Annotated in this window: 427 protein-coding genes, 8 tRNA genes and 1 other RNA gene (2 of these 436 cut by a window edge); 168 read left to right on the top strand and 268 right to left on the bottom strand. The window is 68.2% G+C overall.

The window, feature by feature from the left end; all coding sequences use genetic code 11:
• From N802_RS00565 to menC, 4 genes are all read left to right on the top strand, one after another.
• Window positions 1-288, top strand: partial view of a hypothetical protein gene (locus N802_RS00565; protein ID WP_035910740.1) — the end only. It extends 411 nt beyond the left edge of the window; only the last 288 of its 699 coding nucleotides appear in the window; the start codon falls outside the window, past its left edge; its stop codon occupies window positions 286-288.
• A gap of 80 nt (window positions 289-368) precedes the next feature.
• Window positions 369-992 (top strand): alpha-ketoglutarate-dependent dioxygenase AlkB, encoded by a 624-nt coding sequence (locus N802_RS00570; RefSeq protein ID WP_035910742.1) that lies wholly within the window; start codon window positions 369-371, stop codon window positions 990-992.
• Window positions 993-1,039: 47 nt separating this feature from the next.
• Entirely contained in the window at window positions 1,040-1,858 is an 819-nt protein-coding gene (locus N802_RS00575; RefSeq protein ID WP_035910745.1) for a GNAT family N-acetyltransferase, read from the top strand.
• Complete coding sequence (gene menC, locus N802_RS00580; RefSeq protein WP_035910748.1) at window positions 1,855-2,964, top strand: o-succinylbenzoate synthase; 1,110 nt, start codon at window positions 1,855-1,857, stop codon at window positions 2,962-2,964. Before N802_RS00575 ends, menC begins: the two co-directional genes overlap by 4 nt.
• A 6-nt stretch (window positions 2,965-2,970) precedes the next feature.
• On the opposite strand, the gene leuA is transcribed toward menC, so the two are convergent.
• A complete protein-coding gene (leuA, locus tag N802_RS00585; protein WP_035910750.1) occupies window positions 2,971-4,710 on the bottom strand; it encodes a 2-isopropylmalate synthase in 1,740 nt (579 codons plus the stop codon).
• A 278-nt stretch (window positions 4,711-4,988) separates the two neighbouring features.
• On the opposite strand from leuA, the gene N802_RS00590 reads away from it, so the two are divergent.
• Window positions 4,989-5,783 carry a hypothetical protein gene (locus N802_RS00590; RefSeq protein ID WP_035910752.1) on the top strand — a complete coding sequence of 265 codons (795 nt, stop codon included), beginning with the start codon at window positions 4,989-4,991 and terminating at the stop codon, window positions 5,781-5,783.
• 16 nt (window positions 5,784-5,799) lie between these two features.
• Here N802_RS00590 and ddaH read toward each other — a convergent pair whose 3' ends face one another.
• Window positions 5,800-6,567, bottom strand: coding sequence for a dimethylargininase (ddaH, locus tag N802_RS00595; protein ID WP_035910754.1), 768 nt, complete (start codon window positions 6,565-6,567; stop codon window positions 5,800-5,802).
• A gap of 89 nt (window positions 6,568-6,656) precedes the next feature.
• Here ddaH and N802_RS00600 point away from each other — a divergent pair, with 89 nt between their 5' ends.
• Complete coding sequence (locus tag N802_RS00600; RefSeq protein WP_035910757.1) at window positions 6,657-7,553, top strand: GNAT family N-acetyltransferase; 897 nt, start codon at window positions 6,657-6,659, stop codon at window positions 7,551-7,553.
• 3 nt (window positions 7,554-7,556) lie between these two features.
• Here the strand turns inward: N802_RS00600 and N802_RS00605 are convergent, their stop codons facing one another.
• A complete protein-coding gene (locus N802_RS00605) occupies window positions 7,557-8,591 on the bottom strand; it encodes an aspartate-semialdehyde dehydrogenase (RefSeq protein WP_035910759.1) in 1,035 nt (344 codons plus the stop codon).
• A 260-nt stretch (window positions 8,592-8,851) separates the two neighbouring features.
• On the opposite strand from N802_RS00605, the gene N802_RS00610 reads away from it, so the two are divergent.
• Window positions 8,852-9,358 carry a hypothetical protein gene (locus tag N802_RS00610; protein ID WP_035910762.1) on the top strand — a complete coding sequence of 169 codons (507 nt, stop codon included), beginning with the start codon at window positions 8,852-8,854 and terminating at the stop codon, window positions 9,356-9,358.
• 80 nt (window positions 9,359-9,438) lie between these two features.
• Here N802_RS00610 and N802_RS00615 read toward each other — a convergent pair whose 3' ends face one another.
• The 6 genes from N802_RS00615 to N802_RS00640 form a co-directional block, all read right to left on the bottom strand.
• On the bottom strand, window positions 9,439-11,307 hold the full coding sequence (locus N802_RS00615; protein WP_052109255.1) for a BCCT family transporter: 1,869 nt from the start codon (window positions 11,305-11,307) through the stop codon (window positions 9,439-9,441).
• Between the two features lie 189 nt (window positions 11,308-11,496).
• Window positions 11,497-12,447 (bottom strand): GTPase Era, encoded by a 951-nt coding sequence (era, locus tag N802_RS00620; RefSeq protein WP_035910765.1) that lies wholly within the window; start codon window positions 12,445-12,447, stop codon window positions 11,497-11,499.
• Window positions 12,440-13,741 carry a hemolysin family protein gene (locus tag N802_RS00625; protein WP_035910768.1) on the bottom strand — a complete coding sequence of 434 codons (1,302 nt, stop codon included), beginning with the start codon at window positions 13,739-13,741 and terminating at the stop codon, window positions 12,440-12,442. Before N802_RS00625 ends, era begins: the two co-directional genes overlap by 8 nt.
• Before the next feature lie 48 nt (window positions 13,742-13,789).
• A complete protein-coding gene (ybeY, locus tag N802_RS00630) occupies window positions 13,790-14,257 on the bottom strand; it encodes an rRNA maturation RNase YbeY (protein WP_035910771.1) in 468 nt (155 codons plus the stop codon).
• Complete coding sequence (locus N802_RS00635) at window positions 14,254-15,396, bottom strand: PhoH family protein (RefSeq protein ID WP_245613778.1); 1,143 nt, start codon at window positions 15,394-15,396, stop codon at window positions 14,254-14,256. The genes ybeY and N802_RS00635 overlap by 4 nt, the downstream gene beginning before the upstream one ends.
• Before the next feature lie 16 nt (window positions 15,397-15,412).
• Window positions 15,413-15,769, bottom strand: coding sequence for an HIT domain-containing protein (locus N802_RS00640; RefSeq protein WP_035910774.1), 357 nt, complete (start codon window positions 15,767-15,769; stop codon window positions 15,413-15,415).
• A 50-nt stretch (window positions 15,770-15,819) separates the two neighbouring features.
• On the opposite strand from N802_RS00640, the gene N802_RS00645 reads away from it, so the two are divergent.
• Complete coding sequence (locus tag N802_RS00645; RefSeq protein ID WP_052109256.1) at window positions 15,820-16,362, top strand: SigE family RNA polymerase sigma factor; 543 nt, start codon at window positions 15,820-15,822, stop codon at window positions 16,360-16,362.
• Complete coding sequence (locus tag N802_RS00650) at window positions 16,359-17,480, top strand: Gmad2 immunoglobulin-like domain-containing protein (protein WP_035910779.1); 1,122 nt, start codon at window positions 16,359-16,361, stop codon at window positions 17,478-17,480. Before N802_RS00645 ends, N802_RS00650 begins: the two co-directional genes overlap by 4 nt.
• Window positions 17,481-17,488: 8 nt before the next feature.
• Here N802_RS00650 and N802_RS00655 read toward each other — a convergent pair whose 3' ends face one another.
• The 3 genes from N802_RS00655 to hrcA all read right to left on the bottom strand — a co-directional run bounded on the left by N802_RS00655 (window position 17,489) and on the right by hrcA (window position 20,623).
• Window positions 17,489-18,232 (bottom strand): 16S rRNA (uracil(1498)-N(3))-methyltransferase, encoded by a 744-nt coding sequence (locus tag N802_RS00655; RefSeq protein WP_035910782.1) that lies wholly within the window; start codon window positions 18,230-18,232, stop codon window positions 17,489-17,491.
• Between the two features lie 112 nt (window positions 18,233-18,344).
• Window positions 18,345-19,478: a molecular chaperone DnaJ gene (gene dnaJ / locus N802_RS00660; RefSeq protein ID WP_035910785.1), complete on the bottom strand. Its 1,134-nt coding sequence runs from the start codon at window positions 19,476-19,478 to the stop codon at window positions 18,345-18,347.
• 113 nt (window positions 19,479-19,591) lie between these two features.
• Window positions 19,592-20,623, bottom strand: a complete 1,032-nt coding sequence (hrcA, locus tag N802_RS00665) for a heat-inducible transcriptional repressor HrcA (protein WP_035910788.1) — start codon at window positions 20,621-20,623, stop codon at window positions 19,592-19,594.
• A 69-nt stretch (window positions 20,624-20,692) separates the two neighbouring features.
• On the opposite strand from hrcA, the gene N802_RS00670 reads away from it, so the two are divergent.
• Both N802_RS00670 and N802_RS20710 read left to right on the top strand, forming a co-directional pair.
• Entirely contained in the window at window positions 20,693-21,571 is an 879-nt protein-coding gene (locus N802_RS00670; protein WP_035910793.1) for a DUF3097 domain-containing protein, read from the top strand.
• A gap of 192 nt (window positions 21,572-21,763) precedes the next feature.
• On the top strand, window positions 21,764-22,297 hold the full coding sequence (locus tag N802_RS20710; RefSeq protein ID WP_084071739.1) for a DUF4870 domain-containing protein: 534 nt from the start codon (window positions 21,764-21,766) through the stop codon (window positions 22,295-22,297).
• A 106-nt stretch (window positions 22,298-22,403) separates the two neighbouring features.
• Here the strand turns inward: N802_RS20710 and N802_RS00680 are convergent, their stop codons facing one another.
• Window positions 22,404-23,171, bottom strand: coding sequence for an SDR family oxidoreductase (locus tag N802_RS00680; protein WP_035910797.1), 768 nt, complete (start codon window positions 23,169-23,171; stop codon window positions 22,404-22,406).
• Window positions 23,172-23,248: 77 nt separating this feature from the next.
• Here N802_RS00680 and N802_RS00685 point away from each other — a divergent pair, with 77 nt between their 5' ends.
• Together N802_RS00685 and N802_RS00690 are read left to right on the top strand one after the other, a co-directional pair.
• Complete coding sequence (locus N802_RS00685) at window positions 23,249-23,674, top strand: cyclic nucleotide-binding domain-containing protein (protein WP_035910801.1); 426 nt, start codon at window positions 23,249-23,251, stop codon at window positions 23,672-23,674.
• Window positions 23,671-25,650 (top strand): hypothetical protein, encoded by a 1,980-nt coding sequence (locus tag N802_RS00690; protein ID WP_035910806.1) that lies wholly within the window; start codon window positions 23,671-23,673, stop codon window positions 25,648-25,650. The genes N802_RS00685 and N802_RS00690 overlap by 4 nt, the downstream gene beginning before the upstream one ends.
• 3 nt (window positions 25,651-25,653) lie before the next feature.
• Here N802_RS00690 and hemW read toward each other — a convergent pair whose 3' ends face one another.
• Window positions 25,654-26,880, bottom strand: coding sequence for a radical SAM family heme chaperone HemW (gene hemW / locus N802_RS00695; protein WP_035910808.1), 1,227 nt, complete (start codon window positions 26,878-26,880; stop codon window positions 25,654-25,656).
• Window positions 26,881-27,217: 337 nt separating this feature from the next.
• On the opposite strand from hemW, the gene N802_RS00700 reads away from it, so the two are divergent.
• The 3 genes from N802_RS00700 to N802_RS00710 are packed head-to-tail and all read left to right on the top strand — an operon-like array spanning window position 27,218 to window position 29,544.
• A complete protein-coding gene (locus N802_RS00700; protein ID WP_035910810.1) occupies window positions 27,218-28,156 on the top strand; it encodes an ornithine cyclodeaminase in 939 nt (312 codons plus the stop codon).
• A gap of 18 nt (window positions 28,157-28,174) precedes the next feature.
• Window positions 28,175-28,975 carry a tyrosine-protein phosphatase gene (locus N802_RS00705; RefSeq protein ID WP_245613780.1) on the top strand — a complete coding sequence of 267 codons (801 nt, stop codon included), beginning with the start codon at window positions 28,175-28,177 and terminating at the stop codon, window positions 28,973-28,975.
• On the top strand, window positions 28,972-29,544 hold the full coding sequence (locus N802_RS00710; protein ID WP_245613781.1) for an NUDIX hydrolase: 573 nt from the start codon (window positions 28,972-28,974) through the stop codon (window positions 29,542-29,544). Before N802_RS00705 ends, N802_RS00710 begins: the two co-directional genes overlap by 4 nt.
• A gap of 13 nt (window positions 29,545-29,557) precedes the next feature.
• On the opposite strand, the gene N802_RS00715 is transcribed toward N802_RS00710, so the two are convergent.
• The 3 genes from N802_RS00715 to lepA form a co-directional block, all read right to left on the bottom strand.
• Window positions 29,558-29,998 carry a nitroreductase family deazaflavin-dependent oxidoreductase gene (locus N802_RS00715; RefSeq protein ID WP_035910812.1) on the bottom strand — a complete coding sequence of 147 codons (441 nt, stop codon included), beginning with the start codon at window positions 29,996-29,998 and terminating at the stop codon, window positions 29,558-29,560.
• Window positions 29,999-30,033: 35 nt separating this feature from the next.
• Window positions 30,034-30,495, bottom strand: a complete 462-nt coding sequence (locus N802_RS00720) for a hotdog fold domain-containing protein (RefSeq protein ID WP_035910815.1) — start codon at window positions 30,493-30,495, stop codon at window positions 30,034-30,036.
• 62 nt (window positions 30,496-30,557) lie between these two features.
• Window positions 30,558-32,423, bottom strand: coding sequence for a translation elongation factor 4 (lepA, locus tag N802_RS00725; RefSeq protein WP_035910817.1), 1,866 nt, complete (start codon window positions 32,421-32,423; stop codon window positions 30,558-30,560).
• A 158-nt stretch (window positions 32,424-32,581) separates the two neighbouring features.
• Here lepA and N802_RS00730 point away from each other — a divergent pair, with 158 nt between their 5' ends.
• The 3 genes from N802_RS00730 to N802_RS00740 all read left to right on the top strand — a co-directional run bounded on the left by N802_RS00730 (window position 32,582) and on the right by N802_RS00740 (window position 34,596).
• Complete coding sequence (locus N802_RS00730; protein ID WP_035910819.1) at window positions 32,582-33,208, top strand: hypothetical protein; 627 nt, start codon at window positions 32,582-32,584, stop codon at window positions 33,206-33,208.
• Between the two features lie 87 nt (window positions 33,209-33,295).
• Window positions 33,296-33,760, top strand: coding sequence for a type II toxin-antitoxin system PemK/MazF family toxin (locus N802_RS00735; protein WP_156971219.1), 465 nt, complete (start codon window positions 33,296-33,298; stop codon window positions 33,758-33,760).
• Window positions 33,761-33,858: 98 nt separating this feature from the next.
• Window positions 33,859-34,596, top strand: coding sequence for a lysozyme (locus N802_RS00740; protein WP_035910821.1), 738 nt, complete (start codon window positions 33,859-33,861; stop codon window positions 34,594-34,596).
• Between the two features lie 97 nt (window positions 34,597-34,693).
• Here N802_RS00740 and rpsT read toward each other — a convergent pair whose 3' ends face one another.
• The 8 genes from rpsT to N802_RS00780 form a co-directional block, all read right to left on the bottom strand.
• A complete protein-coding gene (gene rpsT, locus N802_RS00745) occupies window positions 34,694-34,954 on the bottom strand; it encodes a 30S ribosomal protein S20 (protein WP_035910823.1) in 261 nt (86 codons plus the stop codon).
• A 217-nt stretch (window positions 34,955-35,171) separates the two neighbouring features.
• Window positions 35,172-36,167, bottom strand: coding sequence for a DNA polymerase III subunit delta (gene holA / locus N802_RS00750; protein ID WP_052109257.1), 996 nt, complete (start codon window positions 36,165-36,167; stop codon window positions 35,172-35,174).
• Entirely contained in the window at window positions 36,151-37,551 is a 1,401-nt protein-coding gene (locus N802_RS00755; RefSeq protein WP_035910827.1) for a hypothetical protein, read from the bottom strand. Before N802_RS00755 ends, holA begins: the two co-directional genes overlap by 17 nt.
• Window positions 37,551-38,075 (bottom strand): SigE family RNA polymerase sigma factor, encoded by a 525-nt coding sequence (locus N802_RS00760; RefSeq protein WP_052109258.1) that lies wholly within the window; start codon window positions 38,073-38,075, stop codon window positions 37,551-37,553. Before N802_RS00760 ends, N802_RS00755 begins: the two co-directional genes overlap by 1 nt.
• A 207-nt stretch (window positions 38,076-38,282) precedes the next feature.
• A complete protein-coding gene (locus tag N802_RS00765) occupies window positions 38,283-40,562 on the bottom strand; it encodes an ATP-dependent DNA helicase (protein ID WP_035910829.1) in 2,280 nt (759 codons plus the stop codon).
• Between the two features lie 150 nt (window positions 40,563-40,712).
• The gene (locus tag N802_RS00770; protein ID WP_084071740.1) at window positions 40,713-41,531 is read right to left on the bottom strand and encodes a glucose 1-dehydrogenase; all 819 of its coding nucleotides are present in this window, start codon (window positions 41,529-41,531) and stop codon (window positions 40,713-40,715) included.
• Entirely contained in the window at window positions 41,528-44,248 is a 2,721-nt protein-coding gene (locus N802_RS00775; protein ID WP_035910832.1) for an MGH1-like glycoside hydrolase domain-containing protein, read from the bottom strand. Before N802_RS00775 ends, N802_RS00770 begins: the two co-directional genes overlap by 4 nt.
• A gap of 42 nt (window positions 44,249-44,290) precedes the next feature.
• Complete coding sequence (locus N802_RS00780) at window positions 44,291-45,001, bottom strand: hypothetical protein (protein ID WP_211254320.1); 711 nt, start codon at window positions 44,999-45,001, stop codon at window positions 44,291-44,293.
• A gap of 154 nt (window positions 45,002-45,155) precedes the next feature.
• Here N802_RS00780 and N802_RS00785 point away from each other — a divergent pair, with 154 nt between their 5' ends.
• Window positions 45,156-47,750, top strand: a complete 2,595-nt coding sequence (locus N802_RS00785; protein WP_035910835.1) for a DEAD/DEAH box helicase — start codon at window positions 45,156-45,158, stop codon at window positions 47,748-47,750.
• Between the two features lie 182 nt (window positions 47,751-47,932).
• On the opposite strand, the gene N802_RS00790 is transcribed toward N802_RS00785, so the two are convergent.
• Complete coding sequence (locus N802_RS00790) at window positions 47,933-49,000, bottom strand: GNAT family N-acetyltransferase (RefSeq protein ID WP_035910837.1); 1,068 nt, start codon at window positions 48,998-49,000, stop codon at window positions 47,933-47,935.
• A 36-nt stretch (window positions 49,001-49,036) separates the two neighbouring features.
• Complete coding sequence (gene hflX, locus N802_RS00795) at window positions 49,037-50,518, bottom strand: GTPase HflX (protein ID WP_035910839.1); 1,482 nt, start codon at window positions 50,516-50,518, stop codon at window positions 49,037-49,039.
• Window positions 50,519-50,539: 21 nt separating this feature from the next.
• Here hflX and N802_RS00800 point away from each other — a divergent pair, with 21 nt between their 5' ends.
• Window positions 50,540-51,166, top strand: coding sequence for a class I SAM-dependent methyltransferase (locus tag N802_RS00800; protein ID WP_035910844.1), 627 nt, complete (start codon window positions 50,540-50,542; stop codon window positions 51,164-51,166).
• An 8-nt stretch (window positions 51,167-51,174) separates the two neighbouring features.
• On the opposite strand, the gene ggt is transcribed toward N802_RS00800, so the two are convergent.
• The 4 genes from ggt to def form a co-directional block, all read right to left on the bottom strand.
• The gene (gene ggt / locus N802_RS00805) at window positions 51,175-53,022 is read right to left on the bottom strand and encodes a gamma-glutamyltransferase (RefSeq protein WP_035910847.1); all 1,848 of its coding nucleotides are present in this window, start codon (window positions 53,020-53,022) and stop codon (window positions 51,175-51,177) included.
• Between the two features lie 150 nt (window positions 53,023-53,172).
• Window positions 53,173-54,096, bottom strand: a complete 924-nt coding sequence (dapF, locus tag N802_RS00810; protein WP_052109259.1) for a diaminopimelate epimerase — start codon at window positions 54,094-54,096, stop codon at window positions 53,173-53,175.
• A gap of 1 nt (window position 54,097) precedes the next feature.
• On the bottom strand, window positions 54,098-55,045 hold the full coding sequence (gene miaA, locus N802_RS00815; protein WP_052109260.1) for a tRNA (adenosine(37)-N6)-dimethylallyltransferase MiaA: 948 nt from the start codon (window positions 55,043-55,045) through the stop codon (window positions 54,098-54,100).
• Window positions 55,029-55,682: a peptide deformylase gene (def, locus tag N802_RS00820; RefSeq protein ID WP_035910851.1), complete on the bottom strand. Its 654-nt coding sequence runs from the start codon at window positions 55,680-55,682 to the stop codon at window positions 55,029-55,031. Before def ends, miaA begins: the two co-directional genes overlap by 17 nt.
• Window positions 55,683-55,792: 110 nt before the next feature.
• Here def and N802_RS00825 point away from each other — a divergent pair, with 110 nt between their 5' ends.
• The gene (locus N802_RS00825; RefSeq protein WP_035910855.1) at window positions 55,793-56,020 is read left to right on the top strand and encodes an Rv0909 family putative TA system antitoxin; all 228 of its coding nucleotides are present in this window, start codon (window positions 55,793-55,795) and stop codon (window positions 56,018-56,020) included.
• Window positions 56,021-56,088: 68 nt separating this feature from the next.
• On the opposite strand, the gene miaB is transcribed toward N802_RS00825, so the two are convergent.
• Complete coding sequence (gene miaB / locus N802_RS00830; protein WP_035910860.1) at window positions 56,089-57,606, bottom strand: tRNA (N6-isopentenyl adenosine(37)-C2)-methylthiotransferase MiaB; 1,518 nt, start codon at window positions 57,604-57,606, stop codon at window positions 56,089-56,091.
• A 168-nt stretch (window positions 57,607-57,774) separates the two neighbouring features.
• Here miaB and N802_RS00835 point away from each other — a divergent pair, with 168 nt between their 5' ends.
• Window positions 57,775-58,404: a YceI family protein gene (locus N802_RS00835; protein WP_035910865.1), complete on the top strand. Its 630-nt coding sequence runs from the start codon at window positions 57,775-57,777 to the stop codon at window positions 58,402-58,404.
• A 115-nt stretch (window positions 58,405-58,519) separates the two neighbouring features.
• Here the strand turns inward: N802_RS00835 and N802_RS00840 are convergent, their stop codons facing one another.
• The 3 genes from N802_RS00840 to recA form a co-directional block, all read right to left on the bottom strand.
• A complete protein-coding gene (locus N802_RS00840; RefSeq protein ID WP_052109261.1) occupies window positions 58,520-59,458 on the bottom strand; it encodes a homocysteine S-methyltransferase family protein in 939 nt (312 codons plus the stop codon).
• A 98-nt stretch (window positions 59,459-59,556) separates the two neighbouring features.
• Window positions 59,557-60,156 carry a regulatory protein RecX gene (locus tag N802_RS00845; protein WP_084071742.1) on the bottom strand — a complete coding sequence of 200 codons (600 nt, stop codon included), beginning with the start codon at window positions 60,154-60,156 and terminating at the stop codon, window positions 59,557-59,559.
• Window positions 60,157-60,173: 17 nt separating this feature from the next.
• Entirely contained in the window at window positions 60,174-61,229 is a 1,056-nt protein-coding gene (recA, locus tag N802_RS00850; protein WP_035910869.1) for a recombinase RecA, read from the bottom strand.
• A 329-nt stretch (window positions 61,230-61,558) separates the two neighbouring features.
• Here recA and N802_RS00855 point away from each other — a divergent pair, with 329 nt between their 5' ends.
• Window positions 61,559-62,461 carry a ribonuclease HI family protein gene (locus tag N802_RS00855; protein ID WP_035911703.1) on the top strand — a complete coding sequence of 301 codons (903 nt, stop codon included), beginning with the start codon at window positions 61,559-61,561 and terminating at the stop codon, window positions 62,459-62,461.
• Window positions 62,462-62,488: 27 nt separating this feature from the next.
• Here N802_RS00855 and N802_RS00860 read toward each other — a convergent pair whose 3' ends face one another.
• Together N802_RS00860 and N802_RS00865 are read right to left on the bottom strand one after the other, a co-directional pair.
• On the bottom strand, window positions 62,489-63,496 hold the full coding sequence (locus N802_RS00860; protein WP_035910872.1) for an NAD(P)H-dependent flavin oxidoreductase: 1,008 nt from the start codon (window positions 63,494-63,496) through the stop codon (window positions 62,489-62,491).
• A gap of 3 nt (window positions 63,497-63,499) precedes the next feature.
• Window positions 63,500-63,724, bottom strand: a complete 225-nt coding sequence (locus N802_RS00865) for a DUF3046 domain-containing protein (RefSeq protein WP_035910875.1) — start codon at window positions 63,722-63,724, stop codon at window positions 63,500-63,502.
• Window positions 63,725-63,843: 119 nt separating this feature from the next.
• On the opposite strand from N802_RS00865, the gene N802_RS00870 reads away from it, so the two are divergent.
• The 4 genes from N802_RS00870 to N802_RS00885 are packed head-to-tail and all read left to right on the top strand — an operon-like array spanning window position 63,844 to window position 71,353.
• The gene (locus N802_RS00870; protein WP_052109262.1) at window positions 63,844-64,431 is read left to right on the top strand and encodes a winged helix-turn-helix domain-containing protein; all 588 of its coding nucleotides are present in this window, start codon (window positions 63,844-63,846) and stop codon (window positions 64,429-64,431) included.
• 41 nt (window positions 64,432-64,472) lie between these two features.
• Window positions 64,473-65,699 carry an MFS transporter gene (locus tag N802_RS00875; protein ID WP_052109263.1) on the top strand — a complete coding sequence of 409 codons (1,227 nt, stop codon included), beginning with the start codon at window positions 64,473-64,475 and terminating at the stop codon, window positions 65,697-65,699.
• Between the two features lie 41 nt (window positions 65,700-65,740).
• Window positions 65,741-70,480, top strand: a complete 4,740-nt coding sequence (locus N802_RS00880) for an ATP-dependent helicase (RefSeq protein ID WP_035910882.1) — start codon at window positions 65,741-65,743, stop codon at window positions 70,478-70,480.
• A gap of 6 nt (window positions 70,481-70,486) precedes the next feature.
• Entirely contained in the window at window positions 70,487-71,353 is an 867-nt protein-coding gene (locus N802_RS00885; protein ID WP_035910885.1) for an Fpg/Nei family DNA glycosylase, read from the top strand.
• A gap of 4 nt (window positions 71,354-71,357) precedes the next feature.
• On the opposite strand, the gene N802_RS00890 is transcribed toward N802_RS00885, so the two are convergent.
• From N802_RS00890 to rimO, 5 genes are all read right to left on the bottom strand, one after another.
• A complete protein-coding gene (locus N802_RS00890) occupies window positions 71,358-71,924 on the bottom strand; it encodes a GrpB family protein (RefSeq protein ID WP_245613782.1) in 567 nt (188 codons plus the stop codon).
• 11 nt (window positions 71,925-71,935) lie between these two features.
• Window positions 71,936-72,238 carry a helix-turn-helix domain-containing protein gene (locus N802_RS00895; protein ID WP_035910890.1) on the bottom strand — a complete coding sequence of 101 codons (303 nt, stop codon included), beginning with the start codon at window positions 72,236-72,238 and terminating at the stop codon, window positions 71,936-71,938.
• A 120-nt stretch (window positions 72,239-72,358) separates the two neighbouring features.
• Entirely contained in the window at window positions 72,359-72,862 is a 504-nt protein-coding gene (locus tag N802_RS00900; RefSeq protein WP_052109264.1) for a CinA family protein, read from the bottom strand.
• Window positions 72,859-73,512 (bottom strand): CDP-diacylglycerol--glycerol-3-phosphate 3-phosphatidyltransferase, encoded by a 654-nt coding sequence (gene pgsA, locus N802_RS00905; protein ID WP_035910895.1) that lies wholly within the window; start codon window positions 73,510-73,512, stop codon window positions 72,859-72,861. Before pgsA ends, N802_RS00900 begins: the two co-directional genes overlap by 4 nt.
• A complete protein-coding gene (gene rimO / locus N802_RS00910) occupies window positions 73,509-74,918 on the bottom strand; it encodes a 30S ribosomal protein S12 methylthiotransferase RimO (protein ID WP_035910898.1) in 1,410 nt (469 codons plus the stop codon). Before rimO ends, pgsA begins: the two co-directional genes overlap by 4 nt.
• 85 nt (window positions 74,919-75,003) lie before the next feature.
• Here rimO and N802_RS00915 point away from each other — a divergent pair, with 85 nt between their 5' ends.
• Window positions 75,004-76,188 carry a dipeptidase gene (locus tag N802_RS00915; RefSeq protein ID WP_035910901.1) on the top strand — a complete coding sequence of 395 codons (1,185 nt, stop codon included), beginning with the start codon at window positions 75,004-75,006 and terminating at the stop codon, window positions 76,186-76,188.
• Between the two features lie 4 nt (window positions 76,189-76,192).
• On the opposite strand, the gene N802_RS00920 is transcribed toward N802_RS00915, so the two are convergent.
• Window positions 76,193-76,900, bottom strand: coding sequence for an ion channel (locus N802_RS00920; RefSeq protein WP_052109338.1), 708 nt, complete (start codon window positions 76,898-76,900; stop codon window positions 76,193-76,195).
• A 53-nt stretch (window positions 76,901-76,953) separates the two neighbouring features.
• Here N802_RS00920 and N802_RS00925 point away from each other — a divergent pair, with 53 nt between their 5' ends.
• Entirely contained in the window at window positions 76,954-78,054 is a 1,101-nt protein-coding gene (locus N802_RS00925; RefSeq protein WP_035910904.1) for a MauE/DoxX family redox-associated membrane protein, read from the top strand.
• Here the strand turns inward: N802_RS00925 and N802_RS00930 are convergent.
• The 6 genes from N802_RS00930 to dapA all read right to left on the bottom strand — a co-directional run bounded on the left by N802_RS00930 (window position 78,038) and on the right by dapA (window position 87,126).
• Window positions 78,038-80,800: an FtsK/SpoIIIE family DNA translocase gene (locus tag N802_RS00930; RefSeq protein ID WP_084071743.1), complete on the bottom strand. Its 2,763-nt coding sequence runs from the start codon at window positions 80,798-80,800 to the stop codon at window positions 78,038-78,040. The genes N802_RS00925 and N802_RS00930 overlap by 17 nt on opposite strands.
• A 140-nt stretch (window positions 80,801-80,940) precedes the next feature.
• Entirely contained in the window at window positions 80,941-81,729 is a 789-nt protein-coding gene (locus N802_RS00935) for a succinate dehydrogenase/fumarate reductase iron-sulfur subunit (RefSeq protein ID WP_035910907.1), read from the bottom strand.
• A gap of 4 nt (window positions 81,730-81,733) precedes the next feature.
• Window positions 81,734-83,596 (bottom strand): fumarate reductase/succinate dehydrogenase flavoprotein subunit, encoded by a 1,863-nt coding sequence (locus N802_RS00940; protein ID WP_245613783.1) that lies wholly within the window; start codon window positions 83,594-83,596, stop codon window positions 81,734-81,736.
• Entirely contained in the window at window positions 83,596-84,399 is an 804-nt protein-coding gene (locus N802_RS00945; protein WP_035910909.1) for a hypothetical protein, read from the bottom strand. The genes N802_RS00940 and N802_RS00945 overlap by 1 nt, the downstream gene beginning before the upstream one ends.
• A 157-nt stretch (window positions 84,400-84,556) precedes the next feature.
• Window positions 84,557-86,242 (bottom strand): ribonuclease J, encoded by a 1,686-nt coding sequence (locus N802_RS00950; protein ID WP_035910911.1) that lies wholly within the window; start codon window positions 86,240-86,242, stop codon window positions 84,557-84,559.
• Window positions 86,239-87,126 (bottom strand): 4-hydroxy-tetrahydrodipicolinate synthase, encoded by an 888-nt coding sequence (gene dapA / locus N802_RS00955; RefSeq protein WP_035910914.1) that lies wholly within the window; start codon window positions 87,124-87,126, stop codon window positions 86,239-86,241. The genes N802_RS00950 and dapA overlap by 4 nt, the downstream gene beginning before the upstream one ends.
• A 71-nt stretch (window positions 87,127-87,197) precedes the next feature.
• Between dapA and N802_RS00960 the strand changes: the two genes are divergently transcribed.
• Together N802_RS00960 and N802_RS00965 are read left to right on the top strand one after the other, a co-directional pair.
• Window positions 87,198-87,989, top strand: a complete 792-nt coding sequence (locus tag N802_RS00960; RefSeq protein ID WP_035910917.1) for a thymidylate synthase — start codon at window positions 87,198-87,200, stop codon at window positions 87,987-87,989.
• 198 nt (window positions 87,990-88,187) lie between these two features.
• Window positions 88,188-88,652, top strand: a complete 465-nt coding sequence (locus N802_RS00965) for a dihydrofolate reductase (protein WP_035910918.1) — start codon at window positions 88,188-88,190, stop codon at window positions 88,650-88,652.
• 4 nt (window positions 88,653-88,656) lie between these two features.
• On the opposite strand, the gene N802_RS00970 is transcribed toward N802_RS00965, so the two are convergent.
• Window positions 88,657-89,466: an FAD-binding oxidoreductase gene (locus tag N802_RS00970; protein ID WP_035910921.1), complete on the bottom strand. Its 810-nt coding sequence runs from the start codon at window positions 89,464-89,466 to the stop codon at window positions 88,657-88,659.
• A gap of 33 nt (window positions 89,467-89,499) precedes the next feature.
• Here N802_RS00970 and N802_RS00975 point away from each other — a divergent pair, with 33 nt between their 5' ends.
• From N802_RS00975 to N802_RS00990, 4 genes are all read left to right on the top strand, one after another.
• Entirely contained in the window at window positions 89,500-90,228 is a 729-nt protein-coding gene (locus N802_RS00975; RefSeq protein ID WP_035910923.1) for an enoyl-CoA hydratase-related protein, read from the top strand.
• Window positions 90,225-90,809, top strand: coding sequence for a GNAT family N-acetyltransferase (locus tag N802_RS00980; RefSeq protein WP_035910925.1), 585 nt, complete (start codon window positions 90,225-90,227; stop codon window positions 90,807-90,809). The genes N802_RS00975 and N802_RS00980 overlap by 4 nt, the downstream gene beginning before the upstream one ends.
• Window positions 90,810-90,874: 65 nt before the next feature.
• Complete coding sequence (locus N802_RS00985; RefSeq protein WP_156971247.1) at window positions 90,875-91,606, top strand: AzlC family ABC transporter permease; 732 nt, start codon at window positions 90,875-90,877, stop codon at window positions 91,604-91,606.
• Complete coding sequence (locus N802_RS00990) at window positions 91,603-91,917, top strand: AzlD domain-containing protein (RefSeq protein ID WP_035910927.1); 315 nt, start codon at window positions 91,603-91,605, stop codon at window positions 91,915-91,917. Before N802_RS00985 ends, N802_RS00990 begins: the two co-directional genes overlap by 4 nt.
• 7 nt (window positions 91,918-91,924) lie before the next feature.
• On the opposite strand, the gene dapB is transcribed toward N802_RS00990, so the two are convergent.
• The 5 genes from dapB to N802_RS01015 are packed head-to-tail and all read right to left on the bottom strand — an operon-like array spanning window position 91,925 to window position 94,944.
• Window positions 91,925-92,668, bottom strand: a complete 744-nt coding sequence (dapB, locus tag N802_RS00995) for a 4-hydroxy-tetrahydrodipicolinate reductase (protein ID WP_035910929.1) — start codon at window positions 92,666-92,668, stop codon at window positions 91,925-91,927.
• Window positions 92,669-92,717: 49 nt separating this feature from the next.
• Window positions 92,718-93,131: a hypothetical protein gene (locus N802_RS01000; protein WP_156971220.1), complete on the bottom strand. Its 414-nt coding sequence runs from the start codon at window positions 93,129-93,131 to the stop codon at window positions 92,718-92,720.
• Window positions 93,128-93,844 (bottom strand): hypothetical protein, encoded by a 717-nt coding sequence (locus tag N802_RS01005; RefSeq protein ID WP_035910932.1) that lies wholly within the window; start codon window positions 93,842-93,844, stop codon window positions 93,128-93,130. Before N802_RS01005 ends, N802_RS01000 begins: the two co-directional genes overlap by 4 nt.
• Window positions 93,845-93,855: 11 nt before the next feature.
• Window positions 93,856-94,176, bottom strand: coding sequence for a hypothetical protein (locus N802_RS01010; RefSeq protein WP_035910935.1), 321 nt, complete (start codon window positions 94,174-94,176; stop codon window positions 93,856-93,858).
• A gap of 30 nt (window positions 94,177-94,206) precedes the next feature.
• Complete coding sequence (locus N802_RS01015) at window positions 94,207-94,944, bottom strand: hypothetical protein (RefSeq protein WP_156971221.1); 738 nt, start codon at window positions 94,942-94,944, stop codon at window positions 94,207-94,209.
• A 233-nt stretch (window positions 94,945-95,177) separates the two neighbouring features.
• On the opposite strand from N802_RS01015, the gene N802_RS20395 reads away from it, so the two are divergent.
• Both N802_RS20395 and N802_RS01020 read left to right on the top strand, forming a co-directional pair.
• On the top strand, window positions 95,178-95,318 hold the full coding sequence (locus tag N802_RS20395; protein WP_169743370.1) for a hypothetical protein: 141 nt from the start codon (window positions 95,178-95,180) through the stop codon (window positions 95,316-95,318).
• Between the two features lie 195 nt (window positions 95,319-95,513).
• On the top strand, window positions 95,514-97,181 hold the full coding sequence (locus N802_RS01020) for a DUF8094 domain-containing protein (protein WP_035910940.1): 1,668 nt from the start codon (window positions 95,514-95,516) through the stop codon (window positions 97,179-97,181).
• A 13-nt stretch (window positions 97,182-97,194) separates the two neighbouring features.
• On the opposite strand, the gene N802_RS01025 is transcribed toward N802_RS01020, so the two are convergent.
• The 7 genes from N802_RS01025 to N802_RS01055 all read right to left on the bottom strand — a co-directional run bounded on the left by N802_RS01025 (window position 97,195) and on the right by N802_RS01055 (window position 103,660).
• Window positions 97,195-98,043: a glycosyltransferase family 2 protein gene (locus N802_RS01025; RefSeq protein WP_169743371.1), complete on the bottom strand. Its 849-nt coding sequence runs from the start codon at window positions 98,041-98,043 to the stop codon at window positions 97,195-97,197.
• A 110-nt stretch (window positions 98,044-98,153) separates the two neighbouring features.
• Window positions 98,154-100,586: a polyribonucleotide nucleotidyltransferase gene (locus tag N802_RS01030; protein WP_035910943.1), complete on the bottom strand. Its 2,433-nt coding sequence runs from the start codon at window positions 100,584-100,586 to the stop codon at window positions 98,154-98,156.
• Window positions 100,587-100,739: 153 nt separating this feature from the next.
• Window positions 100,740-101,009: a 30S ribosomal protein S15 gene (gene rpsO / locus N802_RS01035; RefSeq protein WP_035910946.1), complete on the bottom strand. Its 270-nt coding sequence runs from the start codon at window positions 101,007-101,009 to the stop codon at window positions 100,740-100,742.
• Between the two features lie 119 nt (window positions 101,010-101,128).
• The gene (locus N802_RS01040) at window positions 101,129-101,698 is read right to left on the bottom strand and encodes an arsenate reductase/protein-tyrosine-phosphatase family protein (RefSeq protein ID WP_245613784.1); all 570 of its coding nucleotides are present in this window, start codon (window positions 101,696-101,698) and stop codon (window positions 101,129-101,131) included.
• A 120-nt stretch (window positions 101,699-101,818) separates the two neighbouring features.
• Window positions 101,819-102,253 carry a hypothetical protein gene (locus tag N802_RS20115; protein ID WP_156971222.1) on the bottom strand — a complete coding sequence of 145 codons (435 nt, stop codon included), beginning with the start codon at window positions 102,251-102,253 and terminating at the stop codon, window positions 101,819-101,821.
• Window positions 102,254-102,470: 217 nt separating this feature from the next.
• On the bottom strand, window positions 102,471-102,770 hold the full coding sequence (locus N802_RS01050) for a hypothetical protein (protein WP_156971223.1): 300 nt from the start codon (window positions 102,768-102,770) through the stop codon (window positions 102,471-102,473).
• On the bottom strand, window positions 102,770-103,660 hold the full coding sequence (locus tag N802_RS01055) for a nucleotidyltransferase family protein (RefSeq protein WP_035911731.1): 891 nt from the start codon (window positions 103,658-103,660) through the stop codon (window positions 102,770-102,772). Before N802_RS01055 ends, N802_RS01050 begins: the two co-directional genes overlap by 1 nt.
• 82 nt (window positions 103,661-103,742) lie before the next feature.
• Here N802_RS01055 and N802_RS01060 point away from each other — a divergent pair, with 82 nt between their 5' ends.
• Together N802_RS01060 and N802_RS01065 are read left to right on the top strand one after the other, a co-directional pair.
• The gene (locus N802_RS01060; protein ID WP_035910953.1) at window positions 103,743-104,687 is read left to right on the top strand and encodes an NAD-dependent epimerase/dehydratase family protein; all 945 of its coding nucleotides are present in this window, start codon (window positions 103,743-103,745) and stop codon (window positions 104,685-104,687) included.
• Between the two features lie 13 nt (window positions 104,688-104,700).
• Window positions 104,701-105,750, top strand: coding sequence for an O-antigen ligase family protein (locus N802_RS01065; protein ID WP_156971224.1), 1,050 nt, complete (start codon window positions 104,701-104,703; stop codon window positions 105,748-105,750).
• Here the strand turns inward: N802_RS01065 and N802_RS01070 are convergent.
• Together N802_RS01070 and asnB are read right to left on the bottom strand one after the other, a co-directional pair.
• The gene (locus N802_RS01070; protein ID WP_035910957.1) at window positions 105,703-106,695 is read right to left on the bottom strand and encodes a GNAT family N-acetyltransferase; all 993 of its coding nucleotides are present in this window, start codon (window positions 106,693-106,695) and stop codon (window positions 105,703-105,705) included. The genes N802_RS01065 and N802_RS01070 overlap by 48 nt on opposite strands.
• Complete coding sequence (gene asnB, locus N802_RS01075; protein WP_035910960.1) at window positions 106,692-108,596, bottom strand: asparagine synthase (glutamine-hydrolyzing); 1,905 nt, start codon at window positions 108,594-108,596, stop codon at window positions 106,692-106,694. Before asnB ends, N802_RS01070 begins: the two co-directional genes overlap by 4 nt.
• A gap of 88 nt (window positions 108,597-108,684) precedes the next feature.
• Here asnB and N802_RS01080 point away from each other — a divergent pair, with 88 nt between their 5' ends.
• On the top strand, window positions 108,685-109,821 hold the full coding sequence (locus N802_RS01080) for a glycosyltransferase (protein ID WP_035910963.1): 1,137 nt from the start codon (window positions 108,685-108,687) through the stop codon (window positions 109,819-109,821).
• 34 nt (window positions 109,822-109,855) lie between these two features.
• Here N802_RS01080 and N802_RS01085 read toward each other — a convergent pair whose 3' ends face one another.
• From N802_RS01085 to N802_RS01095, 3 genes are read right to left on the bottom strand one after another with little or no spacing between them, the layout of a single operon-like run.
• Window positions 109,856-110,677: a polysaccharide deacetylase family protein gene (locus N802_RS01085; protein WP_035910966.1), complete on the bottom strand. Its 822-nt coding sequence runs from the start codon at window positions 110,675-110,677 to the stop codon at window positions 109,856-109,858.
• Window positions 110,670-112,049 (bottom strand): hypothetical protein, encoded by a 1,380-nt coding sequence (locus N802_RS01090; protein ID WP_245613786.1) that lies wholly within the window; start codon window positions 112,047-112,049, stop codon window positions 110,670-110,672. The genes N802_RS01085 and N802_RS01090 overlap by 8 nt, the downstream gene beginning before the upstream one ends.
• Before the next feature lie 5 nt (window positions 112,050-112,054).
• Window positions 112,055-113,650: a polysaccharide biosynthesis tyrosine autokinase gene (locus tag N802_RS01095; RefSeq protein ID WP_035910969.1), complete on the bottom strand. Its 1,596-nt coding sequence runs from the start codon at window positions 113,648-113,650 to the stop codon at window positions 112,055-112,057.
• Window positions 113,651-113,883: 233 nt separating this feature from the next.
• Here N802_RS01095 and N802_RS20715 point away from each other — a divergent pair, with 233 nt between their 5' ends.
• The 7 genes from N802_RS20715 (at window position 113,884) to N802_RS19205 (ending at window position 122,623) form a co-directional block, all read left to right on the top strand.
• On the top strand, window positions 113,884-114,966 hold the full coding sequence (locus tag N802_RS20715; RefSeq protein ID WP_035910970.1) for a glycosyltransferase family 4 protein: 1,083 nt from the start codon (window positions 113,884-113,886) through the stop codon (window positions 114,964-114,966).
• Window positions 114,951-116,054, top strand: coding sequence for a glycosyltransferase family 4 protein (locus N802_RS20720; protein ID WP_035910973.1), 1,104 nt, complete (start codon window positions 114,951-114,953; stop codon window positions 116,052-116,054). Before N802_RS20715 ends, N802_RS20720 begins: the two co-directional genes overlap by 16 nt.
• Window positions 116,055-116,167: 113 nt before the next feature.
• Window positions 116,168-116,974, top strand: a complete 807-nt coding sequence (locus N802_RS01110) for a polysaccharide deacetylase family protein (protein ID WP_169743372.1) — start codon at window positions 116,168-116,170, stop codon at window positions 116,972-116,974.
• Window positions 116,971-118,830 carry a GNAT family N-acetyltransferase gene (locus tag N802_RS19795; protein ID WP_084071749.1) on the top strand — a complete coding sequence of 620 codons (1,860 nt, stop codon included), beginning with the start codon at window positions 116,971-116,973 and terminating at the stop codon, window positions 118,828-118,830. Before N802_RS01110 ends, N802_RS19795 begins: the two co-directional genes overlap by 4 nt.
• A 5-nt stretch (window positions 118,831-118,835) precedes the next feature.
• Window positions 118,836-119,960, top strand: coding sequence for a glycosyltransferase family 4 protein (locus tag N802_RS21080; RefSeq protein ID WP_425402455.1), 1,125 nt, complete (start codon window positions 118,836-118,838; stop codon window positions 119,958-119,960).
• 13 nt (window positions 119,961-119,973) lie between these two features.
• A complete protein-coding gene (locus N802_RS01125) occupies window positions 119,974-121,788 on the top strand; it encodes an ABC transporter ATP-binding protein (protein WP_084071751.1) in 1,815 nt (604 codons plus the stop codon).
• 13 nt (window positions 121,789-121,801) lie between these two features.
• The gene (locus N802_RS19205; protein ID WP_052109270.1) at window positions 121,802-122,623 is read left to right on the top strand and encodes a glycosyltransferase; all 822 of its coding nucleotides are present in this window, start codon (window positions 121,802-121,804) and stop codon (window positions 122,621-122,623) included.
• A gap of 39 nt (window positions 122,624-122,662) precedes the next feature.
• Here the strand turns inward: N802_RS19205 and N802_RS01135 are convergent, their stop codons facing one another.
• From N802_RS01135 to N802_RS01155, 6 genes are all read right to left on the bottom strand, one after another.
• The gene (locus tag N802_RS01135; protein WP_035910985.1) at window positions 122,663-123,451 is read right to left on the bottom strand and encodes an FkbM family methyltransferase; all 789 of its coding nucleotides are present in this window, start codon (window positions 123,449-123,451) and stop codon (window positions 122,663-122,665) included.
• Between the two features lie 302 nt (window positions 123,452-123,753).
• On the bottom strand, window positions 123,754-124,629 hold the full coding sequence (locus N802_RS19210) for a glycosyltransferase (protein WP_052109271.1): 876 nt from the start codon (window positions 124,627-124,629) through the stop codon (window positions 123,754-123,756).
• 281 nt (window positions 124,630-124,910) lie between these two features.
• Window positions 124,911-125,438, bottom strand: coding sequence for an FkbM family methyltransferase (locus N802_RS19805; protein WP_169743374.1), 528 nt, complete (start codon window positions 125,436-125,438; stop codon window positions 124,911-124,913).
• A gap of 453 nt (window positions 125,439-125,891) precedes the next feature.
• Window positions 125,892-127,205, bottom strand: coding sequence for a Vi polysaccharide biosynthesis UDP-N-acetylglucosamine C-6 dehydrogenase TviB (gene tviB, locus N802_RS01145; protein WP_281175111.1), 1,314 nt, complete (start codon window positions 127,203-127,205; stop codon window positions 125,892-125,894).
• Entirely contained in the window at window positions 127,202-129,004 is a 1,803-nt protein-coding gene (locus N802_RS01150; RefSeq protein ID WP_052109272.1) for a polysaccharide biosynthesis protein, read from the bottom strand. Before N802_RS01150 ends, tviB begins: the two co-directional genes overlap by 4 nt.
• Before the next feature lie 152 nt (window positions 129,005-129,156).
• Window positions 129,157-130,671 carry an amidohydrolase gene (locus N802_RS01155; RefSeq protein ID WP_035910991.1) on the bottom strand — a complete coding sequence of 505 codons (1,515 nt, stop codon included), beginning with the start codon at window positions 130,669-130,671 and terminating at the stop codon, window positions 129,157-129,159.
• A gap of 26 nt (window positions 130,672-130,697) precedes the next feature.
• Here N802_RS01155 and N802_RS01160 point away from each other — a divergent pair, with 26 nt between their 5' ends.
• From N802_RS01160 to N802_RS01175, 4 genes are all read left to right on the top strand, one after another.
• Window positions 130,698-132,191 carry a pyridoxal phosphate-dependent decarboxylase family protein gene (locus N802_RS01160; protein ID WP_211254321.1) on the top strand — a complete coding sequence of 498 codons (1,494 nt, stop codon included), beginning with the start codon at window positions 130,698-130,700 and terminating at the stop codon, window positions 132,189-132,191.
• A 31-nt stretch (window positions 132,192-132,222) separates the two neighbouring features.
• Window positions 132,223-132,570, top strand: a complete 348-nt coding sequence (locus N802_RS01165) for an ArsR/SmtB family transcription factor (protein ID WP_035910994.1) — start codon at window positions 132,223-132,225, stop codon at window positions 132,568-132,570.
• On the top strand, window positions 132,567-133,040 hold the full coding sequence (locus tag N802_RS01170; protein ID WP_052109273.1) for an SRPBCC family protein: 474 nt from the start codon (window positions 132,567-132,569) through the stop codon (window positions 133,038-133,040). Before N802_RS01165 ends, N802_RS01170 begins: the two co-directional genes overlap by 4 nt.
• 174 nt (window positions 133,041-133,214) lie before the next feature.
• Window positions 133,215-133,610: a VOC family protein gene (locus N802_RS01175; protein WP_035910996.1), complete on the top strand. Its 396-nt coding sequence runs from the start codon at window positions 133,215-133,217 to the stop codon at window positions 133,608-133,610.
• A gap of 87 nt (window positions 133,611-133,697) precedes the next feature.
• Here N802_RS01175 and lpdA read toward each other — a convergent pair whose 3' ends face one another.
• From lpdA to ileS, 15 genes are all read right to left on the bottom strand, one after another.
• Window positions 133,698-135,095: a dihydrolipoyl dehydrogenase gene (gene lpdA / locus N802_RS01180; RefSeq protein WP_035910999.1), complete on the bottom strand. Its 1,398-nt coding sequence runs from the start codon at window positions 135,093-135,095 to the stop codon at window positions 133,698-133,700.
• 117 nt (window positions 135,096-135,212) lie between these two features.
• A complete protein-coding gene (gene mrdA, locus N802_RS01185; protein WP_052109274.1) occupies window positions 135,213-137,231 on the bottom strand; it encodes a penicillin-binding protein 2 in 2,019 nt (672 codons plus the stop codon).
• Window positions 137,228-137,716 (bottom strand): hypothetical protein, encoded by a 489-nt coding sequence (locus N802_RS19215; RefSeq protein WP_052109275.1) that lies wholly within the window; start codon window positions 137,714-137,716, stop codon window positions 137,228-137,230. Before N802_RS19215 ends, mrdA begins: the two co-directional genes overlap by 4 nt.
• On the bottom strand, window positions 137,713-138,552 hold the full coding sequence (gene mreC, locus N802_RS01195) for a rod shape-determining protein MreC (protein WP_169743375.1): 840 nt from the start codon (window positions 138,550-138,552) through the stop codon (window positions 137,713-137,715). Before mreC ends, N802_RS19215 begins: the two co-directional genes overlap by 4 nt.
• Window positions 138,553-138,582: 30 nt before the next feature.
• On the bottom strand, window positions 138,583-139,614 hold the full coding sequence (mreB, locus tag N802_RS01200) for a rod shape-determining protein (protein ID WP_035911005.1): 1,032 nt from the start codon (window positions 139,612-139,614) through the stop codon (window positions 138,583-138,585).
• Between the two features lie 185 nt (window positions 139,615-139,799).
• Window positions 139,800-141,887, bottom strand: a complete 2,088-nt coding sequence (locus N802_RS01205; protein WP_035911010.1) for a M14 family zinc carboxypeptidase — start codon at window positions 141,885-141,887, stop codon at window positions 139,800-139,802.
• Between the two features lie 184 nt (window positions 141,888-142,071).
• Complete coding sequence (gene ndk, locus N802_RS01210) at window positions 142,072-142,494, bottom strand: nucleoside-diphosphate kinase (RefSeq protein ID WP_035911016.1); 423 nt, start codon at window positions 142,492-142,494, stop codon at window positions 142,072-142,074.
• 10 nt (window positions 142,495-142,504) lie between these two features.
• Window positions 142,505-142,906: a DUF4233 domain-containing protein gene (locus N802_RS01215; protein WP_035911019.1), complete on the bottom strand. Its 402-nt coding sequence runs from the start codon at window positions 142,904-142,906 to the stop codon at window positions 142,505-142,507.
• Window positions 142,903-143,169, bottom strand: a complete 267-nt coding sequence (locus N802_RS01220) for a hypothetical protein (protein ID WP_035911021.1) — start codon at window positions 143,167-143,169, stop codon at window positions 142,903-142,905. The genes N802_RS01215 and N802_RS01220 overlap by 4 nt, the downstream gene beginning before the upstream one ends.
• 232 nt (window positions 143,170-143,401) lie before the next feature.
• Window positions 143,402-143,860 (bottom strand): hypothetical protein, encoded by a 459-nt coding sequence (locus tag N802_RS01225; protein WP_156971227.1) that lies wholly within the window; start codon window positions 143,858-143,860, stop codon window positions 143,402-143,404.
• 228 nt (window positions 143,861-144,088) lie between these two features.
• Entirely contained in the window at window positions 144,089-145,489 is a 1,401-nt protein-coding gene (locus N802_RS01230; RefSeq protein WP_084071757.1) for a bifunctional folylpolyglutamate synthase/dihydrofolate synthase, read from the bottom strand.
• Between the two features lie 30 nt (window positions 145,490-145,519).
• Window positions 145,520-145,963 (bottom strand): VOC family protein, encoded by a 444-nt coding sequence (locus N802_RS01235; RefSeq protein ID WP_035911025.1) that lies wholly within the window; start codon window positions 145,961-145,963, stop codon window positions 145,520-145,522.
• 17 nt (window positions 145,964-145,980) lie between these two features.
• Complete coding sequence (locus N802_RS01240) at window positions 145,981-146,478, bottom strand: helix-turn-helix domain-containing protein (RefSeq protein WP_052109276.1); 498 nt, start codon at window positions 146,476-146,478, stop codon at window positions 145,981-145,983.
• Between the two features lie 9 nt (window positions 146,479-146,487).
• On the bottom strand, window positions 146,488-147,354 hold the full coding sequence (locus tag N802_RS01245; protein ID WP_052109277.1) for a sterol desaturase family protein: 867 nt from the start codon (window positions 147,352-147,354) through the stop codon (window positions 146,488-146,490).
• 147 nt (window positions 147,355-147,501) lie between these two features.
• Entirely contained in the window at window positions 147,502-150,825 is a 3,324-nt protein-coding gene (ileS, locus tag N802_RS01250; protein ID WP_035911027.1) for an isoleucine--tRNA ligase, read from the bottom strand.
• A gap of 521 nt (window positions 150,826-151,346) precedes the next feature.
• Here ileS and N802_RS19220 point away from each other — a divergent pair.
• Genes N802_RS19220 through N802_RS01280 form a run of 6 tightly spaced genes read left to right on the top strand, consistent with a single transcriptional unit; the run spans window position 151,347 to window position 158,099 of the window.
• Window positions 151,347-152,936 (top strand): prenyltransferase/squalene oxidase repeat-containing protein, encoded by a 1,590-nt coding sequence (locus N802_RS19220; RefSeq protein WP_052109278.1) that lies wholly within the window; start codon window positions 151,347-151,349, stop codon window positions 152,934-152,936.
• Complete coding sequence (locus N802_RS01260; RefSeq protein ID WP_035911030.1) at window positions 152,933-153,823, top strand: hypothetical protein; 891 nt, start codon at window positions 152,933-152,935, stop codon at window positions 153,821-153,823. Before N802_RS19220 ends, N802_RS01260 begins: the two co-directional genes overlap by 4 nt.
• Before the next feature lie 21 nt (window positions 153,824-153,844).
• Complete coding sequence (locus N802_RS01265; protein WP_052109279.1) at window positions 153,845-155,032, top strand: energy-coupling factor transporter transmembrane component T; 1,188 nt, start codon at window positions 153,845-153,847, stop codon at window positions 155,030-155,032.
• Complete coding sequence (locus tag N802_RS01270) at window positions 155,032-156,654, top strand: ABC transporter ATP-binding protein (protein WP_035911033.1); 1,623 nt, start codon at window positions 155,032-155,034, stop codon at window positions 156,652-156,654. The genes N802_RS01265 and N802_RS01270 overlap by 1 nt, the downstream gene beginning before the upstream one ends.
• Window positions 156,651-157,529: an ECF transporter S component gene (locus N802_RS01275; RefSeq protein ID WP_052109280.1), complete on the top strand. Its 879-nt coding sequence runs from the start codon at window positions 156,651-156,653 to the stop codon at window positions 157,527-157,529. Before N802_RS01270 ends, N802_RS01275 begins: the two co-directional genes overlap by 4 nt.
• A 30-nt stretch (window positions 157,530-157,559) precedes the next feature.
• Window positions 157,560-158,099: an NUDIX hydrolase family protein gene (locus N802_RS01280; protein ID WP_035911035.1), complete on the top strand. Its 540-nt coding sequence runs from the start codon at window positions 157,560-157,562 to the stop codon at window positions 158,097-158,099.
• A gap of 204 nt (window positions 158,100-158,303) precedes the next feature.
• On the opposite strand, the gene N802_RS01285 is transcribed toward N802_RS01280, so the two are convergent.
• Together N802_RS01285 and N802_RS01290 are read right to left on the bottom strand one after the other, a co-directional pair.
• Complete coding sequence (locus N802_RS01285; protein WP_035911038.1) at window positions 158,304-159,068, bottom strand: lysophospholipid acyltransferase family protein; 765 nt, start codon at window positions 159,066-159,068, stop codon at window positions 158,304-158,306.
• Window positions 159,069-159,181: 113 nt separating this feature from the next.
• On the bottom strand, window positions 159,182-163,150 hold the full coding sequence (locus N802_RS01290) for a type VII secretion protein EccC (protein ID WP_035911039.1): 3,969 nt from the start codon (window positions 163,148-163,150) through the stop codon (window positions 159,182-159,184).
• A 133-nt stretch (window positions 163,151-163,283) separates the two neighbouring features.
• Between N802_RS01290 and N802_RS01295 the strand changes: the two genes are divergently transcribed.
• Window positions 163,284-164,924, top strand: coding sequence for a hypothetical protein (locus N802_RS01295; protein WP_035911042.1), 1,641 nt, complete (start codon window positions 163,284-163,286; stop codon window positions 164,922-164,924).
• Window positions 164,925-164,995: 71 nt separating this feature from the next.
• On the opposite strand, the gene N802_RS19225 is transcribed toward N802_RS01295, so the two are convergent.
• The 5 genes from N802_RS19225 to N802_RS20400 form a co-directional block, all read right to left on the bottom strand.
• Window positions 164,996-166,600, bottom strand: a complete 1,605-nt coding sequence (locus N802_RS19225) for a hypothetical protein (RefSeq protein ID WP_052109281.1) — start codon at window positions 166,598-166,600, stop codon at window positions 164,996-164,998.
• Window positions 166,584-168,056, bottom strand: a complete 1,473-nt coding sequence (locus N802_RS01305) for a S8 family peptidase (RefSeq protein ID WP_035911044.1) — start codon at window positions 168,054-168,056, stop codon at window positions 166,584-166,586. Before N802_RS01305 ends, N802_RS19225 begins: the two co-directional genes overlap by 17 nt.
• The gene (locus N802_RS01310) at window positions 168,053-168,655 is read right to left on the bottom strand and encodes a hypothetical protein (RefSeq protein WP_035911045.1); all 603 of its coding nucleotides are present in this window, start codon (window positions 168,653-168,655) and stop codon (window positions 168,053-168,055) included. The genes N802_RS01305 and N802_RS01310 overlap by 4 nt, the downstream gene beginning before the upstream one ends.
• A gap of 129 nt (window positions 168,656-168,784) precedes the next feature.
• Complete coding sequence (locus tag N802_RS01315; protein ID WP_035911046.1) at window positions 168,785-169,078, bottom strand: WXG100 family type VII secretion target; 294 nt, start codon at window positions 169,076-169,078, stop codon at window positions 168,785-168,787.
• Complete coding sequence (locus N802_RS20400; RefSeq protein ID WP_035911049.1) at window positions 169,078-169,398, bottom strand: WXG100 family type VII secretion target; 321 nt, start codon at window positions 169,396-169,398, stop codon at window positions 169,078-169,080. Before N802_RS20400 ends, N802_RS01315 begins: the two co-directional genes overlap by 1 nt.
• 220 nt (window positions 169,399-169,618) lie before the next feature.
• Between N802_RS20400 and eccD the strand changes: the two genes are divergently transcribed.
• The 5 genes from eccD to N802_RS01345 all read left to right on the top strand — a co-directional run bounded on the left by eccD (window position 169,619) and on the right by N802_RS01345 (window position 177,025).
• Window positions 169,619-170,950 (top strand): type VII secretion integral membrane protein EccD, encoded by a 1,332-nt coding sequence (gene eccD, locus N802_RS01325; protein ID WP_052109282.1) that lies wholly within the window; start codon window positions 169,619-169,621, stop codon window positions 170,948-170,950.
• 9 nt (window positions 170,951-170,959) lie between these two features.
• Entirely contained in the window at window positions 170,960-172,309 is a 1,350-nt protein-coding gene (gene eccB, locus N802_RS01330) for a type VII secretion protein EccB (RefSeq protein ID WP_035911052.1), read from the top strand.
• Window positions 172,310-172,311: 2 nt separating this feature from the next.
• A complete protein-coding gene (locus N802_RS01335) occupies window positions 172,312-173,517 on the top strand; it encodes a S8 family serine peptidase (RefSeq protein ID WP_156971228.1) in 1,206 nt (401 codons plus the stop codon).
• A 110-nt stretch (window positions 173,518-173,627) separates the two neighbouring features.
• On the top strand, window positions 173,628-176,315 hold the full coding sequence (gene valS, locus N802_RS01340) for a valine--tRNA ligase (protein WP_035911060.1): 2,688 nt from the start codon (window positions 173,628-173,630) through the stop codon (window positions 176,313-176,315).
• On the top strand, window positions 176,312-177,025 hold the full coding sequence (locus N802_RS01345) for a lysoplasmalogenase family protein (RefSeq protein WP_052109283.1): 714 nt from the start codon (window positions 176,312-176,314) through the stop codon (window positions 177,023-177,025). The genes valS and N802_RS01345 overlap by 4 nt, the downstream gene beginning before the upstream one ends.
• On the opposite strand, the gene N802_RS01350 is transcribed toward N802_RS01345, so the two are convergent.
• Complete coding sequence (locus N802_RS01350; protein ID WP_245613787.1) at window positions 177,014-177,703, bottom strand: hypothetical protein; 690 nt, start codon at window positions 177,701-177,703, stop codon at window positions 177,014-177,016. The two genes, N802_RS01345 and N802_RS01350, sit on opposite strands and share 12 nt — an antisense overlap.
• Window positions 177,704-177,750: 47 nt before the next feature.
• On the opposite strand from N802_RS01350, the gene N802_RS19230 reads away from it, so the two are divergent.
• From N802_RS19230 to N802_RS01375, 5 genes are read left to right on the top strand one after another with little or no spacing between them, the layout of a single operon-like run.
• Window positions 177,751-178,455, top strand: a complete 705-nt coding sequence (locus tag N802_RS19230) for a DUF4129 domain-containing protein (protein WP_052109285.1) — start codon at window positions 177,751-177,753, stop codon at window positions 178,453-178,455.
• Entirely contained in the window at window positions 178,452-178,949 is a 498-nt protein-coding gene (locus N802_RS01360; protein ID WP_156971229.1) for a hypothetical protein, read from the top strand. Before N802_RS19230 ends, N802_RS01360 begins: the two co-directional genes overlap by 4 nt.
• Before the next feature lie 9 nt (window positions 178,950-178,958).
• Entirely contained in the window at window positions 178,959-179,957 is a 999-nt protein-coding gene (locus N802_RS01365) for an AAA family ATPase (protein WP_035911795.1), read from the top strand.
• Window positions 179,954-181,381 (top strand): DUF58 domain-containing protein, encoded by a 1,428-nt coding sequence (locus N802_RS01370; RefSeq protein ID WP_052109286.1) that lies wholly within the window; start codon window positions 179,954-179,956, stop codon window positions 181,379-181,381. The genes N802_RS01365 and N802_RS01370 overlap by 4 nt, the downstream gene beginning before the upstream one ends.
• Window positions 181,378-181,980, top strand: coding sequence for a hypothetical protein (locus N802_RS01375; RefSeq protein ID WP_035911065.1), 603 nt, complete (start codon window positions 181,378-181,380; stop codon window positions 181,978-181,980). Before N802_RS01370 ends, N802_RS01375 begins: the two co-directional genes overlap by 4 nt.
• Before the next feature lie 91 nt (window positions 181,981-182,071).
• Here N802_RS01375 and clpX read toward each other — a convergent pair whose 3' ends face one another.
• From clpX to N802_RS01400, 5 genes are all read right to left on the bottom strand, one after another.
• The gene (gene clpX / locus N802_RS01380) at window positions 182,072-183,346 is read right to left on the bottom strand and encodes an ATP-dependent Clp protease ATP-binding subunit ClpX (protein WP_035911068.1); all 1,275 of its coding nucleotides are present in this window, start codon (window positions 183,344-183,346) and stop codon (window positions 182,072-182,074) included.
• A 148-nt stretch (window positions 183,347-183,494) separates the two neighbouring features.
• Complete coding sequence (locus N802_RS01385) at window positions 183,495-184,130, bottom strand: hypothetical protein (protein WP_035911071.1); 636 nt, start codon at window positions 184,128-184,130, stop codon at window positions 183,495-183,497.
• Window positions 184,131-184,243: 113 nt separating this feature from the next.
• On the bottom strand, window positions 184,244-184,903 hold the full coding sequence (locus tag N802_RS01390; protein ID WP_035911074.1) for an ATP-dependent Clp protease proteolytic subunit: 660 nt from the start codon (window positions 184,901-184,903) through the stop codon (window positions 184,244-184,246).
• 29 nt (window positions 184,904-184,932) lie between these two features.
• Complete coding sequence (locus tag N802_RS01395) at window positions 184,933-185,556, bottom strand: ATP-dependent Clp protease proteolytic subunit (protein WP_035911077.1); 624 nt, start codon at window positions 185,554-185,556, stop codon at window positions 184,933-184,935.
• A 123-nt stretch (window positions 185,557-185,679) separates the two neighbouring features.
• Window positions 185,680-186,948: an MFS transporter gene (locus tag N802_RS01400; RefSeq protein WP_035911079.1), complete on the bottom strand. Its 1,269-nt coding sequence runs from the start codon at window positions 186,946-186,948 to the stop codon at window positions 185,680-185,682.
• Window positions 186,949-187,086: 138 nt separating this feature from the next.
• Between N802_RS01400 and N802_RS01405 the strand changes: the two genes are divergently transcribed.
• A complete protein-coding gene (locus N802_RS01405; protein ID WP_245613788.1) occupies window positions 187,087-188,211 on the top strand; it encodes a LacI family DNA-binding transcriptional regulator in 1,125 nt (374 codons plus the stop codon).
• A 74-nt stretch (window positions 188,212-188,285) separates the two neighbouring features.
• Here the strand turns inward: N802_RS01405 and tig are convergent, their stop codons facing one another.
• On the bottom strand, window positions 188,286-189,656 hold the full coding sequence (gene tig / locus N802_RS01410; protein WP_035911085.1) for a trigger factor: 1,371 nt from the start codon (window positions 189,654-189,656) through the stop codon (window positions 188,286-188,288).
• A gap of 277 nt (window positions 189,657-189,933) precedes the next feature.
• On the opposite strand from tig, the gene N802_RS01415 reads away from it, so the two are divergent.
• Window positions 189,934-190,623: a zinc metalloprotease gene (locus N802_RS01415; protein WP_245613789.1), complete on the top strand. Its 690-nt coding sequence runs from the start codon at window positions 189,934-189,936 to the stop codon at window positions 190,621-190,623.
• Window positions 190,563-190,880 carry a M43 family zinc metalloprotease gene (locus N802_RS20730; RefSeq protein ID WP_245613790.1) on the top strand — a complete coding sequence of 106 codons (318 nt, stop codon included), beginning with the start codon at window positions 190,563-190,565 and terminating at the stop codon, window positions 190,878-190,880. Before N802_RS01415 ends, N802_RS20730 begins: the two co-directional genes overlap by 61 nt.
• Before the next feature lie 65 nt (window positions 190,881-190,945).
• On the opposite strand, the gene N802_RS01420 is transcribed toward N802_RS20730, so the two are convergent.
• Window positions 190,946-191,019: transfer RNA gene (locus tag N802_RS01420), tRNA-Gly, on the bottom strand.
• A 125-nt stretch (window positions 191,020-191,144) separates the two neighbouring features.
• On the opposite strand from N802_RS01420, the gene N802_RS01425 reads away from it, so the two are divergent.
• Window positions 191,145-191,218: transfer RNA gene (locus N802_RS01425), tRNA-Pro, on the top strand.
• A gap of 152 nt (window positions 191,219-191,370) precedes the next feature.
• Here the strand turns inward: N802_RS01425 and trmB are convergent.
• Complete coding sequence (gene trmB, locus N802_RS01430; protein ID WP_035911087.1) at window positions 191,371-192,054, bottom strand: tRNA (guanine(46)-N(7))-methyltransferase TrmB; 684 nt, start codon at window positions 192,052-192,054, stop codon at window positions 191,371-191,373.
• A 230-nt stretch (window positions 192,055-192,284) separates the two neighbouring features.
• Between trmB and N802_RS01435 the strand changes: the two genes are divergently transcribed.
• Genes N802_RS01435 through N802_RS01450 form a run of 4 tightly spaced genes read left to right on the top strand, consistent with a single transcriptional unit; the run spans window position 192,285 to window position 196,553 of the window.
• Complete coding sequence (locus N802_RS01435; protein ID WP_035911090.1) at window positions 192,285-195,164, top strand: sensor histidine kinase; 2,880 nt, start codon at window positions 192,285-192,287, stop codon at window positions 195,162-195,164.
• On the top strand, window positions 195,161-195,577 hold the full coding sequence (locus tag N802_RS01440) for a roadblock/LC7 domain-containing protein (protein WP_035911093.1): 417 nt from the start codon (window positions 195,161-195,163) through the stop codon (window positions 195,575-195,577). Before N802_RS01435 ends, N802_RS01440 begins: the two co-directional genes overlap by 4 nt.
• A gap of 12 nt (window positions 195,578-195,589) precedes the next feature.
• A complete protein-coding gene (locus N802_RS01445) occupies window positions 195,590-195,973 on the top strand; it encodes a DUF742 domain-containing protein (RefSeq protein WP_052109287.1) in 384 nt (127 codons plus the stop codon).
• Window positions 195,954-196,553: a GTP-binding protein gene (locus tag N802_RS01450; protein WP_035911096.1), complete on the top strand. Its 600-nt coding sequence runs from the start codon at window positions 195,954-195,956 to the stop codon at window positions 196,551-196,553. Before N802_RS01445 ends, N802_RS01450 begins: the two co-directional genes overlap by 20 nt.
• Window positions 196,554-196,645: 92 nt before the next feature.
• Here N802_RS01450 and N802_RS01455 read toward each other — a convergent pair whose 3' ends face one another.
• The 3 genes from N802_RS01455 to N802_RS01465 all read right to left on the bottom strand — a co-directional run bounded on the left by N802_RS01455 (window position 196,646) and on the right by N802_RS01465 (window position 198,972).
• Window positions 196,646-197,755 carry a PP2C family protein-serine/threonine phosphatase gene (locus N802_RS01455; RefSeq protein WP_052109288.1) on the bottom strand — a complete coding sequence of 370 codons (1,110 nt, stop codon included), beginning with the start codon at window positions 197,753-197,755 and terminating at the stop codon, window positions 196,646-196,648.
• Between the two features lie 81 nt (window positions 197,756-197,836).
• Window positions 197,837-198,304 carry a ribose-5-phosphate isomerase gene (locus tag N802_RS01460; protein WP_035911100.1) on the bottom strand — a complete coding sequence of 156 codons (468 nt, stop codon included), beginning with the start codon at window positions 198,302-198,304 and terminating at the stop codon, window positions 197,837-197,839.
• 56 nt (window positions 198,305-198,360) lie between these two features.
• The gene (locus N802_RS01465; RefSeq protein ID WP_342666734.1) at window positions 198,361-198,972 is read right to left on the bottom strand and encodes a mycothiol-dependent nitroreductase Rv2466c family protein; all 612 of its coding nucleotides are present in this window, start codon (window positions 198,970-198,972) and stop codon (window positions 198,361-198,363) included.
• 115 nt (window positions 198,973-199,087) lie between these two features.
• Here N802_RS01465 and pepN point away from each other — a divergent pair, with 115 nt between their 5' ends.
• From pepN to N802_RS01505, 8 genes are all read left to right on the top strand, one after another.
• Window positions 199,088-201,646, top strand: coding sequence for an aminopeptidase N (gene pepN, locus N802_RS01470; RefSeq protein ID WP_035911107.1), 2,559 nt, complete (start codon window positions 199,088-199,090; stop codon window positions 201,644-201,646).
• A complete protein-coding gene (locus N802_RS01475) occupies window positions 201,643-202,590 on the top strand; it encodes a mechanosensitive ion channel family protein (RefSeq protein WP_035911112.1) in 948 nt (315 codons plus the stop codon). Before pepN ends, N802_RS01475 begins: the two co-directional genes overlap by 4 nt.
• Entirely contained in the window at window positions 202,587-202,976 is a 390-nt protein-coding gene (locus N802_RS01480) for a globin (protein WP_035911114.1), read from the top strand. The genes N802_RS01475 and N802_RS01480 overlap by 4 nt, the downstream gene beginning before the upstream one ends.
• A gap of 56 nt (window positions 202,977-203,032) precedes the next feature.
• Window positions 203,033-203,533 (top strand): pyridoxamine 5'-phosphate oxidase family protein, encoded by a 501-nt coding sequence (locus N802_RS01485; RefSeq protein ID WP_035911117.1) that lies wholly within the window; start codon window positions 203,033-203,035, stop codon window positions 203,531-203,533.
• A gap of 144 nt (window positions 203,534-203,677) precedes the next feature.
• On the top strand, window positions 203,678-205,471 hold the full coding sequence (locus tag N802_RS01490) for a glycoside hydrolase family 13 protein (protein WP_035911119.1): 1,794 nt from the start codon (window positions 203,678-203,680) through the stop codon (window positions 205,469-205,471).
• 1 nt (window position 205,472) lies between these two features.
• Entirely contained in the window at window positions 205,473-206,291 is an 819-nt protein-coding gene (locus N802_RS01495) for a glycerophosphodiester phosphodiesterase family protein (protein WP_035911121.1), read from the top strand.
• Between the two features lie 4 nt (window positions 206,292-206,295).
• Window positions 206,296-207,705, top strand: a complete 1,410-nt coding sequence (locus tag N802_RS01500) for an MFS transporter (RefSeq protein WP_156971230.1) — start codon at window positions 206,296-206,298, stop codon at window positions 207,703-207,705.
• An 11-nt stretch (window positions 207,706-207,716) separates the two neighbouring features.
• Window positions 207,717-208,493: an enoyl-CoA hydratase family protein gene (locus tag N802_RS01505; protein ID WP_035911125.1), complete on the top strand. Its 777-nt coding sequence runs from the start codon at window positions 207,717-207,719 to the stop codon at window positions 208,491-208,493.
• Window positions 208,494-208,543: 50 nt separating this feature from the next.
• Here N802_RS01505 and N802_RS01510 read toward each other — a convergent pair whose 3' ends face one another.
• Entirely contained in the window at window positions 208,544-209,203 is a 660-nt protein-coding gene (locus N802_RS01510) for a DUF8185 domain-containing protein (RefSeq protein WP_052109290.1), read from the bottom strand.
• Window positions 209,200-209,676, bottom strand: coding sequence for an acyl-CoA thioesterase (locus N802_RS01515; RefSeq protein ID WP_035911129.1), 477 nt, complete (start codon window positions 209,674-209,676; stop codon window positions 209,200-209,202). Before N802_RS01515 ends, N802_RS01510 begins: the two co-directional genes overlap by 4 nt.
• Before the next feature lie 59 nt (window positions 209,677-209,735).
• Here N802_RS01515 and N802_RS01520 point away from each other — a divergent pair, with 59 nt between their 5' ends.
• On the top strand, window positions 209,736-211,127 hold the full coding sequence (locus N802_RS01520; protein WP_035911134.1) for a serine hydrolase domain-containing protein: 1,392 nt from the start codon (window positions 209,736-209,738) through the stop codon (window positions 211,125-211,127).
• Window positions 211,128-211,186: 59 nt separating this feature from the next.
• Window positions 211,187-213,334, top strand: a complete 2,148-nt coding sequence (locus N802_RS01525) for a RecQ family ATP-dependent DNA helicase (RefSeq protein WP_052109342.1) — start codon at window positions 211,187-211,189, stop codon at window positions 213,332-213,334.
• Here N802_RS01525 and yczE read toward each other — a convergent pair.
• Window positions 213,245-214,036 carry a membrane protein YczE gene (yczE, locus tag N802_RS01530; RefSeq protein ID WP_245613791.1) on the bottom strand — a complete coding sequence of 264 codons (792 nt, stop codon included), beginning with the start codon at window positions 214,034-214,036 and terminating at the stop codon, window positions 213,245-213,247. The two genes, N802_RS01525 and yczE, sit on opposite strands and share 90 nt — an antisense overlap.
• 61 nt (window positions 214,037-214,097) lie before the next feature.
• Here yczE and yczR point away from each other — a divergent pair, with 61 nt between their 5' ends.
• Both yczR and N802_RS01540 read left to right on the top strand, forming a co-directional pair.
• The gene (yczR, locus tag N802_RS01535; protein WP_035911137.1) at window positions 214,098-215,555 is read left to right on the top strand and encodes a MocR-like transcription factor YczR; all 1,458 of its coding nucleotides are present in this window, start codon (window positions 214,098-214,100) and stop codon (window positions 215,553-215,555) included.
• A 31-nt stretch (window positions 215,556-215,586) separates the two neighbouring features.
• On the top strand, window positions 215,587-216,567 hold the full coding sequence (locus N802_RS01540) for an acyl-CoA thioesterase (protein WP_035911815.1): 981 nt from the start codon (window positions 215,587-215,589) through the stop codon (window positions 216,565-216,567).
• An 82-nt stretch (window positions 216,568-216,649) separates the two neighbouring features.
• Here the strand turns inward: N802_RS01540 and treZ are convergent, their stop codons facing one another.
• From treZ to glgX, 3 genes are read right to left on the bottom strand one after another with little or no spacing between them, the layout of a single operon-like run.
• Window positions 216,650-218,368, bottom strand: coding sequence for a malto-oligosyltrehalose trehalohydrolase (gene treZ, locus N802_RS01545; protein WP_035911140.1), 1,719 nt, complete (start codon window positions 218,366-218,368; stop codon window positions 216,650-216,652).
• The gene (gene treY / locus N802_RS01550; protein ID WP_035911819.1) at window positions 218,365-220,887 is read right to left on the bottom strand and encodes a malto-oligosyltrehalose synthase; all 2,523 of its coding nucleotides are present in this window, start codon (window positions 220,885-220,887) and stop codon (window positions 218,365-218,367) included. The genes treZ and treY overlap by 4 nt, the downstream gene beginning before the upstream one ends.
• Before the next feature lie 5 nt (window positions 220,888-220,892).
• Window positions 220,893-223,043, bottom strand: a complete 2,151-nt coding sequence (gene glgX, locus N802_RS01555) for a glycogen debranching protein GlgX (RefSeq protein ID WP_035911821.1) — start codon at window positions 223,041-223,043, stop codon at window positions 220,893-220,895.
• 153 nt (window positions 223,044-223,196) lie between these two features.
• Between glgX and fabG the strand changes: the two genes are divergently transcribed.
• The 4 genes from fabG (at window position 223,197) to N802_RS01575 (ending at window position 225,998) form a co-directional block, all read left to right on the top strand.
• Window positions 223,197-223,952, top strand: a complete 756-nt coding sequence (gene fabG / locus N802_RS01560) for a 3-oxoacyl-ACP reductase FabG (protein WP_035911145.1) — start codon at window positions 223,197-223,199, stop codon at window positions 223,950-223,952.
• Between the two features lie 2 nt (window positions 223,953-223,954).
• On the top strand, window positions 223,955-224,998 hold the full coding sequence (locus tag N802_RS01565; RefSeq protein ID WP_035911149.1) for an acyltransferase family protein: 1,044 nt from the start codon (window positions 223,955-223,957) through the stop codon (window positions 224,996-224,998).
• Between the two features lie 122 nt (window positions 224,999-225,120).
• Complete coding sequence (locus tag N802_RS01570) at window positions 225,121-225,495, top strand: ArsR/SmtB family transcription factor (protein ID WP_035911152.1); 375 nt, start codon at window positions 225,121-225,123, stop codon at window positions 225,493-225,495.
• Window positions 225,492-225,998, top strand: a complete 507-nt coding sequence (locus tag N802_RS01575; protein WP_052109291.1) for an SRPBCC family protein — start codon at window positions 225,492-225,494, stop codon at window positions 225,996-225,998. The genes N802_RS01570 and N802_RS01575 overlap by 4 nt, the downstream gene beginning before the upstream one ends.
• Before the next feature lie 82 nt (window positions 225,999-226,080).
• On the opposite strand, the gene N802_RS01580 is transcribed toward N802_RS01575, so the two are convergent.
• Complete coding sequence (locus N802_RS01580; RefSeq protein ID WP_035911155.1) at window positions 226,081-227,235, bottom strand: acyl-CoA dehydrogenase family protein; 1,155 nt, start codon at window positions 227,233-227,235, stop codon at window positions 226,081-226,083.
• 80 nt (window positions 227,236-227,315) lie between these two features.
• Here N802_RS01580 and N802_RS01585 point away from each other — a divergent pair, with 80 nt between their 5' ends.
• The 3 genes from N802_RS01585 to thpR are packed head-to-tail and all read left to right on the top strand — an operon-like array spanning window position 227,316 to window position 229,317.
• Window positions 227,316-227,957, top strand: a complete 642-nt coding sequence (locus N802_RS01585) for a TetR/AcrR family transcriptional regulator (RefSeq protein WP_035911158.1) — start codon at window positions 227,316-227,318, stop codon at window positions 227,955-227,957.
• 11 nt (window positions 227,958-227,968) lie between these two features.
• Window positions 227,969-228,706 (top strand): class I SAM-dependent methyltransferase, encoded by a 738-nt coding sequence (locus N802_RS01590; RefSeq protein ID WP_035911161.1) that lies wholly within the window; start codon window positions 227,969-227,971, stop codon window positions 228,704-228,706.
• 26 nt (window positions 228,707-228,732) lie between these two features.
• Entirely contained in the window at window positions 228,733-229,317 is a 585-nt protein-coding gene (thpR, locus tag N802_RS01595) for an RNA 2',3'-cyclic phosphodiesterase (RefSeq protein ID WP_035911165.1), read from the top strand.
• Here thpR and ettA read toward each other — a convergent pair.
• The 5 genes from ettA to N802_RS21085 form a co-directional block, all read right to left on the bottom strand.
• Window positions 229,304-230,986 carry an energy-dependent translational throttle protein EttA gene (gene ettA, locus N802_RS01600; RefSeq protein WP_035911169.1) on the bottom strand — a complete coding sequence of 561 codons (1,683 nt, stop codon included), beginning with the start codon at window positions 230,984-230,986 and terminating at the stop codon, window positions 229,304-229,306. The two genes, thpR and ettA, sit on opposite strands and share 14 nt — an antisense overlap.
• A 46-nt stretch (window positions 230,987-231,032) precedes the next feature.
• Window positions 231,033-231,560: a single-stranded DNA-binding protein gene (locus N802_RS01605; protein WP_052109292.1), complete on the bottom strand. Its 528-nt coding sequence runs from the start codon at window positions 231,558-231,560 to the stop codon at window positions 231,033-231,035.
• Between the two features lie 171 nt (window positions 231,561-231,731).
• A complete protein-coding gene (locus N802_RS01610; protein ID WP_052109293.1) occupies window positions 231,732-233,399 on the bottom strand; it encodes a YfjP family GTPase in 1,668 nt (555 codons plus the stop codon).
• Entirely contained in the window at window positions 233,396-235,111 is a 1,716-nt protein-coding gene (locus N802_RS01615; RefSeq protein WP_035911175.1) for a dynamin family protein, read from the bottom strand. The genes N802_RS01610 and N802_RS01615 overlap by 4 nt, the downstream gene beginning before the upstream one ends.
• A 52-nt stretch (window positions 235,112-235,163) precedes the next feature.
• Window positions 235,164-235,610, bottom strand: a complete 447-nt coding sequence (locus N802_RS21085; protein WP_035911178.1) for a group I intron-associated PD-(D/E)XK endonuclease — start codon at window positions 235,608-235,610, stop codon at window positions 235,164-235,166.
• Between the two features lie 67 nt (window positions 235,611-235,677).
• Here N802_RS21085 and N802_RS01625 point away from each other — a divergent pair.
• Window positions 235,678-235,750: transfer RNA gene (locus N802_RS01625), tRNA-Arg, on the top strand.
• On the opposite strand, the gene N802_RS19815 is transcribed toward N802_RS01625, so the two are convergent.
• Window positions 235,712-236,470, bottom strand: a complete 759-nt coding sequence (locus N802_RS19815) for an alpha/beta fold hydrolase (protein ID WP_156971249.1) — start codon at window positions 236,468-236,470, stop codon at window positions 235,712-235,714. The genes N802_RS01625 and N802_RS19815 overlap by 39 nt on opposite strands.
• 9 nt (window positions 236,471-236,479) lie before the next feature.
• Here N802_RS19815 and N802_RS01635 point away from each other — a divergent pair, with 9 nt between their 5' ends.
• Entirely contained in the window at window positions 236,480-237,157 is a 678-nt protein-coding gene (locus tag N802_RS01635; protein ID WP_052109294.1) for a 4'-phosphopantetheinyl transferase family protein, read from the top strand.
• Window positions 237,158-237,160: 3 nt separating this feature from the next.
• Here N802_RS01635 and N802_RS01640 read toward each other — a convergent pair whose 3' ends face one another.
• Window positions 237,161-238,390: a M20 metallopeptidase family protein gene (locus N802_RS01640; RefSeq protein WP_035911182.1), complete on the bottom strand. Its 1,230-nt coding sequence runs from the start codon at window positions 238,388-238,390 to the stop codon at window positions 237,161-237,163.
• Window positions 238,390-239,463 (bottom strand): PrsW family intramembrane metalloprotease, encoded by a 1,074-nt coding sequence (locus tag N802_RS01645; protein ID WP_245613792.1) that lies wholly within the window; start codon window positions 239,461-239,463, stop codon window positions 238,390-238,392. Before N802_RS01645 ends, N802_RS01640 begins: the two co-directional genes overlap by 1 nt.
• 145 nt (window positions 239,464-239,608) lie before the next feature.
• Here N802_RS01645 and orn point away from each other — a divergent pair, with 145 nt between their 5' ends.
• The 4 genes from orn to N802_RS01665 all read left to right on the top strand — a co-directional run bounded on the left by orn (window position 239,609) and on the right by N802_RS01665 (window position 241,231).
• Window positions 239,609-240,295 (top strand): oligoribonuclease, encoded by a 687-nt coding sequence (gene orn / locus N802_RS01650; protein ID WP_052109296.1) that lies wholly within the window; start codon window positions 239,609-239,611, stop codon window positions 240,293-240,295.
• A 50-nt stretch (window positions 240,296-240,345) separates the two neighbouring features.
• Window positions 240,346-240,421: transfer RNA gene (locus N802_RS01655), tRNA-His, on the top strand.
• Window positions 240,422-240,509: 88 nt separating this feature from the next.
• The gene (locus tag N802_RS19235) at window positions 240,510-241,082 is read left to right on the top strand and encodes a copper resistance CopC family protein (RefSeq protein WP_052109297.1); all 573 of its coding nucleotides are present in this window, start codon (window positions 240,510-240,512) and stop codon (window positions 241,080-241,082) included.
• 73 nt (window positions 241,083-241,155) lie between these two features.
• Window positions 241,156-241,231: transfer RNA gene (locus N802_RS01665), tRNA-Lys, on the top strand.
• 123 nt (window positions 241,232-241,354) lie between these two features.
• Here the strand turns inward: N802_RS01665 and N802_RS01670 are convergent.
• Both N802_RS01670 and bcp read right to left on the bottom strand, forming a co-directional pair.
• Entirely contained in the window at window positions 241,355-241,606 is a 252-nt protein-coding gene (locus N802_RS01670) for a DUF3618 domain-containing protein (RefSeq protein ID WP_035911189.1), read from the bottom strand.
• Between the two features lie 4 nt (window positions 241,607-241,610).
• The gene (bcp, locus tag N802_RS01675; RefSeq protein WP_035911192.1) at window positions 241,611-242,087 is read right to left on the bottom strand and encodes a thioredoxin-dependent thiol peroxidase; all 477 of its coding nucleotides are present in this window, start codon (window positions 242,085-242,087) and stop codon (window positions 241,611-241,613) included.
• Window positions 242,088-242,207: 120 nt separating this feature from the next.
• On the opposite strand from bcp, the gene N802_RS21090 reads away from it, so the two are divergent.
• Together N802_RS21090 and N802_RS01680 are read left to right on the top strand one after the other, a co-directional pair.
• Window positions 242,208-242,705: an HNH endonuclease signature motif containing protein gene (locus tag N802_RS21090; protein WP_084071766.1), complete on the top strand. Its 498-nt coding sequence runs from the start codon at window positions 242,208-242,210 to the stop codon at window positions 242,703-242,705.
• A gap of 27 nt (window positions 242,706-242,732) precedes the next feature.
• Window positions 242,733-242,815: transfer RNA gene (locus tag N802_RS01680), tRNA-Leu, on the top strand.
• Window positions 242,816-242,947: 132 nt separating this feature from the next.
• Here N802_RS01680 and rdgB read toward each other — a convergent pair.
• The 4 genes from rdgB to murI form a co-directional block, all read right to left on the bottom strand.
• Window positions 242,948-243,580 (bottom strand): RdgB/HAM1 family non-canonical purine NTP pyrophosphatase, encoded by a 633-nt coding sequence (rdgB, locus tag N802_RS01685; RefSeq protein WP_035911195.1) that lies wholly within the window; start codon window positions 243,578-243,580, stop codon window positions 242,948-242,950.
• Window positions 243,577-244,341, bottom strand: a complete 765-nt coding sequence (gene rph, locus N802_RS01690; protein WP_035911198.1) for a ribonuclease PH — start codon at window positions 244,339-244,341, stop codon at window positions 243,577-243,579. Before rph ends, rdgB begins: the two co-directional genes overlap by 4 nt.
• Before the next feature lie 93 nt (window positions 244,342-244,434).
• Window positions 244,435-245,208 (bottom strand): MBL fold metallo-hydrolase, encoded by a 774-nt coding sequence (locus N802_RS01695; protein WP_035911200.1) that lies wholly within the window; start codon window positions 245,206-245,208, stop codon window positions 244,435-244,437.
• Window positions 245,205-246,038, bottom strand: a complete 834-nt coding sequence (gene murI / locus N802_RS01700) for a glutamate racemase (RefSeq protein ID WP_035911202.1) — start codon at window positions 246,036-246,038, stop codon at window positions 245,205-245,207. The genes N802_RS01695 and murI overlap by 4 nt, the downstream gene beginning before the upstream one ends.
• A 195-nt stretch (window positions 246,039-246,233) precedes the next feature.
• Here murI and N802_RS01705 point away from each other — a divergent pair, with 195 nt between their 5' ends.
• On the top strand, window positions 246,234-247,697 hold the full coding sequence (locus N802_RS01705; RefSeq protein ID WP_052109298.1) for a sugar transferase: 1,464 nt from the start codon (window positions 246,234-246,236) through the stop codon (window positions 247,695-247,697).
• 27 nt (window positions 247,698-247,724) lie between these two features.
• On the opposite strand, the gene N802_RS01710 is transcribed toward N802_RS01705, so the two are convergent.
• Complete coding sequence (locus N802_RS01710) at window positions 247,725-248,417, bottom strand: DUF2017 family protein (protein WP_035911208.1); 693 nt, start codon at window positions 248,415-248,417, stop codon at window positions 247,725-247,727.
• A gap of 58 nt (window positions 248,418-248,475) precedes the next feature.
• Window positions 248,476-248,766 carry an ATP-dependent Clp protease adapter ClpS gene (gene clpS / locus N802_RS20570; protein ID WP_035911836.1) on the bottom strand — a complete coding sequence of 97 codons (291 nt, stop codon included), beginning with the start codon at window positions 248,764-248,766 and terminating at the stop codon, window positions 248,476-248,478.
• A gap of 24 nt (window positions 248,767-248,790) precedes the next feature.
• Here clpS and N802_RS01720 point away from each other — a divergent pair, with 24 nt between their 5' ends.
• The 4 genes from N802_RS01720 to N802_RS01735 all read left to right on the top strand — a co-directional run bounded on the left by N802_RS01720 (window position 248,791) and on the right by N802_RS01735 (window position 255,272).
• Window positions 248,791-250,128 carry a nicotinate phosphoribosyltransferase gene (locus N802_RS01720; protein ID WP_052109299.1) on the top strand — a complete coding sequence of 446 codons (1,338 nt, stop codon included), beginning with the start codon at window positions 248,791-248,793 and terminating at the stop codon, window positions 250,126-250,128.
• A 140-nt stretch (window positions 250,129-250,268) separates the two neighbouring features.
• Window positions 250,269-251,654, top strand: a complete 1,386-nt coding sequence (locus tag N802_RS01725; protein ID WP_035911211.1) for an MFS transporter — start codon at window positions 250,269-250,271, stop codon at window positions 251,652-251,654.
• 7 nt (window positions 251,655-251,661) lie between these two features.
• Complete coding sequence (locus tag N802_RS01730; protein WP_052109300.1) at window positions 251,662-253,818, top strand: molybdopterin oxidoreductase family protein; 2,157 nt, start codon at window positions 251,662-251,664, stop codon at window positions 253,816-253,818.
• Window positions 253,815-255,272: an FAD-dependent oxidoreductase gene (locus N802_RS01735; RefSeq protein WP_035911214.1), complete on the top strand. Its 1,458-nt coding sequence runs from the start codon at window positions 253,815-253,817 to the stop codon at window positions 255,270-255,272. The genes N802_RS01730 and N802_RS01735 overlap by 4 nt, the downstream gene beginning before the upstream one ends.
• A gap of 22 nt (window positions 255,273-255,294) precedes the next feature.
• Here N802_RS01735 and N802_RS01740 read toward each other — a convergent pair whose 3' ends face one another.
• Window positions 255,295-255,711 carry a hypothetical protein gene (locus N802_RS01740; protein WP_156971231.1) on the bottom strand — a complete coding sequence of 139 codons (417 nt, stop codon included), beginning with the start codon at window positions 255,709-255,711 and terminating at the stop codon, window positions 255,295-255,297.
• 134 nt (window positions 255,712-255,845) lie between these two features.
• Here N802_RS01740 and nirB point away from each other — a divergent pair, with 134 nt between their 5' ends.
• From nirB to N802_RS01765, 5 genes are all read left to right on the top strand, one after another.
• On the top strand, window positions 255,846-258,422 hold the full coding sequence (nirB, locus tag N802_RS01745) for a nitrite reductase large subunit NirB (protein WP_035911222.1): 2,577 nt from the start codon (window positions 255,846-255,848) through the stop codon (window positions 258,420-258,422).
• Window positions 258,419-258,817: a nitrite reductase small subunit NirD gene (gene nirD / locus N802_RS01750; protein WP_035911226.1), complete on the top strand. Its 399-nt coding sequence runs from the start codon at window positions 258,419-258,421 to the stop codon at window positions 258,815-258,817. Before nirB ends, nirD begins: the two co-directional genes overlap by 4 nt.
• Window positions 258,814-260,025 carry a uroporphyrinogen-III C-methyltransferase gene (gene cobA / locus N802_RS01755; protein WP_035911230.1) on the top strand — a complete coding sequence of 404 codons (1,212 nt, stop codon included), beginning with the start codon at window positions 258,814-258,816 and terminating at the stop codon, window positions 260,023-260,025. Before nirD ends, cobA begins: the two co-directional genes overlap by 4 nt.
• Window positions 260,026-260,068: 43 nt before the next feature.
• Complete coding sequence (locus tag N802_RS01760; protein ID WP_035911845.1) at window positions 260,069-261,157, top strand: uroporphyrinogen-III synthase; 1,089 nt, start codon at window positions 260,069-260,071, stop codon at window positions 261,155-261,157.
• Window positions 261,158-261,261: 104 nt separating this feature from the next.
• Window positions 261,262-262,962 (top strand): bifunctional metallophosphatase/5'-nucleotidase, encoded by a 1,701-nt coding sequence (locus tag N802_RS01765; protein WP_052109301.1) that lies wholly within the window; start codon window positions 261,262-261,264, stop codon window positions 262,960-262,962.
• A gap of 86 nt (window positions 262,963-263,048) precedes the next feature.
• Here N802_RS01765 and N802_RS01770 read toward each other — a convergent pair whose 3' ends face one another.
• On the bottom strand, window positions 263,049-264,071 hold the full coding sequence (locus N802_RS01770; RefSeq protein WP_035911233.1) for a hypothetical protein: 1,023 nt from the start codon (window positions 264,069-264,071) through the stop codon (window positions 263,049-263,051).
• Window positions 264,068-264,670 carry an RNA polymerase sigma factor gene (locus N802_RS01775; protein ID WP_035911234.1) on the bottom strand — a complete coding sequence of 201 codons (603 nt, stop codon included), beginning with the start codon at window positions 264,668-264,670 and terminating at the stop codon, window positions 264,068-264,070. Before N802_RS01775 ends, N802_RS01770 begins: the two co-directional genes overlap by 4 nt.
• 97 nt (window positions 264,671-264,767) lie before the next feature.
• Between N802_RS01775 and N802_RS01780 the strand changes: the two genes are divergently transcribed.
• Window positions 264,768-265,610 (top strand): hypothetical protein, encoded by an 843-nt coding sequence (locus tag N802_RS01780; RefSeq protein ID WP_035911238.1) that lies wholly within the window; start codon window positions 264,768-264,770, stop codon window positions 265,608-265,610.
• A gap of 8 nt (window positions 265,611-265,618) precedes the next feature.
• Here N802_RS01780 and N802_RS01785 read toward each other — a convergent pair whose 3' ends face one another.
• The 6 genes from N802_RS01785 to hppD all read right to left on the bottom strand — a co-directional run bounded on the left by N802_RS01785 (window position 265,619) and on the right by hppD (window position 271,324).
• Complete coding sequence (locus N802_RS01785; protein ID WP_035911241.1) at window positions 265,619-266,425, bottom strand: RDD family protein; 807 nt, start codon at window positions 266,423-266,425, stop codon at window positions 265,619-265,621.
• Between the two features lie 42 nt (window positions 266,426-266,467).
• The gene (locus N802_RS01790) at window positions 266,468-267,073 is read right to left on the bottom strand and encodes a GNAT family N-acetyltransferase (protein ID WP_035911245.1); all 606 of its coding nucleotides are present in this window, start codon (window positions 267,071-267,073) and stop codon (window positions 266,468-266,470) included.
• On the bottom strand, window positions 267,066-267,764 hold the full coding sequence (locus N802_RS01795; protein ID WP_052109302.1) for an alpha/beta hydrolase: 699 nt from the start codon (window positions 267,762-267,764) through the stop codon (window positions 267,066-267,068). Before N802_RS01795 ends, N802_RS01790 begins: the two co-directional genes overlap by 8 nt.
• A 10-nt stretch (window positions 267,765-267,774) precedes the next feature.
• On the bottom strand, window positions 267,775-267,978 hold the full coding sequence (locus N802_RS01800; protein ID WP_035911246.1) for a DUF4177 domain-containing protein: 204 nt from the start codon (window positions 267,976-267,978) through the stop codon (window positions 267,775-267,777).
• Between the two features lie 41 nt (window positions 267,979-268,019).
• Window positions 268,020-269,909, bottom strand: coding sequence for a bifunctional acetyl-CoA hydrolase/transferase family protein/GNAT family N-acetyltransferase (locus N802_RS01805; protein ID WP_169743376.1), 1,890 nt, complete (start codon window positions 269,907-269,909; stop codon window positions 268,020-268,022).
• Between the two features lie 170 nt (window positions 269,910-270,079).
• Window positions 270,080-271,324: a 4-hydroxyphenylpyruvate dioxygenase gene (hppD, locus tag N802_RS01810; RefSeq protein WP_035911250.1), complete on the bottom strand. Its 1,245-nt coding sequence runs from the start codon at window positions 271,322-271,324 to the stop codon at window positions 270,080-270,082.
• Window positions 271,325-271,431: 107 nt separating this feature from the next.
• Between hppD and N802_RS01815 the strand changes: the two genes are divergently transcribed.
• On the top strand, window positions 271,432-271,923 hold the full coding sequence (locus N802_RS01815) for an Lrp/AsnC family transcriptional regulator (protein ID WP_035911256.1): 492 nt from the start codon (window positions 271,432-271,434) through the stop codon (window positions 271,921-271,923).
• 9 nt (window positions 271,924-271,932) lie between these two features.
• On the opposite strand, the gene N802_RS01820 is transcribed toward N802_RS01815, so the two are convergent.
• The 4 genes from N802_RS01820 to N802_RS01835 form a co-directional block, all read right to left on the bottom strand.
• On the bottom strand, window positions 271,933-272,220 hold the full coding sequence (locus N802_RS01820) for a hypothetical protein (protein ID WP_035911258.1): 288 nt from the start codon (window positions 272,218-272,220) through the stop codon (window positions 271,933-271,935).
• 18 nt (window positions 272,221-272,238) lie between these two features.
• Window positions 272,239-272,622 (bottom strand): hypothetical protein, encoded by a 384-nt coding sequence (locus N802_RS01825; RefSeq protein WP_035911259.1) that lies wholly within the window; start codon window positions 272,620-272,622, stop codon window positions 272,239-272,241.
• Between the two features lie 96 nt (window positions 272,623-272,718).
• Entirely contained in the window at window positions 272,719-274,479 is a 1,761-nt protein-coding gene (locus tag N802_RS01830) for a DEAD/DEAH box helicase (protein ID WP_035911261.1), read from the bottom strand.
• A 98-nt stretch (window positions 274,480-274,577) separates the two neighbouring features.
• Window positions 274,578-275,549, bottom strand: coding sequence for a zinc metalloprotease (locus tag N802_RS01835; protein WP_035911263.1), 972 nt, complete (start codon window positions 275,547-275,549; stop codon window positions 274,578-274,580).
• A gap of 404 nt (window positions 275,550-275,953) precedes the next feature.
• Here N802_RS01835 and N802_RS01840 point away from each other — a divergent pair, with 404 nt between their 5' ends.
• On the top strand, window positions 275,954-276,886 hold the full coding sequence (locus N802_RS01840; RefSeq protein WP_211254322.1) for an SDR family oxidoreductase: 933 nt from the start codon (window positions 275,954-275,956) through the stop codon (window positions 276,884-276,886).
• Window positions 276,887-276,952: 66 nt separating this feature from the next.
• Here the strand turns inward: N802_RS01840 and N802_RS01845 are convergent, their stop codons facing one another.
• From N802_RS01845 to N802_RS01865, 5 genes are all read right to left on the bottom strand, one after another.
• Window positions 276,953-277,255, bottom strand: coding sequence for a DUF3039 domain-containing protein (locus N802_RS01845; protein ID WP_035911265.1), 303 nt, complete (start codon window positions 277,253-277,255; stop codon window positions 276,953-276,955).
• A 69-nt stretch (window positions 277,256-277,324) separates the two neighbouring features.
• On the bottom strand, window positions 277,325-277,885 hold the full coding sequence (locus tag N802_RS01850) for a YqgE/AlgH family protein (RefSeq protein ID WP_035911266.1): 561 nt from the start codon (window positions 277,883-277,885) through the stop codon (window positions 277,325-277,327).
• Window positions 277,875-280,097, bottom strand: coding sequence for a DEAD/DEAH box helicase (locus N802_RS01855; protein ID WP_035911268.1), 2,223 nt, complete (start codon window positions 280,095-280,097; stop codon window positions 277,875-277,877). Before N802_RS01855 ends, N802_RS01850 begins: the two co-directional genes overlap by 11 nt.
• Window positions 280,098-280,219: 122 nt before the next feature.
• The gene (locus N802_RS01860; protein WP_035911270.1) at window positions 280,220-280,600 is read right to left on the bottom strand and encodes a VanZ family protein; all 381 of its coding nucleotides are present in this window, start codon (window positions 280,598-280,600) and stop codon (window positions 280,220-280,222) included.
• The gene (locus N802_RS01865; RefSeq protein WP_035911854.1) at window positions 280,597-282,039 is read right to left on the bottom strand and encodes an NAD-dependent malic enzyme; all 1,443 of its coding nucleotides are present in this window, start codon (window positions 282,037-282,039) and stop codon (window positions 280,597-280,599) included. The genes N802_RS01860 and N802_RS01865 overlap by 4 nt, the downstream gene beginning before the upstream one ends.
• Before the next feature lie 119 nt (window positions 282,040-282,158).
• On the opposite strand from N802_RS01865, the gene N802_RS01870 reads away from it, so the two are divergent.
• Entirely contained in the window at window positions 282,159-282,776 is a 618-nt protein-coding gene (locus N802_RS01870; RefSeq protein ID WP_035911856.1) for an SIMPL domain-containing protein, read from the top strand.
• Window positions 282,773-283,432: a hypothetical protein gene (locus N802_RS01875; protein ID WP_035911271.1), complete on the top strand. Its 660-nt coding sequence runs from the start codon at window positions 282,773-282,775 to the stop codon at window positions 283,430-283,432. The genes N802_RS01870 and N802_RS01875 overlap by 4 nt, the downstream gene beginning before the upstream one ends.
• Here N802_RS01875 and N802_RS01880 read toward each other — a convergent pair.
• Entirely contained in the window at window positions 283,392-284,225 is an 834-nt protein-coding gene (locus tag N802_RS01880) for a phosphatase PAP2 family protein (RefSeq protein ID WP_035911273.1), read from the bottom strand. The genes N802_RS01875 and N802_RS01880 overlap by 41 nt on opposite strands.
• 88 nt (window positions 284,226-284,313) lie before the next feature.
• Window positions 284,314-284,680, bottom strand: a transfer-messenger RNA (tmRNA) gene (gene ssrA / locus N802_RS19825).
• A 244-nt stretch (window positions 284,681-284,924) separates the two neighbouring features.
• Here ssrA and N802_RS01885 point away from each other — a divergent pair.
• Window positions 284,925-286,076, top strand: a complete 1,152-nt coding sequence (locus N802_RS01885; protein ID WP_035911275.1) for a M14 family zinc carboxypeptidase — start codon at window positions 284,925-284,927, stop codon at window positions 286,074-286,076.
• Window positions 286,077-286,163: 87 nt separating this feature from the next.
• Here the strand turns inward: N802_RS01885 and N802_RS01890 are convergent, their stop codons facing one another.
• Window positions 286,164-287,024: an SDR family oxidoreductase gene (locus N802_RS01890; protein WP_035911276.1), complete on the bottom strand. Its 861-nt coding sequence runs from the start codon at window positions 287,022-287,024 to the stop codon at window positions 286,164-286,166.
• 106 nt (window positions 287,025-287,130) lie between these two features.
• Between N802_RS01890 and N802_RS01895 the strand changes: the two genes are divergently transcribed.
• From N802_RS01895 to N802_RS01905, 3 genes are all read left to right on the top strand, one after another.
• Window positions 287,131-287,511, top strand: a complete 381-nt coding sequence (locus tag N802_RS01895) for a winged helix-turn-helix transcriptional regulator (protein WP_035911281.1) — start codon at window positions 287,131-287,133, stop codon at window positions 287,509-287,511.
• A gap of 124 nt (window positions 287,512-287,635) precedes the next feature.
• Entirely contained in the window at window positions 287,636-291,049 is a 3,414-nt protein-coding gene (locus tag N802_RS01900; protein WP_035911283.1) for a pyruvate carboxylase, read from the top strand.
• Window positions 291,050-291,128: 79 nt separating this feature from the next.
• The gene (locus N802_RS01905; protein WP_035911284.1) at window positions 291,129-291,302 is read left to right on the top strand and encodes a CsbD family protein; all 174 of its coding nucleotides are present in this window, start codon (window positions 291,129-291,131) and stop codon (window positions 291,300-291,302) included.
• A 154-nt stretch (window positions 291,303-291,456) separates the two neighbouring features.
• Here the strand turns inward: N802_RS01905 and N802_RS01910 are convergent, their stop codons facing one another.
• From N802_RS01910 to ftsE, 5 genes are all read right to left on the bottom strand, one after another.
• Window positions 291,457-293,418, bottom strand: coding sequence for a DUF2207 domain-containing protein (locus N802_RS01910; protein ID WP_245613793.1), 1,962 nt, complete (start codon window positions 293,416-293,418; stop codon window positions 291,457-291,459).
• A gap of 3 nt (window positions 293,419-293,421) precedes the next feature.
• On the bottom strand, window positions 293,422-293,919 hold the full coding sequence (smpB, locus tag N802_RS01915; RefSeq protein ID WP_156971233.1) for an SsrA-binding protein SmpB: 498 nt from the start codon (window positions 293,917-293,919) through the stop codon (window positions 293,422-293,424).
• Between the two features lie 84 nt (window positions 293,920-294,003).
• Window positions 294,004-295,296, bottom strand: coding sequence for a M23 family metallopeptidase (locus N802_RS01920; RefSeq protein WP_169743377.1), 1,293 nt, complete (start codon window positions 295,294-295,296; stop codon window positions 294,004-294,006).
• A 262-nt stretch (window positions 295,297-295,558) separates the two neighbouring features.
• The gene (gene ftsX, locus N802_RS01925; protein WP_035911294.1) at window positions 295,559-296,464 is read right to left on the bottom strand and encodes a permease-like cell division protein FtsX; all 906 of its coding nucleotides are present in this window, start codon (window positions 296,462-296,464) and stop codon (window positions 295,559-295,561) included.
• Window positions 296,461-297,285: a cell division ATP-binding protein FtsE gene (gene ftsE / locus N802_RS01930; RefSeq protein ID WP_245613794.1), complete on the bottom strand. Its 825-nt coding sequence runs from the start codon at window positions 297,283-297,285 to the stop codon at window positions 296,461-296,463. The genes ftsX and ftsE overlap by 4 nt, the downstream gene beginning before the upstream one ends.
• Window positions 297,286-297,494: 209 nt before the next feature.
• Between ftsE and N802_RS19240 the strand changes: the two genes are divergently transcribed.
• Together N802_RS19240 and N802_RS01940 are read left to right on the top strand one after the other, a co-directional pair.
• Window positions 297,495-298,049 carry a MarR family winged helix-turn-helix transcriptional regulator gene (locus N802_RS19240; protein ID WP_052109304.1) on the top strand — a complete coding sequence of 185 codons (555 nt, stop codon included), beginning with the start codon at window positions 297,495-297,497 and terminating at the stop codon, window positions 298,047-298,049.
• Window positions 298,042-299,604 (top strand): MDR family MFS transporter, encoded by a 1,563-nt coding sequence (locus tag N802_RS01940; RefSeq protein WP_035911296.1) that lies wholly within the window; start codon window positions 298,042-298,044, stop codon window positions 299,602-299,604. The genes N802_RS19240 and N802_RS01940 overlap by 8 nt, the downstream gene beginning before the upstream one ends.
• A gap of 93 nt (window positions 299,605-299,697) precedes the next feature.
• Here N802_RS01940 and N802_RS01945 read toward each other — a convergent pair whose 3' ends face one another.
• From N802_RS01945 to N802_RS01965, 5 genes are all read right to left on the bottom strand, one after another.
• Entirely contained in the window at window positions 299,698-301,098 is a 1,401-nt protein-coding gene (locus N802_RS01945; protein ID WP_035911299.1) for a 3-hydroxybutyrate oligomer hydrolase family protein, read from the bottom strand.
• 119 nt (window positions 301,099-301,217) lie between these two features.
• Window positions 301,218-301,706: a TY-Chap domain-containing protein gene (locus tag N802_RS01950; RefSeq protein ID WP_035911301.1), complete on the bottom strand. Its 489-nt coding sequence runs from the start codon at window positions 301,704-301,706 to the stop codon at window positions 301,218-301,220.
• A 35-nt stretch (window positions 301,707-301,741) separates the two neighbouring features.
• The gene (prfB, locus tag N802_RS01955) at window positions 301,742-302,854 is read right to left on the bottom strand and encodes a peptide chain release factor 2 (protein WP_035911305.1); all 1,113 of its coding nucleotides are present in this window, start codon (window positions 302,852-302,854) and stop codon (window positions 301,742-301,744) included.
• 116 nt (window positions 302,855-302,970) lie between these two features.
• Window positions 302,971-303,384 carry a hypothetical protein gene (locus N802_RS01960; RefSeq protein WP_035911308.1) on the bottom strand — a complete coding sequence of 138 codons (414 nt, stop codon included), beginning with the start codon at window positions 303,382-303,384 and terminating at the stop codon, window positions 302,971-302,973.
• Between the two features lie 180 nt (window positions 303,385-303,564).
• A complete protein-coding gene (locus N802_RS01965) occupies window positions 303,565-304,245 on the bottom strand; it encodes a Pr6Pr family membrane protein (protein ID WP_084071776.1) in 681 nt (226 codons plus the stop codon).
• 160 nt (window positions 304,246-304,405) lie between these two features.
• Here N802_RS01965 and N802_RS01970 point away from each other — a divergent pair, with 160 nt between their 5' ends.
• Window positions 304,406-305,251: a zinc metalloprotease gene (locus N802_RS01970; protein WP_035911311.1), complete on the top strand. Its 846-nt coding sequence runs from the start codon at window positions 304,406-304,408 to the stop codon at window positions 305,249-305,251.
• A 79-nt stretch (window positions 305,252-305,330) separates the two neighbouring features.
• Here the strand turns inward: N802_RS01970 and N802_RS01975 are convergent, their stop codons facing one another.
• The 7 genes from N802_RS01975 to N802_RS02005 are packed head-to-tail and all read right to left on the bottom strand — an operon-like array spanning window position 305,331 to window position 309,906.
• Window positions 305,331-305,810 carry a pilus assembly protein TadG-related protein gene (locus tag N802_RS01975; protein WP_156971235.1) on the bottom strand — a complete coding sequence of 160 codons (480 nt, stop codon included), beginning with the start codon at window positions 305,808-305,810 and terminating at the stop codon, window positions 305,331-305,333.
• Complete coding sequence (locus tag N802_RS01980) at window positions 305,807-306,259, bottom strand: pilus assembly protein TadE (RefSeq protein ID WP_035911314.1); 453 nt, start codon at window positions 306,257-306,259, stop codon at window positions 305,807-305,809. The genes N802_RS01975 and N802_RS01980 overlap by 4 nt, the downstream gene beginning before the upstream one ends.
• Window positions 306,256-306,645 (bottom strand): TadE/TadG family type IV pilus assembly protein, encoded by a 390-nt coding sequence (locus N802_RS01985; RefSeq protein WP_035911318.1) that lies wholly within the window; start codon window positions 306,643-306,645, stop codon window positions 306,256-306,258. Before N802_RS01985 ends, N802_RS01980 begins: the two co-directional genes overlap by 4 nt.
• Window position 306,646: 1 nt before the next feature.
• Window positions 306,647-306,859 (bottom strand): hypothetical protein, encoded by a 213-nt coding sequence (locus tag N802_RS01990; protein WP_035911321.1) that lies wholly within the window; start codon window positions 306,857-306,859, stop codon window positions 306,647-306,649.
• A 22-nt stretch (window positions 306,860-306,881) separates the two neighbouring features.
• Window positions 306,882-307,814: a type II secretion system F family protein gene (locus tag N802_RS01995; protein WP_035911324.1), complete on the bottom strand. Its 933-nt coding sequence runs from the start codon at window positions 307,812-307,814 to the stop codon at window positions 306,882-306,884.
• Window positions 307,811-308,680 (bottom strand): type II secretion system F family protein, encoded by an 870-nt coding sequence (locus N802_RS02000; RefSeq protein ID WP_035911327.1) that lies wholly within the window; start codon window positions 308,678-308,680, stop codon window positions 307,811-307,813. The genes N802_RS01995 and N802_RS02000 overlap by 4 nt, the downstream gene beginning before the upstream one ends.
• A complete protein-coding gene (locus tag N802_RS02005; RefSeq protein ID WP_035911330.1) occupies window positions 308,677-309,906 on the bottom strand; it encodes a TadA family conjugal transfer-associated ATPase in 1,230 nt (409 codons plus the stop codon). The genes N802_RS02000 and N802_RS02005 overlap by 4 nt, the downstream gene beginning before the upstream one ends.
• A gap of 626 nt (window positions 309,907-310,532) precedes the next feature.
• On the opposite strand from N802_RS02005, the gene N802_RS02010 reads away from it, so the two are divergent.
• Window positions 310,533-312,182, top strand: coding sequence for a sigma-54-dependent Fis family transcriptional regulator (locus N802_RS02010; protein WP_035911874.1), 1,650 nt, complete (start codon window positions 310,533-310,535; stop codon window positions 312,180-312,182).
• A gap of 56 nt (window positions 312,183-312,238) precedes the next feature.
• Here the strand turns inward: N802_RS02010 and N802_RS02015 are convergent, their stop codons facing one another.
• Both N802_RS02015 and glgP read right to left on the bottom strand, forming a co-directional pair.
• Window positions 312,239-313,735 carry a M1 family metallopeptidase gene (locus N802_RS02015; protein WP_156971236.1) on the bottom strand — a complete coding sequence of 499 codons (1,497 nt, stop codon included), beginning with the start codon at window positions 313,733-313,735 and terminating at the stop codon, window positions 312,239-312,241.
• Between the two features lie 228 nt (window positions 313,736-313,963).
• Complete coding sequence (gene glgP, locus N802_RS02020; protein WP_035911880.1) at window positions 313,964-316,564, bottom strand: alpha-glucan family phosphorylase; 2,601 nt, start codon at window positions 316,562-316,564, stop codon at window positions 313,964-313,966.
• Window positions 316,565-316,721: 157 nt separating this feature from the next.
• Between glgP and N802_RS02025 the strand changes: the two genes are divergently transcribed.
• From N802_RS02025 to glgB, 4 genes are read left to right on the top strand one after another with little or no spacing between them, the layout of a single operon-like run.
• Window positions 316,722-318,767 carry an alpha-1,4-glucan--maltose-1-phosphate maltosyltransferase gene (locus N802_RS02025; protein WP_035911333.1) on the top strand — a complete coding sequence of 682 codons (2,046 nt, stop codon included), beginning with the start codon at window positions 316,722-316,724 and terminating at the stop codon, window positions 318,765-318,767.
• Between the two features lie 15 nt (window positions 318,768-318,782).
• Entirely contained in the window at window positions 318,783-320,513 is a 1,731-nt protein-coding gene (gene treS / locus N802_RS02030; RefSeq protein ID WP_035911336.1) for a maltose alpha-D-glucosyltransferase, read from the top strand.
• On the top strand, window positions 320,506-322,023 hold the full coding sequence (locus N802_RS02035) for a maltokinase N-terminal cap-like domain-containing protein (protein WP_035911340.1): 1,518 nt from the start codon (window positions 320,506-320,508) through the stop codon (window positions 322,021-322,023). Before treS ends, N802_RS02035 begins: the two co-directional genes overlap by 8 nt.
• A complete protein-coding gene (gene glgB, locus N802_RS02040) occupies window positions 322,020-324,380 on the top strand; it encodes a 1,4-alpha-glucan branching protein GlgB (RefSeq protein ID WP_084071779.1) in 2,361 nt (786 codons plus the stop codon). Before N802_RS02035 ends, glgB begins: the two co-directional genes overlap by 4 nt.
• A gap of 43 nt (window positions 324,381-324,423) precedes the next feature.
• Here the strand turns inward: glgB and N802_RS02045 are convergent, their stop codons facing one another.
• The 3 genes from N802_RS02045 to N802_RS02055 all read right to left on the bottom strand — a co-directional run bounded on the left by N802_RS02045 (window position 324,424) and on the right by N802_RS02055 (window position 327,695).
• Window positions 324,424-325,035: a T6SS immunity protein Tdi1 domain-containing protein gene (locus N802_RS02045; protein WP_035911343.1), complete on the bottom strand. Its 612-nt coding sequence runs from the start codon at window positions 325,033-325,035 to the stop codon at window positions 324,424-324,426.
• A 739-nt stretch (window positions 325,036-325,774) separates the two neighbouring features.
• Entirely contained in the window at window positions 325,775-326,254 is a 480-nt protein-coding gene (locus N802_RS02050) for a hypothetical protein (RefSeq protein ID WP_169743379.1), read from the bottom strand.
• Between the two features lie 70 nt (window positions 326,255-326,324).
• Window positions 326,325-327,695 (bottom strand): RHS repeat-associated core domain-containing protein, encoded by a 1,371-nt coding sequence (locus tag N802_RS02055; protein WP_035911346.1) that lies wholly within the window; start codon window positions 327,693-327,695, stop codon window positions 326,325-326,327.
• Here N802_RS02055 and pgm point away from each other — a divergent pair.
• From pgm to N802_RS02070, 3 genes are all read left to right on the top strand, one after another.
• Window positions 327,694-329,358: a phosphoglucomutase (alpha-D-glucose-1,6-bisphosphate-dependent) gene (pgm, locus tag N802_RS02060; RefSeq protein ID WP_035911348.1), complete on the top strand. Its 1,665-nt coding sequence runs from the start codon at window positions 327,694-327,696 to the stop codon at window positions 329,356-329,358. The two genes, N802_RS02055 and pgm, sit on opposite strands and share 2 nt — an antisense overlap.
• Window positions 329,359-329,425: 67 nt before the next feature.
• Window positions 329,426-329,653, top strand: coding sequence for an AbrB/MazE/SpoVT family DNA-binding domain-containing protein (locus N802_RS02065; protein ID WP_035911350.1), 228 nt, complete (start codon window positions 329,426-329,428; stop codon window positions 329,651-329,653).
• On the top strand, window positions 329,643-330,071 hold the full coding sequence (locus N802_RS02070) for a type II toxin-antitoxin system VapC family toxin (protein WP_035911352.1): 429 nt from the start codon (window positions 329,643-329,645) through the stop codon (window positions 330,069-330,071). The genes N802_RS02065 and N802_RS02070 overlap by 11 nt, the downstream gene beginning before the upstream one ends.
• Window positions 330,072-330,162: 91 nt before the next feature.
• Here N802_RS02070 and N802_RS02075 read toward each other — a convergent pair whose 3' ends face one another.
• The 11 genes from N802_RS02075 to N802_RS02125 all read right to left on the bottom strand — a co-directional run bounded on the left by N802_RS02075 (window position 330,163) and on the right by N802_RS02125 (window position 341,021).
• Window positions 330,163-331,431: an ATP-grasp domain-containing protein gene (locus N802_RS02075; RefSeq protein ID WP_035911354.1), complete on the bottom strand. Its 1,269-nt coding sequence runs from the start codon at window positions 331,429-331,431 to the stop codon at window positions 330,163-330,165.
• Between the two features lie 39 nt (window positions 331,432-331,470).
• A complete protein-coding gene (locus tag N802_RS02080; protein WP_035911360.1) occupies window positions 331,471-332,217 on the bottom strand; it encodes an esterase family protein in 747 nt (248 codons plus the stop codon).
• 5 nt (window positions 332,218-332,222) lie between these two features.
• A complete protein-coding gene (locus N802_RS02085; protein ID WP_052109307.1) occupies window positions 332,223-333,278 on the bottom strand; it encodes an alpha/beta hydrolase in 1,056 nt (351 codons plus the stop codon).
• Window position 333,279: 1 nt separating this feature from the next.
• Window positions 333,280-334,284, bottom strand: a complete 1,005-nt coding sequence (locus N802_RS02090; protein ID WP_035911362.1) for a tetratricopeptide repeat protein — start codon at window positions 334,282-334,284, stop codon at window positions 333,280-333,282.
• Window positions 334,285-334,361: 77 nt separating this feature from the next.
• Window positions 334,362-335,357 carry a hypothetical protein gene (locus N802_RS02095; RefSeq protein ID WP_035911364.1) on the bottom strand — a complete coding sequence of 332 codons (996 nt, stop codon included), beginning with the start codon at window positions 335,355-335,357 and terminating at the stop codon, window positions 334,362-334,364.
• Entirely contained in the window at window positions 335,354-336,094 is a 741-nt protein-coding gene (locus N802_RS02100) for a hypothetical protein (RefSeq protein WP_035911366.1), read from the bottom strand. Before N802_RS02100 ends, N802_RS02095 begins: the two co-directional genes overlap by 4 nt.
• 151 nt (window positions 336,095-336,245) lie before the next feature.
• Window positions 336,246-336,782, bottom strand: coding sequence for a MarR family winged helix-turn-helix transcriptional regulator (locus N802_RS02105; protein ID WP_035911368.1), 537 nt, complete (start codon window positions 336,780-336,782; stop codon window positions 336,246-336,248).
• Window positions 336,783-336,809: 27 nt separating this feature from the next.
• A complete protein-coding gene (locus N802_RS02110; RefSeq protein ID WP_035911369.1) occupies window positions 336,810-337,613 on the bottom strand; it encodes a carbohydrate ABC transporter permease in 804 nt (267 codons plus the stop codon).
• On the bottom strand, window positions 337,610-338,509 hold the full coding sequence (locus N802_RS02115) for a carbohydrate ABC transporter permease (RefSeq protein ID WP_035911372.1): 900 nt from the start codon (window positions 338,507-338,509) through the stop codon (window positions 337,610-337,612). Before N802_RS02115 ends, N802_RS02110 begins: the two co-directional genes overlap by 4 nt.
• Window positions 338,509-339,873: an extracellular solute-binding protein gene (locus N802_RS02120; protein WP_035911375.1), complete on the bottom strand. Its 1,365-nt coding sequence runs from the start codon at window positions 339,871-339,873 to the stop codon at window positions 338,509-338,511. Before N802_RS02120 ends, N802_RS02115 begins: the two co-directional genes overlap by 1 nt.
• Entirely contained in the window at window positions 339,870-341,021 is a 1,152-nt protein-coding gene (locus N802_RS02125) for a carbohydrate kinase family protein (protein ID WP_052109308.1), read from the bottom strand. Before N802_RS02125 ends, N802_RS02120 begins: the two co-directional genes overlap by 4 nt.
• A 100-nt stretch (window positions 341,022-341,121) precedes the next feature.
• Here N802_RS02125 and N802_RS02130 point away from each other — a divergent pair, with 100 nt between their 5' ends.
• On the top strand, window positions 341,122-342,459 hold the full coding sequence (locus tag N802_RS02130; RefSeq protein ID WP_035911378.1) for a 6-phospho-beta-glucosidase: 1,338 nt from the start codon (window positions 341,122-341,124) through the stop codon (window positions 342,457-342,459).
• Between the two features lie 7 nt (window positions 342,460-342,466).
• Here the strand turns inward: N802_RS02130 and N802_RS02135 are convergent, their stop codons facing one another.
• The 4 genes from N802_RS02135 to N802_RS02150 all read right to left on the bottom strand — a co-directional run bounded on the left by N802_RS02135 (window position 342,467) and on the right by N802_RS02150 (window position 347,570).
• On the bottom strand, window positions 342,467-343,150 hold the full coding sequence (locus tag N802_RS02135) for an ABC transporter ATP-binding protein (protein ID WP_052109309.1): 684 nt from the start codon (window positions 343,148-343,150) through the stop codon (window positions 342,467-342,469).
• Complete coding sequence (locus N802_RS02140) at window positions 343,134-343,985, bottom strand: ABC transporter ATP-binding protein (RefSeq protein WP_035911381.1); 852 nt, start codon at window positions 343,983-343,985, stop codon at window positions 343,134-343,136. The genes N802_RS02135 and N802_RS02140 overlap by 17 nt, the downstream gene beginning before the upstream one ends.
• The gene (locus N802_RS02145) at window positions 343,982-347,134 is read right to left on the bottom strand and encodes an FtsX-like permease family protein (protein ID WP_035911384.1); all 3,153 of its coding nucleotides are present in this window, start codon (window positions 347,132-347,134) and stop codon (window positions 343,982-343,984) included. The genes N802_RS02140 and N802_RS02145 overlap by 4 nt, the downstream gene beginning before the upstream one ends.
• Before the next feature lie 124 nt (window positions 347,135-347,258).
• Window positions 347,259-347,570, bottom strand: a complete 312-nt coding sequence (locus N802_RS02150; RefSeq protein WP_035911388.1) for a thiamine-binding protein — start codon at window positions 347,568-347,570, stop codon at window positions 347,259-347,261.
• 75 nt (window positions 347,571-347,645) lie between these two features.
• On the opposite strand from N802_RS02150, the gene N802_RS02155 reads away from it, so the two are divergent.
• Window positions 347,646-348,299 carry a Crp/Fnr family transcriptional regulator gene (locus N802_RS02155; RefSeq protein ID WP_035911892.1) on the top strand — a complete coding sequence of 218 codons (654 nt, stop codon included), beginning with the start codon at window positions 347,646-347,648 and terminating at the stop codon, window positions 348,297-348,299.
• A 1-nt stretch (window position 348,300) separates the two neighbouring features.
• On the opposite strand, the gene N802_RS02160 is transcribed toward N802_RS02155, so the two are convergent.
• The 3 genes from N802_RS02160 to N802_RS02170 form a co-directional block, all read right to left on the bottom strand.
• On the bottom strand, window positions 348,301-350,004 hold the full coding sequence (locus N802_RS02160; RefSeq protein ID WP_035911390.1) for an MFS transporter: 1,704 nt from the start codon (window positions 350,002-350,004) through the stop codon (window positions 348,301-348,303).
• A gap of 67 nt (window positions 350,005-350,071) precedes the next feature.
• On the bottom strand, window positions 350,072-351,061 hold the full coding sequence (gene meaB / locus N802_RS02165) for a methylmalonyl Co-A mutase-associated GTPase MeaB (protein WP_035911393.1): 990 nt from the start codon (window positions 351,059-351,061) through the stop codon (window positions 350,072-350,074).
• Between the two features lie 33 nt (window positions 351,062-351,094).
• Window positions 351,095-352,312, bottom strand: coding sequence for an acetyl-CoA C-acetyltransferase (locus tag N802_RS02170; protein ID WP_035911397.1), 1,218 nt, complete (start codon window positions 352,310-352,312; stop codon window positions 351,095-351,097).
• A 169-nt stretch (window positions 352,313-352,481) separates the two neighbouring features.
• Here N802_RS02170 and mce point away from each other — a divergent pair, with 169 nt between their 5' ends.
• The gene (mce, locus tag N802_RS02175; RefSeq protein ID WP_035911402.1) at window positions 352,482-352,928 is read left to right on the top strand and encodes a methylmalonyl-CoA epimerase; all 447 of its coding nucleotides are present in this window, start codon (window positions 352,482-352,484) and stop codon (window positions 352,926-352,928) included.
• A 75-nt stretch (window positions 352,929-353,003) separates the two neighbouring features.
• The gene (gene ccrA, locus N802_RS02180; protein WP_035911406.1) at window positions 353,004-354,344 is read left to right on the top strand and encodes a crotonyl-CoA carboxylase/reductase; all 1,341 of its coding nucleotides are present in this window, start codon (window positions 353,004-353,006) and stop codon (window positions 354,342-354,344) included.
• A 244-nt stretch (window positions 354,345-354,588) separates the two neighbouring features.
• On the opposite strand, the gene N802_RS02185 is transcribed toward ccrA, so the two are convergent.
• From N802_RS02185 to N802_RS02220, 8 genes are all read right to left on the bottom strand, one after another.
• On the bottom strand, window positions 354,589-355,929 hold the full coding sequence (locus N802_RS02185) for an AI-2E family transporter (RefSeq protein ID WP_035911409.1): 1,341 nt from the start codon (window positions 355,927-355,929) through the stop codon (window positions 354,589-354,591).
• A gap of 54 nt (window positions 355,930-355,983) precedes the next feature.
• The gene (locus tag N802_RS02190) at window positions 355,984-356,283 is read right to left on the bottom strand and encodes a hypothetical protein (RefSeq protein WP_035911414.1); all 300 of its coding nucleotides are present in this window, start codon (window positions 356,281-356,283) and stop codon (window positions 355,984-355,986) included.
• 54 nt (window positions 356,284-356,337) lie between these two features.
• Window positions 356,338-356,898: a SigE family RNA polymerase sigma factor gene (locus tag N802_RS02195; RefSeq protein ID WP_052109311.1), complete on the bottom strand. Its 561-nt coding sequence runs from the start codon at window positions 356,896-356,898 to the stop codon at window positions 356,338-356,340.
• Window positions 356,898-357,758, bottom strand: coding sequence for a hypothetical protein (locus tag N802_RS02200; protein ID WP_035911417.1), 861 nt, complete (start codon window positions 357,756-357,758; stop codon window positions 356,898-356,900). The genes N802_RS02195 and N802_RS02200 overlap by 1 nt, the downstream gene beginning before the upstream one ends.
• 75 nt (window positions 357,759-357,833) lie before the next feature.
• Window positions 357,834-360,293, bottom strand: coding sequence for a GcvT family protein (locus tag N802_RS02205; protein ID WP_035911420.1), 2,460 nt, complete (start codon window positions 360,291-360,293; stop codon window positions 357,834-357,836).
• Between the two features lie 98 nt (window positions 360,294-360,391).
• Window positions 360,392-360,781, bottom strand: coding sequence for a DUF2237 family protein (locus N802_RS02210; protein WP_035911423.1), 390 nt, complete (start codon window positions 360,779-360,781; stop codon window positions 360,392-360,394).
• Between the two features lie 115 nt (window positions 360,782-360,896).
• Window positions 360,897-362,675: a 3-hydroxyacyl-CoA dehydrogenase family protein gene (locus N802_RS02215; protein ID WP_035911426.1), complete on the bottom strand. Its 1,779-nt coding sequence runs from the start codon at window positions 362,673-362,675 to the stop codon at window positions 360,897-360,899.
• Between the two features lie 149 nt (window positions 362,676-362,824).
• The gene (locus tag N802_RS02220) at window positions 362,825-363,994 is read right to left on the bottom strand and encodes a 3-hydroxyacyl-CoA dehydrogenase NAD-binding domain-containing protein (RefSeq protein WP_035911428.1); all 1,170 of its coding nucleotides are present in this window, start codon (window positions 363,992-363,994) and stop codon (window positions 362,825-362,827) included.
• Between the two features lie 127 nt (window positions 363,995-364,121).
• On the opposite strand from N802_RS02220, the gene nucS reads away from it, so the two are divergent.
• Window positions 364,122-364,817 (top strand): endonuclease NucS, encoded by a 696-nt coding sequence (gene nucS, locus N802_RS02225; RefSeq protein WP_035911430.1) that lies wholly within the window; start codon window positions 364,122-364,124, stop codon window positions 364,815-364,817.
• Window positions 364,818-364,856: 39 nt separating this feature from the next.
• Here nucS and N802_RS02230 read toward each other — a convergent pair whose 3' ends face one another.
• The 4 genes from N802_RS02230 to ngcE all read right to left on the bottom strand — a co-directional run bounded on the left by N802_RS02230 (window position 364,857) and on the right by ngcE (window position 368,893).
• Window positions 364,857-365,480 (bottom strand): histidine phosphatase family protein, encoded by a 624-nt coding sequence (locus tag N802_RS02230; protein ID WP_035911432.1) that lies wholly within the window; start codon window positions 365,478-365,480, stop codon window positions 364,857-364,859.
• Window positions 365,481-365,520: 40 nt separating this feature from the next.
• Window positions 365,521-366,369, bottom strand: coding sequence for a carbohydrate ABC transporter permease (locus N802_RS02235; protein WP_156971251.1), 849 nt, complete (start codon window positions 366,367-366,369; stop codon window positions 365,521-365,523).
• A 41-nt stretch (window positions 366,370-366,410) separates the two neighbouring features.
• Window positions 366,411-367,394, bottom strand: a complete 984-nt coding sequence (locus N802_RS02240) for a carbohydrate ABC transporter permease (RefSeq protein ID WP_035911434.1) — start codon at window positions 367,392-367,394, stop codon at window positions 366,411-366,413.
• A gap of 83 nt (window positions 367,395-367,477) precedes the next feature.
• Entirely contained in the window at window positions 367,478-368,893 is a 1,416-nt protein-coding gene (gene ngcE / locus N802_RS02245; protein WP_035911436.1) for an N-acetylglucosamine/diacetylchitobiose ABC transporter substrate-binding protein, read from the bottom strand.
• A 243-nt stretch (window positions 368,894-369,136) separates the two neighbouring features.
• On the opposite strand from ngcE, the gene N802_RS02250 reads away from it, so the two are divergent.
• Window positions 369,137-370,999 carry a DUF5107 domain-containing protein gene (locus N802_RS02250; RefSeq protein WP_052109312.1) on the top strand — a complete coding sequence of 621 codons (1,863 nt, stop codon included), beginning with the start codon at window positions 369,137-369,139 and terminating at the stop codon, window positions 370,997-370,999.
• Here the strand turns inward: N802_RS02250 and N802_RS02255 are convergent.
• Both N802_RS02255 and N802_RS02260 read right to left on the bottom strand, forming a co-directional pair.
• Window positions 370,958-371,983: a hydroxyacid dehydrogenase gene (locus tag N802_RS02255; protein ID WP_052109350.1), complete on the bottom strand. Its 1,026-nt coding sequence runs from the start codon at window positions 371,981-371,983 to the stop codon at window positions 370,958-370,960. The two genes, N802_RS02250 and N802_RS02255, sit on opposite strands and share 42 nt — an antisense overlap.
• A complete protein-coding gene (locus tag N802_RS02260) occupies window positions 371,980-372,825 on the bottom strand; it encodes a sugar phosphate isomerase/epimerase family protein (RefSeq protein ID WP_156971238.1) in 846 nt (281 codons plus the stop codon). The genes N802_RS02255 and N802_RS02260 overlap by 4 nt, the downstream gene beginning before the upstream one ends.
• A gap of 83 nt (window positions 372,826-372,908) precedes the next feature.
• Here N802_RS02260 and N802_RS02265 point away from each other — a divergent pair, with 83 nt between their 5' ends.
• Complete coding sequence (locus N802_RS02265; RefSeq protein WP_052109313.1) at window positions 372,909-374,174, top strand: GNAT family N-acetyltransferase; 1,266 nt, start codon at window positions 372,909-372,911, stop codon at window positions 374,172-374,174.
• A gap of 21 nt (window positions 374,175-374,195) precedes the next feature.
• On the opposite strand, the gene N802_RS02270 is transcribed toward N802_RS02265, so the two are convergent.
• From N802_RS02270 to N802_RS02280, 3 genes are all read right to left on the bottom strand, one after another.
• The gene (locus N802_RS02270; protein ID WP_035911440.1) at window positions 374,196-376,214 is read right to left on the bottom strand and encodes a protein meaA; all 2,019 of its coding nucleotides are present in this window, start codon (window positions 376,212-376,214) and stop codon (window positions 374,196-374,198) included.
• A gap of 119 nt (window positions 376,215-376,333) precedes the next feature.
• Window positions 376,334-377,374 carry an acyltransferase family protein gene (locus tag N802_RS02275; protein WP_035911442.1) on the bottom strand — a complete coding sequence of 347 codons (1,041 nt, stop codon included), beginning with the start codon at window positions 377,372-377,374 and terminating at the stop codon, window positions 376,334-376,336.
• A gap of 21 nt (window positions 377,375-377,395) precedes the next feature.
• Window positions 377,396-377,749, bottom strand: a complete 354-nt coding sequence (locus N802_RS02280) for an STAS domain-containing protein (RefSeq protein ID WP_052109314.1) — start codon at window positions 377,747-377,749, stop codon at window positions 377,396-377,398.
• Between the two features lie 169 nt (window positions 377,750-377,918).
• Between N802_RS02280 and N802_RS02285 the strand changes: the two genes are divergently transcribed.
• Window positions 377,919-378,587 (top strand): cob(I)yrinic acid a,c-diamide adenosyltransferase, encoded by a 669-nt coding sequence (locus N802_RS02285; RefSeq protein ID WP_035911445.1) that lies wholly within the window; start codon window positions 377,919-377,921, stop codon window positions 378,585-378,587.
• Here the strand turns inward: N802_RS02285 and N802_RS02290 are convergent, their stop codons facing one another.
• The 12 genes from N802_RS02290 to N802_RS20410 all read right to left on the bottom strand — a co-directional run bounded on the left by N802_RS02290 (window position 378,588) and on the right by N802_RS20410 (window position 387,610).
• Window positions 378,588-378,944 carry a hypothetical protein gene (locus N802_RS02290; protein ID WP_156971239.1) on the bottom strand — a complete coding sequence of 119 codons (357 nt, stop codon included), beginning with the start codon at window positions 378,942-378,944 and terminating at the stop codon, window positions 378,588-378,590.
• A gap of 116 nt (window positions 378,945-379,060) precedes the next feature.
• Entirely contained in the window at window positions 379,061-379,489 is a 429-nt protein-coding gene (locus tag N802_RS02295) for a DUF2550 family protein (protein ID WP_035911449.1), read from the bottom strand.
• A 16-nt stretch (window positions 379,490-379,505) separates the two neighbouring features.
• A complete protein-coding gene (locus N802_RS02300; protein WP_035911452.1) occupies window positions 379,506-379,775 on the bottom strand; it encodes a F0F1 ATP synthase subunit epsilon in 270 nt (89 codons plus the stop codon).
• A 123-nt stretch (window positions 379,776-379,898) separates the two neighbouring features.
• The gene (gene atpD / locus N802_RS02305; RefSeq protein WP_035911454.1) at window positions 379,899-381,362 is read right to left on the bottom strand and encodes a F0F1 ATP synthase subunit beta; all 1,464 of its coding nucleotides are present in this window, start codon (window positions 381,360-381,362) and stop codon (window positions 379,899-379,901) included.
• Window positions 381,363-381,373: 11 nt separating this feature from the next.
• A complete protein-coding gene (locus N802_RS02310) occupies window positions 381,374-382,276 on the bottom strand; it encodes a F0F1 ATP synthase subunit gamma (protein WP_035911457.1) in 903 nt (300 codons plus the stop codon).
• Window positions 382,277-382,395: 119 nt separating this feature from the next.
• A complete protein-coding gene (gene atpA / locus N802_RS02315; RefSeq protein ID WP_035911460.1) occupies window positions 382,396-384,033 on the bottom strand; it encodes a F0F1 ATP synthase subunit alpha in 1,638 nt (545 codons plus the stop codon).
• 115 nt (window positions 384,034-384,148) lie between these two features.
• Window positions 384,149-384,958, bottom strand: coding sequence for a F0F1 ATP synthase subunit delta (locus N802_RS02320; RefSeq protein ID WP_035911463.1), 810 nt, complete (start codon window positions 384,956-384,958; stop codon window positions 384,149-384,151).
• The gene (locus N802_RS02325; RefSeq protein WP_281175117.1) at window positions 384,958-385,629 is read right to left on the bottom strand and encodes a F0F1 ATP synthase subunit B; all 672 of its coding nucleotides are present in this window, start codon (window positions 385,627-385,629) and stop codon (window positions 384,958-384,960) included. Before N802_RS02325 ends, N802_RS02320 begins: the two co-directional genes overlap by 1 nt.
• A gap of 49 nt (window positions 385,630-385,678) precedes the next feature.
• The gene (locus N802_RS02330) at window positions 385,679-385,885 is read right to left on the bottom strand and encodes an ATP synthase F0 subunit C (protein WP_211253445.1); all 207 of its coding nucleotides are present in this window, start codon (window positions 385,883-385,885) and stop codon (window positions 385,679-385,681) included.
• A gap of 117 nt (window positions 385,886-386,002) precedes the next feature.
• Window positions 386,003-386,818 carry a F0F1 ATP synthase subunit A gene (atpB, locus tag N802_RS02335; protein ID WP_052109315.1) on the bottom strand — a complete coding sequence of 272 codons (816 nt, stop codon included), beginning with the start codon at window positions 386,816-386,818 and terminating at the stop codon, window positions 386,003-386,005.
• Window positions 386,819-386,903: 85 nt separating this feature from the next.
• Window positions 386,904-387,179 (bottom strand): AtpZ/AtpI family protein, encoded by a 276-nt coding sequence (locus N802_RS20735; RefSeq protein WP_052109316.1) that lies wholly within the window; start codon window positions 387,177-387,179, stop codon window positions 386,904-386,906.
• Window positions 387,176-387,610, bottom strand: a complete 435-nt coding sequence (locus tag N802_RS20410; RefSeq protein ID WP_169743380.1) for a hypothetical protein — start codon at window positions 387,608-387,610, stop codon at window positions 387,176-387,178. Before N802_RS20410 ends, N802_RS20735 begins: the two co-directional genes overlap by 4 nt.
• Window positions 387,611-387,737: 127 nt before the next feature.
• Between N802_RS20410 and N802_RS19245 the strand changes: the two genes are divergently transcribed.
• Complete coding sequence (locus tag N802_RS19245) at window positions 387,738-389,132, top strand: sugar transferase (RefSeq protein WP_052109317.1); 1,395 nt, start codon at window positions 387,738-387,740, stop codon at window positions 389,130-389,132.
• Window positions 389,133-389,226: 94 nt separating this feature from the next.
• Here the strand turns inward: N802_RS19245 and N802_RS02355 are convergent, their stop codons facing one another.
• The 8 genes from N802_RS02355 to N802_RS02390 form a co-directional block, all read right to left on the bottom strand.
• The gene (locus N802_RS02355) at window positions 389,227-390,501 is read right to left on the bottom strand and encodes a serine hydroxymethyltransferase (protein WP_035911467.1); all 1,275 of its coding nucleotides are present in this window, start codon (window positions 390,499-390,501) and stop codon (window positions 389,227-389,229) included.
• Window positions 390,494-391,204: an L-threonylcarbamoyladenylate synthase gene (locus tag N802_RS02360; protein WP_035911470.1), complete on the bottom strand. Its 711-nt coding sequence runs from the start codon at window positions 391,202-391,204 to the stop codon at window positions 390,494-390,496. Before N802_RS02360 ends, N802_RS02355 begins: the two co-directional genes overlap by 8 nt.
• Window positions 391,205-391,488: 284 nt before the next feature.
• Entirely contained in the window at window positions 391,489-392,343 is an 855-nt protein-coding gene (gene prmC, locus N802_RS02365) for a peptide chain release factor N(5)-glutamine methyltransferase (protein WP_035911472.1), read from the bottom strand.
• Window positions 392,340-393,422: a peptide chain release factor 1 gene (prfA, locus tag N802_RS02370; protein ID WP_035911476.1), complete on the bottom strand. Its 1,083-nt coding sequence runs from the start codon at window positions 393,420-393,422 to the stop codon at window positions 392,340-392,342. The genes prmC and prfA overlap by 4 nt, the downstream gene beginning before the upstream one ends.
• Before the next feature lie 109 nt (window positions 393,423-393,531).
• The gene (rpmE, locus tag N802_RS02375) at window positions 393,532-393,747 is read right to left on the bottom strand and encodes a 50S ribosomal protein L31 (protein ID WP_035911479.1); all 216 of its coding nucleotides are present in this window, start codon (window positions 393,745-393,747) and stop codon (window positions 393,532-393,534) included.
• Between the two features lie 252 nt (window positions 393,748-393,999).
• The gene (locus N802_RS02380; RefSeq protein ID WP_035911483.1) at window positions 394,000-394,935 is read right to left on the bottom strand and encodes a PDDEXK family nuclease; all 936 of its coding nucleotides are present in this window, start codon (window positions 394,933-394,935) and stop codon (window positions 394,000-394,002) included.
• 214 nt (window positions 394,936-395,149) lie between these two features.
• Window positions 395,150-395,896, bottom strand: a complete 747-nt coding sequence (locus N802_RS02385) for a dienelactone hydrolase family protein (RefSeq protein WP_035911917.1) — start codon at window positions 395,894-395,896, stop codon at window positions 395,150-395,152.
• 73 nt (window positions 395,897-395,969) lie between these two features.
• Complete coding sequence (locus N802_RS02390; RefSeq protein WP_035911487.1) at window positions 395,970-397,163, bottom strand: trans-sulfuration enzyme family protein; 1,194 nt, start codon at window positions 397,161-397,163, stop codon at window positions 395,970-395,972.
• A 111-nt stretch (window positions 397,164-397,274) separates the two neighbouring features.
• Here N802_RS02390 and N802_RS02395 point away from each other — a divergent pair, with 111 nt between their 5' ends.
• Both N802_RS02395 and N802_RS02400 read left to right on the top strand, forming a co-directional pair.
• Window positions 397,275-397,787 (top strand): Lrp/AsnC family transcriptional regulator, encoded by a 513-nt coding sequence (locus tag N802_RS02395; protein WP_052109318.1) that lies wholly within the window; start codon window positions 397,275-397,277, stop codon window positions 397,785-397,787.
• 44 nt (window positions 397,788-397,831) lie between these two features.
• A complete protein-coding gene (locus N802_RS02400; protein WP_035911492.1) occupies window positions 397,832-398,317 on the top strand; it encodes a GNAT family N-acetyltransferase in 486 nt (161 codons plus the stop codon).
• An 88-nt stretch (window positions 398,318-398,405) separates the two neighbouring features.
• On the opposite strand, the gene rho is transcribed toward N802_RS02400, so the two are convergent.
• From rho to N802_RS02435, 7 genes are all read right to left on the bottom strand, one after another.
• Window positions 398,406-400,220, bottom strand: a complete 1,815-nt coding sequence (gene rho / locus N802_RS02405) for a transcription termination factor Rho (RefSeq protein WP_084071819.1) — start codon at window positions 400,218-400,220, stop codon at window positions 398,406-398,408.
• Between the two features lie 343 nt (window positions 400,221-400,563).
• The gene (thrB, locus tag N802_RS02410; protein ID WP_035911497.1) at window positions 400,564-401,496 is read right to left on the bottom strand and encodes a homoserine kinase; all 933 of its coding nucleotides are present in this window, start codon (window positions 401,494-401,496) and stop codon (window positions 400,564-400,566) included.
• 2 nt (window positions 401,497-401,498) lie between these two features.
• Window positions 401,499-402,587 carry a threonine synthase gene (thrC, locus tag N802_RS02415; RefSeq protein WP_035911498.1) on the bottom strand — a complete coding sequence of 363 codons (1,089 nt, stop codon included), beginning with the start codon at window positions 402,585-402,587 and terminating at the stop codon, window positions 401,499-401,501.
• A gap of 1 nt (window position 402,588) precedes the next feature.
• A complete protein-coding gene (locus tag N802_RS02420; RefSeq protein ID WP_035911923.1) occupies window positions 402,589-403,917 on the bottom strand; it encodes a homoserine dehydrogenase in 1,329 nt (442 codons plus the stop codon).
• A 38-nt stretch (window positions 403,918-403,955) separates the two neighbouring features.
• Window positions 403,956-405,395 carry a diaminopimelate decarboxylase gene (gene lysA / locus N802_RS02425; RefSeq protein WP_035911501.1) on the bottom strand — a complete coding sequence of 480 codons (1,440 nt, stop codon included), beginning with the start codon at window positions 405,393-405,395 and terminating at the stop codon, window positions 403,956-403,958.
• Between the two features lie 11 nt (window positions 405,396-405,406).
• Window positions 405,407-407,053, bottom strand: a complete 1,647-nt coding sequence (gene argS / locus N802_RS02430) for an arginine--tRNA ligase (protein ID WP_035911504.1) — start codon at window positions 407,051-407,053, stop codon at window positions 405,407-405,409.
• A gap of 9 nt (window positions 407,054-407,062) precedes the next feature.
• On the bottom strand, window positions 407,063-407,497 hold the full coding sequence (locus N802_RS02435) for a response regulator (protein ID WP_052109319.1): 435 nt from the start codon (window positions 407,495-407,497) through the stop codon (window positions 407,063-407,065).
• A 75-nt stretch (window positions 407,498-407,572) separates the two neighbouring features.
• Between N802_RS02435 and N802_RS02440 the strand changes: the two genes are divergently transcribed.
• Window positions 407,573-407,647: transfer RNA gene (locus tag N802_RS02440), tRNA-Arg, on the top strand.
• Between the two features lie 138 nt (window positions 407,648-407,785).
• Here the strand turns inward: N802_RS02440 and N802_RS02445 are convergent.
• Window positions 407,786-408,823 (bottom strand): hemolysin family protein, encoded by a 1,038-nt coding sequence (locus N802_RS02445; protein ID WP_035911507.1) that lies wholly within the window; start codon window positions 408,821-408,823, stop codon window positions 407,786-407,788.
• The gene (locus N802_RS02450) at window positions 408,820-410,172 is read right to left on the bottom strand and encodes a hemolysin family protein (protein ID WP_035911510.1); all 1,353 of its coding nucleotides are present in this window, start codon (window positions 410,170-410,172) and stop codon (window positions 408,820-408,822) included. Before N802_RS02450 ends, N802_RS02445 begins: the two co-directional genes overlap by 4 nt.
• A gap of 157 nt (window positions 410,173-410,329) precedes the next feature.
• On the opposite strand from N802_RS02450, the gene N802_RS02455 reads away from it, so the two are divergent.
• The 5 genes from N802_RS02455 (at window position 410,330) to N802_RS02470 (ending at window position 417,112) form a co-directional block, all read left to right on the top strand.
• On the top strand, window positions 410,330-411,292 hold the full coding sequence (locus N802_RS02455) for an ABC transporter ATP-binding protein (protein ID WP_245613796.1): 963 nt from the start codon (window positions 410,330-410,332) through the stop codon (window positions 411,290-411,292).
• Window positions 411,292-412,089: an ABC transporter permease subunit gene (locus N802_RS02460; RefSeq protein WP_035911517.1), complete on the top strand. Its 798-nt coding sequence runs from the start codon at window positions 411,292-411,294 to the stop codon at window positions 412,087-412,089. Before N802_RS02455 ends, N802_RS02460 begins: the two co-directional genes overlap by 1 nt.
• Before the next feature lie 180 nt (window positions 412,090-412,269).
• Entirely contained in the window at window positions 412,270-416,160 is a 3,891-nt protein-coding gene (locus N802_RS02465; protein WP_035911520.1) for a multifunctional oxoglutarate decarboxylase/oxoglutarate dehydrogenase thiamine pyrophosphate-binding subunit/dihydrolipoyllysine-residue succinyltransferase subunit, read from the top strand.
• Between the two features lie 85 nt (window positions 416,161-416,245).
• A complete protein-coding gene (locus tag N802_RS20415) occupies window positions 416,246-416,422 on the top strand; it encodes a DUF6104 family protein (RefSeq protein ID WP_169743381.1) in 177 nt (58 codons plus the stop codon).
• 3 nt (window positions 416,423-416,425) lie between these two features.
• Window positions 416,426-417,112 carry a GDSL-type esterase/lipase family protein gene (locus N802_RS02470; RefSeq protein WP_035911523.1) on the top strand — a complete coding sequence of 229 codons (687 nt, stop codon included), beginning with the start codon at window positions 416,426-416,428 and terminating at the stop codon, window positions 417,110-417,112.
• 8 nt (window positions 417,113-417,120) lie between these two features.
• Here N802_RS02470 and N802_RS02475 read toward each other — a convergent pair whose 3' ends face one another.
• Window positions 417,121-418,089 (bottom strand): zinc-binding dehydrogenase, encoded by a 969-nt coding sequence (locus N802_RS02475; protein WP_035911524.1) that lies wholly within the window; start codon window positions 418,087-418,089, stop codon window positions 417,121-417,123.
• A 48-nt stretch (window positions 418,090-418,137) separates the two neighbouring features.
• Here N802_RS02475 and mmuM point away from each other — a divergent pair, with 48 nt between their 5' ends.
• On the top strand, window positions 418,138-419,022 hold the full coding sequence (mmuM, locus tag N802_RS02480) for a homocysteine S-methyltransferase (protein ID WP_035911527.1): 885 nt from the start codon (window positions 418,138-418,140) through the stop codon (window positions 419,020-419,022).
• A gap of 56 nt (window positions 419,023-419,078) precedes the next feature.
• Here the strand turns inward: mmuM and N802_RS02485 are convergent, their stop codons facing one another.
• Window positions 419,079-420,236 carry an NAD(P)-dependent malic enzyme gene (locus N802_RS02485; protein WP_035911528.1) on the bottom strand — a complete coding sequence of 386 codons (1,158 nt, stop codon included), beginning with the start codon at window positions 420,234-420,236 and terminating at the stop codon, window positions 419,079-419,081.
• A gap of 173 nt (window positions 420,237-420,409) precedes the next feature.
• Between N802_RS02485 and N802_RS02490 the strand changes: the two genes are divergently transcribed.
• Both N802_RS02490 and sodN read left to right on the top strand, forming a co-directional pair.
• Window positions 420,410-420,769: a S24/S26 family peptidase gene (locus N802_RS02490; RefSeq protein WP_211254323.1), complete on the top strand. Its 360-nt coding sequence runs from the start codon at window positions 420,410-420,412 to the stop codon at window positions 420,767-420,769.
• Window positions 420,770-420,833: 64 nt separating this feature from the next.
• Entirely contained in the window at window positions 420,834-421,235 is a 402-nt protein-coding gene (gene sodN, locus N802_RS02495) for a superoxide dismutase, Ni (protein WP_211254324.1), read from the top strand.
• Between the two features lie 90 nt (window positions 421,236-421,325).
• Here sodN and N802_RS02500 read toward each other — a convergent pair whose 3' ends face one another.
• Genes N802_RS02500 through N802_RS20420 form a run of 3 tightly spaced genes read right to left on the bottom strand, consistent with a single transcriptional unit; the run spans window position 421,326 to window position 424,070 of the window.
• Complete coding sequence (locus tag N802_RS02500; RefSeq protein ID WP_052109321.1) at window positions 421,326-422,603, bottom strand: HD-GYP domain-containing protein; 1,278 nt, start codon at window positions 422,601-422,603, stop codon at window positions 421,326-421,328.
• 17 nt (window positions 422,604-422,620) lie between these two features.
• Window positions 422,621-423,868 (bottom strand): HD-GYP domain-containing protein, encoded by a 1,248-nt coding sequence (locus N802_RS02505; RefSeq protein WP_035911535.1) that lies wholly within the window; start codon window positions 423,866-423,868, stop codon window positions 422,621-422,623.
• A gap of 22 nt (window positions 423,869-423,890) precedes the next feature.
• Window positions 423,891-424,070 (bottom strand): hypothetical protein, encoded by a 180-nt coding sequence (locus tag N802_RS20420; protein ID WP_035911537.1) that lies wholly within the window; start codon window positions 424,068-424,070, stop codon window positions 423,891-423,893.
• 167 nt (window positions 424,071-424,237) lie between these two features.
• Between N802_RS20420 and N802_RS21095 the strand changes: the two genes are divergently transcribed.
• A complete protein-coding gene (locus tag N802_RS21095) occupies window positions 424,238-424,312 on the top strand; it encodes a 50S ribosomal protein bL37 (protein ID WP_009775747.1) in 75 nt (24 codons plus the stop codon).
• Window positions 424,313-424,385: 73 nt separating this feature from the next.
• On the opposite strand, the gene rsrA is transcribed toward N802_RS21095, so the two are convergent.
• Window positions 424,386-424,670 carry a mycothiol system anti-sigma-R factor gene (rsrA, locus tag N802_RS02515; RefSeq protein ID WP_052109322.1) on the bottom strand — a complete coding sequence of 95 codons (285 nt, stop codon included), beginning with the start codon at window positions 424,668-424,670 and terminating at the stop codon, window positions 424,386-424,388.
• Window positions 424,667-425,290 carry a sigma-70 family RNA polymerase sigma factor gene (locus N802_RS02520; RefSeq protein ID WP_035911539.1) on the bottom strand — a complete coding sequence of 208 codons (624 nt, stop codon included), beginning with the start codon at window positions 425,288-425,290 and terminating at the stop codon, window positions 424,667-424,669. The genes rsrA and N802_RS02520 overlap by 4 nt, the downstream gene beginning before the upstream one ends.
• Before the next feature lie 158 nt (window positions 425,291-425,448).
• Here N802_RS02520 and N802_RS02525 point away from each other — a divergent pair, with 158 nt between their 5' ends.
• Window positions 425,449-425,988: a ferritin gene (locus N802_RS02525; RefSeq protein ID WP_035911541.1), complete on the top strand. Its 540-nt coding sequence runs from the start codon at window positions 425,449-425,451 to the stop codon at window positions 425,986-425,988.
• Between the two features lie 4 nt (window positions 425,989-425,992).
• Here N802_RS02525 and N802_RS02530 read toward each other — a convergent pair whose 3' ends face one another.
• Together N802_RS02530 and N802_RS02535 are read right to left on the bottom strand one after the other, a co-directional pair.
• Complete coding sequence (locus tag N802_RS02530) at window positions 425,993-426,625, bottom strand: alpha/beta hydrolase family protein (RefSeq protein ID WP_035911544.1); 633 nt, start codon at window positions 426,623-426,625, stop codon at window positions 425,993-425,995.
• Window positions 426,622-427,464 carry an SOS response-associated peptidase gene (locus N802_RS02535; protein ID WP_035911546.1) on the bottom strand — a complete coding sequence of 281 codons (843 nt, stop codon included), beginning with the start codon at window positions 427,462-427,464 and terminating at the stop codon, window positions 426,622-426,624. The genes N802_RS02530 and N802_RS02535 overlap by 4 nt, the downstream gene beginning before the upstream one ends.
• 128 nt (window positions 427,465-427,592) lie before the next feature.
• Between N802_RS02535 and N802_RS02540 the strand changes: the two genes are divergently transcribed.
• From N802_RS02540 to rsgA, 3 genes are read left to right on the top strand one after another with little or no spacing between them, the layout of a single operon-like run.
• Complete coding sequence (locus N802_RS02540; protein ID WP_035911550.1) at window positions 427,593-428,132, top strand: DoxX family protein; 540 nt, start codon at window positions 427,593-427,595, stop codon at window positions 428,130-428,132.
• Window positions 428,119-429,417, top strand: coding sequence for a 3-phosphoshikimate 1-carboxyvinyltransferase (aroA, locus tag N802_RS02545; protein WP_035911553.1), 1,299 nt, complete (start codon window positions 428,119-428,121; stop codon window positions 429,415-429,417). Before N802_RS02540 ends, aroA begins: the two co-directional genes overlap by 14 nt.
• On the top strand, window positions 429,417-430,448 hold the full coding sequence (gene rsgA, locus N802_RS02550; protein WP_035911556.1) for a ribosome small subunit-dependent GTPase A: 1,032 nt from the start codon (window positions 429,417-429,419) through the stop codon (window positions 430,446-430,448). Before aroA ends, rsgA begins: the two co-directional genes overlap by 1 nt.
• A 125-nt stretch (window positions 430,449-430,573) precedes the next feature.
• Here rsgA and N802_RS02555 read toward each other — a convergent pair whose 3' ends face one another.
• From N802_RS02555 to N802_RS02575, 5 genes are all read right to left on the bottom strand, one after another.
• Window positions 430,574-431,800: an ABC transporter ATP-binding protein gene (locus N802_RS02555; protein WP_035911558.1), complete on the bottom strand. Its 1,227-nt coding sequence runs from the start codon at window positions 431,798-431,800 to the stop codon at window positions 430,574-430,576.
• Window positions 431,793-432,824 (bottom strand): ABC transporter ATP-binding protein, encoded by a 1,032-nt coding sequence (locus N802_RS02560; protein WP_156971244.1) that lies wholly within the window; start codon window positions 432,822-432,824, stop codon window positions 431,793-431,795. Before N802_RS02560 ends, N802_RS02555 begins: the two co-directional genes overlap by 8 nt.
• A gap of 16 nt (window positions 432,825-432,840) precedes the next feature.
• Complete coding sequence (locus tag N802_RS02565; protein ID WP_052109323.1) at window positions 432,841-433,764, bottom strand: ABC transporter permease; 924 nt, start codon at window positions 433,762-433,764, stop codon at window positions 432,841-432,843.
• Window positions 433,757-434,686: an ABC transporter permease gene (locus N802_RS02570; protein ID WP_035911560.1), complete on the bottom strand. Its 930-nt coding sequence runs from the start codon at window positions 434,684-434,686 to the stop codon at window positions 433,757-433,759. Before N802_RS02570 ends, N802_RS02565 begins: the two co-directional genes overlap by 8 nt.
• 278 nt (window positions 434,687-434,964) lie before the next feature.
• Entirely contained in the window at window positions 434,965-436,617 is a 1,653-nt protein-coding gene (locus N802_RS02575; protein ID WP_035911563.1) for a peptide ABC transporter substrate-binding protein, read from the bottom strand.
• Window positions 436,618-436,814: 197 nt separating this feature from the next.
• Here N802_RS02575 and hisN point away from each other — a divergent pair, with 197 nt between their 5' ends.
• Window positions 436,815-437,597, top strand: a complete 783-nt coding sequence (gene hisN / locus N802_RS02580) for a histidinol-phosphatase (protein WP_052109353.1) — start codon at window positions 436,815-436,817, stop codon at window positions 437,595-437,597.
• A gap of 24 nt (window positions 437,598-437,621) precedes the next feature.
• Here hisN and N802_RS02585 read toward each other — a convergent pair whose 3' ends face one another.
• The 5 genes from N802_RS02585 to N802_RS02605 all read right to left on the bottom strand — a co-directional run bounded on the left by N802_RS02585 (window position 437,622) and on the right by N802_RS02605 (window position 445,193).
• A complete protein-coding gene (locus N802_RS02585) occupies window positions 437,622-438,980 on the bottom strand; it encodes a M16 family metallopeptidase (RefSeq protein ID WP_035911569.1) in 1,359 nt (452 codons plus the stop codon).
• Complete coding sequence (locus tag N802_RS02590) at window positions 438,977-440,263, bottom strand: M16 family metallopeptidase (protein ID WP_035911572.1); 1,287 nt, start codon at window positions 440,261-440,263, stop codon at window positions 438,977-438,979. The genes N802_RS02585 and N802_RS02590 overlap by 4 nt, the downstream gene beginning before the upstream one ends.
• Before the next feature lie 58 nt (window positions 440,264-440,321).
• The gene (locus tag N802_RS02595; protein WP_035911575.1) at window positions 440,322-441,728 is read right to left on the bottom strand and encodes an NAD(P)/FAD-dependent oxidoreductase; all 1,407 of its coding nucleotides are present in this window, start codon (window positions 441,726-441,728) and stop codon (window positions 440,322-440,324) included.
• Between the two features lie 220 nt (window positions 441,729-441,948).
• Window positions 441,949-442,022 (bottom strand) — tRNA-Met (locus tag N802_RS02600).
• Window positions 442,023-442,106: 84 nt separating this feature from the next.
• On the bottom strand, window positions 442,107-445,193 hold the full coding sequence (locus N802_RS02605; protein WP_035911578.1) for a UPF0182 family membrane protein: 3,087 nt from the start codon (window positions 445,191-445,193) through the stop codon (window positions 442,107-442,109).
• A gap of 94 nt (window positions 445,194-445,287) precedes the next feature.
• Between N802_RS02605 and N802_RS02610 the strand changes: the two genes are divergently transcribed.
• Window positions 445,288-445,824 carry a PPA1309 family protein gene (locus N802_RS02610; RefSeq protein WP_035911583.1) on the top strand — a complete coding sequence of 179 codons (537 nt, stop codon included), beginning with the start codon at window positions 445,288-445,290 and terminating at the stop codon, window positions 445,822-445,824.
• Between the two features lie 8 nt (window positions 445,825-445,832).
• Here the strand turns inward: N802_RS02610 and N802_RS02615 are convergent, their stop codons facing one another.
• Entirely contained in the window at window positions 445,833-446,972 is a 1,140-nt protein-coding gene (locus N802_RS02615) for a YlbL family protein (protein WP_245613797.1), read from the bottom strand.
• Entirely contained in the window at window positions 446,969-447,424 is a 456-nt protein-coding gene (locus N802_RS02620) for a molybdenum cofactor biosynthesis protein MoaE (RefSeq protein ID WP_084071798.1), read from the bottom strand. The genes N802_RS02615 and N802_RS02620 overlap by 4 nt, the downstream gene beginning before the upstream one ends.
• 88 nt (window positions 447,425-447,512) lie before the next feature.
• On the opposite strand from N802_RS02620, the gene N802_RS02625 reads away from it, so the two are divergent.
• Both N802_RS02625 and N802_RS02630 read left to right on the top strand, forming a co-directional pair.
• Complete coding sequence (locus N802_RS02625; RefSeq protein WP_035911590.1) at window positions 447,513-448,931, top strand: zinc-dependent metalloprotease; 1,419 nt, start codon at window positions 447,513-447,515, stop codon at window positions 448,929-448,931.
• Window positions 448,928-449,515, top strand: a complete 588-nt coding sequence (locus tag N802_RS02630) for an NUDIX hydrolase (protein ID WP_052109324.1) — start codon at window positions 448,928-448,930, stop codon at window positions 449,513-449,515. The genes N802_RS02625 and N802_RS02630 overlap by 4 nt, the downstream gene beginning before the upstream one ends.
• Before the next feature lie 7 nt (window positions 449,516-449,522).
• Here N802_RS02630 and N802_RS02635 read toward each other — a convergent pair whose 3' ends face one another.
• On the bottom strand, window positions 449,523-450,083 hold the full coding sequence (locus tag N802_RS02635) for a M48 metallopeptidase family protein (protein WP_035911593.1): 561 nt from the start codon (window positions 450,081-450,083) through the stop codon (window positions 449,523-449,525).
• A 242-nt stretch (window positions 450,084-450,325) separates the two neighbouring features.
• Here N802_RS02635 and N802_RS20425 point away from each other — a divergent pair, with 242 nt between their 5' ends.
• From N802_RS20425 to N802_RS02645, 3 genes are all read left to right on the top strand, one after another.
• On the top strand, window positions 450,326-450,487 hold the full coding sequence (locus tag N802_RS20425) for a DUF5679 domain-containing protein (protein WP_009775774.1): 162 nt from the start codon (window positions 450,326-450,328) through the stop codon (window positions 450,485-450,487).
• Window positions 450,488-450,625: 138 nt separating this feature from the next.
• Entirely contained in the window at window positions 450,626-451,237 is a 612-nt protein-coding gene (locus N802_RS02640; RefSeq protein ID WP_035911596.1) for a hypothetical protein, read from the top strand.
• On the top strand, window positions 451,234-452,568 hold the full coding sequence (locus N802_RS02645) for an ABC1 kinase family protein (protein ID WP_035911599.1): 1,335 nt from the start codon (window positions 451,234-451,236) through the stop codon (window positions 452,566-452,568). Before N802_RS02640 ends, N802_RS02645 begins: the two co-directional genes overlap by 4 nt.
• Here the strand turns inward: N802_RS02645 and N802_RS02650 are convergent.
• From N802_RS02650 to N802_RS02675, 7 genes are all read right to left on the bottom strand, one after another.
• Window positions 452,561-453,028, bottom strand: coding sequence for an NUDIX hydrolase (locus N802_RS02650; RefSeq protein ID WP_052109325.1), 468 nt, complete (start codon window positions 453,026-453,028; stop codon window positions 452,561-452,563). The two genes, N802_RS02645 and N802_RS02650, sit on opposite strands and share 8 nt — an antisense overlap.
• Window positions 453,025-453,600 (bottom strand): HhH-GPD-type base excision DNA repair protein, encoded by a 576-nt coding sequence (locus tag N802_RS02655; protein ID WP_035911603.1) that lies wholly within the window; start codon window positions 453,598-453,600, stop codon window positions 453,025-453,027. Before N802_RS02655 ends, N802_RS02650 begins: the two co-directional genes overlap by 4 nt.
• Before the next feature lie 9 nt (window positions 453,601-453,609).
• Complete coding sequence (locus N802_RS02660; protein ID WP_052109326.1) at window positions 453,610-454,110, bottom strand: cysteine dioxygenase; 501 nt, start codon at window positions 454,108-454,110, stop codon at window positions 453,610-453,612.
• 318 nt (window positions 454,111-454,428) lie between these two features.
• Window positions 454,429-454,560, bottom strand: coding sequence for a hypothetical protein (locus N802_RS20975; protein WP_281175118.1), 132 nt, complete (start codon window positions 454,558-454,560; stop codon window positions 454,429-454,431).
• A 62-nt stretch (window positions 454,561-454,622) separates the two neighbouring features.
• Window positions 454,623-454,910, bottom strand: coding sequence for a WhiB family transcriptional regulator (locus N802_RS02665; protein ID WP_035911604.1), 288 nt, complete (start codon window positions 454,908-454,910; stop codon window positions 454,623-454,625).
• Window positions 454,911-455,050: 140 nt separating this feature from the next.
• On the bottom strand, window positions 455,051-455,275 hold the full coding sequence (locus N802_RS02670) for a hypothetical protein (RefSeq protein ID WP_035911605.1): 225 nt from the start codon (window positions 455,273-455,275) through the stop codon (window positions 455,051-455,053).
• Between the two features lie 128 nt (window positions 455,276-455,403).
• Window positions 455,404-457,590 carry an ATP-dependent DNA helicase UvrD2 gene (locus tag N802_RS02675; protein ID WP_035911607.1) on the bottom strand — a complete coding sequence of 729 codons (2,187 nt, stop codon included), beginning with the start codon at window positions 457,588-457,590 and terminating at the stop codon, window positions 455,404-455,406.
• A 58-nt stretch (window positions 457,591-457,648) separates the two neighbouring features.
• Here N802_RS02675 and N802_RS02680 point away from each other — a divergent pair, with 58 nt between their 5' ends.
• On the top strand, window positions 457,649-457,909 hold the full coding sequence (locus tag N802_RS02680) for a mycoredoxin (protein ID WP_035911609.1): 261 nt from the start codon (window positions 457,649-457,651) through the stop codon (window positions 457,907-457,909).
• A 2-nt stretch (window positions 457,910-457,911) separates the two neighbouring features.
• Here N802_RS02680 and nudC read toward each other — a convergent pair whose 3' ends face one another.
• Window positions 457,912-458,859 (bottom strand): NAD(+) diphosphatase, encoded by a 948-nt coding sequence (gene nudC / locus N802_RS02685; protein WP_035911611.1) that lies wholly within the window; start codon window positions 458,857-458,859, stop codon window positions 457,912-457,914.
• A gap of 40 nt (window positions 458,860-458,899) precedes the next feature.
• Here nudC and N802_RS02690 point away from each other — a divergent pair, with 40 nt between their 5' ends.
• Window positions 458,900-460,210 (top strand): macrolide 2'-phosphotransferase, encoded by a 1,311-nt coding sequence (locus N802_RS02690; protein WP_084071802.1) that lies wholly within the window; start codon window positions 458,900-458,902, stop codon window positions 460,208-460,210.
• Here N802_RS02690 and N802_RS02695 read toward each other — a convergent pair.
• Window positions 460,176-461,373, bottom strand: partial view of an ATP-dependent helicase gene (locus N802_RS02695; protein ID WP_052109356.1) — the end only. It continues 2,096 nt past the right edge of the window; the window shows 1,198 of its 3,294 coding nt (coding positions 2,097-3,294); its start codon lies beyond the right edge, outside the window — the gene reads right to left on this strand; the stop codon is at window positions 460,176-460,178. The genes N802_RS02690 and N802_RS02695 overlap by 35 nt on opposite strands.

Consider the following 461,373-nt stretch of genomic DNA (forward strand, 5'->3'; position numbering starts at 1 on the left):
GGCAACATCGCCTTCGCCAACCTGTGGCTCGCACTGGCGAGCTTCGCCGTGGCCTGCGGCTGGGTCACCCTCGAGACGGGCGTGTTCCCCCACTGGACCGGATGGTTGGCGATGGCCGCGGCAGTGGGGTTCGTCGTCGCGCGGTTCTTCTGGACCAGCGAGGTGTGGCTCATCCCGTACGCGGCGTTCTGGGTCTGGATGATCGCGCTATTCGTTCGACTGGTGCGCGGGCGCGTGCCATCCCCGGGGCCAGCCCCCACCGCGACGGAGGAGCATGCCTTGCCGTAGCCCGCACGCTTGGTGAGCGGACGGCATACGCCGCCGTTGATTCGCTAGAACACACGTTCGATTTGCGATAGCGTAGCCGCATGGCCGCAGCGCTGCAGCACTCACTCTTCGACACGGGCGACGCGATCGAACTCGGGCCGCTCTCCCCGACTCGGACCGTGCTTGGCCGCGGCGCCTGGGTCGACTACCAACCGAGTTGGCTCACCGGGGCCGACCTGCTCTTCGACGAGCTGCATTCGGACGTGCCGTGGAAGGCGGAGCGGCGTGAGATGTACGAACGGATGGTCGACGTCCCCCGCTTGCTGAAGTTCTACGAGCAGGGCGAACCGCTCCCCCACGACGTCCTCACCGAAGCGCGAGAGGCGTTGTCCGAGAGGTATGCCGGTGAGCTGGGCGAGCCATTCGTCACCGCTGGCATGTGCCTCTATCGCGATGGGCGCGACTCCGTGGCGTGGCACGGCGACCGCATCGGCCGGGCGAAGGATCAGGACACGATGGTCGCGATCCTGTCGGTCGGGTCAGCACGCTCGCTCATGCTGAGGCCGCGCGGAGGGGGGTCCTCCCTCGGGTTCTCTCTCGGGCACGGCGACCTCGTGGTCATGGGTGGTTCGTGCCAGCGGACGTGGGACCACGCCATTCCGAAGACGACCAAGCCGGTGGGGCCTCGCATCTCGATCCAGTTCCGGCCTCGCGGGGTTCGCTGAACCTGACCGCTGGACAAGGGCACCACCCCCGCTGGGAGGATCGGGCTGTGCCCCAGTCGACGAACGGTGACGTCAACGTCAGGATGTTGACCGACATCGATGAGATGCGCGAGGCCGACGCGCTGCTGCGCGAGGTGTGGGGTGCGGGCCCGGGCGACGACCCACCATTCACCGTTGACACGATGCGCGCACTGTCCCACACCGGTGGCTATGTCGCGGCTGCGTTCCTCGACGGCGTGATGGTCGGTGTTGCTGGTGGCTTCCACGCCTTCACCGGGCCTCTGCACTCTCACGTCGCTGGCGTGCGAGCGGGTATGCAGGGCAAGGGGATCGGTTTGGCCATGAAGGAGCACCAGCGGCAATGGGCCCGCGATCACGGCATCGCTTCCGTGTCGTGGACCTATGACCCACTCATCCGCCGCAATGCGTGGTTCAACCTCGGTCGCCTGGGTGCGCGAGCGGTCGAGTATCTCCCCGAGTTCTACGGCGTCATCAGGGACAGCATCAACGCGGGCGACCTCACCGACCGGATGTACGTCGATTGGCCGGTCGAAGAGGTCGAGCCCCACGATCTCCCGCCACTCGAATCATTCGAACCCGTCGTGGACATCGACGGAGATCGCCCGGTCGTGACCACCGCCGCGCCCCGGGAATGGTCGAGCCTCGTCCGGTGCGCGGTTCCCGCGGACATCGAGGCCCTGCGGCGCGTCGATCCGGAGGCTGCAAGGGCGTGGAGGCTGGCGTTGCGCGCGGGATTGCACGGCGGCATGACCCATGGCTTCACGGTCACCGGGTTCGACCGCTCCGGTTGGTACCTCCTGGAGCGTCGGGAGTCGTCGCCATCACGAGAGGGCCGAGACCGATGAGGATTCACAGCGTCGAACTGCGGGAAGTGGCCCTCCCTCTCGTCACTCCCTTCAGGACGTCGGTCGGCAGCCAGGACGACCGCAACGCGTTGCTCGTTAAGGTGACCACCACCGATGGTGGCGTCGGCTGGGGCGAGTGCGTCGCCGAGGACGACCCGTACTACTTCCCCGAGTACCTCTCAGGTGAGCGCGAGGTGATCCAGCGCTGGCTGGCGCCGACGCTCGCCGCCGTGACCGACCTGCGCGCCGCCCAGGTTCCCGGACTGCTGCGACCCGTGCGCGCCCACACGATGGCCAAGTCCGCGATCGAGATGGCGGTTCTCGATGCGGAGTTGAGGGTGCTCGGGGTGTCGCTGGCGCAGCACCTCGGAGCCGTGAACTCCTCCGTTCCGGTCGGGGTGTCCGTCGGGATCACCGACACGCTCGATGCCCTGGTCGAAGCAGTCGCCGGCTATCTGGAGGAGGGGTACGGCCGGGTCAAGCTCAAGATCGAGCCCGGCTGGGATCTGGAACCGGTCCGTCTCGTCCGCGAGAGCTTCGGCGACGACCTCGCCCTCCAGGTCGATGCCAACACTGCCTACGGTCCGAGCGACATCCCCCACCTGCGACGCCTCGACGAGTTCGGCCTCGTCCTCATCGAGCAGCCCTTCGCGCCCGACGATCTCGACAGCCACCGTCGCCTGGCCGCGCGGCTTGACACGCCGGTCTGCCTCGACGAGTCCATCCGTTCAGCCCGCGACGCGGCGACAGCGTTGCGCATGGAGGCCTGTTCGATCATCAACATCAAGCCCGGCCGGGTCGGTGGCTACCTCGAGTCCCGTCGCATCCACGACCTCTGCACGTCCACCGGCGTTCCGGTGTGGTGCGGAGGGATGCTCGAGACCGGGCTGGGACGCGCCGCAAATCTGGCACTGGCCGCCCTGCCCGGCTTCACGCTCCCCGGTGACATCTCCGCCACCGCCCGCTACTACGCGCGCGACATCACGGCGCCGTTCGTGCTCGACAACGGGCGACTCCGCGTGCCGGATGGGCCGGGCATCGGCATCGAGCCAGACCCTGCTTCGCTCGAGGCCGCGACGACGTCAGTCGAGGTCCTGACCTACTGACCCGGTTCAGCCGTCGCCGTCGCGCTCGGCACGGTTGACCGCGGAGAGGACCGCGCGCAGTGACGCCTTGACGATCGACTCGTGCAGTCCGACACCCCACAGGACCCGCTCACCCACGGCGCACTCCACATAGGCGGCCGCTCTGGCGTCGCCACCCGACGACAGCGCGTGCTCGTGGTAGTCGAGGACCCGCACGTCGACGTCGATCGAGGCGAGCGCGTCGATGAAGGCGGCGATGGGGCCGTTGCCCCGGCCGAAGAGTTCGACTGGCTGTCCGTGGTCGAGCACCGTCGCCTCGATGACGTCGATGCCATCCTCGGAACCGCTGATCGTCGACTTCACCGGTGTGAACCGGCCCCAACGCTCCGCGGGCTCGTCAGCGTGGAGGTACTCGTCCGAGAACATCTGCCAGATCTCGCCGGCGCTGAGCTCGCCACCCTCGGCGTCCGTCGTCTGCTGCACGACGCCGCTGAACTCCACCTGGAGCCGGCGTGGCAGGTCGAGTCCGTGCTCGGCCTTGAGGAGGTAGGAGACCCCGCCCTTGCCGGACTGGCTGTTGACGCGCACGACCGCCTCGTAGGAACGCCCGATGTCGTGCGGGTCGATCGGCAGGTAGGGCACGCCCCAGTCGAGGTCGTTGATGCCCTTGCCCGCCACCTTGCCGCGGCGCTCCATGTCCTCGAAGCCCTTCTTGATGGCGTCCTGGTGGGAGCCCGAGAAGGCCGTGTAGACGAGGTCGCCGCCCCACGGGTGCCGCTCGTGCACGGGCAGCTGGTTGCAGTACTCCACCGTGCGCCGGATCTCGGCCATGTCGGAGAAGTCGATCTGCGGGTCGATCCCTTGGCTGTAGAGGTTCATGCCGAGAGTGACGAGGCAGACGTTGCCGGTCCGCTCGCCGTTTCCGAAGAGGCAGCCCTCGATGCGGTCGGCGCCGGCGAGGTAGCCGAGCTCCGCAGCAGCCACGCCCTCACCGCGGTCATTGTGCGGATGCAGGCTCACGACAACGGATTCGCGACGGTCGAGGTTGCGGATCATCCACTCGATGGAGTCCGCGTAGACGTTGGGCGTCGCCATTTCGACGGTCGCCGGCAGGTTGATGATCATCTTGTGGTCCGGGGTCGGGTCGATGACCTCGATGACCGCGTTGCACACCCGCACCGCGAACTCGAGCTCTGTGCCGGTGTAGGACTCCGGTGAGTACTCGTAGTAGACCGTCGTCTCCGGAACCGTCTCCTCGAGCTTGCGACAGAGCCGCGCACCCTGCAGCGCGATGTCGATGATGCCCTCCTGCGGCAGGTCGAAGACGACCCGTCGCTGGAGCACCGACGTGGAGTTGTAGAAGTGGACGATCGCCTGCTTGCTGCCTCGGATGGCGTCGAAGGTCCGCTCGATGAGGTGGTCGCGACACTGGGTGAGGACCTGGATCGTCACGTCGTCGGGGATGTGTCCGCCGTCGATCAGTTCGCGGCAGAAGTCGAAGTCGGTCTGACTCGCGCTCGGGAAGCCGACCTCGATCTCCTTGTATCCCATGCGGACGAGGAGCTTGAACATCCGCATCTTGCGCTCGGAATCCATCGGGTCGATGAGCGCCTGGTTGCCGTCGCGCAGGTCGACCGCGCACCACCGAGGTGCCTTGCTCATGACTTGGTCGGGCCAGGTGCGGTCGGGAAGCGTGACGTCGATCTGCTTCTGGAAGGGGACGTACTTCGTGGCCGGCATCCCGGACGTCTGCTGGGGGTGGATCATCTCTCGCCTCTCGTCGTGCGCATCAAGTGTGTCAGCCGGTGCACAGCGGACTCCGCGACGAGGGGCGGCCGATCAGTCAGGCCCCGTCGCGGCAGCGAAGGAGGAGGCGTGAGAAACGCACGAGATCGAGTATGCCGTCCGCCCACCTCCGCGTCAGCCCCGGTCCGCACTCTGGTCACCCCAGCCCTTGCAACCCCCACGCAACCTCAGCGTCCAGGGTCGCGAGAGCAACCGTCGGCGCTGACGTTGCGAGGTCGTCCGCCGGTAGGTTGCCTGACATGATGATCCGCCCGGACACGTTGGCCGCGATCAAGGCCGGTGAGGTCGACCTGGCCTTCCGTCGCTGGGACCGCCCGAGGGTCCTCGTCGGCACGAAACTCCGCACCAGGGTCGGGCTCATCGAGGTGACGAGCGTGGATCGAGTGGCCGCCACTCGCATCACCGCCACCGAGGCACGGCGCGCGGGAGCGCCCGATCTCGCACAGCTGCGGAAGATGCTTGAGGGCAAGTCCGACCGCCCGGTGTGGCGTGTCGGCCTGCGCCACGCAGGCGCCGATCCTCGCGAAGCGCTGCGTGCCTCAGCACCCGATGCCGACGAGGTGGCCACGATCCGCGCGAGGCTCGACCGGCTCGATGCGGCATCGGCAATCGGCCCCTGGACGCGGGCCACCCTGGCGATCATCGACCGGTCCCCGACCGTGCGGGCTCCCGACCTGGCCGCGGAACTCGGGCGTGACACACCGACCTTCAAGCGGGACGTGCGCAAGCTCAAGGAGATCGGGCTCACCGAGTCGCTCGACATCGGCTACCGCCTCTCACCCCGCGGCATTGCCATCGTCGATGCGGAGTCCGATGCGCCCCGCACGGACCGCGAACCGGCTCCGGAGGGCACGCCACTCCCCCGCATCGGCGCGCCCGCGACCCGAGCACTTCGGGCCGAGGGCATCTGGACCCTCGAGCAGGTCCGCGAGCTGTCCGAGGAGCACCTCGCGCGGCTGCACGGCGTGGGGCCCGTGGCCGTGACCCTGCTCAAGGCAACCCTCGCCGACCGTGGCTGGACCCTCGCTGACTGACGTCACGGCCGCGCGTTCAGCCGCGGCAGCGGACCGACAGGCAGGTGACGCAGCCCTCGAGCTTCTCGAACTCGCTGATGTCCACGGTGACGACCTCGTGCCCTCGACTGCGCATCAACTCGGCCGTTCGCGGAGCGCTTGCAGCCATGAGCAGCAGGTTGTCGTCGAGCAGGACGACATGGGCTCCGCCCTCTTCGGGCATCCCCTCGTAGTGCGGGAACGCGCCCGGCCAGTCCACGACGGGATCCCAGCCGATCACGGTGCCGTTCGGTAGCGCGGTGACGGCGGACTTCAGGTGCAGCGCCCGCTCGACCGTCACGGCCTGGGTGCGCATGCCCACGGACTCCAAGTGCCCTGCGAGTTGCTGGATCCCTGCACCGTTGGTGCGCCCACCCAGACCGACGTATGCCGTGTCGCCGACTTTGAGGACGTCTCCCCCGTCGAGGGTGCCAGGGTCTTCGATCCGCACGACGCGATAGCCGAGGTCGCGCACGACACCCTCGACTGCCGCCACTTCCGGTTTGCGTTCCGCCGCACCGGGATTCGTCAGGATGGCAAGGTCCCCCGACACCACCACGGCGTCCTCGATGAAGACGGCATCCGGGCACTCATCGGCCGCCGGCACCTCGACGGTCTCCCACCCAGCGGTGCGGAGGGTGGCCGTGTAGTCCTCCCACTGCTGCACGGCCAGACCCAGGTCGATCTCGGACTTCTCGAGGTGGGTGACGAGCCCATCGGCAAGCCGAGGACCGGGGCGACGGATGAGGGCAGTGCGGCGGGTCACCCGACAACCCTAGGGTCCACCCATCGAAGAGGACGCGCGTCCAGCAAAGTCAGGCGACAGCACGGCATACGGTCCGGCACTCTGAGCGCATGGCACTTCCCGACGGATTCACGGTTCGCCCCCACGTCCCGGCCGATGCACAGGCTGTGTGCGACGTTGTCGCCGCGACCGAGCTGGTCGACGCTGGAGAGGCAGCCATCGAGCTCGAGGACATCCAGGGCGACTGGGCCCGGGCGAGCTTCGACCTTGCCACCGAGAGCATCGGCGTCTGGGACGGCGACCGCCTCGTCGCATTCGGCGAGGTGTTCAAGGGGCGCCGGGCCGAGGGTGGCGTGCATCCGGAGTTTCGCGGGCGCGGCATCGGCACATGGCTGGCCGACTGGGTCGAGGAGTTGGCCCGCAGCCAGGGGTCGCGCCTGGTGGGCCAGACCGTGCCCGGCGGCAGCCACCCCGAGGAGTTCTTCAGGGCGCGCGGCTACCGCGAGGGGTGGACTTCGTGGGTCCTGCAACTCCCCCAGGAAGCGACCATCGCACCGCAGCCACTTCCAGCCGGCTACTCTCTCCGTGAGTTCGCCGGTGGCGGTGATGGACGCATCGCCTTCCAGCTGATCGAGGATGCGTTCGGCGAGTGGCCGGATCGCGATCCGTCCAGCTACGACGACTGGGCACCGCGAGGGCCGCTGCGACCCGGCTTCGAGTCGTGGCAAATCCGCTTCGTCACGGACGACAGTGGCACCGATGTGGGTGTGGCCTACACGATCCTCGCGGATCGCACGGGCTACGTCGACGCCATCGCCGTGCGACGCGACCAACGCGGGCTGGGGCTGGCGAGGAGCCTGCTCTCCGACGCCTTCCAGCGAGCCCGTGAGCACGGGGCGACGATCAGCGAGTTGTCGACCGACTCACGCACCGGCGCTCTGGGCCTCTACGAGCATGTCGGCATGAACGTGACCCAGACCTGGCGCCACTGGATGACCGACCTCTGAGCCTCAGCGACGCTTGAGGAGCTCCTCCGCGACCTGCACGGCGTTGAGGGCCGCGCCCTTGCGGAGGTTGTCGCCGACGACGAAGAGCACGAGTCCCTTGCCGTCGGGCGCGGCCTGGTCAGCGCGGACCCGGCCGACGAACACCTCGTCACGACCTGCTGCCTCGAGCGGGTTGGGCACGTCGGTGACCACGACACCAGGCGCCTTGCCGAGCAGCTCGAGCGCACGCTCGGGCGAGATGTCGTCAGCGAACTCGGCATGGATCGCGAGCGAATGGCCGGTGAACACCGGAACCCGCACACACGTGCCGGAGACGCGAAGGTCGGGGACGTGCAGGATCTTGCGGGACTCGTTGCGGAGCTTCTGCTCCTCATCGGTCTCGAGGGAGCCGTCGTCGACGATCGAGCCAGCGAGAGGGATGACGTTGAAGCCGACGGGCACGGCATACACGTTCGGGTCGGGAACGGCGACCGCGCGGCCGTCGAGCGCGAGAGCTGCAGGTGAGCCGGCGGCATACGCCCCACGCAGTTGCCCGTCCAGCTCCTCGACGCCCTTGCCGCCGGAACCCGAAACGGCTTGGTACGAGGCGACATTGAGTCGGACGAGCCCCGCGACGTCGTGAAGCGGCTTGAGCACCGGCATCGCGGCCATCGTCGTGCAATTGGGGTTGGCGACGATGCCCTTGGGGATCGAGTCGAGGTCGTCGGGGTTCACCTCGGCCACGACGAGCGGGACCTCGGGGTCCTTGCGCCAGGCCGAGGAGTTGTCGATGACCGTCGCCCCTGCCTCCGCGACGCGTGGCGCCCAGACCTTCGACGCCGAACCGCCGTTGGAGAAGAGCGCGATGTCGAGCCCGGAGAAGTCCGCGGTCTCGGTGTCCTCAACCGTCACGTCGGCACCCTTCCAGGGCAGCGTCGTGCCGGCAGACCGCGCGGAAGCGAAATAGCGGATCTCGTCGACCGGGAAGCCGCGCTCCTCGAGAAGGGCGCGCATCACGCCGCCGACCTGACCAGTTGCTCCGAAAACACCAACTCGCATGGGGCAAGTTTAGAGGCGGCGCGGAGAGCGCCGCCCCGACGACCACTCCGTGGGCTTCATGGGCGCGACCACGCCGGTACTTGGTCACGTCGGTACTTGGTCACGCCTGTCGGGAAACCGACGGGAAAAGATCACGAAACGGTTACGGTTGAATTGTTACCTACCAGTTGGTAACCATCCGAGCCAGAGTGAGGGGGCGACTCTGCTCGCATCGAGCGGCCTCAACGAGGAGGCCGCCCCATCAGGAGGAACCACCACACATGAAGCGAATTCTCACGGTCATGCTTGGCCTTCTCGCGGCACTGGGTCTCACCCTGGGCCTCACCACGACGGCCACCGCTGCCCCCAAGGCCAAGTACACGAGTTCAACCCAGTCCGGTCTGCTCCAGCTCGGGACGACCCTCGGCCTCTTCACCATCACCGGTTTCGGCGGCACTGAGTACGACGCGGCCACGGGCACGATCACCGCGCCTGTCACCAACAACGTCGAGGCGTCGCAGAAGGTCATCCAGCACGGCGGGATCACCCTCGCGAAGGCCGATGGCAGCTCCCTGACCATCGAGGCCATCAAGTACGACATCAAGGCCGGCCTCGTGTCCGGCGTCATCAACGACGAGCGGGTCAACCTCTACGTGGCGGAGCAGACGTCCGACACGACTGCCACGCTGACCGTCCACCCCGAGGGTGGCGCCATCCTGCGACAGTTCGTCAACCTGTTCGGCATCCCGGCGGACGGCTCCGTGTTCGGAACCTCGAGCCTGAGCTGACTGACGTCACTCCCTGGATGACGAGAGGGGCCGCACCAGCCTTGCTGGTGCGGCCCCTTCTTCGCTCAAGGAAGAGCGGGTCAGACCTTCACGTCCATCTGCGCCTCAGCAGTGGTGGCCTCGGCGTCAGTGTCACCCGCGTCCGCCGCTTCGACCGAGGTCGTTGACAAACCGGGGACGGTGACGAACTCGCCGACGCCCTCACCGGGCGCGGCCTCCTCGTAGGTCAGAGTGAAGTCGTCGCCGTGATCGGTCACGCCGGCCACGACGGCCTGCTCGACGGCGGCCACGGCATACGCGCGGCGGACGACGAGCGGGTCAGCCGAAAGGTCCTTCACGAGCGAGACGGCCAGTCCGACCATGACGAGCACGAACGGCAACGCCGCGATGATCGTGATGTTCTGCAAGCCGGACAGCGCGTCAGAGCCACCGACGACGAGCATGACCGCGGCGACCGCGCCGGTGGCCACACCCCAGAAGATCACCGTCGGGCGACTCGGCGCCAAGGTGCCGCGCTCCGAGAGCGTGCCCATGACGATGGACGCGGCATCCGCACCGGACACGAAGAAGATCGCGACGAGCAGCATGACGACGACCGAGGTGATCGTCGAGAGTGGCATCGTCTCGAGCATCCCGAACAACGTCGCCTCGGGCGACGCAGCGCCGGCCAGGTCGGTGCCGCTGCGCTGGGTGAAGATCCCGGCGCCGCCGAAGATCGCGAACCACACGAGCGACACCAGGCTCGGCACGAGCAGGACTCCAGTGACGAACTGGCGGATCGTGCGGCCGCGTGAGATGCGGGCGATGAACATGCCGACGAACGGCGTCCACGACACCCACCAGGCCCAGTAGAAGATCGTCCAGCCCGACAGCCACGTCTGCATCGCGTCGCCACCGGCGGCGTCGGTCCGAGCCGACATCATGGCCAGGTCCTGGAAGTACGACCCCACAGCGGTCGGAACGAGGTTCAGGATGAAGACCGTCGGGCCGACGATGAACACGAACACCGCGAGCGTCAGCGCCAGCACCATGTTGGTGTTGGACAGCCACTGGATGCCCTTGGAGACGCCGGAGACGGCCGACAGGATGAAGCACAGGGTGAGGACCGTGATGATCGCGACGAGGACGGCGTTGCCGGCCTGACCGATGCCCGCCACGATCTCGAGACCGGAGCCGATCTGCAGGGCGCCCAGGCCGAGCGAAGCCGCGGAGCCGAAGAGCGTGGCGAAGATGGCAAGGATGTCGATGACCCGTCCCGCCGGACCGGCGGCCCTGCGCTCACCAATCAGGGGCGCGAACGCCGAGCTGATGAGCAGGGAACGACCGCGGCGGAAGACGCCATAGGCGACAGCAAGGCCGACGACCGCGTAGATCGCCCACGGGTGCAACGTCCAGTGGAAGAGGGTGGTCGCCATGGCGGTCTGCACGGCCTGCGGGTTGCCGACCTCACCGGTGCCCGGTGGCGGGGTGACGAAGTGCGCCACCGGCTCCGAGACGCCGTAGAACATCAGGCCGATGCCCATCCCGGCCGAGAACATCATGGCGATCCAGGAGACCGTCCTGAACTCGGGTTCCTCGTCGTCGCGTCCGAGGGGGATGCGACCGAACTTCCCGGCTGCGAGCCAGATGACGAACACGACGAAGCCCGAGGCCACGAGCGAGAAGAGCCAGCCCATGTTGTGGACGACCCAGGCGAGTCCGGCGGATGACGCCGACCCCAACGTCTCGGTGCTGAGGAAGCCCCAGAGGACGAAGCCGATGGCGATCACGGCAGTGACGCCAAAGACGATCGTGTCGAGCTTCTGGGGCTCGTCGGCGGGGTGCTCCTCCACGCGGTGGTCGAGGGCGGGGTGGGGAGTTTCGTCGAGCAGCGGACCGTCGAGGATCTCGCGCTCCCCCGTTGCGTCTGCCGGCGCGGTTGGTCCGGTCTTGGTGAGTTTCGTGTCCACGGGTGATTCGACGCCGAAGCGCCGCTCCTTCGTTGTTCTCGTCAGTTGCGTGTGCGGCTCGCATGCCGTCGATCTCAGGGTTCCAGCCGCTCCACCATGCCGAATGACGCGCGCGATCACAACTTGGACGTATGCCGTCCGCCCGCCTTCGCGAGTCCGCTCCGGTGCGCAGCGCGCACCGACCAGGGATCAGAAACCCAGTCGTTGCAACTGTTTTGGGTCCCGCTGCCAGTCCTTGGCGATCTTCACGTGGAGGTCGAGATGGACCCGCTGACCGAGAAGCTTCTCAATCCCTGCACGTGCCGTGGACCCCACCTCACGGAGACGCGAGCCACCGCGCCCGATGATGATCGCCTTCTGCGACGACCGCTCCACGAAGACGTTGACACGCACGTCCATGAGGGGCTTGCCCTCCGGACGGTCCGGACGCGGGAGCATCTCCTCGACCACGACAGCGATCGAGTGCGGGAGCTCGTCGCGCACACCCTCCAGAGCCGCCTCGCGGACGAGCTCGGCGATCATGACGACCTCGGGTTCGTCGGTGAGCACGTCATCGGGATAGAGCGGTCCCGGCGACGCCGGAAGGTACTTCGCGAGGACGGCCGCGACCGTGTCGACCTGATCGCCCTTGGTGGCCGAGCACGGGACGATCTCGGCCCAGTCGCCGAGTTGGTCGATGGCGATGAGGTGCTCGGCCAACCGTTTGCGATCGACCTTGTCGGACTTGGTGGCGAGCGCGATGATCGGCGTGCGCTTGGCCTGCCTGAGCTCGACGAGTTCGCGCGCGATGAACTGGTCTCCCGGTCCGATCCGCTGGTCCGACGGGAGACAGAAGCCGACGACATCGACGTCGAGAAGGGTCTCGCGGACGAGGTCGTTGAGACGCTCCCCGAGCAGGGTCCGCGGCTTGTGCAGCCCGGGGGTGTCGACGAGGATCAGCTGGCTGGTCGGCGACGTGACGATGCCCCGGATGGTGTGCCGGGTCGTCTGCGGCTTGCTCGACGTGATCGCGACCTTGTCACCCACGAGCGCGTTGGTGAGGGTCGACTTGCCGGCGTTCGGGCGACCGATGAGACAGGCGAACCCAGCGGCATACGGCTTCTCGGTGGCACCGGAATCGGCGGTGACGGACTCACTCATGGGCACTCCCGGTCTCGGCTGGCTCCATCATCTCGTGCTCGGACGTCACGATGCGCTCCACGATGACCGTGGCGATGCGGTGGCGACGACCGGCCATGCGCTCCGCGGTGAGTCGGAGGCCGGCGACGTCGCATGTCGATCCCAGGATGGGCACGCGTCCGATGGTCTTGCCGATGAGTCCGCCGACGGTGTCGACCTCGTCCTCCTCGATCGTCACCCCGAGGTGATCCGCGAGGTCATCGATGTCCATCGTGGCGTCGACGCGCCAGCGCCCGTCCGGGAGTTCCTCGAGGTCGGGGGTCTCTCGGTCGTACTCGTCCGCGATCTCACCCACGATCTCCTCGATGATGTCCTCGATGGTCACCAGGCCGGCCGTGCCACCCCACTCGTCCACGACGAGAGCGAAGTGGGTCTGGTCGCGTTGCATCTCACGCAGCAGGGCGTCGACCGGCTTGGACTCGGGGATGAACGGCATCGGTCGCATGAGCGCGGCGACCGGCATGGTGGCGCTCGCCGGATCAGACGTGACGCGCCTGACGACGTCCTTGAAGTAGAGGAGCCCGAGCACGTCGTCGGAGTCCTCACCCGTGACCGGGATTCGTGAATAGCCGCTGCGGAGAAAGAGATTCATCGCCTGTCGTGCAACACGGTCACTGTCGATCGTCACCATGTCTGTGCGTGGAACCATGACCTCTCTGGCCAGGGTGTCGCCGAGCTCGAAGACCGAGTGGATCATCTGGCGCTCGCCCGCCTCGATCAGCGACGACTCACCGGCGAGGTCGACCAGGTCGCGCAGTTCGGACTCGCTCTCGAAGGGTCCGTCGCGGTAGCCGCGCCCGGGGGTCACTGCGTTGGCGAGGACGACGAGGAGCCGTGACAGGGGTCCGAGCAACCGGCGCAGCCAGATCGCGACCGGCGCCGCCACGAGTGCCACTCCGGCGGCGTGCTGCCCACCGAGGGTGCGAGGTGACACGCCGACGAGGGCAAAGGAGACGACGGCCAGAATCGCGATGGCGATCAGGAGGGGCTTCCACGTCCCGTCGACGGCGCGGTAGACCGCCGTGGTCACGAGCACTGCGGTGGTCATCTCGGCGATGACACGGACGAACGAGACGACCGAGAGGTATGCCGCGCTGTCACCCACGACCTTGACCAAGGCCCCCGATCCGGGGCGACCGTCGTCGAGGAGTTCCTGGGCGCGAACCCGCGAGACCCGTTGCAGGGCTGCCTCGGCCGCCGACAGGGCGAACGACATCACGAGACCGAGGATGCTGAAGACGACGAGCCTGGTCATGGGGTCACCGCCCTGCTACCCGACGTCGAGGCGTCGGGACTGGCTGGGTCAGGCACCGTGCCGACCCCTCGTCGCGAGGAAGGTCAGCAGGAGCTGGCGTTGCAGCTCGAACATCTCCTTCTCCTCGTCGGGCTCGGCGTGGTCGTAGCCCAGGAGGTGGAGGATGCCGTGGGTCGTGAGCAGCAGGAGCTCCTCTTCGGTGGCGTGGCCTGCGGCCGCGGCTTGCTTCTCGGCGACGCTCGGGCACAGAACGATGTCCCCAAGGACCCCCTCTTCGGGGTCGTCGTCGTCACTGCCCGGACGGAGCTCATCCATGGGGAAGCTCATGACATCGGTCGGCCCCGGCAGGTCCATCCACTGGATGTGCAAGGTCTCCATCGCGTCCTCGTCGACGAGGCGCAGGCACAGGTCGGCCTGGGGGTGGACCTTCATCTCGCCCATGACGTAGCGAGCGCAGGCCACGAGTTCGAGCTCGTCGAGGTGGAACTCGGTTTCGTTGAGGACGTCGATGCTCACGCGTCGCCGCCCTGGTCACCCGTCGGGTTCGTGGCTGGTTCGGACGGTGAGGTCGCCTCGCCCGAGGACGCCGCGTCGGGCGAACTCCTCTTGGGCGAGCGCCGTGGCCGGGCCGCCCCCTTGGGCTGATGGCGCGCGTCCCATCGCCCGTAGGCGTCGACGATCTGGCCGACCAGCCGGTGCCGGACCACATCCTGGGCGGTGAGTTCGGTGAAGTGAATGTCCTCCACGCTGGTCAGGATGTCGCGGACGACGCGGAGGCCGCTCTGCGTGCCGCCGGGCAGGTCCACCTGGGTGACGTCGCCCGTCACAACCATCTTGGAGCCGAACCCAAGCCTGGTGAGGAACATCTTCATCTGCTCGGGCGTGGTGTTCTGGGCCTCGTCGAGGATCACGAAGGAGTCGTTGATCGAACGACCGCGCATGAACGCGAGCGGGGCCACCTCGATGGTCCCTGCCGCCATGAGCCGCGGGATCGAGTCGGGGTCGACCATGTCATGCAGGGCGTCATAGAGGGGTCGCAGGTAGGGGTCGATCTTGTCGTTGAGGGTGCCCGGGAGGAAGCCCAGACGTTCACCCGCCTCCACCGCGGGGCGGGTGAGGATGATCCGGTTGACCTGCTTCGACTGGAGGGCCGCGACGGCTTTGGCCATGGCGAGATAGGTCTTGCCCGTTCCCGCAGGACCGATCCCGAACGTGATCGTGTGGTCGTCGATCGCGTCGACGTAGCGCTTCTGACCCAGCGTCTTCGGTCGAATGGTGCGGCCCCGCGACGACACGATGTTCATCGTGAGGACGTCAGCGGGACGCTCTGCTGTCTGTGCGCGCAGCATCGCGATGGACCGCTCGACCGCATCACGGTTGAGCGCCTGACCACCGTCGATGACGGCGAGCAGCTCGTCGATGACGCGCTCGACAAGCGCGACCTCCGCGCTGGTGCCGGAGAGGTGGAACTCGTTGCCGCGCACGTGGATCGAGGTCAGCGGGAACTGGCGCTCCATGGTGCGGAGCAACTCGTCGCGTGGACCCAGGAGGGACACCATCGGCACGTCGGCCGGGATCGTGACGGTGTGGACCGGGAGGTGAGTCGACGGGTCGCCGGACGTGGAGGTGTGTGATGCGTCTGTCATGTCACCCATGAGTCTACGGTTCGGCTCAGCCGGGAGGCCATTGCATTCGCCGGCCACCCAGCACGTGCAGATGAGCGTGGAACACGGCCTGCCCACCCTCGACGCCGGTGTTGAAGACCAGCCGGTACCCCGCGTCAAGGCCCTCGGACGCCGCGACGTCCCTCGCGAGGCCGACGACATCCGCCAGCTCGAGCGGGTTCTCGGCGAGTTCGCCGGCATTCTCGACGTGCCGCTTGGGAACCACGAGGACGTGCTTCGGCGCTTGCGGCTCGATGTCGCGGAACGCGAGGCTGTGCGGGGTCTCGGCAACCACGTCGGGTTCGATCTCGCGCGAGACGAAGCGACAGAACAGGCATTCGGGAGAAGTCTGCGCAGGGGCCATGCCCCGACAGTAAACCGATCTCGCCCCTCAGGCGTCTCAGGGACGTGACAATGACTCTCGTGGGGTCACGACGTGACGCAAGAGCGCGCGCCGCCGCCGATGACGGCGTGTCGAGCCTGTATGCCGTGCACTGGACCCCCATGGTCCGGCTGGCCTGGCTCTTCGTCCACGACGATCTCCTCGCGGAGGAGATCGCCCAGGACGCCTTCATCTCGCTCCATCGGAAGTGGCACGAGGTCCAGGAAGGCCGCGGTGCGGCATACCTGCGGCAGTGTGTCGTCAACGGAGCGCGCTCCGCGCTCCGGCACCACAAGGTGGAGCAGCGATATCTCGAGTCACTGCCACACGGCACACGTCACCTGAGGGTCGCGAGCGCCGAGGACGAGGCGATCTCGGCGACCGGAGCCGCCGACCTGTTCCACCGCCTTCAGAAGTTGCCCACGCGTCAGCGCGAGGTGCTGGTGCTGCGCTACTACCTCGATCTCAGTGAGGCCCAGATCGCCGATAGCCTCGGCATCGCGCCCGGCTCGGTCAAGGCCCATGCCCATCGTGGTCTCGCCGCCCTGCGCACCCAGATGGAGGACCGGACATGACCACCCAGTTCGACCAGTCGTCGACCGAGCGAGAGCTTCGCGAGGCCTTGGCCCAGCGCGCGGCCGAGGTCCATCCTTCAGCCCGGCTCGACGAGATTCTGCGGGCGGCTGCGGAGCCGGAGGCCGTGAACGTGCGTCGGCGCTGGCTCGCGGGAATCGGTATCGCCGCCGCGGCTGCCACAGTGGCCGGTGCGGTCTGGGCATCACGCCCGGACTCGGAGCCGACTCTGCCTGCCAACACCCCGTCGGCCACGCCCACCAGCTCCGCGCCCGCACCCTCCGCGTCGCCCAGCATCTCCCCGAGCGCGTCCCCGACCGCGTCGCCCAGTGCCTCTCAACCGGGGACCACTGCGCCAACTCCATCGACGTCCCCGCCGGCCGTGCCTCCAGCCCCCAACCAACCCACGTCGAGCAGTGCCCTCGCGATCTACCGAGTGGGCACCAACGGGGGGTCGGCGAACCGTCCCGGCCTGGTGCGTGAGTTCAAGGCATCGGGCGGATCCGCGACCGAATCGACCCGGGTGTCCACCGCTGTTGAGGAGTCGCTGCGGCGAACCGATCTCTGGCGCGGAGTCACGATCGAGGACGTCACCGTCACGAGCGGCCGCATCACCCTCGAGTTGTCGGGTCCGGGGTCGTCCGCCGCATCAGCCAACGCGGCCCGATTGGGCGTGTCCGCACTCGTGTGGACCGCGCAGGCGGTCGTCGGTCGGGGTGACGTCCCGGTCCAGATCACCGCTGCGGGCGGAGGCCGACTGCTCGGTCATGTGGCCACGACGTCGACCTTCACGCGCGCCTCGACTCCCCCAGAAGCTCTCTGCGACATCTGGATCGACGCCCCCTCCCCGGGTGCCTCACTCCGCGGCTCCAACGTCGTGGTCGTGCGTGGACAGGCCGTGGCCTGGGAGGCCAACGTCGAGTGGGAGCTGCGATCGGGAGATTCGACCGTGCGTGAGGGCTTCACAACAGCCTCTGTCGGCGCGCCCAGTCGTGGCACGTTCAGCATCGATCTGGGCCGACTCGACGCGGGGAGCTACGCGATCCGCGCCTTCACCACGTCTCCCGAGGACGGTGCTCGAGTGCTTGCCGAGCGGGTCGTCACGTTCACGGTGCGGTGAGGGCGTCGTCAGCGCCAGCGGGCTGAGGCACTGAGGACGGCCAGCGCGGCAGGTCCTGCACTCGACGAGCGGAGGACCGTGTCGCCGAGGCGGACGATCCGAGCGCCGGCGCTGGCGAACGCCTCGAGCTCCTGGGGCGCGATGCCGCCCTCGGGACCCACGACGAGGAGCACGTCGCCCTCGTCGGGCAAGGTCTCGGCGGCCAAGGGCAACTGGGCGTCCTCATGGAGCACGTATGCCGTGACGCCCGCGGCGATGCGCGCCGCAAGTTCGGTCGTGGTCACCACGGGAGCCAGGATCGGTCGACGGGGGCGTCGAGACTGCTTCGTGGCCGCGATGAGAACGGCATCCCACTTGCGCCATGCCTTGTCCCCGCGATCGCCGCGCCACTGGACGATGCTGCGGCTGGCCTGCCACGGCACGACCTCGTCGACGCCGAGCTCGGTGGCCGCCTCGATCGCCTGGTCGTCCCGATCTCCCTTCGCCAGGGCCTGGACGAGCACGAGTCGCGGAGACGGGACAGGCACGTCCTCGACGATCTCGACGCGGAGGGTCAGCCGGTCGCGCTCGACGGACTCGACCTCACCCGTGACGAGACGCCCGGCTCCGTCGGCCAGACGGAGGTGCTCCCCCGGCTGGGTGCGCTTCACCGTGGCAGCGTGGCGGCCCTCGCTCCCGTCGAGCACGACGACATCACCGACGCGAGTCCCGTCGAGGGTTCCGCCGGCCACGAGGTAGAGGTGGAGACTCACGCCACCGCTCCTGCGACCGAGCAGTGACATGTGGCGGGGCGCGCGCTTGCGACGAAGGAGCAACTGAGCGTGCCGTGCCACATGTCACGGAGCGGCGCGCACGTCATGGGGCTCAACGCGCCTTGAACGCGTCGCGCAGCTTGCCGAAGAGGGAACCCTCCGTGGGGTTCGCAACCTGCCCGGTCGGCTTCTCCTCGTCGCGGAGCGCGGCGAGCTGGCGCAGCAGGTCCTCCTGCTCGGAGGTCAGCTTGGTCGGCGTCGCCACCATGGCGTGGACGATGATGTCGCCTCGGCCGGACCCGCGCAGGTGGGTCACCCCGAGCCCGCGGAGCAAGATCTGTTCCCCGGACTGGATGCCGCGTCGCACGTCGAGCTCGCTCACCCCGTCGAAGGTCTCGAACGGCACCGTCGCACCCAGGGCCGCCGCAGTCATGGGGACCTCGAGCGTCGCGTGCAGGTCGTCTCCCTGGCGCTGGAACCGCTGGTCGCGGCGCACCGCCACCTCGACGTAGAGGTCACCGGCCGGGCCGTTGCCCGGGCCCACCTCACCCTCGCCCGCCAGCTGGATGCGCGTACCGGTGTCGACGCCCGCGGGGACGCGGATCGTCAACGTGCGCCGGCTCCGGACCCGACCGTCGCCGGAGCACTCGTAGCAAGGGGCCTCGATGACCTGACCCGTCGCCTGGCAGTTGACGCACGGCCTGGAGGTCATGACCTGGCCGAGGAAGCTCCGCTGGACCTGCTGGATGTGCCCGGACCCCTGGCACACGTCACACGTTCGCGTGCCGGTCCCGGGCTGGGTGCCAGCCCCGTGGCAGGTCGAGCAGCCCACCGCCGTGTCCACGGTGAGTTCCTTCTCGGCGCCGAACACGGCGTCGGCGAGGTCGAGGTCGAGGCGAACCAGAGCGTCCTGGCCCCGCGCCTGACGCGACCGAGGTCCACCACCCTGCGCCTGCCCCGCGCCCGCGCCGAAGAACGCGTCCATGACGTCGCTGAACGAGAAGCCTTGGCCGAAGCCCGAAGCACCTGCTCCGGCGTAGGGGTCGGCGCCCATGTCGTAGTTGCGCTTCTTCTCCGCGTCGGAGAGCACGTCGTAGGCCTGCGAGACCTTCTTGAACTGCTCCTCGGCCTCGGGGCCGGGATTGACGTCTGGGTGGAGTTTGCGTGCGGCTCGGCGGTAGGCCTTCTTGATCTCGTCGGCAGTCGCGTCACGGGCCACGCCGAGGTCGGCGTAGTAGTCGTTCACTTCGGTGGACGTCCTTCGCATTGGTGCAGTGGGTACTTGGTGCAGTGGGTCTGTGCTGTGGTGTCTGTGCTGTGGTGCCTGTGCAGTGGGTGTCGGTGGACGGTCGAACGGGGTCAGTCAGCCAGGATCCGACTGACGTAGGTCGCGACGGCGCGCACGGCAGCCATCGTCGTGGGGTAGTCCATGCGGGTCGGGCCGACGACGCCCAGGCCGGCGACGAGGTCGGACCCCGCGCCATAGCCAGAGGTGACGAGCGACGTCGACTGCAACCCGGCATACGGGTTCTCGGCCCCGATCCGGACCGCAACGGCGTCGCCCTGATCGGTCACCGTTCCGAGGAGCTTGAGCAGGACGACGTGCTCCTCCAGCGCCTCCAGGACGGGTCCGATCGACGTCGGGAAGTCCTCGCCGGCACGGACGAGGTTGGAGGTTCCGGCCATGACGACCCGCTCCTCGCGCTGCTCGACCAGCACCTCGGTGAGCTCGGCCGCGATCGCCGCGAGGAGTCCGCGCGCGCCGGGGTCGACCTGGATCGGGAGTTCACCGAGCCCCCCGGCGGCATCCGCCAACGTCTTCCCCACCGTGGCGCGGTTGACGTCGGCCCGGAGGGACGCAAGCATCCGCTCGGCCGTCGGATCGGTGAGGTCCGTGCCCGTCTCGAGGACCCGCTGCTCGACGCGCCCCGTCGTCGTGATGAGGACGACGAGCAGACGGGTTGCGCCGATGGGCACGAGCTCGATGTGCCGGACCGAGGACCGGGTGAGCGATGGGTACTGCACCACGGCGACCTGACGAGTCAGCGATGCGAGGAGCCGGACCGTCCGGTCGACGACGTCATCGAGATCGATGGCGCCGTCGAGCAACGTGCTGATGGCGCGCTTCTCGGCACCGCTCAAGGGCTTGACCGTGGTCAGCCGGTCGACGAAGAGCCGGTAGCCCGCGTCGGTCGGGATGCGACCCGCGCTCGTGTGCGGCGCCGCGATCAGACCTTCCTCCTCGAGGGCGGCCATGTCGTTGCGCACGGTGGCGGCCGAGACCCCGAGCTGGTGACGCTCGAGCAGGGCCTTGGACCCCACCGGCTCGGACGTCTCGACGTAGTCCTGGACGATGGCCCGCAACACCGCGAGCCGACGATCCTCACTCATCCGCGACACCTCCCTTCGCGCTGGCACTCATGCTTGGTGAGTGCCAATTCTACGTCTACCCTCACGCAGGTGACGGATCGCTACGGACAGGACGTGCTCTCCGGCGACTGGAAGGCGCCTCGCGGCGGCCGCTCCACTCCCCTCGCCGCCGAACTCGGGCTCGTCGTCGAGGACGTCGAAACCGGCTGGGTCGGTGCGGTGGTCCGCGTCGAGAAGGCGGGCGGCATCCAGGTCGTCCACCTGGAGGATCGTCGGGGACGCACCAAGGCCTTCCCGCTCGGGCCCGGCTTCCACGTCGACGGTCGCCCGGTGACGCTGACCAAGCCGACGGCCGCTGCCGATGCCAAACTGACAGCGGCCCGAACCGCCGCGTCCCGGACGGCCAGCGGATCCCGCGCAGTCGCGCACGCCCCAGCCAGGGTGGCCAGCGCGTCACGGATCTTCGTCGAAGGCACGCACGACGCGGAGCTCGTCGAGAAGGTCTGGGGTCACGACCTCCGTGTCGAAGGCGTCGTCGTCGAGCCCCTCGACGGCGTCGATGACCTGGAGGCCGCGATTCGCGACTTCGCGCCCGGACCGGGCAAGCGCATGGGAGTGCTGGTCGACCACCTCGTGCCCGGGACGAAGGAGACGCGCGTCGTCGAGGCCGCCTCCCGGCTGCAGCCGTTCGCTCCGCACGTCCTCATCGTCGGGCACCCCTACGTCGACGTGTGGCAATCCGTGCGGCCGGAGCGGTTGGGCATGCAGCAGTGGCCGGTCATCCCCCGCGGCACCTCGTGGAAGCACGGCATCTGCGCGCACCTTGGCTGGCCCCACGACGACCAGGCCGACATCGCCCGCGCCTGGAAGCAGATTCTCGGGACGGTGCGGAACTACGCCGACCTCGAGCCGTCGTTGCTGGGTCGGGTCGAGGAGCTCATCGACTTCGTCACCGCCCCGGCGGCCTGAGCCTGCGTCCGCAGGAATGGTCGCCTGGGTGACCAATCCTGCGGACACAAGCACGGTGGGTATGCCGTGTGCGCGCCTTCCGCGGCAGGGTCACCCCTGATCCCACCCTGATCACACCCCGAACGGGGGATGAAACGTGCTCTCGATGGGTTTCACTGGGAGACAGCACCCCGTCCCCTGAAGGAGGACACCATGACCACCACCCCGCAGCCGGAGTTCGAAGGACAGAACCCGCAGGCGCCTCAGGCCCAGCCTCAGCAGGGGCAGACTCCCCCGCCGCCTCCGTACCAGCCGCCCGCCGCCGGGCAGCCATATTCGGGGCAGTCCTACCAAGGCCAGACCTCCCCGGGGCAGCCGACGGCCTACGGGCAGCAGGTTCTCGACCCGGCGCAACAGCGTCAGTGGGGCATGTTCGCCCACCTCATCCCGCTCATCGCGATGGTGCTCAGTGCCGGCCTGCTCGGTTTCGTCGGGTCGCTCATCATCTACGTGATGTACAAGGAGCGCGGAGACTTCGTGCGGCAGCACGCTGCCAACTCGCTCAACATCCAGATCGTCACCGGGATCGTCCTGCTCATCTCGTTCCCGCTCATGCTCGTGCTCGTCGGCTTCGTGACGTACTTCCTGGCGCTGGCCTTCGCCTTCGTGCTCCACATCATCGGAGCCCTGCGCGCCAACGAGGGTCAGCAGTGGACGCCGCCCATGACCCCCGCCTTCGTCAAGTAGGCCTGCACGACGCTCCCCGCTTCGACTTTGTGCCCCATTGGGCCCGTTCATCGGACGGCGCACCGCCGCCGGAAGCGGCCCCATGGGGCACAAAGTCGATCTGCGCTCAGACGCCGCCCTTGAGGAGCAGCCCTCCGTCGACGACGAGGAGTTGGCCGGTCATCCACGCAGCGTCGTCCGAGAGCAGGAAGGCCACGACGCCGGCGATGTCCTCGGGCACGCCGAGCCGCCCGAGCGGATAGCCGGCGGCAACCTCCTCCTCACGCCCCTCGTAGAGCGCCGTCGCGAACCGGGTCTTGACGACCGCAGGCGCGACGGCATTGACGCGCACCGACGGCCCCAGTTCGATGGCGAGTTCCTCGGTGAGGTGGGTGAGCATGGCCTTGCTGGCGCCATAGAAGCCGATACCTGGGGCGGGCCGCACACCGGCCACGGACGACACGTTCACGATCGCGCCACCGCGTTGCTCGAGGCCACCCGCGACGGCCTTCTGGATCCACGACAACGCAGCGATGCAGTTGACCTCGACGATCTTGCGGGCGGCGTCGAGGTCGAGATCGACCAGACGCCCGTAGGCCGGGTTGATCCCCGTGTTGTTGACGAGCAGGTCGACCGGCCCGAACCTCTCGGCCACCGTTGCGAGCACCTCGTCCTGGTGGGCCGGGTCGTCCGCACGACCGGCAACGGCCATCGCCACGTCCGGCCCTCCCAGCGACTCCACCGCCGTGTCGAGCGCCTCCTGCTTGCGCGCCGTGATGCACACCCGTGCGCCCTCGGCGACGAGCCGCTCGGCGATCCCGAGACCGATTCCTCGGCTGGCTCCCGTGACGATGGCGGTGCGGCCCTCAAGTCGGTGTGAGCGTGTCGAAGTCATGTGGGCCAACCTAGAGCGCCGCACGGAAGTCACCCAACGGCCCCTCGACCGACGGGTCCCGACCCTAGACTCGATGCATGCTCCTGACCGTGGAGCGGGTGGCTCACCTCCGTCACGTCGCCCTGTTCTCCGCCACGCCGGATCACGTTCTCGCGGGGGTCGCGACAGCCGTCGACGAGGTTGAGTTCGCCGCTGGCGACACCCTGATGCGTGCGGGAGACATCGAGGACTGGCTGTTCGTCGTCGTCAGCGGACGGGTGGACGTCGTGCGCCCTGACCGTCGGGTCTCCCTCGGGCCCGGCGCCGTCGTCGGCGAGCTGGCCGTCCTCGACCCCCAACCACGTTCGGCCACCGTCACTGCAACGACACCAGTGACCGCGTTCCGTCTGAGCAAGCCGGCCTTTGACGAAGCCGTCCGGACCCGGCCCGAAGTCGCACTCGGCGTGATCACCGAGTTGGTCCGTCGGCTGCGGGAGACTCACGAGGCACGACCCGATCGATGAAATCCCGGCTGGCACTGCTGACGGGACAGACCATCGCACTCGGCGTGATGGTGGCATTCCTCGTGGTGCCGGCCAGCGCGCTGTTCCTGGCTCGCTACGGCGCGGACGCCCTTCCCTTCACCTACCTGGCCGTGGCAGTGACCGGAGTAGTCGTCACCATCCTGATCCGCAGGGCACAGAACCATTTCAGTCTCGCCAGACTGGCAGTCCTGGTGCTGACGACCTACATCGCGATCGTTGCCGTGGCGTGGGCACTCCTCGAATTCGCCGACGCTGTATGGGTGACGTTTCCCCTGATCGTCGTCTTCCCACTCATCATCCCGTTGGGACTCATGCTCGTCGGCGCCCAATCCGGCCGTCTCCTCGACGTGCGCCAGATCAAGGCCCACTTGCCGCGAGTCATGGGAGGGTTCGCACTCGGCTTCGCGATCGGCGGGGTGGGCGCAGCAGCCTTGGTGGGGCCCTTGGGCGGACCCGTTCCACTCCTGGGGGTGGATGCCCTCACGGGAGTCGTCCTGCTGGGCCTGACCCTCGAGACAGCCCGCCGCTTCCCGGGCGAGTTGCGAGCCACGCCAGACCCGCTGCCGCCGGATGTCTTGAGCCGGCCAGCACTCCGAACTCTCCTCGGGAACCGCTTGGTCCTCGTCGTGTTCGGCTATCAGGTGTTGGCCGCAGCCACCATGCAGTTGCTCGACTTCCTCGTCTGGGAACGGGCGGCCGTGCGCTACCCGGACCCCACCGACCTGACGCGGTTCCAGGGTCTCTACGGCGCCGTCATCAACGTCACGGCGATCCTCTTCGTGGTGCTCCTGGCCGGTCGCCTGCTCACGCGCTTCGGCGTGGGCCTCGGGCTGGCGCTGAACCCGGGAGCCGTCGTCGTGCTCGCAGCCGTGGGCACTGCCCTCGGCTTCGCTGCCGGCAGCGTCACGACGGCGTTCTTCGTCCTGATCTGCGTCCAGCAGGTCATCAGCATTTCGCTCACCGACGGGATGACCCGCAGCTCCATCAACGCGACCTACCAAGCCCTGCCGATGGCTGAACGACTCCGCGCACAGACCGGTGTCGAGTCGGCCGGCGTCCCCGTGGCCCTCGGTCTCGTCGGTGGCTTCCTCCTCCTGCACCGCGCCTGGGGTCTCGACATCCTCGTCGTGGAGGGGGTGACGCTCGTGGTGGCTCTGGCGTGGCTGGCGCTCGCGCAACGTGCCCATCGGGAGTACCGCGCCGGGCTGCGTCAGCAGCTCGCCCGCCCGCCGTGGGTACCAGCCTCGCTCCGGATCCGCGACGAGGCGCAGCAGGCTGCGGTGAACCGGCTCCTCGCAAGCAGCGACCCACTCGATGTCCAGGTGGCAGTGACAGCGCTCAACGACACACGTCACGACTGGGGTTGGGACCTCGCACCAGAACGCTCCGATCCCGCGCTGGACGTCCGCCGCGCCCTGGTCGCCGAGGCGGAGCACGTGGCGCTGGCTCTCGACGTTCTGGAGGGCCTGGACGGCGCACCCGGCACGCAACCGCTGCGCAGCGCGCTGCGCGACACCGTGACGGAGTCGGCTCGACAGGCCACCGACGTGCTCGCCCTCGCTCACGGTCGAGACGAGGTGTTGCGCGCGGTCTCGGCGATGAGTTCGCCCGCTGAGCGAGAGCGTGGGCTGGCTCTGGAGATGCTCGAGGTCACCTGCGGCCACAGAACTGCCGGACTGGCTCTCGCCCTGGTGGATCCGATGCTGGATGACACGGCTCGGCGACGAGCCCTGGCAGCCCAAGCCCCTCGCGCGCACCGTTCCACGGCCGAGCACCTCCGAGATCTGGTCACTGACCCGAAAGGCACCTGGAACCAACCCTGGCTCAGGGCCTGCGGCCTGTACGCCGCTCCGGGAGTCCTCGGGGCCAAGGCTCACGAGTTGGCGATCCCCTTCGTCAATGACCCCGATCCCGTCGTCGCCGAGACGGCGCGGTGGGTCCTGCGGCCCGAATGACGCTCAGGTCTCGACGCCGAGCAGCCGGCGGACGACCGTGTCGGCAAGGAGTCGGCCGCGCAGGGTGAGAACGACCCGACGGTCGCGGACGGCTGCAGGCCCCTCGATGAGTTCGTGGGCAACCAGTCCGGCGACAGCGCGCCGGCCGACGTCGTCGAGTTCGTCGATCGACAGGCCATCGCGAACGCGCACCTGCAAGAGCACCTTCTCGTCCCGCAGTTGCTCGGTCGTCAACGTCTCCCGACCTGCAGCAGGAGAGAGCCGCTCGGCCAGCCGGCCGGCATACGCCCTCGGGTGCTTGACGTTCCACCACCGCACGCCGCCCACGTGGCTGTGCGCTCCCGGACCCACTCCCCACCAGTCGCCACCGGTCCAGTAGCCGTCGTTGTGCCTGCACCGGCCGGCAGGCGTCCGCGTCCAGTTGCTCACTTCGTACCACCCGAACCCCGCCGCGGAGAGCGCCTCCTCCGCCAGTTCGTACTTCGTCGCCTCATCGTCGTCATCGGGGCGCTCGACCTCACCGCGTCGCACCTGGGAAGCCAGCTTCGTTCCCTCCTCGACCACGAGCGCGTAGGCCGAAATGTGCTCCGGCTCAAGGGAGATCGCGGCATCGAGACTGGTCTGCCAATCGTCCACGGACTCCCCCGGTGTCCCATAGATGAGGTCGACACTCGTCACGAGGCCGGCTGCCTGCGCCGCCATGACCGCACGACCGACTCCCTCCGGGTCGTGCGTCCGGTCCAACGTTGCCAGGACGTGTGGGACAGCGGACTGCATGCCGAGCGAGATGCGCGTGAATCCCCCGTCCGCGAGTTCCTTCAGGGAGTCCGGCGTCACCGAGTCCGGGTTCGCTTCGGTGGTCACCTCGACGTCATCGGCCAGGCCAAACCGATCTCGTATGCCGTCCACGGCCTTCACGAGATCGGCTGCGGCGAGCATCGTCGGAGTGCCGCCGCCCACGAAGATCGTGTCGACCTCCGGTGCGGCATCGCCGAGCACCGACTGCGCGAGGTCGAGCTCGGCCATGGTGGTGTCGACGAACGTCGACGTGCTCGCGCCCGGCCCGAGCTCGGTCAACGTATAGGTGTTGAAGTCGCAGTAGCCGCACCGCACGCGGCAGAACGGCACGTGCAGGTAGACGCCGAAGGGACGCTCCCCCAACCCTGCGAGCGCGGACTCCGGGAGCTCACCCGAGTCCGGGGCCGGGTCTCCATCGGGCAGTCGGGGCATGCAGCAAATCCTCGCACCCGCCCTCGGCGCAGAGTGGGCCGGCTTGTTCCGGCTTGTCGGAGTCATCAGACCGGCTGGCGCAGCAGGGCCTGCGGCGTGTCCAGCGTGACACGCCGCAACGGTCCAGAAATTCCGAGAAAGATCGGCGACAGGGGTTGCGCGCCCGGCCCCGCCCGACTACAAATATCCATACGCACTCACTTCGGTGAGAGCGTCGAAACAAGAACTTCGGTTCATGTTTCGTCGAGGGCCTCGGAAACTCATACTTTCCGAGGCCCTCACCTTTTGCCCCGATGTTGACCTTCCCCAGAGGTGCGCCCTCGATAGGTTGGCGGGCGTGCGCATCCTCTCTGACGCCGACGTCCGCGCCAACCTCCCACCACTGGTCGAGGTCGTCGACCTGGTGGCCGACGCGCTCACCGCCCTCGCCGAGGGACGCGCCGACGTGCCGCCGAAACCGACCGTTCGCACCTCCCCCGGCATGTTCGCCAACGCGATGCCTGCCGCCTACCCGGAGCGAAACCTGTTGGGCTGCAAGTGGATCAGCATCGTCCCCGACAATCCAGTGCGTGGCCTGCCGACCGCGAGTGGCGTCATGGTGGTCAATGACGGAGCGACCGGTGTCCCCCGCACGCTGCTCCCCGCCCACGAACTCACGGCCGTGCGCACGGCCGCCGTGACCGGCGCGTGCATCCGGGCGCTTGCGGGCCCTGATGCGACGATCGCCTACCTCGGCGCCGGGCTCCAGGCCGGCTCGCACGTCCGGATCCTCGAGGCGCTCGGCCACACGGAAGTCACAGTGTGGGCGCGCCGCCGCGAGGCGATCGACGCCTTGGTGGCGGAGGCGGCGAAGGCCGCACCCGGCATACGAATCATCGCCTCTCCCTCCCGAGAGGCGGCCGTACGGAACGCGGACGTGGTCATCTCCGGACTCACGATCGGCCTCACCGACATGGCGATCCCGGTGACGTGGCCGCGCGAAGACGCACTGCTCCTGCCCATCGACTACGGCAGCTCGATCGGTTCGGACCTCGCCGACACCGCAGTTCTTGCTGCTGACGACCCCCACCAGTTCGCCGCGGTTCGCGCCGTGAGGGGCAAGCTCGACGGATACCCGGTGCCGACGGCCTGGACGGGCCACCTCCTGCACGGCCCACGCCCTTCCGGAAGGCTTGTCGTGCAGAACCTCGGCACGGGGATCACGGATCTTGTCGTGGCAAGCGCCGTCGCCGATCGCGCCGAGGCGTCAACGACTGGTCAGGTCCTCGACATCTAGGCCACCTACGATGGCGAGGTGAGCGATCACCCAAGTGCCCCAGAGTCCCGACCCGAGCGGTGGATCGACCTCGAGGGTGTCGTCAACATGCGCGACTCTGGAGGGCTTCCGACGCGGGACGGCGGCGCCATTCAGCCGCACCGCCTGCTCCGCTCGGACAACCTCCAGGACCTGAGCCCGGCAGACGTTCGGCAGGTCGTCGACGTGCTCGGAGTGAGCGACATCGTCGACCTGCGCAGCGACACCGAGGTCAACACCGAAGGTCCGGGACCACTGTGGCAGATCGAGTCCCTGACGCACCACCACCACTCCCTCTTTGGGGACGGGCGTTCCGTCACGGCGCAGCAGGCACTCGCGATGCCCGCCCACTCGACGCGTCCCGTCCGCGATGCGCAGTTCTGGTCCGATCACTACCTCGGCTACCTCGCGGCGCGACCTGACTCCATCTCGGCCGCCCTCGATGTCGTCGCTCGCAGCAGCGGAGCCACAGTGGTTCACTGCGCAGCAGGCAAGGACCGAACCGGCACGGTCGTGGCGTTGGCGCTCGACGCCGCAGGAGTGCACCACGATGTCATCGTCGAGGACTACGCGCTCACCGGCCAACGCATCGAGCAGATCATCGCCCGGCTCATGCCACGCGATCTCTATGGCAATGCTCTCCGGCACCAGAGCCTTGACGACCAGCGCCCCCGCCCCGAGACGATGCGCACGATCCTCGAGACCGTGCGGAGCGAGTTCGGCGGGGCCGAGGGATGGTTGCGCGAGCAGGGCTGGAGCGATGCAGACGTCGAGCGCCTGCGGGCGAGGCTCACGACGTGACCGACGTCCGACCAGTCCGACCCGTTCTCAGTGCTCCCGACCCGGACACGCGTCCCCGCAACCGCCGCCGTGCCATGAGGGTGTTGCTCGTCGACACCGAGGACCGACTCCTGCTCTTCCGTGACAGCGACCCGGGCATCACCCCGGTCCCGACGTTCTGGATCACGCCCGGCGGCGGGGTCGACCCCGGCGAAACCGACCTCGAGGCCGCCGTGCGCGAGATCGAAGAGGAGACGGGGCTCGTCATCGACGCGGAGGCGCTCGTCGGCCCTCTTGCCGAGCGCGTTGTGGTGCACGGCTACAGCGATGTCGTGACGACCCAGGATGAACTCTTCTGGTTCGTCCGCTGCGACCCGTTCGAGGTGTCCATCGACGGCCACACCGAGGTCGAGCAGGCGACGATGACGGCGCACCAATGGTGGACGCGGGCCGATCTCGAATCATCCGCGGAGGACATCTGGCCACGGGACCTTCTGGCGATCTGGGATCAGGTCGCCGCCGGCGACAGCGTCGGTGCCGCGCCTCTCCCCCTGGGCGACGTCGACGAGTCGACGGTGGCTCCGTCCTGATCAGCAGCGTGGATCAGGCTGCGTCAACCGGTTCCAGGACGAAGACCGGGATGAGGCGCTCCGTCTTGCGCTGATACGTCGCATAGGTCGGGAAGGCCGCCACGCAGCGGGGCCACCAGACCTCACGCTCGGCACCGTCCAGTTCACGCGCCATCGCCACCCAGGTGCGCTCACCGTCCTGGACCTCGAGCACCGGGTTCTTGCGGAGGTTGGCGTACCACTGGGGGTGCTCGGGCGATCCACCCTTGCTGGCCACCGCGGCATACACCCCGTCGTGCTCGACTCGCATCAGCGGAACCTTGCGGACGGTGCCGGTCACACCGTTCATCGTGAGGAGCACCACCGGTCGCCCCATGATGGTGACGGACTCGGTGGTGCCCGTCGCTTCGATGGTCTCGACCTGCTTGCGCACCCAGTTGGTGGGGCTCGGGACGTAGGTGCCGGTGAGGGTCATGCCCTCCACAACACCGGCCTCGGGCGAAGTATTCGCTACTTCTTCTTGTCGCTCACGTAGATCGTGATGGTGCCCTCGACGACCACGGTCCCGTCCTCGCGGATCGCCTTGACCCGGACTGGGACATCACCGGTCTGTTCCCAGTCGGCCGGGTCGGTGTCGGCGGTGCAGAGCAGATCGGTCGTGGACTTGGCCAGGTAGGCCACCTCCATGCCCTTGGGGATCCAGCGACGGTCCTTGGGCACCGTCGCCTCGGCGAGCAGGCCCATGGCCGCCTCAAGTCCGTTGCAGACCGCGATCGCGTGCACCGTGCCGATGTGGTTCTGCACCGCGCGGCGCTTCTTGATCGTCAGCGCGGCATGGTGCGGGCGCACCTCGCGGACCTGGGGACGCACCGTCCAGAAGTACGTCGCCTTCTGCGCGTAGATGAACGAGAAGATCTGCTTCCCGAGGGGCAGAGCGGTGACCTTGCGATACAGGGCGAACGTGTCCGACATACCAGCAATGTTACTTCCCGGTATGCCGGGCGCTCGCCACTCGTGGCCACCCTCACCTGCGCCTACTTCTTCTTTGGCTCCGCGGCGTCGTTGGAGAGGGCTGCGATGAAGGCCTCCGGCGGAACCTCGACGGTGCCGATGTTCTTCATCCGCTTCTTGCCAGCCTTCTGCTTCTCGAGCAGCTTGCGCTTGCGGCTGATGTCACCGCCGTAGCACTTGGCGAGAACGTCCTTGCGGATGGCGCGGATGTTCTCGCGCGCGATCACTCGGGCGCCGATGGCGGCCTGGATCGGCACCTCGAACTGCTGCCTCGGGATGAGCTCCTTGAGCTTGCCCGCCATCATGTTGCCGTAGGCGTAGGCCTTGTCCTTGTGGACGATCGAGCTGAAGGCGTCGACGTTCTCGCCCTGGAGCAGGATGTCGACCTTCACGAGGTCGGCCGCCTGGTCGCCGGACTCCTGGTAGTCAAGCGAGGCATAGCCACGCGTCCGCGACTTCAGCTGGTCGAAGAAGTCGAACACGATCTCGGCCAGTGGGAGTGTGTAGCGCATCTCGACGCGCTCCTCGGAGAGATAGTCCATCCCGAGCAGCTGGCCACGTTTGCTCTGGCAGAGCTCCATGATCGCGCCGATGAACTCGCTCGGGGCGAGGATGGTCGCCTTGACGACGGGTTCGCGGACCTCGGCGATCTTGCCGTAGGGGAACTCGCTCGGGTTGGTCACCTCCACCTCGGAGCCGTCGTCCATCGTGACGTCATAGACGACGTTGGGCTGGGTCGAGATGAGGTCGAGGTCGAACTCGCGCTCGAGACGCTCGCGGACGATCTCGAGGTGGAGCAGGCCGAGGAAGCCGCAGCGGAAGCCGAAGCCGAGCGCCGCCGACGTCTCGGGCTCGTAGACGAGCGCCGCGTCGTTGAGCTTGAGCTTGTCCAGCGCGTCGCGCAGGGCGGGGTAGTCGGAGCCGTCGATCGGGTAGAGCCCCGAGAACACCATCGGCTTCGGGTCGCGGTAGCCGCCCAAGGCGCCTGAGGCAGGCTTGGCGGAGTTCGTGACCGTGTCACCGACTCGCGACTGACGCACGTCCTTGACACCCGTGATGAGGTAGCCGACCTCGCCGACGCCCAGACCCTTGCCCGGCAGCGGCTCCGGTGAGATGACACCGATCTCGAGGAGCTCGTGGGTGGCCTTGGTCGACATCATCGCGATCTTCTCGCGCGGGTTGAGGTTGCCGTCGACGACCCGGACATAGGTCACGACGCCTCGGTAGGTGTCGTAGACGGAGTCGAAGATCATCGCGCGCGCCGGCGCGTTGGGGTCACCCACCGGGGCCGGGATCTGGCGCACGATCTCGTCGAGGAGCGGCTCGACGCCGACGCCGGTCTTGCCACTCACCCGGAAGCAGTCCTCGGGTTCGCAGCCGATGAGTCCCGCCAGCTCCTCGGCGTACTTCTCCGGCTGCGCCGCAGGGAGGTCGATCTTGTTGAGGACCGGAATGATCGTGAGGTCGTTCTCCATGGCGAGGTAGAGGTTCGCCAGCGTCTGCGCCTCGATCCCCTGCGCCGCGTCCACCAGGAGGACTGCACCCTCGCAGGCGGCCAGCGAGCGCGACACCTCGTAGGTGAAGTCGACGTGCCCGGGGGTGTCGATCATGTTGAGGATGAAGCTGCCCGACTGACCCGAGGCGTCCACCGAGTCCCACGGCATGCGGACGGCCTGGCTCTTGATGGTGATGCCGCGCTCGCGCTCGATGTCCATGCGATCGAGGTACTGCGCGCGCATGGCGCGCTCGTCGACGACTCCGGTGATCTGGAGCATGCGGTCAGCGAGCGTGGACTTGCCGTGGTCGATGTGGGCGATGATGCAGAAATTGCGGATCGCCTCCGGCGGCGTGGCGTGCGGCTGCAGCGCGGTGCGGGCGCGGGGAGACACAGTCGTGGGGTCCTCAAGGAAGGCGGAAACGAGTCGGAACAGTCTCCCACGCCGAATCAACCCCGATGTACAGCGCCAAAGCAGGCTACCGCTCGGTAGGCTACTGGTCGGTACGGTCAGTCGGCCGTGCATCCGCCTCATGTGGAGGAATCACGACAATGACGTCACGCAGCACCATGCTCCGTCGCACTGCCCTGACCACCGCCGTGACCGGCGCGGCCGCCGCTCTCGTCATCGCGGGCGCCCCGGCCGCGAGCGCGGCCCCGATCGGCGTCGGTTGGGATGTCAACGTCACGACCACCGTCAAGAAGCTCAACCAGGAGATCGCCTTCCCGCAGACCCGCTTCCCGGCGCAGGTCGACATCTTCGGCGACGGTTCCATCTCCGGCAACCTCGCTCTGCCCGACGCGACGAGCACCCTGAAGCTCGGCAGCCTCCCGCTGGCCAAGGTCACCCTGGGCGTCGTGCCCACCAAGCCGGTTTCCGGGAAGCTCACGGGTCTCGACGTGGTGGCGAACCAGGAGTTCAACATCCACATCAAGAAGATCCAGCCCCTCGGCCTGCCGATCAACCTCGTCGGCAGCAACTGCAAGACGGCCACCCCCGTCCAGAGCCAGCTGACCGGCACCCTGACCGGCCTGTTCGATCCCTACACGCTCAAGGGCGAGTACACCATTCCCAAGTTCAAGAACTGCGGCCTCAGCACCCCCCTCATCAACCTCCTCATCCCGGGTGAGGGCAACACGATGACGGCGAACTTCTCGGGCTTCCAGATCGGCGGCTGACCCAGCCACGCCGAAAAGACGAGAGGGGTATGCCGTGGTGCGACACGGCATACCCCTCTCGTTTTCGTCGTCGGTAGGTTGAAGCGCATGGCGACCTACCCCGGAGACTTCGACGGACCGCTGAACCCGACGTATGCCCCTGAACCCGACGGCGAACCCGACCCCGGGGAGGTCGTGTGGGCGCACGTCCCCTACGAGGACGACGCGACCCAGGGCAAGGACAGGCCGGTCCTCATCGTGGGTCGTGACGGCGGGTGGCTCCTCGGGTTGTACCTCACGGGCCAGGACCACGACCGGGACCACGAGCAGGAGCGTCGCGCCGGGCGAATCTGGGTCGACGTCGGACCCGGGGGCTGGGACAGCAAGGGACGACCGTCCGAGGTGCGGGTCAACCGCGTCGTGCGGATCGACCCTGCGACCGTCCGCCGTGAGGGCGCCGTTCTCGAGCGGGCGCGCTGGGACGAGGTCATGGCTGCGCGAGGTGAGCGGACGGCATACCCGAGTGGTCCGTCGACGCTCGGACGCTTGGTCAACCGACTGCGCGGACGTTAAAGACTTCGCAAAGAACCTCTCCTCCGGTTGCGAGTGCCACCGGGCGCCCCTTGGCTGGTCGTGCACCGACCCATTGCAGCCCCGACCAAGGAGAGCTCATGAGCAGGTTGTCTCGTCGCATCGCCGCCGGCCTCGTCACCGCCGGTGCCCTGTCCCTCGTCCCCGCCGTCGGACCGGCTGCGGCCGATCGTTCCGTGCCGCTGCGCACCGCCGCCGTGACCCAGACGCCCGGAATGGACGTCTCGTCCCACCAGGGCAACGTCAATTGGTCCTACTGGTGGGGGCAGGGCATGAAGTTCGCCTACGTGAAGGCGACGGAGGGCACGACCTACAAGAACCCCTACTTCGCACAGCAGTACAACGGGTCCTACAAGGTGGGGATGATCCGAGGGGCGTACCACTTCGCGCGCCCCGACCGCTCCAGCGGCACGGCTCAGGCCGACTTCTTCGCGAGCACCGGTGGCGGGTGGTCGCGTGACAGCAAGACCCTGCCCGGGGTGCTCGATATCGAGTACAACCCCTATGGCGCGACCTGCTACGGCCTCTCCCAGACGGGGATGCGGAACTGGATCGCCGCCTTCACATCGCGCTACAAGGCGCGCACGGGCAGGGACGCCGTCATCTACACGACCACGGACTGGTGGACCCGGTGCACCGGCAACACGAGCCAGTTCTCGAAGACGAATCCGTTGTGGATCGCGCGCTACAGCAGTTCCGTGGGCACGTTGCCGTCGGGTTGGTCCTACTACACGTTCTGGCAGTACACCGACACACCGCTCGACAAGAACCGTTTCAACGGCGACATGTCCCGTCTCCGGGCCCTCGCGCTGGGCTGAGCCGCCCGGCAGCGTCCGGGCACGCACGAGGGCCCGTCACCGTGATGGTGACGGGCCCTCGTGCGTGTCGGTCGCGGACGACCGGGTCAGCGGCGACTCAGAGGCTGGAAGCCTTCTTGGCCAGCGCCGACTTCTTGTTGGCCGCGTTGTTCTTGTGCAGAACGCCCTTGCTGACGGCCTTGTCGAGCTTCTTGGACGCCACCTTGAGCGCGTCCTTGGCCTCGTCGACCTTGCCGGCCTCCGCGAGCTCGCGGAACTTGCGGACCGCGGTGCGGACGTCGGACTTGACGGCCTTGTTGCGCTCGGTCGCGACCTTGTTGGTCTTGATGCGCTTGAGCTGGGACTTGATGTTTGCCACGAAGAGAAACTTTCTGAAGAGGTCGGTAATTGCCGTGAGAGGGCGGCAGGAACAACTCGGGACCGGGAGTGGGGACACCCTTGCGTGAGTTGCTCCTGGGTGAAGCAACGTGCGCGCACGACCTGAGCGCGCACGCAAGGGGCAAATTTACCAGTGAGTGGTCTGGGGAGGCAAAACGACACAATGCCCTCGCGTATGCCGTGTGCTCCCCCGCCGCTCAACCGTCGCCGGCCGCCTTCTCGCGGGTGATCGTGAGGACTGCGCGCTCCACAGCGTAGACGGGGTCGCGACCACCGCCCTTGACCTCGAAGTCGGCCGCGGCTACGGCTCGAAGGGATCTTGCGAGGGACTCTGCGGTCCAGCCCTGGAGCGAGCGCCGGGCCTTGTCGACCTGCCACGGGGCCATCCCGAGGTCTCGGGCCAGGTCGGCTGATCGTCCGCGGCCGGCCGAGCCGACCTTGATCAGTTGACGGATCTGTTGCGCGAGAACGGCGACGATCGGGACGGGGTCGACACCGACGGCGATCGCGTGGCGCAGGAGACGGAGTGCCTCGCCGGCATTGCCGGCGACGGCTGCGTCGGCGACCCGGAAGCCCGTGGCCTCGACCTTGCCACCGTGATAGGTCAGGACGACCTGCTCGTCGATGGTGCCGGTGGTGTCGGCGATGAGCTGCTGGCAGGCGGAGGCGAGCTCGCGCAGGTCCTTGCCGATGGCGTCGACGAGTGCCTGGACGGCCTGTGGGGTCGCTCGGCGCTTGTTGCGGCGGAACTCGTTCATCGCGAAGTCGGCCTTGTCCCGGTCCGTCTTGATCGCGGGCGCGTCGATGACCCGGGCCTTGGACTTCTTGAGCGTGTCGAGGACCTTCTTGCCGCGGTTGCCACCCTTGTGGGTGACGACGAGTGTCACGTCGTCCGGCGGGGCCGCGAGGTGGGCCAGGAGGTCCTGCTGCAGTTCGTCGGTCGCCTCGTCGAGGTCATGGACGACGACGGCCTTGTCGCCGCCGAAGAGCGAAGGGCTGGCGTGGACCATGAGTTCGCCCGGCTCGTAGGTGCTGGCGTAGAGCCGGATGACTTCGACGTCGGGGCTGTGCTCCTTGATGGCCTGGACGGTCTCGGCCAGTCCCCGCTCGGCGAGGACCTGCTCCGGCCCGGCGATGAGGACCAACGGCGGGACGCGGCGCTGCACCTCGACGAGATCACTCACGGCGCTCACTCTGCCACGCGGCTCCGACACCCTCGGACGGGTTTCGTCGACGGCGCCACCAGACGATCCCCGTGACCGCAGCCAGGGCGAGACCGATTTCCTTCCACCACCACGTCCACCACGCCGTGGACGTCCCAAAAAGCGTGTCGGCGGGGCGAGCGCTGAGAGCGTCGGACGCCCACACTGTGGCAAGGACGCTGTGCGGGTCCTCGAAGACAACCGCTTGGCCACGACCAGTGGACGCTCCCTCAGGAGGCCACCAGTTCCCGCCGGAGGTGCCGGTCTGGGGAAGCAGCGGTTCAGAACCCCGCCACTGCACCGTGGTGAAGGCCTGAGGTGCCTCGATCCACTCCTGCTGAGGTGTAGGGATTCCCAGGAGGTCGACAGGTGACAGATCGGGCAGACGCACACCTCCCAAGAGACCGGTTTCGCCATTCATCTCGTCCAGGGAGATCCACAGAGTGCCGTCGTTGCGAACGGTGCCCCACCATTGGCCGCGCGTGGTGGTGTCGCTGGCCATCGTCGTGAAGTCGACCGCGCTCCCGACAGCAGTTGTCGTTCCGCTTCGTGAGTCCCACATCACGATGCTCGCGGTTCGCTCCGAGGAGGTGGCTTCTGTCGCCAACCCATCGGCAAACGTTCGACCGATCAGCCGGTTGTCGTCGAGCCATCCGGCGGGCTGACGCATCGTCGGGACGACCCACGTCGCGCCGCCATGGAGATCCCACACGACGGGGCCGTCGTGAGTGGGCAAGGCGAGATAGCGATTGGAAGGGGAGAACCACCCTGGATGCTGCATGGCGAGCTCGTGTTCTCGAGTTGTCTTGAACCCGCCGTCAGGACCGGTCCGCTCGGGCGCCCCCACACTGAGAAACCACTCGGCGGCTGATTCGAGGTCGCGAACGACGACGCGATCCCACTCGCCGTCGTAGTACGCGAGTCGACGTCCATCGGCCGACAACACCGGATACAGGTCCTGATTCGCACTGGCGGCTCCAGGAAGGTGATAGCGGCGCCCGGTCGGGGACACCACCTGCCACGTCGAGCCCTCGCCCTTGGTCATCGCCACAACGGCAGCCATCGGCCCGGGGCGTGAGGGCAGATCCCTGACGATCCATTGGTGGCCAATGCGCTGCGGATACGACGAGACTCCCCCGGAGTTGCCGTCACCGGCTGGTAGGAGCTGGTCAGGGACCGCCTCTGAGGTTCCGAGAACGAGGGAGGCCACGACCGCAAGGACGGCCAACGTCACCACGCCCGTGGCTGTCGCTCGCGCCAACTGACGCCGCTTCCCACGGCGCCAGGCCGTCTCGGCGAGGCCTTCCGTCGCGGGATCCATGCCCTCGGGTGCGAGTTCGGCGGTATCTCGCATCAGTCGAGTCAGGGTGTCCATCACCGCTCCTTCAAGGCTGGCGCGAGATCCGCCATGAGCTGAGGGTTGAGTTCGCGAAGTCGCCCGAGCGCGTGGCGCGCTTGGGACTTCACGGTGCTGACGGAGCAGCCGAGCACTGCGGCGGCCTGCACCTCGGTGCGGTCCTCGAGATAGCGCAGCACGAGGACGGATCGCTGGCGCGGCGTGAGTCGAGCCAGCGCCTCGATCAGCGCGAGACGCAGGTCGTGGTCTGCGACCGCCGTGCGACCCTCAGGAGCCTCCGAGACCAGCCGCTCGGGCCGGCGCTGCTGGCGACGCCAGTTGTCGATGTGGATTCGGTGCAGGACCGTCCGCGCATAGGCCATCGGGTCCGAGTCGTGGCGCCGGATCGACGACCACTTGCTCGCCATCCGCACGTGTGTCTCCTGCACGAGGTCCTGGGCGGCGTGGTGGTCGCCGCTCAGCAGCCAGGCAACGCGCAGCAGAGGCGTCGTGCTCGCACGCACGAACGCCACGAATTCGGCATCAGGCCGGGCCCAGCTCATGACCACCTCCGAACCCAATCACGACGAGAGGGCCTCCCACGGGTGGACCCCAAACTCCCCGAGGGCCCAGGCCTCCCTTACGTCAGCGCGAACGGCTCCTAGAACGACCATCGGCGCTGACGTTGCGCAAACTTGCACTCGGAACGTCAGCGTGAACGGCTGCTAGAAGGACCGTTGACGCTGACGTTGCGAGGGCACCGGGTCAAGTCAGTCGAAGCTGAGGGTGGCGCCCGCGCCGGCTTCGAGGCCAAGCCCCTCGAGCCGAGCCGCGATGACCTCGGTCGGGAGTTCGAGGGACTCGCTGAGCTCCTCGACGCTGAGGCCGAGCTCGACACCGTCGCGGAGTTCCTCGTCCTCCTGATCGGTCCACGCGTGGCCCTGCGTCACGGCCGTGCGCGCCGATGGCCCTGGTGGCGGTGCAGTCGCAACGGGACGGGTGTCGGTCGCATCGACCTCACCCTTGACCTCAGCGTCACCCATCGACGTGCCCTGGACGGCGCCGGTCAGCCCACGCAGCGCCGGATCCGCCACCTCGAGCGGTGGCGGGGCCGTCTCGTCGAGGCGCTTGAGGGCGCTCAGGACGAGGGTGCGATCCGACGTGGGCCAGAAGGGAGGCAGCGAACGCTGGAGGAACCCGGCATACCGGGCACTCATCATGCGGGAGTCGAGGAAGGCGACGACCCCGCGATCGTCCCCGCGACGGATGAGCCGGCCGGCGCCCTGCGCGAGCCGCAGGGCGGCGTGCGTCGCGGACACGGCCATGAAGCCGTTGCCGCCCATGCGGGCTATGGCCTGCGAGCGCGCGGAGGCGAGTGGGTCGTCCGGTCGCGGGAACGGGATGCGGTCGATGATGACGAGCTGGCAGCTCGAACCGGGGACGTCGACGCCCTGCCAGAGGCTCAGGGTGCCGAAGAGACAGGTGCGGGGATCGCGAGCGAACTGCCGAACGAGTGTCGCGATCTGATCCTCGCCCTGGCAGAGGATCGAGAGCTCACCGTCCAGATCCTTCATCCGCTCGCGCATCTCGTCGGTCGCCGCCCGTGCCGCGCGCATCGACGAGAACAGCCCGAGGGTGCGACCACCCGCTGCGCGGACGAGTGCCTCGATCTCGTCCATGGACTCGGGCGAGGCGCCGTCACGACCGGGAGGTGGCAAGTGCTTGGCGACGTAGGCGATCCCCTGCTGCGGGTAGTCGAACGGGCTGCCCACGTCGAGACCGGTCCACTTCGGGGCGCCCTCGCCGCGCAGGCCGATCGTGCCCGCGACCGCGTCGAACGTTCCGCCGAGCTCGAGCGTCGCGGAAGTGAGGATGACTGTGCGGTCCTCGAAGACCTTGTCGCGCACGAGCATCGCCACGCTCATCGGCGCGACCCGCAGGACGCTCCCCCGCCGCGGGTCCTTGCTGACCCAGACGACGTCGAGTTCGCGCTCCTCGAGGATGCGCGCGGCGTTCTCGTTGATTTCGTCGACGGCGGCTCGCGCCACCTGGCGCGCACCGTCGACCTCGGTTCCAGGCGGCGGCTTGAGCTCGGTCTGGACCTGACGGCTCGTGTCCCGCAGGCGTGCGAGGGCGAGGCCCAGATTGTCGGGAATGCCGGTGAGTCGCCCTTCCGGGATCTCCTCGAGTACCGATTCGAGGAAGGTGGCGGCGTCGTCGATCGTTTCGCTCGAATCGGCCTGTCGCCCAGCGCGTTTGGACGCCGCACGGGCCATGCCGGGCGTGACCTCGTCGGTGATCGTCGCGGTGACGCGGTCGACCAGTTCGTGCGCCTCGTCGACGATGAGAACGTCGTGCTCGGGGAGCATTTGACGACCCTCGAAGGCGTCGATCGCCATGAAGGAATGGTTCGTGACGATCACGTCCACCGACTTGGCGGCTTCGCGAGAGCGCTCGACGAAGCACTCCGTGACCATCGGGCACTTGCTGCCGAAGCACTCATCCGCGCTGACGGACACCTGCCGCCACGCCCGCTCGGAGACGCCGGGCACGAGTTCGTCGCGGTCGCCGGACTCCGTCTCGTCGGCCCACTCCCGAAGCCGGACGACCTCCTTGCCCAGCCATCCGGCCTGCTGATCGACGTCGCCGACGCTCATGAGTGAGTCGGCGTCGTCGTCGGGGAAGCCGCCTGCGAGCTTGTTGACGCACACGTAGTTGCGACGGCCCTTGACGAGGGCATAGGTCGGGCGACGGCCGAGCAGGGGCGCGAGCGAGTCGGCGACCCTGGGCATGTCGCGGTCGACGATCTGGGCTTGGAGGGCCAGCGTCGCCGTGGCGACAACGGCCGGCTTCCCGACGTCCATGGCGTGCTGGACGGCAGGCACAAGGTAGGCGAGGGACTTGCCGGTGCCGGTGCCGGCTTGGACGAGGAGGTGCTCACCCGAGTCAACGGCGTGGGCGACGGCCTTGGCCATGCTCACCTGGCCGGGGCGCTCACTCCCCTTGACACCACTGACCGCGGCGGCGAGGAGGTCGTCGAGGGTCGGCACCGAGCCAGCCTATGCCGAGGGACGGACACGCTTGACCCGCCATCCACAGCCCCGTCCCGAACTCACCGAATTCCTCCGTTCGGGACGTTGAATCCTGGATGTCCCGAACCGAGGAATTCGGTGAGTTTGAGACGGCGGATAGTCAGGCAGTCAGACGGCGCCGGGCTTCTGCATGAGGCCACCGTCGGCCATGATCGTCGTCGCCGTGATGTAGGTGCCTGCGTCACTCGCGACGAAGCACACGATCTTGCCCATTTCCTCGGGCGAGCCGATGTAGCCCAGCGGAATGGCATCCTCGAGGGCCTTGGTCTCCTCCGGGGTGTCGTCGGCGTTGATCGGCGTGTTGATCGCGCCGGGCCCCACGCCGACCATGCGGATCCGGTCCGGACCGAGTTCGACGCCCGCCGTGCGGGTGAGCATGCGCATGCCGCCCTTGGAGATGCAGTAGCTGAGATCGCTGGGCATCGGCCAGTCCTCGTGAGTCGACGTGATGTTGACGATGACTCCGCCGTCGCCCTGCTTGCGCATCTGCTCTGCCGCAAGCTTGGAGCCGAAGACGGCGCCCTTGAGGTTGATGTTCATGAGGAGGTCGTATTTCTCCTCGGTGAGGGTCGCGAGGGTCTCGCCGAACTCCACGCCGGCGTTGTTGACCATGACGTCCAGGCGACCGAACTCCTTGACCGCGGTGTCGACGAGTTTCTGCAGGTCGGCGACCTTGGAGACGTCCGCTTCGCAGCCGACCGCCTCTCCCCCGGCCTTCTCGATGTCCTTGATGATCGCCTCGGTCGCCTCGGGCTCCGAGACGTAGTCGATGACGACCTTGGCACCCTGGGCCGCGGCTTCGCGGACGATTCCCTCGCCGATGCCGGAGTTGCCACCGGTCACGATGACGACCTTGCCCTCGAGGGGACGGTCTCCGCCCGAAGACTGTGCCTTTGTGGACTCGGACTTCTTGGTGGTCGGGCTCATGAGTCGATCTCCTTGCGCAGTTCTTCTGGTGTGGTGCAAATGAGGTGGGCGACGAGCCCGGTCCAGCCGCACTGGTGGGAAGCGCCCAGTCCGGTGCCGTCGTCACCGTTGAAGTGCTCGCTGAAGGTGGGATGGCCGTCCCACAATGGTCCTGGGGGGTGTTCTCGAGGTGTGCCCGGTCGTCGGCCGCCCTCACCGGGGAGGAACAGGGAGATGAGCCGGCCGCGGACGCCGATGGCGGCCTCTTCGAGAGGCAGGCACCGACCCGATCCGGTCGGGAACTCGACCTCGATGTCGCCGTCGGCCCCCTCGGCAATCACGAGGAGCGCGTCCAGGATGAGCACGTTCGTGGGGAACCAGATCGGACCGCGCCAGTTCGAGTTGCCACCGAACATGCCATTCAGCGACTCGCCGGGCGTGTACTGCATGTGCATCGAGGTGCCGCCCACTTCGATCTCGACCCCATCCCGGTAGGCCGCAGACAACGAGCGGATCCCGTGTGGCGCGAGGAACTCCCCCTCGTCGAAGAGTCGTCGCAGGATCGCCTCAAGTCGCTCACGGACGACGGGAGTGAGGCTGTTGTGCACCACGTCGCCATCCTGGCTGTGCAGCAGCGAGTCGGTGAGGTCCGGACGTTCCTTCTGGAGCCACTGCAGGCGTGAGGTGAAGTCGCCGAGCTCCTCGAACGCCCACGCCGGGACATTAGCGACGGCAATGAGCGGCAGCAAACCGACGAGCGAGCGCACGCGAACGGGGGACCCGTTGCCGTTCTCGTCGACCAGGACGTCGTAGAAGAACTCGTCCGTCTCGTCCCACAACGAGACACCCTCGGTCCCGAACGTCTCCATCGCCTCGGCGATCGAGAAGAAGTGCTCGAGGAACGTCGTGGCGAGCCCATCCCAGTTGCGGTCGACCCGGCTCAGTTCGAGTGCCATCTGCAGCATCTGCAGGCAGCTGAACGCCATCCAGCTCGTCGCGTCGGACTGCTCGAGCCGCCACCCTTGCGGCACGTCCCGGGAACGGTCGAAGACGCTGATGTTGTCCATCCCGAGGAAGCCGCCCTCGAAGAGGTTGGACCCGTCGGAGTCCTTGCGGTTGAGCCACCACGAGAAGTTGAAGAGCAACTTGGTGAAGATCCGGATGAGGAACCCGTGATCCCGCGAGCCGTCAAGGACATAGACCTGCCAGGCCGCCCACGCGTGGACGGGCGGGTTGACGTCGCCGAACTGCCATTCGTATGCCGGCAGCTGCCCGTTGGGATGTTGGCTCCACTCCCGGCACATGAGCATGAGCTGGTTCTTGGCGAACTGGGGGTCCATGTGCGCGATCGCGACGGTGTGGAAGGCGGTGTCCCAGGCGGCGAACCAGGGGTACTCCCACTCGTCCGGCATCGAGATGACGTCGGCGAGCGACATGTGGGTCCAGGAGGTGTTGCGCGCGTGGGGTTCGCGGGCCCGGCGTGCGTCGGGGGGTGGTGGGCCTGCGGGGTCACCCTCGAGCCATTCGCGCACGTTGTAGCGGTAGAGCTGCTTGCACCAGTTGAGCCCGGCGAAGGCCCGGCGGGCGACGAGCCGCTCCTCCTCGCCGATGTACTCGGGGATGACCGCCCCATAGAACTCGTCGGCTTCGCCGCGACGCGCCGCCAACACCTCGTCGAAGCCGGCGCCGAAGGCCTCCTCGAGTCGCACGTCGTCGGCCGCGGCGTCGACCCACGCGTCGTCGTGGAGGCGCAGCCGCACCCGCACCGTCTCGCCTGGGGCGACCGCGTCGAAGTGGTAGCGCAGCCCAACCTTCGTTCCGCGGGCGTCGGTCGCGAGCAGGCTGGGGTCTCCGTGGACGATCGCGCGCTCGACGGCGTTCTTCGGATGCGGGCTGAGGCTCTCGCCCTCGCCGAACACTTCGGCCACGTTGGTCTCGTTGTCACAGAACAGGACTTCGGGCCCGCCCTCGGCGACGAGCTCGACGACGCCGATGTGGGCGTGCGTGGCCCGAAGGTGCACGAGCCCCTCCGGTGAGCCTGGGACGAGTTCGATCACCGGCTTGCGGTCGTCTCGCCCCCACGCCCACGTGTTGCGGAACCAGAACTGCGGCACGAGGTCGAGCGGTGCCGCCTCGGGGCCGTGGTTCGTCGCCTCGAACGTGACGAGCACATCACCTGGCGCACCCTTGGCGTGCGTCGTCACGACGTCGAAGAAGCGATCCTCATCGAGGACCCCGGTGTCGGCGAGCTGAAACTCGGGCACGTCGTAACCGCGAGCGGCATTCTCACTGCGCAACACGGCATACGGGAATGCCTTGTGGGGGTAGCGGTAGAGGTACTGCGCCCAACTGTGCGTCGGCGTGGCATCGAGGTGCCACCAGTACTCCTTGGCGTCCTCGCCGTGGTTGCCCTGCTCGTTGGTGAGACCGAACAGACGCTCCTTGAGCCGGTCGTCCTGTCCGTTCCACATCGCGATGGCGAGGTTGAGGAAGCCGTAGCGGTCGCACAGACCAGCGATGCCGTCCTCACCCCAGCGATAGGCACGAGCATGAGCGTGGTCGAACGGGAAGAAGTCCCACGCGTTGCCATCGGCGGAGTAGTCCTCGCGCACCGTCCCCCACTGACGCCCCGAGACGAACGGCCCCCAGGCACGCCAGACATCGCCGTCGTGGGGTGAGTTCTCGAGTCGTTGGTGCTCCGCGGTGCTGGGGCGCTGTTCGGGCTCGACAGACGTCATGCCCCCACCTTGGCACGTTGGTGCCGAGGTGGGGGCGGCGACTCAGACAGTTGTCAGGGTGGCCTTGTCGGTCGGCGCGTCGCTCGGTGCGACCACTGCGGGACGGTCGTACGCGGCATATGCGTCGTCACTCATCCGGATGATTCGGACGCCGAGGTAGGTCAGGACACCGGCCACCACGGACCACAACGGGATCGTCACCGGCCCGTAGGGCGCCACGAAACTGCCCACCCAGGCGAGGGTGAAGACCACCGGCAGCCACCCCCGGACAAAGCCGGCGCGCCACAGGACGACCATGAGGAGGGCCGTGGCGATCAGGGCAAGGAACGGTCCCGGGATCATGAATCCGAAGATGACGTTGGGCTGGTCGAGCATCTCGTTGGTGAGCCGCTCCGCCTCCTCCGGCGCGTGACGCGCCCCGAAGTACCAGGCAATGGGGTCGGTGAGGAGCAGCGCCGACAGGTTGATCCACCCGATGGCTGCCAACCCCGCGGTGAGGTGGCCGAGGAGCACCAAGCGCTGGCGGGTGAAGTGCGCCAGCCCGATCACGGCGAACACCATGAGGAGGTAGCTCCAGTGATAGAGGCCCGACTGGAGTTGTGCCAGTCCGGGGTTGTCCTGGAAGCTGACGGCCTCGCGGTCGTCCCCCCAGGTGCCCGGGTCGACGAACAGGGCGACGATCAGGAGGATCGCGGCGAGGCAGAGGCTCGTGCCGGTCGTCAGGCGCCGGATCTGGTGGGAGTTGGTGCGCATCTCTGGTTCCTTTCGGGGTTGCTGGGCACAGAGATCGTCGTGCCGCCCGCGTCCCGAGCGACAGGGGTGGGTGTCCCGTCACACCGGGCAATCGCCCGCTGGCCCGTCGCGGTCGTGACGTGGCTCTGGGCGTCGGGGTGCGAGGATGCTCGCGATGACTTCTCACCCTTTGGCCGAACGTGCCCTCACCTCCGTGACCACGGACGCCGACACCTTGTATGCCGTGTTCTCCGGTTGGGCGGAGGAGTCCGGGATCGCTCTCTATCCCCACCAGGACGAGGCGGTCATCGAGGTCGTGTCGGGACGTCACGTCGTGCTGGCGACCCCGACGGGCTCGGGCAAGTCACTGGTAGGAGTGGCCGCGCACTTCGCCGCTCTGGCGGGTGACAGGGTCAGCTTCTACACCGCGCCGATCAAGGCGCTCGTCAACGAGAAGTTCTTCGCGCTGTGTGAGGTGTTCGGCGCCGAGAACGTCGGACTGCTGACGGGCGACGCGTCGGTGAACGCGGATGCACCGATCATCGCGTGCACGGCCGAGGTGTTGGCGAACATCGCTCTGCGAGAGGGCTCCTCGGCAGATGTCGGGCTCGTGGTGATGGACGAGTTCCACTACTACGCCGACGGTCAGCGTGGCTGGGCCTGGCAGGTGCCACTGCTCGAGTTGCCGCAGGCGCAGTTCCTGTTGATGTCGGCGACCTTGGGCGACATGTCCCAGATCTCCGAGGACCTCACGCGGCGGACCGGTCGAGACGTGGCGTTCGTCACGACGGCCGAGCGACCGGTGCCGCTGTCGTTCACGTGGTCCCTGACACCTCTGGCGGAGATGGTCGAGGAGATCGTCACGACCCACCAGGCACCCGTCTACGTCGTCCACCCCACGCAGCAACTGGCTGCGGAGCACGCAGCGTCACTCACCAACCTCAAGCTGCTCACGACCGAGGAGAAGGCTGCGATCGCAGAACGGCTGGCGCCCGTGCGCTTCGCAGCGGGCTTCGGCAAGACGCTGTCGGGGTTGCTGCGCAAGGGCATCGGTGTCCACCACGCCGGGCTGCTCCCCCGCTACCGCCGCATCGTCGAGCAGCTGGCGCAGGCCGGTCTGCTCAAGGTCATCGCCGGAACCGACACGTTGGGCGTCGGGATCAACGTGCCGATCCGCACGGTGCTCTTCACCGGCCTCGCGAAGTTCGACGGTCAGCGCGACCGGATCTTCCGATCCCGTGAGTTCCACCAGATCGCCGGTCGCGCCGGGCGCGCGGGCTTCGACACCAGCGGGTCGGTCGTCGTCCAGGCGCCCCCGCATGTCATCGAGAACGAACGCAACCTCGCGAAGGCCGGCGACGACCCGAAGAAGCTGCGCAAGGTCCAGCGCCGCAAGGCCCCGGAGGGGTCGATCGTCTGGACGGAGCAAACCTTCGACAAGCTCGTCGCGAGCGAGCCCGAGCCCCTCACATCGAAGATGCGCATCGACAACGCCATGATCCTCAACGTCATGGCTCGACCTGGGGACCCCGTGGGCGCCGTGAGCGCCTTGGTCCGGGACAACCACGAATCCCTCGTCGGTCAGGCGAAACTGGCGCGTCGCGCCATCCGCCTCGGCCGCTCGCTGCTCGACTCGGGCGTGGTGGTGCGGCTGCCTGAGCCCGGCCCCGACGGGCGCACGGTCGACCTCACTGTGGATCTGCCCGCGGACTTCGCCCTCAACCAGCCGCTGGCGCACTTCGCACTGGCGGCGCTCGACCTGCTCGACCCCGACTCGCCCACGCGGGCGCTGGATGTGGTCTCCGTCGTCGAGGCGGTCCTCGACTCGCCGCGCCCAGTGCTGCGCGCCCAACAGTGGGCAGCCCGCGGCGAACGCATCAACGAACTCAAGGCCGAGGGCGTCGACTATGACGAACGCACGGCCATCGTCGAGGAAATCACGTGGCCGCGCCCGCTCCTCGAACTCTTGGAGCCGGCTTACGAGACCTATCGGCAGACGCACCCCTGGCTTCCCGACGAGGCGCTCGACCCCAAGAGCATCGTGCGCGAGATGTGGGAGCAGGCGATGAGCTTCGGCGACTTCATCCGCCGCTACGGCCTCTCACGGTCCGAGGGTGTGGTGCTCCGCTACCTCTCCGATGCCTATCGGACGCTGCGTCAGACCGTCCCGGAGCAGCACCGCGACGAGGAACTCGACACTCTCATCGAGTGGCTCGGCGAGACGATCCGCCAGACCGACTCCTCGCTCATCGACGAGTGGGCGGCCTTGACCGATCCGGAGGCAGTGCGCAACGCTGCGGCTGCCCATGGTGAAGCGCCCGCACCGCCGCGCCCGATCACGGCCAACGAGAAGGCATTTCGGGCGATGGTGCGTCAGGCAATGTGGCGCCGCGTTGAGCTGGCGTCGTTGGACGAGATCGAGCGACTGGCCCAGCTCGAGCGCGACTCGGTCGCCGTCCCGGAGGACGGGCGTGGGGTCGTCATGGATCTGGACGCCTGGGACGTGGCACTTGGTGCCTATTGGGACGAGCACGGCACGATCGGCACCGACGCCGACGCCCGCGGTCCGCAGCTACTCCAAGTCGAGCCGGCGCGGGACCTGGTGCCGGGTCTCGACGACGACACCGAGCACCGCATCTGGCGGGTGCGTCAGGTGCTCGCGGACCCCGCCGAAGATCGCGACTGGGTCATCGAAGCCGTCGTCGACCTCGACGCCAGCGACCACGCCGGCGAACTCGTCCTCGTGACCACCGCCCTCCGCCGCCTGTGATTCGGTACGTACCCAACCGTCCAATTGGGTGAGCTCGGTACAGACGCCCCCGAACCCAACCGTCCAATTGGGTGAGCTCGGTACAGACACCCCCGAACCCAACCGTCCAATTGGGTGAGCTCGATACAGACACCCCCGAACCCAACCGTCCAATTGGGTGAGCTCGGTACATCTGAGGTCTGTCAGTTGCGGGGGTCGGGTTTGAGGTCTGCGTCGTCGAGGCGGCGGGTCATCGTGATGTCGTCGCGGTCGTCGCCGGGTGCGACCCGGATCGCGCCCATGACGCGACCCGCTTCCCTGTAGCCGCAGGCCTCATAGAAGGCGGACGTCCCCATGCCGCTGCGCACACCCAGAGTGAGGATCTCGATTCTCGAGGCGCGAGCCATCCGGTGGACGCCGGCCATGAGCAGGCGGCCGAGGTTGCGACCACGCGCCTCCGGGTCGGTCATGACGCGGTAGACGGTGGCAACGTGGGGCATGAGCGGCGTTCCCACAGGCACGATGAAGGCCAGACCGAGCACTCGGTCGTCGGCGGCTGCCCGCAGGAGGATCGCCGTCGTTGAGCCCGCGCACATCGCATCCTCGTGTGCTGACAGTGCTGCGTCGACTCTCTCGAGGGACGCGCCGGGGAGGAACCCCACCGCTCCCCCGGCATCGTTCGTCCTCATCCACAGGTCGAGCACCTGCGCGCGCGTGGCGCGATCGAAGGCCGTCGTCCCTTCGACCCGCGGAGCCTCGAAGCGGAGCGCCGGAGGGCTCTCGACAGGGTCACCCTTGAGTTGACGAATTCCGCACCGCTCAAGCCCGCTCGCCTCCGCCGTGGCGATCGATGCGGGGTTGTTCTGCCCGATGAGCGCCCACACCGGCAGATGCGGCACGTACTCGACGGCGAACGCGGTGCAGAATCGCGACAGCTCGCGCCCCAAGCCTCGCCCTTGGTCGTCGAACGCCAGGCGGTAGTAGAGGTTGAGATAGTCGGCGTCGCCGCGAGTTTCACGGAGACCACCCACTCCGACCATTGGGCCGGAATCCTGCTCTCGCGCCACCCAGAAGCCGAACCCGTGCTCCTGCCAGTGCCACATAGCGGCTTCGAATGCCACGCCTGCCTCGTCATCCGACGCGGCCATCGCCCATGGCGCGTGCCCATAGGTGCGCGGATCCCGGTGCAGCCGCACCCACTCGTCGCGGTCGGCCTCCGTCGGTGGCCGAAGGATCAGGCGAGGGGTCTCGACGACGGTCGGCAACGGCATACGTCGATCTTATTGCAAACGGTTCGCAACAAGCGCTCAGGCTTGGTATGCCGCGAGCTCGGCTGCGAGGTCGGCGTTCACCTTCGCGGTGACGCGCGTCCCGTCATGGACGTGCTCGCTCGCGAGGATCTCGCCCTCCTCGTGCAGTCGGCTGACGAGGTCACCCCGGTCGTAGGGCAGGAGGACGTCGACGCTGATGTCGGGTTGCGGCAGTTCGTCGGCGATGAGCTGAACCAGGGCGTCCATGCCCTCACCCGTGCGCGCCGAGAGGGCGATCGCGTGCTTCTCCTGCCGCAGGATCCGGTCGACGACCTCGGGGTCGGCGATGTCGGCCTTGTTGACGACGATGACTTCCTTGACGTCAGTCGCGTCGACGTCGGCGAGGACCGCGCGCACGGCCGAGATCTGGCCCTCGGGGTCAGGGTGTGACCCGTCGACGACGTGAAGCAGCAGGTCGGACTCGGCCACCTCCTCGAGGGTGGAGCGGAAGGCCTCGACGAGCTGGTGCGGCAGCGCGCGCACGAAGCCGACCGTGTCGGTGAAGGTGAACTCGCGACCGTCGGGGGTCTCGCCGCGACGGACCGTCGGGTCGAGCGTGGCGAACAGCTGGTTCTGCACCAGCACGCCCGCGCCGGTGAGCCGGTTGAGGATCGAGGACTTGCCCGCATTGGTGTAGCCGGCAATGGCGACGCTGGGGATGCCGTTGGCGCGGCGCGACCCCCGCTTGGTGTCGCGGTGGGTCTTCATGCCGGCGATGTCGCGCTTGAGCTTGGCGATGCGGGAGTTGATGCGGCGCCGGTCGAGCTCGATCTTGGTCTCACCGGGACCACGTGAGCCCATGCCCTGACCGCCGGCGGCCTGACCACCGGCCTGACGCGACATCGACTCACCCCAACCGCGAAGGCGCGGGAGGAGGTACTGGAGCTGGGCGAGCTCGACCTGGGCCTTGCCCTCACGGGACTTCGCGTGCTGGGCGAAGATGTCGAGGATCAGCGCCGTGCGGTCGATGACCTTGACCTTGACGACGTCCTCCAACGCGCGGCGTTGCGAGGGAGCGAGCTCGCTGTCCGCGATGACGGTGTCAGCGCCCTCGGAGATGACGATGTCGCGCAGCTCCTCAGCCTTGCCCTTGCCGAGATAGGTTGCGGTGTCCGGCTTCTGGCGTCGCTGGATGACTCCCTCGAGGACCTCGGCGCCCGCAGTCTCGGCGAGAGCCGCCAGTTCGCGGAGGGAGTTCTCGGCGTCGACGAGGCTGCCGTCGGACCAGACGCTGGCAAGCACGACTCGCTCGAGGCGCAGCTGGCGGTACTCGACCTCGGTGACGTCCTCGAGCTCGGTCGAGAGCCCAGCGACGCGGCGGAGCGCGGCGCGCTCCTCGCGTTCGAGTTGGTCGCCGTCGTAGAGGGCAGAGGGGCGTGTGTCGTCGCCTTCGCCCTCGGCCACGAAGCCGTCGTCGTCGTAGGCGTCGTCGGAGAGTGCGTCGGCCTGGTCGGAGAAGATGTTGTGTCGTTCAGTCATGTTCCATCTAGGGTCTCACCTATGACCGACTCGGGGCGAACGGATTCCCGCGAGCACTACTTCACCGCCCGCCCGGCCACTCCCGACGAACGCCGTCCGCTCGACGTGACCCTTGCGGGGCGACGCGTCACGGTCGAAGTCGCGCCGGGAATCTTCAGCCCCGGCGGGCTGGACAAGGGCACCGCGGTGCTGTTCGACGAGGTCCCGGACCCGCCGCCCTCTGGTCGCTTCCTCGACCTCGGCTGCGGCTGGGGCCCCATCGCCCTGACACTTGGCCTGTTGTCCGAGCACGCAGACGTTCTCGGCGTGGACGTCAACGAGCGCAGCGTGGATCTCACGAACCGCAACGCGGCCGCTCTGGGACTGAGCCACGTGCGTGCAGTGACGCCGGACATGGTCGGCGACGACACGGCATACGACCTCATCTGGTCCAATCCGCCGATCCGGATCGGCAAGGCCGCACTGCATGACCTGCTCCGCACGTGGCTTCCGCGCCTCGCGCCTGGTGGCGAGGCCTACCTCGTGGTCCAGAAGAACCTCGGCTCCGACAGCCTGCAGCGCTGGATCGAGGCAGACCTCGGTATGCCGTGTGCTCGCCTTGCGTCGAGCAAGGGCTTCCGCGTGCTCAGGGTTGACCAGCCCGCCTGACACGGGCCTCATCGCGGGTTCACGACCGCTGCCGAGCCGCCCCCTCGGCGGACCGGCTCGGCAGCGGCGGTCCACAAGGTCGGCGAGAGGCTACGGATCGCCGTGCCATTGCCGATGACCGGACGGTGGCGCAGCACGTGACCCTTGACGCGCAATTCGTCACCGATGGACGTGGCGAAGATCGGCGTCTCGGCGTCCTCGGTGCCGTTACGTGACGAGATGCGAGGTGCGGCGACGGCGTCGCCGACGCTGAGTCCGCGGTCGACGACTCCGGCCACGATCTGGGCGACCGTCGTGATGATCGTCGCGCCGCCGGGGCTGCCGGCCGTGAGGTAGGGCTTGCCGTCCTGGAGGACGATCGTCGGGCTCATCGAGCTGCGTGGCCGCTTCCCGGGGCCGGGGAGGTTCGGGTCCGGCACCCCCGGCGTCAACGGCGCGAAGTTGAAGTCGGTGAGCTCGTTGTTGAGGAGGAAGCCCCAGCCCGGAACGACGATGCCCGAGCCGCCGAACTGCTCGATTGTCAGGGTGTAGGTGACGACGTCACCCCACTTGTCGGTGACCGTGAGCGAGGTCGTCGACTGCCCGTCGCGAGGCAGGGCCGACGTGCCCGCGGGCTGGCACGAGTCGTCGTAGGCGCCGTCCGGTGAGCCGAACGGCACGGGCCGGGCCTGGGCGGTGTCGGGGTCGAACAGGCACGAGCGCTCGTCGGCGAACTGCTGCGAGGTGAGCTCGGCAGTGGGAACCCCCGGGACGTCGCCGACGTAGCGGTTGCGGTCCGCGAACGCCATGGCGGACGCCTCGCTGAACCAGTGGAGGTACTCGGCCTCCGAGAGTTCGCCGATCGTCCTGCCCGTGCGCTCCTCGAAGGACTCGAGCAGGTTGAGGATCTCGGAGACGGCGATGCCACCGCTGCTCGGAGTGCCCATGCCGTAGACGTCGACGCCGTTGTGCTCGGTGTGCGTCGGCGCCTTGTGGTTGACCTTGTATGCCGCGAGGTCAGCTGCCGTCAGCTGTCCCCGGGGAACGGTGACGCCGGTCGCGGTCGTGGGGTTCTGGACTTCCTTGACAACCGCCTGCCCCATGCGCCCGGTGTGCAGCGAGGCGATGCCGTGGGTACGCAACTCCCGGTAGGCCTTGGCGAGGTCCGGGTTGCGCTGGACGCCACCCACGGGAATCGGCGCACCCCCGGGCAGGTAGATCTCGGCGGTTGCCGGGAACATTGAGAACCGCTCGGCATTGTCGAGCGTGTCCTGGTGGAAGACCTCGTCGACGACGAAGCCCTTGCGGGCGATGTCCTCGGCGGGCTTGAGGACCTTGTTGAGGCTCATCCTCCCGTGCCGCTCGAGAGCGGCCGCCCACGTCGCAGGGGTTCCCGGGACACCGACGGACAGCCCGGAGTTCACGACCGTGTCGAAGTCCATGGCCGAGCCGTCGGGGTTGCGGAAGACGCGCTCATGGAACGTGGCAGGGGCGGTCTCACGACCATCGATGGTCGTGACCTCCCCGGTCTCGGCGTCATAGTGCACGAAGAATCCGCCACCACCAATACCCGACGAATAGGGCTCAACCGCCCCGATGGCCGCAGCCGCGGCGACAGCAGCGTCGGCCGCAGTGCCACCCTTCTCGAGGATGTCGATCCCGACCTGCGTGCCGATCGGGTCGACGGTGGCCACCGCTCCGCCACCGCCCGTCATGACCGGCACCTTGGGGATGTCGTGCCCGACCGGTGGTGGGCCCGTCCTTGGCGTCGATGTGGCGGAGGTCGTGCTCGTGGCGACTGCCGTGGCGGGGATCGTGAGCGCCGCGACAGCACCACCAGCGGTGACGAGGGCAAGGAGTGCTGTGGGAGTTCTCATGCACTCGACGCTAGAAGTGACCCGTCGGTACCGCATCCGGAGCAGCGACGCATCGCAGTGCCCGACTCCCGCCTCGCCGCCCTTGCGCACGGCCGTGCGCCCCGGTCGGTCGGACGCACGCCCAACCGTGCGCCCCGGTCAGGGATGGCTTCAGGCCAGGGCGGAGAGGTCGATCGTGCCGTCGGCGACGAGAGCCGCGGGTCCGGCGAGCTCGACTTCATGATTCGGGAGGCCACGCACGCGCAGGCGCCCGCCCGGGACGTCGACGGTCCAGTCCTCCTTGGGTTCGGGGTTCCCTGCCCAGAAGCTCGTGGCCAGCGCGGCCGCGCACACGCCCGTGCCGCAGGACTGGGTCTCGCCGACACCTCGCTCGTGCACCCGCATCGCGATGTGCCCGGGTCCCATGACACGCACGAACTCGACGTTGGTGCCCTGGGGTGGCAGGGGTCGGACCTCAGGGACGTGGAAGAGATCGAGCGTCGCCAGGTCGACCGACTCGGGCAGGGCCACGACTGTGTGGGGGTTGCCCATGTCGACGGACAGCGCCGACCACGGGTCCTCGGACAGCGGACGATCGCGCAGGAGCACGAGAGAGTCGAAGCCCTCAGCCACGGCCTTGGCCTCGTCGACGAACCGCCACTGGCCCATGTTGGTCGCGACGACGTCGCCCTCGAAGCGAATGCCCTTGATGCCTGCTCGCGTGGCGATCTCGAACTCGTCCGAGGTCTCCAGACCCTCACGACGCAGGTATGACGCGAAGACACGAGTCCCGTTGCCGCACATCTCCGCGGTCGACCCGTCCGCATTGCGGTAGTCCATGAACCACCGCGCGCGGCCCGCCTGTGAGCGCACCGCCTCCTCGGTGGCCGATTCGGTGGGAACGACGCGGATGACCCCGTCGCCTCCGATACCTGCATGTCGGTCCGCGAGCCGTCGGGTGAGGTCGGCGTCGAGGTTCAGGCGTGCGTCAAGGTCGGGCACGAGAACGAAGTCGTTCTCGGTCCCGTGTCCCTTGGTGAAGCGCAGGGCGCGGGGCGTGGTCAGCACCTGGGTGGAACGCTCGTCCGCCGTCATGTCATCCATTCTCGGTGATCGCCTTCTCGACGTGGGCCACGGCGTCGTCAAGCGCACCGTCGGGCAGCGGGTCGAACCACGTGATGCGGGGGTCGGGGCGGAACCATGACTCCTGCCGGCGGGCGTAGCGACGGGTGAGCTGGGCCGTCTCGGCCCGTGCCGCTTCCGCGCTCATGGTGCCGTCGATCTCGGCCAGCGCCTGCGCGTAGCCCAGAGCCCGAGACGCCGTGCGACCGCTCCGAATCCCCTGTGGCACAAGGCTTCTCACCTCGTCGACGAGCCCGTCACTCCACATCTGGTCGACGCGCGCGTCGATGCGCTGGTCCAGCACGTCACGGGGCGGCAGCAGTCCGACCATCACCGTCGGAAGGAGGTGTCGCCTCTCGGGCATCGTCGCACTGAACGGCCGACCGGTGATCTCGATGACCTCGAGCGCGCGCACGAGCCGCCGCACGTTGCGCGGTCCGATCGACTGCGCCGCAGCAGGGTCGCGCTCGACCAGGGCGGCATGGGTCGCTGCTGCCCCCCGCTCCCCCGCCTCTGCCTCGAGGCGCGCCCGCACATCGGGATCGGTCGGCGGGATCTCAAGGTGGTCGAGCGCTGCCCGGACATACAACCCCGACCCGCCAGCCACGACGGGGTGCAGCCCCCGGCGACGGATGTCCTCGATGTCGTCCCGCGCCTCACGTTGGTAGCGCGCGATCGTCGCCTCTTCGGTGACATCGAGGACGTCAATCTGGTGGTGCGGCACACCGCGACGCTCCGCTTGTGGGAGTTTGGCCGTGCCGATGTCCATGCCGCGATAGAGCTGCATCGCGTCAGAACTGACGACCTCTCCCCCGAGCGTCTCGGCAACGCGCAGGGCGAGTTCGGACTTGCCGCTGGCAGTCGGGCCGACGACAGCGATGACGAGCGGGCCGCGACCCGAGGCGTCAGCGGGCAAGCTCATCCTCGGACGCACCTGCGTGCCCACCCTCGGCAATCACGTCGTCCTCGTAGTCATCGTCGACGTCATCGTGACCGAACGGGTCACGGTCCTGACCCGGCATCCAAGTGAGACCCGGCTTGCCCCACTCGTTGGCCTTGACCGCCTTCTTGGCTTTGCGCACCCACTTGCCCTGCAGACGGTCGACATAGAGGAAGCCGTTGAGGTGGTCGTACTCGTGCTGGAACATGCGCGCGAACCAGCCCGTCGCGGCATACGAGATCTCATTGCCGTCGAGGTCGAGACCGGTGAGCGTCGCCGCCTCCCCGCGGCGCAGGGGGAACGACTCACCGGGCACCGACAGGCACCCCTCGGATTCGTCGTGCGGGTCCGGGTCGCCGACGGGGGCCTTGCTCGCCGAGACGAAGGGGTTGATGACGACCCCTCGCGACGGGATGCCGTCACGGTTGTCCATCTGCCAGGTGAAGATCCGCAAGCCCACGCCGACCTGGGGAGCCGCCAGGCCGACACCACGGGCCGCGTCCATCGTCTCGAACATGTCAGCCACGAGTTCACGAATGCCGTCGTCGATGACCTCGACGGGCTCGGCGCGGCGGTGGAGCACCGGCTCGCCGGTGATGGTGATGGGGCGGATCGTCATGGCGACGATTCTCGCAGACCATCCCAAATGACCAGGACCCCAAGTCCACCGCGCGAGGGCAATGAGGCAGAGTGGGGAATGTCCGTATCCCCCAGAGATGAGGAGCGACCATGAGCATGTTCGACAAGGCAAAGGACCTGGCCGGCGAGCACGGCGACAAGGCGAAGGATCTCGCTGCCGAGCACGGCGACAAGGTCGAGGAGTTCAGCGACCAGGGCCTCGACAGGGCTGGCGACTTTGCAGCCGACCGTGGCCTCGACGCCGACAAGATCGATCAGGGCAGAGACTTCCTGGACGACAAGATCGGCGACGGCGGAGACGCACCGGAACAGTCCTGAGACCACGAAGGGCCCCGACCACCATTTGCGTGGTCGGGGCCCTTTCGCGTCTCTGCCCGCGTATGCCGTCAGATCCCGCAGGCGGGGGCGCTCACCGCCGCCGTGGTCGGCTTGCCGATGGAGGGCATTCCGAGGCTGACGGACGGCTTGCCGGGGACCGGGGCATCCTGCAGTGACTCCCAGGCGTCACCACCGGAGGTCCGCCGAACGGCGTAGGTGCCGCCATGAAGTGCACTGTCCGCGACGAGGTGGTGCGGGGCGCCGTAGGTCACGTCGACGGTCACCATGTCGCCCGGTCGCGGTCGCTCGCCACCATCGGGGATGGAGAAGTGGACCAGCCGGTTGTCGCGTGCACGACCACTCATGCGCGCGGTCTCCGCGTCCTTGCGACCCTCGAAGGGCGCCACGAGCACCTCGACGGTGCGGCCCTCGATGGCACGGTTCTCCGCCCAGGACACCTCGTCCTGCAGGGCGACGAGACGCTCGAAGCGCTCCTGGACGACGGCCTTGGAAATCTGGTCGGGCATGGTCGCGGCAGGCGTGCCGGGCCGGATCGAGTACTGGAAGGTGAAGGCACTCGAGAACCGGGACTCCTCGACCACGCGAAGGGTCTCGGCGAAGTCCTCCTCGGTCTCCCCCGGGAACCCCACGATGAGGTCGGTCGTGATCGCAGCGTCCGGGATCTGCTCGCGAACCCGTTCGATGATGCCGAGGAACTTGGCGCTGCGGTAGGAGCGCCGCATCTCCTTGAGGACGCGGTCCGACCCCGACTGGAGCGGCATGTGCAGACTCGGCATGACGTTCGGCGTCTCGGCCATGGCCGCGATGACGTCGTCGGTGAAGGCGGCCGGGTGTGGGCTGGTGAAGCGCACGCGCTCCAGACCATCGATCTCACCGCACGCGCGAAGCAGCTTGCCGAACGCGAGACGGTCGCCGAACTCCACGCCGTAGGTGTTGACGTTCTGGCCGAGCAGGGTGATCTCGACGACGCCCTGGGCGACGAGCGCCTCGATCTCGGCGAGGATCTCGCCCGGCCGGCGGTCGGTCTCCTTGCCGCGCAGGCTGGGCACGATGCAGAACGTGCACGTGTTGTTGCAGCCGACCGAGATCGACACCCACGCGGCGTACGCCGAGTCGCGGCGCGTGGGGAGCGTCGAGGGGAAGGTCTCGAGCGACTCGAGGATCTCGACCTCGGCCCGCTTGTTGTGACGGGCCCTGTCCAGGAGCGCTGGGAGGCTGCCGATGTTGTGGGTTCCGAAGACGACGTCCACCCAGGGCGCCTTCTGGACGATCGTCGCCCGGTCCTTCTGAGCCATGCAACCGCCGACGGCGATCTGCATGTCGGGGTTGCGGGTCTTGGCGGGGCGCAGTTGGCCGAGGTTCCCGTAGAGCTTGTTGTCTGCGTTCTCCCGAACCGCACACGTGTTGAACACGACCACGTCAGCCGTCTCTGGGCGCGCGTCGCTCGGGACGCTCGCGAGGTCGACGTATCCCGCCGTCTCGAGGAGGCCGGCGAGCCGCTCGGAGTCGTGGACGTTCATCTGGCATCCGTGCGTGCGCACGTCATAGGTCTTCAGATCACTCATGGCACCGACAAGGGTACGTCCTGAGCGTGATCCGACCTTCTCGTCGCGTCCGGACCCGGGCGACCCCATCGCGCCCACGGCGGACGTAACTTGACAGAACAACCAAACGTCGTCATCGTTGTAGTTGAAGCAACAACTACTCACTCACCTCTCGTCAAGGAGACACCGATGGGCCTCTTCAACCGCTCCGCCAAGAAGGTCGCCGTCGCGGCCCCCGCCGCCCCTGTCGCCACCACCGCCCCGAGCTCCGCCTCGGACATCTCGGGCGAGTACGTGCTGGACCCGAGCCACTCGCGCCTCGGCTTCTCCGCCCGCCACGCCATGGTCACGAAGGTGCGCGGCAACTTCGACGAGTTCGAGGGCACGGCCCGGGTCGACGCCACCACGCCGGCCAACTCCAAGGTCGAGGTCACGATCCAGGCCGCGTCCGTCACCACGGGCAACGAGCAGCGCGACGGTCACCTCAAGACGCCGGACTTCTTCGACATCGAGAACCACCCCACCATCACCTTCGTCTCGACGAACGTTGCTCGCGCGGGCTCCGAATGGGCCGTCACCGGTGATCTCACCATCAACGGTGTCACCAAGCCCGTCACGATCGACTTCGAGGAGACGGGCTCCGCCAAGGACCCCTACGGCAACACGCGCATCGGGTTCGAGGGCTCCACGACCATCGACCGCACCGACTGGGGCCTCAACTTCAACGCCGCACTGGAGACCGGTGGCGTCCTCGTGAGCGAGAAGGTCAAGCTCGAGTTCGACATCTCGGCGATCGCCCAGGTCCCGGCCGTTGCCTGACCCCACCTGCCAGCAGCACCCCGAAGGGCGTGGACCACGTGGTCCACGCCCTTCCGCCTGTCCGGACAGTCACGGGTCGCCGGGCGAACCGTGATGGGTAGCGGCCCCAGCCAGGTCAGGTCGCGAGACCCCACAAGGCCGCGACGTGGCGTGCATCGGTCCCGCAGCAACCGCCCACGACGTCAAGGTTCGGGAGCTGCCGCGCAAGACGCTCATGTTCGGAGACGAGATCGGGGAGGTCTCCCTCATCGAGCACCTCGGCCGCATCGAGTTCGGCGTGGGACTGCCGGGAGGCATTGACCCTGAGCCCGGTGACGCGAGTCGTCCAGGAGTCGTCACTCAATGCTTCGGCAATGTGGTGGGGATGCGCGCAGTTGACGAGGAACCCATCCGGTGCGGCCTGACCCCACAATGCGTCCACCGCGACTCCGAGCGGGGTGCCATCCGGCAGCGTCCCGTCGGTCTCGACCGTGAATGACACACCGACGTCGACGCCCTGGGCCCGGGCGGCCAACACCACGCCCACCGCTTCCGCCACCGTCGTCAAGGTATAGGCCGTGACGCGATCTGCCCCACCCTCGGCGAAGGCCCCGATCTGGCTCGAGTGGTAGTCGGCGAACTCCTCGGCGGTGCCCCGCTCCGAGGCGAGATAGCCGTCCCCGCGAGGACCGATACTTCCGGACACCAGAACGCGCCCCGACGGGGCGAGCATCTCCGCGACCCCGGCGAGGTAGACAATGCTGTCGAGGTTGATCCGTCGCACGTCGGCCGGACTGCCGCCCAGTGACACGACCCAGTCCGGGTTGGCGCGCCACGTGGGCGTCTCGAGGAGGAGGTTGGCGCCGGCCAACTCCGAGACCCGCGCGTATCCGGCGTAGTAGTCCGTCAGGAGGGCTCGTCCATCGACGCTGTCCAGCAGCGGATATGCGGCGAAGCCGGGCAGGTCGACCCCGTGGTGGAAGATCAGGTCGGTCTCGAGACCGCCGTCGGTGACCCACCTTGGCCCGGCGTCGCTTGCACCCTCGGGTCGCTGCTGCGCCCGCACATCGCTCATCGTCGCCAACTCCTCTCGCGACACACGCCCACACAACCCGCCCCGGGACGCCTCCAGCGTGCCCCGGCCCGCTGTCGCGCTGCCAGACCTCAGCGTGGTCAGTCGCGCTGGTGCTCTGGGGTGGCATCGAGGGCCTCGCGGATGACCCGCATGGACACCTCCGAGGGATAGCCCTTGCGTGCGAGGAGCCCTGCGAGCCGTCGCATCTGCACCGTCCGATCAAGCCCGTGCAGTCGCCGCAGACGCTTCTCGACGAGGTCGCGGGCACGCTCCTCCTCGCCAGCCGGGTCGACGTCGTCGAGCACCGACTCGGCCACCTCGTCGCTGACACCCTTCTGGCGCAGGTTCTGAGCGAGCGCTCGACGCGCCAGCCCACGGCCCGCCTGCTGCGAACGGACGAGCATGCCGGCGTAGGCCGCGTCGTCGACGAGGCCGACCTCTTCCATGCGGTCCAACACGCCGGCCGCGACGTCGGGGGCGCAGCCACGCTTGGCGAGGGCCTGTTCGAGTTGGGCGCGGGACTTGGGGGAGTTCGTCAATTGCCGCAGAACGATCTGCCGAGCGACGTCGTGGGCGTCCGGCTCGACTCCCACCGTCGCTGGGTCGGGCTGAGGCGGCTGAGGGACCGAGGGTGGGGTCTCACGCCGCGTCCCCGCCGCCCACTCGGGCGGCGGGGACGCAACGTCCGCGAACGGCATACGACGTGGTCCTTGACTCAGAAGTCGACCGGGACCTCGGGCACGGCATCGGCCGGCTGATCCACCCGAGGCCCGACGCCGAGCTTCTCCTTGACCTTCTTCTCGATCTCGTCGGCGAGGTCGGGGTTGTCCTTGAGGAAGTTGCGGGCGTTCTCCTTGCCCTGGCCGAGCTGGTCGCCCTCATAGGTGTACCAAGCGCCGGCCTTGCGGACGAAGCCGTGCTCCACGCCCATGTCGATGAGACCGCCCTCGCGGGAGATGCCCTGGCCATAGAGGATGTCGAACTCGGCCTGCTTGAACGGCGGGGAGACCTTGTTCTTGACGACCTTGACGCGGGTGCGGTTGCCGACCGGGTCAGTGCCGTCCTTGAGCGTCTCGATGCGACGCACGTCGAGGCGCACGGAGGCATAGAACTTCAGCGCCTTGCCACCCGTCGTGGTCTCGGGGCTTCCGAACATCACACCGATCTTCTCGCGGAGCTGGTTGATGAAGATCGCCGTCGTGCCGGTGTTGTTGAGGGCACCGGTGATCTTGCGCAGCGCCTGGCTCATGAGCCGAGCCTGGAGGCCGACGTGGCTGTCACCCATCTCGCCCTCGATCTCGGCGCGAGGCACGAGGGCGGCGACGGAGTCGATGACGATGATGTCGAGGGCGCCGGACCGGATGAGCATGTCGGCGATCTCGAGCGCCTGCTCACCGGTGTCGGGCTGGGACACGAGCAGGTTGTCGGTGTCGACGCCGAGCTTCGCTGCGTACTCCGGGTCGAGCGCGTGCTCCGCGTCGATGAAGGCCGCGATGCCGCCGGCGCGCTGGGCGTTGGCCACCGCGTGCAGGGCGACGGTCGTCTTGCCCGAGCTCTCCGGACCGTAGACCTCGACGACCCGGCCGCGCGGCAGGCCGCCAATCCCGAGGGCGACATCGAGCGCGATGGACCCGGTGGGGATGACCTCGATGGGTGGACGCACGTCGTCGCCCAGGCGCATGACCGCACCCTTGCCGTGCTGCTTCTCGATCTGTCCGAGGACCACTCCCAGGGACTTCTCGCGGTCGTTCGTGACGGCTGCTGCAGCCATGTCGCACCTGCTCTTCCTGTGTCGTTCGATGTGCGCGTCCGCCGGCGACCTCTGCTCGCGGTCGGTCCTGTCGCGATCTCGGGTCAGACGCTAGGTCGTCGCACCGACAGCCGTCTGCAGCTGCCGTGGAGGCTGTGGACAAGTGCTGCGGGTCCGGCGACCTGTGGACAACAGTAGACGAACACGTGTTCGACATCGGGAGGTGCATTGCGACACGCCGCGCGACCCTCCGAAATGACCTCAGGGACGGCAGTTCCTGTCAGCACACAGGAGCCTCCACGACGGCTCGCTCACGGCACCACCCAGGGCGAATGGCAGACTCCTGCGCCGTGACGATCATTGCGGCAGCGGACGGTTCGGCCCTCGGCAACCCCGGGCCCGCGGGATGGGCGTGGTACGCCGACGACAGCCACTGGGCCGCGGGCGGGTGGCCGCACGGCACGAACAACCAGGGCGAACTCACCGCCGTCCTCGACCTGCTGGAGCAGACCGCCGACGTCGACGACGACCTCGTCATCTATTGCGACAGCACCTACGTCATCAAGTCGATCACCCAGTGGATGCCCGGGTGGAAACGCAAGGGGTGGAAGAAGGGCGACGGCAAGCCCGTCATGAACCTCGAGATCATGCAGGCGCTCGACCGTGCCATGGCCGGGCGCCGGGTGCGATTCGAGTGGGTCAAGGGCCACTCGGGACACGAGCTCAACGAGGAGGCGGACCGGCTCGCCAACGGCGCCGCCACGGCATACCAGAAGGGCATGGCACCCGATCCTGGGCCCGGGTGGGCGGGGCGCGAGACCGCTCCCCCGACGCGACCCTCACCGAGCGTGCCCACCGCCGCCGAACCGGCGGAGCCGGACCTCTTCTCGGAGGTCGCCGATGACGCGCCCTCCCTCACCGACGAGGAACAGGTCATCGCCCTGGAGCGCTCCCTGCTCACCGATGAGGTTCGTGGCGACTCCGCCGCCGTGGCCGCCCTGCTCCACCCCCAGTGGTCCGAGGTCGGCCGGTCCGGGCGGCTGTGGACGCGCGACGAGATGCTCGACGAGATCGGCCCCTTGGGCGTGGAGCACTCGCTCGACGTCCTTGCCTGTATGCCGGCCGGTCCCGACACGATGCTGCTCACCTGGCGCTCGGTGGCCGACTCGGGTCCGACCCTGCGATCGTCGGTGTGGGTGCGTGCGAACGGCCACTGGCAGCAGCTCTTCCACCAGGGCACCCCGGAGGCCTGAGACTCCGAGGGCTTCCCGCCGCGAGGCTCAGGTGCGGGACAGGAGGTCCGCGACGATCTCGGCAGCCGGGGCGGACCGCACGGACCGATGGCCGGTTCCGGCCCAGAGGTGCACGAGGTCGGGCTGACCGGTCGCCTTGCCATGAGCGCGCAACGGCAGCGTGAGGTGGTGCACCTGCGGGTAGGCCGCCGGGGCCACCTCGCTGAAGACCTCGGTCCATGACGTGACGAGGGCACGCGCGCTGCGACCCGTGAAGGCACGGGTCACGACGGTGTCGACGCGGTGCGTCAGCTCGTGTCGATGAATGTCGGCCGTGCCGGCCTCCGGGGTGCCGAGGAACGCCGTCCCGCAGGCCACCGCATGGGCTCCTGCACCGAGGAGCGCGACCACGTGGGCCGAGTCAGCCACTCCCCCGGCGGCGACGACGGGCAGGTCGGTGAGCTGTCGGATGTTCTGCAGGAGCAGACGGGTCGGCGCCTGGTGGTGGCCGGTGTCGACCGGACCGCCACGATGCCCCCCGGCCTCCCAACCCTGCGCGATCACTCCGTCCACGCCGAGCTCGTCAGCCCAAGCAGTCTCGCTCGCATCGTTGAGGGTGACCCAGACCTCGATCCCTGCGGCGCGAAGCCGGTCGACGACGTCGGCGGGTGGCCACGCGAATGCGAAGGACACCACCGCTGGTGGCTCCGCGAGGATCACCTCGATCTTGGCGTCGAACGAGTCGTCGTCATGAACGGGCTCTGCCAGTGGCACTCCGGCCTTGTCCGCCAGCGGCTGGAGGCGGGTGGCGTATTCGAGGACGAGGGCCGCGCTCCCCGGCTCGTAGAGCGATGGCGCAAACAGGTTGACCCCGAACGGTGCACCACCGACCGCCGCCCGCAGGAGGACGATGTCGTCGCGCAACCGATCGGGCGCGAGGTAGGCGCCGGCGAGGAAGGCGAAACCGCCCGCGTTCGTCACCGCCGCCGCCAGTTCCACGGTGCTGGGCCCGCCGGCCATCGGCGCGAGGACGAGAGGTCGGTCGAGAACGGTCACGGGTCAGCCGTGCCGCGAGGTGACGTCCCGACCGAGGCGCCGCTCCTGCGGAACGTCCATGTCCTCGCACAGGGCAAGCCAGACGATGCGCGGATGCACGCCCTCGTCGAGCGCCTGCATGACCGTGCGTCCGCCGAGCACACCGAGGACGTGGTCGCGCGCCAGGGTGGGCGCGTAGGTCTCTCCGAACTCGTCGTTCATCAGCATCCAGAAGTGGCTGATCCGCATGCCCGCGAGTCTTGCACACGGCCGTGTGACGGCCGCGTGGCCGACCGAACGTGCCACGACGCGGGCCGGTTCGCCTCCCCCGCACTGCAATCGCAGACATTCCTTTGTAGGGTCAACCCATGCCGCCAGAGTTGGAGCACGATCCGCGCCGGGAGGTTGTCCTCGATGCGACGACTCTCAAGGCCCTGACGCACCCCCTGCGTCCGCGCATTCTCAGTGCTCTTCGCCTTCACGGGCCCGCCACTGCATCGAGGCTGGCGGCACACCTCGGCGTCAACACCGGAGCCACGAGCTATCACGTCCGGCAGCTCGCCGAGGCCGGGTTCGTCGTCGAGGCCACCGAGCTCGGCAACGCCCGCGACCGGTGGTGGAGGGCCGCGCACGCACGGACGATCTTCGACACGCAAGGGGCCGACCAGGAGACGTCCGCGGCCTACCTCTCGGCCGTGGCCGCCGGCTACGCCGAGAACGCGCAGCGTGCCATTGCCGAGATTGCGACGCTGCCACCCGAGTGGGAGGACGCGGGCACCTTCAGCAACTTCACCCTCCGTCTCACTCCGGACGAGACGACGGAACTCATGGACGCGATCACCACCTTGATTCGCAGCCATCGTTCACATCAGGGTTCGATCGACGCTCCGCCAGAGGCACGGCCCGTGTCCGTCAACCTCGAGGTCTTCCTGGCTCCCGGGATGTCCGGGGAGTGACCGGGTCTCACGTGCGCCAAAGTCGGCGCAGTCTCTACGGCATGCTCGTGGCCTCGAGCGTGTCCATCGCGGGCACCCGTGTCTCGACGATCGCCATCCCGTGGTTCGTCTACACCCAGACGAGGTCACCCGCGCTCACCGGTCTCGTCCTCACGGCCGAGATGGCGCCCTACGTCGTGTCCAAGGCTCTCGGAGGGCCTCTGGTCGACCGGCGTGGGCCGCGCACGATCAGCATTCTGGGCGACATCATCAGTGGCGCCTTCCTGGCCCTGATCCCGATTCTGTATGCCGTGGGTCAGCTCGATCTTCCGGACAGGGTTCCGCTGCTGCTCGCCCTCGTCGCCCTCGCCGGCGCCTTCCGTGGCCCCGGGGATGGCGCGCGCAACGCGATGATCCCGGCAGTGGCCGACGCATCGGGCGTCAGCGTCGAGCGCATCACCGGACTCGACGCCACGATCGACCGCGCCAGCGGGCTCCTCGGGGCCGGGGTCGGAGGCTTCCTCGTCGCGGGCTTCGGTGGAGCGCAGACCGTCGCGGTGACCGCCGCCGCGTCCCTCGTGAGCGCGCTCGTGGTCGCCCTCTTCGTCCCGCGCGCCCCCATGGGCGACACCGAGGAAGCGGGCAGCTACCTCGTCCGCCTCCGAGCCGGAGCCTCGTTCCTGCGCAAGGACCGACTGCTGCGAGCAGTCCTCCTCATGATCGCCGGGACCAACCTCCTCGAGGCCGCCTACATCTCGGTGATGCTCCCGGTCTGGGTCAGTGCCAACGGCTACGGTCCCGAGATCATCGGCCTCCTGGGCCTCCTCTACGGCGGATCGGCGGTGCTCTCCAGTGCCGCTGCGACGACAGCGGCAGGGCAGTTCAGCCGCCGCACGGCCTATCTCCTCGGCTTCACCCTGGCCGGTGCCCCGCGCTACCTCGCGCTGGCATTCGGCGCTCCCCTCTGGGTCATCATCGTGTGCAACGTCGTCGCGGGTCTCGGCGCCGGCTTCATCAACCCCACGATCAGCGCCATCTTCTTCGAGCGGGTCCCGCGCCACCTCGTCGGTCGCGTCGGATCGCTTGCCGATGCGGTCGCCTGGACGGGCCTGCCCCTCGGCGGGATCGTGGGCGGCGCCGCCGTCACCGCGGTCGGGGTGTCGCCAGCGCTGGGTGCGGCGGGGGCGGCATACCTCGTCTCGACCGCGCTGCCGGGGATGCGACCGGAGTGGCACGAGATGGACCGTGCGCGTCCGTCTGCGAAACCTGCGCAGGGCGCTGATACCTGACCCTATCCACTGTCGGCGCGGGGTGAGAGGCTGGCCCCCTGATGACGGCAAACGTGCTCGAGCGCTTCTCTCCGGCCACCGCGACGTGGTTCCGGGACTCCTTCAGTGCGCCCACGGCCGCGCAGTCGGGCGCTTGGGAGGCCATCAGTTCCGGTCATCACTCACTGGTCGTCGCACCCACGGGCTCGGGCAAGACCCTGTCGGCCTTCCTCTGGGCGCTCGACCGTCTCGGGACCGACCCCCTCCCGGAGGAGAAGCTCCGTCGCTGCCGCGTCCTCTACGTCTCGCCCATGAAGGCTCTTGCGGTCGATGTCGAGCGCAACCTGCGCAGCCCCTTGGTCGGCATCGGTCACGCCGCCGCCCGACTGGGGCTCAAGCAGCGCGACATCACCGTGTCGGTGCGCAGCGGCGACACCCCGGCGGGCGAGCGCCGCGCCTTTGCGCGGACCCCGAGCGACATCCTCATCACGACACCCGAGTCGTTGTTCCTCATCCTCACGTCACAGGCCCGCGAGGCACTGCGCGGGGTCGAGACGGTCATCCTCGACGAGGTCCATGCCGTGGCCGGCACCAAGCGTGGTGCGCACCTCGCACTGTCCCTCGAGCGGCTCGACGCCCTTCTCGATCGGCCGGCACAGCGCATCGGCCTGTCCGCGACGGTCGAGCCGGTCGACGAGGTGGCGAGATACCTCGCGGGTGGGCGTCCGGTCGAGATCGTGAGGCCACCGTCGACCAAGGAGTGGGAGCTCGACGTCGTCGTCCCCATCGCCGACATGTCGTCCCTCGGGGAAGTCATCGAGGATGACCTCAGTGGGCCCGCGTCGGGAGCCGAGCGCAGGGCGTCGATCTGGCCGCACGTCGAGGAGCGCATCGTCGATCTCGTGGCGGCACACCGCTCAACGCTCGTCTTCGCCAACTCTCGACGGTTGGCCGAGCGGCTCACGGCCCGACTCAACGAGATCTGGGAGGAGCGGCTCGCCGCTGCCGCCGAGTCGCCCGACGCCGACGGTGACATGGGCACGGAGGTGAGCGGACGGCATACGGGCTCTTCCGCGTCCCTCCGAACTCCGGCCCAGGTCATGGCGCAATCGGGGAGCTCGATGGGGGCTGCGCCGGTCCTCGCGCGCGCCCACCACGGGTCGGTGAGCAAGGAGCACCGCCAGCTCATCGAGGAGGACCTCAAGGCCGGTCGGCTACCGGCCGTCGTCGCCACGAGCAGTCTTGAGCTCGGCATCGACATGGGCGCGGTGGACCTCGTCGTGCAGGTCGAGTCCCCTCCGTCGGTGGCGTCCGGGCTGCAGCGGGTCGGGCGGGCAGGGCACCAGGTCGGTGCCGTGTCCCAAGGTGTCCTCTTCCCGAAGTTCCGCGGGGACCTCGTGCAGACCGCCGTCGTCGTGGAGCGGATGCGCGCGGGCGCCATCGAGTCGCTGCGCGTTCCCGCGAATCCGGTCGACGTGCTCGCGCAACAAGTGGTCGCCATGACCGCGGTGGACGACTGGACCGTGGACGAACTCGAGCAGGTCGTCCGCCGCGCGGCGCCCTTCGCCTCACTCCCCCGATCGATCCTCGACTCCGTCCTCGACATGCTGTCCGGGCGCTACCCCAGCGACGAGTTCGCCGAGCTTCGCCCACGCATCGTCTGGGACCGGGTGACCGGTGTGCTGTCCGGACGGCCGGGCGCCCAGCGGCTCGCGGTGACGTCCGGCGGGACGATCCCCGACCGCGGTCTCTATGCCGTGTTCCTCGCCACGGGCGAGGGCACGGGACGCCGGGTCGGCGAACTCGACGAGGAGATGGTCTACGAGTCGCGCGTCGGCGACGTCTTCACCCTGGGCACCTCCACCTGGCGGATCGAGGACATCACCCACGACCGGGTGTTGGTGACACCCGCCCCGGGCGTACCCGGGCGCCTGCCCTTCTGGAAGGGCGACCAGTTGGGCCGCCCCGCGGAGCTCGGCAAGGCCGTAGGCGCCTTCGTGCGTGAAGTCGCTGCGGCAACGCCAGAGCAGGCCCGCTCCAGAGTCGCCTCGGCCGGACTCGACGCGTGGGCCACCGACAACCTCGTGGCCTACCTCGACGAGCAACGCGCCGCCACCGGTCACGTTCCCGACGACCGCACGATCGTCGTCGAGCGCTTCCGCGACGAGATCGGCGACTGGCGCGTGGCGGTTCACAGCCCGTTCGGCGGTCAGGTCCACGCACCGTGGGCGCTCTGCGTCTCGGCCCGGATGCGCGAGCGCTTCGGCGTCGACGTGCAGGCAATGCACGGGGACGACGGCATCGTCTTCCGCCTGCCGGACCTCGAACTCGACGACGAGCAGCTCGGCGGTCGCGGTGCAGCCACTGAGCTGCTCGACCTGGTGCGCCTCGACCCCGACGACGTGCACGACCTCGTGACCGGCGAGATCGGTGGCTCCGCGCTCTTCGCAGCACGCTTCCGCGAGTGTGCGTCGCGAGCACTGCTCCTCCCCCGCCGCCGGCCGGATCGCCGACAACCGCTCTGGCAGCAACGCCAGCGCGCGGCGCAGCTCCTTGAGGTGGCGAGTCAGTACGCCTCGTTCCCCATCGTCCTGGAGACCGTGCGCGAGTGCGTTCAGGACGTGTTCGACGTCCCGGGACTGACCGCACTCATGTCGTCGATCGCCTCTCGCGAGGTGACCCTCGTGGATGTCGAGTCGGCGCAGCCCTCGCCGTTCGCCCGCTCGCTCATGTTCGGCTACGTCGCGCAGTTCCTCTACGAAGGCGACTCGCCACTGGCGGAGAAGCGGGCTGCAGCGCTCTCCCTCGATCCGACCCTCCTCGCCGAGTTGCTGGGCCGGGGTGAGGGCCTGTCCCTGCGGGACCTCCTCGACCCCGAAGCCGTCACCCGCACCGAAGCCGAGCTGCAGCGGCTCGCGGAGGATCGTCGGTGTCGCGATGCGGAGGACGTGGCCGATCTGCTTCGCACCCTGGGTCCGCTGTCACTCACCGAAGTCACCCGCCGCACCCGCGCCGGGTCGACCGCCCGCGACATCGGATCCTGGCTCGTGGACCTCGAAGGGGCGCGGCGGATCATTCGGGTTCGGATCGCCGGTGAAGAGCGGTGGGCCGCGATCGAGGATGCCTCCCGACTGCGCGACGCACTCGGGGTTTCGCTGCCCGTCGGGGTTCCTCAGGCCTTCCTCGAGTCCGTCCCCGACCCGCTCGGCGACCTCGTCGCGCGCTACGCCCGCACCCACGGCCCCTTCAGCGCGTCGGCCGTTGCTCACTGGTGGGGCGTGGGGCCGGCGGTCGCCGTCGATGCCCTCCGACGCCTCGTCTCCGCCGGCCGGGTCGTCGAGGGTGAGTTACTGCCCACCGAGAGCGGCGGTGGTGCGCACGGGCTCGACTACTGCGACGCGGAGGTCCTGCGCACGCTGCGGCGGCGATCCCTCGCCGCCCTGAGGGCCGAAGTGGAGCCGGTCGCCGCGGTCGAGCTCGCTCGTTTCCTCCCCCAGTGGCAGTCCGTCGGCGGCGGACTTCGTGGGCGGGAAGGCCTCATCCGAGCCGTCGAGCAACTCGCCGGGGCCGTGCTGCCCGCCAGTGCGCTCGAGAGCTTGGTGCTTCCCGTGCGAGTGGCCGGCTACACACCGGCGCTCCTCGACGAGCTCATGAGCGTCGGCGAAGTCGTCTGGCGGGGCCACGGGTCGCTGCCCGGCGACGACGGCTGGGTCTCGTTGCACCTTGCCGACACCGCACACCTCACGATGGCCCCACCCGAGGACGGTGAGCTCGGCGATCGGGCGGAAGCGGTTCTCGAGGTCCTCTCCCGTGGTGGCGCCTACTTCTTCCGCGCCCTCGCCGACGCCGTCGAGGCAACGGACGCCGAGGTGGTCGACGACCTGTGGGCGCTCGTGTGGTCGGGCCATGTCGCAGGCGACACCTTCGCGCCTGTTCGCGCGTTGCTCGCCGGTGGTCGGACCGCGCACAAGCGCGCGACGTCCGGCCCTCGATCGACAAGGTATGCCGGCCGCTCCGGTTCGCTGGGCACCCTGGGTGGGCGTCGCGGCGCCTCTCGTCCTCTCACCGTCACCCGGTCCGCACCCGCAGTCGTGGCGGGCCGATGGTCCGTGCTGCCCGAGGTCGAGACGGACACGACCGTGCGAACCTTGGCGACGGCGGAGATCCTCCAGGACCGCTACGGCGTGCTCACCCGGGGCAGCGTGGTCGCCGAAGATGTGCCTGGTGGATTCGCGGCGGTTTATCGCGTGCTCGCGGCGGCTGAAGAGTCGGGGCGCGTGCGTCGCGGCTACTTCGTGGAGTCGCTGGGGGCAGCCCAGTTCGCCACCACGGGTGCCATCGACCGCCTGAGGGCGGGCGCCCGAACGCTCGGTGCCCCCAGCGACCCCTCCGGCCAGCGGGCGCTGGTCCTGGCTGCGACCGACCCGGCCAACGCCTATGGCGCAGCCCTGCCGTGGCCCGTCCGACCCGTGCCCGATGGCAGCGACGAAACCACCGGAGCAACCCGGTCCGGACACCAGCCCGGACGCAAGGCCGGCGCGCTGGTGATTCTCGTCGACGGTGACCTCGTCATCTACGTCGAGCGAGGCGGCAAGACACTGCTCTCGTGGACCGACGACCCGGTGCATCTCCAAGCCGCGGCCGACGCCTTGGCACTCGCGGTGCGTGAAGGTGCCCTGGGCCGGCTCACCGTCGAGAAGGCCGATGGTGGCGCGCTCCTGGGCTCCGGCCATCCACTCGTCGATGCTCTGGCGCAGGCGGGGTTCCACGCCACTCCCCGGGGCCTTCGACTCCGAAGGTGAGCGGCCGTGCCTGAAGGTGACACCATCTGGCGGACTGCGCATCGACTGCACCAGGCTCTCGTCGGTGCCGAGATCGCGGTGAGCGACTTCCGCTTCCCCGATCTCGCCACCCTTGATGTGTGTGGCTCCGTCACGACCGAAGTGGTCAGTGTCGGCAAGCACCTGCTCCACCGTCTCGACTCCGGCATCACGATCCATTCCCACCTCAAGATGGAGGGCCAGTGGCGGATCGAACGCCCCGGCGATGCGGCCCCGTGGATGCGGCGGGGCGACCTGCGGGCGGCAGTCGGAACGGAGCAGTGGGTCGCACTCGGCCTCAGGCTCGGAGCGCTCGCTGCCCTGCCAACGTCGCGAGAGCTCGAGGTCGTTGGTCACCTCGGACCCGACGTCCTGGGGCCGGGATGGGATCCACACGTGGCGTGCCAGCGGATCGCGTCCGCAGGAACGGTCATCGGTGCTGCGCTGCTCGATCAACGACTGCTGGCTGGAGTGGGCACCATCTGGGCGTCCGAGTCCCTCTTCATCGAGCGACTGGGACCGTGGTCATCCGCACAGGACCTCGGCCAGGAGGAACTCGCCGCGCTCGTCGACCGGATCCACCACCTCATGGATCGGGCCCGGCGGGGCGGCGTCCAGTCGAGCACCGGGTCGCGACGGCGCGGTGAGGAACTCCTCGTGCACGGACGCTCGGGGCGGCCGTGCCGACGGTGTGGCACCACGATCCGCGTCGCACCGACGGGTCCGGCTGGGCGACAACGCACCCTGTTCTATTGCCCGACCTGCCAAGGTGGGCTGGCGCCTGACGACGCCGGTGAGCCGCAGCGCCCGCTCGGATCGGCACGCGGGCGCGGCTCAACCGAGCGGCGCCGATGACGACCTACTCGGGCGAGTTCGCCGCTCGGCGGAGGATGCCCTCGACGACCTCGGACTTGGCGTCGGCGTAGTCCTGGACGAACCGCCAACGGCGCGCGGCGAGCTCGCGCTTCACCGCGGCATACCGGTCCCGGTCTTCGGGGTGGGTCCGGAGCCAGTCACGGAAGCCGAGCAGTCGGGCGATCTCCGCAGCGCCGACATCGGGCGCCAGCACGTGCAGGTTGATGTCGTGGTCCGATCCGCGGGCGACTCGCTGGTAGAGGACGCGGTGCTCCAGCCACTCGGGCTCGCGAACCTGGAGCCAGTAGCCGAGCGGCTCGAGCGCCGGCACATAGACGTGCTCGTCCGCCGCGTCGGGCACCTGAATCAGGATGTCGATGACCGGCTTGGCCGCCAGACCGGGGACCGAGGTCGACCCGACGTGGTCGACGGCGAGGGCCGATGCGCCCACTGCGGCACGGATCTCTGCCGCGTCCGATGCGTAGCGCGCAGCCCACTGCGGATCGGGGTCGCAGATGACGACCGGCACGGAGAACGGCTCCGGAGGCTCCCCCACGATGGGCGCAGCCACAGAGGGTCGGGTCAGGCAGCGGAGGCGGACACGACAGCCGAGCGACCACCGACAGGCAAGGACACCGGGGCCGTGAGCGATTCGATGTGCGCCACTCGGCGGCTCACGTCGTCAAGAACCACGGACATGGGGACGTCCAACGCGTCACAGATCGACCCGAGGAGCTCGGACGAGGCCTCCTTGACGCCACGCTCGATCTCGCTGAGGTAGCCCAAGGAAACAGCGGCGGCGGCGGCCACGTCGCGCAGGGTGCGGCCCTGCTGCTGGCGCCGCTCACGCAGCACCTCGCCCAACTCGTGTCGGAGCAGGATCATGGTCGCGCCTCCCTTCGTCGGTCTTCGGTGGTTCGGGTCTCCACGCTACATCGCGAAGGTCCACTCACGTCGAAGTGTTCCTCGACAGGACCTATTCCCGCTGGTGGTTCGGCGTGGCGCTCACGGGGAGCCGGGCGTGTCGCTCGACCCCATCCCGCCGAGCAGTTCCGCTGCCAGATCGAGCACCGCCCGCACCGTCTCGGTCCGGATCGACTCCCGGTCGCCGGTGAGGGTGAGGCGGCGGGTCTCCACGCCTCCGGTCCACGGCCCGGCGGCTGCGACGAAGACGACGCCGGCGGGCACGCCGTCCGAGGGGCCGGGTCCGGCGACCCCGGTCGTCGCCAGACCCACGTCGGCACCCAGCAGGCGGCAGGCTCCCACGGCCATCTGCGCGGCCACCTCCCCGTCGACCGGGCCGGTGGCGGCGAGCCGGTCGGGGTCGACACCCAGGAGGTCCGCTTTGATCTCTGTCGCATAGGACACGACGCCCCCGCGAACGGTCGACGACGATCCTGCAACGGACGTCAACGCACCGCTGACGAGTCCGCCCGTGAGCGACTCCGCCGTGGCGACCGTCAGGCCTCGCGCGATGAGCGATGCCACGACCTCCGCAGGATCGGTCACGGCTTCGGGTGTTCCTCTCGCGCGGCCCGTGCCGCCCGCTTGGCGTCCGCTCGCGGGCTCGTCTGGCGGAGACGGAAGGCGTCGATCGCGTAGTCGACCCCCGTCACGACGGTGACGACCAGCGCGGCGACGAGAGTCACCCAGGCGATCGCGTCGAGCACGCCGGTGCCCGGCAACGAGAAGCGGGGAATGACGAAGAACCCGAGCGCCAGCGCCTGGAGCAGCGTCTTGAGCTTGCCCCCGCGCCCGGCAGCCATGATCCCGTGCCGGATGACCCAGAAGCGCATCACGGTGATGCCCCACTCGCGCACGAGGATCACGATCGTGATCCACCACGGGATGTCACCCAGCAGCGACAGTCCAACCAGGGCCATCGTCACGAGGGCCTTGTCGGCGATCGGGTCGGCGACCTTGCCGAAGTTCGTGATCAGTCCGCGGCTGCGGGCGATGTCGCCGTCGATGCGATCGGTGAACATCGCGACCGCGAACACCGCGAACGCCCACCAACGAAAGCCGGCGTCGTCACCGTCGCCCCACAGGAGGAGCCACCCGAACACGGGAACGAGAAGCAGACGCAGCACCGTGAGGCCGTTGGCGATGTTCCACGCACTGGGCGCCTCGCGGGCCGCCGACGGCGGCCCCTGCGTCATACCGCCTCCGCCACGAGGTCGATGCCTTCGGTCCCCACGACCGTGGCGACGACGACCTCTCCGACGGCGGCCGTGACGCCGCTGACACGAGTCGTCCCATCCACGTCAGGACCCTGGTGCTCGGCCCTGCCCACGACGGCCAGGTCGCCGTCGGCCCCGTCCTCGACCTCCTCGATGAGGACGCTCACGATCTCGCCGACCCGATCCTCCGCCCGTTGGGCAGTCAGTTCTTCGACGAGGTCGGTGATCCGAGCGACCCGTTCGGCGATCGCCTCCGGGGCGACCTTGTCGGGCAGGAGCTCACCCTCGGTGCCGTCCTCGTCCGAGTAGCCGAACACGCCCACCACGTCGAGTCGTGCCTCAGTGAGGAAGTGGGCGAGCTCGTCGACCTCGGCCTCGGTCTCCCCCGGGAAGCCGACGATGACGTTGCTCCGGATCCCAGCGAGCGGCGAGCGGCGTCGGACGTCCTCGATGAGTCCGAGGAACGGCTCGGTCCCGCCGAACCGACGCATCCGCCGCAGGAGCGGTGCCGACGCGTGCTGGAAGGACAGGTCGAACCACGGCATGACCTCGGGGATGGCCACCATCGTGTCGAGGAGGCCCGGGCGCACTTCCGCCGGCTGGAGGTAGGAGACGCGGACTCGGTCGATGCCGTCGATGTCGGCGAGCTCCGGCAGCAGGGCATCCATCAGGGCAAGGTCGCCCAGGTCCTTGCCATAGGACGTCGAGTTCTCGCTGACGAGGAAGAGTTCGCGCACCCCCTGGGTGGCGAGCCAACGCGCCTCTTCGACGACGTCCGTGGGACGCCGCGAGACGAAGGATCCGCGGAACATGGGGATGGCGCAGAACGCACAGCGCCGGTCGCAGCCGCTCGCGATCTTCAGAGGTGCCCAAGGGCCAGTGTCGAGGCGGGCGCGCGGCGCCGAGTGGCCGGGGAGCGCGATGTCGGCGGAAGCGTCCTGCCTGGTCGCCGGCGAGAGCGGAAGCAGTTTGCGGCGATCACTGGGCACGTGGCTCGCGACCGTGCCGCCGTCGAGGATCGTGCGGAGGTGGGACGACATGTCCGCGTAGGAGTCGAAGCCGAGGACGGCGTCCGCCTCCGGGAGCTCGTCGGCGAGTGACTGGCCGTAGCGCTCGGCGAGGCACCCGACGGCAACGACCTTCTGGGTCCGGCCCGTCTCCTTGAGGGAGGAAGCCTCAAGGAGGCTGTCGATGGAGTCCTTCTTGGCCTGCTCGACGAAACCGCACGTGTTCACGACCGCGACGTCCGCCTCGGCCGCGTCCTCGACGAGGGTCCAGCCTCCCGCGGCCAGTCGACCGGCGAGTTCCTCGGAATCCACGTCGTTGCGGGTGCAGCCCAAGGTGACGACGGCCACCGAGCGTGAGGTCGTCTCGGGTGCAGGCATGCGCCCACTCTAGTTGCGACCGGGCCATGCTCCCCCATCCGCGCCGGTCGGCACCCGACGCCGGGCCGGCAGATACGTTGGGGTGATGACGTCCACGCCGCAACGCATCTCCGCCCTCCTCGACACCCACCCGGTCTGGGACGGGCACAACGACCTCCCGTGGGCTGCGCGCGAGCAGGTGGACTACGACCTGGATCGCCTTGATGTCGCGGCGCCCCTGACCACGACGCACACCGACATCCCGCGACTGCGTCGTGGCGGCGTCGGGGCGCAGTTCTGGTCCGTCTACGTCGACGCGAAATGGGCCGGTGAACGCGCCGTCACCGCGACGCTCGAGCAGGTCGACTTCGTGCGCACCATGACGAGCCGGTATGCCGGTGAGCTGGCTCTCGCGTTCACCGTGGCCGATGTGCGCGCGGCTCAGGCGGACGGACGCATCGCGTCACTCATGGGTGCCGAGGGCGGACACAGCATCGACTCCTCACTCGGGGCTCTCCGCATGCTGCATGAGCTCGGCCTGCGCTACATGACGCTCACCCACAACGACAACGTGCCATGGGCCGACTCCGCCACCGACGAGCCGGCCCTGGGCGGCCTCTCCCCCTTCGGCCGTGAGGTCGTGCGCGAGATGAACCGCATCGGGATGGCAGTCGACCTCTCGCACGTCTCCGCCGACACGATGCGTCACGCGCTCGAGACGACGGAGGCGCCAGTGATGTTCTCGCACTCATCCGCGCGCACCGTCTGCGACCACCCTCGCAACGTGCCCGACGACGTGCTCGCCCAGTTGCCGGCCAACGGTGGTCTCTGCATGGTGACGTTCGTCCCCAAGTTCGTCTCCCAGGCGGTGCGCGAGTGGGACCTCGAGGCGGCCGATGCCGCGGCAGCCGAAGGGATCCACTGGGCCGACTACACGGCATACGAGCCGTTCATCGAGCGTCACCGACAGGTGCACCCTCAACCGGAGGCCACGATCGACGACGTCGTGGCGCACCTCGAGCACGTCCGCGAGGTGGCCGGCGTGGACCACATCGGTCTGGGTGGCGACTACGACGGAGTGAGCCAGCTCCCGACGGGCCTGGAGGACGTCTCGACCTATCCGCGCCTGCTCGAGGCACTCGCGGAAGGCGGCTGGTCCGACGCGGACCTCGGCAAGCTCACATGGAGCAATACCCTGCGCGTCCTGGACGGCGTCGAGGCAGTCAGCCGTGACCTGATCGCCACGCGCCGGCCGAGCACCGCACGGATCGAGGATCTCGACGGCGAGTGACCGCTCAGCCCCTGTTGCGCATGACCGTGAGCGCGACGAGTCGGGAGATGACCATCGCGACATACATGACGCCAGCGAGTTGCTCGATGATGGCGACGGCCCGAGCCTGCGGACCCACGGGCAAGACGTCGGAGAGTCCAACACTCGTGAGGTTTGCGCCGGAGAGGTAGAGCAACTCCAGGAACGTCCGCTTGTTCCCCTCGCCGTGGCCCACGAACGACCCGGGCCACAGTTCCTGGACTGCGAGGAAGAGGTAGGCGAAGGCGAACAGCAGGACGGTGAAGGCCGCGCCCACCGCGAAGAGCTCGTCCTTGGTCACCCAGGCGTCTTCGAACATGTACGAGACCAAGCCGTAGGCCGTGTAGAAGTAGAAGATCGACAACGCAGCGTGGGCGAGCGCCACGATGAGGATGTTGTCGTCCGAGATCGTGGACCAGACCTCGAGAACCCCCGCTGGCAGGCCGATGCCGATCGACAGCCGGGTGAGTGCCGGAGTGCTGCGGACCGTGTAGACGGCGACGATGAGCGCGCACAGGCTGAGGACCGTGAGTGCCACTCGCCCGTACTTGAGGAACTGGAGCCACGGCAGCAGGACGATGACGAGAAGTTGGACGGCGAGCAGGATTGCCGACGGCTGCTTGCGCAGAACTGCGGCCCACCGCTGACCGCGGGTGGGCGGTTCGCGCAGGTCATCCCAGAGCTTTGTCTCCATGCGCGCCACTCTAAGTCCGACCGGGGATTCGGGACCCGACCTAGGATGACCGCATGCATCACGTCGCCTGGGTCGTTGCCCCCGTGGCCCTCGCCGCCGTCCTCGCCTTCAGCGGCGCCACGAAAGTGGGCAAGGGGGGTTCGCTGCGCTCGATCATCGCCAACCTGAACCTGCCGGCGTGGCTCCTCCCGGCACCGCTCGCGCGCTCCATTCCCTACATCGAGTTCGCCCTGGCGCTCGGCCTGCTGACGCCGTGGCAGCCGGTCTTCGGCGCCGCAGCCGTCGGAACCCTCGTCCTCGTGATCGCCTATTGGCTCCTCATCGCCCGCGGCCTGACGATCTCCCCCCGGCCCGAGTGTGGCTGCTTCGGGGAAGTCGGCGACCAGCGGATCACTGGGCGCACCCTCGCGCGCAACACCCTCCTCGTCGCCGCCGCAGCTGCTGCCGTCGCGTTGGCCGCGTCCGGTGGCAGCGTGTGGTCGCTCCTTCGAGAGGCCGGCCGTTCGGACTGGCTGTGGCTGGCTCTGGCCGTGGCGGCTTCGGCCCTGACGGCGCTGGTCGTCGGCCGCGGCCGCTCCCCCGAGACCGTGGCCGTGGCCGGCCACGCTCCAGTGGCCACACCCGCAGCGGCTGGTGCCGCCCACGAGGACGACGTTGACGAGGACGACTACATCCGCACCTCCACGCCCGACCTGCTGCTGACCCGTCCGGGAGTCGAGCCGGACTCCGGCCCGATCACGCTCCACGAACTCTCGGCGAAGCGGGCGCAACTGCTCGTCTTCGTCAACTGCTACTGCGCCTCGACGACGACCGCGGTCGAGAACGTGCGGGAGTGGCAGAGGGCGATGCCCATGATCGACGTGCACCTGGTCTTCTCCGTGCCGATCGTCGGGACCTTCGTCGACACCGTTCCGCCCGGCACGCTCCTCGATCACGCCGGTGTGACCTGGCGCGGGATGGGGCTGACCAGCCTCTCACCGAGCGCCGTCCTCCTGGGGGCCGACGGCTACCTCGCGGGCGGTCCGGTGGAGGGGGCCGACGACGTGGCGGCCTTCGTCGAGGAGATCGCCGAGGCCCTGCGGGAGGACCCCGCCACCGAGGTCCTCCCCGAAGAGGTCAGGGTGTCGGAGGATCAGCTCACCGGCGACCGGTGAGCTCCCAGGCGTCCTCGCTGTCGTCCTCGTCGTCGTCCCACGGCTCCGCTTGGGGACGTCGCGCCAGGTCGTCCGCGACCGCGTCAGGGCCGTAGCGATCGGTCGGCACCTGCTGCGTCGGGACCGATGACGGCCCTGCGGCCGGCTCCGGCTGGGCGGGCGCGCCGTCGTCCTCAACGGCCTCGTGATCGACCGCCTCGTTGTCGAAGGCCGTCTCGGCGTCGGGGACGTCCTCGCCACGCATGAGCGCCAAGGTCGTCGGCAGGTCGTCGGGCCGGACGAGCACGTCGCGCGCCTTGGATCCCTCGGACGGGCCCACGACGCCCCGTGACTCGAGCAGGTCCATGAGGCGCCCGGCCTTGGCGAAGCCGACGCGCAGCTTGCGCTGCAGCATCGACGTCGACCCGAACTGAGTGGTCACGACCAGCTCGGTCGCCTGCAACAGCAGGTCGAGGTCGTCGCCGATGTCGTCGTCGATCTGCTTCTTGGCGGCCGCGACGGTGACGTCCTCGCGGTAGGTCGGCTTGAGCTGGCCGGTGACGTGGCCGACAATCTCCTGGATCTCGGACTCGGTGACCCACGCGCCCTGGACGCGCATCGGCTTGCTCGCACCCATGGGCAGGAACAGACCATCGCCCTGCCCCAGGAGCTTCTCGGCGCCGGGTTGGTCGAGGACGACGCGGCTGTCGGCGAGTGAGGACGTCGCGAACGCCATGCGGCTCGGCACGTTGGCCTTGATGAGGCCCGTGACGACGTCGACCGACGGGCGCTGCGTCGCGAGAACGAGGTGAATGCCGGCCGCCCGAGCGAGCTGGGTAATGCGGACGATCGACTCCTCGACGTCACGCGGGGCCACCATCATGAGGTCGGCCAACTCGTCGACGACGACGAGGAGGTAGGGATAGGGCTGGATGACCCGCTCCGAACCGGGCAGCGGCTGGACCTTCCCGGACTTCACGGCCTTGTTGAAGTCGTCGACGTGCTTGTAGCCGTAGGCAGCGAGGTCGTCGTAGCGCGCGTCCATCTCGCGCACGACCCACTGGAGGGCCTCCGCGGCCTTCTTGGGGTTGGTGATGATCGGGGTGATGAGGTGCGGAATGCCCTCGTATGCCGTGAGCTCGACCCTCTTGGGGTCGACGAGAACCATGCGGACCTCGTCGGGCGTCGACCGCATCAGGACGGACGTGATCATGGAGTTCACGAAGCTCGACTTGCCCGAGCCGGTGGCACCCGCGACGAGGAGGTGCGGCATCTTCGCAAGGTTGGCGATGACATAGCCGCCCTCGACGTCCTTGCCGACACCCATGACCATCGGGTGGTGGTTGTCGCGTGCCGCCCGGCTGCGCAGGACGTCACCGAGGCAGACCATCTCCTTGTCCGGGTTCGGGATCTCGATACCGATCGCGGACTTGCCCGGAATGGGACTGAGGATGCGCACGTCGGCGGACGCAACGGCATACGCAATGTTCTTGGACAGCGCGGTGACGCGCTCGACCTTGATGCCCGGGCCGAGTTCGACGACATAGCGGGTGACGGTCGGACCGCGGGTGAAGCCGGTGACCTGGGCGTCGATCCCGAACTCGTCGAGGACGGTGGTGAGGGCCTCGACGACACGGTCGTTGGCCTCCGAACGCTCCTTGTGCGGAGCACCCTGCTTGAGGGCGGAGTTGTCGGGAAGGGTGTAGGTGACGTCTCCAGCAAGCGAGAGTTGCTCGACCCGCTGCGGCAACGGTGTGGTCGGCGGCGCCTCGAGCTTGACCGGCTCGGCTGCCTTCGCGGCCGGAGCGAGCACGCCGGGGGCGGTGGGGCGCTTCTCCCCCGGGCGGGGCCCGCCCTCTTCGACCGGTGCGGGAGTCGGTGTGGGTGTGGGTGCGGGGCGACGGCCCTTCTTGGCGCGCCCTGCGTCCTCGTAGTCGACGATCGCGGCCTGCTCGAAGGCCTCGTCCCCGTCCATCGGGTCGCCCGACAGATCCCGCTTGCGCCGCGGCTTGCGGGCCGTCGGCTCGTCCGCGTCGTCCTCGCCGTATGCCGGGTGGCCCAGGATCGCTGCCTTGACATGGTCGAAGCGCTCAGGGATCTCGTGGACCGGCGTGCCCGTGAGCACGAGGAAGCCGAAGAGGCCCAGGAGGATGAGCAGCGGGATCGTGCCGTAGATCGACACGGCGGCCTCGAGCGGGCTCGAGGCGAGGAAGCCGATGATGCCGCCGGCAGCGCGCATGCCGTTGGCACCGGCCGGCGGCTCCGGAATGCCAGCGGAGACGTGGGCGATCCCGCACGCTGCGAAGGCGAGCAGAACAGTGCCGATGGCCATGCGGTTCGTCGCGGGGTGCTCGCGCGGAGTGCGGCACAGGTGGATCCCGAACAGAAGCAGGACGATCGGGACGGCGTAGGCGAGACGTCCGAAGGTTCCGGCGACGACCGCGTGGGTCACCTCACCCACAGCACCCGTGAATCCCCACCACTCACGGGCGGCGACGACAACCGAGAGAACGATGAGGAGGAAGCCGGCCCCGTCGCGGCGATGCTCGGGCTCGAGGTCGTGGCCAGCGTTCGACACCTTGCGGACCGTGCCTCCGGTGACGTGGGCCAGCCCCATCCAGGCGCCGCGAACGGCGGAGATGGGCATGGGGCTGCCGCCCTTCGCGGGCGCCTTCTTGCGGTTGGTGGGGCGTGCTGGCGCGCGGCGGTTCGCCGGCCGGGACGTGCCCGTGCGTGAGCGCGTGGTGGTGGTCGAGCGAGACGCCATGCTCCGCACCCTAGGCCAAAGTCACCCCAGACTCACGCGTCACACGCACAACACGGGGTACCCGACTTATTGCCCCGCACTGCACGGATGTGTGGCCGAAGGCCCTAACTCCGTGCAGTGCGGGGCAATAAGTCGGGGGGTCAGTCGGGGTCTCGGGGGTCGGTTCGACCGTCGTTGTCCCTGTTGCGGACTCCGATCTTGCTGCCCAGCCAGACCAACGGGTCGAACTTGCGGTCGACGACCCGCTCCTTCATCGGGATGATCGCGTTGTCCGTGATCCGAATGCCCTCCGGACACACCTCGGTGCAGCACTTGGTGATGTTGCACATGCCGAGACCGGCCGCGTCCTGCGCCAGGGCCCGCCGATCGTGGGTGTCGAGCGGATGCATGTCCAGCTCGGCGTAGCGCAGGAAGAAGCGTGGCCCTGCGAAGGCCGGCTTGTTGTCCTCGTGGTCGCGCACCACGTGGCAGGTGTCCTGGCACAGGAAGCACTCGATGCACTTGCGGAACTCCTGGCCGCGCTCCACATCGACCTGCATCATCCGCCGCTTGCCGTCGGCGTCCCGCGGCTGCGGCTGGAACGACGGCAGCTCGCGCGCCTTCTCGTAGTTGAAGGAGACGTCGGTGACGAGGTCACGGATCACCGGGAAGGCCCGCATCGGCGTGACCGTGATCGTCTCGGTCTGGTCGAAGTCCGAGAGCCGGGTCATGCACAGCAGTCGCGGTCTGCCGTTGATCTCGGCACTGCACGAGCCACACTTGCCGGCCTTGCAGTTCCACCGGACGGCGAGGTCGCCGGATTGGGTGGCCTGGAGGCGGTGGATCGCATCGAGCACGACCTCCCCCTCGGACACCTCCACGGTGTAGTCCTGCAGGTCTCCCCCGGACTGGTCGCCGCGCCAGATGCGCATCTTCAGGTCGTAGCCCATGCGGTCACTCCTCGAAGTAGGACTTGAGGTCGTCGGGCATCACCGGCAGCGGTTGGTGGGTGAGGTCGACCCCCGTGCCGGCGGCATTGAGCCGGAGCACGAGGTTCTTCGCTCCCCACTCCGGGTCGGGCCCGGGGAAGTCGTCACGCGTGTGCCCGCCGCGTGACTCCTGCCGCTCGAGGGCGGCCTTGGCGATGCACTCGGAGACCAGCAACATGTTGCGCAGGTCCAGGGCGAGGTGCCAGCCCGGGTTGTACTGCCGGTGCCCCTCGACGGCCATCGCCTTCGCCCGCTCCTTGAGCGCCTCGATCGAACTCAGGGACTCTTCCAGCTCGGACGACGTCCGAATGATGCCGACGAGGTCGTTCATCGCCTGCTGCAGGTCGTGCTGGATGGTGTAGGGATTCTCGCCGCCTTCGCCGCTTCCCGTGAATGCCGCGACTGCGCGGCGCTCGCCGGCCTGAACGGCATGCTCGTCGGCCTTGGGCAGGACGTCGAGGCCCGAGACGTAGGCCGCGGCGGCGGCGCCGGCGCGGCTGCCGAACACCAGAAGGTCGGAGAGGCTGTTGCCGCCCAAGCGGTTCGACCCGTGCATGCCGCCGGAGCACTCGCCCACGGCGTACAGGCCGGTGATGGACGTGGCCTCGGTGTCGGGGTCGACCTCGACACCACCCATCACGTAGTGGCAGGTCGGACCGATCTCCATCGGCTCGGCAGTGATGTCGACGTCGGCCAGCTCCTTGAACTGGTGATACATCGAGGGCAGCCGCTTGCGGATGAAGTCGGCGTCACGCCGAGAGGCGATGTCGAGGTAGATGCCGCCGTGCGGGGTTCCGCGGCCCGCCTTGATCTCGGAGTTGATCGCCCGCGCGACCTCGTCACGGGGCAGCAGTTCGGGAGGTCGCCGGTTGTTCTTCTTGTCGTCGTACCACCGGTCCGCCTCCTCCTCGGAGTCAGCGGTCTCGGCCTTGAAGAACTCCGGGATGTAGTCGAACATGAACCGCTTGCCCTCGGAGTTCTTGAGGATGCCGCCGTCGCCGCGCACGGACTCGGTGACCAGGAGCCCCTTCACGGACGGCGGCCAGACCATTCCGGTCGGGTGGAACTGCACGAACTCCATGTTGATCAGCGAGGCGCCGGCGCGCAGGGCGAGCGCGTGTCCGTCGCCGGTGTACTCCCACGAGTTGGACGTCACCTTGTAGGCCTTGCCGATGCCGCCGGTCGCCAAGATGACGCTCGGCGCCTCGAAGACCACGAACCGGCCGGTCTCGCGCCAGTATCCGAAGGCACCCGCGATCGGCCCCTCCTCATCGGTGCCGGCCGCCTTGAGGAGATCGGTGATCGTGCACTCCATGAAGACGTCGATACCCAACGCCACAGCGCGCTGCTGCAGGGTGCGGATCATCTCGAGACCGGTGCGGTCGCCGACGTGGGCGAGCCGGGCGTACTTGTGGCCACCGAAGTCACGCTGGCTGATCAGGCCGTCCTCGGTCCGGTCGAACAGTGCGCCCCAGTCCTCCAGCTCCTGGACTCGCTCAGGCGCCTCTTGGGCGTGGAGCTGCGCCATCCGCCAGTTGTTGAGCATCTTTCCGCCGCGCATCGTGTCGCGGAAATGGACCTCCCAGTTGTCCTCTGGCCATCTGTTGCCCATCGCTGCGGCGATGCCGCCCTCCGCCATGACCGTGTGGGCCTTGCCCAGCAGCGACTTGCAGACGATCGCGGTGTGGGCACCGGCCTCGTGCGCGGCGATGGCGGCGCGCAGGCCGGCGCCGCCCGCCCCGACGATCACGACGTCGTAGTGGTGTCGCTCCAACCTGCTCTCGGCTTCGGAGGACATCTCGTTGCCGGTCATGGGGTGTCGGGCCATCAGAAGAACCTCACGTCCTCGATCACGCCCATCGCGAGCAACCAGATGTAGAGGTCCACGAGCGCCACGGAGAACAGCGAGATCCACGCGTAGCGCGCGTGGTTCGCGTTCAGTCCGGACACCCACGTCCAGAGCCGGTAGCGCACCGGGTGCTTGGAGAAGTGGCGCAGCCGACCGCCGACCGCATGGCGGCAGGAGTGGCACGACAGCGTGTAGAGCCAGATGTAGACGACGTTGACCAGCATCAGCACGGTGCCCAGGCCCATGTGGCCCCACTCGTGCTCGGCGTTGCGGAACGCCAGGACGACGTCGAAGGTCAGGACGCAGGCGATCACCAGCGCCGCGTACCAGAACCACCGGTGCAGGTTCTGCAGGATCAGCGGGAAGCGCGTCTCACCGGAGTAGGCGGAGTGCGGCTCGGCCACCGCACACGCGGGTGGCGAAAGCCAGAACGCCCGGTAGTAGGCCTTGCGGTAGTAGTAGCAGGTCATCCGGAAGCCCAGCGGGAAGATCAGGATGATCAGGGCCGCACTCAGCGGCCATGCCTTGAAGGGCTGGCCGAAGTCCGACGCACCCTCGACGCAATCGCCGAGACACGGCGAATAGAACGGCGAGAGGTAGGGCGAGGCGTAGTAGTCGCGCCCCATGAACGCGCGGACCGTCGCGTAGATGACGAAGGCCCCGAACACCACGAAGGTCACGAGCGGCGAGAGCCACCACCGGTCCTCGCGCAGGGTGCGGGCCTCGATCTCGGCCCGCGTCGCTCCACGTACTCCGGTCCGCTCCTCGGTCGCCACCGACACACCTCCATGGTCGTGTGGGTTCACCTTGGCAGAAAATCGGCGCAAAGGAGGGGCCACGCGCACCACGTCGTGAAACCGACTCCTTGCCCCTCTGGGACGGCGGAAGACGCGCTGGGCGCGAATGACGCTGTCCCAGAAGGGCAAGGAGTCGGGGCGGTCAGGCCTCGATGACGACGGGGATGATCATCGGCCGGCGGCGGATCTTGCGGCCGACCCAGCCTCCGACGGTGCGCCGCATGACCTGCTCGAGCTGATAGGTGTCACTGACGCCCTGGGACGTCGCGTCGTCGAGAGCCTGGGTGAGCTTCGGCATGACGTCGTCGAAGATCACGTCGTCCTCGACGAAACCACGCGCGGTGATCTCGGGGCCGGCGACGATCTTGCCGGAGGACGAGTCCATGACGACGATGACGGAGATGAAGCCCTCGTCGCGCAGGATCTGCCGATCCTTGAGCAGCGCCTCGTCGGCCTCACCCACCGAGGAACCGTCGACGTAGACGTAGCCGCACGGCACCGCCCCGGCGACCCGCACCTTGCCGTCGACGAGGTCCACGACCACGCCGTCCTCGACGACGACGACGCCCTTGGGATGCACGCCGGTCGCGAGCGCGAGGTCGGCGTTGGCCCGCAGGTGCCGCCACTCGCCGTGCACCGGCATGACGTTGCGGGGCTTGACGATGTTGTAGCAGTAGAGGAGCTCGCCGGCGCTGGCGTGACCGGAGACGTGCACCTTGGCGTTGCCCTTGTGGACGACGTCGGCGCCGAGTCGCATGAGCCCGTTGATGACCCGGTAGACGGCGTTCTCGTTGCCGGGGATGAGCGAGGAGGCCATGAGGACGGTGTCGCCCTCCCCCACCTCGATCTGGTGGTCGCGGTTCGCCATCCGGGACAACGCGGCCATCGGCTCACCCTGCGAGCCGGTGCAGATGAGGGTCACCTTGTGATCGGGCAGGTCGCCGAGCTTCTTGAAGTCGACGAGGATGTTGTCGGGCACGTGGAGGTAGCCGAGATCGGCTGCGATCCCCATGTTGCGGACCATGGATCGACCGACCATGGCGACCTTGCGGCCGGACTTCTCGGCGGCGTCGAGCACCTGCTGCACCCGGTGCACGTGCGACGAGAAGCAGGCGACGATGATGCGCCGCTTCGCGTGCCGGAAGACCCGGTCGATCGCCGGCGCGATGTCCTTCTCGGGTGTGGTGAACCCCGGGACCTCGGCGTTGGTGGAGTCGGTGAGGAAGAGGTCGACGCCCTCCTCGCCTAGCCGTGCGAATGCACGCAGGTCGGTGAGCCGGCCGTCGAGGGGCAGCTGGTCCATCTTGAAGTCACCGGTGTGGAGCAGCGTGCCGCCCGAGGTCCGCACGAACACCGCGAGGGCGTCGGGGATCGAGTGGTTCACGGCGACGAACTCGCAGTCGAAGACCCCGAGCGTCTCGCGGGCGCCCTCCCTGACCGTGAGGGTGTAGGGCTTGATGCGGTGTTCCTTGAGCTTGGCCTCGATGAGCGCCAGGGTCAGCTGGGAGCCGACGAGCGGGATGTCCGGCTTCAGCTTGAGGAGATAGGGCACTGCGCCGATGTGGTCCTCGTGTCCATGCGTGAGGACGATCGCCTGGATGTCGTCGAGCCGATCCTGGATGGAGGAGAAGTCCGGGAGGATCAGGTCGATTCCGGGATGGTGGTCGTCGGGGAAGAGGACGCCACAGTCGATGACGAGCAGTTGGCCCTTGTGCTCGATGACCGCCATGTTGCGGCCGACCTCGCCGAGGCCGCCGAGGGCCACGACGCGGACTCCACCGTCCTTGAGGGGCGCCGGCAGGGAGAGCTCAGGATGCGGGTGGCTCACGCGAGACCCGACCCGGCCAAGCCCTTGCGCATGATGTCCAGGTGCTCTGGCGGGGACTCGACGAGTGGCAATCGGACGAACGCCGACTCGATCACCCCCAGTTCGACGAGGGCCGCCTTGACCATGATTGCGCCCTGGGACGTCGACATGAGGGCGTCGGTGACGGGGATGAGTCGCTGGTGGATCTCGCGAGCCGCCGCCAGATCGCCGGAGTCGACGGCCGCGACCATCGCGGCATACTCCTTGCCAGCGACGTGACCGACGACGGAGACGCAGCCGACAGCCCCCTGTGCGAGGTGCGCGAACGTGAGCACGTCGTCACCGCTGAACCACAGCAGGTCCGTCGCGGCCATGGCGTGCGTCGCCGCCCACAGGTCACCCTTCGCGTCCTTGACGGCGATGATCCGCGGGTGGTCAGCCACGGCAATGAGCGTCTCGGTCGAGATCGCCTGCCCGGTGCGGTGCGGCACGTCGTAGACCATGATCGGCAACTCGGTCGAGTCGGCGATGGCGCGGAAGTGCGCGACGAGCCCCGGTTGGGTCGGCTTGTTGTAGTAAGGCGCCACGACGAGCAGGGCGTCCGCTCCCGCCTCGGCGGCACGGGCGGCCATGTGGATCGAGTGTGCGGTGTCGTTGGATCCGACTCCGGCCGTGATGGCCGCGCGGTCCCCCGCAGCCTCCTTCGCCAAGCGCACGGCCTCGATGCTCTCGTCGTCGGTGAGCGTCGCCGACTCCCCCGTCGTGCCGTTGACGACGATCCCGTCGTGGCCGTTGGCGATGAGGTGCTCGACGACGGATCGCAGTCCCGCCTCGTCGATCGATCCGTCCGGGCGCATCGGGGTGATCATGGCCGTGATGACCCGGCCGAAGGGGTTCGTCGTCATGGCCCTCAGGGTAGTCGCTGCCATCCGCGGGGAGTCGTCGCGTCGTCAGTGGTCGCCGTTACCCTCGGTCCATGCGCCAGTACCTCGACCTCCTCGACCGGATCCTCGACGAGGGGGTCGACAAGTCCGACCGCACGGGCACCGGCACCCGCTCTGTGTTCGGCCACCAGATGCGCTTCGACCTGTCCGAGGGCTTCCCTGTCGTGACGACCAAGAAGCTGCACCTGAAGTCGATCATCGGCGAGCTCCTCTGGTTCCTGCGCGGTGACACCAACGTCCGCTGGCTCCAGGAGCGCGGCATCTCCATCTGGGACGAGTGGGCCGACGAGGACGGCAACCTCGGACCGGTCTACGGCCACCAGTGGCGGTCGTGGCCGACCCCGGACGGGCAGCACGTCGACCAGATCGCCAAGGTCATCGAGTCCATCCGTAGCAACCCCGACAGCCGCCGACACATCGTCAGCGCGTGGAACGTCGCGGATGTCGACGACATGGCTCTCCCCCCGTGCCACGCGCTCTTCCAGTTCTATGTCGCCGACGGCAAGCTCTCCTGCCAGCTCTACCAACGATCCGCCGATGTCTTCCTCGGCGTCCCGTTCAACATCGCCTCCTACGCCCTGCTCACCATGATGGTCGCCCAACTCACCGATCTCGAGCCCGGCGAGTTCGTCCACACGCTCGGCGACGCGCACCTCTACTCCAACCACCTCGAGCAGGCGCGGCTGCAACTCACTCGCGAGCCGCGCCCGCTGCCGACGATGCACATTGCCGACAAGGGCGCCATCGACGACTTCGACCTCGACGACTTCGAGCTCGTCGGCTACGACCCACATCCGGCCATCAAGGCGCCCATCGCCGTCTGACGCACCTCCCGTCCCGAACCCACCCAATTGGACGGTTCGGGACAACCCCGGCCGTATGCCGTCCACCCACGTGGGGCGACCTTGTGCCCGATTGGGACGGCGAGCGCCAGCGAGTTGTCCCAATCGGGCACAAGGTCGCGACGAGAGCGGACGGCATACCGGCCGCTGTGACGGCTCGACACCCCTAGGGTGAGCGGCATGACCCAGGTGACTCTCATCGCCGCCGTCGGGCGCAACGGCGTCATCGGCGCCGACAACGACATGCCGTGGCATCTCCCCGAGGACTTCGCCTTCTTCAAGCGCACGACCATGGGGCACGCGATGGTCATGGGCCGCAAGACGTTCGATTCCATCGGTCGCGTGCTGCCCGGGCGCCGGACGATCGTCATCACCCGGCAGCCCGACTGGCACCACCCGGACGTCGAGACCGTGCACTCCCTCGATGACGCACTGGGACTGGCCGGGCCGGCCGACGAGGTGTTCGTTGTCGGTGGCGGCGAAATCTATGACCAGGCCATGCCCTTCGCCCAGCGGCTGCTCATCACCGAGGTCGACCAGGAGCCTGCGGGCGACGTGCACTTCCCCGAGATCGACCCGGCGCAGTGGCGGGAGACCGCGCGCGAGGAGCGCGACGGCTTCGCCTGGGTGACCTACGAGCGCTGAGGAGTCAGCGCTTCAACGGGTCCACCGGGCCGGTCGACGTGAACCGTTCGCGGTGGATGTGGTCGGGCGCGACACCCTCTCCACCGAGCCACGCCTCGGCGTCGGCGATGAGGCCCTCGGGCCCACAGAGCCACCAGTCGTCCACGGCTGCCGGACCGCCGACGTCGTCCAGCACGCCACGGATGAGAATCGGATCGATCCTGCCGTGCCGGGTCCCCTCGACGACCTCGCGGCTCAGGACGTGCTCGACCCGGAGCCGACCACCGGAAGCCGCTTCCAAGGCTGCGAGTTCGCTCCCGAGGACGGTCGATGCCCGGGTGCGGTTGGCGACGATGAGGTCGACCGTGGAGTCCTCGTGCTGTTCCAGCGCGGCCGCAGTGATCGCGAGGACCGGCGTGATCCCGGAGCCGCCGACGATCCCGACGTGGTGGCGCGGCCCGTCGGCTTCGTCGAGGACGAAGTTGCCGAGCGGCGGCAGCACCCCCATGACCTCCCCCACCTCGACCTCCCGAGCGAGCCACGGCGACATCCGACCGCCTTGGACGGCTGCGGCGGCCACGCGAATGACGCCCTCGCGCTGGGCCCGACTCGGAGGCACCCAGATCGAGTACGACTGCCGCACGTCCTCACCGCCCACGAGTGCCCGCAGCGTGACGTACTGACCGGCTCGGTAGTCGAGGAACGCCGGCATGTCCCTCACGTCGAAACCGATCGACACCGCATGTTCCGCGACGGGATCGACCTCGGCGACGGCGAGCGGTCGGAAGACGGGGTGCGGCTTGGCCGGACGTCGGAGCAGGGACACGCCGTCCATCCTCACAAATGCCGCCCGGTTAGGCTCGACGGCGTGGCGATTCACTCACGGACAACTGATCGGGTCACTGTCCTCACCATCGACCGGACGGAGCGGCGCAATGCCCTCAACCACGATGCCCTCGAGGAACTCGACGCCGCGCTGGCCACGGCGGTCACGACATCGCGGGCCATCGTCCTCACGGGCGCGGGCGGGCACTTCTGTGCCGGCGCCGACCTGACCGAACTCGAGGACGTGACCTTCACCGACCACCTCGCCGAGGTTCTCACCCGCTTGTCGACGGCGCCGATCACTACGGTGGCGGCCATCTCCGGCTCCTGCATGGGCCTCGGGATGCAGCTCGCGGTCGGCTGCGACCTGCGGGTCGTGGCCGACGACGCGCGCTTCGCGGTGCCTGTCGCCAAGCTGGGCCTCATGGTCAACCACTGGACGCTCGAGCGGGTGACGCGCTTCTGGGGCGAGGGCGCCGCCCGCCACATGGTGCTCACCGGGGCGGTGCTCACCGCCGACGACGCCTGGCGCCTCGGCTTCTCGCAGCAGCGCGGGGGCCTTGATGCCGCGATCGCCCTGGCACGTCAAGCCGTCGACCTCGCTCCCCTGACCCAAGCCGGGTCCAAGCTCGGGTTCGACGCCCACGGCGGCAACCACGCCGAGGTTGCCCGCTACGAAGCGGCGTTCGCCACCGCGTGGGCGAGCGACGACCTCACCGAGGGTCGCAGAGCCTTCCGTGAGCGCCGCACCCCGGAGTTCCAGGGCCGATGAGCCACGACCACCCGCACTCCCACGAACCCGGCCCCGTCGCTGACGCCAGCGTGCGCATCGCCAAGCCGACCGACGCACCTGCCGTCGGCGTCGTCCAGTCCGCCGTGTGGACGCAGGCGTATGCCGGCCGCGTCCCTGACGAGGTCGTCGCCCTCTTCGAGGCTCCCGCCTTCGCGAAGGCGTGGCGCGAGTCCCTCGAGAACCCGCCGGCCGGAGTGCACCGGCTGCTGGTCGCCCGAGCTGGCGAGCAGGTCGTCGGGTTTGCGGCGATCGGCCCTAGCCAGGACCCCGATGCGGGGGCGACCCGTGGCGAGGTCACGGCGATCGGGGTGCACCCGGGCGCTCGCCGTCAGGGCCACGGGTCGCGTCTGCTCAACGCGTGCGTCGACACCCTTCGCGGTGCTGGCGCCGACGACGTCGCGATCTGGGTCCTTGCCGACGACGAGGACACCCGCGCCTTCCTCAACGCGTCCGGACTCGGCCCGGATGGTGCCTTCCGGGACCGGGTCGTCTCCCCCGACGGCGACACCCTCCGGGAGGTCCGGCTCGTCGCCTCGCTCGCGACGGACGAGGTGGAGTGAGCACCACGGCGCCCGACGCGGAAGGTGAGGGCCCGCGGGAAGGTGCGCACCCGGCATACACGGGCATGGAGCCGAGCACACGCAAAGCCGTTCTGCGACAGTCGCTTTCGGTCGGAATCGCCACCGGGGCATACGGCATCAGCTTCGGCGCCCTGGGAGTCGCGTCCGGGCTGAGCATCCTCCAGACGGTCGCTCTGTCCGCCCTGCTCTTCAGCGGCGGGTCGCAGTTCGCCCTCGTCGGCATCCTCGGCGCAGGGGGAACCGGCTCTGCCGCCGTGGCGACGTCGACCCTCCTCGGGGTCCGCAACGGCCTCTATGGGCTGCAGACCTCACGGATCCTCCACGTGCGCGGTCTGAGGCGGCTGCTCGCGGCTCAGGTGACCATCGACGAGTCGACGGCGGTGGCCGTGGGACAGGAACACCGCGCCGAGGGGCGCCTCGGCTTCTGGGTCACAGGAATCGCCGTCTACGTCTTCTGGAACCTCATGACCCTGATCGGCGCGTTGGCTGGCAACGCCCTGGGCGACCCACAGCGCTGGGGTCTCGACGCCGCTGCGGCGGCAGCCTTCACGGCCCTCCTGTGGCCGCGTCTGCGGAGCCGGGACGCCGCCGCGACCATGGTGCTGGCGGTGGCGATCGCGCTCCTGACCTCGCCGCTGCTCCCGGTGGGGGTGCCGGTCATCCTCACCGTGCTCGCGGCCGTCGTCATCGGGCTCAGCGGCGGAGGCCGGCACGAGCCGCCCACGGAGGATCCGGAACTGGACGACGACGAATTCCGCGAAGGGGTGCCCTCATGAGTTCGTGGACGCTCGTGCTGGTCGCGTCAGGACTGGCCTACGTGACGAAGCTCGCCGGCTACCTCGTCCCGGAGTCCTGGGTCGAAGGTCCCCGGCGGAGTCGAGTGCTCACGCTTCTGCCAGTCGCGCTGCTGGCCGGGCTCGTCGCAATTCAGACGTTCGGTGGGGATGGTGGTTCGCTGCACGTCGATGCGCGTCTGGCGGCGGTGGCAGCGGCGATCCTGCTGCTGCTCCTGCGCGCGAACTTCCTCGTCGTCGTCATCGGCGCTGCCGCCGTGGCTGCCGGGCTGCGCGCACTCGGTTGGGGCTAGGGCGCGCTCAGATCCCGAGGTAGTGCTCGAGGCCGACCGTAAGACCAGGGTGCTCCTTGACCTTGCGGACCGCCGCGATGACGCCGGGCATGAACGACACCCGGTCGAAGGAGTCGTGCCGGATCGTGAGCATCTCGCCGGTTGCCCCGAAGAGGACTTCCTGGTGCGCCACGAGTCCTCGGAGGCGCACCGAATGCACCGGTATGCCGTGTGCTCGCGCTCCACGCGCACCGTCCGGATCGCTGGTGGTGGCGTCGGGAACGGTGCCGAGGCCGGCCTTCTCGCGTGCGGCGCCCATGAGCTCGGCCGTGCGGGCGGCGGTGCCAGAGGGGGCGTCGACCTTGTCGGGGTGGTGCAGTTCGATGACCTCGGCCGACTCGTAGAACGCTGCCGCCTTCTCGGCGAAGGCCATCATCAGGACGGCACCGATGGCGAAGTTGGGTGCGATGAGGACGCCGACGTCGGGGTGCTGGTCGAGTCGCCTGCGGAGGTCGGCCAGCTTGCCTTCGCTCCAACCCGTCGTACCGACGACGACGTGCACGCCCTGGTCGACGCAGTGGGCGACGTTGGCAGCCGAGGCGTCGGGGACGGAGAACTCGACCACGACATCGGCGCCCGCGAGGTCGCCCAGCTCGTCGCCCATGTCGAACCGACCCACGAGTTCGAGGCCGTCGGCGGCTTCCACTGCACGACACGCTTCCGAGCCCATGCGACCGGATGCGCCGATGACCGAGACCTTGGTGACACTCACGCCTGAACTCTAGTTGGCGCCGACGAGGGGTCCGTGTGCCGGCTCCGAGCTAGCGTCGACTCGCCATGAGTTGCGGCGCCACCATGGCCACGATCGACACGGGTGCCGTTGTGAAGAACGCCAACGGGGCGCCGAGCCATGGAACGCCACCGAAGGCGGCCACCACGATTGCGACGGCAAGCGCGAGCACCGGCAGCACCCGAGCCGCCCAGATGCGAAGGGGCGCCTCTGGTCCCCCGGATCGCACCGACGACCACAGGGCGAGCGCGACGAGCGCCGCCGCGGCGGACGTCACGGCACCGAAGACGAGCGCGCGGTCCGTGTTCGACGACGACGCATCGCCCGCGAGCCGCCCCATCGCGAGGAGGAACACGACGAAGACCAGCTCCAGCCCGACCACGCCTGCGATGAGGAGGCTCAGACTGCGCGCCAGCGGCGGGCGTCCGCTCTGGTGATCGCTCATGCGAACGTCGGCCATTTGCTTCCGGGGAAGGCCGACATGTCGGTGAGAGCGCCGTTGAGGTTCCCCTTCTGAACCAGGCACGTGCCCGTCAGGACGCCTGTTCCCACGAGCACTGACACGAAGAAGCCGGCGATCGCGAGCTTGACACCGAGTGGGATGCCGACGACCGCGCCCGGGCCGGTCGCCACCGAGGCTGCAGCGACCAGGACGCCGGCAATGGCCGCCATGATCGCGGTGACGATCGACCCCCACCAGACGATGATCGCCAACGCGACGTTGTCCAGAGCGCCAGCGATCTTCTCGGCGATCGGCCCCACCGCCTTGAAGGCAGTGACCTGGTCCTTCGCCCGGGCCACGTAGATGTCCGAGGCGGTGCCCTTCCAGTACGCGTCGACGTCAGTCGTGTCCTGCGTCACGGTTCCGCCCCACGGTGTCACCACCTGGCCGACGTCCTTGCGCCAGTCGTCCGCCGCGCCATACATCAGCCACGGAGCACCAAAGACGTTCCAGTGGTCGGCGAACCAGTTGGTGAACTTGTTCCACAGCGGCACGACGACGCTGTTCCAGAGGTCGACAGCCTTGTCGGCCGCCCAGCCGAAGAAGCGACCGATCTTGCGGACCACAGAATTGAACTTCTCGAGGCAGTCGTCCATCTTCCTCTGGAACTCGTCGTACTTGTCGCGAATCTTCTGCATCAGTTCTTCGGCAGTCATGGCCTCGCCCCTCAGGTATTCGTCGGTGACCAGGTGGCACCGAGCCGCGCCAGGGCGGCGTCGTCGTCATTGCGGTACTGGCGCTCGATCCCCTTGAGCGTGTCGTCGATCAACCTCATCGCTGTGGCCCCTTCGCCGAGCAGGGTTGCCACACGGTCGCGGACCTGGTCGTAGGTCGTGATGAAGCCGGTGAGCTCCGCCACGACGGATGCCGCGTTCTGTGTCACATTGATGGCATTCGCGTTCCTCTGGGCCGTCGTCATGTCGGTCTCTGCCGAACCCCAGGACTTGGCGGCGTCCAGAAGCGACTCACGTTCAACTTGATAGCTCATCTCGTTCCCCCTTCGTCGTGTCGTTGATGCTCATCGCTGAAGCCCGAACCGGCGGCTCAGGGTGTAGGGGTCCCCCAGACGACGCATCCTGTGCTGCGTCTCTCGCGCAGCGTCGCTCACTGCTCCGAATCCCGTCATCATCTGCTGCTGCGCGTCACGGAGCGTCTCACCGACCAGCCTGCCAACATTCGCCGGATGAGCCCCCGCGAGCCATCGCGGGTCGAGATCGAGTCGCGATACGTCGCCGCCGGAATCGATCTCGACGTGAACCTCACCGTGCCTGCTGCGTGAGGACGCCGAGTGGATCGAGGCCGCATCGAGCGAGGACTCCAGCGCCGCGAGGGCCTGTTCGGCCCCGCCAAAGATCTCGGCCATGATCCGCTCGGCCTCCTCCGGGCTCACCGACCCCGTGAGACCAAAGACCTCGCCACTGTCCTGCGGCATGGGCATGGGGCGCGGCGGAGGGAGTCTGTCGGGGTCCGCAGCCTCGACGTTCGTGATGAATTCATCCACGACACTGGCCTGGGCGCGAACCAAGGCAGCCCGGATCGCATCTCCGAGCGCCTCTCCCTCGACCCTGTCGCGCCAGTTGTGCGCGACCCGCACATCCCGGACGTCGCCATCAGGACCGATGCGCACGGACACGACGTCGAGCTCGTCGCTGCCCTCGCGCTCGATGCGCGGCGGGGTTGCCGCCTCCAGCGCCTGGATCTCGCGGTCGTTCTGCTCGCGGAGCTCATGGAGCTCATCACGGAAATCCTCAGTCACGGTGTTCCCCTCGCGTCGACACTCCCCAACCGATGTCGTGAGTCTCATGACTCCTTGGCGAGGTCGCAATGGGGAGCACTCCCCTTCGGGCGTGACGTGAGGAGGGCGGCTGCGCTCGTTCATCTTCTGTTCACTTTTGGGGTATCTTTAGGTGAACAGCAGGTGAACGACCATCGTTGGGGGTTCTCCGAAGTCGCCGTCCGTCAACCGCAGGTCCACACGAGGAGACACCGATGAAGAAGGTCGCCACGACCGTCACGGGTCCGGCCTGCCTGACGATGCGTTGGGTGCCGGTGACCAAGGATGGTCGCACCCGCATGGAGATGCGCTGGAGCGCCCCGGCGACGGTTCGCCGCGTTCCCAAGGTTTCCTGACCGGACACAGATGTCAGTAGGCCCTCGCCGAGTCCCGGCGGGGGCCTACTGCTGCGGCCATCCACCTCTATTCCACGGCTCGCGCGGGCTCGCGGCGGCGCCTGTGGACAGCCTCAGTTGTGGCCGGAGCGTCACTGGCAGACTGGCATGCCGGGGGAACCAGGGAGGGGCCCCTGACACTCGGAGGGGAAACACATGAAGAGACTTCTGGCGATCCTGCTTGCCCTGATGGGCCTGCTGTGTGCGGCCGTCGGCATCGCAGGGACCGTCCTCATCGGGACTGACGACGTCGTCAACTCCCCCACCACGACGCTGAAACTCGGCGGCGCCAAGGCCGTCGTCTCCACGCCCGGACTGCTGGCGCTCAAGGACGCCACCCTGCAGGTCAGCGCGACCCACGATGGCGGTCCGGTCTTCGTCGGGCGCGCCCACCCCATCGACGCCACCAGCTATCTCGACGGGGTCTCGACGTACGCCGTCACCAGCGTGGGCACGTCGGGCATGAGCGGCAAGGTCGTCGACGGAGACAGCAAGGTGATTCCCGCCGACCCGACCAAGCAGACATTCTGGAAGGACATGGCGAGCGGCCCCGGCACACAGCGTCTGTCGCTCGATCTGGACGGGTCCGCCACCGCCTACGTCATCGTGCCCATGGGAAGGTCGGGTGCCGTGAGCGTGACGAGCGGTCTGGTCATTCCGTATGGCTTCATGCTCTCGATCGCCGCGATCGTTCTCGGAGCCCTGGGAATCGTGGGGGCGTGGCTGCTCCAGCGTCGCGGCTCTGGCCCGGAGACGCCACAGCAGAACAGCGACGAGCCCCCGGTGGCCTCGTCGGCGGAGGCCGACAGTTCCGACAGTGCGGTCGATGCCGAGGAGCGGGCGTTGGAGCCCACGCGCGCCATGACGCGTCGCGCAACTGCGCTGGCACTGACGGCTCTCCTTCCGGTCCTCGCGGGCTGCGGGATGGTGCCGAGCAAGGTCGAGCCCTGGCGTAGCGACTCGATCACCAAACCTGCGATGACCCATGACGAGGCCGTCGCGGCCATGAAGGACTACGACGTCCGCAACAACACAGCGATCAAGGCATCGGCAACGAGCTACGACCCCGTCGCCTGGGCCAAGGCCGACACCGGGATCGTGTTCGCGCAGGATCGGATCGCGACAACCATTCAGAAGTTGCACAAGGACAAGGATTCGACGCCTCTCACGCACACCGTCAAGGGCCTGTATGCGCCGACGTTCGCGACCTATCCCATGTACTCCATCGTCAACGTCGACCGCGCCGCCGACGGTAAGACGAGCCACAGCATCGCTGCGTTCACGAGACAGAGCGCCGTCTCGCCGTGGCTGATGGCGGCCAATGCCAGCTACACGCACGCAGATCTTCCCAAGCCGCTTGCGGCAGGCGTCGCAAGCCACCTCACGGATCCCGAGAAGGAGAAGCTGGTCGCGCGGATCGGCGATCTGACCAAGCAGCTCAATGCCGGGAAGGGATCCCTCGTCACGGGCGAACTGTCCACCATCGTGGAGGACTTCATGGGCTTCGGTGGGAAGCCCGCTGCCTTCCGGCTCTGGTCGAGTGAGGCGGACCAGTTCGGCCCACGCGGGTCAATCCAGGCCGTGAAGGTCGCTGGCGATGCAACCCTGGCCGTGGTCAGCCTCCAGGCCGACACCGTCCACGACGCCGGCAAGGGCAACGTGTGGAAGGCGTCGGCACTCGACAACGACTACCTCAGGGCAACGGGTCAAACCACCAAGGCGCAAATGCTCCGCGTTCGGAACGGCGTCACCGTGGTTCTGCTGGTCGATCGAAAGGGTGGGGTCAAGCCGCTCGCGGTGTCCGCCGATGGCGTGCCGCTGTGACCGAGCGGGTGGCTCAGCGACCGCCGCTCCAGATCCGAGCCAGGGTTTGGAGGTCGGCCGCGACATCCTCGCGGTAGGCGTTGTAGTGGGCGTCGAACGGTGTGCGGAGGTGATAGGCCCACACCGTTCGCGCCTGCACGCTGACGATCTTCCCGCTGGCTCGGGAGAAGAAGTCTCGGTGATCAACCATGCGCAGCCGTTCGTCCCACCTGACGCGGTGGATCGACTCCGTGCGCGCCAGGTAGACCTGCGGCGTCTTGGGGACGACGGGGAGCCCGCCCAGCACTGTGCCGAAGGGGACCAGCGGCGGCTGTGCGCCGTGAAACAGCGGGTCGGCACTGCGTGAGACTGCGCGCAGCCTGGGCAGGTCGACCAGGGTGAGTGCGACGAGGTCGACCGACGGGTTGTCGTCCAGATAGTTCATGGCCGCCACCAGGTCACTCGCGGCGGTGAAGACGATGTCGTCGTCCGTGACGAAGACGAATTCCGTCTTCACGGTGTCGAGGGCGGCATTGCGCCCGACCGCGACGCCACTGTTGAACGGCATGCCGAGGATCTCGATGTCCGGGCCCAAGGCCGTCACTGGCGTCCGCGAGTCGTCGGCGACCACGATCCGACCGCCGAACACGGTGCGCATGCTCTTGAGTCCCCGCCGCAACACAGACGGCCTCTCGAAGGTCTTGACGATCATCGTCACTCGGGCGGCGAGCTCATCACGCTCCTGAGTGGACGGCAGCCCGAACCGCACGCGATCCGTCAGCCGAAGAGCAGTGAGCTCGGTCCGTTCGATGCCGCGATAAGCACCACGCATCGGGGCTCCCAGACGCCCCCGCATGACGCGCTTGATCTGCTGAGTGTCCAACGAACGCCCCTTCGCGAAAACGACGCAGCCCATGATCCACCGAAAAGGCGACGGGACGGCATACCAAGGAAAGGTATGCCGTCCCGTCATCCATTCACAGGACCGTCAGGTCAGTCGCCGGAAGCGTCTCCCGCGTCCGAACGCTGACCGCGACCACGGCCACCGCGACGGCGGCTGCGCTGGCGACGCTCGCCGCGCTCCTCGCCACCCTCAGCGGTCTCGGCACCCTCGGCGGACTCGGTGGAGTCGTCGCCGTCGGCGTCGACGTCACCGTTGTCGGCCTGGGCGGGCGCCTCGTCTGCAGGAGCGGCGTCGCCGCCCTCACCCTCGGCGAGGACCGCGGCGAGCGAGAGCTTGCCGCGCGGGTCGATCTCCTTGAGCTCGACCTGGACCTTCTGGCCGACTGCGAGGACGTCCTCGACGGCGTCGATCCGCTTGCCACCGACGAGCTTGCGCACCTCGGAGATGTGCAGCAGGCCGTCCTTGCCCGGGAGGAGCGAGATGAACGCGCCGAAGGTCGTCGTCTTGACGACGGTCCCCAGGAAGCGCTCGCCGATCTCCGGCATCTGCGGGTTCGCGATGGCGTTGATCGCCGCACGGGCGGCCTCGGCCGAGGGGCCGTCGGTCGCACCGATGTAGACGGTGCCGTCGTCCTCGATCGAGATGTCGGCGCCGGTCTCCTCCTGGATCTGGTTGATCATCTTGCCCTTCGGGCCGATGACCTCACCGATCTTGTCAACGGGGACCTTGACCGCGATGACGCGAGGAGCGAACGGGCTCATCTCGTCGGGAGCGTCGATGGCCTCGTTCATGACGTCGAGGATGTGGAGGCGGGCCTCACGGGCCTGGGTGAGCGCGCCACCGAGCACGTCGGCGGGAATGCCGTCGAGCTTGGTGTCGAGCTGGATGGCCGTGACGAACTCGCGCGTGCCGGCAACCTTGAAGTCCATGTCGCCGAACGCGTCCTCGGCGCCGAGGATGTCGGTGAGTGCGGCGTACTGCGTCTCGCCGTCGACCTCAGCCGTGACAAGACCCATCGCGATGCCCGCGACCGGCGCGCGCAGCGGCACACCGGCGTTGAGGAGCGACAGGGTCGAGGCGCAGACCGAACCCATGGAGGTCGAGCCGTTGGAGCCGAGAGCCTCGGAAACCTGGCGGATCGCGTAGGGGAACTCCTCGCGGGTCGGGAGGACCGGCATGAGGGCGCGCTCCGCGAGCGCTCCGTGGCCGATCTCGCGGCGCTTCGGCGAACCGACACGACCCGTCTCACCGGTGGAGAACGGCGGGAAGTTGTAGTTGTGCATGTAGCGCTTGCGCGTCACCGGCGACAACGTGTCGAGCTGCTGCTCCATGCGGAGCATGTTGAGCGTCGTGACACCCATGATCTGGGTCTCGCCACGCTCGAAGATCGCCGAGCCGTGGACACGCGGCAGGACCTCGACCTCGGCGCTGAGCGCGCGGATGTCGGCGAGGCCACGGCCGTCGATGCGCACCTTGTCCTTGATGATTCGCCCACGGATGAGCTTCTTCTGGACGGCGCGGTAGGCGGCCGACACCTCCTTCTCACGACCGGCGAACTCGCCGGCGGTGCCAGAACCCGACTCCGGGTTGAAGTCGCCCACGAGCGCGAGGTGGAGTTCGGACTTGATCTCGTCGAGGCGGTCCTCGCGCTCCTGCTTGCCCGCGATCTGCAGGGCGGCGTCGGCGTCGGCGGTGACCTTGGCCTCGACAGCGGCGTAGACGTCGTCCTGGTAGTCCAGGAAGATGGGGAACTCCTCGACCGGCTTGGCAGCCTTGGCGGCGAGCTCGGCCTGAGCCTCGCAGAGGACCTTGATGAAGCCCTTCGCGGCCTCGAGGCCCTGTGCGACGACATCCTCGGTCGGAGCCTGCTTGCCCTCGTCCTTGACGAGGTTCCAGGTGCTGTCGGTGGCCTCGGCCTCGACCATCATGATGGCGACGTCGTCGCCCGCGACACGGCCGGCCACGACCATGTCGAAGGTCGAGCGCTCGATGTCGGAGAACTGCGGGAAGGCGACCCACTGGCCGTCGATGAGCGACAGACGCGTTGCACCGATCGGGCCGGAGAACGGCAGACCGGAGATCTGCGTGGAGGCCGACGCGGCGTTGATCGCGAGGACGTCGTACTGGGCGTCAGGGTTGAGCGCCAGGACGGAGATGACGACCTGGACCTCGTTGCGCAGACCCTTCTTGAAGGTCGGGCGCAGCGGACGGTCGATGAGGCGGCAGGTGAGGATCGCCTCGGTGGAGGGGCGGCCCTCACGACGGAAGAACGAACCGGGGATCTTGCCCGCGGCATACATGCGCTCTTCGACGTCGACCGTCAGGGGGAAGAAGTCGAAACCCTCGCGAGGGGACTTCCCGGCAGTGGTGGTGGAGAGGAGCATCGTGTCCTCGTCCAGGTATGCGGCGACTGCGCCGCCGGCCTGCTTGGCCAGGCGCCCGGTCTCGAACCGGACAGTGCGGGTGCCGAACTTGCCGTTGTCAATGGTGGCTTCGGCGAACGTGATCTCAGGACCCTCCATGGGTCCTCCTTTTCTTGAGTTCCAACGAACCGCGTGCATCGTCGTTGTGCACGGGCGTGCTTCTGTTTGTGCAGTCTCTATGAAGTTGTGGTCCTACACATCCGAAAGAGCGGCCCTCCATGATGGAGAGCCGCTCCGACGGAAACTCGGGTGTCAGCGACGCAGGCCGAGGCGCTTGATCAGCGAGCGGTAGCGCTCGATGTCGATGCTCTCGAGGTAGCGGAGCAGGCGACGGCGGCGGCCGACGAGCAGCAGCAGGCCACGACGGCTGTGGTGGTCGTGCTTGTGCTCACGGGAGTGCTCGGTGAGGTCGAGGATGCGCTGCGTGAGGAGCGCGATCTGGACCTCCGGGGAGCCCGTGTCGCCCTCGGTCGTGGCGTACTCGGACATGATCTTCTTCTTGACGTCTGCGTCCAAAGGCATGGGCGACTGACTCCTTCTGATGTGGTTGCGCGGCGCTTCCGGGCTGGTTCACCGGGGCTCTCTGAGTCCGCGGCCGGTTTTCACGGCGGGTCAAGGCTACCAGCGGCCAGACTGCCGCCCTAATCGCTGAGAACTGCGGGTATGCCGGCCAGCACCGGCACGATCACGGCGAGGGCTTCGTCGATCTCCAGTGCGCAGGCGCGCGCCGCGGCGCGTCCCCGCTTGTACGGGTCAGCCACGTCGCGCTGCATGCCGTCCGACACAGCCTGTGAGTACACCTGATCGAGCAGGGCCAGTCCGCGCTCCGGCGCTTCCAGAGCGGCGATCGAGTCCGCCAGTTGGTGCAGCCCAAAGACTTTGATTGCGTGCTCCGGAAAGGAGCTCGTGATCCGCAGGCGATGGACATACTCATGAGTGATCACAAGATCGGTCTCGGTCAGGACGGAATTCGTCACGGACCGGCTGACGTGACCATTGGGCTCTCCCCCGCGCTCGCGCAGCTGGTGCCCCATCTCCGGGTCCATTCCGCGACCGGGATAGCCCGGGATACCGGCGCTCGCAACCTGGAGGCCGGAGTTCTCCGCCAGTTGCGCGGCGCGTCGCTCGGCGTAGGGCGAGCGGCTGATGTTCGCCGTGCACACGAAGAGGACACGCAACGGTGCCTCCACGTCGTCCTGTCGCCGCCTCACCCTGACAGGCTAAATCCCTGACCAAACGTCCGGATGCAGAAGTGTCGAACTGCCCCGCTAGCACTGAACCGGTGTGCGCTCGCCAAGGCGAGTGCACACCGGTTCAGTGTCGAGCGGAAATCAAGGCCTGACGCACGTGCCCAGAGGCTCGTTGAGCTCTTCGCATTCCTGAGGTGCCGTGACGATCACGAAGTTCGGGTTTCCTGCGGACGGAAGCAGGGCCTGGGCAGGCGTAGCTCCGAAGTAGAGCCGCAGGTTGATCGAGCTGTTGCCGCTCGTGAAGTGGACGGTGTCGCTGCACCCACCGACCGGAACCGCGATCGTGAGGCCAGGCGACAGTTCAGGATTGGCCCCCGTGTTCGCACGAACGCTGACGTAGAGCACGCCATCCGAATCCGGGCAGGTGGTTCCGTTATTGCAGATGCTGACGAAGTAGTCCTTGTCGTTCTGGCCGGAACCGGTGCAGCGGCAACTGTTCTGGCTGAACGTCAGTGTAGGGATGCACACGCTGGCCGACGCCGCAGGAGCCACGGCCACGGCCGCGACCGCAGGCACGGCCCAAGCTGCCCCCTTGGCAATGGATCGCCGACCAATCGTTGGCGAAGCGCTCTGTCCGGTCATTTCTAGAACCCCTGTCTGAACCAATGGGCATGCACTATCGGGCACAACCCTAGCGGGGCCGTACCGACGCCCCCGACGGTTCGGGTGATTGATCATAACGTTTTGGTAACGGACTCATACCCTTGACGTGGCACTGAATGGAAGCGATCCATCAAACTGGGCGATGTTCCAGGAGCCCGTCGGCAACCAGCGACTCCAGGTAGTCCCGGATCAGAGGTTCGATCGAACCGACGCTCTCCCCCGTTGCCGACGCCACTGCAGACGCGACGTCTGTGACCCCCTCGGCAGCCAGGAGCCAAAGGATCGCCCCCATGCCGCTCAGGACCAGTGGTACGCCGTCTGGGAGCGACAGGAGGTACACCGTCTCAGCGGCTCCGGCTTGCGATCCGATCCCGTGGTCGGAATCGGCCTCGATGACGTCGTATGCAACGGAATCCGGCACCCGGAACATCACGCCCGCCGTCCGCGGTCGAGCCCCAGGTCCCGTGCCAGGGCGCGCGTTCCACGACCGATCTGCCCTCCGAACGCCCGGACCATGTCCCACGTCGTGGGTGGCCTGCCAAGCGCCACCGCGAGGCGTTGGCGTTTCGGCAGGAGCAGCCTCAACCCGGTTCTCATGGCGGACTTTCTGCTGGGGGCTGCCCGCACCCGCGCCCGCCAGAGCCGCGCTTGCGACGCTTCCCCCTCCGACAGAGCGAGCCACAGATCGTGTGACCGGGCTGACTTCACTGTGTCCAGCCGACCGGTCCCGGCGGCGAGTGCAACGCGCGCGTCCACGTCCCTTGCCAAGTCATCGATGGCGAGTTGGTCCGCTGGGGACAGCTCCAGCCATGCCTCTCGAACCTCGGCGAGGTGGGCGGTGGAGCGTCCACGTGCGGCATGAAGGATCAGAATCATCCGCTGCGCAGGTATCGACGGGACGCAGACGTCGCGTCCGGCCAGGACGACAGTTCGGCGGGAGGCCCACAATCTCTCGAACGCCTTCTCGGGATCACCCTCTACGCCTGGGAAGTAGCGGTGGAGGTCGGCATTCGCCAAGCCCTGGCGGGCCAGCGTGGCTGCGTGCTCGAAAGGCGAGCCGTCCTCGAACTCGTACAACACTGTCCAGCCGTGCATCGCCAAGGCCCTTTCGAGACGTTGCACATGGCTCGGACGGACCAAGACGTCGGCGTCCACACTCCCGCGGTTGCCGTAGCCGCGCCCACGCATCGCTTCCGCTTCCAGCTCAACTGCTGGCCCCTTGATGTGGAGCACCTCTGCCCCCACCTCTTCAGCGACGAACTGCACGACCGCATGCGCGAAAGCCACTGCTGTTCGAACCGGCATCGTGGCGTCACGCATGGCCACTAGGCTACGAGTTCGCGGTGCGTGCGATGGCGCAGACGCAGGGAACACGTGATGGATGAGCGAATTGGGGAAGCGCGTGAAGGTTGTGATCACCGGCGGAGCCGGATTCATCGGCGCCAATCTGGGTCGGGAACTCCTCTCCCGGCCCGAGGTCGACGAGGTGGTCGCCCTCGATGACCTCTCCACAGGGTCGCGCGCGAACCTCGGTGGCACCGACATCCGGCTGATCGAAGGAACGATCCTCGACCCAGCGGCACTCGACGAGGCCTGCTCGGGTGCGAGTTCGATCGTCCACCTCGGTGCCCTCCCATCGGTTCCCCGATCGGTCATCGATCCCATCGCTTCGCATCACGCCAACGCCACGGGCACGCTTGAGGTCCTCCAGGCTGCCCGTCGCGCCGGCGATCTGCATGTCGTGTCGGCCTCGTCATCGTCGGTCTATGGCGCCAACCGTGAACTGCCCAAGCGAGAGAGCATGCGCACCGCGCCCATTTCTCCGTATGCCGTGAGCAAGCAGGCCACCGAGGCCTACACCTTGTCGTTCGGTCACACCTACGGCCTGCCGACCCTCGCCTTCCGCTTCTTCAACGTCTACGGCCCGCTGCAAGCGGCTGGCCATGCGTATGCCGCGGTGTTGCCTGCATTCATCGACGCAGCCCTTCGTGGGGTCCCGTTGACGATCCACGGCGACGGCGAGCAGACGCGTGACTTCACGTATGTCGGCACGGTGTCCCGGGTGATCGCTGATGCGGTCGTCGGTCGTGTCTCTGATCTTGAAGCGGTCAACCTCGCCTTCGGCAGCCGCACGTCCCTCAACGCCGTCGTCGACGAGTTGGCCGACACCTTGGGTGGACGCCCGGCTGTCGAACACGTCGAACCGCGCGCTGGTGACGTCCGCGACTCGCAGGCCGACAACTCACGGCTTCGTTCACATTTCCCGGACGTCTCCCCCGTGCCACTTCGTGAGGGGCTTGAGGCCACTGTGGAGTGGTTCCGCAGCCTCCCTGAGTACGCCAACTGACCCAGATTCCGTCGTGCGACCGTTTCGGAACGTCCTCGGGTGGCCGGAACTGGCGGGGATGGGCCTGCTGGGGGCGTGGGCGGTCTGGTCGCTCAGTTCGATGTTGCGCTCCGATTGGGGTCTGTCGCCAGGGCTGCCATATCTCCTTGCCCCCGTCGCGCTGATCGTTGGGGTGGGCTTTGGTTCTTGGTGCCGCGCGCACGCACCCTCCATGGGGTTCATCGTCGCCCTGGGCAGTGTCACCATCATCCTTCTGCTCGGCGTGCTCCTGACCGGCGGTCCCGCCAAGCAGCCCCTCGAATATGCGAACGCGAACGCTGCCCTGGCGGTGCAGGTTGTGGCGCTGTGCGGCCTCGCGCTGGCGACCCAGCCCCGTAGTCGCCACCCGGCCGTGAGTGCGGTCCTCGCACTCGGTGTGCTCACGGTCGTGCTCAACCGATCCGTGGCCGGCACATCACTCGTGCTGCCGCTCACGCTCGTCATCGGCCTGGTTGTCTGGCTGCGACCTGAGCGGCGGCTGTGGACGGCCATCGCCGTCGCCACGAGTGCTGTCGCGGCGACGGTCTCGGCGGCGGTCGTCGTCCAGGCCGCTGAAGCGCCCCACTTCCCGGGCTGGGCCGATCGAGCGTTCGACTCCGCGAGGGAGCGACTCTGGCAGGACGCCGCCGCCCTGTGGCGTGAGAGCCCCTTCTTGGGCTCGGGTCCCGGTTCGTTCGCGAAAACAAGCGCCTTGACGGCTGATCCTGACACGATGTCGGCCCACTCAGCGGTCCTGCAGGTCGGAGCCGAGACAGGTTGGGTCGGAGTGGGATTCATGGTGCTCGTTGCGCTGGGTGGTCTCGTGTGGGCAGCGCGCGGTCATGCTCCCGAAGCGATCATCGCTGTGGCGGCATGGACCGCACTCTTGGTGCACAGCCAAGTCGACCACCTTCTTGACTTCGGCTCCGTCGTCGTCGCCGCCGGCATCGTGATCGGCTGGGCAGGAGCCAGCCGAAGCCCGCGCCTTGCGGCCTCGTCAGAACAGTTCGACGTCACCCAAAGTGAGAGCCCATTCACCAGGTGAGGGCGGCGACGCCGCCAGTGGTCTGGTCGTGAGCAGTGGTCCTTGCTTGGGCAGCGGCACTAGGCCCGCCGACCGGCTCGTACGCAGTCCGATGGCGTAGTCGGCCCCCGTTTCCGTGAGCACGCGGCGTACCAGCCGAACCCCGGTTCGGGAATTGGGAACGAACTGCTCAAGGATCGCAGCCTCGACGGCATCGCCTCGACGACGGAGCCGGAAGACGACGCCTCCACCGCCCGGGTCACCGGCAGACGCGAGCAGGATCCGATAGTGCAGCGGGCCAAACGATGTTCGCCACGCGAGATAGGCCGGCGTCCGATCGGTTCTCACTCCAGAAGTCGGTGAATGGCGCAGGATCTCGTCTGCGAACTCCGGTTGGGCCAACGCCAGAGTCGCGTCCTCACCCACCTGGGTCGACTCTGACCAAAGGCTCGCTGGCACCTTCGAGGTCGCCATGGCGACCAATGACTTGGGACCACGCGGCATCACACCCACGGGAAGTCGCCTCGCGAGCGTCCACCCCATCTTGAGGTAGCCCGGTCGACTCTGATCGTTCGGCGTGTTGAAGACGATGCCATCTCCGGCCAGGGTCAGCTCAGCCACGCCCTTCAGGGTGAGGGTCCTGAAGATGCCCAAACCCCGATACTCCGGGTCAGTCGCGGTGTCCACGGCCCTCACGGCGCGGATCCTTCGCCCGTCCCCGTCGACGAAGGTCCACCGGAGGAAGGTACGGAGGCCGACAACCCTTCCCTCGTGAAGCGCCACCCATGACGGCGAAGCACCAAAGGGATTCTCACGATGCTTCCACCTGAAGAACGCCTCGTTGGGATCCTCTTGGCGCCATCCGAGCGATGCCCGGCACAAGGCGAGAATGGCTGGCTCGTCCTCGGGACGGGCCGAGCGAACTTCGAGATCCTCGGGAGCAACGTCGTCGCGCTGTGGTGTCACTGCTCTGCTCCTTCGAGCCAGGACTGAAGCATGAGAATCGTCCAGAGTGCGTAGTCGTTGTTCCGACTGCCCGAGTTGTGATCGGCCAACGCTTTGACGATCGGCTCCGGCCTCAGCAGTCCCTGTTGTCGCAGACGGTCCGGCGAGAGCAGATCGTGCGACCAGTCGTGCAGCGGCCCTCGTAGCCATTCGGCAACCGGCGGATCAAACCCAACCTTGGGCCGGTCCCACAGGTGCCGAGGCACGTACTGGGCGAGCACCTCGCGCACGAGCCACTTGCCCTGACCCTTCCGAACCTTCGCACGTTCGGGCATTCGCCAGGTCAACTCGACGAAGCGGTGGTCGAGGAAGGGGACACGCACCTCAAGAGCCACAGCCATGCTCGCCCGATCGACCTTGACCAGCATGTCATCAGGCAGGGTGCGCAGTTGGTCTTCAAGCATCATCCGGGCCAAGGGCGACGCCCCGCTGCCCAAGGGGACTGAGTCCGCTCCCCCGCCAGGTGCGGCCAACATCACCGACGCCGGATCCCACTGGGTCGCGAGCGAGCGGTACGCCGCCATCGGACTGCTGGCGGCGAGCAGGCCGGCCAGTTTGTGAGCCTTCGTCCCGACCGCGGGCAGTCTGCCTGGCAGACGCCGCCCCCAACGGTCCCAGGTTTCAGGTCCGCCGGCCGTGATGACACGGGCGGCGCCGTCCCGCAGGGGGCGTGGCGCGGCAAGGAGCCACGAAACTGGTCCATCAGCCACGCGATACCGGTTGTATCCGCCCAAGATCTCGTCTGCCCCATCGCCGCTCAGGCAGACCGTGACGTGCTGCCGTGCGGCAGCACAGAGGAGGGCGGTGGGAACACCTGACGGGTCGGCGAAGGGCTCGTCGTACAACGATGCTGCGCGTGACGCCAGATCGAGCGGGTCGATCTGGGCCAGTTCCAGCGTGGTGTGGTCCGTCCCGAGGTGGCGCGCCACTGCGGCAGCAGCCGTCGACTCGTCGGCCTCGCCACCCACTGCGACCGTGTATGTGCGCACCGGCTGAGAGGACACAGCCTGCGCCAGGGCAACGACGGTCGACGAGTCCACCCCTCCGGACAAGAACGCACCGACGGGGACATCGGCCGACAGTCGTCGGCGCACCGATTGGCGCAATGCCGAATCTGTGACCTGGAGAAGCTCGCGGTCCGTGAGATCCAACGGATCGGCGAGGCCTTGCGATGCCACCTCGGCGAGCGACCAGTAGGGAACAGGCTTCTGCGGGACTCCCGTGGCTGAGACCCGAACCACCGAGCCGGGTGGCACCTTCTCGAACCCCGGAAGAATTGAGTGCGGACCTGGGACAAACCCGTAGCGCAGATATTCGGCCAACGCAGCGGGATCCGGAGTCGTGCTCACATTCGGCAGCCGACGGATGGCCCCCAATTCCGAGGCAAACGCGAAGGCTCCCGCGACGCGTCCGTAGTACAGAGGCTTCTCCCCTACCCGATCTCTGGCGAGAATGAGCACCTGCTCCAGCCGATCCCATACACCGAGCGCAAACATTCCGTCGACGGCACTGAACGCCTGCTCAGGGCCACGTCGAGCGATCAACTCGAGTAGCACCTCGGTGTCCGAGTGACCACGGAAGGACACGCCTTCGGCCTCGAGGGAACGCCGGTGCTCCACGTGGTCGTAGATCTCACCGTTGAGGACAAGCACCCAACGACCATCAGCCGAGATCATGGGCTGATGTCCCGCCGGGGAAAGGTCAACGATCGACAACCGCCGATGGCCAAGCGCAACACCTCGGTCGGCATCGAGCCACTGACCCGAGTCGTCCGGCCCACGGTGGGACACGGCTACCGACATACGGTGGAGAAGGCTGTCGAGATCGCGGTCTGCAGCCAGTAGCCCGACCACACCGCACATATCTGCTGGTTCCCCTCAGGTCCGGCGATCAGGCCCCTCTGCAGGAGCCACTCGAAGTATACGGAACTGGATCCGGCAGAATCGCAGGATGATCGACTCTGGGGGCACTCAACCAGCACCGATCAAGGTTCTGTGGCTGATCAAGGGACTGGGCCCGGGGGGCGCCGAACAACTCCTCGTCTCAACGGCACGGGTCGCGGACCACCGTCGCTTCGCCTACCAAGTGGCCTACATGAGGCGGGACAAGGACCACCTCGTCTCCCGACTCGCTGACGCCGGAGTCTCGGTCAGGCTGTTGAGCAGCGGGCGGTTGGGACGCCTGCTGTGGCCTGTTCGGCTGCGGCACCTCATGCGCAGCCACGACGTGGTCCACGCCCACTCACCGCTGATGGCAGGCGTGGCGCGGCTGGTGGCCAAAACCATCCCATCGGGGAGTCGTCCAGTCACCGTGTCGACGGAGCACAACGTGTGGGGCAACTTCTCGCCACCGACGCGCCTTCTCAATGCGACGACCGCCGTTTTGGACAGCCAAAGGTGGGCCGTCTCTGAGGAGGTGCGCCGCTCCATGTGGCGTCCCCTTCGGAAGAAGACCGACGCCTTGGTTCACGGAATCGTGCAGTCGGATGCCCTTCTCGAAGAAGGAGTGCGAGCACGTATCCGCCGCAGCCTTGGGATCCCCGAAGGCGCAATCGTGGGCATCACGGTCGCCAATCTCCGGAAGGAGAAGGACTATCCGAACCTGCTCCAGGGCGCTCGGATCGCCCTGCAAAGTCGGGATGACCTCATCATCCTCGCGGTCGGGCAGGGACCGCTGGCTGACGAGATCAGCTCACTCCATGCTCGGTTGGGACTTGGCGACAAGGTGCGGTTGCTGGGTTATCGGACGGACGTGCCGGAACTGTTGGCGGCTTCAGACATTTTCGTGCTTGCCTCGGCCTTCGAAGGCCTCCCCGTGTCGATCATGGAGGCCATGCATGCAGGACTGCCGGTCGTGGCAACTGCTGTCGGAGGGGTGCCGGAGGCCGTCACCGAGGGAAGGACAGGGCTTCTCGTCGAGGCTCGAGATGCGTCGTCGCTGGCACAGGCCGTCGTGGCGCTGGCAAGCGACGCTGCGCTACGCGCCCGTATGTCGGTTGCCGCTCGGGAGGACAGCAAGGTCTTCGATATTCGCACCGCAGTCACCGAACAGGAGCGTCGCTACGCCGAGTTGGCCGTTGGCCCCTGAACCGGGCATGGCCGCAAGGGGGTCCTCTCGGCGATCAGCCGCGAACCCCGAGCGATTTCGCCAGCCTCACGATCCGTGCGTAGGTCCTTTCGGGTCCGAGCTGCCCCGCCAACTTGGCCGCGAAGAAGGCGGCCGGATCACTCTGGCGCACAGGCACTCTCAGGAGACGCATTCGATCTGTGGTGGGCAGGTTGCGCCCGAGTTCCCCGGAAGACGCACTACGGAAACGCTCGCGTAGCGGCCCCTCCATGCCTGGAACCCGGACGCCCCACGGATACGTGAAGTGTCGCGGCGTGACTCCAAGATTCTGCTTGATCGCTTCTGTGCAGGCATCCAGTTCATCCGGCCCCAAGTTCCCGGGCGGGACATGGTTGTGCGTGTGATTACCGATCGTGCACAGCCCCGAGTCGACGAGCTCGCGCAGCTGCACCCACGACATCCCTCTGCCCGCTGATCCCTTGGCCGTTGACCCCTCCCAGACCATGGGTCTGGATACGAAACTCGAAGCCAGATAGACCGTGAACGGGACCGCTCGCTCCCTGAGGAGTGGCCACGCGTTCTCGTACACGTCCTCGAACCCGTCGTCGAAGGTCAGAACGACGCTCGGGCGCAGGTCACCAGCGTCAAGACGGTCCAGGGCGGTGTCGAGACTCACGACGTCATGCCTCACCAACTCGTCGACCTGCTGGGCAAAGGCCGGCACCGGCAGATCCAGCTCATCGGCCGTTCCACCACCAACACGGTGGTAGATGAGCAGGGTGGCCCCCTGCGCGGCACTCTCCAGTTGCAGACGAGCCAGACCCTGCTTGAGTCGGCCACGAGACCCCAAGCGGCTGCCTTGAACGTCGTCAGGCACGGAGTGAGTGTCGTCGGAAACCTCCAAAATGATCCACCTCCTCCCGAGCATCGACCTCTGTCCCTTCCGGTTGATCATCCTCACGACCCATGGGCAGCGCGAGGAGGACGAGGAAGAAGGGCAGCAGCAGAACTCGTTGCCTGGCAAGAATCCCGAAGTTTGCGAATCCAGCGAAGGCCACGACAAACGCGAGCGCGTACACGACTGCAAACATGACGTAGGGGTTGCGACGCATGATTCCGGGCAACCGCTTCAGTCGGGGCCAGGAGCGCACCGCCAGCACCAGAAGGAACACCCCCTCAAGGCTTTGGACGAGCATCTGCCCATTCCCTGCCTCCCACGGGAAGGGACGGAACAGGACGGTGATCGCAGCCATCGGCACCCCGAGTGGGGAGCTGAGTGAGACCGGGGTGAATTCGGAACCCCCTTGGGTTGTTCTGCCACCGGCCATATCGAGCGCCGCTGACACGCTCTCCCAGTTGATGTCATCGGTCCCCAAGAGTTCGGCAGACTGCGTGGCCAGAATCGACGCAGCGCCCACCATGACCCCGAGGCCCGCAATCTTGCTGAGGATGCCGGTCACCTCTTTGGAAGCAGGACGGAAGAGTTGTGCGGTCAGCAACGCAGCGAAGAGGAGTACCGCAATGTGTGGCCTGATGATCCCCGTGCCGAAGGCGCCGATCGCGAGGAGCGCCAAGGCGCCACGCTGACCTGCAAAGAACTTCGCAGCGCCCAGTGCGGTCACACCAACGAACAGCAGGATCCACGATTCCTTGCCGATGGAGGAAGGCCAGTAGAGGAAGGAAGGGAGCAGGAAGACGAGGAGGGCGTATCGCCTGTGGTCGCCTCCCGGGAGTGCCACTCGAAAGGCGCGGTACAGCAGGTACACCCCCCAGAAGGCGAAGGACGCGAAGACGAAGAAGCCGGCCAAGGTCGTCGGACCGATGACGGTATAGACGGCGGTGGTGATCAGTTCCATGTACTGCGTGCCCCGGGCGTTGCTCAGATCCCAGGTGACAACCCCCTGTCGCCAGGTCCGGTACTGAAAAGCAGCGGCGAGGTTGTAGCGCTCCGCATCCGTGGCTCCGTCGTACACGACATAGGCCACGTAGTACCGCACGAGTGTCCCGACCATCTTGGCAGCGAAGGCCCCTGCCATGACCGCGCCAAGCCATCGCCCGGGCTCTCGAGAGGCAACTCGCCAGATGAGGATCGCGTTGACCCAGATCACCGCCGGGACGACGACCATCGCTCCCCACACGTTGTAGGACTGGAGGCCAATGGCCCATGCCCAAAGGACCGCAAATCCTGCACCAACAAGAGCGGCCAGAGCGACGGCGACTGCCCACAGCCGCCCCGAGGTCCAGACCACGGGAACTAGTGCGATGAGTGGCGCGAACGCCTACTCGGCGCAGCGTCCTGGGGATCGTCCACCCGAGGTGGCAAGGACCAGCGATCGACCTCCGGAGCGCTCGCGTGCTGAGGTACGGCAACGGAGGGGGCGCTGGGCTGCTGCCGTGGATCGAGCTCCATCTTGGGCGAAGGACTGTCACGCTGTGGACGGGCCGTGTCGCCATATCCGTACGAGTGGCCGTAGCCGTCTGCTCGTCGACCGCGGGCCCCCACGAGCACGACGCCGCTGATGGGCACCTGGAATCGGCCCAGCAACTCGGCGACGCGGCGCGCCGCGACGTCGGTCAGACGTCCGCTTCGAACGACCAGGACGACGGTGTCAACGATCGGAAGGATGTCGAAGACGTCGCTGGCCGCCAAGAGAGGCGCCGAGTCGATGATGACGACATCGGCCAGCTCACGCACCTCCGCAAGCAGATGCCCCATGCGACTTGCGAGCGAGGCGGGGTGTGTCAACCGCGTCCCTGCAGTGATGATGCGAACCGCCGGCACGTTTGTTGGGCGAATCAGCGCCTCCAGCGGGGTGTCCTCGTTGTCGCTGATGTAGTCCGAGATCCCAGCACCCTGCGGGACATCGAAGAGTGTGTGCGTGTTCGGCGACCGAAGATCTGCGTCCAGCACGAGAACTCGCTGACCAGTCTCGGCGAAACTCGCGGCGAGGTTGGCGACCGTGGTCGTCTTGCCCTCGGCAGCATTCCCGGACGTCACCAGGATGAGCCGCGCACCCTCCACAACCGGCCGGGGTTCAGGCCGCGCTGCGCGACGACCCATGTACTCGCCAGGAGCCTGCCGGCTCACCGTGTGCATGAGGGCTGTACGAGCAGCGCGATACGCATCCGAGTAGGGGGACAAGGGGTCGACTGCGACGGTGATCGTCCGTTCGCCCTTCTGCGAGCGCTTCAGGCGCGGCACCTCAGCGATGATCGGCAGGCGCAGACCGGCGTGCACCTCATCACGGGTGCGCAGCCGCGAATCCACGCGCTGCAGGACCAAGGCCAAGGCGAACCCAAGAAGCAAACCCACCAATGCCGCGAGGGCAGCGCGCAACGGCCGCGACGGAGGCACCACGAAACCTCCGCCGATCTCATCCGGAATCGGAGTCGCCTCTTGCAGGATCGTGACCACTGCACGCCCCACGCCAGGGCGGGGTTTCGCAAAGAACGCGACGGTTTGCTTGGCGAAGGCATTCGCGGTCTCTGCGGCTTTGGCGCCATCGCGATCAGAAGCGGCGATCGTCAGCGCGGCACCGGAAGGATCCGACGTGATGGTCACCTGGGATGCCAGAATCGCGGGATCGCCCTCAAACTCAAGAGCCTTGGCAGCCGCAGTCGGGATCGCACCAGTCTTGGCGTACAGCACTACTCGATCCACGGATACCTGTTCGTCCGCCGTCGCAGCGCTGACGAGCACAGTCGCCGTTGCGGTGTACGAGGGTGCGTCCTTCACTGAGGATGCGTTGGCAGGCGTGAGGAACCACGTCACCAAGCCAGCCACCGCGGCACAGATGACGATGACTATCCAACGCTGTCGGATGATCCGGATGTAGTCCTGCAGTGTCACTCTCGTCTACTCCCTGCCGGCGGTTCGCAGCGCCCCCACGTCAGCATGCACATCGCTTCCGATCGCGCGGACAATCACGTCCGACTCTAACTGGCCGCGGCTGAGAACGGGACTGGTTCTCTGGATCGCCCGCGCGCAGATGCCCATGGATGACAGGATGCTCTGTCGTGACTGCTCCACCGGGGGATCGCCAAGACGGTTCGCTGCGAATCGCGCATTTGACGACCATCGACATGAGTCTGGCCCTGCTCCTCGCGACCGAACTGGAAGTCGATGTCCAAGCGGGCCATCAAGTGTTCGGACTGAGCGCGCCCGGCCCCTACGTCCCACGGGTGTCGGCTCTGGGGGTCACTCACGTGCCACTCCCCCACCTGAGCAGATCGTGGGGCCTCGGTCGAGATGCCCAAGCGTTCCGCGAGCTCGTGCGCACGCTGCGAAGCCTGGAGCTCGACGTCCTTCACACTCACAATCCCAAGACAGGGGTCATGGGCCGCATCGCCGGTCGACTGGCCGGCATCCCAGTCGTGGTCAACACGTGCCACGGACTCTGGGCCCGTCCCGAAGACTCATTGAAGAAGCGAACCTTCGTCTACGGGCTTGAGGGTTTGGCCTGCCGGTTCTCCGACTTTGAACTGTTCCAGAACGCTGACGATCAACACACCCTGCGTCGGGCGCTTCGCCGGGACAGGAGTCTGGTGGTCGGGAACGGGGTTGACCTCACGCGCTTTCAGCCGGACCCGGTCGGACGGGCACGCGTTCGCTCCGAACTCGGTGTCGGCGAACACGAGCTCCTGGTGGGGGGCGTCGGCCGACGCGTCCAGGAGAAAGGAATCTTCGAGTTCGTGGAGATGGCGTCCAATCTCGCCGGAAGGGCGAAGTTCGTCTGGGTCGGGCCCAACGACGGAGAGCAAACACCCACGGACGCCCCAGTCGTGTTTCCTGGTGAACGTGCGGATATGCCGGCGGTGTATTCAGCGTTCGATGTGTTCGTCCTGCCCAGCTACCGCGAAGGCTTTTCGCGGGCGGGCATGGAGGCTGCCGCGTGCGGGCTTCCCATGGTTCTCTCGGACATCCGTGGCTGTCGCGAGGTCGGGACCCACGGTGAACATCTACTCCTCGTGCGGCCAGCGGATCCCGACGCGCTGACCGAGGCGGTGCGCACACTCCTCGAGGACCAGCCGCTCAGAGAGCGGTTGGGTACTTCCGCTAGGACCCGTGCATTGCAGCATTTCGATCAGCGCGAGGTCGCCGCGACCTCGCTGCGCATTTACGAGACGGTCGCGGAGGAGAAGGGAATGACGTGGACGAGCGCCTGACTGTGGTTCACCTCGTGCCGCAGGACTCGTGGCGTGGCGCTCAGGTCTACGCGGGGCGGCTGCGAGACGAACTCGCCGATGACCCTGAACAGCGCCACTTCGCGGTGGCACTGTTTGATGCGCCCGTGGCGGGACTTCGCCCAGACCGGGTTCTCACCGGACGTCCCACCATCCGCCGAAGGTTGGGCCTAGACCCGCTCGCAGTGCTGCGACTCCGGAAGCTACTTGCAGACGAAGGTGCCGATGTCGTCGTCGCCCACGGGGGAGAGCCCCTCAAGTACGCCGTCGCTGCCCGCACGGCAGCCCCCGTGATCTATTATAAGGTCGGTCTGTCGACCGCCGAGCTTTCACGTCGATCGCGGCTCGCCTTCTACAGATTCCTGACGCGACGGGTCACCCTGGGGGTGGCGGTTTCGTCCGCCGTCCACGACCAGCTCCGAGATGTCCTCGGGATGCCGTCCGCGCACCTGCGCATCATTCCGAACGCTCGCGATCCCGAGGTCTACTACCCAGCGGCCACCCCGCCTGGTGGCATACCTCGGCTGATCTGGATCGGCCAGCTCGAGGAAGGCAAGCAACCTGGCCTATTCCTCGACGTTATCGACAGCCTGCAGTCCGCCGGCCTGAAGTTCTCAGCTGACATGATCGGCGACGGCTCCATGCGGCGAGAGATTGAAGGCCGGGCCCGGCACGTGGGTGTCGAACTCCTTGGTGTGAGAGACGACGTCCCGTCTCGCTTGCGTGAGGCGTCGATGTTGGTGACGACAAGCGCGCCTGACACTGAAGGCATGCCCGGAGTATTGATCGAAGCTGGCCTGTCCGGCCTCCCGGTCGTGAGCACTGCGGCTGCGGGCGCGAATGACGTCGTTGCGGCCGGTGAGACAGGCTTCGTCATAGAAAGCGCTGAGGTGAGTGACTTGGCCCAAACGATCACCAAACTCCTGCGGGATCCGGAGCTTCGTCGCACGATGGGTGCACGAGCCCGCGGACGCTGCGTGGCGGGCTTCTCGATCCAAGCTGGAGCCGCACAGTGGCGAGAAACCGTCGAGGGCGGCGCGTTGACGAATAGAAGGGGTGGGCGAGGTTGACATCCCTCTGGACGAGCGTTCCCGGCGCTGTGCGTTCGGCCCTCGCGCGGGTCCCTCAAACGGGACTCGCGATGCGGACGGCATACGCCGCGACAAGTTCGAAACTGCGAATCTTGGGCTTCCACGGAGTCGAGGACTTGGAGCGATTCGGTGTCCTCATCGACGCGATCTGCGACCGTTACCAGCCAGTCGGCGAGAGCGAGGTTGCGGCCGCTCTCATCGACGGTGTTCCCCTGCCCGCACACGCGGTCTGGATCACCTTCGATGACGGGCTGGCGAGCACCTTCGAGGCCGGGCCGTTGTTGGCGGCCCGCCACGTTTCTGCGACGGCGTTCGTGTGCCCCAGGGTCTTGGACGACGGCGGGTGGCTCTGGTTTCAGGCGGCGCAGGCTGCCCTCGACCGAGACGAGTTGATTGATGTCGACGGGACGCCTCTCACCTTGCAGCAGCTCAAGGGCATGGACGACGTTTCCCGGCGGCGTGTGCACGATCGGATTGCGGAGTCTCTGGAGGCCCAGGGGGTGGAATCACCCACACCCGTCACGACAGTGACCCTGGGCGAATGGCTCGACATGGGCCACACCATCGGCAACCACACGTGGGATCACCCTTGCCTCGACAAGTGCTCGCCCAGCTCCCAGGTCGATCAAATGCGGCGTGCACACCGAGCCCTCGCCGAGCGCGGCTTTCGCCCTCGCTTCTTCGCCTATCCCAACGGGAACTGGACTCCTGAGGCTGCGGCCGAGGCGGAGGCTCTCGGATACGTCGGGTCACTCCTTTTCGATCACCGGCTTTCGTCTGTTAGTGGCGACCCTCATCGCATCTCTCGCCTTCGTATCGACAGCGACGCAACGCTCGACCGCACTTTGAGCATCCTGTCCGGGGCGCACTCCGCCGCCTTCCAGGTCGTGGCGCGGTGAGCAAGATTGGACCCACGGGTAGGTCGGATGGTGCTGCCCCCGGCCCCAATGAGCTCGCCTTTGAGTCTGAGGACCGAGTCGCAACCTATGCGGAACTTGATGGCCTGACCGCGGCGGAAAAGACCTTGGTCGAGAGATGGATCCCGCAGGGCTCGACCGTCCTGGACCTCGGTGTGGGAACCGGTCGAACTGTCGACGCCCTTCGCTCTCGCGCCAGCTCGTACGTCGGGCTCGACTACTCACAGGCCATGGTGCGCGCTGCCAAGGCTCGGTTTCCCCTCGCAGATATCGTCGAGGGCGACGCGGCCGATCTGACGATGTTTGCGACCCATAGTTTCGATTCCGTCATGTTCTCGTACAACGGTCTTGACTATCTCGAGCCGCTGGAGCGGCGCGTCCAAGCCCTATCTGAGGTGCGGAGAGTCCTGCGACCTGGTGGCACGTTCATCATGTCGACGCATAATCCCCGCGCGCTGATTCGCCGAGGACCAGACGAGGGATCGCGACTTAGGCAGGTAGCGGTCGCCGGGGCCATGACAATGAATGCTGTTCGCGCTCGCGGGCTGGCCCCGGCAACGCTCTCAGGAGCGGGATATCACTCCGACCACGTGCAGGGCCTCCGGACGTATTTCGCAACGCCAAAACGGCTCGTGCAAGAACTCCGTGATGCCGGGTTCCTCCTGCTCGATATCGCTGGCTCGGAGCACCCGGAAGATCTGAGAACGTGGCGCACCCCATGGACCTATGTTGTCGCCACTCCACGCCCTACTGATCTCGTGACCAGCATCGAACCCTTCCCGGAGGATGAATCATCACTCGCCGTTTCTTGGGATGATCTCGTACGACAGGTGGGTTGCAGTCCCTTCCAAGCCCGAGCATGGGTCAAGGCTTGGCAAGCAACCCTTGCACCGTCGCAACCCATCCAGACTGTCGTCGCAAAGCAAGGTGCCGTGGTGGTAGGGGTCATGCCGGTCGCTCAGTTGACTCGTCCCCTGCACCGGAGAGCGCCGCTCCCCCTGACGTACGTAGGATTTGCGGGCAGTGGCCTGGGTGCCGCCGATCACCTGGGCCCGCTAGCCACTGACCCAAGTGTCGCTGCCGCACTGGTCGAGCGAACAGTCGCCGAGTTCGGCGCCAGCCCGCTCCTGTTGGAAAGCGTTGCACCTGCCTTGGAGCACGTGGTTGCTGCAAACCTTGGCGGTCGTGTGGTGGCGCAGACGCCCTGCCCGGTCAACGTGCGGGAACCTAGTGCGAGCTTCAAGGACGCGTGGTCTGCAAAAACTCGCAAGAACGCGCGTCGCCGAGCGCGACTCTTGTCCAAGGAAGGGATCACCGCACACTGGACAGCCCCAGGCCCGGGCTTTGCGGGAGCGCTTCAAGATCTTCGGGACCTCCACGGGGAGCGATGGGCCGCACGTGGAGAACCGGGACTTTTCGCGGCCGACCGGGCTGATCTTCTTGTCACATATGCTGACTTGTCTCGCCCCGAGGAGGGCCCATGGATCCTCACGCTACGACGTGAGAACAAGCCCGTGGCGGCACTCCTGGGTATTCGTTTTCTCGACTCGTTCAGTGTTTACAAGACGGGTTGGTCCCCAGAGGGAGCACAACTCGGACTGGGAATGGCACTCGGGCAGGAGGCCATGCAATGGGCCGAGCAACAGGGGCTCCATCGCTTCGACTACCTTCGTGGGCCGGGGTCCCACAAATCCGAACTCGGCTGCCTTCCTCAAACGGACGTGAGCTTCTTGCGAGAATCGACCGTGTCGGGGCAATTGATCCGTCTTCGGGAAGAGGAACAGCACCCTGTGCGTAGCGTTGCCCGCTGGATCATCAAAGGGGTGCGTCCGTCGTGAGGGTCATGTACGTCACGCCTGGACTCGGCGGGAGCGGGGGCGCCGAGCGTTCCCTTGCGGCGTTGGCACCGCATTGGAAAGGACAGGTAGACCTCCATATTGTGACGCTGAGCGAGCGGTCAGGCCTCGAACCAGCACTCCGCGAGTCGGGGGCCGAGGTAACTCAACTGGCCGAACGAAGTCTGCTGGGCCGCATTCGTCGACTGCACAAGCTCATCCGTGAGACCGAACCGGACCTGGTGCACTCAGTCCTTTTCGACGCAGACTTAGTTGCACGGATCGCGGCACGGTTAGGCGGCGTTCCATGTAGTACAAGCCTAGTCAACGTCAACTACGGGCGGGAACACCTGCAGGCGCCGGGTCGCAAGGCGTGGAAGGTTCGCGGAGCGCAAGCACTTGATGCCGTCACGGCTCGATCCGTGGTGCGATTCCATGCGCTAACCCACGAAGTTGCCTCGGTCATGGGCAAACGATTGTGGTTGGACCCAGGAAGGGTCGAAGTCATTCCGCGAGGGAGGGACCGAAGCGACGTGGGCAGCTTCTCCGCGAGCCGGCGCAACCGCGTCCGCAACGTGCTGGGCGTGGGCGACCGTCCTCTAGTGGTGGCTGCTGCCCGGCACGAGTGGCAGAAGGGGCTAGATCTGCTTCTGAGAGCCTGGCCCGGGATCTCGGCGGCACACCCAGATGCCGTGCTCCTCATCGGGGGTCGAGAGGGCCAGACGACTGAGCACTTGCACACCTTGGCAACCCAGGTAGGCCTTGACCCTGCCACCGTGTTCTTGGGCAGTCGCAACGACATTCCCGACCTCATGTGCGCAGCCGATGCCTTCTGTGTTCCTTCACGCTGGGAGGGTCTAGGGTCGATCCTCATTGAGGCGATGGCGCTGGGAGCCCCTGTCGTGGCCTCCGACCTCCCCCCCTTTCGAGAACTGGATCCGCGGGGTGGATGGATAACGTACTTCGAGCGCGACAACACAAAGGACCTTGCCAGGCAGATCGCAGTCACCTTGGCCCGGACGAACGGTCAGCAACGTCGGGCCACTGCGAGCGACAGTTTCGAATCGACCTACCGGGCGGATCTGATTGCCGCGCGCATGGTCGAATTCTTTGAGGCGGCTTTGGAAGTATGAGGAGTGGAGTCAAGTGAAGGGCAAAAAGACCTCGGCCGAAGGATGGGCCATACTACGGGCCATTCTACGGCGGCACATCGCCGCCCTGATCGCGCTGAGCGTCGTCTCCCTGATCGGGGCTGTCTTCGAGGCACTCTTCCTCGTCGCATTGACCGGGCTGGGTATGGCACTGGTTTCCGGTGCGACAACGGTCGGTCCAATGTGGGGACAATCGCTCTCGCTAGGTAGCGCACTCGCGGCTGCCGCGGCATTCCTCTTGGGGAGAACGGCCATGGTCGTGATCGGCGCATGGAGCACCGCTCGGCTCAACGCGGCCGTGACACGGGAGGAGCGTGCCCGTCTCGCCCACTCCTATCTTGCAACCGGTTGGGCTATTCAACATAATGAGCCCGCGGGTCGGCTTCAAGAATTGCTCACGACGTTCATCAACCGCGTCACTCTGGCGGTCAATGCACTGAATCAGGCCGTGGTGGCCGCCGTCAGTTTGACCGCCTTTCTCGTCGCCGGCTTGCTCGTCGATGCCATCGCAACCGCGGCTGCTCTCGGGGCATTGGCCCTCATTGCCCTAGGTCTGATCCCCCTGCGGCGGCGGATCAGATCAGGGGCAGTAGCTTCTGCGAAGAGCAATCTCAACTTTGCCGGGTCCATTTCGGAGTTGGGCGCACTGGCAATGGAGATGCATACTTTCGGCGTTCGTAAACGCTTCGTCGAGCGCATCGATCGAGACAGCGATGTCACCGTGGAGACTCAGCGCCGAGTTAACTTCCTCACCTACGCCTTGGCGCCAATATACGTTTCAATCGCGTACTCGGCACTGCTCGTCGGGGTCGGCGCATTTGCCCTCGTGGGAAGTGGAGAGTTGGCTGTAATTGGCGCCGTTCTGCTTTTGATGCTGCGCGCCCTCGCGTACGGTCAGCAACTCACTGCATCGATGGGAGCGCTTGCATCCCACCTTCCATTCCTCGACTCAATCACCTCCACGACCTCCTTCTACGAAAACCACGCAGACCTCTCAGGAACCGAGCAACCACAGCACGCAACGCCGCTCGAAGTCGTCAATCTCTCGTACGAGTACGCGCCGGGGAAGAACGCCCTTCAGGGTGCGACGTTCCGCGTTGAACGCGGAGAAGCGGTCGGGATTGTGGGACCCTCTGGCGCAGGCAAGTCGACGCTTGCTCAATTACTGCTTGGTGTACGCCGCCCCACCCACGGTGAGCTGCTCGTGAGTGGGACTCCACTCAACGACATAGACCACGCATGGTGGGCAAAGCGCGTTACGTTTGTGCCTCAAGATGCGCGACTTCTGACTGGCAGTGCGGCCGAGAACATCCGGTTCTTTCGCGACCACATTGACGACGCCGCCGTGAGGGACGCAGCCGCGAAGGCGCACATACTGGACGACCTAGAGAAACTGCCGCAGGGCCTTGATAGTCATCTCGGCGAGCGGGGTGGTCGGCTCTCAGGTGGACAACGACAACGACTTGCCATTGCGCGCGCCTTGGCCGGCCGACCAGAGATCCTCATCCTGGATGAGCCGACATCTTCGTTGGATGCCGTCAGTGAGCGACTCATTCGTCAGACGCTGTCCGAGCTGAAGGGCGAGACGACAATCCTGATCATCGCTCATCGCCTCTCAACGTTAAAATTCTGCGACAGGATCATGGTGGTCGAGCGAGGAAAGATCACCTCTCTTGGCGCTCCGCAAACCGTCCAGAAGGAAAGTCCATTCTTCCGCCGTTCCATCGACTCTTTGGACACGGACCTGCCGCTTGGATTTGAGTCGATTGCTGTTTCGTCACAAGAAGAAGGCACGGCAATTGATTCCTGACTTTTCCGTCATTATGCCCACGTACAACCGGCAGGTGCTCCTCCAGCAGTCCATCGAGTCGGTCATAGCGCAGAGCCATCAAAACTGGGAGCTCATCGTGATCGACGATGCAAGCCCCGTACCGCCGGTTATCGCTGACGACCCACGAATCCGCCTCATCCGCGGCGAATCCAACAGCGGTTTCGCTGCGTGCGCCAACATGGGGCTCGGCCTTGCGCGGGGCCGTTACGTCACATTCCTGGCCGACGATGACATGTGGACTCGCGACCGCTTGAGAAACGCCCTGGCCGCGCATAGTGAGGCCGACGTTGTCTGGTGCGCCACGATCGAACTCGGTGCCAGGGCCGTCTCGCCCACCAAACCTCCGTCAACTAGGCCGATCACACTGAATTCAGTCAACCGCGAACTCCCTGAAACCATGGGCGCAGTATCCCTCCCCCGAGAAATATGCCCCCTGCTGGACCCAGAATTCCGCGCATGCGAAGACATCGATTGGGGCATCCGGTTGCGGCGGGAGCACCCCAACGAGGTACACCTCTCGAGTTCGGACTTTTTGTGGCGTAAGCACAATGGCCCCCGGCATCTAAACGGCACCGAGGTCCGCATTCAAGCATCTGAGGTGCTTCTTAGGCGGCACCCCGAATTCTACGCCCAGAATCCAGCAATCCACGCGTTCCGCTGGTACCGCATCGCGCTCATGCAAACCTCAATGGGCAAGCATCGAGTCGCAATACGATCCGCACTCACGTCCTTCCGGGTCAAGCCAAGCAAAGGCGCCATCGCCCTCATTTTTCGATTGGCACTCGCTCAGGCCCGATGGCCATTCCTGCGTTGAACCTTCGGCTGGCCGCACTTCGCTTCGCAACAAGCCCACTCATCTGCCAGGTCCAGGTTCCGAAAGCAACCCTTGAGCCGCTTCGGCGTGAGCCGGTGGAATCGCAAGATAGTTCGCCTGTCGCATCTCGAAGTCAAATGTCTGGAAGTTGACAGGCACAAACCGCGCCCGCCCATTACCGGCGACAGGCATTGAGAAGCCGCGACCGACCAGGTGGCTCGCCACCTGGGTAGCAGACGTCCCAGCACGACGCAGCAGATGTGGAGTCAGCTCGATGAGGATAACGGGGGGCGAGTCCAACCTCAGGATCTCCGACATGCCCTCGAGCGCCGCCATCTCGAACCCCTCAACATCTACCTTGATCAACCGTGGAGTACAGGGCAGGTCACGAGGAACCACGGGGACGACCTCGACCTCCTCGGTCGCTGCACTGCCTGCGGCACCCAACACGAGAGTGTTGCTCACATCGCCACTCGAGGTTATTGGGGCCAAGCCACGCGCAGCACCGACCGCGACCTGACGAACATCGATGATCGACCCCAAGCGGTTGATCTCGACGTTCTCACGGAGCCGATGAGCCGTCATCGCCACAGGCTCATAACTGATGACACGTCCAGATGGCCCCACAACGGACGCCGCCAACAATGAGTACGTACCGATGTTTGCACCGCAGTCTACGAAACAATCACCGGGCTTCAGGAAACCGCTGACGAAACCCATCTCGGCGGGGTCGAAGTAGTCCGTGAAATAGATGACGTTCGATGCAGAGTTGCTTCGCGGGTAAGCCAGGAGAAGCAGGTCCCCGTAGACCTTCAGGGTCCGCGGCAACGAACTCCGCCGTGAAGCCAGTTGCCACTCGACGCTTCGACGCACCGCGGAAATGCGTGCGCCCCGGTTGGCTGGATGCGAGATGATTTGACGCAGGACTGAGGCAGCGCGCAATGGCGGCAGTCCCCTTACGCGCCGACGCACCTTGAGTGGCCATGGAGGATCGGAGGTCACCGGGTAATTCTCTCGCAAAGCTGCCCGGCCCGGGGCCAGTCTCGCCTATTCGTTTCTTGCCAACCGAAGCAGCTGTTGGCGTCGGGAGCGAGGCTCCCATCGGCAGCCTGAGACCGTGAGTCTTAGCCTTAATTCTGATTGAAGGAGTGAAACTCCCCCGGAGGTACAGTGCGCCCCATCCGATTCAGGAGAGCGTCACGAAGACCCGCCGCAGTTGCGACAGGGCTCGACCAATGCTGCCGCCGGACGTCGGACACCGTAAACTTGACAAAGCGGAGCGTGGTGCCAATCAGGAACCGCACGTCACGAGTTTCTATTGCCCACCGGAATTGATTTCGCACCAAGTAGTAGCGGCGCCACGGATTCTTTGGACCTGTGGCCGACGAACCGAGATGCCCACGCTCAATCGGTTCGTGCTCGAGGACAGCAACCTTGAATCCCGCGCGGCGAATTCGCCATGACAGATCGATATCCTCGAACATCATGAACCAACGCCGGTCGGGCGATCCTGCCAGCAGCGCGGCCGGATCGAGGAGCAGCGCCCCGTCGACGAGGGAGAATTCCACCTCCCTCGCTCCAGCAACGATTTCATCACACTCAGCCTGGGCCATCGCAGCGCTCAAATGTTTGATGTTTCCGTATCGGAGTAGACCCCCCTGCAGGCCAATTAGTCCAAGGCTCGCCCCAGACCGATCGACAACATCGAGAAGAGAGGCCAAGGCCAAGGGCAACGGAGCACTATCGTCATCCAGGAGCCAGAACATGTCATGCCCAGACCGGCGGGCAGTGGCGATCCCGAGAGCAAGTCCCGAGGCGTATCCGCCGTTATCTGGGGCCCGTAGATAGACGACATCGGATCTGACCTCGAAACGTTGCCGGGTCTCATCCGTGCTGGCGTTATCCACCACGTACACCGCGTCGGGTGGTCTCGTCTGCGCCAGCAAAGCCCCTACTCCGTGCTCCAGCACGTCCGCGCGGTTGAACGTGACGACAATTGCGGCCACAGATGAGCGTCCCACGTTGGCTCCTGATTGTTTGGTAGGCGAATGCAGCGGACAGGCTCACGCGTGGGCCACCATGTGGCCTGAAGAAGCTTGGGCAGCTCGTGGGACGACCTCGGTAAACTGTCTGGCAACGGCGGATGTCTTGATGGAGAATCGAGAACTGGTCGTTTGCTTCAGCGATCAAGGTCAACGCCCACCGCATTGCCTTCCGGACGTAGATCCAACATCGGACAGCGCCTGGGTGAGTGTGATTGAGAATCACACCCCGATGGCGACCTGGATCATCGCGCCACAAACGTGTCTTCGCCCTTCACTGCACGTAGGGAGAATGCCGTCGTGGCACGGTGAAAGATCGCTGAACAATCAGGAACAAATCGATCATGCAACTCAATTACAATGGAATCTACGCGCTCGATCCAGGCTGACGGATTGCGAAACACTTCACTCTCACCGCCTTCGATATCCACCTTAAGAATGGATATTCTGTCAATGTCAAATTCCCGAATCAGATCGCTAAGAGTAATCGCCGACACGACTTTCCCATCGATGGCCTGGTCTTCAGCAGCAGACCGAACGCGCATGGCCCAAGCGCCCGAGCCCGGGTCTACGAGGTCAACTACGCCAGTAGTCGACCAGAGTGCGGCCCGAACGCGAATAATTCGCTGGCCATAGCGCTGCGTGTTTCTCTCTAAGATCTCAAAGTTGCCATCGTCGGGTTCGATGGCAATGATCCTCGCATCTGGGAATCTCTCTGCAAAGTAGACGCTGGCCAACCCCGTGTTCGCGCCAGCATCGACAATCCAGTCCACGGTTCGGTGCGTTGCAAACGGAAATTCGTATCCACGATCACAAAGGACGTGGCAAAGCGTTCGCAGGTCCGTATTTCCACGCCGAATGAGTACTGCCGGGTAGTTGCCGAATGTTACAGATTTCAAACCCCTTGCGCCGGGCCTGTCGAGCCAGCCGTACCAACTCCCCCGCACACTTCCGAAATGGCGGCGGTAGCGGCGCGCGCGCCGCCTCATCTCTCTGATTCCAGGGACCACTTTGAAGATGGGGGGGCGTGAGCTAGCCATTGTGCGCCTTCCCGCTACCACGGGGGCCCCTGCCGACAGCTGCCGCGGGCCTCAGCGCGTAGGGGCCCCGTCCTCCACGGACATAGTCGGGCTCCGGAAACGTCGCACACCCCCGGCAGCCGACCTGCGCGATCGTCGCTTCGCTTGCTCCGCCGCCCCCCGATGAGTAAGGACAAAGCATGCCGTTCACAACCGGAGGTCGGAGTCGGACTTGTCGAGGACGTACTTGAGGTCGTAGAGGACGTGCCCCTCGGGGTCCCCGAACGCGCGGATGCGTTCAGCACCCATCTCGACGAACTCCCGGTGCGCCACCGCAACGACGACCGCGGCATACGAGCCCAGCTCCGGCGACTCGACCAGGTCGATCCCATAGTGCAGACGCGCCTCATCCGCCCGCGCCCACGGGTCGTGAACGTCGACGGCGATCTCGTACTCCGCCAACTCCCGCAGGATGTCGACCACGTGCGAGTTGCGCAGGTCCGGGGTGTTCTCCTTGAACGTCAGCCCCAGCACCAGCACCCGCGCCCCGCGCACACCGATGCCCTCCTTCGTCATGCGCTTCACCAACTGCGACGCGACATAGGAACCCATCGAGTCGTTGAGCCGGCGCCCCGCCAAGATGATCTCGGGGTGGTAACCCACAGCCTGCGCCTTGTGCGTCAGGTAGTAGGGATCGACACCAATGCAGTGCCCACCGACCAGCCCTGGCCGGAACCCGAGGAAGTTCCACTTCGACCCGGCCGCCCTGAGCACCTCCTCCGTGTCGATGTCCAGACGATTGAAGAGGATCGCCAGCTCGTTGATCAGAGCGATGTTCACATCGCGCTGAGTGTTCTCGATGACCTTGGCGGCCTCGGCGACCCGGATCGACGACGCGCGGTGCGTCCCCGCGGTGATGACCGACGAATAGAGCGCATCCACGAAGTCAGCAGCCGCAGGCGTCGACCCGGACGTGACCTTCACGATCGTCGGGAGTCGGTGCTCTTTGTCGCCAGGGTTGATCCGCTCGGGGCTGTAGCCGACGAAGAAGTCCTCATTGAAGCGCAGCCCCGACAACTCCTCGAGGACCGGAACGCACTGCTCCTCGGTCGCTCCCGGATAGACCGTCGACTCATAGACGACGACATCGCCGCGCGACAGCACGCGAGCGATCGTCTCGGTCGCCGACAGGACCGGCGTGAGGTCCGGCTGCTTGGCCGCATCGATCGGCGTCGGCGTCGTGACGATGTAGACGTTGCAGTCGGCGATGTCGTCAGCGTCCTCGGTGAAGGACAGTCGCGACGCCGAGGCCAGTTCCTCCGTGCTCACTTCGAGCGTGAGGTCCGAACCCGTCGACAGCTCCTTGACGCGCGTGCCGTTGATATCGAAGCCGACGACGCCACAGACCTTGGCGAACTCCACGGCGAGCGGCAGGCCGACATACCCCAACCCGATCACGGCGAGCCGCACACCACCCGGAACCGCCGGGAACAGTGTCACGCCGGTTCCGTCCAGCGTCACGAGGCCGCCCTCTCGCCAGCGTCCGCCCGCGCCGGCGCTTCGATTCCGAAGGAAGCCAGGTCGAGTTCCACTCGCTCGCCAGCCCTCAGGTCGGCCGGCTCGAGCTGCGGCACCGACACCTGGGTGATCAACTCGTGGCCCGTCTCGCGTCCCCGCTCGGACTCACTGAGCAACACCTCGTGCAACTTCTCGCCCTCCCGAAGTCCGCTGTAGACCACTTCAATCGACTTGCCCGACTCCGCGATGAGGCGCTGCGCCACGTCCACGATCCGAACCGGCTCCCCCATGTCGAGAACGAGCACGTCACCGGGGTGGCCGATCACGGCCGCCTGGAGCACCAACTCGCAGGCCTCCGGAATCGTCATGAAATAGCGCGTGACGTCGGGGTCCGTCACGGTCACCGGCCCACCCCGCTCGATCTGAGCCCGGAACGTGTCGAGCACAGAGCCACGCGAGCCGAGAACGTTGCCGAAGCGGACCGAGAGGTACGTGAGTCCGGTGTCGGCGGCATACCAAGCAGTGAGTCGCTCGGCGAGCCGCTTCGTCTGGCCGAGGACGGACGTCGCGTCGGCCGCCTTGTCGGTCGAGATGTTGACGAAGTGCTGCACCCCGGCCCTCGCTGCGCACTCGAGCACGTTGAGCGACCCCAGAACGTTCGTCTTCCACCCCTCCTCGGGGAAGCGCTCGAGCATCGGCAGGTGCTTGAGCGCCGCAGCGTGGAAGACGACCTCGGGAGCAAGCCGCTGGAAGACCGCACAGACGGCGTCCTTGTCGCGGATGTCGCACAGCACCGTGTCGTCGGTGTCGAGCAGCCCGTCGCCGTCGAGCGACAGCTTCGTCGCGTGGAGCGCCGACTCGTCACGGTCGAGCAGGATCAGCTTCGCCGGCCCCAGACGGCGCACCTGCCGAGCCAACTCCGAGCCGATCGACCCGCCCGCGCCGGTGACGAGGACGACCTTGCCCGCGACGTGGTCTGCGATGTCGGACAGGTCGGTCTCGATCGGGCGTCGGCCCAGGAGGTCAGCGACGTTGAAGGCGCGGAGCTTGTCGAGCTCGACACGCCCGGAGATCATCTCGCGCACCGGCGGGACGACGACGAGCTCGAGACCGGCCTCGGTGCACCGGTCAGCCACATCCTGGATGAGTTGCGGATCGGCCTGGGTGATGGCGAGCACGACGACCTCGGCTCCGGACTCCTGCGCGACCCGAACGAGGTCTCTCCCCCGTCCGAGCACGCGGTAGCCCCGCACGCGCAGATAACGCAAGCTCGGGTCGTCGTCGATGAAGCCGACGATCGAGTAGGGCGCGTCATCCGCCGAGTCGATCAGGGCCGCAAGCTGGTCGCCGGCGTCCCCCGCGCCATAGACGAGCGCGGGCGCCCCCGCGCCCAGACTCCCCCGACGACGGTCGCGCGCCGTCCGGAAGACCCAGCGCCCGGCCGCCATGAACAGGATGGCGAGCATGGGCATGACAAAGGCGAGCCCACGTGAGAACACGGGCGCGGTGAGGAAGCCGACGACACCCAGCACGATGCTGATGCCCAGGACGATCTGGGCCAGCGCGCTCACTTCCGCAAAGCTGCCGACCTTGGATCGCCCGAGGTAGAGGTGCGTGTAGAGCCCGGCGATGACCTGCAGCACCATCGCCGCAGCCACATAGCTGAGCGAGATGGCCCACATCCGCTCGGACAGCGTGAACTCGTGACGGACGAGGGTGAACCCGACCAGCGCCAGCAACCAGCTGACGGCATCCCACCCGATCATGAGCGATCGTCTGGCAACGATCTGCGACCTCGACATCCAGCACCCCTGAGAACACCGCGAACTCGTCGAAAACCGACGATGGCCAACACCCTATGGGGCCGTCGCGTGCGCTATGGGCGTTTTCAACAAGTCCACCCTCCCGGACCATGGCACCGACAGCAGGGCCACACGCGCATGGCCCGAATGGGTCAGGCCTCGTAGTGAGCCATTCGGCCCGCCACCACAGTCATCCCGACGTGCATCGAGCGGAGATGCTCGGCAGCCTCCGCACCCGCTTCACCCCCCGCGAACGGAGACTCGTCCAGCAGCACGAGGTCCGCCACGGACCCCTGCCCCACAGTCCCCGCGCCATCGACGCTCGCCGCGAGCGCCTGGGCGACGGTGAGATGCTCCCTCGCGTTCCACTCCTCGCGCTCGTCGCCCGTGCGATGCACGGCAGCAGCCATCGCCTCCCACGGATCGAGCGGCGCCACCGGCGCATCCGACCCCATGGCCAGCACGACCCCCGCATCGATCATCGACCGCAGCGGGAAGCACCGGTCCTCGCGGTCCGGCCAGCACTGGTGCGTCACGTCCCGATCGTCCAGGAGGTGGGCCGGCTGAACGCTCGCCACGACGCCAAGGCGCCCCATGCGATCCACATCGGACATCGTCATCAACTGGGCATGCTCGATCGATCCGCGAGCTCCGGAGTGCGAGAACGCATCCAACGCGATACCCACAGCCGCGTCCCCAATCGCGTGGACGGCGACGTCGAGGCCGTTCCCCGTCGCCAATCGCAACAGCTCCTCGAGTTCCTCCGGGCTGTTGTTCGCCCGCCCCCGCGGGAACTCCAGCACGTCGTCACCCACGTAGGGCTCGTGGCAATAGGCCGTGCGTGTGTTGAGCGACCCGTCGCTGATGATCTTGAGAGGCCCCATGGTGATGAGCCCGGCCTCGTCGAGGACCTGGCCACTGCGGCGGCCGGCGGCGATCGCGTCGGCCAGCCCCGCGGCATACGTCGCCGTGCGGACCCGGACAACGGCGAGACCGGAGTCGGACCGCTCGACCCATTCGGTCGCGTTGTCGGCCCACTCCATCTCGCGGATGCCGACGACGCCGCGCCGCACGGCGGCGTCCAAGACCTTTGCGTATGCCGTCCGCTTGCCTTCCACGGTCGTCGTGAGTTCGTCGAGGCGCGCGAAGACGGGGAACCAGTCGTTCTCCTCGACGACGGTGTCTCGCGGAGGGACGTCGAGGAGCCGGAGCGCGGCCGAGTTGAGCCAGCCGTGGTGGGCGTCGCCACTGATGAGGACGACGGGCATGTCGCCGCTCACGGCGTCGAGTTCGGCGACCGTCGGTTGCCGGTCCCAGGCCGCGCTGCGGTGACCGAAGCCCTGCAGGACCGTGTCGGGGGCGCCATCGCGGCGGGCACCGACTTCGGCGGCGACCAGGCGGGTGACCTCGTCGGGGCTCCCGGCGTGTGACAGGTCCAACCGGGTCGCCGTCGCCGCCCACTGGCCCAAGTGCACGTGCTGGTCCCAGAGGCCGGGCATGACCCACCGGCCGTGCGCCTCGAGCACTTCGTCGCTCCCGTCGAGCGGCAGGGTCGGCGCGATGTCGGCAACGCGGTCGCCGACGATCCGCACATCGACCGGACCGTCTGGGATGGGGCTGTTCCGGATCGGCACGACACGCGCCTGACGGATGACCAACGAACTCACCCCGTGATCCTAAGGAGTGCAGGGCCGTGATCCGACCGGACGATGGTGGCGAGGGCGGAGCGGGAGGCAGACTCATCGCCATGGCACGGTCCCGCCCAGAGGACTTCGCCCCGCTGTGGCGTCAGGCCGCGGAGGCGGCGATGGCGTTCCGGCGTGACATCCCGACACGCTCCGCTGCCCCGAAGGTGGACTACGCCGCGGCGCTCGCCGACTTCCGCGCGCCCGTCCCGGAGTCCGGCAGCGACGCCACCGAGGTCCTGGACGACCTCATCCGCCTCGCCGACCCGGGCCTGATGACGGCAACCGGGCCACGGTTCTTCGGCTGGGTCATCGGCGGCTCGCACCCGGCCGGGGTCGCGGCCGACTGGCTCACGAGCGCGTGGGGGCAGAACGCCGGGAACCACGAGGCCTCCCCCGCCGCGTCCGCCGCCGAGACCGTCTCGGCCGGCTGGCTGCTCGACCTCCTGGACCTGCCCCGAGCGTCGTCCGTCGGATTCGTCACCGGAGCGACCATGGCGAACTTCACGGCGCTCGCGGCGGCACGCAGCGAAGTCCTCGCACGTGTCGGCTGGGACGTGGAGCGAGCCGGGCTCTTCGGGGCGCCAGAGATCACGGTCGCCATCGGGGCCGAGGCCCATACGACGGTGTATGCCGCGTTGCAGCTCCTCGGGCTGGGCCGGGATCGGGTGATCCGCCTTCCTGTCGACGACCAGGGGCGCATCGCCACGGACGACGCTCTCGACATCATCGACGCGCTGAGCGGCCCGGCGATCGTCATCCTTCAGGCGGGGCAGATCAACACGGGCTCGTTCGACGACTTCGCCGAACTCGTCCCCGCAGCACGGTCACGGGGCGCGTGGGTGCACGTGGACGGGGCCTTCGGCCTGTGGGCCCGCGTGTCCGAGCGGACGACCGCGCTCACGCACGGGGTCGAGGGCGCCGACTCGTGGGCCGTCGACGGCCACAAGTGGCTGCAGACGCCTTATGACTGCGGATTCGCCATCGTCAGGGACCCCAAGGCGCACCAGCGATCGATGACGATCTCCGCGAGCTACCTGCCCACCTCCGCGGAGGGCGACCGCGACCCCACCCACTACGTTCCCGAGTTGTCACGCAGGGCGCGCGGTTTCGCGACGTGGGCGTTGATCCGGACACTGGGCAGGGATGGGATCCGCGAGACCGTCGAGTGCCACTGCGCATGCGCACAACTCATGGCGGCGCACCTCCAGCTCGAACCGGGTATCGAGGTGCTGAACGACGTCGTCCTCAATCAAGTGGTCGTGCGCTTCGGGTCCGACCTGTCTGACGCAGAAGGGGACGCCGTCACCCTCGCCACCATCGCGCAGATCCGTGCGGATGGGGTGTGCTTCACCGGAGGTGCCCAATGGCTCGGCAGAGAGGTCATGCGCCTGTCGATCACGGGCTTCGAGACCGACGAAGACGAAGCGGCGCGCAGCGCGGAGGCGATCGTCACGGCATACAGGGACGTCGTCCGGGACCACACGTCGGCCGCATCTTGATTATGTGACCATCTGGTCACATAATGTCTGGATGGATGCCGAGCAGCTCGTCTTCAGGGCGCTCGCCGACCCGACTCGGCGAGCGATCCTCGACGCGCTCTTCGTCCGCGACGGGCAGACCGTCGGGGAACTCGTCGCCCTCTTCCCCGAGGTCACTCGGTTCGCCGTGATGAAGCACCTCACGGTCCTCGAGGAGGCCGACCTCGTCGCGACCGAGAAGGTCGGTCGCGAGAAGCACCACCACCTCAATCCCGTCCCCATCGCGCAACTGGCGGACCGCTGGGTCAGCAAGTACGCACAACCCTTCACGCGCGCGATGCTCGACCTCCAGAGCGCCGCCGAACGTCGCCCCAAGACCTCGCACCAGGAGCAGCCATGACCGCAGAGCACGTCTATCAGATCTACATCCGGGCCGAGATCGAGGACGTCTGGCACGCCCTCACCGACCCCGACTCGACGCGGCAGTACTTCCACGCGACCCACTGGACGACTCCGCCCGTTGCGGGTGAGGCGTTCCAGACGCACCTTCCGGACGGCACCGTTGCCGTGGACGGGATGGTCGAGGAGGTCGACCCACCGCACCGGCTCGTCCACACCTGGCGCGCCGTCTATGACGAGGAGCTCGGGGCCGAGCCGGCGAGCCGCGTGTCGTGGATCCTCACCCGCGCCGGCGAGGGCCTGACTCACCTCCGCCTGGTCCACGACCGCCTCGAGAGCAGTCCGCTCACCGAGGAGAACGTGCGCGACGGCTGGGTCTGGATCCTCGACTCGCTCAAGTCCCTCCTCGAGACCGGTTCACCACTGCCGCGCGCCACCCTCATGTCCGAGGACGAGCCCGCGTCGACCTGACAAGGACCCGACGTCGAGCCGAGGCGCCCCGCGGTCATTTCCCTGCCGGTTCACGGGTTGGCCCACCTGAACCCCCCGGAGGGCCGGATCGACTCATTGCCCGTCGTGTGCGGCCTCCCTAGGCTCGAAGGGGCCGACCGAGCGACCGTCGTCCGGTCCGCCCGTGGAGCAGACATGATCGGCGAACGCACTCCCGTCACCTGTCTCGGCGTCTCGGACCTCCAACGAGCCCGAGACTTCTACGAAGGCACCCTGGGGTTCTCCCCCGGGACGGACATGCTCGACCAGGGCATCACCTATCAGTCAGGCTCAGGCACCTTCTTCGTCTACCAGTCGGAGTTCGCGGGGACCAACAAGGCGACGGCGATGATGTTCGAGGTTCCGGGCGATGCCTTCGACGCCGAGATCTCGGCTCTGCGCGACAAGGGCGTGGAGTTCCAAACCTGGGAAGCCGAGGGCACGGACTGGACTGATGGCGTCGCGAGCATGGCTGACGGCGCGTTCAAGTCCGTGTGGTTCGCCGACCCGGACGGCAACATCATCAACGTGGGCTCACAGCTGCCCTCCTGAGCAGCGCGGCCGAAAAGCCGGTAGCCGCCCGCTCGAGGTGAGCGGACGGCATACCGAATGCGTTGCGGCCGAAGGCCGTTCGTTGGATCAGAGGTTGATCATGTGGCCGACGATGCCGTGGACCGACTCCTTGACGGCCTCGGACAGCGTCGGGTGCGCGAAGACGTTGCGAGCCACCTCGTCGGCGGTGAGGTCCCACTTCTGCGCGAGGTTGAGCACCGGCAGCAGTTCGGTGACGTCGGGCCCGATCATGTGGGCGCCGAGGATCTCGTTGTGCTTCGCGTCCGCGACGACCTTGACGAAGCCGACCGCGTCACCGAGGCCCATGGCCTTGCCGTTCGCGCTGAACGGGAACGTCGCCGTCTTGACGTCGTAGCCCTTCTCCTTGGCCTGAGCCTCCGAGTAGCCGAACGAGCCGATCTGCGGGTGGCAGTAGGTCGCCCGCGGGATGAAGTCGTATTCGACCGGCATGGTCTCGGCTCCGGCCATGGTCTCCGCGGCGACGATGCCCTGTGCCTCGGCCACGTGGGCGAGCATGAGCTTGCCGGTGCAGTCGCCGATGGCGTAGACGTTCTCGACGTTGGTGCGGCAGTAGTCGTCGATCTCGATGGCTCCCTTGTCGGTGAGCTTCACGCCGGCCGCCTCAAGGCCGTAGCCCTCGGTGCGGGGGGCGAAGCCGATCGCCGAGAGGAACTTGTCTGCCTCGAGCACCTGGGCATCACCGCCAGCGGCCGGGGACACCGTCACCTTGACGCCCGAACCTGTGTCCTCGACGCCGTCGACCTTGGTCGACAGCATGACCTTGACCCCGAGCTTCTTGTAGTGCTTGAGGAGCTCCTTGGAGACGTCGGCGTCCTCGGTCGGGACCATGCGGTCGAGGAACTCGACGATCGTCACGTCGACGCCGAAGTTCTTCATGACGTAGGCGAACTCGACGCCGATCGCGCCCGAGCCGGCGATGACGACGGAGCCGGGGAGCTGGTCGGTGAGGATCTGCTCCTCGTAGGTGACGACGTTCTCCGACACCTGCATCCCGGGCAGCATCCGCGTCACAGCACCCGCCGCGATGATGAGCTTGTCGAAGCTGACCGTGCGCTTCTCACCGGAGTTGAGCGCGACGTCCATCGAGGTCGGGCCGGTGAGAGTGCCCCAGCCGTCGATCTCCTCGATCTTGTTCTTCTTCATGAGGAAGTGGACGCCCTTGACGATGCCGCTCGAGACCTGGCGCGACCGCGCGTGGGTCGGGCCGTAGGACATCGTCGCGTCACCCTCGATGCCGTACTTCTTCTTGTCGTGCTGGAGCACATGCGCGAGCTCGGCGTTCTTGATGAGCGCCTTGGAGGGGATGCATCCGACGTTGAGGCAGACACCGCCCCAGTACTTGGATTCCACGACGGCCACCTTGAGCCCGAGCTGCGAGGCGCGGATCGCCGCGACGTAGCCACCGGGTCCGGCACCGAGAACGACAAGATCGAAGTCAGCCATGCGGCAAAGCCTAGAGGTATGCCGTCCGCTCTCGTCGCGCTCCCCCGACGACGGGAACTTCACACACGCGGCAGAAGCTGCCCTGGGCTCCGTGAAGTTCCCGGGCTTGGCGGAGTGTCAGCGGGGCAGGAGACGGAGGGCTTCGTGAAGCGAGCGGGAGATCGGTGCCGCCGTCTCGCTGCCGTGGCCGCCCTGACTGACCGCGACGGACACGGCATACCGGGGCTTGTTCGTCGGCGCGTAGGACAGGAACCACGAGGTGTCGGACTTCCCGAAGACTTCGGAGGTGCCGGTCTTGCCGGACACCGGCCAATCAGCCGCCATTCCTCGGAACGTGGGTGCCGCCGTCCCGCTCACCACGACGGCCCGCAGCGCGGCGTGGAGGTAGGTCGCCACGGCCGGAGGCAGGTTCGTCCGGTGCTCGGGACCCGCCGGAATCGCCTGTGCCGCACCGGAGACCGGATCCACCGACCGCACGCCGACGCGTGGCGCCCGCACCACACCTCCGTTGGCGATCGCGGAATACGCCACCCCCATCTGGAGCGGGGTCGTCGCGACGTCTCCCTGCCCGATGGAGAAATTGACGGCGTCGCCGGCGCGAAAGTTCGCGCCATCGACACAGTTCTCCTTCGCGAGCGAGACGAGGTATGCCGCCCGCCCCGGATCCGTCTTGGCGACCTCGGGATACCCGGACTTCGCCCGCTCACAGGTCTCGTCCTTGGTCCGTTCCCAGGTGTCGCGCTTCCAGGCACGGTCAGGAATGCGCCCTGCGCTCTCACCGGGGAGGTCGATGCCGGTGCGAGCACCGAGCCCGAAGTCCCGCACCGTCGTCAGGAACGGATCCTTGGCATCGCTCCCACGAAGCCCACCCAGGGCCAGCCACGACCGGTAGGCCGCGTCGTAGAAGACGGTGTCGCAGGAGACCTCGAGGGCTTTGTGGAACGTGATCGGTCCGTAGGCTCGCGACTCGAAGTTGCGGAACGTCCGGTTGCCGATGCGATAGCTCCCAGCGCACTCGTAGGTCCGGTTGAGAGGATTCCCGGCCGCCACGGCCGCCGGAACGCTCAGCGCCTTGAGCGTGGAGGCCGGCGCCAGCGCCGTCCCGGTGGCCCGGGACACCAAGGGTGTGCCGGCGGTCGGTGAGGTCAGGGCGGCGTACTCCTTCGCCGAGATACCTCCCGTCCACACGTTGGGGTCGTACGTCGGCGCACTCGCGAGCGCCACCACCTCGCCGTTCGCGACGTCGAGGACGACTGCAGAGCCCGAGTCCGCCGGCAGACCCCGTGCGCGCGCCGACGCGATCTCCCGGGTCAGCGCCTTCTCTGCTGCCGCCTGGACACCAGCATCGATGCTCGTGACGAGGTCACGACCGGGGACGGGGTCCGTGCGAGAGACGACGCCGGTGACGAGGCCGCGAGGATCGACCGACACCACCGTGCGGCCCGGGGTTCCGCGCAGCACTGCGTCGTACTGCTGCTCGAGGCCCGCTCTGCCGACGAGGTCGTCGGCAGTGATCGTGCCGTTCGACGCCGCGACCTCCTTGTCCGACGCGCGCCCCAGATAGCCGAGAAGGTGGGCGCCATTGACGCCCAGCGGGGCGGGATAGCTGCGCATCGGAACGGACTCCACCGCGACCCCGGGAAACCGGTCCGGTTGCTCGACCAGACTGAGTGCACGCTCCGGATCCACGCCGCTCGCGACGGGGATCGGCACCTGGGGCGAGCCGGACCAGCATGCTGGAGCCGGCGGCGCATCCTCCTCACCGCAGAGGTGCGTGCGCGCCACCAGCTCGTCGACGGGCCGCTGGACCGTCGCCGCCACCCGAGCGAGCAACCCTTTCGCGCCGTCGTCGCTTTCGGCAACGATCCGACGCTCCAGCGTCACGACTGTGACAGAGGTGTTGTCCGCCAACGGTTTCCCGTTCCGATCGAGGATCCGACCGCGCACAGCAGGGACGACGATCTCGCGGGTGTTCAACGTCGCCGCGGCGGTGATGTAGTCCGCGTGGTTCGTGAGCTGGACCTGCCCCAGACGGGCGAACAGGGCGACGAAGAGCAGTCCCACGCAGGCCGCGACCGCGAGGAAGCGCCCCAGGTGTGCGGACCCGTCCCTCGGCCGCACCCCTGGGCCGATCATGCGAACCGCCGACGTTCTGACCACTGCTCGGCCCAGTCGACGAGGGGCACGATCACCAGCGCCGCCGTGGCCGTCGCAGCCACGCGCCCCAGTGACGACGCAGCGTCGACAGGCACCCCCTGTGCCAGAGCCAGAAGGGCCCGCCCTGCCTCGAGGCCACAGCAGGCCACGGCGATCACCGTGACGATCCACACCAACGGCGCCTTCCCGGGACGGGCGGCGAGGCCGACGAGAAGTCCGCACACGGCATACAGGACGGCTTGAGTCCCGAGCACGGCGGAACCCGGCGGGAGGAGGTCGAGCAACCAGCCGCCGAGCAGACCCGTGGTGAACCCGGCGCGGGGTCCGGACGCGAGCGCCGCCGACGCCACGATGACGAGGACCAGGTCGGGCAGTGGTGCGAGGTGACGTGCCGCCAGGGTGACACCCAGGACCCCACCGACGAGCAGCAGGACGCCGCGGAGGACCACACCTGCCGGCGTCACGACGCTCCTCCGGTGACCGAGGGACGCGGGGTCGACCGGGGTGCGGTGAGGAGGACCCCGACCACCGAGAGCGTCCCGACGTCGACGGCCGGTTTCACCGTGCCGGTCGGAGCGAGCCGACCGCGCTGGGGCTCCACGGCGCTGACCGTTCCCACGAGCACGCCCGCAACGAAGGGTCGGCCATCCACGCTGCCGAGCGTGCGAACCTCGTCACCGACGCGAAGAGTCCCGGACTGCACGAGTGTCAGGCCGAGTTCACCCGGCTGGCGCCCGGTAGCACTCGCTGCGCCACCGACCGTGGCCAAGGCCCCGGCCGACCCCACGCGGACCCCCACCGTCACCTCGGGCCCGCCCAGGACGAGGACGTCACTCGTCCACGGCCCCACGGAGGCCACTCGCCCCACGAGCCCCTCCCCCGACACAACGGTCCGATCCGCGCTCACGCCGTCGCGACTCCCGACGTCGATCGTCAGCCGCACGAGGCCCTGTGGGCCCGGCGCAGCCACCGCCACGACGCGGGCGGGGACGACGGTTGCGCCGACGGTCGAGGGCGAGCCGAGAAGTTCGGCCAGGGCTGCCGCGTCCTGGGTCGACAGCCGCGCCTCGCGCAGATCGCTGGCAAGACGATCCCGGTCCTGGCGGAGAGCGCCTTCTGCCTCGGGGCCGGACGGGGCGAGGGCACGTTCGAGCGGGCCCAGCACCGTCGCCCCGCCCCGACGGAGCAGCCCCGGACCAGGTCCGCCCACGATGTCGACGACGACGAGCAGCAGCGTGGCGAGCGCCGCAAGGACCACGAGACGACGCCGACGCCGGTCGGGTGCATCGCCCCTCGTCACCGTCTCACCCCGAAGTCTCACACCACTGCCTCACGGCCGGCGGTTGTCGACGAGGACGCGATGCAGCGTCTCGAACTCCTCGACGCACCTGCCCGCGCCGCGCGCGACGGCCCGCAGCGGATCGTCCGCGACGCTCACGGGAACGCCGAGTTCGTGGTGCATCCGCTCGGCCAGGCCGCGCAGCAAGGCGCCTCCCCCGGTGAGGGTGACGCCGCGGTCGAGAATGTCACCGGCGAGCTCAGGTGGACACACGTCGAGGACAGCGCGAGCCAGCTCCACCATCTGGAGGACCGGCGTCTCGATGGCACGGCGCACTTCGACCGACGAGACCGACACCGTCTTGGGGAGACCCGTCACCAGGTCGCGTCCCCGGACCCGCTCGCTCAGCTCCTCGCGCAAGGGGAAGGCCGAGCCCACCGCAACCTTGATCTGCTCTGCGCTGCGCTCCCCCAGCAGCAGGGAGTACTCGGACTTCACGTGCGCGATGATCGCCTCATCGATCTCGTCGCCACCGACGCGGATCGAGCGCGACGTCACGATCCCGCCGAGGCTGATCACGGCGACGTTGGTCGTGCCGCCTCCGAGGTCGACGACCATCGAGGCGTTGGTCTCCTCGATCGGCAGGCCCGCTCCGATCGCGGCGGCCATGGGCTCCTCGATGACGTGCACCCGTCGGGCTCCGGCGCGCAGAGTCGAGTCCTCCAGCGCACGGCGCTCGACGCTCGTGATGTCACTTGGCACGCACACGACCATGCGTGGCCGGAAGAGGCGCGACGGCGACACCTGGTCGACGAACCAGCGCAGCATCCGCTCGGTCACGTCGGCATCGGAGATGACCCCGTCCCGCAGAGGGCGGACCGCCGTGACCGAGTCCGGCGTGCGTCCGAGCATCTCCTTGGCGCGATGTCCGGCGGCGAGCAGCTGGGCCGTGCCAGCCCGAACGGCGACGACGGATGGCTCATCGAGCACCACGCCTCGGCCGCGCTCGTAGATCACCGTGTTGGCCGTCCCGAGGTCGATCGCGAGGTCCCGCGCTCGCACCCACCGGTCCAGTCCAGCCACGTTCGCGATGCTACGCGCGGACCCGTGCCGCGCCTGTGCCCAACACGCAGCTCGCGCCCCTTGCGTCCGGGATTCTGGTCGCCCTGACGACCACACGTGCGGACACAAGCACAGACATGGGTATGCCGTCCGCGCACGGCGCGCGGACGGCATACCGTCATGCTTTTCTCACCGAAGCGAGGGCGTCACTTCTCCTTGCGGTTGCAGGGGTTGCCGACGTCCACAGCCTGGCCGCGGTCGACGACGATGCTGCGGGAGCCGAGGACCTTGCCCTGCTTGTTGGTGCAGGTGAGGTTCCAGGTCTCCTTGACGCCGGTGACGATGGCCGGGGACGGCGCCTCGAACGACATGGTGCCCGTCCAGTCGGCCGCCGAGCCGCCGCCGTAGTTCACGGCCTCGACCCGGTAGCCACCGGGCACGGGGTCGAGAGCGGCCGCGATCTCCGGGTTGGCCAGGGTCGCCGCAGAGGCGACCTGGTTGCCCGCCGAGTCGTAGATGTAGAAGTCCCAGTCGACGTTCGGGTCCGGGTTGGGCCCCTCCCAGCCGAAGGTGAAGACGACCTTGCCGTTGTCGTACTTCGGCAGGCCCTCGATGGTGACGTCGGTGAACTCCGAGCCACCCCCGGATGCCGGGACTCCGGCCGGGTTCGCGATCGGCGAACTCGGCTGCTGCGGCGCGACGGCGTCGCGTCCGTAGCGTCCGGCCACGATCGGGCGGGTCGACGGGTTGACCGCCCACGAGAACTTGCCGCCCTTGCCCTCGAGCGAGGACGTGAGGACGTCCGTGTAGGTGAGGGGGTCACCCACGGTGCCGTTCGGCTGGATGACCGGCGAGGTGCGCCCCTCGTAGGTCTTGCGGATCGTGAGCTTGGTGTTGGCCGGTGCGGTGCCCTTGATGGTCGAGTGCATCGACGGGTCCATCGTGGCCGCGGCGATCCGGTAGTAGGCCTCGCGGTTGCCACCCTTGCCCGCACCTGCAGCCGGAGCCAGTCCGGCGTACTCGGCAACGACTCCGGTCTCGTACGGCGGGTGGAAGCCCTCAGTGCCGATCTCGAACGTGAAGCCGTAGCCACCGGTGTTCCAGTAGCTCCAGTCCTCGGTCCCACCGGAGGTGTCGTAGAGGCCGAACGACGGGATGTTGGCGTAGTCGTTGTGCGCGGCCATGTCGGCGCCGAGCTGGCGGTACTGGACCTCGTCCGGGGTGAAGCCCGTGGCCGCGATGGCCGGCGGACGGAGGACGAGGTTGCTGTAGGTGTGGTTGCTGATGAGCGTGGTGACCTGACGACCGCTCACGAGCTTGCGGATGTTGTCGATCTCGGGCTCGCTGCCGGGGCCGTCGCCGCGGTAGGTGTCGCTGCTCCAGTTCGTCGACGCGCCGGGACCACCCCAGAAGCCGGGGTAGTTGCGGTTCGGGTCGGTGCCGCGGAGGCGGCCCGCCAGGTTGTCGTCACACGTGCCGGTCGTGAACCGGGCCGGCGTGTTGGCGCTGATCGAGCAGTTCTTGCGCTTCATCTCGTAGTCGAAGGTGGAGAAGTCACCGATCGGCGAGGCACCACGCGAGATCTCGAACCCGTCGACATTGACCACCGGCACGACGATCGTGCGCATGTTCTTGAGCAGTCCGGCGTTGCGCGAGTCGCCACTCTCGAGGAGGTCGTAGGCGAACTCCATCGCGTGCTCCGAGGACGGCCACTCACGCGCGTGGTGGGCACCCATGAGGAGGAAGACCGGCTTGCCGTCGTCGACCTTGGCCGCGTCGTTCGTGATCTCGATGCCATGGACCGGCTTGCCCAGGACCGAGGGGTTCTCGAGGGTGAGCGGCTTGACCTGGTTCGGGTACTTGTCGGCGAGCTCGGCCATCTCGGCGTTGAACTCGGCGAGCGTCCGGTAGGACGTCCGACCACTGGGCAGCTCGGACTCGGCAACGCTTGCGGCGTAGGCCTTGTCCATGGCGTTGTTCGCGCGGTCAGCTGCCCGCAGGTCCGCGACCTTCACGGTCCACTTGTGCCCCGCGGCACGCAGTTTGTCCGCGTCCTGACGGCCGTGCAGAACGACGTCGACACCGGTCTCGTCGGCATGCTCGGTGGTGTCGAGACCCAACTCGTTGACGGCGGACCGTTCAGCCTGGGTCTTGGCGTGGACGGTGACGATCTGGACCTTGTCGTCCGTGGTGTTGGGCTGGGGTGCCGCGGTGGCGACTCCGACGCCCGCCAGTCCTGCGATGGCCAGCGAGGTCGCTGCCACCACCGCCGGTCCGACTCGAGTGATCCTCATGCTCGCTCCTTTGGTGACATGGGATGTGACCCGGTTGCGGGTCACGGTGCCCAAACCTAGGGCGCTACCGGTGGGTCGCAGCGGGGAACGATCGGGTCATTTGTGTTTCCGGCCACAGACGCAGGTATGCCGGCCGTTCTGGTGAGCGGCCGGCATACCGGAAGTCGTTGTTGTGCGGGGTGGGTCAGAGGTTCGGGAACCAGATGCCGATCTCGCGCGCGGACGACTCCGGGGAGTCGGAGCCGTGGACGATGTTCTTCTGGACCTTCTCGCCCCAGTCACGGCCGAGGTCGCCGCGGATGCTGCCGGGGGCGGCTTCCGTCGGGTTGGTTGCGCCGGCGAGGGCGCGGAAACCGGGGATGCAGCCCTGCCCCTCGATGACCGCGGCGGTCACCGGCCCCGAGGACATGAACTCGAGCAGGGGCTCATAGAAGGGCTTGCCCTCGTGCTCGGCGTAGTGCGCGGCGAGCATCTCGCGGGTCGGGGTGGTGACGGCGAGGGCGACCAGGGTGTAGCCCTTGGCCTCGACGCGGCGCAGCACCTCCCCCGAGAGACCGCGGGCATAGCCGTCCGGCTTGACGATGACGAGGGAGCGTTCGATGGTCACGGCCGACAGCCTAACGAGCGGTGTCGGCGTCAGACTCGCGGGCCGCCATCATGGCGTCGACCTGTTGGCCCTTGACGAGGAACAGCACCCAGAGACCGGTGAAGATGAGGCCGACCGCGAACATCGCGGGCACGATGACGGCACTGGCGAAGGTGAGCACCTGGACGAGCCACCCGAGCGGGAGTCCCAGGGGGCCTCGCAGGAGGCCAGCCGCGATGACGGCAAGGACGGCGAGGCCGCTGCCGAGCCAGAGCAGCGTCTGGGCGTTGTCCGCACCGTCGGCGAGAGCAGTGGCGCGGGCGACGAGCGCGCCGAAGAAGATCACCAGTGCCTGGCCGCCGAGAACCACGGCGAGCATCCGCCAGGTGAACTTGCCAAGTCGGCCCGTGACGGGGAGACGCGACGGACTCATCCGCGCTTCCACTCCCGCACGTCGATGGCCGCCTTCGCGGCTTCGAGGGGCGCCTTGGTCGCCTGGCGGTAGAGCTTGATGGCGGTGACCTTCTTGTCGTGGGCGAGCGCGTGGTCGATCGACTGCTGCACGTCGAGCGGCAGGTCCTCGACCGGTCGGAAGCTGACCTTGTCGCCGCGGGTGCTCTCGCGCAGCTTGGTGAGCAGCCAGAACACCGTCGCCGCGATGGCGATGATGAGGAGCAGCTTCGTGAACGGATGCATGGGTCGAGGGTATGCGCCATGCGCCTGTTGCATGGACGGGTGTCCCTGTCCGTGAACCCCCTGCGGCGCGTGCCCTTCACCGTCGCACGTCTGGTTGCGTCTGCGGATTCGGTGGTTCTAGCGACGACATTGGCAGACGCAACGGGTATGCCGCTCGCTTGCGTCTGCGGAATCGGTGGCTCTAGCGACCACATTGGCAGACGCAACGGGTGCCGCGGTCAGGCGTACGGGGTCAGGGCACATCAACGCGGGGACGATGACCCTCCGGCCAGAGCTGATCCGACACCGGAAAGCCGTTCCTCCACCCCACGTTGTGGGTCATCACCACTTGGGTGAAGTCGTTGCCCCGAATGACGTTGCGTCGCCCGCCGCGTTCAGGATTCCCGGAATGGCCGAACCAGACGCACCCGTTCATGCGACCCGAGAAGGTGCAGTTGATGAGGTCCGCCGCGTGAGCGAAGTGACCCTCCCACCGGCAGTTGACGAACGTACAGTCCTCGAAACGCGCGTTCATCATGGAGAAGCCGCCAAGGCCCTTGAACCTGACTCGTTCGAACGTGCATCCACGATAGATGGATGGCCCGTTGCCGAAGGAGCCTTGAGCCGCGAAACCGTGCTCGGTGAGGATCGGACGCACACGTTGCCGAAACCGACAATCGCTGAACTCGGACCAAGCTGAGGAGAGGCTCACGTCGTTGAGCCAGATCTCGGAGTTCCTCACGTCGGCTCGGAAGAATTTCAGGCTCCGAAGCCCAGTGTCAGCATCTGGCGGGTAGGCCTCGACCTCACCGTTCAACTCTCCCGTGAGCCACTCGTCGCGCCCGATTCCCCAATCGGCGGGGACCGATTCCGGCGGCTGCTCACCTCGCCACCAGTCCGGCTCGCCAGTCATGCGGCGCAGTTCGTCATGTACGGAGCCTCAGCTGTCGGTGACGCCGAGGAGCATGCGGACCTCGGCTGCGGTGATCACCGAGCCGGTCGCGAGGACTCCCCCACCCACGCCACCCTCGTCCGCGATCCCGGCGGCACGGTCGAGTGCATCGGGCAGGTCCTCGACGAGGGTCACGCGATGCTCCCCGAAGACGCCCTTGGCGATCTCCGCGAGGTCCTGGGGCCGCATCGCCCGGGGTGAGGTCGTGCGGGTGACGATGACCTCGTCGAGCACGGGTTCGAGGATCTCGAGCATCTCGGTCGCGTCCTTGTCCTTGAGGATCGCAATGACGCCGACGAGTTTGGTGAAGGTGAACGCCTGGTTGAGCCCGTCCCGGAGCGCGATCGCACCCGCCGGGTTGTGCGCGGCATCGACGAGCACCGTGGGGCTGCGTCGCACGACCTCGAGTCGGCCCGGCGAGGTCGCGGCAGCCAGGCCGGCCTTGAGGACCTCGAGGTCGAGCGGCTGCTCGCCTCCCCCGACGAATGCCTCCACAGCCGCAATCGCGAGCGTGGCGTTCTGCGCCATGTGCGCTCCGTGGAAGGGCAGGAAGAGGTCCTCATAGGTCGCGGCCAGCCCGCGCACGCTCAGGGCCTGTCCGCCGACAGCGACGTCGCCACCCTCGATGCCGAACTGGTCGCCCTCGACGGCGATCTGGGCTCCGACCTCGGCGGCGCGGTCGCGCAGGATGGCGGCCACGGCGGGGTCCTGCTGGAGAGCGGAGATGGTGATGCCATCCGCCTTGATGATCCCGGACTTCTCCAGGGCAATGTCGGTCTCGGTGTCACCGAGGAAGTGCTGGTGGTCGATGGCGATCGGCGTGATGACCGAGACGACGCCGTCGGCGACGTTGGTCGCATCCCAACTACCGCCCATGCCGACCTCGACGATCGCGACGTCGACGGGCGCGTCCGCAAAGGCGGCGAAGGCCACGGCCACGAGCACCTCGAAGTAGGTCATGCGCGGACCGCCCTCGGCCGCCGACTTGGCGTCGACCATCTCGATCAGCGGGCTCACGTCGTCGTACGCCGCAAGAAACTTCTCCGCCTCGATGTTGCGACCGCCGATGGCGATGCGCTCGAGCATGGTGTGCAGGTGCGGGGACGTGAATCGTCCTGTCTTGAGCCCCATCTCACGCAGCACGGACTCGATCACGCGCGCCGTTGTCGTCTTGCCGTTCGTTCCGGTGAGGTGGATGACCGGATAGTGGCGCTGGGGGTCATCGGCGAGTTCCATGACCGCCTGGATGCGTTCGAGCGACGGCTCGAGGTCGTGCTCCGGTGCGCGAGCGAGGATCTCCTCCTCGACCTCCCGCAGCCGCTTCATGATCTCGAGGTTGCGTGCAGCCTCGCGCTGGGACGAGTCGGGAGCCGGTGCCATGCCGCCCATTCTCTCAGGGGCACGACACCGGCTGGACCGTCAGTCGAACGAGACGCCCTCGAAGTCCTCCGGCGTGAATTCGCGCGGCTCGACGAGCACCATCCAGTTGCCTGAGTTGTCGCGCATGAGCGCCTCGACGCCGTAGGGCCGGTCCTCCGGTTCCTGGAGGAACTCGACGCCCTTGGACTTGAGGTCGTCGACCGTCTTGCGGCAGTCGTCGACGTGCAGACCAACGCCGGGGAGGCCGCCTTCGAGCTGCGCGCGCTGCATCGCCGCGATGAGGTCATCGGAGAGTGGCTTGCTCGGGGTCGTGAGGTGGAGCGAGAGTTCGGGCTGGGACGGGTGGGTCACGGTGACCCAGCGGAAGTCCTCGCCGAGGACGATGTCGTCGCCGGCCGCGAAGCCGAGGACGTCGGTGTAGAAGGCGAGGGACTCATCGAGGTCCTTCACCCAGACGGACACGAGACTGACGTTGGTGATCATGGACTCGACGTTACGAGTCACCCACCGCTCGGCGCTTCTCCCGAATTGCGGCGTATGCCGTCCGCTCCCGTCCCGGGCTCATCTCGCCTCGCCGTGAGGTCCCGTCTTTCGACCAAACCGGTCATGAAGACCCAGCAGCCAGGGATCCGAGGAGCCCCGCGGACGGCATACCGAGCTTGAAAGGCGCTGGGAGTCTCGCCGACGATTTCGCGGAAGCGGGCACTGAACGAGCCGAGACTGGAGTAGCCCACCGCGTGGCAGACCTCGGTGACGGTGAGGTTCGTCGTGCGCAGAAGGTCCTGGGCGCGCTCGACCCGCCGCTCCCCCAGGTAGGCGAGGGGCGTCAGCCCGTAGACCTTCGCGAACGACCTCAGGAAGTGGAACTTGCTGAGCCGCGCGATGCCAGCGAGTTCGTCGAGATCAAGCTCCTCGGCGAAGTGGCGATCGATGTGGTCGCGCGCCCGGCGCAGGTGCACGAGGACGTCACCGGGGACGCGTCGGGTGGGCTCGGGCACAGACTCAGCCTAGGTCTGGTCGGGCTTCCAGCCAGGCGGGCCGAAGAGGTGCCCCGCTCGTGCCCGCCACGTCGTGGCGTTCCGGACGTCGCGGATGGCCGCGAGGAACTCGCCGTATTGCAACCGGAACGGGTTGTGCGTCGTGACCGGCACCGTGAGGCCGTAGATCGGGATGTCCTGCTCCTCGGCGTAGGTTCCGAAGAGCCGGTCCCAGATGATGAGGATGCCGCCGTAGTTGCGGTCGAGGTACTGCTTCTGGCTCGCGTGGTGGACACGGTGATGGCTCGGGGTGTTGAAGACGAACTCGAACGGCGCCCAGAGCTTGGGGATCGTCTCGGTGTGCACCCAGAACTGGTAGATGAGGTTGAGCGAGAACGCGAAGAAGATCATCCACGGCGGGACACCAAGGAGCGGGAGCGGCGTCCAGAAGAGCAGCTCGCCCCACGGGTTCCACTTCTGCCGCAGCGCGACGGAGTAGTTGAAGTAGACCGACGAGTGGTGGGCCTGGTGGGCCGCCCAGAGGATGCGGATGCGGTGGCTGGCGCGGTGGTAGGCGTACCAGAGCAGATCCACGGCCAGGAGCGTGAAGACCCACGTCCACGGGTTGCTCGCGTCGAGATGCCACGGGGCGATGGACCACAGCGCGAAGTAGAGGAACAGCGCCGCGAACCGCGCGCCGAGGTTGATGACAACCGAGCCGACACCGCTCGCGAGGTTCGAGGCGGTGTCGGGCTTCGAGTAGCCCTTGGCCGGAGCCTCGTCGTCGAGGTACTTGATCGCGAGCAACTCGAGCCCGATGAAGAGCGCGAAGAACGGCAGCGCGAACACAACAGGGTCGTGCGTCGGGTCGCTCATGATCGCCCACGGTGAATCCATGACGCGGATATTACCGACGGGTCAATTCACTCGCCGTAACCCACGCCACACCGCGCCAGTGTCCGACTTCGTGCCCCAATGGGACCCGTCAGCGGCGGCCTTCGGCCGGAGCGGCGCGTCACATTGGGGCACAAAGTCGGAGTTTGGTCAGGTGAGCTTCTTGACGGCGATGCGGACCTTCTCGCCGTCGCTGAGGTCGGCCTCGGAGACGCCGTCACCCAGCGCCAGCGCGTCGAGCTGAGGCGCCGAACCGAACTGCGTCGCCAGCGTCTCCTCAACGATGAGCGCCTGGTGGGCGACCGTCGCCTCCCAGACCGCCTGCGAGCCGGTCACCGTCAACGAGATGCGGTCCGACACGTCGAGGCCGGCGTCGCGACGTGCCTGCTGAACCGCACGGATGACGTCGCGGGCCAGACCCTCCGCAGCAAGTTCGGGCGTGACCTCGGTGTCGAGCACGACGAACCCGCCACCGGGCAGGACCGCCGTGGCGCGAGATCCGACGCCCTCTTCCCCGCCCTCGACAACCGTCTCGAGTGCGTACTCGCCCTCGACGAGTTCGAGCCCACCGCTGACCACGGTGCCATCCTCGGCCACGGACCAGTCACCGAACTTCGAGCCCTTGATGGCCGTCTGCACCTCGCGACCGAGTCGTGGACCGGCGACCCGGGCGTTGACCGTGAGCTTCTGGGTGACACCGAAGTCGCTGTCCCCCACCGCATCCAGGTCGAGCAGGGAGACCTGACGGACGTTGACCTCGTCGGCAATGATGCTCGCGAAGTCCTTGAGGGCGGCAGCATCCGGCACAGCGACAGTGAGGTCGCGCAGCGGCAGGCGCACCCGCAGCTTCTCGGACTTGCGCAGCGACGACGCCACCGAGCAGATGGCACGTGCCTGGTCCATGCGGGCGACCAGCTCGTCGTCCGCCGGCAACTCGTCCACGGACGGCCAGTCGGTGAGGTGCACCGAGCGCTCGCCCGTCAGGCCGCGCCAGATCTCCTCGGACACAAGGGGCAGCAGCGGAGCGGTGACCCGTGCCAGCACCTCGAGCGTCGTGTACAGCGTGTCGAACGCCGCGCGAGTGTCGCTGGAGTCTCCAGAACCGGTGTCCCAGAAGCGTTCCCGCGACCGGCGGATGTACCAGTTCGTCAGCACGTCCACGAACCCGCGCACCGAGTCACATGCTCCGGCCACGTCGAGACTGTCCAACTGCTCCGTCGTCGTCGCGACGAGCTGGCGCAACTTCGCCAACAGGTAGCGATCGAGAGGCGCGGTCGAAGCGGTCGACGACGACGCGGCATACCCCTGTCCGTCCGCGCCGAAGGCGTTGGCGTAGAGGGAGAAGAAGTACCAGCTGTTCCACAACGGGATCTGGACCTGGCGCACGCCCTCGCGGATGGCCTCCTCGGTGACGATGAGGTTGCCGCCGCGCAGGATCGGCGACGACATGAGGAACCACCGCATCGCGTCGGCGCCGTCACGGTCGAAGACCTCCCGCACGTCCGGGTAGTTGCGAAGCGACTTCGACATCTTCTGGCCGTCGTTGCCCAGGACGATGCCGTGGCAGATCACCGACGTGTACGCCGGCCGGTCGAAGAGCGCGGTCGCCAGCACGTGGAGGGTGTAGAACCAGCCACGCGTCTGCCCGATGTATTCGACGATGAAGTCGCCCGGGAAGTGGTGCTCGAACCACTCGGCGTTCTCGAACGGGTAGTGCACCTGCGCGAACGACATGGAGCCCGAGTCGAACCACACGTCCATGACGTCCTCGACGCGCCGCATCGTCGACTTCCCGGTGGGGTCATCGGGGTTGGGCCGCGTCAGCTCATCGATGAACGGGCGGTGCAGGTCCGGCTCACCATCAGCGTTCAGCGGCAGGCGGCCGAAGTCCCGCTCGAGCTCCTCGAACGACCCATAGACGTCGATCCGCGGGTGGGCCGGGTCATCGGACTGCCACACGGGGACAGGACTGCCCCAGAAGCGGTTTCGCGTGATCGACCAGTCACGGGCGTTCTCGAGCCAGCGTCCCCACTGACCGTGCTTGACGTGGTCGGGCACCCACTCGATCTGCTCGTTGAGCTCGACCATGCGGTCCTTGAACTTCGTCACCTCGACGAACCACGACGACACGCCCTTGTAGATGAGGGGCTCGCGGCAGCGCCAGCAGTGCGGGTAGGAGTGGTCGTAGGTCTCGCGGCGCAGCAGCACCGTTCCCGGCGTCACGGCGCCCGCGTCACCCGATCCGCGCGTGGCGGCCTTGAGGTGGTCGATGATCGGCGCGTTGGCGTCGAAGACGAGCATGCCTTCGTACTCGCCCACCGGGAAGGTGAAGGCGCCGTCGGCACCGACCGGCATGACTGGCTCGATGTTCTCGCGGTCGGTGACCTCCTTGTCGACCTCACCGAACGCGCCGGCGGTGTGCACGACACCGGTTCCATCAGTGGTCGTCACGGCGTCGTCGGCCGCGACGATGCGGAACGCGTTCGCGTGCCCCGCGAAGTAGGAGAACGGCGGGGCATAGGTCCGCCCCACGAGGTCGGCGCCCTTGTAGCGGCCCAGGACCGTCGGGTCCTCGCCCAGTTCGCGCGCGTAGTGCGAGAGGCGCGCTTCGGCCAAGAGATAGCGAGCCGTCGTGTCGGTGTCGGGCACGGCCGCCTCGACGACGACGTAGTCGATGTCAGAGCCGACCATTGCCGCGAGGTTGCTCGGCAGGGTCCACGGCGTCGTCGTCCACACGAGCAGGTGCGCGCCGTCGAGCACAGCGTCCGAGCCCGTGTCGTCGAGCAGATAGCCCACCGTGACGGACGGGTCCTGACGCATCTTGTAGACGTCGTCGTCCATCTTGAGCTCGTGGTTCGACAGGGGCGTCTGGTCGTTCCAGCAGTAGGGCAGGACACGGAAGCCTTCGTAGACGAGCCCCTTGTCGTAGAGCGACTTGAACGCCCAGATGACCGACTCCATGTAGGGCGCGTTGAGCGTCTTGTAGTCGTTGTCGAAGTCGACCCAGCGCGCCTGGCGGGTGACGTAGTCGCGCCACTCGTCGGTGTACTTGAGCACGGACGTGCGGCAGGCGGCGTTGAACTTCTCGATGCCGAGCTCGACGATCTCGTCCTTGGTCTTGATGCCGAGCTGGCTCATCGCTTCGAGCTCGGCGGGCAGGCCGTGGGTGTCCCAGCCGAATCGGCGCTCGACCCGGCGTCCGCGCATCGTCTGGTAGCGCGGCACGAGGTCCTTGACGTAGCCGGTGAGCAGGTGGCCGTAGTGCGGCAGGCCATTGGCGAAGGGCGGCCCGTCATAGAAGACGAACTCGTTGTCACCGTTCTCGCCGGCTTCACGGTTCTCGATCGACGCCCGGAAGGTGTCGTCGGCCTCCCAGAAGGCGAGGATTCGCTCCTCGATCTCCGGGAAGCGCGGGCTCGAGGGCACACCGAAAGCTGCGCCGGGCTGGCTGGTGGAGACCTTGGGGTAGGTCATGTCGAGTGGCTCCTGCGGTCGTCGCTACGTCATGTCGACGAGGACGAAAGGCCTTCCGGCGTATGCCGGCCGGTCACCTCCGCGGTGCCACCTCGCTTGCCGCAGCCGCGCGCTCAACCCGAGCCCACGGCATACGACCGCTCTTGTCAAAGATCGTGACGTGACCCGGACGTCCGGTTCTAGTGAGCGGGCGGACCCGCCGTTCTTCCGGAGGCTCGCCGCTGATGACGGCTCAGGCGCCTGTGAGCCCAGTCTAACGGCAGTTGGGCGGGGGTCTGGAGCGCGTTAGACTCTGCCCGTCGCCGACCCCTCGGTGACACCCAACCGCGTCCGCGGGGGAAAGCCGGTCGGAGTCCGGCGCTGACCCGCAACCGTAGGCCACCCGAGAGGCTGGCGAGCCGGACCACCACGCTGACGCGAATGGCTCCAGATCACCCGTCGAGGTCGCGGGACGGAGCCCGGACAGCCTCAGGGCCGCGTTCGGGCGAACGTCACGAACCGCCGAGGAAGGCTCGTCCCCCATGCTCCGCTCCCCCCTCCGAGTGCGCGTCGTCGCACCGCTCGCGCTCGCCGCGTTGACCCTGGGTATGCCGTCCGCCGCCCTCGCCGAGACCGTGCCGGCTCCCAGCCCGACCGCGTCCGCTTCGGCCCCCGCCTCGGCTTCACCTTCGCCGACCGAGACCGCGGCTCCCAACACGCCGAGCACGACCGCGACAGCGACGCCCACGCCCGAGGTGAGCACGCCGGCCACGAAGCCTGCCGCACCCACCACGACCCCAGCCGCTCCTGCCGCCCCGGCGCCCGAGGGCAAGGCGGTGCCGTTCGGTGCCGACCGGAGCAGCGCCCGCATCGCCGGCACTCCGTCTGACCAGGCCGGATACGCGGGCGGCTTCATGGTCCGCACGCTCGCGGAGCAGGGCAACCACTACACCTACCCGGGCAGCGACTTCTTCGACGGTGGGAACACCATCGACGCGATCCTCGGCCTCGACGGGGCCAAGGTGGGTCAGGACGGGGCCGACGCGGCCTTCGCCCACCTCGAGGACAACCTGGGCTCCTACATCGGCACGGACTTCAGCTCCCTCTATGCCGGGCCGACCGCCAAGGCCCTGCTCGCCGTCGTCGCCCACGGCGGGGACCCCACCGCCTTCGGCGGCGTGGACCTCGTCGACGAGCTCGTGAACAACTCGCTCGGTGCGGTCGAGCCGGGCCGCTTCTCCGACCTGCCTGTCGACTGCGGCTTCGACACGTGTGACTACTCCAACACCATCGGTCAGTCCCTCGCGATCATCGCCGTGGGTCGCGCGACGGGCGAGGTCCCGGGCGAGGCGGTCGACCTCCTGCTCGACCAGCAGTGCGCTGACGGCGGATTCCGGGGCACGATCAACCCGGCTGGCGACGCCTGCGCCTCCGACCTCGACGCCACCGCATTCGCCGTGCAGGCGCTCGTCGGTCTCGGTGCCGACGAGGCAGTCGACGGGCTCGACTACCTCGCGTCGAAGCAGCAGTCCTCGGGCGGCTTCATCAACGGTGACGGTGTCGTGAACACGAACTCGACCGCGGTGGCCGCCCAGGCCTTCGCAGCCGCGGGCTGGACCGAGGAGCTCGGTGCCGCACAGGGCTTCCTCGCCGAGCTGCAGCTCGACTGCACCTTCACTGCCGGGCTCCGCGGCGGCATCGCCTTCTCGGCAGCCGACCGGGCCACCCTGCTGAAGACCCCGGGCGACCAGGAGGCCATCGACAAGATGCTCCGCGCGACGCCGCAGTCGACCCTCGCCCTCGCCGGCGGATCTCTCCTCGACGTCACCGTGGAGGGCACCAAGGCGTCGGCCCCATCCGTCCCGTGCTCGACCAGCCCCTCCCCTACGGGAACCTCGGCGCCGACCCCAACCGAGACGACCCCGGGCACCGGCACCGGCTCGGGAACGGCCACGCCGTCCGCGACCGCACCGACCGGCTCGAACCCGTCGACGACCGCGCCGGCCACCGCTGGACCGGGCCTCGCCTACACCGGTGGCTCGCCGGTCGCCCCGCTCACCCTCGCAGTGCTCCTTCTCCTCGCCGGCGCTGCGACGATCCTCGCCTCGCGCCGTCGGGGTGCTCGTCAGTGACACTGCGCCACCACCTTCGGAGGCTCCTCGTCATCGCGGGGAGCACGACCGTCGCGGCCTTCGGCCTCATCGGGGCGGCCGCCCCGGCGCAGGCTGCGGCCTGCTCGGGGACGAGCGGCGTCACCGTGGTCATCCAGTCCTCATCCGGCACGTCCACGCGCTGTGCCAGCGGCGACCCGTCGACGGCGATGGCTGCCTTGCAGTCCGTCGCCAACGTCACTCAGGTGCAGACGCAACCCGGGTTCATCTGCCAGATCAACGGCTACCCCAACACCTCCTGCGTGCGGACCCCTCCAGCCGACGCGTACTGGGCCTTCTTCCACGCTCCTGCGGGAGGCTCGTGGACGTACTCCCAGAGCGGTGCCGGGAGCCACAACCCGAGGCCCGGTGGCTCGGTCGGCTTCCGTTTCGGTTCAGGGGCCGCGCCATCGGTGAAGCCGGCAGCTCCTGCACCAGCCGCGCCGAAGCCCAAGCCACCGACCGCCGCGCCCAAGCCGCCGACGGCAGCGCCCAAGCCCGCCAGCACGCCCCGGCGCACGACCGCAGCACCCAAGAGCACCTCGGGTGGCACATCCGCAGGCACGTCTGCCACGACGTCGAAGCCCGCGTCCAGCGCCTCCCGTGCGGGCAAGGCCGCCGCCAGTTCGCGTCCGTCCTCGAGCGCCCCCGCGTCCGCGACACCCATCGCGAGCCCGACCGCCTCAACAAGCGCGACCACGTCATCGACGCCCACGAACTCGGCCACGACCAACGTCCAGGCCGCTCCGCAGCAGGACGCGGACACGGGCACGACCGGCACGAGCCGCCTCGTCGGCGGCGGAGCCCTCCTGGCCGGCCTCGCCGCGGCCATCGCAGCCGTGGCGGTCCGTCGGCGCAGCCTCTCCTGAGTCCCACGAGATGCTGACCTCATGAGTCCGGCCCTGCCCCGCGCGGTTCATCCCGTCGCGTGGTGGGGCTGGGCCATCGGGCTCGCGGTCGCTGTGAGCGCCGTGACCAACCCCCTGCTCCTCCTCACCGCGCTCGGAGTCGCCGCACTCGTGGTGACGTCACGGCGGGGAAGCTCACCGTGGGCCAAATCCTTCCGCCTCTACCTGTGGCTCGGCGCGTTCATCGTGGCCGTGCGCGCCCTGCTCCACGTCCTCGTGGGCCTCAAGTTCGGTGAGACCGTCCTCCTGCCCCTGCCGGAAGTGACCCTTCCGTCTTGGGCCGCGGGCATCAACATCCTCGGTGACCTTCGGCTCGAAGGCCTTCTCGGGGCCGTGACCGACGGCCTCCGGCTCGCTGTGATGATCGCGTGCATCGGGGCCGCGAACGCTCTCGCCAACCCCAAGCGCCTGCTGCGAAGCCTGCCCGGAGCCCTCAGCGAGATCGGCTCCGCCGTGGTCGTGACGATCACCGTCGCGCCGCAGCTCGCCGACAGTGTGCAGCGAGTCATGCGGGCGCGGGCCTTGCGCGGCGACACGTCCCGCGGCATCCGAGCCCTTCCCCGCATCGCGCTCCCCGTCCTCGAGGACACGCTGGACCGCTCGCTTCTCCTCGCGTCGGCGATGGATTCCAGGGGCTACGGCCGCCGGCGTGAAGTGACCGGCAGCCAGCGGCTGCTCACCGCGATCTGCACCTTCGGCGGACTGGTCGCCAGCGCCGTCGGCATCTACGGGATTCTCGATGCGACCACTCCGGGATGGTTGGGCATACCTGCGCTGGCACTCGGAATTGCCCTGTCCCTCACCGGAATCTGGCTCGGCGGTCATGCCAACGCCCGCTCGACCTATCGGCCTGACCCGTGGCGCTGGCCGGAATGGTTGACCGTGGGGTCAGGGCTCGCCGCTGCTGTTGGCGTGCATCTCGTCGCCCGCACCGATGCCGCCTCCTTGGGTATGCCGTTGTCCCCTCTCGCCGTGCCCGCCCTTCCCCTGCTTGCTGTGGCCGGGTTGCTCGTGGCCGCGCTCCCAGCGTTCCTCACCCCACCGCCCCCCTCAGCCTCAGCGACACGCAGTTCACACCTTCGACTTCGTGCCCCACTGGGACAGGCGCCTCGGGCCGAAGGCCCTCCCTCGCTGTCCCAGTGGGGCACGAAGTCGAAGAGGGAGACGTGATGATCGAGTTCGACCGCGTGAGCGTGACGTTCGACGGCGCCATGGAGCCAGCCCTGCGTGACGTCTCCCTGAGCATCGACGAGGGCGAGCTGGCTCTCGTCATCGGGCGCACCGGGTCCGGCAAGTCGACACTTCTCGGAGCCATGACCGGGCAGGTCCCCCACTTCACCGGCGGCACCCTCGCCGGCCACGTCCGGATCGACAGGCGCGACACCCGGGACCACCGGCCGCGTGATCTCGCCGACCTCATCGGCGTCGTCGGGCAGGACCCTCTCGCGGGCTTCGTCACCGACACCGTCGAGGAGGAACTCGTCTACGGCATGGAGCAACTCGGCCTCGACTCGTCGACGATGCGCAAGCGCGTCGAGGAGACACTCGACGTCCTCGGCATCGCCGACCTGCGCGGCGCAGCCCTGCGCGAACTCTCCGGCGGTCAACAGCAGCGCGTCGCGATCGGTTCCGTCCTCACGGCCCACCCCAGGGTCATCGTGCTCGACGAGCCGACGTCGGCCCTCGACCCGACCGGCGCCGAAGACGTGCTCGCGACGATCACCCGTCTCGTACACGACCTGGCCGTGACCGTCGTCGTCGCCGAGCACCGCATCGAGCGCGTCCTCCAGTACGCCGACTCCATCATTCATGTGGGAGCCAACGGTGTTGTGTCACAGGGCGATCCGGCGACGATGATGGTGACCGCCGAGGTCGCACCGCCCGTGGTCGAGCTCGGGCGGTGGGCCGGATGGTCGCCGCTCCCCCTGTCCGTCCGGGACGCCCGGCGTCGCGCCAAGGAGTGGCGTTCCCTCGACGCCCAACCGCTCCGTCTCCCCGGGGACCCCACTGGTGTCGTCGCACTCGAGGCGCAGGACGTCATCGTCGCCCACGACTCCGTGGTGGCTGTCGCAGGGGTGGATCTGACACTGCGGGCCGGTGAGATCACGGCGCTCATGGGCCGCAACGGCGCCGGCAAGTCCTCGCTCCTGTGGGCCATTCAGGGCAGCGGATCCATGAGATCCGGCTCCGTGCGGGTCCCGGCTTCCGGTGCGGCACCGGACATCGACGTGCGCAGCCTCGACGCCGCACAGCGCCGCCGCCACGTCGGACTCGTCCCCCAGTCGGCCGCAGACCTCCTCTATCTCGACACGGTGGGTGCCGAGTGCGCCCAAGCCGATCGCGAGAGCGATCGCCAATCCGGCACCTGCCGCAGCCTTCTCGACAACTTGGCACCCGGCATACCGGACGATCGTCACCCACGGGACCTCTCCGAAGGGCAACGGCTGGCTGTCGTCCTGGCCGTTCAGTTGACCGCGGACCCACCCGTACTCCTCCTCGATGAGCCGACCCGGGGTCTCGACTACGCCGGCAAGGCGGCCCTCCGTCAGGCGCTGCGTGACCTCAGCGCGCGCGGACGCAGCGTCGTCGTCTCGACGCACGACGTCGAGTTCGTCGCGGGAACCGCGGACCGGGTCATCGTGATGGCTGCCGGCGAGGTCGTCGCCGATGGCACCGCGGCCGACGTCGTCGTCTCCAGCCCCGCGTTCGCCCCCCAGGTCTCCAAGATCACCGCACCCCAGCCGTGGCTCACCGTCGACGACGTCCGGTATGCCGTCGGAGAACCCTCGTGACCGCGCTCGCCACTCCGCCGCGACCGGCGACGCGGAGCGGGTCCCCACGTGCCATCCGGCTGAAGCCGCGATCCATCGCCGCCATCGCCGCCGTGAGTCTTGCCGGCGTCGTGGCCTTTGGCTGGCCACTCCTCGTCGACCCCGGCACGACGTTCTCCCACTCGACCGACGCGCCACTCCTCTTCTCGCTGCTCATGCCACTGCTGCTCGCCGTCGTGCTGGCCGAGATCTCGGAGGGTGGCCTCGACGTGAAGGCGATCGCCATGCTCGGAGTGCTCTCGGCCATCGGCGCCGCGCTGAGGCCCGTGGGAGCGGGCACTGCCGGACTCGAGACGGTCTTCTTCCTGCTCATTCTGGGGGGCCGAGTCTTCGGTGCAGGCTTCGGTTTCGTGCTCGGCGCCACCACGCTGTTCGCATCCGCTCTCATCACCGGTGGCGTCGGCCCATGGCTCCCGTTCCAGATGCTCGGTGCCGCGTGGGTGGGATTGGGAGCAGGGCTGCTGCCGCCCCTGCGCGGCAAGGCCGAGATCGCTCTGCTCGCGGCCTATGGCGCCGTGGCCGGGTTGCTCTACGGTGTGTGCCTCAACCTCATGTTCTGGCCCTTCACCACCGGACTCGACGGCGAACTGTCCTTCGTGGCTGGCGCGCCACTCACCGACAACCTGCAGCGCTTCCTCGTCTACTCTCTCGCGACCTCGCTCGGCTGGGACATCGGGCGCGCGATCACCAACATCGCCCTCGTGTCGCTCACCGGAACCGTGGTGCTGCGCACCCTGCGACGGGCCGCACGCAAGGCGGCGTTCGAGGCTCCGGTCGAGTTCACTCCGGCCGCCCACGGCACGACGCGACCTGCCGGTTCGGACATGCGCGGCTGACGACCTGACCGCTTTGGCACAATCGCGACCATGGGCACCCTCGAGACCGACAGCACTCCCGCCTGGTTGAGCCGCGAGGAGCTCGAGAGCGCCCGTGAACGCCTGCCCATCCTCTACGTCGACGCCGTGCCGGTTCGTGTCGATGAGCGCGGCGCCGTCTCAGCGGTGGGTCTGCTCCTACGAGCCAACGCCGACGGCGAGATCCAGCGCGAGCTCGTCTCCGGCCGCGTGCTCTACCACGAGCGGGTCCGCGACGCCCTGCTCCGCCACCTCGAGAAGGACCTCGGCCCGATGGCGCTCCCGCAGGTCCCGACGTCGCCCGTGCCGTTCACCGTGGCCGAGTACTTCCCCACCCCGGGTGTCACGCCGTTCCACGACCCGCGTCAGCACGCCGTGTCCTTGGCCTTCGTCGTCCCCGTGACGGGCGACTGCGCGCCGCAGCAGGATGCACTCGACCTTGCGTGGTTGACACCCGATGAGGCTCTGGCACCTGGCGTGTTGGCCGAGATGGACCGCGGTCACGGCGTCCTTCTCCGGCAGGCACTCGCACACCTCGGTCACCCCGTCTGACGATCGGGTCGCTTTCGCGAACACAATGCTTGTTCGCCGCAGACCCATCCGCACTCCGCGCGCAAAGCGCACTCCGTGCTCCCGCCAGGCCCAGCCAGCGGCGAACAAGCATTGTCTTCGCTCGGCGTTCGGGAGCAGACCGAAGTCTCGCCGGCTCACGCGCGCCAGCAGTCAGCCCCCAAGGCCAGCGCGAGACTAGCCAGGTCAGGACTTGCGGCTCTTGTTGAACTTGTCGACGGTGCGGGTCATGTCGTGGTGGTCGTGCGCCGCAGCCTCTTCGGGAGTGGGAGCTGTGCCACCGAGTCGAGCAGGCTGGTAGATCAGGTCGTCGCCCGTCAGGGGCGGGTACGCGGCCTGCTGCGCGTCGAGCTGGGCCTGCATCACTGCTTGCAGTTCGGCGGTGGCCTCGGCGCGGTTCGCGTCCGGGGCGACATGGATGGGCTCGCCCACGGTGATGAAGACGGGGATCTTGCTCCGCCCCATGTGCTTCGGGACGTTCTTGCTCCAGACGCGCTGCGAGCCCCACAGGGTCGTCGGCAGGATGGGCACGCCCGCCTCCTGGGCCATGCGCACCGCCCCCGGCTTGAACTCCTTGAGCTCAAACGAGCGTGACATCGTGGCTTCGGGGAAGACGCCGACGATCTCGCCGTCCTTGAGAGCCTGGACGGCGCGGTTGAACGACGCGCGACCATCCTTGCGGTCAACGGGAATGTGCTTCATCCCTCGCATCAGGGGCCCCGCCACCCGGTGCGAGAAGATCGACTGCTTGGCCATGAAGCGGACAAGACGCTTGTGCTTGAGAGCTGCAAGGCCGGCATACGTGAAATCGAAGTAGCCGGTGTGGTTGATGGCCATGACCGCGCCGCCGGTGCGAGGGACGTTGTCCTCACCCTCGATGCGGAATTTCAGCCCCTGAGCGGCGAAAACGCCTCGGGCGAACGTGACGACAGGGGTGTACACGGGTTCCATGGGGCCAGCCTACGGCTCCGTAGGTTGCGGAGCCTACGGAGCCGTAGGTTGCGAAACGTGCCCTTCTTCACAGCGGACAACCGTCAGGTGATGACGGCTCTGCCATCTGCCCGTCACGAGTGCGTCGCGGGCAGCCAACCCAGCTGGACGACCTGGTTGCCCTGGTCACGCGTGACGAGCCGGCCACGACCGGGCGACTGCAGCGATCCCTTGACGTTGCCGACGAGCGCGCCCTCGTCGGGCGGGGTGCTCAGCATGATGCCCGGGCTCGCGAGGTCGCGCAGGGCCTGAAGGACCGGCTCGTAGCTCGCACGTGAGGCACCACCCGCGCGACGGGTCACGACGAGGTGGAGGCCCACGTCGGCGGCTTGCGCCAGGAGCGGAATCAGAGGGCGTAGGGGCGAGCCTGCCGACGTGACGACGAGGTCGTAGTCGTCCACGAGGATGAACGCCTCGGAGCCAGACCACCACGACCGCGCCCGCAACTGCTCGGGGGTGACGTCGGGTCCCGGCAGTCGGGTCCGGAGGAAGGCGGTCAGGCCCTCGATCTCGGCGGTCACTTGCTCTTCGGTCGTCATGTATTCGGCGACGTGGCCGTCGGGCAGCTCGCCGAGCAGGGCTCGGCGGTAGTCGACGACGAACAACTTGGCCTCGTCCGGCGTGTACAGTCGCGCGATCTCGCTCGCGTATCCGCGCAACATCGCCGACTTGCCCGAACCACTGTCGCCGAACAGATAGAGGTGGGACTCCTCCGCCACGTTGACGCCGACGGGTTCGAGGTTGCTCTCGTTGATTCCGAGGAGCACCCGCTTGTCGCCGGCGCCGGCCTGCGCCCGAATCGTCTCCAGCGTGATCCGTTCCGGCAGCAGTCGGAGCTTTGGCCCCTTCGGCCCGGGCCAGGCAGCCGACACCCTCGCGATCATGTCCTCGACACCTTCCCCGAGGTCCTCGACGCTGCCCGAGTTGTCGATGCGCGGGATGCCCGCGAGGAAGTGATGTTTGGTCGTCGTGATGCCGCGCCCGGGCCGACCCTTGGGCACGTTCGCCGCGACCTTGCGGTCGATCTCCGAGTCACCGGGGTCGCCCAGACCGAGCTCGACGCGGGTGCCCAGGACGTCTCGGATCTGCATGCGGAAGTCCATCCAGCGCGACGTCGTGATGACGACGTGGATCCCGAAGGTGAGGCCACGGCCGGCGATGCCACTGATCGTCTGCTCGAGTTCGTCGAACTCCGCCCTGATCGTCGGCCAACCGTCGACGACGAGGAAGACGTCCCCGTAGCCGTCGTCGACCCGACCCTCGGCTCGGCGGCGGCGGTAGGTCTCGATCGAGTCGATGCCGTTGGCCCGGAAGTAGGCCTCGCGCTTGTCGATGATGCCGGTGATCTCGGCGACCGTGCGGCGCACGACGTCGGGCTCGTTGCGGTTCGCGACACCGGCGACGTGCTCCAGCGCGGCGAACGGGGTGAAGGTGCCGCCGCCGAAGTCGAGAACGTAGATCTGGGTTTCGAGTGGAGTGGTGGTGAGCGCGAGGGAACTCACCAGGGTGCGGGCGAACGTGCTGCGTCCGGTCCGGGGTCCGCCGACGACGGCCACGTGACCAGCGGCACCACCCAGGTTCAGCACGAACAGCTCGCGGCGCTGCTCGAGCGGGCGGTCGACGATACCCATGGGGAAGACGTAGGACCCCTGAGCACGCCAGCGCTGGCTCACCAGACCCAATGCGGGGTCGGGTGCGAGGTCGCCAAGGAGTTGGTCCATCGAGTTGGGGACGTCGAGTGGCGGCAACCAGACCTGATGCGCCGGGCGGCCATGGCCCTTCATCTTCGCGACGGCGATGTCGAACACGGCCCGGGTCTCCTCGGGCTCGTTGAGGGGCTGCGGGACTTCCTCGTGACGGGGCGCCGCGGTCACGGCCTTCGTGGAGGTGAACGGCAGCACCTGCATGGAGGATCCGCTCCCGCCGGTGGCCGCACGCCGACGCCTCCCCTTGGGCGGACCGGAGACGTAGGCCGCCTTGAACTTGAGCAGGGTGGTCTGGTCGGGCTTGAGGTAGCCCAGACCCGGGACGGGAGGCAGCTCGTAGGCGTCCGGCACACCGATGACGGTGCGGGACTCGCCGGCCGAGAAGGTGCGCAGACCGATCCGGTAGGACAGGTGGCTCTCGAGCCCGCGGAGGCGTCCCTCCTCGAGCCGCTGCGAGGAGAGGAGCAGGTGCATCGAGAGCGACCGACCGAGTCGACCGATGGCGACGAACAGGTCGGCGAACTCGGGCTTGGCCTGCAGGAGCTCGGAGAACTCGTCGGCGACGATGAGCAGCGCGGGCAGGGGCTCGAGGTCGGCGCCCGCGGCGCGCGCCTTTTCGTAGTCGGTGACGTTGGAGAAGTTGCCGGCCGAACGGAGGAGCTCCTGCCGCCGCGTCATCTCACCCTGGAGAGCATCCTGCATGCGCTCGACGAGGGTGAGCTCCTGACCGAGGTTGGTGATGACCGCCGACACGTGAGGCATGTCGGCCATCCCGGCGAAGGTCGCACCACCCTTGAAGTCGACGAGGACGAAGTTCAGTTGCTCCGACGAGTGGGTCATCGCGAGCGCGAGGACGAGCGTGCGCAGCAGCTCGGACTTGCCGGAGCCGGTGGCTCCGATCACGAGCCCGTGCGGACCCATGCCCTGCTGGGCCGACTCCTTGATGTCGAGTGCGACGACCTGCCCGCTGCCGCCCACCCCGATCGGCACTCGAAGACGGTCGCGCTGGAGCCGCGGCCGCCAGGCGGTCGTGGGATCGAAGTCGCGGACGTCGCCCAGGCCGAGCAGGTCGACGAGCTCGGTGCTCGTCGTCAGTGCGTCGCGCACCTCGACCTCACCGCTGACGAACATCGGGGCCAGGCGTCGCGCTGCAGCCTCGGCCTGCGTGACGCTCATCTGGTCGGCGAGCCCCTTGGCGCCGCCACGACTCAGGCTGAGGATCTCGAACGGGACCTGACCGGACGGCATACCCTGCCGTGCGGCATCCACCGCGAGGCGCAAGGTGGACGCGGAGTCGAGTTCTCCCCACTGGTCCGGCAGGTCCAGAACTGTGACGCCGAGAACCCCGTCGTCCGTGACGAGCGGGTTGTTCCGGGGGACGCGCACGTCGTCGACGATCACGAGCACATGGGGTGCAGGCGCCTGACTGGTCGGACCGAAACGCGGCCGATCGGTGATGTCATCGGGCAGGAGTTCGAGGAGTTCGTCGATGGACTCGGCCACGAGCCGCCTCGGCCCGATGGCGTCGCGTTCACGTGGGCTGAGGGCATGGGGCAACCACTTGAGCCAGTCCCACTCCTCTCGCGAGCCATGGCTGGTCAGCGCCGCGACGATGAGCGACTCCGGCGAGTGCATGACCGCGGCGTTGACGACGAGAGATCGGGCCAAGGCGCGCGCGGGCCCGGCCTCACCGGTGATCTGAACCCTCGACCAGGCCGTCAGCGAGACCGAAGCCGGCAGTCCGTGTTGCACGCGGTGCGTCGTCAGCAGTCGGTGCAGCCCGGATGCCGCGACGGGGTCCAGCTGAGCCAGCGGCGGCGTCTCTGCTGGCTCGAGGGTCAGGCACAGCGGCTGCGACGTGGTGCCCATGCGCACATGGAGGAAGTCGTCGTCCTTGGGCAGCCGCTCCCAGACACGGCTCCGCTCCTCTGCGAGGAGGGCGAGGGAGGTCGGGGCGGGGTAGTTCCACAGCCCGGCCTCACGCTGCTTGGCCGCGGCGTCGCGCACGGTGCCGCGGACCTCGGCAAGGTAGGCAAGGTACTCACGACGGTTGGAGACAACCTCGGCCGTGTGCTGCTGACGTTGGCGCAAACCACTCGAGAAGACGAAGCCGAGGGACGCCAGGAGGAACATGCCGGCTCCGATGTAGCCCCTCGCGCCCTGACCGGAGATCGCGACGAAGCCCATGGATCCCACACTGCCGAGCATCGGCACCGCCTGCATGAGGACGTTGCTGAGGCCTTCGGCGGGCTTGATCTCCGGGGGTGGCTGCAGGACGATGCGGCCCGTCGGGACCGACGGAGCCTCCTGTCGGGTCCCTCCGACTGTTGCGGTCACGCTTCCCCTCCCGAGTTCTTGTACCGGGCCAACTTAACCCGTGGAGCCAGACCGCTCGGAGGGCACCGCACCCGGAATCGGCACCGCCGCCTATCCTTCGATGAGCCGAGACAGCGGAGGAGGAGGGGCCGGTATGCCGGGTACGGACGTGAGCACGGGGCTTCAGATCAGCCTCACGGCGGGCGGACGTCGCTATGACCTCGTCGTTCCCCTCGGTGCGCAGGTCACCGAGGTGCTGTCGGTCCTCGGGATCGCCTCCCGTGCCAACCCGCACGCAGTCGCCACCCCCAGCGGTCGAGTGCTGGGCCCCCACGACACCTTCGACGACTCAGTGCCCACCGGCTCGGTCCTCAGCGTCGTCCCCGTCACGACGCACTCGATCACACGCGACATCCTCAATCTTGATCGCGGCCGCAGCGCTGGCGGGGCCCGCGCCAGCGCCCCCGGGGGGTCCGGTGGACGTCACCGGGACGAGGTCGAATCCCCGGTCCGCGCGCACGTGGACGAATCGACACGCCGACGCGGCGACGGCGTGGCTCCGGGTGCGACCGGCGCAACGGAGGCCTCCGACGTCACGGCGCCCCGATCCAGCCTCAGCGTCCAGGCCGAAGCCCCCCGGACACGTTCAGGCAGTCCCCGTCCGCCGGCGTCCGCACCAGCGCCCTCGGCAGCCTCACAACTGATCTGGCTCGCGGCCGCATTCGGCGCCATCATCGCGCTCGTCGCGGCATGGAATCTCGCCCACGACGGCGCCCACACGTCGTCGCCCTCCACGTCGTGGGGCGTCTCCACCACGTGGATGCCGGCTGTCGCTGCGGCACTGCTCGCCGCGGGTGCCGTCGGTCTCGCGGCCCTCAGCAACCAGAGGTCCCACCAGTTCGCCGCAGCCGCCACCGCGCCCGCACTCGGGCTTGCGGCAGGCTTGACCCTCCCCCTCCCGGACTCGCCGGGACGCACCTCCGTGGCGGTCGTGGCAGGGTGCGCGGTGGCCCTCCTCGCGCTGGCCATCACACGCTCGCGCGTCGCCGCCGACTCCCCCGGCGACCGGACCGTCATGTCGGCGATCGGCGGCCTTGGGCTGCTCGTGGGGCTCGGGACGATCCTCAATTGGCCGGGCTCCTCCATCGCTGCGTTGGTCACTGGGCTGGGGCCGCTCCTCATTCGCCTGCTGCCAACGACGAGCCTCACGGTCGATCCCACTCAGCTGGTCGACACCGAGCGCCTCTCGACGACGATCTGGTCCGTCCGCGAGCGCAGTGCGGGGCGGCGAACTCGGATCAGGTCCAGCGACATGCGGTCACGATTCGACGCAGCCCGCGAGATCGTCGCGATTGGCACGGCCTACCTTTCGCTGGCCACCGCGGTGGGCGGATGGCTGCTGGTCACTGCGGGCGCGGATGATCCGGTGAGGCGCTGGGGCACAGTGGCGGTCCTCGTCGTCGCGGCCCTCGCCTGTGGCTACCAGTCGCGCTCTGTGCGTGACCGGCTCCCCCGCTACAGCATGTTGGCAGCCTGCGCGTCCCTCTTGCTTGCCGCTGCCTTCGCCCTGCTCGCGACCGGGTGGGCGGGCGCAACACCAGTCGTCTTCCTGGTCGGAACAGGCATCGCCTGGGTCAGTGTGGTGAGCGCCGCCGCCATCGTGCGGGGCTACCGGTCCACCCGCATGTCGCGGTTTGCCGACACCATCGAAGGTCTGACGGTGGCTCTGTCCCTCCCCCTCGGGATCGTTGCGGCGGGTGGGGTCGAAGCGATCCGGCGGATCACCTCGGGGTGAGGTCATCCGCCGGATGAGGCACTGACGCTGTCAGGATCGCTCGCTGACGCGCTCGCTCGCTGGACGCGGGGTCACTCCCACACCGAGGGGCTCGACTCCTCGGTGCCGTCAAACCAGGCCTCTTCGTCCTCGTGCGTCAGCCGGTCGACGTCCTGGGTCTGTGCCTTGTCGTCGGACCGGCGAGCGCCTGCGCTGCCGACGGCGCCCACCGCGGTCCCGCCGCGACCTCCGCCTCCACGAGGGCCCGGTGTGCTCGTGGACCGGCCGGGGCCACCGACCGCGCCCGCCGTGGTCCCGCCGCGACCGCCACCGGCCCGAGCACCAGACTTGCTCGTGGACGTGTTCGCGCTGGCACCCTTGCCCGCCATGCCGCCACCCGCGGCAACGACACCGCTGCCGGTTCCGGTGAACTTCGGGACGCCGTAGCGACCCGATGCAGTCGCGCCCTTGACCGCGCTCGCACGCCCGGGGGCACCGCCCCGCGCAGAGGCGCCAGACCCGCCACCGGGGATGAGCTGCGGACCGCCGGGACGCCCGATGCCGGCTGCTCCGGACCGACCGGACGCGCCGCGAGCCCCAGCCCCGTTGCCGCGTGCCGAACCGGCTACGCCTGCCGTCCCGCCGGAAGAGAACATGCCACCTCCGCCGCGACGTCCGAGCAATCCGCCCAGACCAGCCGCGCCGCCGACGCCGCCGGCAGCGACGCCGCCGGCACCCAGCCCACCAGCACCGCCCCCTGAGGGGCCGCCCTGTGAGCCGATGGGACCTGCGCCGGGCGCCAGACCAGTCGATCCCGTGACCTCGCCGTCCGAACTGATGACGATGTCGTCGTCATTGCCCCCGGTCTCGTCGTCACCATTGTCGATCACCGTGGGGTCCGGACCCTCCGTCTCAACCACGACGGGATCGTCATCCGTGCCACCCGTGCCATCGCTGTCGTCGTCGCCCGCGTCGAAGATCACCACGCCCGTGTTGGTCGTCTGGAAGAGCCCGGCCGCCGAGTGCGTCGCGGTGTTGGTGTTGCCCGGGCCCCTGCCCGCAGGCGCCTGAGCCTGGTACGGGGATTCCGCATCGCCCGACACATCGATCGGCATCTCGCCTGTCGCCCTCTGGGTAGCGACTCCCAGCTTGTCGAGGATCCGCTTGGCCGCCCGGTTCCGCTGCTCCCAGAGCGCATCCTCGGCGGCGGCCGCAGCCTCCGGGTCCCGAACGCTGTACTTGTCGCGGTTCTCCTGGGTCGGGAGGTGTGGCGTCGGGAGACGCATGTGGTCGTCCGGGTCGACGTAGGTCGAAATGCTCGAGACGTCGCTGTACCACGCGGCCTTGGCGTCGGACACGGCTTGGTAGACCCCGCCGAGGCTCCGGTCCACGTCGCCGATCTCCGCTGCACGATCGTCGAGGGTCGATCCGAGCTTGTCGAGGCTCGCCAAGGCTGCCGTAGCCGCCGGTCCAGACCAGCCCTTGCTGCCGTCCGTCGGTGCCTCGAGTTCGCTACGTACGGCCCGGACATCCTTGGCGAGGTCCCGGAGTTGCTTCTTGGCGTCCTGCCAGTCCGTCTGAGTCAGGCTGATGGACCCCGTGTCGACCGCGAACACCTTGAAGAGTTCACGCTCGTAGTTCTTGGCCTTGGGGTTGAGAATCGGCCCGCCCCCGCCGCCGTCATGGAGCATGACCATGGCTGGCCTCCTTCGTCGTGACGGCGGAGTGGTCTGCCGCAGTCGTGGGTTCAGATGTGTGGTGAGGTCTCTGGGGTCGCGTCACCCCATGGCGACGGCGCAGGAAGAAGAGTCCGGCCACGAGCGCGAGAACGACGACTGCGCCCACGGCCAGCCACGGTAGGAGAGAGGACTCCGACCCTCCCGCCTCATCGGTGTCGTCCGCGGCCTCGCCGGCGGGATTGGGGCTGGCGTCCACGGACGATCCGCTGGTGGAGGGAGCCGGGGATGCCGACTCGGTGACCGCCTTGCCCGTGGCGGTGGCGATCTGCTCGGCGGTCGGGTCGCCGTCACCCTCCGTGTCGACCATGGGGTTGACGTCCGGCAGCGAGGACACATCGAGCTTCACCGCATCCGCGGGATCGAAGATGCCGAAGCCGTACGACTCGGTCTTGCCCGTGGCCTTCGGCAGGTTGGTTCCGATTCTCCGGAACCAGGTGAGATATTTGCCGTCCTTCTCGCGCATGCCGATGGAGTCCTTGGCCGCCTGGAGGACCTGATTCCCGGTTGCGGTCGGGTGCGCGGACCACATGGCTGCCAGACCGCCCGCCGTGATGGCGGTCGCCTGCGAACTGCCGTCCATGATGATGTCGCTGCGCCACCCTCCGGGCGTCCACAAGCCGGTCGTCACCTTGCTCCCGGGCGCGGCGAAGTCAACCTCCGAACTCTTCCGCACTGCTGAGGTGTCGAGGTTGCCCTTGGCATCGACGTGGGTCACCGTGACGACCCCGTTGCCCAGGCCGGGCCAGAACACTTGCCGTTTCTCGTTGTTCGTGGACGCCACCACGATCGCGCCGGCGCGATACGCGTCGAGGAGCGCAGGGATCAACGCCTCGTCGAAGTCGACGCTCACGCTCATGCTGATGACCTTCGCGCCGTCCTTGACCGCCTGCTGGAGGGCTCGCGCTGTGGCTTTCCCGCCGACATCCACGTCTTCGTACTCGAGGCCGCACCCCGACTTCCCCGGCCGGTACGAGCTTTCGAACATGATCGCGTAATGGCGGATGCGCGCGTCCGGCGCGATGCCCGCGATGCCGCGCCCACCCGGCGCAGTCCCCCTGCCGCTGCCAGCGATGAGAGCGGCCATGCTCGTGGCGTGACTCGAATCGGTGGACCCCTTGTCGGAATCGTGGACCGACCCGTCACGTGCCACACACTCGGTTGTTGACGACACCACCTTGCCGCGTAGTTCGGGGACGCTGGAGTCGATGGGCCCGTCGATGACGGCCACGGTGATGCCCTTGCCGGTCCCGCTGCGATGCAACTCATCGACACCCATCGCGGCTCGCCACCACTGGCCCTCGTCGAGGGAGGCGGCGGATGCCGACGGGATGGCTGCGATGCTGGACAGCACGAGCGCGCACAGACCGACCGTCGCGGCCGCCGTGGCAAGAAGGCGTGAGGTGCTGGGCGTCATGGCAGCGTGAACGGCGACACCGACGGCCCAGCCCCGGCGTCTGGGACGGTCGTGGAGCCGGCGTCGCCCGGCAGCGTCTCAGCTGTGACCGGCACCGCGCCCTCCGACTCAGTGTCCGGGTTGGCTGCAGGGTCGCCGGTGGGCACCCCCGCATCGACATCGCCGCCCTGCGCCGGGGTGGTCTCTGCCGTGTCGGCCACCTGCGCGGCCTGCTGGGCCGATGCAGTGGACGCGGCTTCAGTGTGGTTGCGCGTGCTGTCGAGCGGCCCCTGCTCCCACCGTTGCCACAAGGCGAGGAAGTCGGCACCGGCCTGGTCGTCGTTGTCCCGCATCTGCTGCGCAGAGTTCCTGATCCCGGTGGCGACCGCCTCGAGATCGGTCTTGGCGCCACGCATCGTCTCGAGGTAGATCCGCCGGATCTCGGTGAACACCGTGCCGTAGCTCGCGAGCGCCGGGATCTCCCCGAACGAATCCTTGTCCGCGAGCGCGTCACGGATCTTCGCAATGCCCTCGGTGGAGTCGGTGGCCCACCTGGTCTGCCTGGTATTGGCCAAGGTGTTCATGTAGTCGGTCGGGTACTCGACGTGTTCGCCGGACAAGGCTTCCTCCCCTGGAATGTTCTTGGGTCCTGCTCCCCGTGGCCGCTCTCGAACAGCGCGGTCACGCAGTCCGTGCCGACACCCCGATGAGGGGTGTCGGCACGGGTCAGCTGTTCATGACTCGGACGGTCAGCCCCAGCTCTGCTTGTTCTTGAGCTCACCCGCGAGGTAGGCCTCCTTGGACTGCTGCACAGCAGTCTTGATGTCAAGGAGGAGCTGGTTGAGGTCCTCGACCTCACCGTTCCACTTGCGCTTGACGTCCTCGAAAGCGTGCTTGGTCCCGGCCTCCCACTCACCCATGTGGGGCTTCATGTCGTTCTCCATGTCGGTGACCTTGCTCTTGAGGTCGTTGACACCCTTGACCATGGACTCGATCAGAGCGTCGAGGCCCGCACCGGCAACCTTGATGTTCTGGCCACTCATCACTTACCACCCAACTGCGACGTGTACTTGCTGAGGAGGTCGGACGCACCCTGGTCATCCGCGGTGTACTGCTTGTCGTTGGCGATGAGGTTCTCGCGGAAGTTGTCGAGGATGTCGACAAGGTCCTTCGCCTGGATGGTCCACGCGGACTGAACGTTCTGGAAGGCCCCTGCACCTGCACCCTCCCAGTGCGCCTTCACCTCTTCCATCTGTCCCTGCAGCGTGTTGAGCCGGTTCTTGAGGTCGGTCCTCGTCTGGTCGACGATGCCGGCGCTCTTGGCGATCGCACCAGCGCCAACGCTGTGTGTCGTGTTGCCCATGTCACTTCCCTTCTCTCGATGGCCCAGGGCCACGGTGGTCCTACCGACCACTCCTGGTGGTTGGACCCCGGTAGTGCTCTCCCCCGAAGTCCTGACGGTGAAGACCATACGTGGGACCCACGTGCGAGGCGATGGGGAGAACTCCCCGTCTATGCTCGAGTGCGATCTCGGCTGCGGCGGAGTGAACCAACACATGCACCACCCGGGGAGGAACACACTCGTGAGTCAGAGCACGACGACGTCACTGGTCAGGCTGTCCGTGACATCAGGGACGCGTCGGGCAGACCTCGGCATCCCCGGCTCCATCCCCGTCGCCGAGGTCATCCCCGACCTGGCCCGTGAGCTGGGCGTCCTCGACGCGCACTCCGCCAGCATGGGCTACCGCCTCGTCCGCGCCGACGGCCAGGTTGTCGAAGGCGACAGGAGCCTCGCGGCGCAGGGGATCGAGGACGGCTCCGTCCTGGCCCTCGAGTCCAACAGGGCCCATGACGAGAAGGTCTACGACGACGTCGTCGAGGCCGTCGCCGATCTGGTCGAGACCCAGTTCACCCCCTGGACCGCCGCCAACAGCGCGGGGACGGCGGTCGGGGCGGCCGTGGTCCTGTTCCTCGCCGCGGCTTATGCCCTGTTCACCGCGCGTGACAGCGGCATCCTGATTGCCGCCCTGGCCGGCGTGTCCGCCCTGCTGCTCGTCGGGGCCGCCGCCGTCCTCGCTCATGTGCGCACCCAGCCTGCTGCCGCTGTGGCGCTTGCACTCACTGCGGTGGCGTATGCCGGCGTCGCCGGCTACGCCGCTCTCCCCGGTGCGCCCCTGTGGGGCGAGGGCCTCCTCTACGCCGGAGCGGGTGTGGCCGTCGCCGGCGTCCTCGGCGCCGTGGCGGTGACTCGCCACAGGCTGCTCGTCGGTGCGACCGCTGCGGTCGGCCTGGCCATGGCGGCGCTGGGCGGCCTGAGCCATCTCGTCGGATGGGGCCTGACACCGATCGCCGCGGTGACCTTCGTCATCGCCGCAGTGGTCGGCAACGTGATCCCGTGGATCGGAATCTCGACGAGTCGGCTCACAACCCATCCGCCCAAGTCCGACCTCGAGATCTTCAGCGACGCCCCCATGGTCGAGCGCGAGGACGTCCACCGTCAGGTGGCGGCCGGACATGAACTCATGGTCGCCCTCGGTGTGGGCAGTGCAGCCGTGATGCTCCTGTGCACCCCCCAGCTGGTCGCATCCGGTGCGTCCGGTGCACTGCTGACGTTCGTGGGGTTCGTTGCGACACTGCTGCGCACCCGCCACAGCCGGACTCGCTCAACGGTCCTCATCGCCATGATCACCGGGGTCAGCGGTGTCGCAGTCGCGGCAGTGACCGCGGCGCACACGCACCCGGACTGGCGTCCCGTCCTCGCTCTCGGCCTCGCCGCTGCCGCAGCGCTCGTGGTCGGGTTGGCCCTGATCGTCCCTCGCACGCGCGTCCAACTAGGCCGGGTCGCCGATGCGATCGAGGGCGTGTCCCTCGTCGCCCTCGCTCCCCTGGCGGCCCTTGCCGTCGGACTCCTCTGAGGCTCTCGCGTGGCAACCAAGAAGGATCTCGTCGAGGCCCAGGCCTTCAGCAAGCGCCGCCTGACGACAGCGTTCGTCAGTGGTGCACCGGGCGGGCGAGAGGTCGAGCCGCATCGCCCCATGAAGGCCGTCATCGGTGGCGTCGCGCTCACCGTCATTCTCGTCATCGGCAGCCTGGCCTTCGGGTGGCTCAAGGGCTCGCTTCCGACCGACTGGGGCAACAACAAACTCGTCATCGCCAAGACGAGCGGAGCCCGCTACGTCTCCATCAAGGACACGCTGCACCCGGTCCTCAACACGACGAGCGCCCGCCTCCTCATCCCCGCCAATACGTTCGAGGTCATCACGGTGGCCGACGACAAACTGGCCAAACAGAAGCGCGGCAGCACCGTGGGCATCCCCGGAGCTCCTGATTCGCTCACGCCTCCGGAGGACCTGACCAACACCGGATGGGTGTCCTGTCTGGGTGCGGAGAACGGAGTGACCACTGGAGTGGGCGCCTCGGTCAAGAGCACGCCGGCCGGCGTCGGCGCGTCCCTGGTGCGGACGGCCGGACAGACGTTCGTGATCGCGGGAGGCAGGCGCTTCCCTGTGTCCGCCGCCAACCTCTCGAGCATTGCCCTGGCCCTGCAGCTCGAGGGGCAGACGCCGCGACCTGCACCCGCGCTGTGGACCAACCTGTTTGCGCTGGGACCCGAACTCGTCCCCCTCCGGGTGGCCGACTTCGGCAAGCCAGCGCCCGGTCTCCCTCCGGGCGCGTCGGTCGGGTCGGTGCTGGCCGTCGCGACCACGGGACAGGCTCCCCGTCGTTATCTCGTGAACCCGGTTGGGGACCTCGAGCCCCTCCCCGACTTCGCCTACGCCCTCTATCGCTTGGGATCCGGCAGCAGTACGGGCTCGGAGGCTGAACTTGCGGTGACGCCGGCCCAAGTGGCGCAGCTCCGGATCCAACCGCAGCGCATTGCCCCGACGGCCTGGCCGACGCTCGTTCCCACCCCCCTCGCGGACCCGCCGTGCGCGACACTCACCGCTGCACGGGGCGCCCAGCCCGAGGTCACCCTCTCGACGTCGTCGAGCCTGCGTGCGCAGTCGGGCTCCACCCACGCCTCGGTCGATCTCGGTACCGGATCGTTGGTGCGCGCGGTCGGTGCCGGGTCACTCACCGCCGGGCCCGTGCTGGCGATCGACCAGACCGGCACCTCCTACGCGATCGACGGTTCGACACCTGACCTGTTGCAGCGCCTCGGCTACCAGCCCACGGACGTCGCCCCCGTGCCACAGGCGTGGGCCGAGTTGTTCCGCACAGGACCTGAACTCAGCGTCCGGGCCGCACAGACCACCGTGGTCGCCGGATCGTGACCGTGCGTCGCATCGGGGTGGCCGTGACGTTGAGCGCCATGGGGGTGCTGGCGAGCACTCTCGCGCCCACCACCGCACCCATGGCCCACGCCGGCACGCGCGAGTGCGCCGAAGGTCGGAGCCAGTTCGTCCCCGACTCCCCGCCGGCCCTCGGACGCCTGGCTGCACCGCAGGCGTGGCGGCTGTCCACCGGCAAGGGTGTCGTCGTCGCAGTGGTGGACTCGGGCGTCTCGGCCAACAACGTCCACTTCCCCGCGGGCTCGGTCCTGCCGGGCAAGAGTTTTGTCGGTGGGTCCGCGACGACGGATGAAAACGGTCACGGCACAGCCCTCGCAGGCGTCATCGCCGCCCGCGACATCGGCGAGAAGTCCGGCGTCGTCGGAGTCGCCAGAGATGCCGTGATCCTGCCGGTCAAGATCAGCGGCGGCGAGGGTGGTGACGAGGAGCAGCAGCGGTCGGCCAACCTTGCCGGCGGCATCGCCTATGCCGTGTCCGCGGGCGCCGACGTCATCAACCTGTCGCTGTCCACGACGGGTGATCGGCGCGACGTTCGTGCGGCGATCGCTTCCGCTGTCAAGGCGGGGATCATCGTGGTGGCCTCCGGGGGCAACCGTGAGCAGGCCTCCGAGGCCTCGGACGGCATGCGCTATCCCGCGGGCTACCCCGGCGTGATCGGCGTGGCTGCGACGGACAACCGAGACGTCGTCACCGAGAACTCCATCCGTGGACCTCAGGTCGACCTCTCGGCACCCGGCGACAACGTCATCACGACCTTTCGCAGCTGGGGCGACTGTGTCTATTCGCAGCAGCAACAGTCGAGCAGTTATGCCACTGCGTACGTCAGTGGCGCCGCCGCTCTCCTGCGCCAGCGGTTCCCCAGCGCGTCTGCCGCAGACATCTCCTACCGCCTCACCGCCACGGCCTCGCGGGGTTCGCGTACCGCGCGTGACGACACGTCCGGTTGGGGTGTCGTGCAGCCCTACGAGGCCATGACTGCCGCTCTCGACAGCAGCGTCTCCGGCCCCGTGCCCCCCGGCGGCGTCCAGAGACCCAGTCCGGAGGCACAGGCCTCTGCCGTCGACCTCACTCCGGCGCAGGATCCGCGCGCTCCCGACCGGGCCGCGGTCCAATGGCTGCTGCTCGGATCCGGCGCCGCCGTTCTCGGGCTCGCCATGGCCCGAATGCTTCGTCGCCCCTCGCGTTCCTGACGCCAATCCACCGCACCGGGCGGACCGCGGGCACGTGGGCGGGCGGACGGCATACGGGACGGATGGAACCCGGTTGGGAGCACTGGTGACGTTCTGGGAGAATCACGCCCATGTCTGTTGACCACACGCTTGTCCGCGCTGCCACGATTCCGGAGCGTCCCTCGCTGGACGGACTCGAGGACAAGTGGGGGCAGGTATGGGCCGAGCAGCAGACGTTCGCCTTCGACCGCGACGCGGCACTTGCCGGTGACCGCTCGCAGGTCTTCTCGATCGACACTCCCCCGCCGACCGCGTCGGGCAGCCTGCACATGGGCCACGTCTTCTCCTACACGCACACCGACTGCATGGCGCGCTACAAGCGCATGGTCGGCTTCAACGTCTTCTACCCGATCGGCTGGGACGACAACGGGCTGCCGACCGAGAAGCGCGTGCAGAACTACTACGGTGTGCGCGGCGACGCGTCGCTCCCCCATGACCCCGACTTCGAGCCGCCGTTCCGTGGGGACGCCAAGAGCCTCAAGGCCGGCGACGCCATGCCGATCTCGCGCCAGAACTTCATCGACCTGTGCGACGAGCTGACCGTCCAGGACGAGAAGGCCTTCGAGTCGCTCTTCCGCCGCCTCGGCCAGTCCTTCGACTGGAACATCTCCTACCGCACGATCGACGACCACTCCCGCGCCACGGCGCAGCAGGCGTTCCTCCGCAACCTTGCCCGTGGCGAGGCCTACCAGGCGGAGGCTCCGGGGCTGTGGGACGTGACCTTCCAGACGGCCGTCGCCCAGGCGGAGCTGGAGGCCCGTGACTACCCGGGTGCGTTCCACCGTGTCGCCTTCCACATCCAGAACACAGGCGGCGGTACGGAGCCTCTGTACATCGAGACGACCCGGCCAGAGCTCATCCCGTCGGTGGTCGCGCTCATCGCCCACCCGGACGACGAGAGGTATGCCGGCCTGTTCGGTTCCACGGTCCGCTCCCCCTTGTTCGGGGTCGAGGTGCCCGTGGTGGCGCACCCCCTGGCGGAGATGGACAAGGGTTCCGGCATCCTCATGTGCTGCACGTTCGGTGACCTCACCGACGTCATCTGGTGGCGCGAGCTCCAGCTGCCCACGCGTTCGGTCATCACGCGGCAGGGTCGCATCCAGGCCGAAACGCCGGAGTGGATCGCCGGCGGACTGGGCGAGGGGCTCTTCGCCGAGCTGTCCGGCAAGACGGTCCACTCCGCCCGAGAGGCCGTCGTGGCCGCGCTCCGTGAGTCGGGTGACCTCGATGGCGAGCCGAAGGCGACCCAGCGCAAGGCGAACTTCTACGAGCGCGGCGAGAAGCCCCTCGAGATCGTCACCTCGCGCCAGTGGTACATCCGCAACGGCGGTCGCGATCACGAGCACAACGGCACAGACCTCAATTCCGCCCTGATCTCCCGCGGCGACCAGATCGCGTTCCACCCCGACTTCATGCGCGCGCGCTACAAGAACTGGGTGGCCGGCCTCAACGGTGACTGGCTCATCTCCCGGCAGCGCTTCTTCGGTGTGCCGATCCCCGTCTGGTACCCGCTCGACTCCGACGGCGAACCCGACTACGACAACCCGATCGTGCCGAGTGAGGCGTCCCTGCCCGTGGACCCCGCCGCGCAGGCGCCCGAAGGATTCGAGGAGTCGCAACGCGGTCAGGCCGGCGGGTTCATCGGCGACCCCGACATCTTCGACACCTGGGCGACGTCCTCGCTCTCGCCGCAGATCGCAGCCGGTTGGCGTCACGTCGGCGACGACGGCTCCGTCACCACGGACCCCATCTTCGACAAGGTCTTCCCGATGGACGTGCGCCCCCAGGGGCACGACATCATCCGCACGTGGCTCTTCGCGACGGTGGTCCGCGCCCACTTCGAACACGGCACCGTCCCGTGGACCAACGCCGCCATCAGCGGCTGGATCCTGGACCCGGACCGCAAGAAGATGAGCAAGTCCAAGGGCAATGTCGTCACGCCCGAGGACGTCCTCAAGGAGCACTCGGCCGACGCCGTGCGCTACTGGGCAGCATCGGGCCGCCTCGGCACCGACGCCGCCTACGACGTGGGCCAGATGAAGGTGGGCCGCCGCCTCGCCATCAAGGTTCTCAACGCCTCGAAGTTCGCGTTGACGTTCGGCGAGGTCGAGGGCGATCTCACGGCCCAGATCACCAACCCCCTCGACCGTGCGCTCCTTGCCGGCCTGCGCGACGTCGTCGAAAGGGCCACCGCCGGCTTCGAGTCCTGGGACTACACCCGCTCCCTCGAGGTCACCGAGACGTTCTTCTGGACCTTCTGCGACGACTACCTCGAGCTCGTCAAGGACCGCGCCTACGGCTCGCACGGTGAGGCCGAGGCGGCCTCGGCGCGGGCGACCCTGCGGATTGCCCTCGACGTCGTGCTGCGCCTCCTCGCACCGTTCCTCCCCTACGTCACCGAAGAGGTGTGGTCGTGGTGGCACGAGGGGTCGGTCCACCTCACGACCTGGCCGACGGTCGAGGAGGTCGCCGTGGGTGGCGACGCCGCCGACCCCGCCATGCTCGGCGCGGTGGGCGCTGCCCTGGCCACGGTGCGCAAGAGCAAGTCCGAAGCCAAGCTGTCGATGCGCGCCGAGGTCGCCCGCATCACGCTCACCGGACCCGAGACACTGCTCGACCACGTGCGCGCCGGCGAGGGTGACCTGCGCGCAGCCGGCAAGATCACCGGCGACCTCCGGCTCGAGGCCGGGGAGACCTGGGGTGCCACCGACGTCGAGCTCATCCCCGTGGAGAAGCCCAAGCCGCAGTCCGAGGCGTGACCTCGCTCAGGCCCGTCACCAGCCCCGGTCCGGACGCGACCCCCAGGACGGGGCTGGGACTGGGCGTGGCTGCGAAGGGTGCGCTGACGGCATACGCCGCCGTGGTTCTCGTCCACCTCGTGGCGCAATGGCGCGACGCGGACGGCGTGGCCAACGCCACCCAGTGGCTGGCTGTGCCGTGCCTCGTGGTGGCCCTCGTCGCTCAGACGCGGTTGGGATCACGCCTGGCACGCCTCACGGCCGCGGGGCTCGTCTGGTCATGGGTGGGTGACACGCTTCCCGACTTCGTTCCCGAGGCCGTGTCGTTCATCGTGCTCATGGGCGCGTTCCTGGTCGCGCATGTGTTCTTCATCGCAGGCTTCTGGCCGTGGCGTCGAGAATCGTTGCTGCACAGCCGAATCGCATGGGTCTACGGTGCCGCAGCGGTCGTCCTCGTCGTGGCGTGCGCGCCCGAGGCCGGGCCTCTGGCCGTCGGCGTCGCCGTCTATGCCGCAGCCCTGGCGGTGATGGCGCTCCTGGCTGCCGGCATCGACCGTCTCGCTGGCATCGGCGGTGTCCTGTTCGTCGTCTCCGACGCGCTGATCGCCATCCGTACGTTCGTGCCCTGGGTGCAGGTGCCGGAGAACGGGTTCCTGGTCATGGCGACCTACCTGGCTGCCCTCCTGCTCATGATCCTGGGAGTCCTGCGCCGCCTCGCGTCACGCGCTTGAGGTGGCTCGGACCCCTCCGAGGGATCGCTTCGACGAGAACTCCCGGACTCGCCGATGGCCGGTCGGCTGGACGACGAACCACGGGACGTTCCAGCCGCTCAGACCCAACCGGTGCTCGATGACGGTGTCTCGGCGGAGGTGTGTGACGCGGCCCGATCCCGGGTCATAGACGTCGAGCACGCGGTCGCCATCCCCGGGCAGGACCAGCACGACGTGGCGAGGAAGTCGGGCGCTCCCGACGTAGAGCAGACCCGGCTCCCCTTCCGAGACCACATCGACCAAGTGCTCGAACGCGCCCCGCAGGCTCTCTCGCGACAACTGCCGCACGACGGAGACGTCGTAGAGCGTGCCCTCGGCCGAGGCGCCGTACTCGAGCTCCCGCTTCGCCCCCCACGGAGGCGTGCCCAGGGCACGTGGCCACGGCGTGTTGAGCCGATGGTGGCCGGCGAAGATGCCATTGGTGCGCCGCATGACAACCCGCTCGTAGGCCGCGAACCTCTCGGCCTGAGTGGCTCCTCCGGGAGAGCCCGGCAGGTGGGGCGTGCCGGTGCGCACCCAACTGGCGAACACCGGGTCCACGAGCATGCGCGCGACCGTCAGGCAGGCCGATCCGCACGTCACCGGTGACTGCTGCACCGGGCCCGTGTCACCAGCGCGAAGTCGGTATGCCGTGCCCACAGCGCCAACCTTCCACACCCGGGGCCGGTGGCATAGGGTCACGTTCCATGAAGCGTGGCGAGTGGGGGTGGGCCACAGGGTGCGCCCTCACCCTGTTGCTCGCAGCATGGGTCTCGGGTTCCGGACCGATCTCCGCGTTCACCACACCGACCCTGAGCGAGCCCACGGAGGACGAGTTCGGGGAGTTGGTCGAAGGCGACACCGGAGACAACCGCATGGGCGGTGTGGATGCCGGGCGAACCGCTGAGGCCAGCGACGCCGTGGTCGCGTTCGTCGCCTGGACCCTCCGCGTCCTTCTCGTGGTGATCGTGGTCGTCGTGGCTGCCCTGCTCATGGCCGCGATCCTGCGACGCCTGCGTCGCGACCCGGTGACCCCGAAGGAGGAGGTCGAGGCACCGGTCCTGCCCGATGTCCTGCTGGCCGGCCTGCGTGAGAGCGAAGCGCAGCTCGACCGTGGCACCTCAGAGGAGGCCGTCATCAACGCATGGCTGACCCTCGAACGCACAGCCCTGGAGGTCGGCATCCCTGATGACGCCTCGCGAACCCCGAGCGAACTCGTGGCTGCGGTGCTCGGCGAGTACGACGTCGACAGACCGTCCATCGACCGTCTTGCGAGCCTGTACCGAGAGGCACGGTTCTCGGTCCACCCCATCGGGGAAGGACACCGGGAGGCGGCGCGCGAGTCCCTGAAGCGCGTCCGCCAGGAGTTGACGCGTCCGCTCATGGCGATGGGTGGGAGCAGGCCAGAATGATGCGCCGAATCATGGTGGCGCTGAGGGGTCGAGAGACCCTCGTTGCGATCGCAGCAGCCGCAGTGCTCGGGGTGTTGCTCACCCTTGCACCGGCTCTGGATCGCGTGCTGCTGCTCATCGCGTCCGTGGGAGCCCTGCTGTCGCTGGCCGCGCTCGGCACCTGGCTCGTGCGGGACCACCACGAGGTGGAGTGGACGACGAGCGCCGGCTCACCGGCTCGCGTCCGCGGCAGCGACCGTAGGGTCACCGTGCTGGCCCGGACCATCGACGGCGCCCTCTCCGGAGACGAAGCCGGGCGGCAGACCGTCCGGTCCGCCGTGCGGTCCGTGGCGGAATCCCGCCTCCACCAGCGAGGGCTCCCTCTCGACGTCTCCGACGTCACGGCCGCAGCCGCGCTGGGACCCGACCTCACGGCATACCTGAACTCTCCGACGGCACCACAGGTCAACGAGAGACAACTCGCATCGTTCATCACCACCCTCGAGGAGATCTGAGTGACCGCAATGCCCACCCCCAGGCTCACCCTGAGCGAGGTCAGCGACCTTTCGACGCGCATCCTCACCGCAGTCGAGGGAGCGGTCGTCGGGAAGCGCCCGAGCCTCGAGCTGGTCCTCGCCGGCATCCTGTCCGGTGGGCACGTGCTCATGGAGGACTTCCCCGGCCTCGGCAAGACCCTCGCCGCACGGTCCTTCGCGCAGGCACTGGGCATCGACTTCGCCCGCGCACAGTTCACCCCGGACCTGCTGCCGAGCGACCTCACCGGCGCCTTCATCTATGACCAGCGCAGCCACGAGTTCGTGTTCCGTCGGGGACCCCTCTTCACCCAACTGCTCCTCGCCGACGAGATCAACCGCACACCACCCAAGACCCAGGCCGCGCTGCTCGAGGCCATGCAGGAGGGTCAGATCACCGTCGAGGGTGAGACCTTCGCCCTCGAGCAGCCGTTCCACGTTCTCGCGACGGCGAACCCGGTCGAGTACGAAGGCACCTACCCCCTGCCCGAGGCCCAGCTCGACCGGTTCCTTCTCCGTGTGTCCTTCGGCTACCCGGCCGCAGCGGAGGAGTGGGAAGTGCTGCGACGCCGTGTTGAGCGGCAGCAGGAAGCCCAGACGGTGCCTGCCGTCACGGACGCAAGTGGCCTCGTGGCGATGCAGGAGGCAGTCGAGACGGTGACGGTCGATGAGAGCGTTGGTCGCTACTGCGTCCGCCTCGCCGCCGCGACACGGTCGCACGAGAGTCTCGTCATGGGCGCATCTCCTCGCGGTTCCCTCGCGCTCATGCTCGTGAGCCGTGCGTATGCCGTGATTCAGGGCCGCGACTACGTCACCCCCGAAGACGTGAAGGCCGTTGCACACGCGGCGCTGGACCACCGGGTCACCGTGCGGCCAGAGCTCTGGATCAACGACGTCACCGCCGCGAGCGTCGTCACCGGGATCCTGTCCTCCGTGCCCACGCCGCTGCCGGCAGAGGGCGAGAGGCGGACCGGATTCGAGGGCCCGTGAGCGGCGAGCGCGAGGCACCCCACGACGACTCCGCCGACGGCGCGACCCTGTCGTCCGAGCCGCCGGCGGGCAGCGAGCTGTTCGGTGAGTGGCGCCCCACACCGGCCCACGCCCGCGTCGTCGTGGTGGGCCTGCTCCTGGTCAGCGCGGGGGTGCTCATGCGGCGCCCGGACGCGGTTGCGCTGGCCTCCCCGCTGGTCATCGTCGCCATGTGGTCCCACCTCCGACGGCCGACGACAGCACCGCTCGCCCGGGCGTGGCTGCGTCACACGGTGCTGCGAGAGGGGCAGACCACCGCGTGGACCGCGACGGTCGAGCCGGGTCCCGGAGTCGAGGAGGTCGGTCTGGCTGTCACCGAGACGGAGTTCATGCACTTCACCCCGACGAGTCAGGCTGTGGCAGCGGGAGACGTCCTCCAGGGACCGCGGCAACTCGACGTGTTCTGCCAGACCACGCGCTGGGGGCTGCGCGCCCTCGGGCCCGCGACGTTTGCCGTGAGTGGTGCCTTCGGTGCCCACGTGTGGGCGCCCGCGCCCGTGCATGCCCCACTCGTTCCGACTGTCCCCCTGCCAGAGGCCTTCTCGACCCGCTCCCCCACGCCGGACCCCGACGGACTCGTCGGTCGAAGTCGCTCGCGTCGTCACGGCGACGGCAGCGAACTGGCGGACGTGCGGGGTTTCCGGTTCGGTGACCGGCTACGCCGCATCCACTGGCCGGTCTCGGTGCGCACCGGAGAACTCCACGTCACCACGACCCTCTCGGACGAGGACAGCGAGATCCTGCTGCTCGTCGATGCCATGCAGGACCTGGGCCGGAGCACGGGCTACGACGGGGAGGGCAGCAGCCTCGACAACGGCGTGCGCGCAGCCGCTGCAGTGGCCGAGCACTATCTGCGCGCGGGAGACCGCGTCGGGCTGCAGGTTCTGGGCGCCCACCTGAGCCCACGGTTGTCGCCCGGGCTGGGGAGCAACCAACTGCGGCGCCTCCTCGACGTCCTGGCGCGGGTGCGGGTTGCCGACGGCGGCGTGGTCGACGAGAAGCGGCTGCGGGGTCAACTCCGGCATCCGATCTCGGCGGGAACGCTCGTCGTCTTCCTCACCCCCGCCGTGAACGTGCAGGTGCTCGCTCACGCGGCTCAGCTGGCGCGACGTGGCACATCCGTCATCGTCGTCGACACCTTGCCGCGGAGCATGGCGACCGGCGACCTCTCCGACGAGCAGCTGGGCGGTCTCGTCCCCGATCAGGCGGTCACGGCGGGCGCCCGGTTGGCGTGGCGCCTCCGGCTCCTCGAGCGACAACGCGAGATGGCTCGAACCCTTCTCAGCGGCGTCCCGATCGTGACCTGGATCGGCCCCGGAACCCTCGACCTCGTCCTGCGCGACCTGTCCCGCAAGCGCCGATCACCGCGGATGGTAACCCGATGACCTCACGTTCCCAGCACGTGCTCCAGGGCGTGCTCGCGCTGACGTCCCTGGGACTCGCCGCCCTCACCCTCCTGACCGCATCGTCCGGGTCGTTTGTCCTCGCCCTCGTCGTCGTGGCCGTGACCCCGTTCGTGGCGCTCGAGCCGGGATCACGCCTCACGGCGTTGCTTCTCGGACTGCATGGAGCGCACTGGCTCACGAGCCACACGGTGCCCGACACGGCCCGTGAGTGGGCTCTCGTCTTCGTCACCGCCGCCGGGATGCTGGTGATCCACCTCGCCGCCTCGTTGGCCTGCACCCTCCCCAAGGCTGCACCGATCCCGCGGGCGAGCGTGCGCCGGTGGCTCGCGCGGGCGGTCACCGTCCTCGCTCTGTCTCTCCCCGTGTGGGCGCTGCTGGTGGCGCAGTCCGCAGCGCTGCCCGACGGCGATGCGGTCGCCACCTACGGCGCCATCGCGGCCCTCGGCATCCTCGCATTCGCGCTCTGGTTGGCTCAGCAGTCCCACAAGGGTCAGTCGGCGATGGCACCCAAGGCGTCGGCTCTCGTGAGTTCCACGGGGATCTCGTCGAGCACGGACAGCAAGGAACGCTCCTCGTAGCGGAAGTGGCTCTCCCAGATGCCTTTGCGCGGCCCTCAACTCGGCCGACCACGCCAGCGTCCGTTCGGCGTCGGTGTCAGGAGATGAGGGGCTAGGCCGTGCGCTTCCGCCGCTTGGGGCCGGACTCGCGCCGGACGATCGTCGGCAGGACGTTCTTGCGGACGACCTCGTCGGTGACGACGACCTTGGTGATCTCGTCGTCGCTGGGCACGTCGAACATGACGGGCAGGAGGACTTCTTCCATGATGGCGCGCAGGCCACGAGCACCCGTGCCCCGGGCCAGAGCCTGCTCGGCAACAGCCTCGATCGCCTCGTCCGTGAACTCGAGTTCGACGCCGTCGATGCGGAACATCTTTTCGTACTGCTTCACGAGAGCGTTGCGCGGCTCGGTCAGGATCTGCACGAGGGCAGCCGTGTCGAGGGGCGAGACCGTGGTGATGACCGGAAGGCGTCCGATGAACTCGGGGATCAGTCCGAACTTCATCAGGTCCTCGGGCATGACCTCGTGGATCGACTCGGCCAGATCCTTCGGCGTGTGCAGCTCGGAGCCGAAGCCCAACCCCTTCTTGCCGTTGCGCGACTCGATGAGCTTCTCGAGGCCGGCGAACGCGCCGCCGACGATGAAGAGCACATTGGTCGTGTCGATCTGGATGAACTCCTGGTGCGGGTGCTTGCGCCCACCCTGGGGCGGCACGCTGGCCGTCGTGCCCTCGAGGATCTTGAGGAGTGCCTGCTGCACGCCCTCACCCGACACGTCACGCGTGATCGACGGGTTCTCACTCTTGCGAGCGATCTTGTCGACCTCGTCGATGTAGATGATCCCGGTCTCGGCCTTCTTGACGTCGTAGTCGGCGGCCTGGATGAGCTTCAGAAGGATGTTCTCGACATCCTCGCCGACGTAGCCGGCCTCGGTCAGAGCGGTCGCGTCGGCGATGGCGAACGGGACGTTGAGCATCTTGGCGAGGGTCTGCGCGAGGTAGGTCTTGCCGCAGCCGGTCGGCCCGATGAGGAGGATGTTGGACTTGGCGATGTCGACGTGGTCGGCGTCCTTCTTGCCGATGACGTCGCCGGCCTGGATGCGCTTGTAGTGGTTGTAGACCGCCACGGCGAGCGACCGCTTCGCGACGTCCTGGCCAATCACGTACTGCTCAAGGAAGTCGAAGATCTCGCGCGGCTTCGGGAGCTCATCGAGACCGCCGAGGTCGGAGGACTCCGCGAGCTCCTCCTCGATGATCTCGTTGCAGAGCTCGATGCACTCGTCACAGATGTAGACCGCCGGTCCGGCGATCAACTTCTTGACCTGCTTCTGGGACTTGCCACAGAACGAGCACTTCAGCAGGTCGCTGGTCTCTCCGACTCGTGCCACTTGGCTGGGGTCCCTTCATCCAGACGGCTGGTGTGCCGCGCCCGACTCACTGGCCGAGTCGTAGGGCGACACGTCCGACGCTACCTTCCAGCACCGTCGACGCAACCCATTGAACGCCTCCCACGGCTCGCGAGTCGCGCTTGTCCGCTCAGGGCAGAACGTCCCCGTGCTCGCTGCGACCCCCTCTGCGAAGGAGCACGACGCCCGCTCCGACGAGCGCCACGGCCGCGACCGCCAGGACGATCGGTCCCCACGGCGTGCCCTCGTCCGCGGGGGGCTGTCGGTCCGTCGCCTCGCCGGGAGACGTGGACCCCGGCGCGCTCGTCGCGGGAGCCGGGCCCGATCCCGCGGGGATGACTGGACGACCTGGACCCGCGACGGCCTCGACCTCGGTGACGTAGTCCGCGCGCGCCTCTTGGGTGCCGGCGCACAGACCCGTGGATGCCCCGTCGGGCTCGTCCTTGACGAAGAACACCATCGGGCGCCCCACCTCCTCGTCGATCCCGCAGGAGGCCTCACCGCGCGGGGACCACACGACCTCCCGGCGCGCCGTGTCGCCCTGAATGCGCAGGCTGACGTCCACGGTGAAGGGCACAGACTTGAGGACTCCGCCGCCCCGCTCCGTCTTGCCGACAGCAGCGATGGTGCCGACGAAGATCCGATCTGCTTGGGCGACATGCGTGTTCATGTCCATGCTCGCGCAGGAGCACGCCATCGCAGGCGGAGCGGGCGCCACGAGGAACCCAGCCGTGACGAGGAGAGCGAACACGAGAAGTCGTCGCATGCCCCTTCGACGTCGGAGCAGCCGCCGGGGTTCCCCGGGGCCGGAAAACGGCGCATGCCGTCCGCTCACGAGGTGAGCGGACGGCATACACCGGTGTCGTTCAGACGTGGGGATCAGTCCTCGAGGGCGGCCTTGCGGGACGCGAGAACCTCGTCGATCAGGCCGTACTCCTTCGCGGCGTCCGCCGACAGGATCTTGTCGCGCTCGATGTCCTTGCGGACGAGTTCGACGTCGCGCCCCGAGTGCAGGGCGATGGTGTCCTCGAGCCACTCACGCATGCGGAGCACCTCGTTGGCGTGGATCTCGAGGTCGGAGGCCATACCGCCCGTGCCCTCGATCGCCGGCTGGTGGATGAGGACGCGGGAGTTGGGCAGGGCGTATCGCTTGCCCGGGGCTCCCGCGCCGAGCAGCACCGCAGCAGCCGAGGCCGCCTGACCGATGACGAACGTCTGCACGTCGGGACGGATGTATTGCATCGTGTCGTAGATCGCGGTCATCGCGGTGAACGAACCACCGGGACTGTTGATGTACATGAGGATGTCGCGGTCCGGGTCCTGCGACTCGAGCACGATGAGCTGCGCCATGACGTCATCGGCGGAGGCGTCGTCGACCTGCACCCCGAGGAAGATGATGCGGTCCTCGAAGAGCTTGGTGTAGGGGTCGGTCCGCTTCATGCCGTACGAGGTGCGCTCCTCGAACTGCGGCAGGATGTAGCGGCTCGACGGGCCGGGGACGGCGAGCCCGCTCGGGCGGGTCGGGTAGTTCACGTTCATGTCTCTCTCTCGTCTCCCTGGTCGCCTGGTCAGTCGGTGACCGGGTTGTCGGACGCCTTGCCGGCCTGGTCCGCACGCGAGAAGACGTGGTCCACGAAGCCGTAGTCCTTCGCCTCCTCCGCCGTGAACCAGCGGTCGCGGTCGGAGTCGGCCTCGATCTGCTCCGGCGTCTGCCCCGTGTGCTGGGCAATGAGGTCGGCCATCTGCTTCTTGATGTGGAGCAGCTGCTCGGCCTGGATCTTGATGTCGGATGCCGTGCCCCCGATGCCGCCGGACGGCTGGTGCATCATGACGCGGGCGTGCGGCGTGGCGTAGCGCTTACCGGGAGTGCCCGCGGAGAGCAGGAACTGGCCCATCGAGGCGGCCATGCCCATGGCAACCGTCGCGACGTCGTTGGGCACCCACTGCATGGTGTCGAAGATCGCCATGCCGGCGGTCACCGATCCACCGGGGCTGTTGATGTAGAGCCAGATGTCCTTGTCGGAGTCCTCCGCGGCGAGCAGGAGCATCTGCGCACAGATCGCGTTGGCGTTCTCGTCACGCACCTCGGAGCCGAGGAAGATGATCCGCTCCTTGAGGAGGCGGTTGTAGATGCTGTCGTCGAGGCCGAGCTTGTCGCCCGGACCGGCTGCGACGATCTCGTTGCTGCTCACGCTGGTCGCTCCTGCCGTGATGGGTGGTCTTGCCTTTCGCTGACCCTAACGCGCGGCTCCTCCCGCGCACTCCCGGTCCCGGCCCGTGTTCGCCCTGAGCACAAAAGCGCAGGGGTATGCCGGTCAGCTCGCGCCGCGCGCTGGTTCCGCCTGCGCGGTGGTCGGGTCCGTCCGAGCCGGCTCCCGCACCGACTCGAGGATGACCTGGACGAGCAGGGCCATGGTGCCCACGGCGAGCAGGCTGCGCAGGACGCCGACGTGGTCGCCCAGGAAGCCGAGGGCCGGCGGCCCGGCAATGAACGCGAGGTAGCCGATGGTGGCGACGACCGACATCCTCGCTCCGGCCCGCTGGGGGTCGTCGGCGCTGGCGCTCATGCCCACGGGGAAGCCGAGCGAGACGCCGACGCCCCAGATCGCGGCGCCGATGAAGGCCATCCACGGGGTCCCGAAGATGACGAGCACCGACCCGACGACGGCCAGCGCGAAGGTGGCACGCAGGACAGGGACGCGACCGTAGGTGTCGAGCCACCGGGTGCCGAGCAGCCGCCCGAGGGTCATGAAGCTGAGGAAGGTGGCGAAGCCGAGCACACCCGCCCAGGCAGGGAGCTCGTGGCCCTCGACGAAAGCCACCGCGAGCCAGTCGTTGGCAGTCCCCTCGGTGAACGCGGCGACCAGCACGACGAGGCCGATGCGGAGGGTGCGTGGCTCGAGCCACGCCGACCTCGCCGGGCTGCGGTCAGTCGTTGGCAGCCCGCCTGTTGCGGCGCGCTCGTTGACCGGTTCCTTCGCGTCACTGAACTCCAGCTCGCGCGGAAGGAAGCTGCGCAGGGCCCAGAAGCCGAGAGCCGTGACGGTCAGGGCCGAGAGGAGAAGGTGTGGGAGAAGTGGGATGCCCGCCCACGACATGCCGGACCCGACCAGCGCGGACGCGACTGTGCCGCCACTGAACGCAGCATGGAACTGGGGCATGACCGTCTGTCCGAGCATCCGCTCGACCACCGCACCCTCGAGGTTCATGGTGACGTCCCAGACCCCGATGCCCGTACCCACGAGGAACAGGCCCGCCGCCACGACAGCGGAGGACTGCGCGAGGTCGACGCCCAACCCGACGGTGGCAAAACCCAGCAAGCTCAGGAGCATCCCCACCCGGATCGTGGGGACGACCCCGAACTTCGCCGCGATGCGACCCGTCGACGGCAGCGCGACGAGGGAGCCCGCCGACATCGCCAGGAGCACCATCCCGAGCTGGCCTGCGGACAGCCCCAGCGTTGCCTTGACGTCGGCGATCCGCGATGCCCAACTCGCGAACGCCACTCCGGAGGCAGTGAACACCACGAACACGGCGGTTCGGGCGCGAGCGACATGTTCGCGGGGCAGGGTGGCGTTGCTCACGGTGATGCGGTTCCTTCTCGGCTTCCCGCCGCCTTACCGGGCAGTAAGTGCTGTGTGTACCTCACTTACGGCCCGGTAGGGGCGGGGTTCAAGCGCGCGGTGGTTGGCGGATCGAATCGATTCGATAGTCTGATCCTCATGCCCCCCTCTCGTCAAACCCGCACGGCCCCCTCGCCCACGGTCCCCCCTCGCACGGGTCAGGCGCGCAAGGTGACCCTGCGTGATGTCGCCGACCGGGCCGCGGTGTCGATCAGCACCGCGTCACTGGTGTTCAGCGGGAAGGGGCCCGTCGCACCAGAGACTGCGGCTCGGGTCCGCGACGCGGCCGGTGAACTGGGATACGCCGGCCCTGATCCCCTCGCGGCCTCCCTGCGTCAGGGCAAGGCCCGCAGCGTCGCCGTCATCGTCGAGGACCGACTCATCCACGCCTTCCGCGACCCGTTCGCCCTCGCCGTCCTCGACGGAGTCGCCCAGGAACTCGACGCCATGGGCACGAGCATGCTCCTCGTCGCGGACCACGGTGACGGCCGACGGGGCGCCCTCGAATCGCACGCCGTCGACGCCGCGATCTTCCCTCTCTGTGGCCGCTCCGACAGCCCACTCACCGACCACCTGGTCGCGCGAGGCCTGCCGATCGTCGGCACCGGCGCCCCGTCACACGACTCGGTCGTCCACGTCGTCGTCGATGAGCGTGGCGCCTCTGCCCAGGCGACTCGCCACCTCGTCGACCTCGGCCACACGCGGCTCGCACACGTGGCGATGCCCCTCACGGCGGAGGCGCAGAACTCGGGCACCACACGCCGGGTGGAGATCAGCGCACTCGACTCAGCGGCCTACGCCGACGCACGGGAGCGGGCACACGGCTTCCTCGAGGTCGCCGCCTCGGGGAGCCCGCTCGTCGAGGCTCACCGCGCCGACGTCACCGAGGGAGAGAAGGCCGGGCTGCTGCTCCTCGACGCGCCGCCGGAGCAGCGCCCCACAGGGATCGTTGCCCAGTCGGATCTGCTGGCAGCAGGGGTGATTCGCGCTGCTGAGGCGCTCGGGCTGCGCGTTCCAGAGGACCTGTCGGTCACCGGCTTCGACGCGGTCGACCTTCCCTGGCTCGACCGCGAGCTCACCACGATCGTCCAACCGGGAGAGGCCAAAGGAAGGCTGCTCGGCGACCTCACGAGACGCATCCTCTCCGGCGAGCAACCCGGAGATGCTGCCTTCCCCGTGACCCTCCGTGTCGGTGACACGACGGCTCCCCCACCCACCGGCTGAACAGAGAAGCACGTATGCCGTGTGCTCACCGATCGGTGAGCACACGGCATACGTGCGTTGTCGTCTGGCGAAGGTCAGGCCTTGGCCGACTCCTCGGCCGGGGCCTCGTCGGTCTCGACCTCGTCGGCGAGGGCTTCGAGGTCAGCCTCGCCCTCGAGCTCGGGGTCGACCGTCTCGGCCTGGGGCACGAGCTCGTTGAGGTCGATCGCGTTGCCAGCGGTGTCGGTCACGGCAGCCTTCTCGAGGACTGCGGCGAGCGCCTTGCGGCGGGCGACTTCCTGAACCATGGCCGGGACCTGACCCTGCTGGTCGATCGCCTGCGCGAACTGGTTCGGGTCCATGCCGTACTGCTGCGCACTCATGATGAGGTACTCGATGAGCTCGGGCTGCTCGACGTTGATCTCGAGCTTCTCGGCGAGGGCGTCGAGGAGGAACTGGCCCTTGAGCGCCTTGCGGGTGCTCTCGTCGACCTCGGCGCGGTGCTCGTCGTCCTCAAGGCGACCCTCACCCTCGAGGTGGCTGTGGACCTCGGCCTCGACGATGCCGTCCGGCACGGCGACCTCGGTGACCTCGAGGAGGTGCTCGAGAACCTTGTCGCGGGCCTGGACACCCTGCTCGAACTTCTTGGCCTGCTCGGCCTGCTTGGCGACGTCGTCACGGAGCTCGTCCAGGGTGTCGAACTGCGAGGCGAGCTGGGCGAAGTCGTCGTCGAGCTCGGGGAGCTCACGAACCTTGACGGACTGGACGGTGACGGTGCACTCGGCGTCCTCACCCTCCTTGTCGCCACCGGCGAGGGGTGCGGTGAAGGTGACGGTGTCGCCGGCCTTGGCGCCGGTGACGGCGTCGTCGAGGCCCTCGAGCATGTTGCCGGAGCCGACCTCGTAGGTCACGCCCTCGACGCTGTCGATCTCTTCACCGTCGATGACGGCGGAGAGGTCGATCGAGAGGACGTCGCCGTTCTCGACCGCACGCTCGACGGCTGACAGGGTGCCGAAGCGCTGGCGCAGGGTGGTGAGGCGCTCCTCGATGTCCTCGTCGGTCGCCTTGACCTCGTCGACCTCGACCGCGATGCCCTCGAGCTCCGGGAGCTCGATCTCGGGACGCACGTCAGTCTCGACGGTGAACTCGAAGTCCTGACCGTCCTCAAGGGGCACGGCGGTGACATCGACCTCGGGCTGACCGATCGCCTTGATGCCCTCGGCGTCGACCGCCTCGGAGAAGAAGCGCGGGAGGGCCTCGTTGACGGCCTCCTGGACGACGGCGCCACGGCCGACGCGCTGGTCGATGATGCGTGCGGGGACCTTGCCCTTGCGGAACCCGGGGATCTGGATCTGGGAGCCGATCGTCTGGTACGCCTTGTCGAGGTCGGGCTTCAGCTCGTCGAAGGGCACCTCCACGATGAGCTTGACCCGGGTCGGGCTGAGGGTCTCGACGGCACTCTTCACTTCAGGCACTCCACAGGTGTGTTGGGATCACGGGTTGATGCGGGGCGCACCCCGCGCGATGAGATCAGGATCGGCCTGCCGGCCCGCACGGATGGGCGGACTCGCGCGCGGTGAGCGCACGGGCATACCGAAAGACTTCACACTCGCGCCCATGCTAACGGCAGACGGCACGGCGCACGAATCCCGTGCTCCCCGCTCACCCACGAGACGGGGCCGCGCGGAGTACGGTCTCGCGAGCGGCCCGACCGGGCGCACATCCTCGAGGAGAACCACACACATGTCACGACGTGTCATCCGTCCCGTGCTGGGAGTCATCGCACTCGCAGCGTCCACCTTCGCCGTCTCCGCGCCCGCGACCGTGAGCGCGGCGTCCGCACCCTCCCCTGCCGTCGCCGAATGCGACCCAGCAACCGGCGCCACCTCCGCGGCGCGGGTGCGCGACGACGCCAAGAACGTCAAGGAGCCTGCGCTCTACAACAAGAGCGAGGCCAACGCCTACGGCGTGCTCCCCGACGCGCCCCTGCTGGCCGCCGGCTCGGTCACGGTCCCGACGATCTTCCACGTCGTCTCCAAGGACACGCTCGACGCCGCGGGCAAGACCCGGCTCGAGACGATGATCGCCGACCAGGTCGACGTCCTCAACGACGCCTTCTCGGGGACCACCGCTCCTGATGCGTCCGACACCCCGTTCCGGTTCGACCACACCAAGACGACGTGGACGGCCAACCCTGTCTGGAACACCGTCACCCCCGGCAAGGTCGAGCGCGACATGAAGAAGGCATTGCACGAGGGCGACTCCACGACGCTCAACGTCTACGTCGCCGACACGGCGACGGCCTGCTCGGCTGGGCCTACTTCCCCAAGGGCGTCAACAACAACGGCCGCGACTACATCGACGGCGTCGTCATGCTCGACGAGTCGATGCCGGGCGGCACCGCGGGCAAGTACTCGCTCGGCGACACCCTGACCCACGAGGTCGGCCACTGGCTCATGCTCGAGCACACGTTCGCCCACGGCTGCTCGGCCGCCGGTGACTTCGTGGCGGACACCCCTCGCGAGGCGCAGCCCCAGTTCAACTGCCCCACGGGCGCAGACACCTGCACCGCACCTGGCCTGGACCCGATCCACAACTTCATGGACTACACGCAGGACTCGTGCATGAACATGTTCACCCGCGGTCAGGCCGAGCGCATGAGCGACGCCTGGCTCGCGTTCCGCGCCTGACACGGCGTCGACCACACAGAAAAGGTATGCCGCCCGCGCTGGTGCGTGGGCGGCATACCTTCTCGTGGAGCGGGTGACGAGAATCGAACTCGCGTAATCAGTTTGGAAGACTGAGGCTCTACCATTGAGCTACACCCGCATGCTCGTCGTAGACGGTGTGGTCCGTCCGGCTCGGAGCAGGGGTTAGCCTAGTGGCCGCCCTCGCGGGATCCGAAATCGGGCGGCACATGACGTGTCGCGCGAGTTCGATTGCCACGGCGGGGACGGGGTATGGCGCAGCTTGGTAGCGCGTCCGCTTTGGGAGCGGAAGGTCGCCAGTTCGAATCTGGCTACCCCGACAGGAAAATGGCTGGCACAGCGCGAAGCGCTCTGCCAGCCATTTCCAGTCGGGGAGCCGGATGACGGGAGTCGGAATCAGGGCGTGAGGAACGAACGCGCTGGTTCCGCGGCTCTGGCTACCCCGACGAACGAGGGCCCGCACCGTCTGATCTCAGTCGCGAGTCAGGGCGAACTCGGCGACAGTGCGACCGGCGGCGAGTCCCTTCGCCTCGAAGCCGTCCCGGGGACGCCAGTCCGGCCGCTCCCCCTCGACGAGGGTCCACCCGCCATGGTGACTGACCTGCTCACGCACGTGGCCGGCATACACGGCATGGTCGGTGGCGATGCGCAGCACGCCACCGGGCTCGAGCCGGTCGGCGAGCAACGACAGGGTGTGCTGCTGGACGAACCGGCGCTTGCCGTGCTTGGCCTTGGGCCACGGATCGGGGAAGAAGAGGTGAATCGCCGCGAGCGAACCTCGCGGGATGCGATCGGTGAGGAGCGGCAACGCGTCACCGCGCTCGACCCACAGGTTGGTCAGGGACAGGGGTTCGGCGGCGGCGAGCATGCGCGCCACCCCGGGGACGTGCACCTCGGCCGCAATCAGGTCGTGGTCCGGAAGGGTGGCGGCATAGGCCACCGCCGCAGCACCGTGCCCCGAGCCGATCTCGAGCACTACCGGTGCCGTCCGCCCGAACCATGCCTCCCGATCCAGGGGCCCGTCGGCCGGGATCGCATGACCGGGCAGGAGTCGCTCCATGCGCTCGGCCGTGAGGGGGGAGGTCCGCCATCTGGGCGTGAAGGTGCGCACGCCGTCGCGTGGCTCGTGGTGAAGGGTCGGACGCAACGAGGACATGATCTCGAGGTTAACCCCGAGCCAGTGTGAGCAAGGTCGCGTCCGGGGTGAAGTGACGGACACTTCACAGGTCGTGCTGCTACCGTCCCCCGATGGGTGTGGTACCTACCTGCCGTTTGCCATGCCCCCGAACGCCTCGCCTCCCGCATCACGACCGCGCGAGGCGCCGCTTGTTCCCAGTGGCCATCCACCATTGGGACGAAGGTCGAACAGCCTGAAATGAGGAGCCGGTGACTGAGCCCGTGAAGGTCGAGGACGCTCGATCAACACCCGAGGTCCCGTGGTACGCGATCGAGGAATGGTCCCTGCGCCGCAAGCTCGCGCTCGCGCTCGCCATCCCTGTCCTCCTCGCCGCCACGTTCGGTGGACTCCGCGTCGTCCGCGCGACCGGCGATGCCATCGAGTTCTCCAACCTCGAGTCCCGGGTGTCGGTCGTCCAGCCCGCGGTTCGGCTGATCGACAGCGCCTCGGCCGTGGCGGTCGCCAGCCGCAGCACCGATGAGGAGGCCGTGGAGCGGGCCCGGCAGGGCTTCGACTCCGCAACGACCGAGCTTAGGTCCGCGATGCGCGAATCCGAGCTCACCGACGAGCAGATCACGAGCCTCGACCAAGCTCTCGCTGCCGGTCAGCCGTTGCGCGACTCACCTCCCACCGCCCCGGCGGCCACGGTCTCGGACCAGTTCGCCGAGGCGGCACGTCACATCACCGTCGTCCTCAACGACCTCACGAGCGAGACCTCCGATGCCCGGCTCACCACCATCCGCGACATCATCGCCGGTCAGGTGGCTCTGACCGAGCAGCGCGTCCTGACGATCGGTGCGACGCCCGAGTCCCCCGTGGACCCGATCACGCTCGGCAACGCCATCGGCGAGGAGGCGACCGCCATCGCGGCCCTCGAGAGCAGCCTCGGCGCCGACGACACCTTCGTCAGCACCCTGGCCGGGGGCAACGAACTCCGCCTCAGCTCGGCACCGGCCGTGGCCGCCGGAACCTCCGCCCTCCCCCGTGCCCAGGACGCCGTGAGCGTCTACACCACGCTCGCCAACCGGATCAACGACCAGGTCGTCGGAACGATGGCGGGCAAGGCGAGCGACTCCCGCGGGACAGCCATCCGCGACGCACTGCTCACGTTGGCCCTGCTCGCCGCCGCCGTCGTGCTGGCCCTGGCCGTGGCTCGCATGCTCCTCGAACCCATCAAGCAGGTGCGACTCGGAGCACTCGAGGTCGCGGAGGAGCGGCTCCCGACCGCGCTGCGTCAGATCCGTGAGGGTCAGGAACCCACGCCCGCGCAGCCACTGCCGGTGCATACCCGCGAGGAGGTCGGCCAGCTCGCCCGCGCCGTCGACGTTCTGCACGCCGAGGCCCTCACCCTCGCCACCGAGCAGGCCCGCCTGCGCGCCCAGGTGAGCGCCATGTTCGAGACGCTCTCGCGACGCAGCACCTCGCTCATCAACCAGCAGCTCGGCCTGATCGAGCGCCTGGAGAGCGACGAGCAGGATCCGCGCCGCCTCGAGAGCCTCTTCCGCCTCGACCACCTCGCCGCGCGGATCCGCCGCAACGGCGAGAGCCTCCTCGTGCTCGCTGGAGCAGCACCGCGCGGCGTCGCAGGTCAGGACCTCGCCCTGGGCGATGTCCTGCGCGCGGCGATCTCCCAGGTGCAGGACTACCAGCGCGTCCAGCTCACCGTGAACGACCTCATCATCCAGGCGAGCGCTGCACCCAACCTCGTGCACCTCTTCGCCGAGCTCATCGACAACGCGCTCGCGTACTCACCGCCGGACAGCACCGTCACCGTGAGCAGCGTCCGCGGAGTCGACGGAGGCACGCTCATCGAGATCGTCGACTCCGGTCTCGGCATGGAGCAGGACGCCATGGACGACGCCAACCTCTCGCTCGCCACCGGAGGTGAGGTCACCCCCGAGACGGCCCGCCGAATGGGTCTCTACGTGGTGGGCCAACTCGCGCTCCGCCACGAGATCACCGTGCGGATTCGCGCCAACCAGGAGTCCAGCGGCACTGTCGTCTCGGTGTTCCTCCCGGCCACCCTCTTGGCCACGGGTCGACCCACCGGGCCAGTGGGTCCCTCGCGCGACCGCTCGGTCGCGCCCGCCGACGCTCCCGTCGCCTCCCTCGAGGAGGGTGCGACCTCACCCACTCCTCAGGTTGGCCCGGGCCGCCCACGCGTCACCACCCTCACTGCGGTTCCCAACCTGCCGAGCGACGACGACGAGTCGACGCGCAGCCTGACCGCACTGAAGTCGAACGCAACCCCGACGGCCCTCCCCAGCGTGAGCTCGCTGCCGGTGCGCCGGGTTCCCGACACCCGGCCTCCTGCCGAAGGTGACGCGGCGACCCCAGGGGATGCGCGTCCCACTCCGACCGGACTCCCACGACGGCAGCCGGGCGTCAGCGTCGCCGGGTCGCCGCTCGCCGGGCCTGCCCGCCCTTCGTGGGCCAACTCCCCCTCGGCGGAGCCGAGCACGGGTCCCATCGCCCGGACGCCCATTCCGCCCCGACCGAAGCTCGATGCGGACGGACAGCCCACCCCGCCCGCCGCGCCGACGACGGCCCCGGAATCGGCCGCACCGGAGTCGACCACCCCTGCCACGACCATTCCAGAGGCGACCGCCACGCAGACGCCGTCCTGGCAGCCCGACGCCGTCGAGGCTGACCCCGTGACGTCGGCCCAGGTGTCAGAGGACTTCGACTTCGTGGCCTCCCTCCAACCGGCCCCGGTCTCGGACTCCCCCATCTTCCGCAAGATGCAGTCGAGCTGGCTGTCCGAGAACGAGGAGGGCGGCGATCTGCCCTGGTCCTCCGACGACATCGACCGTGGCTGGGAAGCGGCCGAGCGAGCCCAGACAGGCACCTCCGCCGGCACCTCCAGCGCCGGCCTCCCGATGCGGCGGCCAGGGTCCACGCTGGTCCCGGGTCAGGCGGGTTCGGGATCTTCCGGGACCGTCGTGCGCGACCCGGAGGCGATCCGTGCAAGGCTCAACCGGCACCGCGCCGGCGTCCAGCGTGGACGCCGCAGCACCACCGACACGACCGAATCCCGAGCCACCCCCAGCGGCTCGGTCCTGCTTGATGAGGAGACCGACCGATCATGAGTGACTCCACCTACGGAGCCGTGGGGCGCAATCTCGACTGGGTGGTGTCGCGGTTCGTCGACGACGTCGCCGGGGCGACACACGCCATCCTGGTGTCCGCCGACGGCCTGCTGGTTGCGGGGTCGGCCCGGCTGCCGTCCGACCGAGCGGAGCAGATGGCCGCCGTGTCCTCCGGACTCGCGAGCCTTGCGACCGGCGCTGCTTCGCTCTTCGACGGCGGCACCGTCCTCCAGACCGTCATCGAGATGGAGAACGGTTTCCTTCTGCTCATGAGCGTCGGCGACGGTTCCAACCTCGCCGTCCTCACCGCCGGCAACGCCGACATCGGCCAGATCGGCTACGAGATGGCCCTCCTCGTCCAGCGTGTCGGGCCGATGATCCAGGCCGAGGCCCGGGTCCACAGGCCCTACTGAAAGATCTGAACGATGGCCCCGCACCACCACGACGAGGACGAACTCGTGCCGACTGCCGGCATCGTGCGTCCCTATGCTCTGACCTCCGGGCGCACACGTTCGTCGGTCGACCTCCCCGTGGAGGCGATCATCGAGCAGACCGACAGTGGTCGAGAGCGCGACTGGAACGGTCAGTCCCAGCTCGGAACGATCGTGGCGGCCTGCGCCAGCCGCACTTCCGTCGCCGAGATCTCGGCGGCAGCAAAACTCCCCCTCGGCGTCGTGCGTGTCCTCCTCGGTGATCTCGTCGAGCAGGGACATGTCAGGATCGCCGCCACGACCCTCACCGACGCCTCCAGCCGTGACGTGCGTCAGGACCTCATCGAAAGGACCCTCCGTGGACTTCGGGCCATCTAGCCCGCCTTCGGGCGCCGCGTCGACCAAGATCGTCGTCGCGGGCGGATTCGGCGTCGGCAAGACCACCCTCGTGGGCGCCGTGTCCGAGATCGTGCCCCTGCGCACCGAGGCGCTCGTGACCAACGAGTCTGCCGGAGTCGACAACCTGTCCAACACACCGATGAAGTCGACGACGACGGTGGCCATGGACTTCGGCCGCATCACGCTGGCCGACGACCTCGTCCTCTACCTCTTCGGCACCCCTGGTCAGAAGCGCTTCTGGTTCATGTGGGACGACATCATCAAGGGCGCCATCGGTGCGGTCATCATCGTGGACACGCAGCGCCTCGACGAGGCCTTTGCGGCGGTCGACTACTTCGAGGCCAAGCAGCTGCCGTTCATCGTCGCCATCAACGAGTTCGACGGCGCACAGCGCTTCCCCGCCGAGGACGTGCGCGAGGCCTTGGCCCTTCCCGTGGACACTCCGGTCATCGCCATCGATGCCCGTGACCGCAACTCTGCGAAGGCCGCCCTGATCCGGGTCACCGAGTACGCCCTGGAGCGGGTCACCAGCCAGAGCACTTCGGCCGCGAGGTACTGAGCCTCCACCGACGCGCGCGTCCACGACCCACGACACACCCGTATGCCGTCCGCTCACCCGAGCGGGCGGCATACGTCGTAGCGCGGCTTCCGTCAGCGGCGCGTGATGACGAAGACGGCTCGGTCGTCGGCCTCGCCCGAGCGGGCTGACGAGACGACGGCGTCGGTGATCGAGTCGCCGTGGCGAATCATCGCGCCGGACGCCGCTCCGAGCATCCGGTCCGTGCCCTCGGTCAGGTCATGACCGCGGGACTCGATGATGCCGTCCGAATAGATCATCAGCGCATCGCCCATGGTGAGCGTCCCGCGCGTCCGGGCGAAGGTCACCCCCTGCATGATGCCGAGGACAGGACCACGCCCGCCCTCCAGGATCTCCCACGTGCCCGTGCCGACGGAGTAGCGGACGGGCGCGGGGTGCCCGGCGTTGCCGACCGAGAATTCGCCCGTGTCGAGATTGACGTCGACGTGGACGGCCGTGGCGAATCCTTCTTCCCAGCCCTGCCGCACGAGATAGCTGTTGGCGGCGTTCAAGAAGGCGCTGGGCGGAAGGGAACCGAGCAGGGCACCGAGGGCGCCGGAGAGCAGCAGTGAGCGCGTCCCCGCCTCGCGGCCCTTGCCGCTGACGTCGACGAGGGCCACCTCGAGATGCCGTCCGTTGTGGGTCAGGTCCGCGACCATGAAGTCGCCGGAGAATCCTTCTCCGTGCGCTGAGTAGACCGCCGACTCGGCGGTCCACCCCTGGGGCAGGCCGGGGAGCTGGGCCGATCGCGCGATGCGGTCACGCAGCTCCACGAAGAGGTTCTCGCCGTGGAAGCCGGTCGATCCCACCCGCACCCGCGACGACGACACGATCACCATCATGGCCATGAGGGCGAACATCGAGGAGACCATCAGGGTGCGCACCATGGCGGTCCCACCCAGCTGCGGCACCGTCGCCAGCACCCCGATGCCAATGAGGATGTAGAGCCCCACCAGATGGCGGTCCGACAGATAGAGGCCACTGAGCAGGACGAGCGGCGCGAGGGACACCAACGGGATGCGGGTCGGCCAGACCATGACTGCGAGCACGAAGAGCAGGGCGACGAACGCCAGGATCACGAAGACGACGCGGTCGCGACGTGGACCGACCGCGATGGCCGGATGGCCGAGGCGTCGCGTGAGCGCCGGGGTCCTGCGGGTGAGGACGCTGACGTCCGTAGCCACTGGCACTTCTCCTGTCGTGGGCTGCGTGCGGTCACATTAACCCACGGGTAGCCACCCGCGAAAGGCCCGAAATGGCCCCCCTCAGGGCAGGTCGGGGAGGGTGGCGCTCTCTTCGTAGCCGCTGACCATGTCGATCCGGCGCTGGTGGCGCTCCTCGCCCGAGAAGGACGTGCCGAGGAAGGTGCGGACCATGGAGCGCGCCTCGTCGACCGTGTTCATGCGGCCGCCGATCGAGATGACCTGGGCGTTGTTGTGCTCACGCGCGAGCTGCGCCAGTTCGTCGTTGTAGCAGAGGGCTGCGCGCACGCCCGCCACCTTGTTGGCCGCCATCTGCTCGCCGTTGCCGGAGCCGCCGAGAACGATGCCTCGCGACTCCGGGTCGGCGGCGACGGCCTCGGCCGCGCGCAGCACGAACACCGGGTAGTCATCGAGGGGGTCGAGGTCGAACGGGCCGTGGTTGGTCACCTCGTGCCCCTCGGCCTCAAGGAAGGCGATGAGGTCCTGCTGGAGGTCGTATGCCGCGTGGTCGCCGCCGATGTGAACGCGCATGTCTCGTGGTGCTCCTGTGTCGAACGTCTGTGGTCGGGTGGGTGGAGGGGGGCGCGTCAGTCGAACTGCGGACCAACCGTGCGGCTGCGCTTGATCTCGTAGAAGCCGGGGACACCGGCGACGAGCACGCTGCCGTCCCACAGGTTGAGCGCTGCCTCGCCCTTGGGAGCGGGGGTCACGACGGGGCCGAAGAAGGCGGCCCCGGCAATGTCGATGGTCGGCGTGCCGACGTCGTCGCCCACCTTGTCGATCACGGCCTGCGTGCCGGCACGCAGGGCCTCCTGGACCTCGTCGGAGCGGATCTCCTCGAGCGACACGGGCTCGACGCCGACCTCCGCGAAGGCTTCCTCGAGGATCGTGTCGAGGTCCTGACGGCCCTGCGGGTGCAAGCGGGTGCCGATGGCGTCGTAGAGCGGCTTGACGACCTTGTCGCCGTACTTGGCCCGCGCTGCAACGACGGCACCGCTGAGGTTCTGCCGTTCGGTGAGCATCTCGCGGTACCCGGCGGGGATGTCACGCGTCTCGTTGAGGTAGTACAGGCTCATCACGGCCCAGGTGACGTCGAGGTCCCGGTGGGGTTCGACCTCGTCGCCGAGCCATCGCGAGGTCATCCAGGCCCAGGGGCAGGTCGGGTCGAAGTGGAAGGTCACGGGTGTGGCGGCGGACATGCGCGCCATCCTGCCACCACGGTCCGTGGGCTGGTATGGGTAGGGCCAGCGCCGCCCCGGGAGCGTGGGAGGATTGCAGACAAATCTGTTGAATCCCTGACACAAGGAGACCCCTGTGCCCGGCAAGAACCTCACCCGCGTCGAGGCCGAGGAGCGCGCATCGCTCGTCAAGGCCGAGGCGTACTCGGTCGAACTCGACCTCACGACGTCCGACACGACGTTCGCGACGACGAGCACGATCACCTTCACGGCGACCGAGGGGGCGGCGACCTTCGTCGACTTCCTCGGTGAGTCCGTCGAGAAGGTGACGCTCAACGGTGAGGTGGTCGAGACGGCATACGACGGCTCTCGCATTGCGATCAGTGGCCTGGCGGAGCGGAACGAGCTGCGCATCGAGGCCACGGGCACCTACATGAACACCGGTGAGGGCCTGCACCGCTTCGTCGACCCCGTCGACAAGGAGGTCTACCTCTACAGCCAGTTCGAGGTGCCGGACAGCCGCCGCATGTACCCCGTGTTCGAGCAGCCCGACCTCAAGGCGCGCTTCTCGTTCACCGTGACGGCACCGAGCCACTGGCAGGTGCTCTCGAACTCCCCCACCCCGGAGCCGAAGCCGACCGAGCGCGACGGTGTCTCCACGTGGTCCTTCACGCCGACCGAGCCGATCTCGAGCTACATCACCGCGCTCGTCGCCGGGCCCTACGACGTGGTCCGCGACAGCCTGACGAGCCGCCGCGGAGAGGTGCCACTGGGCATCTTCTGCCGCAAGTCGCTCACGCAGTTCCTCGACGCCGACAACCTCTTCGACCTCACCAAGAAGGGCTTCGCGTTCTTCGAGGAGGAGTTCGACGAGGAGTACCCCTTCGAGAAGTACGACCAGATCTTCACGCCCGAATACAACATGGGCGCCATGGAGAACGCCGGCTGCGTGACGTTCAACGAGATGTACGTCTTCCGGTCCAAGGTCACCGACGCCATCGTCGAGCGCCGCGCGCTCACGGTGCTGCACGAGCTCGCGCACATGTGGTTCGGCAACCTCGTCACGATGAAGTGGTGGAACGACCTCTGGCTCAACGAGTCGTTCGCCGAGTGGGCGTCGACGACCGCGCAGGCCGAGGCGACCCAATGGACCGAGGCGTGGACGACCTTCGGCACGCACGAGAAGGACTGGGCCTACCGCCAGGACCAGCTCTCCTCCACGCACCCGATCGTCGCCCCGATCCGCGACCTCGAGGACGTCGAGGTCAACTTCGACGGCATCACCTACGCCAAGGGCGCATCCGTCCTCAAGCAACTCGTCGCCTATGTGGGGCGTGAGCCGTTCCGCGACGGACTGCGCGCCTACTTCGCCAAGCACAAGTGGAGCAACACCACGCTCGACGACCTGCTGGCCGAGCTCGAGACCACGTCGGGTCGCGACCTGCACACGTGGAGCAAGGCGTGGCTCGAAACCGCTGGCGTCAACACCCTGCGGCCGGTCGTCGAGGTCGATGACCGCGGCCTGATCACGAGCGCCGTCATCGAGCAGACCTTCGCCGAGGGCTTCGAGACGATCCGTCCGCACCGCTTGGCGATCGGCCTGTATGCCGTCCAGTCCGGTTCCGAGGGCGCTTCTCGCCTCGTGCGCACCGACCGTCTCGAGCTCGACCTCACGGGTGAGCGCACCGAGGTCCCGGACCTCATCGGCCGCGAGCAGCCCGACCTGCTGCTGGTCAACGACGACGACCTCACCTACGCCAAGCTGCGACTCGACGAGCGCTCCCTCGCCACGGCTCTGGAGCACGTGCGCGGATTCGAGAGCTCGCTGCCGAAGTCGCTCGTCCTCGCCTCCGCATGGGACATGACGCGCGACGCCGAGATGAGCGCCCGGACCTTCGCCGACCTCGTCCTGGAGGTCCTCCCGGGAGAGACCGACTCGACACTGCTGCGCACGCTCTTCGCCCAGCTCTCGACCGCCGTCAACCTCTACACGGCTCCCGAGACGCGCGACGCCACTCGTCGTGCGACGCTCGCACGCCTGTGGGAGCTCGCGAAGGACGCCGCGCCCGGCAGTGACGCCCAGCTCCAGCTCGTGACCGCGGCAGCCGGCTTCACCACGAGCGGTGACGACACGGCATACCTGCGTGGTCTTCTCGCGGGCACCGAGAGCCTCGAGGGTCTCGCCCTCGACACCGACATGCGCTGGACCCTCCTCACCGGTCTGGCCGGCGCCAACGACCTCAAGGACGGCGAGATCGAGGCCGAGCTCGAGCGCGACGCGACGGCCACGGGTCAGGAGCGCGCGGCCCGAGCACGGGCCTCGGTGCCCACGGCTGCTGCCAAGGAAGCAGCGTGGAAGGCCGCCGTCACCGACTCCGGCCTCTCGAACTCGATGGTCGACGCCTACGGCCTCGGCTTCGGTCGCCTCGGCGACGTCGCTGCCCTCGAGCCGTTCGTCGCTCGCTACCACGAGGCGCTCGACACGGTGCAGGACAAGGGATCCATGGCGCTGATCGCGGCGATCGTGCACGGCTTCTACCCGCGCGGGCTGGCGTCGGCCGAACTGCGCGACGCCACGCAGGCCTGGCTCGACTCCCACCCCGAGGCCCCGGACGCGCTCCGCCGCCTCGTCGCCGAGAACCGCGACCCGATCACCCGGGCCCTCGCGGCACAGGAGCGTGACGCCCGGGCATGATTTCTGCCGACCTCCGCTCCGCAGTGCTGACCGCCGAGAAGCTCCAGGACTGGCTGCTCACCGACGGGCTGCGCATCCTCTTCACGATCGTCCTTGCCGTCGTCGTGACGTGGATGCTGCACCGGCTCATCAACCGCGTCGTGCGGACCATGACGACCAAGTCGGACGAGCGCGCCGATCCCAAGGAGGACAGGTCCCGCGCCGGTCGCCTCCTCGCCGAGGCGACCGCGAACGCTCGTGCGCGCCACAAGCAGCGGACGGCGACCCTGGGGTCGCTCCTGCGGAGCATCGTGTCGTTCGTCGTGGGCCTCATCGCCGTGCTCACCGTCATGTCGACGGTGGGCATCGATCTGGCACCCATCCTCGCCACTGCGGGTGTCGGTGGGGTCGCACTCGGGTTCGGGGCGCAGAGTCTGGTCAAGGACTTCCTCTCCGGGATCTTCATGATCCTCGAGGACCAGTACGGCGTCGGAGACGTCATCGACACGGGCGAGGCGATCGGGACCGTCGAGGAGGTCACGTTGCGCGTCACACGGCTGCGCGACGCCGACGGCGTCACCTGGTACATCCGCAACGGCGAGATCGTCCGGATCGGCAACCTGAGCCAGCACCGGGCGACCGCGATCGTGGACGTGCCCGTCGCCTACGACGAGGACGTTGCGCGTGTGTCATCGGTCATCCGAGAGGCGGCCGAGGCGATGGCCGGCGACGAGGTCTGGGATGGCCGCCTCCTCGACACCCCGACGGTCGCCGGCGTCGAGTCCCTCACCGGTTCCACGCTGACGATCCGGGTGCTCGCCGAGACGTCCCCCGGTGAGAAGGTGGAGGTGCAGCGCGAGCTGCGTCAGCGGATCAAGACGGCGCTCGATGCGGCCGGGGTCAAGGCGCCGCCGGTCAACCCGTTCGGTGCGTTCGGGTCGGGCAGTCCAGGAGGGAAGGCATGAGCTTCTACGACGAGGTCGGGGGCGCCGAGACGTTCGAGCGTCTCGTGCACGAGTTCTACGTCGGCGTCGCGGCCGACCCGGAACTGCGCGCCCTGTATCCCGAGGAAGACCTCGGCCCGGCCGAGCGGCGCCTCCGGATGTTCCTCGAGCAGTACTTCGGCGGACCGAATACCTACAGCCAGGAACGCGGCCACCCTCGGCTGCGGATGCGACACGCCCCCTTCCCCGTCACCCTCGACATGCGCGACCGGTGGATGCGGCACATGCTCGCGGCCATGGACACCCTCGACCTCCAAGAGGCCCACGCCGAGGCGATGCGGGACTACTTCATGCGTGCTGCGCACATGCTCGTCAACAGCGATGAGGACGCGCGCCCCACGATCTGAGCCGTCGTGGGGCCGGTGGGTCGCCGGGTCAGCCTCTCCCACGGTAGGACTGAGGCATGAGCGACGACACCGATCTGGTCGAGCACGCCCACTCGCTGCTGCACCGCATCGCCTACGTCACCCTCGGGACCGTCGACGCCGACGGACGCCCGTGGACGACGCCGGTCTACTTCGCCGCGGATGGCCTCACGGACTTCTACTGGACGTCGAGCCGAGGGTCACTCCACTCGGAGAACCTCGAGTCGCGTTCAAGGATCAGCCTCGTCGTGTTCGATTCGACCGTTCCGGCGTACCACGGACGGGCCGTGTATGCCGTGGGGTCGGCTGCGATCGTCGACGAGCCGTCGGACCTCGAGCACGGGTTGACGGTCTACCCCGGTCCAGAGTCGCGCGGCGGCTCGGCGCTCACCGTCGAGGACGTCACCGGCGACTCGCCGTGGCGGCTCTATCGGGCGCGGGCGTCCCAGGTCTGGGTGCTCTGCCCGCGAGAGCCGCGCCAGCCCTGCTCTCTCCACGGCCGGGGCGACGACCACCGCGAACTCGTCCACCCGACGTGACCTTCGACTTTGTGCCCCGTTGGGACGGCGAGCGCCAGCGAGTTGTCCCAACGGGGCACAAAGTCGAAGCCGTTTTTGTCCCAACGGGGCACAAAGTCGAGACGTGAGGGGTGGGATGGTCGTGGGCGGACGGCATACGGAAGCATGGGGAAGGTGACCCAGCACGCACCTGAAGGCCGGACCCCGACGACGCTCCACGCTGCCGACCCGAACGACTCCCCGTGGTGGCACGACGCCGTGATCTACCAGATCTATCCGCGTTCGTGGGCGGACTCCGACGGTGACGGCATCGGCGACCTCAAGGGAATCACCGACCGGCTGCCCTACCTGCGAGACCTCGGGGTGGATGCTGTCTGGCTCTCACCCTTCTATGTGTCACCGATGCACGACGCGGGCTACGACGTCGCGAACTACCGCGACATCGACCCCCTGTTCGGCTCCCTGGCCGACGCCGACGCGCTCATCGCCCGGGCGCACGACCTGGGACTCAAGATCATCGTGGACCTGGTGCCCAACCACTCGTCGAGTGAGCACGAGTGGTTCCGGGCCGCGCTCAAGGCCGGCCCGGGAAGCCCCGAACGCGCCCGCTACGTCTTCCGGGAGGGCAAGGGCGAGCAGGGCGAGAAGCCGCCGAACAACTGGCCCTCGGTCTTCGGCGGAAACGGGTGGACGCGTGTCACCGAGGAGGACGGCAACCCCGGTGAGTGGTACCTCCACATCTTCGACACGACGCAGCCCGACTACGACTGGACCAACCCCGAGGTCGGGGACGAGTTCGCGTCGATCCTCCAGTTCTGGTGCGACCGGGGTGTCGACGGCTTCCGGGTCGACGTGGCCCACGGCCTCATCAAGGAGGAGGGCCTCCCGGACTGGGACGGGCCGCTCCTGATGCTCGACGCGACCGATCACAACCCGAACGCTGCCCTCCCTCCGGACGTCGAGGCACAGGACGTGACGGCACGGGTCCACGAGGCGGGTCCCGGCGGCCGGCCTCCGATGTGGGACCAGGAGGGGGTCCACGAGATCTATCGCCGCTGGCGTTCCCTCCTCGACGAACAGCCTTCTCCTGCACGGATTCTGTGCGCCGAAGCCTGGGTCAAGCCGACCGAGCGGCTCGCCCGCTACGTCCGCCCGGACGAGATGCACCAAGCCTTCAACTTCGACTTCCTGGACACGCATTGGGACGCGGCGAAGTTGCAGTCGGTGATCGAGCACTCGTTCCGGCACAACGACGCCGTCGGGGCCCCGACGACCTGGGTGCTCTCGAACCACGATGTCGTCCGGCACGCCTCGCGCCTCGGCCTCGACCAGTCGCTTCCACGGCCGAACGGCATCGCCGCAGACCAGGCCCAACCCGATGCCGAACTCGGGCTCCGACGCGCACGGGCCGCGACGATGCTCATGCTCGGGCTGCCGGGCAGCGCCTACATCTATCAGGGCGAGGAACTGGGTCTGCCGGAGTCGACCGACATGCCGCACGAGTTCCGTCAGGACCCGACCTTCCACCGGACCGAGGGCAAGGAGATCGGGCGCGACGGATGCCGTGTCCCAATGCCCTGGGTCAAGGATGCGCCGAGCCTCGGGTTCGGCCCCGGTGTCGCGACCTGGCTGCCGCAACCGGAGTCGTACGGGGCATTCGCCGTGGACCAGCAAGCCGGCGTGGACGGGTCGACCCTCGAGCTGTATCGCTCGATGCTCACGGCCCGGCGGGCCGACCGACTCGGGCTGGGTTCGGCGACCTGGCACGAGTTGTCGAGTCGCGATGTCGTCGCGTTCGTCAATGCCGCCCACGACGATTCGCGTCGCACGCTGGTCCTCGTGAACCTCGGCGCGGAGCCGGTGGCGCTGCCCGATGGCGCCGTCGTGACCCACCGGTCCGGCGAACTCGATGGCGACGGCCTCATCCCCACGGATGTCGCCATCTGGGCTCGGATCTGACATGGCCAGGGCGGAGCACTTCACCTATTTCGACCACGAGGGCCCCATCGCGATGGCGCACCGAGGCGGGGCGGCCTATGGCCCGAACATCGGCCTTGAGAACACTGTCCGCGCCTTCCGGGAGGCCGTGGCGCTGGGGTACCACTACCTCGAGACCGACGTTCATGCGACGTCGGACGGCGAACTCATCGCGTTCCACGACACGCACCTCGACCGGACCACCGACAGTGCGGGAGCCATCATCGACCTGCCGTACTCGGCGGTGCGCGATGCCCGCATCAACGGCACCGACCCGGTCCCGTTGCTCACCGAGTTGCTCGAGGAGTTCCCGACGACGCGACTCAACATCGACGTCAAGGCCGACGCTGCGCTTGCGCCCACGATCGACACCATCCGGCGCCACAACGCCATCGACCGGGTCTGCATCGGCTCGTTCAGCGAGAGGCGGGTGCGAGCGGCCCGCCGGGGCCTCGGACCCCGACTGGCCACCGCGGCCGGGCAAGTCGGGACGGGTGCGCTGCGCTATGCCCCGACGCCGCTGTCCCTCCTGCTGCACACTCCGGCCCCCGTGCTGCAGATCCCCGTGGCGCACCGCATCCGCGGACGCCAGATCACCCTCGTGACACCGCAACTCGTGTCCGTGGCGCATCGACTGGGCAAACAGGTCCACGTGTGGTTCCACCCGTGGAGCGACGAGTCCGCGGTGGAGATGCACCGCCTGCTCGACCTCGGCGTCGACGGCATCGTCACCGACCACATCGCCACCCTGCGTGACGTCCTGAGCGAACGCGGCCACCCCCTCAGCCCTGACGTAGCGTGACCGCGTGAGTTCACCGGGAGCAAGGACGCAGGCAACCGGGTCGCCGCACAGCGGAGTGTTCGGCCCGGAGTACGCCGCACTGACGATCGCGATCCTGTCGATCATCGCCGTCATCGCCTTCGAGTCGATGGCCGTCTCGACGGCGATGCCGGAGGTGGCGCGCGAACTCGATGCCGTGCGCTCCTATGCGTTGGCCTTCTCTGTCATGCTCACCCTCCAACTGCTTGGCATCGTTCTTGCCGGCGTCTGGTGCGATCGGTCAGGGCCGGTGCCGTCTCTGGTGGCCGGGCAGATCCTGTTTGCCCTGGGCTGCGGAATCTGCGGCGCGTCGACGGCCTTCGGACCGTTCCTTCTCGGGCGCGCGGTGGCGGGACTCGGGGCGGGACTCACCTTCGTGGCCGGCTTCGTCGTCATCGGACGCGCCTATCCGGAAACGTTGCGGCCCAAGGTGTTCGGCGTTCTCAGCGCGGCCTGGGTGCTGCCTTCGCTGCTGGGACCCGTCCTCGCCGGGTGGATCACCACCACCTTCTCGTGGCGGTGGGTCTTCTGGGTCGTCGTCGTCCCCGCCGCCGGCGCACTCGCGGTGATCGTTGCCCGCAGGCGCCAGATCCTCGGCGACGGTGCAGACATCGAACCGTCGAGCCGGGACCACCGCGAACACGTCCGTGCCGCGTGGCTCGGGCTCGCGATCGCCGTGGCTGCCGGGCTCATGCAGTGGGGGATGCACGACCTCGAGCTGCGGTGGTCGCCCCGGACCGTGGGTGGGCTCGTCGGGCTTGCCGGTGTTGCGGTCTGCGCGCCGCTGCTCCTGCCGAGCGGGACGTTCTCCATGAGGCGCGGGCTGTCCTCGGTCATGTTGAGTCGGTTCCTCCTCCCCTTCGCCTTCTTCGGGACCCTGACCTATATCCCCCTCATGCTCACGGGAGAGCGCGGCCTGTCCCTCGCACAGGCCGGAGGCCTCTTGGCGGTCGGATCGATCGGCTGGTCGGTCGGCTCCTGGATCCAGGGCCGCGATGCCTTCGCCGGGCGCCGCGACCGGCTCGTCAGCAGCGGGGGCGCTGCACTCGCCGTGGGACTGCTCTGCGTGGTGGCGATCGCCCACTTCGGCTGGTCACCCTGGTTCGTCGCGGGCGCCCTCGCCGTATGTGGCCTGGGGATGGGACTCGGCACGGCGAGCCTGTCCGTGCTTGCGCTGTCGATGACCCCCGTGGCCGACCACGGCTCGGCGTCCTCGTCGCTCCAACTGGCCGACGTCCTGGGCTCGGTCATCGGAATCGCCGGAACGGGCGCGATCTTCGCGGCTCTCCATGTCGGCCGAGGTCAGGACACCCCTGTGTTCGTCACGATGTGGTTGTGCACCGCGGTCGTCGCCTCGCTCGTGATCGTCGCGGGTCGCCGCATCGCCCAGCGGTAGGGTCACCGACCATGAGTGCAGCCGAACACCGTGTGCGGGCGACGACCACGGGTGGGGTCGCGACCATCGCCCTCGACTCGCCCCACAACCGCAACGCCCTGTCGGACCAACTCGTGCGCGAGCTGCACGAGGCGCTGGAGGCCGCCGCCACCGATGACGCAGTGCGATGCGTCGTGCTCACCCACACCGGCGGGACGTTCTGCGCCGGGGCCGACCTGTCGGAGGCCTCGAGCGGCGCCGTCGGGGACCCGGCGCGGGCGCGGGCCGACCAGCTCGTCGACCTGCTCCGAGGGATCGTCGCGTTGCCCAAGCCGGTCGTGGGTCGGATCGACGGCCATGTTCGAGCGGGCGGGATGGGACTCGTCGCGGCCTGCGACATGGTCGTCGCCGGCCCCTCGTCCACCTTCGCGCTCACCGAATCACGCCTCGGCCTGGCGGCGTCGGTCATCTCGCTCGTCCTGCTCCCCCGGGTCGAATCGCGCGCGGCGTCGCGCTACTTCCTCACGGGTTCGACGTTCGATGCCACCGAGGCGGCCCACATCGGGTTGGTCACCGCAGCCGCGGACCACGTCGACGCCGTCGTCGGTGACCTCACGACGGAGCTTGCACGCTGCTCCCCCCAAGGACTGCGCGAGACCAAGCTCCTCGTCAACCACGACCTCCTCGCCGGCATCGACGCGCACCGCGACCGGGTGGCAGAGCAGTCGTCACGCCTCTTCTCCAGCGAGGAGGCCCGTGAGGGCATGACCGCGTTCCTCGAGCGCCGCACACCCCGCTGGGTCCCCTGACCCGCCCCGATTCCCGTCCCGGTCGGGCAAGAAGTCGCAGGTGAGGGCGGTCAGCCGCGGGTGAGGGCGTGGCCTGCGGCCGTGCTCAGCCGAGTCCACCGACCGTTCGTGGCGATCGTGGACTCCGCGCCCGGCGTGAGGAAACCGAGGGCGTATGCCGCGAAGGCCAGTGCCGCAGGGAAGCCCAGCTCTCCCTCGCTCGCCGGAACGACCCGGCCCCACACCCGCTCACGCAGCGCCGTGACGGCATGTGCTCCGGCACCGTCGGGCGTGCCGGACGCCACCTCGGCGATGCCCTCGGATGCGGTGTGCTGCAACGTTTCTGACGCCACGGGTCCCACGGTGACCCATCCCGAGCGGGGTGGCGAGACCGCTGCCCAGGCAGCCGACATCGTCATCGGCGGTACCGGCAGCACGGCCCTCTCCCCCAGCCGGGCCACCCGATCACTCACGGCGGCGAGTGGCACGACGACGTCGAGCTCGGCCGGCTCGGCCAGCGCCGACGTGCGCAGGCCGATCGTCGTCCCGGTTCCCATGAGGCCCGAGCCGGGCAACACTCCCACCCACGCGGCCAACACGGGCCCGATCGCCTGGAGCCGCACGGCACCGTCGGCGTCGAGCGCGCGGGCGCGGGCGGCATACCGACCGAGGTCCTGCAGGGACTCTGCGTCGGCGAGCACCAACTCGGACGCCGGAACGGTGGCGCTCACTTGGCCGACCACCTGAAGGTGACTGGGTCTCCGGCGTGGACCGCCAGCGCTGCTCGGTCCTCGTCGGTCAGTCGCCGGGGGCGCGCCGTCGCGAAGTCATAGAGCACGAGTCCGGTCTCGGCGACCGCATAGACACGTTCGCCGAGAGACTCGGGGTCGCGGACGGCATACCCGAGATTGAAGCCGGCGCCGTGCACGCTGGTGACCCACATGTCGACCTCGATCGGCTCGGGTCGGTAGGTGAGCGGTGCGACGTACTCGATCTCGTGGCGCGACACGATCACCCCGGTGTCGAGCAGCGAACGCTCCTCGCCGAACCACTCGCGGAAGCCGATGACGCGGGCGTCCTCGAGGAGCCGGAGGTATTGCACGTTGTTGACGTGCCCGTAGGCGTCCATGTCGGACCAGCGGAGCGGGACCTCGGTGCGATAGGGACGTGCGGAGGGGACGGAGGCGGGGGCGTCCTGCGGCATGCGACCAGTGTGTCAGCCCCACAGAACCCGTCGCCGGGCCCTGTCCCTACGCTGGACCAATGCCGCTCTCCCCCACGACGACTGCACGCCTCGACCATGTTCTAGCGACCGGTCAGCGCGACCACAGATTGCCGTCGGTCGCAGCGGGACTCGTGCGTGGCGGTGAGCTGGTGTGGTCCGGAGCGGTGGGCACCTCCGATGGTCGCGCCGACGGCCCTCCTGTCGACTCCGACACGCAGTTCCGGATGGGTTCCATCACCAAGACGATCGTGGCCGTCGCGGTCATGCGGCTGCGTGACGAGGGGCTGATCGACCTGACGGACCGCTTCGGCACGCATGTGCCGGGCAGCGCGCTCGACGACGTGACGATCGAGCAATTGCTCAGCCACGCCGGCGGCGTCCAGGCCGAGACCGAGAGCGGCTGGTGGGAGCGCACACCGGGTGGCGACTGGGACCACCTCGTGGGCTCGGGCGTGGGGACCCGATTCCGTTCCGGGAGACGCTTCCACTACTCCAACACCGGGTATGCCGCCCTCGGTCGCCTCCTCGAAGTCGTCCGCGAGCGCCCGTGGTTCGACGTCGTCCGGGAGGAGCTCCTCGAGCCGTTGGGCATGCGTCGCACGACGCCGCGCCCATCAGGGCCGGCAGCGCAGGGACTCGCGGTGCACCCCTTTGCCGATGTCCTTCTCCATGAGCCGGAGCACGACGGCGGTGCGATGGCACCCGCCGGGCAGTTGTGGACCACCGTCGAGGACCTCGCGCGATGGGCGGCGCTCCTGGGTGGCCGCACCGAGAGCCTGCTCGCCGAGTCCACGCTGGCCGAGATGGTGGAGCCGCACCACGTCGTCGACGAGCCGGGGCAGCCGTGGAACGGCGCGCACGGCCTCGGTTGGCAGGTGTGGAACGACGGCGGTGCCCGCACCGCCGGGCATGGAGGCTCCATGCCCGGCTTCCTCGCGATGCAACGGGTCCACCTCGACGCCGCCGGCGGTGACGGCCCGCCGGGTCAGGCGGGCGACGGGGTCGTCCTCCTCACGAACACGACGGCGAGCGTTGCCCTCAAGACCCTTCCCAAGCAACTGCTCCGCACCCTTCGTGAGCTCGAACTACCCGAGGTGACCCCGTGGGTGGCTGCCGGGACCAGCGAGGTGCTGGAGCTCGCGGGCACGTGGCACTGGGGGTCTGCGACGGAGACCGCAAAGTTCGTCGGCGAGCACCTTGTCCTCGGAACGCCGGGCGCGGGTCGCGGCTCGCGATTCGAACGTGTCGGTTCGGGCGTGGACAACTGGGTGGGGCTCGACGGCTACTACACGGGCGAGCCGCTGCAGGTCGTTCGCCGAGCGGACGGGTCTGTGTCCCACTTGGACCTGGCCACGTTCCGATTCACCCGGACGCCCTACGACCCCCACGGTGACGTCCCCGGCGGGGTCGACGAACGCGGCTGGCACTGAGGCCCCTTCCGCGCACGAGCTGAGCCGCTGTCGGTCGGCCCCCTTACGGTGGGGTGACCATGACGAACGAGACGTATGCCGTCAGCGCGCCGCCCGAGGCCGGCGCACCCTCCGACGTGGCCGGGTCGGCCAGGGAGGCGTTGCGGCGGCTCGTCGGCCGGGACGACGTCGACTTCCGCGACGGCCAGCTCGAGGCGATCACGGCCCTGGTGCGCGACCGGTCGCGCGTCCTCGTGGTCCAGCGCACCGGGTGGGGCAAGTCGGCCGTCTACTTCGTTGCGACGGCGTTGCGTCGCGCCCAGGGTGCCGGACCAACCGTGATCATCTCGCCCCTCCTCGCGCTGATGCGCGACCAGATCGCGGCGGCGGAGCGGGCGGGCATCCACGCGGTGACGATGAACTCGGCCAATGCGCAGGACTGGGACGAGGTGCGCTCGGCGCTCGCCACTGACTCGGTGGACGTGCTGCTCGTGAGCCCCGAGAGGCTCAACAACCCCCGCTTCCGGGATGAGCAGTTGCCCGACCTTGCCCGCCGGTGCGGTCTGCTCGTCGTCGACGAGGCGCATTGCGTCTCGGACTGGGGACACGACTTCCGGCCCGACTACCGCCGCATCCGTGACCTCCTCACCGACCTGCCCGACGACGTCCCCGTGCTTGCGACGACCGCGACGGCCAATGCGCGCGTCGTGACGGACGTCGTCGAGCAGTTGGGCGTCGGGGGACGCGATGTGTTGACCGTGCGGGGCGGGTTGGCGCGCGACTCCCTGCGGCTCGGAGTGCTGTCGTCGATGTCGCCCGAGCAACGGCTCGGGTGGTTGCTCGCGCACCTCGACGAGCTTCCCGGCAGCGGCATCGTCTACGCCCTGACCGTGGCCGCAGCAGAAGAAGTGGCTGCTGCCCTGGCGGAGGCGGGGCATCGCGTCGCGTCCTACACGGGTCGCACCGATCCCGCTGACCGCGAGCGTCTCGAGGCGTCGTTGCGGGACAACGAGGTCAAGGCACTCGTCGCAACGTCCGCCTTGGGGATGGGATTCGACAAACCCGACCTCGGGTTCGTCGTGCACCTCGGCGCGCCGTCGTCGCCGGTGGCCTACTACCAGCAGGTGGGCCGCGCGGGCCGCGCCACCGAGCGTGCCGACGTCCTCTTGCTCCCGGGTCCGGAGGACAAGGACATCTGGCTCTACTTCGCGTCGGTGTCCATGCCGCGCCAGGAGCAGGCGGATGCCGTGCTCACGGCGTTGGCCGAGGCCGGACGCCCGCTCTCGACGGCCGCGATCGAGACCATCGTCGACGTGCGCCGCACCCGACTCGAGCTCTTGCTCAAGGTTCTCGATGTCGACGGCGCCGTCACACGCGTGCAGGGTGGGTGGGCCTCGACGGGGGTGCCGTGGACCTACGACGCCGATCGCTACGCGCGGGTGGCCCAGTCGCGCAAGGACGAGCAGCAGCTCATGCTCGACTACGAGCAGACGACCGAGTGTCGGATGGCCTTCCTGCAACGCACCCTCGACGACGACACCGCCGTTCCGTGTGGACGCTGTGACACGTGCGCCGGCCCCTGGTACGCGACCGACGTCCCGGACAACGTCGTCGGTGCGGCTCGGCAGCGTCTGGCGCGAGTCGGGGTGGACCTCGACCCCAGGGCCCAGTGGCCCACGGGGATGGATCGGCTGGGCGTGCCGGTCAAGGGCAAGGTCTCGCCCGACGAGGCGATGTCCGGTGGGCGCGCCCTCGCTCGGCTCAGCGACCTGGGCTGGGGTCAGCGCCTGCGCCAAATCCTGCGGGAGGACGCGCCGGCCACGCCGGAACTGTTGCGTGCGTGCGTTGGGGTGCTTGCCGAGTGGGGGTGGACAGAGCGCCCGGCAGGCATCGTCGCCATGCCCTCCCGGTCCCACCCCCAGCTCGTGCAGTCCCTCGCGCACGGCTTGGCAGAGATCGGACGCCTCCCGTTCCTCGGGACCCTCGACCTCGAGCATGGCGGCCCGACGGGCGAGCCGGGTGGCAACAGTGCGTTCCGGCTCGCGGGCGTCTGGGAACGCCTCGTCGTCGGGCCCGAACTCGCGCCTGCACTGGCGCAGGTCAGCGGTCCGGTCCTCCTCGTCGACGACCTCGTCAGTTCACGCTGGACGCTGACCGTCGCAGCCCGCGAGCTCCGGCGTGCGGGTGCCGACGGGGTCCTCCCCTTCGCCCTCGCCGTCGACGGCTGAGGGGTCGACGAGCTCCGACGTGAGACGTCGTGGCGGGGTGACCCGCACGGTCAAGAGTGGCAGGAACGCCTGGACGGCCGGTCCGATGAGCAGTGCATAGAGCACCGTGCCGAACCCGACCACGCCGCCCAGCAACCATCCGACGGCGAGCACCGTGACCTCCAGCGAGGTGCGCACGAGCCGGATCGACAGTCCGGTGCGCCGAGCCAGGCCCGTCATGAGCCCATCGCGGGGCCCTGGACCGTACTGACTCCCGATGTACATCGCGGCGCCGATGCCGTTGACGACGATGCCTCCGAGGAGGAAGGTCCACCGGAGCCACAGCTCGGACGGGGCCTCGAGGACCGCGAGCATGACGTCGGTGGCGATGCCGATCACGAAGACGTTGGCGACGGTGCCGAGTCCCGGCCACTGCTTGAGCGGGATCCAGAGCAGGAGGACGAAGCCACCGACGATGATGACGATCGTCCCGAAGCTCAGGTCGACGTGCTGCTGCACGCCGTAGTGGAAGACATCCCATGGGTCGAGCCCCAGTTCCGCCTCGATGAACATCGCCATGGCCGTCCCATAGAGCCACAAGCCCACGAACAACTGGGTGACGCGGCGAACGGTGCGGCCGGCACGAAGCTGCTCCATCGGCGTCATCGGGATGAGGTCCACACGTCGGGCGGCACCGTTTCGGAGGGTCTGGATCGGACTCATGACTGCATGCTGCACCACAAGTGGCCTCTACTTCCATGGCCACTTGTGGAACAGTGGCCTCATGTCCGCTCCCGTGCTCCCTGCCGTCCGCGCCGCCGAACTCATCGGTTCAACGCCAGGTGACGGGCCGGCATACCAAGGCGTTGCCGACGCTCTCCGCCTCCTCATCGCGGACGGCCGGATCGCGGTCGGAACGCGACTGCCGAGCGAACGCGACCTCACGGCCGCGCTGGGACTGAGCCGCACGACGGTGAGCAGCGCGTATGCCGTGCTGCGCGAGCGCGGCTACCTCACGTCCCGCCGTGGTTCGGGAAGCGTGGCCAGCCTCCCGGCCGGCGTCGTCCGGCGCGACACTGGCCTTCACCTGTCCGCGAGCGTCCCCGAAGGCTCGATCGACCTGACCTGCGCGGCACTCCGGGCCCCGGCCGGGATGACGCAGGCTGCGGAGGCGGCGATCGCCGCGTCGCCCGACTACCTGTGCGGCAGCGGCTACCTGTTGAACGGCGTGCCCGAACTGCGCGCTGTCGTCGCTGCCCGCTACACCGAGCGCGGACTCCCGACCACGGCTGACGAGGTCATCATCACCACCGGTGCGGTCGTCGGGACGGCCATCGCGGCGCGGGCGCTCCTCAGCGCGGGCGACACGGTGATCATGGAGACCCCGACGTATCCCAACATCTTCCCGACGCTCAAGCAGCTTCGAGCGCGCATCGCCGCGGTCCCGGTGGAACCGACTGGCTGGGACATCCCGACCATGACCTCCACCATTCGGGCATCGGGTGCCAAGGCCGCCTTCCTGCTCCCCGACTTCCACAACCCCACAGGAAACCTCATGTCCGATGGCGAACGCGCCACCGTGGCCAAGGCGCTGGCACGAGGGCGGATCACTGCCGTCGTCGATGAGACCGTGGCCGAGATGGGCCTCGACCACGACGGCCCGATGCCACTGCCCTTCGGTGCACATCACGAGGACACGATCTCCATCGGGAGCGCTTCGAAGTCCCACTGGGGAGGTCTGCGCATCGGCTGGATCAGGGCGTCGCGGCCCAGACTGGAGGAGCTCAGTGCTGCACGAGTCCCTCTCGACATCGGCGCGCCCGTCATCGACCAGCTCGTGCTCCTGCACCTCATGCGCGAGAACCCGGGCATGACCCCCGAACGTCGCCGCGATCTCATCGCGAGTCGGGACGCACTGGTGGACGCCCTGTCGACGCGCCTGCCCGAACTCACGTTCGTCACGCCCCGGGGCGGCCTCTGTCTGTGGCTCGAGCTGCCCGAGGCCGTGGCTGCCCACGTCACGCTGGCGGCCGAGGAGGAAGGTCTCCTGTTCGCCAGCGGCCCCCGGTTCGCAGCCGCGGGCGGTCTCGAACGGTGGATCCGCCTCCCCTACGTGCTGCCGCCGACCGACATGGTCGAGGCCGTCGAGCGACTGGCCGCCGCTTGGGCGAAGGTTGCCGACGGTCGAGCCCCCCGACTCCGGACTCGTGGGACGCCCTCCCATGGCCCGCTCGTGGCCTGACGTCGCGCAAGACCTCGTCCGCGGACGCTCTATGGTGACGCCTGTGAGTGACCCCGCACCGAACGCCCTCGCTGACCTCCTCGCCGTCCTCGACCTCGAGGAGATCGGCACCGCCGATGTCGACGTGTCGACCGCCTCGGTCGAGCACACCGGTGACGACAGAGGCGCCTCACCCGTGAGGTTCGCGGAGGAGATGACCCTCTTCCTCGGGCAGAGCCAGAAGATGCCCCACGGTCGAGTGTTCGGCGGTCAGGTGCTTGCGCAGGGGGTCATGGCCTGCGGCCTGACCGTGCATCCTGACGAGGACTCCGTACCCCGGCCGATCCACTCGCTCCACGCCTACTTCATGCGTCCCGGTGACGACACGCAGCCCATCACCTTCGCTGTGGAGAGGATGCGGGACGGCCGGTCGTTCTCGACCCGCCGCGCCCACGCCATCCAGAACGGCAAGCCGATCCTCTCGATGAGCTGCTCGTTCCAGGAGGCAGCCGAAGGCCTCGACCATCAGGACGAGATGCCTGACGTGCCCGGGCCGGACGGGCTCCAGTCCCTCGCCGACGTCTTCGGCGGAGTCGACCACCCCGGCGCCCAGCACCTTGCCCGACGGCCCATCGAGCAGCGCCACGTCGAGGGCCAGATCTTCCTCGCCCCGGGTGACGAGAAGGTCGCCCGGCAGGGCGTCTGGACGCGCGCGACCGGTCCACTCCCGGACGACCCCCTGCTGCATGCGGCGGTGCTGGCCTACGCCTCGGACTACGCGCTGCTCGAGCCGGTTCTTCGCCGCCACGGCAGGCAGTGGGTCGGGGGCGGCCTCAACGTCGCAAGCCTCGATCACGCGATGTGGTTCCACCGGCCGGCCCGGGCCGACGAGTGGTGGCTCTATGCCCAGCAGTCACCCTCGGCCCAAGGTGGTCGCGGGCTGGGCCTGGGCCGCATGTTCACCCGGGATGGCACCCTCGTCGCGTCCGTGGCCCAGGAAGGCATGCTCCGGGTCCGCGGCGACGCTCCCTGAGCCGACTTCCTGCGTTCGAACGACTTTCGGACCTCGGCATTCGCCGTTCGCACGTCAATCCGGCGCAATGAGTCGTGGAATGTCAGCCATAGACGAGATCCCGCATGCCGTCCGCGGACACGGTGACCGCGTCTCGTTCGAGATCGGCCCGGACCGTGACCCCACGATGCTCCATGACGAAGAAGATGCCCTCGCCCTCGACGCGACAGGCGACGTCGACGAACCGCGTCTCCGCGGTGCCGATCACGGTGCGGCGGAGGGCAATCAGGTCGCGATACCAACTCAGGAGTGAAGCGTGGGGCTCCGCAGCGAGTTCCCCCCATCGCAGCACGCTCGCGTCGCGGGTCGAGCGTGACTGGGGGTCGGGGATCTCGTCCTCGGTCCAGCCGTGCGCCCCGAACTCGGCACGGCGCCCGGCACGCACCGCCTCCGCCATGGCCTCGTCGGTGAAGTCCGTGAAGAACTGCCAGGGCGTCGAGGCTGCCCATTCCTCTCCCATGAAGACCATCGGCGTGCCCGGTCCAAGGAGATAGAGCGCCGCCCCGATCGCCGCACGGCCAGGGCTGAGCGAAGCGGAGATCCGGTCACCCGTGGCCCGGTTGCCGACCTGGTCGTGGGTCTGCAGGTAGGTCACCAGGCGACGACCGTCGAGCATGTCGATGTCGACGGGACGTCCCCACTCGCGCCCCCGGAAGGTCGACCAACGCCCATCGTGGAAGAAGCCGCGCGTCAGCACGTGCGCGAGCACGTCCAGCGGGCCACCGTGCGGGAGCGACCGAGTCCCACCTCCGAAGTCCGCGTAGTAGCCCTGTGTCTCCCCCGTGAGCGCGACGTGCAGGCCGTGGTGCACGTCGTCGGCCCACTGCGCCGTCATGCCAAGCCCGCCGCCCGACGTCGACGTGACCATCCGGGTGTCGTTGAGGTCGCTCTCGGCGATGAGGTCGAGCGGGCGGCCGAGTTCACGCGACAGCGCGGCGACCGAATCCGAGAGTTCTGCGAGGAGGTGCCGCTCACTGTCGTCGATGAGCGCGTGGACGGCGTCGAGACGCAGGGCATCGACGTGGAAGTCACGCAGCCACCGCACAGCGTTGTCGATGATGAACCCGCGCACCTCGTCCGAGCCCGACGCGTCCAGATTCACAGCCGGGCCCCAGGGCGTCACGTGGGCCTGGGTGAAGTACGGACCGAACCGCCCCAGGTAGTTGCCACTCGGCCCGAGGTGGTTGTAGACGACGTCGAGACAGACCCCCAGCCCGCGCGCGTGGCAGGCGTCCACGAACCGCTGGAAGGCGAGCGGACCGCCCAACGGGTCGTGGACGGCATACAGGTCGACGCCGTCATAACCCCAGCCCCACCGGCCGGGGATCGCCGCGACCGGCAGGACCTCGACGACGTCCACGCCGAGGTCGACGAGGTGGTCGAGCCGCTCGATCGCGGCGTCGAAGGTTCCGTCGTCGGTGAAGGTGCCGATGTGGCACTCGTAGATGACGCCGCCGAGCGTGCCCGCACCCTCGCGAGGGCCGCGCCACTCTCCGTCAGCCCAGTCGTGAGCCGACGTGTCGAACCATCGGCTCGGCCCGTCGACGCCGTTCGGCTGCCACGCACTGCGCGGGTCGGGGAGCGCTGGCTCCTCGCCGTCGAGGACGAAGGCGTAGTCGAATTCTTCGTATGCCGTCGGCTCGCCGTCCCAGCGCCACCAGCCTCGGCGATCACGCACCATCGACTCACGCGCGATCTCGGCGCCATCGGCACTGAACTCGATGTCGACACGTGACGCCTCCGGCGCCCAGACCTCGATCATGGCTCCCTCACCAACAACGCGACGGGCAGGTCGACCAAGAGATCAGCCAGGGTCGCGTCCCCCGAGAACGGTCCAGTTGGCCTGCCGGACAACAGGTTTCGCCATCTGCCGTCCGGGAGCGAGACGCTGGCGCCACCCCAACCACCGGATGCCTCGAGACGGTCCGCTTCCCGGGTGACGACGGCGACCACGTGGGCGCCCGATGCGTCTCCCCGGGTCACAGCGAGCGCGTGGTCCGACGTGGTGGAGAGACCCGAGTAGGTCGCGCCGTCCCCGATGAAGGACCCGGCGCGGTCGCGCCGCGCGCGGAGGGCCGTCGTCGTGACGAGCAGCTTCTCGTCATCGAGGTCACGAGCCGGCTCCCCCGCGTCGAGGCTCGCCAGTCGGGTGCTGCGACGGTCGTAGTCGACCGCGCCTCGGTTGTCCGGGTCCACGAGGGTGAGCACCTCGAACTCGGCACCCTGGTAGACATCGGGCACACCGACCGCCATGAGCTGGAGGAGCTTCTGACCGAGGACGTTGGCCCGCACCGACGCCGCGTGCTTCGACAGCCAGCTCTCGGCGTGAGCACCGATCGAGGAGTCGGCCACGACCCCACGCGCGAACGCGACGACTGCAGCCTCGTAGTCGGCGTCTCCGTCGACCCACGCCGTGTGGTCCTTGGCCTCGCGCACCGCCTTGAGGACGTAGGTCTCGATTCGGTCCGCACTGATCGGCCAGGTGCCGACGACGGTCTGCCAGACGAGGTACTCCGTGGCCGGATCGACTTTGTGCCCGATTGGGACACGTTCCGTCGGCCGAAGGCCTCCGTCGGACGTGTCCCAATCGGGCACAAAGTCGGGTTGGGCGGCCAAGTTCGAGGCTTCGTGCACCCACGACGACCACTGCTCCGCCGACTCGGCCAACGTCATGAGTCGGGCCCTAACGTCCTCGGACCGCTTCGTGTCGTGAGTCGTCAAAGTCGTCATCGTCGCGGGCCACGTCGTCAGCTGACGCAGCTGGAACGCGTGGAACTCGTCGGCACCGATCGACAGGTGCGCCGGGTGGCCGCCGACTTCATTGGCGCCAGTCATGCGCGCCCAGCGATAGAACGCCGTGTCCTCGATCCCCTTGGCCATGACCGGGCCGCACGTCTGCTGGAACCGCACGACGAGTTCGGAGCGAGCGGCCTCGGCATCAGCCTGAGCCTGAGGGACATCCCCGCCGGACACGAGTCGGCAGACCAGCGCGAGGGCGTCGTGGTCGGTGGGTTCGAGCAGAGCCCGCGCGCGCTCCTGCGCCTGGTCCAGGACCTCGAGCTGGTCCGGCGCTGCCGGTCGTCCGGGCACGACGTAGGCGCGGTAGCGGTCCATCGAGGCGAGCAGCGCCTCGAGAGCACGCCGGAGTGGTTCGACGTCCTCCCCCGGAACGACCGTCTCGACGAGTCGCATGAGTCGGTTGACCTCGGCTGCCTGGACGGTCTCGACGACGAGCTGCTTCGACTCGAGCACGACCGCGTCGAGCGACTCCCGACCGGGAGCATGCTCGCTCCATAGCGCATCCAGGACGCCCACACCAGCACCCGACGTCATGACCTGCTGCACCCGCAGCAACGTGTCGTAGCCGGTCGTCCCGGCGCACCGCCACGAAGGCAACTGCTCCTCACCCTCGAGGATCTTCTCCGCGACGACCCACGCCCCACCTGTGGCGTCGGCCAGGCGCGCGAGGTAGCCCTCAGGGTTGGCCAGACCATCGGGATGGTCGATGCGGAAGCCGTCGATCGAGCCGTCCTGCCACAGCGACAGGAGCAGTTCATGGGTGGCGTCGAAGACCTCGGGCTCCTCCACCCGGATCGCCTTGAGCGAGGTCACATCGAAGAACCGCCGATAGTTCAGGTCCTCCGCGCCGTCGCGCCAGTGCGCAAGGCGATAGTGCTGTGCCGCAACGAGATCAGCCAGCTCCAGCTCACCCGTTCCGGGCGCGACAGGGAACTCGTGGTCGTAGTAGCGCAGCACGGTCTCGTCGCCCGCACGTCCCCCGTCGGCGGCAACGGAGAGTTCTCCGGACGCCAGGACGTCGGCCAGCGGCGACCCCAGGACGGGCATGAGGACCCGGCCGTCCTCGGCCTCCCACTCGGTGTCGAACCAGTTCGCGAAGGCCGACTCCCGCCCGTCGCGCAACACCGACCAGAGAGGCGCATTGCGCCACGTCTGCTCCGGCACCGTCATGTGGTTGGGGACGACGTCGACGATGATGCCGAGCCCCGAGGCGTGTGCCGCGGTCACGAGCCGGTCGAACGCCGCGCGCCCTCCCGCCTCCTCACTGAGGCGCGTGTGGTCAACCACGTCGTAGCCATGCGTCGACCCCGGTGCCGCCTGGAGAATCGGTGACAGATAGAGGTGCGAGACACCCAACGATGCGATGTATGCCGTCCGCTCGGCTGCGGCGTCGAAGCCGAACTCGCCATGGAGCTGGAGCCGGTAGGTCGAGGTGGGCGCAGCGCGACCGGAGTCGCGGGCGAGGACGGGGGCGGACGGCATACGCATCAGACCTTGCGTTCCGAGGTCGCGGCTCCCGTCGGCACGGGAGCGGACTCGCGCGGGCATCGCAGGATGACCACGGACCGCGGGCCGACCGCCAACGCCGAGTCGGCCTCGTGCCACCCGGGATCGACGACGTCAGCGCTCGTGTCGATCTCGATGAGCCACCGCTCGCCCCACTCCGCGGAAGGGAGGGTGAAGGCCGCCTCGTCGTTGTCGGCGTTGAGCAGGACGAGGAAGTCGTCGTCGGTGATCATCTGGCCACGGGAGTCGGGCTCGTGAATGGCGTGACCGTTGAGCCACACGGCGACCCGCAGGGCATCACCGCTCCAGTCCGCCTCCTCCATCGGCTCCCCCACTGGCTTGAGCCAGTAGATGTCGCCCAGCGTCGACTGGCCACCGTGGTCGGCCGACCCGGCGAAGAATCGGCGACGACGGAACACGGCGTGGTTGCGGCGCAGACGCACGACGGCCTTGGTGAACTCGAGCAGTTCGAGTTGGTCCTCATCGAGCTCCCAGTCGACCCACGCGATCTCGTTGTCCTGGCAGTAGACGTTGTTGTTGCCGCCTTGGGTGCGGCCGATCTCGTCTCCGTGGCTGATCATCGGCACGCCCTGCGAGAGCAGGAGGGTGGTGAGGAAGTTGCGGAGCTGCCGCAGGCGAAGCGCACTGATCTCCGGGTCGTCGGTCGGCCCCTCCACGCCGTGGTTCCACGACCGGTTGTGGCTCTCGCCGTCCTGCCCGCCCTCACCGTTGGCGGCGTTGTGCTTCTCGTTGTAGGACACGAGGTCCCTGAGGGTGAAGCCGTCGTGGGCGGTGATGAAGTTGATCGACGCGATGGGCTTGCGGCCACTGTGCTCATAGAGGTCACTCGACCCGGTGAGTCGAGAAGCGAACTCCCCCAACGTTGCCGGCACGCCGCGCCAGAAGTCCCGGACCGTGTCGCGGTATTGCCCGTTCCACTCGGTCCACATGGGCGGGAAGTTCCCGACCTGGTATCCGCCGTCGCCGACATCCCACGGCTCGGCGATGAGCTTGACCTGGGAGATGACCGGGTCCTGCTGGATGATGTCGAAGAAGGCCGAGAGCTTGTCGACCTCGTGGAATTGCCGCGCGAGGGTGGCAGCGAGGTCGAACCGGAAGCCGTCGACGTGCATCTCGGTGACCCAGTAGCGCAGCGAGTCCATGATGAGCTGCAGCACGTGCGGGTTGCGCATGAGCAGGCTGTTGCCGGTTCCGGTCGTGTCGTAGTAGTGCTGCTTGGCGGTGTCGACGAGCCGGTAGTAGCTCGCGTTGTCGAGGCCACGGAAGCACAGGGTCGGACCGAACTCGTTGCCCTCGGCGGTGTGGTTGTAGACGACGTCGAGGATGACCTCGATGTCGGCTTCGTGCAGTGCCTTGACCATCGCCTTGAACTCGGTGACCTGCTGGCCCTGCTGTCCGCGCGCATAGGCGTTGTGCGGTGCCAGGAAGCCGATGGTGTTGTAGCCCCAGTAGTTCGACAGACCCCTGGCCTGGAGCGTGGTGTCCTGAACGTACTGGTGCACCGGCATGAGCTCGATCGCGTTGATCCCGAGCGCCTTGAGGTGGTCGATGATCACGGGGTGACCGATCGCGGCATACGTCCCGCGAATGTCCTCGGGCACGTCGGGGTGCGTCATCGTGAGGCCCTTGACATGGGCCTCGTAGATGACCGTGTCGTGGTAGTCGTGGCGCGGTGGGCGATCGTGACCCCAGTCGAAGTAGGGGTTGATCACGACGCTGAGCATCGTCTTGCCGAGCGAGTCGTCGGTGTTGCGCTTCGCGGGCTCCAGGAAGTCGTAGGAGAAGAGCGCCTGGTCGTTGGTCACCTGCCCCTCGATGGCCTTGGCGTAAGGGTCCAGGAGCAGTTTGCTGGGGTCGCACCGATGGCCGGCTTCCGGCTCATAGGGCCCGTGCACTCGATAGCCGTAGCGCTGGCCGGGTTGCAGACCCGGGATGTAGCAGTGCCAGACGAAGTGGTCCACCTCGGGAACGGCGATGCGCGTCTCCACGCCGTCGTCGTCGATGAGGCACAGCTCCACCACGTCCGCGACCTCACTGAAGAGAGCGAAGTTCACTCCGCTTCCGTCGTAGGTCGCACCCAAGGGGTATGCCGTTCCGGGCCAGATCTCCATGGCCGCCTTCCACGTTGTCTCGCCTGTCATGACTCCTCACACGGGACGACGGCGGCCCACGTGGCGCGAGCAACAGCCGTCGCCGATCGCTGCTGGGTAGGGTTCGCGCAGAGATCCAACCTATCGAACCCGACCCCTTCCGGAGGAACCACCGTGTCTGTCTCTCGTACCGCTGTCGTCACCGGAGCTGCCCGCGGTATCGGTGCCGCGACAGCGCGCCGCCTTGCGAAGGACGGGTATGCCGTCGCGGTCGTCGACCTCGACGAGGCTGCGTCCGAGCTGGTCGCCGCGTCGATCCGGGACGCGGGCGGGTCCGCCATCGGCGTGGGCATCGACGTGTCGGACGCCGAGCAGGTCGAGCCGGGTGTGGCACGCATCGCCGACGAGCTCGGCGCCCCCGTCGTGCTCGTCAACAACGCCGGGATCATCCGCGACAACCTTCTGTTCAAGATGTCCGAGGCCGACTGGGACTCGGTCATGAACGTCCACCTGCGCGGCGCCTTCCTCATGACGAAGGCCTGCCAGTCGCACATGACGGCCGAGAAGTTCGGGCGCATCGTCAACCTCTCGTCGAGCTCTGCCCAGGGCAACCGCGGGCAGGCGAACTACTCGGCGGCCAAGGCCGGGCTCCAGGGCTTCACCAAGACCCTGGCAATCGAGCTCGGCAAGTTCGGGGTGACGGCCAACGCCGTGGCGCCCGGCTTCATCCAGACCGACATGACTGCCGCGACGGCCGAGCGGGTGGGCGTGTCGTTCGAGGACTTCCTCGCACACGCTGCGTCACAGACGCCCGTCGGACGCGTGGGCCAGCCCGACGACATCGCGGCGACGATCTCGTTCCTCTGCTCCGAGGAGGCGGGCTTCGTCTCCGGACAGGTCATCTATGTGGCGGGCGGTCCGCTCGACTGATCGTGGCCGCTGAGACGCCGCAGCAGCGGCCCACGGGCGCGCGAGACCGGTCCCTCGACGTCGCGAAGGGCCTGGCGATCGCCGCCATCGTCGTGTCGCACGTCCTGCGCGGCCTGGCCTCCCCCGACACGGTCCCGCGCATCTCGGAGCCCTTCCTCGAGGTCGACGACGCGCTGTACTCGTGGCACATCGTCGTGTTCGCGATCGTCGCGGGAGCCTTCCTTCCCAGCGGCGTCGAGAAGCGAGGTTCGTGGACCTATGTGCGTTCGCGGGTCGCCCTGTTCACTTGGCTCTACGTGCTGTGGACGGTGATCCAGGCGGGACTGAAACAGCTCGAGTCCGTCGCGGGCGGCGAGGCGTTCGACACGCGAGGTTTCCTCGAAGCGTTCGTCACGGCATACGGACAGCTCTGGTGGCTCGCATTCATGGTTCTCGCGACGGTGCTGGCGGCGGTCGTACGCCCCTGGCGCCATCCGATCCTGGCCGGGGTGTCCTTCCTGGTGGTCGGAGGATTCGCATTCCTCGTCTGGGGGTGGACCGGGCCCTGGGTGTTCCAGGAGGGGCTCGCGCTTCTCGCGTTCTTCTGGGCCGGTGTCCTCGCGGGCCGCCCGGGGCTGGTCAGGGTCACCACGTCCGGGGCGACCCCGTGGATTGCCACGCTGGGGTTGGGGCTCGGCGTGGTGCTGCTGGTCATGGACGACCCGATGCCGCCCACGTCCTACCTCGGGACGCGGACCACGCTCGGCGTCGTGCTCGGCGTCGTCGCGTCGACCGCCCTGTCGGTGGGCGTCCTCGCCCTGTCCGGGCTGCTGGCGCGGACGCCCCTTGTCCGTCCGATCGGGCTGCTCGGGCAGCGCTCGCTCGAAATCTTCCTGGCCCACATCCTCGCTCTGACGTGGTCTCGCCAGCTCCTGATGTCACTGGGTCTCGACGGTGTGGCGATCCACCTCGTCGTCGGCACGGCGGTCGGCCTGCTCCTCCCGCTCGGTGTGTGGCGGCTCGGGCGGCGCGTGGGCTTCCCGTGGCTCTTCCAACACCCCCACTAGGTGCCTGCGACTTTGTGCCCCGTTGGGACACTCGTCGCTGCGCTCCTCGTGTCCCAACGGGGCACAAAGTCGCAGGGTTGCCGTACTTGACGGCTTGGCTAATTATCCGTTAGGTTAACAACGTGACCGACGCACTCAGCACGACGTTCGCCGCCCTGGCCGACCCGACGAGGCGAGCCATCCTGGCTCGACTCTCCTCGGGGGACGCCACCGTCGGCGAACTGGCCGAGCCGTTCGAATTGTCACTGCCCGCGATCTCGAAGCACCTCACGGTTCTCGAGAAGGCCGGGCTGATCACCAAGAGCCGGGATGGGCAGCGGCGCCACTGCCGCATCTCGGTCGCCCCCCTCAAGGACGCGACGTCGTGGCTCGAGCTCTACCGCCAGCACTGGGAGCAGCAGTTCGACAACCTCGGCGACTACCTCGCGACCATCCACGAGCCTCCGGCCGACGGTCGAGGCACCCGCAGCACCGCACCCAAGGAGAACCCGTCATGAGCACCGCCGCCACGGGCGCCCACGAGCGCGCCACCATCACCACCTCCGGCCCGGAGATGGTCATCACCCGCACTTTCCCCGGCACCGCCGACCTCGTCTTCGAGGCCATGACCAACCCCGAGCACATCCGCAAGTGGTGGGGAGCCGGGCACGGCGAGATGACCGTGTGCGAGGTCGACCTCCGTGAAGGCGGGGCCTGGCACTTCGCCCAGGTCGCCGACTCCACCGGCGACGAGGTCTCGTTCTCCGGTCACTACAAGTCGATCGACCGCCCGGGCCGCCTCGTCCACACAGAGCGCTTCGACAACATCGAGAGCCCCTACTCGGTCATCGACACGACGTACACCGAGAACGACGGCCAGACCGAACTGCGAGCGGTCATCACCTACGACTCACCCGAGACCGTCCAGGCGGTTGTCGACTCCGGGATGGAGCACGGACTCCAGGCAAGCTACGACGCGATCGACGACGTCCTCGCCGAACTCGCCGCAGCCCGAGCCTGAAGTCGAAGCAGTCGAGAGTAGGGAATTTCCTGCCTTCACTCCGAGGGGGCGGGACTTTCCCTACTCTCGACTGCTCCTGGGTTCAGAGACCCAGGTCCCGACCGATGAGCTCCTTCATGATCTCGTTCGTCCCGGCCCAGATCTTGTTGACGCGAGCGTCCTTCCAGGCGCGGGCGACGCGGTACCCGTTCATGAAGCCGTAGCCACCGTGCAGCTGGACGCACTCGTCGAGGACCTTGCTCTGGATCTCGGCGGCCCACCACTTCGCCTTGGCCGCGTCGATGGCCGTGAGCTTCCCGTCGGCATGTGCGGCAACACAGTCGTCGACGTAGGCGTGCGTGACCTCGATCATCGTCACGAGCTCGGCGATCTTGAACTTGTTGTGCTGGAACGCGCCGATCGGCTGGCCGAAGGCCTTGCGCTCCTTCGTGTATTCGATGGTCTCCTCGAGGATCTGGCCCGCGTGCGCCACGCAGCCTACGGCGTTGCCGAGACGCTCCTGGGGCAGCTTCTGCATCATCGTGATGAAGCCCATGCCCTCGTCACCGAGGAGGCGGTCGGCGGGGAGTCGGACGTTCTCGAAGAAGAGCTCGGACGTGTCGGACTCCGGCTGGCCGACCTTGTCGAGAGGGTTGCCCTTGGAGAAGCCCTCGTCGCCGGCCTCGAAGACGAAGAGCGAGATGCCCTTGGCACCCTTGGACGGGTCGGTGCGCACCGCGACGACGGCGAGGTCGCACTGGTGGCCGTTGGTGATGAAGGTCTTGGACCCGTTGACGATCCAGTCGCCGCTGCCGTCGTCGGCCTTGACCGCGGTCGTCTTGAGCGCCGCGAGGTCCGAGCCGCCGGAGGGTTCGGTCATCCCGATGGAGAGGATCTTCTCGCCGGTGGCGACCTGCGGCAGCCAGCGCTCCTTCTGCTCCTGCGTGCCCAGGGCGACGATGTAGGGGGCAGTGATGTCCGAGTGGATGCCGAAGCACGAGGAGACCGCGACGTTGAACTTCGCCAACTCCTCGGCGAGGACCGCGTTGAAGCGGTAGTCCTCGATGCCGGCACCCCCGAACTCCTCCGGGATGGTGAGGCCGAAGAAGCCCTGCTTGCCGGCCTCGATCCAGATGTCGCGCGGAATGGTGTGCTCGCGGATCATCTCCTCCGCGCGGGGCTTGAGGCTCCGCTCAACGAACTCGCGAACCGAGCTCCGGAAGGCCTCGTGGTCGTCGTCGTAGATGTTGCGGGGCATGACTCTCCTCGGCAGACGGGTGACAGAATGGCTTGACTAAGCGCTTGCTTAGTCTCGTAGCCGTCCGGCATGCTGTCAACATGTCGGCCGCCACAGGGACACCGTTGTCCGAGCAGAGCATCCTCTCGACGCTCGACGATGCTGGCGACACTGCGGGCGCCACCGCAGTGCGGCTCATGATGGCCGCCGCGGACGCGTTCTCCGACAAGGGTTTCCACGCGACGACGACGCGCGACATCGCCTCGCGCGCAGGCCTCTCCCCCGCTGGGGTCTACGTGCACTTCACCTCGAAGGAAGACCTCCTCTTCGAACTGAGCCGTCGGGGCCACCAGCGTGCCCGCGACCTGCTCGTCGCGGCCGCCGAGAAGTCCGACTCCCCCACCGAGGCACTGCGCTCGATCATCGGCGGGTTCTCGAAGTGGCACGCCGAGCACCACCAGCTCGGACGCATCGTCCAGTACGAGTTCCGCCACCTCACCCCCGAGCACCGCGAGGCCGTGCTCAACCTGCGGCGCGAGATCGACAAGGTCGTGCGCGGGGTCCTCACCGAGGGTGTGGAGCGCGGTGAGTTCGAGGTCGACGACGTGCACGCCACTGCCCTCGCGCTGCTGTCCATGGCCGTCGACGTCGCCCGCTGGTACTCCCCCGAGATTCGTCGCACCCCGGACGACATCGCGCGGACCAACGGAGACCTCGCGGTCCGTCTCGTCGCGCGCCGTTAGGCTTCGGCACCATGAGCGACGCCGGACACGGGGGCTCCCCGTCGATCGAACAGCCCGACTACTGGTGGTACGTCGCGCGAACCGAGTTGCTGCACGCCGCCCTGAGCGAGTTCTCCCGCGGCCGCGAGACGGTGCTCGACATCGGAAGCGCCGACGGTCCCAGTGCCGGCTGGCTGCACGACGGCGCCCGCCGCATGGCGTCGCTCGACATCGATCCGCGAGGTCTACAGGCGAACGGAGTCTGCGGGTCCGCGTTGTCCCTTCCCTTCGCCGACGCGAGCTTCGACATGGTCTCGGCCTTCGATGTCATCGAGCACTGCGATCCGGAGTCGGCCGCCCTCGACGAGGTGAACCGGGTCCTCCAACCCGGAGGGGCCTTCCTCATGGCAGTGCCGGCCTACCAGTGGGCCTGGACCGATTTCGATGTCGCGAACGGCCACTACCGTCGCTACACGAAGCGTCGTGCCATCACCGCGGTCGAGAAGGCCGGGTTCAGGGTGGAGCGGGCCACCTACGCATTCACCTCCGTGTTCCCGGGGTTCGTCGTCGAACGGGCCGCACGCCGGCTCAAGGAGCGTCAGCACACCACGGCTGTCGACGTCGTCGAGGTGCCCCAGGTGCCGGCATTGCTGCACCATGCACTTCTCGGAGCGACCAAGGTTGACGAAGCGCTCCTTCGCCGTGGCCTCGACCTGCCCTTCGGCAGCTCGGTGTTCGTCGCCGCGACAAAGGTCAGCGACCCGCGCTGACGCGCGCGACGGAGCACAATGGCGCGGTGCGAGTCTTTGCTGCCCTGGTCCCACCGCCCGATGCCCACGCAGACCTCGAGACCTTTGTCGAACCGCGTCGCGAGGCGGGAGGCGAGTTGCGCTGGACCCCGTCCCATCTCTGGCACGTGACGCTGGCATTCATGGCTGACGTGTCCGACTGGGCTGTCGATGAAGTCGTGGACACCGTGGCATCGGTGGCGTCGGAACGAGCGCCGATTCCGTTGAGACTGGAGGGCGCTGGCGTCTTCCCGAACCCGTATGACGCGCGCGTCCTGTGGATGGGTGTGCATTCGGATGCGGACCACGGACTGGCGGATCTCGAGTCGCTCGCCCTCGGTGTGCGCCGAGCATGCGACCGGGTGGGAGCGTCACCGGCTGGTGGCGCCTACCGGCCGCACCTCACGCTGGCTCGCTCGCGTCGCCCCTTCGAGGCGACTCACTGGCTCCGAGCCATGGATGCGTATGCCGGCCCGTCCTGGCTCGCGGACGAGGTCACCGTGTTCGTGTCGCACCTGGGTGAGGGAAGGGGCAGACCGCACTACGAGCCCGTCGCGGTCTGCCCCCTCGGTGCCAGCGTCAGTCGCGGGTGAGCTTGCGGTAGGTGACGCGGTGCGGTCGAGCCGCCTCCTCACCGAGGCGCTCGATCTTGTTGGCTTCGTAGGCCTCGAAGTTGCCCTCGAACCAGTACCAGTTGGCCGGGTTCTCCTCCGTGCCCTCGTAGGCGAGGATGTGCGTCGCGACCCGGTCGAGGAACCACCGGTCGTGGCTGATCACGACGGCACAGCCGGGGAAGTCGAGCAGGGCGTTCTCCAGCGAGCCGAGGGTCTCGACATCGAGGTCGTTGGTCGGCTCGTCGAGGAGGAGCAGGTTGCCTCCCTCCTTGAGCGTGAGCGCGAGGTTGAGGCGGTTTCGCTCACCACCGGACAGGACTCCAGCCTTCTTCTGCTGGTCCGGCCCCTTGAACCCGAACTGGCTCACGTAGGCGCGCGAGGGGATCTCGACCTGGCCGACCTGGATGTAGTCGTGGCCACCGGAGACCGTCTCCCAGAGGTTCTTGTTGGGGTCGAGGCCACCACGACTCTGGTCGACGTAGGAGATCTTCACGGTGTCACCGATGTCGACGACGCCGCCGTCGGCCGGCTCGAGTCCCACGATCGTCTTGAAGAGAGTCGTCTTGCCGACACCGTTGGCCCCGATGACACCGACGATGCCGTTGCGGGGCAACGAGAACGACAGGCCGTCGATGAGGACGCGGTCGCCGAAGCCCTTCTTGAGATCCTTGACCTCGATCACCTTGCTGCCGAGGCGCGGACCCGGCGGGATCTGGATCTCCTCGAAGTCGAGCTTGCGGGTGCGGTCTGCCTCAGCGGCCATCTCCTCGTAGCGGGCGAGGCGAGCCTTGGACTTCGTCTGGCGCGCCTTGGCATTGGAGCGCACCCACTCGAGCTCCTCCTTGAGACGCTTGGCGAGCTTCGCGTCCTTCTTGCCCTGGACCTCGAGGCGGGCCTGCTTCTTCTCGAGGTAGGTCGAGTAGTTGCCCTCGTAGGGGTAGGCGCGGCCACGGTCGAGCTCGAGGATCCACTGCGCCACGTTGTCCATGAAGTAGCGGTCGTGCGTCACCGCAACCACGGCGCCGTGATAGGCGGCCAAGTGCTGCTCGAGCCACAGGACGGACTCGGCGTCGAGGTGGTTGGTGGGCTCGTCGAGGAGCAGGAGGTCAGGCTTCTGCAGGAGCAGCTTGCACAGTGCCACGCGGCGGCGCTCACCACCGGAGAGGACCGTGACGTCGGCGTCCGGCGGTGGGCAACGCAGGGCGTCCATCGCCTGCTCGAGCTGAGAGTCGAGGTCCCAGGCGTCGGCGGCGTCGATCTCCTCCTGGAGCTTGCCCATCTCGGCCATGAGGGCATCGAAGTCGGCGTCGGGCTCGCCCATCTCTTCGGAGATGGCGTTGTAGCGGTCGAGCTTGGCCTTGATCTCGCCCGCGCCCTCCTCCACGTTGCCGAGAACGGTCTTCTCCTCGTTGAGTTCCGGCTCCTGCATGAGGATGCCGACGCTGTATCCCGGGGTCAGTCGCGCCTCGCCGTTGGACGGCGTGTCGAGGCCGGCCATGATCTTGAGGACGGAGGACTTCCCGGCGCCGTTGGGGCCGACGACGCCGATCTTGGCGCCGGGCAGGAACGACAGGGTCACTTCGTCGAGGATGACCTTGTCGCCATGGGCCTTGCGGGCGCGCGACATGACATAGATGTACTCGGGCATGGGGCAAGGCTAACGACTGCCCGCCCCATCCCCGAATCGGTCGCCGTCAGGCCGCGCTCTCCTCGATGAGTGGCCCGACGCTGACCTCCGCGGGACGCTCGGCAAGGAGGTACGGATCGGTCTCCGGGTTCCCAAAGCTCTCGGGCTCCTCGGGGACTTGCTCCCCACCGAAGGCGTCATCCATCCGGTCACCTGTGCCGTAGGAGGGCTTGATCACCTTCTCGTATGCCGCCTGCCCCCAACTCAGGTCGTGACCGGCACCGTTGGCGTCGATGTTGACGGACGTGCCGTACGACTTGTCGTCGCGCTGGAAGTCACGGACGCGGAGTCGGCCGTGGACGATGATCGGCTCACCACGCCTGAACGACTTGACCACGTTGGCGCCGAGGTTGCGAAACGCGTAGACGTTGTAGAAAGCGGTCTCGCCGTCCTCGTAGGCACCGGGCTGGCCGGACACGGGCCGGCGCGGTGTCGAGGCAATGCGGAACTTCGCGTAGGGCTGGCCGCTCTTGCCGACGCAAACCTCCGGGTCAGCGACGAGGCGTCCGTGGACGGTGACGTTGGTGTCCTGCATGGCTGGTCCTCTTCTGGTCGGGCGCCGCTCGTGCGGTGCGTTGTGACCAGCCTCAGGAGACGCGGCCCCGTGGGCAACGCCAAGGAGGCAATCTGTGGACAGCCCTCGGACTTCGGCTGTCCTGTGGATGACGACTCGTGCTCGGCACGAGCAATCCCGCCACGCGCAGGGTCAGACCTTGGCCGCTGCCTCGAGGTGCTCACGCGTTGCGCGGTGACGGTCCAGCACCTCGGTCACCGGGGCGAGGATCCGCTCGTCGGCCACGGTAGAGATGGAGTCGTGGAGGCGGCCCTGGATGACTGCCGCCCGGCGACGCGCACCGATGCCCGCGAGGAACCGCGAGATCAGGGCCAGGAGGAGCCCAGCCACGACCCCGCCCGCAAGCAGCACGAAGGGCCACGGCAACGGCCCGAGCATGGGTGTCTCGATGCTCGGGAACTGAAGCCACCCCAGCAGCATGAGGATGAGAACCCACGCGAGCCCGGCCACGGCGACCAGGGCGATCTGGAGCTGCACGATGCCGATGACGTGCCACCAGACCGGAGTGCGCGACCGGAGCGACGTGCCGATGACGGCTTGGTCGAGGGCGTCTGCCATGGCGTGACCGGGCGGCGCAGCGGCTGAGTCGATCGCATCGCCCCAAGGGGTCGGCAGGGCGGCACCTGCCTTGTCGGCGAGGCGTCGCGTCGCCAGGTCCACGGCCGCGCGCGCGGCGGGAGTCGGCGGCGGCAGAGACGACCGACCGAGCACGGACCGGACGTCAGCCTCGCTGTGGCTGATCTCGCCACGACCGTTGTCGAGGCGTAGGCGTCGCAGCGGCTTGGCCTTGAGCCGCTGGACCCAACGGGTGAACGGCCAGCCGGTGTGTCCGATGGCCTGCATGAGGTAGTCACGCTGCACGGCCCGGACAACCGTGGGCACACCAGCGGCGCGCGCCAGGGCGTCCACCAGTTCACCCTCACCCTTGGCTCGGATCTCGGGCTCAGAGTCGGCGACGCCGGGGCGCAGGGCGGCAGCGGTCTGACGGACGTCCGCGGCAAGTCGGTCCCGCGCGGCGTTGGCTCCTGCCACGGCATTGCTCAGGCGCTGGCCCAGGAGGTCCAGGCCACGCCCGGTGCGCGCCGAGGTGGGGATGACGGTGGCTCCCGGCATACCGTCACGCACCATCAGCCGCTTCAGATCCTCGACGCACTGGTCGACCTGCTCGTCGGTCAGTCTGTCGACCTGGTTGAGGACGACGATCGTGACCGCATCGTGCATCGCGAGCGCCGAGACGTAGTCATCATGGAGCCGCGCGTCGGCGTACTTCTGCGGGTCGGTGACCCAGACGAACACGTCGACGAGTTCGAGGATGCGCTCGGCTTCCACGTGGTGCGATGTCTCGCGCGAGTCGAAGTCGGGCAGGTCGAGGAGAACCAGGCCATCCAAGGACCCCACTGCTCCAGTGGCCTCCGAACCTGTCTCGACGTGATGCCTGGTCGCGACGTCGAGCCAATCGAGCAACGGGCCTGCAGGCTCGTCCCCCCAGACCCCGGCCGTGGGCTTGGACGTCGTTGGCCGACGGGCTCCCACCGTGGCGACCTCGGCACCCACCAAGGTGTTGAACAGGGACGATTTGCCACTCCCTGTGGCGCCCGCCAGCGCCACGACCGTGTGTCCACCCACGATGGACGTGCGCTCGCCGACCTTGGTGACCAATGACCTGGCCTTTGCGGCCGGCGCCTCGGGCAGCTGGTCGCCTCCTGACTCCAGGGCCCGATCCAGCGACGTGGATGCAGCGGACAGGGACTCCGCGGACACGGCCTTCACGGTGGCACAGCCCATCCGCAACGGGCTCATGCAGCCACCTCTCGGACACGGGCTGCGGCGGCGTCGAGGCTGGCCGACTGTCCTTCAGTGTCACCGACGGAGGCGACGGCCGCGGCATACCGGTGCTCTTCCTCGGCAAAGAGGTCGCGCACGTGGCCAAGGAGGCTCTCGCGAGCCTTCGCGGCCATCTCGCGGACGGCCTGGTCGCCGAAGATCGCCTCGAGAACCCGCTGGGCCAGCACGGACGTGCCACCCGCGATGCCGACTTCGGCGCCGGTGAGTCCCCCTGTCGCGGCGAACGACACGAGCATGAGGAAGAGGCCGATGGCATTGACTCCGTATGCCGCGATACGGGCGTTCGTGCGCCGGTTCCCGCCCTCTTGACGCACGATGTCGAACACCTCTCCCTGCCATTGGCGCACGAGGGCCTCGACGCGAGGCCCGAGATCCGCGGACGACTTCACGAGCTCAGGGTGTGCCGCCACCAGTGCGTCTCCACCGGGGAGTCGGCGCCACTCGCGTGCCGTGTCGGCAGCTGCGGCATGGGCGTGTGACACCAGGAGGTTGGCGACTCCGGACTGGAGCGCCTCGCCCAGGTCCTCGGACGGCGCCGGCTGCCCCTTGAGCCGGGCGGTGAGCTTGTCGCGCCACTTGGACAGCGTGGACTCGACCTGCCTGAAGAACTCACCCGTGCCGACGAACTCCTGCCAGCGGGCCAGCACCTCCCCACGCAGCAACGTGCCGTCCGTCATCCCGTCCTTCACCCCCGTGATCGCGTGCTCGTAGTTGTCGGCGGCTGCCTTCGCCAGCGCCGCCGAAGCCAGGTCCTGCTCGGCAGTCGCCTCGGCCAGCGACGCAGTCCGACCCGAAAGTGAGCCCATGGCCCCCTTGAGCGTCTGGCTCACGACCACGGCGCGCGCTCGAGCATCGCTGGCAAGGGCATCGAGCCACGACTTGAGCCGACCCATGGACTCATCGGGCAGGAAACCGTCGTCGGTGAGGACCGACTCGGGGACGGTGAAGATCGGCGCCGTGGGCAGCCCCTGCTCGCGCAGCATGCCTGCGAGGTGCGGACGAATCTCGTCGACGGCCTCGGGCGCGATGCGGTCCAGGACGATGGCCACCGCGGTGCCGCGCTCGGCTGCGGTGCGCAGGAGGTCCCACGGGACCGCGTCGGCGTAGCGCGCGGCGGTTGTGACGAAGACCCAGAGGTCGGCAGCGGAGAGCAACTGGCCTGCGAGTTCGCGGTTGGCCTGCACGACGGAGTCGATGTCGGGCGCGTCGAGCAGAGCCATGCCCGAGGGCAGCGCGTCCGACTCGACGAGGCGGACCGTCCCCGGCTGCGACTCCTGACCGGGGCCGCCTGTCACTCGAGCCAGACTGGGGAGGATCCGCTGATCGGAGAACCAGCGTTTGTCCTCGGGATGATGGACGAGAACCGGGCTGGTGGTCGTGGGTCGCAGCACGCCCGACCGACTCACGGAGGCTCCGACGAGGGAGTTCACGAGGGTCGACTTGCCGGCACCGGTGGATCCGCCGACCACCGCGAGGAGCGGGGCGTCGATCGACCGCAGCCTGGGCAGCACGTAGTCGTCGAGTTGGTCGAGGAGCTCCTTGCGGACGGTCAGTCCCTGGGCCTGCCCGGGAGTCTTCAGCGGGAGCACCGAGGCCTCGACCGCGTCACGGAGTCCACTCACGGCTTCGACGAGGTTGCTCGTCTGGGTCGCGTCTGAGGTGGCCACGTCGCCAGACTAACCAAATGGCGCCTTCCTGCACGGCGACGTGCCGAGAGAGCTACCCGCCGGTTGGGGAGGTCCGAAGTTGGACCTCGGGGAACACTCGAAATGCCTCCGCGGTCAGGATGCCTCGGACCTGACCACTCCTTGTCGGGCTCACGCGCAGTGTGACCGACTGGCGATGGTTGTTGGGCCGCACGTAGTAGCACGAGTCGGTATCCGGGCAGTAGATGCAGAGAACATCGATCTCATCCTTGTCCAACGGCTTCATATGAGTTCCGTGCCTGTCCGCCCACACCGAACGGAAGCGAACGGAGATGGCGCCCAGATGCGCAGTCCGATACTTGACTTGGACCCGGTGGAATGTGGAGTCCCTGTATGCGACAAGGTCAAAGGCAGCGTGCTCGGTGGCGGGAAAGAGGACCACGAATCCTTGACTCACCAGATCCGCATGGGCCTTGGCCGTTCCTAGGTCGCCCTTGTCCTTCGTGTGGTGAGCCGCCATGCGTCCGCAGACTAACGGAATACCCAACCAATGCTCTCGATGACTTCCGCTAGCCTTTCTCGCGCTGGCCCCCGTAGCTCAGCGGATAGAGCGAGTCACTTCTAATGACTGGGTCGCAGGTTCGAGTCCTGCCGGGGGCGCACACTCTGCCGAGCCTGCGAGGCACTGTTTGCGCGCACGGCAGAAGCAACAGGCGCCTCGAACGAAGTGCGAGCGCCGGCGGGGCGCCGCGGCCCACAGCCCGTTGGTGGGAGCGAGCGGCAGAACTCACGGATGGCGTCGTTCACGAGGTCCGGCCGCTCGAGGGTGCTCACGTGCCCGGCGCGGGGGATGACGACCAGTTCGACGTCCTCGCCTGGTTCACTGGCGAAGAGGCCGGGCAACGTCGGGTCGAACGCTTCGGGAGCCGACGCGAGCATGTGTTGGACCCCGTCGACGCGCGCTCGGACCTCGGACGCCGGCAGCGATCCCTTCCACCCGGCATACGTGTCAATGAGCACCAGGCCGGCCACCACGTCCGGGTGACGCCGATACAACTCGAGTGCCACGGTTCCGCCCCACGACAACCCGGCCACGGAAGTCGGCCCCAGTCCCAGATCAACGATGACCGCAGCAAGCGCGTCCGCGAAGTCCCCCAGGGAGAAGTCCATTGGCACCGGTGAACTCGTCGCGCAGGCCGTCCAGTTGCGGGCGCCAGCTCCGAGCGTCGAGGGCAGCACCGTGCACGAGCACGACGGGTGGCCCCGACCCCGCTCTCTCGTAGGCCACCACGAGCCCACCTGTGTCCGTCCAGCCGCACCACAGCAGCGAACGTACTCCGGTGCCGCGGCCCGCGGGAGGGTCCGGGCGCGTGATGACATGATCGGTTCATGTCCGTCGTGATCCGTGCCACAGAGGTGGTCGACGATCCGCGGCTGCTCGACCTCTTGGACGCCGCCGAGCGTGAGCGCGCCGACCGCCGGTCGGATCCCACCCCCTTCATCACCGCCCACGCTCTCCTGCGCCGGTTGGTGTCGGATGAGACGGGTGTCGATCCGCGTTCGATCGCGTTCGAGAAGCGGTGCGCCACGTGCGGGACGGATCGCCACGGCAAGCCGCACGTGGTCGGCATGCGCGACGTCCACGTCTCGGTGTCCTACGGCCAGCACGTGGCAGTGGCGGCGATCACGACCATGGGTGAGGTGGGCGTCGATGTCGAGGACCTCGAGTCGGCCGACTTCGACGGTTTCAACTCCGTCACTCTCGACCCGAGTGAAGCTGCACACCTGGCTCGCGTGGACGCCGACGGCCTGCTCGCCGCTCGTGCACTGACCTGGGCGCGCAAGGAGGCGATCCTCAAGGCAACGGGCCACGGTCTGGTCGTCGACCCCAGTCAGGTCGTCGTCTCGGCACCGGACGCTCCGGCCGCACTCGTCGAGTGGAAGGCGATGCAACACCCACCCGGTCCGACGCAGGTGGCCGACGTCGACGTCGATCGCGCCGATCACCGAGCCGCCGTCGCCGTCCTCACGAGTCACCCGTTGAAGGTTCGCCTCCACCAGGGTTGATGGTCAGGAACGGGTCTCCCCTGCAGTTCGACGCAGCGCCAGCTCGGCGAGCAGTGCCGCAATGTCCGGAAGGACCGCGTCGTCGTACGTCGCCCGTGGAGAGTGGTTGTCCTCGGCCGTGGTGTGGTCGTCGCTCACGCAGGCACCGACATTGAGGTAGGCGCCGGGCACCTGCTCAAGGACGAACGACATGTCCTCCGCGCCTGCCTCCGGAACCTCCATGTCGGACCACCGCTCCTCGCCGAAGAGCTCGACGACCGTCGCCCGGGCGAGGGCGAATTCTGTCGGGTCGTTGACCGTGACGGGGTAGCCGCCCCCGATGTCGACGGTCGCGGCAAGCCCGTGTGCGAGGGCCACGTGCTCGGCGACGCGCCGGATCTCAGCGTGCGCCCGATCCCGATGCCCACTCGAGAAGGTGCGCAGCGTGGCATGGATCTCGGCGCCATCGGGGATGACGTTGTTGACCGTCCCGGACGTGATTCGCCCCACCGTGACGACGACGGGGTCGAAGGCGTCGAACCGGCGCGTGACCATCGTCTGCAGCGCCAGCACGATCTCGCAGGCCACCGGGACGGGGTCGAGCGCGTGTTGTGGCTGCGAGCCGTGGCCACCCTTGCCCTGCACCGTGATGAGCACTTCGTCGGCTGCCGCCATCTGTGGCCCCGGACGGCCGAACCAGACGCCTCGGGGACGTTCGGCGGCATACACATGAATCGCGTATGCCGCGTCGACCCGTTTGCCGGCCACCTCAAGGAGTCCTTCGCGCAGCATGGGCTCGGCACCGCCCGGGCCTTCCTCGCCCGGCTGGAACATGAACACGACGTCCCCGGCAAGGTCGTCCCGCAGCTCGTGGAGGATGCGTGCGGCACCCACCAGACCGGCGGTGTGGAGGTCGTGGCCGCAGGCGTGCATGAGGCCCTCGTGCTCCGAGGCGAACTCGAGCCCAGTCGCTTCGGTCACCGGCAGTGCGTCCATGTCACCGCGCAGCAGGACCACAGGGCGTTCGGCTGATCCAGGGTCTTCCGCACGTCCGCGGAGCACCGCCACCACACTGCTCAGCTCCTGTCCGAGGGTGATCTCGAGGTCCAGGCCCGCGAGCGCTTCGAGGACCGTCTGTTGCGTGCGTGGCAGGACGTTGCCGAGCTCGGGGTGTCGGTGGAGTTCGTGGCGCAGATCCACGAGCGCGGGCGCGTGGAGGCGCGCCAACTCGAGCGCCGAAGCGCGCCCACCCATCAGTAGACCTGGCCAGCGAACTCGTGGCGCCGGCGCGTGATGGTGTCGAGGAGTTGCTGCTCGTCCGCAAGGGCCCGCGCGTCCGCGGCCGAGTGGTGCATGCGGCGCCGCAACAGAGCCAACTCGCTGGCCGCATCCTGGAAGTCCTCCATGGATTTGAGGGCACCACGACCGCCGTTGGCGCGGGCCCACTGGCGCGCCTCCCTGCGTCGCGGCATCGACTCGAGCATGGCCACCTCGCCCGAGGAGAGCCATCCGGCGTCGGCGTAGGCGTTGAGGAACTGGCCGATGAGGCGTCCCTCACGTCGGCGCACCCAGACGACGAAGCCCAGGAACGCGACGAAGAGCGGCACCTGGACGAGGAGGTAGACCGCGATGAGGCCTTCGCCGCCGCTCACGGCGGCGAGGTTCCAGATCGCGTGGGCGATGACCGCGATGACGTAGCCGCCCAGAGGGGCGAGCCACTTGACGATGCCGAGCCTCGACGTCGCGGCGATCCCGATCCCGATTCCGATGCAGATCGTGAACATGGGGTGGGCGAACGGCGACAGGAGACAGCGTCCGATGAACGTCGCGGTGAGACCTTCCTGACCGTGCTCGACCCACGCGATCGCGAGGTACTGGATGTTCTCGGTGAAGGCGAAACCCGCAGCCGTGACGCCTGCATAGACCATCCCGTCGGTGATGCCGTCGAACTCTCGTTTGGCGAAGCGCCAGATGAGGAAGATGACAAGTCCCTTGGCGGCCTCCTCCACGACGGGCGCCACGAAGACTGCGGTGAGTGCCAGGGAGTCTTCGGGCGGTATGGAACCCCACAACACGAGTTGGCCGGCCGTGTTGAGGGTCATGGCGATGAGAACCGCGATGATCGCGCCCCAGAGGAAGGCAAAGAGCAGATAGCGGGTCGGCTCGGCTTCGAACCTGTCGAGCCACATGAACGTCGGGACCACGATGCCGAGCGGGATGATCGCCGCGACGAGCCCGAGGAGGGACGCGCTCACCCCGGCCGCGGCGCCGATCGCCACGGCCACGACCAGGGCCGCCACACCGAACCCGAGAGACGCGACACCCACGATCACCCAACTTCGGATGACGGATCGGCCTCGGTGCGCGCCCCGGCGTGTGTCTTCCGGGCGCTGCGGCACTGGTGCCTGGACTTGGACAGCCTGCTCCCCACTCATGACCGCGACCTTAGTGCAGCGCCATACAGTGGAGCCCATGTCAGCAACCCCCGACCGGGCCCTCACCGACCGCATCGTCTGGATCGACTGCGAGATGACGGGCCTGTCGTTGGAGCACGATGCCCTCATCGAGGTGGCCGCGCTCGTCACCGACTACGAGCTCAATGTCCTTGGCGAGGGTGTCGACGTCGTCATCCGGCCGACCGATGCCGCGCTCGCGCAAATGGGCGACTTCGTACGTGAGATGCACACGTCGTCCGGCCTCATCGACGAGCTTGCCGACGGCGTGACGATCGAGGAGGCACAGCAGCTCGTCCTGGACTACGTCCGCGAGTGGGTGCCCGAGCCGGGCAAGGCGCCCCTCGGCGGCAACACCGTCGCCACCGACCGCGGCTTCCTGGCTCGCGACATGCCAGAGCTCGAGGGCCACTTGCACTACCGGATCATCGACGTCTCGTCGATCAAGGAACTCTCCCGCCGGTGGTTCCCGAGGGCCTATTTCGCGGCGCCCGAGAAGGCCGGCGGGCACCGCGCGCTGGCGGACATCCGGGAGTCAATCGCTGAGTTGCGCTACTACCGCGCCGCCGTCTTCGTGGACCCTCCCGGCCGCTCGAGCGAGGACCTGCGCGCCATCGCCGCGCAGCACGTCGTCGACCACTCGGCCCCGGTCTCACCCCCCTCAGCGGACGTGGTCGAGAGCACCCCCGCGGAGCAGGTACGATAGTCCGCGCTGCCTCGGCTTCGGTTCTTCCGGTATGCCGGGTGGTCACCTTGGTGGGCGTAGCTCAGCTGGTAGAGCACCGCGTTGTGGTCGCGGGGGTCGCGGGTTCAAGCCCCGTCGCTCACCCCAAGTCGAAAGCCCCTGCATTGCAGGGGCTTTCGTCATCTCCCCGGACCGCCGTTCGTCACGGGCACAGTCCAGTGTGCACACTGGGAGCATGCGCTCGTCGATCCGTGCACTGCTCCTCCTGCTCGTCGCGACGCTCGCGACGCTCGGGGTCGGTGTCCTGCCTGCGCAGGCACATGCCCGACTGCTCTCGATCACCCCGACGGACGGCGCGTCGCTTCCTGCCTCGCCCACAGAGATCGTCCTGACCTTCAACGAGCCGATCAACCCGGAGTTCGTCACCGTGCGCATCACCGACGGTGAGGGCGGGGACGTCGTCGGTGAGGAAGCCGCCACCGACGGAGCCACGGTCACCCTTCCCGTCGGGGATGCGATCGCTGCAGGCACCTACAACGTCATCTACCGCGTCGTGAGCGCCGACTCGCACCCGATCTCGGGATCGGCGAGATTCACGATCGAGGGCGATCCCCAGGCGCCTCCGGCGACCGCCACCGCAGAGGCACCTTCCGCGTCCGTCAGCCCTCCGAGCGCGGGCGAGGCGGCCGATGCTTCCGAGGAGGCCGAAGACATTCCGGCGTGGGTCTGGATCCTCGTCTTCGCCGGGCTCGTGGGTGCGATCGGGGCCACGTTCTATGCCGTGCGCCGTGACGAGTCCGCGTCGTGAAACCCGCTCCCCTGCGGGCCGATTCACCTCGATTTCACAACTGGGCCACACCGCTGCTACTGTCTCTCCTCGCGCGCCATTAGCTCAATTGGCAGAGCAGCTGACTCTTAATCAGCGGGTTCGGGGTTCGAGTCCCTGATGGCGCACCATCCGAGAGCCTCGCACGGTCACCGTGCGGGGCTCTTGTGATCTTCGCGCCCGCGCCGCATCCGGATCACACGACGAAGGCCCCCGACAGGTCACTGTCCGGGGGCCTTCTCGTGCTGTTCCGATCAGCGGCGTCGGCGGCGGAGCACCTTGATGGCCACGACGACCGCGACAATCGCGACCGCAGCGGCGACACGCTCGACGCGCAGGTCGCCCTCGGGCGTCGTGGTGGCGTCGGCGAAGCGGGCCTTGGCCTTGTCGACCTCGCGCTTGGCGATGGCCGACGGGGTGGCCTTGGCGGTGAGCTCGTTGAGGGTGTTCGCGAGGCGCGTGCGGCGGGCGGCGATGTCGGCCTCGAGGGCGGGGATGCTGCTCATCGAATCAGTCCTTCTGAAGTCCGAGGTCGCGACGGAGTTTCGCGACATGGCCCGTGGCCTTGACGTTGTACCAGGCGTGCTCAACCTTGCCCTCCTCGTCGACGACGAGGGTCGAACGGATCACACCTTGGACGACCTTGCCGTAGAGCTTCTTCTCACCGAAGGCTCCCCACTCGGTCATGACCGCCTTGTCCGGGTCGGACAGCAGCGTCAGTGACAGGTGCTCCTTGTCACGGAACTTCGCGAGCTTCTCGGTCTTGTCGGGCGAGATGCCGAGCACGGTGTAGCCGTCGGACTTGAGCGACTCGAGGGACTCGCTGAAGTCGCAGGCCTGCTTCGTGCAGCCGGGGGTCATGGCCGCCGGATAGAAGTAGACGATCACCTTGCCCCCGCGTAGTTCCGAGAGCGTGACGCTCTCGCCGGTGTCGGTGCTCAGGGTGAAGTCCGGTGCAACGTCGCCCGGACTGAGTCGCTCAGTCACGCAGATCTCCTCGGGTGGTCGGCTCTCGCCAAACTATCAGCGAGGTCACCACCGCTCGTGCGCGAGGCGGGACTCGAACCCGCACAGATGCCTGTCAGAGGTGGTGCCTAGGTTGGCTTCATGGGGAGGACCAAGTACACGACGGAGTTGCTCGGCCCTATCGTGGCACAGGCCGACTCGTACGCGGACATCGTTCGGCGGCTTGGCCTCGCCCAAGCCGGCGGCACGCAAACCCACATTGCACGACGAGTCAGGCAACTCGGCCTCGACACATCACATTTCACTCGTCGCCGAGGACGTGGGGCTCCGAACCTCCTGAGCCCTGGAGAGATCCTGGTCCGAGTCCCGGTGGGCTCCTTTCGGCGGAAGGCGCCTCAACTGAGGCGTGCTCTCCTAGCGATCGGGCGCGCCTGGGAGTGCGAGATATGCGGCAACGACGGAACCTGGTGCGGTCAGAACCTGACGCTGCATGTGGACCACATTGACGGCGACTTCCACAACAACGTGCCCGAGAACCTTCGCTTCCTGTGCCCGAACTGCCACAACCAAACGGCGAACTTCGCGGCAGGAGCAAGGGGTGGAGAACGAGACCCGAAAACTCAGACAGCTAGTATCTGAGGTCCGAGTTGCCCTTCAAGGCACCTCGCCGGAGTGGTGGAACTGGTAGACACGCGGCACTTAGGATGCCGTGCTTCGGCGTGGGGGTTCGAGTCCCCCCTCTGGCACCAAGCGCAGTCGTGAGGCGACGGCGTATGCCGTCCGCCCGCCTCCCGCGGACGCGCACACCTTCGATTTGTTGCCCGTCACTGCACGACGAGCGAAGCGAGTTCGTGCAGCACCGGGCAATCAGTCGGCTTCGATCAGGCCAAGCGCTCGCGGAGGACGGGGATCATCGCGCGGAAGGCACGCCCACGGTGCGAGATCTCGTTCTTCTCGACGTCGGTGTACTCCGCCAGCGACTTGGTGTCGCCGTCCGGGACGAAGATCGGGTCGTAGCCGAAGCCGTTCTCCCCCACCGGTTCCCGCCTGATCGTGCCCGTGACACGACCCTCGACGGACTCGACCGACCCGTCCGGCATGGCAAGGACGGCCGCACACACGAACGCGGCACCCCTGTGCTCGTCGGGGACATCTCCGATCTGCTCGAGGAGCAGCGAGAGGTTGGTGCGGTCGCGGTCGGCTCGCGGGGCGTCCGCACCCGAGTGGGAGCCCGACCAACGCGCGGAGAACACCCCCGGTGACCCACCGAGGACATCCACGGCGAGACCGGAGTCGTCGGCGACCGATGGCAGGCCCGTAGCCCTGGCCACGGCCACGGCCTTGAGGCGTGCGTTCCCTTCGAACGTCACCTCACTCTCGACGACGTCGGGCGCATCGGGGAACTCGGATGCCCCGACGATCTCAAGCCCGAGTTCGTCGACGAGGTCCGCGAGGATCTGGCGGAGCTCGTGGACCTTGTGCTCGTTCTGGGTCGCGAGGACGAGCCGCGTCATCGCGACCGCTCCCGGGGAGCTTCAGCGAGCGCCTGCTGCTGAGCGGACGTGAGGTCGGCGCACCCCGCAGCGGCAAGATCGAGCAGTGCGTTGAGGCGGTCGCGGTCGAAGGCTGCGTCTGCTCCCTCCGCAGTGCCCTGCACCTCGACGTAGCGCCCCGACCCCGTCATGACGACATTCATGTCGGTGTCGGCCGTCGAGTCCTCGGGGTAGTCCAGGTCGAGGACCGGCTGTCCTCCCACGACACCGACGCTCACCGCGGCGATGGAGTCCACCAGAGGGGCAGCGTCCTTGGCGATGAGTCCCTTGGCTCGCGCATCCTCGATGGCGTCGACCAGCGCAACGTAGGCACCCGTGATCGAGGCCGTGCGGGTGCCACCGTCAGCCTGGAGGACGTCACAGTCGACGACGATGGTGTTCTCCCCCAAGGCCTTCGTGTCGATGACGGCGCGCAACGCGCGACCGATGAGGCGCGAGATCTCGTGTGTCCGACCGCCCACCTTGCCCTTGCGCGACTCACGGTCGGACCGGGTGTTGGTCGACCGCGGGAGCATCTCGTACTCGGAGGTGACCCAACCAGTGCCCTTGCCCTTGAGCCAGCGCGGCACACCCTCGGTGAAGGACGCAGCGCAGAGAACTCGAGTGCGGCCGAACTCGATGAGCACGGAACCCTCGGCGTGGTCGAGCCAGTTGCGGGTGATGCGCACCTCCCGAAGGTCCGAGGGGGCGCGTCCGTCATGTCTGGTCTGCTGTGAAGTCACACGAGCAGGCTAGACGTCACCCCGTGAAGTTCACGTATCGCGGGGAAGCTTCGCCTGCTGCTGGGAAGTCCCCCACCGTTTCGGAGGGTGAGGTCAGGCCTTGCCGAGGTCGTGAATGTCGCCGGCCCGAGCGACCTCGACACCCGGCCATACCGATTCAGCCTGTGCACGGCATACATCCGGGTCGTTCCACGCGGGCATGTGCGTGAGCACGAGCCGCTGGACACCACCCGCCTCGCGCGCGGCCTCCGCTGCCCGAGAGGCGGTGAGGTGCACACCACGCACCTCGTCCCGTCCGTCGACGAAGGCCGAATCGGCCAGGACCAGATCTGCACCCGTCATGAGCGGCACGAGGTTGTCACAGCTGTCGGTGTCGCCGGTGTAGGCGAGGACGGCCCCGTCCGCCTCCACACGGAAGCCGAACGCCTCGACCGGGTGGTGCACGGCATACGGAGTGATCGTGACCGGACCCACCGTGACGGGGACCTGGTCCTCGAGCTGCTCGAACACGAAGACCTTCTCCATGTCTCCGTCCTCAAGCCCGTGATACATGAGCGAGACCCTGGTCGCCGTCTCGGCGGGACCCCAGACGGGCAGACGGTCGCTCGGTGCGCCATCAGGGGCGTAGTTGCGCGAGACGTAGAGACCGCAGACGTCGGCGCAGTGGTCTGGGTGCAGGTGGGTGAGGAAGACGGCGTCGAGATCGCTCGGCGCCACGTGCCGGTGCAGCGGCCCGAGGGCCCCGGAGCCGAGGTCGAACAGGACGTTCCAGGCCCGGCCGTCGGCGTTCACGGTGACGAGATAACTGGAGGCGGGCGAGTCCGGACCCGCGAACGAACCGCTGCACCCGATGACGGTGACCTTCATGCGACCCCCTCCGACGCAGATGGCAGGACGACTGGCGAGGTGAAGATGTGGCCGAAGTTCGGACCGAGCCCGAGGAATCGCAGGGCCAGCCGCCGGAACTCGTCGGGGTCGCCGGTCGTCGTGAAGCCGTGCTGAGGAGCTGGAGCATCGTCGGGACGGAGCTGGTCGGCATCGGCCAGCACGCGGTAGAGCTCCTTGGCCGTCTCCTCGGCGGACGAGACGAGGGTCACGTCCGGCCCCATGACATAGGAAATGACGCCGGCCAGCAACGGGTAGTGCGTGCACCCGAGGATGAGCGTGTCGACGTCCCGCTCCTGGAAGGGTGCGAGGTACTCCCTGGCCACGGCCCTCAACTCGTCGCCACCGGTCACTCCTGACTCGACGAAGTCGACGAACCGGGGCGCTGCCCCACTCGTGACCCGAAGGTGCGGCGCCGCGGCGAAGGCATCGAGGTAGGCGCGCGACTGGTGCGTGCCGACGGTGGAGATGACGCCGATGTGGCCGGAGCGGGTCGCGCCCACCGCCCGCCGGACAGCCGGGCGAATCACCTCGACGACGGGCACGTCGTAACGCTCACGTGCGTCGTGCAGGACGGCCGCGCTGGCCGTGTTGCACGCGATGACCAGGGCCTTGACCCCATGGTCGACGAGCCGGTCGAGGCACTCGAGCGCAAAGGCCCGGGTCTGCGCGATCGGACGCGGCCCATAGGGTGTGCGAGCCGTGTCCCCCAGGTAGGCCACCGACTCGTGCGGAAGTTGGTCGATGACAGCGCGCGCCACCGTGAGTCCGCCATAACCGGAGTCGAAGATTCCGATGGGTGAGTCAGGCACCGCCCAAGGTTATGCGGTGAGGTGGGCGCGGCGTGGGACAAGTGGTGCGTCACACCGCTGCGGAGTCGCCCTGTCTCAAATTTAGTCACAACCATCTGTGCATTTCCCGCATGGTTGAAGGGCACACTATGTGTCTGCCAAGTCCACGACTCCCTGACGTGACTGGCCGGGAAGCCCAGAAGGTGAGGGGACCTCATGACCCAAATGGTCAGAGACCGCACGCGCGCCGAGCGCGCAGTCGATCCATGGCGCAGGATCGCGCCACTTCCTGTGGCGATCCTGCTCGACGCCGCGATCATCGGCGCGAGCGCCTTGCTGGCGGCATGGGCTCGCAGCGAGGTGCGGCTCTTCGGCCTGCCCTACGACGTCGAGGGTGACCTCCGCGTGGTCGGCCTTCCCATCATCGCCCTGTGGATCGTCTCGCTCCTCGCATCCGGCGCCTACGAGCGGCACATCTTCGGTGCCGGTTCCGCGGAGTACGGCAACGTCCTGCGTGCCTCGACGTACGCTGCCGGACTGGTCGGCATCGCCTGCTTCCTCGGCAGGTACGAACTGTCCCGGGGGTTCTTCTTCTTTCTCTTCCTCATCGGCATCCCGCTCCTGCTCCTTGGCAGATTCGCGGGTCGCAAGCTCCTCCAGCGCCTGCACCGATCCGGGCGGCTCCAACACACGGTCCTCATCGTCGGTGGGCCACGTCAGGTGGATGAGATCACCGGAGTCCTCCACCGCGAGAAGTGGCTCGGAATGCGTGTCATCGGCGCCCTCCTGCCCGGCCCCAACCTGCCCGAGCAGACACCGCGGGGCTTGGAGGTCCTCGGGAGCAGCGCCCGGACCGTTGACCTGGTCCAGGAGCACGAGGTCGACATCGTCCTCTTCGCCGGTGGCGCGGTCGGCTCCGCCCGGGAACTGCGCCGTGCTGCGTGGGACCTGGAGGAGACCGACGTCCAGATGCTCATCGCGCCCAACCTCACCGATGTGGCGTGGGACCGGATCCGGCCCCGCCCTGCCGCAGGCCTACCGCTACTGGAGTTCGAGGGGCCGCGCTCGCACGACGTCGCGCATGGCTTCAAGCGGCTCTTCGACTTCGTCTTCGGGGCGCTACTCGTCGTCCTCTTGTCGCCCGTCATGTTCGCGATCGCGATCGCCATCACCGCGAGCGACGGCGGTCCGGCCCTGTTCCGGCAGCGGCGCGTAGGCCGCTACGGCGAGCACTTCGACCTGCTGAAGTTCCGGTCCATGGTCGTGGGCGCCGACGAGCTCATCGACGACGTCAGGGAACACAGCAAGCACGACGAAGACCACATCCTCTTCAAGTCGGAGAGCGACCCGCGTGTCACGTCCGTCGGCCGCTTCCTGCGCCGGTTCTCCCTCGACGAGCTCCCACAGCTCTTCAACGTCGTCATGGGAGACATGAGCCTCGTCGGGCCGCGCCCCCCGCTTCAGTCGGAGGTCGACCAGTATCACCCTGACGTCCACAGGCGCCTCAAGGTCCGCCCCGGCATGACTGGCCTCTGGCAGGTGTCGGGCCGCGCAGACCTGTCCTGGGAGGACTCGGTCCGACTCGACCTCTACTACGTCGACAACTGGTCCATCACACAGGACATCGTCATCCTCGCGCGCACCGTCACGGCAGTGGTCACCAGTCGCGGGGCCTACTGACCATCGGCGCTGAAACCGGAGCTGTGCCTAGGTGGCACGTCGACCGTGATCGGCTCCGGGCAGCATCGCACTGGCGAGGGTCTCCTGCAGCCACGTGAGGAAGTCGTAGACCGCCATCGCGTGTCCGCGCGGGTCGTCATCGTCCACGTCGGCCAACTCCTCCTCGAGCCGGTCGACGTCGGCGTCCTCGCGCAGGCCGAGGCGTTCACCCAGGACGAGGCGCACGTCCGTGAGGGCCACGACCATGTCGATCGCCACGCGCTCGTCGAGCTCCACGGTCGATCCAGGTGCACGCAGAGCCCCCATCGCTGATTCGAGATGCCGGGCCTTGCGCGTGCGCAAGCTGTGCTCAGTGAGGCGTCGGAACTCCGCGGAGGCCTGGTCGTCGGCGCGGTTGCCGGCCGGGAGGAGTCGCTCGAGCGCTGGGTCGCGGTCTCCGAAGGAACGCGCGTCGGCCGGCACCGGCCGGTCGTCCGGGAGCTGATCGTCGGGCGAGAGCGAGACGCCCATCCCCAGCCCGCCGAGACCCGAGACGATGGCATCGAAGTCGTCGACGTGGTGGGCCTCCCCCTGCGGCGCCGCGTCCTCGATCGCCTCGGGAGCGACGAGTTCGTGAACCTGCTCCATCAGGCCAGCGACCACCGCGCGTTCGACTGCGTCGAGCTTCGCGGAGTAGCGCACATCCTTGCCACGTCCCTTCCGGGCGAACGCGCGCGCCATCAGCCGTCCTTCTTCCTGATTGTCTCGTCCTTGTTCGTGCGGGTCCCCGAGCCGACCATCAGTCGTCCTTCTGGAACGTGGCCCACAGCCCATACCCCTGAAGGGCCTCTGTGTCGATCTCCATCTTCTCGCGCGGGCCATGCGAGACCACGGCGCGACCCTTGGTGTGGACGTCCATCATGAGCTTCTCGGCCTTCGCCCGGTCGTAGCCGAAGTAGGACTGGAACACGTAGGTCACATAGGACATGAGGTTGACCGGGTCGTTCCAGACCAGCGTGATCCACGGGACGTCTGGCTCGACGGCGGAGTCGGAGGAGACGACCTCCTGCTCAACGGGGGCGATGGACACGGCTCCCACAATAGGCTGCCGAGGGTGAGCCACTCGCTCCCTGCCCCTCCCCCTCCAGAGCAGTCGTCGGCGCTCCTGACGGACCACTACGAACTGACGATGGTGCAGGCCGCGTTGCGTTCGGGCGCGGCTTCGCGTCGCTGCGTGTTCGAGACGTTCGCGCGCCGACTCCCCGATGGTCGCCGCTACGGAGTCGTCGCCGGGACGGGTCGCCTGCTCCAGGCGATCGAGCAGTTCCGCTTCCGCGCCCCGGAGATCGCAGCCCTGCGGGCCGGGAAGGTCGTCGACGAGGAGACGATCGGCTTCCTGGCCGGCTACCGCTTCGAGGGAGACATCACCGGGTATGCCGAGGGCGAGGCCTACTTCCCCGGCTCACCCGTGCTCGTGGTCGAGTCCGACTTCGCCCACGGGGTGGTGCTCGAGACGCTCGTGCTCTCGATCCTCAACCACGACAGCGCCATCGCGAGCGCGGCGTCACGCATGACGGCGGCGGCGGGCACTCGGCCCTGCATCGAGATGGGCTCACGGCGCACGCACGAGGAAGCCGCAGTGGCAGCCGCGCGTGCGGCATACATCGCCGGGTTTGCGACGACGTCCAATCTTGAGGCGAGCCGCCGCTGGGGGGTGCCCACCGCGGGCACGGCCGCGCACGCGTTCACGCTGCTGCATGACGACGAGCGCGAGGCGTTCGCGGCCCAGGTGGAGGCGCTCGGTGTCGGCACGACCTTGCTCGTCGACACGTACGACGTCGAGAGGGCGGTCGCGATCGCGGTCGAGGTCGCTGGTCCGCAGCTCGGCGCGGTGCGTCTCGACAGCGGCGACCTCCTCGTGCAGGCCCGCGAGGTACGGGAGCAACTCGACTCCCTCGGGGCGACGAGTACCCGCATCGTCGTGACCTCGGACCTCGATGAATTCGCCATCGCTGCCCTGGCCGCGGGGCCGGTGGATGCCTACGGCGTGGGGACGCAGTTGGTCACCGGGTCGGGTGCACCGACTGCGGGCATGGTCTACAAGCTCGTGGCCCGCGCGGACGACTCCGGCGAACTGGTCGGTGTCGCCAAGGCGAGCAAGGACAAGACGTCCCTGGGAGGGCGCAAGTTCGCGCTTCGCCGCCGCAACGCGCGGGGAGTGGCAGAGGCAGAGATCATCGGCATCGGTGAGCCGCCAGCCGACGACGGTGGTGGCCGTGGCGACGATCGCGCCCTCCTCGTCGACTTCGTCCGCGACGGACACATTGTGGGTGGCGCTCACACGGCCCTCGACGTGGCGCGGGATCGCCACGAGGCCTCGATGGCCGAACTCCCCCGTTCCTCCCACCAGTTGAGCCGCGGGGAGCCGGCCATCCCCACCCTCTACGTGTGAGATCGATCTCGGGGCCGTGCGTCCGCGAGGCCTGACGCCGCCGTTCTCACACTCGTCCCGAGCGTGGTGTGCGGTGAGTGTTACGGACGGTTTACGCGCACCGACGGGTCGCGAAACATGCGTTGTGCACGCTCACTGCCATGGAGACCACCACCCCTACTGCGGCCCCGGCCGCCGCGGCCCCGAACACCGAGGCCACGCCTGTCCCCACTGCTCCCGTCACTCCAGCCGCCCGCAAGGGCCGCTGGGTCGAGCACTGGGACCCTGAGGACGCCACGTTCTGGCAGTCCACCGGCCGCAGCGTCGCGCGCCGCAACCTGAGCTTCTCGATCCTCGCCGAGTTCCTCGGCTTCTGCGTCTGGGCCCTCTGGTCCGTCGTGGTGCCCCTGCTCCCCGCCGCCGGCTTCGACCTGACCGTCAACCAGCAGTTCTGGCTCATCGCGGTGCCGAGCCTGGTCGGCGCCACCATCCGCATTCCCTACACCTTCGCGGTCCCGGCGTTCGGAGGCCGCAACTGGACGGTCGTCTCCTCGCTCCTGCTGCTCCTCCCCGCCTCTGCTCTCGCGTTCGTCGTGACCCGACCCGAGACGTCCTTCGGAGTTCTGCTGCTCTGTGCCGCGCTTGCCGGCTTCGGCGGCGGCAACTTCGCCTCGTCGATGACGAACATCTCGTTCTTCTTCCCCGAGGCCGAGAAGGGGAAGGCGTTGGGGCTCAACGCTGCTGGCGGCAACCTCGGCACCGGAGTCGTGCAAATGGTCGTTCCCGCGATCATCGCGATCGGGGCCGGAGTCCACCTCGAGCGCGCTGGCCTGGTCTTCATCCCGTTGGCGCTGCTCTCGGCAGTCGCCGCCTGGCGCTGGATGGACAACCTCGCCGGGATCAAGGCCGACTACAAGTCGTTCGCCCTCGCGACGAAGAACCCCCACACGTGGATCATCTCGTTTCTCTACATCGGCACCTTTGGTTCGTTCATTGGGTATGCCGGTGCGTTCCCGACGCTTCTCAAGACCCAGTTCCCGACGGCTCCCCTCGGTCTGGCGTTCATGGGTGCACTGCTTGGCGCCCTGTCCCGGCCGCTCGGCGGGATGATCGCTGATCGTCTCGGTGGCGCCAAAGTGACCATCGCGTCGTTCGTCGTGCTCATCGGAGGCGCACTCGCCGCCATCGAGGGCCTGCAGGCCAAGAGCTTCCCACTGTTCTTCGGCGCGTTCATCGTCCTCTTCGCCGGCGCAGGCATCGGCAACGGCGCGACCTACCGCATGATCCCGGCCGTGTTCCGCGCGGGCGTCGCGGCAGACGCACTGCCCGTGGCACGCAAGGCAGCAGCCGGGTGCATCGGCATCGCCGGGGCGGTCGGCGCCTACGGCGGCTTCTTCATCCCCCGCGGCTTCGCCATGGCGAAGGACACCTACGGCTCACTCGTTCCTGCGATGTATGTCTTCGTCGCGGCCTACGTCCTCATGGCCCTGACGACGTATGCCGTGTACCAACGGCGTGGGTCTGCCCTCGCCTCGGAGACGATCTGAGTTCTCGATGAACGCGATTGCCACGCACTGCCCGTACTGCGCACTGCAGTGCGCCCAGACGCTCACGCCGGAGACCTCCGGTGTGAGCGTCGCCGGGCGTGATTTCCCGACCAATCGCGGGGGGATGTGCCAGAAGGGATGGACCAGCGCCTCGGTGCTGCGCGCCCCCGACCGGCTCACCGACCCGCTCGTCCGGGGCGCCTCGGGCGAGCTCGAGCCCACGACCTGGGAGGCGGCGCTCGACCTGGTTGCGCTGCGGCTCAGGGAGATTCGCGCCAAGCACGGTGCAGACGCCGTCGCGGTGTTCGGAGGTGGCGGGCTGACGAACGAGAAGGCCTACCAGCTCGGGAAGTTCGCACGCATCGCGCTCGGTACAGCGAACATCGACTACAACGGTCGCTTCTGCATGAGCAGTGCTGCCGCTGCCGCGAACAGGTCGCTCGGCGTGGACCGGGGCCTGCCCTTCCCCCTGACCGACCTTGGTGGCGCACAGGCGATCCTGCTCCTGGGGAGCAACGTCGCCGAGACGATGCCACCGTCCGTCGCTCACTTCGCAGGGGCACGCGACGCGGGTGGTCTCGTGGTCGTCGACCCCCGCGTCAGCGCGACCGCATCACTCACCGAGAACGGTGGCGGGGTGCACCTGCAACCCGTTCCCGGGACCGACCTCGTCGTCCTCCTCGGGCTGCTGCACGTCGTCTTCGCCGAGGGACTGGCCGACCCGGCCTACATCGCGGACCGCACGTCTGGCGTCGATGACGCCCGAAGACTCGCCGCCGCGTGGTGGCCGGCGCGCGTCGAACAGGTGGCGGGCGTGCCCGAGGAGCGCCTGCGCGCGACGGCACGCCTTCTCGCTGCGGCGAGTCCGTCGCAGGGGGGTTCCGGCGCCTACGTCCTCACGGGTCGTGGCGTGGAGCAGTCGTCGCAGGGCACCGCCACCGTCAACGCCGCCATCAACCTCGCGCTCGCGCTGGGACTGCCGGGTCGTATCGGTTCCGGGTACGGCGCGATCACCGGTCAGGGCAACGGACAGGGCGGTCGCGAGCACGGTCAGAAGTCGGATCAACTCCCCGGCTACCGGATGATCGACGATCCCGCCGCGCGTAGCCACGTCGCGGCCGTCTGGGGCGTCGATCCGGCGATCATTCCTGGCAAGGGCAAGCCCGCAGTTGAGCTGCTCGACTCCCTCGGGCGCGACGACGGCCCCAAGGCCCTGCTCGTCCACGGTGCCAACATCAGGGTCTCCGCGCCCAACGCCACTCATGTTGGCGACCGGCTCGACGCACTCGACCTCCTCGTCGTCTGTGACGTCGTGCCGTCCGAGACGGCTCAGCGTGCGGACGTCGTCCTTCCCGTGCTCCAGTGGGCCGAGGAGGAAGGCACGATGACCTCCCTCGAAGGTCGAATCCTGCGCCGCCGCAAGGCAATTGACGCTCCCACAGGCGCCCGCAGTGAGCTCTGGGTGTGGCGCGAACTGGCCACACGGCTCAACGCACCGGGCACCTGGGACCTCGATCCCTCGGACGTGTTCGACGAGCTCGCGAGGGCCAGCGCAGGTGGCCGGGCCGATTACAGCGGCCTGAGCCACGCGAGGCTCGACACCGAGCCAGACCTGTACTGGCCGTGCCCCGCCACGGAAGGTGAGCCCCACCCCGGCACACCGCGGCTCTTCCTTGATACCTTCCCCACCGCCGACGGCCGCGCCCGGTTCGTCGCGGTCGACGACCGAGGGCCGGCAGACGACGTGCGGGCCGACGCACCCATCCATCTCGTGACGGGGCGGGTGCTCCAGCACTACCAGTCGGGCGCCCAGACCAGGCGAGTCGACGAACTGGTGGCGGCTTCCCCTTCCGCCTTCGTGGAGGTCCACCCGGTCCTCGCGGACCGCCACGGCATCGCGGCGGGCGACATCGTGACCCTGACGAGCGCCCGCGGCATCGTGTCGGCACCTGCTCGCATCACCGACAAGGTTCGCCCCGACACCGTCTTCATGCCGTTCCACTGGGCCGGCGACGAGAACGTCAACCGCGTCACCAGCGACGCCACCGATCCCGTCTCGGGCATGCCCGAGTTCAAGGTCTGCGCGGTCACCGTGGCCCGCGCCGTCACCCCCGCCACCCCGGAGCCGACCGGGCTCCGCCGCGCCACGGAGGTTCCAGCATGAGGCTCGTCGTCATCGGCAACGGCATGGTCGGATCGAGGTTCGTCGAGGACGTGCTCGCCCGCGACCACGCCGGCAAGTACGACGTCACGGTCATCGGTGCCGAAGGCTGTGAGCCCTACAACCGCGTCCTTCTCAGCGAGGTCGTGGCCGGTCGCTATGACCTCGGCTCACTGACCCTGCCGACTCCGGACCACCCGCGCCTCACCGTGCTTCGGGGTACTGCAGCGGCCGCGATCGACCGCGAGGATCGCGTGGTGACGACGACTGACGGCAGCCGGCACCGCTATGACCAACTCGTTCTCGCGACGGGCGCCGAAGCGCGCATCCCACCCCTTGCCGGGCTCGACCTCGGTAGCGGACAACTCCCGGTCGGGGTTCACGCGCTGCGCAGCATCGACGACGCCCGCGAGATCATCGCGGCGACGCTCAACTCGCGCCGTGCCGTCGTGCTCGGTGCCGGCGTCCTCGGCATCGAGGCCGCCAGCGGCCTGGCTCAACGTGGGTGCTCCGTGACGATCATCCACCCCATGGACGCGCTGATGGAGCGACAGCTGGACGGCTCCGCCAGCAGCGTTCTGGCAAGCGCCATGCCTGACGTCGGCATTCACCCGCGCATCGGCGTAGGCGCAGAGGCGGCCATCGTGGCGAACGGGCGACTCACCGGCATACGCCTCACCGACGGAGACGTGGTCGAGTCCGACCTGCTCCTCGTCGCAACGGGGACCATCGCCAACACGGGTCTGGCAGCGGAGGCGGGCCTGCCCTGCGAGCGCGGCATCGTCGTCGACGACTCGTCAGCGACGGCCGACACCCGCATCTTTGCGATCGGCGACTGCGCCCAGCCACCCAATGGCGCCATGGGGCTGGTGGCCCAGGGATGGGACCAGGCTCGCGCGCTGGCCGAACGACTCACCGGCGCCACGACCCGTGCCCGCGGCACGGACGGCAACGGCTCCGACGTGGTGCGGGTCAAGGCCCACGGACTGGACGTCGTGACCATGGGCATCTGTGGCGGGGTTCGTCCGGACGACCCGGCGCAACGGACCCTCAGCCTGTCCGATCCGGCCGCGGGACGCCACGTCGAAGTCGTCGTCTCCGGGGACCGGCTCGTCGGCGCGACCTGCATCGGTGCCGGTCAGGTCGCAGCGGACCTCGTCGCCGTCTACACGCGGCGCACGCCCGTACCGAGCGACCCCGCCCACCTCCTGCTGACTGCCCTCTCCCCCGCGCCCGCCGCCGTGACGTCGCCCGAATCACTCCCCGACGACGCCGCGGTCTGTCGCTGCAACAGCGTCACCAAGGCCGACATCCGCGAGGCCCACGCGTGCGGGGCACGCACGGTCGACGAGATCGCCCAGGCGACGCGTGCGACAACCGGGTGTGGTGGCTGCAAGGACGAGGTCTGCGGGCTGCTCGGGTGGCTCAACGAGCACGCGGCCACTGCCGTTGGGTGACCCCTTATCTGGCGAAAGGTGGCTACCCCAGTTCGGACACGTGCACGTTCCAGCGAGCGCGCAACTCGTCCACCTCGCTCGCCAGCCGCTCAGAGGGGTAGGACTTGTTCTTGGTTGGCAGATGATCACGCACTATCGCCGCTACCTCGGCGAGCGCAGTTGCCATCCACGCCCGGTAGGCATCAAGGTCTCCGAGGTCGGGCGGAACCTCCACGTCGACGATGAAGCGCTTCTGCTTTCGACCCACCATCCCGGGGCGAATGCCGGTGCCAGCCGCATAGTCCGAACCGACCCCCCCAGGGGTGTACGTCATGAAGCACAGGTCGACGAAGTAGTCGGAGGGATCTACCGCGCCGCTGATCTGACGCAACTCGCCGCATACCTGATTGTCCAGACGGTATCCACCAGCGACGTAGATCCCGCCCACCTTCACTGACACAACGCCGATGATCGCAGACTCTCCGGAGCTGGTCGCAACCTCACCGATCTGACGCGGACCCTGTGAGGACCGTTTTACGCAGGGGAAACAGATGAACCACAGTTCCGAAACGGCGCGTCCCTAACGTCATCGACATGCTTGAGGCACAGGACACCCAACACCTCGTCGTCGTCGGCGGCGGCATGGTCGCTCGCCGACTCATCGATGCCCTCCGCTCACGAGACGAGGCCGGCCGCTGGTCGATCACCCTCCTCTGCGAGGAGCCGCGCGCGCCCTACGACCGCGTGGCACTCACGTCGTACTTCACCGGGCGCCACCCGGAGGACCTCGCCCTCGGCGGCCAGGAGCTCTGGGACGACCCGCTGGTGACCCTCAAGCGCGGCGTCAAGGCCGAGGTCATCGACCGTGACGCGAAGACCGTCACGACGAGCGGCGGTGCAGTCCTCGACTACGACGCACTCGTGCTGGCCACCGGCTCGTATGCCGCGGTCCCGCCGGTTCCCGGCAAGGACCTGAGAGGCGCGTTCGTCTACCGCACCATCGACGATGTCGCCGACCTGCGCGCCTACGTCGAGAAGCGACGCGAAGACCTCGACCGGCCCGTCCGCGGAGCAGTGGTGGGCGGCGGCCTGCTCGGACTCGAGGCAGCGGGCGCCCTGCAGGCTCTGGAAGTCGAGTCGACCGTGGTCGAGTTCGCGCCGCGACTCATGCCCCTCCAGGTCGACGACGGCGGCGGTGAAGGCCTCAAGCGCCTCATCGAAGGCCTCGGTGTCACCGTCCGCACCTCGACCGCGACGTCCAAGATCGTGGGCGACCGCGGCACGGTCTCACGGATGGAGTTCGCCGAGGGCCCGGCGCTCGACGTCGACGTCGTCGTCTTCGCCGTCGGAGTCCGCCCCCGCGACGAACTCGCCCGCGAGTGCGGCCTCGAGGTCGGCGAACGCGGCGGCGTCATCGTCGACGACGCCTGTGCGACAGCGGATCCCGCCATCTGGGCCATCGGTGAGGTCGCCAACATCGGTGGACGTTGCCTGGGTCTCGTGGCACCTGGCTACACCATGGCCGAGATCGTCGCCGATCGTCTGCTGGGCGGGCAGGGAACCTTCCCCGGCGCGGACCTGTCGACGAAGCTGAAGCTCCTCGGCGTCGACGTGGCGAGCTTCGGTGACGCCTTCGCGGAAGAGCCCGGCGGCCTCGAGGTCGTGATCTCCGACCCCGTCGCGGGGGTCTACAAGAAGTTGGTCATGAGCGATGACGCCCGTACCCTCCGCGGCGGCATCCTCGTGGGCGACGCCAGCGCCTATGCGGCCTTGCGCCCGATGGTGGGCCGTGAGCTGGGAGGGGACCCTGCGGCATACCTGCTTCCCGAAGGCGCGGCAGCGGCACCAGCGGGCGATCTCCCGGACGACGCGGCCGTGTGTTCCTGCAACAACGTCACTGCGGGCGAGATCCGGTGCTCGGTGACCGAAGGCGGCTGCACCGACCTGGCGGGCGTCAAGGCCTGCACCCTGGCCGGCACGAGCTGCGGGTCCTGCCTCCCCCTGGTCAAGAAGCTGGTCACCACCGAACTCGAGAAGTCCGGTGTCGAGGTGAGCAACGCCCTGTGCGAGCACTTCGACCTCTCCCGCGCTCAGCTCTTCGACGTCATCCGCGTCCAGGGACTCACGACCTTCAGCGAGATCATCTCGACGCACGGCCGTGGTCGCGGCTGCGACATCTGCAAGCCGGTGATCGGCTCGATCCTCGCCTCGCTCGGCACCGGCCACATCCTCGAGGGTGAGCGCGCGACCCTGCAGGACACCAACGACCACGTCATGGCCAACCTCCAGAAGGACGGTTCCTACTCGGTCGTGCCGCGCATCCCCGGCGGCGAGATCACGCCTGAGGGACTCATCGCCATCGGTGAGGTGGCCAAGGAGTTCGGCCTCTACACGAAGATCACCGGCGGACAGCGGATCGACCTCTTCGGTGCCCGGATCGACCAGCTCCCGACGATCTGGAAGCGGCTGGTGGACCAGGGCTTCGAGTCCGGCCACGCCTACGGCAAGTCCCTTCGGACCGTGAAGTCCTGCGTGGGATCGACGTGGTGCCGCTATGGCGTTCAGGACTCCGTGGGACTCGCGATCGCCTTGGAGCTGCGCTACCGCGGCCTCCGCTCGCCGCACAAGATCAAGCTCGGTGTCTCCGGCTGCGCGCGTGAGTGCGCCGAGGCCCGCGGCAAGGATGTCGGCGTCATTGCCACCGACAACGGCTGGAACGTCTACGTCGGAGGCAACGGCGGCTTCACGCCCAAGCACGCGCAACTCCTCGCTGAGGACCTCGACACCGAGACCCTCGTGGGCACCATCGACCGCTTCCTCATGTACTACGTCCGCACCGCCGACCGGCTGCAGCGCACGGCCGCTTGGGTCGACGACCACGAGGGCGGACTCGAGGCGATCCGAGCGGTCGTGATCGAGGACTCCCTCGGTATCGCCGCCGACCTGGACGCCGCGATGGAGACGCACGTCGACGCCTACGAGGACGAGTGGGCGGCAGCTCTGGCCGACCCCGAAAAGCTGCGCCGCTTCGGCTCGTTCGTCAACGCCCCTGACCAGGTGGATGACTCGCTCGCCTATGTCGCCGAGCGTGGCCAGCCCCGACCCGCCACCCCGGACGAGCGCACCAGCGGTGTGCTCATCGCCGGAACGACCCTGGAGGTCCGCCGATGACCATCGACGTTGCAACCGAGAGCCCCGCCCTCACTTCGTCCACCTGGATCGACGTGTGCCGCCTTGAGGATCTCGCCCCCGAACGCGGCGTTGTCGCTCTCATGGGCGGACACCAGATCGCGATCTTCCGCACCTTTGCGAACGACGTGTATGCCGTGCATCAGCGCGATCCGTTCTCCGGCGCCTTCGTCATGTCGCGCGGCATCGTTGGCACGCGTGGCGACGCACCCACCGTGGCCTCACCGATGTTCAAGCAGGTCTTCGACCTTCGCACCGGTGAGTGCCTGGACGCCGTGGGCAAGGAGCCACTGTCGTTGCGGACGTGGCCGACGCGGGTCCAGGACGGCGTCGTCCACGTGGCCCTGGCGGGTGCCGACGCCGAGGAAAGTCCATGACCACGCTTCTCGGGGTGGATCTGGTCGGCCGCCCAGTCCTCGTGGCGGGTGGCGGCCGAGTGGCCGCAGTCAAGGCTGCTGCATTGGTCGAGGACGGCGCGCTCGTACACGTCGTTGCCCCTTTCATCTGCGAGGACATGGTCGATCTGGTCGACGGGATCGCCGTGACGTGGAGCCAACGCGAGGTGGACGTCGAGGATGTTGCGGGCGTGTGGTTCGTCGTGGCCGCAACGGGCGACAGGCCGGTGGACCAGGCACTCTGCGCCCGCGCCACGGCAGACCGCATCTTCAGCGTCTGCGCCGGGGCTGCTGAGCACGGCACCGCCCGGAACCCCGCCGTGACGGACCACGCAGGCCTGCGTGTCGGGGTCGTGTCGAACGGACGCCCCGACCCGTCACGTGTGGTCGGGGTGCGCGACGCCCTCGCCCTGCACCTCGAGACGGCTGATCTCGACCTGCGGGCACGGCGCACCGCGCCAGGTGCCAAGGGCCGCGTCATCCTCGTCGGAGGCGGCCCCGGGGCGGAAGACCTCATCACCGTCCGGGGGCGCCAGGCGATCGCTGAGGCCGACGTCGTCGTCACGGATCGGCTGGGCCCGACCACGCTGCTGCGCCGCCTCCCAGCCGACGTGGAGGTCATCGACGTGGGCAAGACTGCGGGGCACCACCCGGTGCCTCAGCACGAGATCAACCGCATCCTCGTCGAACAGGCGCAGCGCGGGCGGAGAGTCGTGCGACTCAAGGGCGGTGACCCCTTCGTCTACGGCCGTGGTGGCGAAGAGGTCATCGCCTGCCGCGAAGCGGGCGTCGACATCGACCTCATCCCCGGCGTCAGCTCAGCGTTGAGCGCTCCGGGGGCGGCCGGCATACCTCTCACTCACCGCGGAACTGTCGGCGCTCTCCACGTCGTTCACGGTCACGAACCGATCGACCCTCACGCTCTGGCCGGCGTGGCGGACGAGAAGGCAACCCTCGTGATCCTCATGGGGGTGCGTCTCCTCGCGGACCACGTCCGAGACCTGGTGGATGCCGGGGCCGGGGCAGATCTGCCCGTCGCCATCGTCGAGGCCGCCACCACGCCTCGTCAGCGAGTCACCACGGGAAGCCTGTCCTCGATCGTCACCCTCGCCCGCGGGGCCAGCGTGCGCGCACCTGCCGTCATCGTCGTCGGTCGCGTCGCCGACCCCACTCTGCTCGCGCGAGGATGAGCGCGTGAGCGGTGCCCGCACTCCCCCGCCCCTGAGTCAGGTCATGGCCGGCTGCGTCGTCCTCGTGACAGCGGACCGGCGCTCCAGCGAGCTCGCCTCCGCGCTGACGCGCCGTGGCGCAACGGTCCGGCATGCTCCTGCGCTCACGATCGTTCCCCACGAGCACGACGAGGAACTCCTCGTGGCGACCAAGGAACTCATCGCCTCGCCACCAGATGTCGTCGTCATCACCACGGGCATCGGCCTGCGCGGCTGGATCGAGGCTGCCGATGCCGCCGGTCACGCCGACGAACTGCTCGAGATCCTTGGACGCGCTCGACTCATCGCCCGCGGCCCGAAGGCTCGTGGCGCGATCCAGGCGGCAGGCCTGACTGCCGACTGGGTGGCTGAGTCCGAGACCTCGGCCGAGATCCTCGAACTCCTCCTCGACGAGGGCGTGTCGGGACTCCGGATCGCGGTTCAGCACCACGGTGCCGGCGCTGATGGTCTCGACACCGAGCTCGCGGCGGCCGGAGCCGACGTGGCAAGCCTTGTGGTCTATCGCTGGGGTCCCACCCCCGACCCGGAGGCCCTCGCCCAGTCGGTGCGCGATGCTGCCGCCGGCGAGATCGATGCCGTGGTCTTCACTTCTGCGCCGGGAGCGCACGCCTGGTTGGCCGCCGCGGACGCCCAAGGCGCGACCGACGCGGTCGTGGCGCGTTGCATCAGCGGGGCACTTGTGGCGGCGTCTGTTGGCCCGGTGACGTCCGTTCCATTGCAGGACAGGGGAATCGAACCGATCGTGCCCGACCGAGGGCGCCTGGGTGCCTTGGTCCGGCGGCTCGTGCACCACTACGAGGAGGCCCAGACCTCAGCCGTCGCCACGGTCGCAGGGCAGGTTCAGGTTCGCCGAACCGTCGCGCTTCTCGACGGTCGCGTCCTCCCCCTGTCACCCAGCGGGCTCGCGGTCCTCCGACTCTTGGTCGAGGCCGACGGTGAGGTCGTCTCGCGCGGCGAGGTGCTGGAGGTCCTCCCGGGAGACTCCACCGACCCACACGCGGCGGAGGTCGCCATCGGGCGACTGCGAGACGCCGGGGGTCGCACGTTGGTGCAGACGGTCGTCAAGCGCGGCTACCGCTTGGCCCTGGCCTGACCCGCTGCCCGTTTCGGGGGGTTCGGCTGGGCCATGGTCCCTGGCCACCGCAGCCGATACCGTGCCGAACATTCAGGTCCGGAACGGCCTCAGGAGGATGCACCATGCGTACCAGGTCCCTCGTTCTGCTCACCGCCGCATCAGCGCTGGCTCTTCCTGCCCTGATCCCGGGGGCTGCGGCGGCCCCGCCGGGTGGGGGTCCGGCGGAGAAGAATGCCCGGACGACCGAGGTCCAGATCCTCGCGCTCAACGACTTCCACGGACAGCTCCGACCTCCGGACTCCACGAGCTCGGGTGGTCGCATCGGCGCTACGCCGGCAGGTGGCGCCGAGTTCCTGGCGCAGTACGTTCGCGACCTCGAAGCGACGAACCCGAACTCCCTCTTCGTGTCGGCTGGTGACCTCATCGGCGCCACGCCGCTCGTGTCAGCGATCTTCCACGACGAGCCGACCATCGAGGCGATGAACCTCATGGGCCTGGACTACAACGGCGTGGGCAACCATGAGTTCGACGAAGGCCCCGAGGAACTGGTCCGGATGCAGGAGGGTGGCTGCCACCCGGTGGACGGCTGTCTCGACGGCGACGGCTTCGACGGCGCCGACTTCCCCTTCCTCGCCGCCAATGTGACCTATAAGGACTCCGGCAAGACGATCTTCCCGCCGTACGCGATCCACAAGTTCCAGGGCGTCAAGGTCGGAGTCGTCGGCATGACGCTCGAGGGCACGCCCGGCATCGTGACCGCAGCGGCCACGGCAAACCTCGACTTCCACGACGAGGCGGACTCGGTCAATGCGCTCGTGCCCGAGCTCAAGAAGGCCGGCGTCGAGACGATCATCGTGCTGCTCCACGAGGGGGGCAGCGCCGGCGTCGGGCTCAACGAGAGCACGATCAACTCCTGCGCCAACCCGACCGGAGCCGGCGTGGAGGTCATCAAGCGCTTCAACCCGGAGATCGACCTCGTCGTCACCGGCCACACGAACTGGGCGCTCAACTGCCCGGACCTCGCGGGCACGGGAATCATGGTCACCGGCGCCGCCTCCGCGGGTCGCTTGGTCACCGACATCGACCTGACGATCAGCCGGGCCACCAAGGAGGTCGTGGCTGCGGGCATCAACAACGTCATCGTGAAGCGCGACGTGTTCGCCCCGGCCGCAGACCTCACGGCGCTCATCGCCAAGTACGGCGAGATCGCCGCGCCGATCGAGAACCGCGTGCTCGGCCAAGCGCCCCAACCGCTGACTCGAACTCAGAACTCACTGGGTGAGTCCTCGCTCGGCGACATCATCGCGGACGGTCAACTCTGGGCGACATCAGGAGCGAACTGGCCTGCGGCGAATGGTGCCCCCGCGGTCATCTCGTTCATGAACTCCGGTGGCATCAGGGCGGACATCAACGTCGGACCGATCACCTTCGGAGAGGCCTTCAGCGTCCAGCCCTTCGCCAACGTCCTCGTGACGATGGACATGACGGGTGCGGACATCGATGCCGTCCTCGAGTTGCAGCAGAACGGAGGCAACGGAGTGCTGCAGATCCCGGCGTCGTTGACCTACGACCGCTCCCTGTCAGCGGCTCCGGGCGACCGGATCTCGAACGTCAGGATCAATGGTGTGCCTCTTGACCCGGCAGCGACCTACCGCGTGACGGTGAACAACTTCCTCGCGGACGGCGGTGACGGCTTCAGCACCTTCCGCAACGGCACGAACCGGTTCGTCGGTGAGATCGACCTCGACGCTTTCGCGAGGTACGTCGAGTTCCTCGGGACGGTCAACCCGGGTCCGCAGAACCGGATTACCGCGGTCCCCTGAGCGGACCCACTCAACTGATTGCGCTGGAGCGACATCCGGCGGGCCGATACGGCCCCCGCGATGTCGCTCCAGCGCAGTCAGACGGGTCAGCTCGTGGTGGACGGGCCGCGGAGGAAGACCTGCATGCTGCCGCCGACCTGGAGGTCAGCCGTCGTGCACTTGAGCTTCTCGTCCACGACGGCGCTGGTCGGCCAGTGGTGCCGCTTTCCGAGCGCCTTCGCGGTGATGGCCTCGGCCTCGGGCAAGGGAACGCACTTCTCGGTGATCTCTGTGCGCAGAGTCGCCGCCACTTCGTGCATGCCGCCGCCGCGGTTCTTCGACGGCCTCGACGCGTCCTCTGGGCTGCCCATGATGAGGACTTCACCCGTCGGCGGGTCGTAGTCGATCGCGGCGCACTTGTCTCCCGCCGCGAAGGGTCGAGCGACCACCTTCACACCGGTGAGCCCAAGACGCGCCAACTCGTCCTTGACGAAGGCCGCTGCCTCCCCCTCGCTGAGACACCGGCTGTTGGCACCGTTGGCGTAGTCGCCGAGGGAGGCCCGCAGGACCATCAGCGCATCGGCGTTGGGCTTCACCGGAGGGGCGGCCTCGGCCGATGGCGGCACGGCCTTACGCGGCGTCACGTAGGTCATGCCCGAATGCGTGAAGACGGCCGGGTCCTCGATGGGCGGCTTGCCCTGCAACTGCTGGTACTTCTGGCAGTCGGCGATCGGATCCGCACTGAGTGCCGGACCACCCGAGCTGGCCTTGGCCGCGTCGGCTGACTGCGGGTCGACCCACGTCGTCAGGCAGGTGACCCCACCGTCGCTACCTCCACCCCGCCAGGTCTTCTCGACGTCCTCGAAGGCCTGGTACCCATTCAGAGCGGCGTATGCCGTCCCGCCGCCCAGGAGGGCAAGCGCCAGTCCCCCTGCGACCAGCGTCCGCCTCCCCCGACGCTTCGTCGTGCTCGACTGCTCCCGTGCCGACATGGTGATCCCCTCTCGCAGGGCCGTGAAGGCCTGCTCCTCAGTGCGAGCGAGGTCGACCCGAGCCGCAGGGTCGGCGGATCGAAGGGCGTGCATGACGTCTGAGCCCCTCCGCTCCACGTCCTTCCCCTTGCTGGTCATCGTGCCTCCTCTGCTCTCATCCGCACCGGTGTGCGGACATCAGGGACATGTCCGGACTTCGTATTGCGTTGCACCACAGTCGAATTCGCTGTCGACTCCGGATCCTCAGGCAGTTCGGTCATGAGCTTCTCGAGTCGCTTTCGGGCGCGGTGGAGGCGCACCCGAACCGTCGCGCGGCTCAGACCCATGACTACGGCGATTTCCTCGCGAGCCAGTTCCTCCCAGGCCACGAGGCGCAACAATTCCTGGTCGTCATCAGGCAGGCGGCGCATGGCACGGACGACCGGTGCCTCCTCGACCAGCTCCAACGCCGGCACGACTTCATCGACGAGGTGGTCCCGCAGTCGGTCCGCCAGTGCCACCCGCCGCCTCTCACCACGGTGGTGGTTCGCCAGCACGCGCCGAGCCACCCCGAACAACCACGGCCTCGCCTCGTCGCCCTGCGGCACGTCGTCGAGACGCCTCCACGCCACGAGGTAGGTCTCGGCGACCACATCGGCAGCGTCGGCGGGATCGACAACTCGGCGCACGGCATACGCAAGCAGTGGCAAGCGTGTGCGCTCGAAGAGCGCGGTGAACCGCTCCTCCGGTGAAACCATCTGTCCCCCTCGTTCGGGTGCTCCTGACCACTACGTGTCCGGCACCGCGCACAGCGTTGCATGCAGGCACGCAAATTCGACCTTGTACGGTGACCGCATGTCACCGGCGACTCCTGCCCTCTTCGAGGGACTCATCGACGACGCAGCAGTGTTCCCTCCCGGGAACGCCCCCCTCGAAGTGGCGATCGAGCGCCACCATGGTCACCGCAAGACCTCGTATGCCGGCCTCATCGGCCCGCTGCTCGTGCCGGCTTCCGACGTGGACCGTCTCGTCACCGAGGCCAGCAAGACTCCACAGCAGTCGCTGACCGTCGGGCTCATCGCGCGGCCCGGCGTCGACCCTTCGGTCGTCGTCAGCGCAGTGGAGCGCCTACGCGGCGAGGAGACGGTGTCGGTCGCCGGCGCCGAACTCGGGTGGTTCGCGGGGTGGCGGAACCTGCCGGTCGACGGACTGCCGTTGACGCTGGAGGTCCCCCGCGGCACCGACCGCGACCGAGCCTTGGAGGACATTCGCGCCGGGGCCGATGAGGTGGGCCATCAGGTTCAGGCGAAGTTCCGCACCGGGGCAACACCGACGTGGGCATGGCCGGACGAGACCGAACTCGCGACCTTCATCCACGACTGTGCGCGTCTCGGCGTCCCCTTCAAGCTCACCGGCGGGCTGCACCACGCCATCCGCGCCGAGCACGACGGCGACCCGCAGCACGGGCTCCTCAACGTCCTGCTCGCCGTGCACTCAGCGGCACACGACGGCGCCCTCGTGGCTGTCGAATCCGTCCTCGGTCAGCGTGATCCAGACGTGCTGGCCGAGGCGGTGCAAGGTCTGGAAGAGACCGACGCACGGCGACTGCGGAGTCTCCTCACGGCATACGGATGCTGCGAAGTGACCGACCCGATCGGCGAGCTGGACGACCTCGACCTGCTGGACCTGGAGGGCTGACCTGCCCGTCAGGGGGTCGCGCGTCCCTTGATGACGATGGTCTTGGCGAGCTTGTCGTGCAGCGCCTGGTTCTTCTCGTCGGCGATAGGCCACACCAGGTCGGCGATGAGGACGAAGGTGCCGAGGCTCGCGACGTAGGGAACGTTGCCGAGGGCCTGGACCACCGCTTGGAACCCAGCACGGCGAATCGCCGTGTCGGCATCCAGCGGGCCCGGTCGATCCAGCCGGCGCACGCTGATCCCGAGCAGTCGCTTGCCCGGGGTGGCACCCCACTTCATGAGGAACAGCGTGTTGTAGGCGAGCATCACGAGGAGCTGGACGCCGATGAAGGCCGCCAAGTAGCCCAGTCGTGCCTCCGCGAGCGCTGAGCCCATGGTGGCGACGTTCCCAGTCGTGATGGCCGAGTCGAGTCGGTCCGCGATGGGCTCGATCGCCTTCCAGAGGAACCACCCACCGAGGACGAGCGCAGCGAAGGACACGATGATCGTGTCGATGAGGTAGGCGACAACCCGCAGCCCATAGGGAGCGAGAGTCGGTTGACCGGGCACCGATGCCGTCGGCGAGGGTCGCTGCCCGCCCATCCCCGGACCGTGCTGCCATCCGGTCGGCGGGGCAGGGGGCGGACTCTGAACCGGGGTCGGAACGGTCGGCGGGGCTGCGGGAGACGATCCGGCGGGAGGCTGTGCCGCCGTCGGTTGCGTCTGGCGCGTTCGGAGCGGCGTCGTGTTCGAGGTCCACAGGATGCCGTCGAAGTAGCGCAGCTCGTCGGGGTTGTCAGGGTTCTCGTACCACCCGGGGCCGCTCGGAACGCTCATGCCCCGCAGGATGTCACATGACTCTCCACGCCCCCGCCGCGGTCACGAGAAGTCGAGGCGCATCACCACACGACGCTTCGTCGGGCGGTTGACCACGGCAAAGCCCTCATCCGAGAAGACCGACTCCAGCCCGACGAACAGTTCACCCGTGAGAGCTCCTTGGGCGCTCGCCATGGGATAACCCTCGACCGCCGAGGCACCCTGTCCGCGCGCATGGTCGACTGCGGCGGCGAGCAGTGCACGGCTGACGCCCTGCTTGCGGTGGCCGACCCGCGTGACGAAGCACGTCACTGCCCAGACCGTCTGGTCCTCGCGATCCTCCTCGCGTCCGTCCCAAGGCACCTTCCCGGTTCGGACCATTCCGATGTATGCCGTCCGCGGCTCGACCGCGACCCAACCCGCCGGTTCGTCCCCGAGGAACGCCACGAGGCCGGCCGTGGACTGCGCCCGCGGGTGGCCGCACCGCGCCTGTTCCTCGAGCCGCGCGGTCAGCTCCTCCACTCCGACGCGTTCGAGCGACTCCCTCGGCGCGAGCTTGAACCACTGGCACTGGCAGCGGTGCGCGTCGCCCAGGCTCCCGAAGACGCGCTGGAGTTCGTCGAAGGCGACCGTGTTCGCCGGAACGACGCGGACTGAGTCGTCACTCATGGTGTGCCTCCGTGGCATTCAGGCGACGTGCGAGTTCGAGGACTCGCTCAGCCACCCCAGTGGGCTCGTGGAGGTGATGCAGGTGCAGCGCGTCGTCAAGGACGGCCACCGGCCAGCCGAGCCGTCGAGCGCGGGCCTGCTCACGGGCATAGGTCTCGCCGAAGGCGAGGTAGGCACACGGCCGAGCCTCCCACCGCGCAGGGGCCCCCACGGTCGTCCTGAAGTAGCTGAGGGGCAGCCGCGGCTCCTGTGACTCGATCGATGCCCGCACCTGGGAGTCGGGAAACAGGGCTGCGACGTCGTCCTCGGGCCACCACTGCGTCCACGGCGGGAGAAGACCCGAGCTGTCCGCCAGCCCGGCGATGCTGTCGTGCAGCGCAGGCGGTGCCATCGTCGTCTGACCTACCGTCGGCGGCAGTGCCGCGTCGACGAACACGACGGGTATGCCGTCCGCCACCGCAGGTGCCACGAGTCCAGCATTGCTGTGGGCCACCACGAGATCGGGACTCATGCGCAGGACCGCACGTCGGAACGCCTCGCGGACCTGCACTCCCGTGGTCACCTGCGACGGTGGTTCGGCGATCTCCGAGAATCGCCCACAGGCCCGAAACGCCTCTGCCAGAACGGCATACGCGTGCACGCCGACGAGCGGACTCGGCAGCAGGAGGATCGACTCCGGCCAGGCGGGCACGACGATGAGGTCAGCCCAGGGGTCGCTCGAACGTCACGAGGACTCCTTCGACGCCGCCGGGGCCGAGCCGCCCCTTGACCTCGACCGAGGTGATCGCCTTGAGCTGCCACCCCTTGGAGGCCCACTCGTTGAGGACCGACTCGAGCTTCCCGGCGGACATCTTGCCGCCGATCATTCCTTCACGGATCTGCACGACCTTGTACTCGTATCCCATGAAGCGAGCGTATGCCGTGGAGCCGGTTCGACGGCAGACGTTCAGCCTCTCGAGGGCGCGTCCTCGTCGATGCGGCGGGTGGGAATCAGCACCTCGTGGACACCTTCGGCCGTGCGGACGCGTGCATCGCCACCCGCGGTGAGGATGTGGAGCATCGAGTCATTGCCCACCAGGACGTCGGCGCTGAAGGCGGTCACCCCCTGGCGCGCGGCATGGTCGGAGAGGAGTTCGTGCAGCAGCCGACCGAGGCCCTTGCCCTGCCAGTCGGCGTCGACCATGAAGGCGACGTCGGCATGTCCGGTGTCGGCATCGACGTAGTACTGCGCCGTCGCCACCGCCCGTTCGGTCTCACGCCCGCCGGTCACGGCGACGAGCGCCATCTCGGCGTCGTAGCTGACGTTGCACAAGTGGTCCGCGGCGTTGCGCGCCAGCGACGACAGATTGCGGAAGAAGCGCGTACGCACGTCCTCGGGACGCAGGTGGAAGAACAGGTCCTGGAGCAGCGGCGCGTCGCCGGGGTGGGTGGGGCGGACGAGCACCTGCGAACCGTCGCGAAGACTGACCCGGCGTTCCTCCTCGACCGGGTAGGGCCGACGTGACTTGAGCTTCTGCTCGGACGGGACCAGGCCCGCTCGGCGCGCCTCGTCGAGGAGGCCGTCCCTATCGTCGGGATGTGCCAACTCGATGAGGGCGACGGCGCGCTCACGCAACGAGCGCCCATGCAGGTAGGTGATGCCGAACTCCGTTGCCACCCAACGCAGTTCGTGCCTCGCAATGGCCACGGCTTCGTACTGCCCCAGGCGGAGGGCGAAGGAACTCGAACCATCCGGTTGACGGGACGAGAGGGCGACGATGGCCTTCCCTTCGGGTGACAGTGCAGCCGCCCGGTGGAAGTCGGCCTGCGTGCCGAGTCCGCCGTAGGGCCGGCCTCCCAGCGCATCGACGCACACCTGCCCCGTGAGGTCTATCCGGAATGCCTGGGTGACGGACACGATCCTTGGCTCATCTTCGATCCCGCGGAGGACCTCGTCGATGGGGCGGAACGCGAAGCGGTCGCTGCCGTCGATCGCGTCGTAGAGGCGGCGCGTCCCCATCGCGGCGCTGGCGACGACGAGGCCGACATCGGACGTGCGAGCGGCGCCTGTCACGACGCCCGCCTCGACGAGGTCGAGCACGGCATCGGTGATGACGTCGGAGTGGATGGCGAGGTCACGTCGACCCTTGATCCTCGCGAGAACCGCGCTCGGGATTCTGCCCAGCCCGACGTGCACAGTGGCTCCGTCATCGATGATGCGAGCCACGTAGCCAGCGATGAGTTCGCCCACGTCGCCGACGGCGGGGTGGGTGTAGCAGATGACCTCGGCCGGCACCTCGACGAAGAGGTCGATGGCTTCGACGGGCACTGTGCTCGCCCCCATCGTCCACGGCATCGCGGGATTGACCTCGGCGATGACGATTCGCGCCGCGTCGATGGCTGCATGAGCCGCGTCGACCGAGACGCCGAGGCTCACGCGACCGTCACGCGGAGGTGTCACCTGCACGACGGTCACGTCCACCCGGACGCGCCCGGCCCGCAAGCTTCCCGGGAGGTCCGCGACACTCATGGGAAGGTACTCGATCCGCGCGATCCCGGGTTGGTCGTCGCGGCCGACGACGTCGGCTAATTCCGACCCGATGAAGAGCGTGCGGTGCTCGAAGTTCGTGCCCGCGGCACCACTCTGGCGCACCCCGTCGGTCAAGTGATGGACCAGGCGCACGCCCAGGTGCTCGAACGGCTGAACCTCCAGCGCACGGATGACCGTCCGGGGGGTGCCACAGCCGCTGCCGACGTAGACCACAGAGCCGGCCGGCACTGCGGCAGCCGCCTCCTCAGCGGTGACGAGGTCGATGCCCCAGCCCGCCCGGGTTGTGCCGCCCTCGACCTCCGTCACGACCACCTCCGCTGGAGCGAACGTGCACCCTGCCTCCACCGACTATGGCAGGGGCTTCGCGACGCCGTGGCAGAACCGCGGAATCGTCCTGGCGCCACAACGCAAACGAGGGTATGCCGGGTGGTGAGCACCCGGCATACCCTCGCCGTTCGTCTGTGAAGCGGACTACCTCAGAGGTTGCCGCGCTTGTCCTGCTCGCGCTCGATGCTCTCGAAGAGCGCCTTGAAGTTGCCCTTGCCAAAGCCGAGCGAGCCGTGGCGCTCGATGATCTCGAAGAACACCGTCGGGCGGTCGCCCAGCGGCTTCGTGAAGATCTGGAGGAGGTAGCCGTCCTCGTCACGGTCGACAAGGATCTTGCGCTTCTTGAGCTCCTCGATCGGGACGCGGACCTCGCCGATGCGCTCGCGCATCTCGGGGTCGTCGTAGTAGGCGTCGGGGGTGTCGAGGAACTCGACACCCTCCTTGCGGAGCTCGTCGACGGTGCGGAGGATGTCGTTCGTCGCGAGCGCGAGGTGCTGGGCACCGGGGCCGTTGTAGAACTCGAGGTACTCGTCGATCTGCGACTTCTTCTTGGCGATCGCCGGCTCGTTGAGCGGGAACTTCACGCGGTGGTTGCCATTGGCGACGACCTTGGACATGAGCGCGGAGTAGTCAGTGGCGATGTCGTCACCGATGAACTCGGCCATGTTCACGAAGCCCATGACGCGGTTGTAGAAGGTGACCCACTCGTCCATCTTGCCGAGCTCGACGTTGCCGACGATGTGGTCGAGCGCCTGGAAGAGACGCTTGGGGGCACCGTCGCGCTTGACGTAGGTCGAGGTCCGCTCGACATACCCCGGGAGGTAGGGACCGGCATACGTCTGCCCGTCGACGGTGCGCTGCACGAGCGTGTGACGAGTCTCGCCATAGGTCGCGATGGCACCGATGCGGACAGAGCCGAACTCGTCGGAGACGGTCTCCGGCTCCTGCACGACGCGGGCGCCTGCGGCCTTGGCCTGGGCGATGCACTTGTCGACGTCGGGCACCTCGAGCGAGATGTCGACGACGCCGTCACCGTGCTTGCCGTGGTGGGCGATGAGGGGGCTGTCCGGGTTGACCGCGCCCTTGAGGACGAAGCGGATCGAACCGGACTTGAGGACGAACGCCTTGTGGTCGCGGTTGCCGTTCTCCGGGCCGGAGTAGCCGACGAGCTCCATGCCCCAGACGTTCTGGTAGTACTGCGCGGCCTGGGTCGCATTGCCGACGACGAACACGATCGCGTCCCAGCCGGTGACGGGGAACGGGTCCTTGCTCTCGTCGTATTCGACGAGACCGACGAGGCGCTTGAGCTCCTGGATGTTGAGGTCCGCAGCGCGTTCCTGCTCGGTGAGGTCGATGTGGGTGTCCTGCGTCGTTGCAGTCGTCGTATCGGTCATGCGTGCACACTCTCGCGTCCGCGCAGGATGTGCAACGGTATGCCGTCGCGCTGCACAGTCTGCGCACAATGTTGCCTTCAGCGGGGGTTGGGGTCGACACTGTGCCCATGATCCGACCCGACGGCATCGACAGCCTGGACGCCCGCTTGATCGCGCTCTTCACGGACAACCCGTCGATCGGCGTGCTGGGCGCTTCCCGTCGGCTCGGCGTGGCGCGCGGCACGGTGCAGGCCCGGCTCGATCGGCTGCAGGGGCGCGGCATCATCTCGTCGATGGGGCCGCAGGTCGATCCGGCCTCCCTGGGCTTTCCCGTCACGGCGTTCTGCACTCTCGAGATCCGCCAGCGTCAGGGACACGAGCCTGTCGTCGCGCACCTCTCGGCGATCCCGGAAGTCCTCGAGATCCACTCGACGACCGGGGTGGGTGACCTCATCGTGCGAGTCGTCGCTCGTGACAACGCCGACCTCGGCCGGGTCATCGACGAGATCATCGACGACGTGCACGTGTTGCGGGCCAACACATCGATGTGCCTCGTGACCCACCTCGACCACCGCACCGGCCCGCTCGTCGAGGCCGCCGCTCACCGCGGCACGGAGTGACGCGCCCGATTAGTCGATTGCGCTCGCCGTCATGAAGGCCGCCCAGATCGAGCCGACAATCAGCAACCCGCCCACGATGGACAGGGCTGTTCCCCGTCGACCTTGGGTCTGACGCCGACGCCGACCACCGATGAGGACGAGCGCAATGCCCGCGATGTCCATCGGCGGGGCGACGAGCCAGCCCCACTGCCCGAGGGCGAAGGCGCCTGCGGAGAAGGCCACCGCCAGGCCCGTGCCGATGACGACCAGTGCGATCTGGTTGATCGCGATCCTGGTCTCGAGGAGGGAGGTGCGCATGCGTTCTTGGCGGCACAGTCAGAAGGACAAGAGGCAGCCGACGACACCGCCGACCATGAGGGCCGCCGGGATCAGCATCGGCTTCGTGGGGGTGAGGTCGACGAGCGTGCCCGGCTCTGACCGGAATCGTCGGGTCAGCATGACGACCCACGCGCCGACCCAGCCGACCGCAGTGACGGCCGCCCATCCCAATATGCGCCAGACCGTGCCTTGTCCCATGATCGCCATGGCTCCGAACATCAGGGGCGCGAACCAGAAGATGCACATCCCCACGACGAAGCGGAAGCCGAGGTTGTTGTCGGCCCATGCGCTCCGCCAGAAGTCGTGGATTCTCACCTGGTTCCCTTCTCGTCGCTTCGAGGCCGGTGCCCGCATGCCGTCGTAGTTGACCTCGATCGTCACAGAATCTCCCCCATGTCCCTACGGTGAATGGCCCGAGCCTACGAAAGGCCCGCGCACGTCGCGATGGGGACGACTCCCCGTCGCGAACGAATGCGTTCAGCGGCGTCCCACGAACCAGAGCCTCAACTTCTCGATGCGTACGGCCACTTGCTCGGACGTCGCAGCCGCGAGTTCCGGTCCGCCACAAGCCCTTCGGAGCTCCATGTGCACGTTCGCGTGCGGCGCCCCGGTCTTCTTGGCATAGGCCGCGACGAGCTTGTTGAGCTCCTTGCGCTGGGCTGCGAGTGCGCGGTGAGCGGACACCGGCGCCTCAGGACCGCGCGGCTTGCGACCCGTCGACTTCGACTGCTTGGCCTGACGCTCGTGCAGGAGCGCCGACACCTGCTCGGGTTCGAGCAGACCGGGCAACCCGAGGTAGTCCTGCTCCTCGTCGGACCCCACGTCGGCGTGCAACCCGAACTGTTGCGCGTCGAACAGGACGTGGTCGAAGTGAGCATCGGACTCGAGGGCCTCGAAGGTCTCCTCCTCGAGGCCCACCGTCTTCTCGGTTCGGTTGGCCGCGGCGATGATCCCCTCCTCCTCGGCCCACATCGAGGCCTCGGACTCGGCGTCACTCTTGCGGTTCAGCGCGTGGTCGCGCTCGAGCTCCATGTTGGCGGCATGCTCGAGGATGACCGGGACCGACGGCAGGAACACCGAAGCCGTCTCGCCACGCTTCCGCGCGCGCACGAAGCGGCCGACCGCCTGCGCGAAGAAGAGCGGCGTCGACGTCGAGGTCGCATAGACACCCACGCACAACCGGGGCACGTCCACGCCTTCGGACACCATGCGCACCGCGACCATCCAGCGCGAGTCTCCGGCGGCGAACTCCTCGATGCGGGCACTCGACCCGGCGTCGTCGGAGAGGATGACGGCCGGCTTCTCGCCCGTGAGCGACTCGAGGATGCGGGCGTAGGCGCGTGCCACGGTCTTGTTCGTCGCGATGACCAGAGCGCCGGCGTCGGGGACGTGGCGTCGCACCTCGGTGAGGCGCTTGTCTGCCGCAGCCAGGACCGACGGGATCCACTCACCCTTGGGATCCAGCGCGGTCCGCCACGCCTGCGCCATCTGGTCCTTGGTGAGCGGCTCCCCCAGGCGCGCGGCGATCTCGTCGCCGGCCTTGGTCCGCCACCGCATCGCCCCGCCGTACGCGAGGAAGAGCACCGGTCGGACGACAGCGTCACGCAACGCTGCGGCATACCCATAGGTGTAGTCAGCTGCCGACCGCAGGATCCCTGCCTCGTCCAGTTCGTAGCGGACGAACGGGATGGGATTGGTATCGGAGCGGAACGGCGTACCCGTGAGGGAGAGCCGCCGCTGCGCCGACGTGAAGGCATCACGTATGCCGTCGCCCCAGCTCCGTGCATCGCCACCGTGGTGGATCTCGTCGAGGATCACGAGGGTGGGAGTGGACTCGGTGCGGCGACGGTGCAGGTCCGGTCGGGACGCGACCTGCGCGTAGGTCAGGGCGACGCCGTCGTACTCGTCGGAGTGCACGGCCGAGGAATTCGAGAACTTCGGGTCGAGCTGAATGCCCACGCGCGCAGCGGCCTCGGACCACTGGACCTTGAGATGCTCGGTCGGCGCGATGACGGTGACGGCGCGCACCTCGCCGCGCTCAAGGAGTTCGGCGGCGATGCGCAGGGCGAACGTCGTCTTTCCGGCACCCGGTGTGGCTACGGCAAGGAAGTCCTTGGCGTCGGACTCCAGGTAGGCGGCCAGCGCCTCCTGCTGCCACGCACGCAGCTTGCTGGCGGTACCCCACGCAGCCCGCTCGGGGAAGGCGGGACTGAGGTGGGAAGCAGCTGTTGTACTCATCGGCTCGCCAAGGTTAACGACGTTTGCGAGACGACATGCCGAGGCCCCCGCCTGCTGGACGGGGGCCTCGGTGTGTGCTTGGGCTCAGCGGCCCGGGATCAGCCGCGATAGGCGACCCAGGCGCTCTGCATTCGGGTCGTCTGGCCGGAGCTGAAGTGGTCCATGCAGGCGTCCGTCGTGTAGTCCATGAAGTTCTTGATCGGGTCGAGACCGGGCAGCGGGCAGGTGTCACGATTCGTCGGGCACCCCGAAGCCGGACTCGCTTCGGCAGGAGTGTCGCTGACGTAGTCACCCGCAGTGTCAGAGCAGCCGCCCTGGAACGTGTGGTAGAGGTTCAGCCAGTGGCCGACCTCGTGGGTCGCCGTGTCGCCGCCGTTGTAGGGGGCCGCCGACCCGCCGGGCAGGCTCTCGTCGAGGATGACGACACCGTCCATCGAGTCGATGCGCTTCTTGGGGAACGTCGCCCAGCCGAGCAGCCCCCCGGCCAGGTTCGCCGAATAGACGTTGAGGTCGGCCTTGGTGCCGGTCCGCAGTGCCGTCTTCATCGACCGCTCGGCGCTGCTGCCGTGGTCGAGGCCGTTGTACCAGCTCGGGTTGTTGGTCGTCGTCGTGCTCGCGAGGGTGAATGCGAAGCCGGTGCCGGCGTAGGCGCTGTTGAGGACGCTGATCTGGCTGTTGATCTCGCTCGCCGTCAACTGGCCCTTGGCGCCGTCGGTGATCGTGTGCCAGTGGACCTTGATCGTGGCGGGGCTGAAGGCACCACCACCGCCGGGCTTCCTGGCCTCGCCAGCGGCACCACGCGTGAGTCCCTTTTCGGCCAGCGCCCGGCCCAGCTGGGTCTCCATCGCCTTGGCCTGGGCCGGTGAGAGGTCATGCGGGTCCTTGGCGCGGATGCTGCCCCGGGCCGCCGTGGTTGCCTCAGTGGGTGCGTCGGCCGCGCACTCCGCGGCCACGGAGCGGTCGCCGGCCATGGTGACGGCGGACGCATTGCCGGCCCCGAGGCCGACGCCGACCGCGGCAAGAAGCGATGCGGCGAGAAGTGCGAGGGGGCGCACTGGACGAACAGACATGTATGTCCCTTTCGGTTCGCACAAACCTCTGTGAGGTTCGAGTGGTGTGAACCTAGCGATCCCGCGGGGCTCGCGAACACCCTCTGCACCTCATGACTCGGCAAAGGTTTGGCAAAGACGCCGGCGGATTCGCAGCCAGCAGACACGGCACGGGCCGGTGGTCAGGACACCCAGCGTCGACCTGGACGAAATTCGTTGGACGTGATTTCCGTCCGCCGGGCAGGCTCGGCCCATGGCCACGGAGAGCTCGCTCCCCGCGGCCGGTCGGAAGCGTGATGATGCCGACTCGCAGAGCTCTCGTGGGGGAACGATCACTGGCAACTGCACACCCACGGGACCGGTCCGGCGAGGCGCTGTCGACCACAGCCTGCACCCACCGCTCAAAGACAGCAAGGAGAACGCGAATGCTCATCCTCGTCACCGGCGCCACTGGCGCCGTCGGTCGGCACCTCGTCGACACGCTGCTCACCAAGGAGGCCACGGTCAGGGCCCTGACCCGCTCCCCCGAGAAGGCAGACCTGCCCACGCAGGTCCAACTCGTCGAGGGCGATCTGTCCGACCCGGCGAGCCTCACCATCGAGGCCTTCCAGGACGTTGACCGGGCCTTCGTCTTCCCCGCTGAAGGGGTCGAGCATTTCGTCGAAGCCGCCGTCGCAGCCGGAGTCCGCCGATTCACCGTGCTGTCGTCGTTGGCGGCTGCCATGGAGTTCCCGCGTGATGTCGGCTCAGCGAGCCAGCTTCACCACAGCGCCGTCGAGTCGGCAGTCACCTCGCGGACGCACGAGTGGACCATCCTGCGCCCGGGGAGTTTTGCCAACAACCTCCTGTCATGGGCGTGGCAGATCTCTTCCGGAGCCCCCATTCGCGCGCCCCACCTCGACTCGGCGCAGGCACCGATCCACGAGTTCGACGTGGCCGAGGCTGCTGCCACCACGTTGCTCCAGGACGAATGGTTGGGGCAGACCATCGCGCTCACGGGACCGCAGGCGCTCACCCGCACCGAGCAGGTGGCAGCCATCGGAACCGCGCTCGGTCGCGACATCCCCCTGGTGGAGATCACTCCTGATGAGTTCCGTTCCGAAGTAGCAGAATTCGTCCCCGAGCCCATCGTCAAGATGCTGCTCGCCTACTGGAGCGACACGATGACCGAACCTGAGGTTGCGCGTCCCGCATCGCGGGGGCTCATCGGACGCCCCGGGCGCACCTTGAGGAGTGGGCCCGCGACCACGCCGCGGACTTCACCCACTGACCGACGTGAGCCGCGCGCAGTTCATCTTGCGCGCGGCTCACGTCGGCAGTCCACAAGCCCTGCAACCCGGAGGTGCCGCCCGCCATGACGATCGTCATGGTGTCCCCCGGCCTCAACGATCAGGTGGTGCGATGCGCTCGACGCCGGGTCGCGGTCACTCGTCGCCACCGTCCTGAGGGGCGCGGAGGCCTTCGTAGATCTCCTTGCAGGTAGGGCACACAGGGAACTTCTTCGGATCGCGACCCGGAATCCAGACCTTGCCGCACAGGGCCGTCACCGGCTCACCGGACAGGGCCGACTCGAGGATCTTCTCCTTGCGAACGTAGTGCGAGAAGCGCTCGTGATCACCCGGTTCCTGAACCTCCGGGATGGTCTCCTCGCGCTCGAGGACCGCCGTGCGCGTCGACGGACCGGCCGGCTCGGGCTGGGGAGCGTTCGGGTCACTGGGCGGCAGCATTGGGTCACTCACACCTTCAGCCTACGACGCGACGGCGCCCGACCCCAGCCCTCGAGCGCGCAGAGTCCCTCAGTTGAGCTCGGGGTCCACGGGGTAGTAGGCCACAAAGGCCAGCTCATCGCGTTGACGCAGGAGCACCTGCTCCCAGAGGCGATCCGGGTCGCCGGTCAGCAGGTCCTCGGGGAAGGAATCCACGACGAACCACGACCCACGACGCACCTCGTCCTCGAGCTGACCACTTGACCACCCGGCATACCCGGCAAAGATCCGGAGGCCACCGGCCTCCGGCATCACGAGCAGCGGCGGGGTGTCCAGATCGACGATCGCCACTGCCCCGAAGAGCCGCTGGCTGCCCGGTGGCGGGTCGTCGTCACCGGGCACCGTGATGAGGCCGAGCGCGGAGTCGAGCTGGACCGGGCCACCCTGGAAGAGGGTCTGCGGTGTGGAGATGTGCTCTCCCCACCCCGGCAGGACGCTGTCGACATCGGCACCCAGGGGCTTGTTGAGCACCACGCCCTGAGCGCCGCTCTCATCATGCTGGAGCATGAGGATCACACTGCGGTGGAAGATCCCGTCGTCGAGCTTCGGCGTGGAGACGAGGAGTCGGCCCGTCGTGCGATCAGCGGTCACGCTTCCATTCTGCACGCCCGCTCTGACCACGTCGCTCCCCACCGCGGGCAGCGCCACGGCCGCCGCCCTGGTAGCCGCGGGAGGCACCCTGGAAACGACGGGGCGGACCACCCGGACGGCGGCCGCGCTGCTGTGGCTTGGCCTCGAGGAGGGGCTTCCAGACCTCGTCAGCCACCGGGACACCGGACGGCGTGCGCCCTCCGGCTGCCGCGACGTGCTCGTCGCCCGGACGGACCCGGATCGGCTCGACATCGAGACCGGCCGCCTCGGCGAGTCGTGCCATGGTGCGCTTCTGGTGCGGAAGGGCGAAGGTCACGACCGTGCCCTTCTCCCCCGCCCGAGCGGTGCGACCGGCACGGTGCAGGTAGTCCTTGTGGTCAGCGGGCGGGTCGACCTGGAGGACGAGACCGATGTCGTCGACGTGGATGCCGCGCGCGGCGACGTCGGTGGCCACGAGGACCGGCAATGACCCGTCACGGAATGCGCCGAGCGCGCGGTTGCGCAGGTTCTGCGACAGCCCACCGTGGATGGCCGCGGCGAGGACGCCCTTCTCGCGCAGCTCACGGGCGATGCGGTCGGCGCCGAGCTGGGTCCGCACGAACACGACGATGCGGCCGGCACGGTTGGCGAGCTCGGCCGTGAGCTGCTTCTTGTTGTTGGGGTCGATGAGCATGATGTGGTGGCTCATCGTCGTGACGCTGGCCTGAGCGTCTTCGGTCGAGTGCGTGACCGGGTCGATCAGGTAGCGGTCGACGAGCGTGTCGATGCCCTTGTCGAGGGTGGCCGAGAAGAGCAGTCGCTGCCCGCCCGACGGCACCTTGTCGAGGATGGCGGTGACATCGGGAAGGAAGCCCATGTCGGCCATGTGGTCGGCCTCGTCGAGGATCGTGATCTGCACGTCGTCGAGTTCGACGGCGCCGCGCTCGATGAGGTCGGACAACCGGCCAGGCGTCGCGACGAGGATGTCGATGCCCTTGGCCAGCGCCTTGATCTGCGGCTCGTAGGAGAGGCCGCCGGCGACGAGCTTGTGCCGCAGGCCGGTGACGTGGACGAGCGGCTCGAGGGCGTCACTCACCTGCATCGCGAGCTCACGCGTCGGCACCATGACGAGCGCGCGCGGACGCTTGCTGAACGGCTTGGTGCCGTCGACGAGCCGGGAGATCGTCGGCAGGCCGAAGGCGAGGGTCTTGCCCGAGCCGGTCTGACCACGTCCGAGAACGTCGCGACCCGCGAGGGCGTCGGGGATGGTCGCCTCCTGGATCGGGAACGGCTCGGTGATGCCGTCGCGGGCCAGTCGCTCGACGAGCCGGGGGTCGACGCCGAGTTTGGCGAAGCCGTTGTCCTCGGTGACCGTCGCCGGACCCGAAGACTTCTTGGACTCGTACTTCACCCAGGTGTCGGCCTGGGCGCGCTCTGCCTCGGCCTCCTCGAAGGTGCGAGGTGCGTCCGGCAGGTCGTTCCGGTGCTCGTCGTAGTGACGGCCTTCATGGCGGTCACGGCGCACCGGATCGGCGACGCGGCGCGCCGGCCGGTCGTCGTCGCGACGGAACGGCGGACGGCCGTCGCGGCGCTCGCCGTAGGCGGGGCGGCTGCCGCGGTCGTCGCGGCGCTGTCCGTATGCCGGGCGCTCGCCACGGTCGTCACGACGCTGGAACCCGCGGCTCTCACCACGGTCGTCGCGGCGCTGTCCGTATGCCGGGCGCTCGCCGCGATCGTCACGGCGCTGTCCGTATGCCGGGCGGTCGCCACGGTCGGTGCGGCCCTGGTAGCCGCCACGCGAGTCCGCTCGGTCATCGCGACGCTGGAACCCGCGGCTCTCACCACGGTCGTCGCGGCGCTGCCCGTATGCCGGGCGCTCGCCGCGATCGTCACGGCGCTGCCCGTATGCCGGGCGGTCGCCACGGTCGGTGCGGCCCTGGTAGCCGCCACGCGAGTCCGCTCGGTCATCGCGGCGCTGGTAGCCACCGCGGTCGTCGCGACGGTCGGAGCCACGGTTGTCGCCGCGCTCGCGCCGGTCACCGGATTCGCTGCGTGCGGCGCGGTCCTCACGGTCCCAGCGCGGGCTGCGCTCGGAGCGCGGCGCCTTGGTGCGGGTGGGGCCTTCGGGCTGTCCGCGGTGATGGGCCTTCTTGGGGCCCTTGGACTTCGCATCCGCCTTCTTCGAGGCGGTCCAGCGCGGCTTCTTGCCGCCGGCGGTGGGCTTCTTGGGCATGGAGAATCACTCGATCCGAGTCGATGGTGGTGGGCGTCAACGGCCCTCCACGACGACTTCTGTGTCAACGAGATTCAACGGGCTGGAGCGCGGCGCCGGACGTGGCGCAAGGATCCACTCTATCAGCGTTCGGGTGTGTCCTTGACCACGCGAGCAGCACTGCGGGTGCCGACGAACCGGGCCGTGAGGACCCCGAGGGCCACGCCCGCGAGGTCCGCGGCAACGTCCCAGCGATCACCGGCGCGATTCGGCAGCAGGGTCCCTTGGATGAACTCGCTCACCGGTGCATGCGCGGCTGCGACGAACACGACTGGCAGCCATGGCAGTCGCGCCAACAGCGCGAAGAACACCGGCAGCGCGAACACCGCGGCGTGGACCAGTTTGTCGAAGTTCGGGAAGGGCGACCCTCCCCCACCCGACGGCGCGTAGAGCACGACGATCTGCAGGAGGACCGCGACCGATACTGGGACGAGGGATCTGGCGCGAGACGCTCCGGAGCTCACGGCGCCTTGGCGGCTTCGGCGGACCCGGCCGTCGCTGCACCCGTGGACGTCGCTGTCTTGGCGACGGCCGCTGCCACGACCTCGGCGACGCCGGGGTGGAACACGCTGGGGATGATGTAGGTCGCGTTCCGCTCCTCGTCCTTGACCACACCTGCCAGCGCGTCGGCGGCAGCGAGGAGGACCTCGGGCGTCAGCACGTGGGAACCCGAGTCGAGCAGCCCACGGAACACGCCCGGGAAGACGAGGACGTTGTTGATCTGGTTGGGGAAGTCGGACCGGCCCGTCGCCACGACCGTGGCGTGCTTCGCGGCATCCACGGGGTCAACCTCCGGCGTGGGGTTGGCCATCGCGAAGACGACCGCGTCGTCGGCCATGGTCGCGATGTCGTCACCGGTGAGGATGTTCGGCGCGGAGACTCCGAGGAACACGTCCGCCCCTGCCAGTGCCTCGGCGAGGGTGCCGGTGAATCCCTCGGCATTGGTGTGCTCGGCGATCCAGGTCTGGTTGGGGTGGTCGCCGGACACGACGTCCTCGCGGGCCGCATGGATCACGCCGTGCATGTCAGCGACAACCACGTGACGCGCGCCGGCGTGCAGCATGAGTTTGAGGATGGCGGTGCCGGCCGCGCCGGCGCCGCTCATGACGAGCTTGACGTCCTCGAGCCGCTTGCCGACCACCGCCAGGGCGTTGCGCATTGCGGCGAGCGCGACGATCGCTGTCCCGTGTTGGTCGTCGTGGAAGACCGGGATGTCCAACTCCTCGCGCAGCCGGGCCTCGATCTCGAAGCAGCGCGGCGCGGAGATGTCCTCGAGGTTGATGCCTGCGAACACCGGGGAGATGGCCTTGACGGCGGTGATGATCTCCTCGGTGTCCGTGGTGTCGAGGCAGATCGGGAAGGCGTCGATGTCGGCGAAACGCTTGAAGAGCGCGGCCTTTCCCTCCATGACCGGCATGGCGGCAAGGGGGCCGATGTCTCCGAGCCCGAGGACCGCCGTCCCGTCAGTGACCACCGCGACCGTGTTGCGCTTGATCGTGAGACGTCGGGCGTCCTCGGGATTCTCGGCGATCGCCATGCAGACGCGAGCCACGCCCGGTGTGTAGATGAGCGACAGGTCGTCGCGGTTGCGGATCGGGACCTTGGACTCGATGCGCAACTTGCCGCCGAGGTGCATGAGGAACGTGCGGTCGGAGACCTTGCCGATCTCGACGCCCTCAACGCCGCGCATGAGCTCGACGATCTCGTCGGCGTGTCCGGGGTCGCGGGTCATGAGCGTGACGTCCACTCGCACTCGCTCGTGGCCCGAGGCCGTGACGTCGAGTCCGGTGACGACTCCCCCGGCCTGTTCCACGACTCCGGTGAGCTCACTGACGGCGGTGGCTCGTGCCGGGGCGACGAGGCGGACGGTGACGGAGTTCGCGGCAGAGGGAAGTGCGGCCATGACCACGATTCAACCTGCTACTCATGAGTTCGGTCACATCGCGTCCACCGTGGCTCGCCAAGAACCGATCTTCCGCAGCCCCACTCCCCGTGGGGATCGCCGGACCTACAGTGGCCAGCATGACCGACCACGTCGAAGTCACCGGTACGGGAGCGCACCACGTCGTGCCTGATCTCGTCATCGTGCGCGCCCGTGTCCAGTGCGAGGCGCGCGATGTGGCGACAGCCCTCGCCGAGTCCTCGAGTCGCACCGAAGCCGCCCTCCAGGCCGCCGCCGACCATGGCATCGAGCCCCGTGACCGACGCACCGACGACGTCGGCATCCACCCGCGGCACGACCAGAACGGCCGCAAGGTCATCGGCTACACGGCATACCAAGCCTTCCGGCTCACGGTTCGCGAAACCGGTCGGGTCGGTGATCTCCTCAAGGCCCTGGCAGGAGCGGCAGGCGACGCCCTGGGCGTCGACGGGATCGAGATGAGCGCCGAGCACACCCTGGCCCACCTCGGGGCCGCACGCGAGGCGGCGTTCGCGGACGCCCGGGCGCGAGCCGAGCAGTACGCCGCCCTGGCCGGAGCCCAGCTCGGGCCGGTCATCCACATCCGGGAGGGCGTGCCCGAGACCGGTGCACCTCGGCCCATGATGGCGCGCTCCGCCGACTTCGCCGGCTCCATGCCGGTCGAGGGCGGCACTCAGGCCATCACCGCGACCGTCGCCGTGCGTTGGGCCCTGGCATGAGCTGGCTCGACGCCCTCGGCTGGTTCGGGTCGGCGCTTCTCGTCTTCTCCCTGCTCCAGGCTCGCATCCTGCGCCTCCGGATCCTCAACACGATCGCCTGCCTCATCCTCACGGTCTTCAACGCAGCGATCGGCGTCTGGCCGATGGTGGCGATGAACGTCGTGCTTGCCGCGATCAACCTCTTCTTCATCGCCAGGATGCTGCGAGAACGCAATGACGAGACCGCGTTCCGGGTCATCGAGGTCGAGGAGGACGACGCGTACCTCCAGAACTTCCTCGAGGTGGAGGGCGCCGAGATCGGCAAGTACAACCCGGGCTTCAGTGGCGTCACCGAATCGTCCTCACGCTTCGCCTACCTCGTCGTCCACGGGCACGAGACGGTCGGTGTCGTCGTGGTGCGTGACGCCGGAGGTGGCGTCGGTCAGGTCGAGCTCGACTACGTCACCGAGCGCTACCGCGACTTCACGCCCGGCGAGTTCGTGTGGCGTCACAGTGGTCTGTTCGCCGGTCAGGGGTGGCGCACCATCCGAACCCCCGACGCGATGGTCGGCGCGTACTACGAGAAGCTCGGCTTCCGGCGTGACGGACAGGCGTGGGCCCTCGACATCGCTGCCGTCACTCGCCCGACCGAGGGTGACGTCGCCGATCCAGCGTGAGTTTGACCCGGTGACCGGTGATGACGGCCGCGAGCCACCCGAGACCGATCGCCCAGCCCGCGACGACATCGGTGAGCCAGTGGTGCCCGAGGAAGACGCGTGACAGCCCCATCGCGAGGACGAACACTCCCAGCACGGCCACGACCGCAATCCGCGATCCTCGCCTGCGCAACCAGATGACGAGCAGGTATGCCGTGAGGCCGAGTACCACGGTCGCGTTGAGCGTGTGCCCCGAGGGGAAGCTGGCCGAGGTCTCGTAGGGAGGGACCGCCAATGACTGCGGTGGGCGGTCCCGGGCTGTGAGTTCCTTGCCCGTGACGGTCATGAACAGCGACCCGGCACCCGCGATGACCATGAGGACGAGCGGTGCCCAGCGGCGCCACGCCAGCGAGAGGCCCACGGCCACGACGACGGCGATGAAGGGCATGCCCACCTTGCCGCCGAGGTCGGTGAAGTCCGTGACCCATTGCGCGGACTCTGGCGTGCGGAACCGCACCGCGCTGTCGAGCACCGGCTCGTCGACCAGCGCGATGCCGTTCCGGTCGGCGACGTCGCCGTAGACCACTGCGGACACGACGGAGAAGGCCCAAGTCACCGCGAGCCCCAGCCCGACGGTGATGACGAGTGCGGTGTTGGCCGTCGACCAGCGGGCGACCCGCGCCACCGCCGCCGAGACCTGCGCGAGTCCCCGCACCACGAACCGGCCTGCGGCGGAACGCCATTCGGCAAGGTCGCGGCCGCCGATCCGCTCGTCCTCGGGAGGCGGCGTGGGCGGGAAGCCTGTGGACGGCATACGAGATCGTCACACAGCGAACACACGAACACCCGGCACGGCGAGCGAAAGCTGGCCGACCGGGTGTCGTGCGGTGGGATGACCACGGTGGTGGAGGTGGCGGGAATCGAACCCGCGTCCACTGACGGGAAACCAAGGCTTCTCCGGGTGCAGCTCGCTATGGATTTTCTCGGCCCCAGGGCTCGCACGAGCACGTTCCCTGACAGGCCCAGTCGGATTGGAGTCCCGCGCCTCCCCCCGACAGGGGAGACGAAGCAAGATCTCTAGATGACGCTGGTGACTAGGTCGAGATCGAACCTAGGCCAACGGACTTCGGGCTCGCTCAGGCGGCGAGGGCGAAGTCGGTGCGCTTGGAGTTGGCACCTATTGGTTTGCACGGAGCGTTGACGAGATGACCGTGCATCCTCGACCCGCTTCCCTTGATCCGCCGACCAATGTCGAAACCGATCACCCCCCTGAGGGGGGCTCATCCCACGCTGTTCAGTTGTCACTGACCAGTAGAACACCGGTCGGCGTCCAAGTATGCCGCGTGGTGCCGACAGCGACCAACCGGTTTCGCTCCCACCGCGATTTTCGAGATGCCGACCTCTGGGTATCTCGCTAGCGTCGAAGGACCAGGCAGGGCGCGAGGGGCACCGCGCGAGAGATCTGCACAGGCGTCCGCTGCGTCAGGCATCCATCCGAACCGGAGGATCCTTCATGTCATCACGACCCATCCATCGCCTCAGGACCGCCCTCGTGGTCGGGGTCTGCACCCTCGGGCTGGCGGCCGTGCCCGCCGCCACCTCGGTCGCCGACCCACCACCCGCGACCCCGGGAGGTCCGTGGGGTGAGGGCAACCTGAGCGGCCTGCACTCCTACGAACAACTCTGGTCGACGCTGCGCCAGATCGACTCGTCGGCGAAGGGCAGTTTCGACGTCTCGCCCGCACCCCGGCAAAGCAACACCGGGCGTGACATCCCTGTGGTCACCATCGGTGACGGGGCCACCAACGTCATGTTCATCGCCAACCAGCACGGCGACGAGTTCGTCGTGAGTGAAGGCATGGTCTCGCTCATCAGAACTCTGGCCAACGGGTCCCGGAGTTCCGAAGAGATCCGCGAGTCGCTGACGGTGACGATCGTCCCGCGGGTCAACGTCGACGGCTTCGACGCCGATGTCACCGACACCGCAGGGCGGACCACGCCGTGGCGTCAGAACTACGACCCCAGCTGCACCGTGGCGCCGTGCGACCCGTTCTATGCGATCGGGCGTGGCTATGACATGAACCGCTACCACTCGTACTCCGAGTCCGCGCTCGACCATCCGTACCTGCCGGGTCTGGACAACCTCAACCCAGTGCCGGAGTCCGTCGCGATGCGACTGCTGTGGGACGAGCGGCAGCCGGAGTTGGTCGTGGACTTCCACCACCAGGGCACCTACGTCGACGACGACGGGCGGATGATCACCGGATCGATCATGTGGCCGAACGCCGACGAGGAGGCCGAGCGGCTCGGCCTGGGTGACACGTGGACCGAGACCATCGAGGACTCACAACGGGCAGTCGCCGTCATGCTCAACTCCGTCGAGAGCAAGGGCTACGCCAACATCACGCGATACCCGAGCACCACGACACCCGGCATTGCTCGCAACGCCTACGGGCTGTTGGGCTCGGCATCCGTCCTCTTCGAGATGCGCGGAGGCATCGGACAGAAGTCGGGCGGCTACATCGCCAAGACGGCCGAGACCACCGGCTTCGCACTCCTTGAGTCAGTGGCCGACGGGAGCTGGCTCACGACCGACCTCGCTCCTGTACGCAACATCCGCGAGCGGGGCGACTTCGTCGAGGCCCCCGAGCGGCAGCACGGCTGACACCACCCCCGCCCCGACTTTGTGCCCCATTGGGACAGCTCGCTGACGCTCGCCGTCCCAATGGGGCACAAAGTCGGGGTGAAGCGGTCAGGCGATGGCGGCCCGGATGGCCTGGGCCGGCGTCGTGGTCGGACGGCCGAGGATCCGCGACAGGTCCCCGGACTCTGCATGCAGTGCACCCTGCTTGATTCCGTGGTCGCTGTCGGCGAGCACGGCTGCGAAGGGCTCGGGCACACCGGCCTGCACGAGCGCCGAGGTGTAGTCCTCCACGGTCAGGTCGCGGTAGGACACCGGGGTCTTGGCGACGGACGTGAGCTCGGCGGCATACTCGTCGAGCGTGAACGCGGTGTCGCCTGCGAGTTCGTAGGTCTGGCCCGCGTGGCCCTCCCCCGTGATGACGGCGGCGGCGGCATCTGCGAAGTCGGCCCGCGTCGCGGCGCTGATTCGCCCATCGCCAGCGGCGCCGAGGACGGCACCGTGCTCGAGCTGGACGGGGATCTGGGCGGTGTAGTTCTCGAGGTACCAGCCGTTGCGCAGGAGCGTGTGCGGCAGGCCCGACGCGGCCAGGGCCTCCTCAGTGGCCTTGTGCTCGACCGCGAGCTGCAGCGGTGAGGAATCGGCCCGGGTGATGCTCGTGTAGGCGACGAACTCCACCCCCGCGCGCACCGCCGCGTCGATGACGTTCTGGTGCTGCACTGCCCGTCGTCCGAACTCGCTGCCCGAGACCAGGAGGAGTCGGTCGACGCCCGCCAGTGCGCGGTCGAGGGACGCGGGGTCCTCGTAGTCGCCGACACGCACGTCCACACCCTTGTCGGTCAGGTCCGCGGCCTTGGCGGGGTCCCGGACGAGGGCGACGAGGTCGGTGGGAGCGATGCCGCGGTCCAGCAGGGAGTCGACGGCGAGGCGTCCGAGCTGTCCGGTGGCGCCGGTCACGAGGTAGGTGGTCATGGTGAGCCTTTCGAGCGTGGAAGCGAACTGCTGACATCGGGGTCAACGAGCGGTTCGACCTGATACTTCCCAATAGTTAGTACCCACTTTGAGGTAAGGTACATACATGCAGGTAAGCAATCCGTTGCGCGAGCACTTCCCGGATGCGGTCTTCCCAGCGGGCTGTCCGACCCGGACCGTCATCGACCACGTCATGAGCAAGTGGGGCCTCCTCGTGCTGCTCTCCCTGGGCGAGGGCGAGCCGTTGCGGTGGAGCGAGTTGCGCCGCCGCGCCGAGGGCGTGAGCGAGAAGATGCTGGCTCAGACGCTGCGCACGCTCGTCGCCGACGGCTTCGTGCTGCGCGACGCCCGCCCGGTCGTGCCGCCTCACGTCGAATACTCACTCAGCCCTCGTGGACAAGAACTCGCTGCGCTGCTCAACCCGCTCATGGTGTGGGTCGCCGACAACGCCCCCGACATCCTCGAGGACGCCGCGACCGCTTCGTGAGGCTTGCTCGCCATCGGTGGTGGCGCGTGGCGACCGCCGGGCGTCACGGTTCGGGAGGGCCAGCCAGCTCCATTCGGCGATCACTAGGATCAGGGCGACCCGCCCTCAGCCACGGAGGTATGCCGTGTTCCGCAAGGTCCTCGTCGCCAACCGAGGCGAGATCGCCGTCCGGGCCTTCCGCGCCGCCACCGAACTCGGCGCCAAGACCGTCGCCGTCTTCCCGTTCGAGGACCGCAACTCGGAGCACCGCCTCAAGGCCGACGAGTCCTACCAGATCGGCGAGGAGGGACACCCCGTCCGTGCCTACCTCGACCACGAGAGCATCGTCCGCGTTGCCGTCGAGTGCGGTGCCGACGCGATCTATCCGGGCTACGGCTTCCTCTCCGAGAACCCGCTCCTCGCGGAGGAGTGCGCCGCCCACGGCATCACGTTCATCGGCCCTCCCCCGGAGGTCCTGCACCTGACCGGCAACAAGGCCAAGGCGATCGCGGCGGCCCGGGACGCGGGCCTCCCGACCTTGCGAGGTTCCGAGGCCGGCACCGACCTCGATGCCCTGGAAGCCGCGGCTGCTGACATCGGATTCCCGTGCTTCGTGAAGGCCGTGTCCGGAGGTGGCGGTCGCGGCATGCGCCGCGTCGAGGACCCCGCCCACCTGCGGGAAGCGCTCGAAGCGGCCCAGCGCGAGGCTGACGCGGCCTTTGGGGACCCCACGCTCTACATCGAGGAAGCCGTCGTCGACCCACGCCACATCGAGGTGCAGATCCTGAGCGACGGCAGCGACGGCAGCGACGGCCCCGATGGCGATGGCCGGGGTGTGCTCCATCTCTACGAGCGTGACTGCTCGGTGCAGCGCCGCCACCAGAAGGTCGTGGAGATCGCACCGGCGCCCAACCTCGACCCGGACCTGCGCGACCAGATGTGCGCCGATGCCGTGCGGTTCGCCCGCAAGATCGGCTACGTGAATGCCGGCACCGTCGAGTTCCTGCTCGGCAAGGACGGTCGCTATGTCTTCATCGAGATGAACCCGCGCATCCAGGTCGAGCACACAGTGACCGAGGAGGTCACCGACGTCGACCTCGTCGTGTCGCAGATGCGCATCGCGTCGGGCGAGTCGTTCGAGGATCTGGGGCTGCGGCAGGAGGACATCGTCCTTCGGGGGGCTGCACTTCAGTGCCGGATCACGACCGAGGACCCGGCGAACGGCTTCCGCCCCGACGCCGGCACCATCACGGTCTACCGTTCCGCGGGCGGCGGCGGGGTGCGCCTCGACGGCGGCACCGTGTTCGTCGGGGCACGGGTCTCGGCCCACTTCGACTCGATGCTCGTGAAGCTCACCTGCCGTGGTCGCTCCTTCCCCATGGCGGTGCGTCGGGCACGAAGGGCGTTGGCGGAGTTCCGAATTCGCGGAGTCTCCACCAACATTCGGTTCTTGGAAGGGGTCCTGGCCGACCCCGTCTTCCAGGCCGGCGAAGCGACGACGAGCTTCATCGACGAGCGGCCCGAACTGCTCCATGCCCGAACTCCCGCCGACCGCGGCACCAAGCTGCTGACCTACCTCGCCGACGTCACGGTGAACCAGCCCCACGGCCCCGCCCTGAGCCGGGTCAAGCCGCGCGCCAAGCTGCCGACCCTGGATGCCACCTTGCCGGTCCCGCCCGGCTCGCGGGATCTGCTCCAGCGCGTCGGACCTGCCGAGTTCGCCCGTCAGCTGCGCGGCCGCTCCGACGTCGCCGTCACCGACACGACGTTCCGCGACGCCCACCAGTCACTGCTCGCGACACGCATGCGCACGCGCGACCTGCTCCACGTCGCCGGCCACGTCTCACGTCTCACGCCGCAACTGCTCTCGATGGAGGCATGGGGCGGCGCGACCTACGACGTGGCGTTGCGCTTCCTGTCGGAGGATCCGTGGGAACGGCTCGCCCTCCTGCGCGAGGCGATGCCCAACATCCCGCTCCAGATGCTCCTGCGGGGACGCAACACGGTCGGCTACACGCCCTACCCCACCAAGGTCACTGACGCGTTCGTCCACGAGGCGGCCCGGAGCGGTCTCGACATCTTCCGGATCTTCGACTCCCTCAACGACGTCAGCCAGATGCGGCCGGCGGTCGAAGCCGTCCTCGCGACGGACACCGCCGTGGCCGAGGTGGCGCTCTGCTACACCGGGAACCTCAGCGACCCGGGCGAAAAGCTCTACACCCTCGACTACTACCTGCGTCTTGCCGAGGAGATCGTCGATACGGGTGCCCATGTCCTCGCCATCAAGGACATGGCCGGTCTGCTCCGTGCGCCCGCCGCGCGCGCCCTCGTCAGTGCCCTGCGCGAGCGCTTCGACCTGCCCGTGCACCTCCACACTCATGACACCGCGGGTGGGCAGATCGGCACCCTCCTCGCCGCGATCGACGCAGGGGTCGACGCTGTCGACGCTGCTTGTTCGGCCATGTCCGGCACGACGAGCCAGCCGTCACTCTCCGCCCTCGTGGCGGCCACCGACGGCACCGACCGGCCCACCGGGCTCGACATCGACCATGTCTTCGCCCTCGAGCCCTACTGGGAGGCCGTCCGGCAGCTCTATGCCCCCTTCGAGTCCGGCCTCCCCTCGCCCACCGGTCGCGTCTACTTCCACGAGATCCCCGGCGGCCAGCTGTCGAACCTGCGTCAGCAGGCCATCGCCCTCGGCCTCGGCGATCGCTTCGAGGACATCGAGGACATGTATGCCGCCGCCAACCGGATTCTCGGCAACCTCGTCAAGGTCACCCCGAGCAGCAAGGTCGTGGGTGACCTCGCGCTGGCACTCGTCGGTGCCGGCGCCGACCCGGACGACTTCGAGGAGAACCCGACGAAGTACGACATCCCCGACTCGGTGATCGGCTTCCTCGAGGGCGAGCTGGGCGACCCGCCCGGGGGGTGGCCCGAGCCCTTCCGCACCAAGGCCCTCCAGGGCAGGCAGGCCGGTCCGCGCGTCACCACCCTCACCTCCGAGGAGGAGCAGGCGCTCGACGCCAACCCACGCGCCACGCTCAACGCGCTCCTGTTCCCCGGGCCGACCAAGGACTTCCTCTCGTCCCGCGACCGGTTCGGAGACCTCTCAGTGCTCGGCACGGTCGAGTTCCTCCACGGCCTCGACCCGGACCGCGAGTACGAAGTCGAGATCGAGGCCGGAAAGCGACTCCTCCTCGGGGTGACGTCGATCGGCGAGGCCGACGCCAAGGGCATGCGCACGGTGATGTGCACCCTCAACGGACAGTTCCGTCCGATCACGGTGCGCGACAATGCCATTCAGGTCGACGTGAAGACAGCCGAGAAGGCCGAGCCGGGCAACCCTTTGCACGTCCCGGCTCCTTTTGCTGGCGTCGTGACACCCGTGGTGGCCGAGGGCGATCGCCTCGAAGCGGGCGCCGTCGTCGCGACGATCGAGGCCATGAAGATGGAAGCCAACATCACTGCGCCGAGCGCCGGAACCGTCGAGCGTCTGGCCATCAACGGTCACCAGCAGGTCGAGGGCGGGGACCTGTTGCTCGTCCTGACGATCAGTTAGCGTGGAAGAGCATCCACGGCGTCAAGACGCGGCGCTTCCCGAGATGCAGATCCCTTCCGCAACCACCAGGAGTTTCACCATGGGTATCGGAGACAAGATCGACAACATGAAGGACGACGCGGTCGGCAAGGCGAAGGAAGCCGCCGGCAAGGCCAAGGACGACGAGCGTCTCGAGGCCGAAGGCCGCCTCGACCAGAGCGAGGCCGACATCAAGCAGGCCGCCGAGAAGGCCAAGGACGCCTTCAACAACTGACACCCCGGCAGACCCGAAGGCCGGTCACCGAGAGAGGTGACCGGCCTTTGGTTGGGCGCTCAGGGAAGTCGTGAATATCGTGATGCGTGCGTTTGCGACGAAGGAGCAACTGAGCGCGCGTCGCGATATTCACGACTTCGCGCGTGCGGAGCGACTACCAAGAGCCGCCGCCTCCGCCGCCTCCACCACCACCGGAGAACCCACCGCCGCCGGAGAACCCCCCGCCTCCCAGTCCCGACCCACCGGACGAGCCGGGTGTCGAGACGAACGTCCCGGCCGCCTGGGTCGAGAACGAATCCATGCTCGAGGCGACGTTGCCGAAGTTCCATCCGGTCATTGGCCCGATGTACCAGACCGGCGGTGCGATCGCATGTCCGGCGGCAGCAGCGGCGGCCGCGACGTCCTCGAAGACCTCGGCCCACCGATCGGCGAGCCCGAAGACGATCGCGTAGGGCAGGAACTTGCTGAAGATGTCCTGCGCCTCCTCCCAGCGGATCTGGTTGGCCTCGGCTGTGGCGATGTATTGCTCGAAGCCCCTGGACTGGGCGAGGACGGCGCTGCCTTCGGCCGTGCGCGAGGCCATGTGCCGGCCGAGCCAGACGATGATGAGGCCCGCCACGACTGCGCCGACCCCGAAGATCAGCACGGTGCCGCCGATCGGGCCGGCCAGTCCTCCCACGAAGGCGGAGAGGAAGAAGGAGATGACGACTCCCACGATGGCAAGGCCGACGCCGAAGGCCTGCCACGCTCCGCGCTGGGCGTTGGGTGAGCGCCGGAACCAGTGACGTTGCACGGCCTCGGTGTACATCATCCCCTGCACCTGCTTCAGGGTGCCGGCGAAGGTGTTCTTGAGCGCCGAGAGCCGGGTCTCGTCGGCAGAGGCAAACACGCCGTCGAGGAGTCGTTGTTCGTAGGGCGCCAATGCCGCCGCGTCAGCGGTGGGTGTCGTGCGGCGCAGGATCCAGTCGTCGTTCCGGAAGCGCCCACGTTCCTCGTTCGTGATCGTCAGGTGCCCGCGGACGGCCAGGTCGATGAGAGTCGCGGTGACGTCGACGACGTCGGCGTCCTCGTCCATGATCGTGCCCACCATGCCCGGCTGGACGCCCGGCGGTGGGTTGAACTGGACCGCCACCGTGGGTGCCTTGCCACGCACGACGGGAGCCGTCTCACCGGCGCCCGGTGACAGGCCCGGCGTCAGCCCGGCATAGACCTCGTCCCGACCACGCGTCCACACGAGGAGGCCCATGAGCCCTCCGGCGAGCAGCGGCAGCAGGACGCCACCTCCGGTCAGGGCGGCACCGAGATACTTCGCCTGGGTGTCGGACAGGGACGGTCCGGGGTCGTAGCCTCCCCCGTAGCTCCCGCCCGACCCCGTCTCGCGCAGGTCCGGCGTGAGGTCGTCGAAGGCGTCGCGGGGCCATGAGACGACGATGGTCGCGCCCTGGCCGGGGCTGATGTCCGGGATCGTGAACTTCGAGGTGGCACCTGCTGTGCCGGTGCACGTGGTGTTCTCGCGCGCGGCGCCGTAGTAGCAGGCCACTTGGGTCGCCGGCACCGGACCGGTGACGTCTGCGCTGACACTGCGGTAGGTGTACTCGTTCGACGTGTCGATGTGGTTGTAGTAGAGCTCGGCAGTCCCGTCGCCGACGTCGTTGATGACGTGGGCGAGGGAGTAGGACAGGACGTACTCGTGGACGCCGGAGACGGTCTCGTCCGGGCTGCCGATGCGCACGTTGGCGTAGGCACCGAAGTCCGAGATGTCCGTGTCCGTCGGCGCTCCCGTCGGCGAAGTCACCTCGACGTCACTGAGCTCGTAGTGGCGGTACTGCGTCGTGGAGTCCTGATAGCCGGCCCGCGTCTGGATCGTTCGGAAGATGCCGTGGCGCTCCTCGCCGTCCGGGAAGTCCCATCGAATGCGCTGCGTGACCTTCATCGACCCGTCGGCCTGCACGGCATACGCGACGTTGAAGGCGGCCGCGTCGTCGTCCATGGGCAGGAAGCCGACCAACGAGGCCGGTGACGCACTGGACGGTGACGCGAGAGCCGCGCCGGCCGGCATACCGATGCACAGAAGGGCAAGGAAACCCAGCATCCAGAACCGCAGCCGACCCGTCACGGACTACCCCCTGTTCGCGCCGAGCTCGCGCTCGGCTTCACGACGATCCTGGCGTTCACGTAGCGCGTGACGCTTGTCGTACTCCTTCTTGCCCTTCGCGATGGCGATCTCGACCTTGGCGCGCCCGTCCTTGAAGTACAGCTGCAAGGGGACGATCGTGTGGCCGCTCTCGCGCGTCTTGTGCATGATCCGGTCGAGCTCCTTGCGGTGCAGCAGGAGCTTGCGACGTCGCCGCGGCGTGTGGTTGGTCCACGTGCCCGAGACGTATTCCGGGATGTGGACGCCCTCGAGGTAGAGCTCGTCGCCACTGAAGCTGGCCCAGCCGTCGACGAGGCTGGCACGGCCCATGCGGAGGGCCTTGACCTCGGTGCCCATGAGGACGAGGCCGGCCTCGAACGTGTCCTCGATGAGATAGTCGTGGCGCGCCTTGCGATTGCTCGCGACGAGCTTGCGACCATCGTCATTCTTCTTCTTGGCAGCGGTCTTGGCCACGCCGATCACCTCCTCGAGTTCAGTGCGACACGCTACTGCAGCGTATGCCGTCTGCGCGCCTGCCTTTGCGGCGCGCCCCTCGCGGTGGGTGGCTCAGAGGTAGCGGCGGGGGTCCACGAACGAGCCGTCCTCATAGACCTCGAAGTGGAGGTGGCACCCGCTGGAGTTGCCGGTGCTGCCCTCGTAGCCGACGATCGTGCCGCGCGCGACGCGCCCACTCTGCGTCCGGATGCGCTGAAGGTGGTTGTAGGTCGTCGTGAGGTGGACGCCGCCGATGACGCCGTGGTCGACCACGACGCGGTTGCCGTAGCCCCCTCGGTAGGTGGACTCGATGACGGTCCCTGGGGCAGCGGCCCGAATGGGAGTGCCGCAGGGGGCGGCGTAGTCACGTCCGCTGTGCAGGCGCCACACCCGGTCGTTGGGGTGCAGGCGCATTCCGTACTCGGAGCTGATCCACCCGGCCGTGGTCGGCGGACTGAGAGGTCCGCCGCTTGAGCCACCACTGCTGGTCCGACCCCGCTTGGGGCTGGACTTGCTGCTCGTCGCGCTCTGCTTGGCGGCGCGCGCAGCAGCTGCGGCCTTGGCCCGAGCGTTGGCGGCGGCGGCGATCTTGGCCCGACGCAGGGCCTCGGCGGCGCGCGCCTTGATGACCGCTCCGAGTCGCGTGGACTCGGCCTGCATCTCGTTGAGACGCTTGGTCTCGGCCTCGGACTGCGCCTTGACGGTCGCTGCCTCACGCGTCTGCTGGGCGGCCAGTGCGTCGAGGGCGTTCTTGGCGGCCGTGGCGTCGTCTCGGGCCTTCGTGGCGGCGGCGAGGGTGGACTCTGCCTTGCGCTTGGCCTTCTCGGAGTCGACTCGCAGGGCCGACAGGAGGTCCTCCTGCGCTGTCTGGCTCGCTTTGGCCGTCGCGAGCTTGACCATCGACTGGCCCTGGAGGTCCATGACCGTTCCGATGAGCGCGATGCGGTCGGCGAACTGCTGCGGCGTGGTCGAGGTCATCGCCATGTCGAACTCGCCGAACCCCTGCTCTTGGTAGATCTGCGCTGCGAACTGCGCCACCTCCCCGCGACTGTCGCTGATCTCCTTGCTCGTGGCGGCCAGTTCGTCCTGCGCCTTGACCTCGTTCGCCTCGGCGACCTCGAGTTCCTGAGCGGCGATGGCGTTGGCTGTCTGGGCCCGAGATGCGGCGGCCTCGGCGCGGCCGAGTGCCGCCTGGGCGCCCGGCAGCTTGCCCTGCGTCGTCTTCAGCGCGATGAAGGCGTTGGCGAGGTCTGCGTTGGTGTCTAGCAGATCCTCACGCAACTGGTCGATCTGGGAGTCGACCTTGCGTTTCTGCTGGTTCGGGTCGGGGTCAGCGCTGGAGCGAGCGGCCACCGGAGACGTCATGGCGACGGAGGCCGCGATGACCGCCGCGAAGCCGACGACTCGGCGTGCAGAGGCAGTTCGGGGCGCAGGGGTTCGCCACATAGTCACCATTGGTAACACGAGTCACCTCCGTTGGGAACCTTCCGCGCCGGTGAATTGCAAAACCTGGCAGCCGTTCCGCGGGCCGAGAACGTCACTGTGCGCGACCGCAGCGCGCCGAGAATCCGACCATCTTGCCTGACCGGCCTTCGAGCGCAAGGGGTTTGGGGTCAAGAGCACACGATCAGACCCGGAGGTACCGGCGCAGGGTGACCAGACTCGTCAGGGCGGCTATGAGGATGACCCCACCGAAGAGCCATGGCGTGAGGGCCCAGACGTCATTGGCCCCGATGAGCGCCTTGTTGAGCACGACCTGGTTGAAGCCGGCGTTGAAGATCAGGCGGAGCCCCACCCAGAGCATGCCCACTGCCAGCGCCACGCCGAGCGTGGCCACCACGAGCATCTCGATGATGAACGGCATCCGGATCGTCCAGTTCGAGGCGCCCACGAGACGCATGATCCCGATTTCTCTGCGTCTGATGAAGGCCGCTTGTCGGATCGTCGTGGCCATGAGCAGGGTGGCGCAGATGACCATGAGGGCGGCGAGGACCACGGAGAACCCGGTGATCCAGTTGATGATCTGGAAGAACCGTTTGAGGACTCTCTCCTGGTCCTGGACGCTGGCCACGCCCGGCGCCCGCTCGAACTGGGACGTCACGACCCCGAACTTCGAGGGATCGTCGAGTTGGACGCGGAAGCTCTGCGGGATGTCTCCCAACTGCACGTTGCCCGTGATCGGGCTGTTGCGGAACTGCTCCTTGAAGCGCTCGAAGGCCTGCGCCTCGGACTCGTGGAAGACCTGCTTGACCTCGGGCATGGCCCTGAGCTGGGACTCGATGCTCTGCTTCTGCGCCTCCGTGGCGGCCAGACCCTGGCAGTTGGGAGTGTTCGAGTCGTCCGTGCACAGGTAGATCGACACCTGGATGCGGTCGTACCAGTAGCCCTTCATCGTGTCGGCCTGACGCTGGGCGAGCAGCCCCAGACCCAGGAGGAACATCGACACCATCGTCACGAGGACGACCGAGAGGGCCATCGACAGGTTGCGACGCAGTCCTGACCAGACCTCACCGGCGATGAATCGCGCCTTCATCGGTCCTCACCCCCGAAGCGCTCGGGATCGAGGTCCCCGATCTGCTCGATGCCCTCGATGTCCTCGACCGCGTGCGGGTCGTCAGCGTTGGACGAACCGCCCGACGCCGGTGAGGTTCCGGCGCCCCCGGCCTCCACCCGGGGCATGTAGGTCGCGTGCTCCTCGTCGCGCACGACACGGCCCTCGTCGAGCTGGACGACGCGGTGGCGGAGGTCGTTGACGGTGTCGGCGTCGTGGGTGGCCATGACCACGGTGGTACCTGCCCGGTTGATCCGGTCGAGCAAGTGGACGATGTCGAGGCTGATCTTGGGGTCGAGGTTGCCGGTGGGTTCGTCGCAGAGCAGGATCTGCGGCTTGTTCACGACGGCCCTTGCGATCGCGACCCGCTGTTGCTCACCACCGGACAACTGGTGCGGAAGGCGCTTGCCCTTGCCCTCGAGGCCCACCATCTCGAGGGTCTCGGGGACGAGCTGACGGATGGCCGAGGCGGGCTTCCCGATGACCTGAAGGGCGAAGGCCACGTTCTGGTCGACTGTCTTGCCCGGCAGCAGCCGGAAGTCCTGGAAGACCGCGCCGATCTCCCGGCGGAACCGCGGCACCTTGCGCGTCGAGAGCGTGCTGAGGTCCTGACCTGCCACGAGGACCTTCCCGGTCGTGGCGCGCTCTTCGCGCAGGGCGAGGCGGAGCATCGTGGACTTGCCCGAGCCTGACGGACCCACGATGAAGAGGAACTCGCCGCGCTCGACGTTGACGTTGACGTCAGAGAGCGCTGGACGGGTGGACCTCGGGTAGACCTTGGAAACGTTGTCGAAGCGAATCATGCGCTGGGTCGGGCCTTCGGGCTCGGGGGCGGATGCGTGTCGAGCATAGGTTCCGGGGCTGTGGGGCGCGCGCAAACCCACCGGACCGGCGTGTGTGCGCCCTGGGGCTTGGACCTCACCTGTGACGCCATGACCACCCACGTGTCCGGACACGACGGGCCGGCAGATGAAGTTGCTTGATGCAAGCAATGGAGTGTTGAATAGTTGACATGGTCAAGGAGATGGTCGGCGGCGAGGCGTTCGAAGAGTTCAGCAGCAGCCTCTTCCGACTGACCCGCTCGTTGCGCTCCACCTCGCACCTCTGGGTCCAGCTCCCGGGCGGACTCAAGCGCACCGACATCACGATCCTCACCGTGCTCTCCGACCACGGGGACTGCCGTCCGGGGTTCATCGCCGACCGGCTGCATGTCGGCGCCTCCGTCGTGAGCCGGCAACTCGTCTCCCTTGCCGGAGACGGCCTCGTCATTCGACGCAAGGACCCAGCCGACGGTCGCGCGGAGCTCATCTCGCTCTCTCCGGAAGGCAAGGCCCGGCTGCTGGCACTGCGAACGGCCTACGTGGCCGCTCTGCGGGAGCAGTTCACCGACTGGGACACCGCGAAGGCAACCGAAGCTGCGGCCCTCCTCGACGAGATCTCCGACCACATCGTGCTCGCCCTCGGCGGCACCCCCGCGACCAACCCCCACCCGGCCCACCATCGCGCTTCGTCCCCCAGCACGGACAGCACCCTCGGTGGCGACGACTCCAAGGACCTCCATGGCTGACCGCACCACCTTCAAGGAACCCGACCTCAGTCACAGGGAGGTTCTGGAGGTCCTCATCGGGTTGCTCTCGATGCTCTTCGTGGCCATGGTCAGTTCCACCATCGTCAGCACTGCGCTACCGACGATCATCGGTGACCTGGGCGGCAGCCAGACCTCCTACACGTGGGTCGTCACGACGACCCTCCTGGCCCTCACGGTGACGAGCCCCATCTGGTCCAAGCTGTCCGACCTGTTCGACAAGAAGTTGCTCGTCCAGATCTCCGGAGTGCTCTTCCTGCTCGGCGCCCTCGCCGCCGGCTTCTCGCAGAACGTGCCACAACTCCTCGCTGCCCGCGGCCTCCAGGGCGTCGGCGTCGGCGGGCTCATGGCGCTGTCGCAGGCCATCATCGGCTCGATCATCCCGCCGCGCGAGCGTGGTCGCTACACCGGCTACATGGCGGCCACCATGGCTGTCGCGACGGTCTCCGGACCGCTCATGGGAGGCCTCCTCGTCGACAGCGTCGGCTGGCGCTGGTGCTTCTGGGCCGCCGTGCCGATTTCGCTGGTCGGCCTCGGCATGCTCCAGAGGTTCCTCCACCTCGAGCACCACCGACGTGACGCCCGGATCGACTGGTGGGGGGCCATCCTCATCTCCCTCGCGGCGAGCCTGCCGCTCATCTGGGTCTCCTTCGCCGGGGACCGCTACGACTGGATCTCGGCAGAGACCGCGGCTTTCCTCGTCCCGTCCGCCCTCGCCGTCGTGGCTCTCGTCCTCGTCGAGCGACGCCACCCGGAGCCGCTGATCCCGGGCAGGATCCTCTTCGAGAGGACGACCAGCCTGGCCATCATCGGGAGTATCGCCGTGGGCATCGCCCAGTTCGGGACGTCGGTCTTCCTCAGTCAGTTCTTCCAGGTGGCGCAGGGCTTCTCCCCCACTGACGCCGGCCTCCTCATGCTGCCGCTCATCCTCGGCAGCATGATCGGCGCAACCGCCTCGGGGATGCTCATCACGCGAACCGGGGTGTGGAAGCCCTACATGCTGGTGGGCACCGTGATCCTCATCGTGGGCCTCGGCCTCATGGGCTTCACCGACCACACGACGCCGATCTGGCACCTGTCGGCCTACATGATCCTCATGGGACTGGGACAGGGCACGCTCATGCAGAACCTCGTGCTCGTCGTCCAGAACACCGTCGACGTCCGCGACATCGGCACCGCGAGCGGTGTCGTGAGCTTCTTCCGCTCACTCGGCGGCACGGTCGGCATGGCAGTGCTCGGGGCCATCCTCGCCACCCGCGTGAGCGACCACATCGCCACTGGCCTGCAGGCCAAAGGCCTGCCGGTGCCGGCCGATGGTGGGGGCAGCAATCTCGACCTGGATTCACTGCCCGCGCCAGTCCTCGAGATCGTCCGGCACGCCTACGGCGACAGCACCGGCTACATCTTCGTCATCGCCGCCGCCGTGACGGTCGTGACGCTCATCGCAGTGGCCCTCATGCCACCCACCGAGCTGCGGACGACGGTGGCCAAGCACGACGAGAAGGACCCACTGGGCCTCGAGCAGCCCATCGACTGACCAGCCCCGCAGACGACTCATTGCCCGTTTGGGCACCTTCCGCAGGACGTTCGCTGCCTGCGGAAGGCCCAAACGGGCAATGGGTCGTTTCGGTCAGAGGGTGCAGGTGTTGACCAGGTCACCCGAGGCCGGACGAGGCACGGTGGTGCTGGCCGGAGGGGCCGTTCCGTCCTCGACCCAGGCCGTGAGGGCGTCGAAGCCGGCGCGGGCGCAGGGCAGGGTCGATCGGAGCTGGTTCGGGAAGAGCGGAACCAGTGCGTCCGTGTGGGTGCCTCCGACGACGCGGTAGGCGCGGTGCATGTCGGTCTTGCCCTCGTCGGCGATCAGAGCGGAGTACGCCTCCTGGGTGTGCTTGATCGGAAGGAGCGTGTCCATGTCGCCCTGCAGCGAGATCAGCGGGCGCTTGATGTCACCGGTGAGCTCGACCGAACGCATCGCCTCCTTCACCTCATCCGGGCGGCTGTCGTAGTCGTAGTCCGCGTCGCACTGAGGAGTTCCGCTGGTGCAGTAGGGCGTTCCCGCCTTGGTGTCACCGTCGAACTCGGGGTCGAACTCCTCGCGGTAGATCCGCTGGGTGAGGTCCCAGTACACCTGGTGGTGGAAGGGCCACAGGAACTCGCTGCCGGGTTCGAAGCCGGCCGCGATGATGGCGTCGTGGGCCGCGGCGTCCCCTGCAGCGTGGGCGGGGTAGTTCTTGAGCGCAGCGGGGAGGTAGGTGAGCAGGTTCGGGCCGTCGCCGCGCAGCAACGTGCCTTCCCAGTCGAGTCCGCCGTCGTAGAGGTCGGGGCGGTTCTCGAGCTGCCAGCGGACGAGGTAGCCGCCATTGGAGATGCCGGCCATCCAGGTGCGGGACGGCTTCTTGGCCTTGACCTTCTGCAGCACCTTCTTGGAGGCGATCGTCAGCTCAGTGACTCGGGAGTGCCACTCGGCCACACTGCCGCCCGGCTCGGAGCCGTCGTCCCAGAAGTTCAGGCCGACGTTGCCCTTGTCGGTGCTCGCGAACGCGTAGCCCTGGCCGAGGACGAAGTCCGACCACACCTGGTCGTTGGCGTACTGGGTGCGGTTGCCCGGGGCGCCGGTGACGACGAGGCCGCCGTTCCAGTTGTCCGGGATGCGGATGACGAACTGGCTGTCGTGGTTCCAGCCGTTGTTGACGTTCGTCGTGGAGGTGTCGGGGAAGTAGCCGTCGATCTGGATACCGGGCACACCGGTGGGGTTGACCGTGCCGGGCGTGACGAGACCGGCATAGTCGCCGGGCTTCGTGTGACCGGAAGCCACGGTGCCGGCCGTGGTGAGGTCGTCGAGGCAGGCGACCTTCTGCATTTCGGCGCCCGGCACCTGGGCCTTGGCCTGGCGGGCGCAGTGCCCACCTCCGGGCTTGTCAGTGGCCTTGTCGGCCGTGGCGGGTGGCGCGGTCACCACGAGGGCGGCAGTCGCGGCGAGGGCGGTCAGGGTCGCGAGGACCGTGCGAGGAGACGTCTTTGTCGGGCGCATGGGGGCAGCATTCCCGTGACAGAGCGCTTCTCCCATGTGTCGCGGAACCACTCCCCCGCCGCCACCGTGTGATGTGGTGCTGCGCGGCAGGTGATGTCAGCGTGAATCGTGGTCGGCGCTCAGCCGACAGCTGGACCTTCGCCGGGATACATGACGTCGCGCAGGGTGACCATGACGAGGTCCGCGGCAGCGTGGGAGTCGTCCAGGGAGAGGTAGGCCGTCTCCGTCACGTCGTCCGGGAACCACCGGTTCCAGACCCGCTCCTCCAGCGAGATCGGACCGGGTCGGCGCCATCCCAGCTCGTCGAGCGCCTCCTCCTCCGGTTCGGTGAAGAAGTAGACACCCCCGAACTCCTCGCTGCCGACGAGTTCCACCACCGCATGGCGCTCGTCACGTCGCACGCGCACCCAGGGCGCCACGTCCTCATAGCGCGCTGGCACCAACCCGAAGGCCCGGGCCTTGCGAACCAGGTGGGGCCGCGACCGTTCGGGAACCGAGACCGTGACCGAGTCGCCCTCGGACAGCGAGCGGATGCGGATCGCGAGATCACTGGACCATGCACGCCAGTCCAGCGGACCGCCGGGTGGTGGCTCCACGGCATACGTCATGGCTTGTCTCGAATCTCGTTGTCCCGGAAGGGAACTCAGTCCTCGGCCTTGCGCTCGGCGATCTGCCAGCGGATACCGGCCTCGATGAAGCCGTCGATGTCACCGTCGAAGACGGCGGTCGGGTTGCCGGTCTCGAACTCGGTCCGGAGGTCCTTGACCATCTGGTAGGGGTTGAGGACGTAGGAGCGCATCTGGTCGCCCCAGCTCGCCTTGACGTCGCCGGCGAGTTCCTTGCGCTCGGCAGCTTCCTCGGCGCGCTTGAGCAGGAGGAGCCGCGACTGCATGACGCGCAGCGCCGCCGCACGGTTCTGGATCTGCGACTTCTCGTTCTGCATCGAAACGACGGTCCCCGTGGGGATGTGCGTCATGCGGACGGCCGAGTCGGTCGTGTTGACCGACTGACCACCGGGGCCGGACGAGCGGAAGACATCGATCTTGAGGTCGTTCTCGGGGATCTCGATGCTGTCCGTGCCCTCGATGAGCGGGATGACCTCGACGGCGGCGAAGCTCGTCTGGCGGCGGCCCTGGTTGTCGAAGGGGCTGATGCGGACGAGGCGGTGGGTGCCGCCCTCGACCGAGAGGTTGCCGTAGGCGTAGGGCACGTTGACCTCGAAGGTCGCGGACTTGAGGCCCGCCTCCTCGGCGTAGGACGTGTCCATGACCTTGGTCGGGTAGCCGTGGCGCTCGGCCCAGCGGAGATACATGCGCATGAGCATCTCGGCGAAGTCCGCGGCGTCGACGCCACCGGCGCCTGCGCGGATCGTCACGACGGCGGCGCGCTCGTCATATTCACCACTGAGCAGGGTGCGGACCTCGAGCTCGCCGACGGCCTTCTTAACGGCCACGAGTTCCTTCTCGGCCTCGGCGAGGGTCTCCGCGTCGTTTTCCTCCTGGCCCATCTCGACGAGCACCTCGAGATCATCGACGCGGGCATCCATGCCGGTGACGCGTTCGTGCTCCGCCTTGGCTCGAGACAGCGCGGACGTCACGGCCTGTGCCTTCTCCTGGTCGTCCCAGAGATCGGGAGCGGCCGCCTGACTCTCGAGGTCGTCGATCTGCGCCTGCAACGCCGACAGGTCGGTGACGTCACGCACGGACGTCATCGTCGTGCGCAGGTCCTTGATCTCTTGCTGGAAGTCGGTTGCCACAAGAGCAAAGACTACGTGCCCGTATGCCGTCCGCTCACCACCCGCGCGAGCCGCCGGGTCGCGCACGGCGACCCGGCGGCATACCGACCGATCGTCTGGCTACGGAGTGGGTCGGCTCAGAACTCGACGCCGCAGCTGGCGTAGGCGCCGCCGATCTGCGCTCCATGGGCGGCGAAGACGTGGTCGATGCCCTTGTGGTTGGCAGTGTTGTTGTGGCCGCCGACGACCCCATCCTTGCCGCCGCCCCGGATCTTGACGGTGAACGACGACGGGGAACCGGTTGCCTCGTAGGCAGCCAGCACGCATTCCCCGGTCGCAGCGTCGTAGAGGCCGGCCTCCACCTCCGCGGCGATTTCGTCGGCCACGACGATGGTGAACCAGGCGTTGGAGTTCGAGCCAGCCTTGAGGTTGCCCTGTGCGGAGCGGCTGGCGTTGAAGCACTCGTGGGCTGCTGCCGTGGTGGCGGTGGCGAGGCCGATTGCGGCGGCCATCGCGACGGAGGCGCCGAGGCGCGACGTGAAACGGTGCATGTCGGTTCCCCTTCCGAAGCGCCACCGTGGCAACGGAACGTCACCGGTTGCGGTAGGGCTCCTGCCCGCGAAGTGTTCTCCTGACGGAGACTCGACACGTTCGAATGACCAAAAGCAGTCATTCCGGGTCATGCGAATGGTCCCGCCGTGATCAAGACACGCGCTGGGTATGCCGGCCGCTCACCTCGCGCGGACCGGCCGCCGCTCCTCGGCGTCGTCCTTCACGCCGGGGAGAAGTCGGTCGATGCGCGTTGCGGCCCAGGTGAGGGTCAGGAGGAGGACGGCGACACCGGCGCACGCAGCGAGGGTGCCCGCGTACCCGTGCAGGCTCACGTCGAGGAACGGGTACGGGTACCAGTCGACGGCGGCGCCACGCACGAGCGTGTAGGCGAGCCAGCCAACAGGGAAGATCAGCGATGACAGCAGGAGGCTGCGGTGGGCCTGCCCGCGCGGCCCGAAGACGGCCCACCCGATGACGGCGAGCGCCGGCACGACGAGGTGAAGGAGTTTGTCGGCGACCGCATCCGCGCCGTGCAGGTCGAGCAGCGGCCGCAGGAGGAACCAGTGGACGATGCCGGTGACCGCGATGGCGACGACGGCGTTGAGCCGCAGGACCTTCCACCACGTCGGGTAGCGCTCCTGGCCCAGAGCCAGCGTGGTGGTCGTCAGGGCGACGAGCAGGTTGGACAGGACCGTGAAGTAGGAGACGAAACGGACCAGCCTCGTGCCGAGGTCCGGAGGGGTCACGTCGTCGAGAACCCTGCCACCCCTGATCACGAGCACGAGTTGCAGGAGCAGGGCCACCCACGTCACGAGGGCCGTCAGGAGGTGCCAAGTGCGCGCCAGCCGCTGCGTGTTCACCCGCCCATCATCGCGGGTGGGACGCCTGGACGGACGTCCATTTTCTTTACCAAACCTTGGAGATTCACCTGATGACTGGCGGGCCACCGCAGCCCTAGTTGACCCATGGCCTCCCGTCACCTGCCGGGGGCCTTCACGTCGACACCCAGGAGACCGCCACATGCGTTCCACTCGCTCACGCGCGATGGTCATCACCATGGCCGTCGCGGTTGCACTCGGCACCGCCATGTCCACCGCCGCCGCTGCCCCCCTCGCTGCGGACGATGCCGCCGCCAACCCCGGCTACACCGTCCCCACGTTCCAGGAGTTCGCCGACTCCACCTTCCAGGACACCGACGGCCAGTTCATCGTCAACGGTGACGAGGTCGAGGAGTCGTGGGGTGGTCTCAACCAGTTCTACAACTCCATGGTCAACCCCAAGCCCGTGAAGACCGACGACACGAGCCTCATCGTCAAAACCATCAAGGGCGGCAAGGACGATCGCTGGTCGCAGTCGCAGGTGGGCAACCTGACCTACTGTGTCAGCACCGCGTTCGGCGCACGCCACGACGACGTGGTGGCCGCGATGGCCGGCGGCGCGGGTCTGTGGGAGGGCGCGAGCTCAGCCATCGACTACGTCCACGTTCCGAGCCAGGACGGCAACTGCACCACCAGCAACCGGAGCGTGACGTTCTCCGTCGAGCCCGTGCAGACGTCTCAGTACATCGCCCGCGCCTTCTTCCCGAGCACGAGGAAGCGCAACATCCTCGTCGACGACTCCATCTGGAGCTCTGGCTCCTGGACGCCGACCAACATCATGGGTCACGAGCTCGGTCACACGCTCGGGTTCCGGCACGAGCACACGCGCCCGGAGTCCGGCACCTGCTTCGAGGACAACAACTGGCGCCCGCTGACGGCCTACGACAGCGCGTCGATCATGCACTACCCCCAGTGCAACGGATCCTCGAGCAATCTCTCGATGACCCAAACCGATGGTCAGGGCGCCGCGGCACTCTACGGCCAGTGACCTGACCTCCCCCTCGCACGCGACAGCGGGCCCGGCCTCATGGCCTGGGCCCGCTGTGGTCTGTCCGGGCGACTCGGGCCTATTCGAGGTCGGCCCGGGCACGGGACACGACGTTGACGGTGACACCGTTGCCGATCAGCCACCCGATGAAGGGCACTTCGGCCCGCCCGGACATGCGGACGACGGCAAGCTCCCCGTCGGGTGTGCCGGTGCCCTCACCCAGGCCCCAGGCCGACAGGCCGCCCGGCATCGGCCGCGTCGACACGTAGTCCACCGCTGTCCGTCGGACCGTCTCGTTGCTCAGCGGGACGGAGTCCCCCACCCCTGCCGCGTAGGCGCCCTCGTCGAGGGCGTTGGCGGCCGCCAGTGCTGCTCCGTCCGCAACGTCGAGGAGCTTCATGCGCGACAGGTGCACAGAGGTCACCGCGATGACACCCGTGACGAGCAGGGTGCAGACCATGGAGAAGACGAGGATGAGGAGCATGACCCGCCCCTGCTCGTCCCGCTGAACAGGGTTGCGCCCCAGCCGAATTCGACCAACCGTGGATTCGGCACTCACGGCGTGCCCCGGAATCGATCCACGGTCGAGAGGTGACTCGCGGTGAGCGGGATCTCGAGGGGGACGACCTCGCGGGCGAACGCCGGGATCAACGGCAGGGGCACGGTGACGCTGGCCGTCGTCTCGACCCTCGCGTCCGGCGTGAGGCAGGGCGACGTGGAGCACGAGATCTCCAGCGAACCCATGCCGCCGAACCCTTGGTCGTCAAAGGCGACGTCGGCTCCCGCGCGGGCCCGAGCGGCTGCGTCCTCCCCTGCTTCCGCCGTCACGAACGCACGTCCGGCCTCGCGCGCGGCGGTCGTCACGGCATACGAACCGGCTTGGATCCGGGCCAGGGCCATCACGAGATAGACGAGCGGGACGAGGAGGAGCACACCGAGGAAGACGAACTCGACAAGGGCGCTCCCCTGCTCACCCCGGGCGCGGGCCACGCGGTCACGCCACGTCATTGGCGCTCCAGGAACGCGCGCCCGCTGATGTCGAGCTGGCCATCCGGTCCGATCAGCCCGAGGACGGGGAACGGCGCCCGGACGCGCACCTCGACGACCTGCACTCCGCCGACGAGACCCGTGCCCACCGTGACGTGCTCCGCATAGTCATCAGCCAGGGACGCGGTGATGAGCTCGCGTGCGCGCACCGCACCCATGCCCGGCTCGGCGTCCGCGCGGGCCCCCAGGCGCGCACCCTCGCTCGCACACGAGATGAGCGTGTTGCGGATGTGCAGGACGAGCCCGAGCTGGAGCACGGCCATGAACAGGAACACGACCAGCCCCGAGACCATGACGAACTCCGCCACGGCCGACCCGCGCTCGCCCCTGCGGACGAGCGCGGCCACGTCAGATGTCCGAGACCCGGTCGATGGCGCGGGCGAAGAGGTCCCTGAACTGGTCCTCAGCGACACCCCAGATCACGGCCACGAGTGCCGCCGTCATGAGGGTGATCAGGACCCAGCCGGGGACGTCACCCCGCTCACTTCGGCGTCCGTTGCCGTCGACGAGGTCCTGGGCCGCCAGCTGTGCGCGGACGAGGGATCGGGTGATGGTGTGCATGGTCGTGCCCTTTCGGAAGGTGTCACATCGTGAAGTTGAGGAACGAGAAGCCTGGGTAGACGGCGAAGAGCACGGTGATGGGCAGCACGAGGAAGACGACCGGCACCATCATGGCGATCTCCTTCTTGCCCCCTGCCTCCATGATCAGACGCCGCCCTTCCTCGCGAACGTCCTGGGCCTGAGCCCGCAGGACGTCGGCGAGAGGGGTGCCGCGTTCGACGGCGATGACGATGCCGTCGACGAATCGAGTGAGGCTCATGAGGCCGGTGCGGTCGGCAAGGCCCTGCAGGGCGACAGGCAAGCTGGCCCCGGCTCGGGCATCCGCGAGGCAGCGCCGCAACTCGTCGGAAAGCGCTCCGTGCGAAAGGCGGCACACTCGTTCGAGAGCCCCGACCGCACCCTCGCCAGCACCGACCGCGAGCGCCAGGAGTTCGGCCACCGTGGGGAACTCCGCGAGCATCCGCTCCTCGCGCTTGGCGGCGCGGTGGCTGAGGAACCAGTCGGCACCCGCCACGCCCGACATGACGCCGATCGCCGTGAGCAGTAGCACGAGGGCCGGACTGGTCCCTTGGATGAAGGCCGAGAGCGAACCCAGGGCGAGCATGGTCACACCGGCGCAGACGCCCCAGACGACCTGTTGCGCGCGGAACCGATCGACGTCCGGGGCCAGCCCTGCTCGGAGGAGGCGCCGGCGCACCGACGGCGCTCCACCCATGACGCGCTCGACTTGAGCAGACAGGCCTCCCAGGACGGGCGCGAGAAGGGTTGCCACCACCCCGCGTGTCGGACCGTCCCCGGCCAGGAGGTTGGACGGTCGAGGAGTGTCCTTCAAGTAGGGCAGCACGCGATCGGCCAGACCGGCCTGCCGGTGCCGAGGGAGTCCGGACCACATGAGCAGGAGCCCGAAGCCGGCGAGGAACCCCAAGATCGCGCCCGAGCGCGCCAAGTCCGTCATCGGAGCACCCGCTCATCCTCGGGGAGGCGGCCAATGCGAATCATCAGCCAGTACGCGATGCCGGTGACGAGGGCTCCCGCGAAGAGGACCATCGCGCCCGTCGCGGTGGAGTAGGCGCGCACGGACTCGGGTCGGGTCGACAGCATGGCGAGAACGATCCACGGCGCCGCGACGGCCAGCCTGGCCGCGTTGACGGTCCACGACTGGCGGGTCTCGAGCTCGGACCGCGTGCGCGAGTCCTCCCGGAGGAACACAGAAAGCGTGCGGAGCAACCGGCCGAGGTCACTGCCACCCACTTCGCGCGCGATGCGCAGCGACTCGATGAGGCGATCGGCGACAGGGTCGCTCAGCCGTGCCTTGAGCCGATCCAGGCAATCGTGGAAACGACCGGAGATGCGGTAGTCCTGCGCGAAGGCCTGGAACGCCGGCCGCAACTCCTCCGGTCCGCGATGCCCGAGTTGCGACACTGCCTCCGGCAACGACATCCCGGCCCGCACCGCAGACGTGATGTTGTCGACCGCGTCGGGCCACAGGTCGCGCAGCCGGTTGCGGCGCTGGCGGGCCCGCATGCGCACCACGGCATACGGCCCCCACGCCGCCATGAGCGCGAAGCAGACGGCGATTGCCGGAACTCCGACCACGGCATACACGAAGAGGAAGACGAGAGTGAACGCTCCGGCGCAGCCCACGAGCAAGGCCTTCGGCGTGATGGTCGGGTAGCCGGCCTGAATCAGTTCGTCGCGCAGGCGTCGGATCAGGGCCGGCGGCTCCTTCACGCGGTCGGGGTCCTCCTCGCGCGCCCAGAAGCTCCACCAGACGCAGAAGAGGCCGGTGCCGAAGAGCAGGCCGACGAACAGGCCAGTCACACGGATCCTTGGGCCAGCAGCGCCGGGAGGTCGTAGCCCGCGCGCTCGAAGCGGTCGCGGTGCGGCGGGTAGCCGTCGGCGCGGACGAGCTCTCCACCTCGCTGGACGAAAAGGTCGGCGATCTCGACGACATCTCCCTCGACACGGCCCGGGACTGCGGCAATCTCACGCACTCGGCGCGTGCCGTCACGTTCAAGGGCAGCGTGGACGACGATGTCGATCGATCCCGCAACGGTCGGCACGACAAAGCGCGACCCGACGTTCTCGCCTGCAAGCAGAGGGAGCGTGCACATCTTGGTGATCGCCTCACGAGCGCTGTTGGCGTGGATGGTGCACATCCCCGGCAGGCCCGAGTTGAGCGCGATGAGCAGGTCGAGGCTCTCGGCCTGTCGGACCTCGCCGACGATGATCCGCGAGGGGCGCATCCGCAACGCCTCCTTGACGAGCCGCCGCAGGGGCACCTCCCCCGTGCCCTCCAGTGATGGCTGCCGGCACTGCATCGACGCCACGTCGCGCAAGGGGATCTTCAGCTCGAAGACCTCCTCGCACGTGACGACACGCTCGCGCGCGGGAATCGCGGCCGCGAGGCAGTTGAGCATCGTCGTCTTGCCGGCCTGTGTGCCGCCCGCCACAAGGACGTTGAGCCCTGACGCCACAGCGGCCTCGAGGAAGGTCGCCGCCTGACGTGTCATCGTCCCCAGCCGCACGAGGTCGTCGAGGTTGTCGGCCTTGACGATGAACTTGCGGACGTTGACGTGCCAGTGCTCGCGGGTGATATCGGGAATGACGACGTGGAGACGCGACCCGTCGGGCAGGACTGCGTCGACGAACGGACTGGAGAGGTCCACACGCCGCCCCGAGGACTTGAGCATGCGCTCGACGAGATCACGCACCTCGTCGCCCGTCAGGAGCGTCGTCGTGAGCTCCGGCACACCGCCGCGCGCGACGAACACGCGGGTTGGCTCGTTGATCCAGATCTCCTCGACGGTCGGGTCGTCGAAGTACTGCTGCAGGGGTCCAAAGCCGGCGACGGTGTCCCAGACGGACTTCTCGGCCTGGGTCAGGTCGGCGAGCACCGGCATGCCGCCGTGCATGGAGCGCTGGTCGTAGTCCGCGACGGCGTCACGCACGAGTCGCTGCACCGCCTGGGGCTCGCGGGCGGGGTCCAGACCGGAGCGTCGGATGAGCTCGCGGACCTCGGACTCGACCGTGCGCACGGCATCCATGCGTGTCCCTCCCCTCACGGCGCGCCGGGCGCAGCGCCGTCCTTCATGAAAACAGGATCGGCGCCACACCCCGCAGAGTTATCCACAGACCCCGACCCCTGTCGAACCACAGGGTAACCACCCGAACGGGCCACGGCGACCTTGGGCTACGGGGTCATCTTGGGCCAGGACCATCCCGGGGCTGCTGCACAGCCAGGCGAGCGGTCCGCGCGGGCCGTGCGGTCACAGCCGAGAAACACGGTTGGCCGGGTCTTCCCAGACCCGGCCAACCGGCGAGAGGGGTCGGGCCCTAATCCGACCGGCACCGAGCCGCCCTGCCTCTGCCGTTGCAGGGGCTCGATGCATGCGACGCACTGCCTTGTTGCGTCGGGAAGAAACTACGTCCGACTTTGACATCGCGGTGTCTCACGTTGAGACTTACCCCAGAGAAACCTGGGAAGGCAAACGGTTGACGAGGGCATCCGGATCGGGGCCAACGGACCGACCGCACACACGAGACGTGTCACGACTGCGTGACGCGTTCCACGCCGACGCCATGGCCAGCGAGGCCCTGCGGGAGGAGATCCGGCAGTCCTGGAGCCGGTCCGCCCAGTTTGCGCTGTCACCAGACCGACTCGCCTGCCTTCGTGGCCGAGGCCCCGGCTGAGACCACTCTCCTTCGCGTGGCGCGGCCCGTCCTGAACGGCCTCGCGAACTCCCTTGGCAACGAGCCCGTCTCACTCATCCTCACCGACCCCGACGGAGTCATTCTCGCCCGCTTCGCCGGCGACAGCCGGATCATGCGCCACCTCGATGCGGCCCACCTCCTCCCCGGCTTCAGCTACTCCGAAGGGTCGGTCGGCACCAACGGCATCGGAACAGCCGTCGAGACCCGGACTGCGCAGTTCGTGCACGGCCCGGAGCACTACGCAAGCAGCCTTGCCGTCTTCAGTTGCGCAGGTGTCCCGATCATCCACCCCATCAGTGGCGTCGTGCTCGGCGTGCTCGACCTCACGTCCCTCTCGGATCACGCCACCCCCCTCCTGCTGAGCTTTGCGAAGGCGAGCGCAGTGCAGATCGAGCAAGCACTGCTGGCGGACTCGAGCAAGGCCGAGCTCGCTCTGCTGCGCGACTACCGGTCGGCGGTGCACCACACGGGCGGGGCGGTGTTGGCACAGAGTGACAACCTCGTGCTGCTCAGCGACCAGGCCCGCCGAAGCTACGACGCGGCCGATCAGGCCGCGTTGCTCGCCCAGTCGGCCGATCTGCTCGGCGCGACAGACCGCCACACGGTCTCCACGATGCTGCCCAGTGGAATCTCCGTGACGATGGACTATCGGCCGACGTTCTCGGACGATGCCCTCGCCGGCGGCACCTTGCGGATCAGGCAGGACCCCACTCCTGCGGCGTCAGCCGCGTCGGCGGAGACCAGCGCCATCACGCGGGCCGAGGTGAGTCTGGGGCGCGGCACCCTGCCCGGCCTCGTGGGCACGCATCCTCTGCTGCGTGCCGCCGTGCGGGCCGTCGCAGAGTGCCGAGCCACGCCGACGTGGACGGTGATCGAGGGCGAACCGGGCGTGGGAAAGATGACCGTCGCCCGCGCCGTTCAGAAGGACGCACACCTCGGCGGGTCGGTGACGATCCGTGAGGCGGACGAACTCGAGGACCCGGAGGTCGTGGCCGAGGTGGTCGCTGCCATGGACGGCGACCCACAGGACCTGGTCCTGATCCGGGATGCCCATGCGCTGAGCGACGCCAGCGCGAGCGAGCTCTCCACGGCCCTGGCCACTGTCGCGGACGCGGAACGAACGCAACGACCCTGGCTGGTGGTCACCGTGGTGCCCGGCTCCGACATGGCTCCCGCTGTCGGCGAGTTCTTGGCCCACCTCCCCCGCACGGTCACCATCCCGCCGCTGCGTCATCGTGCCGACGACATCGCCCTGCTCGCGCCCCACCTCCTGCGACGTGTGGTGCGTGACGACGCGGTCACCCTGTCGAACGCAGCCCTGGGTCAGCTGAAGCGCCTGTCCTGGCCGGGCAACGTCGACCAGCTGCGCAAGGTGCTCACCGAGGCGGCACGCAAGCGGCGCACCGGTGCCATCGTCGTCGGCGACCTGCCCGGGGAGGCTCGCGCGACGAGTCGTCGGGCGCTGACGCCGCTCGAGGCGATGCAGCGCGACGCAATCATCACGGCGCTCGACGCGCACGCCGGCGACAAACCAGCCGCCGCCGAGACGCTGGGCATCTCGCGCGCGACGATCTACCGCAAGATCAGGGACTACGGAATCCATACCTGAGCGTCGGGAATCACGGTGGGAGCCCACTCCCGCACACCAGTGTCGCCGCGACGGTTCTAGCTCATGGAGGGCCACGCGGGAGTTCGCAGCCACGTGTCGAAGAAGGCACCGAGATCCTCACCCGACACCTCTTCGAAGACCGTCTCGAAGTCCTCCGTCGTCGCCGTGCCGTCGTCGTGGCGCGTCAACCACTCACGACTCCCGGCGAAGAACACGTCGTCCCCGAGCCGCAGGCGCAGTGCGTGCAACGTGGCGGCTCCGCGGTCGTAGTTCGGGCGTAGGAACAGACCCAACGGCCCGGGGTCGGAGACGTCGAGTTCCCAGAACGCGTTGTCGGCAGGGGTCGCCATGACGCTCTCGAAGCGGGTCTGGGCGGTCGCGCGGCCCTGATTCTCCGACCACAACCACTCGCAGTAGGTCGCCCATCCCTCGTTGAGCCAGATGTCCTGCCAGCGTTCCGGGCTGACGGCGTTGCCGAACCACTGGTGGGCCAGTTCGTGCGCCACCGTCCCCTCCCGGGCGACCCGCGAGTAGAAGGGCCGGGTCTGCGTCTCGAGCGCGTAGCCGACGCTGTCGTCGTCGACGATCGATCCATAGGACCCGAAGGGATACGGCGTGAACGTCTCCTCGAAGAAGGCGATCATGTCGTCCTGCAGTGCCAGGCTCGCATTCGTCGCCGCGAGGTTGGCCGGGGTGAGCGCGTCATCGACGGCATCGATGATCGGCAAGCCGTCAGCCGTCTCGGACGTCCGCAGCGTGTAGTCGCCCACCGACGCAGTGGTGAGATAGCTCGCCTGACCGTCCGGCGCGTTCCACGCCCACGTCGTCCGGCCGTTCGAGGTGACGGGAGGGCCCGCCGGCAGCCCGTTGGCCACGGCAACCTTGCCCTCCGGCACCGTGATCTCGAAGGCGTACGTCGCCTTGTCCGTGGGGTGGTCGCTCACCGGGTACCACGTCATGGAGCCCTCCGGCTCGCTCACGACCATGGCCCCGTCACGGGTGGTGACCCAGCCGTAGAGCGCGCCCTCGATGTCAGTCGGTCGTGTCGTCACCCCGCCATAGGCCACCACGACCCGCGCGCGCTGGCCAGCCTTGAGTTTGGGCCGGGGCTGCACGGTGAGTTCCCAGACCCGGGCGGAGTCGTCCTGCGTCTGCCAGTACGCCGCCCCCTCGACTACAGCACCTGGCGCGGGTGCGGACACCTCGGCGGCGACCTTCCCGCCCACCGACAAGGCCGTGACGTCGAGGCCACGGAGGTCGAGGTTGAAGCGGTCGAGATCCTGCGTCGCGACGAGGTCGATCGTCGCGACTCCCTGAAGCTGGCCCGTGAGCGGTGCCGGAGCCGGCCCGGGCGGGGTGTAGTCGAGGTCGAGGTCGTAATGGGCGACGTCGTAGCCCCCGTTGCCCGCCGTGGGGAAGTACGCGTCACCGGCCCCCGGAGCCCCCGGAACGAACCGCGGTCCCGCGGCTGTCGCAGCGCCGGAGCCCAGCGGGAGCAGGAGAGCAATCACCGCAGCGGCGAGTGCCTTGCTGGTTCGTGGTCGAGTCAACACCGGAGCGCACCTCGGATCGCGTCGGGAGTCGCCGACCCGAAGCACCTGTGGGTCCGTGGCCGGACGGGTGTCGAACCCCTCGACGCTAGCAGCGGTTGGACCCTGTGGTCGAGCGCCGGACCGAACGTCAAGACCGGCAGCAGTCCGGCCCCTCGTCTCCGATTGATTGCCCGTCGCTGCACGGCGAGCGCAGCGAGCGCGTGCAGCGACGGGCAATCGGTCGGGGTATCAGGCGGTGGCGACGAGGCCGAGGCTGGCCGGGGCGACGAGGCCGTCGTGCTTCGGCAGGATCCGCACGGTGTAGCCGAACTGACCGCTGGTCTTCAGCACGAGGTCGCCGGCGAACTTGTGCCGCCCCTGCTCGTAGCTCTCGGAGTGGGACAGCGCCAGTGTCGTGACGTCCTGGAGGTCGTCCCCGCGGTGGCCGGTGCGACCGTGCGCGACCTGCACCTCGACGTCCTCCGGAGCGAGCTCGTCGAGCGTCACGAACGCATTGACGTGCAGCGTCTCCCCGATCTCGGGGCTGTCGCCGACGCCCGAGGACTCCACGTGGTCGACGCTCACCTTGGGCCATGAGGCCTTGACCTTCGTCGTGTATGCCGCGAGGTCGCGTGCGCCGGCGAAGTCACCCTCACGCATGGCCCAGCCCGACCGGGCCGCCGGCACATAGAGCCGCTCGGTGTATTCGCGGACCATGCGGCTCGCCCGCACCTTGGGGCCGAGCGTCGACACCGTGTGCATCACCATCGCGAGCCAGTTCTGCGGCAGTCCGTCACCGTCGACGTCGTAGAAGCGCGGAGCGACCTGGTTCTCGATGAGGTCGTAGAGCGCGTTCGCCTCGATGTCGTCACGTCGGTCCGGATCCTCGACACCGTCCGCGGTCGGGATGGCCCAGCCGTTGTTGCCGTCGAACCACTCGTCCCACCACCCGTCGAGGATGGACAGGTTCAGGGCGCCGTTGAGCGCCGCCTTCATGCCCGACGTCCCCGACGCCTCGAACGGCCGCAACGGGTTGTTGAGCCACACGTCGCACCCCGGATACAGGTGCTGCGCCATCGCGATGTCGTAGTTCGGGAGGAACGCGATGCGGTGACGCACCTCGGGGTCGTCGGTGAACCGGATCATCTGCTGGATCAGCTGCTTGCCGGTCTCGTCGGCGGGGTGCGACTTGCCGGCGATGACGATCTGGACCGGCCGCTCGGGGTCGAGCAGCAGCTTCTTGAGGCGGGCCGGGTCGCGCAGCATGAGCGTGAGCCGCTTGTAGGTCGGCACGCGCCGCGCGAAGCCGATCGTCAGCACATCCGGGTCGAGGATCTCGTCGGTCCAGCCCAGCTCGGCGGACGACGCCCCTCGCTTGATCCACGACGCACGCATCCGCGCCCGGGCCTCGTGGACGAGCTGCTCGCGCAGCTGGCGCTTCGTCGCCCACACGTCGTCACGGGGCAGGTCCGCCATGCCCTTCCAGGACTCCGTGGAGTCGAGGACGGTCGTGTCGATGGTGACGGCGTCGGAGTGACGGCTCGCCAGCTCGTAGACCTTGCGGTCCACCCACGTGGGGCCGTGGACGCCGTTGGTGATGCTCGTGATCGGCACCTCCTCGGAGTCGAAGCCCGGCCAGAGACCGTCGAACATGTCGCGGCTGACCACGCCATGGAGCTGGGAGACACCGTTGGCGCGCTGGGCGATCCGCAAACCCAGCACCGCCATGTTGAAGACGGCGGGGTCGCCCCCCTCGTAGTTCTCGGCGCCGAGCGCGAGGAGCCGGTCGAGCGGCACACCGGTCGGAGCCAGATCGCCACCGAAGTAGATCTCGATGAGTCGACGCTCGAAGCGGTCGATGCCGGCCGGCACCGGCGTGTGCGTCGTGAAGACGGTCGCCGCGCGCACGGCCTCGAGCGCCTCGTCGAAGGTGAGCCCCGACCCGGTGACGAGCTCGCTGATCCGCTCGACGGCAAGGAACCCGGCGTGGCCCTCGTTGGAGTGGTAGACGTCGGGCGTCGGCGCGCCGGTCAGCCGTGACCAGAGGCGCAGGGCCCGGACGCCACCGATGCCGAGGAGCATCTCCTGCTGGAGTCGCTGCTCGCCGCCGCCGCCGTAGAGGCGCTCGGTGATCGCGCGCGCCGCGTCGTCGTTGCCCGGGACGTCGGAGTCGAGGAGGAGCAACGGCACCCGCCCGACCTGGGCCCGCCACACGTGGGCACGCACCTCGCGGCCGCCCGGCAGGGCCAGGGTGACGACGCTCGGCGTCCCGTCCTCCTCGCGGAGCAGCGACAGGGGCAGGCCGTCGGGGTCGAGAACGGGATAGTCCTCCTGCTGCCAACCGTCGCGGTTGAAGCTCTGGCGGAAGTAGCCGGTCTTGTAGAAGAGGCCGACGCCGACGATCGGGACACCGATGTCGGAGGCCGACTTGAGGTGGTCACCCGCGAGGATGCCGAGGCCGCCGGAGTACTGCGGGAGCGCGGCCGCGATGCCGTACTCGGGGCTGAAGTAGGCGATCGCCGACGGTGCTCCGGCATCGCCCTGCTCACCAGCCCAGTGCTGGTACCAACGGTCCTCGCCCAGGTAGCGCTCGAGGCTCTGCTGCGCCTCCTCGACCCGCGCGACGAAGGCACCGTCGGCCGCGAGGGCGTCGAGCTCCTCGACCGGCATGGCCGAGAGCATCGCCACGGGGTCGGCCCCGACGGAGGCCCACCGCTCGGGGTTGATGCTCTCGAAGAGGTCGCGCAGCGGCGGGTGCCAGCTCCAGCGCAGGTTCATCGAGAGCTCGCCGAGGGCGGCGATGGGCTCGGGCAGGACGGGGCGGACGCTGAAGCGACGGATGGCCTTCACGCGACGCATCGTAGGGCCATTGTCTGCGTGGTGGAAACGTTTACCCCCCTTCCCGTATGCCGTCCGCCCGCCTTGCGTGCTGGCGTCACCGCGCGAGGTGACCGGACGGCATACCCGCCTCTCGTACGGAAGGGCGACGGGACGATAGCGTCGGCGTGTGACCGCGACGCCGCTCAGCACCCCGCCCCAGATCCCGGTCGGACGGATCCCAGTCCTCGACGTCTCACCGCTCGTCGACGGCGGGGCGCGGCCCACCAAGTCCGTGGTGGCCGAGCCGTTCCTGGTCGAGGCCACCGTGATCCGCGAGGGCCACGACGCGGTCAATGCCACGGTCGTCCTCACCGACCCCGACGGGGCCGAGCACCTCGTCCCGATGATCTGCACCAATCCGGGCCTCAACGCCTGGGAAGCGGTCGTGTCCGCCGACCGGGCGGGCATGTGGACGTTTCGGGTCGAGGGCTGGTCGGACCCCTTCGGGACGTGGGAGCACGACGCCACCGTCAAGATCCAGGCGGACGTCGACACCGACCTCATGCTCGCCGAGGGCGCCCTCCTCCTCGACCGTGCGGCGGAGGACGACGCACGCACGCCCGAGGGCCGGGCCGTTCTCGCGGAGGGTGCCGCCACCCTGCGCGACGAGACCCGCCCGCCCCACGTCCGCCTTTCCGCCGTGACCCATGGCCCCGTGCACGCAGAGCTCACCACCACTCCGGTGAGGGATCTCGTGAGCCCGAGCACGGCATACCCGCTGCTTGTCGAACGCGAGTTGGCACTGACCGGCGCGTGGTACGAGTTCTTCCCGCGCAGCGAAGGTGCGGTCTACGACGAGGCGACCCACCGCTGGACGTCGGGAACGCTCCGGACCGCCGCGAAGCGGCTCACGGCCGTCGCCGGCATGGGCTTCGACGTCATCTATCTCACGCCGATCCACCCGATCGGCAGCGCCGCGAAGAAGGGGCCCAACAACACCCTCGACGCCGGCCCCGACGACCCCGGCAGCCCCTATGCCATCGGCTCCCCCGACGGTGGCCACGACGCGATCCACCCGGACCTCGGGACGTTCGAGGACTTCGACTTCTTCGTCGCCGAAGCGCGCCGGCTCGGGCTCGAGGTCGCCATGGACATCGCGCTGCAGTGCTCCCCCGACCACCCGTGGGTCCAGGAGCACCCGGAGTGGTTCACCACGCGCGCCGACGGCACCATCGCGTTCGCGGAGAACCCGCCGAAGAAGTACCAGGACATCTATCCGCTGAACTTCGACAACGACCCCGAGGGCGCCTACGCCGAGATGCGTCGGATGATCCAGGTGTGGATCGACCACGGGGTCACCTTGTTTCGCGTGGACAACCCGCACACGAAGCCGGTCGAGTTCTGGCAGTGGCTCATCCAGGACGTGGCCCAGGACCACCCGGACATCATCTGGCTGAGCGAGGCGTTCACGAAGCCGGCGATGATGCGGACCCTCGCCAAGGTCGGGTTCCAGCAGAGCTACACCTACTACGCGTGGCGCAACACCAAGCCCGAGTTGCAGGAGTACGTCGAGGAACTGGCCACAGAGACGGCCCACTACATGCGGCCGAGCTTCTGGCCGACGACGCACGACATCCTCACGCCCTACATGCAGTTCGGCGGTCCGGCGGCGTGGAAGCTGCGCGCCGCTCTCGCCGGGACGCTCGTCCCGACCTACGGCATCTATGCAGGCTACGAGCTCATGGAGCATGTGGCGCGGCCCGGTGCCGAGGAGCAGATCGACAACGAGAAGTACCAATACAAGAACCGGCACTGGGAGGACTTCGAACCCGGTGGCGCGCGCGAGGGACAGTCGCTCGCCTGGTATCTCCGCCGGCTCAACGAGATCCGGCGCCAGCACCCGGCCCTGCACTGGCTGCGCAACATCACGTTCCACCACGTCGACGACGAGAACATCATGGCGTTCAGCAAGCGCCGAGTGATCCCGATGGACCCCACCACGGGGGCGCCGGAGCACGAGGACGTCGTCATCGTCATCGCCAACCTCGACCCGCACAGCACCCGCTGGAGCAGGGTCGTCTTCGACATGCCCTCGCTCGGGCTCCACCCCGACGAAGGCTTCCGCGCACACGACCTCATCACCGACCAGTGGTGGGACTTCCTGCGCGAGACGATGGTCCGACTCGGACCCGACCACGAACCCGTTCACATCATCGAACTGAAGAGGTACTGACGAGGTGCAGACGACGTGACGACGACGCAAGGACTGGGACTGGGACAGCCGGGGCTCAAGCACGACCCCGAGTGGTTCAGGACGGCCGTGTTCTACGAGGTGCTCGTGCGGGCCTTCGGGGACTCCAACGGCACCGGTGCGGGCGACTTCCAGGGCGTCATCAACCGGCTCGACTACCTCCAGTGGCTCGGGATCGACTGCCTGTGGCTGCCACCGTTCTATGCCAGCCCCCTGCGCGACGGCGGCTACGACATCGCCGACTACACCCAGGTGCTGCCGGAGTTCGGGACGTTGCCGGAGTTCAAGCAGCTCATCACTGAGGCGCACGCGCGGGGCATCCGCATCATCACCGACTTCGTCATGAACCACACGAGCGACCAGCACCCGTGGTTCCAGGCGTCACGATCGGATCCCGACGGCGAGTACGGCGACTTCTATGTCTGGTCCGACACCGACGACAAGTACGCCGACGCGCGCATCATCTTCATCGACACGGAGACGTCGAACTGGACCTTCGACCCCATCCGGCGACAGTTCTTCTGGCACCGCTTCTTCAGCCACCAGCCGGACCTCAACTTCGAGAACCCGGCGGTGCACGAGGCGATGTTCGAGGTGGTCCGGTTCTGGATGGACATGGGCATCGATGGGTTCCGCCTCGACGCCGTGCCCTACCTCTATGAGGAGGAGGGTCACAACGGCGAGAACCACCCCAAGACCCACGACTTCCTTGCCCGGCTGCGGGCCATGGTCGACGAGGAGTACCCGGGGCGGATCCTCCTGGCGGAGGCCAACCAGCCGCCGGCCGACGTCGTCGACTACTTCGGCACCGAGGACGAGCCGGAGTGCCAGATGTGCTTCCACTTCCCCGTCATGCCGATGCTCTACTACGCGCTGCGGGACCAGAAGGCGCAGCCGATCATCGACGTCCTCGCCGAGACACCGGCGATTCCGCCCGGCACCCAGTGGGGCACCTTCCTGCGCAACCACGACGACCTCACCCTCGAGATGGTCACGCCGGAGCAGCGCGCCGCGATGTACGGCTGGTACGCCCCCGACCCGCGCATGCGCGCCAATGTCGGGATCCGGCGCCGCCTCGCTCCCCTGCTCGACAACAGCCGCCCCGAGATCGAGCTCATCCACGCCTTGGTGCTCTCGCTCCCGGGGTCGCCGTGCCTCTATTACGGCGACGAGATCGGCATGGGCGACAACATCTGGCTCAACGACCGCGATGCCGTGCGGACCCCGATGCAGTGGACGCCCGACCGGAACTCCGGCTTCTCGCAGGCTGATCCGGGCAAGCTCTATCTGCCGGTCATCTCCTCGCTCGTCTATCACTACAACAACGTCAACGTCGAAGCACAGATGGCGACGAGCCAGTCGCTGCTGCACTGGGTGCGAGGCATGCTCGGAGTGCGCCGACTGCATCCGGCGTTCGGCTTGGGCGACTTCGAGATCGTGCCGACCGACAACCCTGCGATCCTCGCCTACACCCGGTCCTGGGCCGGCGACGACGACCACAACGGCGAGACCGTGCTCTGCATCAACAACCTCTCCGACAAGCCCCAGGCCGGGACGGTTCAGGTGCCGGAGTCCTTGGGCGAGAACGAGTTGTTCGACCTCTTCGGCGGTGCGAACTTCCCGTGGATCGCGGCGGACGGACGGGTCACCTTCACGATGGGCAGCCGTGACTTCTTCTGGCTGCGGGTCGGCGAGGAAAGTCGTTCAGAGGCACAGAGCCGTGGCTGAGATCCACAAGGGCGCCAGCGTCACGCCGACGAAGGTCGAGCTCCTCGAGGCGTGGATGGGTGGACAGCGTTGGTATGCCGGCAAGGGCACCTCGCCATCGGTCCGTCGCCTTGCGTCGTGGAGACTCGGCGATCCGGCCGGCGAGGTCGGAGTCGAGGTCCTCATCGTCTCGGACTCGTCGGGAGGGGAGCCTGTCGTCTACCAGGTGCCGCTCACCTATCGCGGTGCGCCCCTCGAGGGGTCGGAGGGAGCGCTCGTCGGGACCACGGAGCACTCCGTCCTCGGGACGCGCTGGGTCTATGACGCGACCCACGATCCCGTCTATGCCGCCCAGCTGCTGGAGCTCATCCAGGGTCGGGTGCGTGCCGAATCCAGCTCTGCCAGTGACGAATTCGATGACTCCGTCGTCGCGACACCGGGGCGTGCATGGTCACGCGACGTGCGGGTGCGCGGCTCGTCGGTGGTCACGGGAGAGCAGTCGAACACGTCGGTGATCCTCGACTGCATCGACGCTGACGGTGCTGCCGTGCCAGTGATCGTCAAGGTGTTCCGGATGCTGTCCGCTGGGGAGAACCCCGACGTCGTCCTCCAGTCGGCGTTGCGTGAGGCCGGGTCCGAGCGTGTCCCCGCCGTGGTCGGGTCCGTGGCCGGGCAGTGGCCGGAGCCGGCGTCTGGGTCGTCAGGGGAACCGACCGGGGAGGGTGCGGCGGACGCAGGAGGTGAGCGGACGGCATACGGGCATTTCGTCTTCGCGCAGGAGTTCCTGCCGGGAGTCGAGGACGCCTGGCGGGTGGCACTGCGGGCCGTGCGTGGGGGTGAGGACTTCACCGAGCCGGCGCGGGCGCTGGGTGAGGCGACGGCCGAGGTCCACGCGACGCTTGCTGCGTCGTTGGGGACGACCGAGACGAGCGCAGACGTCGCGCGGGGGATCGTCGACGAGATGCGTGACCGATATGCGGCTGCGGCCGACGAGGTGCCAGCCCTGCATGACCACGACGACGCGGTCGCGGCCATCCTTGACACAGCTCTTGCTGTGAATTGGCCTGCGCTGCAGCGGATCCACGGCGACTACCACCTCGGACAGGTGCTGCACACGGCCGAAGGCGGCTGGATGCTGCTCGACTTCGAGGGCGAGCCCCTGAGACCGCTCGCGGAGCGCACCCAGCCCGACCAGTGGATCCGTGACATCGCCGGGATGCTGCGCAGCTTCGACTATGCAGGTGGGGCGGTGGAGCACTCGGGCGGCGACTCGGCACGAGAGTGGGTGGCGCGCGCGCAGCAGGCGTTCCTCGACGGGTACGCCGCCGTTGCCTCGGATGACCCACGCAGTCGTCCCGCGCTCCTCGCCGCGTTCGAACTCGACAAGGCGATGTACGAAGTGGTCTACGAAGTCCGCAACCGACCGTCATGGGTCGACATCCCGCTGGCCGCCATCGAACGGCTCGCCACGCAGTTCACGACGACGACCGCAGAGCCCGACTCACCCGCGCCACAGGAGGACACACCGTGACCCCGACCCCTGCCCACGAAGTCAGCGGCGCGATCAACGCACTCATCCAGGGCCGCCACCAGCAGCCGCACGACCTGTTGGGGCAGCACCTCGAGGACGACGGGCTGCGCATCCGGGCTCTGCGACCGATGGCCGCTGGGGTGCGCGTGCACTTCGCCGATGGTGAGACGCTCACGCTTGAGCACGAGGCGGAGGGCGTGTGGTCGGCGGTGCGCGCGGGGGCGACCGAGACGATGGACTACCGGCTGCTCGTGAACTGGGGGGACGGCTACGAGCACGTCCAGGACGATCCGTATCGCTTCGCGCCGACGCTCGGTGAGATCGACCTGCACCTCGTGAACGAAGGCCGACACGAGGAGCTGTGGACCGTGCTCGGGGCGCGGGTGCACGAGTACCCAGGACCGCTGGGGTCAGTGCGCGGGACGTCGTTCGCGGTGTGGGCGCCACGCGCGAAGGCCGTGCGCGTCGTCGGAGACTTCAACGGGTGGGACGGGCGGGTCCACCCGATGCGCCTCATCGGCAAGAGCGGTGTGTGGGAGCTGTTCGTGCCCGAGGTGGGTGAGGGGGCCGTCTACAAGTTCGAGATCCGGGGGGCCGACGACGTCGTGCGGACCAAGGCGGACCCGATGGCTCGGCGCACCGAGGTGCCGCCACTGACCGGGTCGGTCGTCGATGAGGCAACGCACTCGTGGGCAGACGACGCGTGGATGACGGAGCGCGCCGAGCGGAATCCGCACACGGGGCCGATGAGCATCTATGAGGTGCACCTCGGGTCGTGGCGGCAAGGCCTGTCCTATCGCGAGCTGGCGGAGCACCTCGTCAACTACGTGTCTGACCTCGGGTTCACGCACGTCGAGTTCCTGCCGGTGATGGAGCACCCCTACGGCCCGTCGTGGGGCTATCAGGTGACGGGCTACTACGCGCCGACGTCGCGGTTCGGGACACCCGACGACTTCAAGTTCCTCGTCGACACGCTGCACCAGGCCGGAATCGGGGTCATCCTCGACTGGGTGCCAGGGCACTTCCCGCGCGACGAGTGGGCGCTGGCCCGCTTCGACGGGCTGCCGCTCTATGAGCACCCGGACCCGCGTCGCGGCGACCAGCCCGACTGGGGCACGCACATCTTCGACTTCGGGCGGCTCGAGGTCCGCAACTTCCTCGTGGCCAACGCCCTCTATTGGCTCGAGGAGTTCCACATCGACGGGCTGCGCGTCGACGCGGTGGCCTCGATGCTCTATCTCGACTACTCGCGCAAGGACGGCGAGTGGCTGCCCAACGTCCACGGTGGACGGGAGCACCTCGAGGCGATCGGGCTGCTCCAGGAAGCCAACGCCACGGCATACAAGCGGGTCCCGGGCATCGTCACGATCGCCGAGGAATCGACCTCCTGGCCCGGTGTGACCAAGGCGACGAGCGAGGGCGGTCTCGGGTTCGGCCTGAAGTGGAACATGGGCTGGATGAACGATTCCCTGCGCTATCTCGGCAAGGAGCCCTACCACCGCCAGCACCATCACGGCCTCCTGACCTTTGCGCTGATGTATGCCTTCAGCGAGAACTACGTCCTGCCGATCAGTCACGACGAGGTCGTCCACGGCAAGGGGTCGCTGGTCAACAAGGCGCCGGGCAACCGGACCGACCAACTGGCCACGGTGCGGGCATTCCTCGCCTACATGTGGGCACACCCCGGCAAGCAGCTGCTCTTCATGGGCAACGAGTTCGCGCAGCCGAGTGAGTGGGCCGATGGTCGCTCGCTGGACTGGTGGCTGCTCGACCAGCCGGGGCACTACCGCGTGCACAACCTCGTCAAGGAGCTCAACCGGGTCTATCGCGGGCATCAGGCGTTGTGGGCCCTCGATTCGGAGTCCGCCGGCTTCGAGTGGCTCGACGCCGACGACAACACGGGCAACACGTATTCGTTCGTGCGCTTCGCCGACCCGTCGCGACAGTCGGGCGACGCGGTGGTGTGCGTCGTGAACTTCGGCGGCGAGGCCAAGGAGTGGATGCGCGTCGGCGTGCCCTTCGGCGGGCAGTGGAAGGTCATCCTCGACACGAGCGGCTACGACCAGCACGGCACGCCGAGCCAGGCGGACAACGTGCTGGACGCGGCCGAGGAGGGGTGGAACCACCAGCCGTTCCACGTCACCGTCCGCCTCGCCGGCCTCACCACCCTCTACCTCGCCCCAGTGACCGCCGAACCCGCGCCTGCCGAACCCGCGGAGGAGGCTGCCCCCGTCCCGGGGAAGGCTCCGGGGGCCACTGTGGGTTCGGAGGTGCCACGCGCCCAGGGCGAGTCGCGACGACCCCGGAACAGTCCCGTCACCATCCCTACTCCGCCAGTCACTGAGGAAGAGCGATGACCGATCCCAGACCCCAACTCCTGGCCACGGCACTGAGCCCGACTCACGACTGGTCGCGGACGACTGCGGTTATCGGCGTTCCCTTTGGCAACCCCTTCGCCTGCCGCCGGAACTGGCCCATGATCGTCCAGTAGACGTCAAGGTCCGAGATCTCCAAGTTGGCAACCGCGTCGTCCCCTCCAAGGAACAAAGGTCGCTGGTAGCCGACGCACTCCGCGATCTTCGGAGCTTGACCGCCAGAGCGTCGCCACTCATCGAAGAAACTTCGCGCTAGGGCCTCTTCCGTGTAGTCGATCAACTCTTCGTCGTGGAATCGTGAGAAGGGCACAGGAATCTCCAGCGCCTCCCCACTCCCTGGCTCGAACAGCATGACCTCCGGATCGCCGTCTTTCCCGCGACCGCTATCTGTCGCGAACTGGCGCCCGAGCCAGTCGTATCCGAAACATGACAAGCGTCCCGCGAACTCCGGGAACGCCTCCCGCACCAACGCATCCGACGCCCGCGCCGACGGCCTCGTGTGGACGCGATATAGGCCGCCCTCGAAGGCTCTGCCGCCGGCAGCATCCAGCCATAGCTCCACACTGGTCACCGGGACCCGAGGTGCGACGCTCGGACCATCGCTGACCGCGAACGCCGCAAGGAACCGCTCAAACATCAGCCGCCCTCATCTCGAACAAATTGACACGCTGCATATCCGGGTACCGGGTCCCATCCCCCGGATCTGGTTGCGAATCTGGGCGCCCAGCTTTCGGTTCACCGACATATCCAACGGATTCATGTTCAGAATATCGTCCGCGCCACCCAACTGAAGATCGACAACGTGATCTACGTCGGAACCTCTGCACGACACCACCAGCGGAGCGATACCGCGCTCCGCCGAGGTGCCAGCACGTTGGACTTGGGTCACGACCAGATTGTCAGCGTTGTTGAGCGCGGCAACCTTGGCGTCCGCGGCTGCCCGCTGTGCCGCGGTCCAGCCGTCCTTACTTCAAGGTCAACGAGACCCCATGAGCTGCGGTGTTTGCGGCAACACGGGACGTAGAAGTCGCAACAGAGCTCGCCCGCTCGTCAAGGTCCCCGGATCGCCGCCCAGCACGCGAGGGGTCTTCGCCTGCCGTTGACGCAGCTGTGAGGTTAGTGTCGTATGCGTGCGCGAGAGCGTCGTAACTCGAGTTGCCTTCATCTGCAGCCACCGCACCTGGAGCAGCGGCCAGCAGGGTGGCCACCGCGACGAAGGCTACTAGGAGGAGAAGTCCCAGCCGGCTCGCGTTGACGCGCCCGCTCGGCTGGATCATAGGACGAAGTGCTGCGGCTCTTTCGCCCCGGCAAGCGACGATCGATTGCATGGCCCACTCGGGAGCGCTGCCCTTTCGCGGCAAGTGCGGGCGCCACACTCAAGAACCGTCATGGAAGGCTCCCTTGGAGGTCAAGCCATGCGGCTTCAGGTCATCGAAGGCGGCGAGCCAAGGTTCGAGGCCCAAGCTGGCCCGGAGTGCCCGCTCCAGGCGCACCGGTGCTACCACCTTCCGGAAGGGCAGACTCTCCACTTCATCTTTGCTCGCGCGGCGACGCCGTAGACCGGTGTAGTCCACGACGTCCACATGGTCGCCCGACGTGACGGCCTCCTTGTATGCAGGCAACGGGAGGTCGTCACGGATCGGCGCCTGGCCGACCGTCTGCCAGTGCCCTGCGTGCAGTTTCGCGTCGAGTGAAAGTGCCAGCAACCTCACCGGTGTCGCGAGCACATCCGACAACCTCGATGGAACGTCCTCGTCGGCAATCACGTCGTCATAGACCACGAAGAAGTAGGCATCCTTTCCATAGAGTCCAACAACCTGCCCTACGCCGACTCGCCCGTCGCCCGTTGGGATCACGAACAGGTCCCCCTCGCGAGGCCGTTGAACTACCACAGGTCGCCACCCGCCTGCAGGTATCGCGCATCACTCATCTGATGGCGCATGTTCGCCAGACCTCCATTCGGATTGCCCTTGTTCGTTGGGCCTCCTGGCGGATGAAGAACTCCTCCATCCGGCTCAGCTGCCCGCCGGGCTGCGCCCGACCGATGATCTCGAACTCAAAGTCCGCGTCGGGGTTCGCGCGTGCGTGTTCAGATTGCCGAGCGAAATAGCGGCTCTCACTCTTCGCCTGACCAATGTACGGCTTGCCGCCCATCAGATCCGTTCTGCGGTAAACGATGCCAGCGGCATCATCTACGCCCTTTGCGGCGGCACTGCTGGCCGATGCCGCGGCGCGGGGGCCAGCGGCGGCCGCTCCAGCCCCACCACTAACGGCCATGGAGACCGCCTCGTAGGCCACGGCGCCGCCAGTGAACCACCCGTTCCCGCCGTACTTTGCTTCGATCGCTTCCGTCGGGAGGACACCCAAGATATCGAGATAGAAGAACTGGGACGTCATATGAGCGTTTGCGAACCCCGCGGTGAATCTCATCCCGTTTGCCTGCGCACTGTTCGCCGCAGCACGAGCGGCCGCACGCGCAGCCGCGTTGCGGGCAACGAGACGGGCGTACGCGGCGCGGTCGTTGGCGGTGGTTTTGGATGGTCCGGCCCCGAGGTTGGGGTTGCCTTGGCCGCCCTTGCCGCCCGTGTTGCTGTTGCCGCCGTTGCCCTTGTGGGCGCCATTGCCACCGCCCGGGGCGCTCGAGTTGGCCTTGGACTGGTTGGTGACAAAGATCTGGCCTGTGCTCGGTCGGTAGACCGTTCCGGCGCCCGGCCCTTCGGGCAGCATGCCCGTGGGGTCACTGTTGGTGACGGGGTTGTTGTTTGCGTAGCCGTAGGCGTTCCACTGTTGAGGGTCAGTGAGTGCCATCACCGGGTCGACCGACAGGAACCGTCCCAGGGTGGGGTCGTACTCGCGGGCGCCGAGATGTACCAAGCCACTGGTGGCGTCTGTCGTGGCGCCCGTCGCGCCGAGGAACCCGTGCTCGGCTTCCCACGACGCTCCGGTGACCGGCCCGCGGGGCGCGCCGAACGGGTCGAAGCGACGGACGGCATACGATCCGCCTCCCCCGTCCACCTGAGTCAGCGACGTGCCCTGGTAGCCAGGCGGCTGGAACGTCACGTCGCTGGGGTTCGGCCCGTCGCGGAACGCGACGACCTTCCCTTCGAACGTGAACACGCGCTTGGCGGTGGTCGCTGCGGGTGTCGATCCGTCAGCGGGGGTGTACGTCACTTCCGTGTCGCCGCCGAGGAAGAGGGTCTTCTTCCCTGAAGGTTCCTTGCGGATCAGCAGGGCACCGGTCGCGTCATAGACATGGCACTGACGAGGAGCGGGCGCGCCTGTCAGGATGAGGTGCATGAACGACGCACGAGCAGGACAGCCGGCCCAGCCCTCTGACCTCGTCGACCTACCCCACCTCGTCACGTCCTACTACGCGCTCAAACCCGATCCGGACAACATCGACCAGCAGGTCGCATTCGGCACGTCCGGCCACCGGGGCTCGTCGCTCAAGACCAGGTTCAACGAGGACCACATCCTCGCCACGACCCAGGCGATCGTCGACTACCGCCGGTCGCAGGGATTCGACGGTCCGCTCTTCCTGGGCCGCGACACGCACGGCCTTTCCGAGCCGGCCTGGGCCTCAGCGCTCGAGGTGCTCGCCGCCAACGACGTCACCGTCCTCGTCGACTCGGCCGACCGCTACACGCCGACACCCGCGGTCTCACACGCGATCCTCGTCGCCAACCGCGGCAAGGTCACCGGAGTCGACGGTATGCCGTCCGGCGCCGGTCTCGCGGACGGCATCGTCGTCACCCCATCGCACAACCCGCCCACCGACGGCGGGTTCAAGTACAACCCGCCGCACGGTGGCCCGGCAGATTCCGACGCGACGAAAACCATTGCGGCGAGGGCCAACGAGCTCATCAAGGGTGGGTTGAAAGACGTCAAGCGCATCCCGTTCGAGCGAGCGCGAGCCAGCGCGACGGCATACGACTTCATGGGCACCTACGTCGACGGCCTGCCGTCGGTCGTCGACCTCGCGAAGATCAAGGACGCGGGCGTCCGCATCGGCGCTGACCCCCTCGGGGGCGCGGCCGTCGACTACTGGGGCGCCATCGCGGAGCGGCACGGCATCGACCTCACCGTCGTCAACCCGCTCGTCGACGCGACGTGGCGCTTCATGACCCTCGACTGGGACGGCAAGATCCGGATGGACTGCTCCTCCCCCAGCGCCATGGCCTCGCTCATCGGTCGCAAGGACGACTACGACATCGCGACCGGCAACGACGCCGACTCCGACCGGCACGGGATCGTCACCCCCGACGCCGGGCTGATGAACCCCAACCACTACCTGTCCGTGGCGATTCAGTACCTCTACGGCGGCGCTCGGCCGCAGTGGCGTGAGGACGGGTTCATCGGCAAGACCCTCGTGTCGAGTTCCATGATCGACCGCGTCGCGTCCGACCTCGGGCGCCGACTCGTCGAGGTGCCGGTCGGCTTCAAGTGGTTCGTGCCCGGGTTGCTCGACGGCTCCGGGCCCTTCGGTGGCGAGGAGTCCGCGGGCGCGTCGTTCCTCCGCACGGACGGCTCGGTGTGGACGACCGACAAGGACGGCATCATCCTCGCCCTGCTCGCCTCCGAGATCCTCGCGGCGACGGGCAAGAGTCCGAGCGAGCACTACCGCGAGCTGACCGAGAAGCACGGCGCACCGGCATACGCACGCATTGACGCACCCGCGAACCGGGAGCAGAAGGCCAGACTGGCGGCCCTCTCCCCCGAAGCTGTGAGCGCCGAAAGCCTCGCGGGAGAGCCGATCACGGCCAAGCTCACCGAGGCACCCGGCAACGGCGCGGCGATCGGTGGGCTCAAGGTCGTCACCGAGTCGGCGTGGTTCGCGGCGCGGCCGAGCGGGACCGAGGACGTCTACAAGATCTATGCCGAGTCGTTCAAGGGTGAGGAGCACCTGGCGCAGGTCCAGGCCGAGGCCAAGGACGTCGTGAGCGCCGCCCTCGGCGGCTGAAGGAACCCGCCTCCCTTCTCACTTCTCAGCGATCAGCAGTAAGAGTAGGAATGGTAGGATTCTTACCATGATGGTGACGGACAAGGGACAGGTGACCATCCCCAAGGCCCTTCGTGACCGGCTCGGGATCGGTCCGGGCAGCGAAGTCGACTTCGAGCAGCAGGGCGACGCGATCCTCGTGCGCAAGGCGACAGGCGCCCCAAGCCGGGGCGCACGCATCGCCGAGCGACTCCGTGGCCGCGGCGACGTCTCCATGAGCACCGACGAGATCATGGCCCTGACGCGTGGCGACTGAGCGCGACTCCTCGAGCACGCTCGTCGACAGCAACGTCCTCCTCGACCTCTTCACCGACGACCCCCGATGGGCGGGGTGGTCTGCTGGCGCACTCTCGGATGCAGCGGACCGGGGACCGCTCATCATCAACCCGATCATCTACGCCGAGGTCTCCGTGCGGTTCACCCGCATCGAGGAGCTGGAGGACGCCCTGCCCGCGCGGGACTTCACGCGCGAGCCCCTGCCTTGGGAGGCAGGATTCCTCGCCGGCAAGGCGTACTCCGCCTACCGCTCACGTGGCGGAGCCAAGAGGTCGACGCTTCCCGACTTCTACATTGGTGCGCATGCGGCTGTTTCGGGACACAGCCTGCTGACCAGGGACGCGGCTCGCTTCAGCACGTACTTCCCGACGATCGCCATCACTTCACCACCGGCCTGACGGCCTCCCCGCGAGCGAGCCAGAAGTTCGTGAGCGCGCCTCCCATGGGGCCAACGCTCACCCATCGAAGGCTCGCTCGGCGCAGACCGCGTCAGGAGCCGGTCGCGGACGACGACAGCCGGTGCTGCTCGTCGGTGAGCCACATGCCCAGCAGCCCGCCGAAGTGGCCCTCGAACTTCTCCCATTCGTGCGGCGGATACGTCTGATGGATCGTCGTCTGGAGCAGGATCCGGAACTCGTCCGAGTTCACCCAGTCGAAGACCATCTCATCGACGTGCGGCAGTGAGGTCGCACAGAACTCCGCGTAGCGCTCACTCTCGAAGTGGTCGTCGGCCAGACCCTGGTATGCCGTGAGCTTGCCCTGGTAGTCCAGGCTCTCGTCGTCCGCGATCGCGAACCACGGATCGGTGTCGACCTGCGTCCTGGCAACACGCCCCGTGACGGCGCAGAAGACCGACCACCGCAGCAGCGCCTTCATCGCCCACGGGAAGTAGTAGTGCAGCGACGTGACCGCGACGTCCGGACACGCGTTGGCGTAGTCGATGGGGTGCACGACCCCATCGCGCACGAGCATCTCGCAGGAGTTGAACTCCCACCGGAAGAACGCGTTGACCGTCTGCGCGATGGTGATCGCCTCGCGCCCCACCTCCGGCGAGAGGAAGCCGTGGTCGACGGCATAGCGGTTGTGCATGGGCTCGTCGGGCCGGAAGTTCATGACCATGGACTCGGGCCCGATCGTCAGGGCTCGCGCGAACACCTCGAAGCCGTCGACCGACTTCTGCAGGTGCATGAGCATCTCGCCGGAGTCGTCGTAGGCCTGATGCAGCGCCTCGCGGTCCTTGATCATCGACACTCCACGCCATGCCCCACCGTCGAACGGCTTCATGAAGAGCGGGTAGCCAAGCTCGTCGGCGATCGCGGCGAGGTCGAACTCCTTGTTGTAGCGCCGTGACGTGTAGGCCCAGCGCGCGTTGTCGACCGGGTTCTTGTAGGGCACCAGCACCGTGTCCGGCACGTGCATGCCGAGCCGCATGAGCGCACAGTAGGCCGAGTGCTTCTCCATCGACTGGAACGTGAACGGGCTGTTGAGCAGATAGACGTCGTCCATGAGCGAGACCTTCTTGAGCCACTCGCGCGGGTGGTAGTACCAGTGCGCGAGGCGGTCGATGACGAGGTCCTGCCGCGGCTGGTCGCGCAGGTTGAAGGGCTCGATCGCCAACCTCTCGGTGCTCACCCTGTGGTCGGCGCCGTCCGCCGTCCGGATCACGCCCAGCCGCCTTGCCAGCGCCTCGAAGGCCGTCGGCCAGTCGTCCTCCGCTCCGAGCAGGAGTCCGATGAGGTGGTCGGTCTTCGGTGCCATGGCGTTCCCTTCGGTGGGGTGCGTGCTGGGTCGAACCGGTCAGACGAATCGTGGAAGGTGGTGGGCGAGCTGCTTCTGCCACCACGGCCAGTCGTGGGCACTGTCATGTCCCCAGACATCGAGCTCGTGGCGAATGCCTTTCTGTGCCAACAGATCTGCGAAGGCACGCGTACTCGGCAGCGATCCGGTCGGCGTCGTCTCGAACGGCCCCTCGCCCACGACGAGGAGGACGGACAGCCGGGCCCGGAGCCATTCGAGGTGGTCACCGTCCAGACCCGGAACGTATGCCGTCGGGTTGGCGAAGTAGGTCGCGTCGCCGAAGTCGCCCCACGAGTTCCAGGACGTGGGGTCGTAGTTGCCCGAGAAGCCCATGGCCAGGGTGGCGATGTCGGCTCGCTGGAATGCGAACTGCACCGCGTGGTAGGCGCCCAGCGACGGACCGAAGGTGATGAGGTCCAGCTCGCCACCGGTCTGCTCTGCGATCCACGGCACGACGGCCTGCTCGATCCACGCCTGGTAGGCGCCGTGCCGGTTCGCGCGCTCCTCGGTGGGGACGTCATTGGCCGACCAGGTCCAGCGGTCGAGAGAGTCGACCGCGAAGACGCTGACCCGCCCGTCGTCGACGAGGGGGCGGATCGCGTCGAGCAGCCCACGCCCCTCGAAGTCCGCGGCGCTGCCTCCCTCACACGAGAACGCCAGCAACGGACGGCCGAAGTGGCCATGCCGCACCACCCGGAGCTCGGCGTCGTGGCCGGGCACTTGCAGGTGTGCGTCAGCGCGGTGCATGCGCCCTATCCTTGCGCCTCCCCCCACACGTCCCGCAAGAGTTGCGTCAGATGTGGGTCGAGCGCGTCGCGCCACGCGGTGTAGTTGTGCAGGTCCGCAACCTCGGCGTAGGTCACCTCGTGGCCGGCACGTCGGAGGGCTGCCGCCATGTGGCGGTTGTTGTCGGCGTTCTCCTCGAGCGCCCCGCACGTCATGGCGACATGCAGCGGCCGAGCCGCCTCGCGGGTGTCGAGGATGTCCTTGACCTTGTGCGAGATGCGGTCGAAGTACTTGTAGCCGCTCTCCCGCCCATCGAGGGACGCCTGGAAGAACGACCCCGACTGGGAGAACACTCCGCCGATCTCGTCCTCGTCGAGGAGGGCGACGAGGAGCGCCGTCAAGCCGCCCAGGCTGGCGCCCACGACGACAACCGGGCCCCTGATCGGGGCGACCTCGCCGATGCGCGCGAAACCCTGCTCCGCGATGGTCCGCAGGTAGCTGGGGGATCCGGAGTACCACGCGTCGCGCAGCACCGGGTGCGCCAACGCGAGCCGGTGCGGCGGCAGCTCCCCCGCCGCGATCTTCGCCGCCGAGAACTGGGTGATCGACGCCAACTGGTCGTACTCCGGCCCATCGTTCACCAGCACGAGCGGCAACGCCTGCCCGTCGTGTCCGTCCGGGGACCACAGGGTCACCGGCACGTCGTCGTGCGTCTCACCCGCGAGCGCCATGGGATGGAAGGACCCGGGAACGGCCGGTGCAGCGAGCCAGGACGGGACGGCATACCCGGGCATTTGCATCACCGAGCGAGAGCCGAACGCGGTCTCGACCGTGACCGGGTTGTCCGGATCGAGGACCGTCTCGGCAGCGACGCCGTCCGGAAGTGGGCGGGTCACGACGAAGCGGTACTCGATCCGATCGAGGTCGGGCCGCGGTAGGGCGAGCTCCCACAATCCGTCAACGAGGGCGAACTCGCGACTGCCCGGGATGGCCGGGTCGCATTCGAGGACGACCGACGTGACGTCACCCCCGGCGGGATCGAACCGGAAGCGGACGTGGTCGTCCAGCAGCTTGGGAGGCACCTCAGAAGAGGGCGTTCATGAGCGCTGTGCGGCCCTTGCGCACGCGCTCGTCGTGATTGCCCACGACGTTGAAGAGCTCAAGCAGGTGCGTGCGCGCCTTGTCGCGCTCCTCGCCCTCGGTCACCTTGACCGTGTCGATGAGCCGGGTGAAGGCGTCGGCCACGTGGCCACCGAGGACGTCGAGGTCGGCGACGGCGATCTGGGCGTCGACGTCTTCCGGCGACGCAGCGGCCGTCGCGCGGACGGCCTGCGCGTCGACACCGTCGGTGCGCTGCATCAGCTTGACCTGAGCCAGACCGAGTTCGGCCTCGTGGTCCTTGGGGTTCTCGGCGAGGGCGCGCTCGTAGGCCGACACGGCAGCATCCAGATCGCCACGGTCGATGGCGTCGTAGGCCTCCTGGAGGAGCGGCGGCAGGGGCGGCAGCTCGTCGTCGAAGCCGTCTGCGCCGGATGCCCCAGCTCCAGGGGTCGGGCCGAGGTCGACCCGCCCGGTGATGCCGTTCTGGATCGCCGCCTGGACGAGCTGGTCGAGGACGGTGCGAATCTCGTCGTCCTGCGGGATGCCCGGGAAGAGCGGCACCGGCTGGCCCTGGAGGAGACCGAACGTCACCGGGACGCTGAGTTGGCCGAACGCCTGGACGATGACCTGCTGGAAGGCCTGGAGGATGCCGGGCGAGGTCTGCACGTCGGCCGACACGACGAAGAGCCGACCCTCCAGCTGGGCGGCGACTGCAGCGATGCGCTCGGCGAGACCCACGGTCTGCGGGTGCGCCGACGACCAGAGGACGAGGACGGCCGGGACCTGAAGGGTCCGGTTCATGACCTCGGAGAACGTCGCGTCAGTGACCTCGACGAGCACGCCCTCGGGCAGTCCGGGGGTGGACGGGGCCCCGGCAGCCGCCGAGGGCTGCGCAGGCGCACCGGCAGGAGGTCCGGGCTGGGCGCCCAACGCCGACAGGTCGATGGCGCCGCGAGCGCCCGAGGGAGGTGTGGGGGTGGTGCTCATGTGGTGGATTCTCTCAAAGACAGACCCGGCACTGCGCCGAGGGGCGCGGTGCCGGGTCGTGGCCTGGCCGAGGTGGACTACTTCGCGGTCGCGGAGACCAGTTGTTCGTCGGCGGCGACGGCCGTCGCGGCGCCCTTGGCGGGCACGACGAGCACGACGTTCTCAAGGCTCGTGATGTCGAGGCTCTTGGAGGTCTTGGTCTTGCCCACAAGCTTGCTGTAGCTGGCCGGGATGACGAGTTCCTTGGCCGCCTTGCCCGTCGACACGACATCGAGTCGCGAGAGCTGGCCGAAGGTCACCGTCCCGCCGTCGGCGAGGCGGAAGGCGAGGGTGTTCTTCGCGACGGGGGTGTGCTTCTGGCTGAAGTACGCGAGGCTTCCCAGCGATTTGACCTGAGCCGTCGCCGACGTGCGCAGCGCAGTGGCGTAGGCGTCCTTCGTGGTCACCAGATTGGTGGTGCCGGGCTTCGGGTAGTTCAGGCCAGCGGCATACGCCGACAGGGCCTCGGCAGGTGCGAGAGGTGCACCTGCCTTGTCAGCCGGCTCCACGAGCGGGGTGCCGCTGGCGAGGTCACCCATCGCGGGCACGCTCGTGCCGGGGAGCATGGGGACGGACGCATAGACCTTGAACGGGTCCGCGGCGGCCTTCGACATGAGGACGTGCAGCGTCTGGGTCTTGCTCGCCTGGTCGAGGGTGCCGACGAGGATCGCCCGCGGCCACTTCTTGCCCTGCGAGATCGCGACGACCTGGGGGTCGACCGACTTCAGCAACGGGTCGGAAGCCGGGACGGCCCCAAGCTTGGTCGCGGCCTGCGCCTGGGCCAGCGCGGCGTCAGCGAGCACCGCGCTCTGAGCCTTCGCGGCCTCGGCGCCCTTGGCACCGCGCGCCTTGGCCGCCGCGTCGAGGACACGGCCCGCGACGCTCTCGGCGCCGTCGACGTTCAGGGGAGCGGTGTCGGTGCGCTCGGCGGGGGCGTCGTGCAGGCCGACGATGCTGTCACCGATGCCGCAGCCGGTGAGGCTGGCGATCAGGGCGACCCCGGCGAGGGAGGTGGTGAGGTTACGGCGGTTCATACGTTCTCCTCCTTGCGGATCGCCGGAACGGGAGGGGCTGCGGTGGCACTGCGCGTGCCGCGCGTACCGGTCGTGCCGCGCGTGCCGGCCGTGCCGCGCGTGTCGGCCGAGCCACGGGTGCCGCCGGGCCTGGTCGCGGCCTTGCCACGGCGCGAGCTCCACAGCAGGCTCAGCCCGCTGAGCAGCAGGAAGAGGCCGACGAGTGCGGCAATGACGGACTGGACGAACCAGGACTTGCGCTCCCAACTGACCTCGATGCGCTCGAGCTGCCCCTGGGTGGCGTGGGCGATGACGGTCTCGGGGGCGTCGGCCTGCTCGATCTTCATCGTCACGGCGCCCTTGCCGGACGTGGTGTTGCGCCACACGTCGGAGTCAGCGAGGGCTGGGGGCTGGCCCGATCCGGCGGTCGTGGACAGGAGCTCCCAGGGACGAGTGCTCACACCCGTGATGCTCATGTGGGCGGTCTTGCCGAGAACGGCCTTGGCGTCGGAGGGGGTCGCCGCAGCGAGCCACGCGGTGCCGCCACTGCGCGGAACCGCGGTCACGGTGACGACGCCGTCCACGCGATTGAGCACCGTCTGGGGCACGAGCACAGGGCTCGTGCCGGTCGTGGGTGCGGAGAAGGTCGCGGTACCACTGCCACCGAGGTGGACGGCGTACCAGAGGCCGATGACGGTGAGCACGAGGCCGAGAACGGCCAGGAGCGCACCGACGACCCGCTTGGCGAGCGTGGGCATGCAAGGTCCTTTGGTTGGATCAGGGGGCGACCGAAAGATCTCATTTCGGTCACGGACTGCCCTCCACCATGACAAAGACGACCGCCGGAGCCAAATCGTCGAAGTGGAAAAGACGGATTGAGTATGCCGTGTTGCGCTGTGCGGTCCGGCGTCAGGACCCGGGTCGATCGGCGCTGTCGACGAAGTCGCCGGCCGCCACCCGCACGCCCCTGAGCAGGGAGAACAGGGCCTGTTGGTCGTCCTGCCCCAACATGCCGAGCCCGAACCGCGCGGCCTCGAGATCGGCCGTGGTGGCCTCCATGGCGGCACGCCCCGTGTCGGTGATCACAGCCAGGGCTCCACGCCGGTCCTTGGGGTTCTGGACGCGTTCGACGAAACCCTGCGCCGCGAGCCGCTGGACGATGTTGGTGGCGCTCGTGGGATGCACCATGAGGCGCTCACCGATCCGACCCATCGAGAGCTGGCCACCTCGGCTGAAGGCGAGGAGCACAAGGGCTTCATAGCGCGCGAAGGTCAGCCCGTGGCGGCCGGCGATGGCGTCGAACTGGGTGATGAGCAACTGCTGCACTCGCATGATCGACGTCGCCGTGGTCATGGGACCGGCTTGGCTCTCGTCGCCCCACCGGGCGCGCCAGAGTTCGCCGGCGCGGGCGATGGGGTCGAAGGGCAGCTCGAGGTCCTTGGGCACACGAGCACCGTAGCCGCCCGCCCCGGCTCAGTCCTTGACCGCGCCCTCGAGCATCCCGGCGATGAAGTGACGCTGAAGGAAGAGGTACACGATGACCACGGGCAGGGCCACGATCGTGGCGCCGGCGGCGAGCAGGGCATAGCCCTGGGTGTACTGACCGGAGAAGAAGCCCAGGCCCAGGGGCGCCGTGCGCAGTGCCTCATTGGTCGGGACCATGACGAGCGGGATGAGGAACTCGTTCCACGTCCACATGAACGTCAGCACGATGAGCGTGACGATCGCGGGACGGGCGAGGGGCACGAGAACCTGCCAGAGGATGCGACCCGTCGACGCCCCGTCGAGCCTGGCCGCTTCGACGAGTGAGCGCGAACTGGACCGGAACGCTGCCCGCAGCCAGAACGTCCCGAAGGCCACCGACTGCGCCACCTGGGGCAGCGCGATCGCCCAGAAGGTGTCGGTGAGACCGATCGCGCGCAGGTCGAAGAACAAGGGAACGACGATGGCTTCGGCCGGCATCATGATCCCGATGAGCATGAGATAGAAGATCGCGTTCGCGCCGCGGAACCGCATCGTCCCGAAAGCGAACCCGGCGAGGATGGAGAGGACCGTGCTCACGGCAACGACGAACGCCGACACCATGACACTCGTGCGCAGGTAGTCGCCGAATCGCCCGATCTCCCACGCCTGTGAGAGGTTGCCCAGCCCGCCGGGCGCCTCGGCGTCGGGTTGGAGCCCGGCCACGACGATGCTGAGGATCGGCCAGATCGCGAAGATGGCGAAGAGCGTGAGGATGACGTAGTTCATGGTCCGCTCGGACGTGCTCACCTTCATGAGTCACTCACCCGATCCCCGACGCGGGTGATGACAAAGCTGATCGCGAAGATCACGACGGTGAGACAGACACCCACGGTGCAGGCCAGCCCGACCTGCCCGAGTTCGAACGCCTGGCGATAGACCTCGTAGCTCGGCACCGTGGTCTGGTGCCCGGGGCCCCCCGACGTCGTCATGTAGATGAGGTCGAAGGTCTTGAGCGCGGCAATGACCGTCAGGGTGAGGGCCACGGCGATCTCACCGCGCACGGACGGCAGGGTCACGGCGAAGAACTCCCGGACCGCACCAGCGCCATCGAGCCGGGCCGCCTCGTACAACTCTCGCGGGATGCGCCCCATGCCCGCAAGCAGCAGCACGGTGACCAGCCCGCTCTCGAACCACGTTCCGATGAGGCCGACCGCGGGCAGCGCGAAGGCGTACTCCCCCAACCAGCCGCGGGTCCACGACTCGAGCCCCACCGCGGTGAGCACCGCATTGATCGTGCCGTCGGGCGCATAGATCCGGCGCCATGCGACGGCGATGACGACCATCGCGACGACCTGCGGCAAGAAGACGACCGTGCGGAAGAAGCTGAGGCCTCGGACGTTCGCTCGGTGCAGGATCGACGCGAGGACGAGGCCCACGACGAGCGGCACGACCGCGAAGAAGAACATCAGCACGAGCGCGTGACCGAACGAGGCGCGGAGCCGCTCGTCCGTGAGGACCTCTGCGTAGTTGGACAGTCCCGCCCACGTCCCGACCGTGAGGCCGTCCCAGTCGAACAGCGACAGATAGACAGCCTTGAGCAAGGGATAGAGGGCAAAAGCGGCATACACGAGGAACGCCGGAAGCACGTAGAGGTAGCCGATCCTCCGTGGCTCTCCAGGGGTCCCCAGTGGCCGCGCGCGACCAGCCATCACTGAGCGGTGAAGTCGCCGTAGTCCTTCTGCAACGTCTCGAGCGCCTTCTCCGGTGTGGCCTTCTTGGCGAGGAGGTCCTGGAGCGTTGCGCCGAGTGTGTCGCCCATGGTGGGGGTCGCCCAGTCGAGATACGGCACCAGTCCGTCCTCCTTGGTGACCTGGTCGAACGCTGCGAAGACATCGGTGGCAAGAGCGTCAGGTGCGGCCTGCTCGGCGGTCTCGACGACAGGGAGGTTGCCGTTGTCCGCGAGTACCTTCATCGCCTCAGGGCTGGTGATGAAGTTGATGTATGCCGCGGCGGCATCCTTGTTCTTTGCCTTCTGGGTGATGGCGAAGGGAAGGCCGGAACCTCCGGTCGTGACCGGCGTACCGCCCGCCTCGGGTGCCGGCGGGAGCATGAACTTCACATCGGCCTTCATCGCGTTCGACAGATCGGCCTGCAGCCACGAGCCGGCAATGAGGAAGAGGCCCTGCCCCTTGGTGAAGTTCTGCCACGCCGGGTCGTAGTCCAGACCATTCACACCGGAGTTGAAGTAGCCCTTGTCGACCCAGTCCACGAGCGTCTGGGCGGCCTTGGTGTTCTCGGGAGTCGCCCAGTTGCCACCTCTCTGCCCGAACCCGAGGGTGCGGATGTCCTCGGCCGGGGTGAACCTCCCCTGGAGGACGCCGAAGACGTGTCCCGCCGGCCACTTCTCAAGGTTGCCGAGGACGAGCGGGACCTCGCCCTTGGACTTCGCTGTCGCGAGCGCCGCATCGAAGTCGGCCCACGTCTTCGGAGGGTTGATGCCGAGCGTCTTGAGTTTGGCGTCGTTGTAGAAGATCCCGACGAGTTCGCCGACCTGGGGCATCCCGAAGAGGGAGCCCGACCCGAAGGTCTTGCCGTCCGGTGAATAGGACGCCACATTGCGCACCGACTGCGGGTAGCGCTTGACCCATCCATAAGCCGCGGCGTATGGGTCGAGGTTGACGAGCTGCCCCGCCGTGACGAAGTTGCCCATCTGTGAGCGCGTGTTGTTGGCCTGGACGACGTCAGGCGCGTCGGCGCCGCTGAGAGCGAGCCGCAGGGTCTTCACCAGGTCGTCGAAGGAACGGGAGACTCGCTCGAGCTTGATGTTGGGGTACTTCTTCTGAAACTCGGCGTTGAGGGTCTCCATCTGCTTGGCCTGCCCCCCGCGCACCTCCTGGTCCCAGACGGTGAGCGTGACATCTCCGAGGGCTGCGGCGTCGGTCTGAACGGAGTCCGGGGCCGGTGCCGTGGAGTCCCCCGCGCCCGAGTCCGAACCGGAGCCGGGTGCACAGGCAGCGAGGGCGAGCCCTGTTCCAACGGTGATGGCGACCAGAGCGGTTCGCATGCTTCTCATGGAGACTCCTCGGTGGGTGGGATACCAGCGGCCTGCGCGTCGGACAATTTGGCAATCGTGGCGGCGGCCCTGCGGACCGCACCCGACGGAACCTCCGCGACCAGTTCGTCGAGGAAGGCAAAGCGACGTTGCACCGAACGGGCTGCAGCATTGGAGGTGGGCTGGCTCCGCACGCGGTGCCACCAATCGCTGATGTCCCCCCACCCGGGTGCTGCCAAGGAGCCGCCGAACTCCTGAACCGCGAGGCTGGAGCACAGCGTCGCAAAGTTCATCCGGTCGAGCAGCGGCCATCCCGCCAGAGTGCCCACGAGCATCCCGGCGTCGAAGACATCCCCGGCGCCTGTCGGGTCGATCGCCTCCACGCGCAGGGCCGGGACCGAGGCCTCCTCCCCCGTCGCTGAGTCGATGGCCACCGCGCCATCGCGCCCGTTGGTCACGACCGCGAGCGGCACGAGGTCGGCCAGGGCATAGAGGGCGTCGTGGGCCGAGTCGGTGCGGGTGTAGGCCATGGCCTCGACGACGTTCGGCATGAACGCGTGGCAGTGCTCGAGTTGGTCGAGCATCGACACCGCCCAGGCTTCGGTCGGGTCCCAGCCCACGTCGGCGAACAGGAGTGCGCCCTCGGCTGCAGCCAGGTCGGCCCATTCGCGCTCGCGGTGCCCTTGCCCCAGTGGCCTCTCGGCGTCGAGGTCGAGCAGCACCGACCTCGCCGTGGGTGCCTTCCCGATCATCTCGGTGGCGTTCTGAGGCGCGTCGTGGCCGTGCGTGATCATTCGCCGGTCGCCGCCCACCGACACCGACACCGTCACGGGGGTGTGCCAGTGCGGGTAGCGCTGGGAGCGCGACAGGTCGACCCCCTCCTGGTCCGCAAGGGACCGCCAGCAGAAGTCGCCGTAGTCGTCGTCGCCGAAGGCGGCGCCGAGGGAGGTCTTGAGTCCCATTCGGGATGCAGCGACCGCGAGGTTCGCGATCCCGCCCGGACACGACCCCATCCCGTCTGCCCAGACCTCGGTCCCGCTCTTCGGCATCGCCTTGAGTCCGGTGAAGATGATGTCGAGGAAGACGGTGCCCTGGACGAAGACGTCGACCTCGGGGTCGTCGGCACGCCGCAGCGACGCCAAGGGGTCGAAGGCGTGGTCCGGGGACACCTCGCCATCGTCTCGGTCCAGAGGCAGGACTGCAAGGACATTCGGCCGGACGTTGGTACGTTTGCGCCATGGTGCGACGTCGGCCTCACGGTGTGCTCGCGTGAAACTCACCATCCTCGGCGGCGGCGGCTTCCGCGTTCCGCTCGTGTATGGAGCCCTCCTGTCGGACGAGTCGGAGGGACGGGTCACCGAGGTGGTCCTCCACGACCTCGACGCCACCCGTCTCGAGGCCATGTCCCACGTCCTCACCCAACTCGGGGCCGGGCGCCGGCACGCACCGTCAGTCCGGGCGACGACGGATCTCGACGATGCCCTGCGTGGTGCTGACTTCGTTTTCTCGGCCATCCGCGTCGGTGGCCTGCGGGGGCGGACGCTCGACGAGCGGGTCGCCCTCGACCTCGGGGTGCTCGGGCAGGAGACGACAGGCCCCGGCGGTCTGGCCTACGCGCTGCGCACGGTGCCCGTCGCCCTCGACATCGCCCGGCGCACCCGAGAGGTCGCGCCGGACGCGTGGTTCATCAACTTCACCAACCCGGCGGGCATCGTCACCGAGGCCATGCAATCGGTGCTCGGTGACCGGGTCATCGGAATCTGCGACTCTCCCATTGCGCTGGCCCGACGAGCGATCGGCGCCCTTGGCCTCGACGCCACCACGACGCAGATCGACTACGTCGGCCTCAACCACCTCGGCTGGCTGCGCGGGCTCGATGTGGACGGCACGGACCACCTGCCTCGGCTTGTGGCCGATGCCAACGCACTCATGACACTCGAGGAGGGTCGCCTCTTCGGACCCGAGTGGATCGCCGCGCTCGGCGCCATTCCCAATGAGTACCTCTACTACTACTACTGCGCGAGAGAGGCGCAGGAGGCGATCCTCGCCGCCCCGCAGACCCGCGGCGAGTTCCTGCGCGATCAACAGGACGCCTTCTACACCACCGTCGAGCGAGCTCCATCGGAGGCCGCGAGCCACTGGCGCCGCGTGCGCGAGGAGCGCGACGCGACCTACATGAGGGAGGCGCGCGGCGACGACGAGGAGCGCGACGAAGCAGACGTCGCGGGCGGTGGCTACGAAGGGGTCGCCCTGGCGATCATGGCCGCCATCGCCCGCGACGAACGCTCTTCGCTCATCCTCAACGTTCGTGGTGGCGGAGCATTACCCGGTATGCCGGACGATGCCGTTGTCGAGATCCCGTGCGTCGTCGACCGGTCCGGTCCACACCCGGTCGAGCGGGCCCCGGTCTCGGGTCACATGCTCGGACTCATGCAGCAGGTCAAGGCGGTCGAGCGCCTCACGATCGAGGCTGCGACGACCGGATCCGCCTCCGCGGCGCTCAAGGCCTTCGCCCTGCATCCTCTGGTCGACTCGGTCTCGACCGCGCGCTCCCTGCTCGAGGGCTATCGGAGAGCCCACCCACAGATCGCCGAGCTCCTGAGCTGACGGTGCCTCAGTGGTCGACGACCTCGCCGTCATCGAGTTCGATGACGCGATCCGCTCGTTCGGCCGCCTCGGGGTCGTGCGTCGTCATGATGACGATCGAACCGGCATCAGCCTGCGCCCGAAGGAGCGCGAGGATCCGCTCGCGGTTGTCGTGGTCGAGCTCGCTCGTCGGCTCGTCGGCGAGCAGGACAGCGCCACCGATGGCGAGCCCACGTGCCACGGCGGCACGCTGCTGCTGGCCGCCGCTGAGCTCTTCGACAAGGTGACTTCCCGACTCACCCAGACCAACCGAGACCAGAGCGTCCGTCGCGCGCTCGCCGGCCTGCTCCGGCGAGTGCCCACGCGCCCGCAGTGGCGCGACGACGTTCTCGTAGGCCGTGAGGACACTCGCCAGGCCGTTGCCCTGAGGGATGATCGCCACCGAACTCGGGTCAGGTCCTTCACCTTGTCCCCCGAGGCGGACCTCACCCGAAGCGAGCGGCACGATGCCGGCAATCGCATTGATCAGGGTCGTCTTGCCCGCTCCGGAGTGGCCCGTGATCGCGACGAAATCCCCCGGCCGCGCATCGAGGGAGACACCACGCAGCGCGACGACGTCGCCGTAGTGCACACCCACCCCGTGGACCTCCACGCGGCTCGGCCCCGCCCCGGGACCCGAGGCGGCGCTTCGGGCATCACTGCGGCTCGCCATCGGACACCTCCTCGATCTCGTCCCTGATGAGGGTCCAACCCTGCTCCGACTCGACGAGGCGGACGAGCGTGCCCGGGCTGAGCGTCTCCAGCACGTGGGGCGGGAGCGGCACCGATCCGTCCGCGGACACCACCGCGAACTCCTCACCCTCACGCCCTTCTGCTCCCACCCGGCCGTCCCTGATCGTGACCGTGCGAGGCATCCGCGACGCGACCTCCGGGTCGTGGGTGACGACGATGATCGTCGTCCCCCAGGACGCATTGATGTCCGTCAGGGTCTGGAGCACTTGGTCGCGTGCGTCGTGGTCGAGCTGGCTCGTCGGCTCGTCCCCGAGGAGCAGTCCGGGCCGCGTCGACACGGCGACGGCGAGTGCACCGCGTTGCAACTCACCGGGCGTGAGTGAACTCAGGGGTGCGTCGGCGCGGTCCCGCAGACGGACGAGGTCGAGCACCTCATCGGTGGAGACGCCCTCGCCCTTGGCCCGGCGCGAGCCCTGCGCGAAGGAGACATTCTCGCGAATCGTCTTGTGCGGGATGAGGTTGCGCGAGGCTCCCTGAAGGACGATGCCCACCTCACGGCCCCGCAACGTGTCGAGGTCGGTCTCGGACATGCGCGAGATCTCGTGGTCACCGATCCGGATCCGTCCCGCGCTGGGGCGCAAGAGGCCACCGAACAGGGTCAGCAAGGTCGACTTCCCGGCTCCGGACGGCCCGAGCAACGCCACCATCTCCCCGGCGTGAACAGACAAGTCGACACCAGCGAGTGCTGCGACATCGTGGTGCTCGGCCCGATAGATGTGCACGAGTCCTGCCGTCATCACCGCGAGACCGGTCACCACGCCTCCCTGAGTCGGTCGGAGACCCCTTGACGGGCGGCTCGCAGGGCGAGCGCCGTGGCGACCACTGCGAGCGCGAGCAGGGTCGCGAGCCACGCGGCCCCCATGACGAGCCAGGCCGGGCGAAGGTCGAGGGCCGGGACGGGCGCAGGTGTGTCGAACAGCGGGATGAGCGGCATGGCGAGGGTCGCTCCGGCCACCCCGCAGAGAGCACCGACGACCGCGGCGAGCACCACGGGAGCGACGGACTCGCGGACAGCTGCTCGTCGGAGGTCGCGACCGGAGACGCCGGCGACCCGCAACGCGGCAATGTCACGCGTCACGATCCGGCCGGTCGTCATGGCGACGACCACGAGCATCACGGCAGCGAGGAGCAGCGAGAGGACGGCCGTGAACAGCCCGAGCAGGAGTCCCCACCCGGTCGCGGACTCGTCGAGCAAGCGCTTCTCCTGCGCCAGCGATCGCGTGGTCAGCACCTCGACTCCCCTGTCGCGCAACGCCTGCTCCGCCCCAGCCACACCGCCGGGGAAGCCGTCATCGATCCACACCTCCATCGCTCCGGTGGACGGCAGGGTGCCGCCGATCCGGAGCATCAGGTCGAGGTTGACGAGGGCACCACGGTTGCCGACGTACGGCAACGCCGGGATGCGCTGCGCCGCGAGTGCGGGCGTCGTGCGACCGGCGAGGCTCTGGATGTCGAAGGCGTTCTCCGTCCCGCCGGATGGGATCCGGCCGGACAGCAGCGACGGCACGACTGCTGGCGCATCGGCCCGGCTGACGCTGGCGTTCCGGCCCGTGTTGACGAAGCTGAGCCGCAGTCCACCTGCCGGTCCCGCCGCGAGCGCGAGCCGGTCCGCGGGAGGCGGTTGGACCTCGATGGGGAATCCGGTCGCGGGGTCGATCGGGACGTTCCCGCTGCCGCCGCTGGGGCTCTCTGCCTCACCCTGAGGGGCGAGCCACCCCGACGGGTCGTCGATGTCGAGGGGCGTGCCGTCCAGGGCAAAGCCCGACAGGTCGACCGTGCCCTTGACGGCGTCGATCTCGACACCCTGTTCCAGCTGGACGAACACGGACTGGAGTCGGCAGGACTCCGGGCAGAGCACCGGAGCGTTCACCGCCAGGCTTCCCTTTCCCTGGACAGGAAGTGAGCCGAGGTCCCGGGTGAGCACTTCACCGTCGGGCGTCGTCACCGCGATGCCCAGGCGAAGGGGGTTCCCGATGATGGTGGGTGGTTCCCACTCCCCGGTGAAACCCGGCGGTCTGGGACCGAACCCTGTGCCCATCGCCGACAGGTCATAGGCGACCGTGACTCGGAGGCGGTCACCGTCGAGCGCCACCGGCTGCTGGTCAGGGAGCGCAAGGGCGTCGAGGTCGAGGTTGGTCTGTGCGGGTGGGGCGAACGCGATGCGCCGCAACTGCTCGGGCCGAGCCGCCAGCGTCGTCGTCGAGTCCGGGTCGCGTTGCGCCACGATCCCGACGGGCATGGCGTGCTCCCGCTGCCCCACCGGCAGTTGGTCCACAACGCGCGCCAAGGCCGTCGGGTCCTTCGAACTCGTGCGCAGTGCCGCGAAGGCACCGACCGTGAGCTGGGCGCGGTTCTCGCGGTTGCGGTCAGCGACGGCCACTGCGTTGGCCGCGAAAACCACCAGAGCCGAGACCGCAGTGACGACGAGCAGCACATGACGGGTCGTGGGGCGACGACCGAGGGCCAGCGCGGCCAGGGCCGAGCCGAGACCGCCCCGAAGCAAGGCCCGTCTGCCAAGTCGGGTGGCGACCACCACCACCAGGGTCCCCAGGAGGGCGCCCGCAGCCAGAGCCAGCAGGATGGGCGTGAGGATCGCCATCGGACCGGTGATCTGACCGGTGACGATGCCGACGACCCCGACAGCGGCGAGCACCACGAGCACCACGTCGCTGACCCGCATCGTGCGCGCCGTCGCGGCCGGAGGAACGCGACGCAGCAGGGAGGCGATGGGCTCGTGCAGGACCGGCCGCGCGGCGGCATACACGACGGCGAGGGAGGCGAGGCCGGCGACGAGAGCCGCGAGCGGCACCTGCCAACCGAATTCGAACGGGACGCCGGGCGGCAGGATGAAGCGACGCACGACTTCGCCGAGTCCCACGGCCACCAGGACGCCCAACGGCAGTCCGAGGAGCACGGTGAGGCCGAGCTCGGCCATGACGAGCCGTCGACTCGCCTCGCGGCTACGGCCGCGCAGGCGGGCCACGGCGATCTCGGGCCGCCGCTGCGCCACCGCGGCGCCCGCGACGAGCACCAGCACCGCGAGGGCCACGGCGACGAGCTGGGCAATGAGCAGGGGCACGAGTTGGCGGACGAGTGCCTGCCCGTTGTCGACTTGCTCGGCGATGCGAGGCAGTGGCGAGTCCACAGTGGCCTGGTGCGGCGGCCGGATCGCGCCCACCGCAGTCCCTGCCTCGGCGAGAGAGTCGAGGGTGATCGTCGGTGTCTTGAGGCGGTAGTCGACCGAGAGTTGGGCCTTGGGCCACCCCTGGGCGAGACCAGTCGGGGCCACGATGAAGTCATCGACGCCCGTCACGAGGTCGCCGTACATGATCAGCTGGCCCGACTTGCCCTGGACCTCGGTTCGCAGCCAGTAGTCGGGGTCGTCCGTGGCCGTGTAGACACCGCTCACGGTGAAGGGCACGGGCCGGCCGTCGTGGTTGCGCACCGTGAGGATGGTGCCGAGCTTCCACCCCCACGCCTTCGCGTCGGCGTCGGAGACCAACAGGTCGGTCCCCTCTGTCGGGCACTCGCCCGAGGACAGGGTCAGGTGGTCACAGACCTCGTCGCGCGCCACGAGTCGCACCGGCGAAGGCATTTTGCCCGCGGCCGGGACCACGTCCGTGTTCGCGGTCGTCATCGACAGGCCGGGCTCGTACCACCGCGACAGCGATGGCGGCATGGCGCCCTCGACGTCGCCTGCCGCGAGGCCTTCGTCCGCGGTTCTGGCAGCGAGCACACCGAGTTTGAGGTCGGCCGCCTCCATGCGACCCAACGTCGCCCTCAGGAGCGCCTGGTCGATCGACCTGGAGAAGAGTGGGGCGAAGGCCGCACAGGTCGCCACGAGGGCCGAGATGAGGATGAGCACCAGTGACTGACCGCCGCGGTAGCGGATGGCCTTCCACATGCGTGATCCCCTCGGTGTCAGACGGCGTGCGGCAATCGCAACCCGGCCACGCTAGTCAGGTACGTCCGGGTCCGGATGATCCTCACACCATCTGTGATGGTTCCGAAACTCGTTTTCTGGAAGGTCAGGAATCGGGCCGCTCGGCGATCGTCGCCTCGAGCCGCTGCAATTTGCCCTCGAGTTCACCGGTGCGGCCCGGCCGGATGTCCGCCTTGAGGACGAGCCCCACGCGCGGGCCGTGGGCTGCGAGTGCGTCGACGCAGGCCTTGACGACGGCCATGCACTCGTCCCACTCCCCCTCGATGGTCGTGAACATCGCGTCGGTGCGGTTCGGCAAGCCACTCTCGCGGACGATGCGGACGGCTTCGGCGACGGCGCCGGTCACCCCTCCCTGATCGTCGGCAATGGACGGGGACACGGAGAAGGCGACGAGCATGGAACCCACCGTATGCCGTCCGCTCACCTTCGCGATCCACGGACCCGCCTCGACCCGGACTGGTTGACTGACGACATGGAGTGGCAGCTGCTCGCGTCCCTGGCCCCGGACGAACGCGTGGCGCTGCTCTCGAGGACCACTCTGCGCCACTACCGCCGCGCCGAGACCCTGGTGTCGGAGGGCGATCCCTCGGACAGCCTCCACCTGGTCGAGGCCGGGCGACTGGCCGTGCGCGTGTCGACCAAGGATGGCAACACCGCCACCCTCAACATCATCGGGCCGGGCGACTTCTTCGGCGAGCTGTCGCTCCTCCACGACCTGGCGCCGGCGAGGTCTGCCAGTGTCGTCGCCCTGGAGCCCGCGAGGACGCGTTCACTGTCGGCCAGCGCCTTCGCTGCCCTGAGGCTCACCCACCGAGGTGCCGACCAACTCCTCCTCCAGTTCATCGGTCGACGCGTGGAGGAACTCTCGGCTCGGCTGGTCGAGGTCATGTACGAGGACCTCGACCGGCGCATGGAGCGGCGCCTCAAGGAGCTGGCCGAGACCTTCGCGGACGGCCCGACTGGCCCCGTACAGATCCCGCTGACCCAGGAGCAGCTCGCCCAGATCGTCGGTGGCACGCGCCCCAGCATCAACGAGGCGTTGCAGACACTCGCCGAACGTGGCGTCGTCGAACTGGGTCGGGGCCGGATCACGGTGCTCGACCGCCGCGCCCTGTCTGCGGACTGAGTCAGACGCTCAACCGCCGGGCGACGATCTCGTCCGCCGCGCGACGCGAGTCGCCCACTCCGCTGACGGCGCCGAGGAAGTCCGCACGCCCGATCGCGAGCAGCTCGGTCTGTTCGAGGGTCGTGACGGTTGCCGTCCGTGGGACGTCACGAATGAGCCCGATCTCACCGAAGAAGTCACCGGCACGCTCGACGCGCAACAGTTCGCCGCGCCCCGTGACCTCCACCGAGCCCGAGACGATGACGTAGAAGCGGTCAGCGTCCTCGCCCTCACGCAGGACCACGGTTCCGGCCGGGACCGACACCTCCTCCGCAGCGTGGCCCAGGGCCTCAAGGGTCGGGGGCGCGAGAGGTTCGAAGATCCCGATCGAGCGGAGGAGCTCGACGTGGTCGGGTGCGGTCAGTCGGGCGTCGAGGTGGCGCATCCTCCGGAGTGTCGTCAACGTGTAGGCCGCCACGACGATGCCCACTGCCGCGATCGACTCACGGAAGCCGATGCCATGGATGAGCAACGGTGCCACGGCGGCTCCGAGCGCCATCGCCCCGATGAGGGCGCTCTCGACGGCGCCGTAGACGCGCGAGATCACCTCGTCGGTGGCGAGGCGCTGCGGGATCGTCTCGAGACCGAGGTTGACCCACGGATCCGAGAGCCCGATGAGGATGAGTGCTGCGAACACCACCACCGGGGAGGGGAAGGCCGCCAGTCCGATCATGGGGAGCGACCAGCCGAGGACGCCGATGGCCATGTCCTGACCCAGGCGCCCCTTCCCCACCCGGGTCAGGACCACGGCACCGCCGGCGACGGTGGCACACCCCATGACCGCGTCGAGGTAGCCGACACCCTGCGGCCCGGTGCGGAGGATGTCGACGGCAATGATCACGGTGAAGACGGTGAGCGTTCCCCAGACGAACCCCTGGGCTGCCGCCAGCAGCGCGACGGTGCGCAGGTCCCTGTCGCGCCAGACGAACGTGAATCCGAGAGCGAGTTCACGGAAGAAGCCAAGACCGGCAGGTTCCTCCCCACCATCCGCGTCGTCCTCAGCCTCGCCCCGCTCGGTCGCCCCGGACTCGCCGGGCCCACCCGCGCCGACGGTGCTGGTGACCCTGACGGCGGCCACCATCGCGATGGACCACAGATAGCTGGCGACGTTGACGAGGAAGACGACCCAGATGTCGACCACACCCAGCAGGAGCGCACCCAATGCCGGCCCGGCGAAGGTGGCGATGTTCTCGAGGTTCGACGCCACGGCATTCGATGCGGTCAGCTCGTCGGGACGGTTCACCAGTTTGGGGATGAGCCCCGCCTGGGCCGACCGGAAGGGCGAGCCCACGACGGAGACGACGACACCCAGGACATAGACGAGGATCGAGGGTCCGTCCACGGCGACGATGACCGCTGCGAGTCCCACCAGGACTGCGCGGATCACATCGATGACGATCATGAAGGTGCGCCGGGGCACCTTGTCGGCAATGACGGATCCCACGGGACCTGCGACGGCGATCGCGACGAAACGCGCGGCGGTGAACGCCCCCACCGCGGCGGCGCCGCCATCCAGGTACGCCCAGACCGTCAGCGCCGTCGCGTAGGCCCAGTCCCCGATCACGGAGGCAAAGAAGGCCAGCTGGATCCGCCGGAGGTTCGTGTTGGCGAGCACGCGACGCAGGGAGCTGCGTGTCGCCTCACCCTGCTCCGTGATCGTTGACATGCTCGGACGGTAGGAGCGACCGAAGCGCCGGACTGTCGGCCAGCCGACACAACGGCTGGCGACTTTCTCAGTCCGAAGGGGGCGCGGCTCTCCCCGTGACGCGCTCGATGACCTGGCTCGCGGCGGCATACACATCGGTCTCGCCGGAGGCGACCGCAGAGGCGAGGTCGGCCGAGACGAGACCGCCCTCGGCACCGAGTCGTCGACGCAGTTCGGCAAGCGCGATCGCCTCGATCTCGGACCGCGCCCGCTCGCTGCGGCGTGTGCTGAGCGCCCCTGATTCGCCCAGCCAGTTCCGGTGTGCCTCGAGGGATTCGACAAGCTCCGGTATGCCGTCTCCGCGGCTCGCGACGGTCCTCACCACCGGGGTGCGCCAGTCGACGGACCGCTCCCGGTTGCCGAGCTGGATCATGTGCCGGAGGTCGCGGACCGTGTCGTCGGCACCGTCGCGGTCGGCCTTGTTGACGACGAAGAGGTCACCGATCTCGAGGATGCCGGCCTTGGCGGCCTGGATGCCGTCTCCCATTCCCGGCGCGACGATGACCACCGTCGTGTCAGCGCGCGCGGCGACCTCGACCTCGGACTGCCCCACACCCACGGTCTCGACGAGGACGACGTCGAAGCCCGCCGCGTCGAGGACGCGCAGTGCCTGCGGTGTCGCGAACGACAACCCACCGAGGTGCCCTCGCGAGGCGACAGAGCGGATGAAGACACCGGAGTCGGTGGCGTGCTGCTCCATCCGGATCCGGTCGCCGAGGAGGGCTCCCCCCGAGAACGGGGAGGACGGATCGACGGCCAGCACCGCGACGCGCTTGCCCCGGTCGCGGAAAGCGGCGATCAGGGCGGCTGTCGTCGTCGACTTGCCCACTCCTGGCGAACCGGTGAGGCCGATGACGTGGGCGCCGCCGGAGTGCGGGGCCAGCGCCGCCATGACCTCGGGCAGCGCAGGGTGGCCGTCCTCGACGAGCGAGATGAGTCGGGCCACCGCACGCGAACGCCCCTCTCTCGCTTCAGCAACGAGAGAGGGGACGTCGACGGTACGGGGTGTCGTCGCGATGGCGCTGCCCCTGTGCTTCGAGATGCCGGTCGATCAGCTCTCGGACGGCACGGTGAGGAGCAGTGCGTCGCCCTGACCGCCGCCGCCACAGAGGGCCGCCGCGCCGGTGCCACCACCACGACGCTTGAGCTCGTGGGCCAAGGTGAGGACGACACGGGCGCCGGACATGCCCAGCGGGTGGCCCATGGCGATGGCCCCACCGTTGGGGTTGACCTTGTCGGCGTCGAGGCCGAGGTCCTTGGCGGAGGCCAGGCCGACCGCGGCGAACGCCTCGTTGATCTCGATGACGGCGAGGTCCGAGGGGCTGATGCCCGCGCGGTCGCACGCCTTCTTGATCGCGTTGGCCGGCTGGCTCTGCAGGCTGGAGTCCGGGCCGGCGACGACGCCGTGGGCACCGATCTCGGCGAGCCACTCGAGGCCCAGCTCCTGCGCCTTGGACTTCTTCATGACGACGACGGCCGCGGCACCATCGGAGATCTGCGATGCGGATCCCGCGGTGATCGTGCCGTCCTTGGCGAAGGCCGGGCGCAGCTTCGACAGCGACTCGGCGGTCGTGTCGGCGCGGATGCCCTCGTCCTCCTTGAACTCGATCGGGTCGCCCTTGCGCTGCGGGATGGAGACCGAGACGACCTCGTCGTCGAAGAAGCCGTCCTTCCACGCCTTGGCCGCGAGCTGGTGGCTCCGGGCCGCGAACTCGTCCTGCTCCTCGCGGGTGAACGCGTTGGCGTCGACGTTGTTGGCCTCGGTGAGGGAACCCATCGCCTGGTTCGTGAGGATGTCGTAGAGGCCGTCGAAGGCCATCGAGTCCTGGAGCGTGGTGTCGCCGTACTTGTAGCCGTCGCGGCTCTTGGGCAGCAGGTGGGGAGCGTTGGTCATCGACTCCTGGCCACCGGCCACGACGATGTCGAACTCACCGGCGCGGACGAGCTGGTCCGCGAGCGCGATGGCGTCGAGGCCGGAGAGGCAGACCTTGTTGACGGTGAGCGCCGGGACGTCCATCGGGATGCCGGCCTTGACCGCGGCCTGACGAGCGGGGATCTGCCCCTCGCCCGCGGTGAGGACCTGGCCCATGATCACGTAGTCGACGTCCTCGGGCTTCACGCCGGACTTCTCGAGGGCGCCCTTGATGGCGAAGCCGCCGAGGTCGGAGCCACTGAAGCCCTTGAGGCTCCCGCTCATGCGTCCCATCGGGGTCCTCGCCCCCGCGACGATGACAGTGGGGTCGGTGTTCTGGGTCGAGGCGGTGCTCACTGCGTGTCCTCCAACGTCGATGTCGGGCGCCGAGCGCCCACGGTTGCTCTCGATGCTAGTCACTCGGCCGCGAGGCGCCCACCCCCACTGTGACCGACGTCCCTGAGGTGTCGATCAACACACTCTTTGGACCTGTCTGCGGAGCCCTGACGTCTTTAGGCTTCGGGGCATGACTGCACCCTCCCCTGTCTCGGGCCTGTTCACGGCGATCGACCACGTCGGCGTCGCCGTGCGCGACCTCGACGAGGCCATCGCGTTCTACCGCGACACCTATGGGATGACGCTGGCTCACGAAGAGGTCAACGAGGAGCAGGGCGTGCGTGAGGCGATGATGGCGGTCGGGGATTCCGGCTCGCACATCCAGTTGCTCGCCCCTCTGTCCCCGGAGTCGACGATCGCGAAGTTCATCGACCGCTCCGGTCCCGGAGTCCAGCAGGTCGCCTACCGCGTCGAGGACATCGACGGTGTGAGCGCGACGCTGCGTGAGCGGGGCGTTCGACTGCTCTACGACACCCCGAAGCGCGGGACGTCCAACTCGCGCGTGAACTTCATCCACCCCAAGGACGCCGGCGGCATCCTCGTCGAGCTCGTCGAGCCCACGACCGACGCCCACTGATCCCCGGCTGGGCTCGACCGCCCAGTCACCGCATCACCTGACCTGCCCCACCCAGATCAAGGAGCACCACCTCTCATGGACCAGATCCGCGACGCCATCCTCAGCGGTGACCGCACGGAGGAGACCTACGCGAACCTCTCCATCCCCGCGACCTACCGGGCGGCAACCGTCCACAAGGACGAGGTGGGCATGTTCGAGGGCCTCGCCTCCCGCGACAAGGACCCGCGCAAGTCGCTCCACATCGACGAGGTTCCTGTCCCGGAGCTGGCCCCGGGTGAGGCTCTCGTTGCCGTCATGGCGAGCGCGATCAACTACAACACCGTCTGGACCTCGATCTTCGAGCCGGTCTCGACGTTCGGCTTCCTCGAGCGCTACGGACGCACCTCCGAGTACGCCAAGCGCCACGACCTGCCGTACCACATCGTCGGCTCCGACCTCGCCGGCGTCGTCCTGCGCACCGGTCCCGGCGTCGGCAAGTGGAAGCCCGGCCAGGAGGTCGTCGCCCACTGCCTCAGTGTCGAGCTCGAGGACGCGGACGGCCACAACGACACGATGCTCGACCCGCAGCAGCGCATCTGGGGCTTCGAGACGAACTTCGGCGGCCTCGCCGAGCTCGCCATCGTCAAGGCGAACCAGCTCATGCCCAAGCCGACCCACCTGTCGTGGGAAGAGGCGGCGTCGCCCGGCCTGGTGAACAGCACGGCATACCGTCAGCTCATCTCCAAGAACGGTGCCGCGCTCAAGCTCGGTGACCGCGTTCTCATCTGGGGCGCCTCCGGTGGCCTCGGCTCCTACGCGACCCAGATGGCTCTGGCCGCCGGCGCCACCCCGATCTGTGTCGTCTCCTCCCCCGAGAAGGCCGAGATCTGCCGCGCCATGGGTGCCGAGCTGATCATCGACCGCAACGCCGAGGGCTACAAGTTCTGGAACGACGACAACACCGAGCAGGACCCCAAGGAGTGGCAGCGCCTCGGCAAGAAGATCCGTGAGCTCACGGGCGGCCACGACGTCGACATCGTCTTCGAGCACCCGGGCCGCGAGACCTTCGGTGCGTCGGTCTACGTCGCACGCAAGGGCGGCACGATCGTCACCTGCGCGTCGACCTCGGGCTACATGCACGAGTACGACAACCGCTACCTCTGGATGAACCTCAAGAACATCCTCTCGTCGCACTTCGCGAACTACCGCGAGGCGTGGGAGGCCAACGAGCTCATCAACCGTGGCCTCATCCACCCGACCCTGAGCAAGACCTACGCCCTCGAGGAGGTCGGCCAGGCCGCGCTCGACGTCCACAAGAACGCCCACCAGGGCAAGGTCGGCGTCCTCACGCTCGCCCCCGAGGCGGGTCTGGGCATCAGTGACCCCGAGAAGCGCGCGAAGTACGAAGCAGAGATCAACCGCTTCCGCGACGCCTGAGGATCCCCCTCACTTCAGCTTCATCCGAGCCAGCCCACCGGTGTATGCCGGTGGGCTGGCTTCGTCTCGGCGTCACCTGCGCCCTTGGGTCCGCGGCGCTTGCGCCCTCCGGACGGCGCTAGCGAGACGCCGGCCGACTTCCGTATGCCGTGCGGCGTGCGTACTCATGGCCGGCGTCCCGACGCACCGTCCGGTGGGCGCCACGCACCGCTCCCGGGTCGCCAGCGATCGCTCTCGTTCGGGCTTACTGGTGGCGCTGGCGGGGAATGATGACCTCGTCGACGAGGAGCAGCACGGCGGCGGCGACGGGAATCGCGAGCAGCGCTCCGAGCACGCCGAGGAGGGTGCCTCCCGCGAGTGCCGCGACCACGGTCATGGCGCCGGGGACGGACACCGTGCGCTGCATGATCCGCGGCGCGACGACGTAGTTCTCGATCTGCTGGTAGACGATGTAGTAGATCCCGGCGATGAGGGCCGTCCTCGGCTCGTGGAAGAACGCGACGAGGCACACGATGACGGCACCGAGGGTCGCACCGACCATGGGGATGAGGCCGAGGAAGCCGACCACAACGGCGAGCACGGCGGCATACGGGATGCCCAGCACGGTCATCATGACGTAGCTGAGGACAGCGTTGATGGTCGCGATGCCGACCTGGCCGATGGCGTAGGAGCCGGTCCGCCGCATGATCTCCTCGCTGAGCTCCGAGACCCGGCTGCGGCGGCTCGCCGGCACCATCGAGTAGGCCACTCGCTTCATCTTGGGCAGTGACGCGAGGAAGTAGAGGGTGAGGACGAGGACGGTGAAGGTCTGGAAGACACCGTTGACCACAGCGCGCCCAGCACCGAGGACACCGCCGAGGACCGAGCTGATGAAGGTCTGGTCCGTGATTCGCTTGTTGAACTCCTCGCGGATCTTGTCGACCGCGTCGTAGTTCTTGTCGAGTTCCTGAACCCATCGTGAATCGAGGATGCGGTCGAGGTAGGTGGGAGCCTGCTGGACGAGCTCAGCGCCCTGGGTGACGACCGGCGGGAACACGAGCAGCCCCAGAAATGTGAAGACGAGGACGAGTCCGGCGAACACGATGCCGACCGCCAGTGAGCGCTTCAGGCCTCGCCGGCAGAGGGACTCGACCACGGGGTTGAGGGCGAGGGTCAGGAACAGGGCGACGACGAGGATGGTGATGGTCGTCGCGAGACGTCCGAGTGAGTTCCACAGACCGATGGCGAGGAGTGCACCGATCGCCCCGACGAAACCGAGGTAGAAGGGCGAGTGGCGGTTCATCGGTCGGCCCATTTCGCCGAACTGCGTCTGGCCCGTCGACGAGCCAGAGGCATCCGCCGCACTGGCACCGGCGGCGGCCCCCGCCGCGGCGCCTGCAGCGGCGGCCTGCTTGAGCGGGGCCTTCGCGGCGCCCTCCCCCGTCCCTGAGCCTTCGGAACCCTCCCCCAGCACGTCCTGGATCAGGCTGCGCTCCAACTGCTCGTCCTCGTGGTGGATCCGGTTGCTCTCGCGCAGTGAGTCCCGCTGACGGGTGCGGTAGGCACGCCAGTTGCGGATCGAGTTCTTGCCCCAGCTCAGGTTCACGTCGCCTCCTCGGTCGGCAGCCTAGTTGCCGGACCATGTGGGTCGGCGGAACGCTCAGCGGAACGCGCCGCGTGGGTGGCGCCGCTCACGCGCGACCCAGCAGGGAGTGTGCCAGTGGCGGCGGTCTCCGACGCCACCCACCCCTTCCTCGGGCCACGCGACGACGTGCGCCGTGCGCGGCCAGATGTTCTGTTCGCAGCCTGGGCACAGGTACGTGCGGTCCGACGACTCTCCGGTGAGACGGCGAACGGTCCAGCGCTGACCGGCATACATCTCCGTCGTCGTCTGTCCGCGACCGAGGCGACCCATCGCGAGAGGCACGTCGTCGCTGCGGCGTCGGTTGGCGCGGGGCATGCCACCAGCGTCCCAGAGTCACCGTCCCCACGACGTGGCAGGTCAAGTCCCCCTTCAGGCACGCACCTCGGCAACAGGCCCGGATTGGCCCGCTCGGACCGCGTGGGGCGGCGGCTCCAGGAACGTGCGAAGTTTCGCCTTGGCCCGGTGGGCCGTGACTCGTACGGCTCCCGGCGAGCACCCCAGGATGTCGGCGATGGCGGCGTCCGGCAGATCCTCGTAGTAGCGCAGGACGACCACCGCTCGCTCCCGCGGCGGAAGTTTCGTGAGCACCTGCCACAGGTGATCGCGCTCGACGACCTGTGACTCCGAGGACGCGGTGACCCGGCGGTGGTCCGCCGTGACCGTGTCGTGGCTGACGAACTCGCTGCTGCTGCGCCGGCGCCGCCGACTCAGGAAGGTGTTGACCATGATCGTGCGAACGTAGGCATCCGGCGTGGTCGCGCGTTGAACCTTGGACCAGGAGACAAGAACCTTGGCGACGCAGTCCTGCACGAGGTCCTCGGCGTCCTGACGGTGACCCGTCAGGGACAACGCGATCCCGAGGAGACGTGGCAGAGCCACGTCGAGGTAGGCCTCGGCGTCCGGAGGGACCAGCGGGCGTCCGAAGCCCATCACTCTCCCCGGGCCGCGGGAAGACTGGAGACCCTGAGGCTGGCGGCGATGGCGTCCGAGAGTGCGATGGCGTTCTGCTGCTCGGCCGCCTCTCCTTCACGAAGGCTCACCTCGACCGCCACGATGACGTCACCCACGCGCTGGGCCGCCAGTCGGGATGCGGAGTCTCCCGTGCCCAGTCGGACGAGCCACGTCGTGCCGGTGTCGCGGCCCGGCCAAGTGAGGCGCTCGTACTCGAGGTTGAACCTGCACCCCTGCCGGTTGCCCTGGAGATCGGCAAAGCGCTCGGCACCAGTGCCCCGCGTCCACCCGGTGAGGGTGACCTTGACCGAGTGCCTGGGCACGACTTCGTCGGGCGAAAGCGCCATCCGCCAGGCGTTCGCAACGGCGTGGGGGGCTTGATCCATGCCTGTGGTGTCGGCAACCCGCACACCGTCACAGACCTGACCGATCACGGAGCCCCGCGCATCGCGATCTTCGGCAACGGGAGCCGTGTAGGCCAGTCCGGTGGGCAAGGATTCCGGGTCGGGGACGAAGGCTGACAGCGAGTACGGCGATTCCGGTGATGCTGGTGTCACGCCCGGCGCCGGAGCTGTGCCGGGTTGGCCAGCAGCAACCCCCACCGTCGCGTCGGCACCCCCACCCAGCCAGCCGACCGGTCCAAGGACGCTGGCACCCGCGACGAGTGTCGCGACGACGGTGGTCGAACCCAGTGCGGCGCCGACTCGCCGGCGGCGCCGGATCCGGCGAGCCTGTGCCACCGCTCCCTCCCTCAGCCCCAGAACGCCGTGAGATCCATTCGGACGCGCCTCGTCGAACGACCGCCGCAGCAGCCGGTCCAGATCGTCGTCGAAACTCATGCCGTCTCCTTGGTGGGGCGGCTGGCCCCTGCGACCGGCCGCTCACCTGTCAGACGCGACGGCCGGACGGGAACGTTACGCGCGGACGCGGGCGCTCGTGGGGTCGTAGAGCGGGCGCAGGGACACGGCCGCCGGGACGCGGGTTCCGGCCACATCGACCTCCCACACGCCCTCATCGAGCCATGCCTTCGTGATGGGCCGATCCGCCGCCACGGACGCGATGCCCACTGCTCCGCCGAGCGTCCAGCCATAGGACGCCGAGCGCACGTCACCCACAGCAACACCGTCACGCAGGAGCACCTCCGCGCCGAACATCAGCGGCACCGGATCGGAGAGCAACACCTGGACGAGCTTGTCGTGTCGAGCGTGCTCTCGCTCCGCGACCACGGCATTCCGGCCGATGAAGTCGGTGTCGAGGTCCACCGCGAACCCGAGGCCGGCCATGCCCACCGTGTCCGTGTTGTCGATGTCGTGCCCGTAGTCGCGGTACGCCTTCTCGAGCCGTAGCGAGCCGAGTGCGCGGAGACCAACAGGACGAATCCCGTATGCCGTGCCCTCCTCGCGCAATGCCCTCCAGACCGCGGCGGTCGAGTCACGAGGGACGTAGAGCTCGTAGCCGAGTTCGCCCACATAGGTGATGCGCACGCACAGGGCCTCGACGCCCGCGATGGTGAGTGTGCGGGCCGTGCGGAAGGGGAACGCTTCGTTGGCGAGGTCGGTGTCCGTGAGGGCTTGGAGCACCTCGCGCGACCGAGGGCCCTGGACGTTGAGCTGACCCGTGGACTCGGTGACGTCCTCGATCGTCACGTCGGCTGCGCCGATCTGACGGCGCAACCACGCCAGCGTGTGCCCGTGCGCCGTGTCCGACGCGACGACGAGGAAGTCGTTCTCGCCGCGCTTCGTGACCGTGAGGTCGGCCTCGATGCCACCGTCGGGGCCGAGCCACTGCGTGTAGGTGATGCGGTCGATGTCGCCGTCCACATGGCCGGCGCTGACCCGCTCGAGAACGGCGCCCGCGTCGTCACCTCGCACGACGAACGTCGCCATGAACGACATGTCCATGAGTCCCACGCCCTCGCGGATGGCGCTGTGCTCGGCCTCCCACTGGTCGAACCACGGCTGGCGACCCCACGAAGGGGTGACGTGCGGCGTCTGTCCGTCACCGGCATACCAATCGGCGCTCTCCCAGCCTGAGACGTCCTTGAGTTTCGCGCCAGCGGCGACCATCTCGTCATGGACCGGTGAGACGAAGGTTCCGCGACCAGTCTGGAGTTCGATGCCTGGGGTGTGCGCGGCATACGTCTTGCCGAGAACCTCGGTGACGCGATCGCGCCGATAGCTGCGTTCGAGCTGGTGCGGCATGAAGCGCGCGACGTCGATACCGGTGACGTCGACGTCGGGGCGACCGCTCGAAATCCATTGTGCGACAACACGTCCGAGCCCTCCGCTGCTGAGGATGCCAACGGAGTTCAGGCCAGCGGCGACGAAGTAGCCCTGGAGGTTGGGCGCCTCGCCAACTGCCGGCAGGCGGTCGGGCGTGAACGACTCCGGACCACAGAAGAACGTCCGGACACCGGCGTCGAGCGTGATCGGCACGCGCGACATCGCCGCCTCGAGCGCCGGGGCCATGCGCTCCCAGTCCGGCGGGATCGTGCCGAAGGAGAAGTCGTCCGGGATCCCGTCGAGCTGCCACGCCGCGGCCTCAGGCTCGAAGAGGCCGACCATCATGCCGCCGCCCTCCTCGCGGTAGTAGCCGAAGTTCGCGGGGTCCTCGAAGACCGGACCGTTCGGGTCGAGCCCCTCGATGGTGTCGGTGATGAGGTAGTAGTGCTCCGCAGCCTGGTTGGGAATGACGACGCCGTGCCGCTCCCCCAACTGGCGCGCCCACATACCGGTGCAGTTGACGACGGTCTCGCACTCGATGTCGCCGGCACTGGTGCGCACGCCAGTGACTCGGGGCAGGGCGCCATCGGGCCGGGTGATGACGTCGCCGACCGTGACGCCCTCGACGAAGCGGACTCCCAGGTTCTTGGCTCCGCGGGCCAGCGACATCGTGAGGTCGACCGGGTTGACGCGGCCGTCGCCCGGCACGTGGAAGCCTGCGATGAGCCCGTCCATCGTGGCGTGCGGGAAGAGGTCGGCCATCTCACGCGGGCTGATCTCGTCAACCTCGAGACCGAGGCGGCGCTGGAAGGCCGCGACCCTGCGGTACTCCTCGAGCCGGTCCGTGTCGCCGACGGCCTCGACGAGTCCCACGGGGCGGAAGCCGGTCGCGAGGCCCGTCTCTGCTTCGAGTCGCGCGAAGAGTTCGCGGGAGTAGAGGCGGATGCTGGTGAGCGTTTCGCTCGTCGTGCCGAAGCACGTCATGAGGCCGGCGGCGTGCCACGTGGTCCCGCTCGTGAGGCGGTCACGCTCGACGAGGACGACGTCCGTGACGCCCTCGTGCGCGAGGTGGTAGGCGATCGACGTCCCGATGACACCGCCACCGATGATGACGACTCGGGCCCGGTCCGGAAGCTGCTGTGCTGCACTCACACGCGGAGGCTACCCACCCGGCCTCCGATGATGCGGAAGTCGTCGGGTGGCGCGGCAATATCCACGTCCTTCGACGACTTCCACGTCATCGAACATCGTCAGTCGAGCGCGCTGAGGTCTGGAGGCACGTCGACCGAATGCGCCCGCAGCACCTCGAGTGGGACGACATCCAGCGCCCGCTCCGAGGTCGCGGAGAGAACCACCGGGGCTGCCACACCGGCCTCATACGCCTGGAGCCAGCGGACCGCGACCACGCACCAGCGGTCGCCCGGGACGAGGCCGGCGAAACTCCACTCCGGGCGCGGCGTGGACAGGTCGTTGCCCACCGATGCCTGATGGGCGAGGAACTCCTCCGTCATGACGGCGCAGATCGCGTGCAGGCCCACGTCGAGGGGACCGACGGTGCAGGTGCCGTCGCGGCGGAAGCCGGTGACGGGGTCCATGCCGCAGGGGTCCAGTTCGCCGCCGAGGACGTTGCGCTCAGTCACAGGACGATCATCCCTTGCCGGGAGGTTTCGAGGCTCGCCGACCACGGCTGACGGGGAAGTCGTCGAGGGTCGCGGCAATATCCGCGTCCTGCGACGACTTCCGCGTTCTCGGGGCTCAGGAGTAGGTGCGGAAGCCGCGCCCCGTCTTGCGACCGAGGTAGCCCGCTGTCACCAGGTGCTCGAGCAGCGGTGCCGGCGCGAACCCGGGCTCGCGGAACTCGAGGTAGAGCTCGCGCTGGATCGCGAGCGCCACGTCGAGCCCGACGACGTCGAGCAGCTCGAACGGACCCATCGGCAGGCCACAGCCGGTCTTCATGGCCGTGTCGATGTCGTCGGCCGTGGCGTAGTTGGCCGACAGCATCTTCACCGCGTCATTGAGGTAGGGGAAGAGCAGCGCGTTGACGATGAAGCCGGAGCGGTCGCCACACGTCACGGGCTGCTTGTCGATGCGCCCACACAGGTCCTGCACCGTCGCAATCACGTCGGGAGCCGTGGTGATCGTGTGGACGACCTCGACGAGCTTCATCACAGCGGCAGGGTTGAAGAAGTGCATGCCGATGACGTCAGCCGGGCGGCCGGTCACGGAGGCGATGTCGACGACCGGCAGGCTGGACGTCGTCGTGGCCAGGATCGCGCCCGGCATGCAGATCTCGTCGAGGTTCTCGAAGAGCGCCTGCTTGACGGCCAGGTCTTCGACGACGGCCTCGACCACGAGGTCAACGTTCGCCAGGGCGTCGAGCGAGGTCGACCCGGTGAGGCGACCGACTGCCGCATCGCGGTCGGTCGCGTCGAGCTTGCCGCGCTGGACGGCCTTCTCGAGCGACTTCTCCACACCGGCGCGGACACCGTCGACCTTGGCCTGGCTGCGTGTCACGTAGGTGACGTCGAAGCCCGCCTTGGCGAACACCTCGACGATGCCCGTGGCCATGGTGCCCGAGCCGACGACGCCGACGGTGCGCACCTCGCGCAGGGCGACGCCCGACTCCCCCACCGGCTTGGGCGTGAGCGCATCGGCCACGACCTCGGGACTGGACGGACCGGCATACGTGTAGAAACCGCGGCCGCTCTTGCGGCCCTTGAGACCGGCACTCACCATCTGCTTGATGATCGGGCTGGGTGCGTGGAGCCGGTCGCGGCCCTGCTTGTACATCGTGTCGAGGATCTCGTATGCCGTGTCGAGACCGATGAGGTCCATCAGGGCGAGCGGACCCATGGGGTAGCCACACCCGAACTTCATCGCGGCGTCGATGTCCTCACGCGTGGCGTAGCGAGACTCGAACATCGAGACGGCGTGGTTGAGGTAGCCGAAGAGCAACGCGTTGGCGATGAACCCGGCCTTGTCGCCGACGACGACCGGCTTCTTGCCGAGCCGCTCCGCGAGCGCCTTGACGTCGGCGAAGACCTCGTCCTCGGTGACGACGGTCGTGATGACCTCGACGAACGGGAGCACCGGCGCCGGGTTGAAGAAGTGCATGCCGACGACCCGCTTGGGGTTGCTCGTCGCCACGGCGATCTCAGTGACCGGCAGCGACGAGGTGTTCGTCGCGAGGATCGCGTCGGCGGCGACGACGGCGTCGAGCTTCCCGAGGATCTCCTTCTTGAGGTCCAAGTGCTCGGGCACGGCTTCGACCACGAGCTGACAGGCCGCCAGGTCGTCGAACGACGTCGTGTAGCGAACGTGCCCATGCAGGGTGTCGTAGGCCTCCTGCGTGATCTTGCCGCGCTCGAGTGCCCGCCCGGTCGAGCGTGTCAGGAAGCCTTGCCCCCGCTCGACACCCGCCTCGTCGACCTCCATCGCGACGACGTCGACGCCGTTGCGCGCGAACACCTCGACGATGCCGGCACCCATCGTGCCGAGTCCGACCACACCCACGCTGCTGAAGTCACGAGCCATGCTCGTGAGTCTGGCAGACCCCCTCGGCACCGCTGCGCCGTGGGGTGAGAACAGGCGCCCGTATGCCGGGTGCCCACCTTCCACTGATTGCCCGGCGCTGCACGCGCTCGCTGCGCTCGCCGTGCAGCGCCGGGCAATCAGTGGGGATTTCAGGCGTAGGTGAGGAAGCCCTTGCCGGTCTTGCGACCGAGGTCGCCCTTCTCGACGAGCTGGACGAGGGTCTGCGCCGGGGTCCAGCCCTCGTGGCCGAACTCCTCGACGAGCTCGCGCTGGATGGCGAGGGAGACGTCGAGACCGACGACGTCGAGCAGTGCGAACGGGCCCATGGGGTAGCCGTAGGTCGAGGTGATCGCCTCGTCGACCTCCTCGACGGTGGCCTTGCCCGAGTCCACGAGCTTCACCGCGTCGTTGAGGTAGGGGAAGAGGAGAGCGTTGACGATGAAGCCCGAGCGGTCGGAGCAGTTCACGGCGACCTTGCCGGTCTTGTCGCACAGGTCCTTGACCGTCGCGAGGACATCGGCCGCGGTGCCGTCGTCGCCAGTCGTGCGAACGATCTCGACGAGCTTCATGATCGTCGCCGGGTTGAAGAAGTGCATGCCGACGACGTCCTGGGGACGCTTCGTCTCGGCGGCCAGGTCAGTGATCGGCATGGAGCTGGTCGTCGTCGCGAGGATCGTGCCGGGCTTGGTGATGCGGTCGAGGTCGCGGAACAGCTCCTGCTTGATGGCCAGGTCCTCGGCGATGGCCTCGACGACGATGTCGACGTCGGCGAGCGCCTCGCGAGTGGTGGCGCCGGAGATGCGAGCGAGCGTCGCGTCGGCGTCTTCCTGGGTGGCCTTGCCGCGATCGACGGCCTTGGCGAGGTTCTTGGTGATCGTGGCGATGACCGCGGCGACCTTGTCGTCGCCACGACCGACGAACACCACGTCGTAGCCGGACTTGGCGAAGACCTCGACAATGCCGGACGCCATGGTGCCCGTGCCGACGACGCCCACCGACGAGATCGGGCGCAACGCGACAGTCTCGGCGGTCTCCTCGCCCGCGGCGTCGGCGTTCGCCAGGTCGCGCAGGATGGGGCGGGGCTCGTGCAGCGGGTCACCCGTGGCAGCGAACTGCGTCTCAAGGGCCGAGATCACGGCGTCCACGCCCTTGGAGTCGATGACCGCGATCGGGCCGGCGGGCAGGCCGCAGCCGAAGCGCATGCCGTTGTCGATGTCCTCGCGAGAGGCGTATCCCTCCTCGTGCATGCGCGCAGCGTGGTTGAGGTAGGGCAGCACGAGGGCGTCCGCGATCTGGACGTGCGAGGCGTTCTCAGTCATGCGGAAGAGTCTCCCGCGAAGCTCTACTCGTGGGTAGGTCCGGCGGGCGTGATGGTCACCACGCAGTGAGGTCCAGCACCCGTCGAGCCGCTGCGCACCACGTGCCTCTTCCACGTAGGGTGGCCCGGTGCGAGTGGTGATTGCGAAGTGCAGCGTCGACTACGACGGTCGGCTGACGGCCCACCTCCCCCTCGCGACCAGGCTGCTCATGGTCAAGGCCGACGGCTCGGTCCTCATCCACTCCGACGGTGGCTCCTACAAGCCCCTCAACTGGATGTCCCCGCCCTGCGCCATGGCCGAGGTGGAGCCCGAGGAGACCGAGGTCGAGGATGGCGTCACCGCTGTCTGGGTCGTGCAGCACGCCAAGTCCGAGGACCGACTCCGCGTGAAGTTGCACGAGATCCACAGCGACACCAGCCACGACCTCGGTGTCGACCCGGGACTGGTCAAGGACGGTGTCGAGGCCCACCTCCAGAAGCTCCTCGCCGAGCACATCACCACGCTCGGTGACGGCTACACGCTGACGCGGCGCGAATACATGACGCCCATCGGCCCCGTCGACATCCTCTGCAAGGACTCCACGGGCACCACCGTCGCCGTCGAGATCAAGCGCCGCGGTGACATCGACGGTGTCGAGCAGCTCACGCGCTACCTCGAACTCATGAACCGGGACCCCCACCTCGCACCGGTCACGGGTGTCTTTGCCGCGCAACAGATCAAGCCGCAGGCACGCACGCTCGCCGAGGACCGCGGCATACGCTGCGTCGTTCTCGACTATGACGAGCTCAAGGGCATCGACAACAGCGAACACCGCCTGTTCTGACCATCCTCGGTCAGTGTCAGCGGATCACGTCCGCCACGGTCAGACGATGGAGCGGTCGGCGCTCCCCGGCCATGAGTGGACTGTGACGTCGTCGGCGTCGATCGCAATCTCCGCAAGAGCACAGTTGGGCAGGAACGGTTGCGCCGCAAGGTCATTGCGCACGTTGCGTCCCATGCGAGGCAGCGCAAACGACATGACTCCCCCGTGGGTGAACACGAGCACCGTCTCGCCGCGGTGCTGGTCCGAGATCTCCTCAAGCGCGCCGCGATAGCGGGTCAGGACCGCCTGCCCACTCTCTCCTCCTGGGATGAACGTCCCGAGGTGGCCTGCCTTCCACGCCTCGAAGACTCCGAGCAGCTCAGGATCGTCGTGCTCACGTCCGGCGAGGGCCCCGACCGAGAACTCCTCGAGTCCAGCAACGACCCGGGACTCGACACCAAGGATCTCGGCCGCGAACACGCCGGACTCGACCGCGCGCTGAAGGTCACTGGTGTAGACGGCCGCGACGTTGCGACCGCGGAGCGACTCGGCAAGCTCGCGCACCTGGTCCTTGCCCTTGTCCGTGAGCCAGCCACCGTCATCCGACAGCACCTTGGCGTGCGGGTAGTCGGCGTCGCCATGACGGGCGACGAGCAGGGTTGCAGGACAGTGCAGATCGCTCACCTCTCGACTCTAACCCCGGGAGCCCGAACCCCGACGTGGCCTATTTGAGCGTGCCCTGCGAGAGCGATCCCTGAAGCTGCCGCTGCGAGAAGATGTAGACCGCGAGGACCGGAACGATCGTGATGACGACCGCAGCGAAGAGCTGACCGAAGTCCACGGCATACCCGGCTTGGGACGCGAAGCGAGCCATGCCCTGGGAGAGCACGTAGTTCTCCTCGTTGGTGTTGAGCGCGACCGGCAACAGGAACTGGTTCCACAGGCCCAGGAAGTTGAAGATCGCGATCGCGACGATGCCCGGACGCGCCATCGGCAGCATGACCTGCGCAAAGGTGCGCCACTCCCCGGCGCCGTCGAGTTCGGCGGCCTCGGCGATCTCCTGCGGCAACCCGCGGAAGAACGGATAGAGGAAGAACACCGTGAACGGGAACGCGAACGCGACATAGGTCGCGATGAGGCCGGGCAGCGTGTTGAGGAGCCCGGTGTTCCGCAGGACGAAGAAGAGCGGCACGATCGCGAGGAAGACCGGGAAGGTCAGGCCGGCGAGGATCAGGTAGTAGACCAGACCACTGCCCGGGAACGGGTAGCGCGCGAGCGAGTAGGCAGCCATCGATCCCAGGATCATGACGAGCACGAGCGAGCACGTGACGACAATGACCGAGTTGAGCATGTAGCGACCGATGTTCGAGTCGTTCCACGCGCGGACATAGTTGTCGAACTTCCACTCTTGGGGCAGCGCCAGGGGTGACGAGAAGATCTCTCCCGTCGTCTTCCACGAGGAGATGAAGACCCACACGAGCGGCAGGATGACGATGATCGACCACAGGGTGAGGACGATGTGCGACACCACGGTGACGGTTCGGTCGGACGACGCCTTCGGCGAGGCGCTCATGCGGTCGACGGCGGGATCGGCGGTCTGGGTCGAGATGGCCATCAGGCTTCCTTCCCCCCGGAGAGGCGGTTGACGGCGAAGACGATCGCCGCGAAGAGCAGGGTCAGGAGGGCGAGCACGACGCCCATGGCGCTGGCGAGACCGAACTGGCCCTGCTTGAAGGCCGTGTTGAACAGGTCCTGGGTCATGGTCAGGGTCGAGTTCTGCGGACCGCCGCTGGCGTTGAGGGCAGCCATGTAGACGAACGCGTCGAGGGCGAGAATGCCGAGATAGATGTATGCCGTCTGGATCGTCTCGCGCACCATCGGCAGGGTGACCATGAAGGTCATCCGGAACCGGCCCGCGCCATCGACGCGGGCCGCGTCGTACAGCTCGGCGGGAATGCCCTTGATCGCCGCGATGAACAGGACCATGTAGAAGCCGACGAAGCCCCAGATGATGACGAACATCGTCACCGGCATGGCCGTGGAAACCTCGCCCAACCACGCGAAGGACTCGAACTGGTCGAGTCCGATTCCAGTGAGGGCGGCGTTGACGAGGCCGCTCGACGGGTCGAACATCTGCGACCAGATGAGGCCGATGACGATGGCGGGAATCGTGTAGGGGAAGAACGACACGATCCGGTAGAACGAGGAGCGCGACAGCCCACGGACAGCACCGGTGCTCGACCCGCCAACGGTGACCATCGTGGCCAGTGCGAGAGCCAGGATGATCGTCACGAGTGGCACGACGAGGGCAAGCAAGAGGTTGTTGCGCACCGCTTTGAGGAAGATGTCGTCCTTGAGCAGTGCCGCGTAGTTGGACAGCCCCACGAACTCGAAGGTGTCGGTGAACCCGCTCCAGTTCGTGAGCGAGTAGACGAACGCCTGGACGAACGGCCACAGCACGAACACGGTGTAGAAGGCGAAGGGAAGGCCGAGCGTCACCAGGACGAACACGACTCGGGACAACGGCATTCGCCGACGTCGCCTCCGGGAAGGGAGGCCCGTCTCCGTCGACGGGGCCGTGGGGACGACTGCACTCATGGATGGAACCTAGCTCTGTTTCGGGCGACGCGGACAAGAGCGTGCCCGGTCCGGCTGCGACAGCCGGACCGGGCACGCGGTGGTCACTTGACCTCGACCTTCTTGACCGACGAGTCGTTGGCGACCTTGTCGGTGATCTTCTGCAACTCCGAGGTGAGCCTGGCGGCGTCGAACTGGCCCGCGAGGAAGGCGTTCCACGGGACGAGCATGTCCTGGTTCATCCCGTAGTTGTCGACGAACTTCCAGGTGAAGACGTCGTCTCCGGCGTCGGCCAGCAACTTGCTCTGGGACTGGAGCGCCGTGGAACCGAACCCGTCCGCGGGGACCGTGTCCTTGACGATCGTCGGAGCGAGTTTCGTCTTGGCGAAGTTGGTCGCCGCCTCCTTGGAGAGCATCGTCCGGAGCAGTTCCTTGCCGCCGGCAACGTTCTTGGCCTTGCTCGGCACGATGAAACCCTCACCGGCCGCAGAGTGCAGCGCCGTGTAGGGCATCTTCGACTGGGCGGTGACCGTCATCTCGGGGAAGCCGGTCATCTTGAAGTCGGCCTTGGTCTGGTCCTTCATCTCGTTCTCGATCCACGAGCCCGAGGGGTAGAGCAGTGCCTCCTGGCCGTTGCTCCACTGGGCCTGAGCCGCGGTGAACTGGGTGCCACCACCGCCGGGCTTCATGTAGCCGTTCTTGATGATCGTCTCGAGAGCCTTGAAGACGCCCTGCACCGCAGCGTGCGACCAGCAGTCCGGCTTCAGGTTCTCGAGCGCGAGGCGGACCTCGTCGCCACCCTCCTTGATCGCGGACCCGATCGCGAGCGTCTGGTAGTAGGTCGCGGCCTCCTTGCCCCAGAGCATGAGGAACTTGCCCTTGGCCTTGGCGTCGGCACCGAGCTTGATGGCCTCGTCCCACGTCTTCGGCGGGGTCCAGCCGTTGGCCTCGAAGAGCGAGGCGGAGTACCAGACGGCGTAGAGCGTCTGGACATAGTTGATCGCGACGAGCTTGCCGTCGATCGTGCCGGGCTCCTCGACGCCGGGGTAGAGCGTGTCCTTGATCGTCGTGCCCTCGAGGTTCTTGGCCTCGAACACGTCGTTGAGGTCCTCGAGCTGGTCGGCGATGGTGTTGATGCCGATCAGGTTGGCGCCCGAGTTGTCGATGAGGTCCGGCGGGTTGCCGCCCACGAACCGCGGTTGCAGTTCCTGGGCGATCTGGGTCGAAGGCTTGACCTCGACCGAGCTGCCCGCCTGCGTCTTCTCGACCACCCCGGCCGCAAAGGTCACGTAGTCGATGCCGTAGCCACCGTTGAAGATGACCGCCTCGACGGTCGACTTGTCCGCCATGCCGAACGGGTTCGTCTCGCTCGTGTTGCCCCCGGCGGTCGTGGTGGGGTCGTCGCTCGATCCGCCACCCGTCGCGCATCCCGCGAGGGCCAGCGCCGGAAGCGTGACACTCCCCGCCATCGCGAGCCGAAGGATCGAGCGCCGATCCACTGAATTGCCTCGAAGATCCATCCAGTCCTTCTTCCGGTCCCGGACGGCGTCGTTACCGCCCGCGTGGACGACACCCGCGCGGTGCCGCGACCTGCTCATCGTGCGTGCACGTGATTGATTGTGTCAAGGACTTGACCCAACCAATCACTTTCGATCACGCTTCCGCGTGTGAATACATCACACGGCACGCTGCTCAGGTGTGGGACATTACCGCTCACGGGTGCGCTGCCGGGGGAACCCAGCCGACTTCCTCAGCTCGAGCCGGTGCGTCCGGCCGGAACGACCACGGTCTCCGAGGACGCCCCGGAGGACATGCGCGAACGCATGGCCCGGGGTCGCCTGACGTCTCCGCTCCCCTATGCCGTGTTCAGTGACTACACGCGGGCCGACGACGAGGTGGCCCTGCCCGTCATCGAGCTCGACAACGGTCTGGTCCGGGCACAGGTCCTCCCCTCACTCGGCGGGCGTGTGTGGTCCATGGTCGACCTCGCGAGCGGCCGTGAACTGCTGCACCAGAATCCACGGCTGCGTTGGGCCAACTTCGGCCTGACCGACGCGTGGTTCGCCGGAGGGATCGAGTGGAACCTCGGATCGACCGGTCACACGACCATGTCGAACCTGCCGATGCACGCAGCGAGGCTCGACACCCCGCTCGGCACCGTCCTCCGGCTGTGGGAGTGGGAGCGCACCCGGGACCTCGTCCTCCAGATCGACCTGTGGCTCCGGGGCGCCCGCCTCATGGCCTCGACGAGGGTGATCAACCCCGACCCGGAGCCGAAGCCGCTGTACTACTGGACCAACATCGCCGTCCCAGAGACGCCGGATACGCGGGTCCTCGTGCCGGCGACCACGGCGTGGCGCACCGACTACGGCGGCCGCCTGGAACGCGTGTCGGTCCCGTTCCCCGACGGACCGGCGGACGTCAGCGTCCCGAGTGCGAGCCGGTATGCCGCGGACTACTTCTTCGACGTCGGCGACCACCCCGGGCGCGTCGTCACCGCGGTCGAACCGGACGGTCGCGGTTTCGGCCAGACGTCGACCGATGCCCTGCGCGGGCGCAAACTCTTCCTGTGGGGCAGCGGGCCCGGAGGCAACCGCTGGCAGGACTGGCTCGGCGCACCCGGGAATCGCTACCTCGAGATCCAGGCCGGGGTCTGCACCACCCAGCTGGAACACGACGAACTCGGTGCGAACGCCACCATCTCGTGGACCGAGGCCTTTGGTGCCATCGAGCTCGACCCCGGACGTACAACCGCTGAGTATGCCGTCGCGTCCAGTTCCGCTCGCAATGCAGTCCTCGAGCAGTCACCACCGGAAAGGCTCGAGGCAGACCACGCCTACTGGCTCGCCCAGGTCGCGGACCGTGCGCCGGAGGAAGTCCTTCACACCGGTTCTGGGTGGGGACGGGTGGAGTTGGCGCTGCGTGGGGACGCGGCACCCAAGGGCCTCACCTTTCTTCAGGTCGACGATGACAGCGCGCCCTTGCGCCGACTGGTCGAGAACGACGATGCCGCCGGCCTCGCCACGTTCTCGCCCGACCTGCCGACGCTGCCCCCCGTGTCGGAACGATGGGTCGACCGTTTCACCGAGATCTCGCGATCAGCCCCGGGATGGTGGGTCCACTACGCCCTCGGCACGGCGCGCCACGTGCGCGAGGACGCGGAAGGTGCGCGGACGGCATACGAGAAGAGTCTTGAGATCCATCCCACGGCATGGGCGATGCGTGGGCTGGCGCTGCTCACCGACGACGCGGACACCAGAGCGAAGCTCTATGCCGAGGCCACGACCCTCGCACCCGAGGACCGGAGGCTGGCGACGGAGCGGCTCCTGGACCTTGCCCGCTCGGGGCGCCATCGGGAGGTGGTCGAGGTCATCGGCTCCCTCATTCCTGCGGTCAGGGAAGCGGGCCGCACGCGCATGATGCTGGCGAATGCGCTCACTGATCTGGGCGAACACGATGCCGCCCTCGAGGTCCTCGCCGACATCGAGGTACCCGACCTGGCCGAGGGCGATCGCACCCTGTCCGACCTCTGGGAGCGACTCCGCCCAGAAGTGCCGGTGCCGGCCCACCTCGACTTCCGGATGTCAGGCGAGGTGCCCGAGGTCATCGAGGGCAACGGCTCCTAGCGGCGTCTGTCCCCGGGCAAGACGTTCGACCTCGCCGACGGCCGCATCACCGAGTCGCCGGAGCTCCGTGCCGAGCGAACCCGCGATGTGCGGGGTGGTGAGGACGTTGGGCAAACGGAGCAGGGGTGAGCCAGCGGGCAGGGGCTCCGGCGCCGTGACGTCGAGAACGGCGTTGAGGCGTCCCGAGACGAGTTCACGGGTGAGGGCGTCCTGGTCCACGAGCGAGCCTCGCGCCGTGTTGATCAGCGTGGCACCGTCGTGCATTGACGCCAGGAGCGCGTCGTCCACGAGGTGGTGTGTCTCGGGCAGTTCGGGAGCATGGACGGTCACGATGTCGCTCGTCACGCAGAGCTCCTCAAGGGTGACGAGCCGGGCTCCGAGGCGTGCCGCGCCCGGCTCGTCGAGGAAGGGGTCCGCGATGACGACCTCGAAGGCGAACGGCTGCACCAGCCCGCACACGAGTCGCCCGATTCGTGAGGCCCCGATGATGCCAACTCGCTTGCCGTAGTTGCCGATCGAGCGCCACTGAGTCACGTCGATGTTGGCGGGGTCGGCACGGTACGCGTCAGCCAGCGGCAGGACCGCCTTGCCGGAGAGGAGGATCGCGGCGAGGGTGTACTCGGCGACGGGAATGGCGTTGGCGTCGGCTGCCGAGGCCACCAGCACGCCCCGCTCCCAGACGGCGGGGGTGAGGTGGTGGCGCACCGACCCAGCGGCGTGCACGACCGCCTTCAAGTGAGGCGCGCGGTCGAGGGCGGCATCGTCGACAATCGGCGCGTCCCAGGACGTGATGAGCACGTCGGTGCGCGCGAGCAGGCGGGTTGCGGCTTCGGACTCGAACTCCGTGAGCTCCTCCAGCGACAGGACCTCGGCGAGCCGCTCGAGACGGCCGAGGGCATCGGTTGACAGAACCTGCTCACGCAGGCCCGTTCGCATGGCGAACGCGATCCTCGGCCGAGTGAGCGGGATCGGGGTGTCCGTCATGAGTGCCTCGTCGGCCGGTGCCCCGACAACCACTGCCCGGTGGCGGCGAGCGCCTCGGCGAGCTCGGGGATCCCTTCGAACCACGCCTTCTCCCACTCGAGGACGAGCGGGAGACGCAGCTCGCGGTCGTCGAGGGCGTCGAGCACCTCACCCAGCGGGAGGATCCCGTGGCCCGTGAGGACCGGCTCGGCCCCCCGTTGACGCGCAGCGACGTCCTTGAGCTGCACGTGGGCGAGCCAGGGCTGGAGCACCGCAGCCGTAGCGGCCGGGTCCTCCCCCGCGATCCAGGGGTGCGCCGCGTCCCAGATGACTCCAACGGTCCGATCACCCACGCCCGCCCTGCGCAGGATGCGCTCGACGTCGACGGCCCGTGGATGGCTGTCGTGCGTCTCCATGAGGATCCTGGCGCCGAGTTCCTCAGCCGCCACTGCCGCACCGGCGATCCGCCGGCCCCCCCGGACATCGTCCTCCGGACCACCGTCGACGCCACCGGGGAAGACGCGCACGCCCCCTGCCCCGATCGCGGCTGCCAGGCGCAGGTGCTCGACGAGGTCACCGATCACGACGTCATCGTCGCCAGGCGCGCAGACCTTGACGTAGCTCGCCAGGGCGAGCACCTCGACGCCGGCGCGGCGACAGACGTCACCCACTGCCTCCGCGTCGTCGCTCGCCATCGACCTCGGCACCACCTCCCCTTCGCCCACTCGGAGCTCGACCGACGTACAGCCGTGCGCCACCACGGTGGCGAGGAAGTCGCGAAGGTGAGCACCCGGCATACCCAGGCTTGAGGCGCCCAGCGCGTCCCTCGGCCAGGTGTCCGGCACGACGGGAGGCTGGCTCACCCCGGCAGTCTCACACAGGGACGATGGGCAGTCCGGCCCTTAACCGTTCGACATCGCGCGTCCGCGACTGGTTGGCTGGCGGGGTGACCGACGATCTCACCCACGAGACGCTCGACCTCGACGACGAGAGCGATTCGAACACGGCGAGGCTCGACGCCTGGCTCGAAGCGGTCGTGCGGGGGTTCCACGTGAGCAGCCCCAACGACGAGTTCCGGACCAAGTGGCTCGCGTCCTCACGCGCCGATGGCAGCGTCGACGTCGGCGTGTGGGAGTCCGCCGACCTGCCGCTGGCGAGCGCGGTGCCAGTGGCGACGTTTGCCCACTTCGTCAAGACGCTGAATGCCGGTGCGGCCGTCATCCCGGCGTGGATGGTCACCGATGTCACCGTGGCGCCGACCCATCGCCGGCGCGGCATCATGCGGCGCCTCATGACGGAGAACCTCGAGAGCGCAGTCGCGCAGTCCATGCCCGTGGCGGTGCTCACGTCCTCGGAGGGGTCGATCTATCAGCGCTTCGGGTTCGGTCCCGCCACGCGGGTGGCGAAGGTGCGCGTCGACACCTCGGAGCGGTTCCGCCTGCGGGAGCGACCGAACGACGGCGGGCGCGTCGTCATGGTCGACCCCGCGACGTCCTGGCCGATACTGTCGGCGATCTTCGCGCGGGCACATGCCACCACGCGCGGCAGCGTCGACCGTCCCGACTACTACGAAGCCGCACGGACTGGCTTCGACTGGGACGAGATGAGCGAGGACCGCAAGCAGCGGATCGCCGTGCGGGTGGGTCCGGACGGCGAGGCGGATGGCTACGTCGCCTACGTCGTCAAGGACGAGGACGCCGACGAGGCAGAAGTCCGCGACCTCGTGGCGACAACCCCCACTGCCCACCTGGCCCTGTGGCAGTTCCTCGCCGACATCGACCTCACGCACGCCGTGCTGGCCACGGTGCCCGTTGTCGACCCTCTGGGCCACGCCCTCGTCGATCACCGTGTCCGCCACACGACGTCGATCGGGGACCACCTCTGGGTCAGGGTTCTTGACGTCCCAGTCGCGCTCGAAGCCCGGCCATGGTTCGCGGACGACCGGATCGTCCTGCGCGTCGTCGACGACCTCGGCCACGCGGACGGATCCTTCGCCATCGCTGCCGAGGGTGGTCGGGCCACGGTGACCCCGTCCAGGGAGGAGCCCGACGTCACCGTCGACGTCGAGACGTTGGGGACGCTCTACCTCGGCGACGTCGGGGTCGACACGATGGCCCGGGCAGGACGCATCGCGGGTACGCACGAAGCCCTGGCGCGGTTCGCCACCCTCGCCGACGGTGGACCGGCGCCCTACTGCAACACGGACTTCTGACCGACCTACCGGGCCTCCGGGTCAGGCGTTGACCGGTTCGGCCGTCTGCCCGAGGCGGGCGTCGCGGATGACGTCGACGAAGCGACCCATGATGTCGTTGAGGCCGAAGTCCTTGGGCGTGAACACCTCTGCCACCCCGAGCGCCTTGAGTCGCGCGGCGTCGGACTCGGGGATGATCCCGCCGACGATGACGGGGATGTCGCCAGCACCGGCGTCACGCAGGCGCTCGAGCACCTCAGGAACGAGTTCCATGTGCGACCCCGACAGGATCGAGATGCCGACGAGGTGGACGTCCTCGGACACCGCGGCCGCGACGATCTGCTCGGGCGTCAGGCGGATGCCCTGATAGATCACCTCGAAGCCGGCGTCACGGGCACGCACCGCGATCTGCTCGGCGCCGTTGGAGTGACCGTCGAGGCCGGGCTTGCCGACGAGCACGCGCAACTTCTCACCCAGCTCGTCACCCAGCCCGGCAACCCGCTCGCGCACCGCGGACAGTTCGGCACCGGCAGCTCCACCGGTGAGGCCCACTGAACCGGTGACACCCGTCGGTGCACGGAACTCGCCGAAGACCTCGCGCAGCGCCTGTGCCCACTCCCCCGTCGTCACCTCTGCGCGAGCGCACTCGAGCGAGGCCTCCATGAGGTTCTCGTCGGTGACGGCCACCTCGCGCAGGCGAGCGAGCGCCGCGGCAGCGCGGTCACGCTTGGCGGGGTCGGCGTCGCGCTTCTCGCGCCACTCACGCACGGCTGCGGCCGCGGCCGTTTCGACGCCCGCGTCCACCGTCTGGATCGCGGTGTCGAGGTCCGCAGTCAGCGGGTTCGGCTCGGTCGTCTCGAACTTGTTGACGCCGACGATGATGTCCTCGCCCGCCTCGATCCGCTGGCGGCGCAGCGCGTGCGAGGCGACGAGCGCCGACTTCATGTAGCCGCTCTCGACGGCAGCAACCGCGCCACCCATGTCCTGCACGCGAGCGATCTCAGCCTTGGCTCCGGCGATGAGCTCGGCGACCTTGGCCTCGACAACCGTCGACCCCGCGAAGAGGTCCTCGTACTCAAGGAGGTCCGACTCGAACGCGAGCACCTGCTGCATGCGCAGCGACCACTGCTGATCCCACGGACGCGGAAGGCCGAGCGCTTCGTTCCACGCCGGCAGCTGGACGGCGCGCGCACGTGCGTCCTTCGAGAGCGTCACGGCGAGCATCTCGAGCACGATGCGCTGGACGTTGTTCTCCGGCTGGGCCTCGGTGAGGCCGAGCGAGTTCACCTGGACGCCGTAGCGGAAGCGCCGCTGTTTGGCGTCGGTGACGCCGTAGCGCTCCCGGGTCAGCTCGTCCCACAGCTCGACGAAGGCGCGCATCTTGCACATCTCCTCGACGAACCGGACACCGGCGTTGACGAAGAAGGAGATGCGGGCGACGACCTCGCCGAACCGCTCCTCGGGCACCTGACCCGCATCACGGACAGCGTCCAGCACGGCAATCGCCGTGGACATCGCGTAGGCGATCTCCTGCACGGGCGTCGCGCCGGCCTCTTGGAGGTGATAGCTGCAGATGTTGATGGGGTTCCACTTGGGGATCTCGGCGACGGTGTAGCTCACCATGTCAGTGATGAGCCGCAGCGACGGCGCCGGCGCGAAGACGTAGGTCCCGCGCGACAGGTACTCCTTGATGATGTCGTTCTGCGTGGTGCCACCGAGCGACTTCACGACGGTGGCCGGGTCCTCACCTGCGGCGACGGCCTGGTCCTCGGCAGCGACCTGATACATCGCGAGCAGCCACATGGCGGTCGCGTTGATCGTCATCGACGTGTTCATCTGGCCGAGCGGGATCTGGTCGAACAGCGCACGCATGTCCCCGATGTGCGAGATCGGCACACCGACCTTGCCAACCTCACCGCGCGCGAGGACGTGGTCGGGGTCGTAGCCGGTCTGCGTCGGCAGGTCGAACGCCACCGAGAGGCCCGTCTGCCCCTTCGCGAGGTTGCGTCGGTACAACGCGTTCGAGGCAGCGGCACTGGAGTGGCCGGCATACGTGCGCATGACCCAGGGGCGGTCACGCTCCGGACGAGCAGGAGCTGCGGCAGCGGGCGCCGGTGAGGCAGAACGGTCTTCGGGCATGCGCTCAACGCTACGCGGCGTCCAGCGGTCGAGACAGGTTCTCAGGCGGTGAGAGTGCTCACGCTTGAGGGCCGCCGCGCTGGCGCGACGAGGTCGATGAGCCACTCGATCGGACCGCGCCCGACGAACCTCGCCCACGCCCATGCCACCGCGACACTCACCGTGACGAAGAGCACGAACGGCACCCATCCGCGCTGTGGGAATTCGGGGATCAGGACGACGAGGAACAGGACGTGCGCGACATAGAGCGACAACGCCACCTGCCCGACGCGAGCCAGCGGGCGCAGGGCTGGCGGATCGGCGCGTCCCTTCCGTCCCAGCGTGGTCACCATGATCGCTCCGTATGCCGCGAGCGCCAGTCCGTTCTCCTGCACCTGATCCGTGAAGTCACCGGAGAATTCCACCGGGAAGCCGAGCAGCTCCAGGGCGAAGGCTGTCCAGACCATGGCGAAGCCACCGATGAGACACCACCAGGCTGCCCGCTCGTCGTCCAGCCCTCGACGGGCGAGGACCGCACCGATGAGGAAGAGCGGAAGCAGGGTGAGGACGCGGTAGTGGGTGTTGAGGACGAGCCACTGGAGCAGCGGGTTCTGCACCCAGTCAGCCTCCGGCACGCCGTCCGTGACGCCCGTGCCGCCCGCTCGGTTGACGGCCTCGATGACGAACGGCCCGACGGCGAACAGTGCTGCGGCCAGGGCAATGAGCCATCGCGAGCCGAGCAGGAGCAGGGGGGTGCCGACAATCAGCAGCAGGCCGAGGATGTGCAGGATCACCGCCACCCAGTGGTTCGCGTGCTCGAGGCCGACGCCGAGCAGGATCAGCGCCCCGCCCCTCACCACCGCGCGGGCGATGCCACGGGCGACGGAGGGCCCCGGAAAGACCAGTCCGGCCGCCACGCCCATCGAGAGCGCGAAGAGGGGCGACGCGAGATCGTTGACCTGGCTGAGGAGGAAGGCCACACCCTGCGAGACGCGCCCGCTGATGAAGGGAAGTGCGTGGGCGATGACCATCGCCACGACTGCCAGCCCGCGGGCAGCATCGAGACCCAGGTTGCGTCGGGGAGCGGCGGGCTGGTCGGTCACCCGGTCAGTATCGGCGACGGATCAGCCGACCGCAGCGCCGTCGGCCGATTCGGTCTGGCCGACGACATGCGCCAGCCGCGCCCGGTGCAGGAGTCGGCGAGTGCGCTGGTCGGCCTCCACGATGCAGAACGTCCGCGAGCCTCGTCGCGCGCGACGGAGACACTCGACGATGACGCCGAAGCCCGTCGCGTCGCCGATCTCGCACTCGGCCAAGTCCAAGAGGAGGTCGTCGCTGCCGTCGTCGACGATGCGGTGCAGGACGAGGCGCAGGTCCGGCACGGTGTGGATGTCGAGGCGCCCGCGCAGGGAGACATGGTGTCCGGTCGTGTCGCGGCGCTCGTCGAGCGTGACGAGCGTGTGCACAGGATGCGTCATGGCGGCCTCCTCCCTGTGCCGTCCATTGAACGGGACGGTCCCCACAGGCCGGGCATGCGTCGAGTAAAGAATCGGCAAAGGCCAGCATGTGGACGTGGGAAGGTGACGTGCGTCAGCCTGTGGCCCGGACCGACGCCGCGCCCAGACGACCATCTGGCAGGCTCGGGCCATGGTCAACCTCACCCGCATCTACACCCGTACCGGCGACGACGGCACCACGGCGCTGGGCGACTTCAGCCGTACGAGCAAGACCGACCCACGCCTGGCGGCCTACGCCGATGCCAATGAGGCCAACGCGGTCATCGGCGTCGTCCTCGCGACAGGGGACCTCACCGACGACGTCCGAACCATTCTGCTGCGGGTGCAGAACGACCTGTTCGACGTCGGCGCCGACCTGTGCACGCCACTTGTCGAGAACCCCGAGTACCCACCACTCCGGGTCCAGAGCGCGTGGATCGACGAGCTCGAGGCCGACTGCGACACCCAGAACGCCAAGCTCGAGAAGCTGCGCTCCTTCATCCTCCCTGGCGGCACGGTGGCCGCTGCCCATCTCCACCAGGCCACGACGGTGGTGCGCCGGGCGGAGCGCGCGACGTGGGCCGCGATCGAGGCGCATGGCACCGACGTGGGGACCAGCAAGGGTGAGGGAGGCGTCAATCCGGTGACGGCGGCATACCTCAATCGCCTGTCCGACCTGCTCTTCATCCTCGCCCGAGTGGCGAACCTCGACGCGGGTGGCGACGTGCTGTGGCAGCCGGGCGGCGGCCGAGCCGAGGCCCCGACGAAGAAGGGGCGCAGCGTCCCGGAGTCGGACGACCCGACGACCGACGACGACTGATCAGCTGGTCGGCGACGCGCTTGGCGTGCTGACGGAGACCGGGTCGCTACTGAGCATGGCCGCCCCGGAACCCTCGCCGAAGCCACACTTCGCGGGGTCGCCGGACCCGAGAGTCACGTCCTTCAGGGTGGAGTAGCCGCCGCCTCCCTGAAGGGACTGGCCGACCCGCACCTCGGTTCCGCTGGGGAGCCTGACCCCGTCCAACGTGTCGTCGCCGAGCAGCGGGACAGTTCCCTCGGGCCACACCACCGGCACGTGGTCCGGGGGCCCTTGGTCGAGCACGAGACAGCCCTGGTCGTTGCGGGTCAGGATGCCCAGAACCTGAGCCTGATCCGCCCCGTCGACTGGTGCGGACACCAGCAACCGCACATCCGAGGGAGCGGACTCCTCTCCGAGCAACCCACATCCAGACACAGCGAGCAGCAAGGACGCCACCCCTGCCGTGACACTCCACGACCCACGAGCGCGATCCCTCATGCGACGTTGACGTTGAAGCCGGGCGGCGAGCTCTCGAGCCAGGCCCGGACCGCGGTGTAGGCGGCCGTGCTCATCGCCAGCTCGTAGTCCGTCGACCGCGATCGGCCGACCACCGAGATCGCGTCGGCCGGCAGCCCGGGCACGGCGTCGGGCAACCGTTTTGGCGCACCGAGATCGAGATCGTGGCGCAGCCACGAGTGGGCCGGACGCGGCGAGGGACCGACGACCGAGAACCAGTCGAGTCGATCCCCCGCGATGCGCACGAGTCCCAGCCGCCAGCGGCGGTCACCCGTGTTGATGGCGCAGAGCATGAGCGGTTTGCCTCCGGAGATGTAGCGGCGGCGCAGCCAGATGTAGACGATGAACAGCACGATGAGGGCGAGGACCACCGCGAGCACGAGCTCAACGGTGGCGATCGCACTCATGACGTTGCGCGCTCGCTCAGTTGCCCAGGCCGGAGGCGTCGACGGCCTCGGCAAGGATCGTCACGCGGTCGTGGTCGACCGACAGGAAGCCACCGTCGATGGTGGCCGTGCGCACGCCACCCTCGCCGTGGATCTTGATCTCGCCCTGCACGAGGACGCCGAGGATGGGCGTGTGGCCGGGCATGATCCCGAGCTCACCATCGATGGAGCGGGCACTCACCTGGCTCGCCTCGCCCTCCCAGACCTTGCGGTCCGCGGCGACGAGTTCGACCTGAAGCTGGCTCACGTGTTCCTCCGGGAAGTGGTGTGGAGATGAAGTCTAGCGGCGCGGGCGGAGTGCCCTCGTCGCCCTATGCCGCAGGGCCGACACCGCGCGCGGCATCGGCCCTGCGAATCGTGCATGGTCGGATCAGAGATTCTTCTGGATCTCCGCGGCCTGGCGCTCGACGTCGTCGAGGCCACCGCACATGAAGAAGGCCTGCTCGGGGAAGTGGTCGTACTCGCCGTCCGCGATCTTGGTGAAGGCCTCGATCGTGTCGACCAGCGGAACCGTCGAACCCTCGATGCCGGTGAACTGCTTGGCAACATAGGTGTTCTGCGACAGGAAGCGCTGGATGCGACGTGCGCGGTTGACGAGGATCTTGTCCTCTTCGGAGAGCTCGTCGATACCGAGGATCGCGATGATGTCCTGCAGCTCCTTGTTGCGCTGGAGGATCTGCTTGACGCGCACCGCGGTGTTGTAGTGGTCCTCGGCGATGTAGCGACGGTCGAGGATGCGCGACGTGGAGGTCAGCGGGTCCACGGCCGGGTAGATACCGAGCGAGGCGATCTCACGCGAGAGCTCGGTCGTCGCGTCGAGGTGCGCGAACGTCGTGGCCGGGGCCGGGTCGGTGTAGTCGTCGGCGGGCACGTAGATCGCCTGCATCGAGGTGATCGAGTGACCACGCGTCGAGGTGATGCGCTCCTGGAGAACGCCCATCTCGTCGGCGAGGGTCGGCTGGTAGCCCACGGCGGACGGCATACGACCGAGAAGGGTCGACACCTCCGAACCGGCCTGCGTGAAGCGGAAGATGTTGTCGATGAAGAGGAGCACGTCCTGCTTCTGGACGTCGCGGAAGTACTCCGCCATCGTCAGGGCCGACAGCGCGACGCGGAGACGCGTGCCCGGCGGCTCGTCCATCTGGCCGAAGACCAGGGCGGTCTGGCCGAGGACGCCGGCCTCTTCCATCTCGGCCATGAGGTCGTTGCCCTCACGGGTGCGCTCACCGACACCGGCGAACGTCGAGACGCCACCGTGGTCGCGGGCGACGCGGGCGATCATCTCCTGGATGAGGACGGTCTTGCCGACACCGGCACCACCGAAGAGGCCGATCTTGCCACCCTGCACGTAGGGCGTGAGGAGGTCGATGACCTTGATGCCGGTCTCGAACATCTGCGTCTTCGACTCGAGCTGGTCGAAGGCGGGCGCCTTGCGGTGGATGCCCCAGCGCTCGGTGACCTCGAGGGTCTCGCCCTCGGGGAGGTCGAGGACGTCACCGGTCGCGTTGAAGACGTGACCCAGGGTCGCGTCGCCGACGGGAACGGTGATCGGGCCGCCCGTGTCCTGCACCTTGGCGCCGCGGACGAGGCCGTCGGTCGGCTGCAGGGAGATGGCGCGAACCATGTTGTCGCCGATGTGCTGGGCGACCTCGAGGTTCAGGTTCTTGGACTCGCCGCCGAGCTCGACGGAGGTGGTGAGCAGGTTGTACTGCTCGGGCATCGCGTCGACGGGGAACTCGATGTCGACGACCGGGCCGATGATGCGCGAGACCCGGCCGATGCCGCCGGGCTCCGGTGCGACGTACGCAGTGTTTTCACTGACAGTGGCAGTCATGGGTTTCTCTCTCACTTGCTCTCGGCCAGGGCGCTGGCGCCACCGACGATTTCGCTGATCTCTTGGGTGATCTCCGCCTGACGGGCCTGGTTGGCCAGTCGGGTGTACTTCTTGACGAGCTCCTCGGCGTTGTCCGTCGCGGACTTCATCGCCCGCTGGCGCGCCGCGAGCTCGGAGGCCGCCGCCTGGAGCATGGCGTTGAACAGGCGCGAGTTGACGTACTTCGGAAGCAGGGCGTCGAGGACCTCCTCGACGTTGGGCTCGAACTCGTAGAGCGGGAACAGGTCCCCCTCGGCAGGAGCCTCGGTGCCCTCGACGATCTCGAGGGGCAGGAGGCGGATGACCTCGGGCTCCTGGGTGACCATCGACACGAAGCGCGAGTAGACGATGTGGACCTCGTCCACGCCGCCTTCGGCCTCGGTGTCCATGAGGAAGTCGTCGACGAGACGCTGGCCGATTTCGCGGGCGCGCTCGAAAGCGGGCTTCTCGGAGTCACCGGTCCACTCGGCAGCGAACTCGCGCTGGCGGAACGAGTAGTAGCCGACGGCCTTGCGACCCAGGAGGTACGGAACGGCCTCCTTGCCCTCGTCACGCAGTCGCGCGATGAGCTTCTCGGACTCCTTGAGCACCGACGACGCGTAGGCGCCGGCCAGTCCGCGGTCGGACGTGATGATGACGACCGCCGCGCGGGTCACCTTGTCCTTCTCGCTCGTGAGGACGTGCTCCTCGTTGGAGAAGGTCGCCACGGCCGACACCGCACGCGTGATCGCACGCGCGTAGGGCGTCGACTCGCGCACGGCCTGCTGTGCCTTGACGACGCGAGCCGCGGCCATGAGCTCCATGGCCCGCGTGATCTTCTTCGTCGCGCTGACGGAGCGGATGCGCTGCCGGTACTCCCGGATCTGCGCTCCCATAGGTTTCCGCCTTCCTGTCTGGTCTGTCCTGCGAAAAAAGTTCGTATGCCGTGTGGTCGCCTTCGCGACCTCGCGATCCGTGCCGTGTGGTCACCGAGGTGACCACACGGCATACGGAGTCAGCGCTTCTGCTTGACGATCTGCTCCTGGGCGGAGTCGAGGGCGTCCTCGCCGCTCTCGGTCTCGTCGCCGACCGGGACGTTCTCCTTGTCGGAGGGCTCGAAGCCCTTCTTGAAGGAGTCGATCTCGGCCTTGAGAGCCTCTTCGGTGGAGTCCTCGAACTTGCCCGTCTCGCGGATCGCGGCGAGCAGGTCACCCTTGCTGCGACGCAGGTGGTCGAGGAACTCGGCCTCGAAGCGGCGGATGTCCTCGACGGCAACGTCATCGAGCTGACCGGTGGTGCCGGCCCACACGGAGACGACCTGCTCCTCGACCGGGAACGGCGCCGACTGCGACTGCTTGAGGAGCTCGACGAGGCGAGCACCCTTGGCGAGCTGTGCCTTGGACGCGGCGTCGAGGTCGGACGCGAACATCGCGAACGCCTCGAGGGCGCGGAACTGGGCCAGGTCGAGCTTGAGGCGACCGGAGACCGACTTCATGGCCTTGGTCTGCGCAGCTCCACCGACTCGGGAAACCGAGACACCCACATCGACCGCGGGGCGGACGTTGGAGTTGAAGAGGTCCGCCTGGAGGTAGATCTGGCCGTCGGTGATGGAGATGACGTTGGTCGGGATGTAGGCCGAGACGTCACCAGCCTTGGTCTCGATGATCGGGAGGCCGGTCATCGAGCCCGCACCGAGCTCGTCGTTGAGCTTCGCGCAACGCTCGAGCAGACGGGAGTGCAGGTAGAAGACGTCACCCGGGTAGGCCTCGCGGCCCGGCGGGCGGCGGAGGAGGAGGGAGACGGCGCGGTAGGCCTCGGCCTGCTTGGACAGGTCATCGAAGACGATGAGGACGTGCTTGCCCTGGTACATCCAGTGCTGCCCGATGGCCGAGCCGGTGTAGGGCGCGAGGTACTTGAAGCCCGCGGAGTCGGACGCGGGAGCCGCGACGATGGTGGTGTACTCCATCGCGCCGGCCTCCTCGAGGGTGCCCTTGACCGACGCGATCGTCGAGCCCTTCTGGCCGATGGCGACGTAGATGCAGCGAACCTGCTTCTCCGGGTCGCCGGTCTCCCAGAACTCCTTCTGGTTGATGATCGTGTCGACGGCGACGGTGGTCTTGCCGGTCTGACGGTCACCAATGATGAGCTGACGCTGGCCACGGCCGATCGGCGTCATGGCGTCGACGGCCTTGAGGCCGGTCTGCAGCGGCTCGTGCACCGACTTGCGCTGGACGACCGATGGGGCCTGGAGCTCGAGCGCGCGGCGCTCGTCGCTCTCGATGTCGCCCATGCCGTCGATCGGGTTGCCGAGCGGGTCGACGACGCGGCCGAGGAAGTTGTCACCGACGGGGACCGAGAGGACCTCTCCGGTGCGCTTGACCTCCTGGCCCTCCTCGATCTTGGAGAAGTCACCGAGGATGACGACACCGATGTCGTGGACGTCGAGGTTGAGCGCGAGGCCCAGCGTGCCGTCCTCGAACTCGAGGAGCTCGTTGGTCATGGCCGAGGGCAGACCCTCGACGTGGGCGATGCCGTCGCCGGCGTCGGTGACTCGGCCGACCTCTTCGCGGGAGGCCGCGCCGGGCTCGTAGGACTGGACGTAGGTGTCCAGCGCGTCCCGGATCTCCTCCGGACGGATCGAGAGCTCCGTCATGTGATCTCTTCTCCTCAGGTACCGGCCCCGCGGTGGGGCCGAAGTGTGTGGGCTTCGTGCTTGTTCAGATGTGGTCGAGCTCGAGAGCCCGTATGCCGTGTGGTCCGGTCGTCCGTCAGCCGGCGAGGTCGCGCTGGACCGCCTCGAGGCGGCGCAGAACGGTGCCGTCGACGACCTCGTCGCCGATCTGGACGCGGATCCCGCCGACGACGCTCGGGTCGAGCACCGATCGGAGGGTGACCTTCTTGCCATAGATCGCGCGCAGCGCCGAGGTCAGGCGGTGCTGCTGACGCTCGTCGAGCGCGACGACCGAGGTGACGAGGGCCGTGAGCTCGTCACGACGCTCGGACGCGAGCTTGAGGTAGGACTCAAGGACGCGGTCGAGCCGACGGCCACGCGGCACGAGCACAGCCTGCTCCGCGAGGCGGATCGTCTCGGGCTGGACCTTGCCCTCGAGCAGGCCACGCACGAGCCCGGCCTTGCCCGTGGAGTCGGCGTTGCGGCTCGACAGCACATCGCGAAGCTCGGCGTCCGACGCGACGATGCGCTCGAAGCGGAAGAGCTCGTCCTCGACGTCGTCGATCCGCTCACCCTTCTCGGCACCGGCGAGGAGGGCACGGACCGCGAGCGACTCGAACGTGTCGCCGAGGTCGCCCTCCTTCTGCCAGCGCTGCGCGACGACCTCACCGGTGAGGGTGTTGGCCGCCTCGCTGACCTTGCCTCCGAAGAGCCGGTCGGCGAGACCACGCTTCGACTCACCGTCACGAGACGGATCCGCGAAGGCACGGCGCAGCGAGACGTCGCCGTCGATGGCGGCGTTGATCGCGAAGAGCTCCTCGGCGAGCGCGGTGCGGTCGACGCCGTCGAGGGCCAGGGCGAGGGCCTTGTCGGCCGCCGCCCGGGCACCACGAGACGAGCCACGCATCAGGCGTCCCGCCCTGCCGTGCCGTCGGTGCCCAGGTCGAGCTGGCCCTGCGCGGGCGCGTCGGCCTGCTCGGGCGCCGGGACGGACGCCGCCGCAACCTTCTCGGGACGGACGGTGCCGCCCTCGAGCTCGGAGAGGAAGCGGTCGATGAGGCCCTTCTGACGGACCTCGTCCTCGAGGGACTCGCCGACGATGCGGCTGGCGAGGGTCGTCGAGAGGGTGCCGACCTCCGAGCGGAGCGAGACCACGGCCTGCTGACGCTCGGCCTCGATCTGGCGCTTGGCCGACTCGGTGATCCGGCTCGCCTCCGCCTGCGCCTTGTCGCGCATCTCGGTGACGATGGATGCACCCTCGGCCCGCGCCTCCTCACGGATGGCGTTGGCCTCGGTGCGAGCCTCGTGCAGCTGGGCTTCGTACTGCTGGAGCGCGGCCTGGGCCTGGGCCTGGGCCTGGGCCTCCTCGGCCTGCTCCATGCCGCCCTCGATGGCGGCACGACGCTCCTCGTAGGCCTTCTCCAGGTTGGGCACGACCTTGGTCGAGACCACCCAGTAGAGGATCCCGATCATCACGAGGCCGAAGATCAGCTCCGGGATGTGTGGGATGAGGGGCATCTTGGCGCCCTCGGCCGAGGCCAGGGAAACGACCGACGATGCGGTGGCGGTGAACTGCACGGGTACTCCTAGTGCTTCGTGCCGGATCGGTGTGGGTGAGCCTCTGGGATCAGAGGAAGAAGAGCACCAGGCCGAAGATCGCGAGCGCCTCGGCGAGCGCGAAGCCAAGGATGGCGATCGGCTGCAGGAGGTTGCGAGCCTCGGGCTGACGGGCCACACCGTTGATGTAGGCGGCGAAGATCAGGCCGACGGCGATGGCCGGGCCGATGGTCGCGAGGCCGTAACCGACGAGCGAGAGGTTGCCTTCCACGATGATTCCTCTTTCGTGTTTCTGGGGGTCCCGCCACGGCCGACTGCCGGGCGGAAGAACTTGGGTGATGTTGCAGGACAGCTATGAAGTTGTGGGTGAAGCAGTCTGTGGTGCCAGTGACCGTCAGTGGTCGTCGGCGAGGGCTCCGGCGATGTAGCTCGCGGAGAGCAGGGTGAAGACGTAGGCCTGGAGGAACTGGACGAGCGCCTCGAACAGGAACATGACGGCGGCCATGATGAAGGTCGGCACCGCGAGCAGCTTGAAGACGACGCCCTGGGTGAGGAAGAACGCACCGGCGCTCACGAAGAGCACGATGAGCATGTGACCGGCGAACATGTTGCCGAAGAGTCGCAGGGCGAGCGTCAGCGGGCGGGTGATGAAGTAGGTGATCAGCTCGAGGAAGAAGATCGCCGGCTTGATCCAGCCCGGGAGGCCGTCCGGAACCATGTGCGCGAAGTAGCCCTTGACGCCGTGCTTCTTGATGCCGATCCAGTGGTAGACCACGTAGACCACGAGGGTCAGCGCGATCGGGAAGCCGATCTTGCCCATGGTCGGGTTCATCACGGGCGGCAGGATGCCCATCCAGTTGTTGAGCAGGATGAGGGCAAAGAGGCTGAAGAGCAGCGGGACGAACTTGAGGAAGTGCTTGGTCCCGATCATGTCGCGGGCGACGCCGTTCCGCGCGAAGTTGTAGAAGCCCTCCATGAGCCACTGGCCCTTGGACGGGACGATCGCGGCGTTCCTGGAGAGCGCGACCATGGCGACGCTGAGCACGAGGACGGAGACGCCACCCCAGACCATCTGCTCGGTGATGGCCCAGTTGCCCTCACCGATCAACGGCAGCCAGAAGATGTCGGGCGAAGGGGTGGTGAACTCACCACCCTCGTCGGCGGCGACGACGGCGGTCGTGGTCCCTGCAGCCAGCGCAGTCAGGATCACAGGTGGTTCTCCTCGTTCATGGTGATGGCGGCACCCTGCAATCGCGGCTCGAACGCGAGTCGCTTGCGGCCGTAGGTCAGGGGCGTCACGACGTACCGTACCGGAGCCAGATGGTGTAGAGCGACAGACCCATCCCGGCCAGGATCCCGAGCACGACGATGAAGCCGGTGCCGAGGAGTTTGTCGAGTCCGAAGCCGATCGCGCCGAAGACGGCGGGACCGGTGATGAGGTACGCAATGACGGTCGCACCGAGAGCATCTGCGCGCGCGGTGGAGCTGGGCAACTCGGGATCGTCGTGCCACTTCGCGAAGGGCTCGTGGCCCTCGACGCCCTTGGGGATCTTGCGCTCGTCGTCGCTCATGACCCCGCTCCTCCATCGAGGGCGCCGGGGTGGATCTCGTGGCGCGCGCGGAGGTAGCCGGCGATCTGGCCGACCTGCATGACGAGCGTCTGCACGATGGCTGCCAGCGCGAAAGCGCGCCCGTCCAGCCAGTCCACGCTGCGCAAAGCGAGCACGACGGCGACGATGAGGATGAGCTGACCGAGGTAGACGACCCCGGCGCCAGCCATCGACGTCGCGGCCGGCCCGAGGACCACGGCGGTGATGCCCAGGAGGCCTGCGAGGAGGACGACGAAGACCGTCCCGGCACCCGCGAGAGCGGACAGCGCGGCGTGCTCACCGGCATACGACCAGAAGGCTGTGGGAAACACGAGAAGGGAGATCATCCCCGGAACGAGAGCACCCCGCAGCATCATCCGGACCGGGGTCCGTGGCGCGGGTGTCGAAGTCACTTCTGGGCTCTCCGTCGAGGGGGTTCCGGGTGCTTGTGAAAACTATCACAAGCGTTTCGGCATCACCAACTGGCCGACCCGAGAGGGGGTCCCCTACGACAATTGCGGGGCGAATACACTCACGGCCATGAGACAGCGGCTCCTCGTCGGCCTGGCCTGCGCGGACGCCGCACTCCTCTTCCTCGCGTTCGTCATCGCGGCGTACCTGCAGTTCGACTCCCACCCCTTCAGCGACGCCGTCCTGGCGCAGACGCAGGGGCGCGATCTCGTCGACATCCTCGTCATGTCGCTCCTCGGCTCGGCAGCCGGAAGCCTGCTCGTCACAGGGCTCATGCCGCAGGGCCCGCCGCGACCGACATACAGCCGCGCCGCGCTCGCCGCCCTCCTGGCCTTCCTCGCCATCACGGCGCAGATCGTGCTCGCGCGTCCGTACTACTCGCGCCCACACCTCTTCACGACGCTCGCCATCTGGCTGGGGCTCGTCCTGTTGCTGCGGCTGGTGCTCCGCCTCAAACCGTGGACCGAGCGTCTCCTCATCGTCACGAACTCGCACGGGATCGTGCGCGCCCTCGACGAAACTCCGCACATCACGGTCGTCGGGGTCATCGACCCGGGGACCGACGACCCTCCCGGCGCTCCCCCGGCCGACACGATTCTCACCGTCGACCTCAGCGCCCCATGGTCGCGCGAGGTCACGCGCTACGTCTCCGCCACTTCGGTGGCCGGCCGCGAGGTTCGCCAGCTGAACGACGTCTACGAGGAGCACACCGGCCGCGTGCCCCTCGGCCACCTCTCCGAGGGGTGGGAGATCGAGACGTCGCTGTTGCGCAAGCTGCCGTTCCTGCCCTTCAAGCACGCGCTGGATCTCGTCCTCGTCGTCCTCACCAGCCCCCTGTGGATGCCCCTCATCGCGATCGTGGCCGTCCTCGTCCGCATCTTCGACGGCAGCCCGGTGATCTTCCGCCAGGTCAGGGTCGGGCGCCGCGGCGAACTCGTCGAGCTCTTCAAATTCCGCACCATGCGTGCCGACGCCGAGTCGCAGGGCGCACGACAGGCGACCGGTGACGACCCGCGGATCACGCCGCTCGGCAAGTTCCTCCGCAGCGTCCGCCTCGACGAACTCCCGCAGTTCTTCAACGTCCTCCGCGGCGAGCTCTCCCTCATCGGGCCGCGGCCCGAACAGGTGAGTTTCGTCGAGAAGTACCGCGAGGCGATCCCCTTCTACGACCAGCGCCACCTCGTGCGGCCCGGCATCACCGGGTGGGCCCAGGTACGCCACGGCTACGCCGCGTCGGAGGAGGAGACGATCGAGAAGCTCTCCTACGACTTCTACTACCTCAAGCACATGTCGCCGCTGCTCGACCTCGAGGTCTTCGCGCGGAGCATCTGGACCATCGCGTCGGCCTCCGGAACCAAGCCGAAGGCCCGGCCCTCCGCCGAAGAGGCGCGAGCGCTGGCCGAGGAGGCCGCCGAACAGGCCGCGGACGACCGCCGCAGCCGCCGCGAGCGCCCCACCGGCTGACCATCCTCTGAACGACTTATTGCCCGTTCGGCCCGGCTCCCAGCACCGGTGAACGGTGCTGGGAGGGTGGCCGAACGGGCAATAAGTCGTTGCCTCAGCGGGGGTATGCCGGGAAGCGCGTCACGAGGTCAGTCACCTCCGCGCGCACCTCCTTGGACACCGCGTGCTCCGGGTCGGCGTCACCATCGACGACAGCGCGGGCGATGAGTCCGCCGATGGTCCGCATCTCGTCCTCACCCATGCCCTGCGTCGTGACACACGGGGTGCCCACGCGGATGCCGCTGGCGATGTTGGGCTTCTGCGGGTCGAAGGGGATGGCGTTCTTGTTGAGCGTGATCCCGGCCGCGTCGCAGCGCGCCTCGGCGTCGGCGCCGGTCACGAGGACCTGCTGCAGGTCGTGCAGCGACAGGTGGGTGTCGGTGCCGCCCGTCGTGGGACGGATGCCCTTCTCCCCCAACGTCTCCGCGAGGACCTTGGCGTTGGCGATGACCTGCTTGGCGTAGGCCTGGTACTCAGGCGAGGCGCACTCCTTGAAGTTCGTCGCCTTGGCCGCGATGGTGTGCATCTGCGGGCCACCCTGCATCATCGGGAAGACGGCCTTGTCGATGGCGGCCTTGTGCTCTTCCTTGCAGACGATCGCGCCGGAACGCGGACCACGCAGCACCTTGTGCGTCGTGAAGCTGACGACGTCGGCATACGGAACCGGGCTGGGGATGGCCTTGCCTGCGACGAGTCCGATGAAGTGCGCCGCGTCGACCCAGAAGATCGCGCCGATCTCGTCGGCAACCCGGCGGAAGAACTCGAAGTCGATGAGCCGCGGGATCGCGGAACCGCCGGCGAGGATCACCTTGGGCTTGTGCTCCTTGGCCAGGCGCTCGACCTCGTCGTAGTCGATGTCCTCGGTCTCCTTGTCGACGCCGTAGTGGACGGCGTTGAACCACTTGCCCGAGAAGGACATCTTGGTTCCGTGGGTGAGGTGCCCGCCGTGCGGAAGGCTCATGGCGAGGATGGTGTCGCCGGGCGACATGAAGGCGCCGTAGACCGCCTGGTTGGCGCTGGCCCCCGAGTGCGGCTGCACGTTGGCGTGGTCGGCCTCGAAGAGTGCCTTGGCGCGCTCGATGGCGAGCGACTCGGCCTTGTCGACCTCGGAGCATCCGCCGTAGTAGCGACGACCCGGGTAGCCCTCGGCGTACTTGTTGGAGAGGGTCGACCCGAGGGAGGTCAGCACCGCCGGCGAGGACATGTTTTCACTGGCGATGAGCTGCAGGCCACCGCGCAGGCGGTCGAGCTCGGACACGAGCACACCCGCGATCTCTGGGTCGAAGGACTCCAGGGCCCCGAAGTCCGAACCGTAGAACGTCTCACTCATCGCTGCTGCTCTCCTCGGGTGCTGGTGCCGGGTCGTCCGACGCGTCCGGCTCGTCTGCCGGCAACTCTAGGTGTTGGGCCGCAAGGGCCAGGATCTCGTCTGCGTCGATCGCGCCGCGACGCAGGATCACCGGCTCGGGCTGGGTGCAGTCGACGATCGTGGAGGGCAGGCCACCGGTGACCGGACCGCCGTCGAGATAGAACTCCACCGACGCCCCCAACTGGGTGGCTGCGTCGATCACGGTGCGAGAGGCCGGATGTCCGGTGCGGTTCGCACTGCTCACGGCCATCGGCCCCACGGCCTGAAGAAGCTCGAGCGCGACTTCGTGGTCGGGCATGCGCACAGCCACCGTCCCGCCGGTGTCGCCCAGGTCCCACATGAGCGAGGGCTGCGCCTTGAGGACGAGCGTGAGGGGGCCGGGCCAGTACTCCTTGATGAGGGCTCGGGCGTAGTCGGGCACGTCGATGGCCAGCCCGTCGACGGTCCGGACGTCCGCGACGAGGACCGGCGGAGGCATCTCGCGGCCGCGGCCCTTCGCGTCGAGCAGCCGCTGCACCGCGTCGGGCGCGAAGGCATCGGCGCCGATGCCATAGAGGGTGTCGGTGGGCAGGACGACGAGGTCGCCCTGGCGCACGCCGGCGGTCGCCTTGGCGATGCCGTCCTGACGCCCCTCGGGCGTCGTGCAGTCGAAGACCGGACTCATGGGGCCAGCCTAGGACCGCGCCCCTGCAGCCATGAGCGCGGGCCACGAACGTGCCGCTCCCCCACAGGTCGGGCGCGGCTACGCGTCGTTCAAGCCCTTGCGTTCAGTAGTGTCTGTCGCTCGTCCCCCAACGAAAGAGGTGCAACGCATGCGTGGTTCCGGACTCATCTGGACGATCGTTGGTGTTCTTCTGATCATCGTCTTGCTGATGTACATCCTTTGACCGGACTGACGACGCTGCGGCCTCCTGCCTTCGGGCAGGGGGCCGCAGTGCTGTCCGGACCTCAGCCGCGAAGGGCGACAGTCGCGCGTGGCCGTCCGTTGAGGTCGACCCGGTCCTCCACGTGGGACCACGAGCCCGTGGCACGGAGTGCCGCCGGGAGCGATTCGCCCTGACTGTCGGCATGCTCCATGACGAGGACTCCCCCGGCCCGAAGCAGACCGGCGGCACGAGCCGCGATGAGCCGTGGGATCGCCAGCCCGTCCTCACTGCCGCCGTAGAGCGCCACGTGTGGATCGTGGTCACGCACTTCGGGGTCGATCGGTTCGGCCGTGGTCGGGATGTAGGGCGGGTTCGACACCACGACGTCGACATCGCGGAGGTCCAGCGACGTGATCGCGTCGCCCTGGACGATCTCGACATCTAGGGCGAGACGTTCCTGGTTGCGCCGAGCCCAGGCCACGGCGAGGTCGCTCACCTCGACGGCATGCACCTGCGCGTGCGGCACCTCGGCCTTGACGGCCAGCGCGATCGCTCCCGACCCGGTGCAGAGGTCCACGACCACGGGCTCGTCCACACCCGATTCCACACAGGCCCGAACAGCGTCGATGGCCCACCCCGCCACGACCTCGGTTTCCGGTCGCGGCACGAAAACGCCGGGCCCCACCTCGAGCTCGAGCCCGCGGAACCACGCCCGGCCCGTGAGGTGCTGAAGCGGAACGCGAGAGGCGCGCTCGGCGACGAGGACGGCATACGCCTCGGGGACGGGACCACCGAGGATCATGAGCCGCCGGACTTCGCTGGAGTCGACGCCCAAGGCATGCGCTGCCAGTGCCACCGCATCGTGCGCCGGAGACGCGACTCCGGCGTCGGTGAGGCGCTGCGTGGCGTCGCGGACGGCCGCGCGCAGGTCGCTCACGCGCTGCCCTCGCCGAGGGCCGCGAGGCGCGCCGCCTCGTCCGCAGCCATGGCCGACTCCACGACCGGGTCGAGCTCTCCGCCGAGGACGGTGTCGAGGTTGTAGGCCTTGAAGCCGGTGCGGTGGTCGCTGATCCGGTTCTCGGGGAAGTTGTAGGTACGGATCCGCTCGCTCCGGTCGACCGTGCGGACCTGGCTCGCGCGGATGTCGGCGCTGGCGGCGTTGGCCTCGTCGACCGCGAGTTGGTGCAGCCGCGCCCGCAGGACCCGCATGGCCGACTCCTTGTTCTGGAGCTGGCTCTTCTCGTTCTGGCAGGACACCACGGTCCCGGTCGGGAGATGGGTGATGCGGACAGCCGAGTCGGTGGTGTTGACCGACTGGCCACCGGGCCCGGACGAGCGGTAGACGTCGATCTTGAGGTCGTTCGGGTGGATGTCGACCTCGACCTCCTCGGCCTCGGGCATGACCCAGACGCCGGCGGCGCTCGTGTGGATGCGGCCCTGGGTCTCGGTGACGGGGACGCGCTGGACGCGGTGGACGCCACCTTCGTACTTGAGGCGAGCCCAGGGACCCTCTCCCGGCTGCGGGTTGCCCTTGGCCTTGACGCTCACCTGGACGTCCTTGTAGCCGCCGAGATCGGTCTCCGTCGAGTCGAGGACCTCGGTGCGCCAGCCGCGCTGCTCGGCGTAGCGGAGATACATGCGGACGAGATCACCCGCGAACAGCGCCGACTCCTCGCCGCCCTCCCCTGCCTTGACCTCGACGATGACGTCGCGGTCGTCGTCGGGGTCGCGTGGGATGAGCAGGCGCCGCAGGTGGTCCGCTGCTGTGGTGACGGCGCCTTCCAGCGCGGGAACCTCGGCGGCGAAACTCGGGTCCTCGGTGGCGAGTTCGCGGGCCGCCTCGAGGTCGTCCGTGGCTGACAGCCAAGCGTTGTATGCCGTCACGGTCGATCCCAGCGCGGCGTACCTCTTGTTGATCTCCCGGAGGCGATCCGGGTCGGAGGCGACGGCCGGGTCACCCATCTCGAGTTCGAGCTGGGCGTGCTCCTCAGCAAGGGCGGCGGCGGACTCGAACATCGGGTGGCCTCTCAGGGCAAGTTCTCGGGAAGGTCAGGGCAGGGCCGTGCAAACACGAATGCGCCGACCCGGATCCACTCGGGATCAACGGGTCGGCGCATTGGGAGTGCTAGGCGTCGGCCTTCTTGCCGTAGCGAGCCTGGAAGCGCGCCACGCGACCACCGGTGTCGAGGATCTTCTGCTTGCCCGTGTAGAACGGGTGGCACTGGCTGCAGACCTCAGCGTGGATCTGGCCGCTCTCGGCGGTGCTGCGGGTGACGAACGACGCGCCACAGGTGCAGGTGACCGTGGTCTCGGCGTAGTTCGGGTGGATGTCCTTCTTCACGATTCTTCTCCTTGGATGTCTCCGGGTCGGCGAGCCCATCACGGTGATGCAAGCCCTCTGGCGCCCCGCCTGCATCCACTCGTGAAGGGTGGTGCTCAGGAAACGCGTCTGTGCCGTGAACCGGTCCAGCGATCAAGTGTGCCAGAGCAGGCACACAGTCACCTAAACGGCACCACCCCCTCCCCCATTCCCTCCGGGCGGTCGCCGGCCTGCCGTGAGTGCCAAGGGCGTCAGCGGTGACGCCTCTGGCACTCATGCCGCGGGCCGACGCTCGGTCAGATGGGCGTGCGCCGCCACGACCTGAGCCATGAAGCGGTCAGCCTCGAGTCTCAGCCCCAGAAGGGGAATCCGCAGCACCACGTCGCCGCCCACGACGAGGTCGTTCTGTCGGAGGGCGTCGTCAACAGGATTGAGCGCCCACTGGTGATGCCCTCCGTCAACCTCGACCACGAGACCGATCTCCTCCCACAGAGCGTCCAGATAGATCCTGCCGGCCTCTCCCTCACGCACCGCCTGGCGCGCTGGTGCAGGGAGCCCAGCTGCCCGGCACAGCCTGGCGAAGTCCAGCTCACCGAGGGCCTGAGTCCCATCGCAGATGTCGAGGACCGCCTCGTCGAGGAATCGTCGGCGTGGGCCAGTCACTCCGGATCGGCGCCAGGCATCGAGCAGCCGACTGGGTGCGGTGAGCCTCTGCTGCACCACGAGGCACAGCACCAATGCTGCTTCCCGGTCCGATCGCGACCACTGCGCCGCGTTCACCGCCGCCACCTCTGGTCGAGCTCGTGGCACCCCGGCGGTGACAACGACGGGCATCACCGACCGTCGGTGCAGTCGCACACCGGGCACCTTGTGGTGACGGTTGTTGCGGGGCTGCGACACGTCGATCACGTGTGGCGTGAAACCGCGCAGACCAACTGCCTGCAATGCGGCCGCGCCATCGAGCACCGCACCCGACCCCGACTCCCATACCGCTCGCCACAGATTGGCGGTCGGAGACAACTCTCCGCCGGTCACGCTGATGGTGTGGCGCCCGTGGGTGAACCAGCGCCCTGCCCTCACCTCCGACCGCACCTGGCCCTTGTCGACGCCGGCTGCACGGAGGTCCGCCCGGTGCATCACACCGCCCCGGTCGGCCGCGAGCACACACGCACGTTTGTGGCGTTCCGCGCGGTTGAGAGCTGACGTCATGCCCCGACCCTCTGGCAGTCACCCAGTCGGACGGAACCCCGATGAGTGCAACTGTGGACAGAAGCCACGCCAACCACCTGCCTGTGGACATCCCACGGCCCAACCATTGGCAACGAGCCGAGAGATGGTCGATGAATCATGGGGCCGGACGCGCGACTGGTTGCGCCCTTGGCCCAGTGAGATGCGGGGACTCGGTCACCCCAGGGTGCGGTGCTCAGCCCAACGTGCGGTCGAAGAGGTCGCGCAACTCCGTGAAGTGGCGCTCGGTCGCAGCCTCGTCGTACACCGCGGTGTCGGCCATCGTGTAGCCGTGGGCCGCATCCGCATAGACCTCGTTGGTCGCGGTCAGCCCTACGGCGGCCAGGGCCTCGCCAAGGCGCTCCACCTGTGCGGGATCCATCGACCGGTCCTGGTCGGCGTGCCCGAAGACGAACTCGGCGCGGGCGTTCGGCAGCCCCAGGTGCGGGCTGTCCTCTGCCTCGGTCGCCAACCCACCGGTGTGGAAAGCACCGCACGCGGCCACGAGGTCGGGGTGGGCACAGGCCGCCCGCACGGCGAGTCGACCGCCCATGCAGTAGCCGACCACGCCCAGCGGTGCCGACGTGTCGGGCCGCGACGTGAGCGCCGTGAGATAAGCGGCGATGTCCGGGAGCGCGAGATCCGGCGTCAGTGCATGGACCCGGGGCATCGCCTCCGCGAAGAACTCCGCGCGCTTCTCGTCAGTGTCGAGGGGTTCGGTCGGCGAGGTCTCGACAGCATTTCCGTCGCGGTGGAAGACATTGGGGGCCAGGACGGTGTAGCCCCACGAGGCAATCCGCCCCGCCATGTCGAAGATCCGGGGTCGCACACCGATCGCGTCGACGAAGAGCAGCACGCCGGGGAGGACCGCGTCGTCGGCAGCGTCGGCCGGACGGGAAAGCCACGCCTCCGCGATTCCACCAGGCGTGGCGACGTCGATCATCACGCTCGCGACCCTACGACGGCGAGCGAGTGCCAGAGGCGCTACCGGTGACGCCTCTGGCACTCACCAGCGGTCAGGGGAGGTTGGCGAACGCCTTCCCGAGGTCGGCGATGACGTCATCGACCGACTCAAGCCCCACTGACAGTCGCAACAGGTCCGCGTCTGGTCGAGCATCGGCGTCGACGAGGCGATGAGTGAGGCTCGCCGGGTGCTGGATGAGGCTGTCGACGCCGCCCAACGACACGGCGTGCGTCACGAGGTCGAGCCGCTCCACGAAAGCCGACGCTGCGGCATACCCACCCGTGAGACGGAAGGCGACGAGCGCACCCGGCCCGGCCATCTGCGTCCCCACGAGACCACGGGGGTCCCCACCGGGCAGCCCGGCGTAGTGCACACGCGACACCTCCGGCCGCTCGGCCAACCAGGCGGCGACGACCCCAGCCGACGCCTGCTGCGCACGCACGCGTACCGGCATCGTCTGCAGGCCTCGATGCAGTTCATAGGCAGCCAGCGGGTGCAGCACCGCCCCGGTCAGGGCTCGGATCCCACGGAGCCGTGCAGTCCACTCGTGATCGGCCGCAACAACGCCACCCATCACGTCACCGTGACCACCCATGAACTTCGTCGCCGAGTGGAGGACCAGTGTGGCGCCATGCACCACGGGCTGCTGCAGCACCGGGGTGGCGAAGGTGTTGTCCACGGCCACGGGCACGTCGCCGGCCTGCGCCACGATCGCCGCGATGTCAACGAGGTCGAGCGAGGGGTTGGCCGGCGTCTCGACGAGGACCAGACCGGTGTCCGGGCGGACCGCGGCCGCGACGGTGTCCTCCGTCGCCCATGTGACCTCGGTCCCCAGGAGTCCCGTGGCCAGCAGGTGGTCGGACCCGCCATAGATGGGCCGGACCGCGACGACATGCGGTCGCCCGGCGGCTACAGAAGCGAGCAGCACCGCAGTCAGTGCCGCCATGCCGCTCGCGAACGCGACGGCAGACTCCGCCCCTTCGAGCCCCGCCACTGCGCGCTCGAACCGGTCCACTCCCGGGTTCCACAGCCGCTGGTAGACCAACGTCGACTCGTGGTCCGGTCGTTCGCCTGCGGCGATCGTGTCGTATGCCGTGCCGCCGGCTTCGATGGTCGGCATCGGATACGTCGTGGCCAGGTCGATGAGCGGCACGTGTAGGCCGAGGGCCGTCAGATCCTCGCGGCCGGCGTGGACCGCCGTGGTGTCGTTGGCGGAACTGGCAGCAGGAACAGACGTCGTTGTCATGGTGGTGATTCTCCGCAGGATCCACGGCTCCGCGGAACAGTCCCGTGGATCCTGATGCCCAAGGAGGTCGGAACGAAGGACTCTTCGGATACTCCTGCGTACGGTGGGCCCATGCCGAAGAATCCACATCCCCTCACCCCCGGCCCGGCACCCACGGCTCCCCCACCCCTCGACGCCGTCGACCGAGCCCTCGTGAAGGCGCTCGTCGCGGACGCACGGATGTCCAACGCTGCACTGGCCCGAGCGGTCGGCATCGCCGAGTCCACGTGCGTCGGCCGGATGCGCTCCCTGCGCGACCGTGGGGTCATCACCGGCTACCACGCTGCGGTCGACCCCGGCCAGCTCGGCCGCCCACTCCAGGCCATCATCGCCATCCGCCTGGCCGGCCATGACCGCGCCCAGGTCGAGGCCTTTGGCGACGAGATGGCTGCCCTCCCCGGCGTGCTGACCGCCCACAACATCAGTGGTGCCGACGACTTCCTCGTCCACGTGAGCACCGAATCGCCGGATGCCCTGCGCGACTTCGTCCTCGACAACGTGTCGAGTCGACCCGGCGTCTCGCACGTCCAGACGTCACTGATCTTCCGCACCCACCCCGGGCAGCACCACGAGCCCAGCACGTGAAAATGCTCGGTGGTCGACCTCCCGTCTCGGCTAGCGTCCCGCGGATGGACCCCCACCTTCGTCTGGCCACCCGCGACGACGTCGATGCCCTCATGGGCCTTCGGATCCTCATGTTCGAGGCCATGGGGACTCCCCCTGCCGCTCTCGAGTCACCCGAGTGGCGGGATGCCGCACGTACGTGGTTCGAGCGGCGGATCAGCACCGAGGACACTCGCATCCTCGTCGTCGAGGAGGGAGGTGAAGTCGTGGCCAGTGGCCTTGCCGAGGTGCTCGCCACCATCCCGGCTCCGAGCATGCCCCGCGGCCGCTCGGGCTTCGTCTCCAATGTCGCCACGCTCCCCCACGCGCGCGGACGGGGACTGGCCCGCGCGGTCATGACCGAGTTGGTGCGCTGGCTGGACGAGGAGACCGACGCCGACCGCATCGACCTCGCCGCCACCACAGAGGGCGCGCCGCTCTATCGCTCCCTCGGGTTCGACGCCGCCGCGTTCCCGACCATGCGCCGACCGAAGCCGGTCAGCGTGACGTGAGCGGACGGCATACGAAAAGGCTTGTCGTATGCCGTGAGGCGGCCTTCCCGAGGGAAGACCGCCTCACGACGTGCTCAGGTTCGAACGATCAGCTGTCGTCCTCGTCCTCGAGCCTGATGCTCGACGTCTGCTGGATCTGCGTGAGGAACTCGTAGTTCGTCTTGGTCTTGCGCAGCCGGTCGAGCAGCAGCTCCAGAGCCTGCTGGGTGTCGAGGGCCGCGAGGACGCGACGGAGCTTCCACATGATCTTGAGCTCCTCCGGCGCGAGGAGGATCTCCTCGCGACGGGTGCCCGAGTTGTTGACGTCGACCGCAGGAAAGATGCGGCGGTTGGAGAGGCCACGGTCGAGCTTGAGCTCCATGTTGCCGGTGCCCTTGAACTCCTCGAAGATCACCTCGTCCATGCGCGAGCCGGTCTCGACGAGTGCCGTCGCGAGGATGGTGAGCGAGCCACCGTTCTCGATGTTGCGCGCGGCACCGAAGAACTTCTTCGGCGGGTAGAGCGCGGCGGAGTCGACACCACCGGAGAGGATGCGGCCACTCGCCGGCGCGGCGAGGTTGTAGGCGCGTCCCAGCTTGGTGATCGAGTCGAGGAGCACGACGACGTCGTGGCCCATCTCGACGAGGCGCTTGGCGCGCTCGATCGACAGCTCGGCAACCGTCGTGTGGTCCTCGGCCGGGCGGTCGAAGGTCGAGGCGATGACCTCACCCTTGACCGCGCGCTGCATGTCGGTGACCTCTTCGGGGCGCTCGTCGACGAGCACGACCATGAGGTGGACCTCGGGGTTGTTCGTCGTGATCGCGTTGGCGATGGCCTGCATGACCATCGTCTTGCCGGCCTTGGCCGGGGCGACGATGAGACCGCGCTGACCCTTGCCGATGGGGGCGACGAGGTCGATGATCCGGGTCGTCAGGATGCCGGGCTCGGTCTCCAGACGCAGGCGGTCCTGCGGGTAGAGCGGGGTGAGCTTGCCGAACTCCGCACGCTTGCGGGCGTCGTCCGACGTCATCCCGTTGACGGAGTCGAGCCGGGCCAGCGGGGTGTACTTCTGACGGTTGTTGCGCGACCCGACGGTCTGCTGCTGCAGCTCCTCGCCATCGCGCGGCGCCTTGGTCGCACCGACGACGGCGTCGCCCTTGCGCAGGCCGTGGCGCTTGACCATGCCGAGCGGGACGTAGACGTCGTTGGTGCCCGGGAGGTAGCCCGAGGTCCGGACGAACGCGTAGTTGTCGAGGATGTCCAGGATGCCCGCGACGGGGATCAGGACGTCCTCGTCGGTGATCTGGAGTTCGCCCTCGGACTGCGACTCGCCGCCCTGGGAGGGAGTGCGCCGCTTGTCCCGGTTGCGGTTGCGGTTGCGACGGCGGCGACCACTGCGGCCACCCTCGTCATCGTCGCCCTGGGCACCCTGCTGGGACTGTGAGTCCTGGTCGGCGCCCTGCGCTTCGCCCCGGTCGCCCCGGTCGCTGCGGCGCTCGCCGTCGCGCTTGTCACGGTTGTTGTCGCGGCGACCGCGTGACTCCTTGCCGTCGCGCTGCTCGCGTGCGTCCTCGCGGGCCTCACCCTGGTCACCCGATTCGCGGCGCTGGTCGTCGCGACCCTCGGCCTCACCGTCGGTGGGCGTGGCCTTCTCGGCACGCTCGGCGCGGCGCTCGGAACGCTCCTCACGCGGGGACTTCGCGTCGTCCGCGGGGACTGCCTCGGCGGTCTCGACCTTCGGGGCGCCCTGGCCCGACGACGCTGCACGCCGCGGGCGGCTGGGCGCCTCGGTCGCCGTGGCTGCGGGGCCGCTCTCGCCGTTCTGACGCGACTTGATGGCCGCGACGAGGTCGCCCTTGCGCATCTTGGCAGTGCCGGAGATGCCCATGCTCGAAGCGAGTCCCTGGAGTTCAGCGAGGCGCATGGCCGTCAGCGAACCAGATCGGCGCGGGCTCTGCCCGGATGCCGAGGACGCCTCAAGAGTGGTGGTGTCTGTCACGAAGGATCCTTCCCCTCGTCAGTGGTCCCGAGCCCGTACGGGCGGGGCCGAAAGTGGGTGCCAGAGAACTGGCGGATTGATCCACGGGGCCTGCCGGTCACGGCGCGTGGCAGAGCACGACCGGCCCATCGGTGGAGGATGCGTGGCGCGGTAGCCATCGGGGAGCAGAACGCTCATCCGGCATCAACTGCGACGCACATCCACAGTAACACTCCGACCTCGGTTTGCGCCGTGCGCGTGGGACCCTGCGCACGTCAGTTTTCCGGTGTCAGCCGGCTGTGGCGCTGACGCCGTGATCCGGTATGCCGGGGCGCAGGACCCGCCACCCGTTCCGTGCCGCCGCAGCCACCGCTTCTGCCGTCGCGGTCCTCGCCAGGACGAGTACGGACGGTCCGGCACCCGAGATCACGGCAGCGTGGCCGGCCGCCCGAAGTTCGTCGACGAGAGCCATGGATGCTGCGTAGGACGGACGACGCGGCTCTTGGTGGAGCCAGTCGCGCGTGCCGTCGAGAAGGAACTCCGGCGCATCCGTCAGGGCCTGGATGAGGAGCGCGGCCCGCGCCGAGTTGGCCGCCGCGTCGGCGAGTCGGACCTGTGCCGGGAGGACGGCGCGCGCGGTCGCCGTCGACAACTGCATGTCCGGCGTGAAGACCACGGGCACGACATCGGGGTGGGGTGAGAGCTTGAGCGTGGTGGTCCCGATCTCCGGGTCATCGGACCAGGACAGGGTCACTCCCCCGTGGACACTCGCGGACGAATTGTCCGGGTGCCCCTCGAGCCGCGCCGCGAGGTCGTTCACCGTCCCCAGGTCGATGTCGCCGGGCTCCCGCCCGTCGCGCGCGGCCAACAGGGCATGAGCGAGGGCGACCCCCATGACGATGGCCGACGCCGACGACCCCATCCCACGGCCGTGCGGCACGGCGTTGTCGCACTCGAGGCGCAACCCGTCGGGCGCGCTCTCACCGAGGTCCGCAAAGGCGTGCGCGAGGCTGCGGTGAACCAGGTGGGAGGGATCGGTGGGAACGGCGCCCGCACCCTCGCCCCTGACCGAGATCTCGAGACCCGGTGAATCCAGAACCGTTGCGCGGCAACGGTCCCACACGCCGAGCGCGATCCCGATCGAGTCGAACCCGGGGCCGAGGTTGGCACTGCTCGCAGGCACCTGCATCGACACGCTGGCGCCCGGCAGCCACTCCCCCACGATCAGCCTTCGAAGCCGAGAACCTCGGCGACCGCTCGGGCCTCCGCGCTCACCTTGACCGGTTCAATGTCGGAGCCGTCCGCAGTGCGCAGGGCCCATTGCGGGTCCTTGAGGCCATGACCCGTGACGGTGCAGACGATGGTCGCGTCGGGTGGCACCTCGCCGCGGTCGCTGGCCTGCATCAGGCCGGCGATGCTGGCGGCCGATCCCGGCTCGACGAAGATGCCCTCGGTCGAGGACAGGAGCCGGTGGGCAGCGAGGATCTGCTCGTCGGTCACGGACTCGATGCGGCCCCCGGACTGGTCCCGGGCCTCCTCGGCCTGACGCCACGACGCGGGATTGCCGATGCGGATGGCGGTGGCGATGGTCTCGGGCTGGTCGACGGGGTGACCGAGGACGATCGGTGCAGCCCCGGCAGCCTGGAAGCCCCACATCTGCGGCGTGCGCGTCGCGACCGCGGGCAAACCATTGAACTCCGAGGCGTACTCGGTGTAGCCGCGCCAGTAGGCGGTGATGTTGCCGGCGTTCCCGACCGGGAGGACGTGGATGTCCGGAGCATCACCAAGTGCGTCGACGATCTCGAAGGCGGCTGTCTTCTGGCCTTCGATGCGCGCGGGGTTCACCGAGTTCACCAATTCGACGGGGTGCACCTCGGCCAGTTTGCGAGCCACGGTGAGACAGTCGTCGAAGTTGCCGTCGACCTGGATCAGGGTCGCTCCGTGGGCGATCGCCTGGCTCAGCTTGCCCATGGCGATCTTGCCCTCGGGGACGAGGACGGCACACGTCATGCCAGCCTTGGTGGCGTAGGCCGCGGCCGAGGCACTGGTGTTGCCGGTGCTCGCGCAGATGACCGCCTTGGCGCCACGCCCCTTGGCGTGGGAGATCGCGGTCGTCATCCCGCGGTCCTTGAACGATCCGGTCGGGTTGAGGCCTTCGTACTTGACCAGGACATTGGCCCCCACGAGCTCGGACAGGTGGTCCGCCTGGATGAGGGGCGTCCCACCCTCGTGCAGCGTCACGACCGGGGAGTCGGCAAGCATCGGCAGACGGTCCGCATATTCACGGATCACTCCGCGCCACTGGTGTGCCACGTCAGGCTCCTTCCACACGCATCCACGAGACGACTTCGTCGACCGTGTCGAGACCGGACAGCGCCTGGACGGTGGCCGCGAGCGCGGCGTCCGACGCGAGGTGGGTGACGATGACGAGCGAGGCGCGGGAGTCGTCGCCGTCGCCGAGGACCCGCTGCCGGACCGTCTCGATCGACACCTGGTGCTCGGCGAACGCCGACGCCACCTGGGCGAGCACGCCCGGGCGGTCTGCCACCGCAAGGCTGATGTGATAGCGGGTCATCGCGCGTCCCATGTCGACGACGGGGAGGTCGGCATAGGCGGACTCGCTGGGGCCGTGACCGCCGGCGAGTCGGTGCCGCGCCACGGCGACGACGTCACCCAGGACGGCCGAGGACGTCGGGTCGCCGCCCGCACCCTTGCCATAGAACATGAGCTCGCCAGCCGCCGTGGCCTCGACGAAGACGGCGTTGTAGGCATCACGGACCGATGCCAACGGGTGGCTGCGCGGCACCATCGCGGGATGCACGCGAACGCTCACGCCACTCGGGGTTCCGGCCTCGTCGCGGACGACCTCGCAGATGGCGAGCAGTTTGACGACGGCGTCCATCTCGCGCGCGGCCTGGACGTCGGCAGCCGTGACCTCGGTGATGCCCTCGCGGTGGACGTCGGCGCTGGACACTCGGGTGTGGAAGGCCAACGACGCGAGGATCGCCGCCTTGGCGGCCGCGTCGAAGCCCTCGACGTCAGCCGTCGGGTCGGCCTCGGCATAGCCGAGTGCCTGCGCCTGCTCCACGGTCTCCGCGAACCCGGCCCCGGTCGAGTCCATCTTGTCGAGGACGAAGTTGGTGGTGCCGTTGACGATGCCGAGCACGCGCTGGACGTCATCGCCGACGAGGGACTCACGCATCGGACGGACGATGGGGATGGCACCGGCGACCGCGGCCTCGTAGTAGAGGTCGACGTCGCGATCGGCAGCCGCGGCATACAGAGTCGGCCCGTCCTCGGCGAGCAACGCCTTGTTGGCCGTCACGACCGAGGCCCCGTGCTCGATCGCGGTGAGGATGAGTTCCCGGGCCGGGTCGATGCCACCCACGACCTCGATGACGATGTCTGCACTGCGCACCAGCGTGTCGGCATCGGCCGTGAAGAGCGCCGGGTCCACCGGGACGTCCGGGCGGGGACGCTCGGGGCGGCGCACCGCGATGCCGATGAGGTCGAGGCGTGCCCCGACGCGGGCCGCGAGGTCGTCGGCGTTCTCCACGAGCATCGTGGCGACGGAGGAGCCCACGACGCCGCAGCCGAGCATGGCGACCTTGAGCGCGGGCTGGTCAGTGGTGCTGGAGGCCATCTCGGCGGTCTCCTCCTCAGGCTTCACGGAGCTCGACATCACGACACCCCGACGTCGAGAGCGAGCAGGTCGTCGATGGTCTCACGGCGCACGATGACCCGTGCCTTGCCGTCTCGGACCGCGAGCACGGGCGGTCGGGGCGTGTGGTTGTACTGGCTCGACAGGGCTCGGCAGTAGGCGCCCGTGCCGGGCACGGCGATGAGGTCGCCGGGTGCGGTGTCCGCGGGCAGCCACTCGTCCTGGACGACGATGTCGCCGCTCTCGCAATGCTTCCCGACCACGCGCGCCAGCATCGGCGCGGCCTCGGAATCGCGGTTGGCCAGGGTGCACGAGTAGTCGGCTTCGTAGAGCGCCGGGCGCACGTTGTCGCTCATTCCGCCATCGACCGAGACATAGGCACGCGAATGGTTGTCACCGAGGGCGACCTGCTTGACCGTGCCCACTTCGTAGAGGGTGAACGTCGACGGCCCGACGATGGCGCGGCCCGGCTCGATGGACACCCGTGGGACCTCCGCGAGGTCCCCGTCACCGATCGCCTTGAACTCTCGTCCGACGATGTCGGCGAGCTGCTCGCCGAGGAGCGCAGGCGACAGCGGCGTGTGCTGGGACGTGTAGGCCATGCCGAAGCCGCCGCCGAGGTCGATCTCGGGGCTGTGGTGGCCGAGCTCGTTCGCGATCTGCGCGTGCAGCCCGACAAGGCGCCGTGCGCTCATCTCGAAGCCGCCGGTGTCGAAGATCTGGCTGCCGATGTGCGAGTGCAGACCACGAAGGTCGAGGCTGTCCCGTGCGAGGACCGCCTTGGCCGCCTCGAGGGCCTGCCCGCCAGAGAGGCTGAAACCGAACTTCTGGTCCTCGTGGCCCGTGGCGATGAACTCGTGGGTGTGCGCCTCGACGCCGACGGTGACCCGGATCATCACCGGCGCCACGACCCCCAGGTCGGCCGCAATCTCGGCGACCCGGTCGATCTCGACGAACGAGTCGAGGACGATCCGGCCGACGCCATAGTCGAGGGCAGCGCGGATCTCGTCGAGCGACTTGTTGTTGCCGTGGAAGCCGATCCGCTCCGCCGGGAAACCCGCGCGGCGAGCCACCGCGAGCTCGCCACCGCTGCAGACGTCGAGCGAAAGTCCTTCTTCGGCAACCCATTTCGCGACTGCCGTGCATAGGAAGGCCTTGCCGGCGTAGTAGACGTCGGCTCCGCCGCACACCGTGTCGAACGCCCCTGCGAAGTCGTCGCGGAAGGCACGCGCACGGGCACGGAAGTCGTCCTCGTCGACGACGTAGGCCGCCGTCCCGAACTCGCGGGCGATGGTCACCACGTCGAGACCGGCGACCTGCAGGCGGCCCTGGTCGTCACGGCATACGGAATTCGGCCAGAGCTGCGGAAGCAGCGCCATGACGTCATCGGGATAGGGCAGATAGAGCGGAGGTCCGCCGTAGCCCTCGGCATGCAGGGCACCGGCCTCGTGGGAACGCATCGGTCAGGTCCTCACATGCGCTCGGGCGCGCTGACGCCGAGCAGGTCGAGTCCGTTGGCGAGCACCTGGCGGGTGGCGTCGTTGAGCCACAGCCGGGTGCGGTGCAGGTCGGTGATCTCCTCCTCGACGTTCATCGGCCGCACGCGGCAGGTGTCGTACCACTTGTGGTAGCGACCCGCGAGGTCCTCGAGGTAGCGGGCGACGCGGTGCGGCTCCCGCAGGTGCGCGGCCTGGGCGACCACCCGTGGGAAATCTCCGAGCGTTGCCAGCAGGGTGGCCTCGGTCGGGTCGGCGAGCAGGGAGGGGTCGAAGCCTTCCGAGCGCACGACCCCGTCCTCGGCCGCCAGGCGCGACACATTGGCCGTCCGGGCATGGGCGTATTGGACGTAGAAGACCGGGTTGTCGTTGCTCTGCTTGCGCAGGTCCTCACCGTCGAGGCTCAGCGGGCTGTCGGCGGGATAGCGAGCCAGTGAATAGCGCACCGCGTCGGAGCCGATCCAGTCGAGCAGGTCGTTGAGCTCGATGATGTTGCCGGCGCGCTTGGAGAGCTTGGCGCCGTTGAGGTTCACGAGCTGTCCGATGCGCACGTCGATGTTGACGTCGGCGTCGTCACCGGCCGCCGACGAGATCGCCTTGAGTCGCCCGATGTAGCCGTGGTGGTCGGCACCGAGGAGATAGATCTTCTCGGTGAAGCCGCGGTCCTTCTTGCTCAGGTAGTAGGCAGCGTCGGCGGCGAAGTAGGTCGGCTCGCCGTTGGCGCGGATGAGCACGCGGTCCTTGTCGTCTGTGAAGTCGGTCGTGCGCAGCCACACCGCGCCGCCCTCGTCATAGACGTGGCCCTGCTCGCGCAACCGCTCGACGGCCTGCTCCACGGCACCACCGTCGTGGAGCTCCGCCTCGGAGAACCAGACGTCGAAGAAGACCCCGAAGCGCTCGAGCGTCTGCTTGATCTCGGCGAGCTGCGCTTGGTAGGCGAGCGGGCGCGCCACCGCGATGGCCTCGTCCTCGGGCAGGTCGAGGACGTCGGGGCGCTGCTCGACGACCGTCTTGGCGAGGTCGCCGATGTAGGCACCGGGGTAGCCGCCCTCGGGCGTCGGCTCCCCCTTGGCCGCGGCGAGGACGCTCTGCGCGAACTTGTCCATCTGCGCACCGGCGTCGTTGATGTAGTACTCCGCCGTGACGTCCGCGCCCGACGCCGTGAGGAGGCGCCGCATCGAGTCGCCCAGCGCGGCCCAGCGCGTGTGACCGATGTGCAGCGGGCCCGTGGGGTTGGCCGAGATGAACTCGAGATTGATCGTGTGGCCGGCTTCCGCGTCGTTCTTCCCGTATGCCGTCCCGCTCTCGACGATGCTCCGCGCGAGTTCGCCCGCGCTCGCCGCGTCGAGGGTGATGTTGAGGAAGCCGGGACCGGCGATGTCGACCTTCGCGATGCCCGCGATCTCGCCCAAGCGGGAGGCGAGGGCGGTCGCCAGGTCACGCGGCGGCATACCGGCCGGCTTGGCCAGTTGGAGGGCGATGTTCGTGGACCAGTCACCGTGGTCGCGGTTCTTGGGTCGCTCCACCCGGACCTCGGCAGGCACCTCAGCGGTGAAGTCACCGGCAGCAGTGGCATCCAGCAGGGCAGCCCGGATCGCGGACGAGAGTTCTTCGGGAGTCACCCCGGGAGTCTATTGGCCGAGAGCAGGAGGCCGTCCGTCGGCCGCGAGGCGTGAGACGACATCGACGAGCTCGATGGGATCGAACGGCTTGGCGACGAAGGCGTCGAAGCCCGCGAGGGCCGCCTCGCTGCGGTCGTGGGCCGTGATCGACGCGGTGACGAGCACCGTGGGGACTTCGGCCAGACGAGGATGCCCGCGGATCGCCGCGATCGCCCACCACCCGTCCCGGCGAGGCGTGTGGGCATCGAGAACGATGACGTCGGGCACGCGCGAGGCAGGGTTGATGAGCTGGCTGAGTGCCTCGTGGCCGTCGGCTGCCTGGACCACGTCGAAGCCCTCGAGCTCGAGGTTGATCCGGATGACTTCGCGGATCGACTCGATGTCGTCGCAGACGAGAACCAGAGGGCGCGGCGCGATGGCGACCGCTGCTTGCCCTGATTCCATGGACCGCACTCTAGGCTGCTACCCTTCCGTGCCAGCCCAGAATGGCGCGGATTCCCTTGGACTCTGCGCCCAACGGCCCCCGTAGCTCAGGGGATAGAGCACCGCCCTCCGGAGGCGGGAGCGCAGGTTCGAATCCTGCCGGGGGCACCAACGAACGAAGGCCTGAACAGCGCGGAGCGCCGTTCAGGCCTTCGTCGTTGGTGCCCATGCCGACTTTGTGCCCGTTTGGGACAGGTCGCGACGACGCGGTACGCGTCGAGCCCTGTCCCAAACGGGCACAAAGTCGGCCTAGCCGCGCTGGGACGAGTCGGTGACCTCGCCCACGAGTTCTTCGATCACGTCCTCGAGGAAGACGACGCCGATCACGTCCCCGTCGTCGCCCACGACTCGTGCCAGGTGGGAGCCGGTCCGCTGCATGGTGGCGAGCACGGACTCCACCTCGTCATGGGGACGCACATTGGCCATCCTGCGGATGCGCTTGGACGGCACCGGCTCGAGTCGCTCCTCCTCGTCGGCGAACAGGACGTCCTTGAGGTGCAGGTAGCCCGACAGCGTTCCGCCCGCGTCGACGACCGGGAACCGCGAGTAGCCGTGACGGGCGACGAGCCTCTCGATGTCGTCGGGGGTCGTGGCCGTGTCGACGGAGATGAGGCGATCGATCGGGACGCCGACATCGCGCGCGTCCTTGTCGCTGAACTCCAGGGCGGCTCCGAGCAGGCCGTACTGCTCCGGCTCGACGAGTCCTTCCCTGTGCGATTCGGAGACGATCTGGGCGACCTCCTCCGCCGTGAACGCGGAGGCGAGCTCGTCCTTGGGATCGACACCGAGCGCCCGCACGAGGACCTTGGACACCCAGTCCATCGCCGAGATGATCGGCTTGACGACCTGGGACACGACGACCAGCGCGGGGACGAGGGCGATGGCAGATCGTTCGGGGGTGGCGATGGCGATGTTCTTGGGGATCATCTCGCCGATGACGACGTGGAGGAAGACCACGATGAGGAGCGCCAGAACGAGGGCAAGGACGTCGGCGAGGGCCTCGGGCGCACCGAGGGCCTCGACCGGTCCGACGAGCGCGTGGTGCAGCGCAGCCTCCGAGATCGCACCGAGTAGCACGGAGCAGACGGTGATGCCCAGCTGGGCGGTGGCGAGCAGGATCCCGGTGCGGGACAGGGCATGCAGCGCTGCCTGCGCCCTCTTGTTGCCTTCCCCTGCGAGGGGTTCGAGCTGGCTGCGGCGTGCCGACATCGCGGCGAACTCGGCCCCCACGAAGAACGCGTTGGCGAGGAGCAGCACGATGGTGATGAGGATGGTGCCGAGGCTCATGCCGGCGCCCCTTCCTCGGAGGCGCTGCCGGGCTCGGGGCGCGGGCCACTCTCGCTGGGGAGCGGCGTGAAGCGCAGTCGGTCGACCCGCCGGGCCTCCATGTCGATCACGGCAATGCGCCATCCCGGGAGCTCGACGACGTCGCCCACGGCGGGCACCCGCCCGAGCTCGGCCATGACGAAGCCGGCGACGGTCTCGTAGGCCGGCCCCTCCGGGATCTCGATACCGGTGCGTCTGAGCACCTCGTCGGGTCGCCAGAGTCCCGGCACCGTCCACGACCCGTCCGACATCTTGCGGCCGGTCGTCTGGCTCCGGTCGTGCTCGTCGGACACCTCGCCGACGATCTCCTCGACGAGGTCCTCCAGGGTCACGACACCGGAGGTCCCGCCGTACTCGTCCACGACGATCGCGAACTGCTGTCCGCTGTCACGCAGGTGAATGAGGAGGGGGTCCAGCCGGATCGTCTCGGGAACCACCAGCGGCGGCGTCATGAGGGCCGAGACCGGAACGTCATCGCGACGTTCGTGGGGCACTGCGATCGCCTTCTTGACGTGGACCACGCCGTCGACGTCGTCCCAGTCGTCATCGATGACGGGGAACCGCGAGTGGCCGGTCTGGCGCGCGAGCTCGACGCAGTCCCGTGCCGATGCCGAGCGGTCGATGGCCGTGGCCCGCGAGCGCGGGGTCATGACGTCGGCAGCCGTCTGCACACCAAAGCCGAGCGAGGCCGTCACGAGCCGAGCGGTCCCGAGGTCGAGCGTGCCCGCCTCGGCGGACGTGCGCACCAGGGACGCGAGCTCGGCGGGGCTGCGCGCGGCCGAGAGCTCCTCCTGGGGCTCGACACCCATGGCACGCAGGGCCGAGTTCGCGGCCCCGTTGAGCACCGCGATCATGGGCTTGAACGCGAGCGCGAACCAGCGCACCGGTGCGGCCACCCACTTTGCGGTCGCCAGCGGGGTGGAGATCGCGAGGGTCTTGGGCACCATCTCGCCGACGATCATCGAGAACACCGTGGCGATCACCATGGCGAGCACGCCGGCAATGCGGGAGGCGGCGGACTCCCCCAGCCCCATGGATTCGAGCGGACCGCGGAGGAGGGCGCCGATCGACGGGTTGGCGAGGAAGCCCAGGACGAGGGTGGTCAGGGTGATGCCCACCTGCGAGGCGGAGAGCTGTGTCGAGAGTGCTCGCAGGGAGGTGAGGACGGAGCGAGCCCTGGTGTCGCCTCGCTCGACCGCCTTCTCCACCGTGGGTCGATCCAGGGCGACGAGGGCAAACTCGGCCGCAACGAACAGGGCGGTCCCCAGCGTCAGCACGATGCCGGCGAGGACGAGTAACCACTCGGTCATAGTGGGTCCATCCTAGGGACGGTGATGGCGATGTCCTCCTCCGGGCGGAGAGGTGTTCCATCGTGCGGTTGACCCTCCCGCCACGTGAGGCTGCAAGACTCACGGGCATGGCCATGAATCACGACGCGGGGGGCGGGCCGAGATGACGGCAGCGCCCATGACCACAGGTGCGCGCATCGAGGTGCGCGACCTCACCAAGACCTTCGGCAGTTTCACCGCCGTCGACCAGCTGAGCTTCCACGTGGAACCCGGCCGGATCACCGGCTTCCTCGGGCCCAACGGCGCCGGCAAGACGACAACGTTGCGCATGCTCCTCGGTCTGATCCACCCGACGTCCGGCTCTGCGACGATCGATGGGCAGAACTACCGCGACCTCGACCACCCGTCCTCGGTCGTCGGGTCGGCGCTCGAGGCGACGAACTTCCACCCGGGGCGCACCGGCCGTGACCACCTCCGCGTGCTCGCCGCCGCCGGTGGCCTCCGGGACAGCAGGGTCGATGAGCTCCTCGAACTCACCGGCATCCCGGCCGCTGCGCGCAAGCGGGCTGGCGAGTACTCCATGGGGATGCGTCAGCGCCTCGGCCTCGCCGCCGCGCTGCTCGGTGACCCACGTGTCCTGATCCTCGACGAGCCGGCGAACGGTCTCGACCCCGAGGGCATCCGCTGGCTGCGCGGCTTCCTGCGCCACCTGAGCAACGAAGGGAAGACGATCCTCGTGTCGAGCCACCTCCTCCAGGAGGTGGAAGCGACGGTCGATGACGTCGTGATCATCGCCAACGGCCGCATGGTCAAGTCAGGCGCGATGTCCGACCTGCACGGTTCCCCGTCGACCATCGTGCGCACGTCCAACCCCGACCAGCTCGCGGGCGCCCTGCGTGTCGCGGATGTCATGAGCAGCCCCGGCACCGACGGCGAACTCATCGCCGAGACGACCGACAAGCGCCTCGTCGGCGACGTGGCCCTGCGCGCAGGCCTGCCCATCTGGGAGCTGCGCGACCGCAAGGCCGATCTCGAAGCACTGTTCTTCGAGCTCACCGAAGGCACCAACCGCAACCTCGGCGACGGCGCGAGCCCGGTCGAGTCAGACGCCATCTCCGGCCTGGAAGGGGCGAACGAGTGATGGGCTCCGCCATCAAGTCCGAGTTCCGCAAGTTCTTCACCACCCGCCTCTGGTGGGGCATGGCCATCGGCATCTTCGTCGCGGGCGCGGTCTTCGCCGGATTCTTCGGCTGGGCGCTCACGTCCGAGAACGGCAACACAGGCGGTGGACCCCAGCTGGAGGGGACTGCCACCCAGGTCGTCAACTCGGTCTACACGGCCGGACTTGGGGTCGGCTACCTACTCCTGCTCACCGTGGGCATCATGCAGATCGGTTCCGAATACCGCCACAAGACGATCACTGCGACCTTGCTCTCGACGCCCAAACGGGTTCAGGCGATGTTGGCCAAGATCATCGCGCTCCTGGGGATCGGTGGTGTCTACGGACTCATCAGCTTGCTCGGATCGGTCTCGGTCGGCGCTATCGTCCTGACGCTCCGGGACATCGACCCGTTCCCTTCGACCGAGGTCCTGCGGACTCTGGCACTGAGCCTGCTAGCCCTCGGCCTGTGGGCCCTCATCGGTCTCGGAGTCGGGATTCTCATTCCGAACCAGGTTGCAGCCATCCTCGTCGGGGTCGGGGTGGCGTGGATCATCGAACCGCTCTTGTCCTTCGGGCTCGCTTTCGTCGAGTGGGCGGCGAAGATCGTTCCCTATTTCCCGAGCAACGCGACCAACTCGATGGTCAGTGGCGTGACCGCGCAAGGTCAGGACGTGGACTTCCTCCCCTGGTGGGGTGGCGCACTGGTGCTCGGTGCCTATGCCGTCGCCCTCAGTGTCTTCGGGACGTGGCGCACCTCCCGACAGGACATCTCCTAGAGCGTCCTCGAAAGCCGAGCCGGTATGCCGGGTGCGAGCCACCCGGCATACCGGCTCGTTCTCGTCCGGGGACACACCCGTCCAGCCTGCTGGACCGACGCTCGCCCACGGCGATCGGAGGGTTAGGCTGACCGCACACGTGAACGTCGAGATCGACACGCAGAAAGAGGCGTATGCGCCGTGCCTGACCAGTCCGCATCCAGCGACCCCCTGACCGCATTCGGACCCAACGAGTGGCTGGTGGACGAGCTCTACGAGCAGTACAAGCAGGACAAGAACTCGGTCGACAAGGCGTGGTGGGACTTCTTCGCCGACTACGACCCCAACGCGGCGCACCCCGGCGGTGGCAACGGTTCGAGCACGTCGGCTCCCGCGGCGACGCCCACCCCGGCTGCCGCCGCTCCCTCCGCGCCAGCGGCTCCGGCGCCTGCCCCCGCAGCCACGCCCGCTCCGGCTCCTGTCACGAAGGAAGCCCCAGCACCCAAGGCTGCAGCACCCAAGGCTGCGGCACCTGCGGCTGCAGCACCCAAGGCTGCGGCACCTGCTGCTGCAGAACCCAAGGCCCCGGCACCTGCTGCTGCGGCGCCCCAGGCCGAGGCCCCCAAGCCCCGTGAGTCTGCCCCTGCGAAGTCGGAGGGCGCCGTGAACGCTCCGGAGACGTCCCCGATCCGCGGTGCCAGCGCCCGCGTCGTCACCAACATGGAGACCTCCCTCACCGTGCCGACGGCGACGAGTGTTCGCGCCGTCCCGGCCAAGCTCCTCGTCGACAACCGCATCGTCATCAACAACCACCTCGCCCGCTCCCGCGGCGGCAAGGTGAGCTTCACGCACCTCATCGGCTTCGCCATCGTCAAGGCCCTGGGTGTCATGCCCGCCATGAACACCGGCTTCGGCACCGACGAGAAGGGCAAGCCGGTCCTCATCACGCCGGCCCACGTCAACTTCGGTCTCGCCATCGACCTCGAGAAGCCGGACGGCACCCGTCAGCTCCTCGTCCCCTCGATCAAGGCCGCGGAGACGATGGACTTCGCACACTTCTGGACCGCCTACGAGGAGATGGTCAAGAAGGCCCGCGGCGGCAAGCTCACCGTCGAGGACTTCCAGGGGACGTCGATCTCCCTGACCAACCCCGGTGGCATCGGCACCGTCCACTCCGTGCCGCGCCTCATGGCCGGTCAGGGCGCCATCATCGGCGTCGGGGCGATGGACTACCCGGCCGAGTGGCAGGGCGCGAGCGACGAGACGCTCAATCGCAACGCCGTCTCCAAGATCCTCACCCTCACGAGCACCTACGACCACCGCATCATCCAGGGCGCACAGTCCGGTGAGTTCCTGGGCGTCGTCCACAAGCTGCTCCTCGGTGACAGCGGCTTCTACGACGAGATCTTCGAGAGCCTGCGCATCCCCTACGAGCCGGTGCGCTGGGTCCAGGACATCTCCGCCTCCCACGACGACGACATCAACAAGGTGGCGCGCGTCCAGGAGCTCATCCACGCCTACCGGGTCCGCGGCCACCTCATGGCCGACACCGACCCGCTCGAATACAAGCAGCGCAGCCACAAGGACCTCGATGTCACGAGCCACGGGTTGACGCTGTGGGACCTCGACCGCTTCTTCGCGACCGGCGGCTTCGGCGGCGAGCCCTTCCTCAAGCTCCGCAAGATCCTCGGCATCCTGCGCGACAGCTACTGCCGCACCATCGGTGTCGAGTACATGCACATCCAGGACCCCGAGCAGCGCGAGTGGATCCAGAACAAGATCGAGGTCGGCTACGCCAAGACGACCCGTGAGGAGCAGCTGCGGATCCTGCGCCGCCTCAACGCCGCGGAGGCCTTCGAGACGTTCCTCCAGACGAAGTTCGTCGGACAGAAGCGCTTCTCGCTCGAGGGTGGCGAGTCGGTCATCGCGCTCCTCGACCGTGTCCTGTCCCGTGCCGCCGAGGACGACCTCGACGAGGTCTGCATCGGTATGCCGCACCGCGGTCGCCTCAACGTCCTCGCCAACATCGCGGGCAAGTCCTACGGCCAGATCTTCCGCGAGTTCGAGGGCAAGCAGGACCCGCGCTCGGTCCAGGGGTCCGGCGACGTCAAGTACCACCTCGGCACGGAGGGAGAGTTCACCGCCGAGTCCGGTGCGACGACCAAGGTCTACCTCGCGGCCAACCCGTCCCACCTCGAAGCCGTCAACCCGGTCCTCGAGGGCATCGTCCGTGCCAAGCAGGACCGGCTCAACCTCGCCGGCGAGGACTTCACCGTCCTCCCCGTCCTGCTCCACGGTGACGCCGCGTTCGCGGGTCAGGGTGTCGTCGCCGAGACGCTCAACCTGTCGCAGCTGCGCGGCTACCGCACTGGTGGCACGGTCCACGTCGTCATCAACAACCAGGTCGGCTTCACCACCTCGCCGAGTTCGTCGCGCTCGTCGACGTACTCGACCGATGTCGCCCGGATGATCCAGGCGCCGATCTTCCACGTCAACGGCGACGACCCCGAGGCCTGCGTCCGTGTTGCCGAGCTCGCCTACGAGTTCCGCAAGGAGTTCGCCAAGGACGTCGTGATCGACATGGTCTGCTACCGCCGCCGCGGTCACAACGAGGGCGACGACCCGTCGATGACGCAGCCGCTCATGTACAACCTCATCGAGGCCAAGCGCAGCGTCCGCAAGCTCTACACGGAGTCGCTCATCGGTCGCGGCGACATCACGGTCGAGGATGCCGAAGCCGCCCTGCGCGACTACCAGCAGCAGCTCGAGCGCGTTTTCGTCGAGACCAAGGAAGCCCTCAAGCAGACCGACGCCGAGGCGGCCAAGGCGGCCGACGACAACTACACGGGCACCGACGTCGAGGGCCACACCGGCCTCGAGCCGCCGACCGCCCAGACCGCGGATGCGACGACCAAGTCCGCGACCGAGACGGCCATCTCGCCCGAGGAGCTCAAGGCCATCGGCGAGGTTTTCGCCAACCCGCCGCAGGGCTTCACCGTGCACCCGAAGCTGCAGCAGATGCTCGAGAAGCGGGTCGCGAGCATCAGCCAGGGCGGCATCGACTGGGCCACCGGTGAGCTCCTCGCGTTCGGCTCGCTCCTCAAGGACGGCACCCCCGTCCGCCTCGCGGGTCAGGACAGCCGCCGTGGCACCTTCGTGCAGCGGCACGCCGTCCTCATCGACAAGGAGACGGCGCTGGAGTGGACCCCGCTGCTCTACCTCGGCGAGGGTCAGGGCCGGTTCTGGGTCTACGACTCGCTGCTCTCCGAGTTCGCGGCGATGGGCTTCGAGTACGGCTACTCCGTCGAACGTCCCGACGCACTCGTGCTGTGGGAGGCCCAGTTCGGCGACTTCTTCAACGGCGCGCAGACGATCATCGACGAGTTCATCAGCTCGTCCGAGCAGAAGTGGGGGCAGCGCTCGTCGGTCGTGCTCCTCCTCCCCCACGGCTACGAGGGCCAGGGTCCGGACCACTCGTCCTCGCGGATCGAGCGGTTCCTGCAGATGTGCGCCGAGGACAACATGACGGTGGCCTACCCGTCGACCCCGGCGTCGTACTTCCACCTGCTGCGTCGTCAGGCCTATGCGCGGCCGCGTCGCCCGCTGATCGTCTTCACGCCGAAGTCGATGTTGCGTCTCAAGGCTGCGTCGAGCATGCCGGAGGACTTCACCACGGGCACGTTCCGGCCGATCCTCCCGGACCGCGAGGGTGCGACGAGCGGCACGGTCGACCGCGTCCTGCTCGCGGCCGGCAAGGCCGTGCACGAGCTCGAGGCGGAGCGCGCGAAGCGTGGCGACACGAGCACGGCGATCCTGCGGATGGAGCAGTACTACCCGCTGCCCGCCCAGGAGCTGGCCGCCGAGCTTGCGAAGTACCCGGGCGCAGAGCTCGTCGTCGTCCAGGACGAGCCGCAGAACCAGGGTGCGTGGCCCTTCCTCGCGCTCAACCTGCCGGGCGAGCTCGCCGAGCACGGCCAGCAGCGTCCTCTGCGGGTCATCTCGCGCAAGCCGTCCGCATCGCCGGCGACCGGATCGACGAAGAAGCACCAGGCCGAGCAGGCCGAGCTCATGGCGGCGGCGTTCGCCCGCTGACCCCGCAGCGGGCAGCATGAGCTGCCCCGCGCGACGCGGCCCTGTCCTCACGGATGGGGCCGCGTCCGCGCGTTAGGGTTCCCACGTGTACTTCACCGATCGAGGCATCGAAGAACTCGAGGCGCGTCGGGGCGACGAAGAGGTCACGTTCGCCTGGCTCGCCGAGCAGTTGCGCACCTTCGTGGACCTCAACCCCGATTTCGAGACCCCCGTCGAGCGGCTGGCCACCTGGCTGGCCCGGCTCGACGACGAGGACGACTGAGCCATGAGCAACGACCACACCGTGACCGGCTCGGCCGAGGGTGACGACAGCGCCGACCTCGAGTTCCGCCCGAGCGCGGAATTCTCCGTTCCCACCGACGGCCCGCGCGACGTGGCCCTGGTCTTCATGGGAGCCTCCATGGTTGCGGGTGTCGGAGACCCCAAGGGCCAGGGGTGGGTGACCCGCGTCGTCGGCCGCACGCAGCACCCGGATCTGGAGCTCACGGCATACAACCTCGGTGTCCGCGGCCAGACGAGCGGAGACATCCTCGGGCGCTGGCAGACGGAGTGCCCGCCGCGCTGGAAGGACCGCGGCGAGAAGCGGCTCGTGATCTCGGTGGGCGCCAACGACATCGCGGCGGGCGTCACGCTCGCGCGGCACCGGCTCAACCTCGCCAACATCCTCGACGAGGCCGCGAGCAGCGGTGTCTCGACGTTCGTCGTCAGCCCGCCGCCGAGCAGCGACGCCGCCTTCAACGAGAAGCTCGCCGTCCTCGTCGAAGCCCAGGCCGACGTGTGCTCGCGTCGATCCGTGCCGTTCGTCGACTGCTACCGGCCGCTGCTCGGCCACGACCAGTGGCGTTCCGAGCTCGCCGCGAGTCGCGACGGCCACCACCCCGGTCAGGCGGGCTACGGCCTCATCGCCTGGCTCGTGCTCCACAACGGCTGGAACGAGTGGCTCCAGATCTGACCCGGACCTCAGGTCGTGAAGACGACCTTGCCCGTCACCTGACCGTCGACCATGCGGGCGAATCCCTCGCGCGCATTCGCGAGCGGGTGCACCGAATCGATCACCGGGTCGATGCCCTGCGCGACAACGAAATTCGCGAGCCGCTCAAGCTCAGCTCGTGACCCCATCGTCGACCCGATGACGCGGAGCTGCTTGAAGAAGATCTTGGTGAGCTCGGCCTTCGCGGGAGCATCGCCCGAGGTCGCTCCGGAGATGACGATGGTCCCGCCCGGATTCAGGGAGTTGACCGAGTGGCTCCACGTCGCGGCGCCCACGGTCTCCATGATCGCATCCACCCGCGCGGGCAGACGCTCACCTGCGGCGAAGACGCGGTCGGCGCCGAGCGAGAGTGCCGCCGCACCCTTCGCCTCATCGCGGCTCGTCACCCACATGCGATAGCCGGCAGCGGAACCCAGCTGGATCAAGGCTGTGGCCACCCCGCCGGCCGCTCCCTGGACGAGGACCGTGCCTCCGGGCTGCACTCCGGCGTTCGTGAAAAGCATCCGGTATGCCGTGAGCCACGCCGTCGGTAGGCACACCGCCTGCTCCCAGCTGAGTTCAGCGGGCTTGGGCACGAGGTTGCCGCGGGGAACTGCCACCTTGGTCGCCAGGGTGCCGTCGTGCAGCTCGGACAGCAGCGTGCGGCGCGGGTCCAGCGTCTCGTCACCCTGCCACCCGTCCGAGGGGATGACGGCGTGGACAAGAACCTCGTTGCCCTCGGGATCGATCCCGGCGCCGTCGCACCCGAGCACCATCGGCAGCCGGTCGGCGGGCAGCCCGACCCCTCGAAGCGACCACACATCGTGGTGGTTGAGGGCGCACGCCTTGAGGTCCACGACGACCCAGCCGTCGCGGGGCTCCGGGTCGGGCCGCTCCCCCACCTCGAGGCCGGACAGGGGGTCGGTCTGGGACTGTGAGACGGCGTAGGCGGCAAGCATGATCAGGACCCTACCCAGATGCTCAGGCCTCGATGCGACGATGTGGCGATGACCATTGCCACTCTGATCGCCAGTGGCCCGGTGGTCCTCGACGGAGGTTTCGCCACGGCTCTGGAGACACGCGGACACGACCTTTCTGGCTCTCTCTGGTCGGCACGCCTGATCCACGACGCGCCGAGCGAGATCGTGGCTGCTCACCGCGGCTTCGTCGATGCCGGTGCCGCGATCGTCATCACTGCGTCGTATCAGGCGAGCTACGCCGGGTACCTCTCCGCCGGTCTGACCGAAGAACAGTGCGACCACGATCTCGACGCCTCGGTGAGGCTCGCCCGCGATGGCGCTGACGGGCGAGCCGTCGTGGCGGCGTCCGTGGGCCCCTTCGGCGCGCACCTCGCCGATGGGTCCGAGTACACGGGATATCCCGATGTCGGACGGGCGCGGCTGCGCGACTTCCACGCCCGTCGCCTCGAGCGTCTCATCGCCGCTGAACCCGATCTTGTCGCCGTGGAGACGCTCCCGGAAGTCCTCGAGGCCGACGTCGTCGTTCAACTTCTCGACGAACTCGCACCGGACCTGCCCTATTGGGTGACCTTCTCCGCGACGGCAGGTGCACGGCTCACCGGTGGGGCGCCCTTTGCCGAGGCTGTCGATGTCGTGCACGGCGCGGCGGTCGCCGTGGGAGTCAACTGCACCGCACCCCGACACGTCGCCGAGTTGCTCTCGTCGGCCGCTCCGCGGGTTCCCTACGTCGTCTACCCCAATGGTGGCGCGGTCTACGACGCGGTCACCAAGACCTGGACCAGCGAGGGGTCCTCAGGATTCGCGGCGAGCACGGTCCGTCAGTGGCGGGATCTCGGAGCCACCCTCATCGGGGGCTGCTGCGGTATCGATGCCCAGGGGGTCCGCGGGATTTCCGACGCTCTCTCGGCGTGAGTCAGCCCGCGCATCCCGGGTGAGGATGTCGCGGGCTGACTCGGCCGGTCAGGGCGTCAGGCGAGCTTCGCCACGGCCGCGGCCACGGTGTCTGCCACGCCCGGTGCGAAGACGCTCGGCACGATTTCGTCCGCCGTCGGTTCAGGAACCATGGCCGCGATGGCCTCAGCTGCGGCGATCTTCATCGCCTCGGTGATCTGGCTGGCGCCGGAGTCGAGCGCCCCGCGGAAGATGCCGGGGAAGGCGAGCACGTTGTTGATCTGGTTCGGGAAGTCGGAACGACCCGTGGCCACGACCGCGGCGTGGCGGTGGGCCACGTCCGGGTGCACCTCGGGGTCGGGGTTTGCGAGGGCGAAGATGATGCAGTCCTTGGCCATGCGCGCGACCTCGGCCTCGGGAACCGTGCCACCGGAGACGCCGATGTAGACGTCTGCGTCGACCAGTGCCGTACCGATCTGTCCCGACAACCCCCGGGGGTTGGTCGAGGCGGCGATCCGGTGCTTGTGACCCGTGAGGTCCGTGCGGGACGGGGAGATGATCCCGCGGGAGTCGCAGACGATGACGTCGCGCACGCCGGCCCGCTGCAGCAGTCCGGTGACGGCCACTCCTGCGGCCCCCGCGCCTGCGACGACGACGCGGAGGTCGGCAAGGGAGCGCGACACCACCTTGGCGGCGTTGATGAGCCCGGCGAGCACGACGATGGCCGTGCCGTGCTGGTCGTCGTGGAAAACGGGGATGTCCAGGCGCTCCTTGAGCTGCGCTTCGATCTCGAAGCATCGCGGCGCGGAGATGTCCTCGAGGTTGATCCCGCCGTACGACGGCGCAAGGCGGGCAATCGCCTCGACCAACTCGTCCACGCTCCCGGTCTCCATGCACACGGGCACCGCGTCGATGTCGCCGAAATGCTTGAAGAGGATCGCCTTGCCCTCCATGACGGGCATCGCCGCGAGCGGTCCGATGTCACCCAGTCCCAGAACGGCGGTGCCGTCCGAGATGACGGCCACCGTGTTGCGACGGGCGGTGTAGCGCGCCGCCAGGCTCGGGTCCTCGGCGATGGCCCGGCAGACATCAGCCACGCCCGGCGTGTAGAGCAGGCTCAGGTCGTCCCTGTCCCTGAGCGGCTGCGTCGCGTGTACGCCGAGCTTGCCGCCCTCGTGGGCCCGAAACACGGGACCCTCGAAGTCAAAGCTCGAGTACAGCGGGGACGCGGACATGACAGGGGACTCCCAACGAGAAGAATGGTGGCGCGACCGACGACCGGTGCGACGTGCCGAGTCCTTGGTGCGGGACGGCGAGGGGCGGGAGGTGTGCCGCGCCCGGCCATCCTCGCACGTCACCGGCGTGCGCGTCTCTGGCTCGCCGCGTGCTCAATGCCACAATCGGGGCCGTGCCCCTGCCCTCGGTCCCCCGCCCTCGACTCGTTCGAGTGCGCGGGAGGTCCATGGAACCCACGCTGCGCGAAGGCGACCTCCTGCTCGCCCTGTGGGGCGCTCGTGTTCGTCCGGGCGTCGTGGCCGTCGTCCAGCTTCCGGCGGACGCGTCCGGAACGCCACGACCCGTCTCCGTCAAACGGATCGTCGGCGTCGACCCGGAAGCTCGCGACCGGTGGTGGCTCGAGTCCGACAACGCGCGCGAGGGCGTGTCGTCCTTCGAGATCGGGTCGCTGGCCCCCTCGGACGTCGTGGCGGTGGTGACCACGCGCCTGTGGCCGAGTCCGGGAAAGGTGACTGTGCGGCATACGCCCTGACGTGTGGGCCAACCGGCGTTGTAGGTTGGAACCGGCCCACAACCCACAAAGGAAAGGGATGTTCATGCGCCTCCCCGCTCTCTTCAGCATCACGGACGTCAGTGCCCACTGCGACCTGCCCTGCGGTGTCTACGACCCCGCGCAGGCCCGCATCGAGGCCGAGTCGATCAAGGCGATCATCGCCAAGGTGGCCGACAACGACGACCCCGACTTCCGGACGCGCGCGATCCTCATCAAGGAGCAGCGTTCCCAGCTCGTCAAGGAGCACCTCTGGGTGCTGTGGACCGACTACTTCAAGCCGCCGCACTTCGAGAAGTACCCGAACCTGCACACGCTGATCAACGAGGCCACCAAGCTGGCCGGCGCTTCGGGCACCAAGGGTGAGCTCGACGCCGCCAAGGCCGACGAGCTCCTCGCGAAGATCGACGAGATCGACGCGATCTTCAAGGAGACCAAGAAGGCCTGATCACCCTCCGGTCATGACGAGGGCCCCGACACTCGCGGTGTCGGGGCCCTCGTCATGCCCTGCAGTCGCGGCCGGCGGCTGGTGCTCGACTCAGGCCCGCCCGGGGCCACGCACGGAGCGCACGAGCGCCTCGACCACCTCGGGGTCGTATTCGTAGCCGAGTCCCAGGTTGATCCGCTCCAGAGCGGCATCGACCGACGGCGGGTCATTGCGGCCGTGCGAGAAGTCGTCGAACGCGTTGGCGACCTTGATGATCCGACTCGCCATCGGGACCTGCTCACCCCACTCGCGCACGTGCCGGAACGGCGTGGTCTGGCGCTCCATGAGGTCTGCGACGCGATCGAGGACCTCCGTCCGTCGAACGATCCGCGCCCCTTCATTCGCGATCCGACGTTGGTCGTCGGGAGCAGCCATCACCGTGGCACCGTCGGGAATGGGCGTGCGGAGCCCTACTTGGCCGAGGTCGTGAAGCAGTGCGGCGTACTCGAGGTCCTGGATCTCGTCGGTGTGCAGGCCGATCGTGCGCGCGATGCTGACTGAGCGCGCGGCCACCCTCGACGCGTGCCCAGCGGGCGTGTAGCCGGCCACCTCAGTGAGCTTGGACAGGGCCGCGATCGTCTGCCTGTAGGTCGCCCGGTTCGCGGCGTAGCGGCGGACCGCGACGTTCGTGAGGACCATGGGCAGCAGCCCCAGGGGGAGGGCAACGAGCCCGATGACGGGTGCCAGAAAAGCGACGAGAGGGCCCGCGGCGACGACGCTCAGGGTCAGGGCCTGGGCCTCTTCGAGCTCCTCACGCCAGGTCGCCAGCACAGGAAGGTGCTTGCGGTGTGCGCGAACCAGCCCGGTGAGCACGACGTCTGCGTAGAGGCCGGCCGCAGCCGACCCCATCATGACGATGGCGACCAGCCAGGCTGGCCGGTCGTCGTCGAGTTGCCAGCCCCAGACGCCCTGGCTGTCCGAGGGGCCGATCCGCATGAGGATGGCCGTGATCCCCACGCCCACGATCCGCGCGGCCACGAGATACCACTCGGTCGAGCGTCGCAGGAAGGCCCGCACACCCATGGCCAATGCCAGGCCCATCGCAGCGACGAGCGTGACGACCCCCGTCGGCACGTCGAACACGGCGTGTCCGTGCACCGGGCCCAGCACCGCCAACGCAATCCCCGAGCCCGTGGCGACAGGAGCCGCAACCCGGCCGGACGGCATACGCACTCGGAACAGCTCACCCGCGGCAATGGCGAGCACGAACGCCACGAGGATCGCGGAGTGCGCCGCGGCAGCGTCCGCGAGCTGGGGCATCGCCGTCAACAGGGACCACGCGACCGCAGCCGCACCCAGCGACAGGACGAATGCCTCCGTCCTGCCCATCCTGCCCATCCGGCGAGTCATGACTGCGCCACCGCACTCGATCCCACGGGACCGTCCGTGCCACGCACCACCCGCGCCAGCGCTGCGATGACGCGGTCGCCATCCGGACCCGGGGTCCTCGACCGCAGACGCGCCAGTGCCTCGGCACTGCCAATGCCGTCTCCACGCATCAGGAGGTCGTAGTCGTCGGCCACCTTGACGACGTCCGCGAGCGTGTGGGTGGACCCGTCGGACTGCGCCCGGGCCATCTGCTGCATGACGTCGGACGCACCTGCAAGGAAGGGGAGGTCCTGCAGCATCGCGGCACCGCGGAGCTCCACGCCCTCCTCGACGTCGGCGCCTTCACTTCCGGGCGCCACGACGACACGCCCGAGGTCGTGGAGGAGCCCCGCGATCCTCACGTCGGCCACGTCCTTCGGCCCCAGGCCGAGTTCCTGGGCCATGCCGGCCGAGAGTGACGACACGCGCGCGCTGTGGCCCTCGAGGTCCGGTGCTCGTGTCTCGAGCGCCGCCACGAGGGCACCGAGCGCTCGCTCGCGCGCCTCTCGCTCCTCGCCGTATTGCATCAAGGCCCACCGGGCGCCGGCGAGCGGAGCGAGCGCGACCAGGACGGCCACCGGACCCATGTCACCGGGGATCCACATGATCACCACGAGGAACGCGATGATCCCGTAGGCGAACTGCGTCAGGCCCGAACTCGTGAACATGTCGACGAGCTGAAGCCGCATGGGCACGCCCTCGGAGATGCGGATGACTCCTGCGACGAGCACGGCATTGACGACGAGGTTGACGACATCGGCCACCACGATGGGCAATCCCACATGGCCCAGCAATTCGCCGGCCCCTTCGAGCCCAGCGAGGGCGGTACCAAAGATGCCACCCGCCCACGCATAAGCGAGGCCACCGATCATCGCGGAGATGGAATGCATGGCCATGTTGAAGATGCGTCGGCGCAGTGGTAGCCGTCGTGTGGTCAACCCAGTCATGGCCAAGCCAACGACGCCGGCACCCAGCACCCCGACGATAGGGATCGCGGCCAGCACGACGACGTTGTCGGCGGTGAAATGACTCCGCCCGTCACTACTCGTCGGGAGCCACCAGGTCAACGCTCCGAGGAGCGCGAGCACCACCAGACCCGTCCAGTCCGATGGCCAGCCGTAAAGCCGGTAGACGAGGACGCTCCAGAGTCCACAAAAAAGGACGACCCCACTGACGTAGAGCGTCGTGCCGTGCTGCCTGACCCAGCTGTCGGCAGCCTGGTTCACCGAGCGTCGCGAAAGGCCGTGACTACCAGGACCAGCCCTGCGCCGACCATGACCAACCGTCAGCCGCCCAGGACCAGCCGGTGGCTGTGGTGTCAGTTCCGCCCGTGGTCCCGGACTCATCGGCCGCGTGGGCGGTGGAGGCGACGAACGTCGAGAGAGCCGCTAGTGCAAGCGTTGCGGCGGCGAGTCGGATGGCGCGCATTGGGGGAACCTTTCATTCATCCCGGCCAGGGCGCCGGGACTGATTACGGGCCAGTCTCCCACGGTTTCAACCTGTGCGACAATGTTAGAGACGAGTGATCTGTGGAGCTCTAGGCATCCGTGCAGGGCACCTGGTCACAGTTCATCCCCCGATCTCGAGGAGTTCCCATGAGCAAGCGCGCCCGCAAGCGCCGCTCGCGCAAGGGCAACAAGGCCAACCACGGCCGTAAGCCCAACGCCTGAGCAGCGCGCAGCAACTGACGAAGGGGCGACCACCGCAAGGTGGTCGCCCCTTCGTCGTGCGCAGAAGTCGGCGTCAGCCGTCGAGTTCGAGTCGCACCATCGTGATGCGCTGCACGACCTGGAGGCGGAGGGAGTCCGGGCAGGTCTCCGAGCTGCTGGACCGGCGGACCGCGTCCTTGACGGCGCGGTCGAGGTCGTGCTCGTGCAGGCAGGGACCGCACGCCTCGAGGTGCTCGGCGACCCGGGCGACATCGCTCGGCTGGAGCTCACCGTCGAGGTACTCGTAGATGCGGTGCAGGACCTCGGAGCAGTCCGCGTGTTCCTGCAGGTGCGCCTGCACGTTGTTGTCGTCGTTCACGACGAGACCTCCTTGCCGAAACCGCGCTCGGCGGCATACTCCGTCAGCATTTCGCGGAGCTGGCGACGACCGCGGTGGAGTCGTGACATCACGGTGCCAATGGGCGTGCCCATGATGTCGGCGATCTCTTTGTAGGCGAATCCCTCGACGTCAGCGAGATAGACCGCCATCCGGAAATCCTCGGGCAACTCCTGGAGCGCCCGCTTGATCTCGTTGTCGGGCAGGTGGTCGAGTGCTTCGGCCTCGGCCGACTTCAGGCCCGAACTCGTGTGCGACTCGGCACGCACGAGCTGGTAGTCCTCGACCTCCGCGGCGTCGGACTGCTGGGGTTCACGCTGCTTCTTGCGATACGTGTTGATGTAGGTATTCGTCAGGATGCGATACATCCACGCGCGCAGGTTGGTGCCCGGCTTGAACTGGTGGAACGCGGCGAACGCCTTGGCATAGGTCTCCTGAAGGAGGTCCTCGGCATCGGCCGGGTTGCGCGTCGTGCGCATCGCGGCGGCATACAGCTGGTCGAGGAGCGGCAACGCCTCCGCCTCGAAGCGCGCCTGTCGTTGCTCTGGCGTCTCGTTCGCGAGGTCCACGCCGGTCTCGTCTGAGGTCGTCTGCGGTGTCATTGCACTCCAGCCTAGACCTGTCTCCGCTGGGGACGTCGTGTGCAGCACGAGCACGGGCGAACCTCTCTGACGACGGCGGGCACCGCTGAAGGCGGCGCCGGTGACTCCGTGTCCAACAGGGCCAGTGGGCGCGTCATTCCCGCGTGTAGTTTGACCGCATGCCCACGTCGACCGACTCCACCTTCGTCCAGCTCCTCGGGGAGCAGGTCCGTCACGAGTTCACCGCGAGCCAGCAATACATCGCCATCGCGATCTGGTTCGACGACCTCGACCTCCCCCGTCTCGCCGAGCGCTTCTATGCGCAGAGCGTCGAGGAGCGCAACCACGCGATGATGATGGTCCGCTACATGCTCGACCGCGATTGGGACGTCGAGATTCCGGGAGTCGACGACGTCCGCAACACCTTCGACAAGCCCGCCGATCCCATCGCCGTCGCGCTCGCCCAGGAGAAGAAGGTCACCGAGCAGTGCGAGGCGCTCTTCCGGGCGGCCCGCGCCGAGGGCGACGTGCTCAGCGAGCAGTTCATGCTGTGGTTCCTCAAGGAGCAGGTCGAGGAGGTCGCGTCGATGAACTCCCTCCTGACGATCACGCAGCGTGCGGGCGACGACTGGTTCCAGATCGAGGAGCACCTGGCCCGCGAGCCCCAGTCCGACGCATCCGACAACTCGGCCCCTGAGGCCGCCGGTGGCGCTCTCTGACGAGCTAGCCCAGCGTCTCGACGAAGGTCCGCGCCGCGTCCACCAGCGGAGCGGTGACCCTGATCGTGTGCTCGCCCTTCACCGCGGTGACGTATGCCGGGTCGCCCAGTTCCGCACGCACCTCACCGGGTGTGCCGAACGGGTCGCGCTCCCCCTGGACGACGTGGAGTGGGATGCCGGCCTCGAGTGGCTGACGGAGCTCGTCCGCCCGCGACACGTCGGGCTTGCCCGGAGGGTGCAGCGGGAAGGACAGGCAGAGCACCCCGTCAGCCCCCAGTTCGGCGGCGGTGCGACAACTCACGCGGGCCCCGTTGCTCTTGCCCGACAGCACGAGAGGTCCCGGGAGACGCGCGCGGCCACTCCGCAGGGACTGGACCACAGGGAGCCAGGACTCGTCCTGTGGGACGGGACGCGGCGGCATACGTCGTCCGGCAACGCCCCACGCCTGCTGGACGAGGGCCACCGCCCAGCCGGCCTCGACCAGCCCGTCGCGAACGGCCAGGAGGTCACCCCCGGTGAGGCGCCCGCTCGCGCCGTGGGTCAGGACGACCGTGCCCAGGGCGCGCGCAGGACGAACCACGTGCGCGTGCGCCGCGCCCAGGGGCGTGTCCACCTCGACGAGCCGCCGTGTCGTCACTCCGGCGCCCCGATGATCTCGCCGGTCATGGGGTCAACGACCCCGCGCAACTCGGACTCGGGCAGCGGGTCGAGGAGTTGCGGACCGTTGGACCGATTGCTGCTCACGGCGCGTGACACCGGGTAGGCGGTGAACCGCCCGGGCGCGGCCGGCTGGAGGAGTTCGGCGACCTCCTCGGTGCCGGTGAGCTCGGGGTCGAGCCAGGCAGCCCACTGGGAGCTGTCGAGCACGAGTGGCTGCCGGTCATGGATACGGTCGAGGCCCGGCTCCGCCTCCGTGGTGATGATGGTGAACGTCGTCAACCACGCCGCCGGGTCCTCGTTGTCGGCGACCGCGGGATCGCGCCAGAACTCGTAGAGCCCACCGAAGGCGCAGCTCGTGCCGTCGGCACGCGACGTGAAGAACGGCTGCTTGAGCGGCTTGCCCTTGGGGTCGGTGGCAGTCGGTGACACCTGCCACTCGTACCAGCCACGTGCAGGCACGAGGCAGCGGCGACGGGCCGCGGCCTTGGCGTAGGCGGGCTTTTCGAGCACCGACTCGGACCGGGCGTTGATCATGCGCACGCCCGACTTTGGGTCCTTCGACCAGCTCGGGACAAGACCCCAGGTGAGGAGCCGGAGCTGGCGGGTCGGCGCGGCGCCGTCTGCACCCCGAGGAGTCCGCGTCAGCACGACGGGAGCCTGCTTGGTCGGAGCCATGTTGTGATCCGGCGTTCCCGCAGGGGGTGACTGTGGGTTCACGAGGACGCTGCGCGCAGGGTCGGTCGTGCGGTCGTCGTCGACCTCGAACTCGAGCGTCAGCTCGTCTGGATTGGCCGTGGCCGCGTAGCGCCCGCACATGGGGCCAATCTACGCAACGGCGACGACACCGCCCCTGGACACCGTTTGACACTCACGAACACGGATCGAGACCCACCAACTACGGTAGGAGCAGGTCCACGATCCGTTCCGACCCGTGAGGAGGACGCATGTCCCTCGTGCGTCGCATTGCCCGCCCCATGCTCGCCGCGATGTTCGTCGTGGGGGGTCTCGACCAGCTCAAGCACCCGGGAGCCAAGGCCAAGGCGGCCCGCCCGGTGCTGGACCAGGCCCCCAGGGTGGGGCTGCCCGACGACCCCGAGCTCCTCGTGCGCGCCAACGGCGTCGCGATGGTGGGCGGTGGAGCCCTCCTCGCCACGGGTCACGTGCCGCGACTGGCCTCGACGGTCCTCGCCGGAACGCTCGTTCCCACGACGCTTGCGGCCCACCCGTTCTGGAACGAGTCCGACCCGCAGGCACGTGCCAAACAGAAGATCCAGTTCCTCAAGAACCTCGGTCTCCTCGGCGGTCTGCTCCTGGCTGCGGTCGACACGGACGGCAAACCCAGCCTGGCGTGGCGGGCACGACGGGTCGGCGAGAGCGCCCAGCGGACGGTGCACACCACCAAGCGCGAAGCGCGCCACGCGGCCAAGGCAGCACGCCGTGAGGCCCGACTGAAGGCGGCCCAGGCACAGAATGCTCTCAGCTGACTGGACTTCCCCCGCTGCTGACAGGCCCATCGACGCCACCGTCGCCCTCCCCGGCAGCAAGTCCCTGACCAACCGGTTCCTCGTCCTCGCGGCGCGAGCGGGTGGGGTCTCGCGACTTCGCGCTCCCCTGCGTTCGCGGGACACGCTGCTCATGGCAGAAGCCCTGCGCCGCTTGGGTGCCCACGTCGAAGACGTCGACGGCGACGACTGGCTGGTGACCCCGGGTGAGATCTCCGGAGAGGCCTCGATCGACTGCGGCCTCGCCGGCACGGTCATGAGGTTCGTGCCACCGCTGGCGGCCATGGCCCGTGGCGCCGTCCACTTCGACGGCGACCCACATGCTCGCACCCGACCGATGGGGCCCGCGCTGGCCGCGCTGCGGACCCTCGGCGTCGACATCGACGACGACGGTCGGGGAGCCCTGCCGTTCACAATCCGCGGCACCGGGCGCGTGCGCGGCGGCTCCGTGACCATCGACGCGTCCGCGTCATCGCAGTTCATCTCGGCTCTCCTGCTCTCGGGAGCCCACTACGACGACGGTGTGACGATCCACCACGACGGCAAGCCCGTTCCCAGCCAGCCCCACATCGAGATGACCGTCGAAGCCCTCCGCGACGCCGGAGCGGACGTCGACGACTCCGACGCCAACACCTGGCGCGTCGAGCCAGGCCCACTCAACCCTCTCGACGTCCAGGTCGAGCCCGACCTCTCCAACGCGGCGCCCTTCCTTGCGGCCGCTCTCGTCACCAAGGGTCGGGTGACCGTGCCCGGGTGGCCGCAGCACACGACACAGGCCGGCGACGACATCCGCGACGTCCTGGACGAGATGGGTGCCGACGTCCACCTGGCACGCGACGGGCTGACCGTGAGCGCGCCGGACGGGTTCAGTGGGGTGGACCTCGACCTCCACGATGCGAGCGAACTGACCCCCGTCGTCGCCGCGCTGGCCGCGCTGGCGGAGGGACCGACCATCATCCGCGGCGTGGCCCACATCCGTGGTCACGAAACGGATCGGCTTGCCGCACTGGCTCAAGAGTTGGGAGCGCTGGGCGCGGACGTCACCGAGACCGAGGACGGCCTGCACATCATCCCCCGGCCCCTCTCCCCCACGGTGTTCCACACCTACGCCGACCACCGGATGGTCATGGCCGGTGCCCTCATCGGTCTGGCCGTCCCCGGCGTGGTCATCGAGGATCCCGGGACGGTCGCCAAGACCCTCCCGACGTTCACTCGGCTGTGGGCAGACATGCTCGGTGAACGAGCCGCCGAAGGACGCTCCGCCTGATGGCGCGATCCGCGAGCGACTACGACGAGTCCGACGTTCGGATTCGGCCCAACAAGCGGGGAAGTCGTCCGCGCTCCAAGGACCGCCCCGCGCACCTCGACGCCGTCCCGGCGATGGTCACCGGAGTCGATCGCGGTCGCTACACCGTAATCGTCGGGCTCGGGACCGACAACGAGCGCGTGGTGCTCGCGATGCGCGCTCGTGAACTGGGCCGCAAGGGCATCGTCGTCGGCGACGACGTGGCGCTCGTGGGCGACGTCACCGGCAGCCCCGACGCTCTGGCGCGCATCGTGCGAGTCGAGACCCGCAGAACCCTGCTGCGCCGCACGGCCGACGACACCGACCCCGTCGAGCGGGTCATTGTCGCCAACGCCGACCAGCTCGTCGTTGTCTCGGCCCTGGCCAACCCCGAACCCAGGCCGCGACTCATCGATCGCTGCCTCGTCGCGGCCTACGACGCCGGCATGGATCCGCTGCTCGCCCTGACCAAGGCCGACCTCGCCGACCCGGCTCCGTTTCTCGAGAACTACGCGCCGCTCGAAGTACCGGCGGTCATCACGGCCACCACCGACGCCGATGGCACCGACGGCCTCGATGCTGTGCGGGACGCCCTGCACGGGCGCGTGAGTGTCCTTGTGGGCCACTCGGGCGTCGGCAAATCCACCCTGGTCAACGCGCTCGTTCCGGGCGCCTACCGCGCGACGGGTGTCGTCAACGACGTCACCGGGCGAGGACGGCACACGAGCACGTCAGCCGTCGCCCTCCGGCTCCCGGACGGCGACGGGTGGGTCATCGACACCCCGGGCATCCGCTCGTTCGGGCTCGCCCATGTCGACCCGGAGCGCATCATCACGCACTTCCCCGACCTCGAAGCGGGCACAGACGAGTGCCCGCGCGGCTGCTCCCACGACGAGGAGGAGTGCGCGCTCGACACCTGGGTGGCCGAGGGGCACGCCGGCCCCGCCGGGACGTCCCGACTCGAGTCACTGCGTCGCCTGCTGCGCACCCGCCACACCCAGTCCGGAGACTGATCCCAGCTCACGGGTTCCCTTGGGGCACAACCCTTTTGCTCCCCCTGACGAAACGCTGAGGGTCCGGAGGGGATGTTCCCTCCGGACCCTCAATCATCTCCCCGCGAGGGAGCTGGGACCCAGCGTCAGACGCGCGGACCGCGCTTCTCGAGCGGTTCGTCGTCAACCGGACCGTGCGTGTTGCTCGGCCGGTCCAGCGGACCTTCGGTCTCGTCCACCGACTGCGAGCGATCCGCCGTCGCGAAGGCATCGGCCGGCATGAGGCCGCTGTCGTCGGCGAAGTCGTCGAAGTCGACGACCTCAGTGGTTGCGAACCGAGAGTCGTGCTCCACGTCGGTGACGTCCGTCGTCTCGACGATGACACGCGGCTCGGCGAAGAGGCAGGCCGAACGGTGCTCTGCCACCCCGTCGGGTCGTGCGATCAGCTCCGGGTCGTCCACCTTGCAGCGGTCCTGCGCCTTGAAGCAGCGCGTGTGGAAACGGCAGCCCGACGGCGGGTTCGCCGGGGACGGCACGTCACCGGTGAGGACGATCTGCTCACGCTTGCCGCGCATGGTCGGGTCCGGGACCGGAACCGCCGAAAGCAGGGCCTGCGTGTAGGGGTGGGTCGGACGCTGGTAGATCTCTTCCTCGGTGCCGAGCTCCACCATGCGCCCGAGGTACATGACACCGACGCGGTCGGAGATGTGCCGGACGACGGAGAGGTCGTGCGCGATGAAGATGTAGGACAGACCGAGCTCGTCCTGCAGCTTCTCCATGAGGTTGATGACCTGGGCCTGCACCGACACGTCGAGCGCGGAAACCGGCTCGTCGCAGATGAGGACCTTGGGCCGCAGCGCGATACCCCGGGCGATGCCGATGCGCTGACGCTGACCACCCGAGAACTGGTGGGGATAGCGGTTGATGTGCTCCGGGTTGAGCCCGACCATCTCGAGGAGTTCCTGAACGGCCTTCTTGCGCCCACCCTTGGGCACGACGTCCGGGTGGATCTCGAACGGCTCAGCGATGATGTCGCCGACCGTCTTGCGAGGGTTGAGCGACGTGTAGGGGTCCTGGAACACGATCTGGATGTCACGGCGAAGCTTGCGCATCGTCGAGCCGCTCTGCGAGAACATGTCGACACCGTCGAAGTTCACGGTGCCCGACGTCGGCTCCTCGAGACGCATGAGGACGCGACCGAGCGTGGACTTGCCACAACCGGACTCACCCACGATGCCGAGGGTCTCACCACGGTTCAGTTCGAACGAGACGCCGTCGACGGCCCTGACGTGACCGACGGTGCGACGCAGCACACCACCCTTGATCGGGTAGTGCTTGAACAGGTCGTCAGCCTTGAGGATGACGTCAGCCATTGAGGACCTCCTCGGCGAAGTGGCAGGCGGACTTCTGCTGACCGACGTCCCGCAGGGCGGGGACGTCAGTGCGGCAGACGTCCTGAGCCATGCGGCAACGCGGGTTGAACGCACAGCCGGCGGGGATGCGGGTGAGGTTCGGCGGAAGGCCACCGATGGCCGCCAACGTCTGGCCCTTCTGGTCCAGGCGCGGGATCGACTCGAGGAGACCCCGCGTGTACGGGTGCGCGGGGCGCGCGTACAGGTCGTCGATCCCAGCCTTGGCGACGATCCGGCCGGCGTACATCACGGCGGCGCGGTCAGCAACGTCAGCAACGACGCCCAGGTCGTGCGTGATGAGGATGAGCCCCATCTGACGCTCCTCCTGGAGCTCGGCCAGAAGGGCCATGATCTGCGCCTGGACAGTGACGTCTAGAGCGGTCGTCGGCTCGTCGGCAATGAGGACCGCCGGGTCGAGCGCGATGGCCATCGCGATCATGATGCGCTGGCGCATGCCACCCGAGAACTGGTGCGGGTACTGCTTGACCCGCTCCTTGGCTGCCGGGATGGCGACCCTCTCCATGAGTCGGACAGCCTGGGCGTAGGCATCGGACTTGTTCATGCCCCGGTGCTGCCGGAACATCTCGCCGATCTGCCACCCGACCGGGAAGGTGGGGTTCAGCGAGCTCAGCGCGTCCTGGAAGATCATCGAGATCTCCGGTCCACGCATCTTGCGGCGCTGCTCCTCGGGCATGGTGAGGAGGTCCTGACCGCAGTAGCGGATGGCGCCCGACGGGATCACGGCCGGCGGCATGTCAAGAATGCCCATGACCGCCTGCGCGGTCACCGACTTGCCTGACCCGGACTCCCCGAGGATCGCGAGCGTCTCGCCCTGGTGAAGGTCGAAGGACACGCCGTTGATCGCCTTGGCGACGCCCTCTTGGGTGTGGAACTCGACGTGGAGATCGTCCACTTCGAGCAGGCGGCCGTCGGCGTCGGGCTTGTAGTCCGACACCGGTGCCGAGGATGTGGTGGTGGTGGTCACTGGTTGCCTCTCCTGCTCATCGGGACTTCGGGTCGAAGGCGTCACGCACGGCATCGCCGAGCAGGATGAACGCCAGCACCGCGAGGCTGAGGAACAGACTCGGGAAGAGAAGGATGTGGGGGTAGGTCCGGATGGCGTTCAGCGCGTCGCTGATGGCCACGCCCCACGAGATCGCCGGCGGCGTGAGCCCGATGCCGAGGAACGACAGGGTCGCTTCCACCACGATGAAGACACCGAGGTTGATCGTCGCCACGACGATCGCGGGTGCGAGCGCGTTGGGCAGGATGTGCGACCGGATGATCCGCCACGGACTCGCTCCGAGAGCGCGAGCGGCGAGCACGTATTCGTTGGGCTTGACCTGGAGCACACTCGAGCGCATCAGGCGCGCGATCGTGGGCCAGCCGAACACCGTCAGGACGAGCACGACTTTTCCGACCACGACGAAGTAGTTCGAGTTCGCCCCGTTGGGGAAGCTCGCCATGAAGAGAATGCCGCCGAGGATCAACGGGATGGCATAGAAGATGTCAGTGATGCGCGACAGAAGCGCGTCCAGCCAACCGCCGTAGAAGCCCGCGAGAACTCCGAGGACTCCGCCCAGGAGGAGGGTCGTGAGCGAGGCCAGGATGCCCACGATGATGGAGGCCCGAGCGCCATAGATCGTCCGGGCGTAGATGTCGTAGCCCTGGGTGTCGGTCCCGAACCAGTGCTCCGCACTGGGCGTGGCGCGGACATTGTTGATGTCGCCGAATCCCGGGTCCTTGCTGGTGAAGAGGGACGGCCAGATCGCCATGAGAACGAAGACGCCGATGAGGGCGACGGAGATCCAGAACATCTTGTTCTTCTTCAGGGACCGCCACGCGTCCTGAGTCAGGGAGCGGGCCTCGCCGACGTCGTCGCCGGCAGCCCCGGGTGCAACCGTGGCGGCAATGGTGTCAGTCATGGCTGATCCTCGGGTCGAGCACGCCGTAGAGGAGGTCGACGAGCAGGTTGACGAGCAGGTACACGATCACGAGCACGGTCACCGTGGAGACGACGGCGACACCGTCACGCGAGTTGATACCTCGCCAGATGTAGCCACCCACTCCTTGGATGTTGAAGATGCGCTCGGTCACGATGGCACCGCCGAGGAGGCCACCGAAGTCGGCACCGATGAAGGTGACGACCGGAATCAGGGAGTTGCGGAGCGTGTGCACGCCCACTGCCCGGTTCTTCGTGAGGCCCTTGGCCTTCGCAGTCCGGACGTAGTCGGATCGCAGGTTCTCGACGAGGTTCGTCCTCGTGAGGCGCGCGACGTAGGCGATGGACAGGGATCCGAGAACGAAGGCCGGGAGGATCAGGGAGGAGGTCGGTGCGTCGAGACTCGGCACCGTGGCGGGGAAGATCCCCCACTTGATGCCGAAGAGGTACTGGAGGAACACCCCGATGACGAAGACCGGGATGGAGATCACGAACAGTGTGCTCACAGTGACGAGGTTGTCTATGAACCTGCCTTTTCGAACACCGGCGAGAACGCCCGCCAGAATGCCGATGACGGCCTCGAAGGCGATCGCCATGAGCGCCAGTCGACCCGTGATCGTGTAGCGCTGCGCCAAGTCCTCCTTGACGGGAATGCCGTAGTAGTTCGTCCCCAGGTCACCCTGGACGAACTTGCCGAGGTACTTCCCGTACTGGACGACCAGTGGGTCGTTGAGGTTGTGCTCCTCGCGGAACTTCGCCACGTATTCCGCCGAACAGGGCCGCTCGCCACATTTGCCGACGGTCGGGTCTCCGGGCAGGGCGAAGACCATGGCGAAAATGATGAAGGTGGCTCCCAGAATCACTGGGATCATCTGCAACAGACGCCTGACGATGTACTTGCCCATGTCACCTCCTGGGTCAGGGTCGGCCCGGTCCGCGGTGGCGGAGGGGCGGACGTCGAGACGGCATCCGCTCGTCTCGTGAAGTCTGATATGGCCTCGTGAGCCGGCCAGAACTGCAACATACCCGACGACTGATGGGTGCGAGGCGGGCTACAGCTCTGGTGGGGCGAAGGCGCCCCTGGGTCCGGGAACAGGTCCCGGCATGCTGTCGGCCTGCCGGCGGGAGCCGACAGGCCGACAGCCTGCTGAGTCGGGTCAGGTGCTCACCCGACGCGCTGGGGTCACTTCAGCGAGATACCCGCGTAGTCCGGCACACCGAACGGCGTGACCTTGACGTTGGTGACCTTGTCGGACCAACCGATGGTGGAGGTGTTGTACCAGAGCGGGATGGACGGCATGTCCTTGGCGAGGATCGCCTCGGCCTCCTGGTACAGCTTGTTCGACTCGGCAGCGTCGGTCGCCGCAGCGGCCTCGGCGAGCTTGGCGTCGAACGCCGGGTTGTTGTAGTCACCGTCGTTGGACGAGGCGCCCTTGCCGTAGATCGGCGTGAGGAAGTTCTCGATCGACGGGTAGTCCATCTGCCAACCGGTGCGGAACAGGCCCTTCATCTTGCGGTCCTGGATCTGCGAGCGGAAGGTGGAGAAGTCGACCACGGGGGTGGCGACACAGTCGACACCGAGAGCCTGCTTGATGCTGTTGCAGGTGGCCTCGGTCCACTCCTTGTGCGAGGAGTCGGCGTTGTAGGACAACGTGATCTTGCCGCCCTTGAAGCCGCCGGCTGCGTCGAGAGCAGCCTTCGCCTTGGCCGGGTCGTAGACACAGGCCTCGCCGCACACGTCGGCCTTGTAGCCGTCGACGACCGGGGAGACCCAGCCAGTCGCGGCCTCGCGGCTGCCGTTGAAGATGGCCTTGATGATGGCCTCACGGTTGATGGCCATGGAGATGGCCTTGCGGATCTCCGGACCGTAGTTCGGGTCAACCGAGGTGGGAGCAGCCGTGATCGTCTGGATGACACCCTCGGCCTGCTGGTTGTTGCGGTCCGGCAGGTCGGTCTTGTACTTGTCGTCGATCAGCGCGCTGGACGGGACCTCGTCGGTCACGTCGAGCTGGTTCGCCTGGACGTCGGCGTAGGCCGCGTTGGCGTCCTGGTAGATCTTGAACGTGATGTTGTCGACGTTGCCGGCCTTGTCGCCGCTGTAGTCGGCGAACTTGGAGAGCTTGATCTCGGCGTTCTTGGTCCACGCGTCGACCTTGTAGGGGCCTGCGCCGACCGGCTTGTCACCGAAGGTCTTCGGGTCAGCGAAGAAGGCGTCGGGCTGCGGCGAGAAGGCCGTGTAGCCGAGGCGGACCCGGAGGTTGGAGACCTTGGCGGTCGTCTTGATCGTGAACGTCGTGTCGTCGACGACCTTGAGGCCGGACATGGCCTTCGCCTTGGGCTCGGGAGCCTTCTGCGGGCCGTCCTCGCCGTCCGGGTCGGTGGACTGCAGGTCGCCGTAGCCCTCGATGGGCTCGAAGAAGTAGGAGCCGTACTGGGCGTTGGGGCCGTACGCGGTGTAGTTCCACGCGTCGACGAAGTTCTTGGCCTTGACGACGGTGCCGTCGTGGAACTTGTAGTCGGCCTTGAGCTTCACCGTGAAGTTCTGGTTGTCCGAGGTCTCGATCGACTCTGCGATGTCCATCTCGGGGGCGGCCGTGTCCACGTTGTACTTGACGAGCTTGGCCGTCACGACGTCGAGCACGTTGCCACCGCAGGTCTCGGACGTGTTGCCCGCGACCAGGGGGTTCTCGGGGTTGCAGCCGCGGACGGTGATGGAGCCGCCAGCCTTGGCGGCCGGGGTGTCAGTGCCCTCGTCGCTGCTGCCGCCACAGCCTGCGAGAAGCAGGGCTGCCGCCGAAATACCGGCAACGGCCACCGTGCGAGTGGTTCCTCGCATGGATGTCCTCCTACATGTCGATCCGTCCCAGGGAAACTGAGCGGACATCAAGTGAGAGCCAGACCCGGTCGGGTGGCCCCCGCGTGCCCATGGGAAGGCACGCGGTCCCCATGAAAGACCACAACTGCGACTCGCGCGAGATGCGTGACCCACCCGAGACCCGATTGTGACCCTTCCGAGGGGCTACGGTGACGGACGTGCCGACCTACGACGACGACCTGCGACTTGCCCACGTTCTCGCCGACGCCGTCGAGAGACTGACGGTTTCTCGCTTCCGCGCCGAGGATCTCGAGGTGGAGACCAAGCCGGATCTCACGCTGGTCAGCGACGCCGACAAGGCGGCCGAGGAGCTCGTGCGGAGCCAGCTCAAGCGGACCCGGCCACGCGACGCAGTGATCGGCGAGGAGATGGAACCGACCGGTCACGGGCCACGCCAGTGGGTCATCGACCCGATCGACGGCACCCACAACTTCGTCCGTGGTGTCCCCGTATGGGGCACCCTGATCGGCCTCATCGATGCAGGTCAGCCGGTTCTGGGCCTCGTGGCAGCACCCGCTCTCAACCGGCGCTGGTGGGCGGCCCAGGGCAGTGGCGCCTGGGCCGGCCGCAGCCTCACCTCGGCCAAGCGCATCTCCGTCTCGAAGGTCACCAAGCTCGAGGACGCGTCGTTCTCCTACAGTTCGGCGACGTCGTGGGAGGCAGTGGGCCGGCAGGAGGCCGTGCTCGACCTCGCCAGGAGTTGCTGGCGCGAGCGCGCGTACGGCGACTTCTGGTCGTACATGCTCCTCGCCGAGGGCGCCGTCGACATTGCGGCCGAGCCCGAACTCAACCTCCACGACATGGTGGCGCTCGCGCCCATCGTCACCGAGGCGGGCGGCCGCTTCACGTCGCTGAAGGGCGAGGACGGCCCGTTCGGCGGCAACGCGGTCGCCACGAACGGCCTCCTCCACGACGAGGTGCTGGCCCGGATCGGCCTCTGACGCGCCAGGCGTTCGGCGTGCGCGTCAGTTCGGCACGACGGTCATTTTGCCGAACCCGAGCCCCTCGACGCCCTCCTTCAGGGCTTCCGCGTCGCCGACCACCACGATGACCCACTCCCCCGTGACGACCTCTGTGTATGCCGTGGTGAGACGCGCGTTGTCGAGCTCGCGCATCGTCGAGAGGGTGCGCGTCTGGAAGTCCAGCGGGAGCCCCTCGATCGCCAGAGCCGAGGCCTCGTCGGCGACGGCATCGGCGGTCGCGTAGCGACCGGGCGCGGTCTGCACGACGAAGTCGATCCCCGCGCGAATCTCCTTCTCGGAGAACCCTTCTCGGGCCTTGCCCAGAATCTCGACGAGCAGCTTGAGTGCATCGACGGTCGCGTCTGCCCGCACTGATCCAGCCGTCACGAAGGACCCACCACGCGCCCGTGGACGGAACGCGCTGCGGATGCCGTAGGTGTATCCCTTGTCCTCGCGCAGGACGGCGTCGACCCGCGCGCTCGGTGACCCACCGACGATGAACGACAGCACGGGATAGGGAGCCCAGCCGGTGGTGACCGATCGGTCAGGTCCGGGCACGGCCACAGAGATCTCGCTCTGCACCGATCCTGGTCGATCGACCAGGACCAGGCGCGGACCTCCCCCGGCCGGTTCCGGCGCGACCACGGGCGACGCCACAACGTGGCCTGGGTTGCTCCAGCCGCCGAGCCCCGACTCCACCACTGCAGGCACGTCCACATCCGTGAGATCACCAGCGACGACGAGCGTCGCGCCACGCGGTCCGACGTGGGCCCGGTGGAACGCCACGACGTCGTCACGCGTCATCGCCCCGATCGACTCGGAGGTGCCCGCCGACGGACGTGAGGCTCGTTCCGTGGGAGACCAGAGTGTGGCCGTCAGTTCCCGGGCGCCCCGATGGGGAGCCGAGGCGCGCTCCTGCTCGATCTCGGCAAGGCGGCTGCGCAGGATGCGCCTGACCTCGTCCTCGGGGAAGGCCGGCTCGGTCAGGGCCTTGCGAAGCAGGCCGAGGGCGACGGGCAGAAACCGTTGCGGCACATCGACATCCACGCTCAGGGCGCCATCCGTGACGGACGCCCCGAGCGCCATCCCGGCTCGCTCCATGAGCTCGGCGAACTCTTCCGAGGAGTGCTCGGCCGTGCCCTCGTCGAGCAGTCGTGCGGTCATCGCCGCGACCCCCTCGCGATCCACCGGCTCGTCGGCCAGGGACAGGGGAACGACGAGACGGAGCGAGATGACGTATTGGCCGGGAACGGCATACGAAAGAACGCGTATGCCGTTGTCCGTCACCGACTCGTCGGGCATCGGGAAGGCCCACGGTCCGGGCGGCTGGACCTCGGGCCTGGCGACGGTCTCGGTGCTCATGCGACCTCCTCGGTCTCGACCTCGGCGCGGTAGGCCACGACTGCTCGACTCTCGGGACGCAACCACGTCGCGGCAGCGAGCCGCACCTGCTCCGGGGTCACGGCGCGAAGCCGGTCGAGGTGGGTGTTGACGAGTGACGGGTCACCATGGAGCAGCGCGTAGTGGGACATGGCGTCGGCACGTTCCTCCTGGCTCGCGAGCATCGACAGCCACGACCTCTCGGCCTGGGCCAGCGCGGCGTCCATCTCGGCCTCTGTCGGACCCTCCACCGCGAAGCGCTCGAGCTCCTCGAGCAGGACGCGCTCGACCTCGTCGGCATCGGCGTCGTTCGCGATGTCCGCGACGAGGAAACCGAGCGACACCCCGTCCACGAACCCCCACGACGTGGCATGGACTCCCAGGGCCGTCTGCTCCTGCCGCACGAGGCGTCGCACGAGCCGGGAGGAAGCCAACCCCCCTAGCGCGTCGAGCGCAAGACCGGCCGCTGCGAACTCCTCGGTCTCGTCCACGGGCAACCGGAACGCGACGTGGAGCCGGTCATTGGGAACGTCTTCTCGCCTCTCCACCCGCACCGGTTCGGTGAGGGGACCCAGTGCATCAACCGGACCGCGACGAGGTTCGAGTCGTGGTGCGATCGGGCCGAAATAGCGCTCCACCAGGGCGAATCCATCCTCGGGCGCGACATCGCCGCAGAGCGTGAGGACGGTGTTGTCGGGCGCGTAGTGGCGCTGGAAGAACGCGTGCACGTCCTCGACGCTCGCGGCGTCCAGGTCCTCCATCGACCCGATCGTCGAGTGGTGGTAGGGGTGCCCCTCGGGGAAGACGGCGGCATAGACGTCGATCAGCGCGTTGCCGTAGGGCTGGTTGTCGTATCGCTGCCGCTTCTCCTCCTTGACGACGTCGCGTTGGTTGTCGAGGTTCTCCTGGTTCACCGCATGGAGGAGGTGCCCGTGGCGGTCGGCCTCGAGCCAGAGCGCGAGCTCGAGGGCCCCCTTGGGGACCGTCTCGAAGTAGTTGGTGCGGTCGAACCACGTCGTCGCGTTGAGCCGGCCACCCTGCGCCATGAGCGCTTCGAAGTGTTCACCGCTCGCGACGTTGCGCGAGCCCTGGAACATCAGGTGCTCGAACAGGTGCGCAAACCCCGTCCGTCCGGCACTCTCGTGACGGGAGCCGACACCGACCCAGATGTTGACGGTGACGTTGGGGACGCTGGGGTCCGGGGAAACGACGACACGCAGCCCATTGGGCAGCGTGCGCTCATGGACCGGGTAGTCGAGCGGCATGCCGCCACCCTACGTCGCAGGTCCCGGTGGTCGAACGAAGCGCCGGTATGCCGGCCGCTCAGCTCGCGCGCCCGGCTTCGGCTTCCACGTCGGGCTCGTTCTCGCTCTCGTCAGCCGCAGCATGGTCCGAGTCGACCACGGGGAGCTTGGGGAGGTCCTCGGGCGGCATCTTGGCGATGATGTTGCGGGCGAGGATCTGCTGCGCGGTGACGGTGCGCTCCGAGCGCCCACGGCCGATGAAGCTCACCATCCAGTGCAGCAACGTCGTGATGCGCTGCTTGAAGCCGATGAGGTAGACGATGTGGATCGCGAGCCACAGCAGCCACGCAAAGAAGCCCGAGACGCGCAGTTTGCCCACGCTCGCCACGGCGCTGAAGCGCGAGATCGTCGCCATCGAGCCCTTGTCGAAGTACGAGAACGGCTCGGGATCCGGCTTCCCGTCCAGACGCGCCTTGAGGTGCTTGGCCGCATAGCGTGCGCCCTGAATCGCCACTTGGGCGACACCGGGGAGATTGTCCAGAGCGGCCATGTCACCCACGACGTAGACGTCGGGGCGACCGGGCAGCGTGAGGTCGGGGTTGACCTTGACCCGGCCGGCACGGTCGAGCTCGGCGTCGGACTGCTCGGCGAGGATGGCTCCGAGCTCGGAGCCCTGGACGCCAGCGGCCCACACCTTCGTGGCGGCCTCGATGCGCGACTGGGTCCCGTCGGCCTTCTCGATGTTGATGCCCGTCGAGTCGACCCCGACGACCTTGGTGCCGAGTTCGACCTCGACTCCCATCTTGGTCAGCCGGTTCTTCGCCGCGTCACCGAGTCGGTCCCCGAACGACGGGAGCACCTGCGGGGCTGCGTCGACGAGCACGATGCGGGCCTCCCGGGTGTCGATGGCCCGGAAGTCGCGCTTGAGGGTGCGATGGGCGAGCTCGGCGATCTGACCGGCCATCTCGACGCCGGTGGGTCCGGCACCCACGACGACGAACGTGAGGTAGCGGTCGCGCTCGGCAGGCGCCGTGGCGAGCTCGGCCCACTCGAAGGCACCGAAGATGCGTCCGCGCAGCTCCAGTGCGTCGTCGATGCTCTTCATGCCGGGGGCGTACTCGGCGAAGTGGTCGTTGCCGAAGTAGGACTGTCCCGCACCGGCCGCGACGAGCAGGGTGTCGAAGGGGGTCACCGTCTCGCGGCCGAGAACGTCGCTGGTCACGGTCTTGGCGTCGAGGTCGATCGCCGTGACCGTGCCGAGAATGACTCGGGCGTTCTTCTGCCCGGAGAGGATCTCGCGCGTGGCCGGCGAGATGCCGCCCTCGGAGAGGATTCCCGTCGCCACCTGGTAGAGCAGCGGCTGGAACAGGTGATGCGTGGTCTTGGCGATGAGCGTCACCTCGACGTCGTCGCGGCGCTTGAGCGCCTGCGTGCCGAAGAGTCCACCGAAACCGGATCCGATGACGACGACGCGGTGCGCAGCCATTCCTTGTGCCTCCTGGAACGTGCCGGGTGACCCTCACTCGGCAGAAATCAAAAAAACGACGGGCCGTCTAGGACGACTCGCCGTTGTCGGGGCTAGCAGGGTCAGGCGGTGTCACCGAACGACCTCTGCGCCAAGTCTACCGGAATCCGGGGAGGACCCTGACACTCCCGGGAAAAAGCAATCAGGCCCGGATCCGTGCGGATCCGGGCCTAATACTGCGTAGCGGGGGCAGGATTTGAACCTGCGACCTCCGGGTTATGAGCCCGGCGAGCTACCGAGCTGCTCCACCCCGCGTCGGGTGAGGACCTTGCGGCCTCTCGGTAGCCCCTACGTTACGTGACGGTGGCTGCGGAACCAAATCGGTTCAGCGACACGGGATCACGGCGACGAGGTGGGGCTTGGCGTGGCGGTCGGGCTCGCCGACCCGTTCGGTGAGGGTGCGGTTGGCGCGGCGAGTTGCGGGCCGAGTGCCGAGGCTCGCGCGATGGCATCCTGCAGGTCCTTCTGCGCTTCACCGTATGCCGCGAAGTCACCCTTCTTGAGCGCTGCCTGACCCGCCGCGTTCGCCGCTTCGATGTCCTCGATGATCGCGGCGAGCTGCGCGGTGGCCGATGCCGGTGGTGGCGTGGTGCCACCTGCTGGCGGCGGGGTCGTCCCCGGCTCCGTACCGCTGTCACCGGCGGTGGCGCCGGAGTTCCCGCCGAAGAGTCCGTCAAGGGCCTGGTCGAGGGTCTCGCCCCAAGCGATGCGCTTGCCGAAGACGGCGACCGTCGCCTTGTTCTGCGGGAAGGATCCACCCTCGCGAGAAGCCTGGACGTACATGGGCTGGACGTAGAGCAAACCCTCACCAACGGGGAGCGTGAGCAGGTTGCCGTAGGTCAACGTCTTCCCGGACTGCCGGTTCTGGGCAATGAACTGGCTGAGGTTGAGCGGCTCGGTGGGACTCTGTGAACGCGCGGTCGAGACCTCGATCTGGTTCTGAACCTGACCTGGACCGTCGACTGCCGAGTTGCGGGGCAGCTCGAGCAGCCGCATCGCACCATAGGACTCGGCCGGCTTCCCTGCGGTGGAGCCGGCATCGGCGTCGACAGCGAGGAATCCACGAAGGATCTCTCGTCCTGTTCCCGACGGAATGAAGGTCGTCGTGAGCGAGAACGCGGGCGAGTCCTGGTCGGGCATCGCGAGCGACTGGTAGTAGACCGGTTGGTCCTGCGTCGCATGCGTCGGGTCCTTGGGCACCCGCCAGAAGTCGCCGCCGCCGTAGAACGAGTTGGCGTCGGTCACGTGGTAGCTCGACAGGAGCTGTCGCTGCACCTTGAACAGGTCCTGCGGATAGCGCACATGCGACATGAGGCTTGCCGACATCTCGGACATCGGGGCGACCGCCCCCGGGAAGGCCTTGCTCCAGGCCTGGAGAAGCGGATCGCTCGTGTCCCAGCCGTAGAGCTTCACCGAGCCGTCGTAGGCGTCGACCGTCGCCTTGACCGAGTTGCGGATGTAGTTGACCTGACCAGCTCCCGCCACGACGACGGTCGAGCGCTCCGACACGGAGTCAGAGGTGGCCTCGGAGAGGTCGGTCAACTTGCTGTTGGGGTAGCGGGCCGTCGTGGTGTAGCCGTCGACGATCCACTTCACCTTGCCGTCGACCACCGCGGGATAGGCGTTGCCGTCGATGGTGAGCCACGGAGCGACGCGCTCGACGCGCTCGCGCGGCGTGCGGTGGTCCAGAAGTCGCGACTCGGAGTTGACCGCATCGGACAGGAGGAACTTCGGCTCGCGGTACTTCACGGCATACGCCAGTTTGCGGAAGAAGGAGCCGATCGCGACCCCGCCGTTCCCGTTGTAGGTGTTGTTGGCCTGGCCACCCTCGCCCCGGTCGTCGGGGAAGTCGAACTCGCGAGGCGTCGCATTCTCCGGGGCGCCGACGATGGAGTAGGCGGGTGACTGTTCGCCAAAGTAGATGCGAGGTTCGTACTCGACTCCCATCGGCCCCTTGCTGGAGAAGCCGCTGGAAAAGAACTGCGGGTCACCCTCGCTGGTGCGCCGGTTCCCGTAGGCCCCGATGAAGCCGAAGCCATGGGTGTAGACCGTGTGGTCGTTGAGCCAGTTCCGCTGTCCTGCGGGCAATCCCTCGATGTTGAGTTCGCGCACGGCGACCACCGAGTCACTCGCCTTGCCGTCGATCGTGTAGCGGTCGACGTCGAGAATGTCCGGGAACGCGTAGTACTGGCGCAGGCCCTCGAACTGGCGGAAGGTCGGCGAGACGATGTTGGGGTCGACGAGCCGGATGCCGGGGATCGTCTCCGCGTCGGCCCGGAGCTGGCCGGGTGCGGCGTCGGTGGTCGCGGCGTACGGCGTCTTCTTGATGCCCTCGATCGCGAACGCCTTGCGCGTCGCCTCGATGTTCCACTGGATGTATTTGGCCTCGAGCGACTTCTCCGACGGGCGCACCTGAAGGGCCTGCACGGCCGCGGGGTAGAGCCCGCCCGCGACGATGGACAGGACCGTGAGGAGCCCGACGCCAATGAGCGGCAGACGCCAACTCCTGGTCCAGATGGAAGCGACGAAGAACCCGGCACACATGATCGTGGCGACAGCGAGAATCGCCTTGATGGGCAGCACCGCGTTGGCATCGGTATAGGTGATGCCGGTGATGAGCCTCGACTCACTGGTCGTCAACGTGTAGCGGTCGAGCCAGTAGGCCGCTGCCCGCGCGAGGGCCAGCAGCGAGGCGATCGTCGCGATCTGGATGAAGGCGGCGCGCGTGGTCACCCCCCGGCCCGGCAGTTGCAGCCCGCCGTAGACGTAGTGCGTGAAGGCCGCGGCGATGAGGGACAGCAGGAGCACCACGGTGAAGAAGCTGACCAGGAAGCGCAGCCACGGCAGGGTGAAGACGAAGAAGCCGACGTCGAGGCCGAACTGCGGGTCCTTGGTGCCGAAGGGAACGGCGTTGCGCCACAGGAGGAAGGTCTTCCACGCGCCCATCGCCGCGGCGCCCGCGAGCAGTCCGAGGACCGACGGAATGACGACGGTGGCCAATCTGCGCAGGGGGTCGAGGACCTGCCTGTACTGGTCGAGAACCTGTGCCGACGGCGTGGCCGGGATGCGCAACGGGCGCGTTCGGTATGCCGCCAGGAGACTCGCCGCGACCGCGCCAGCGGTGAAGACGAAGGCTGCGACGAAGAGGAAGACCCGCGTGGTCAGCTGGGTGGTGAACACATCGCGGAACCCCACGGAGTCGAACCACCAGAGATCCGTGATGATGCCGGCAGCCATGAGCACGAGGACGAGCAGCCCGGCGAGGATCGCGATCGTCGTGCCGAGCGGCCCGCGCTTGGGCGGCGTGCCACCCGCCGGGGGCCGCGGAGGACGGGCGGGACCGCCCGAGTCACGTCCGGCAGGCGTGCCTGACTGCTTGTCTGCGTCGTCGGGGTCGATCCCGTCGAACCACTCTGACCGGCTCACTGTTCTCTGACTCCAGGTCCGTGACCTCCCCGGGCTCGCCCGGGCTGGAGGGCCAACCTATCTCGCGCACCTGAGCGTGCGGCACGATGGGCTGGTGACCACCGCCTCGCAGCCCGTGACGGATCCTCTGTCCCTCGCCGCCCTCGACACCGAACGGCATGTCGCCTCGGCAGGGTGGGACCAGCCCCCGCGCCTCTTCGCCCTCGTGTCGACCGCTGACCTCGTCGCACGCGAGCCACAATTGGCCGCCGGCCTCACGGTCTCGGACCAGATCGACGGAGCCCTCACGGCGATCGAGCAGGAGGACCTGCCCACCACGGACTCCATCGAGTCCCTCCTGGGGCAGATCGCCTGGCCGGACACGGTGCTCGGGTGCGCCATCGTCGTCGAACGACTCGTCGTCCCCCCGGACGCCGAGCGCGGCCTCCCGCGCGATCGCGGGGCCGCGATGGCCGCGCTGGCGGAGCACCCGGAACGTCGCGATGTCCGCCTCCTGGCAGCCGCGACCCGAGACGGACGCAGTATCTGCCTGCTGCGTCAACGCGATCACGATCGCGACGACCGCGTGGCCACGGGCAGCGACATCGCTCCGGGCCTGGTGGCCGCCCTGCGTTCCACCCTCACCGACTGACTGGGCGCTCAGCTGCACCCGGGCAGGGTGTCGGCCTTGCCTGCCGCGATGGCCTTCACAGCTCCCAAGGCGTCGTCGAACGACCCGATGCGCACGACCGTCAGCCCATCGGGCACGTGACCCTTGACTTCGGCGCAGTTGTCGGTGGGGGCGAGGAAGTAGTCCGCTCCCCCGTCCTTGGCGCCGTGGAGCTTCTGTCGAATACCGCCGATGGGACCGACCGACTCATCCGGCTCCATCGTCCCGGTGCCCGCGATGCGCTTCCCACCCGTGAGGTCTCCCGGGGTGAGCATGTCGTAGACCGCCAGGGTGAACATCGACCCGGCCGACGGGCCCCCGACACCGCCCGCGGTGATCGTGACGTCGACCGGGAGGTCGTAGTCACGCCCGAGCAGGATGCCGACGATCGTGGTTCCCTCGTGGTCCCGGGTGGGGACCGACAACGTCTGCTCAACACCCTTGCGCTTCACGACGATGGGGACGGGTGTCCCCGCCTCCTGCGCGCGGATGGCCGACTGGACGGCAGCCGCGTCGGCGACCGGCGAGCCCGCGACGGACACGAACTCGTCCCCGGGTTCCAGCACGCCCTTGGCCGGCGACCCCTCCGGCACCTGCGACACGAGAACGCGCTCCGGCACCACGTGCCCCGTCTCCCGGAGCGCGATCGCCGCGGCCACCTCCTGGCTGTCCACCATCTCTGCGGCGTTCTCCTGCTGGATCTCCTCGCGCGTGGTCTCCTCCGGGTAGATCTCCTCGCGGGGGAACACTTCCTCGGCATCGCTCACACCGGCGACGAGGAGGTCGAAGGCGTTGACGCGGACACCGGGACCACCGACGACGCGCACGGTCGTGAAGTCCAGCGTGCCCTTGGCGGGGTACGCCGTCGCGCCCTTGACCTCGATGATGGGCTTCCCGTCGAGTTCGCCGAGGGTGTTGGTGATGGGGCCCGGCTGGAGGACCACATAGGGCAGCGGGATGAACGAAATGGCGGCCGACAGGACGATGGTCAGGAACAGGAAGGTGAGCAGGCCGCTGCTCCGGCGACTCACGGCATACGGATTCCGTGGGGAACCCTCGCCGCCGAGCAGGTGCGGTGGCGCAGGGTCGTGCGGACCACCCACGGAAGGGGCCGGGTTGGTGGAGATCACGGCATCCCCACCCATTCGGTGTCGCCGTGACCCAGATGCTGATGCTTCCAGATGGGGACCTCGGACTTGAGAGTGTCGATGAGGTCTCGGCAGGCTGCGAACGCGCCGTCTCGATGGGGTGCGGCGGCAGCGACGACGACCGCGACGTCGCCGATCGCGAGGTGGCCACTGCGGTGGACCGCCGCCAGGCGCACAGGGCCGGATCGACCGGCCACGAGTTCGGCGATCTCGATGAGGCGGGCCTCGGCCGTGGGGTGGGCCGAATAGTCCAGTGACGCGACTTCCTGACCCCGGTCGTGGTCGCGCACGACTCCGAGGAAGACCGTGATCCCGCCACAGGCAGGATCACGCACGGCGCTGATGACCTCGTCGACGGACAGTGGTTCGTCGCGGATCTGGGCCAGCGCCACGGTCCCGGGCGGCTCGGGCGAGCGGTTCACATCGGGCTGCACTCGCTCCTCCTCGGAACTATCCCCGGGCCATCCGTGGTTGGGTATTGATGAGAACACATCCTCTCACCGCAGCCTGAGGAGCCCCGCAGTGACCAACTCTCCCGACCGCCCCGACGAGCCCGAGGACTCGGGCATCCCGCCGGAGTTGGAGCAGGTCCTCCGAGGGCTCACGGGCGGCCGAGACCTCGACCCCCAGATGGTCGAGATGCTGCGTGGCATGGGCTTGGACCAGGTCGACCCCCAGATGCTCCAGATGGTGGCCGGGCAGGTGCAGTCCATGTTCGCGAGCGCGGACGAGTCCGGCTCCGTCGACCTCGGCGTGGCCACGGACATCGCACGCAAGACCGTCGCCGTCCAGGGGGATCCGACAGTTGCCTCGGCTGTCGACGACGAGGCGCGGCAGGCGGTCTCCGTGGCCAATCTCTGGCTCGACGCCGTCACCGACCTCGACCACACCGGTCTCGTGGGTCGCGCCTGGAGCCGGTCCGAATGGGTCGAGGCGACCATGCCCGTGTGGCGGGAGCTGGTCGACCCGATCGCCATCGGCGTCGGCGACGCCATGGGCAACGCACTCACGAAGCAACTTGGGGCCTTGGGCGAGGGCGGCCTGCCCGAGGGGCTGGTCCCACCCGGGACGAACCCCGCCGCGATGATGGGGCAGATGGCGCCCATGCTGCGTCGCATGCAGGGCTCGATGTTCTCCGTGCAACTGGGCCAGGCCGTCGGCACACTGGCCGGCGAGATCCTCACGGCTGGAGAGGTGTCCCTGCCACTGGTCCCCGCGCCGAACGTCGTGCTCATGCCCGAGGCCATCGATGCCTTCGCGCAGGGGCTCGAGATCGACGCACCGCAGGCCCGGCTGCACCTGGCCGTGCGTGAAAGCGCCCGCACCCGACTCTTCCATGCTGTCCCGTGGGTCGCCCCGCAGCTGCTCGCCGCCGTACGCGACTACGCCGCTGACACGACGATCGACACCGACGCCATCGAGGAAGGTCTGCGCTCCATCGACCCGACCGACGCCGAGGCGATGCAGCAGGCCCTCGCCGGACGCCTCTTCGCTCCTCAGCAGTCGTCGGCGCAGAAGGCCGCACTGGCACGCCTGGAGACTCTGCTCGCGCTCGTCGAGGGTTGGGTCGATGTCGTCACGGCAGCCGCCGTGAAGCCACACCTCCCTCAAGCCGACGCACTCGGCGAAGCCATCCGCCGGCGCCGCGCCAGCGGCGGGCCGGCCGAGAAGACCTTCGCCGGGCTGGTCGGACTCGAACTGCGACCCCGTCGCCTGCGGGACGCCGCGAACCTCTTCGCTGCCCTCGAGGCGTCCGGTGGCGCAGAAGCCCGCGATGCCGCATGGTCGCACCCGGACGTCGCACCTGACGCGGCCGACCTCGACGATCCGCTCGGCTACGTGGAGCGGGTTCGGAGTGACGCCAAGGGCGATGATTGGGATGCCGGACTCGACGCGCTGTTGCGCGGGGAGACCGGCGGCGATCGACCCACCGACTCGTGAGCGAGAGGCTCGGCGACGCCTCGGCCACCCGACGGTTCGCGCACCTGCACGCGGACGCCTCCTCGATGCTGGGCCGGTGGCACGCACCGACCGGCGAACAGGACCGGTTGCGGACGGCATACTTGGCGCATCTGGAACGGCACGCGGACGGAGTCGCCAAGGCGGGGCCGCCGGAGCACCTCACCGCGAGCTGCCTTGTCCTGTCGAGCGACCACCGGCACGTGCTCCTCACCCACCACAGGCGGGCGCAGGAATGGTTCCAGTTCGGCGGTCATCTCGAGCAGGAGGACGAGAGCCTGCACGGGGCCGCCACTCGAGAGGCTCGTGAGGAGTCCGGGATCCCATCGATCACCCCGGAGCCAGTCATCGTGCAACTCCACCAGCACGAACTGGGCCATGGATTCGGCCGCTGCCGGGCACACCTGGATGTGCGCTTCGCCGCCCTCGTGGATCGCACGGTCGCTCCGTCCGTGAGTGCGGAGTCACTCGACGTCGCATGGTGGCCGGTGGACGATCTCCCCGCGGGGACTCGCGACGAACTCACCGAGCTGGTCCGCGCAACCAGAATCGCCCTGGGGATCTGACGCCCGGTCAGGCGGTGGCGTCGGCCACGGACGCGTCGTCATCGCCCTCGTCGGCGTCGTCGGCAATGTCGAGACCCCTGGCCAGGGCCACGCCGTCAAGGAATCCGCGCGCACGCTCCAACTTGGGGTAGGAGCGCAGAAGGGTCCAGAAGTCCCGGTTGTGCCCCGCGACGAGCAGGTGGGCGAGTTCGTGAAGGATCACGTAGTCGACGACGTAGCTCGGCATCCCCTGCAGCCGGTCCGAGATGCGGATCGACCCGTCCGCCGGTGTGCAGCTGCCCCAGCGCGAGCGCTGGTTGGAGACCCACCGAATGCTCCGCGGGCGTGCGTGCCCCCCGAGGTAGCGCTCGGAGAGGTCGGCGGCCCGCCGCAGGAGATCGTCGTCGCTGGGCCTCCGGCGACTTTCGCCGGCCTTGAGCTTCGTGAGCATGCGCTCGACCCACTTCCGCTCTTCGGCGCGGGACATCGAAGCCGGGATGAGCACGACGACGCGACCGCCTTCGCGGCGGGCACTCACGGTGCGGCGACGTCTCGTGCTGCGCCGGACCTCGACGTCCTCAGTGCTCACCCCTCCACGGTAGGCCAGCGCACCGACACTGACGCGTGGGCACGCGGACGGGGGTCCGACCCGCCGGATGAGACGGATGGGGCTGAGGTGACGCAAGTGACGAATGAGGCATGCGTCACACGGAATCACCATGACACCCCGCCCGTGTGGCACGCGTGGTTGAGCACGGATCCGTGCTCAACCGGTCTAGGGTGAAAGTGTCCTCGCCGCTCACACAGCGGCACCACGACCAAGGAGTTGCAATGGCTGACGAGACCTACAAGGGCGAGTTCTACTGCGTGAAGTGCAAGGAGAAGCGCGAAGCCGAGGGCAACGTCGTCGTCTCCGACAACGGACGTCGCATGGCCAAGGGCAAGTGCCCGGTGTGCGGCACCAACCTCAACCGCATCCTCGGCAAGGCCTGAGCGCCCCGCCCTCTCGTTTTCCCGCGGCCCCCGGTTCCCACCGGGGGCCGCCGCATGTGCCGGGCCTGTGGATGACGGACCCGCCGGTGAGGCCGCGTGTGCCAGATTGACGGCACCACACGCTCTCGGGAGGTTCCCATGGTCCAGCCGGCAATCGTCGTGGACGGCCGAGGTGGCCTTCCTGACGAGATCTGCCGCCAGCTCCGGCGTGCCGGTGCGCCGAGGGTGCATGGCGGACCGTTCGCAGCCGACGCCGCCGAGGCACTGTTCGGCCTCTCACCGACGGAGCGGCCAGCAGCGGTGATCCTGGTTGCGCACCGCACCGTTGCCGTCGAGGCGACGGCTCCGTGGCAGCGCGCCGGCGTGATGCACCTGCCCGTGACGTGTGACGGAGAGGCTGCCACCGTGGGACCGCTCATCGTGCCGGGCTCAGGGGCGTGCTGGCGATGCCACGCTTTGACGGCTCACGACCTGGACGCCGTGGGCGCCATCGGCGCTGACCACTTCACGCTCGACCCCGTCGCCTTGCCACCCGGCGGGTTGGGCGTGCTCACCGCTGCCGTCTCCGCAACGGTGATCCTCGCGGCACTCAGCGGCGCAACCCGCTTGGCGGGCGTGTCGACCGAGCTCGAGGTGGACGGACCTTCGGTGACTCACCGCCATTGGTCCCAGCACCCGCTCTGCGGGGACTGCTCGCCTTCGGGAGCGGTCGCGTGGCCGCCGCACGGGCAGGACACAATGGCCGGGTGAGCGATATCCCGAGGCGGTCCCTGGCCCGCACGGCCAAACTCGTCGGCTTGCCGTTGGGTCACGCCGGCCGTGCCGCAGTGGGACTGGGACGTCGGGTTGGTGGCGCACCCGCCGAGGCCATCGCCGCCGAGCTCCAGGCACGCACAGCGGAACAGCTCTTCGCCGTCCTGGGTGAGCTCAAGGGCGGGGCGATGAAATTCGGGCAGGCGCTCTCGGTCATGGAGGCCGCGATGCCCGAGGAACTCGCCGGCCCCTATCGCGCAACCCTGACGAAGTTGCAGGAAGCGGCACCCCCGATGCCCGTGGCGCGCGTCCACGCCATCCTCGCCCAGCAACTCGGCCCCCGCTGGCGGTCGTCGAAGTTCCAGTCCTTCGAGGACCACCCCGTCGCTGCGGCGTCCATCGGGCAGGTTCACCGAGCGGTCTGGCGCGATGGCCGCACGGTCGCCGTCAAGGTGCAGTACCCCGGAGCCGGAGAGGCACTGCTCTCGGATATCGCCCAGCTCTCCCGGGTGGCCCGGCTCGCCGGCGCGTGGATCCCCGGCATCGCCATGGGCCCGATCCTCGACGAGGTCAAGGCGCGCATGAGTGAGGAACTCGACTACGACCTCGAGGCGACGAACCAGAAGGTGTTCGCCAGGGCATTCCGCGGTGACGCCGAGGTGCTCGTGCCCGACGTCCTCGCGCACTCCGATCAGGTCATCGTGTCCGAATGGGTCGACGGTCGGCCACTCGCTCAGGTCATCTCCGACGGCACGCCTGCCGAACGTGACCAAGCGGCCGGCTTGTACCTCGAGTTCCTCCTGCGCGGCCCGAACCGCGCGCGCCTGCTCCATGCCGATCCACATCCGGGCAACTTCCGGATCACCCCGGACGGACGCCTGGGCGTACTCGACTTCGGGGCCGTGAACCGGCTGCCCGCCGGTATGCCGTCAGCCATGGGCGAGATCATCACCCACACGTTGGCCCAGAACGAGGCTGCTCTGGGCGCGGTGCTTCGTCGCGCCGGCTTCATTCGGCCTGGCGTCGAGGTGTCGGACGCCGCCCTGGTCCGCTACCTCAGCTCGTTCGTCGAGCCCTTGCGCCACGAGACCTTCACCTTCAGCCGCAGTTGGCTGCGCTCCGTGTCAGCCACGATCCAGGACCCACGTCGCGAGGAATTCCTCGTCGGCCTGCGCTTCAACCTTCCCCCCGACTACATGCTCATCCACCGTGTGTGGCTCGGCAGCATCGGAGTGCTCTGTCAGGTCGGCGGGACAGTCCCCATGCGCGACCTGATCTTCGCCCACGTCCCCGGAATCGACGAGAGCGTCATCCCCCCGGCTACGTGAGCCCGGTCAGGGACCGCACAAGATCACCAGCACCCTTGGGGTACAACGGGATTGACATGCCCTTGTCGTCCAGGGGTCGCCACTCGACCAGCATGGGGTCTCCGTTGTCCGCGAAGAGTCCACCCTCGGGTGGAACCGTCCCCGGCGGATCCAGTCGACCCGTGTGCACGAAGACGACCTCATGGCCGGGCTGGCCGTCGTACTCGAACAGGTTCTCGAGCACGCCCAGAAGTTGGACGTCGAGGAGTTCGGCGCCCAGCTCCTCGCGCGTCTCACGGACTGCCGCAGCCTGAGCGGTCTCCCCCACCTCGACACCGCCACCAATGAGGCGGTGAAACCCCAGCGAGTTCTCCCGGTTGGCGTCGAAGTGAGCCACCGCGTGCATCGTGCGATCCGGGCTGAGGAGGACAACCAAGGATGTGACCCGGATGGCTCGTCCGTGGACGCCCGGTTCGCTCACTCCTTCGCGGCCTTGGCCGCAGCCTTGGCTGACTTCTTGAAGTCGCGAACCTTCTGGAGAGACTCGGCGTCGACGACGTCGGCGACGGATCGGAAGCTGCCCGTCTCCGAATAGGCCCCCGCCGCCTTCTCCCAGCCGTCCGGCCGGACGTCGAGCTGTTTGGCGAGCAGCGCGACGAAGATCTTCGCCTTCTGGTCGCCGAAGCCGGGGAGCTTCTTGAGACGCCCCAAGAGGTCGGCGCCCGTCGTCGCGTCCGACCAGATGCGGCTTGCGTCGCCCGCGTAGTCGTCCCGCACGACGGTGGCGAGCGCCTGGATGCGCGCCGCCATCGAGCGTCCGTAGCGATGCACAGCCGGCGGCGTGGCACAGAGGTCTGCGAAGGCCTCGGGGTCGGCCGAGGCGATCTCGGAGGCGTCCAACGTGCCGAATCGCTCGAGCACCTTGGCCGGACCTGCAAAGGCCCGCTCCATGGGGAACTGCTGGTCAAGCAACATTCCGGTCAACAGTGCGAACGGGTCCTCGCTGAGCACCTTGTCGGCGGCGGGGTCCTGGGCGATCGTCAGCGTGACCATGTGCACAGCCTAGAACGACGGGACGGGACCTCGCTGCTCGACGCCGGAGGGCTCGAGGCGCCCAGCCACGAGGTCGAAGTGCGTCATCTGGTCGAGGCGCGGCGAGTAGGCATGGACGCTGAGGGCTGCGACGTCGCCGGTGTTGACGACGTCGTGCACATGGCCCTCGCCGAACACCCTTCCCTCACCCTCGCGCAGTCGCCGCTCGTGGAGCTCGCCACGCACGAGCTGACGTTCGGTCAGGGCCCCGCGCACCACCGTGAACGCCCCACGTGAGCCGCCGTGGTCGTGGAAGTGGGTGCTCGCGCCCGGAGGCCATTCGATGACCCACAGCTGAAGGTGGTGGGTCTCGGCGAGCTGGTGCCAGCGCCGGCCATCGGGGTCGTCGGAGCGAGCCGGCAACAACTCGGGAAGGTCGGGGTCGCCGGCGAAGAGGCGCGCGACGCGCAGCAACTGGATCGGGGTGAAGGTGTTGACGCCGGGAAGGGTCGTGGATCGTGCGAGGGGCATGGAATCTCCGGGATGGGGTCGTCGAGGGGTCGCGGTTGGGGCGACTCGGGGGCTGGTGTGCGGCTGGAGAAGGAGTCAGCGGCAACAGCGACAGCACATGACGGCAGCGGGCATGACCGGGGACATCCGGGCGGCTGCGGTCAACGACATGGGATCAGCCAAACATGGCTCAGCCGACCCGATCCACCCGAAAAGCTGCGCGTCTCATCAGGCGGTCGGCGGACGGCATACGAGTGCCCTTGAGTGGCCGCCGGCAACCGCACCGGACATGAAACGGCGCCGCCCCCAGCGTTCGGGAGCGGCGCCGATTCTGATCGGTCATCGCACGATCATGCGGACCTCGGCGAGCATTCGCTCGCGTTCGAGGTGCAGCTGCGCTTTGCGCTGCGCCTCGTGGACGGCGCGCTCGTGCAGGGTGCGACGAACCTGTTGCAATCGCCTGCGGTACATGGTGGTTCCTCCGGGAATCCGTGTGGATGGTCATCGTGGATCGGTGGTCGAACGTGAGAACGTCATGCGGCGACGGTCACCTTGCGGGGGCGGCCACGGGGCCGCTTGCGCGGGATGACGACTCCCTGATCGAAGAGCTCGCCTCCCCAGACACCCCAGGGCTCCTGGCGGTCCTTGGCGCCGGCGAGGCAGGCGTTCCGGATCGGGCAGGTGCCGCAGAGGGTCTTGGCGAACTCGACACCGTCGGGGGTGTCGGCGAACCAGATCTCCGCGTCGTTCTCGCGACATGGCACGGAGTCGCCGAGATTGGCAGTGCACTCCTGTGCGTCGATGAGGTCGGTCAGCTGCACGGGGTGTCACCTCCTTCTCCGCCCGGTCGGGGCGGGGTTGTTGTTGCGTCGGTTGAGCTGAAGTCGGATGGATCGACGGACAACGAAAAGGCCGCGGATCCCGGGTGGGTTCCGCGGCCTGGAGGCCAATCGCTGCTGCTCTAGAGCGGCGACGCCAAACAGGAGGCGGAAAGATCACCCGTGGTGAGGTCGAAGGCGGCATCTGCGCGGACGCCAGCGCCGATCGGGGCGCCGAAGCCGGCTGCGGACACACTTGTCCCCTGAACCGGAACGCTGATGGGCGCGAGGGTCGGCAGTGCGCCCAGGTGCTCACGCGTGCGGAACGGGACGTCGTAGTCCGTCCAGATGCTCTTCGTGGTCTCCATAGCGGCCAACCCTCCTTCGTGATCTCGGTGCGGCACACGGCGTCGCGCCGTGCGTTGTGCATTCAGAGTAGGACCCCCCGGGAAGGGGGTGCAACGGAATTAATCGGTTGATTTCTCCCTGCGCGAGGTCACGCGCCGAATTCGCTTGTGGCAGAACCGGATTCGTCAGGAAAAAAACTTTCAGAATCTTTGCCGGAGACGCGGTCCGCCCCGCTCAGGAGGGCGAGCACAGCCGTCCCATAACGGTCGAGTTTTGCCTGCCCGACGCCTCGGATCGCCGACAGCCCGGCGAGGTCGGTCGGCGTTCGCTCCGCGATCGCTGTCAGCGTCGCGTCCGTGAACACGACGTATGCCGGCACGCTGGCCTCACGGGCCGTCTCCAGCCGCCATTCGCGCAGGCGCTCGAACACCGCCTCGTCGTAGGTGGCCGGACAGGTCTTGCACCGACCGACCGTCCGCTCGGCCGCCGACTGCAGGTCGGCCCCGCACGTGCGGCACGTGCTGCGGCGTGGCGCCTTGGGGGTGGCGCCGGCGCCACCGCCGACTCGGGTGGAGCGCTTCGGCTGGGAGCGCGCCCCCTCACCAAGGATGCTCGCAGTGCCGTCGAGGAAGCGTGATGGGCGTCGCGTGGCACGCGCGCCGGGCGTGCGCGCGCCCGACCACGAGAGGACGAGGCGGTCACGCGCACGAGTCACCCCGACGTAGAGCAACCGGCGCTCCTCCTCGATCGCCTCGGGAGTGTCGGCCATGGTGATCGGCAGGTAGCCGTCGGAGCAACCGATGAGGAAGACCGTCCCCCACTCGAGCCCCTTGGCAGCGTGCAGCGAGGCCAGAGTGACGCCCTGGACGGACGGCGCGTGCTGGGCAGCCATGCGTTCGTCGAGCTCACGGATGAACGCGGGCATGCGCGCCTCGGCGTCCGCGACGAAGAGATCGTCGGCGAGGGCGGCCAGCGCCGCGAGGGACTCCCAGCGCTCCCGGGCAGCACCCCCGGCGACCGGAACCTGGCGGGACCAACCGGCACCGAGCAGGACGTCGCGCACCAGCTCCGGAAGTTGGACCGATCCGTCATCGGAGCGAGCAGCGCCACGCAGGAGGACGATGGCGTCACGGACCTCCTTGCGCTGGAAGAACCGCTCACCGCCGCGCACGAGATAGGGGATGCTGCGGTCCGCGAGAGCGGACTCGACCACCTCGGACTGGCCGTTGGTGCGGAAGAGCACGGCGATGTCGGCCGGGGAGGCGCCAGAGGCGATGAGGTCGGCGATCTGCGCCGCGACAGCTGCCGCTTCAGCAGGGTCGTCGGGATGGCTGACGAGCGTCGGGGCGGGTCCTGGGTCACGCTGTGCCTCGAGGACCACCGACCCACTGCGACGCCCACCGCTGGGCGTGCGGAGCACGAGGTTGGCAAGGCCGACGATCTCAGGGGTCGACCGGTAGTTGCGCACGAGCTCGACCTGGCGAGCTTTCGGGTGACGCGACCGGAACCCGAGCAGGTGAGCCGGGGACGCGCCGGTGAACGAGTAGATGGTCTGAGCGGGATCTCCCACGACGCAGATGTCCTGGCGATCGGCCAGCCACAGGTCAAGGAGTCGCTGCTGCAGGGCGTTGACGTCCTGGTACTCGTCGACGACGAAGCTGCGGTACTGCTCGCGCACCGCGCGCGCCACCGTGTCGTTCTCCTCGAGGATCCCGACGAGGACCAGCAGCACGTCCTCGAAGTCGATGACCCCGCGCTCGGCCTTGACCTCTTCGTAGGCGGAGAGCACCCGGGCCATCGCCGTGAGATCGAGACCAGGAGCCTCGCGGTCGGCCGCACGCGCTGCCGTGGCGTAGGTCTCTGCCGTCAGCATGCTCACCTTGGCCCACTCGACCTCCGCGGCGAGGTCGCGGATTCCGGTGCGGTCGAAACGCATGCGCAACCGCCCCGCCGCCTCGGCCACCGCACCGGCCTTGTGCGGCATGACCTCGGGGGCAGCGCCGCCGATGGCCTGGGGCCAGAAATAGTGCAACTGACGCAGCGCGGCCGCGTGGAACGTCCTCGCCTGCACTCCCCCGACGCCCAGGTCGCGCAGGCGGGTGCGCATCTCACCGGCAGCCCGTGCAGTGAAGGTGACCGCCAGCGTGCGCTGCGGTTGCTGCGCACCGGAGAGCACGGCATACGCAATCCGGTGGGTGATCGCTCTGGTCTTGCCCGTGCCCGCCCCGGCGAGCACGACCATCGGGCCGGTGGGGTTCGCGGCGACCTCGCGCTGCTCCGGGTCGAGGCCGTCGAGAACCGCGTCGGCGGACGGGTGTGCGGGCAGGAGGGACATCGATGCGATCCTAGGTGTCGGGCCCGACGGCCCACCCCTGCCCGTCCACAGGAGCACCATGAGCACCCAGTCCCCCGCCGCCGGCACCCTCACGATGTACTCGACCGCGTGGTGCGGCTACTGCCGCCGCCTCAAGTCGCAGCTCGATCGCGAGGGCATCGCGGTCGACGTGATCGACATCGAGCACGACGAGGACGCCGCCGTCTATGTCATGCAGGTCAACGGTGGCAACCAGACGGTGCCGACCGTCGTGTTCCCGGACGGAACCGCGGCGACGAACCCCTCCATCGCCGAGGTCAGGCAGCGCCTGAGCGCCTGACGTCAACCCTTCAGGGGACGATCGGGGACATCGATCTCCTCGCCGTACCAGTGCTCGATGAGCCGGCGGGCGATGGAGATCCGCTGGGAGATGCGCAGCGATCCGTCCGCGATGGCGCGGCTGAATTCGTCGCGATCGAACCACTGCGCCGCCTCGATCTCGCTCTCCTGCAGAGTGAGTTCCGTGCTCACCGCCCGAGCGGTGAAGCCGATCATGAGTGAGGACGGGAACGGCCACGGCTGGTCCCCGAGGTAGGTCACGTCCTGGACAGTCACACCGACTTCCTCGACCACCTCGCGGGCGACGGCCCCCGCCAGGCTCTCGCCCGGCTCGACGAAACCCGCGAGCACGGACATGCCCTGTGGAGCAAAACCGACACCTCGCGCGAGTAGCAGACGGTCGCGGTCGTCGACCACCGACATGATGACCGCAGGGTCGGTCCGGGGGTAGTGCTCACTCTGATCCACGGGACACACGCGGATCCACCCGGAGTGCGCCGGTTCGGTTGCGGACCCGCACTGGGAGCAGAAGCCGTGGCGGGCATGCCAGTTCGCCAGGCCGGTGGCCGTGGTCAGGATTCCCGCATCGAGGTCACCGAGACGCGCGCCGACCGCACGCAGGCCGCGACGGGTCGGGTCCTCGGGCGCGGCGTCACCGTCGCTGCCGACGGAAAGCAGGTATGCCGTGCCGCCCGTCGGAGCGTCGTGCCCCAGGTAGGCGACGAATCGGCCGCGATCGCGCTCGTCCGGGGAACGGTAGCGGAGCACGACTCCCCCATCCCCCTCGTCGGCCTCGGCGATCTCGGCGCGACCGTCGACGAGTTCGACGACTCGCGTCGCAGGGTCGTCGAGGAGGACGTCGAGCAGACCCGGCTCAGTGCGGAGTTCGCTGTGACGGTCGAGACCACCACGGGAGAGTGCCAGGGACGGAAGACTCGCTGCACGGGCCACGTTCACCACCCTAGACGGCGGCACGGCATACGGTGAACGGGTGGAACGCACCCCGACCTTCCTCGCCGCGCTGGCGAGTGCCGGCGTCCCGGGCCTGGATCCGGTGAGCGTCGAGGCGTTGCCGAGCAAGCCCGACCAGGACTACGACGTCGCCTTCGTCCAGGACACCGAGCACCGCCGATGGGTCGTCCGCGCCCCGCGCAGTGAGGCCGCCGGCGCCCGGATGGACCTGACGGTCACGCTGTTGCAGTTGTTGGCTCGCCGCCTCCCCTTCAGCATTCCGGCGCCGCGCGGGTTCGTCGAGCTCAAGGGTGGTGGGCGCGCGATGATCTATCCCTACCTGCCCGGCCACAACCTCTCCTTCTCCGAACTTCCCGCAGGGCGCGGTCCGGCCGTCGACCTCGGACGCGCCCTTGCTGCCCTGCACAACACGGACGTCCGGCTCTTCGAGGAGGCCGGGATCCCGACCTACGAGACCGACGACTACCGCACCCGCAGGCTCGCCGAGCTCGACCGGGCCGCCGAGTCCGGCCGGGTTCCGACTGCCCTGCTCGCTCGGTGGGAGCGGGCGCTCGAGGACGTCGCCCTGTGGCGGTTCGCGCCGACACCGGTGCACGGCGACCTCACGGGTGACCAGGTCCTGGCGGTGTTCGAGGACGACTCCGACGCGGCGAGCGGTCGCATCCGTGGGATCACCGGGTGGGAGGACGCCAAGGTGGCCGATCCGGCCGACGACTTCGCGGCGCTGGTCGACGAGGCTGCGCCAGCGACACTCGAGACCGTGGCCGAGGCGTATGCCCATGCCCGCGTCGAACGCCCCGACGCCAACCTCCTCGTCCGTGCCCGCCTCGTGGCAGAACTCAACGTCCTGGCCGACCTGATGCGAGCAGATGCCCGCGACGACACCCCTGCGGTCGATGCGCTCTCGTCGCGCCTGCGCCGGCTCGACGACGAGGTTCACGCTGCGGATCCGTCCGATGACTACCGGCGCTCGTCTCTCACCCCGGTGGCTCTCCGCGAGCGAACCACGCCCCCACCAGCGGTCGTCGACGACGACGAGGACGAGGAATCCGTGGAGTTCGACTCGGCCGCCCACACGCAGGCCATCGACGTGCGCGAACTCCGTGGGCCCGGCGAGCGCGGGGACGTGCCAGACATCGATTCGGCCATCGAGGACCACTCGCACGACGACGAGGTGACGTGGACGCCACGGTCGTTCGCGGGTCGTCCCGGACCGGCCGCTGTGGTGCCGGAGGATGACACCCACCACGCTGACCCGGACCCAGCCGTCGCCCCCGATGACCCCGTGGACACGATCACGGACGAGGAACTGCCGCCAGAACTGCGCTGATCTCGGCTTCGTCGGCGAGTTCGGGCCACACCGTCTCGCCGCTCCCGGCGTAGTAGAACGCGCCGCGCACCCGGGTCGGCTCGATTCCGCGCAGGCGCGCCCACGCAATCCGGTATGCCGCCAGCTGGAGTGCGCGCACGCGTGCGACTTCTCCGGTGGGCCGACTTCCCGTCTTCCAGTCGACGATGACCCATTCGGCACCCTCGACGTCTCGGAACACAGCGTCAATGCGGCCACGGATGGCCACACCGTCGATCACCGTCTCAAGCGCGGTCTCGATCTCAGTGGGCTGTCGGTCCGCCCACGGGCTGGCCAGGAATCGCTCGCGCATCGCAGGTAGGTCGGCATCAGAGGCTGGGTCGTCGTCCGCGCTCCCGGGGAGGTCGAAGAGGTCGACGATCGCGGCTCTGGCGTAGTGCTCCTCGACCCACGCGTGGAAGGCCGTCCCACGCCGGGCCGCCTGGGCCGGTGCGCTGGGCATGGGACGACGCAATTCGGCGGCGAACCGTCCCGGGTCCTGCGCGAAGGCCACCAGCGACGACGTCGACAGGTGTGACGGGAGTTCGACCACCTCGGCGTGCCTCTGCTGGCGGGCCGCCCGCTCGGCCAGGAGAACATTGAGTTCTCGCGCCCAAGGTGCGGCGTGTTCGTGTGAAGCCTCATCGCCAGCGGCTCCGATCGCGAGGGCCGCAGCCTCGGCCCGCACCCGTCGATGCGCCAGATGATCGACCGGCCAGACGAACTCGACACCGCCCTCGGTGCCGGGCTTCACGAGCGGAGTCCCATCCTCAGGTGGCTCCGGAAGAGCCACCCACGGCCCGACGCGGATGCCTCGGGAACGGTCGCTGAGCCCCACGACCTCCTCGAGGAAGCGCGAGGTGACGCGTGGCGTCTTCGGTCGACTCCAGACGCTGGACGTGAGCAGCAGCGCGCGACGCGCACGCGTCGCGGCGACGTAGGCGAGCCGCCGTTCCTCGGCCACCGCGTGCCGCCCTCCCGCCAGGAAATACTCGTCGAGGCGGGTCGCCAAGTCGTCCCACCCAGACGCGCTGAGCCAGCCGAAGTCGGGCAACCCGTCACGGTCCCCTCGCAGTTCGTAGGGCAGGCCGCCGTCCTGCAGGCCCGCGAGCCACCCCTTGTCCTTGGGGGCGGAGATCCGCCAC

Source organism: Knoellia sinensis KCTC 19936 (genome assembly GCF_000768705.1).
Classification (GTDB): domain Bacteria; phylum Actinomycetota; class Actinomycetes; order Actinomycetales; family Dermatophilaceae; genus Knoellia; species Knoellia sinensis.

Bases quoted from the DNA above. Each gene is read 5' to 3' on its own strand.
- aroA (WP_035911553.1), top strand. From the start codon at position 428,119: ATGCTCTCAGCTGACTGGACTTCCCCCGCTGCTGACAGGCCCATCGAC.
- N802_RS00570 (WP_035910742.1), top strand. From the start codon at position 369: ATGGCCGCAGCGCTGCAGCACTCACTCTTCGACACGGGCGACGCGATC.
- N802_RS00825 (WP_035910855.1), top strand. From the start codon at position 55,793: ATGAGCATGTTCGACAAGGCAAAGGACCTGGCCGGCGAGCACGGCGAC.
- N802_RS19225 (WP_052109281.1), bottom strand. From the start codon at position 166,600: ATGGTCATGCTCCATGACGGCGGCGGGGGCGGGCCGATTCTCAACCCC.
- N802_RS01845 (WP_035911265.1), bottom strand. From the start codon at position 277,255: ATGCTGCCGCCCAGTGACCCGAACGCTCCCCAGCCCGAGCCGGCCGGT.
- N802_RS01485 (WP_035911117.1), top strand. From the start codon at position 203,033: ATGAGCGACGACACCGATCTGGTCGAGCACGCCCACTCGCTGCTGCAC.
- N802_RS01820 (WP_035911258.1), bottom strand. From the start codon at position 272,220: ATGCGCACCTCCCTCCTCGAGACCAGGATCGCGATCAACCAGATCGCA.
- N802_RS02360 (WP_035911470.1), bottom strand. From the start codon at position 391,204: ATGAGTCCGGTCTTCGACTGCACGACGCCCGAGGGGCGTCAGGACGGC.
- N802_RS02460 (WP_035911517.1), top strand. From the start codon at position 411,292: ATGGGCTCCGCCATCAAGTCCGAGTTCCGCAAGTTCTTCACCACCCGC.
- N802_RS01775 (WP_035911234.1), bottom strand. From the start codon at position 264,670: ATGGTTTCACCGGAGGAGCGGTTCACCGCGCTCTTCGAGCGCACACGC.
- N802_RS01010 (WP_035910935.1), bottom strand. From the start codon at position 94,176: ATGAGCTATCAAGTTGAACGTGAGTCGCTTCTGGACGCCGCCAAGTCC.
- N802_RS02525 (WP_035911541.1), top strand. From the start codon at position 425,449: ATGCCCACGTCGACCGACTCCACCTTCGTCCAGCTCCTCGGGGAGCAG.
- N802_RS02195 (WP_052109311.1), bottom strand. From the start codon at position 356,898: ATGGGCTTCGGACGCCCGCTGGTCCCTCCGGACGCCGAGGCCTACCTC.
- N802_RS00935 (WP_035910907.1), bottom strand. From the start codon at position 81,729: ATGGGCTACGACCTGAAGATGCGCATCTGGCGCGGCGACCAGTCCGGG.
- N802_RS00785 (WP_035910835.1), top strand. From the start codon at position 45,156: ATGACTTCTCACCCTTTGGCCGAACGTGCCCTCACCTCCGTGACCACG.
- N802_RS00775 (WP_035910832.1), bottom strand. From the start codon at position 44,248: ATGACGTCTGTCGAGCCCGAACAGCGCCCCAGCACCGCGGAGCACCAA.
- N802_RS01835 (WP_035911263.1), bottom strand. From the start codon at position 275,549: ATGTCTGTTCGTCCAGTGCGCCCCCTCGCACTTCTCGCCGCATCGCTT.
- N802_RS01005 (WP_035910932.1), bottom strand. From the start codon at position 93,844: ATGACTGCCGAAGAACTGATGCAGAAGATTCGCGACAAGTACGACGAG.
- N802_RS01540 (WP_035911815.1), top strand. From the start codon at position 215,587: ATGGTGACGCCTGTGAGTGACCCCGCACCGAACGCCCTCGCTGACCTC.
- ccrA (WP_035911406.1), top strand. From the start codon at position 353,004: ATGGACCAGATCCGCGACGCCATCCTCAGCGGTGACCGCACGGAGGAG.
- N802_RS00865 (WP_035910875.1), bottom strand. From the start codon at position 63,724: ATGCGGATCAGCCACTTCTGGATGCTGATGAACGACGAGTTCGGAGAG.
- N802_RS02445 (WP_035911507.1), bottom strand. From the start codon at position 408,823: ATGAGCCTCGGCACCATCCTCATCACCATCGTGCTGCTCCTCGCCAAC.
- N802_RS01970 (WP_035911311.1), top strand. From the start codon at position 304,406: ATGCGTTCCACTCGCTCACGCGCGATGGTCATCACCATGGCCGTCGCG.
- yczR (WP_035911137.1), top strand. From the start codon at position 214,098: ATGTCCGCTCCCGTGCTCCCTGCCGTCCGCGCCGCCGAACTCATCGGT.
- N802_RS01940 (WP_035911296.1), top strand. From the start codon at position 298,042: ATGGCTGACCGCACCACCTTCAAGGAACCCGACCTCAGTCACAGGGAG.
- N802_RS00610 (WP_035910762.1), top strand. From the start codon at position 8,852: ATGAAGCGAATTCTCACGGTCATGCTTGGCCTTCTCGCGGCACTGGGT.
- prfA (WP_035911476.1), bottom strand. From the start codon at position 393,422: ATGTTCGAGTCCGCCGCCGCCCTTGCTGAGGAGCACGCCCAGCTCGAA.
- N802_RS01990 (WP_035911321.1), bottom strand. From the start codon at position 306,859: ATGCACACCATCACCCGATCCCTCGTCCGCGCACAGCTGGCGGCCCAG.
- N802_RS02535 (WP_035911546.1), bottom strand. From the start codon at position 427,464: ATGTGCGGGCGCTACGCGGCCACGGCCAATCCAGACGAGCTGACGCTC.
- N802_RS02045 (WP_035911343.1), bottom strand. From the start codon at position 325,035: ATGTTTGAGCGGTTCCTTGCGGCGTTCGCGGTCAGCGATGGTCCGAGC.
- N802_RS00920 (WP_052109338.1), bottom strand. From the start codon at position 76,900: ATGGAGACAAAGCTCTGGGATGACCTGCGCGAACCGCCCACCCGCGGT.
- N802_RS02280 (WP_052109314.1), bottom strand. From the start codon at position 377,749: ATGACGCATCCTGTGCACACGCTCGTCACGCTCGACGAGCGCCGCGAC.
- N802_RS01605 (WP_052109292.1), bottom strand. From the start codon at position 231,560: ATGCAGGACACCAACGTCACCGTCCACGGACGCCTCGTCGCTGACCCG.
- N802_RS01590 (WP_035911161.1), top strand. From the start codon at position 227,969: ATGAGCGACGCCGGACACGGGGGCTCCCCGTCGATCGAACAGCCCGAC.
- N802_RS02500 (WP_052109321.1), bottom strand. From the start codon at position 422,603: ATGGGCAGGACGGAGGCATTCGTCCTGTCGCTGGGTGCGGCTGCGGTC.
- N802_RS01525 (WP_052109342.1), top strand. From the start codon at position 211,187: ATGACGAACGAGACGTATGCCGTCAGCGCGCCGCCCGAGGCCGGCGCA.
- miaB (WP_035910860.1), bottom strand. From the start codon at position 57,606: ATGAGTGATCTGAAGACCTATGACGTGCGCACGCACGGATGCCAGATG.
- N802_RS02540 (WP_035911550.1), top strand. From the start codon at position 427,593: ATGTCCCTCGTGCGTCGCATTGCCCGCCCCATGCTCGCCGCGATGTTC.
- N802_RS00690 (WP_035910806.1), top strand. From the start codon at position 23,671: ATGAAATCCCGGCTGGCACTGCTGACGGGACAGACCATCGCACTCGGC.
- N802_RS01865 (WP_035911854.1), bottom strand. From the start codon at position 282,039: ATGGCCGCACTTCCCTCTGCCGCGAACTCCGTCACCGTCCGCCTCGTC.
- N802_RS02575 (WP_035911563.1), bottom strand. From the start codon at position 436,617: ATGCGAGGAACCACTCGCACGGTGGCCGTTGCCGGTATTTCGGCGGCA.
- N802_RS01870 (WP_035911856.1), top strand. From the start codon at position 282,159: ATGACCGACCACGTCGAAGTCACCGGTACGGGAGCGCACCACGTCGTG.
- N802_RS19245 (WP_052109317.1), top strand. From the start codon at position 387,738: ATGAGACAGCGGCTCCTCGTCGGCCTGGCCTGCGCGGACGCCGCACTC.
- N802_RS01030 (WP_035910943.1), bottom strand. From the start codon at position 100,586: ATGGAGGGTCCTGAGATCACGTTCGCCGAAGCCACCATTGACAACGGC.
- N802_RS01855 (WP_035911268.1), bottom strand. From the start codon at position 280,097: ATGCCCAAGAAGCCCACCGCCGGCGGCAAGAAGCCGCGCTGGACCGCC.
- N802_RS00985 (WP_156971247.1), top strand. From the start codon at position 90,875: ATGGAGCCGAGCACACGCAAAGCCGTTCTGCGACAGTCGCTTTCGGTC.
- ettA (WP_035911169.1), bottom strand. From the start codon at position 230,986: ATGCCCGAGTACATCTATGTCATGTCGCGCGCCCGCAAGGCCCATGGC.
- asnB (WP_035910960.1), bottom strand. From the start codon at position 108,596: ATGTGCGGTGTGGTCGGGCTACTGGCTGCAGACCGCGATCTCGACAGC.
- N802_RS02395 (WP_052109318.1), top strand. From the start codon at position 397,275: ATGCCGAAGAATCCACATCCCCTCACCCCCGGCCCGGCACCCACGGCT.
- leuA (WP_035910750.1), bottom strand. From the start codon at position 4,710: ATGATCCACCCCCAGCAGACGTCCGGGATGCCGGCCACGAAGTACGTC.
- N802_RS01730 (WP_052109300.1), top strand. From the start codon at position 251,662: ATGAACGCGATTGCCACGCACTGCCCGTACTGCGCACTGCAGTGCGCC.
- ftsX (WP_035911294.1), bottom strand. From the start codon at position 296,464: ATGAAGGCGCGATTCATCGCCGGTGAGGTCTGGTCAGGACTGCGTCGC.
- N802_RS21080 (WP_425402455.1), top strand. From the start codon at position 118,836: ATGTACGTCACGCCTGGACTCGGCGGGAGCGGGGGCGCCGAGCGTTCC.
- N802_RS02270 (WP_035911440.1), bottom strand. From the start codon at position 376,214: ATGCGCACGTATGCCGGCCACTCCAGTGCCGCTGCCTCGAACGCGTTG.
- N802_RS20710 (WP_084071739.1), top strand. From the start codon at position 21,764: ATGACCACCACCCCGCAGCCGGAGTTCGAAGGACAGAACCCGCAGGCG.
- N802_RS20730 (WP_245613790.1), top strand. From the start codon at position 190,563: ATGCTCGACGAGTCGATGCCGGGCGGCACCGCGGGCAAGTACTCGCTC.
- N802_RS02385 (WP_035911917.1), bottom strand. From the start codon at position 395,896: ATGATCGACGTCGCCACGCCTGGTGGAATCGCGGAGGCGTGGCTTTCC.
- N802_RS01305 (WP_035911044.1), bottom strand. From the start codon at position 168,056: ATGACGCCCAGCACCTCACGCCTTCTTGCCACGGCGGCCGCGACGGTC.
- N802_RS01840 (WP_211254322.1), top strand. From the start codon at position 275,954: ATGCTCATCCTCGTCACCGGCGCCACTGGCGCCGTCGGTCGGCACCTC.
- recA (WP_035910869.1), bottom strand. From the start codon at position 61,229: ATGGCTGCAGCAGCCGTCACGAACGACCGCGAGAAGTCCCTGGGAGTG.
- hppD (WP_035911250.1), bottom strand. From the start codon at position 271,324: ATGACCGATACGACGACTGCAACGACGCAGGACACCCACATCGACCTC.
- N802_RS02355 (WP_035911467.1), bottom strand. From the start codon at position 390,501: ATGAGTGAGACGTTCTACGGTTCGGACTTCGGGGCCCTGGAGTCCTTC.
- hflX (WP_035910839.1), bottom strand. From the start codon at position 50,518: ATGACTGAACGACACAACATCTTCTCCGACCAGGCCGACGCACTCTCC.
- N802_RS01170 (WP_052109273.1), top strand. From the start codon at position 132,567: ATGACCGCAGAGCACGTCTATCAGATCTACATCCGGGCCGAGATCGAG.
- N802_RS01445 (WP_052109287.1), top strand. From the start codon at position 195,590: ATGGCCCCGCACCACCACGACGAGGACGAACTCGTGCCGACTGCCGGC.
- N802_RS01280 (WP_035911035.1), top strand. From the start codon at position 157,560: ATGGGCACCCTCGAGACCGACAGCACTCCCGCCTGGTTGAGCCGCGAG.
- N802_RS00960 (WP_035910917.1), top strand. From the start codon at position 87,198: ATGCGCCAGTACCTCGACCTCCTCGACCGGATCCTCGACGAGGGGGTC.
- N802_RS20395 (WP_169743370.1), top strand. From the start codon at position 95,178: ATGAAGAAGGTCGCCACGACCGTCACGGGTCCGGCCTGCCTGACGATG.
- N802_RS02640 (WP_035911596.1), top strand. From the start codon at position 450,626: ATGGTCCAGCCGGCAATCGTCGTGGACGGCCGAGGTGGCCTTCCTGAC.
- mmuM (WP_035911527.1), top strand. From the start codon at position 418,138: ATGACCATTGCCACTCTGATCGCCAGTGGCCCGGTGGTCCTCGACGGA.
- trmB (WP_035911087.1), bottom strand. From the start codon at position 192,054: ATGTCCTCGTTGCGTCCGACCCTTCACCACGAGCCACGCGACGGCGTG.
- N802_RS21090 (WP_084071766.1), top strand. From the start codon at position 242,208: ATGGGGAGGACCAAGTACACGACGGAGTTGCTCGGCCCTATCGTGGCA.
- N802_RS00685 (WP_035910801.1), top strand. From the start codon at position 23,249: ATGCTCCTGACCGTGGAGCGGGTGGCTCACCTCCGTCACGTCGCCCTG.
- N802_RS02080 (WP_035911360.1), bottom strand. From the start codon at position 332,217: ATGCACCGCGCTGACGCACACCTGCAAGTGCCCGGCCACGACGCCGAG.
- valS (WP_035911060.1), top strand. From the start codon at position 173,628: ATGTCTGTTGACCACACGCTTGTCCGCGCTGCCACGATTCCGGAGCGT.
- pgsA (WP_035910895.1), bottom strand. From the start codon at position 73,512: ATGACGCAGGGGCCGCCGTCGGCGGCCCGCGAGGCGCCCAGTGCGTGG.
- N802_RS20975 (WP_281175118.1), bottom strand. From the start codon at position 454,560: ATGTACCGCAGGCGATTGCAACAGGTTCGTCGCACCCTGCACGAGCGC.
- lpdA (WP_035910999.1), bottom strand. From the start codon at position 135,095: ATGGCTGACTTCGATCTTGTCGTTCTCGGTGCCGGACCCGGTGGCTAC.
- N802_RS01080 (WP_035910963.1), top strand. From the start codon at position 108,685: ATGATCGACTCTGGGGGCACTCAACCAGCACCGATCAAGGTTCTGTGG.
- nirB (WP_035911222.1), top strand. From the start codon at position 255,846: ATGCTTGAGGCACAGGACACCCAACACCTCGTCGTCGTCGGCGGCGGC.
- N802_RS01375 (WP_035911065.1), top strand. From the start codon at position 181,378: ATGACCTCACGTTCCCAGCACGTGCTCCAGGGCGTGCTCGCGCTGACG.
- N802_RS00790 (WP_035910837.1), bottom strand. From the start codon at position 49,000: ATGCCGTTGCCGACCGTCGTCGAGACCCCTCGCCTGATCCTTCGGCCA.
- N802_RS02215 (WP_035911426.1), bottom strand. From the start codon at position 362,675: ATGGCTCGTGACTTCAGCAGCGTGGGTGTGGTCGGACTCGGCACGATG.
- N802_RS02110 (WP_035911369.1), bottom strand. From the start codon at position 337,613: ATGAAGGTGAGCACGTCCGAGCGGACCATGAACTACGTCATCCTCACG.
- N802_RS02470 (WP_035911523.1), top strand. From the start codon at position 416,426: ATGAGCAACGACCACACCGTGACCGGCTCGGCCGAGGGTGACGACAGC.
- N802_RS00645 (WP_052109256.1), top strand. From the start codon at position 15,820: ATGACTCTCGTGGGGTCACGACGTGACGCAAGAGCGCGCGCCGCCGCC.
- N802_RS01520 (WP_035911134.1), top strand. From the start codon at position 209,736: ATGCCGCTCTCCCCCACGACGACTGCACGCCTCGACCATGTTCTAGCG.
- N802_RS01000 (WP_156971220.1), bottom strand. From the start codon at position 93,131: ATGAGCGATCACCAGAGCGGACGCCCGCCGCTGGCGCGCAGTCTGAGC.
- rdgB (WP_035911195.1), bottom strand. From the start codon at position 243,580: ATGACGCGGCTCGTCCTCGCGACCCAGAACGAGCACAAGGTCCACGAG.
- N802_RS00845 (WP_084071742.1), bottom strand. From the start codon at position 60,156: ATGCCGTTCGCGGACGTTGCGTCCCCGCCGCCCGAGTGGGCGGCGGGG.
- mce (WP_035911402.1), top strand. From the start codon at position 352,482: ATGACTGCACCCTCCCCTGTCTCGGGCCTGTTCACGGCGATCGACCAC.
- N802_RS00970 (WP_035910921.1), bottom strand. From the start codon at position 89,466: ATGGACGGCGTGTCCCTGCTCCGACGTCCGGCCAAGCCGCACCCCGTC.
- N802_RS00625 (WP_035910768.1), bottom strand. From the start codon at position 13,741: ATGACCAGGCTCGTCGTCTTCAGCATCCTCGGTCTCGTGATGTCGTTC.
- N802_RS01780 (WP_035911238.1), top strand. From the start codon at position 264,768: ATGTCACCGGCGACTCCTGCCCTCTTCGAGGGACTCATCGACGACGCA.
- N802_RS01365 (WP_035911795.1), top strand. From the start codon at position 178,959: ATGCCCACCCCCAGGCTCACCCTGAGCGAGGTCAGCGACCTTTCGACG.
- N802_RS01390 (WP_035911074.1), bottom strand. From the start codon at position 184,903: ATGAACGTGAACTACCCGACCCGCCCGAGCGGGCTCGCCGTCCCCGGC.
- N802_RS01515 (WP_035911129.1), bottom strand. From the start codon at position 209,676: ATGCCGCAGGACGCCCCCGCCTCCGTCCCCTCCGCACGTCCCTATCGC.
- N802_RS02420 (WP_035911923.1), bottom strand. From the start codon at position 403,917: ATGGCCTCCAGCACCACTGACCAGCCCGCGCTCAAGGTCGCCATGCTC.
- N802_RS02120 (WP_035911375.1), bottom strand. From the start codon at position 339,873: ATGAGAAGCATGCGAACCGCTCTGGTCGCCATCACCGTTGGAACAGGG.
- N802_RS00940 (WP_245613783.1), bottom strand. From the start codon at position 83,596: ATGGCCCGACACCCCATGACCGGCAACGAGATGTCCTCCGAAGCCGAG.
- ngcE (WP_035911436.1), bottom strand. From the start codon at position 368,893: ATGGATCTTCGAGGCAATTCAGTGGATCGGCGCTCGATCCTTCGGCTC.
- N802_RS02655 (WP_035911603.1), bottom strand. From the start codon at position 453,600: ATGGTCACGCTGACGATCGCCCAGGACCCCGCCGCCGACAAGGTGCTC.
- N802_RS01235 (WP_035911025.1), bottom strand. From the start codon at position 145,963: ATGATCACCAACGTCAGTCTCGTGTCCGTCTGGGTGAAGGACCTCGAT.
- ggt (WP_035910847.1), bottom strand. From the start codon at position 53,022: ATGAGAACTCCCACAGCACTCCTTGCCCTCGTCACCGCTGGTGGTGCT.
- pgm (WP_035911348.1), top strand. From the start codon at position 327,694: ATGAACGACGCACGAGCAGGACAGCCGGCCCAGCCCTCTGACCTCGTC.
- N802_RS01905 (WP_035911284.1), top strand. From the start codon at position 291,129: ATGGGTATCGGAGACAAGATCGACAACATGAAGGACGACGCGGTCGGC.
- N802_RS01920 (WP_169743377.1), bottom strand. From the start codon at position 295,296: ATGACGTCTCCGGTGGCCGCTCGCTCCAGCGCTGACCCCGACCCGAAC.
- N802_RS01415 (WP_245613789.1), top strand. From the start codon at position 189,934: ATGTCACGACGTGTCATCCGTCCCGTGCTGGGAGTCATCGCACTCGCA.
- N802_RS02590 (WP_035911572.1), bottom strand. From the start codon at position 440,263: ATGCCGCTCGACTACCCGGTCCATGAGCGCACGCTGCCCAATGGGCTG.
- N802_RS01885 (WP_035911275.1), top strand. From the start codon at position 284,925: ATGTCATCACGACCCATCCATCGCCTCAGGACCGCCCTCGTGGTCGGG.
- N802_RS00600 (WP_035910757.1), top strand. From the start codon at position 6,657: ATGGCACTTCCCGACGGATTCACGGTTCGCCCCCACGTCCCGGCCGAT.
- N802_RS00875 (WP_052109263.1), top strand. From the start codon at position 64,473: ATGCTCGTGGCCTCGAGCGTGTCCATCGCGGGCACCCGTGTCTCGACG.
- N802_RS02380 (WP_035911483.1), bottom strand. From the start codon at position 394,935: ATGACGTCAGCTCTCAACCGCGCGGAACGCCACAAACGTGCGTGTGTG.
- N802_RS01175 (WP_035910996.1), top strand. From the start codon at position 133,215: ATGATCGGCGAACGCACTCCCGTCACCTGTCTCGGCGTCTCGGACCTC.
- nirD (WP_035911226.1), top strand. From the start codon at position 258,419: ATGACCATCGACGTTGCAACCGAGAGCCCCGCCCTCACTTCGTCCACC.
- N802_RS01405 (WP_245613788.1), top strand. From the start codon at position 187,087: ATGCCCCCCTCTCGTCAAACCCGCACGGCCCCCTCGCCCACGGTCCCC.
- N802_RS02255 (WP_052109350.1), bottom strand. From the start codon at position 371,983: ATGACGGACACCCCGATCCCGCTCACTCGGCCGAGGATCGCGTTCGCC.
- N802_RS00635 (WP_245613778.1), bottom strand. From the start codon at position 15,396: ATGGGTGACATGACAGACGCATCACACACCTCCACGTCCGGCGACCCG.
- N802_RS01385 (WP_035911071.1), bottom strand. From the start codon at position 184,130: ATGCGACGACTTCTCGTGTTCGCTCTCCTCGTCACGGCTGGGTTCCTC.
- N802_RS20420 (WP_035911537.1), bottom strand. From the start codon at position 424,070: ATGCGCGCCATCCGACTCGCCGCCGCAACGCTTGCACTAGCGGCTCTC.
- rsgA (WP_035911556.1), top strand. From the start codon at position 429,417: ATGGCGCGATCCGCGAGCGACTACGACGAGTCCGACGTTCGGATTCGG.
- N802_RS00740 (WP_035910821.1), top strand. From the start codon at position 33,859: ATGAGCAGGTTGTCTCGTCGCATCGCCGCCGGCCTCGTCACCGCCGGT.
- N802_RS01815 (WP_035911256.1), top strand. From the start codon at position 271,432: ATGATCCGACCCGACGGCATCGACAGCCTGGACGCCCGCTTGATCGCG.
- N802_RS02190 (WP_035911414.1), bottom strand. From the start codon at position 356,283: ATGCCCCGCGCCAACCGACGCCGCAGCGACGACGTGCCTCTCGCGATG.
- N802_RS02585 (WP_035911569.1), bottom strand. From the start codon at position 438,980: ATGAGCACCGAGACCGTCGCCAGGCCCGAGGTCCAGCCGCCCGGACCG.
- N802_RS02450 (WP_035911510.1), bottom strand. From the start codon at position 410,172: ATGACCGAGTGGTTACTCGTCCTCGCCGGCATCGTGCTGACGCTGGGG.
- N802_RS02155 (WP_035911892.1), top strand. From the start codon at position 347,646: ATGGAGTGGCAGCTGCTCGCGTCCCTGGCCCCGGACGAACGCGTGGCG.
- N802_RS02570 (WP_035911560.1), bottom strand. From the start codon at position 434,686: ATGGGCAAGTACATCGTCAGGCGTCTGTTGCAGATGATCCCAGTGATT.
- N802_RS01735 (WP_035911214.1), top strand. From the start codon at position 253,815: ATGAGGCTCGTCGTCATCGGCAACGGCATGGTCGGATCGAGGTTCGTC.
- N802_RS00915 (WP_035910901.1), top strand. From the start codon at position 75,004: ATGACGTCCACGCCGCAACGCATCTCCGCCCTCCTCGACACCCACCCG.
- N802_RS01765 (WP_052109301.1), top strand. From the start codon at position 261,262: ATGCGTACCAGGTCCCTCGTTCTGCTCACCGCCGCATCAGCGCTGGCT.
- N802_RS01585 (WP_035911158.1), top strand. From the start codon at position 227,316: ATGTCGGCCGCCACAGGGACACCGTTGTCCGAGCAGAGCATCCTCTCG.
- N802_RS00770 (WP_084071740.1), bottom strand. From the start codon at position 41,531: ATGAGCCCGACCACCAAGAAGTCCGAGTCCACAAAGGCACAGTCTTCG.
- N802_RS01460 (WP_035911100.1), bottom strand. From the start codon at position 198,304: ATGCGCGTTCACATCGGCGGCGACCACGCGGCATACGACCTCCAGCAG.
- N802_RS00870 (WP_052109262.1), top strand. From the start codon at position 63,844: ATGCCGCCAGAGTTGGAGCACGATCCGCGCCGGGAGGTTGTCCTCGAT.
- N802_RS01270 (WP_035911033.1), top strand. From the start codon at position 155,032: ATGATCGAGTTCGACCGCGTGAGCGTGACGTTCGACGGCGCCATGGAG.
- dapF (WP_052109259.1), bottom strand. From the start codon at position 54,096: ATGACGGCGGACGAGCGTTCCACCCAGGTGCTGACCACGCCCCGCGCC.
- N802_RS01695 (WP_035911200.1), bottom strand. From the start codon at position 245,208: ATGAAGGTCACCGTCATCGGGTGCAGCGGTTCGTTCGCGGGTCCGGAC.
- N802_RS02220 (WP_035911428.1), bottom strand. From the start codon at position 363,994: ATGACTGAGAACGCCTCGCACGTCCAGATCGCGGACGCCCTCGTGCTG.
- N802_RS02390 (WP_035911487.1), bottom strand. From the start codon at position 397,163: ATGACAACGACGTCTGTTCCTGCTGCCAGTTCCGCCAACGACACCACG.
- N802_RS01360 (WP_156971229.1), top strand. From the start codon at position 178,452: ATGATGCGCCGAATCATGGTGGCGCTGAGGGGTCGAGAGACCCTCGTT.
- N802_RS01205 (WP_035911010.1), bottom strand. From the start codon at position 141,887: ATGAGGATCACTCGAGTCGGACCGGCGGTGGTGGCAGCGACCTCGCTG.
- miaA (WP_052109260.1), bottom strand. From the start codon at position 55,045: ATGAGCTTGCCCGCTGACGCCTCGGGTCGCGGCCCGCTCGTCATCGCT.
- N802_RS01475 (WP_035911112.1), top strand. From the start codon at position 201,643: ATGATTTCTGCCGACCTCCGCTCCGCAGTGCTGACCGCCGAGAAGCTC.
- N802_RS19235 (WP_052109297.1), top strand. From the start codon at position 240,510: ATGCGCTCGTCGATCCGTGCACTGCTCCTCCTGCTCGTCGCGACGCTC.
- hemW (WP_035910808.1), bottom strand. From the start codon at position 26,880: ATGCCCCGACTGCCCGATGGAGACCCGGCCCCGGACTCGGGTGAGCTC.
- N802_RS00735 (WP_156971219.1), top strand. From the start codon at position 33,296: ATGGCGACCTACCCCGGAGACTTCGACGGACCGCTGAACCCGACGTAT.
- N802_RS00640 (WP_035910774.1), bottom strand. From the start codon at position 15,769: ATGGCCCCTGCGCAGACTTCTCCCGAATGCCTGTTCTGTCGCTTCGTC.
- mrdA (WP_052109274.1), bottom strand. From the start codon at position 137,231: ATGATCGGCCCAGGGGTGCGGCCGAGGGACGGGTCCGCACACCTGGGG.
- N802_RS00880 (WP_035910882.1), top strand. From the start codon at position 65,741: ATGACGGCAAACGTGCTCGAGCGCTTCTCTCCGGCCACCGCGACGTGG.
- N802_RS01640 (WP_035911182.1), bottom strand. From the start codon at position 238,390: ATGGGTGGGCGCGCTTCGGCGCTCGAGTTGGCGCGCCTCCACGCGCCC.
- N802_RS02065 (WP_035911350.1), top strand. From the start codon at position 329,426: ATGATGGTGACGGACAAGGGACAGGTGACCATCCCCAAGGCCCTTCGT.
- N802_RS00895 (WP_035910890.1), bottom strand. From the start codon at position 72,238: ATGATCCTGCTCCGACACGAGTTGGGCGAGGTGCTGCGTGAGCGGCGC.
- N802_RS01165 (WP_035910994.1), top strand. From the start codon at position 132,223: ATGGATGCCGAGCAGCTCGTCTTCAGGGCGCTCGCCGACCCGACTCGG.
- N802_RS02115 (WP_035911372.1), bottom strand. From the start codon at position 338,509: ATGGCTGGTCGCGCGCGGCCACTGGGGACCCCTGGAGAGCCACGGAGG.
- N802_RS01705 (WP_052109298.1), top strand. From the start codon at position 246,234: ATGACCCAAATGGTCAGAGACCGCACGCGCGCCGAGCGCGCAGTCGAT.
- N802_RS00590 (WP_035910752.1), top strand. From the start codon at position 4,989: ATGATGATCCGCCCGGACACGTTGGCCGCGATCAAGGCCGGTGAGGTC.
- N802_RS20735 (WP_052109316.1), bottom strand. From the start codon at position 387,179: ATGAGCGACGACGAGCGCAAGATCCCCAAGGGCGTCGAGGGCCACGAG.
- N802_RS02310 (WP_035911457.1), bottom strand. From the start codon at position 382,276: ATGGGAGCGCAGATCCGGGAGTACCGGCAGCGCATCCGCTCCGTCAGC.
- N802_RS02595 (WP_035911575.1), bottom strand. From the start codon at position 441,728: ATGGCTGCGCACCGCGTCGTCGTCATCGGATCCGGTTTCGGTGGACTC.
- N802_RS01945 (WP_035911299.1), bottom strand. From the start codon at position 301,098: ATGCGCCCGACAAAGACGTCTCCTCGCACGGTCCTCGCGACCCTGACC.
- rho (WP_084071819.1), bottom strand. From the start codon at position 400,220: ATGCGCCTCGCTGAACTCCAGGGACTCGCTTCGAGCATGGGCATCTCC.
- N802_RS02145 (WP_035911384.1), bottom strand. From the start codon at position 347,134: ATGTGGAAGGCCATCCGCTACCGCGGCGGTCAGTCACTGGTGCTCATC.
- N802_RS02135 (WP_052109309.1), bottom strand. From the start codon at position 343,150: ATGGCGAGCCGCAGTGATGCCCGAAGCGCCGCCTCGGGTCCCGGGGCG.
- N802_RS01465 (WP_342666734.1), bottom strand. From the start codon at position 198,972: ATGTCCGCCGCCACACCCGTGACCTTCCACTTCGACCCGACCTGCCCC.
- N802_RS01575 (WP_052109291.1), top strand. From the start codon at position 225,492: ATGAGCACCGCCGCCACGGGCGCCCACGAGCGCGCCACCATCACCACC.
- N802_RS01960 (WP_035911308.1), bottom strand. From the start codon at position 303,384: ATGCACCGTTTCACGTCGCGCCTCGGCGCCTCCGTCGCGATGGCCGCC.
- N802_RS01890 (WP_035911276.1), bottom strand. From the start codon at position 287,024: ATGACCACCTACCTCGTGACCGGCGCCACCGGACAGCTCGGACGCCTC.
- N802_RS02055 (WP_035911346.1), bottom strand. From the start codon at position 327,695: ATGCACCTCATCCTGACAGGCGCGCCCGCTCCTCGTCAGTGCCATGTC.
- N802_RS02485 (WP_035911528.1), bottom strand. From the start codon at position 420,236: ATGTCCGCGTCCCCGCTGTACTCGAGCTTTGACTTCGAGGGTCCCGTG.
- N802_RS02240 (WP_035911434.1), bottom strand. From the start codon at position 367,394: ATGAGTGCAGTCGTCCCCACGGCCCCGTCGACGGAGACGGGCCTCCCT.
- N802_RS01150 (WP_052109272.1), bottom strand. From the start codon at position 129,004: ATGTCGAGGTCGCAGATCGTTGCCAGACGATCGCTCATGATCGGGTGG.
- ileS (WP_035911027.1), bottom strand. From the start codon at position 150,825: ATGACCTACCCCAAGGTCTCCACCAGCCAGCCCGGCGCAGCTTTCGGT.
- N802_RS01315 (WP_035911046.1), bottom strand. From the start codon at position 169,078: ATGAGTGGCCAGAACATCAAGGTTGCCGGTGCGGGCCTCGACGCTCTG.
- N802_RS02475 (WP_035911524.1), bottom strand. From the start codon at position 418,089: ATGCTTGCCGCCTACGCCGTCTCACAGTCCCAGACCGACCCCCTGTCC.
- N802_RS01230 (WP_084071757.1), bottom strand. From the start codon at position 145,489: ATGGGCGGCATGGCACCGGCTCCCGACTCGTCCCAGCGCGAGGCTGCA.
- yczE (WP_245613791.1), bottom strand. From the start codon at position 214,036: ATGAGTCCGATCCAGACCCTCCGAAACGGTGCCGCCCGACGTGTGGAC.
- N802_RS20400 (WP_035911049.1), bottom strand. From the start codon at position 169,398: ATGGGCAACACGACACACAGCGTTGGCGCTGGTGCGATCGCCAAGAGC.
- N802_RS00965 (WP_035910918.1), top strand. From the start codon at position 88,188: ATGACCCAGGTGACTCTCATCGCCGCCGTCGGGCGCAACGGCGTCATC.
- N802_RS01215 (WP_035911019.1), bottom strand. From the start codon at position 142,906: ATGAGTCCGTCGCGTCTCCCCGTCACGGGCCGACTTGGCAAGTTCACC.
- N802_RS01220 (WP_035911021.1), bottom strand. From the start codon at position 143,169: ATGCATCCGTTCACGAAGCTGCTCCTCATCATCGCCATCGCGGCGACG.
- N802_RS19205 (WP_052109270.1), top strand. From the start codon at position 121,802: ATGCCCACGTACAACCGGCAGGTGCTCCTCCAGCAGTCCATCGAGTCG.
- N802_RS01295 (WP_035911042.1), top strand. From the start codon at position 163,284: ATGCCGGGTACGGACGTGAGCACGGGGCTTCAGATCAGCCTCACGGCG.
- N802_RS19240 (WP_052109304.1), top strand. From the start codon at position 297,495: ATGGTCAAGGAGATGGTCGGCGGCGAGGCGTTCGAAGAGTTCAGCAGC.
- treZ (WP_035911140.1), bottom strand. From the start codon at position 218,368: ATGATCGAGGTCTGGGCGCCGGAGGCGTCACGTGTCGACATCGAGTTC.
- N802_RS01895 (WP_035911281.1), top strand. From the start codon at position 287,131: ATGCAGGTAAGCAATCCGTTGCGCGAGCACTTCCCGGATGCGGTCTTC.
- N802_RS00780 (WP_211254320.1), bottom strand. From the start codon at position 45,001: ATGCGCACCAACTCCCACCAGATCCGGCGCCTGACGACCGGCACGAGC.
- atpA (WP_035911460.1), bottom strand. From the start codon at position 384,033: ATGACGGAGCTCTCGATCCGTCCGGAGGAGATCCGGGACGCGCTGGAC.
- N802_RS19220 (WP_052109278.1), top strand. From the start codon at position 151,347: ATGCTCCGCTCCCCCCTCCGAGTGCGCGTCGTCGCACCGCTCGCGCTC.
- N802_RS01580 (WP_035911155.1), bottom strand. From the start codon at position 227,235: ATGCCCCGCAACATCTACGACGACGACCACGAGGCCTTCCGGAGCTCG.
- N802_RS01790 (WP_035911245.1), bottom strand. From the start codon at position 267,073: ATGAGTGACGACTCAGTCCGCGTCGTTCCGGCGAACACGGTCGCCTTC.
- N802_RS01490 (WP_035911119.1), top strand. From the start codon at position 203,678: ATGGGGAAGGTGACCCAGCACGCACCTGAAGGCCGGACCCCGACGACG.
- N802_RS19815 (WP_156971249.1), bottom strand. From the start codon at position 236,470: ATGTCATCACGCGCCCGGACCCTCCCGCGGGCCGCGGCACCGGAGTAC.
- rimO (WP_035910898.1), bottom strand. From the start codon at position 74,918: ATGCCTGCACCCGAGACGACCTCACGCTCGGTGGCCGTCGTCACCTTG.
- lysA (WP_035911501.1), bottom strand. From the start codon at position 405,395: ATGCGTTCCCACGAGGCCGGTGCCCTGCATGCCGAGGGCTACGGCGGA.
- N802_RS00930 (WP_084071743.1), bottom strand. From the start codon at position 80,800: ATGGCGTCTCGCTCGACCACCACCACGCGCTCACGCACGGGCACGTCC.
- N802_RS02555 (WP_035911558.1), bottom strand. From the start codon at position 431,800: ATGGCTGACGTCATCCTCAAGGCTGACGACCTGTTCAAGCACTACCCG.
- N802_RS01785 (WP_035911241.1), bottom strand. From the start codon at position 266,425: ATGAGCGTTCCGAGCGGCCCCGGGTGGTACGAGAACCCTGACAACCCC.
- N802_RS02520 (WP_035911539.1), bottom strand. From the start codon at position 425,290: ATGACACCGCAGACGACCTCAGACGAGACCGGCGTGGACCTCGCGAAC.
- N802_RS01725 (WP_035911211.1), top strand. From the start codon at position 250,269: ATGGAGACCACCACCCCTACTGCGGCCCCGGCCGCCGCGGCCCCGAAC.
- N802_RS02100 (WP_035911366.1), bottom strand. From the start codon at position 336,094: ATGCCCACGCTCGCCAAGCGGGTCGTCGGTGCGCTCCTGGCCGTTCTC.
- N802_RS01710 (WP_035911208.1), bottom strand. From the start codon at position 248,417: ATGGCGCGCGCGTTCGCCCGGAAGGGACGTGGCAAGGATGTGCGCTAC.
- N802_RS02150 (WP_035911388.1), bottom strand. From the start codon at position 347,570: ATGCTCGTCGCCTTCTCCGTGTCCCCGTCCATTGCCGACGATCAGGGA.
- N802_RS02095 (WP_035911364.1), bottom strand. From the start codon at position 335,357: ATGAACCGCCGTAACCTCACCACCTCCCTCGCCGGGGTCGCCCTGATC.
- dapA (WP_035910914.1), bottom strand. From the start codon at position 87,126: ATGACGACGAACCCCTTCGGCCGGGTCATCACGGCCATGATCACCCCG.
- hrcA (WP_035910788.1), bottom strand. From the start codon at position 20,623: ATGAGTGAGGATCGTCGGCTCGCGGTGTTGCGGGCCATCGTCCAGGAC.
- N802_RS02660 (WP_052109326.1), bottom strand. From the start codon at position 454,110: ATGCCCCTCGCACGATCCACGACCCTTCCCGGCGTCAACACCTTCACC.
- N802_RS01285 (WP_035911038.1), bottom strand. From the start codon at position 159,068: ATGGAACCCGTGTACACCCCTGTCGTCACGTTCGCCCGAGGCGTTTTC.
- N802_RS01770 (WP_035911233.1), bottom strand. From the start codon at position 264,071: ATGACCAGCAAGGGGAAGGACGTGGAGCGGAGGGGCTCAGACGTCATG.
- N802_RS20715 (WP_035910970.1), top strand. From the start codon at position 113,884: ATGAGTCTGGCCCTGCTCCTCGCGACCGAACTGGAAGTCGATGTCCAA.
- N802_RS00980 (WP_035910925.1), top strand. From the start codon at position 90,225: ATGAGCCACGACCACCCGCACTCCCACGAACCCGGCCCCGTCGCTGAC.
- N802_RS00925 (WP_035910904.1), top strand. From the start codon at position 76,954: ATGCATCACGTCGCCTGGGTCGTTGCCCCCGTGGCCCTCGCCGCCGTC.
- N802_RS01050 (WP_156971223.1), bottom strand. From the start codon at position 102,770: ATGTTCCGGGTGCCGGATTCCGTTGCATACGACGTCATCGAGGCCGAT.
- N802_RS00840 (WP_052109261.1), bottom strand. From the start codon at position 59,458: ATGAGCGATGTGCGGGCGCAGCAGCGACCCGAGGGTGCAAGCGACGCC.
- N802_RS01610 (WP_052109293.1), bottom strand. From the start codon at position 233,399: ATGAGCCCGTTGCGGATGGGCTGTGCCACCGTGAAGGCCGTGTCCGCG.
- N802_RS02320 (WP_035911463.1), bottom strand. From the start codon at position 384,958: ATGCGTGGCTCGTCTCGTGGTGCCCGGGCGGCGGCCGACAAGGCCCTC.
- cobA (WP_035911230.1), top strand. From the start codon at position 258,814: ATGACCACGCTTCTCGGGGTGGATCTGGTCGGCCGCCCAGTCCTCGTG.
- ftsE (WP_245613794.1), bottom strand. From the start codon at position 297,285: ATGATTCGCTTCGACAACGTTTCCAAGGTCTACCCGAGGTCCACCCGT.
- N802_RS01020 (WP_035910940.1), top strand. From the start codon at position 95,514: ATGAAGAGACTTCTGGCGATCCTGCTTGCCCTGATGGGCCTGCTGTGT.
- N802_RS02565 (WP_052109323.1), bottom strand. From the start codon at position 433,764: ATGACTGACACCATTGCCGCCACGGTTGCACCCGGGGCTGCCGGCGAC.
- N802_RS00755 (WP_035910827.1), bottom strand. From the start codon at position 37,551: ATGGACACCCTGACTCGACTGATGCGAGATACCGCCGAACTCGCACCC.
- N802_RS02160 (WP_035911390.1), bottom strand. From the start codon at position 350,004: ATGTCAACGATCACGGAGCAGGGTGAGGCGACACGCAGCTCCCTGCGT.
- def (WP_035910851.1), bottom strand. From the start codon at position 55,682: ATGACGATCCGCCCCATCACCATCACCGGCGAGCCGGTGCTCCACCGC.
- N802_RS00835 (WP_035910865.1), top strand. From the start codon at position 57,775: ATGGGCCTCTTCAACCGCTCCGCCAAGAAGGTCGCCGTCGCGGCCCCC.
- era (WP_035910765.1), bottom strand. From the start codon at position 12,447: ATGAGTGAGTCCGTCACCGCCGATTCCGGTGCCACCGAGAAGCCGTAT.
- N802_RS01245 (WP_052109277.1), bottom strand. From the start codon at position 147,354: ATGGATTCACCGTGGGCGATCATGAGCGACCCGACGCACGACCCTGTT.
- N802_RS00605 (WP_035910759.1), bottom strand. From the start codon at position 8,591: ATGCGAGTTGGTGTTTTCGGAGCAACTGGTCAGGTCGGCGGCGTGATG.
- N802_RS01830 (WP_035911261.1), bottom strand. From the start codon at position 274,479: ATGAGTACAACAGCTGCTTCCCACCTCAGTCCCGCCTTCCCCGAGCGG.
- N802_RS00715 (WP_035910812.1), bottom strand. From the start codon at position 29,998: ATGACCCTCACCGGCACCTACGTCCCGAGCCCCACCAACTGGGTGCGC.
- N802_RS01875 (WP_035911271.1), top strand. From the start codon at position 282,773: ATGAGCTGGCTCGACGCCCTCGGCTGGTTCGGGTCGGCGCTTCTCGTC.
- sodN (WP_211254324.1), top strand. From the start codon at position 420,834: ATGCGCCTCCCCGCTCTCTTCAGCATCACGGACGTCAGTGCCCACTGC.
- N802_RS00650 (WP_035910779.1), top strand. From the start codon at position 16,359: ATGACCACCCAGTTCGACCAGTCGTCGACCGAGCGAGAGCTTCGCGAG.
- N802_RS01505 (WP_035911125.1), top strand. From the start codon at position 207,717: ATGAGTGCAGCCGAACACCGTGTGCGGGCGACGACCACGGGTGGGGTC.
- N802_RS01980 (WP_035911314.1), bottom strand. From the start codon at position 306,259: ATGACGTGGCGTGACCGCGTGGCCCGCGCCCGGGGTGAGCAGGGGAGC.
- orn (WP_052109296.1), top strand. From the start codon at position 239,609: ATGTCAGCAACCCCCGACCGGGCCCTCACCGACCGCATCGTCTGGATC.
- N802_RS01480 (WP_035911114.1), top strand. From the start codon at position 202,587: ATGAGCTTCTACGACGAGGTCGGGGGCGCCGAGACGTTCGAGCGTCTC.
- N802_RS01635 (WP_052109294.1), top strand. From the start codon at position 236,480: ATGTCCGTCGTGATCCGTGCCACAGAGGTGGTCGACGATCCGCGGCTG.
- N802_RS02005 (WP_035911330.1), bottom strand. From the start codon at position 309,906: ATGGATGCCGTGCGCACGGTCGAGTCCGAGGTCCGCGAGCTCATCCGA.
- treY (WP_035911819.1), bottom strand. From the start codon at position 220,887: ATGCCGTCCGCCCCCGTCCTCGCCCGCGACTCCGGTCGCGCTGCGCCC.
- N802_RS20425 (WP_009775774.1), top strand. From the start codon at position 450,326: ATGGCTGACGAGACCTACAAGGGCGAGTTCTACTGCGTGAAGTGCAAG.
- N802_RS21085 (WP_035911178.1), bottom strand. From the start codon at position 235,610: ATGGCGGCTCACCACACGAAGGACAAGGGCGACCTAGGAACGGCCAAG.
- N802_RS02435 (WP_052109319.1), bottom strand. From the start codon at position 407,497: ATGGAATCAGGGCAAGCAGCGGTCGCCATCGCGCCGCGCCCTCTGGTT.
- N802_RS02200 (WP_035911417.1), bottom strand. From the start codon at position 357,758: ATGAGTTTCGACGACGATCTGGACCGGCTGCTGCGGCGGTCGTTCGAC.
- glgX (WP_035911821.1), bottom strand. From the start codon at position 223,043: ATGGAGATCTGGCCCGGAACGGCATACCCCTTGGGTGCGACCTACGAC.
- N802_RS01055 (WP_035911731.1), bottom strand. From the start codon at position 103,660: ATGCGTGACGCCACGATGCCGGTTCGAACAGCAGTGGCTTTCGCGCAT.
- N802_RS01670 (WP_035911189.1), bottom strand. From the start codon at position 241,606: ATGAGCAGCATCCCCGCCCTCGAGGCCGACATCGCCGCCCGCCGCACG.
- N802_RS01440 (WP_035911093.1), top strand. From the start codon at position 195,161: ATGAGTGACTCCACCTACGGAGCCGTGGGGCGCAATCTCGACTGGGTG.
- N802_RS01495 (WP_035911121.1), top strand. From the start codon at position 205,473: ATGGCCAGGGCGGAGCACTTCACCTATTTCGACCACGAGGGCCCCATC.
- N802_RS00990 (WP_035910927.1), top strand. From the start codon at position 91,603: ATGAGTTCGTGGACGCTCGTGCTGGTCGCGTCAGGACTGGCCTACGTG.
- N802_RS00730 (WP_035910819.1), top strand. From the start codon at position 32,582: ATGACGTCACGCAGCACCATGCTCCGTCGCACTGCCCTGACCACCGCC.
- N802_RS02680 (WP_035911609.1), top strand. From the start codon at position 457,649: ATGAGCACCCAGTCCCCCGCCGCCGGCACCCTCACGATGTACTCGACC.
- N802_RS01995 (WP_035911324.1), bottom strand. From the start codon at position 307,814: ATGACGGACTTGGCGCGCTCGGGCGCGATCTTGGGGTTCCTCGCCGGC.
- N802_RS01880 (WP_035911273.1), bottom strand. From the start codon at position 284,225: ATGCCGTCCACAGGCTTCCCGCCCACGCCGCCTCCCGAGGACGAGCGG.
- N802_RS02455 (WP_245613796.1), top strand. From the start codon at position 410,330: ATGACCACAGGTGCGCGCATCGAGGTGCGCGACCTCACCAAGACCTTC.
- N802_RS02295 (WP_035911449.1), bottom strand. From the start codon at position 379,489: ATGAGTGCGATCGCCACCGTTGAGCTCGTGCTCGCGGTGGTCCTCGCC.
- N802_RS02235 (WP_156971251.1), bottom strand. From the start codon at position 366,369: ATGAGCGCCTCGCCGAAGGCGTCGTCCGACCGAACCGTCACCGTGGTG.
- N802_RS00800 (WP_035910844.1), top strand. From the start codon at position 50,540: ATGACCGACTCGGGGCGAACGGATTCCCGCGAGCACTACTTCACCGCC.
- N802_RS02400 (WP_035911492.1), top strand. From the start codon at position 397,832: ATGGACCCCCACCTTCGTCTGGCCACCCGCGACGACGTCGATGCCCTC.
- N802_RS01950 (WP_035911301.1), bottom strand. From the start codon at position 301,706: ATGACGTATGCCGTGGAGCCACCACCCGGCGGTCCGCTGGACTGGCGT.
- rpsO (WP_035910946.1), bottom strand. From the start codon at position 101,009: ATGCCTTTGGACGCAGACGTCAAGAAGAAGATCATGTCCGAGTACGCC.
- N802_RS01800 (WP_035911246.1), bottom strand. From the start codon at position 267,978: ATGGGATACGAGTACAAGGTCGTGCAGATCCGTGAAGGAATGATCGGC.
- N802_RS01760 (WP_035911845.1), top strand. From the start codon at position 260,069: ATGGCCGGCTGCGTCGTCCTCGTGACAGCGGACCGGCGCTCCAGCGAG.
- N802_RS00720 (WP_035910815.1), bottom strand. From the start codon at position 30,495: ATGTCGGACACGTTCGCCCTGTATCGCAAGGTCACCGCTCTGCCCCTC.
- menC (WP_035910748.1), top strand. From the start codon at position 1,855: ATGAGGATTCACAGCGTCGAACTGCGGGAAGTGGCCCTCCCTCTCGTC.
- N802_RS02075 (WP_035911354.1), bottom strand. From the start codon at position 331,431: ATGGCACCGAAGACCGACCACCTCATCGGACTCCTGCTCGGAGCGGAG.
- N802_RS19230 (WP_052109285.1), top strand. From the start codon at position 177,751: ATGAAGCGTGGCGAGTGGGGGTGGGCCACAGGGTGCGCCCTCACCCTG.
- N802_RS01265 (WP_052109279.1), top strand. From the start codon at position 153,845: ATGAGTCCGGCCCTGCCCCGCGCGGTTCATCCCGTCGCGTGGTGGGGC.
- atpD (WP_035911454.1), bottom strand. From the start codon at position 381,362: ATGACTGCCACTGTCAGTGAAAACACTGCGTACGTCGCACCGGAGCCC.
- N802_RS02675 (WP_035911607.1), bottom strand. From the start codon at position 457,590: ATGTCCCTCCTGCCCGCACACCCGTCCGCCGACGCGGTTCTCGACGGC.
- N802_RS02090 (WP_035911362.1), bottom strand. From the start codon at position 334,284: ATGAGCACCACCCCCACACCTCCCTCGGGCGCTCGCGGCGCCATCGAC.
- N802_RS02285 (WP_035911445.1), top strand. From the start codon at position 377,919: ATGGTCAACCTCACCCGCATCTACACCCGTACCGGCGACGACGGCACC.
- N802_RS02670 (WP_035911605.1), bottom strand. From the start codon at position 455,275: ATGGAGACCACGAAGAGCATCTGGACGGACTACGACGTCCCGTTCCGC.
- N802_RS00760 (WP_052109258.1), bottom strand. From the start codon at position 38,075: ATGAGCTGGGCCCGGCCTGATGCCGAATTCGTGGCGTTCGTGCGTGCG.
- N802_RS00680 (WP_035910797.1), bottom strand. From the start codon at position 23,171: ATGACTTCGACACGCTCACACCGACTTGAGGGCCGCACCGCCATCGTC.